This window comes from Brevundimonas sp. NPDC090276, assembly GCF_044772165.1.
In the GTDB taxonomy this organism is placed as follows: domain Bacteria; phylum Pseudomonadota; class Alphaproteobacteria; order Caulobacterales; family Caulobacteraceae; genus Brevundimonas.
Window position 1 is genome coordinate 1 of the sequence record NZ_JBIVYK010000002.1, and the last position, 452,477, is coordinate 452,477.

A 452,477-nucleotide genomic window follows, 5' to 3' on the forward strand; every position below is an offset into this window, starting at 1 on the left:
AAGGGCAGGCGCATCAGCTCGTCGAACATCCCCGGCGCGCTCCAGGACGGATAGTCCTTGATCGACACCAAGCCGAGGAAGCTGCGCGGCAGATGGCCGGCCGCGGATAGCTCCACGGCCTCCTGACCAAAGCTCACCCGGCGATAGGGCAGATAGGACCCCAGGTCCTGACGCGGCAGCAGTACGGGCCGTTCCTCGCCGTTGTAGAGCGAGGACAGGAACTCCAGAGGTTCCGAGCAGGCGCCGTTGGGCGTATCATAGACGCCGAGCAGACGCGGCTCGTATTCGCCCAGAGTTGCCAGCAGGGCGTCGCGGCCCGCGTTCAACTGGGCCAGTTCATAGGCCTGACCGGCGTCCGGCGCCTGGCCGGCGCGCGTGACCCAGTTGCGCATCTGGTCCGCCAGGCCGATGCGGCCCTGAAGCGGGCGATGGACCAGGGTCAGGTAGAGGTCGTTGACGAAGAGCTGTTTGGCGCCCAACCGGTCGGCCCAGCGGTCGCCCAGGCTCTGCGAAAAGGCGTCGGGGTAGTGGCCGTCGAGGTCGATCTCGGCGCGCCGCCGCACCACGTGGTGATAGAGGGCGAAGCGCGACGTGCCGATGGCGCGCAACATGGCGTCGCGCAGGCTCTTGCGATAGTTGAGCTCGTCTGTATCCGCCGTCTCGAACAACAGGCCGCGCAGGCGGATCGTCTGCAGCAGCAGGCCGTCGCGGGTCTCCAGCGTGTGGTCATCGAGGTGGCGCGCGTAGGGGAGATGAGACCCTGCCGCCTGCTCGCGCTTCACCGTGCTCGCCCCCTGGCTCAGGGACGGTAGGAGTTGCATCGCCAGATCTTGTGGTTGCGCACGGGCGGGCACAGGCTGACCCGCGTCAGCCACAGGTCGATGATCCGCGGCTCACGCAGGCACAGCAGGACGCCGATCCCGTGAATGATCACTGCGGCGGGCAGGACCCAGACGGAGCGGAAGATGAGGAACAGCTCCGCTGCGATCACGGCGTTGATGATGAAGTAGCTGTAGGTGACGCCCGCAAACATCTGCGGGCGCGTCAGGGCCGTGAACAGAGGCGTGCGGTCAAGCTGATCCAAGGCGTCAGCCGATGACGCCGGCGGTCGAGCGGATGCCCGCCACGATGCTGGCGGCGCCGAACAGGATGAAGCAGCCCAGGATGACGACCGCGCCGTGGCGCCAATTGATCCGGCCGCTCAGCATCAGCAGGCCGACGCAGGCGACAGCGATCACCGCCACCACCGTGGCGATGGTGCCAAGCAGGGTGCCCTGCAGCCATTGGATGGCGGAGACTATGGGGCCGGAGCCTCGGGGGTCGGAGAGGGCGGATTGGGCGCGGGCGATGCCCGGAAGAAGGGACGACGTGACGCCTACAAAGACTGTCTTGCCCCAAGTCATGTCGCTCTCCCACATTCAAAAACCAACGTTTCATGGGGCGTGTTGTACTGTCAAGTGTGAAAGTATGGGCGCGGGGTTGTGTGGGCATTCATGGTCGCTCGAGCGTTGGTTCCGCGAGGTGGATCGGGCTCTTCTGGGTTGCTGTCTCCCTGACATTTTCGCACCAGAACGCCTCAATACTTTCAGGCTTGACAGTATGGGGGTGTTCTGAAAACGTTGATTTCTGAAAATTGGCGAGGCGGCATACTTGTATGCAGGAGGGCTGGCGAAACCCTGGTAGCGCCAAAGCCAGCATGTGTCGGGAGTGCGTCGCAGACATTTCCGGGGGGAATATGCGTCATCATCTCAAGGCTGTTTTGCTGGTCGTCGGCGCGCTCCTCGCCGCGCCTGCATGGGGGCAATCCGGGCCCGTGGTCGATGCGCGACAGGATGCTGAGGTCGTCTATCAGGACGCCGAAACAACGCAGAGCGTCGTCGCCGGGACTGCCCAAGGGGAGCTGAACTTCCTTGTGGACGCGGCCTCACAAGGAGTGGGGCAGGAGCCGTGGATCGCGCCGCATCTGTCGTCTTCGAACGATTTCGAGGCGGCGCGCGGTCCGTCCATGGTGCCCGAAGTCGCTTCGAGATCGGCGCAGGCGTCCACGACCTCCACCTCGGGGGATGGCGGAGAGGATCGCTTCTTTCCTACGGGAATGGTTCGAAATGGCGCGCCGGTGGACGGGAACGGCGTGGATCGCGCCACGGGAAACCATGTCTGGTCGCAGATGGATATCTCGATCGGACCGAAAGACGCGGGCGGGTTGTCCAATACGGTTCAGTACGCGGTGGGAGAGGGCTCCGTCTCTCGACCGAGGATCGACGTTCCGACCATGTATCTGAGGTACAAGACCTATATTAACACGGCCGTTCTGGCGCGTGTCACCTATGGCTCCCACAAGAACGATTTCCGGCCGACGGGCGTGGCCGGCGCACCCTGGGTTCCTGACGAAGCGGACGGGGCCAGTTTCGAGGCGGTCAACGTCGCGCCCGCCGGACAGACTGCGGTTTACGAATACGTCTATACGACGCGCGATGGCGTCAGGGTTGTCTTTGGCAACCTGCGCAGCGGTCAGCTTGTCGAAAACATCGGCGCCTATGATTACCGAGTTTCGAGGATCCCGCTCAGGGTCGAAAAGCCCGACGGCGAGATCATCCACTATGAGCATCGTTACAACGAATATGGTCCTGGCGTCGCCCACGTCAGGTTCGTGAAGAGCAACTACGGCTACCAGTTTACATTCGGCTATCATGCGTCCGGATTCACGGGCGACCTGAGTCAGGAGGGCTATAAGAGATTCCGGGCGATCGCGAGCATCGACGCGATGAACAATGTGCTGGATCAATGCAGCGACGTCCTGGCGGCCTGCGCGGGCAGCTCAGGAGCGATATGGCCCTCCACGACCTATAGCTATCCGTCGCATGATCCTGACGGCGACGATACTCAGGTCAGCGATTCGGCATTGGTGGGAACGCGATTCCGCGAGCATCACTTGAACATTGTTGAGCCCGGCATTCCCGGAGCCTTCAATCCCCGAAGCGGTCTGAGCATCTGGCTTCACGGCAACGCCGGTACGACGCCAGATATCTGGATGCGGCCCGCCGTCGCAGGTGGCGAGCCTGGCGCGCTCGTTGCGACGATCAGAAATCAGGATGTCGTTACTGACTATTCCTGGATCACTTCCGAACAGTACGGCGACGAAGGCGGCATCTATGGCGTGAAATGGATCGGTGAGAGCCGCAATCCCAACAAGCCCGGTGAGTTCGTCACGACCATCACCAACCGCGGTGACGGCTTCGAACCGCGCAAGCTGGAGATGGTGAACGTCTCCGGCCAGAAGACCTACTATCGCTACGATAGCGCCTGGCGGTTGATCCAGACGGTGAATCCGGAGGGCGACAGCCTCATCAACACCCTGGACGATCGGGGCAATATCCTGAGCACGACAGCGACGCCCAAGCCGGGCAGCGGCCTGTCGCCGGTCACGATGATGACGGCCTATTATCCGCCGACCTGCGTCAATCCCAAGACATGCAACAAGCCGGAATGGGTGCGCGACGCCAATAACGCCCAGACAGACTATACCTATGATCCGGTCCATGGCGGGGTGCTCACGGAAACCCGGCCAGCGGACGCCAACGGCGTTCGGCCTCAGACGCGCTATACTTATGCCCCCCTCTACGCCTGGTACAGGAACGCGACCGGGCAGATCGTCCAGGCGGCGACGCCGATCTGGAAGCTGACGATGGTTTCGACCTGCCGGACCTTGATGTCCTGCGCAGGCACGGCGGACGAGGTGAAGACCGTGACCGCCTATCAGCAGGGCGGGCCGGGCGTCGGCTCCAACCTGATGCCGGTTTCGGTGACGATGACGACCGGCGATGGCGGCCTCAGCGCAACGACGACAACCCACTATGACGCCATCGGCAATGTGACGGCGATAGACGGGCCTCTGCCGGGGGCGGGGGATACGGTTCGCTATCGCTATGATATCGGGCGCCGGCTGGTGGGCACCATCCAGCCTGACCCTGACGGCAGCGGTCCGGTGCGCGCAGTCGCTGAGCGGCGGGCTTTCAATGCGATGGCGCTACCCAGCACGGTGGAAAAGGGTACGGTCGCCGGCGCGTCTGACGCCGATTGGAGCGCCCTGGCTGTCAGCTCAACGCTGGCGATCAGCTATGATCAGAACCGTCGCAAGGCGATTGAAAAGACCTCTGCCGATGGCGTCGCCTATGCATTGACGCAGTACAGCTATGACGCCGCCGGGCGACCGGAGTGCGTGGCCACGCGCATGAATCCATCGACCTACCTTGGCCTGCCAGCTTCGGCTTGCACCTTGGGCGCGGCGGCCCTGTTTGGCGAGGATCGGATCACGCGTAGCATCTATGATCTGTCTGGCCGGCTGGTCGAGTTGCAGCGCGGTGTGGGCACATCGCTGCAGCAGGCTTATGCGAAATATACTTGGTCGCCCAACGATAAGCGGACCAGCGTGACGGACGCCAACGGCAACAGGGCGTCGATGACCTATGACGGTTTTGATCGTCAGATCGCCTGGAATTTCCCGTCGATGACGACGCCGGGGCAGGTCAGTGCGACGGACTACGAGGCCTACGGCTATGACGTTAAGGGCAACCGGACGAGCCTGAGAAAGCGCGACGGTCGCACGATCACCTATACCTATGACGCCCTGAACCGGCTGACGTCCAAGATCATCCCTGATGGCAGCGGCCTGCCAGTTTCGGCGACGCGGGACGTCTATTACGGCTATGATCTGCGCGGGCTTCAGCTTTACGCTCGCTTTGACGGTCCGGCGGGCGAAGGCGTGACCAATGTCTGGGACGGTCTGGGGCGGCTGGCCTCATCGACTACGACCATGAGCGGTTTTTCTGCGGTCCTGGGGCACCAGTACGATCCCAGTGGCGCGCGGATCGGCCTGACCCACCCGGACGGCCAGAGCGTGGCCTACGCCCGCGACGCTCTGGGACGCATCTCGACCGCCTCCATGAACGCGGCGCTGTTGTTCCGGCCGCGGTATGACGAAATGGGGCGGGTCACGTCGCTGGATCGCCGCAACGGCGGTAGTTGGGCCTCGCCGACCGCCTATGGCTATGACGGCGTGTCGCGCGTCACATCGCTGGGGCACGATCTTGCGGGAACGGCCCATGATGTCACGACCAGCTTCGCCTACAATCCGGCCAGCCAGGTAGTCAGTCGGACGCAAACGAACGACGTCTATCGCTTCACCGACCACGTCAACGTCAGCCGTGCCTATGCGGTCAATGGCCTGAACCAGTACACCTCGGCGGGACCGGCCAGCTTCACCTATGACGCCAACGGCAACCTGACGTCGGACGGCTCGGACGGCGCCTACGTCTATGATGTGGAGAACCGGCTGATCAGTGGCCCGGGCGGGGCCAGCCTGATCTGGGATCCGCTGGGCCGCCTGTTCCAGAGCTCGAGCAGCAGCCGCTCAGCGACCCGCTACCTTTACGACGGCGACAAGCTGACGGCGGAGTACGATGACGCTGGCAACATGCTACGCCGCTATGTTCATGCTGATGGGGCAGACACGCCCCTGGTATGGTACGAAGGCGCCGGCGTGACCGCGCCGCAGTATCTCTACGCCGACCATCAGGGCTCGATCGTGGCTCGCGCCGACACGGCCGGCGTGGTGGCCGGGATCAACGCCTACGACGAGTATGGCATCCCAAACGCCGCCAACACCGGTCGCTTCCAGTACACCGGCCAAGCCTGGCTGCCAGAACTGGGCATGTATCACTACAAGGCCCGCATCTATTCCCCGACCCTGGGCCGCTTCCTTCAAACCGATCCGGTCGGTTACCAAGACCAGGTCAACCTCTACGCCTATGTTGGGAATGATCCGGTCAATAGGACTGATCCGACTGGGCTGGCGGGGTGTGGTGCTTCTTCTTCTGTTGGGCGAGATGCTCTTACAAGATCTCAGTGCGATGCGTGGAAAGAGAAGCAAAATCAAGGTCTAAGAGATATTGCTGCCACTAGATCTGCCCTATCTGCATGGAAGCGAAACCCAAACAGCGCTGCGGGGCGGCGGTTTGCTTCTGCAATGCGTGGTGCATTTGGAGATGGCGCGCTTAGTAATGGAAATATCAATAAATTGAATAAGGTTATGGATAATTTGGAGGCGTTTTACCGGGACCCAGGAACTGCGAGGGGGGGTAACCATGACGTATATGTCGCCACCAATTGGAGCGATGGGGGGACGATCCGTGGAGGGCAAGTTTCTTTTGGTAGCCGATACTTTGAACGCCCTAGTTCTGGAGATTATTCGCGCAGAGCTTCATTGCACGAGCCGCTTCATCTTTTTGGTATCGGGGACCGTTCCGCAGAACGACCTGGTCACGGATTCTATCCAGTGGCAGGGTCCGACTGGGACCAATGGTATGCTCGCACAAATCCGCGTGGTGCTGCCAACAATGCAGACAACTGGGCGTGCTTGATGGCGCAATCTTGTGGAGGTTTCTGATGCGCTGGTCAGCCGTTGCTCTCGCTGCGCTTGCCGTCGCAAGCTGCATCCGTACCGAGGGTGTCAATCTTGATGAAGTCGAGGTCTCTTTGTTATCCGCCCGTGCGATAGGGTGTGATGCGGTTTGCAGCAGCATTTTGGTCGAGATTGTCGTCAAAAATGACAACCAAGAGCCGGTCTGCTTCTCCTCGCGGTATCTGACTAGTGTTCTTGGGTCGGTAGTTATCTCCGAGCTAGGGCAGAAGGATACCGATGGATTTCTCACAAATTTTCCACCTGTGGAGGAATTTCCCGATAACCCGGATCGGCCCGGTCCTTTTGTCGGGGTGCTTAGGGCGGAACCGAATATTTATGTCGCTCCGCGCCAGAAAGTGCGTTTTGAGGCCGCAGCCTTCGATAGTTTCCGTATTCCTCGAGATCGCGCACTGAGGGCGACGCTCGGCATGTATGTCTACCCTTGTGAAGGAAAGGGCTTTCGCCGTTTCTCACCTTCAGTTCCACTTCAAGCTGGGGTGCCAAATCACCTTGACAAAAATTCTGTTTGAAGCGGTCGGGCGGGGCATATGTGTATGACGCCGAGGCTCGTCTGATCAATGTTCCGAACGTAGCGGTGCTGCCGAAATGGGGGCTAGGCAGGCTTTCGATGTGGGCGATTCCTCAACGACAGTCTGCCGAGTTTCAAAAATGCATAAGCGAATCAGCGGGGGTTAAGCTTTGAGGGTATCAATAGCAATGAAAGCTGCGGCGGTGTTCTTCGGAATCGTGGTTGCCGCAGGGCCCGCGCATGCCGTGCCATCGCACACCGGGTGGGCGAACATTACAACCTTGTCGGGCGGCTGGCATGAGGCTCACCTGCGCGTTATTGTAAATGGTTCAGTCCAAAATCCGGATCAGTGTACACATGCTGACGGATATATCGTTGAGGCGGGACTGCCTGGCGCGCAACTGCTCCAGTCGATGCTGATCACCGCCTACGCTACGGGCGCCGATGTCCTGTTCACCATCGACGGCTGCGTTCTCGGCAGGCCTAAAGTTATTGGTGTCGATATTCGCAAGCCGACAGGTCTGTCGTGAGCAGCTCGGGAGTCGCGCGGGGGTTTCTAGTCTTCATGGGGCTGGCTCTTGCCTTTCCAGCGGCGGCCCAGACATCGCAGACCCTGGTCTATGACGCGCTCGGACGCCTTACTGAGGTCCAGACCGTGCCGGGCTCTGGGGCGGCCCGGGCTTCTCGTTACGCGTATGACGCTGCCGGCAATCGCACGGCGCGTGTGGTGACTGGCGGGGAGCCAGGGCAAGGGCCCGCGTCCCGCGTCATCGTTGTACCGCTCAACGGGTTCACGATCATTCCCATCGGGGCCTCTCCAGCAAGCAGTTCAAACCGGGCGCTGACGTCGGCGCCGCCCATTGTTCAGGAGCTCCCCTATGAAGCTGGTCCAGCGCGCGATGGTCGCTAGGTATCGGATGATTGTGGCCCTCGCAGCGGTCACTGCATTTGCGGTGCCAGCCATGGCCAGCCAAGCGTCAATGGGAACCGTCTATGGCGTCATGGCACATGACACCGGAAACGCCTTCTTCTACCAGACAGGAACGCGGACAACGCGGCCTACCTGTGCAACTGAAGACCGCTGGGTGTTCGGTATCGCCACGCCGACGGGGCAGGCCATGATGGCGACGCTGCTTACGGCTTATGCGACGGGGCGCAATGTCACGATCCAGGGCACGGGCGTTTGTTCGGTCTGGCCTGACACAGAGACCGTCCAAAGCATCGTGGCCTGGTGAGGCGGCGGCCAGGCTGGCGAGACGTTCATCCCACGCGTGTTTGCGGAGGGGGCTCGCGAGGGGACGATTGGCTCAGCACGCAGAAGTAGCAGCGTGCAGCATTACTACTAAGCTTTTAACGCTCTGTGGGGGGCTTTAAGATGGGCGGAATTCGGTTGGGCGGCATCGCCCTGAGTGTGTGCAGCTTCAGCGTCGTTGCGGCTTTGCCTAATGACGCTTTGGCCCAGACCGAAAACTATGGCTACGACGCGCTTGGCCGACTCGTCAGCGTCAATCGCTCGGACGGCACGGCGGCCAGTTACGCTTATGACCCTGCCGGCAATCGGTCGCAGGTCGTCGTGTTGGCCTCTTCGGTCACGCCCGCTGGCTTCGACCTGGGGAACCCTGTCAGTGCGGCTTCAGGCGCCTGGGCCGTTTCCGCCGCACCGGTGATCACAGGAATTACCTCTCCTGTGGCGGTCTCTATATCCGGGGGGCAATATCGCATCAACGGCGGGGCTTGGACGACGGCGAGCGGGACGATTTCGGCAGGGCAGACGATCCAAGTTCAGGTCCAGGCGCCGGCTACGGGCGGCGCCAGCCAGGCGGCCACCCTGACTGTCGGCGGGGTCTCGGACAGCTTCCAGGTCACGGCCCTCGGCGACATTGATCCCGATGCGCCAACCTTCCAGGATATCGTCATTCATTCGAACGAGCCGGATGTCGCTTGGGTCGGCACCGAGAGCCTGATCACCGGCATCAACCAGCCTGTGGTCCTGCGCATCGAGCGCTATGGCTATAGCGGCAACCTCGACGGCGCGTGGATCGACTATCAGGTGTTTGACACCTCCAACACCATGATCGACAGCGGCAGCTTTGACGTCACGGGCTCTGACCCCAACGACCTTCGCTATCGCGACATCACTGTCCAGAATGGCTACCGGGTCAAATATTTCGCCCGTGGCGCCACCAACAGCGGCGCCCGCTCTGCGACATGGGGACTGCTCGTGTGGCGAATGACCGGTACACAGGTTGTCTGGAGCCAGAAAAACGTCAGCGTCACCGTTGATGCCGATAACAATCACAATGTCGCGGACTACACTCTCGATCCGGTCAACTGGTCAAACCTTTCGGAGACTTCGTCCTCGACCAATTTTGTCACCGGCGGGGCGGGGGCGCCTCTCACTGGCATCAATCGCAACATCAACCTTCGCGCTACGATCACTGGCCTGAGCGGCAATCTGTCCGCGGGGTCGCGCCTCGAAATGTGGGTGAACGGCGTGTTCCGTTACCATTCGACCAACCTCGGTAACGGGTCGTGGGCAGGCGGTGATTTCGCGCCCGGTGAGAATGTGCAGTTCGTGGCTCGTGCAGTTTCAACTGACGGTGCGCAACGTTCCGGCAGCTACACTGTCACGGTCCAGAATATCACGACCGGCCAGACCGTGGACACGTTCAGCGTGACACAGGCGGCGGCCGCGCCGGACTACACGCCTGACGCTTTCAGCGACTTCACGGATCAGAACGCCGTGACAGATGCCCCCACGATCTGGTTTGGGCCCGCCCAGACCATCACAGGCATCAACCGTCCCATCACGTTGAGGGTCGAGCGCTATAATTACAGCGGAAACTTCAACGAGATCTACGTCAGCGTCTACCGCGATAGCGGCGCAGGCTGGGTCCGCCAAGGGGAGTTCGATCCTCGAAATACAGCGGGCTACCAGTATGTCGATTTCACGGTGAACAACGGCGACAAGATTCACTATGCCGTCGATGCGCGCACCCATGAAGGGCGCAAGACCGGGTCGATGAACATGGTGGTCTGGAACCTGTCCCAACCGGGAGGCTCGGTCCAGCTGTCCAGCCGCAACGTCAACATGACGGTCGATAACGACAACAACTATCCTATCCGCAATGTGGCACCGATTGACTGGGATAACGGTGCATTCGAGACCAACGGCAATACCGGTGCGGGAGCGACGAGCTACCGCGCCATCACCGGGATCGAGGCCGACATCACGATCCGGGCGGACATCCAGAACATCACCGGCCAAGGCTACAATCTGGCGGACGGCGGGAATTTCTACATCGTGAGCGCAACCCGCGGCAACCTGGCTTCGAAGCCGTGGCGTGATGGAGGATCGCTGTCCGCTGTGGTTCAGCCCGGGGAGCAGATCCGCTTCTACACGGATGCATTCACCAGCCAGGGGCGAAAGCAGTTCGGCTTCGATGTGCAGGTCTACAACGCCACGACCGGCGCTCACCTCGACCATCATTATCAAAGCGGCGTCCTCGACGCCGACAACAACTACAATATTGGGGGCAATATCGCGGCGACTGACTGGCCGGCTGTGAGTGTATGGTGGAATTCGAACAACGGCTCCAGCCCCAGTCCGAACTATATAACGGGTGCGGCTCGCACGATAAGCGGGCTGGCTTCTGGCCAAACTGCGACACTTTCGCTGTCAGGGACCGTTAGCGGCGATTCCTCAGCCTTGCTGGCAATCAACGTAGTCAAGAATGGCGTTGATCAAGGTCAGAAACTCTATTCGCCAGCCCACTCGACCAATGTTGATGCGAGCTACGCACCTATCACCGTCCAAAATGGGGATCAGATAGCGTTCAAGGTAATCGTAAACGGCGACCTAGCGGGCCAATTCAACCCGTCCGTTTTCCAAGGCAAGGAGATGGACGTCACGGTCCATGCCGCCCCCGGCGGGATCATTGATACCTTTAGCGCATCTGGCAGTTACAGCGACACCTACGGCAACTGCGGTAGGTTTGAGATATGTGAGGTTTATTGACGGGCTTTGCTAGATGCAGCCGACGCTCATGGTGAGCATTGAAAAAAACTCACTATGCCGTCGCTGCGCTTACTCTTGAAGAGGGCGGGGCTCGGTGTCGGTTACGGCTATGACCCGCCTGGCAATCGGCCGTAGGTCGTGGCGACTGGTTAGTCGTAGATGGACACTGATCCCGCGCCGGAGGCGCGGATATCCGCATGTCAACGGATTGTCGCTCCAACGGTCCGGTGGTTCCGGCAGCCACGTTGGAGGTTAAGCGGGAATATCCCTAGTGCCGCTTATGCTTTGGTGAGCGGTGCGGGCTCCCGCACCCAAGCATTCTAAAAGCCCCGCACCCAACCGCGGGGCTTTTTGCTGTCCGCCTGCTCCGGGGCGAAGAGAGCCCGACATGAACTGTCACGCGCGACCGAGTGCAGGGCATTGGAAGTTCATCTGTCCTTGTCCTGCCTTGGAGCCTACAAAGGCTTGCGGTCGTCAGCAGGTTCTCCCGTGTCTCCTATGCGAAATCGCTATCTGGCCGGGCTGGTGCTTTGCCTCGCAGGCGTATTGGTCCCAATAGCGGCGTGCGCAGCGGACGACGCGCTCCGGCGCTTCGAGGTCGTCGCCCAGCCGCTGGATCAGGCGCTGGCGGCTTTCTCGATCTCGACCGGGTTGCAGATGCTCTATGACAGCTCGCTCGCGGCCGGTCGGCGATCGTCTCCGGTTGCCGGGGAAATGCAGCCGCGCGAGGCCCTGGCCTTGATGCTGGCAGGCACAGGGTTGACGGCGCGGTTCACGTCGGGCGGCGCCGTGGTGATCTATGCGGGGTCCACCTCGGCGGTGACGCTGAATCCGATCACGGCCACGGCGGCGCCGGTGGTCGGCCGGTCGAGGGCGAGCGCCGAGGCGCGGGCCTATGCCGAGGCGGTGCAGCGACAGACGATTGAGGCCTTGCGTCAAGATGCGGTGCTGTCGGGCGGCGACTACGCCTTGAGTATGCGCCTGTGGGTGAACGAGGACGGCGTGGCGCGACGAGTCGAGGTTCTGAACGGGTCGGGGCAGGCCGGGCGCGACGCGGACTTCCTGGCCCTGACCTCGACCCTAAGGTTCCCGGCGCCGCCGCCGGACTTGCCGCAACCGATGCGGATCGAGTTTCGCGTCCGTCAGCGTCACTGACATATCAGCGTCACCGTACTGTCGTCGGTGGCAGTCTAGGGAGGCGGGGTTCCAGCGGCTTTGACGGCTCGACCTCCATCCATGACGCGAAACTGGCTCCTTGGCGCGATGACCTCGGCGGCCCTGCACGGCGGGGCGGCGGCTGTCCTGCTGGCGTCCTCGGCGATCCCGCAGGGCATGGCGACGCCCGAGGCCCAGCCGCACGCGATCAATATCGAACTGATCGACACGGCTCGCCCACATAGCGGCGACAGCGACCGGACCGAAATGCAGTCCATCGCAAGCGAGGCCGTCAGCGCGCCGGCAGAGGCGCAGGCGCCGTCCGCCACCGGCATTGCAGTCGCCGCTCCCGCTCGGTCCGCCAGCGGCGGCGAGGCGGCCATGCCGGCGGCGGCGCCCGATCCCGGCGCGGTGTCCGACTATTATCGCCGGGTCGAGAGTCATCTGGCCCGCTTTCATGCCTATCCCGCCACGCTGACCGGCGCGCGTCCGACCGGAGTGGTGCGGGTCGGGTTGATCGTTCAACGCGACGGGCGGGTCATGGACGCATGGATCGAGACGAGTTCGGGGGTCGTGCCGCTCGATGAGGCGGCCCTTCAGACGCTGAAGCGCGCAGAGCCCCTGCCGGGCCTGCCCGCGACCCTGCCGGGCGCGATCGACCTGATCGTGCCGCTGCGCTACGCCGCCTCCACGCGAGGCGCCGGCGTGCGGGTCGGCGAATGAGCCTGCGGTCATGGTGACGGATGCGGCCGCGCGTCTGCGGGGGCATCTGGTCGAGAAGTACGAGACCCTGCTGAGCGGTCTCAGCGCGCGGCTTGGCTCGCGCGAGCAGGCGCGCGACGCGCTGCAGGACGCCTATGTGAAGCTGTCGAGCAGCGGACCGCAGGACGAGGTGCGCCATCCGACCGCCTATCTGTTCCGCATGGCGCTGAACATCGCGGCCAATGCGCGGCGACGCGATCGTCGATTGCTGGGCTTTGACGAGGTCGCGGCCCTGCTGGACGTGCCGGACGAGGCGCCGGATCCCGCGACCGTGGCCGAGGCGCGGTCGGATCTGGCGACGGTCAAGGCGGCGATGGCGCGGATGTCCACGCGGCGTCTGGCCATCTGCACCGCCGCCTGGCTGGACGGCCTGTCGACGGCCGAGATCGCCGAACGACACGGCATGGCCCAGCGCACGGTCCAGCATGAGCTGAAGCTGGCGACCGAGGCCTTGCAGAAGAATTTGGCTCAACCCAAGGTCATATCCTTGCGCCGTTCCGAAGATGGCGTGTCATGAACTACAGGGGCGCCTCAGAGGCCGGACATGAGCGGCGAGATCAGGACGTGAGCGACGCGGTCGTCGAACAGGCCCAGGCCTGGGTGCGCCGCCTGATGTCAGGCGAGGCGACGCAGGACGACGCCCTGGACCTGGCCGTCTGGCGTCAGGCGGACGCGCGTCACGAGCGGGCCTTCGTTCAGGCGGCGCGCTTGCACAAGGCGGCGCGACAGGCGGCGGCTGACCTGCGCGGCGCGCAGGCGAGGCAACCGGCGACGGCCCGACGGGGCCTGAGCCGCCGCATGGTGGTGGGCGGCGCCATCGCCGCCTCGGCCGCCGGCGTGGCCGTCATCGCGGAGCGGTCGGGGACGACGCGCTTTGCGCCTGCGCCCGCCGACTTCACCACGGCCAAGGGCGAGACGCGGCGCGTCGAACTGGCGGCGGGCGTCTCGGTCGAGCTGAACACCCTGACGCGGATCGCCATGCGGCCCCAGGCGGGCGAGGGCGCCTTTGAACTGCTGACGGGGGAGGCGGTCGTCACCGTCGATCGGCCCGCCGCGCCCCTGTCGATCTTCGCCCAGGACGGCGAGACCACGGCCTCGCAGGCGCGGCTGGCGCTGCGCTGTCTGGACGGTCAGGTGCGGGTTTCCTGTCTGGAAGGCGCCGCTCAGGTGCGCTCGGCGGGACAGGCGGCGGCCCTGCCGGCGCAGCACAGCGTCACCTATGACCAGAAGCAGATGCAGGCCCCCACGGCTATCGATCCGGAGGCCGAGGCGGCCTGGCGACGCGGCCTTCTGGTCTTCCGTGATCAGCGCCTCGGCGACGTGATCGAGGAAATCAATCGCTATCGGACCGGACGCATCGTCATCGCCGATCCGCGCCTGAGAAACCGTCGCGTCAACGGCGCCTTCCACACCGATCGCATCGATCAGGTCATCGATCAGATGCGCCTGGCCTATGGGGTTCGGGCCACGCGCCTGCCCGGCGATGTTGTCCTCGTGGCCTGACGAAACAGCACATAAGCGACTGAGAAACGTCGCGAAATCTTCACGCTAAATCTTTGCGCCTGTGTCGGGCGCACGTGTCTCTCCCCTGACGACCAAGTGCGGGGCGTCGGTCGCCTCAGCGGCCGTCGCGTCACGGGGGATTGATGCTGGATTACAAGAGACATTGCGCGCTGAGAGGCGCGGCGAGCGCCCTCGCGCTGGCCGCTGTTCTGGCTGTTCACGCCTCGCCCGCGGCGGCGCAGGACGCGACCAGTTTCGAGGTTCGCGCCTTTCAGGTGAAGGGCAACACCGTCCTGCCGCCCGAGGCGGTGGAACGGGCGGTCTATCCCTTCATGGGGCCGGGCCGGACCTCCGACGACGTGGAGGCGGCGCGGGCCGCGCTTCAGGCGGCCTATGAGGCGCGCGGCTTCATCGCCGTGTCGGTCTTCATTCCCGAGCAGTCGGTCGAGGGCGGCGTCCTGATGCTGGAGGTGGCCGAGCAGGCCATCGGTCAGGTGCTGGTCGAGGGAGCGAAGAACCCCGAGGCCGTGCGCGCCCAGGCGCCCTCGCTGACGCCGGGCCAGACGCCGAACCTGCCGGACTTCCAGCGCGACGTGGTGGCGCTGAACCAGAACCCGTCGCGACGGGTGACGCCGGAACTGCGCGCGGGCGTGGCGCCCGGCACTTTGGATGTGGTGCTGGCGGTCGAGGAAAGCTCGCCCTGGCATGGTTCGCTGGAGCTGAACAACTATTCCAGCGCCTCGACGACCCAGCTGCGGACGGCGGCGACGCTGCGTCACGACAATATGTGGGGCCGCGGCGACAGCCTCAGCCTGTCGGCCCAGACGGCGCCCGAACGGACCACGGACGGCACCGTCTATTCCGGCAACTACATGATGCGTCTGGGCGTGGGCACGCAACTGCTGGCCTATGCCGTCCATTCGGACAGCGACATCGCCGTGGTCGGCGGCACCAATGTCATCGGCAAGGGCGATCTGGCGGGTCTGCGCCTGATCCGCGCCCTGGGCGGCGGCGACGGCTTCTATCATTCGCTGACGCTCGGCTTCGACTGGAAGAGCTTCAAGGAAGACGTGATCCTGGGCTCGGATCGTGCCGCCGCGCCGATCGAGTACTTCCCGCTGATGGCCTCGTGGCGCGGCGACTGGAGCGGCGAGGCGCGACGCAGCGACCTGACCTTCAGCGGCGTCCTGGGCGTGCGCGGTCTGGGCGACGACAAGTGGGCCTTTGACGCCAAGCGCTACAACGCCCGCCCCAGCTTCTTCACGGTCAAGGTCGACGCCTCGCACACCGAGGAGGTGGTCCACGACCTGCAACTGATGGCCAGGGTCTCGGCCCAGTGGACCGACCGTCCGCTGATCTCCAACGAGCAGTTCGGCATCGGCGGCTCGAGCACGGTCCGCGCCTATCGCGAGAGCGAGGCCATGGGCGACTACGGTCTGGCCACCCAGCTGGAGCTGCGTTCGCCGCCGCTGCTGGCCGACTGGCCGGGCGTGGATGAACTGCGCCTCTACGGATTCTGGGACGCTGGCTTCGTCGGTATCCACGACCCGCTGCCGGGTCAGAAGGGCGAGAACCTTCTGATGAGCGCCGGCCTCGGCGGGCGGCTGCGCCTCTTCCGCTACCTCAACGGGGCCGTCGATGTCGGCACGCCCCTGATCACCATGCCGGGCCGCGACGCGGGCCTGGTTTCCGTTCGCTTCCGCATCTGGGGGGAATTCTGATGGCTTTGACGATGACCAAGAAGGGGCTGCTCGGCGGCCTCGCCGCCGCCGTGCTGATCGGGGCTGCGGCTCCGGCGGCCGCGGCGGGCTGGTGGCAGGCGGACTACGCCTATCGCACCAAGATCAACCTGAACGCCCAGGCGGCGGGCGTGACCGGCGAGGTGGCCCGCGCCCCCGTCCTGATCCGTCTGCACACAGGCAATTTCGACTTCGCCGACGTCAAGGCCGACGGCTCGGACCTGCGCTTCGTGGCGGGCGACGACCGCACGCCTCTGGCCTTCCACATCGAGAAATGGGCGCCTGCCGAGCAGCAGGCCCTGGTCTGGGTCGATGTGTCGAACCTGAAGCCGGGCGCCGCCTCGGCCATCTACGCCTACTACGGCAACGAGAAAGCTGAAGCCGGTCAGAACGCCGCCGGGACCTTCGGCGCCGACTACAAACTGGTCTGGCACTTCGACGGCGCCGGCGCGCCGCAGGACGCCACCTCCAACGGCCTGAACGGCGTCGGCGGCGAGGGTCGCAATACGGGCGGCCTGATCGGTCAGAGCCTGACGCTGGACGGCGCCGCCGCCGTGTCGGTCCCGGCCGAAGCCTTCGCTCAGGGCCCGGTCTCGGTCAGCTTCTGGGTCAAGCCCGGCTCGGACGGTCAACTGCTGGGCCTGCCGGGCCTCAGCCTGATCTCGGAAGGCGCGACCCTGTTCCTCGACGCCGCCGGTCAGCGCAGCGCGGGCACCGCGCTTCCGGCCGGAACCTGGGCGCATGTCGCTCTGGTCAACGACGGCCAGAAGTCGACCCTCTTCGTCAACGGCCAGCCGGCCGGCGAGGTGGCCGGCGCGCTGTCGGCTGGTCCCGCCGTTCTGGGTCAGGGCTTCGCCGGCGAGATCGATGAGTTCCGCGTAGCGGGCGTGGCCCTGCCGCAGGCCGCCTTCCAACTGGCGGCCGCCAGCGAAGGGCAGGGCGCCAAGCTGCTGACCTTCGACACGGCCGAGCAGACCGAGAGCGGCGGCCACAACTATTTCGGCATCCTGTTCAAGGCCCTGACGGTCGACGCCTGGGTGGTCATCATCATCCTGGGCTTCATGCTGGCCCTGGCCATCTGGGTCATGATCTCCAAGGGGCTGACGCTGGGCCGCACCACGCGCGCCAACGAAGAGTTCCTGGACGTCTATCGCCAGTCGGCCCGCGCCTCGAACGGCCATGACGGGCTCGGCGCCCTGCCGCCGGCCCTGAGCGAGAACTCGCCGCTGGCGCGTCTCTATCAGATCGGCCGCCACGAGCTGGGCATGCGTCTGGCCGAGGGCAAGGCGTCCGGCAGCCGCTTCGCCATTCGTCCGCAGTCGATCGCGGCCATCCGCTCGGCCCTGGACGCCGGTCAGGTGCGCGAGAGCCAGAAACTGAACAAGTGGATGGTGCTGCTGACCATCGCCATCTCGGGCGGTCCCTTCATCGGCCTGCTGGGCACGGTTCTGGGCGTCATGATCACCTTCGCCTCGGTGGCGGCGGCGGGCGAGGTCAACATCAACGCCATCGCCCCCGGCATCGCCGCGGCCCTGCTGGCCACCGTCGCCGGTCTGGCCGTCGCGATCCCCGCCCTGTTTGGCTACAACTACCTGTTGAGCCGGGTCGAGGACGTCACCGCCGACAACCAGATCTTCGTCGACGAGCTGGAAAAGCGCATCGCCGAAACCTGGCAGGACACCCCCGTCGCCGCCCTCGCGGCGGAATAGGGGAGCGCTGATCCATGCAGGTTCAGGGCAAGAAACCCTATAACGAGATCAACATCACGCCCTTGGTCGACCTGACCTTCGTGCTGCTGATCATCTTCATCCTGCTGACCACGGCGGCGGTGCAGGGCATCCAGGTCGACCTGCCGTCGGCCTCGTCGTCCCAGGTGCTGGACCAGCCCAAGTCGCGGGTCATCGCGGTCGCCAACGACGGCACGGTGTCGATCGACGCCGTCCCCGTCTCGATGGCCGAGCTGGAGCAGGAACTGCGCGCCTCCATCGCCTCGACACCGGATCTGCCGGTGATCCTGCGCGGCGACCGGGCGGTGCAGTACGACCAGATCATGCAGGTGCTGGACCTGTGCTCCAAGGTCGGCGTCGGCAGCCTGGGCATGGCCTCGACCCGCCCGCCCGGCGGGGGAGTCTGAGCGCCATGACCTACGCCTTCATGGCGGATGATCCGCCGCCGCCGCGTCGACGCAGGATCAACTGGCCGGTGATCGGGGCGGTGGCGGTTCTCGCCGTCGTCCTGGCCGCCACCTTCCTGCGGCCCGCCTCGGTCAGCGAGCGCCAGCGCGAGGACAAGACGGTGCGGGTGGTCCTGCCGCCCCCGCCGCCTCCGCCCCCGCCGCCCGAGGTGGCGCAGGAGAAGCCGCCCGAGCCGAGCCCGACCCCGATGGATCAACCCGTCGAGGATACGCCGCCGCCGCCGGACGCACCGTCCGAGCCGACGGTAGGGGACAGCGCCCTGACGGCCCGCGAAGGGGCTGGCCCGTCTAACTACGGCCTGGCGCGCGGCGACGGCTCGGGCACCCGCATCGGCGGGCGTCCGGGCGGCGGCGACGGCGGTTTCGGCGCCTATGGCGAACTGACCCGCCGCGAGGTGACCCAGGCGGTTCAGGGCGAGCGCGACCTCAGCCGGGGCCGCTACTCCGCCCAGATGGCCGTCACGGTCGACGCCGAGGGCCGGATCACCTCGGTCCGCCTGCTGCGCGGCACCGGCGACGCCCGCCGCGACGCGGCCCTGCAACGCGCCCTGACCGGCCTGAAGCTTTCCCGCCGCCCGCCCGACGGCCTGCCTGTCATGCGTATCGAACTGAACGCCCGAAGCGGCGCCTGACCTCCCTGGGGATTACCGAAATGAACCGTCCTAACCGCCTGAAACCGGCCCTTATGGCCTGCGCCGCGGGCCTCAGCCTGCTGGCCGCCCAGCCGGCCTTCGCCCAGACCGTCGACTCCACGAAACTGCTGGAGCTGATGGTCGCCAAGGGCCTGGTCACCCGCGAGGAGGCCGACGGCCTGCTGGCCCAAGCCACCGTGGCGCCGACCCCGACGCCGATCCCGGCCGGCGGCGTGGCCAACGGGGTGCAGACCATCCCCTATATCCCGCAGGTCGTCCGCGATCAGATCAAGGAAGAACTGCGCGCCGAGCTGGGCACGCAGGCTCAGGCGCAAGGCTGGTCGGCGCCCGGCCAGACGCCGGAATGGACGCGCGGCATCACCCTGTCGGGTGATGTCCGGGTGCGCGGCGAAGGCGTCTTCATGGACAAGAACAACGCCGACATCTTCGTCGACTATGGCGCGATCAACGGCGGTTCCGGCCAGAACATCAACGACAAGACGCCGGGCTATGTCGGTCCGCCCTACCTCAACACCCTGGAAGACCGTCAGCGCGCCCGCATCCGCGCCCGCTTCGGTCTGAAGGCCCAGATCGACAGCTGGATCTCGGCGGAGGTGCGCGTCGCCACCGGCAATGACACCTCGCCGGTCTCGACCAACCAGACGCTGGGCGGCGGGGACGAGTTCGGCAAGTACGCCCTGTGGCTGGACCGCGCATCCATTCGCCTGACGCCGGTTCAGGATGTGGCCCTGGACTTCGGCCGCTTCGCCAATCCGTTCTGGACCGGCGACCTGATCTTCGACGACGACATCAACTTCGACGGCGTGGCCGTGTCGGCGCGCCATGCCCTGAACCCGGCGTTCGCTGTCTTCGGGACCGCCGGCGCCTTCCCCATCTTCAACACTGACCTGAACTTCGGCTCGCGCAATGCGCCGGAAGGCAAGGGCGGGCCGTTCGAGAGCCGCGACAAGTACCTGCTGGCCGCCCAGCTGGGTCTGGATTGGACGCCGCGCGACGACGTTCGGGTGCGTGCTGCCGTCGGCTATTTCAACTTCGACGGCGTCGAGGGCGAGGTCTCCAAGCCCTGCCAGTTCTACGAAACCGTCTGCGACACCGATCCGACCCGTCCGCAGTTTCAGCAGTTCGGCAACACCATGTTCCCGATCCGCAATGTGGTGGCCGATCCGCTGAACCCGATCACCAGCCCCGAGAACCAGTATTTCGGCCTGGCCTCGGCCTATGAGGTGCTGAACGTCCGCGCCAGCCTGGACTTCAACGCCATCGACGGCGTCGGCTTCCGCGTCGAGGGCGACTATGTCGAGAACCTGGGCGTGGACGACGCCCTGATGCGTCTGCGCGCGGTCAACAACCTCGGCCCGTCGACCACCATCCCGGACCCGACCAACACCAACGGCACCATCACCCTGCCGGGAAGCTGGGACGGCGGCTCGTCGGGCTGGTCGCTGAAGCTGACGGCGGGTCGGCTGGACCTGGCTTCGCGCGGTGACTGGAACGTTCACGCCGGCTATCGCCGTCTGGAATCCGACGCGGTTCTGGACGCCTTCACCGACAGCGACTTCCACCTGGGCGGGACCAACTCGCAGGGCTGGATGGTCGGCGGCGCCTATGCCTTCGGCAAGAACACCGCGGTCAGTGCCCGCTGGCTGTCGGCCGAGGAGATCGCCGGCGCGCCCCTGTCGGCGGATCGCCTGCTGATCGACCTACTGACCCGGTTCTGATCCGCGCCATGACGACGGTTTCCGCCTTGCGCACCGCCCTTCGCCCCGTTGCCTTCGACGGGTTGAGGGGCCGTGCCCGGACGGTGGCCGTCGTCAGGCGCACCCCGTTCGTCGTCTGGCCCGGTTCACGCCGGTTCCGGGGTGAGGCGACGTGGGCGGGCCGCCCTGGCATATCCCCTGTCACAGCGGCCCGCCTTCTTCTTGCGCTGTCTCTGCTGCTTCCAGCCCCGGCGCTGGCCCGGCAGACCCCGCCTGCGCCGCCGTCCGCTAACCTGTGCGTTCAGGTGGATGTCGGCGGCGACCGCGCCGGTCATCTGGACTGCGCGGCCGAGGCCCTGCAACGCGCCGCGCGTCTGGCCCAGAGCCAGGCCCGCGCCGCCTTCGAGGCGCCGGCGCCCGATGCGCGCTCGTCCGACCTGAGCGTCGGCGTTGTCAGCCAGACCGCAGTGCGCCAGCGCCTCGGCGCCAATTTCGGCCTGTCCGTCCATCCCCAGCGTCCCGTCCGGCCCGCGCCGACGCCGCGACCGGGAGGACAGCCATGAGCCGCTTCGCCCTTTTCCTTTTCCAGATCGTCGGCGCGCCGCGCCCGGTCTGCTTCCCCCTTCGCCAGACGGCCGCGTGCGCGGCCTCTGCTCCTCTGGAGATCGCCCGATGATCCGTCTCGATTCGCGTTCGCTGCGTCACCGTCTGCTGGTCGGCGCCTCGCTCGGCTCCCTGATCGTCGCCGGCGCGGCCGAGGCCCAGAACCGGGGCGGCTTCGGCAGCCGGGGCGGGGCAGGGGCCAATCCGACCGCTGCCGTGACCCAGGTCATTCAGGCCGAGGCTGGTCGCGCGGCACAGGCCAGCAGCGCCAGCCAGCGCGCCATCGCCTCCTTCGCCCGCGCCGCCGCTACGCGTCAGGCCATGACCGACGCCCAGGCCGCCGCCCGCGCCGCCGCGCTCGCTGCCCAGAGCCACATCCCCAACGGCCTGGGCCAGGGCGGGCTTCAGGTGGCCGAGGGCGTCACCCTGGACCCCAGCCTGTGGGTCGGCGCCAATGGTCCCAGCCAGACGACGGGCGCGGACGGCCGCACCACGGTCACCGTCGGTCAGACCGAACAGAAGGCCATCCTGACCTGGGACAGCTTCAACGTTGGGCGCGAGACGGATCTGGTCTTCAACCAGCAGGGCCATTCCGACTGGGTCGCCCTGAACCGCGTCACCGACGCCAGCGCTGATCCGACGAAGATCCTCGGCAGCATCAAGGCTGACGGCTCGGTCTACATCATCAACCGTAACGGCATCATTTTCGGCGGCGCCTCGCAGGTCAACGTCCGCAACCTGATCGCCGCCACGGCCGACATCTCGAACATCCAGTTCCTTGAGCGCGGGATCACCTCGAACTCCATTCCGCCGGTGAACTTCTGGGAGGCCCCGATCCTCGTGCCCGTCTTCACCGATGCGGGCGGCGCCGTGACGGTCGAGGCCGGGGCGCAGATCACCACGTCCAAGCCTTCGACCGTGGTCGAGGGCGGCGGCTACGTCGCCCTGCTGGGCAAGGAGGTCGTCAACGCCGGCACGATCGTCACCGGGCGCGGCCAGACCCTGATGGCGGCGGGCGACGACTTCATCATGCGCCCCGGCTACGGCACCAACGCCAACCAGCTGTCGACCACGCGCGGCTATGAGGTCGCGGTGACCGTGGATGCGGGCAGCAACGCGGGCCGCGTCGTCAACCAGGGCCTGATCCAGGCGGCCGAGGGCGACATTACCCTGGCCGGTCGCCACGTGGTCCAGGACGGGGTCGCCATCGCCACCACCTCGGTGAACACGCGCGGCACCATTCACCTGCTGACCGACCTGTCCGACAGCCAGTCCGGCGTCACCCTGACCGGCGACAGCCTGACCCTGATCCTGCCGGAGCTGGAGAGCGACGCCACCGCCACCAATGCCCAGCGCGACGCCCTGCTGGCCCAGTCGGCCCTGACCGGAGGCGCGCCCGCGACCTGGCTGAACAACCAGGCGATCAACCGCGTCACCTACGGCACGCCGGACCGCAAGGACATGTCGCGGGTCGAGATCGCCACTGGCGGCTCGGTCACCTTCCAGTCGGAGTCCCAGACCATCGCCCAGGGCGGCCAGATTGCGGTCGTGGCGATGAAGCGCACCACGGTCGAGGACCGCGCCGAGCTGAACGTCTCGGGCGTGCGCGACGTGGCCATGGACATGGCCTCGAACAATCTCAAGGTGAACATCCAGCCGTTCGAGCTGCGCGACTCGCCGCTGAACCGCGAGGGCGAGGGGCTCAAGAACAACGACGTCTGGATCGACATTCGCGACCTGATCCTGCTGCCCAGCGGCACGGGCGGGCATGAGGGCAACCGCTATTACACGCCGGGCGGCCTGATCGAGGTCGGGGGGCATCTGGGCAATACCGCGCACGGCATCGGCGAATGGGCCGCCCAGGGCGGGACGATCAACATCAACAGCAACGAGATCGTGGTCCACAAGGGCGCCGTCTTCGACATCTCGGGCGGCTCGCTGGACTATGCGGCGGGCTATATCCAGTCGACGCGGATGATGGGCTCGGACGGCAAGCTCTACGACCTGGGCCAGGCGCCCGCGGGCGTGAAGATGCTGTCGGTCGGCAACGCCTTCGTGGTCAATCACGACCGGTGGGGTGAGGCCTTCCAGGAGGTCTACGCCCAGCCCCTGTTCAACTCGGCGCGCAGCGTGCGCTGGGAGGCGGGCTACACCGTCGGCCGCGACGCCGGCGTCCTGTCCCTGTCGGCGCCGACCGTCCTGTTCGACGGCCAGATCGTCGCCGACGTGGTGACGGGTGAGCGCCAGACGGGCGCCCGACCGACCACGCCGCCCATCATCAAGGACGGCCAGATTTCGGGCGACTTCGCCAATCGCCTGGACGGCTATGACCTGCCGCAGAACGTCACGCCTCTGGCGGGCGGCTTCTATGTCGGCAACCGTCTGCATCAGACCTATCAGCCGGTGGTCGGGGCCGAGATCCCCTTCAAGAACACCGTGGTGGTCGGCGAAGGCGGCGGCTCGACCGGCGTGGCGACGGGCGCGGCCCTGACGCCGGATCTGGCCAATACGGTGGTCCTGTCGGCCGAGGCGCTGAGCGCGGCGGGTCTGGGCGGGCTGCGGATCAATGGCGGCGAGGTCAGGATCGAGGGCGATCTGACCCTGAGCCACGGCGGCGAAGTCGCCGTGCGCGGCCAGACCATCGCTGTCGAGGCCGACATCACGGCCCACAGCGGCTCCATCTCCCTGGCGGCGGTTCCGCCCTGCGGCGCGGGCTGCGCCGAGGTCACGGACCTGAAGGTCGGCGAGGGCGTGACCCTGGACGCCAGCGGCCTGTGGGTGAACGTCAAGGCGGGCGGCGACGTCCGCGATCTGGCCCATCTGGAAGGCGGGACGGTCATGCTGGAAAGCCGTCAGGGCGACTTGACGCTGGGCAAGGACAGCCTGATCGACGTCTCGGCGGGCGCCGCCATCCTGCTGGACGGCAAGACGGTCGGGGCCAGGGGCGGTTCGGTCGGCCTGGCGGTCGGCGTCGAGCCGCGCGCCAACATGGGGCAGATGACGCTGGACGGCGACATTCGCGCCTATGGCACGGGCGAAAACGCGGGCGGCACGCTGACCGTCTCGGCCGCCGGGCGTCCGATCACCATCGGTGGGGCCGTGATGGACGGCGGCGACGAACTGGCTGCGGGCGAACCGGCGCCGATGGACCTGCAGCTTTTGGAAGACCTGGTGCTGAAGGCGGGCGAGACCCTGCCGTTCGACTATACCTACACCATCGACCGGGTCGAGGCGGGCCAGCCCCTGCCGGCCGACGTCAGCCTGGACTTCTCGGCTGTCACCCTGAGCAGCGACTGGACCGTGCCGGACGGCTTCGAGGTCTATGACTCCGACTGGAACGTTTACTATCCCGGCGACGTCATCCCCGGCGGGACCTATCTGGAGTTCGGCTACGGCCAGGCGCCCGCCGGCTTCATCATCAATCCCGACATCTGGCCGACCGGGGTCAATATTCCGCCGGTGGCCTTCACCTACGCCAAGGGCGACGTCCTTCAGGCCGATCTGACGCTGCCTGAGGGCCGCACGATCACGGCCGGGACGGTGTTCGGCACGGCGGTCAAGCTGGCCAAGCCGCTGAACCTGGACGGCGACCTCTTCCAGAGCGGCTTCTCGCGCTACGACATCCGCGCAGGCGGCGACCTGCATGTGCGCGGAGACATCGACGTCAGCGCCCCGGTGCGCCGCTTCACCGCCGACAGCGCCGGCTTCGCCAGCGGTGCGGCGGTGCAGGACGCGATGGAACTGTGGACGCCGGACATGCTGCGCGAAGATGCGGCCAAGGGGCGCTTCATCCAGCGTCAGGGCGCCAGCCTCAGCCTGACCGCCCACGGCCTCGGCGAGCGCAACTGGATGACCGGCTACGGCAATCCCGTGACCGATCCCCGTCCGATTGGCGAACTGGTGCTGATCGAGGGCGCGAGCATCCGCGTCGATGACGGCCAGTCGGTCAATCTGACCGCCATGGAAGGCATGCGGATCGACGGCCGCATCGAGGCCCGCGGCGGCAAGGTGTCGTTGATCGCCGGCCGCGAGGAGAATGAGCGGCTCGATTACCAGCCGTCATACGTCGTCTATGATCCGACCACGGCCCTGTGGCTGGGCGAAAAGAGCGTCATCGACGTCTCGGGCCGGGGCCTCAGCGCCGTCGGCGCCGACGGCCTGCGCTATGGCCATGTCTCGAAAGGCGGCGAGATCACCGTCGGCGGCCAGCGCGCGGCCTATGTGGTGGTGCGGCCCGGCGCGGTGCTGGACGCTTCGGGCGCGGCGACCCAGATCGACTATCTGACCTCGGGCCTGACCCATGATCGGCACAGCCTGACGGTGGCCACCGACGGCGGCGCGATCCGCTTCCAGTCCCAGTACGGCGTCTTCCTCGACGGCGACATGCGCGCCCATGCAGGAGGCGAGGGCGCGTCGGGCGGCCTGCTGTCGATCAAGCTGACGACCCCCTATCTGGCCCAGTTGGGCAAGGGCGTGCGCGACATGCCCGACTACATGCGCCGCCTGCGCAGCATCATCCTGGGAGCCGAACAGGACAGCGGTCTGGCCGCCGATCTGCAATACGGCGACTGCATCACCGGCTGCTGGACGCCGGGCCAGCTGAACGCCGACTCCGCCGCCGCCAATGACGGCATGGCGGACCTGGTCGGCCAGGCTCGCATCGGCGTGGATCAGATCAAGGCGGGCGGTTTCGGCAGCCTGACGCTGGATACGACGGACGTGATCCTGCTGGACGGGCCGGTCGATCTGACCCTGTCGCGCAACCTGACCCTGTCGGGCGCCATCGGTTCGCTGGGCGATGGGGCGAACTACGACTCGAAACTGAGCGCCGCCTATGTGCGGTTCGTTTCCGGCGGAACCAAGCGCGGCAACAATCTGGTCCGATGGGAGGACGGCTCCCAGGCCCTGTTCAAGGTCCCCGGCATGGGCGACGGCGTCCTCACCATCAAGGGCGGCCTGGTCGACATGGGCGGCGCCCTGTTCGGCATCAACGGCTCCATCGGCCTGTCCGGCGGTCGTCAGCAGGACTACGAGTATCTGGCCCACGGCCAGATCAACATCGTCAGCGGCGGCGACATCCGTATGACCGGCGGCGAGGTCAATGCGATGAGCAACATCGCCCTGACCGCCGCCCAGATCTATCCGATCACCGGCGCGGTCGCCTCGATCTATGCCGGCAAGTACATCTATCGCTTCCCCGGCGACACCATTCTCAACCCGTCGCTGGTCCCCGGCGGCACGGTCAGCTTCCACAAGCTGGAAGGCGTCACGCCGTCCGCCCCACTGTCGCTCTATGGCTCGCTGACGGTCGGCGCCGACATCATCAATCAGGGCGGCGTGCTGCGCGCGCCCCTGGGGTCGATCACCCTCGGCGCCGGCGGTTTCGTGCCGGCGCCCCACCTGTTGCCGCCGGGCCAGTCGAACTGGGTCAGCACCTCGGTCACGACGCGGGACGTTAATCTGCTGCCCGGCAGCCTGACCTCGGTCAGCGCCAGAGATCTGGTCATTCCCTACGGCGGCACGACCGACGGCCTGAAGTGGATGCTGAACGGCGTCGAGCTGAAGAGCACCGACGCGAAGCAGGGGGTCATGGTGCTGGGCTCGCTGCGCGCGGACGAGGGCTCGGTGCTGGACCTGTCGGGCGGCGGCACGCCCGCCGGCGCCGGCTTCATCACGGGTCGCGGCGGTTCGGTGGACGTGCTGAAGACGGCCCTGGCCAATATCAGCCCCGCCTTCGACGGCTTGAGCCATGCGGACAATCAGGTCTACGCCATCGTGCCGTCCTACGGCGCCTCGGTCGCCCCCAACGCCATCGACGGCCACGCCCAGCCGGGTCTCGGCCAGCAGATCGTCATCCCGGCCGGGATCGAGGGTCTGGCGGCGGGCGTCTATACCCTGCTGCCGGCCGAATACGCCCTGATGGAGGGGGCCTTCCGCGTCGAACTGGGCCGCAATGTCCCGGCCGGCGCCAATGGCGTGACCCGTCTGGCGGACGGTTCGACCCATCTTGGCCTGACCACGGGCGTGGCGAACACTGATGCGCGCAGCGCCCTGAAGGTCGAGGCCATCCTGACCCCGGCCAAGGTGGTCCGCACCTATTCCCAATATAACGAGACCAGCTTCGGCGAATTCCTGGTCAAGGCGCCGGCGGCGGCCCTGTTCAACAGCCCGCTGCCCTTCCTGCCCCAGGACGGCAAGACCTTCATCCTGGCCCTGGCGCCGGATGCGGACAAGGATCGTCCGGCCTTCTCCTTCAAGGGCAAGGGTCTGTTCGATGCGGCCGAGGGCGGCATTGGCGGTTCGCTGGCCGTGGTCGGCGGCGACTACTACGACAGCGGCAAGTTCACGCTGGAAATCCTGGCCGACGGGGGGAGCAAGTCGGGCGACGGCTTCCTGTCGCTCTACGCCTCCGATCTGAACGCGGTCGGGGCCAGGATCATGACCCTGGGCGGCGCGGCCCACCGCGTCTTCACCACCAGTCAGTCGACCGAGATCCAGGTCATGCCCGGCGCCGGCTGGCCGAACCAGAGCAACCTCAGCTCGAGCGGCTTCGGCGGCATCGCCGTGCGTGACGGTGCGGTGCTGGAAGGGCCGCAGGTCCTGCTGATCGCCGACCGCAACGCCGACATTCTGGTGGAGGACGGCGCCCGCATCACCACCCTGGGCAAGGGCGCTCCGGCCTTCGACTCCAGCATGGGCTACACCCTGCGGGCCAACAATGTGAACCTGCTGGCCGTGTCCAACGGCCTGCTTGAGTTCACCAGCAACGCCTCCAGCGGCGCCACCGGCGTCATCACCGTCGAGGACGGCGCCTCCCTCTATTCGGACGGCACGCTCAGCTTCGTCACGCCGGGCGCAGTCAGCCTAGGCGAGAACGTCAACTACGGCGCGCGCTACCTGGCCTTCTCGTCCGCGTCCGTGAACATCGGAACCAGCGAGGCCCTGGCCGAGGCGGGCGCGGACGGCGTCCTGCCGTCGGGCATCGCCCTGAACCAGTCGGTGCTGGATCGTCTGATGGCGGGCGACCAGAGCAAGGGCGCGCCCAAGCTGGAGCGGCTGATCCTCTCGGCCAGCCAGTCGATCAACTTCTACGGCTCCATCAGCCTGGACACCCGCGACGCCGCCACCGGGGTCTCGGCCCTGCAACTGGTGCTGAACACGCCCGCCCTCTATGGCGCGGGCGGCGCCGGCGACACGGCCCAGATCACGACGGGGACCCTGGTCTGGAACAGCGTCCTGGGCGCCCAGGGTCCGAGCTACAGCTCGACCATCATTCCCGCCCAGCCGGGCGCGCCCATCGCCGGCGGCGCCGGGACGGGGCTGGGAACGCTGAACCTGATCGCTGACCGCATCGTGCTGGGCTATCAGGACGGGGTCGCCATCAGCGCGCCCGTGCCGATGAACCGCCTGGCTCTGGGCTTCAGCACCGTCAACCTGACGGCCTCGCAGCGGATCGAGAGCAACCACAAGGGCGAGCTGGCCGTCTATCAGTCCCAGGCCATCTACGGCCAGGCGGGGCAGGGCGGGACGCTGAACCTGACCACGCCCCTGTTGACGGGTCAGGCGGGCTCCAGCCTGCACTACAAGGCGGGCGGCGCCATCAGCCTGACCGCCCCGGCGACGGCCTCGACCGCCGAAGCGCCCAAGCCGCAACTGGGCGCCGAGATCAGGATGACCGCCGCCAGCATCACGGCGGACACGACCATCGCCCTGCCCAGCGGCCGGCTGGTCCTGACGGCGACCGAGGGCGACATCGTCCTGGGTGACAAGGCGCGTCTGGATCTGGCGGGCCGGGCCACCGACTTCTTCGAGGAGACCCGCTACAGCTGGGGCGGCGACGTGGAGCTGGAAAGCGCGCAGGGGAACGTCATTGCGTCTTCGGGATCGAAGATCGACCTGAGCGCCGACCACAACCATGCGGGCACGCTCAAGGTCACGGCGCTGAACGGCGCGGCGACCCTGAACGGCGTCATCGAGGCCCACGCCCGCAACGGCGACAAGGCCCCCGACGCCTCGCTGCGCAACGGCTCAATCGACATTCGGGCCAACGTTGTCAGCGACTTCCGTGAATTGAACGAGCGGTTGACGCAGACGGGCGTCACCGAGAGCCGCAGCTTCGTCATCAAGAGCGGCGACGTCGTGGTCGGCGACGAGATCAAGGCGCGTCAGGTGACCATAGCGGCGGACGGCGGCGACCTGATCGTCAACGGCCGCATCGACGCCAGCGGCGCCCGTCCGGGTTCGATCCGGCTGTCGGCGCGCGATGATCTGACCCTGGCCTCGACGGCCGTTCTGGACGCCAGCGCCGACACCATCGTGGTCGACGGCTATGGCGCGCCCATCGAGGCCTCGAACCGCGCTCATATCGAGCTGGGCAGCAAGGCGGGGACCCTGACCCTGGCCTCGGGCGCGACGCTGGACCTGTCGTCGCCCGACGGCGTCAAGCGCGGCCGGATCGAGCTGAACGCCCCGCGTCTGGGCGCCAACGACATCGCCATCGAGGCGGGCGGCCCCCTGACGATCAAGGGCGCCGACAGCCTGTCGGTCAACGGCTTCCGCACCTATCAACCGGCTGGCGGGGTCATCGATCAGGCCCTGATGGACGGCATCCATACGGACAGCACGGCCTTCATCAACGCCGCCATCGCCAACCAGGCCCTGCTGGGCCGTCTGGCGGGTCTGCGCGCCTATCAGGACGCCTTCCACCTGCGTCCGGGCGTCGAACTGACCAGCGCGCCGGGCCAGAGCCTGAGCGTGTCGGGCGACCTGAACCTGGCCGGCTATCGCTACGCCAGCCTGAACGCCGACACCCAGTTGACGGGCGTCTATGGCTCGGGCGAGGCGGGCGTCTTGCTGGTTCGCGCCGCGGACGATCTGAACATCTACGGCAGCATCACCGACGGCTTCGGCGAGCCCGCGCGCACGCCGGACGACAACGGCTGGGTGCTCTACAACACCGCCGACGCGGGCGGCTTCTTCGCTCTGCCGGCTGATCACCAGCTGATGGCGCCCCTGCGCCTGTCGGCGGGCGCGGCCTTCCCGGCCGGGGTCAGTCTGACCTTCGACGCGCCGGTCCGGGGCTTCAGCGTCATCGGCAACCAGGTGATCGAGGCGGATGTCAGCCTGGCCCAGCCGGCCGTCCTGCCGCAGGACTGGGTGGCGACCTCGAGCATCCGTCTGCCGGACGGTTCGGTGATCGCGCGCGGAACCATCCTGAAGGCGGGCATGACCCTGCCGGCCGACACCGAGCTGGGCCAGGGCGCGCTGCTGCCTATGGCCGTCTCGCTCAAGGCCATGACCTGGCCCAAGGGCGTGGCCCTGCCGGCCATCCTGACCCTGTCCTCGACGACCCAGCTGAAGGCGGGCGACGTCATCCCGCGCGCCAGCACGGTTCTGGTCGCCGGTCTGACGGGCCTGCAGAGCGAGCCGGTGGTTCTGGATGCGTCCTATACCCTGCGGGGCGACCCGATCGCGGGCGATGTGACCACCATCCCCGGAGGGCATTTCTCGCCCGTGGTGCTCGATTTCGGCATCGAGGTGCGGGCTGGGGCGATGCTCCTGACCGGGCGGACCATTCCGTTCGGTTTCGTCAGCGGCGAAGGGGACTACATATTCGCCACCGGCTGGACCACGACCGCCCCGATCTGGGAGAGCAAGGCCGCCTTCGAGGCGGGCGCGACGCCGCTCTATGGCGCGGGCGCGGAAGTGACCGGCATGATCATGCCGGGTGCCTATTACGGAGCAGGCACCGTGTTGCCGACCGATATCGGCGACAGCCTCGGGATCACGGCCTCGCTGGTTCCGGCCGGGACGCCGATGAACATCTTCCACTATGATGTTCAGTTGAACAGCAATGTGACGGTGAATGCCGGAACCCTGATCCCAGCGGGGGTCAATCTGCAGCTGCTGGGCGCGGGCGGGCCGCACAACACCCGTCCGGTCCAGGCGGATGGCACGCAGGGCCGCATCTGGGCCGTGGCGCCCATGCTGGCGGCGGGTTCGCAGTCCTGGTCGATGCGTCTGGTGGCAGGGGCCGACATCGGCTCGGCCGACGGCCGCACCCTGCGGGCGGCGAGCGATCTGGCCCGCACGGGCCACTCGGGCGACCTGACCCTGTCCGATCGTCACTATGTGAACCCGCAGGCGGCCCTGACGGACGGCTTCAACCCCAACTGGCTGGAGGGGATGAAGCTGATGCAGAACTTCAGCGTCATCCGCACCGGCGTCGGGTCTCTGGATCTGTTGGCGGGCGGCGACTATCAGCAGATGTCGCTCTACGGCGTCTATACGGCGGGCACGCCCTCGGCCGAGATCGGCGGCCTGACCCTGGACGGCCACAACGTCTTCAACCAGCCACGCGTGAAGCTGACCGCCTCCAGCGGTCTGGCCAATCCCTGGATCGGACCGAACTTCGACGGCTACGCTGACGCTATCCGCGACTATCAGGCCTGGTATCCCGAGCACGGCGGCGACTTGCTGCTGGCGGTTCAGGGCGGCCTGACCGGCTACGCCACGGACCGCGATTTCGCCTATCAGCGCGTCGGCAGCGGCAGCGTCGGAAACTGGCTGTGGCGTCAGGGCGGTTACGGCGTCAGCGAGAACGGCGTCTCGGTCGCTCTGGGTCAGGATGTGCCGACCGCCTGGTGGATCAACTTCGGCGGCTATGTTCCGAACAACTCCAGCGCGCTCAATGACTTCGTCGGCTTCAATGCTCCTTTGCTTGAAGGTTTCATGGGTGTCGGCGCCCTGGGCGGCGGCAATCTGACGGTGCGGGCCGGCGGCGACGCCGGCGTGACCCAGGACTGGGGCAGGGGCCTGGACGGAAGCTCGGACACGAGCCGGGTTCGCATCGCCAGCTCGGGCCTGCACTTCGCGGTCGGCGGCACCGGCCGCGTGACCTCGGTGACGCGGACGGCGGGGATCGTCACGGACGGAAGCGTGGTCCAGACCGGCGGCGGCGACGTCGACATCCGTCTGGGCGGCGTCCTGAACCCGGGCGCGGCGACCAATATGCCGACGGACCTGGCGGGCAGCGTGACCAACCTGCGCGGACAGGTCTCCATCCTGTCCGGCGGCGTCGGCGCCGGCGCCTACAGCGCCGGAGTCGATGTGCTGGACCCGCGTCTGCCCAGTCCGCTGCGGACCGCCTTCCACCTGCCAAGCGGCGGCCTCACCCTGGTGATCGGCGACGCCGACGTGCGCATCGACGCGCGCGGCGACCTGATCCTGGCCGGGGTCGGCGATCCGGGCTCGACCAGGGCGTCGATGGCCGGGGTTTCGGTCGGCTATGTCAACGCCGCGGGCCAGTTCGTCCGGCCCGACGGTCTGGTGATGCAGACCAGCTTCTCGCTGTGGCGCGACGACACCAGCATCAGCCTGTTCAGCGCGGGCGGCGACGTGACCCCGATCACGGCGGCCTCCGGCAACGGCGCGGCGCGCGACGGTCGTTACTGGTATCCGCCCATCCTGCGGGTGACGGCGGCCGAGGGCAGCATCCGCTGGAGCGCGGAGCGTTGCGACGACAACTGCGGCGGCGGCATCCCGCCGCTGGAGCTGGCACCCTCGTCGCTGGGCCTGGTCGAATATCTGGCCGGAACCTCGATCCTGGGCGGCGGTTCGCGTGATCCTGACTCGGGCGGTTCCTATGCCGCCGGTCGCCCCGTGGCGCTGTCGGGCATGGCCCGGACGTTGGATCTTCTGCCCAACCCGTTCCGCCCCGTGTGGATGACCGACTGGCGCGACACGCAAGGCGCGCCGGTGAACGTGCCTCAGCCGATCAAGGGCAATGCGCTGACCATCGGCGGCCTGCTGGCCTTCCAGACCGATACGGCGACGGGCACGCTGCGGACCGGCCGTCAGAATCCGGCGCTCTTCTATGCGGCGGACGGCGACATCAGCAATCTGAACTTCGGCTTCATCACCTACGACGGTCAGTCGCAGCTCTACGTCAACTCGGGCTCGGTGGATCTGCGGGCCTCGCGCGACATCGTCAACCTGGGCACCGGCACGGGGATCGGCTGCCTGAACAGCGGCCCGATCGAGTGCCGCGGTGCGCCGGTCTATCTGTTCGGCGTGTTCAACCAGGGCGGCCTGGTGGTGCACAATGACCCGTCCGACATCTCGCTGATTTCGGCGGGCCGGGACATCATCTACGGCAACATGACCGTGGCCGGTCCGGGCAATCTGGTGGTCGAGGCGGGGCGCAACATCTATCAGGCCGGCAACGGGCGCTTCACCAGCGTCGGCCCGCTGTTCGACCTGTCGCCCTCGACCCGCAACGGCGGGGCCGGCATCTCGATCCTGACCGGGGTCGGGGCGGGCGGTCCCAACTACGACGCCTTCACCAGGCTGTATCTGGACCCGGCCAACCTGGCCGAGGCCGGACGCCCGCTGGCGGATCAGGCCGGCAAGGTGGCCAAGACCTATGACGCCGAACTGATCCACTGGCTGAAGGAGCGCTTCGGCTACGAGGCCGCCGACGCCAGGGAGGCCCTGACCTATTTCAACGGTCTGGATCGCCAGCAGCGCGCCGTCTTCGCCCGACTGGTCTACTTCGACGAGCTGAAGGCGGGCGGTCGCGAATACAACGACCCCAACGGACCGCGTTTCGGCAGCTATCTGCGCGGCCGCAACGCCATCGCCGTCCTGCTGCCCGAGAAGGACGCTGAGGGTAAGGCCATTTCCTACGCCGGGGACCTGACCATGTTCGGCGGTTCGGCGGTGCGGACCCTGTTCGGCGGCAATATCGAGATGCTGGTGGCGGGCGGTCAGACCGTGGTCGGCGTCGGCGGCATGGCACCGCCCTCGACGGCGGGGGTTCTGTCCATGGGGTCCGGCGACATCGACGTCTATTCGCTGGGGTCAGTGCTGCTGGGCCAGAGCCGGGTCTTCACCACCTTCGGTGGCGACCTGCTGATGTGGTCGGCCCAGGGCGACATCAACGCCGGGCGGGGGTCCAAGTCGACCGCCGTCTATCAGCCGCCGCGCCGGGTCTATGACCTGTACGGCAATGTCACCCTGTCGCCGCCGACCCAGAACACCGGCGCCGGCATCGCCACCCTGAACCCGATCCCGGAAATCCCGGCGGGCGACGTGGACCTGATCGCGCCGCTCGGCACCATCGACGCAGGCGAGGCGGGCATCCGGGTCTCGGGCAACGTCAACCTGGCCGCGCTGCAGGTGGTCAACGCCGCCAACATCCAGGTCAAGGGCGACGCTGTGGGCATTCCTGCGGTGGCGGCGGTCAACACCGGCGCCCTGACGGCGGCCTCCTCGGCCAGCAGCTCGGTCGTGGCCGAGGCCGCCCGTCTGGCCGAGCGCGCCCGGCCCAAGCCGACCGGCGACATCCCCGCCATCATCACCAGCCGCTTCCTCGGCTTCGGCGAGTAACCGCCCGCGCGGAGGGAGGCCGAGACGCTTCCCTTCCCGCCACTCTTTTCGACTGGAGTATCCCATGTCCGACGCTTCTCCGCAGAGCGCCTTGCCGCTCTTCTATCGCGATCCGCAGCCGCTCTCGGCGGCCCAGCACGGCGACTGGCGCCTGAAGGACGGCGACGTGGCCTTCGCCGCCGAGACGCCCTTCGTCCCGGTGGTGGTCAGCGAGATCGCCGCCGCCGCGCGCTGCTATCCGGTGGTTTTCTCGGCCGGGGAGGGGGCGCAGCCCGTCGCCGTCCTGGGTCTGGAACAGCGCAATCTGTTCATCGCCGACGGCCGCTGGACCGAGGGCGCATACGTGCCGGCCTATGTGCGTCGTTATCCGTTCGGCTTCATCGCCACCGTCAATCCTGACGGCTTCGCCCTGGCCGTCGACGCGGCTTCGGAGCGTCTGGCCACCTCGGGCGCGGAGGGCGCGGCCCTGTTCGACGGCGATCAGCCGACGCAATTGACGCAGGAAGCCATGGCCTTCTGCAACGCCTTCCAGGGCGAGGCCGCCGCCACCCAGGCCTTCGGCGAGGCCCTGCGCGCGCAAGATCTGCTGATCGACCGCCGCGCCGACGTCACCCTGCCGGACGGCCGCAAGCTGGGTCTGGACGGTTTCCAGATCATCGACACGGAACGGTTCGCCAAGCTTGATGAAGCTGTCGTGCTGGACTGGCATCGTCGGGGCTGGCTGGCGCTGGTTCACTTCCATCTGGCCTCGCTGGAGCGTTTCGGCGCGCTGCTAAGCCTGCACGGGCAGGCGGCGACGACCGCCGAACCCGCGACCAAGCCGACCAAATCCAAGAAAGCCTGAGCCATGACCAAGCATTCCATCCTCGCCGCCCTGACCCTGACGGCGGTTGCCGCCGCCGCCCTGCCGGCCGCCGCGCAGGAGGCCCCGGCCGCCCAGCCGCTGGGTGGTCCGGTCATCCCGGGCGTCTGCCTGCTGTCGCGTGAGGCGGTCTTCGCCAACGCCGCCGCCGGTAAGGCCGCCAGCGCCCGTCTTCAGGACCTGGCCGCCGCCGCCCAGAGCGAGATCGAAACCGAGCGGCAGCCGCTGGAAGCCCAACTGCGCGCCCTGGAAACCCAGCCCGATAACGCCGCCCGCCGCCAACGCGCCGAGGCCCTGGCCAGCCAGTGGCAGGCTCTGCAGCAGAAGGCCGCCCACGCCAGCCAGGAAGTCGAGGCCACCCGCCTCAAGGCCATGGAGCGCATCGCCAACGAGGCCCAGCCCGCCATCGCCCAGGTCTACGCCGCCAAGGCCTGCGGCCTGCTGCTGGACCGCAACTCGGCGCTGGGCGGCAACTTCGCCAACGACCTGACCGCCGATGTGGTCCAGGCGCTGGACGGCCGTCTGTCCACCATGACCTTCGAGCGCGAACGCCTGCCCCAGGCCGCCCCTCAACCGGCGCGATAGAGCCATGGCCGGCGTTGCATCCCGTACCATGACTTCGTCCTGGCGCGCCCTGGCGACCGGGCTGGCCGCAGCTTTCGGATTTGCAGCGCCGGTGCAGGCCCAGAGCCTGTCGCCCGAGGCTGCGCCCGTTGCCTGGGTCGCCTACGCCGAGGCGGCGACCCAGGCTGTCACGGCTTGGCTGGAAGAGGATAATGAGGCGGCGTCGAGCTTTCGCCATTACCTGCATCAGACCCGGCCAGCCGCAGACCGGCACACCCCGCCATTGGTCCTCAAACTCTGGATTGATGCTCAGGGGCGCATCACACGGATCGACTTTGCGCCTTTTGCCCACGCTGAAACGGATGCGGCGCTGCGATCCGCGGTGAGTGGGCGCCGCCTGGCGCGGCCTCCCTCCGGGATGCTTCAGCCCTTGCGACTGTCAGTTCAACTGGATCCTGTCGTTCCAGAAACTGGTCACCCCGCAAACCATTCCCGGCGGTAGGCTCTGCTTGGGTGACGATCCGGTGTCCTCTACCGGTGTAGAGCAGCCTGAGCGGGAATATCCATCGCTCTGCTGAAGTTATGGTGGGACGGTGCGGGCTCGCGCACCTAGCACGAGAGTAAAATCGCCTCCCTGGCCTGCCAGGGCGGCGATTTTACTCTTAATGGTAAGCCCATACCGGCGGCGGCTGCCGGCAGCAGCATGACCACGACCGTCTTGGTCGGTGCTGCATCTGGCGGATAAATCCTTTGGCTGTTTATATCGTGATTTCAAATGTATATGAGGCGGATCGATCGAGGCGCGCCAGATGTTCGACCCCCGTCTTCTCCGTTCCTTCATCGCCGTCGTCGATGCTGGCAGCTTCACTCTGGCCGCGGAACGGTTGAACTCGACCCAGTCGACGATCAGCCAGCAGTTGGCGCGTCTGGAAGAGGCGACGGGGGCCATTCTGATCGAACGATCGGCGCGCCCGGTTCTGCCCACCGCCGTCGGTGAGCGCCTGCTGGGCTATGCGCGCAGATTGCTGGCGCTGCAGCAGGAGGCCCTGGCCGCCCTCGGCGACACGGCAGGCGTGGCCGCCATTCGCATCGGAGTGCCTGAGGACATCATGAACCCGGTGATGGCGGCGGTGTTCGGCGACTTCGCCGCCGGGCATCCTGGCATTCGTCTGGACGTGGTCAGCGGGCTGAGCCGCGATCTGAACCGACGTTATCGCGCCGGTGATTTCGACATCGCGGTGGTCAAGGACTACGAGCCCGGCGCCGACTGCCGCGCATCCTTCCGGGAGCCCATGGCCTGGTATGAAAGCGCCGACGCGCCGTCTGAATGGCCCAATCCGATCCCCCTGGTGACCTTCCCGCCTGGCGGCCTCTATCGGGACGTGATGTTCGAGCGGATCGAGCGTGAACAGCGTCGCTGGTATGTCGCCTTTTCGGGGAGCAGCCTCAGCAACGTCCTCGTCGCCGTGGAAGCTGGCCTGGGGGTGTCGCTTCTGCCGGTCGGCACGGCCCGGCAGCACAGGCTCCGACCCTACATGCCTCTGGGGACGGAGGCCGCCATCGCGGTTTCCCTTTATTCCTGGGAAGGTGACGGGCCCGCATCCGAACTTGTCGGCCTGATGCAGGCGGCGTTGGCCGCCCGGTTCGCCTGAAACGGCGTCCGTCCGCACCTTTCTTCAGGCGTCCCAGGTTGGGGCCAAGCCCGCCGGACTGACCGGTCGGCCATCGGGGCGGGCCTGAGCGGCTGAAGCCTCGGTCTGGCTAGGCCAGGTCGCCGAACACCAGGCGTCCGCCGTGGAAGACCGCCGTGCGTTTCGACTTGCGGGCGACGGCTTCGGCGGAACAGCTGGCGTCCGCCAGGACCAGATCGGCGGCGTCGCCGGCCTTGGGCCAGGCCCTCTCGCCCGCGTCGTTCAGGGGCAGGACGTCCCCGGTCGCGATGGCCAGGGCGCGAGACAGGCCGAACTCGTCGCTGCCGCTGTAGAGCTGGGCGTGGAGGTTGGCCTTGTCCAGCATGTCGCCGGAGCCGAAGGGCGACCACATGTCGATGACGCTGTCGGTGCCGGACATCAGGCGCACGCCCTTCTCGCGCAGGCGCGCCAAGGGCATCATGGAGCGGCCGATCGGTATGGTTGAAGCCACCGACACGCCAGAAGCGGCCATGCGCTCGGCCGTCGCATCCAGATCGGCCGGCGTCAGATTGGCCAGGGCGAAGGCGTGGCTGAGGGTCAGGCGTCCCTTGAGCGACGGCGTGCGCTCCAGCGTGTCGAGCATGTAGCGGATGGCCGCCGCACCGGATGGGCCGCTTTCATGCAGGTGGATGTCGACGCCCTTGTCGTGATCAACGGCGATGCTGAACATGGCGTCCAGCGAGGCCTCCATCCGGCCGTCCACATTGGTTGGATCCAGACCACCGACGAAGGCGACGCCCATGCTCATGGATTCGCGCATCAGGGGCGCGACCTCGGACAGCAGCAGGCCGTGTTGGGGGAAGGCGACGATCTCGCAGTTGAAGCGGCCCCGATAGGTCTCCAGCGCCTGATTGAGATGCTCCAGGCTCCTCAGGCCGCTGACCGGATCGATGTTGCAGTGGCTGCGCGCGGTGGTCGTTCCATGCTCCAGCAGCAGATCGATCATCCCCTCGGCCCGCTCGCGCGAAACGGGCAGGAGTTCGGGCAGAAGGGTCCGCTCCAGGGCGATCATGTCCATGATCGTCTTGCCCTTGCGCGGACGCGGCGCCTGCCACGGACCGCCGTAGAAGGTCTTGTCCAGATGGATATGCATGTCCCGGAACGTCGGCAGGGCCAGACGACCGTTCGCCGACAGACGGGGCAGGGCGGACCCGGCGGCGGTGGTCGGCGACACGGACAGAATACGTCCGTCCCTGATCTCGAGATCATAGCGGCCCGTTCGCGTGCCGATGATCTCGCCCTGATCGCGAACGAAGCCTTCCTCAAGCGTGATGTCGGTCAGGATGAAATGGGCCGGGGTTACGGCGCTTGCGAGACTCTGGGCGTCTGTTGTCGCAGTCCGGGCCATGGCTCGACCACCTCCGGCCGCGACCGTCGCGATTCCGGCGACGCCCATCAGGGACCGACGGCTCAAACCTGAAAGATCAGACAAGGCAACCTCATGACTGGCGAACACCGTCCAGCCTAACGGGAGGAATAAGGCATTGAAAAATGAAATGAGTGCATGGATTTTATCTTATTTTTGAATGATTCGTTCGGTGACATTTTTTACCTGGATCGGCTCATGGCGAGCTTCTTTCGCAGCCAATAAAGTGTGACCGGCCCTGTCCGGGCGATGGTTTTCCGAAGGTTGGGCATAGGGCGTCGCCGTAGCGATGGGGCGGGGCTCGCATTGACTCGGGTCTGCGCCTTTGACCATTAGCCAGCCTTTCAGCGGGGGCGTGAATGATTAACTCAAGTGAGGCGCGGGGGGGCTCTGGCAGGGGCGGCGAGGTCACTCCCGCAGAACTGGCCATCGCCGAGGCGTTCGTCGCTGCGCGCCGGGCCGCCCGGGCGCTGCCCAGCTATCCTGGAGCGATCCCGGACGATCTTGCGCGCGCCTATGCGATTCAGGAGACGGCCATCGGTCTTTGTCCTGATCGGCCAGTCGGTTGGAAAGTGGGGGGCGTGCCGGCCGCTCAGCAAGCGGCGCTCGGCGTACACCGACTGGTCGGCGCGGTCATGGCCAGCAGCCTGTGGGCCGTCGACGAGTCTCCGACGCCGCTACCGATCATTGAGGACGGCTTCGCGGCGATCGAGGCTGAGTTTGTCGCCCGCATAGGCCCCGACGTTGATCCGGCCCGCATCGACTGGACGCTCGAGGCGGCGGCCGATCAGGTCGAGGCGATCTTCATCGGGGTGGAACTGTCCGGCAGTCCCCTGGCCGCTATCAACGACCTGGGGCCCGTGGTCGTAGCCTCGGACTTCGGCAACAACCTCGGTCTGTTGATCGGGCCCGAACTGAAGGATTGGCGTACGCGCCTGGATAGCATTGAGGTTGAGACAGTCATTGATGGCGTCAGCCTCGGGCGCGGGGGCTCGCTGTCGCTGGCGGGCGGGGCGTTGGAATCGGTGCGGTTCCTGCTGGAGCATCGCGCCCGGTTGGGACGTCCCCTGACCCCTGGAAGCCTGGTGTCTACGGGCGCCGTCACTGGCGTGCATCGGGTGGGGGCGGGCAGCGAGGTGACCTGCGTGTTCAAGGGTGTCGGGGAGATTCGCTGCAGGACCGTTCTGGCCGCGCCTCAAAGGGGGTGAGGGGGCCGGATGACGGTGTTCGGGGGTCGACTGGGTGCGTCAGACCGATTGGCCAGACGTCGCGGTTCGTTTAAACTGCCTGCATGAGCCAGAAACGCCTTTTCCATACGGTCGCCGATCAGATCCTTCAGCTCATTGCTGACGAAGGGTTTGGGCCCGGAGCCAAGCTTCCCGGCGAGCGCGAACTGGCCGAGCGGTTCGGCGTCAGTCGCGTGACGGTGCGCGAAGCCGAGGTGGCGCTTCAGGCCCAGGGCAAGCTGGCGATCAAGACCGGCTCGGGCGTCTTCGTCTGTTCGACGCCACAGAGAGCGGACGCCCTGCCGGTCGTGAGCCCTTTCGAGGTCACCGAGGCGCGCTCACTCTTTGAATCCGAAGCGGCGGCTCTGGCAGCTTCGGTCATCACGGACGAGGCTCTGGCGCGGCTGGAATACCTCGTGGAGGCGATGGGGGGGGCGAATCCTGATCTGGATGCAGACACCGCTGATCGCGAGTTTCATCGGCTCATTGCGGCCTCTGCCAACAATGCTGCCGTCCTACACACCATTGAGACCCTCTGGCGCATGCGTACCGAGCAGCCGGCGGTCAGCGCCGCCCACCAGGCGGTCTGTGAGATCGACGATTCTTCGCGGGTGGACGAACACGCGGCCATCCTCAACGCCCTGAAGGCGCGCGATCCGGCCGCGGCCCGGCGCGCCATGCGGACCCACTTTAACCGCCTGCTCGCGGCCATGTTGGACGCCAGCGCGGCCTCGGCCCTCCAGGCGCTGGAGCGCCAGATGGCGGCGAGCCGTGAGCGCTTCCTGATCAGTACGCACTCAGTATAGACCAACTGGTCTGCAAATTTCTTTATTTTCTTCTGACCAAACGGTTGCCTTTGGTTGTCTCCCTGATAGCTTTCCCCTGCGGGTCCAAAACCGCGAACAAGTCCGCGCCAAAGCGGACCGGAGGGGGAGGCGATCATGTTGTCGAGATTGGCGCTTGCGGCCGCCTTGCTGTGGGCCGGGGCGGCGTCCGCCCAGACATCGACCCTGGTGGCCACGCCGGGGGAGTATCAGCGGGCTCTGCGTGACGTCAGGCCCGGCGACACCATCGTCCTGAAGGACGGGGTGTGGCGCGACTTCCAGATCCTGTTCGAGGGCGAGGGCGGACCGGGTCAGCCGATCACCCTGACGGCGGAAACGCCGGGTGGTGTGGTGCTGTCGGGTCAATCCAGCCTCAGGCTGGCGGGGCGCCAGCTGGTGGTGTCCAATCTGGTCTTCCGCGACGGCTGGTCGCCGACGGGGGAGGTGGTGTCCTTCCGCCGCTCCAAGGATCATCGCGCCGTCGAAAGCCGCGTCACCGGACTTGTGATCGACGGCTACAACAAGCCGGACCGGGCCACTTCAGACAATTGGGTGGCGCTGTATGGCCGCGACAACCGCTTCGACCACAACCATCTGAGCGGAAAGGCGAATGTCGGCACCACCCTGGTCGTCGTGCGTGACGAGCAGCAGGGCCTCGATAACCGCCATCGTATCGACCACAACTATTTCGGCCCGCGCCCCAACCTGGGCTCCAATGGCGGCGAGACCCTGCGCGTGGGCACCAGCGCCGACTCCCTGTCGGCCTCCAATACCGTGGTCGAGAGCAACTGGTTCGAGGGGGCAGACGGCGAGGTCGAGATCGTCTCGAACAAGTCGGGCGGCAACACCTATCGCGGCAACGTCTTCTACCACTCGCGTGGGTCGATGGTTCTGCGCCATGGCGATGGAAACCTGGTCGAGAACAATGTCTTCATCGGCGGAGGCAAGCCTCACACCGGCGGCATCCGCGTCATCAACCGCAATCAGACGGTGCGGAACAATTACATGGAGGGGATCACCGGAGACGGCTTCACCGCCGCGCTGAGCGTGATGCACGGCGTCCCCGATTCCCCCATCAACCGCTACCACCAGGTCGTGGGCGCGGTGATCGAGAACAACACCATCATCGACGCGCGCAGCCTCTTCCTAGGCGCGGGTATGGACACCGAGCGCTCGGCCCCGCCGATCGACAGTCGGTTCGCGCGCAACCTGATCGTCAACCCGGACGGGCGCGAGCCGATGCGCATGCTGGGCGACCTGTCGGGCGTCGCGTTTACGGACAACGTCCAGGCGCGTGATGTCGCCATGGTGCGCGGCGTCAACGGCTTGCTGATCCCCGTGACTCCTCAAGGCGCCGGCGCCTCGCCTGATCTCGTCATGACCCCTCGCGCCGAGACGGGCGTGGCCTGGTACCCCAAGGATGTTCGGGCCGTCCGCCTGGACCAGGGCATCGAGATCGCTGTTGCCCCGGCCGAGGGCGCGCTGGAGGCCGCTGTCGCCGCGGCCTGTCCGGGCGATGTGCTGGTGCTGGCGCCGGGCCGCTATTCAGTCGACCGGACGCTGACGATCAGAGCGCCGCTGACGGTGCGCGGGTCGGATCAGGGGAGGGGCGAGATCACCTTCTCTCGACCTTCGCTGTTCGAGGTAGCCAAGGGCGGTTCGCTGAAGCTGGCCGGTCTGACGATAACGGGCGCCGACGCGCCGGACGAGACCGGCAACGCCGTCATTCGCGTCGCGCCGGGCTCCAGCGCCGCCAACTTCGACCTGGTGCTGGAGGGCGTCGAGGTTCGCGACCTGACGGTCAATCGCGGTTTCAATCTGATCACCCTGGGCAAGGGGGTGATGGCCGACCGCGTGTTGCTGCGCGACGTGCGGGTGGAGAACATCACCGGCTCGGTGATTTCTGCGGCGGCTGAGACCGACGATCGGGGCACCTATAACGCCGAACTGGTGCAGATCGAAGGCGGCGCCTTCAGCCGCATCGGCGGGTCGGTCGTCGACCTCTATCGCGGCGGCACGGACGAGAGCACCTTCGGACCGCGCCTGGTGATCAGGGGGGCAAGCTTCGACCGTGTCGGCTCGGTCGAGCGGCCGTCGATCCTGATGCGTGGCGTCCAGCACGCCGAACTGCGCGACAACACCCTGACCGACAGCGGCGCTATCAGCTTCTCGCACCGTGTCGGCGAGCCGGTCCTGGCCGTGGTCGGGAACCGCCTGGTCCGCACGCCCGAGATGCAAACCGACATCGCGCCCACTGCGGCGACGGAGGAATTCTGATGCTGCGCGCCCTGTCTCTGACCGCCCTTCTTCTCGCCGGCAGCGCCCTAAGCGCCCAGGCGGCGACCGCCCCCGTCGCGCTAACCTCGGTCTCGGCCGAGACCGCGCCGGTGCTGACCACGTCCCAGGAGTGGCGGCGGATGGCTGAGGCAGGGTCTGCCTATCCGCTGTTCGCCGTCGAGCGTGAACGGGTCGAAGGTCTGGTCCGCGCCGCCATGGCCCAGGGCGTGAACGTGCCCACGCCACGCGATCCCGGCGGCGGCTTCACTCACGAGCAGCACAAGCGGAACTATCAGGCCATCTACAACGCCGGGGCCCTGTATCGCCTGACCGGCGACAAGGCCTACGCCGACTATGCGCGTGACCTGCTGCTGGAATACGCCAAACTTTATCCGACGCTGGGGGCGCATCCGGCGGGGCGCGGGCAGATCCCTGGCCGTCTGTTCTGGCAGACGCTGAACGACTCAGTCTGGCTCGTTTATTCGATCCAGGGCTATGACGCGATCCGCGATGCCCTGACGCCCGCGGAGCGCCGCCGCATCGACGACGACGTTTTCCGTCGTATGGCCAGCTTCCTGTCCGCGGAGACGCCCGAGAATTTCGAGCGCATCCACAACCACGCCACCTGGGCCGTCGCGGGCGTCGGCATGACCGGCTATGTGCTGCGCGACCGCGACCTGTCCGACCAGGCGCTGACCGGGCTGAAGAAGGACGGCTCGGCCGGCTTCCTGACCCAGATCGACCAGCTCTTCTCGCCCGATGGCTACTACGAAGAGGGGCCCTATTATCAGCGCTACGCCCTGGCACCCTTCATCATCTTCGCTGGGGCCATCGACCGGAACGAGCCGGGACGCGGCATTTTCCAACGCCGCGACGGGGTGCTGCTCAAGGCCGTCGATACGCTGATCCAGTCCAGCTATGGCGGCTACTTCATCCCGATCAACGACGCCATTCTCGACAAGGGGTTGGACACCGAGGAACTGGTCACCGGCGTGGCCTCCGTCTATGCGCGCACCCAGGACGCGGGCCTGCTGTCCATCGCGGAGCGGCAGGGGCGGACCCTCCTGTCGCCCGAGGGCCTGAAGGTAGCTGAAGCGGCCGCCTCCGGCGCGGCGCGGCCCTACGCCTTCCGGTCGGTTCTGCTACGCGACGGCCCCGACGGGACGCGAGGCGCGCTGGCCATTATCCGTGCCGGCGGCGAAGACGGTCAGGCCTTGGTCCAGAAGGCGACCGCCATGGGCATGGGGCACGGTCATTTCGACAAGCTGAACTGGCTTTTCTACGACAACGGCCAGACGGTGGTGACGGACTACGGCGCGGCGCGTTTCCTCAACATCGAGGCCAAGGCCGGCGGCATCTACCTTCCCGAGAACAACAGCTGGGCCAAGGCGACGGTCGCGCACAACACCCTGGTGGTGAACGAGCGCAACCAGTTCGACGGGAACTGGCAGCGGGGCGAGGCGCACGCGCCAGAGGTCCTGTTCTTTGACAAGGCCGAGGGGACGCAGATCGTCTCGGCGCGCCAGACGGGAGCCTATGACGGGGTGACGTTCACGCGCACCCAGGCCTTGGTCGAGCACCCCGAGCTGGAGCGTCCGGTCGTCATCGACCTGCTGCGCGTCTCCGGCGATCAACCGGCCCGCTACGACCTGCCGCTGCACTACCAGGGTCACATCATGAAACTGGGCTTTGAGGCCGAGCGCGCGGTGGCCGAGCGCCCCGTCCTGGGTACGAACGACGGCTATCAGCACCTCTGGGTCGACGCTGTCTCGCAACCGTCGCAGGAAAGCCGCAGCCTGACCTGGCTGCTGGACGGCCGGTTCTATTCCTGGCGCTTCGCCTCGAGCGTCCCCGCCCAGGCTATTCTGGCCGAGAGCGGCGCCAACGATCCCGACTTCAACCTGCGCCGCGAGCCGGCCCTGATCTTGCGGGCCGACGGCCAGAAGGACGCGACCTTCGTCGGCGTGCTCGAGCCGCACGGCCGCTACGACGGCCGTGCCGAGACCGTGGTCGGCGCGGATAGCGCCATCCGCGATCTGCGCAGCGCGCGGGGAGCCGACGCCGAGGTGGTCGTCGTGACCCTCGCCTCGGGCAAGACGGTGGTTCTGGGCGTCGCCGACAGCGCGTCGCCCCGGGCGGCCCATGCCGTTACCGCGAACGGCCAGACCTGGCGTTGGACCGGGCCCTGGGCGCGACTGGATCAGTAGAGAGGCCGGCGCCGTGCGCGACCGGCCCGACAAGGGGAGGGACTGACATGCAAAAGAGATCCGCCGTCCGGTGGGCCATCATCGCCATGATCGCCGTGGCCACGGTGATCAACTACATCGACCGCAACGCCCTGGCGGTGATGTGGCCCGAGATCGCTGGCGAGATCGGCGCGACCAAGGAGGACTACGCCCTTCTGGTCACCATCTTCATGCTCTTCTATGCGGCGGGTCAGTTCGCCTTCGGACGCCTGTTCGACCGCATAGGCACGCGCCTGGGCTTCGCTTGGTCGATCGGCCTGTGGTCGATCTCGATCGCCCTGCACGCCACGGCCAGCAGCATCGCCTCCTTCAGCATCTTCCGCGCCATGCTGGGCGTCAGCGAGGCCGGCGCCTGGCCAGGCGCCGTGAAGGCCAACGCCGAGTGGTTTCCGCCCAAGGAGCGCGCCTTCGCCCAGGGCATCTTCAACGCCGGTGCCTCGATCGGGGCCATCGTCTCGGCGCCCCTGATCGCCTTCCTCTTCCTGTCGCTGGGCTGGAAGGGCACCTTCCTGCTGGTCGGCGCCTTGGGCTTCATCTGGGTGCTGCCCTGGCTGGTGATCTATCGCGCCGGACCCGACAAGCATCCATGGGTCAACGCCGCCGAGCGCGCCCTGATCCTGGACGTCCCGGCAAAGACGGCTGAGGATCCTGAAGCCGAGCCCGCAAAGGCGCCGAGCCTGAAACAGATGATGTCGCATCGGCAGAGCTGGGGCATCGTCCTGGCTCGCTTCTTCCTTGATCCGATCTGGTGGCTGTTCGTCTCCTGGCTGCCGATCTACCTGGCCGAGACCTTCTCGTTCGACATCAAGCAGATCGGCATCTTCGCCTGGGTGCCTTTCGTCGGGGCCATGCTGGGTAGCCTGTTCGGCGGCTGGCTGTCGGGGCGTCTGATCGCCTCGGGTCGCTCGGTCGATCGCGCGCGCAAATGGGTCATCACCCTGGGCTGCGTGATCATGGCGCCCGCCCTGCTCGGCGCGGTGCTCGCCAATGATCCCACTGTCGCCGTGCTGACCATCGCCGCCGTTCTGTTCGGCTTCCAGGTCGCCATCGGCAACATCCAGACGCTGCCGGGGGACGTCTTCCACGGCAAGTCGGTCGGTTCCCTGGCGGGCGTCGGCGGCATGGCCGCCGTGGCCGGCACCCTGATCACCACCTGGCTGGTGCCGGTCATGACCAAGGTCTCCTACGCGCCGATCTTCATCCTCGTGGCCGCGCTCGTGCCGCTCTGCCTGGTCGCGATCTGGTTCGTGACCGGCCGCATCGAGAAGGTCGACGTTCCGTCGGGGCGCGGTTGATCCCTCCTTCACTCATCACTTTGCTTTCAAGGACCAAGAGCGAGATGAAACTTAACAACAAGGTGGCCATCGTCACGGGCGGCGGGCGCGACATCGGACGCGATGTGTCGCTGAAGCTGGCCGCCGAAGGCGCCAAGGTCGTCGTCAACTACGCCAATGACGTCGCCAGCGCAGAAGAGACGCTTCGCATGATCGAGGCCGCTGGCGGGACCGCCATTCTGCACCGCGCCGACGTCACCACGCCTGAGGGCGTCGACGGCCTGGTGTCGGCCGCCCAGGCGGCCTTTGGCGCGAACATCGACATCCTGATCAACACCGCCGGCGGCATGGTGGCGCGCAAGCCTCTGCTGGAGATCGACGACGCCTTCTTCGACAAGGTCATGGACGTGAACTTCCGCTCGACCTTCCTGACGACGCGGGCGGTCGTGCCGCACATGTCGGAAGGCGCGGCCATTGTGAACTTCGCTTCCCAGGCGGGGCGTGACGGCGGCGGCCCCGGTGCGTCGCTTTACGCAGCGTCCAAGGCCGCGGTGATGACCTTCACCCGCGCCATGGCCAAGGAACTGGGTCCCAAGGGCATCCGCGTCAACTCCTTGTGCTGCGGCATGATCTCCACCCGCTTCCACGACGACTTCACCAAGCCCGAGGTGCGCCAGGCCGTGGCCAACGCCACCCCGCTGCGCCGTGAGGGCCGCCCGGAAGAAGCCGCCGACGTCGCCGTCTTCCTGGCGTCGGACGCCGCAAGCTTCATGACCGGCGCCAATGTCGACGTGAACGGCGGCACCTACTTCTCCTGACCTGAGGCGAGCGATGGCGGGCAACCCTTTCTCACGACGCAGATCGGCGCGGCCTCTGGCGGCTCTGGTCGCCGGGCTGTGCGTGATGCTTGGCGCGCCCGCCGTCGCAACCGCCCAGGTCTGGGTTCCGGCCTGGCTCGCTTCGCCCATGCCCTGGCGGAATGAGCTCGCCGCCAACGGCGCGCCGCCGCTGCTGACCGACGTCACTCTGCGGCAGGACCTGCTGATGGCGTCCGCGGCGTCGGCGGTGCGCATTCGTTTCAGCAATGAGCTGGGCGAGGCGCCGCTCGTCATCGGTCGCGCCGAGGCGGGGCCGAGGGGCGAGGCGGCTCAAGTCTTGCGCTTCGATGGCGCAACCCATGTGGCCATTCCGCCCGGAAGCTTCACGCTCAGCGACCCGCTGACGGTGGCGGTTCCCGCCTATGCAGAGCTGACGGTCGTCGCCTACCTGCCCGAAGAGACGCGGCCCGCCGTCCGGCTTGGCCCCGTGCGCATCGCTTCAGGCGACCACATGCCTGCCGATGACGCGCCGCTTCTGCGAGGGCAGGGGGTGGTCTCGGCCGTGCTGGCGGAGCGGCCGACGGTCCCCGCCGCCGTCATCGTCGCTATCGGCGATTCGATCACCGAGGGCGGATCGACCACCCTGGGCGCCCACCGCGCCTGGCCGCATCAGCTCGGCCGTCGTCTGGAAGAGACATGCCCCGGCGGTTTTGTCGTGGTGAACGCCGGGATTGGAGGCAATATGGTGGTCTCTGACGGTCGTTCGCCCGCTCTCATGTCGCGGCTGGAGCGCGACGTCCTGGCCATGCCCGGTGTCACCCATGTGGTGCTGATGGCGGGGCTCAATGACGTCCGTCAGAAGGGCGCATCGCGCGACCGTGCCGGCGCAGGGGTGGACGAGGTCGCCGCTGGCTATCGCCGCGCAGCCGAGACGCTGCAGGCTCATCATATCAAGGTCGTGGGCGGGGTGCTGACGCCGATCCTGGCCTCGCCCGTGGCCGAGCCCGCCATCCCCGGCCCCACGACTGACGACAAGCGCCGCTCGCTCAACGCCCTGATCCGCCAGGGCGACATCTTCGACGGCGTCATCGATTTCGAGGTCGCCCTCGACGATCCGGCCCGACCTGGCCGCATTCGTCCCGGTGCGCATCGCGAAGACAGCTACCACCCCAATGACGAAGGCCACCGCCTGATGGCCGAGGTGATCGACGCCGACATCTTCGTTTCCGTTCCCTGTTCTCCTTCAAGGTCCTGACATGATCTGTGCGACCCCTGTTCAGCCCTCGGCCCGACGCAGCGCACGACGCGGCGGCGCGGCTGTCCTGGCTCTGGTTCTCGCTGGCGCCGCCTGGGGCGGGGCTGGAACGGCTTCGGCCCAGGTCTGGAGCCCTGTGTGGACCGCCTCGCCTGCGCCCGATCGCAAGGACGGCACGCCCGAGGCGCCGGTGCAGTTCGCGGGCCAGACCGTTCGTCAGGACATGCGTCTGGGCGCCTCGGCGCGCGCGCTGCGGCTGCGGGTCAGCAACGAGTTGGGCGATGCGCCGCTGCGCGTGGCCGACATGCGGTTGGGCCTGCTCGGCGACGCCGGAGCGACGCCGGTTCTGTTTGATGGCCGCAGCGAGGTGGTGATCCCGGTCGGCTCTGTCCTGATCAGCGATCCGGTCGCTGTGGAGGCCCCAGCCTTCGCCCAGGTCTCGGTCAGCCTGAGTTTCCCGGAGCCGACGCGACCCGCCGTTCGCCGCACGGTCGTCCGGATAGGGCAGGGTGAGACTGCGCCCGGCGACGAGGTCGCCCTGGATTACCGTCAGAACGTGATCTCCGCTGTCTATGGCGAGCGTGAGACGCAGCCGACGGTGGTGGTGGCCTTCGGTGATTCCATCACCGAAGGCGCGACCTCGACCCTGGGCGCCGAGCGCGACTGGCCCAGCGTCCTGGCGCGCCGCTTCGAGGCGACCTGTCCCGGGCGGTTCGTCGTGCTCAATCAGGGCATCAGCGGCAACAAGCTGCTGGACCATGGGCGCTCTCACTCTGCCCTCGCGCGTCTGGACCGCGACATCCTGGCGCTGCCGCAGGTCGACTACGTCATCCTGCTTGAGGGGATCAACGACATCCGGCACGGCGGTGATCCCGCCAAGCCGGGCCGTAATGCGGCGGACATGGTCCAGGGCTATCGCCAATTGGTCGCCCGCCTGCATGATCACGGGATCAAGGCGGTCGCTGGAACCCTGACGCCGTTCAAGGGCTCGGAGCGCTATGACGCCCCGTCATCCGAGGCGCGGCGGAGCCTCAACGCCTTCATTCGCGACGGGGGCGCCTTCGACGCGGTTGTGGACTTCGACGCCGCGGTCCGGGATTCCGCCGATCCGGAGATCTTCCGTGCAGGCGCCGCCCGCGATGACCTGCTCCACCCCAATGACGAGGGCTACCGACTGATGGCCGAGGCGGTCGACTTGTCGCTCTTCGGGTGCGACGCACGATGAGCGGATTGAAGCATTCGTGGGTCATCCCCGTCGGCGGCGCCAAGCGGTGGGATCTGGCCGCGCTCGGCGAAGTGATGCTGCGTTTCGATCCGGGCGAGGGACGAATCCGCAGCGCGCGCAACTTCGACGTCTGGGAGGGCGGAGGCGAGTACAATGTTGCGCGCGGGCTCAGTCGGACTTTCCGGCGCCGCACCGCAGTGCTGACAGCCCTGCCGCGCAACCCCCTGGGCTTCCTGGCCGAAAGCCTTATCGCCCAGGCGCGTGTGGATGTCGGCGCCATCGTCTGGCGCGACTACGACGGTGTCGGGCGCGAGGCGCGCATGGGCCTTAACTTCACCGAGCGGGGCTTTGGCGTCCGTCCACCCCAGGGCGTATCCGACCGGGCCCATTCGGCCGCCTCGGCGCTAGGGCCGCAGGCTTTCGACTGGAACGAGGTTCTGGGCGCGACCGGCGCGCATTGGCTGCACACCGGGGGCGTCTTTGCGGCCCTGTCGGTGCAGACGGCGGAGACGGCCCTGGCGGCCGTGCGGGCGGCGCGGCGTCTCGGCGTCACCGTTTCCTATGATCTCAACTATCGCGAGAGCCTGTGGCGCAGCCATCCGGATCCGGAGGCCCTGCGCGAGGTCAATCGGGCGATCGTGGCCGAATGCGACCTGGTCTTTGCCGACGATCGGGGGCTGGCCGCCTGCCTGGGCCTGGTCAGCGAAGAGATCGGAAGGCGGGCCTGGCCGACCGATCCCGGGCCGCCGTCGAAGGCCGCGCAGATGGCGTTTGACGCCTTCCCGCACCTCAGGGGCGTCGCCTACACGCTGCGCGATCCGAAGAGCGCCAGCCTCAACGGCTGGCAAGGCGTCTTCCATGAGCGGGACGAGCGGCACGTCTCCATCGCCCGGCCTGACCTGGAGATTCTGGACCGCGTCGGCGGCGGGGACGCCTTCGCCTCGGGACTCATCCACGGGCTCATGGCCGGCGAAAGCCCCCAGCAGGCGGTGGAGCTGGCGGCCGCTCATGGGGCCCTGGCCATGACCACGCCCGGCGACAACGCCGAAACGGACCTGGCCGAGATCAACGCACTGATCCGGGGCGAACGCGGCGGCAGCCGCTGACACGAGCCTGTCACGAGCGAACCGCTGAAGCCTGCCTGTCGACTGGCCGCGACGGCCGGCGCCGCCCGGCTGCGCGACGCTCAGCTCCGCCCGGATCAGTGAGGCGGTATAGGTGAATTGCCCAATTGGTCCTTACGATTGGTCTGTAAAATGATCAGTATCTGGTCTGAAAATGGGTTGACAGATGGGTAGGGCCAATCCAGCGTTCAGCCAACAAAAAGAAACGCGGCTGGGAGGCACGCAATGAGGCAATTTGGGGATGCCGGAGCTCGTTCGAGGTCTGGCAAGCGACTGACGACCATCCTGCTGACGACGACGGCGATGATGATCGCCGCTCCGGCGTTCGCTCAAAGCGTAGAGGCGGAGCAGGACGAGGCGGCCACTCAGGTCGACGAGATCGTCGTCACCGGCATCCGCGCGTCGCTGCAGAACGCACTTTCGCAGAAGCGCAACGCCGACAACCTCGTCGAGGTCATCGAGGCCGAGGACATCGGCAAGCTGCCGGACCAAAACCTGGCGGAAGTGCTCGAGAACGTTACCGGCATCCAGATCACGCGTGAGGCGGGCGTCGGTCGCGGCGTCCAGATTCGCGGCACGGACGCGAACAGGGTCGAGATTAACGGCGTCTCCACGGTCGGATCCGGTTCGGGCCGCTCGGGCATCAGCTTCGACGACCTGGCGGCCTCGATGATCAGCTCGGTCCAGGTCATCAAGGTGCCGGAAGCCAAAACCATCGAAGGCTCGGTGGGCGGCACCATCAACCTGCGCACCATCCGCCCGCTGGATCTGAAGGAACCGCTGATCGCGTTCCGCGCGCAGTCGGAGTACAGCGACCTGTCCGATACCCTGACCCCGCGATATTCAGGCACCATGGGCAAGCGCTGGGACACCGACTTCGGCGAGTTCGGCTTGGTCGGCAGCTTCAGCTACGCAGAGCAGGACGTGGCCGCCTTCCGGCCGCGCGTGGACCGCGACGCCGTCGTCACGCCGAACTCAGGCCGCGCGAGCGCCGAGGCCTTCCCCTTCCTTCGCATCCAGTTTTTCAACCAGGACCTGGATAATTTCGAATATGAGACCAAGAATTTCTCGGGCACGGCTGAGTGGAAGCCGCGAGACAATCTGAAGTTCTACTTCGACATGACGCTGAACGATCAGCAGCGCGCCGAGCAGAGTTCGACAGTCCAGATCTCGACTGTGTCGGACAACGGCGTGGTCGACAATACGACGAACACCTCGTTCGAGACGGTCAATCTTGGCAAGGTCCAGGGGCCGAACGGCACCATCAACCTGGGCTCGGTCCAGGCCGTCCAGTCGGGCATCATCCTGCCGCGGACGAACGGCAACCTGGCGCCCTATTTGCGCACCACCAGCGACACGGGATCGCGCCTGACCGAGAGCCAGGTGTTCGCCCTGGGCGGCGAGTGGCATCATGATCGCCTGTCCCTCAGCGCCCAGGCGTCGCTGTCGACTTCCGACTCGGTCCTGCCGAGCTTCAATACGACGCTGGAATTCGTGAATCCGAACGGACCCCAGCCGGTTCAGGGCGTGTCCCTGGCCAATGGCGTGCCGATCGAGTTCGATCTGCGGGGTGGGACCCTGCAGTTCGGCATCGCCCAGGGACAGGCGTCGACGCCCACTGCGGCTCAACTGCTCGATCCGGCCAACTATCGCCTGCAGCAGGTGGCGCAGGGGCGCAGCGTCCGCGAGAACGAGGAGAAGGCTTTCCGCCTTGACGCCTCTTACGCCACGGACGGCATTCTGCCCTTCATCACCTCGATCGACGCCGGTCTGCGTTGGAACGAAACGAGCGCGCTCAACGACAACGTCACCGGGACGACGAACTTCACCAACATCAATTCGTCCTTCTTCCGACCGAGCGGTGATCGCTTCTCCAACCTGCTGATCGCCGGTCCGAACAACTTTAACGCGGCCGATGATCGTCGTCTTTATTTCTCGGACTTCCTGATCATCGACGGCGCTCGCGCCTTTGGCGATCCCGCCGCAACCCTGGCGGGGCTCAACGCCGCAATCGCAGCCAGCAACAGCGCCAACGGTTCGAATATTCCGCTGATCGGCACGCCGACGTCGCAGGCCAGCGCCTTCTTCGAAATCATCGAAGACACCAGCACGGCCTACCTGCAGGCCAATTTCGACACTGAAGCGTTTGGCGTGCCTGTGCGCGGCAACGCCGGCGTTCGCTATGTCAGCACCGACCTGAGCTCGGTCGGCAACACGGTCGCCACTGGCGGAGTTTCGACGCGAGAGGTGCACGACACCTCCTATGAGTTCTGGCTGCCGCGCTTCAATCTGGTCGCCGAGCCGCGCGAGGACGTTATCATTCGCGCTGGCGTCGCCCGCGATATCCGCCGGCCAGACTTCAACAGGCTGTCCTCTTCGGTGACCTTCGCTACCAGCGAGAACACTGCGGTCAATCGCGGAAACCCGAACCTGGAGCCGGAAACGGTCCTGTCCTTCGACCTGTCGGCCGAATACTACTTCGCCCCGTCGAGCCTGATCAGCCTCGGTGTCTTCCATAAGGTCCGGGACAACCTGTTCGCCAGCGTCACTGAAAGCCCGCCGGACAACGCCGTGAACGGGGTCGTGAACCGCAGCCGAGATCCGTCCTGCCCGGGCGGCGGCATCTACAATCCGATCGCCATCATCAACGTCAACCACCCGGACAAGGGTCAATCAGGCATCTGCGTGCCGCTGTCGTCGACTTTCAACGTCGATGGCGAGACGACCCAGACGGGCGTCGAGGCGGCGTTCCAGTATGATCTGTCCCAGTGGGAGGACCGCCTGGGCTGGATGTCCGGCTTTGGCTTTATCGGCAACTTCACCTACCAGAAGACCGGCGGAAATGTCGCCAGCTACCGGACCATCGGCCTGACGCGAAACACCACCCGGGACCTCGGTTTTGATCCCCTGCCTCAGGACCTCGTCGAGCTGGAGAACCTGTCCAAGTACTCGTACAACGCGACGCTCTTCTATGAGCGGGGCGGCCTGAGTGCCCGGATGCGCTACACTTGGCGTTCCGACTTCATCAACACCGAGGCCTTCACCTCGGCCTTCGACGTGCCGCGCGTCAGTGATGATCGCGGTCAACTCAACGCCAGCGTCAACTACGAGTTCAATCGCTGGACCACCATTGGCATCGAGGCGATCAACCTCACGCGGGAAGACGCCAACGAGTACTGCATCAATGACGATGCACTGCTTTGCTACAACGGTCTGACTGACCGCCGGATCGTCGCGGGCCTCAGCGTTCGCTTCTGACCTGGAAAGGAGCAGGCCGCCTCGCAGGGCGGCCTGTTCTTGAGCCCCGCTGGCTTCGCTGGCGGGGCCTTTTCTGCCGTCTGGGCAGCATCGCCACGTCACTGTGGGCTAGGCGCAGCAGCGGAAACCGATGTGAGAGGCGCTGGTGTCGGTAGCTTGCGGCAGGCGGGCTGGCGGGCGGTAACGACTACAATAGTCGGCAGTGCACAGGTGAGAGCCGCCCTTCAACACCTTGAAGACATTGGCGGAGGGCCGGGCGTTTATCCCGCAGCAACTCTTGGCGGGCGGGCCCGAGTGGTCTCGCTGATAGGTGTCGAGAGTCCATTCCCAGACATTGCCGATCATGTCGGACAGGCCCCAGGCGTTCGGCGGGTAATGGCCGACGGGTGATGTGCGCAGAAAGCCGTCAGCCAGGCTGTTGTGGTGAGGAAAGGCGCCCTGCCAGAGGTTGGCCATCTGCCGGCCTTCGGGTTCCAGAACGTCGCCCCAGGCGTACTCGGTCGTGGAGCCGGCGCGGGCGGCATATTCCCACTGTGCTTCAGTGGGCAGGGTCTTCCCGGCCCAATGCGCATAGGCCAGGGCGTCGGCGAAGCCGACATGCACGACCGGATGCTCTTCCAGCCCCTTGATCGACGAGCCGGGACCCAGCGGATGACGCCAGTCGGCGCCCGCCACGACCCGCCACCATTGACGCGGATCGTTCAGCGGCACGGGGCCGGGCGGTGGGGTGAAGACCAGGGAGGAGGGGGCCAGCAGTTCGGGCGGGACGCCGGGATAGTCGGCCGGATTGACCGGCGTCTCCGCGAGGGTCTTGTGCCCGGTGTCGGCCACGAAGGCCGCGAACCGGGCGTTGGTCACCGGCGCCACGTCGATGGCGAAGTCCTCGACGTGGCGCCGATGCGCGGGCTTTTCCTCGGCATAGTGGTCGTTCGACCCCATGACGAAGTCGCCTGCAGCCAGGGTCTTCATCGTCACGGGGTCTTTGGGCCGGGTCACAGGCGGATCACTCCTGGGTGCGGAAATCGATCTGACGTTCGGGGAAGTGGACACTGGTGTTGCCGTAGGCGTTCTTGCCCGCGATGGCGGGCGTCCAGAGGATGTTGTTGTCCCGCTGGCAACCTTCCCACGCCGTCTTCATCGTGGCCAGCCGCTGGGGCTCGGCCCGGCTCAGATCGTTGGTTTCGGTCGGGTCGCGACGCATGTCGTACAGTTCCCAGTCACCGCTGCCCCAGGGGGCGTTGCTGTAGGTTAGCTTGTAGTCGCCTTGGCGCACTGCAACGCGGCCGAACAGTTCGAGGCACTGGACGGCGTCGGCAGGGTGAACCTGATCGGCCGCCCCCGTCAGGAAGGACACGGTCGAACGGCCTTGCAAAGCCGGAACCTCGGCCCCGTCTTCCGCAGGGTGCCGGGCCTGGGCCAGTTGCAGGAAGGTGGGCGCCCAGTCCTTCACATCGACATAGGCGTCGCTGAGGCTGGGACGGACGCCGGGACCGGCGACGAAGGCCGGTGTGCGGGTGCCGCCTTCATAGCTGAAGGCCTTGAACATCCGGAATGGGGCCGAGCTGACCCGGGCCCAGTTGGGACCGTAACCGATGAAGGAGCCGCGCCGCCCCATGTTGTCGAGGCTGTTGTCGAAGTTCGCCTGAATCCACTCGCGGTTCCTGTCGCTGATGTCCTCGGCGTCGCTGCCTTCGGCCCCGTTGTCGGAGAAGAAGACGAAGAGGGTGTTGTCGTACTCACCCGTGCGCTTCAGTTCGGCGACCAGCCGTCCGACGTTGTCGTCCAGGTTGGCGATCATGGCGGCGTAGATTTCCATCCGCCGAGCCTCCTTGGCCTTTTCCTCGGCTGAGAGGGCGTCCCACTCGGGCCAGACGCCGGGGGCGGGGGCGGGCGTCACGTCCTGCGCGATGACGCCCCTGGCCTTCATGCGCTCGATCCGTTGGTCGAGAATGGCTTCGTAGCCCACGTCATAGACGCCGCGATAACGGCTCAGATAGGCGTCGGGCGCCTGAAGCGGCCAGTGGGGCGCGGTATAGGCGATGTAGGCGAAGAAGGGCTTGTCGTCCGTGACGCCGTCGATGTTCTGCAGAATCCGGTCTGTATAATAGTCGGTCGAGAAGAAGGTCTCGGGCAGGTCGACCATGACGCCGTCGTCGCGATAGCTGGCCTTGGGCGCGGCGAAGATGGTGCCGCCCTGGGTGAAATGGTCCGCGCCGCCGTTCAGCAGCACGAAGGAATGATCGAAGCCGCGCGCCTGCGGGCTTTGGCCGTCCTTCATGCCCAAATGCCACTTGCCCACCATGAAGGTGTGATAGCCGGCCTTCTGCAGCAGGGCCGGGAAGGGCACGACCCGATCATTGAGCACGCCTTCATAGCCCGGCACTCCGACCTGTTCGGGGGCGATGACCTCGGCCATCGTGCCCAGCCCGGCCAGGTGGTTGTCGACGCCGCTCATCAGCATGGCGCGCGTCGGCGAACAGGCGGGCGAGGCGTGGAAGTTGGTCAGTTGCACGCCGCTGGCCACCAGGGCGTCGAGATTGGGCGTGGCGATTTCGCTGCCGAAGGCGCTCAGGTCGGAAAAGCCCATGTCGTCGACGACGATCAGGACGATGTTGGGCCGGGCGTCGCGCTGGGGCGTCGGCGCCGTCAGCGGGGTCGGCGCCGAGGCGGTCTGCGCCTGAAGCGCGACCGGAGAGAGGCTGAGGATAGAGACGCCGCCCAGAAGGGCGGGCAGCAGGCGTTTCGCGATCTTCATGGCGGGGTCTGTTCTTTCTGTGAGGCTCAGAACATGAAAGTCAGATCGACGAGCGAGTAGAAAACGTCGCGGCCGCCCGCGCGTTTCATCCCGTCAGACACGTCGAAATAGGCGCCTTCCACGGTCAGGAAGAGGTTCGGATTGATGGTCCACTGCACCGTCACGTCGGGCTGCATGCCGATGTAGCCGATCGACGGATCTGCGGTGCCGGGCAGGGGAGCGAAGCCGCGGCCGTAGACGGCGTCGTCGCGATCCTGCTTCCAGTACCAACGGTTGTAGGCCGACAGGCGCACGTCCTTGGACAGGTTGAGGGCGAGGGTCGGCCCGGCCTCAACCAGGTTGCTGCCCGCCAGATAGCCGCTGGCGGCGTAGTATTGCTGGCCGGTGTAGAGGGGCGTGAAGGTCTGGATCTTGCCGTCGTCGCGACCGCCGCTGACAGCGTCAAAGCGGGCGCCGATGCGGGGCTTGAGCGGCGAGGACTGGATCACATAGCCGGCGTCGGCATAGATGGCCCAGGCCTCCACGTCATGCCCGGCGAAGGAGCCGCCCTGGCGCACCACAGTGGTGTCCAGCTGGATCGGCCCGGCCTTGCCCCAAAGGCGCGCGCCGACGCCGTGGCGTTCATCGTCACCGACCAGACCGGCCATGGCCAGATTGCGCGACTTGAAGCCGATGTAGAAGGGATCGAGGTTCAGGGCCACGGCGTCGTCGGCCAGATGGGGCAGGGCGAAGCTGCCGTAGACGCCCCAGATCTTGCGCCCCGGATTGCTGGAGTCGCCAAAGACCTCCTCGGTGTTGGCGACGTTCTCGACTGCCAGGACGTCGATGCGCGCCGACTTGGAACGATACTGGGCCGTGACGCCGTCAAAGCTCAGCGGGATGTTGGCAAAGGGCTGGGTCGACAGAATCAGGCCATTGCCCAGCCAGATCCCCTGACGCCCGCCGCGCACGCTGAGCGTGCCGTCACCGACAGGAGCGCTGACCTCGACGAAGGCCTGTTGAACAGCCAGGTCGTTGCGCTGGCGTGGCGGCTGGGGGCCGATGTCGCGCCCGTTCATCTGGCCGCTGGCCAGCTCGCCATAGGCCCGGACGTGCGATCCGAGATGCAGGTCCGCGCCGTAGATGTGGCGGAAACCCATGAACAACTGGTCGCTGTAGTTCTGGCTGACCAGGGACTCGTGGCTGTAGCTGTTGAACTGGGCGCGCTCCATGCCGCTCAGCGACAGGGTCACGTCGCCGTTCGCGTTCAACGGCATGTATTTCAGCGCGCCGAGCCTCGTCGTCGGGGCGCCGGCGGGCGCTTGCGGCGTCGCGGTGTCGTTGAAACGCAGCAGATAATAGGAGCCGACGCGCGGGCCGAGACCAGCCTGCGGGGGCAGGAGGGCCTGTGCGGGCTGCGCTGCCGGGGCGGCGCCGTCCTTGGCCGTCTCTGGCGAGGCGGGCGTGGCCTCTTCCGCCTGGGCGGGCAGCGATGACAGCGAGAGCGCAGCGAGCGCCAGCGCCAGGGCGCAACTGTAGCGGTACGACGAATATCTCATGGGTTCCTCTCCCGACTTTTTTCTTTTCAGTCTTTTGGCCGGGCAGGGGGTTTGACCAATATTTCTTCGGCATGAGGCGATAGCGAAACCAATTCGTCTCTGAGCCGGACGCTCCCGCCTTACGGAACGAACCGTTCCAAGACGGCGTTCGCGAGCAGTGAAGTGAGACGGCGCGCCCCGCCGTCGGCCGTGAAAGAAACGGCATCGCTGCGAGAGGCTTCATGCCGTTTCGGCATCAGGTTTTCGAGAAATGCTATTGGGAAAACCACCCCGTCCTGACGACCTTGGTCAATGCGGCGCACATTTCATCGCGCCGAGCAGAGCCAGGGCGCAGTGAAAGGAGCGACTTCATGAACCGTCATGTCGTTGATCTCGCGCCCTGTGGCGCCAGAAGGCCGAGATCCTTCTCATGAATGGGATTGATCCATTCGCCGAAGCGTCCGGCGTGGACGTGCGACGTCTGCGCTACTTCGTGGCCATCGCCGAAGAACTTCATTTCGGTCGCGCCTCGGAACGCCTCAACGTCGCCCAGCCCGCGCTCAGTCGCCAGATGGTCGAACTGGAGGCGGCGATCGGCGCCACCCTGTTCGACCGCACCCGCAACCAGATCCGCCTGACCGTCGCCGGCGAGGCCCTGCTGCCCCGCGCCCGTCAGATCCTGAACAGCATCGTCGAAGCGGCGCGCGTCGCGCGACGAGCGGCGGAGGGCACCATCGGCGTGCTCAACGTCGGCTTTGTCGGCTCGGCCACCTATTCCCTGCTGCCGCGCGTGCTGAACGCCTTTCGCACGGACAACCCCGACGTCGATCTGATGCTGCACGCCATGAACACGGCGGAGCTTCGGGGCGCCTTGATCGAACGCACCATCGACGTCGCCTTCGCCCGGCCGGGCATCGACGATCCCGAGGTGATTGATGAACTGCTGCTGGAAGAGCCGCTGGTCGTGGCCTTGCCGGACCTTGATCCTCTGGCCACCCGGAGCGAGATCGCCCTGAGCGACTTGGCGCGTCACGCCTTTGTTCTTTACCCGCGTTTTCCCCGTCCTAGCTTCGCCGACATCATCCTGCGGCACTGCGCCGAGAGCGGCTTTTCGCCGATCATCGCCCAGGAGACCATGGATGTTCAGACCGCGCTCGGTCTGATCGCGGCCGGCGCCGGGGTTTCGCTCGTGCCCGCCAGCCTCCAGGGCGCCCAGCGTCTGGGCGTGACCTATCGGCCGCTGCGGGCGCCTTTCCCCATGACCCGGCTCAGCCTGTCCTATCGCCGCGACAACCGCTCGGCGACGCTCGCGCGCTTCCGCACCCAGGTCAAAGCCTTCGTCGCCGCCAGCAAGGCCCAAGCCCAAGCCCAAGCCCAAGCCCAAGCCCAGGCTCAGGCCCAGTCGGCCCTCGGCGACGCCGCCATTCCATCCCACCAAGGACCCGCCTGATGGCCACGACGATCGACGCCTTTGAGACCTGTCTGGTCGACCTGCCCACCATCCGGCCGCACGTCCTGTCGGTGGCGACCATGCGGCAGCAGACCATGGTGCTGCTCACCGTTCGCTGCTCGGACGGAACGGCCGGGGTGGGCGAGGCGACGACCATCGGCGGCCTCAGCTATGGCGAGGAAAGCCCCGAGGGCATGAAGCTGGCCCTCGACACCTATTTCGCGCCCCTGGTGCTGGGCGCCGACCCGACGCGGCCGGCCGAACTGATGGATCGGCTGAACCGGGCCATTGCGGGCAACCGCTTCTCCAAATGCGCCGTCGAGACGGCCCTGCTGGACGCCATGGGCCACAGGGTCGGCCTGCCGGTGTCGGAACTGTTGGGCGGTCGTCGCCGCGAGCGCCTGCCGGTCGCCTGGACCCTGGCCAGCGGCGACACGGCCAAGGACATCGACGAGGCCGAGCGGATGCTGGCCGAGCGTCGCCACAACATCTTCAAGCTGAAGATTGGCAAGCGCGCCGTGGCCGACGACGTGGCCCACGTGGCCGCGATCAAGCGCGCGCTCGGCGAACGCGCCAGCGTTCGGGTCGACGTCAACCGCGCCTGGGACGAGGCCAGCGCCACGCGCGGCGTCGCCATGCTCGAGGCGGCCGGCTGCGACCTGGTGGAACAGCCAGTCGACGCTCACCTTCGTGGCGCCATGGCGCGCCTGTCGCAACGCTTCACCATCCCCATCATGGCCGATGAATCCCTGACCGGCCCGGCCAGCGCCTTCGACTTCGCGGCCAATGCGGCGGCCGACGTCTTCGCCGTCAAGATCGCCCAGTCCGGCGGGCCCCGGGCGGCCTGCGCCGTGGCCGCTATCGCCGAGGCGGCGGGCGTCGCCCTGTACGGCGGCACGATGCTGGAAGGGCCGATCGGGACGGCGGCCTCGGCCCATGCCTTTTCGACCTTCGCCGACCTGTCATTCCAGACCGAACTCTTCGGCCCCCTGCTGCTGACTGAGGAGATCCTGGAGGAGCCGCTGGCCTACGCCGACTTTGGCCTGAAGGTGCCGGACGGTCCTGGCATGGGCGTGCGCCTGGACGCCGACAAGGTCGCCTTCTTCCGCCGCGACGCCGCGCGCAAAACCCTCTCCGCAGGAGCCTGAGCATGCTGTTCCACGTTCGCATGGATGTGCGCATCCCGGTCGACTTCGACCCCGACCGCGCGGCCGAACTGAAGCGGATCGAGCGCGAGCGCGCCCAAGACCTGCAACGCCAGGGCAAGTGGCGTCATCTGTGGCGCATCGCCGGCCAGTACTCGAACTTCAGCGTCTTCGACGTGGCTGACGTGCAGGAGCTGCACGACATCCTCAGCACCCTGCCGCTGTTCCCCTTCATGAGCATCGAGGTCGCGCCGCTGTGCCGGCATCCGTCCTCGATCCATGACGACGACCGCTGAACGCGGCCCGAAATCCACGACAATTCAAAAGAATATAAGAGGAAATGACATGACCGAACGCCTGATCGACACCGCCGAAGTCCAGGCCCTGCTCGACAAGCTGAGCGGCGCCGACACCGTCAGCGGCGACCCGCGCCTGAAGGCCATCGTCCGACGCGTCGTCGGCGATCTGTTCGCCACGATCGAAGAGTTCGACATCTCGGATGACGAGTTCTGGCAGGCGCTGAACTACGCCGCCGCCGGCGCGCCGGAGTTCGGCCTGTGGGCCGCGGGTCTGGGCGTGGAACGCTTCCTCGACATCCGCGCCGATGCGCAGGACGCCGCCGCGGGCGTGGTCGGCGGCACGCCGCGCACCATCGAAGGCCCCCTCTATGTCGCCGGCGCCCCGGTCGAGCAGGGCTACGCCCGGCTGGACGACGGCGCGGACAAGGGCGAGCCCCTGTTCATGCACGGCCAGGTCCGCGACGTGAACGGCAAGGCCCTGGCCGGTGCCAAGGTCGAGGTCTGGCACGCCAACACGCTGGGCAACTACTCCTACTTCGACAAGAGCCAGAGCGACTTCAACCTGCGCCGCACTATCGTCACCGACGCCGACGGCCGCTACGCCTTCCGCTCGATCGTGCCGTCGGGCTACGCCTGTCCTCCGGGCGGCTCGACCGAGGGCATCCTCAAGCACCTGGGGCGGCACGGCCATCGCCCGGCCCATATCCACTTCTTCGCCTCGGCCGATGATCACCGTCACCTGACGACCCAGATCAACATCGACGGCGACCCCTACCTGCGCGACGACTTCGCCTACGCCACGCGTGAGGACTTGATCCCCGCCGTGAACCATCGTGAAGGCGGCGAGCCGGCCGAGAAATACGGTCTGGAAGGGCGCTATGCCGACATCGCGTTCGACTTCGTCATGCAGCCGACCACGGTCGAGGCGGAAGAAGAAGCCTCGCATCGCGCCCGCGCCGCGGCCTGATCCCTGCGACCCGGCGAGCGACCGCGACCGCGGGCGCTCGCCGTCCTGTTCCCGATGAGCCCGGAGTTCCGAATGGCCAGCAAAATCTATCCATCGCCCAAGGCGGCGCTGGAGGGGGTCCTGTTCGACGGCATGACCATCATGTCTGGCGGCTTCGGCCTGTCGGGCAATCCCGAGAGCCTGATCCCCGAGATCCGCGCCGCCGGGGTGAAGGATCTGACCGTCATCTCCAACAACGCCGGGGCTGACGGCTTCGGCCTGTGGATGCTGCTGGAAAGCCGCCAGATCCGGAAGATGATCTCGTCCTACGTCGGCGAGAACAAGCTGTTCGAGAGCCAGTTCATGTCGGGCGAGCTGGAACTGGAGCTGAACCCCCAGGGCACCCTGGCCGAGCGCATCCGGGCGGGCGGGGCGGGCATCCCAGCCTTCTACACCCGCACGGGCGTGGGCACGGTGGTGGCCGAGGGCAAGCCGGTCGAGGAATTCGACGGCGAGCTCTATGTGCGCGAGCGCTGGCTGCGGGCCGACCTGTCCATCATCAAGGCCTGGCGCGCAGACCCCGAGGGCAACCTTCAGTTCCGCAAGACCGCCCGCAACTTCAACCCGAACATGGCCACGGCGGGCAAGATCACCGTGGTCGAGGTCGAGGAGATCGTCGAGGCCGGGACCTTCGATCCCGACCAAGTGCACACGCCGGGCATCTTCGTCGACCGCATCGTGCTCGCGACCATCAACGAGAAGCGCATCGAGAAGCTGACCACGCGCGAAAGGGAGGCCTCGTGATGTCCGAGACCCAGATCGGCTGGAGCCGCGATGAAATGGCCGCCCGCGCGGCGCGCGAGCTGCGGGACGGCTTCTACGTCAACCTCGGCATCGGCATTCCGACCCTGGTGGCGAACCACATTCCCGAGGGCGTGCACGTCACCCTGCAGTCCGAGAACGGCATGCTGGGCATGGGGCCCTTTCCCTACCCGGACGAGGTCGATCCCGACCTGATCAACGCCGGCAAGCAGACGATCACCGAACTGCCGACCTCCAGCTTCTTCAGCTCGGCCGACAGCTTCGCCATGATCCGGGGCGGCCACATTGACCTGACCGTCCTGGGGGCCATGGAGGTGGCCGCTAATGGCGACATCGCCAACTGGACCATCCCCGGCAAGATGCTGAAGGGCATGGGCGGGGCCATGGACCTGGTGGCCGGGGTCAAGCGCGTGGTCGCGGTGCTGGAGCACTGCAACAAGTACGGCGAGCCCAAGATCCTGGAGCGCTGTACCCTGCCGCTGACCGGCCAGGGCGTGGTCGATCTGATCATCAGCGACCTGTGCGTCTTCGCCGTCGACAAGAAGCAGGGCGGTCTGACCCTGCTGGAGCTGGCGCCGGGCGTGACTCTGGGTGAGGTACGCCAGAAGACCGGCGCGGCTTTCGACGCGGGAGCCTTCTCATGACCCAGGCTTTCATCTGCGACGCTATCCGCACCCCCATCGGCCGCTATGGTGGGGCCCTGGCCTCGGTCCGCGCCGACGATCTGGCGGCCCTGCCGTTGAAGGCGTTGCTGGCGCGCAGTCCGGGCCTCGACCCGGCGGCGATCGATGACGTGATCCTCGGCTCGGCCAATCAGGCAGGCGAGGACAACCGCGACGTCGCGCGTATGGCCGCGCTGCTGGCGGGCCTGCCCGAGAGCGTCGGCGGCGCCACCGTCAACCGCCTGTGCGCCTCGGGCCTGCAGGCCGTGGGCGATGCGGCGCGGGCCATCCGCGCGGGCGACGCTGACCTGATGCTGGCGGGCGGGGTCGAGAGCATGAGCCGCGCGCCCTTCGTCATGGCCAAGGCCGAGAGCGCCTTCTCGCGTCAGGCCGCGATCTACGACACCACCATAGGCTGGCGCTTCGTCAATCCCGCGATGAAGGCGGCCTATGGCGTCGATTCCATGCCGGAAACCGGCGAGAACGTCGCCGACGACTATGGCGTCAGCCGCGCCGATCAGGACGCCTTCGCCGTTCGTAGCCAGCAGCGCGCGGCGGCGGCTCAGGCCTGGGGCTTCTTTGCTGAAGAGATCACGCCGGTCGAGATCGTCGGCAAGAAGGGCGCGGTCACCGTCGTCGATACGGATGAACACCCGCGCGCCGACACGACGCTGGAGACCCTCGCCAAGCTCAAGCCCATCGTGCGCCCGGAGGGCACGGTGACGGCGGGCAACGCCTCGGGTGTCAACGACGGCGCCGCCGCCATGATCATCGCCTCCGAGGCAGCGGCCAAGGCTCAGGGCCTGACTCCACGCGCGCGCATCATCGGCATGGCCTCGGCGGGCGTGGCCCCGCGCGTCATGGGGGTGGGGCCCATTCCGGCGACGCAGAAGCTGATGGCGCGCCATGGCCTGAGCATGGACCAGTTCGACGCCATTGAGCTGAACGAGGCCTTCGCCTCGCAAGGTCTGGCCGTGCTGCGCGGCCTGGGCGTGGCCGACGACGATCCGCGCGTGAACCCGAACGGCGGCGCCATCGCCCTGGGCCATCCGCTCGGCATGTCGGGCGCGCGCATCCTGATGACCCTGGTCCATCAACTGGAGAAGATCGGCGGGCGTTACGGCCTGGCCACCCTGTGCGTCGGGGTGGGGCAGGGGCTGGCGGTTGCGGTGGAGCGGGTCTGATGGCGGTTCAGGTCTTCACCGCCGACGACGGCTGCCGCATCGCCTGGCGCTTCGACGGGCCGGATGATGCGCCGGTCCTGCTGCTGTCCAATTCCCTGGGCACGACGATGGAGATGTGGGCGCCCCAGATGGCGGCCTTCACCCGGCGCTTCCGCGTACTGCGCTACGACAGCCGGGGGCACGGCCAGTCGGACTCGCCCGCCGGAGCCTATTCCATGGATCGCCTGGGCCGCGACGCCGTGCTGCTGCTGGACGCCGTGGGCGTGGAGCGGGCGGACTTCTGCGGCCTGTCCAAAGGCGGCATGGTCGGCCAGTGGCTGGGCGTGCGTGCGCCGGAGCGGATCGGCAAGCTGATCCTGGCCAATACCTCGGCCTATATGGGACCGCCGTCGGGCTGGCAGGGCCGTATCGAGGGTGTGCTGAGGGACGGCATGGCGCCCTTGGCCGAAGCCTCCATCGCCCGCTGGTTCACGTCCAGCTTCCCAATGCGCGAGCAGAACGCCGTCTCGCCGATCCGCGAAATGCTGCTTGGTTGTGATCCGTCCGGCTACGCGGGTTGCTGCGCCGCCATCCGCGACATGGACCTGCGCCCCACGGCGCCGCTGATCGCTGCGTCAACGCTGGTTATAGCCGGGTCTCAGGACCCCTCGACCTCGGTCGAGGATGGTCGCTGGCTGGCCGACGCGGTCCATCAAGGCGAACTGGCCGTGCTGGACGCGGCGCACCTGTCCAACGTCGAGACGCCCTCCGTCTTCAGTGAGACCGTGCTTGGCTTCCTTGACGCCGGTGGACTGGAGTCGGCGTGAGAGCCGCAAGCCATGAACGTCATTCATCAATGAGTCCGATAACTCGTTTGTCTTAGCGGTCGATCTGCCGGATTTCAAAGCCCTGGTTTCCGACGTTGGGTGGGGTTTGAAATGACGATACCGGCAAGTCTTCAGGGCAGGTTGCGCCTCCCGATCATTGGGTCGCCGCTGTTCATCGCTTCGACCAAGGACCTGGTTGTTGAACAGTGCCGCAGCGGCATCATCGGCACCTTCCCGGCTCTGAACGCCCGTCCGCAGGAAACCCTGGTCGACTGGATCGCCGAGATCCGCGAGCGTCTGGCGACGGCCGCCGCTGAAAACCCCGAGGCCAAGGTCGCGCCCTTTGGCGTCAATCAGGTCATGGGTGAACTGAACACGCGCTGGCAGGCCGACCTGACCACCATCGTGCGCGAGAAGGTGCCGCTGATCATCAGCAGCTTACGCGCCCCGCCGCCCGAGATCATCAGCGAGGTCCACAGCTACGGCGGTCTGGTCTTTCATGACGTCACCAATATGCGCCACGCGCGCAAGGCTGCCTCGATGGGCGTCGACGGTCTGATCCTGGTCTGCGCCGGCGCCGGCGGGCAGGGCGGCGACCGCAGCCCCTTCGCCATGATCAACGAGGTGCGTCAGTTCTTCGACGGCGTCATCATCCTCGCTGGGGCGATGAGCACGGGGCAGGACGTGCTGGCGGCCCAGGCCATGGGCGCCGACTTCGCCTATCTGGGCACCCGCTTCCTGGCCTCCAAGGAATCCGGGACCAGCGAGCAGCACAAGGGCGAGGTCATCGCCAGCCGGGCCGAAGACATCATCTACACCAACATCTTCACCGGCATTCCGGGCAACTATCTGAAGTCGACCCTGACGGCCGCCGGTCTGGACATCGACAATCTGCCGAAATTCAGCCCCGAGACCGCCAAGTACCGCAAGGCGGACAACGGCGAGATCAAGGTCTGGAAGGACATCCGCGGCTGTGGCCACGGCTGCGGCTCGATCACCGAGCAGGAGAGCGCCGCCGACATCGTTGACAGCCTGGAAGCCCAGTACCGCGCCGCCCTGGCGCGCATGCAGGCGACGGCCTTCGCCTGATGTCGGAGCGGGGGCAGGCTTCGATGTATCATGTCAGCCGGTTTGCGGCGGCGACGCCGGATCGGGTGGCGGCGACCTTCATTCCGAGCGGTCGAACCGTCACCTTCGGCGCGCTGGACGCCCAGGCCAATCAGGCGGCCAACGCCCTACAGGCCCTGGGGCTGAAACGCGGCGACTGTGTCGGCATCTCGGTCACCAACCGGCCGGAGTTCCTGTCGGCCATGTTGGGGGCGCAGCGGATCGGCCTCTACTACGTCCTGCTGTCCACCAAGCTGTCGGTCGATGATCTGGCCTATGTGGTCGGGGATTCCAAAGCCAAGGTCGTGATCGTCTCCAGGGGCTGTTTCGCCGCTGAGACACCCGAGGTCCTGAGCTGCCTGGGGGCCAAGGTTTGCCTTCTGGACATCGAGGCCGAGGGTTTTGACGACTGGGCCCAGTTGGTCGCGGTCCAACCCGCCAGCCTGCCGGCGGAGACATCCCGAGGGCGGGACCTGCTCTACAGTTCGGGCTCGACCGGACGGCCCAAGGGGATCCTGAAGGCCCTGCCGGACGGCGCCTTTGACGCGCCTGATCCGTTCAATATCGGCGGTGCCGTCGCCTATGGCTTTGGGCCGTCGTCGGTCGTGCTGTCTCCCTGTCCCCTCTATCACGCGGCGCCGCACCGCTTCGCCAACATCACCCTGCATGCGGGGGGCATGCTCGTGCTGACCGAGCAGTTCGATCCGGAGATGTGTCTGAAGGCCATCGAGGCCTATGGGGTGAGCCACAGCCTTTGGGTGCCGACCATGTTCCACCGGATGCTGCAACTGCCCGATGCCGTGCGGAGCGCCTACGACCTGTCCACGCATCGTCACGCCGTTCACGGCGCGGCGCCCTGTCCGGTGCATGTGAAGCAGCGGATGATCCAGTGGTGGGGGCCGATCATCGACGAATACTACTCGGGCAGCGAAGGCGTCGGCTCGACCAATATCAGCTCGGCCGAATGGCTGGCCCATCCCGGTTCAGTCGGGCGGCCTCATGACTGCGCCGTCCATGTTCTGGGCCCCGACGGCGCGGAACTGCCGGTGGGCGAGATCGGCGACATCTATTTTGAATCCGCCCATGTGTTCGAATATCTGGGCGACGCGCAAAAGACTGGCCAGGCCACCAGCGCCGAGGGCTGGAGAACCTTTGGCGACATCGGCTACGTCGACGCCGACGGCTATCTCTACCTGACCGACCGTCGCCACTTCACCATCATCTCGGGCGGGGTGAACCTCTATCCGCAGGAGATCGAGTCCGTCCTGCTGGAGCATGAGGCGATCAAGGACGCCGCCGTCATCGGGGTGCCGGACGAGGAGTTCGGTCAGGTCGCCATGGCCGTCGTCGAACTGGTGGATCAGGCCTTGGCGAGCGACGAGATGAAGACCGCGATCCGCAGCTTCGTGCGCGCCCGGCTGGGACCGATCAAGACGCCCAAGGCGGTGGCGTTCGAGACGGACTTCCCGCGTCACGCCACCGGCAAGCTGTACAAGCGCGAACTGATCGCCCGCTATTCCTGAGCCGCATCGGTGGTTCCGTCTGCTGGTGATCTCAGCTCATCAGCAGGCCGGGGATTTCATTTGAAGCCCCTTGCGCCTTGGTCCCAGATGGGTCTTGACGCTGCGGCGGGGCCGCCGGGACGCGCACATAACAAAAGAGGCCGAACCGCATGAAACCATGCGGAATCCGGACGGACGTCGACAGGGATAGGGAGCGGGATTTTGAAAACCGAAGGCAAGGTCGGCGGCGTGGCCATGACGGCCTATTGCGCCTATGCGGTGCCGCTGACGGCGGTGACCGTGGCGACGCTCAGTTTCGTGCCGCCGCTCTATTCGCAAGGTCTGGGTTTGCCGCTGGCGACCGTGGGCGCCATCCTGCTGGCGGTGCGTCTGATCGACATCGTCATGGACCCGCTGATCGGCCTGGCCATCGACCGCAGCCATTTCAAGCAGCAGCACAAGCCGTGGATCTGGATCGCCCTGCCGGTCTTCCTGACCGCGATCAGCCTGCTCTTCTTCCCGGTGAAGGCCCTGGTCGGCGCGCCCTATCTGTTCGTCGCGGCCATGCTGACCTCGACGGCCTATACGACGGCCCTGATCGCGCACCAGGCCTGGGCCGCCGCCATCGCCACCGAGCCCCGGACCCTGTCGAAGCTGTTTGGCTGGCGTGAGGTCGCGGTCATCCTGGGCATCTTCGGCACCTTCGGCGCGACCGCCGTGGCCGAGCAGGTCGTCGGGCCGGGCATCACCGTCAAGGCAGCGGCGGCCGGCGGCTTCATCCTGGTCGCCATCCTCGTCTCGACCCTGATCACCAGCCTGTTCGCGCCCGATGAACGCCGCACCCAGCGTCACAGCCACGAGCCCCTGTCCAGGCACCGCGACTTCCTGCTCAGCCGGGGCTTTGTCGGCATCTGTCTGGCCATCCTCCTGCTGAACCTGGGCTGGGTCTCGGCCTCGGTGATCGGCTTCTTCATGGCGGAGCAGGTGTTCGGCATGGGCGGGCGCTACGCCCTGGGCCAGGTGGTCTTCTTCCTCGCCGGCGGTCTGGGCATGGTCGTCTGGATGAAGCTGGCGGGCTGGCTGGGCGACAAGCGCGCCCTGATCGTGGCCAGCCTCTATACGGCGGCGGCCTTCCTCTGCCTTTTCCTGTGGGGGCGGATCGGCACGCCGTCCGCCTATTTCGCCTATATGGCCAGCGTGGGTCTGGCCTTCGGCTCCGGTCCCTATCTGGTGCGCTCGCTGGTGGGGGCCCAGGCCAATGCCTATGAGGCGCAGACGGGGCGGCGCGTGCGTGGCATGGCCTTCTCGGTCGTGACCCTGTTCGACAAGGTCGGCACCGGCATGGCGGCGGGGCTGGTCCTGCCGCTGGTGGCCTGGCTGGGCTTCAACCCCACCGCTGACGCGACGCCGCACAGCATCCAGGTCCTGCTGAGCGTCGGCGTGGCGGCGCCCGTCGTCTCCCTCTGTCTGATGGCGCTGTCCCTGCGTCTGGGCTCGCAGCCCGGCGGGACCTTCGAGTAGGCGGAGCGGGGGATGAATGCGTCTGGAACTGATGAGGTCAGTTCATCGATGGCGCGTCCAATTCGTTTGTTTTCGCGCCGAGGCCGAACCTAGCATCGCGACTTGAAAAGGCTCGGTCGCAAGAGGCCGCACGGGGTTCGCCCGAGTGCTGAAGCCTTCGGGGAAGAATGATCATGAAGACGCAAAACAGATTCCGCCTGGCCTGTCTGGTGTCCACCGCCCTGCTGACGCCGGGTCTGGCCTATGCCCAGACCGCGACCCCGGAGCCGCAAGCCGAGGCCTCCAGCACGCTCGACGACATCATCGTCACCGCGCAGAAGAAGCAGGAGTCCCTGCAAAACGTGCCGATCTCGGTCGACGTGGTCGGCGGCGAAACCCTGGACCGCCTCAGCCTGTCCAACTTCGACGAGCTTTCGGGCAAAATTCCCAACTTCAGCGTCCGCAAGTCGGGCAGCACCTCCCTGATCAGCATTCGCGGCATCGGCTCGGGCGGCGATCGCGGCTTTGAGCAGTCGGTGGGCATGTTCGTCGACGGCGTCTTCGCCGGTCGCGACCAGCAGTTCGCCGTGCCCTTCTTCGACCTGGCGCGCGTCGAGGTTCTGAAGGGGCCGCAGAGCATCCTGTTCGGCAAGAACACCATCGCCGGCGCCGTCAACATCACCACGGCCGGTCCGACCACGGAACCGCGCGCCAGTCTGACCGCCGAATACGAGACCGAGGCCAACGAGCGCGTCCTGGCCGGCTATGTCAGCGGCCCGCTGACCGAGACCCTGCGCGGTCGTCTGGCGGCGCGCGTATCGCGCAACGACGGCTATCTGTTCAACACCCTGACCAACCGCGACGAGCGCACCAGCGAAGACGCCCTGATCCGCGCCTCGGTCGAGTGGGAGCCCAGCGACACGCTGAAGGTCAACACCAAGTATGAGCACGGCGACGTCAACCGCGTCGGCTCGCCCTTCCAACTGATCAGCTTCGGCGCCTACAAGAATGTGCTGACGGCCTTTGATCCCAGGATCGAGGACAGGCTGGATCGCCAAAGCTCGTCGGGCCGCTTCCTCAATGACGCCGAAGAGATCCAGTCCGACAACTTCGCGCTGGAGGTTCACAAGGAGCTGGGCGACTTCGTCCTGACCGCCGTGACCGGCTATTCGTCGTTCGACACCAAGCAGACCAACGACGCCGACGGCACGTCGATCCCGCTGATCGCCTACAAGCAAAGCGAAGAGTTCCGCCAGTTCAGCCAGGAAGTCCGTCTGGAGTCGCCGGTCAGTGACCGTTTCGAATACACCCTGGGCGCCTTCTATCAGCGCGGCACCTATTTCACCGATCCGCGCCTGGACGTGGACGGCTCGCTGCTGGGCACGGTCAAGGTCGGCTCGCAGCGGACCTTTGATCAGACCTCGACCATCTGGAGCGCCTTCGCCGAGGGCAAGTGGCACCTGAACGACGCCTTCACCGTCGTCGGCGGCCTGCGCTACACCAATGAGGACAAGTCGGCCTTCAAGCAGAACACGGTCCTGCAGTTCGGGACCAATACGCCGGAAACCAGCGGCATGGTTCTGGCCGTCAGCAAGGCCGTGCTGGGCAGCGTCAACTTCACCGCCGACCTGGACCGCAGCGAAAGCAACCTGTCGCCGTCGCTGGCCCTGCAATACGGCGACGCCGATCGCGGCATGGCCTATTTCAAGGTGACGCAGGGCTTCAAGAGCGGCGGCTTCGACGTCGCCGACCAGAGCGGCCTCAGCCTAGAATATCAGGGCGAAGAGGCCACCGCCTATGAGCTGGGCTGGAAGTCGCGCTTCCTTGACAACCGCGCCGAGGTGAACCTGGCCATCTTCCGCACCGATTTCGAGGACCTGCAGGTTTCGGCCTTCGACGGGGTGCGCTTCCTGACGACCAACGCCGCCGCCGCCCGCTCGCAGGGCGTCGAGGTGAACGGGCGCTGGCAGATCACGCCGGCCCTCTATTTCACCGGCTCGGCCGCCTATACCGACGCCACCTACCAGAACTACACCGGCGCGGTCTGCACCGCCGAGCAGAAGGCCGCCTTCACCGGACCGGGTTCCTGCCTGCAGGACCTGAGCGGACGCCCGCTGTTCGCCTCGTCCAAGTGGTCGAGCAACGTCAACCTTGAGCACGTCGCCGACCTGCCGAACGGCCTGACGCTGCAAAGCAATCTGGGCGTCAACTATCGCAGCAAGCACTACCTCGCGACCGACCTGGCCGAGGCCTCGCTGCAGGACGGCTACGCCTCGGTCGACGCCGGTGTGGCCGTGGTCAGCGAGAGCAACCGCTGGCGCGCCGGTCTGGTGGTCAAGAACCTGACCGACGAGCGGGCCATGGGCTATGTGATGAACGTGCCGATCTTCTCGGGCGCCCGCGTCGCCTCGATCATCCCGCCGCGCACCTTCGGCTTCAGCGTGACGGTGAACTACTAGGTCCTATCCGCTTCGGTCTTGCGAGGGACCGGGACGCGCAGGCTCGCAGCCTGTCCTCAACCTCATGACCCTCGGGCCGCAACGCCCGAGGGTTTCTTTTTGCGGCTACTCCGCCTTGGAGGATGTGACGGCCTCGGCGCGCTGCATGATCCGCTCGCGGATGTCGGCCTGGGTGGCGTAGCCGGTGACATAGGCCAGGCCGATCGAGTCCTGGAAGGACAGGTCCGCCGAGGCGTTGATGGCGAAGCGCGTGGCCTGCACCGTGCGGGCGGGCAGGGCGGCGATCTGGCGCGCCATTGTCATGGTGCGGTCGTGGAGGTCGTCGTGCGGCACGACATGGTTGGCGTATCCGGCAGCCAGGGCTTCCTGGGGGCTGACGCGGGCGCCGGTCATCAGCCACTCGAAGGTCTTGGCCTGACCCACCAGCTTTTGCAGCAGCCAGGGCGCGCCGTCGGCCGGGACCAGGCCGTTCAGCACATGGGCCCATTGGAAGAAGGCCCGGTCCGACACCATGCGGATGTCGGCCACCGAGGCCAGGTCGGCGCCCATGCCCACGGCGGGGCCGTTGACCATGGCGATGGTCGGCTTGACCATCTGCTTGAACCAGATGTGCATCATGGCCGTGTGCTCGTCGAACAGCAGGTTGTCCTTGATGAAGGGCGAGGCGGTCGGGTCGGCGGCGGCCTCCATCTCGGCCCAGTCCTTGATGTCCGCGCCGGCGGAGAAAGCCCGCCCGGCGCCGGTGATGACCACCACCTTGATCGCTGGATCATGCTTCAGCTCCTGAGTCAGGGCGCGCATGTACCGATCGAACAGGGACCAGCCGCCGGGCCGCACCTCGCCCGCCGCATAGCCCATGGAAAAGGCGTTCAGCCGTTCCGGTCGGTCGAGGGTCAGCAGGGCCACGCCGCTGTCCTCGACCTCGATCCTGAACCTGGTCATGCCCTCGGGCGCGTCGGCGACGGCCGCATCGACGCTGGGGTAATGGATCTCGCGCATGCTCTGGTCCCTAGGTTGAGGCTGGGCCAGACATGGGGCGCGGGCAGCGGTCGACACAAACAAGATCGCCCGATACAGATGAACCCAGTTCATGAGGCGGTGCGCCGTCCCAGCTTGCCGTGGAAGCTTCCCCCATGTCGACCATGCCGCCGCTGATCCTGTTGCAGACCGTCGAGACGGTGGTGCGGTGCGGCAGCTTCAAGCGGGCGGCGGACGAGCTTCTGGTCACCCCCTCGGCCGTGAGCCACCGCATCAAGTCGGTCGAGCAGGCGCTGGCCGCGCCCCTGTTTTTCCGTGTGGGGCAGGGGGTGGAGCCGTCCGAGCACGCCCTGTTGCTGGCAAAATCTTTCGCAGTGGCCCGCGCCGAGCTGATGCGCACCTGGGACGAGATCACCGCCAGCCGGAACGCCAACGGCCTGCGGCTGTGCTGCATGGCCAGCTTCGGCGATCACTTCGTCCTGCCGAACATCGAGGCCTTCCGGCGCAGGTTTCCCGACATCGAACTTGAGTTCACCAATGTCCGGCACGGCGACGCCCCTACGTCACGGTCGCACGACCTGATCATCGGGGTCGGCGAAATGCCCGGCGGCGGGTGGAAGATCGACGAACTGATGGATCTGGACATGCATCTGATCGCCTCGCCATCTGCGGCGGCCGGTCTGGCGGCGCGGCGCGTGCTGGACGTGCCTCTGATCGGCTACACGGTGGGGACCAGTTACTGGACGACGGTGGCGGATGAACTCGGCTACGAACTGCCTGCGAACGCCAAGATCCTGACCTTTGATTCCATGGCCTCGGCCTGTTCGGCGGCGGAGCACGGCCTGGGGGTGGCGCTGGCCCCGACCTATATCGCGCGCCGCATGGCCGCCGAGGGGCGGGTCGTCATCCTGGGCCAGCGGCCGATCAGGACCGGGCTGAAATACTGGTTCGCGGTCAATCGCGACCTGCAAGCCCTGCCGGTGGTGGCCAAGCTGCGCCGCTGGATCGGCGACCTGCTTCAGAGGGAAGGCGAATGACCACCCCCCTCGACGCCGTCGATCGCCGCCTGCTCGCCATCCTCCAGGACGACGCCACCGTGCCGATCGCGGAACTGGCCGAACGCGTGGGCCTGTCCCAGACGCCATGCTGGAAGCGGATCAAGCGGCTGCAGGATACTGGGGTCATCACCGCCCGCGTCGCACTGCTGGATCGTGAGGCTCTGGATCTGCCGCTGGTGGTCTTCGTCTCGATCAAGACCAGTCAGCACGATGAAGGCTGGCTGGAGGCCTTCAAGAAGGCTAGCGCCTTGCCTGAAGTGGTGGAGTTCTACCGGATGAGCGGCGAGGTCGACTATCTGCTCAAGGTTCTGGTCAAGGACATCGCCGCCTATGATCGCTTCTATCGACGGCTGATCGCCATCGCGCCGCTGTGCGACGTCTCGTCCAGCTTCGCCATGGAGCAGATCAAATTCACGACCGCCGTGCCGGTGCAGGGCGTCTGACGTAGAGAGAATGAAATTCTCCCGTAGGGATGAAAACGGGATTAAATAAGAAAATTCCTCTTTATCGCGCGGAATAGAGTCCTCTCCTGTTCAGGAGAATCCCATGTTCAAGCGTATGTTCGTCGAGCACCCGGCGTCGGTTGGAGAGAGCTATTTCGAGCACATGGGCGTGGCGGCCTCGTTCGGCGGGGCGATGTTCCTCGGCGCCATGGCCTGCTTTGTCCACGCCATCTTCCCCGGCCTCTGCGTCAAGACGGGCAGCGGCGTCGTCACCACCCTGCATCATCGCATGGTGACGCACAGGACCGACCCGGCCCGCGTGCCCAACCCGGATCAGGCCCATGTTTGATCGCCTGCCGCCCGCGCGCACCGACTCCCTGATGCAACTGGGCCTGCTGATGCAGGCCGACCCGCGCGCGGACAAGATCGACCTCGGCGTCGGCACCTATCGCGATGAGCGCGGCGCCATTCCGATCATGGCGGCGGTCAAGGCCGCCGAGCAGACGCTCCTGAACGAGCAGACGTCCAAGGGCTATGTCGGCCCGGCGGGCGACATGGAGTTCGCCCTTCGGCTGCAGGACGCGACCTTCCCTGGACTGGAAGCCGCCGCCGCGGGGCGTCTGTCGCGCATCCAGACGCCAGGCGGCACCGGAGCCCTGCGCCTGGCGCTGCAACTGATCACGCAAGCCAACCCTGACGCCCATGTCTGGATCGGTACGCCGACCTGGCCCGCCCACCTGCCGCTGATCGAGGCCGTGGGCCTGAAGGCGCAGACCTATGCCCACCTCAATGGTGACGGCGACGCCGACGTCGAGGCGCTGAACGCCGCTCTGGCGCAGGCGCGGCCGGGCGATGTGGTCCTGCTGCACGGCTGTTGCCACAACCCCACCGGGGCCGATCTGCCGCTGGATGCCTGGCGCGAGGCGGCGTTGGCCGCCGCGAGCCGCGGCCTGACGCCGCTGATCGACCTGGCCTATCCGGGTCTCGGCGACGGCGTCGAGGCGGATGTCGCCAGTGTTCGCGCCCTGCTGGATGGCTGCGAGACTGCGCTTGTGGCCTTGTCCTGCTCCAAGAGCTTCGGCCTGTACCGGGATCGCGCCGGGATGCTGATGATGCTGAGCAGCTCAGCCGCAACCGCCGCCAACCTGGGCCAGACCGCCGCCGGTCAGGCGCGACTGCTGTGGTCGAACCCGCCGGATCACGGCGCTGCGGTGGTCAAGGCCGTGTTGTCTTCGCCCGAGCTGACGCGCCAATGGCGAGCAGAGTTGGACGCCATGCGTGTGCGCGTCAACGCAGTCCGCGCCCGTCTGTCGGGCGTTCCCCTGCAGCGACTGGATCTCAGCCGTCTGTCGCAGCAGCGCGGCATGTTCGCCTTGCTGCCCCTGTCCGGCGAAGAGGTCCGCGTCCTGCGCGAGCGCCACGCCGTCTATGTGGACGCCTCGGGCCGCATCAATGTTGCAGGCCTCAACGACAGCAATTTCGGCTGCTTCGCCGAGGCGCTGGCTGACGTGGACCGTCTCTAGCCGAGCGCCGAGAGGCCGGGCAGATCAAGCTGGGAGGAGGGGGTGTGCTGTTGCAGCGCGGCGGCTGCGGCCATGCGGCTGTGGACGCCCAGTTGTCGGAAGGCGGCGGTGAGGTGAACCTTCACCGTGCTTTCGGAAATCATCAGGGCGCGTCCGATCTCCTTGTTCGATTTGCCCGCAGTTAGCAGCGTCAGGACCTGACGTTGGCGGCATGTCAGAAGGTGGGCGTCGTCGTGAATGTCCGCGCGCGGTTCGGGCTGTAGATCGCAAACGGTCGAGGGGATGTAGATGTTGCCTTCGAGCACGGACTTGAAGCTGGCCGCCATTTCGGCGGGGGCGCAGCGTTTGGATACAAAGCCGTGGGCGCCGGCGGACAGGGCGTTGAAGACCGAGCGTCGCGCGGGGGGCCAGGCGACCACAATGACCTTCAGGTCGGGGTGGTGGCGGCGCAGCCGCCGGATCCCGTCCAGATTGCCCATGCCGGGAAGCTCAAGGTCGACAGACAGCAGCTGTGTGTCGGGCGCAGAGGCGAGGCCCTTGAGCACGCCGCCGTAGTCGGCCTCCTCGCGGACTTCCTCGGCGGCAAGATGGTTTCGAAGCGTCGCCACCAGCCCGGCGCGATAGAGCGGCTGGTCGTCTGCCACCATGAACCTGTTCATTCTTCAGCCCGCAGCCCTTGTCTGGTCGATCTTCCCCGATCGCGATCGCCGCCTTGCTCAAACAAAGAGTATTGCTGCGAGCCAAGAAAACAGACAAGCTGTAAAAACCAATGTTTTGCAAATTTGAATGCCCGTATCAAATGATGGGCCGTATTTAGTCGGATGGTAGGCAATTTAACTTACATAGATGCAAAAACACCTTTTGATATATTGGGTCGTTACTGAAAATCATTAGGACCTTCCTCGGCCTCAGTGCTCCCGTCCCGCCCGCCACAGGGTCTGGGTGAGGGGCTCCAGGAGGTAGCTGAGGGCGCTGCGGGACCGCAGGGGGACCAGGACTTCGGCGGGCAGCCCGGCGCGCAGGCCCGTGTCGCCTCGGATCTGGCGGATCTTGTCCAGTTCGGCGGGCGGGACCACGATCTCGATCTCGAAGTATCGCGCGCCCGTGCGTTCGTCCTCGAAACTGTCGGCGGAGACGCGGGTGACGGCGCCTTCAAGTATGGGCAGATTGCGTTCCTGAAGCGCGCTGAAACGGACCTGGGTCTTCATGCCGACCTTGAGGTCGTCAGCGTCGGTCGGCGCGGCCTTGGCCTCGACCACCAGGGTCCGATCCTGGGGCACGATTTCCATGATGGTGGCCCCGGCCGCGACCACGCCGCCGATGGTGAAGGTTGTCAGGCCGACGACCTTGCCTCCGGTCGGAGCGCGGATGACGGAGCCCGCGACCTGCTCGCGCATAGCATCCAGCTTGGGCTGGACCTCGTCCAGACGCTGCTGGATCTCGCCCAGTTCGGTGGAGATTTCTTCAAGTCGCATCCGGTCCAGCGACACCATTTGAAGGCGTGTCTCGCCGATGGCTTCGGACGTTCGGGCGGAATCCGCGCGAAGCGCGCCGTATTGTCCGTCCAGTTCGGAGACGTTGCGCTCCATGGCCCGTATCCGGTTCACCGCGACGAAGCCGTCGGGCAGCAGGCGGCGCATCCCTTCCAACTCCTCGCCCAGCAGTCTGGACTGCTCGCGGTTGGAGTCCATCTGGTGGGCCAGTCCGCCGATCTGTTCGCTCTGCTGACGGACGCGTTGCGACAGAACCGCCCGTTCGGTCTGGATCGAGGCGCGTCTGGCCCTGAGAAGCTGGCTCTGTCCGGCCAGCGCCTCCTGCGCCAAGGCAGCGTCGGCGGCGGTCAGATGCGTGAACTCGATGGGCTCGGTCAGTTCGCTCCGCCCGTCGCGCTCGGCGGCCAGGCGGGCGCGGCGCGCCAGAAGTGAAACCACCTCGCTCGTCATGGCGCGCTCTGACGCCACCAGTTCCGGCGTCGCCACGCGCAGCAGGGGCTGGCCCGCTCGGACGGTCTGGCCTTCGGTGACATAGAGGCCGGTGATGACGCCGCCGTCCCTGTGCTGGACGACCTGCCGGTTGCCCGAGACGGCCACGACGCCGTCGGCCATGGCCCCGGCGTCCAGGGGCACGAAGGCCGCCCACCCCAGCAGGCCCACAAAAAAGGCGCCTGAGAGGATGAAACCGATCCGGGCCTCGCGGTGCGGGGCCGCGAGGTTGGTCCGGGTCAGGGCCAGCGACGAAGGCTGGGTGCGGGTCAGGTCCTGCATGGCTCTACCTCGGCTTCATGTTGACGACGTTGTCGCCGGCGCCGACCGCGGCCAAGGCCGCGCGGACCTCGGCCTGTGGACCCTGGCGTTCGATCGTTCCGCTGTTGAGAACGGCCAGACGGTCGACGTTGCGCAGCACCGATGACCGATGCGCCACGATAAGGATGGCCGCGCCGCGGGCCTTGGCGGCGTCCATGGCGTTGCGCAGCGCCAGCTCGCCTTCGGCGTCCAGGGCGGCGCTGGGTTCGTCGAGAATGAGGATGCGGGGATCGCCGTAGAGGGCGCGTGCCAGGGCGATGCGCTGGGCTTGGCCGCCCGACAGTCCCTTGCCCCCCGGCCCGAGCATCGCATTATAGCCGCCGGGAAGGTGAAGGATCATCTGGTGGGCCCCGGCCTTTTCAGCCGCCGCCACCACCTGCCGGTCGATCGTCTCCTGATCGGCATCCAGATCGGCGGCGAAACGGGAAATGTTCTCGCCGATCGTACCGGCCATCAGGCCGCTGTCCTGCGGCAGATAACCGATATGGCGGGCCAGGGCCTCGGGATCCCAATCGGCGTAACTGGCCTCGTCGATTCGAACATGGCCGCCGTCCGGCGACAGGGCGCCCGCTACCACGCGCGACAGGGTGGACTTGCCCGCGCCCGACGGGCCGATCACGCCCAGGATGTCGCCGGGGACCAGCCAGAGCGACACCGAATGCAGCAGATAGGTCGTGCCCTCGGGGTTGCGGACGCTGACATTGGCCAGTTCGACATAGCCTTCCGGCGGCGGCAGGATCAGCGTGTCGCGCACCAGAGGTTCAGTGTTGGTCAGCAGGGTCTTGAGCACCCCGACGGCCTGGCGGGCCTGGACGATGGTCGGCCAGACGCCGACGGTCTGTTCGATCGGCTGAAGGGCGCGGCTCAGCAGCACTGAGCCGGCGATGATGGCGCCGACCGAAATCTGGCCGCTGACAGCCAGCCAGGCCGCCGCGCCGAGGGCCAGGGACTGCAGCGCCATGCGCGTGAACTTCACCAGGGCGTTATAGCGGCTGCCAGTCAGCTGGGCGTCGACCCCGCCCTCCAGGGCCTGGGTTCGGGTCTCCAACTGACGTGAGACCATGGCCCGACGCATGCCCAGGGCCCGGACGACTTCGGACATGCCCACGGCGGCGTCATGGGCGGCGTGGGCGTTGGCGGTTGCGCGGTGGCTTTCCTGCGCGCCCTTGCGCGTGCTGTTGGCGTTGGCCAGTGCCAGTCCGGTCAGCACGCAGCCGCCAGCGATGATCAACCCGCCCAGCAGGGGATGGATCATGAAGGCCACCAGCAGATAGATCGGCGTCCAGGGCACATCCATCAGGGCGATGGCCGCTGGTCCGGCCAGGGCGGTGCGCAGTGAATCGAAATCGCGCATGGCCTGGGCGGTCGAGGGCTCGCCCGGCATGAGGCGCTTGCGGATCATCAGCCGGTCGAGGATTTCTCCGGCGAGCAAACCGTCCAGGCGCAGCGCCGCCCTCGTCATGATCCGGCTGCGCATGGCGTCCAGCGCCGCCAGGGTCGCCAGGGCGATGCAGACCAGAACCGTCAACCAGAGCAGGGTCAGGACCCCGCTGGTGGGCACCACCCGATCATAGACCTGCATCATGTAGATGGTCGGCGCCAGGTAGAGGATGTTGACCAGGGCGCTGAAGAAGGCGGCCAGCCAGAAATAGCTTCGGCACGCCTTCAGCGCGTTGTCGAAGGGCTTGGGGATGTCACCCAGTACGATCTTCACAGTCGCGTCTCCCCTTGAGGAAGGCGCCGGGCCGCGCCGAGGGTCGCGGCCCGGCGGGGTTCACCCGAAAATGTACCCGTCATCATCGAGATGATTGCAGTCGATCACGTCGTCCTCGAACAGCTGGAAGCGCTGTTGGTTGGGTCCGTCGCCCATGCTCCTGAACTTCAAGCCTCCTCCCGACGCGTCGTGCCCGTCATCGCAGAAGCTGGGCCGGAACGTCCGTCCGTTCGGTATCAGGAAGTCGTCCGCATCGGGATTGGTCAGGTTCGGCACCGTCACCAACACCTCGGTTTCGCCGCTAGGCAGCGAGGCTTCGGGCTGAGTGGCCGGAGCCAGGCCGGACGCACCGCCAAGGATGAAGGCGGCGGGCGTGAGGCTGCCGCTGGCGACCCCGTCCAGCAGCAGGGTTTGTCCTCCAATCGTTACGCTGGCGCCCGATCCCGCCCCGTTGATGGCGACCAGGGAGGCGAAGGTCGCCGCGGTTACGCCAAGGCCGCTGAGATCGATCTTGTCCGTTCCGACCTTGAAGTCGGTGATCCGGTCGCCGTCGCCGAAGACGAAGACATCGTCGCCTGAACCGCCGGTCAAAACATCGTCGCCGTCGCCGCCGTCCAGGCGGTCATCGCCCGACCCGCCGCTCAGGTGGTCGTCTCCTGCGCCCCCCTTCAAGACATCGTCGCCGGAGCCGCCATAGAGGAAGTCGTCGCCTGCGCCACCGGTCAGGGTGTCGTCGCCCGACCCGCCGCTCAGGGTATCGTCGCCGTCGCCCCCGATCAGGGCATCGTCAGCCGAACCACCGGTCAGAACCCGGTCCACGGGCGGCGTGACGGGGACGACCGGGGGAAGGCCGGTGTCCGTGCCGCCGTCGTCATCATCATCGTCGCCGCCAGGCTGGCCCGTATCGTCATCGTCATCGTCATCATCGCCGCCGGGAGGAAGCGTGCCGTCGTCATCCTCATCATCCTCATCATCGTCGTCATCGTCGCCGGCGGGGGGCGGCGGGTTTGGCTGGAAGATGAACTCGGGCAGGTTTGTCAGCCCGGTGTTGCGCATGATGATCTCGGAGAAGGTCAGCGCCTGCCCGTTGTTGAACAGGGAGTCGTCGAAAATCTCGAGATAATAGAGCCGGTCGCCATGTTGCAGCCGGTTCAGCTGATCTAGGAAGATGTAGCCGAAGGTCGAGCCGAGCTGGCCATGGCGGGGCTTTTCGGACAGGCCCCCGACCCACAGGTCCATGCTGGCGAAGCCGTCCGGGTAGGCCGTCTTGAGCTGCTGCAGGGCCTCGTTCGACAGGCCGTTGCGCGTCTGGAAGTCTGACCAGCCCGTGTAGGGGCGCAGGCTGGCGTCGCCGGTCTTGGCGTAGAGCTGCTCACGGACGGCGTTGAACGGCGGGATGCCGACGTCGCGACCGCGGAAAATGTTGAGCGCGGCCAGGTCCAGCGGCCGTCCGACCAACTGGTTGCGCAGGGCGTTGACGATGTCGACGTCGATGGCCTGATGGGGGGTCGTGGCGGCGCCGAGCAGCAGGGCGTCGACGCCGATTCCGGCCAGGGTCGCAGGATTGAGGAAGGCCTGCACCAGCGAGATCTGCTTGGTCGTCCCGTCGGCATCCACATAGCTGACCGTCTCGTTCAGCATGGAGTGGCCGAAGCGATAGGCTGCCTGGGCGAACTCCAGCGAGATGGAGGCGTCCACAGTCGGGTCATAGCCCTCGAACCCATGCTCGTCGTCATCGTCCAGTCCGCCGGCCATGGCCTGGGCGAACTCGGTGAAGACGACCCGCTGGTACTCGGCGATGTTCATGATGCGCGCGGCCTCGAAATACTCCTCCTCGGTCCAGGCTCCGTTGGTCGCTTCCTTCAGACGATCGACCCAGTGGTTGTGGTTGCGTTCCCAGATCGTATGGACCGAGGTCAGCATGACGTTCTCGTTGCCGCGCCCGTCGCCGACCACGTAGTAGTGGCCCAGCGCGTCCAGATCGAGGACCGGCTGGCCCGTCGCCGGGTCGGTCTTGTAGACGGGCACGAAGTCGATCAGCAGGGGCTGGCCGGTGCCGTCATAGTTGGAGATGTCCTCCGCCGTCAGTTCCTGGCCGCCGGTCATGATCCGGTAGTTGGCGCGAATATCGTCCAGCGTCGGCAGGTTGGCGCGGCCGGTGGCGTCAGGGGCGCCCTTCAGCAAATAGGCGGTCTGCAGCGGCTGCCCGTCGGGACCGACCACCCATTGCCGCAACAGGTCGGTGATGGCGTCGTGCGAGCCATAGGCCTGGTTCTGATCGACGAAGGGCGAGGTGTCGTTGATATACTGGGCCGCGATCTCGTCGCCGGTATTGGGCACGCCGTCGGGATCGACGCCGGTGCCGGGCACGATGTTGGCCCGCGGCGCTGAGATCGGGAAGTTCGGCGAACCGATCGGCATATTGCCCGGCGCGCCCTTGTTGATGAAGTCCAGCCCGTGATCGAAATACTGGCCGAAGGCGGTCAGCAGGGCGGTGCCGCCGAAGGCGTTGGGCGTGCTTTCCTCGACGCCGTCGCCGTTGTTGTCCTGGTTCGAAACCAGATCAGAGATCTGACGCGGCGTCAGGGTGGTCTGCCGCACGCCCGAAGCGCCGTCCGTATAATAGGGGTCGGTCAGGCGGATGAAGGGCTGGCCGGCGTTGGCCAGATGCGGATTGGCGACATTGTTGCCCAGGCCCGAGGCGTCCCGGAACAGACCGTCGCGCACCATCTGCAGCAGGTCTTCGAAGTCCTCCTCGTCCATCGGCAGGTCGAAGGCGCTGTTGGAAGGCGCTTGGACGACCCCCTCGGCGGCCAGGCTGGGCGTGCCGAAGTAGGTGACTGAGTGGGCACCGCTCGCCAGCTTCACGCTGCCGTCCGGGTTGTAGGTCTTCACGTAATCCCGGAACGTCTTTCCATCAGCCAACTCGATCACGTCCTGGGGTCGCAGGGCGCCGACAATGGTGTCATTGCCGCCGCTGGAGCGGAGGACGACGCGGTGCGCCGACTGCATGCCCGTAATGTCGAGCGTGTCGTTGCCGCCGCTGTCATTGATCGTGATGGTCGAGAAGCTGAGGCTGGTCGGGTTGAAATTGCCGCTTGTAGTGACGGTGTCGTTGCCCGGTCCTGTGTTGATGATGATCTCTTCGATATTGTCGAGTTCTGCGATCACCACGCCATTTCGGGTCACAACGATCTCGGTCTCGGGGCGGAGGCCCAGGATGCCGGCGGTCTGCGCCGCGACGCTGGAGTAGACAATGAAGGCCTCGGCCGTGTTGTTGCCGTTGACCGTGAAGGTGTCCGTGCCCGCGCCGCCGTCGACGAAGTCGCGGCCGCCGCCCACATTCCACAGGATGGTGTCGTTACCGCCGCCGGCGAGGATGACGTCGTCGCCGCCCGCTCCGTCGAATGTGCTGGCGGCGTTGTCGCCGATCAGGATGTCGGCTCCGTTCGTGCCGCCGATGGGGCCTGTCACGTCGCGCGTGAGCGTCACCGTCGCCGTATCCGTGGCGTTGGCGGCGCCCGAGCCGTCGTTGCCTGTATAGACGAAGGAGCCGCCGGCCCCGCCCGTATCGGTCACGGTCACGACGCCGTTGGCCCGCGTCGCCGTGAGACCGTTGAGGTTGCTGAGCCCGGTGACGGCGATGGTGTTGCCGTCGACGTCGACGTCGTTGCGCAGCAGCACCCACTCGGGGATGGCGAAGGAGCCGGCCGCGACGTTGGTGATCACCGTGTCATTGTTGACCGCCGGCTGGTCATTGACCGCCACGACGTTGACGGTGGTGCGGGCGATCTGGCTGGACAGGAAGCCGTCGTTGACGGTCACCTCGATGATCCGATCCACCGTGGCGGGGTTCTGCGACGTGTTGCGGAACTCGACGGCCTGGAGCGCGGCCTGCCAGTTGGCGATGCTCGGCTCGTTGCCGGTCAAGGTGACAATGATCTGGCCGGGGACCGAGGTGTCGATCATGCGGGTGATGTTCCCGGGCAGGTTGACGGGCACGTCAAAGGCGTCGCCGGCCTGGGCGTTGGTCAGGACCACGCGGGCCGAAACGATCTGCTGGTCCTCGACGATCAGCGGCGCGGAGGCGATGCTCTGATCGGCGCCGTCTTCGGTGAAGGTGGTCTCATAGTCCCGGATCGCCGATTCCGTGAAGGTGACGACCAGATTGTCGATGTTGACCGTCTCATTCGTCCCCGAAATGTTCGAGGCCACGAAACGGATGAAGGCGTTCTGGGTGAAGGGGCCTGTGAGCGCGATGTTCCTGTTCGCATTATTGGTCGCGCCGGTGATCAGGTCGATCTGGACCATCGCCGCCAGGGTGCCGTCCCGCGAGAAGAAGACCGTCACGGTCTCGCCGGCGTCGAGACCATCCTCGGCCACCGAATAGGCCAGCGACGCTGACGCTTTCCCGCCCAGTTCAACGGTCCGCTGGATCTGCGCGCCGTCGCCTTGCGTGAACTGCAGGACGTTGTTGTTGCCGCCGTCGATCCGGATCTGACCGGTCGTGACGACGTTGTTGTCTCCGGTTTCAACCCAGTCTGGGTTCCACGGCGCACTGCCCGTGGAGTTGCCGAAGTTCGCGGTGTTGAAGTTGTCCGCGTACTGCCGAATGACTTGCTGCAGGAAGAGCTGCGGCGGCGTGAGACTGACGTCGCCATCGGCGAAGCGCAGCACTTCGATGTTGCGGATGGTGTCGGTCCCGTCGGACACGCGGTTCTGACCCGTTGCAGGATCGACCGCCCCGGCGGTCTGCGCGCGGTGGAAGATGGTGATGCTGCCGTCCGGGTTCGATGTGATGTCGTAGTTGGCGCGGACGTCCCAATAGACGGCGACGTCTGTGCCGCTGTCGTCGTGCAGGATCTCGCGCACGATGTGGAGCTGGCTGGGCGTGATGACCCGATCCAGCATCCAGACCGAAAGCGGTTTGGTCACGCCCCCAAGCGTCACATTGTCCTTGAGGCTGTTAATGGTGGCGATTTCGGCGCCCGCGGCGTCGCGGATCGAGATCCGCACGTTGAGCCAGGCGTCGCCGTCGATCACGTCATCGCCGCCGCGCCCTTCGATGACGTCGCTGCCGCCGCCGCCGAGCAGGATGTTCCCGCCGACGAAGACCGACTTCACCGTGCCCGTGCTGTCCGCCCAATAGGGACGTGTCGTCATCAGATTGGCGGTGATGATCTGGTTGAGGCCGGCGATCCGGTCGATGCCGGCCTGATCCAGTTCATGCCCGACCATGGTCCCCTCGGCCGCAGCCAGGACGCTGCCGGCGTCTGTCGGCGCTGCGCGATCGTCACCCCAGAGCCGGTCGTTCTTGATCCAGCCCGACAGGGCCTCGACGCCGTCGAAGCGGTTGCGCAGGATGTCGGCCTGATCGGTGGTGAAGATCGGCTTCGTCAGGTCCGAGTCGGCTGCGAGGCCGCTGCCTTTGTGGATCGCCCAGTCGAAGCCGAACATGCCCTCGTTGCGCATGACGCTTTCGCCCTGGACCATGATGTCGTCGCCGGACTCGGCGTCGAAGTCATGCTCGTCCGAGCCGGCGAACATCACGTCATGGCCGATGATGGTCGAGTTGAAGAAGAGCTCGGAGTTGTCGCCGGCGGTGGTGTCGAAACCGCCGCCGCCCTCGATCCAGTCGTCGCCTTCGTTGCCCATCAGGAAGTCGACGGCGTCGCCGCCCAGGATGAAGTCGTCGCCCTGGCCGCCGAACACCTCGGTGTCGTCGACGCCGACGAAGAAGACGTCCTTGCCCGATCCGCCCATCAGGATGTCGAGGCCGTTGGAGTTGGCGATGACGTCGTCGCCTCCTTCGCCTTTCAGGAAGTCGCCGCTGTCGCCGCTGTCGGTGATAATGTCGTCGCCGTCGCCGCCGTTGACCAGGTCGACGCCTGCACCAGCCTCGATGCGGTCATTGCCGGCCCCGCCCCAGATGGAGTCGTCGCCGAAGTCGGTGATGATGGTGTCATTGCCGTTGGTGCCGCCGATCGAGACGTGCTCGCCCCCGGTAAAGCGCAGGAAGTTGGCTTCCACGGCGCCCGTCAGGGGATCGTCGCGCTGGACCTTGCCGCGCCCCATGCCCTCGAGCACCAGGTCGTTGCCGGTCGGGTCCAGCCCCAACTGCATCGCCGCATTGACCTCCAGATAGAAGTCGTAATCGGCGAAGACATTGACCCCGAGGTGCCGGTTGACGATGTCGTCGCCGGTGCCGCGAATGCCGTCCGGTCCGGGGTCGGCCAGAGCCGAGTTCTTGATGATCAGCTTGGAGAAGGCGTTTTCTTCCAGCTGGTTGAGGAAGTTCAGCCCTTGGGTGCGGGTCAGGTAGTAGAAGCGGTCGCCGTCCTGCAGGTTCTCCAGCTGGGCTTCGAAAATGGCGTTGAAGGTCGAGCCCAGCATGCCGCCGAAGGGCATCTTTTTCTCTGCCAGACCGCCGATCCACAGGTCGATGGCGTTGACGCCGGTCTGGGCCGCCGGACCGTTCAGCCAGGCGATCCGCGCGGCGCGATCAGCCGTGGTTTCGCCCGCCGCACCGAAGACCAGGGCCCAGGCGGCGTCCCGCTTGGCCGCCGAAGTCGCCGCGCTGGTGATGCTGATATGGGTGCCGTAGGCGGCGATGAAGTTCACCACCGACAGGGGGTTCTTCAGGTTGGCCGCGAAGTCGACCCAGTTCTTGTAGGGCTCCAGGAAGGTCGAGCCCGTCGCCGCATAGAGCTGGGCGCGGGCGTCGTTCAGCGACGGAATCCCGGCGTCGCGTCCGCGGGCGATGTTGATGGCCGGCAGATCCAGCGGCAAACCCAGCAGGTTGTTGCGCAGGGCGCCGGTGACGAACTCGTCGATCTCGTTGCCGCGAATACGCGTCATGCCGGCCACGATGGCGGCGGTGGCTTCATCCGCCGTGCCCAGGGCGTTCATGGCGCCGGGGTTGAGGAAGGCCTCGATCAGTCCGATCTCGCTCTGGGCCCCCGTATTGGCGTCTACCAGGCCGATGTTCTCGGTCAGCATGGAGTGGCCGAAGCGGTAAACCGTGTGGGCGAACTCAGCGAAGATGCTGGGGTTGATGTCGGTCGTGCTGTTGAAAACGAAGGGGTCGATCAGGGGCTGAACCTGGCGCGCGAATTCCTCGAACACCAGGTGCTGGTACTGCATCTCGGTGGCGAAGCGCGCCGCTTGGAACAGGCGCTCGCCGTCCCAGTTCAGCGTGTTGGCGAAGGCGACCTGATCCAGAGCCGACAGGGAAGCGAAGTTGGCGGGCAGGCCCGCAATATCCGTCGCCAGCCATTCATTGATGAAGGCCATGTCGCCCGAGCGCAGGATGGTCAACTGCTGGGCCTCGACCTGCCGATTGTGTTCCGAGTGGAAGACGTGGTGGACGGCGGTCAGGCCGATGTTCTCATTGCCGCGCCCGTCGCCTGTGGCGAAGTGGGCGTTCAGCAGTTCGTCGTCATAGGCGACCTTGCGGCCCCGGAAATCGGTGGCGATCGTATTGCCGGCGACGTCGTCAGTGTCGGCCTGCACGACCAGGGTTCCAGGCGTGGCGGGGTTGCCGTCCGCGTCGAACACCGTCCCCGGCACGGCGTTGTGCGCGATGTCGTCGAGGAAGGCGTGCGTCGTGCGCGCCGGCCCGAAATAGCTGACGCCGTTGATCACCACCGGCGTGGTCGCCATGGCGATCAGGTTGATCGGATTGGCCGCCGTGCCGGAGATGACGATGTCATCGCTGGTGTTGGGAATGCCGTCGGCGCCTATGCCGACGATGACCTGAGCGTAGCCGGTGGTCGGGTCGGGAATGAAGCGGCCATAGGCGTCGGTGCGCAGCAGCGGCACGTTGAAGACGTCCTGATCGGTCAGTTCGATGCCCAGCATGGTCCGCGCCTGGGCCTTGACGTCGGCCCAGGTGCTGAGTCCTCCGTTTGCGCCGTCCAGCAGGCGGCCGGTGGCCACGGTCCGGCCGTTGACCGTCGCATACTCGCGCAGGAAGACCTGGTGCGATGGATGCGAGGTGTAGGTCTGGTTTTGATCGACAAAGGGGGTGGTGACGTTGACCGCCTCGTGCGCGGTGTCGTCGGCGGTGCCCATGATTCCATCGGCGCCGGGACCGGCCACCGGGGTGGCCCGGCTCAACACCATGAAGGCGTTCTGCGCTGAGACCTCGTCGCCGGTGCCCGGAATGCCGTCGGCCCCGTGCGTGCGCAGCGGATCATCGGGCGCCAGGGGGATGTAGATGGTGCCATTGTCGGTCTTGGTGATCAGGTCCAGGCCATGATCGAAGAACTGGCCGAAGAAGGTCATCCAGCCGTTGAAGGGCGCGGTCAGGCCCTCGTCAGCGGCGACGTTTGGGATGATCAGAGAGCCATTCTCGGCCTCCAGCCCCTTGGCCTCAAGCACCAGATCGAACTCGGCCTGGGCGGCGTCGCGCGCCGTCTGCTTCGCGGCCTCGTCGAGACCGGCGTCGGCGTTGATGGCGACAATCGTGCTGATCAGGGTCGTATGAGCGGCGCGCACCACGGCAAGGTCGCCGTAGACGTCAGCCGAGCCGGCAAAAGTCAGAGCGGCGACGATGGCGGCCGGGTTGTTGAAACTCATGTCGGCGACAAGGTTCGAGATCAGGCGCGGGTCGGCGTCCGCGACATTGCCCGAGTGCCCGCCGTTGACGCCTGGAGTTGGCGCGCCGATGACGCCGTAGTTGTTGTTGGTGACGGTCTGGCCGCCGCCCAGCACCATGCTGTCGTCGCCCTCGTTGATGAAGTTCGGGTTCAGCAGCCGCGGCATCGGCTGGTCCGACGCGCCCCAGAACTCTCGTCCTTCGATCAGGTTATTGTAGCTGCCGTCCACCGTGCGCAGGCCGTACGGCGTCTTCGCGTCCGGAATGGCCAGGGGCAGGGTCGGATCGAAGCTGGCCGAGGTGTACCAGGCCCGGTCGGTGATCACCCGGCCATTGGCGTCCAGACGGATCTCCGTCAGGGGCGTGCCGTTGGCGTGCGCCTCGGCGATCTTGATCTGCTTCAGGATGAATTCCAGATCATGTTGATTGAGCGCGACCATCTTAGCCTCCGGGGCGGAAATGCCAGGGGGAGGGCCGTGCGTGATCCGGACGCCGCGCTTGGGTCGATCACAGGATCGGTCGTTGCGCCGGGACGGAGGCAGGCCTCCCGATCCGGAGACTATCGACCCCGCGCCGAGGACCGTCGATTTGGCCAGCCGGACTAGGCCTTCGCGGTGCCGAACCAAGACCCGATCGTTCGGACTAGGACTTTTGTATTAGGCGGGCATCCCGCCGGGCCTGAACCTCGTGCGCAAATGAAAACGGCCCCGAAGATCGCTCTTCGGGGCCGTTTCCATGTTCAGATCAGACCGATCAGTCGTTCTTGCCGAAGACCGATTCTGCGGTCGGCTCGGCGCCGGGGCGCACGCGCTCTTCCGGGACGAACTCGGGCTCTTCCGGTTCGGCCTGGAGCGTTTGCAGGGCGGCGCCGCCGTTCTTGGCGTCGTCCTTGGCCTTCTTGTCGGCGGCCTTCTTGACGATCTCGTCCAGTTGCAGCTGGCCGATCAGGCCCAGGGTCACGGGATCGACCGGCTTGATGTTGGCCGAGTTCCAGTGGGTGCGGTTGCGCACGGTCTCGATGGTGGACTTGGTCGTGCCCAGCAGCTTGGCGATCTGGGCGTCGGTCACTTCCGGGTGGTTGCGCACGAACCAGGCGATGGCGTCCGGGCGGTCCTGGCGACGCGAAACCGGCGTGTATTTCGGCGCGGTCTTGGATGGCTTCAGCAGTTCGGCGTGGCGGCTGACCACGGCCTTCATGCGGTAGTCGGGGTTGTCCTGGGCCTTTTCCAGTTCTTCGCGCGTCAGCTGGCCGCCCGTGACCGGGTCCACGCCGCGGATGTCGCGGGCCACGTCGCCGTCGGCGATGCCGCGCACTTCCAGCGGGTGCAGGCCGCAGAAATCAGCGATCTGCTCGAACGAGAGCGAGGTGTTGTCCACCAGCCAGACCGCGGTGGCCTTGGGCATCAGGATGTCGGTCATGGGGCGTGCGTCCCGGCGTTTGCGGCCCGAAAATCGGGCGTTTGAATCGACGGCGCCCGACCTTTCGGCCGGGCGCTGAGACCTCTGTATAGGCGCTTTCGCGGCAAAAGAAAACGTTGTCCGAATGGTGCGTACAGCAGAGGTTCATCGGCAATGTTGAACAGTGTGGCTTGTGGTGCGTTGTGCGCCAAAGGATCAAAGAGGACAGCTCCCATGAGACAGTTCGCGATTATCGCCGCCAGCGCAGTCATGGCCTTCGGCGGCGCCGCTGCCGTGCCGTCAGGCTCGGCTGAAGCCCAGGTTCAGGCGCGCGGCGCCCCGCGCGGCAGCTACGCTCAGAGCTGCACAGGCTCCTACGTCAATCAGGGTCGCCTTTACGCCGATTGTCGCGATATGCGCGGCCAGATGCGCGAAACCTCGATCGAGCTGGCGCGCTGCTCCAGCAGCGACATCAGCAATGATAACGGCCGTCTGGTTTGCCAGGGCCACCGCGGCGATTATGAAGACGGCGGTCGTCCCGGCGGCGGCAACGGCAATAATCCTGGCTGGCCCGGCGGCCCGGGCGGCGGCAACGGCGGCGGTTGGGGCAATAGCTCGATTACCGTCTATCGCGACGCCAACTATCGCGGTCAGTCGATGACCTTCCGCCAGGAAGTCCCGAATCTGCGCAATAGCGGCATGAATGACGCCATCAGCTCCATCCGCCTTGGGCGCGGCAGCTGGGAAGTCTGCACCGACGCTAACTTCCGCGGCAGCTGCCAGGTCATCAACGGCGACGTAAGCAATCTGGGCCGGACAGGGATGAATGATCGCATCTCGTCGCTGCGGCCCGCTCGTCGCGGCGGCAACTGGTAGTACGATGAAACGGGAGGCTTCGGCCTCCCGTTTTTCTTTGGCGCTCACACCGTCAGGACGATCTTGCCGACGTGGTCGCCGGCCTCCAGCCGCTGGTGGGCGGCGGCAGCCTGGTTCAGGGGGAAGGTCGCCTCGACCTTGGCGCGCACCGAGCCAGTCGCGACCCAAGGCCAGACGACCTGCTCGACGGCGGCGGCCAGGCGCGCCTTTTCGTCGTTGGTGCGGCTGCGCAGGGTCGAGCCGGTCAGGACGATGCGTTTCAGCATGATCCGCATCAGGTCGATCTGGGCCAGGCCGCCGGTCAGGGTGGCGATGACCACCCAGCGCCCGCCGGGCTTCAGCGCGTTGAGGTTCAGCTCGGCGTAGGCCGCCCCCACCATGTCCAGCACCACATCAGCGCCGCCCGCCGCCTTGATCGCCGCCAGCAGGTCGCCGTCCGTGGCGTCCAGGCTGACGTCCGCGCCTAGGGCGAGCGCCGCCTCGGCCTTGGCTGCGCCGCGCGAGGTGGCGATGACGCGCGCGCCCGCCGCCTTCGCCATCTGGATCGCCATGACGCCGATGCCGCTGGTGGCGCCGTGGATCAGCAGGGTCTCGCCCGCCTTCAGTCCGCCGCCCTCGAAGACATTGGTGAAGACAGTGAAGACGGTCTCGGGCAGGGCGGCGGCCTGTATGAAATCGAGACCGTCGGGGACGGGCAGGGCGTGCCGGGCGTCGACCAAGGCGTATTCCGCATAGCCCCCGCCGCCTAGCAGGGCGCAGACCCGATCGCCCACCTTCCAGCGCGTCACGCCTTCGCCGACCGCGTCCACTTCGCCTGCCACTTCAAGCCCCAGAATGTCCGAGGCGCCGGGCGGGGCGGGATAGAGGCCAATGCGCTGGACGATATCGGGTCGGTTGACCCCGGCGGCGTGCACGCGGATGCGGATTTGGCCGGCGCCGGGCGTCGGCTGGGGGCGTTCCGCCAGGCGCAGGGTCTCGGCTGGACCCTTGCCGCCTTCGATTTCGATGACCCGCATCTTGTCTCCACCGCTTGCAATCGTCGTCATTGGAGCGTTTTCATACGGGTTGATGTGGTTTCTGGCCACGGAGGCGGTGATGACGTTCGAAGATCTGGAGCCCCGGCCCCAAGCCGGCGAGGCGCTGAAGGCGCTGGGACGCGAGGACCTGGACCTCTACGCCGTGGACGAACTGCACGAACGGATCGCCGCCCTGGAGGCTGAGATCGCGCGCTCCAAAGCTGCCATTGACGGCAAGTCCTCCAAGCGCAGCGCCGCCGACGCCCTGTTCAATTTCCGCTGACCAGCCCCTCCCGCCTTCTCGTAATCCGTGGCATGACGATTGCAGTTCCGGTCCGTGCGGCGTCGTTCTGACCCGCGAGTTTTGACGGACGCGCGTGACATTTCATGGGTAGAACCGAGTTGACTGCCATCGACGCTGACATGGTCGGATTGCGTTCGCGCAGCGCTGAAGTGCTGGATTTCGCGCGCTCGGAGCTGTTCGACCGCACCTTCCGCGAGGGCATGGAGCTGGTCGAGGAAACCGCCGCCTATCTGGATGGCGACGGGCGTCAGGATTCGCGGCTGCTGTCGCGCGCCGCCGCCCTGGCCTATGCGGGCGAGAGCATGAAGCTGACCACGCGCCTGATGCAGATCGCCTCTTGGCTGCTGGTGCAGCGCGCCGTGCGCGAAGAGGACATGAGCGCCGCCGCCGCCTGCGAGCCGCGCTATCGACTGGCTGACCGCAAGGTCGAGAGCGAGCCCAGCCACCGTGAACTGCCCATCGCCCTGATTGAGTACGCCGTCCGCGCCGAGAAACTGTACGACCGGGTCCTGCACCTGGATCAGCGCATGTATCTGGGCGGAGACGAGGAGCAGCCGGTCAATCCGGTGCAGAGCCAGCTGGATCGCCTCCAGGCGGCCTTTGGGGGCTGAGCCCCCGAAGCATTGAAATCGATGCTTACGGCCCGACGTCGTTGGCGTCGCTGGGGCCGTCGGCGATGACGCGCGGCAGGTTGACCGCGATGCCGAGCGCCTGGGCCAGCTTCTCATCCCGGCGATAGACGTCCTCGCGGAAGGCCACGCGACCCTGGCCGTCGACGAAGGCGGTCCAATAGAGCAGGCGCACGGCGATCTCGCGCCCGGTGGTGACGCGCGTGGTCTGGCGATTGTCCTGGGCGGCGTCGAACTGGGCCAGCTTGGTCGGATCGGGCTGCAGCAGCAGGCGCGCGAACTCGACCGCGTTCTGCACGCGGACGCAGCCGTGACTGCGCTGACGGACCGACAGGTTGAAGGCGGCCTTGCCCGGGGTGTCGTGCAGGAAGATGGCGTAGCTGTCGCGCAGCTCGAACTTCACATAGCCCAGCGACGATTGCGGCCCGGCGCGCTGCACCACCCAGCCGTCGCTGTTGATGTACATGTCGTGGGCGGCCAGATAGCCGGGCCCCTTGGGCAGGATCTCGCGACGGGCGATGCCCATGGGCACGGTCCAGGGCGGATTGGCCACGACCGAGGCGAAGGGTTTCTCCAGGCTGGGAGTCTGGTTTTCTTCGGTGCCGACGATGACGCGGTTGGAGTGAACGGGCTTGCCGTCTTTCCAGTAAACCATGATCGCGGCGGCCGTGTTGACCTCGATCCGCTCGGGATTCAGCTCGCGCTTCAGCCAGCGACGACGCTCCAGGTTCAGGGCGATCTGGCGGGCGCGGTCCTCGGCCGAGGCGCCGAGCGAACGCTGGGTGCCGGCGCCGATGCGGCCGTCGGCGCCGAGGCCGTGGCGGGTCTGGAAGCTGCGGACCGCTTGCTGCAGTTCCGCGCCATAGGCCAGGTTGCCCTTCAGGCGTTCGCCGGCGGCGGCGCTGAGGTCGCCCTCGGCGACAAGGCGGGCCACCAGGGCGGGGATGCGGCTGTCGCTGGTGTCGGGCTCGATCGTGCCGCCCTGGCGGAAGGCGGGCCAGCCGCCGGCGCGGGTGATGCGGCGATAGCGGGCATAGCCGGCCGACAGGTTGGTGTAGCCGATGTCGGTGGGGGCCAGGCCGTCGAACCACTGGCTCAGGCGGTTGGCGCTGATCGCCTGGGTCAGGCCGGCGGGGATGTCGACGCTGTTCTTCTGCATCTCCCAAAGGTCCTCGACCGTCTCGGGAGCGACGCGGCCCTGGGCCAGAACGCGGGCATAGGTCACGGCGGCGGCGGTGGTGCGGATCTCGGCCGAGGCGGGATCGGCGGCCAGACCGACGAAGTCGAAGAAGTCCCCGGCGGGCAGGGCGTGGCGCTCGGCGCCGGCGGCGACTTCCTGCAGCACGCGCAGGCGGTCGGCGGTCCAGATCGGCTTGCCGCCGGTCAGCTGATAGACGGCGCGGACGTCGGCCTGCTGTTCCGCGGGCAGGCGGGAAGCCTGGGCCTCGAAGCCCGCCATGAAGACCTGAGGGTCGATCGGCCGGTTTTGCGCGAAAGCGGCCGAGGCCGCGCCAAGGGTCAGGGTCGTCGTAGCGACGCCAAAGCCCAGTTCCCGTCGGTTCATATGCAAACGCTCTTAAAGGCCGGTCCGGCGCCAGACCCGTCGCCTGCGCCCCGAAGGATCGAACGCCCTCATGTTATCGACGTTCCGGGCAAACAAAAAGCGCCGGCCCATCGGACCGGCGCTTCTGTGGCGACTTTGTCGCAACCTGTAGGGCTTACTTCTTGATGAAGCCGCCGAACTTGTTGTTGAAGCGCGAAACGCGGCCGCCGCGGTCCAGCATCTGGGCGTTGCCGCCGGTCCAGGCCGGGTGGGTCGTCGGGTCGATGTCGAGGGCCAGCGTCGCGCCTTCCTTGCCGTAGGTCGAACGGGTCTGGAAGCTGCTGCCGTCCGGGCGAACAACCGTAATGAAGTGGTAGTCGGGGTGCGTGTCCGCTTTCATCGATCTGATCCGTCTCTGCGCTTCGACGATGCCGACCGTCAGTGCGCGTAAATAGAGAAACCCGCCGAGGCTAAACGGCGGGAATGAGCGGCGGCGTTTACACCGGGGGGCGTTCCGGGGCAAGAGCGCGGGCATGACCCAAGTTTCCTCGCCTTCCGCTTCTCAAGAGACCCGGGGCCGTCCCGGCGCCGGCGCCCTGCTGGTCGAGCAGATGGACGAGGCGGGCGGCAAGCGCGCCAAGACCCGCAACATCAGGCCCCTGGGGCGTCTGCTGCCTTTCATGATGCGGCACCGGCTGAACGCGGGGATCGCGTGCCTGTGGCTGGTCATGTCCACGGCGGCGTCTTTGGGCCTGACCGCGACGGCGCGCGGCGCTATCGATAACGGCTTCGAAAACGGCGGCCGCGACATCAACACCTGGTTCCTGATTCTGGGCGCGAACGCCCTGATTCTGGGGTTGGCGACGGCCCTGCGGTATTTCTACGTCACCAAGACGGGCGAGCGGATCATCGCCGATCTGCGCACCGCCCTGTTCAAGCGTATCCTGACGCTGGACCCGGTCTTCTTCGCCCATATGCGGACCGGCGAAGTGCTGTCGCGCCTGAGCACGGACATCCAACTGGTGGACACCCTGCTGACCACCTCGGTCAGCTACGCCCTGCGCAATTTCTTCACCCTGATCGGCGGGGTGATCCTGCTCTTCTTCGTCAGTCCCAAGCTGACCGGTCTGGTGCTGCTGATCGTGCCGGTGCTGATCGTGCCCCTGTTCGTCTTCGGGCGTCAGGTGCGCAAGCTGACGGTCAAGTCGCAGGACACCTTCGCCGGCGCCGTGGGCTTCGCGGGCGAGAGCGTCGACGCCATCGAGACGGTGCAGGCCTTTGGCCGTGAAAAGAGCGCCATCGGCCGCTTCGGCGCAGCGGTGGAGGAGGCCTTCGGCGTTTCCCTGATCCGCATGCGGGCGCGCGCGGTCATGACCGCCATGATCATCGTCGTCATGTTCGGCGGCGTGACCCTGGTGCTGTGGCTGGGGGCGCAGGACGTGATCGCGGGGAACATGACACCGGGCGCCCTGCTGCAGTTCGTTCTGCTGTCGGTTTTCTCGGCCGCCGCTGTCGGCGCGCTCGGCGAAAGCTGGGGCGACGTGCAGAAGGCCGCCGGGGCCATGGAGCGGATTGACGAACTGATGCGCGCCGTGCCCGCCATCGCCCCGCCGGCGACCCCCGTGGCCCTGCCGCAGCCGCCGCTGGGCGAGGTGTCGATGTCGGCGGTGGACTTCGCCTATCCGGGCCGTCCCGACCTGCCGGCGCTGAAGGGCTTCAGCCTGACCGTGCGTCCGGGCGAGACGGTGGCCCTGGTCGGGCCGTCGGGCGCGGGCAAGTCGACGGTCTTCCGTCTGCTGTTGCGTTTCTATGATCCGCAGTCCGGTCTGGTTTCGGTGGACGGCGTGGATGTGCGCGCCGCCGATCCGATCGAGGTGCGTGAACGTTTCGCCTGGGTGTCGCAGGAGGCGCCCCTGTTTTCGGGCTCGGCGCTGGAGAACATCCGCTTCGGCCGTGAGGACGCGACCTTGGCCGAAGCCCGCGCCGTGGCCGACGAGGCCCAGGCGCTGGGCTTCATCGAGGCCCTGCCGCAGGCCTTCGACACGCCTCTGGGCGAGCGCGGCAAGAGCTTGTCGGGCGGCCAGCGTCAGCGCCTGGCCATCGCCCGCGCCCTGGTCCGCGAAGCCCCCATCCTGCTGCTGGACGAGGCGACCAGCGCGCTCGACGCAGAGAACGAGCGTCTGGTGCAGGCGGCCCTGGATCAGGCCATGGAAACGCGCACCACTCTGGTCATCGCCCACCGTCTGGCCACCGTCCTGCGGGCTGACCGCATCGTCGTCATGGACGGCGGCAAGGTGGTCGAGCAAGGCACCCATGCCGAACTCACGGCCAAGGGCGGTCTTTATGCGCGTCTGGCGGAACTGCAGTTCCAGGGCGCCTGAAGTCAGCGCGCTGCGACCGCCGCGCCCGGAAAGTCGCTGAACACCGCGTCAACGCCGAGGGCGTAGAAGGCCTTCAGATAGCCGCGCAGGTCGCCGTGGTCGGTGGGCGCGTCGCCGTGGCGGCGTTCCAGCGGCAGGAAGACATTCTCGGCGCGGAAGGTCCAGACCACGACCTTGAGCCCTGCCGCATGGGCGTCAGCGATTAACGGGGTGGCGGGCAGGCTGCGGGCCATGTCATCGCGCGGCAGGATCAGCCCGGTTTCGACTCCGATCGCGTCGGCATAGTCGGCGACGGCGCTGAGGCCTTCGGGCGTGCTCATGGCGGCGTAGGTCAGGTCGGGACGGTCGGCCGGCCCACCAGACACGCTCATCAACTGCAACAACGGGGCGTCGATGCGTCCCTTCAGCCATTGCAGCGTCCCGACCTCGAAGCACTGGATCAGGATCGGGGCCTCAGCGCCGGTCAGGTCGTGGCGCTCCAGCGCGACGACAAGGGCGTCCTCCATCGGCAGTCCGATTTCGGCGAAATAGGAGGGGTGCTTCAGCTCCGGCGCGACGCCGATGATGCGGCCGCTGCGGGCGCTTTCCTCGCGAGCGAGGGTCACGACCTCGTCGAAGGTCAGGATGGACTCCTGTCCGTCCCAGGAACTGCTGCCGGGCCGCAGCAGGGGCAGGCGCTCGCGTGCGCGCAGGGTCTTCAGTTCGCTCAGGGTGAAGTCTTCGGTGAACCAGCCGGTGGTCTTGACGCCGTCGATGGTTTTGGCGGTCTTGCGATCCGCAAACTCGGGCCGGTCCGCCACGTCGGTCGTGCCGCCGATCTCGTTCTCGTGGCGGACGACGAACTGGCCGTCCCGGGTCATGACCAGATCCGGCTCGATGACGTCCGCGCCCTGTTCAACCGCCAGCCGGTAGGCCGAGGCGGTATGCTCGGGGCGTTCGCCGGACGCGCCGCGATGGGCGATGACCTGAGGAAGGGGCGCAGACATGGCCAGGGTTCCGCTGAGGAGAAGGGCGGCGGTCAGGATGAAACGGATCATGCCTTGAGGGTAGTGGGCGAGCGTGACGGCCTCGTGATCGCCCTGCGTGGCTGCAGATATGACGAAGGCGGCGAAGCCTTCGCCGCGCCGCCTTCGCTCAGTGTCCCCGGAGAAGGATCAGCCCGCGATCTCTTCCGGCGCGATCTTGTAGACGGTCGAGCAGTACTCGCACGTCGCATGGATCATGCCGTCGTCCTCGATCATCTCGGCGCGGTCTTCCGGCGGGAAGGACTGCATGACCGTGACCAGACGCTCCTTGGAGCAGCGGCAGACCGCGGCCAGCGCCTTGGCGCCTTCCAGCCGCACGCCGTCCTCGTGGAACAGACGGTACAGCAGGGTCTCGGCGCTAATGGTCGGGTCGATCAGTTCGTCGTCGCCAAGGGTGTGGAACAGGGCGCGAGTGCGCTCCCACACCTCTTCGGTCGAGCCGCGGGCGCTGTCGCCGGCGATGACCTGAATCATCGCTCCGCCGGCGCGCCAGGTCGTGCCAGTCTCGGTCGTGACCTCGCCGACGGCCAGCCGCACCTTGGTCGGCACCTGCTCGGACTGGGTGAAGTAGTGCTCGGCGCACAGCGACAGGCTCTCGCCCTCGATCGGGGTGATGCCCTGGGTGCGCTCGAAATCCTCGCCCCGGTCGATGGTCATGATGAAGACGCCCTTGCCCAGCAGGGTCTGCGCGCCGGGCCGGGTGAAGCCTTCGGACGCCGTGGCGACCTCTTCCGCATCAAAGCGGCAGAAGCCGCGCAGGGTGCCGGCAGTGTCGTAGTCGGCCACGACATAGCGCACCGGGCCGTCGCCCTGGGCCTGGACGATCAGGCGGCCTTCGAACTTCAGCGCCGAGCCGACAATGGCGGCCAGGACGCAGGCCTCGCCCAGCAGGGCAGCGACGGGTTCCGGGTAGTCGTGGGCCGACAGGATCTTGTCCACGACCTCCCCCAGCCGCACCAGGCGGCCGCGCACCGGCCAGCCTTCGATCTGGAAGGCGGCGGCGAAGTCGTCGGCGGGGGCGGCGATGGGCTGTGCGGCGGGCGCGTGATCGGTCACGGCGAAGATCCTGAAAAAGGCGAAACTGTCTGGAAGCGGCGCAACATAGGGAGGCGGCCCGCGCTTGGTAAGGGGGAGGGCGTGATCGGTCGTCATGGCTTGCAGCTTGGCCGTTTACAGCGGAACCTCTTGCGGCGCGGTTCGCTCCTGTCCGACGATAGTGTTTCGACAAGAAGAGGTTGATTGCTCATGGTTCGACAGTTCAACGCCGTGGACGAGGTCCGCAAACATCCTGGCGTCACAGCCGGCGTGGTCGCCGTCCTGGCGGGCGTGGGCATCGCCGCCCTACTGCTGAATCAGCGCAGCGGCCCGACGCGCTATGAGCGTATCCGAGAAAGGGTCGATCCGCGCGGCTGGTTCGACGCTGAGGCTCTGCGTCATCGCTTCGACGACATCGCGCGCGGCGTGCGGCACGGCGCGGACGGCCTGACCCACCGGGCCGCCGACCTGGGCGGCTACGCCAGCGAGCGGGCCGGTCACTTGGGCCATGGCGCGCGGGTGAAGGCCGAGCACTGGCTGCACCGCTCGGGCAAGAAGTCGCGTAAACCCATGAAACGCTACGCCAAACAGGCCCGTCGCTACGCCGAGGACGCCGGCGACTTCGCCCGCGACCACGCCAAAGAGGGCGGGGCCCTGCTGGCCGTGGCCACCATCGCCGCCGCCATCGGCGCCGCCGCCCTGGAAAGCCGTCGCAAGAGCGGGGGCTCCAGCGGCTTCGGCAAATTGTGACGTTTTTGGAAAATTCATGCGGAAAGGGGTGCTTCGGTGCCCCTTTTTATTGCTGCAAGTGCGAAGGTGAGCTAGGGGCGGGGCATGACTTCGCCCGTCTTCATCTTCGACTTCGACTCCACCCTGGTGCGCATCGAGACGCTTGAAGCGCTCGCTGACATCGCCCTGTCCGACGCCCCCGATGCGGCGGCGAAAAAGGCCGAGATCGCGTCTCTGACCGATCAGGCGATGACGGGGCAGGTGGACTTCGGCACGGCCCTGCGCCGCCGTCTGGACCTGTTGGCCCTGCGCCGCAGCCACGTCGAGACCCTGACGGATCGCATTCTGGACGAGGCCACCGCCTCAATCCGCCGCAACGTCGACTTCTTCGAACGTCATGCCGAGCGCGTCTATATCCTGTCGGGCGGCTTCCGCGAGGTGATCGCGCCCCTGGCCGCGCGTCTGGGCATCGCCGATGATCACGTCCTGGCCAACGACCTGCTCTATGACGACGAGGGCCGGGTGACGGGCGTGGACGACGCCAACCCCTTGTCGCGCGACAACGGCAAGCCCGAGGTCATCAAGGCCCTGAACCTGACCGGACCTGCCGTCATGGTCGGCGACGGCTGGACCGACGCCGAGGTCAAGCTGGCCGGAGCCGCCGACCGCTTCTACGCCTTCACCGAGGTGGTTAGCCGCCAGAAGGTGATTGAGGTCGCCGACGCCGTTGCCGCCTCGCTGGACGAGGTCCTGTTCGCCGAGGGCGTGTCGGGCCGCTGGTCCTATCCGCGCAACCGCATCAAGATGCTGCTGCTGGAGAACATCCACCCCGCCGCCGTCGAGCGGCTGGAGGAGGCGGGCTACACCGTCGAGACCATGAAGGGCGCGCTGGACGAAGACGACCTGATCGAGGCGATCAAGGGCGTGCACGTCCTGGGCATCCGTTCCAAGACCAATGTCAGCAAGCGGGTGCTGGAGCACGCCGACCGTCTGCTGGCTGTCGCCGCCTTCTGCATCGGCACCAACCAGATCGATCTGGACGCGGCCGCCGAACATGGCGTGGCCGTGTTCAACGCCCCCTATTCCAACACCCGTTCGGTGGTCGAACTGGCCATCGGCCTGACCATCGTCCTGATGCGCGACGTGGCCGACAAGTCGGCGGCCATGCATCGGGGAGAATGGAACAAGTCGGCCACCGGCTCGCGCGAGCTGCGCGGCAAGACCCTGGGCATCGTCGGCTACGGGGCCATCGGCTCGCAGCTGTCGGTTCTGGCTGAGGGCCTGGGGATGCGGGTCATCTTCCACGACCTGTCGGAACGTCTGGCCCTGGGCAACGCCCGGCGGATGCGTTCGCTGGACGCCCTGCTGGCCGAGGCCGACGTGGTCAGCCTGCACGTCGACGGACGCAAGGAGAACACGGCCATCATCGGCGCGGCCCAGTTCGCCAAGATGAAGCCCGGCGTCCTGTTCCTGAACCTGTCGCGCGGTCACGTCGTCGATGTCGACGCCCTGGCCGAGGCGGTGAAGTCGGGCCGGGTCGCCGGCGCAGCGGTGGACGTCTTCCCCGAGGAGCCGCGCACCAACGCCGACCCCTTCGCCAGCCCCCTGCAGGGTCTGAAGAACGTCATCCTGTCGCCCCACATCGGCGGCTCGACCGAAGAGGCCCAGGAAGCCATCGCCGAGTTCGCGGCCGAGCGGCTGCTGGGCTATCTGAACCGGGGCGACACCACCTTCTGCGTCAACCTGCCGAACGTGCAGCTGGCCGAGGTGTCGCGCGCCCACCGCCTGCTGCACATCCACAGGAACCAGCCGGGCGTCCTGGCCGAGCTGAACCGGGCCCTGTCGGCGGCCGGCCTCAACATCCTGGGCCAGCACCTGAAAACGGACGAGCGCACCGGCTACGTCATCACGGACGTGGACCGCGACTATGATCCCGAGGTGTTGAAGGTCCTGCGTGACCTGCCGGGCACAGTGCGCTTCAGAATGCTTCACTGAACAACGTTCACGTTCCCTAGGGGCATCTTGCGCTTACGGCAAAGCGGCGCATCCTCCGGATAACGACCGCGCACTGACGGTCGAGGGAGGAACACCGATGTCTCGTCTTCTTCGCGGAGCGGCCCTGGCCGCCCTGACTCTGGCGGCTGTCTCGAGCGCCAGCGCCGCCGGGGCCCAGAGCTACAATCGGCTGGTCGTCTTCGGCGACAGCCTGTCCGACAATGGCAACCTCTATGCCGCGACCGGCAACACGACGCCGACCTCGCCGCCCTATTATCAGGGACGATTCTCCAACGGGCCGGTGTTCACCGAACTTCTGGGCTTCAACGCCGGGCGCTACGCCGCCGGTGCGCCGGTGACGGGCAGTATCAACCTGGCCTTCGGCGGCGCGCGCACCGACAGCGCGGCCTCGCCGCCAGGAATGCGCAACCAACTGCTGGCCTATACGGGCGCGGGCGGCAAGTTCGGCGCAAGCGACCTGGTTAGCATCCTCGGCGGCGCCAACAACATCTTCCAGGCCATCCCGGCCGCGGGCGCGTCCTCCAACCCGCAGGGGGCCATCGCCCCCGTGGCCCAGGGCGCGGCGGCGGACATAAACTTCATCGTCAACAGCGTGGCCACCGCCGGGGCGGGGACGATTCTGGTGACCAACCTGCCGCGTCTGGGCACGACGCCGCAGTTCAATCAGGGGCCGGGCCTGCCGGCCAAGCCTCTGGCCGACTACGCCGGCACGACCTTCAATACGGCCCTGCAGACGGGGCTGATGACGACGGCGGCGGGCAAGCCGAACACCAACATCATCCTGATGGACCTCTACAAGATCAGCGACACCCTGTCGGGCAACCCGGGCCAGTTCGGACTGACCAACGCCAAGGACACCTGCTTCAATGGCGTGACCGTTTGCTCCAGCCCGGACAGCTATCTCTACTGGGACGGCGTCCACCCGACGGCGGCAGGGCACCGGTTGATCGCGCACCTGGCCAACGACTATCTCTACTACGGCGACCTGGGCAGCCAGACCGCCGTGCTGGGCGAGACGGCCTGGCGTCACCGCGAGGATGCGCTGGACGGCTCGACCGCCAGCCTGTCGGGTCGCGACGCCTGGACGGCGGGAACCGCGATCTCGGTTTCGGCTCTGGCGGATCGGACCAAGACCGACGCGCGCGGCGCCATCGGCGAGGCGACCTCGGACGGCTACGGCGTGCGGATCGCTCTGGAGTCGGGGGCCGAGACGATGAAGTTCGGTCTGGCCGGCAGCTATCGTAACGCTGACGTGGATGCGGGGGCGCTGAATGTCGATCTGGACACCTTCGGTCTGGATATCTACGGCGGCTGGCGCTCGGGCGATATCTTCGTCAATGCGGCGGCGGGCGTGGCCCAGGACGACTTCAACGACGTCAGTCGCCTGACCTCATTGGCCCCCATCGTTCACACCGGCTCGACGCGGGGCGTTTCGACTGGCGCGCGTCTGCAGGGCGGGATGTGGTTCGACATGGGCGGAATCGCCCTGTCGCCGCGCGCCGCCGTGGCCTGGATCAAGAGCGACGTGGACGGCTTCACCGAGCAGGGCGTCGCGGCCCAGTACGCCTATCAGGACCGCTCGGTTCAGGGGACGACCGCCGAGATCGCCCTGCGCGCCGAGGGCGGGATCGACCGCTTCCACTTCTTCGCAGAGGGGGGCTATCGTGACAGCCTCAGCGACGACAGCGACGCCGTCCGCACCGGCATTTCCGGCAACCCGGCGCAAATTCTGGCGCGGAACATCGATCAACCCTGGGGCGGTCAGTTCCTGGCCTCGGCGGGTATCGAGGGCACGGTCATGGACCGCCTGAAAGTCTCCATCGGCTACAAGGGCCGCTTCGGCGATCAGGCCGACAGCCATATGGGCGGGGTGCAATTGACCCTGCTGCTATAAGGCGAAAGCGAACCGCAGGGGGCCGCGCGGTCGAGGATCGCGCGGCCCCTTTTGCGTTCGGGTTCCACGGTGCGACCCCGTGTCGCCCCCGCGGCGCCCCATTCAGGTCCCGGTGTGATGCCAGAAAAGGACAACCCCGGCCGTCGGCGACTGCTTTTCCGCCACCCGCGCGCTGCGCGACCACGACGGCCCTCCCGCTTGAAAGAGCGCCAGGAGCTGTTGTTTTAGTATGCGTTTCTTACCCCCGGCCGCTCGGCCGTTCGTGCTTCATGTCGGTCACATCACCCTGCTGGCCGGCGCCGCTGTTCTCGCCATGGCCGCCGCGCCTCTGAACGGCGCCAATCCCGCCCCGGACAAGGTCGATGACCTGTCCGCTCCCGCCGCCCCGCCGGTCACGGCGGTGGCCAAGCCCGCCGGTCCTCTGATGCGCAAGGTCGTGTTCGAGGCCCCGGTGAAGGGCTATCGGATCAACTCGGCCTTTGGTCTGCGCAAGCTGGCCATCGAGGCCAAGGCCCGCGCCCACAAGGGCGTGGACATCGCCGCGCCCAAGGGCACCAGCGTCTATTCGACCGCCGAGGGCAAGGTGATCCGCGCCGGCTTCCAGGCCGGCGGCTACGGCAACTTCATCGAGGTCAAACACCCCAACGGCATGAGCAGCGTCTATGGCCACCTCAGCCGCATCGATGTCCACACCGGCCAGTCGGTGACCACGGGAGAGCGGATCGGCCTGGTGGGATCGACCGGCTATTCGACCGGCCCGCACCTGCATTTCGAGGTGCGTCGCAACGGCGGTCAGGTGAACCCCACTAAGGTCGTGGGTCAGAGCTTCGACGTGAAGGTCAGTCCGCCGAAGTAGGGAGTTTCGGATTGTGACCAATCCGTAATGTAAACGACCCTTTCCATTTCCCCTCCAGCGCGGTTAGGCTTCATGCCTGACGGTTGCGAGGGGAATGGGCATGACGGCAGCGTTGACGCTGGATGGAATCAGCAAGAGATACGGCGGCTTTCAGGCCGTGTCCGACCTGAGCTTCGAAGTCGAGAAGGGCACGATCTGCGGCTTCCTCGGCCCCAATGGCGCGGGGAAGACCTCGACTCTGCGCATGATCCTGGGGCTTCAGCCCGCCACCTCGGGCCGGATCGACATTCTCGGCGCTGACGACGGGCGCAAGGTGCGCGACCGCATCGGCTTCCTTCCCGAAGAGCGCGGCCTCTACAAGAAGATGACCCCGGTGGACGCCATCGCCTTCTTCGGCGGGCTGAAGGGCGTGCCGGCGTCCGAGGGCCGCAAGCGCGCCCGCGAGATGCTGACGCAGATGGGCCTCGGCGACGCGCAAAAGAAGAAGATGAAGGAGCTGTCCAAGGGGATGGCACAGAAGGTTCAACTGATCGCCTCGGTGGTGCATCGTCCCGAGTTCGTGATCCTGGACGAGCCGTTTTCCGGCCTCGACCCGATGAACCAGCAGGGGCTGGAGGCCATGATCCGCGCCCTGGCCGCCGATGGCGCGACCGTCCTGTTCTCGACCCACGTCATGCAGCACGCCGAGCGTCTGTGCGACAAGGTGGTGCTGCTGGCGCGCGGCAAAAAGGCGTTTGAAGGCACGGTGGATCAGGCGAGAGCGACCTCGCCGCGCTTCCTGGAGCTGGAGGGGGCGCTGGATGTCGCCGCCGTTTCGGCTCTGCCGGGGGTGAGCGGCGTTGAAATTCTGGCTGAGCAGGACGGGGCGCGCACGCTGCGCGCCGGGCTGGCTCAGGGCGCGGGGGGGCAGGAGGCGTTGAAGTCGGCCTTCTTGACTGGGCTGGACGTGCGGCGTTTCCAGATCAAGGAGCCCACCCTGCACGACGCCTTCATCGCTCTGACCGGCGATCACCCGGACGAGGACCAGAGCGTCGCCAGAGACGCGACGCGCGATGCCCTCAAGGCGGAGGCCGCCCGATGAACCGCACCCTTTTGATCGCGCGCCGCGAGTACATGGCCTACGCCAAGACCGTCGGCTTCTGGTTGTCGCTGCTGGCCTTCCCCCTGTTCGGGGCTCTGGGCGGGGCCATTCCGATTCTGATGAGCCATGCCGAGCCGACGCGTTCGGTCGCTCTGGTCGACGAGGCGCCGATCGGCTCCGGCCTGGCCGCCGCCGTGCGCCAGTCGCTGGAGAACGAACAGGCCAAGGGCGACATCAACGCCCTGCGCATGGCCGCCATTCCCGAAGCGGGCGTGGCGGGCGGCGACAGGGTGCGCCAGATTGCCGAGACGCAGGGCTATGAGGCCGGGGTTGCGGCACTGAAACACGAGGCACCGCGCGCCGGGGCCGGTTTTACCGCGCCGAAACCCAGCCTCACCCTGGTCGCGCCGCCTGCCGAGATCGTCGCCGCTGCGCCGGGCGAGGCCCGCGACGCCCTGGCGCGCCGTTACCTCAGCGATGACGCGCCGGACGGCCAGAAACTGAGCGCCGTTGTCTTCCTGACCGAGACGAACAGCCAACCCGGCGCGCGCGTCTGGACCGCCCGCGCCACCGACGATGCGGTCGAGGACGCCGTCCGCGACGCGCTGAAGGACGTCAACCGCCGTCAGGTCTTCGCCGCCAACGGCATTGATCCGGCCGTGGTGGCCCAGACCGACCGCTTCCGCCCCGAACTGTCCGTCTTCTCGCCCAAGGCGGCGTCGGGCGGCGAGGTGTCGTTCCGCGACAAGCTGCCGACCGTGGTGGGTCTGGCGGTAGGCTTCATCCTGTGGTCGCTGATCATCACCGGCGCCTCGATCCTGCTGAACAGCGTGATGGAGGAGAAGTCGAACAAGATCCTGGAGGTCCTGCTGTCCTCGGCATCGGCGACCGAAATCCTGACGGGCAAGGTACTCGGCGTGGCCCTGCTGACGCTGACTGTGCTGGTCGCCTGGGGCGGTCTGGGCGGGATCGGCGTGCTGATGGCCGCTCCCGACGTGGCGCGTGATATCGGCTCAGTGCTGATGAGCAATGGCCTGCTGATCTATTTCCTGCTCTTCATGGTTGGCGGCTACCTGATGTATGCGGTCCTGTTCGCCGCCATCGGCGCCTTCTGCGAGACGCCGCGCGACGCCCAGACTCTGATGGGGCCGATCATGATGGTGCTGTTCGTGCCCTTGATCGTCATGCAGATGGCCATCCGCACGCCAGACGCGCCGATCGTGAAGATCATGAGCCTGATCCCGCCCTTCACCCCCTTCGTCATGGCGGCGCGCGCACCCAGCGGTCCGCCCCTGGTCGAGATCATCGGCGCCCTGATCGGGATGTTCCTGTTCGCCGCCCTGATGGTCTGGGTCGCGGGCCGCGCCTTCCGTGCCGGGGCGCTGTCAGACGTGAAGCTGAACTGGAAGAGCTTCGTCGGCGCGGTGCGCGGCGGCGCCTGAGAACAGGGCGACGGCGTGAAACTGAGCGCGCCGTCGTCCGTTCATCGCGACAGGAACCTATTCATCCAGGCGGATCATGATGACGACGATGTTCAGGACGGGCGGCCAGTGGCGACTGGCGATGTGGGGGCTGATCGTCGCCCTGCTGCTTCTGCCGCTGATCGCCATGCAGTTCACCCATGAGGTGGCGTGGGACGCCGCGGACTTCGCTTTTGCGGGCCTATTGCTGGTCGGTGCAGGACTGATCTTCGAGCTGGCGGCTTGGCGGACCAGGAAGCTGGCCTGGCGGCTGGGGATCGGCGGCGCGCTGATCTTCGCGGTGCTGCTGATCTGGGCTGACGCCGCGGTCGGCGTCTTCTAGGCGTCTCAGGCGACCTGTCGGACAAAGAAAAGGCCCGCTCCGGTTTCCGGGGCGGGCCTTGATCTTTCAGCCTGTGGCTGGGGCCGTATTAACGGCCGCCCGGCGTGCGGGGCTTCGGAGCCGGCAGCAGGCCTTCGCGCTGGGCGCGCTTGCGAGCCAGCTTGCGAGCGCGGCGAACGGCTTCAGCCTTTTGGCGAGCGCGCTTTTCCGAGGGCTTCTCGAAGTGCACGTGGCGCTTCATTTCACGGAAGCTGCCTTCGCGTTGCATCTTCTTCTTCAGGGCTTTGAGCGCCTGATCGACATTGTTGTCGCGGACGAAAATCTGAACCAGGGTTATCTCTCCTTTGGCCGCCCGCCGCGTCCTTTCCAAGGGAGACGGGCAGACAAAATAAAATCTCTCCCGAAAGTCAGGGCTCTCGGATGAAGGCGCGCTGATACACGACACAGGGGGGGCTGTCCAGATCGACACAGGCAATCGTGATGGCTCGAAATGCCCGCAGGAGCAGACTATTCTGGGGATATGACCCAGACCGCCGACGACGCTCCCAAGACAGACTGGGCCTCCCGCATGGAGCAGGCCGTTCTGGACGCCGCTATAGAACGCGCGCCCGCGCTGGGCTGGAACAGCCGACTGGTGCGCGCGGCCTGCGAGGCGAATGGGCTATCGCTGGGGGACGAGGAGCTGCTGCTGCCGAACGGCGCGCGTGATCTGGCCGTCCTGCTGTCGCGACGTCACGATTCGCGCGCTCTGAAAGCGCTGGAGGCCACGCCCGCCGCCATGATGAAGATTCGCGAGCGAATCGCCGCCGCCGTCTCGGCGCGGATGGAGGCGGGGGCGCAGGACATCGAGGCGGCCAAGCGCTGCGCCGGCTTCCTAAGCCTGCCGACCAACATCGACCTGGGCTTCAAGCTGGCCTGGGAAAGCGCCGACCACCTGTGGCGCTGGGCCGGGGACACGGCGACGGACCAGAACCACTATTCCAAGCGCGCCATCCTGGGCGGCATCCTGATCCCTGCCCTGACCATGCGCTGGTTCGAAGGCCGCGAGGCGGCGGAGGCCTTCGTCGCACGCCGCATCGAGAACGTCATGGCCTTCGAGAAGTGGAAGGCAGGCAAGGATTTCGACGCCCCGCTGAAGGCCGTCACGGACGCCCTGGGGCGGTTGCGCTATGGCGCGAAGGAAGCCTAGCCGCGTCCATCGAGAACGGCTTTAGAGAGAGGCCAGCACCCGATTGACGTGCGCCATCTTGCGACCGGCGCGGGCCTCGTGCTTGCCGTAGAGGTGCAGGCGAGCGTTCGATTCTGCGGCCAAGTCGCGCCACTGATCGACCTCGTCGCCCAGCAGGTTGGTCATCTCGATGCGGGCGTGGGCCTCGGTGGGGCCCAGCGGCCAGCCGACGATGGCGCGGATGTGTTGTTCGAACTGGTCGCAGACACATCCGTCCTGGGTCCAGTGGCCGGTGTTGTGGACGCGCGGAGCGACCTCGTTCACCAGCAAGACGCCGTTACCCATGTCAAACAGTTCGATGCCCATGACGCCGACGTAGTCGAGTCCGTCGAGCACCGCCGAGGCGATCTCCACGGCGCGGGCCTGCGTTTTCGCATCGACGGCGGCGGGGGCCAGGGTGGTCTTCAGCACGCCATTGGCGTGGATGTTTTCGCCCAGAGGATAGACTGCCACGACGCCGTCACGACCGCGGGCCGCGATCACCGACAGTTCGCGCTGGAAGACGGCGGCGGCTTCCAGAACGGCGGGGCGTCGGCCGATGGTGTCGAAGGCGACTTCGGCGTCGGCGGCGTCCCTGATCCAGACCTGACCCTTGCCGTCATAGCCTTCGCGGCGGGTCTTCAGCACGGCGGGCAGGCCGAGCTTGGCGATGGCGGCTGTCAGGTCGTTCAGGGTCGTGACGGTGGCGAAGTCGGCAGTCACGGCGCCGACGGCGTTCAGATAGGTCTTCTCGTCTACCCGGTCCTGCGCCACCGCCAGAGCGGTCGGTCCCGGCGCGACCAGGGCGCCGGCCTCGGCCAGGGTCTCGACCGAGGAGGCGGGGACGTTCTCAAACTCGAAGGTGACGACGTCGCACAGGCGGCCAAGGGCCTGAAGCGCGTCGGGGTCGTCATAGGGGGCGGTGATCTGGGCGCGCGAGACGCGGGCGGCCGGGCAGTCCGGCTGCGGGTCGAGGATCACCACGTCGAAGCCGAGGCGCGAGGCGGCCTGGCTCAGCATCCGGCCCAACTGGCCCCCGCCGAGAATGCCGAGGGTCGATCCGGGGCTCAGGGGCAGCTGGGGCAAGTCAGTCCTCGACGGTTTCGGCGACGGATTCGGTCTGGGCGGCGCGGAAGGCGCTCAGGCGCGTGGCCAGTTCGGGATCCGACAGGGCCAGGATCTGCGCCGCCAGGATGCCGGCGTTGGCGGCGCCCGCCTCGCCGATGGCCAGGGTGGCGACCGGCACGCCGCCGGGCATCTGGACGATGGAGAGCAGGCTATCCATGCCCTTCAGCGCCTTGGACTGAACCGGCACGCCCAGGACGGGCAGGTCGGTCATCGAGGCGGCCATGCCGGGCAGGTGGGCCGCGCCGCCGGCGCCGGCGATGATGACCTTGTGGCCCATCGCTTTTGCATTGGTGGCGAAATCATAGAGGCGTTGGGGGGTGCGGTGGGCGCTGACGACCTTGGCTTCCCAGGCGACGCCCAGCTGATCCAGGCGTTCGGCGGCCAGCTTCATCGTCGGCCAGTCGGACCGGCTGCCCATGATGATGGCGACGGGCGGCGTCGAGGCGGTCATGCGAAGGCTCCCACACGGAAAGCGGCCCGTTACAGCACGCGCGTTGCGCCCGCAACCAAGGACGCTAGAATCCCTGTTGTCGCGAGGGCTTGAGTCGCCCGTGATTCGCGACGCCGGAGCCTGACTTGACCGACGTGGCCGAACCGACTGCAGACATTGATCTGCACGCCGAGATCGAACGGCTGCGCGCCGAAGTCGCCGCCCTGACCGCGCGCGCCGAGACGGCCGAGGCCCTGGCGGACCACGACGTCCTGACCCCCGCCCTGAACCGGCGCGGCTTCATGACCGTGCTGAACCGCAGCATGGCCTATTGCCGCCGTCACGGGGTCGAGGCGGCGCTGCTTTATCTGGACATGGACGGCTTCAAGGGCGTCAACGACAGCTTGGGTCACGCCGCGGGCGACGCGGCCCTGATGGCGGTCGCGGACCTGCTGCTGGCCAATGTGCGCGAGTCCGACGCCGTCGGGCGCCTGGGCGGCGACGAGTTCGCCCTGCTGCTGATGAACGCCGGTGCGGACGAGGGACGCGAGAAGGCCAAGCGTCTGGTCGCCGCCATGCAGAGCGAAGGCTTCGTCTGGGACGGCGCGACCGTGGCTTTGGGCGGATCATTCGGCGTACGAGCCTATGCCGGTCAGACCGATCCCGAGGTCTGGCTGTCTGAAGCCGACGCCGCCATGTGGCTACGGAAGAAGGCCCGTTAAGCCTTCGCCTGCCTAGGCGATGATGTCGGGCAGGATGCGGTCTTCGATCTTCACGATCTCGTCGCGCAGGGCCAGCTTCTTGCGTTTGAGGCGGGCGATCCGCAGCTGATCGGGGATCGGCATGTGGCCGAGCGCCTCGATCGAGGCGTCGAGGTCGGCGTGCTCCTGCAGGAGCGCCTTCAGCGTATCGCGAAGCTGCTGGTCCTCGTCGGACAGGAAAGGTTGGTCGTCGTTCATGGCTCGCCCCGGAAGCCCCCTCTTATAACCGACCGACCGTCAGGCGGGAAGGCGATCCGCCAGGGTCGTCAGCGCCGGGCGCGGCACCACGCGGGCCCATAGCTTCGCCGTTTCGGCCAGACCGTCGATGGCGCGACGTGGAGGGCCGGACGGGGCCGGGGCCAGCGCCTCAAGTTCCATCATCAGGCGGCGCTCGGCGTCCAGTTCCAGCGCCTTGACCTGCTGGCGCAGGGCCTCGCGATGGTCATTCTCGACGTCGGGAATGGGGGCTTTCAGCGTGCGACGAACGGCGCGCAGCGGGGCGGTGACGACGGTGTCATAGGCGCGGGCGGCGTCGCAGGCGGCCTCGATCGTCTCCTCGTCCGGGCGACGGCCGGTGACGGCGACCCAGGCGGCCCACAAAAGCAGGGGCACGTTCTGCTCGTTGTGGTCCTGCAGGCTGAGGCAGGCCTCGGCCACGCCCGGGGCCTCATAGGCCGCGACGGCCCAGGTCCAGAAGTCGCTCATGCCTGTGTTCCGGCGTTCAGGCCTTCCCAGCGTCGCACCGCGGCCCAGTCCAGACCGAACAGGTCCAGCGCCCGCCCGACCGACTGATCGACCATCTCGGCGATGGAGGCGGGTTTGGCGTAGAAGGCGGGCAGGGGCGGGGCGATGGTCGCGCCCATCTCGGCCAGCGACGTCATGGTGCGCAGGTGACCCAGGTGCAGCGGCGTCTCGCGCACCATCAGCACTAGAGGGCGGCGCTCTTTCAGCACCACGTCGGCGGCGCGGGTCAGCAGGGTCGAGGTCACGCCCGTGGCGATCTCGCTCATGGTCCGTACCGAGCAGGGAGCCACGATCATGCCCATGCTGCGGAACGAGCCCGAGGCGATGGCGGCGCCGACGTCGGCCAGCTTGTAGGTCACATCGGCCTTCGACATCAGGTCGTCGGGGCTCAGATCCGTCTCCTGCGACAATGTGAGCAGAGCGGCTTTCGTGACCACCAGATGGCTCTCCACGCCCAGTTCGCGCAGGGCGTCCAGCAGCCGTGCGCCATAGACGACGCCGGAAGCGCCTGAGATTCCAACGACCAACCGCGAAGGTTTCGGGTTCCGTATGGTCGAGTTCACATCATCGGCCATTTTGACTTCCACAGTCTCCGTGTTCGGAGCGACGAGGGGTCACCGCAATGTGATTCCACAGGCCGTCGTTCCGGGCGCTCAGTGTAGTGGTCCCTTAGACATGGAGGCGCAAGCCATGACCATCGAGGCTCGTATTCGCGAACTGGGAAATCGGCACCGTTCGCTGGATGAGACGATCCAGCAGGAGGCCAGGAGACCCACCGCGGACCCGATCCAGATCAGGGAACTCAAGCAGCGAAAGCTCAGGCTCAAGGAAGAGATCACTAGTCTGGAGGCCAGGACCCACTAGGCCTCCCGGATTTCATAAACGGAAAAGCCCCGCAGGTTCGCCGGCGGGGCTTTTTACGGGTTGCTGCACCGACGAGTCGCAACTGCGGCCGCAAAATAGCAGTTGAATCCCACCGCTCCCCTCATGCAGAAGCGGCGCATGGGGGTTTCTGATGAACGGGCGCTGTGGCTTGCCACGCATGTGATGCCGCATGAGCCGGCGGTGCGCGGCTGGCTGCGTCGTGGGCGTCAGGCTGAGTGCGACGTCGACGACATCATTCAGGAAGCCTACGCCAAGCTGGTGACGGTCGCCGACGTGTCGGAGATCCGCAACGTGCGGGCCTACTTCTTCCGCACCGCCTATTCGGTGGTCGTCAGCCGGGTGCGCCGCAAGAGCGTGGTGTCGATCCGTTCTCTGGCCGAGGTCGAGAGCCTGCAACTGGCGGTGGACGAACTGACGCCGGAAGACACGGTCATGGCCCGGAACGAGCTTCAGGTCCTGGCCGAGATGATTTCCCGGCTGCCGGAAAAAACGCGAAAGATATTCCTTTTGAGCCGAGTCTCGGGCCTTTCTCAGAAGGAAGTTTCGCGTCGGACCGGGATTGCGGAAAGCACGGTCGAAAAGCACATCGCCAAGGGACTGGGTCTGTTGATGGCCGCCTATGCCAATGGCGGATTTGGCGCGGTGGTCGCGTCTAGGTCTGAGAAGAAACAACGCGGACGGGTTAATGGTCAGGCAGACAAGCCAGGAGGTTGAGCGCGTCGCTTGCCTCTGGGCGGCCAGGCTTGACGACGGACCGCTGTCTCCGGCGGATCAGGCGGAACTGGACGCCTGGCTGGAGGGTGACGTGCGGCGTCTGGGCGCCTTTGCGCGGGCGCGGGCCGTGGCGGTGCACAGCCGCCGGGCGGCGGCGTTGGCTGGCGGGGCTATTCCGTTCACGCGCGCAACGCCCCAACCCATCATCAGCCGGCGCGGCCTGATCGCTGCTTCGGTGTCGGTGGTCGCCGTCGGCGGCGCAGGCGCGCTGGCCGCCTTGCATCGCCGCGCTCAGCCGTTCGAGACCCGCATGGGCGAGACCCGCGTGGTGCCTCTGGACGACGGGTCGGTGATGACGCTGAACACCCTGTCCGACGGCGATGTGCGCTATAACCGCAAGGCCCGCGAGATCGTGTTGAACACGGGCGAGGCCCTGTTCAACGTGGTCGCCGACGCCAGCCGCCCCTTCGTGGTGCGCTCGGGCGAGGCGGCGGTGATCGCCAACGGCGCCAGCTTCCTGATGCGGCGTCTGGGGCAGTCCCCGTTGCAGGTCGTCTCCTTCGGCGGCGAGGTCGAACTGAACGGGGCAAATGGCGAGGGACTGGAATTGGCGGCCAACACTCGCGCCTTCCTGTCCGACGGGAAGCCGCCGGTCCATCTGGGAGAGATCGACGCCGACCGTGAACTGGCTTGGCGACACGGCCGAATCCAGCTGGAAGACGAGACCCTGATGCGCGCCGCGCGGGAGTTCGCGCGCTACAATCCCACCCGCATCGTGCCCGCGGATCCCCTGGTGGCGAGCCTGCGGATCACCGGCCTGTTCGTGGCCAACGATCCGGTCAGCTTCGCCCGCGCGGCGGCCGGAAGTCTGGACCTGGACGTGGCCGTGAACGCCGAGGAAATCCGGCTGAGCCGCCGTCTGGTCTAAATTCCGACCACGAATTGCTTTTTTTTGGAGGGTTCTGGCGCGCCCCGCGTCTTGGAACAGATCCGTCGCACGGCGGACGTCCAAAAAGTACAAGGGTCGGGGTTTATGAAAGCGTCTTGGAAGCAGGGCCTGGCGGGCAGCGCCGCAGGTCTGGCGCTGCTGTTTGCAGCAAATGGCGGTATGGCGCAGGACCGGACGTTCGACGTCCCGGCCCAGCCGATCAGCCAGGCCATCACGGAGCTGGCGCGTCAGGCTGGCGTGCAGATTTCGGCGCCGACGGCGCATCTGGCGGGCGTTCGCACCCGCGCCGTCACCGGCGTCATGGACGTCGAGGCGGCGGTGAACCTGCTGATCCAGGGCACGGATCTCGAGATCGTCAGCCATCAGGGATCGACCTTCGTCCTGCGTCAGCGCCCAAAGACGGAGGAGGCCGCCCAGGTCGACGAGGTCGTGGTGGTCGGCAGCCGCATTAAGGGCACGCGCATCAACGAAGCCCTGCCGGTCACGGTCATCGGCGCTCAGGACATCGACGCCATCGGCGCCGTCGACGGCGACGACCTGTATCGCGCGATCTCGCAGGCGGGCGACGTCAACTTCAACGACGCCGACACCGACAACGGCGGCATTAATAGCGCGCGCGGCGACGTGGCCTCGATCGACCTGCGGGCGCTTGGCACGGGCAACACCCTGGCGCTGCTGAACGGCCGCCGCCTGGTGGCCCACCCTGGCACCCAGATTGAAAACTATGTGCCGGTCACGACCGTCAACACCAACTCGATCCCGGTCATGGGCGTCCAGCGCGTCGAGGTCCTGGCTGACGGCGCCGCCGCCCTGTTCGGCACGGATGCGGTCGCGGGGGTGGTCAACACCGTCCTGCGCGGCAACTTTAACGGCTTCACCGTTCAATCGGGCATGGGCCGCGACGAGGGCGGGATGGAGGAGTATTCCTTCAACTTCCAGGCCGGTCGGGACTTCAACGACGGTCGCACCAACATCTCGGTGATGGGCGACTATCTGACCCGCGACGCCCTGTTTATCTGGGAACGCGACTACGCCACCGTCGAGGGCCGCATCAACCGCTTCGGCGACCGGGCTACGGGCCTGGACTACGTGACTTACAGCTCGATCACGGCCTGGGCCGAAGGCTATCGTCTGCAACCGGGCACCTACGCGCCGGGCAAGGCGACGACCACCGTTGGCGGGAAGCCGCTGACCGCCAGCGCTGGTTCCTTCCACATCCAGCCGGGCACCAACCCCGGCTGCGTGGCGGCGGGTTTCGTGGCTGGCACCTGCTTCGACAATTCGGTGCTGTCCTTGACGACGGCGACGAACAACGAAGATCAGAACCTGCGCTACGACCTCGACACGATGCGGACCATCAGCTCTGCGGTCGATCGCGCCAATCTGTTCACCTTCATCAACCATGAGTTCGACAACGGCATCGAGGCCTTTGGCGAGATCGGCTACTATCAGGCCAGCACCTGGTCGCAACGTCAGCAGGACACGCCGCTGGACTTCCAGCGTGTTCTGATGTCGCCTACGGCCTACTGGAACCCGTTGGGCGCCCTGGGTGTGACCGCGCGTCTTCCGGGCATCGGGGTCTCGGGCGCAGGCGCTGTTCCGCTGGAAGGCGCGCCGGTCGAGATCAAGGATTATCGTTTCGCCGACCTCGGCTATCGTGCCGTCGACGTTGAAAACGTCACGACCCGCTTCGTCGGCGGCCTGCGCGGTCAGTTCCGCGGCTTCGACTGGGAAAGCGCGCTGCTCTACTCCAAGGCGCGCACCGTGGACGAGATGGACGGCGTCAGCATGACCGGCCTGCAGGCGGCCATCAACAAGACGACTCCAGACGCCTACAACCCCTTCGTCGGCGGGGACCTGAACAATCCGCGCAACGCCGTTTTCGGCGTCAACAATCAGGACACCATCGACAGCTTCATGGTTCGGGTCGGCCGCACGGCGGAAACCGAGCTGATGCAGTGGGACTTCCACGTCTCGCGTCCCGACATCTACACGCTTCCGGCTGGCGACGTCGGCCTGGCGGCCGGCATTGAGGCGCGTCGTGAAAGCTTCGCCGAGGACCGCGACGACCGCCTGGACGGCACGATCACCTTCACTGATTTGGCCGGATCCACCAGCCAGTCGGACATCATGGGTGTGACCTACACCCCCGACAGCTCGGGCGCGCGCAACGTCTATTCGGCCTTCGCTGAACTGGCGATCCCGGTCGTTTCGCCCGAGATGAACATCCCCTTCGTCAAGTCGATCGACATGCAGGTGGCCGGCCGTCTGGAGGACTACTCCCTGTTCGGTCTGGTCGGGGCGCCCAAGGTGGCGGTCGCCTATCGCCCGAATGACTGGCTGATGTTCCGCACCGCCTGGTCCAAGGGCTTCCGCGCGCCGAACCTGACGCAACTGCACCAGCCGGACTTCCAGCGCTCGAACTCGCGCCGCGACTACGCCGCCTGCGCCGTTCAGGTGGCGATCGGCGCCATTCCGAACATGACGACGAACAATGACTACTGCGCGTCGGAATCGCGGATCGAGAACCGCGCCGGCAATCCGGACCTGAAGCCCGAGCGTTCGGAAAACCTCAGCGCCGGCCTGGTGTTCGAGCCCAAGCTCTGGTCCGCCGACTATGGCGTGCTGACCTTCGCGGTGGACTACTGGAAAATCAACCAGACCGATCTGGTCGGCATCTTCGGCGCGACCAACCAGCTGATCATGGACTACTATCTGCGTCAGATCGGCAGCTTCAACGAGAACGTGGTGCGCGCCGATCCGGACGCCCAGCAGATCGCTGATGGTCAGGCCGCGGGCCTGGCCCCGGTCGGCACCATCCTGTCGATCAAGGACGACTATCTGAACCTGCAGCCGCGCGAATCTGAAGGCGTGGACTACCGGATGCACTACAGCCTGCGCGACACGCCGGTCGGCTCCTTCACCTGGAGCGTCAACGTCAGTCAGTGGCTGAAGCTGTATCAGGACGCCAACGAGAACCACCAGATGCTGCTGGACGGCCTCAAGGATGGCGTCATCTCGGGCGTCACTGTCTCGGGCGTCGAGGAACTGGTCCGTCGCAACGGTCGTCCCCAGTGGAAGGCCTCATCCAGCCTTACCTGGGATAACGGTCCGTGGAGCACGGGCTTCTATTCCAGCTACGTCAGCGATTACTACGACACCTCGGCCAACCTGGTCGGCAGCGGCGACTACTGGGTCGTCGAGGATTGGCTGACCCATAACCTCTACGTCCAGTATGAGTTCGAGGGCGGTCGCATGGACGGCACGCGTCTTCGCGTCGGCGCCCGCAATATAACGAACGAAGATCCGCCGCTGGCCAACGAACGTTACGGCTACGACGGCAGCGTCCACTCGAACCGTGGTCGCTGGTGGTATGCGACCATCCGGAAGGAATTCTGATCTAGTCGCGAAGGCCGATTGGCTTTAGCTAAGACCTGAACGAGGCGGGGCAGCGGACATTTTGAACGTCTGCTGCCCCGCTTTTGTATGGACGGACAAGGCTCGTACGGTCGGGGGGAAGTGTTCCGACGGGGTGAGCCGAGTGCAGTTGGAACATTGAAAATGAACCGAATATTCGCCTACCTCATCATCGGCGCCATGATCCTCGGCGTGCTGGTCGGCTGGGGCGTCAACCAGTACCTGAGCGCGGATCAGGCGGCGGCGGCTGCGACGAATCTGTCTCTGATCACCGACGTCTTCTTGCGTCTGATCAAGATGATCATCGCGCCGCTGGTCTTTACGACCCTGGTCGCGGGCATCGCCCACATGGAAGACGCGGCCTCGGTCGGGCGTATCGGCGTCAAGACCATGACCTGGTTCATCGGCGCCTCGGTGGTGTCGCTGCTGCTGGGTCTGGTGATGGTGCAACTGCTGCAGCCGGGGGCGGGCATGCACCTGCCGCAGGCGGCGCTGGCGACGGCTCCGGCCGCCTCGACCGACGCCTTCTCTCTGCACGGCTTCGTCACCCACCTGGTGCCGACCTCGATCTTCGACGCCATGGCCAAGAACGAGATCCTGCAGATCGTGGTCTTCTCCCTGTTCGTCGGCACGGCGGTCGCCGCCCTCGACGACAAGGCGCCGGCGGTGCTGAACCTGGTCGAACAGGCCGCCAGCATCATGCTGAAGGTCACCGAGTTCGTGATGAAGCTGGCCCCCTTGGCCATCTTCGCCGCCCTGGCCTCGACCATCGCCACCCAAGGGCTGGAGATGCTGGCGGTCTACGCCAAGTTCGTCCTCGGCTTCTACGGTTCGATGGGCATCCTGTGGGGCCTGCTGTTCCTGGCCGCCGCCGTCGTGCTGGGTCGTCGCGTCATCCCCCTGTTCAAGGTGATCCGCACCCCGGCCCTGCTGGCCTTCTCGACCGCCAGCTCGGAAGCCGCCTATCCGCGCATCCTGGACGCGCTGCCGACGGTGGGCGTGCGTCGCCGCATCGTCAGCTTCGTCCTGCCGCTGGGTTACTCGTTCAACCTCGACGGTTCGATGCTCTACTGCACCTTCGCCACCATGTTCATCATGCAGGCGCATGGCGTGCACCTCAGCGTCTCGCAGCAGGTCTTCATGCTGCTGCTGCTGATGGTGACGTCCAAGGGCATCGCCGGCATCCCGCGGGCCTCGCTGGTGGTCATCATGGCGACCCTGACCTACTTCGGTCTGCCGGAAGCCTGGATCGCCATCGTGCTTGGCGTCGACCACCTGCTCGACATGGGCCGTTCGGCCACCAACGTGGTCGGCAACTCCGTCGCCGCCGCCGTGGTCGCCAAGTGGGAAGGCGAACTCGATGACATCCCGGAAGAGGGAGCGGAGGGGCCCAAGCCCGTCGCCGCCTAAGCCTTCCAGGCGCTGAAAATGAAACGGCCGCCCCAGCGATGGGGCGGCCGTTTTGCTATGCGGCACTGGTCAGGCTGGCGGCGACCCGAAGGCCGCCGCCGTGCCAGTGTTACTCCTCGGCGCTGACCGCGGGCCCGTACAGGAGGGCGTTGAACAGCAGGCGCACCGACGACCGGGCCTGGGCGCGGTTGACCACGTCGGGGCCGAGCACGATCACCCGGCCTTCGCCGTGCGGCAGGTCCAGAACGGCGTCCGAACCCGACAGCTTCTGCGGACCGATGGCCCAGCCGCTGGCGACCGCGACCTGTTCCGGGTAGCGGACGATGGAGCCGGTTTCTGCGGTGTGGCGGAAGCCCGAGTTGCGGTTGAAGAAGACGTTCATCTGGGCCGGGGCGCCGAAGGCCAGCGGCTGACGATTGTCGACCTCGGTCTTCAGGACGGCGCCGGGGATGAAGAAGTCGGTCGAGGCCGGGGCCTTGCCGTCCGCGCCAAGCAGCACGTCCTGAACCGGTGCGCCCATGGCCGTGGCCAGGCGGTGCGACGAGCCGATGGTGACGACGCTGCCGCCGCCGCGCACGAAGGCGTCGAGCTGCGGCACGGTCTTTTCAGCCGTGATGTGGCCCAGCCAGCCGCGGTACTCGGCGGGGATGGCTTCGGCTTCGGGCTGGTCGCGCTGCGCGGCCGCCGAGAGGTCCGTCGGGATCATGTCCGAGGCGAAGACCAGGACGTCGAAGTCCTTGGCCAGATCGCCCGCGTCCAGACGCTGCGGATAGACGACCTCGAACGGATACTCGAACTGCTCCAGCATGAAGCGGGTCCAGCCAGAGGCCATCGAGCCGCCGTAGCGGTCGACCAGACCGACGCGCACCGGCTTCAGTACGATCTTGTCGCCGCTCGGAGCACGCGCGGCGGCGTGGGCGTTCAGGCCCAGATCGCGCACGGCGGCCTCGACGATCGGACGAGCCGCATCACTGGCCGGGATCCACAGGGCGCCGGGGGCCAGGGTCTGGCGGCCCGCGCGGGTCTCGCCTTCCTGCCAGAAGACCGGCACGCCTGCCTTCAGCAGACGGTTGGTCAGGATGTAGCCGTTGACCGGCGCGTGATCGATCAGCCAGCCGGCGCGGCCCGAACCGTCGATCCTGCCGGGCGGCGGGGCCATGACGTCGGCGACACGCTCGGTCGGGGCCTCGAAGCCGTCGAGGATGCGGTCGAACTTCACGCCCATCTGCAGCGCCAGGGTATAGCCGGTGGCGTCATAGGGCAGGGCGGGCGGGCCGCCCGGATACTGCAGGTCGTGGGGGTGGTCCTGCGGCTCGAACATGTCCAGCACGTGCGGGCGATAGGCCTGGGCCGTCTTCACCACATAGGAACCGGCCGGATAGGTCGTGCCGCCGATGGTGAAGGCGCGTGTGGCGCGGTCCACGTCAACGCCCGTCTTGATCAGGCTGTTGAGGAAGGCCACCGCGTTGGGCAGGTCGGCCTGATCCGCCGGGATGACATAGCCGCGCGGATCGCGACGGGCGGGATCTCGCAGCACCTTTTCATAGAGGGCCGGATCGACGCCGCGACGGCCGGCGACGGCGCCCTGTTCCTGAGCGGCCTCGACCAGAGCCTCGACCCCGGTCGGCGTGATGCGCCAGGTGTCGGTGTTGCCCTTGTCGATGGCGTTCTGGCCCATGCGCCAGATGTTGAACAGCAGCCGGTCCTTGTTGCGCGAGGCGTAGTTCAGGACGGCGCGGTTGATCGACTGCGAGTATTCGATCGACTGGGCGAAATGCCAGGTCTGGGGCGCGACCGGCATGGGCAGGTCGTTGCGGGCCAGCTGGTTCTGCGGGATCAGGCTGATCTGGCTCGGGGTCGGGTGGCCGGTGATCTCGGTTAGCAAGCCGACCGCATTGTGGAAGTAGGTGATGGAGCGTTCCATCCCGTTGTTCCAGGTCGAGTAGCTGGCGCCGCTGCGCATGGTCGAGCCGGGCTTGCCCTCTTCGATCAGGCGGCTGTGCATGGCCGCGCCGACTTCCGACAACGTGCCCATGACCAGGGGGTCGTAGTTGTAGTTAAACGGGTCGCGGAACGGCGGCATGAAGACCACAGTCCCGGCCGGCGCCGTCTGGTGGTGGTTGTAGATGATCTGCGGGAACCACTCGCGGAAGAACTGGCGGTTGACGTTGGTCGTCTCGGCCATGGCCGACAGGTAGTAGTCGCGGTTGTTATCGTGGCCGACGTACTTCTGGTACAGCACCGGGATCGAGGCGAACTCGCGCTTCAGCGGGTCCTCGTTGCGCATGTACCAGTTGGAGACCAGCTCCATCCCGTCCGGGTTCAGCGGCGCGAACAGGATGATGGTGTCGTTCAGAACGCGCAGAGCCTCGGGGTCTTCCGCCGTCAGCCATTCGTGCACGGCGGCGATCAGGGCCTGGGGCGGGACGGTCTCGGTCGAGTGCAGGCCGCCGTCGATCCAGACCACGGCCTTGCCTTCGGCGGACATGGCGCGGGCCTGCTCCTCGGTCACGCCCTCGGCCTTGGCCAGACGACGCGCGATCTCCTGATAGCGGTCCAGATGGGCCAGATTTTCGGGCGTCGAGACGATGGCGATATATTGCGTGCGTCCTTCCGAGGACTTGCCGATCTCGACCAGCTTCATCCGGTCTGACTGGCTGGCCAGGGTCTTCAGATAGGCTTCCCACTGGGTGTAGTTGACCAGGTGATAGTCTGCCCCGACCTCATGGCCGAACGCTTCCTGCGGCGAGGTGATGCGTGAGGCCGTCGCGGTCGTCGAGACCGCCGCTGGCTGTTCCGCCAGCGCCGCCTCATAGGCCAGGGCGCTGGTGCTGGTCAGGGCGAAGGCGGCGAAACCGACGGTCCAGGCCAGGGTCCGCAGAGGGCGGCGGCGCAAGCTTCTGTGCTGGGGCGTGGCGGGTGAGGACGGTCTGATCATTGCGTTCCTGTCAAAGCTACTGCGAGGCGCTCGATACATGACGTTGCGGCGGCGCCGATTCCTCCACGATGCCGTCACGCTTGGAGATGTCCATGGCTGGACGTCATTCAGTGTTCGCTTTGAAGTTGCGCCCTGTCGAGTTCGGGGACGGGTCTAGGCCGAGGAGGGCGGGCGGATGGCGCCCGTGATGGCGGCAAAGAGCTTTTCGATCTCGATGGGTTTGGCGACCAGGCCGTCCATGCCCGCTTGCCGGTACTCCGCTAGCTGATGGTCCATGGCGTTGGCGGTAAGGGCCAGGATCGGTGTCCGGGCCTGGCCGCTGTCCAGCTCGCGTCGGCGGATGATGGAGGTGGCGGTCGGTCCGTCCATTTCGGGCATCTGCACGTCCATAAGGATCAGGTCCCAGGGCTTTTCTTCCCAGGCCGCGACGGCGGCCCTGCCGTCCGGGACGATGACCGGAGCGATGCCGACCTGTCGCAGCAGGGTGTCGATGACGAGTTGGTTGGCGCGGTTGTCTTCGGCGACCAGCAAGCGGACCTGGGGGCGGTGATCGGCCGACGGGTGAGGCCCCAGAACATCGGGCAGGGCCGGGACGTGACCGATATGTTCCAGCGGCAGGCGCACCGTGAAGGTCGCGCCTTTGTGGACGGTGCTGACGGCGGATATGTCCCCGCCCATCAGTCGCACAAGGTCCCGACAGATGGCCAATCCCAGACCTGTGCCGCCGAACCGCCGCGTCGTCGACAGGTCGCCCTGTTCGAATTTCTCGAACAGCCGCGTCAAAGCGCCGGGCGAAATGCCCATCCCGGTGTCCCGGACGGCGATGACCAGCAGGCCGCCCTGGCGATCGACATCGACCTCGACCAAGCCCTTTTCGGTGAATTTGACGGCGTTCGAGATCAGGTTGTTCAGCACCTGGCGCAGGCGCAGCGGGTCGCCCAGATAGGCGCCCTCGGCGCGGCGGGCCACGTGCAGATCGAACTGCAGTCCCTTCTGGGCGGCGAGGGCCGAAAAGGTGTTGTGCGTCCCGGCGATCAACTCGCCGAGGTCGAACTCCAGCGTTTCCATCTCCAGCTTGCCGGCCTCGATCTTGGACAGGTCGAGCATGTCGTTGAGGATGCCCAGCAGGCTTTCGCCGGACTGGCGAATGACCTCCAGCCGTTCGGCCTGTTTCGGGGGCAGGGTGTCGCGAGCCATGGCCTGGGCCATGCCGAGGACGCCGTTCAACGGTGTGCGCACCTCATGGCTCATGGCGGCCAGGAAAGCTGACTTGGCCGCGTTGGCGGCGGTGGCCTCGCTGACCGCCTGGTTCAGCTCGGCCTCGGCCTGAAGGCTTTCCGAGATATCGCGGATGATGGCGGTGTAGACCATGCCGGTGCGCGTCGTCAGCTTTGACAGGCCGACTTCGATCGGCGCCAGGCGGCCGTCCTTGGTCAGGCCGGTGACGTCCTGGCGATTGCTCATTCGGCGGCTGAGGATGGCCCCGGCGGCGAAGCCTTGAACCCGCTGCTGGTGGGCTGCGCGACGGTCCGGCGGGATGAGCAGCTCTATATGCCGTCCCAGGACCTCGGGCGCCGAATAGCCGAAGATGACCTCGGCGCCCTTGCTGAACAGCAGGATCCGCAGGTCCTGATCGGCGACGATGATGCCCTCGGACGAGATGTTGAGGATGCTGTTGAGTATGTCTTCCAGGGTTTCCGGCAGACCCGCCTGAACCGCCAGCGTCTTCTTCAGGGCGCTTCTGGCGTCACGCCAGCGCGAACGAGGGTCATGAGGGCCGGCCTGTCCGCCGCGATTGGCGCTCTTCATAAATGGGGGCTCCCCGGCAGGTCTCTCTTTCACGCGCCTGACCATAAGGGAAATTGCAAAACTTAGAGCGACGTTCTCCGTATTTTGTGAAATTTAATTCAGCAAATACATTGTGTTGCGCCGCAGGTGGCGCGCCTCTGGCTGCCTGGGCGTTTTAGTGCGCCTGAGGGGCATCATGGTAGCCGGGCGCCATGCGGGCGCGGCCGCAGGTGCTGTCCAGACAGGTCGAGGCGAGGGTGCAGGCGCCGGGGTTCCCGCGCGTTTGCCGCGGCGGGGTCTGCTGCAGGTCGCGCGCAACCCCCAACAGGTCCGAGGCTGCGCCCGGCGTCAGGTCCGCGACGTTGAAGCCGCCCTGCAAGGTCTTGCCCCCCTCCATACGTGCGAAATCCTCGGGGAACACGCCGCAGCAGAAGCTGAATCCGCTGAACTGGCGCTGGGACGTGGGGCGATCCTCAATCAGGCGCAGGTCGCGATGCTGCGGGTAGCAACTGATAGCGTGGTAGGCCTGATGTACCGCGTCCCTGTCGCCTTCGAGCGCTTGCAGCATCCGACCTTCGTTGACGTAGATGATGCCGGTGAGGCCGAGACTGGCGTGCAGGATTCCGGCTTCGGCGTTGATGTAGGCCAGGGTTGGCCGCAGGCTTTCCGCGCCGCTATGGGCGATGCGGCTCTGATAGACGAGGCGGTGCAGGCGTAGCGGGGGCGCCGTGTCGGGCGGGCGAGCCGAGGCCTCGGTCAGGCGCGCTTCGGAGAAGCGGCGCAGCACCCCGATGTTGCCCGCGTCGTCGCCGTCGAATTGCACGCCAAGGCCTTCGAAGGCGTCCTGAATCGCACGCAGGGTGCGAGCATTGGCGTTCACCGGCCCGCGAATGCGCTCCAGTCGCTTGATGGTCTCCAGGCTGAGCCCGGAAAGTCGTGCCAGTTCGCTTTGCTCGGTTCGTGAAAGCGCGCGAGCGGCCCGAATTTGCTCGCCGGTCAGCATCAGGATGTTGAATGTCATTTTGTATTTGAAGCAATGGGATTGCACTTGGGGGGTAACACAATATTCCTGCGGCAAAGAAATTTGCATTTCTTATGTTGTTACTGCCTTTAGTGTAAGTTTTCCTGCGCTTCCCTTCCTTGATGTATCTCATTTCGTTACGAATTTCATCGTAACTTTCGATCTTCTATTCATCTTGACGGGCTTCGTATTTGGCCCTGCATTTGAACTGATTGTCCGGCGCGGTTGCAGTGACGCTGTTGGGGGAGGAAGGCAATGGTGAACGCCTCACAGGCGATCAAAGTGATGATCGTCGACGATTCCGCCGTCGTGCGCGGCGTCGTCCGGCGCCTTCTGGAGGTGGAGCCCCAGGTCGAAGTGACGGCGGCGGCGTCGAACGGCGAGCTGGCGCTGAAGGAGCTGAGTCAGCAGGCGGTGGACGTGGTCCTGATGGACATCGAGATGCCGGTCATGGACGGTTTGACGGCGTTAAAGCGGATCGTCGTCGAGCATCCCTCGGTCAAGGTGGTCATGGTGTCGACCCTGACGCGCCGCAACGCCGAGATCAGTCTGGAAGCCCTGAAGATCGGCGCCGCCGACTATGTGACCAAGCCCGAGGCCGGGATCGCCACGGCGGCTGAATTCGGCCGGGATCTGATCGCCCGGATCAACGCCTTGGGGCTGACGAACCGGTCGGCTCGAGTCGATGTCGCGCCGCCGGTCAGATGGGCGCCGCGTCCGGCGATGACGCGCCGCCGCGTGGTGCGGGCGCTGGGCATTGGCGCCTCGACCGGCGGCCCGCCGGCCCTGCTGAAGCTGTTCCGCGACCTGCAGGGGGCGGCGATGCGCCAGTCCATCCTGCTGACCCAGCACATGCCCGCGACCTTCACCGCCCTGCTGGCCGAACAGATCGAGCGAGCGGCGGGGCGGCCCTGCGCCGAGGGCAAGGACGGCGAGCCGGTCGTGCCGGGGCGTATCTATGTGGCGCCGGGGGGCTGGCACATGACGGTCGAGAACGGCCCGACCTCGCCGATCATCCGGCTGGATCAGGGCGCGCCCGAGCACTTCTGTCGGCCCGCGGTGGACCCCATGCTGCGCAGTATGGCCGCCGTCTACGGCGACGGGGCGGTGGCGGCGATCCTGACTGGCATGGGCGCCGATGGGGCGCTGGGCTGCGAGGCTGTGGCGCGCGCCGGGGGACGGTTCATCGCTCAGGATCAGGCGACCAGCGCGGTCTGGGGCATGCCGGGCGCGGCGGCGGCGACGGGTCTGGCCGAGGCGGTCCTGCCGCTGGACGACATCGGGCCTTGGCTGCGGCGCGCGACGGAGAACGCCGCGTGACCGGGCCGGATTTCGAGCATTTCTGCCGTCTGGTGAAGGACCGTTCGGGCCTCGTCCTCGCGCCGCACAAGGCCTATCTGGTCGAGAGCCGGCTAGGGCCGGTGGCCAGGGCCGAGGGGCTGCCGAGCGTGCCGCAGCTGCTGGAGCGTCTGCGCGCGGTCGGGCCGTCGGCCGAGCCCTTGGTGGTGCGCTGCGTCGAGGCCATGGCAACGCATGAGTCCTTCTTCTTCCGCGACGGCACGCCGTTCAACCTGCTGGCCGGGAGGGTCCTGCCGCAACTGGTCGAGGCGCGAGCAGCGACGCGCACGCTGAGGATCTGGTGCGCCGCCTGTTCCAGCGGGCAGGAGCCATACTCCATCGCCATCCTGCTGAAGGAGATGGGCGCGCGCCTGACGGGCTGGCGGCTGGAGATCGTGGCCACCGACATGTCGCGGCCGATCCTGCAGAAGGCGGAGGAGGGGCTCTACAGCGACTTCGAGGTTCGGCGCGGCCTGACCGACGCGCGCCGCGACCGCTGGTTCGTGCGCGACGGTCACGGCTGGCGCGTCAGCCCGGAACTGCGCGCTCTGGTCAGCTTCCGGCCGCACAACCTGCTGAGCGACAGTCTGCCGGGGACGTTCGACGTGGTCTTCTGCCGCAACGTCCTGATCTATTTCGACGTGGATCAGAAGCGGGCGGTGCTGCAGCGCATGGCCCGGACCCTGGCCGAGGACGGCGGTCTGTTTCTGGGCAGCGCCGAGACGGTGCTGGGCGTGACCGACGCCTTTGAGCTGACGCCGGGAGCGGCGGGCCTGTTCCGGCGCGCCGTCCCCGGTCGGAGCGCCGTCAGCCGCGCATGAAGGCCTCGATCTCGGCGCGCAGGGCGTCGAGTTCGCGCGCCTTTTCCGTCAGGCCCGCCGTCGCCGCCAGCATGTCGGTGGCGGCCTGGGCGTTGTCCGAGGCGGTGGCGGTGACGGCGACGATGTTGGCCGAGACCTCGCGCGTGCCCATGGCGGCTTCCTGCACGTTGCGGGTGATCTCCTGCGTGGCCGCGCCCTGTTCCTCGACCGCGCTGGCGATGGCGGAGGAGGCCTCGCTGGCGCGTTCGATGGTGCGGCGGATGCTCTCGATGGCGCTGACGGCGGCGTGGCTGGCCTTCTGGATCGAGTTGACCTGATCCGCGATCTGCTTGGTCGCGCGCGCCGTCTGATCGGCCAGGTTCTTCACCTCCGAGGCGACGACGGCGAAGCCCTTGCCGGCCTCGCCCGCGCGGGCGGATTCGATGGTGGCGTTCAGGGCCAGCAGCTTGGTCTGGGCCGCGATTTCCTGGATCAGGCCGACGACCTCGCCGACGCGCTCGGCCGAGTCCGCCAGGCCGCGCATGGTCTCGTCGGTGGACAGGGCTTCCTCGACGGCGTGGCGTGAGATGCTGCTGGACTGCTCGACCTGACGGGTGATCTCCTGGATCGAGGCGGACAGCTCCTCGGCGGCGGCGGCGACCGTCTGGACGTTGGAGGAGGCCTCGTCGGAGGCGACGGCCACGGCTGAGGCCTGGCTGTTGGTCTCCTCGGCGCTGGCGGCCATGCCCTGGGCCATGCTGCTGAGGGCGGCGGCGGCCCCGGCGACGTCCCGGCTGAAGTCGTTGACGCGGTCGATGAAGCGCGTCTGCTCGGTGACGACGGCCCAGGTCAGCATCAGGCCGGACACCTGCCCTTGAGGCGTGCGCACGGCGGCGATGTTGAGGTCCAGTTTGTGATCGCCAAGTTGGATCAAGGCGCGGTGCGGCAGACGGCTGTGATCGGCCAGCATCCGGCGCTGGTGCTCGGGGTGCTTGTGGAAGATGTCGATGGACTGGCCCAGCATCTTGTCGACCGGCACGGCCAGCAGGTGCTGCAGCGGGCGCAGGGTCTCGATGGAGCGGCGGTTCACATAGGTCAGGCGCAGCTCATCCGGCTCGCACATCATGACGTTCAGCGGCATGTCGTCCAGCATCTGCAGCAGGCGCTGGTTGTCGCGCTCCGCCCTGACCTTCTCGGTCTGCAGCGACCAGGTCGTCATGGCGGCGACATAGCGGCCCTGATCGTCCAGCACGGCGCTGACCAGCAGGTCCAGATGCTCGCCGCCGATCTCGATGCTGGCGCGATGCGGCAGGTTGCGCGGATCAGCCAGCATCCGGCGCTGATGGGCGGGCGTCTTGTGGAAGACGTCGATCGAGGCGCCGACCAGATCGTCCGCCCGGATCGGCAGGACGTGTTCGATCGACCGCAGCGTCGTCAGCGTGGCCTTGTTGGCGTAGGTGATCTGGAAGTCGATCAGGTCGCAGATCATGATGTTGACCGGGGCGTCGTCCAGCAGTTGCTGGAAGTCAGGCGTCCATTCGACCGGCTGAACGCTCTGGTCGAGGGCGCGGGCGCTGCGCGCCGTGGCTGCGCTGGTCATGATCGATCTCCGTGAAGGGCCTGGTCCGCCGTGCGGCGGGGTGAATCGGGGGTGTCGCCGACAGGCGGCGCCAGGGTCAGGACCGCCTCGGTCCGCAGCACCAGCATGAGGTCGGCCTCCAGCCGGTAGAGGCCGTCGCACAGGTCGCGCCAGGCGGGCGACAGGGTCGGCGGCGTCGGCTCGTGCGCCGAGGGCGGCAGCCAAAGGACATCGCCGACATCATCGACCATCAGGGCGTACAGCTCGCCCGAGGCCTGTTCGACGATGACCGAGACGCCCCCGTCGGGATCGTCGGTCCGCGGCGGCAGGCCCAGCCGACGGCGCATGTCGATGGCGGTGACGATCCGGCCGCGCAGGTTCAGCGAACCGGCGATCTCGGGCGGGGCCAGGGGCACGCGGTTGATCGCCGTCCGGGTGATGACGTCCTGCACCTCCAGCACCGGCACGCCGAAGGTTTGATCGCCGATCTGAATGGAGACGAGGCCGGCCTCCGTCGTCGGATTCAGCGCGTTCATGCCGCCGTGCTTTCGGGCGTCAGGGCGTTGGACACCGCGTCGAGCAGCAGGCCGGCGTCCAGGGCCGGACCGCCGCCGTTCAGCAGGCTGAGGCTCAGCAGCGGAGTGGCGTGCCACTGATCGGCGCGGGCCAGGATGCGGGCGAACTCGCGCGCACGGCTGGGCTGCAGGTCGGCCAGGATCAGGTCGTAGGCCTCGTCGGCGTCGTGCCGGGCCAAGGCCCCCTCGGCGTCGGGTGTGACGGTCACGTCATAGCCGGCCTGCGCCAGCAGGGGGCGCAGCAGAAGCTGGGAAAAGGCGCTGGGGTCGATCACCAGCAGGCGCTTCAGGCCGGCGGGCAGGTCCAGACCGGGGGCGGGGCCGGCGGAGGTGGGCTTGGCCGCAAAGGCCCGTCGCCAATAGGCGTCGACGTCGATCAGGTCCGCGGCCTGGTCCAGGACGATCAGGCCGCCCAGCGTCAGCCCGCCCGCGCCGCTGATGTCTGGGCGCGCGGCGGTTTCGACGATGTCGACGATCTCCTCGATCAGCAGGCCCAGGGCCTGTTCCTCGCGCGCCAGCACCAACAGGGGGCGACGGCCCGGCCCGAACCACTCGGGCGATCCGCCGTCGGCGCCCAGGACCGGCATCAGGCGCCCGCGATACTGCATGACCGCGCGGCCCTCGACGCGTTCGATCTGGCGGGCCTCGATCTCCTCAATGCGGGAGACGGCGGCCAGAGGGGCCGCGCGCAGGGTCGCGTCGCTGGCGCGGAATAGCAGCAGGGCTTCTTCCTCGGGCGCGGCGGCGGTCTCGTTCTGGGCGGCGTGGCTGCTCGGAGTGGATAGCTGCCCGGCCAACTGGTCGACCCCGGCGGTGCGCGCGGCGCCCTTGGGGTCCAGGATCATGATGACGGCCCCGTCGCCCAGAATGGTCGCCCCGGAATAGAGGTTGAGGTGGCGCAGCACCCCGGCGGTCGGCTTGACCACGATCTCCTCGATGTCGAAGACGCGGTCGACGATGACGCCGAAGGTGCTGGCCCCGAAGTGGGTGACGACGATGCAGGTCTCGTTCGCCGCCTTGCCCTGGCCCTGAGGCGGAGTTTCGTCGTCCAGCTTCAGCAGACGTTGCAGCGACACCAGCGGCAGCAGCCGTTCGCGCAGGCGCAAAACGGGCGCGTTCTCGATCGTCTCGATGTTGCGGCCCGAGGCGCCGCTGGCGCTGACCAGTTCGATGACCGAGGACTGGGGCAGGGCGAACCGCTCGCCGCCCGCCTCGACGATCAGGGCCGAGACGATGGCCAGGGTCAGCGGGATGCGTACGGTGAAGCAGGCGCCGCGCCCCTCGACGGAGTTCAGCTCGATCGTTCCGCCGATCTGTTCGATGTTGGCGCGCACCACGTCCATGCCGACGCCTCGGCCCGAGACGCTGGTTACCTGCGACGCCGTCGAGAAGCCGGCGCGGAAGATCAGTTGCATCGCCTCGGCGTCGCTCATCTGTTCGGCTTCGGCGGGCGACATCAGGTCCAGGGCGACGGCCTTGGCCCGCAGGCGCGACACCGCCAGGCCGCGCCCGTCGTCGGCCACTTCGATGACGATGGCCCCGCCTTCGTGGCGCGCCGACAGGGTGATCCGCCCGGCCTCGGCCTTGCCGGCGGCGCGGCGCTGGTCCGGCGTCTCCAGCCCGTGATCGGCCGCGTTTCGGATCATGTGGGTCAGCGGGTCGCGGATCAGCTCCATGACCTGCCGGTCCAGCTCGGTCTCCTGGCCGGACATGTGCAGTTCGATGCGCTTGCCCAGTTCGTTCTCGAGGTCGCGCACCAGACGCGGCAGCTTGGACCAGGCGCCGCCGATCGGCTGCATCCGCGCAACCATGACCTTTTCCTGGATCTCGCTGGTCACCTGATTGAGGCGATGCAGCGGGGCCTTGAAGGGGCTTTCCGGCTCCAGCCGCAGGGTCTGGATCATCTGGTTGCGGATCAGCACAAGCTCGCTGACCGAGCGCATCAGCTGTTCCAGCACCTCGACATTGATGCGGATGGTGGCGGCGGACTTGCCAGGCGCCTGCGGGGCGTCGTCGGCTGTGGGCGGCGGGGCGAATTGGGGCGCGGGCTGGGGCGTCGCCTCGGACGCGGCGTTTGGATCGCCCAGGATGCGGACGCCCAGTTCCGCCACGTCCTCGGCTGCGGCGCCCAGGGCTTCCAGGGCGACGGCGACCAGGTTGAACAGCGCTTGCGGCATGCCGTCGTCCAGACGGACGTCGGCGATCTCATGCAGCGCCCGGACCAGGGCGCCGGCGTCGCCGTGGCGCGCGACGCCCAGCAGGCCCTGCAGCAGGGCGGCCTGCAACAGGATGGGATCGGCGCCATCAAGGCAGGGCGCGAGCGCGGCCAACTGCATCAGGGCCGGCGTGGCCGCCTCTGCGGCGGCGTCCAGCGTGGCGTCGCCGCCCAAGCGTTCGATCAATGGAAGAGATGCGTCGTCTTGCGCGGGTGTGGTGGCCGGGGCGCCGGGCACGCAGGCGGCTTCCAGCCGGGCGATCAGGGCGGCGTCTTCGCCTGCAGGCTCCTCGCCGGTGGCGTCCAGGGCGTCGATCAGGCCCCGGATCACGTCCACGGCCTCCAGGATGGTGGTGACGGCGGCGGCGCTGACGGTCAGGGAACCGTCGCGGAATCCGCCCAGCACCTCTTCAGCCGCATGGGCGACGCGTTGCAGGCGCACCAAGCCGATGAAGCCACACGCACCCTTGATGGTGTGCATCAGGCGGAAGACGCTGGCCAGGGGCTCGGGGTCGTGCGGATTGCGCTCGAAGCGCACCAGTTCGCTGTCCAGCGCCTCGAGGCCCTCGCGCGTTTCTGCGATGAAGTCGCCCAGAACCTCGTCCACAGCCTCTCCCTGATCTCTGCGGCGGCAGTTCCGACGGAGGGCTGGCGCCAAACGCGTGAACGCGTGGAATGGCGCTGTTATCTATAGATTCGATCCTTATGCTATAAATAAACGCGTTGTGATCCGTAATATTTTTACAAAATATACAATGAGATTGGTTTCTTAAGTGCGCTAACGGCGTAACAAATTGCGGTATTTCGTGATGTATTTATCCCTAGGGGGTATTTATGTGCTCTATTATTCTGTTGTTATTGAAAATTGATCTGCATCAATGTCCAGAATTTATTGACGATATCGCCGTTCATCTGTCCTGGTCACGGAGGGTGATGGAGGGCAATAATGGCTGTCGATAAATCGATGAAGATCCTGGTCGTCGACGACTACAAGACGATGGTGCGGATCGTGAGAGGGCTGCTGAACCAGCTTGGCTTCATGAACGTGGACGAGGCGACGGACGGGCCGACCGCCCTGACGATGATCGGCGCTAACGGCTACGGCCTGGTTCTGTCGGACTGGAACATGGCGCCGATGACGGGGTTTGAACTGCTCAAGGCGGTGCGCGCCGATCCCAAGACCAAGACGCTGCCCTTCGTTCTGGTCACGGCTGAAGCCAAGGTCGAGAACGTCATCGCGGCGCGCCAGGCGGGGGTGAACAGCTATATCATCAAGCCCTTCAACCATGCGGTGTTGAAGCAGAAGCTGACCGCTGTGCTGGGAGAGTTCTGACCATGGCCGAGGCGCAGACGTTCGATGCCGTCGTCGCCGCCATCCGGCAGGATCTGTTGACGGCGACCGAGGCGCTGCTGTCCGCATCAGAAGCCGGGTTGCGCGATATCGACCTGGTTCGGGCGGGCGGCGGCGAGGCTATTCCCCGCGTGGAAGAGGCTTTCCTGAAGGTGTTGCAGGCCTGTGCTGTCGAGGATGTGATCGGCCAAAGGCTGACGCAGCTGGAATCGATCTGGGCTCGGACGGCGGATCCTTCTTCGCGTTCGGCCCCGGTCGGGGGCGGGCTAGAAAATGGACCGGCCCATCCGGGCCAAGGTCTTGATCAGTCCCAGATCGACGCTTGGCTCAATCAGGTCGAGTGAGCTGACTCGTAGCTTGTTTTCGCGGCGGTCAACGGTTGCTCCGGCGCTCGTTTTTTGAACATGGTCCCGCGCCGGGCGGAGCGTCGTTTCCAGTGAGATGACCGGTCGTGGCGTGGGAGCCGGGCCTATGGCGGCGTTGATGATCCAGGGCTGCGGCTCGGACGTGGGCAAGTCGGTGCTGGTGGCGGGGCTGTGTCGGGTCTTCGCCAATCGTGGTCTGACGGTGCGGCCGTTCAAGCCGCAGAACATGTCCAACAACGCCGCCGTCACGGCGCCCGACGCCGAGGGGCGGGCGGGCGAGATCGGACGCGCCCAGGCGCTGCAGGCCGTCGCCTGCCGCACGCCGCCGACCGTGGACATGAACCCGGTCCTGTTGAAGCCGCAGAGCGACACGGGCGCCCAGCTGGTCGTGCGCGGTCGGGTCGAAGGGGTCTGGCAGGCAGCGGGCTATCAGGACCGCAAGGCGGCCTTGCTCGACACAGTGTTGGACAGCTTTCGTCGCCTGCGGGCCGAGGCTGATCTGGTGATCGTCGAAGGCGCGGGCAGTCCGGCCGAGACCAATCTGCGCGCCGGCGACATCGCCAACATGGGCTTCGCCCGGGCGGCTGACGTGCCGGTGGCCCTGGTGGGCGATATCGACCGTGGCCATGTCATCGCCGCCCTGGTCGGCGCTCACGCCGTGCTGGACGCGGCGGATCGGGCCGTGATCAAGGGCTTTCTGATCAACAAGTTCCGGGGCGATCCAGCTCTGTTCGATGAAGGTCGGGCCGAGATCGAACGGCGCACCGGCTGGTCCGATCTGGGCATGGCGCCTTGGCTGGTCGATGCGCGCAGTCTGCCGGCTGAGGACGCCGTGGTGCTGGAGCGGGCATCACTGGGCGGGCTCGGGCGACGGGTGCGGATCGCCGTGCCCATGCTGTCGCGCATCGCCAATTTCGACGACTTTGATCCGTTGCGGCACGAGCCCGGCGTGGACTTCGGCTTCGTGCCGCCGGGGCAGGCCCTGCCAGGCGATGCGGACCTGATCATCCTGCCGGGAACCAAGGCGACTCTGGCGGACCTGGCCTTCCTGCGGGCGCAGGGCTGGGACGTGGATATCGCCGCCCACGTGCGGCGCGGCGGTCGCGTGCTGGGGATCTGCGGCGGCTATCAGATGCTGGGCCGCCGCATCAGCGATCCCGATGGGGCCGAAGGCGCGCCCGGATCGGCTTCGGGCCTGGGCCTGCTGGACGTCGACACGGTGCTGGCGGGTGACAAGGTGTTGCGGCGCGTCGAAGGAGAGCTGACGGCGTCCAGGGCCTTGGTCGAAGGCTATGAAATCCACATCGGCGTAACCGAGGGGGTGGATACGGTGCGACCGTTCGCCCGGATCGACGGGCGATCGCACGGCGCGGTGTCGGCGGACGGGCGGATCAGCGGCGCCTATGTCCACGGCATTTTCGACCGGGCCGAGGCGCGCACAGCCCTGCTGGCGGAGCTGGGCGCGGTCAGCGACGGCGTTGATCAGGCATCGCGCGTCGATCAGGCGTTGGACCGGATCGCTGCGGTTCTGGAAACGCACTTCGACATTACGGCGCTGGGGCGTATCGCAGGGCTGACCTGAGCGTCCGGCGGTTTGATCCGGCGAGACAGGGCAGGGAGCCGGGGACGTCCCGGCGGCGGGCATTACGGCGGCGGCCCCGCTGCGAGCCGCCGCCCGCAGATCAGGTCAGGACGACGATCGTGACGCGACGATTTTGCGCCCGGCCTTCGGCGGTGTTGTTCGGCGCGATCGGCTTGGCCTCGCCGTAGGAGATGGTGGCCATGCGGTTCAGGGCGATACCCTGGTCGCTGAGGAAGCGACGAACCGCCTCGGCGCGAGCCTGACCCAGTTGCTCATTGTAGCGGGCGTCGCCGGAGGAGTCCGTATAGCCTTGGATTTCCAGATAGACGTTGCGGTTTTCGGCCTTCAGGCGCTGGACCAGTTCGGTCAGGCGCTGTTCGGCTTCGGGCGACAGGGCGTCGCGGTTGACCGGGAACTTCACCGAGTCATCCGACAGCACGACCTCGTACAGGAACTTGCCTTCGGCCAGCTTGTGGGCGGCGTTGGCGCGGGCCAGGGCCTCGCCGGCGGTGCCTTCGACCTGGGTCAGGTGATTGTCGACCTGGGTGACGCGTTCGTCGACCACGGCCACGTTGTCGCGCACGAAGCGATGGCTGGCGCACCCGCTGGCGGCCAGGCCGCCGATCAGCACAACGCTGGTCACGGCCACCGCTCGAGATGTCAATTTGATCAAGGTAAGTCTCCTTCGTGCCGGGGCGCTAATCCCGGATGTGCGCACGCAGAACCTGCCGGAACAGGAACAGCGCGGTAGAGACGCGTAGCGGAAGAAAAGGTGCCAGCTTAACCATAGAAAAAGTTCAAATATCTGCGTTTTTCGCTGTTCTCGTGCGTTGTATCCCGAGCGCCATGATCCTGACGCGAGTGGCTGATCCTTTGAAATGCTGGTCTCGAGCGACGAGATCGACTGCGGAATACATATGGCGATGCGATCTCTGGTTGAGATTCTGAAGCGGCGGGTCGAGCCTGAATGACGCGGCCGGATGCAGCCGCGCGCGCGCGCAGGCGTCGCGGCGCGCGGGCGATGACGATCGTGATCAGCATCGCCGCCCACCTTCTGGTTCTGGCCGTCATTCTGCTGGCGCCGGTCAAGACGCCGGTTTTCCCGCCCGAGTGGAAGGCGGTGGAGGTCGAACTGGTCGAGCCCCTGCCGCCGCCGCCCGCGCCGGAACCGGCGGAGCAAGAGGCCGGGGGCGGCAAGGCCGCCGCCGCTCCGACGCCCGAGCCGAAGCCGTCGCCTGCGCCCACGCCGGTGAAGACGCCCGCCAAGGCCGCGCCCGCGCCGGCCGCCCGGCCGACGCCGCGTCCCAGCCGTCCGGCGCCGCGCTCGCCGACGGTCGAGCCTGTGCCCATCTCCGCGCCGGCGCCCAGCGTCTCCTACGTTTTTCTCGGCGACAGCGCCCTGGCCGGAGCGATGACAGCGGGCGGCGGCGGCAGCGTGGGCAGTGGCGCCGGGACCGGGACGGGCACAGGCTCCGGCAGCGGTTCCGGGTCGGGGTCCGGCTCGGGGTCGGGCGGGGTCTGCAACATGGTCGAGCGGCTGCAGAACGCCCTGCGCGACGACCCGCGCATCCGGGCGCGTCTGACCGAGGCCTATCAGTCGTCCGGCGCGCGAGGCCGGGCCATCGTCATCTGGAACGGCGACTGGGTGTTGAGCCCCGGTCAGGACGGCAAGGGTCTGGCCGGCGTGCGTCAGGCCGTGGCCGTGGTGGTCGGCTTTTCCCCGCGCGAGTGCAAGTCGCAGACGGTGCGCGGCTATGTGGTGGTGACCCTCAGCGACGACCCCGGCGCGCCCAAGCTGGCGCTGGGGACCGGCCAGTGGCGCTGGTCGGACCTGCTGGGCGTCTAACAGGGCGCCTAATAAGGGGAAAGCTGTTCGGCGGCGGCGCGGCACAGGGTCTTGATCCACCGCCGCGCCGCCTTCAGTCGGGCCGTGCCGTGGACCTCGCGGTGGGTGCTGAGCCAGAAGCGACGCTCGATGAGCACGGCGTCGGGCAGGACACGCGTCAGCCCCTCGGCCAGGAAGCAGGGCAGAACGCCGATGCCTCCTCCCGCCGCGATCATGTCCCGCTGGGCCCGGATCGAGGATGAGGCCAGGCGCGGCCTCAGGTTGGGGCGGATCTCGTCCAGATAATGCAGCTCCGGTGCATAGATCAGGTCGTCGACGTAGCCGACGATGTCGAAGTTCGGCAGGTCGTCCACCCTGTCCGGCGCGCCATGCCGGGCCAGATGCTCCGGCGCGGCGTAGAGCGCCAACTGATAGGGTGTCAGCGGTTCGACGATCAGGCGCGGACTGGCGGCGGGGCTCAGGGTGATGGCCATGTCCACCTCGCGGCGGCTGGGCGACAGGAAGCCGGAACTGGCCGCCAGTTCGATATTCAGCCCCGGATGCGCCGCCAGCAGGTCGGGCAAGGCGGGGGCCAGGACGGCGCCGCCGAAGCCTTCCGAGGCGCTGATGCGCACGGTGCCGGCGATCAGGTCGGGCCGCGTCACGCGTTCGGCGGCCTCCATGGCGCTTTCGGCGTCCAGCGCCGTCTCCAGCAGTTGCGCCCCCGCCGCCGTCAGCAGCAGGCCGGACGCCGAGCGCACTACTAGGGTCGATTTCAGCGCCGTCTCCAGCCGCGCCACGCGCCGCCCGACCGTGGCCGCGTCGATGCCCAGCCGCTGCGCCGCCGTGGCCAGCGAGCCGGCGCGAGCGGCGGCGATGAAGATGCGGACGTCGTCCCAGTCGAACATTGCAGGAATGCACAGCATAGGATGCAAGATTGCAATGGGTGGTTCGGCGTCCGTCTGCTAGGCCATGATGAAACGAACAACGACATCACAGGGAAACGCCTCCATGCGCGACATTCGCCACTTCATCGACGGTGCGGCTTTCGACGGCGCATCGGGCCGTTTCGGCGACGTGTTCAACCCCAACACCGGCGAGGTTCAGGCCCGCGTCCAGCTGGCGACCGTCAGCGAGATGGATCGCGCGGTTCAGGCCGCCCAGGCCGCCTTTGAAGGCTGGTCCTCGACCAACCCGCAGCGCCGCGCCCGCGTCATGTTCGAGTTCAAGCGCCTGGTTGAGGCCAACATGAACGAGCTGGCCGAGCTGCTGTCCTCGGAACACGGCAAGGTCATCGCCGACTCCAAAGGCGATATTCAGCGCGGCCTGGAAGTTATTGAATTCGCTTGCGGCATCCCGCACGCGCTGAAGGGCGAATACACGCAAGGCGCGGGCCCCGGCATCGACGTCTATTCCATGCGCCAGCCGCTGGGCGTCGTGGCGGGCATCACCCCGTTCAACTTCCCCGGCATGATCCCGATGTGGATGTTCGGCATGGCGATCGCCGCCGGCAACACCTTCATCCTCAAGCCGTCGGAGCGCGATCCGTCGCTGCCGGTTCGTCTGGGCGAACTGATGATGGAAGCCGGGGCGCCCAAGGGCGTGCTGAACGTCGTGCACGGCGACAAGGTCGCTGTCGACGCCATCCTGACCCACCCCGACATCCACGCCGTCAGCTTCGTCGGCTCGTCCGACATTGCTCACTATGTCTATCAGATGGGCGCCCAGCACGGGAAACGCGTCCAGGCCATGGGCGGCGCCAAGAACCACGGCATCGTCCTGCCCGACGCCGACATGGATCAGGTGATCAAGGACCTGACCGGCGCGGCCTACGGCTCGGCCGGCGAACGCTGCATGGCCCTGCCGGTGGTGGTGCCGGTGGGTCAGCGCACCGCCGATGAACTGCGCGAGCGTCTGGTCTCGGAAATCCCCAACCTGCGCGTCGGCGTCTCGACCGACGCCGAGGCCCACTACGGCCCGGTCGTCACCCAGACCCACAAGGACAAGGTCCTGGGCTGGATCAACAAGGGCGTGGAAGAAGGCGCCGAACTGGTCGTCGATGGTCGCGAGTTCAGCCTGCAGGGCCACGAGAAGGGCTTCTTTATCGGCCCGTCGCTGTTCGACCACGTCAAGCCCGAGATGGAATCCTACAAGGAAGAGATCTTCGGCCCGGTGCTGCAGATCATGCGCGCCGCCAGCTTCGAGGAGGCGCTGAGCCTGCCGTCGAAGCATCAATACGGCAACGGCGTCGCCATCTTCACCCAGAACGGCCGCGCGGCCCGCGACTTCGCCGCCCGCGTCAACGTCGGCATGGTCGGCATCAACGTGCCGATCCCGGTGCCGGTGGCCTATCACTCGTTCGGCGGCTGGAAGCGTTCGGCCTTCGGCGACATCAACCAGCACGGCATGGAAGGTCTGCGCTTCTGGACCAAGACCAAGACCGTCACGGCCCGCTGGCCTGACAGCGAGCTGGAACACGCCGACAGCTCCTTCGTCATTCCGACGATGGGCTGATGAGACCGGAACCCGACCTCAGATCCTGAGGTCGGGTTTTTCTTTGCTCTAGCGCCGGATGGCCTCGAAGCCGCCGGTGAAGACGGCCTCCATGGCGTCGCAGATGGCGGCCATTTCCGAGGATTTGCACAGGCCGCCGGACAGGACGTCGATACGGCCGGTCTGGGCCAGCGACAGAGTCAGGGACCCTGACAGCAGGTGATAGAACCAGTAGATCTGGCGCGGCGGCGTCTCCGGCGCGATGCGCTTCAGCACGCCGATGAAGCGGTCGATCACCGGGTCGAAATGCTGGTGCATGGTGTCGCCGCCCCAGGCCGGTGTGTTGTTCACCTGGGCCACGAGCGCGGCGTAATTCAGCCAGGCCTTGTCGCCGTTATCGAACAGGATGAACAGCGGACGCAGGAAGGCGTCGATGGCGCCGCGCACGGTCATGGCGTCGCCGTGCTCGGCCTCATAGCGGTCCAGACTGTCGAGGCGCAGCTGGTTCACCACCTCGGCGCGGCGACCGAAGACGGTCGAGAACAGCCGGTTCTTGTCGTCGAAATAATAGTGCAGCAGGGCCGTATCGACGCCGGCCTCCTTGGCCACGGCCTTCAGGGTGACGCCGTGCAGGCCGTCGCGCGCGAACAGGGCCTCGGCCACGTCGAGGATGCGGGTCGTCGTCTCCTCGCGGCGCTGGGCCTTGGGCTTGGGCGGGGCTTTGGCTTTCGGCGTAGCCCTGGGGCGTGCCCTGGTCTCGGTGGCGGTCATCGCGCGACTTTAGCCGAGAACAGGGTTCGCAGGCGATCCCGCGCCCGCAGCAGCAGGATCAGCAGCTTCCCCTTGCGTCCATGGTGGTCCAGCGCCGCCTTCCACCAGCCTCGGCGAACTTCGCCGCCGGGCGTGTCGTTGAACACCATCCATGCGTCGTCGGCGGGGACGTAGGCGGGCCAGTCGGCGCCCGGAGCGCCCGTCCTGGCGAAGTCGATCCAGCGCTTGTGCATGGCGGCGCTGACGGCGCGGTCGGCCTCGGTCGCCGGCGGGGCGCCGTCGGGGCGGTGGTCAAGGGTCTCGAAGACGTGGAAAATCTCGGCGGCGTGGGCGGCGCGCAGCATGGTCTCGCGCCGGGCTTCCTCGACATAGTCAAAGGCGTAAAGCCAGGCCTTCGACTTGCGCGGACGCGACGCCACCCACCGCGCCGGGGCGGCGAAGGCGAAGTCGCGAAAGCCGAGGCGGATCAACTGCTCCTCGTCGCCATTGGCCTGCGGATAGAGGGCGGCCAGCCTGGCGTTCGGCTTGATCAACTGGCCGAAGCGTTTCAGTCCGCCGCCGTAGTTGAGCAGGGAATCCTCGCCGCTGTTGACCCCGATCATCAGCGGCACGTCGGCGAAGTCGCCGCGTGCGAAGGCGCTGATGGGGTCGTAATCCAGCAGCCGCCCGTCGATGACCGGACCAAAGGCGCCCTCGATCGCTGTCAGATGCTCGGGCGCGACGGCGCGCAGGGCGGTGGCGTCGGGGTTGGTCAGGCCAAGAGCAGTCGCCGCCGCCGCGCCGCGTTCCCGGGCTGTTTTCAGGGGCGTGGCGGGCAGCCAGCCGCCGCCGGACTGGACGATGCCCTTGTGGAACAGGCCGCGCGCTCGCCTGGCCGTCATCAGGGCCAGGATGTTGAGGCCCCCGGCGGATTCTCCGAACAGGGTGACGTTGGACGGGTCGCCGCCGAAGGCGCTGATGTGATCGCGCACCCATTCCAGCGCCGCGATCTGATCCTGCAGAGCCTGATTGCCCAGGGGGGCGTCGGGCGCGGCCTCCGCCGTCAAAGCGGGGTGGGCGAAGAAGCCGAGCTGGCCCAGGCGATAGTTGACGCTGACCAGCACCACGCCGTCGCGGGCGAAGGCGGCGCCGTCATAGAAGGGTAGGGAGCCGGCCCCCATCCGGTTCGATCCGCCATGCAGCCAGACCATGACCGGCGCGGGCGCGGCGGCTTCGGTGGGCGCCCAGACATTCAGGGTCAGGCAGTCTTCGCCGGTGGGTTCCGGCGCGCCGCCGATGGCGACGATGTCGGCCACGTCGGCGGGACCGGCCTGAGGGGCGGAGGGGCCGAACTCCGTCGCCTCGCGTACGCTCTCCCACGTCGGAACCGACTGCGGCGCCTTCCAGCGCAGCTCGCCCACTGGTGCCGCAGCATAGGGTACGCCCCGAAACACGTTCGCGGGGCCTTCGCGACGACCGCGCAGGTCGCCAGACGGGGTGCGCACGACGGGCGACGTCGCGGCCAGATTGATCTGATCCATAATTCCGTCCCTTGAGGCGCGATCTTCGCCGCGCTCGTTCATTTGAGAATGAACAACGCTCGCCCGACTGTCGAGCCGTTCGATGAAGTTTCATTCATGCAAGAATGAATGATGTTGACAGCGGGCCTGTTCGCGGACCACCGTCGGGCCAACACAGATCAGCGGCGACCAACGACCGCGCGTGGATGAGGAAACGAAAATGCGAACGACAGGACAGTTGCGTCTGGCGCTGATGACCAGCGTCTTCATCACGGCCTCGCTCTGCGCGGCGCCGACCCTTGCCCAGCAGGCGACAGAGACAGAGCAGGCCTCAAGCGTCGACGACATCGTCGTCACCGCCCGCCGCCGCGAGGAAAGCCTGAAGGACGTGCCGGTCGCCGTCACCGCCGTCAGCAGCGAGCGCCTGGAACAGACCGGCGCCGCTGACATTACCACCCTGCAGCAGCAGACCCCGAACGCCACGGTCCAGATCGCGCGCGGCACCAACTCGACCCTGACCAGCTTCATCCGCGGCGTCGGCCAGCAAGACCCGCTGTGGGGCTTTGAGCCGGGCGTCGGCCTCTATGTCGATGACGTCTATGTGGCCCGTCCGCAGGGCGCGGTGCTCGACATCTTCGACATCGAACGCCTGGAAGTCCTGCGCGGACCGCAGGGTACGCTGTACGGCCGCAATACCATCGGCGGCGCGATAAAATACGTGACCAAGCGTTTGGGTCAGGACCCGGAACTGACGCTCAAGGGCGCCTACGGCAGCTACAACCAGGTCGACCTGATCGCCTCGGGCTCGACCCCGCTGACCGACACCCTGCGCATCGGCGGCGCGGTCGCCCGCTACACCCGCGACGGTTATGGAACGAACCTGACCACAGGCGCCGAACACTACAACAAGGACGTCACGGCGGGGCGTCTGAGCGTCGAATGGACGCCGACCGACGACCTCTTCTTCCGTCTGGCGGGCGACATCACCCAGGACGATTCCAACGCCCGTCACGGCTATCGCCTGAAGGCCCCCAGCCCGAGCAGCGTCTATGACACCTGGGCTGGCATCGGCGACGACGGCTATGTCCGCACGCGCGGCCTGTCCTTTACCGGCGAGTGGAATGTCAACGACGCCCTGACCTTCAAATCGGTCACGGCCTGGCGCGACGGCGACACCAAGGGCGATGGCATCGACTTCGACGGTCTGCCGCAGCCCATCCTCGACATTCCGGGCTACTACGCCGACAGCCAGTTCACCCAGGAGTTCCAGCTGCTGTTCGAAGGCGAGCGCTGGCAGGGCGTGGCGGGCCTCTTCTACATGGACGCCTCGGCCGAGGGCGCGTTCGACACTGTCATCGGGCTCTACCCCAGCATGGGCCCGGGCCTGCCTGCCGGTCTGACGACCTTCACCGGCGGCAAGGTGGACACCGAGAGCTTCGCCGTCTTCGCCGACTTCAGCTACGATCTGACGGACCAGCTGTCGCTGTCAGTCGGCGGCCGCTGGACCCAGGACAAGAAGAGCGTCGACCAGCTCCGCCAGAACTATCTGGGCATCAAGAGCCCCTTCTTCGGCAACAGCGCGGCCATCCCGGCGGGACGCCCCTCGACCGACTACACCAACTCGGACACCTATTCGGAGTTCACGCCCCGGATCAGCGCCAGCTACAAGTTCACGCCGGAACTGACGGGCTACGCTTCTTACGGGCGGGGCTTCAAGTCGGGCGGGTTCGACATGCGCGGCGACGCCTCCCTCTACCCCGAGACGATTGACGGCTATCAGCCGGAACTGGTCGACACCTACGAAATCGGGCTGAAGGGTTCGCTGCTGGACCGTCGGATCAACTTCGCCACGGCCCTGTTCAAGTCGGAATATACCGACCAGCAGATCACCTCGCAGTTCTTCATCCCGCCCGCCTCGGTTGTCAGCTTTGTCGACAATGCGGGCTCCAGCGAGATCTGGGGCTGGGAGCTGGAGGCCAGCGCGCGGGTCACTGACAGCTTCATCCCGCGTCTGACGCTCGGCTACCTGGACGCCAAGTTCAATGAGTTCGTCACCTTCAACCCGCTGACCGGCAAGCGGGAGAACATGGCCGACCAGCGTCACTTCCAGAACACGCCCGATTGGACCGCCAATATCGCGCTGCCATACAGTGTCGATCTGGGCGATCGCGGCTCGCTCATCTTCACCCCGATGGCGTCCTATCGCGGCGCGACCCAGATGTTCGAGACGCCGATCCCGTTGCTCGATCAAGGATCGTACTGGCTGTACGACGCGACCCTGATGTGGACCGCGCCGGACGCTCGCTACCGCGTCAGCTTGGCCGGTCGGAACCTGGGCGACGAGCGCTATCGCGCCGGCGGGTACAACTTCCCGGGCGCCATCACCGGCGATTCCGTCATTGGCTTCTACGGTGCACCGCGCACCGTGACGCTGAGCGTGACCGCCAACTTCTAGGGTTTCCAGCCCCGGAAAAACTGAAGCCCCGCCGGTCCGCCCGGCGGGGTTTTCTTTGGCCGCTAGCTGAGGGTGTAGGGGATGACGCCGCGCACATTGTCCGGCACGCGCAGGGTTCGGTCGATGGGCGGGAAGGCCCGCTGGGCGCAGTCGGTGCGCTCGCAGATGCGGCAGCTGACGCCCATGCGGGTGGGCGGGCCGTTCAGGTCGAGGCCCGCCGCATAGACCAGCTGATCCGCATGCTCGATCTCGCAGCCGAGGCCGAGCGCATAGCGACGATCGGGCTCCAGATAGGACCCGCCCGGCTTGGACACGCTCTTGGCGATGCAGATGTAGCGCGAGCCGTCCGGCATCTCCGACAGGTTGACCAGGATGCGGTCCGGCGCGCCGAAGGCCTCGTGCACGTTCCAAAGGGGGCAGGCGCCGCCGAAGCGGGCGAACTGGAAGCGCGTGGCGCTGTGCCGCTTGGTGATGTTCCCGGCCATATCCACCCGCGCGAAATAGAAGGGCACGCCGCGCCAGCCGGGCCTCTGCAGTGTCGAAAGCCGGTGGCAGACCTGTTCGAAGCTGACGTGGAAGCGGTTCCTCAACCGGTCGACGTCGTGACGCAGTTCGCGCGCCACCTCGAGGAAGCGGCGATAGGGCAGCAGCAGGGCCCCCGCCGCATAGTTGGCCAGACCGACCCGGCAGACATCGCGGGCGGCGGGAATGTCGAAGGCGGCGCGGTCCAGTTCGTGGTCGATCAGGTCGTGGAAGCGCAGAAGCACCAGCTGGTGCGCCATCAGGAAGGACCGCGTCGCGCCGGGCAGGCTGGCGTCGACATAGAGGATGCGCGCCGCCGGATCGAAGCGCCGCATGGCCCCGCGCCCTTCGCCGGTGGCCAGCCGCACGCCGCACAGGTCGTTCAACGCCGCCTCCAGATCGCGCTCGGGGTGGCCGCCGACGCCGAGGCCCAACTGCTCCGCCAGCGCCTCCGCCGCCTGATCCAGAACGTCGATGTAGTTGTCGCGATAGTGGAAGAAGTCGCGCACGGCTTCATAGGGCAGGGCGGGGGCTGCTTGCGCCCGCTCATCGCGACCCAGGGTCTCGTTCAGCGTCTTCAGCCGCTCGTCCAGTCGGCGATAGTCCTGATGCAGGGCCAGGAACTGTCGCGCCAGCCGGGGGGTGGTTGTCACCGCCTGCTTCAGTTCGACGGCGGAAGGCGCCTCGGCGTGACCGGCGACGTCGGTGACCGCCTCGCGCAGGTCGGCGATCAGGCGGGCGTCGCCGTCCAGATCGAACAGGCTGGCGTCCACGTCGAAGGCGCGCGTCAGGGCGATCAGAACCCGCGCCGTCGCCGGGCGTTGATTGGTCTCGATCTGCGACAGGTAGCTGGGCGACAGGGCCAGCCGCCCGGCGCAGGCTTCCAGCGTCCAGCCGCGCGCCTCGCGCAGCTTGCGCACCTTGGCCCCGAGATAGAGTTTTTCCGCCATCGCAACTTTGCAAAACAGCCCATCGACCTTGGCAGGCTTACGCACTTACGCCCCTTTTGCAAAGTTGCGATTGCCTTTTTGCAACGAAGCGGCTTGGTGATCACGAAAGATTTCAGGGAGTCGCCCAAACCATGAGCCAGGCCATCCTCGAGGAACTCGAGCGCCGTCGCGCCGCCGCCAAAATGGGCGGTGGTCTGAAGCGCATCGAGAGCCAGCACGCCAAGGGCAAGCTGACCGCGCGCGAACGGATCGAAGTCCTGCTGGACGAAGGCAGCTTCGAAGAGACCGACATGTTCGTGGAGCACCGCAGCCACGACTTCGGCATGGACCAGCAGCGCATTCCGGGCGACGGCGTCGTCACCGGACGCGGCACCATCGGCGGTCGTCTGGTCTATGTCTTCTCCAAGGACTTCACCGTCTTCGGCGGCTCGCTGTCGGGCGCCCACGCGGCCAAGATCGTCAAGATTCAGAAGATGGCCCTGACGGCCGGCGCGCCGATCATCGGCCTGTTCGACGCCGGCGGCGCCCGTATTCAGGAAGGGGTGGAGAGCCTCGCCGGTTACGCCGACATCTTCCTGCAGAACACGCTCGCCAGCGGCGTCATCCCGCAGATCTCGGTCATCATGGGCCCGTGCGCGGGCGGCGACGTCTATTCGCCCGCCATCACCGACTTCATCTTCATGGTGAAGGACACGTCCTACATGTACGTGACCGGCCCGGACGTGGTGAAGACCGTCACCAACGAGGTCGTCAGCCACGAGGACCTGGGCGGCGCCCGCGTTCACGCCGGCAAGTCGGGGGTCGCCGACGGCGCCTTCGAGAATGATCTGGAGGCCCTGTCCGAGGTTCGCCGCCTGATCGGCTTCCTGCCCCTGTCGAACCGCGAAAAGCCGCCGGTCCGCGACAGCTATGACGAGGCGGATCGCGACGAGGCGTCGCTGGACACCCTGGTCCCGACCAATCCGAACCAGCCCTACGACATGAAGGAGCTGATCCTGAAGACGGTCGACGAGGCCGACTTCTTCGAGATCGGCGCTGACTTCGCCAAGAACATCATCTGCGGCTTCGGTCGTCTGGACGGCCAGAGCGTCGGCATCGTCGCCAACCAGCCTCAGGTTCTGGCGGGCGTGCTGGATATCGACAGCAGCCGCAAGGCCGCGCGCTTCGTCCGCTTCTGTGACGCCTTCCACATCCCGCTGGTGACGCTGGTGGACGTGCCGGGTTTCATGCCGGGCACCAAGCAGGAGTACGGTGCCCTGATCAAGCACGGCGCCAAGCTGCTGTTCGCCTATGCCGAGGCCACCGTGCCCAAGCTGACGGTCATCACGCGCAAGGCCTACGGCGGCGCCTATGACGTCATGAGCTCCAAGCACCTGCGCGGCGACGTCAACTACGCCTGGCCCACCGCCGAGATCGCGGTCATGGGCGCCAAGGGGGCGGTCGAGATCATCTTCCGCAAGGAGGCCGGCGACCCCGAGGCCCTGGCGGCGCGCGAGGCCGAGTACAAGGAACGCTTCGCCAACCCCTTCGTGGCGGCCGGTCTGGGCTACATCGACGACGTCATCATGCCCCACGGCACGCGCCGCCGCCTGATCAAGGCCCTGCGCACACTGAAGAACAAGACCCAGGAAAATCCCTGGAAGAAGCACGACAACATTCCCCTGTAAGGCCCAGAAATGTTCAAGAAAATTCTGATCGCCAACCGGGGCGAGATCGCGGTTCGCATCATCAAGACCTGCCGCAAGATGGGCATCAAGACGGTGCTGGTCTATTCGGACGCCGACGCTGGTTCGCTGGCCTGCGAGATGGCCGACGAGACCATCCACATCGGGCCGTCGCCCGCCGCCCAATCCTATCTGATCCAGGACAAGATCGTGGACGCGGTCCGTCAGTCGGGCGCCGAGGCGGTTCACCCGGGCTTTGGCTTCCTGTCGGAAAACCCGGTCTTTGCGCGTCGTCTGGAGGCCGAGGGCATCACCTTCATCGGCCCGAACCCGCACGCCATCGAGGCTATGGGCGACAAGATCACGTCCAAGAAGTTCGCGGCTGAAGCGGGCGTCTCGACCGTGCCGGGTCACATGGGCCTGATTGAATCGACCGAAGAGGCGGTGAAGATCGCCAATGAGATCGGCTATCCGGTCATGATCAAGGCCAGCGCCGGCGGCGGCGGCAAGGGCATTCGTGTCGCCCATTCCGACGCCGACATGGCCGAGGGCTTCGCCGCGGTGAAGGCCGAGGCCCTGACCGCCTTCGGCGACGACCGGGTCTTCCTCGAGAAGTTCATCGTCAATCCGCGCCACATCGAGATTCAGGTGCTGGGCGACAAGCACGGCAACATCGTCTCGCTGTTCGACCGCGAATGCTCGATCCAGCGCCGCAACCAGAAGGTCATCGAAGAGGCGCCGTCGCCCCTGCTGGACGACGCGACGCGCAAGGCCATGGGCGATCAGGCCGTGGCCCTGGCGCGGGCCGTGAACTATGACTCGGCGGGCACGGTCGAGTTCGTGGCCGGTCAGGACCGCAGCTTCTACTTCCTGGAAATGAACACCCGTCTGCAGGTCGAGCATCCGGTGACGGAGTTGATCACCGGCGTCGATCTGGTCGAACAGATGATCCGTTCGGCGGCGGGCGAGACCATGGGCTTCAAGCAGGAAGACCTGTCGATCAACGGCTGGGCCATCGAAAGCCGCATCTACGCCGAGGACCCCTATCGCGGCTTCCTGCCGTCTATCGGTCGTCTGGTGCGCTATGAGCAGCCGGAAGAAGGTGATCAGGGCGACTACACCGTCCGCAACGATTCCGGCGTCCGCGAGGGCGACGAGATCAGCATGTTCTACGACCCCATGATCGCCAAGCTGTGCGCCTGGGGCGAGACCCGCGACGCCGCCGTCGAGGGCATGGCCCGCGCGCTGGAAGACACCCACCTGTCGGGTCTGGGCCACAACGTGCCCTTCCTGTCGGCGGTGATGGATCAGGAGCGCTTCAAGTCGGGCCAGCTGTCGACCAGCTACATCAAGGACGAGTTCCCCGACGGCTTCCGCGGTCTGGAACCCAGCGAGGCGCAGAAGGACATCTTCATCACCGTGGCCGCGGCGATGAACGAGGTCCTGGCCGAGCAGGCGGGCGATCCGTCGGAGCGCACCGACTGGACCGTGCTGATCGACCGCGAGGCCCACGACGTGTCGCTGTCCTATGACGAGGCCGAGGATCTGGTCATCTCGCTGGAGGAGCGCGACCTGACCCTGTCGGAAATCGACTGGCGTCCGGGCATGGCCCAGTTCCGCGCCGTGCTCGACGACGAGCCCTTCACCGTCGAGGTGAAGCGCGCACCGGACGGCTTCGACATTCGCCACCGGGCGGCCAAGGCGCGTGTGCGCGTCCTGACGCCGCGCGCCGCCGACATGTATCAGCGCCTGCCTGAAAAGGTCGCCGCCGACACCTCGAAACTGGTGCTGTCGCCCATGCCGGGTCTGGTCGTCGACATCCCCGTGACGGTCGGCCAGGAGGTCAAGTCGGGCGAGACCGTCGCCATCATCGAAGCCATGAAGATGCAGAACATCCTCAAGGCCGAGCGTGACGGCGTGGTGAAGGCGGTCGGCGCCAAGGCCGGCGATCCGGTCGCCGCCGACGACGTGCTGGTGGAGTTTGCGTAAATGACGACCTTTCCCACGCCGAGCCCGCTGGAATGGCGGGAACAGGCCGAGAAGGCGCTGAAGGGGCGGGCGATCGAAAGCCTGCTTCACCTCGACGCCGACGGCCTGATCATCCGGCCGCTCTATGCCGACGCAACCGGGGTGCAGGCGCTTCGCGCGCCGCGCACCACGGACGCCGAGGGGCGGGCGTGGGACCTGCGCACCCTGGTCGAGGGCGACGAGGCGGCGGCGATCAACGCCGCTGTCCTGACCGACCTTGAAAACGGCGCCGCCTCGGTGGTGCTGAAGGGGGCTTTCACGACGGACGAGACGACGCTGGCTGCTGCGCTGGACGGCGTGGCTCTGGAACTGGCGCCGGTGGCGCTGGACGCGGGCTTTGACGGCGTGAAGGCCGCCGAGGCTCTGGCGGCTGTGGCCAAGGGTTCGCCCCGCGCCCAGCTGCAATTTCACCTCGACCCGATCTCGGCCTATGCCGAGGCCGCTGAAGGCGACATCGACGCCGCTGTGACCGAGGCGGCTGAGGCCGCCGCGCGTCTGGCCGGGACCTATCCTGACGCCAAACTCTTCCTCGCCTCGGGCCGCGTGGTGCATGAGGCCGGCGGATCGGCGGGACAGGAACTGGCCTTCGCCGCCGCCAGCGCCGTCGCCTATGTCAAGGCCGCCGTCCTGGCGGGCCTGGGCACCGAGCAGGCGCTGAAGGGCGTGGTCCTTGGCGTCTCGGTCGATGCTGAATATTTCGACGCCCTGGCCAAGGTGCGGGCCATGCGCCTGATCTGGGCCAGCGTCAGCAAAGCCTTTGGCCATGAGGTGCCGGCTGTCATCGAGGCCCGCTCGTCGCGGCGGATGCTGTCCGCGCGCGATCCCTGGCCCAACCTGTTGCGTCTGACCGCCGCCGGTTTCGCGGGGGCCGTGGGCGGCGCCGACGTGGTGGTGCTGGACGCCTTCACCCGCGCCGAGGGCCGTCCCGACGCCTTTGCCCGGCGTCAGGCCCGCAACACCCAGCTGGTGCTGATGGAAGAAGCCAATCTGGGCCGGGTCGATGATCCCGCAGCCGGGTCCTGGTTCCTGGACAGCCGCACCCGCGATCTGGCCGAGGCGGGCTGGAAGGAGTTCCAGTCCATCGAAGCCGAAGGCGGCGTGGTCGACGCCTTGAAGCACCACCTGATCCAGCCGCGCGTCGAACGCGCGCGCGGTCAGCTGGAGGCTGCGCTGAAGGACGGCGCCCGCCACATGGTCGGCGTCACTAAATATGTCGATCCCGATCCGCGCCCGGCCCCGGTCGAGGTTGCCGATCCCGCCTTCGTCCCGGTGCGCCACGGCGCCCTGACCCCGGTGCGCTTCGCCGCGCCCTTTGAGATCGCGTCCGAGGAGGCCGCCCAATGAGCTTCCCCGACTTCTCCAAGGTGAACCTCGACCTGACCGCGACGGGTGAAGGCCCGAGCCGCGATCCCTGGCTGACGCCCGAAGGCCTGACGGTCGAAACCGCCTATGGTCCCGAGGCGCTGGACGGTCTGGACGCCATCCACGGCCTGCCGGGTTTCGCCCCCTATATGCGCGGTCCCTATCCGACCATGTACGCGGGCAATCCGTGGACCATCCGCCAGTACGCGGGCTTCTCGACCGCCGAGGAGTCCAACGCCTTCTATCGTCGCAACCTGGCGGCTGGTCAGAAGGGGCTGTCGATCGCCTTCGATCTGGCCACCCACCGTGGCTATGACAGCGACCATCCCAGGGTAAAGGGCGACGTCGGCATGGCCGGCGTGGCCATCGATAGCATTCTGGACATGCGGACCCTGTTCGACGGCATCCCGCTGGATCAGATGTCAGTGTCCATGACCATGAACGGCGCCGTCCTGCCGATCCTGGCCCTCTATGTCGTCGCCGCCGAAGAGCAGGGCGTGCCGCACGCCGCCCTGACCGGAACCATTCAGAACGACATTCTGAAGGAGTTCATGGTCCGCAACACCTACATCTATCCGCCCGAGCCCTCGATGCGGATCATCTCGGACATCTTCGCCTGGACCGCGCAGGAGACGCCGAAGTTCAACTCCATCTCCATCTCCGGCTATCACATGCAGGAGGCCGGGGCCTCGGCCGAGATCGAGCTGGCCTATACGCTGTCGGACGGGCTGGAATACATCAAGGCGGGCGTCGACGCCGGGATGGACGTGGACCGGTTCGCGCCGCGCCTGTCCTTCTTCTGGGCTATCGGCATGAACTACTTCATGGAGGTGGCCAAGATGCGGGCCGGCCGCCTGTTGTGGGCCGAAAAGGTCGCCGAGAAGTTCTCGCCCCGGGACCAGCGCTCCCTGTCGCTGCGCACCCACTGCCAGACCTCGGGCTGGAGCCTCGCCGCGCAGGACGTGTTCAACAACGTGTCGCGCACCATGGTCGAGGCCATGGCGGCGGCGGGCGGTCAGACCCAGAGCCTGCACACCAACGCCCTGGACGAAGCCCTGGCCCTGCCGACCGACTTCTCGGCCCGGATCGCGCGCAACACCCAGATCCTGCTGCAGATGGAGACGGGCCTGACCCGCACCATCGACCCCTGGGGCGGCAGCTTCTACGTCGAGCGCCTGACGCATGATCTGGCCAACCGCGCCCGCGCCCTGATGGACGAGGTCGAGACGGCGGGCGGCATGGCCAAGGCCATCGAGGCAGGCATTCCCAAGCTCCGCATCGAAGAAGCGGCGGCTAAGACCCAGGCCCGCATCGACACCGGTCAGCAGACCGTGGTCGGGGTGAACCGCTATCTGAACGACACGCCCGACGACATTCCGATGCTGAAGGTCGACAACGCCGCCGTTCTGGCCGCCCAGATCGACAAGCTGAAGAAGCTGCGCGCCGAGCGCGATCAGGCCGCGACCGACGCCGCGCTGGAAGCTCTGACCGCAGGCGCGCGTGGGAACGCCAACCTGCTGGAGCTGGCGGTTCAGGCCGCCCGCGCCAAGGCGACGGTGGGTGAGATCTCCGACGCGCTGGAGGCCGCCTTCGGCCGCCACATCGCCACGGTGAAGACCGTCTCGGGCGTCTATGGCAAGGAGGCGGGCAATGATCCCAAGGTTGCCCGCGCCCGCGACATGGTCGCGACCTTTGTGGAAAACGACGGCGGTCCGCCGCGCATCCTGATCGCCAAACTGGGCCAGGACGGCCACGACAGGGGCCAGAAGGTCGTCGCCACCGGCTATGGCGATATCGGCTTCGACGTCACCGCCGGTTCGCTGTTCCAGACGCCCGCCGAGGCCGCCAAGGATGCGGTCGAGAAGAACGTCCACGCGGTCGGCGCGTCGTCGCTGGCGGCGGGACATTTGACGCTGGCGCCCGAACTGATCGCCGAACTGGCCAAGCTGGGCCGACCGGACATCATGGTGGTGGTCGGCGGCGTCATTCCGCCGTCGGACGTACAGCCCCTGCTCGATATGGGCGCGGCGGCGGTCTATCCGCCCGGATCGGTGATCGCCGACACGGCGGCGGACCTGATCGAGAAACTGAACCAGCGTCTGGGCTATGCCCAACCGGCGCCCGCGGAGACCAAGTGATGATCGGCAATCTGAACCACGTCGGCGTCGCTACGCCCTCGATCGCGGACTCGATCAAGCTGTATCGCGACATCCTGGGCGCGACGAAGATCGGCGAGCCGTTCGACCTGCCGGCCCAGGGGGTGAAGGTCTGCTTCATCGATACGCCCACGGCCCAGATCGAACTGATCGAGCCCTATGACGAGACCAGCCCCATCACCGGCTTCCTGGCCAAGAACCCCAAGGGCGGCCAGCACCACGTCTGCTTCGAGGTGGCCGACATCCACGACGCCATCGCCGAGATGCGCGCCAAGGGCGTGACCATCCTGGGCACCGGCGAACCCCGCATTGGCGCCCACGGCACCCCGGTCGTCTTCCTGCATCCCAAGGAGATGGGCGGAGTCCTGATCGAGCTGATGGAAACGCCGAAAGAGGCGCACTGACAGTCAAAAGGCCCGGTCGATGACCGGGCCTTTTTCATTTCGTCAGAACAGGATCTTGCGCAGGCTGATGCGGAAGGTCCGGCCCAGCGGGTCCAGATAGTCGGGCTGATAGGCGTCAGGCGTCACGCCTAGGCCGTTTCGCACGTCCAGCTTCTGATCGAAGATATTGTCGATGCCGACGCTGACGCGCGCGCCCTTCAGCCACGGATACTTGGCCACCCAGGTCTGACGCGACGACAGGTCGGCGAACAGATTCAGGTTCACCGTCGTCAGGTCCGAGAAGGTCAGGTCGCTGGCGTCGTCGCTGCCGTTGATCCGCGTGGACTCCTTCCAGTTGGCGTTCAGAAAGCCGCCCATGCCGCTCTTGAACAGGCCCATCTGGAACTGGACCTCGTTGCGCGATTGGCCGCCGCGCGCCCCGATGGCGGCGCCGTCCAACAGGTCCAGCACCGGCAGGCCGTCGCGGATCGTGATCTCATCCTGGATGCGATAGGTGTGATACAGCGAGACGTTGAAGCGGCCCTGGCCGGGTTGCATGGCCGGGCCGCGTCCGCCGCGACCGCCGCCGCCCATCTGCATCCGCATCCCGCCGCCGGGCGGAGGACCGCCCGCGCCGCCGCCGGGGGGCGGGCCGCCTTCGACGCGCATGGTGGCTTGACCGCCGCCGCCAGGGCCACGCTGGCCCATCCGCGCCGCCGCCGCCGGATCGGGCTTGCCGAACGGGGTCGAGAAGTTGAGGCCCCAGCGGATTTCCTGCTGCTCGGCCTTCTGGAAATTCAGCGGACGGGCGTCGATCGACAGCAGATTGCCGTCCAGGTCGCGCTCGAAGCGCTCAGGCAGGGCCGCTTCCAGTTCCGGGGTGATGGTCGGGAAGGCGGCGATGGAGCCCTCGACCTCGGTGCGGCTGTAGTTGGCCGTCAGCCGCAAATCCTTGTCCTTCAGCGGCGTCAGGTTGAAGCCCAGCTTCAGGATGCGCTTGGTTTCCTCGGACAGGCCGGGGTTGCCGCCTTCGACGCGGGTGATGTTGACCGACTCCCCCTTCAGGAAGTCATAGACCGGCACGTTCGCGGTCGAGATAGTCGGGTCGTTCAGTTGCGACATCGACGGGGCGTTCTGCTCGTCGCTCCAACTGACGTTGAAGTTGATCGGGCTCCAGGGCGACCAGTTCAGGCCCAGGGTATAGGCGCTCAGGCCGCCGAAGTCGGACAGGTCCTGATAGGCCAGGTTCAGGTTGGCCGACAGGTCGCCCAGTCCGCCCAGGACCTCGCGGTCGCGGCTGGCGATCGGCAGGTTGAAGTTGCCCGAGGCGCTGGTCCGGTCTCGCGACAGGGAACGCTCGGAGAAGACGCTGGTCTGTTGATCCGCATCATAACGCAGGCTCTCAGAATCCAGCGTCTGGGTGTCGAAGCCGACCTTGAAGGTTGAGGTCAGGGCGCCCGCGGGCGCCTCCCAGGCGGTGCCGTTGATGACGCCTTCGAGGTTGCCGCTGCTGGACACGGACCGGGCGGTGTCGAAGGGCAGGCGCGGCAACAGGTCCACATCGCCGAACGGGTCGATCAGGCCCGCCGTCACCCCGTCCTGCAGCGCGTCCTTGTCCAGCCCGCGCCCGGTGCGGGTCTTGGTCTCGGTGCGGTCATAGCCGCCGGTCAGCGTCCAGCGCCAGTCGCCCAGGTAGCCGTCCACCAGGGCCCCGACCTTGCCTGCCAGGGTGTCGGTGGTGCGCGACAGGGCGTCGGGCGCGTTCAGATAGAGTTGTTGCGCGACGGCGGACGGCGGCACGATCAGGCTGACGCCCGGCAGGCCCTGCCAGGCCAGTCGCGACGTGTCCTCCAGGCTGGCGCTCAGCGTCAGGGCGGTGGTGTCGTTCAGGTCGCGCACCAGCGACCCGGCGACGGACGCCTGCTCCTGCCTGGGCAGGATGGTCCGGTAGGCGGTCGGGGCGCCGTCGCTGCGCTGAATGTCGCGCTCGGTCTCGAACAGGGCGGTGTCGTTTTCGTACTCGAGGTCCAGCGTCGTGCGCTGCTTGCCGGCGATGCGCAGGATGTTGCTTTCCAGATCGCTGACCGTGCGCCCGCCCTCGTCCGGGCGGCGGACGCTGGCCTGCATGGTCAGCGAGCGGAAGTTGGCCTTCAGCACGAAGTTCACCACCCGCTGGTCGGCGCTGTAACCGTAGGAGAGGGCGGTTTCCTCGGGCAGGATCTCGGTGCGTTCGATGGCCTCAGGCGGGATGCCGCGTATCTCCTGGAAGCCCGAGATGCGTCGGCCGTTGACCAGGAAGACCGGCGAGCCGCCACGCGAACTGCGCGTCACCGGCTCCAGCAGGGTCATCAGCTCCTGGATGCTGCTGGCGCCGTAGGCCTTCAGCTGTTCCTCATCCAGCACCAGTTCCGGTTCATAGTCGCCCAGGGCCGCGCCTCGGCGTTTGGTCGAGACGGCCTGGATCTCGCCCAGATCATAGGCTTCCTGATCGTTGATGGCGGGGGTGGCGGGCGTCTGGGTCTGCGGCGCGACCGCGGGCGTCGTCTCCGCATTGGGATCGAGCGAGGCGAGAGCGAGAAGCAGAACGACGGGCGACATGAAGAGTCCTGGCTAGACCGAAAGCTTGGGTGTCGATCTGCTTGAAGACCGATGTGCGCCGAATAATGGCGACATGGGCTCTGTCAGATTAACAGCCTGTAATGACGCGGAAATGTCACGGCGGGCTCGACAGCTATCTAACGAACGAAGGGGCGGCGTCCGTCGCACGCCGCCCCTTCTTTTTTCGACTTCGATGAAATCAGAAGCGGGCGCGGACGCCCACGACCAGGTTGCGGCCCCGTTGCGGCGCGGTCTCGGCCAGGAAGGAGGCGTGGTTCAGCGCCAGTTCGTCCAGCAGGTTGGTCCCGCGCAGGAAGACCTGCGACTTCACCCCGTCCAGTTCCACGTCATAGGCCACGGTGGCGTTGACCATGTTGTAGCCCGGCGTCTCGCTTTCGAAGGCGGCGATGTCATTCTGCTTGAAGGTGCGGCTGTATTCGACGTCGCCCGACCAGGGCCCGGCGAAGGCCTCGGCGCGGACGCCGACGCGGGCGGCGGGGATGCGGGGCAGGTTGCCGCCGTCGCCCTTCAGCTCGCCGCGCACATAGTCGCCGAACACCGTGGCCGACAGCCAAGGGGTCAACTGCTGACGCACCTCGCCTTCCAGACCGGTGAAGGTCGCGTCGGCCTGGCTGTACTGGATCAGGCGGAAGTCCTCGAACTGATCCAGGGTCCGGGCGAAGATGTAGTCGTCATAGACGTAGTGATAGGCGCTGACCGAGGCGGTGGTGGAACCCGCCGTCTTGCGCAGGGTCAGCTCCAGGGCGTTGGCGGTTTCGACATCCAGGCCGCTGTCGCCCATCTCATAGGTGTTGGTGGCCAGGTGGACGCCGTCGGCATAAAGCTCCTGTGCCGAGGGGGCGCGTTGCGAACGCGACAGCGACACCGCGCCCGACCAGCCGGGCATGAAGTGCCAGACCGCCGATCCCGAGATCGAGAAGGGCTTGTGCTCGGCGTCGGGCAGGCCGAGGGCCGAGGCCTCCTGCCACTCCTGACGCAGGGCGCCTTCCAGGTGCCAGTCGCCCAGCTCGTACTCCTCCATCACGAACAGGCCGGTGTTCTTGGTCGTGCTGGGGGCCAGGAAGCTCTCCTCGCCGACGGCGGCGAAATCGCTCTTGCTTAACTGCAGGCCGACCACGCCCTTGAAGCCGGCGATCTCGCGGTGCTGGGCTTCGATGCGACCGTCGTAGCCCTCGTTGGTGAAGGTGGTCGAAACGACACCTTCCTCCAGTTCCTGATGCTGATAGTCGGTGTAGCCGGCGCGCAGACGCACGTTCTCGATGCCGGGCAGGGGATCGCTCAGTTCGCCGCGCAGGTCGACGCGGCGGCTCTTCAGCCGGACCTCGGGCACGCCGTGGTCGTGATCGTGCTCCTCGCCTTCCTCATGATCGTGCCCGTCATGGTCATGATCGTCGTGACCACCGCAATGCAGGTGGTCGCCGTGGGGGTGGCAGCCTTCGTATTCATGGGTGTGACCCGCCAGACCATAGCGGCTGGTCTGTTCGGTATAGGCCGCGCCCAGATAGCCGCGCGAACCTATATATGAGGCGCCCAGCGTCGCGGTCGAGGTCTCATTGTAGGAGCCGTCCAGGCGCGGTTCGTTCCAGTCGGGGACCTTGTAGTCGTCGGCCTTGCGCGCGGCCGCTTCAAGGCGGACGGCGAAGTTGCCGGCGCCGACCGTGGCGCCGACCACGCCGGCTTCCTCGTTGTCGACCGAACCGCGACGGTATTCGACCACGGCCTCGCCGCCGTTGGCCGGCACGCGGGTGGGAATCTTCTTGTCCAGCAGGTTGACCGCCCCGCCGATGGCGCCGCCGCCATAGAGCAGGGCCGAGGGGCCGCGCAGGATCTCGATGCCTTCCAGCAGCAGGGGCTCGCCGGAGATGGCGTGGTCAGGCGAGACTTCCGAGGCGTCCATGAGGCCCGCGCCTTCGCTCAGAACCTTGACCCGCGGGGCGGCCTGACCGCGCACCACCGGACGGCTGGCGCCGCCGCCGAAGGTGTCGGAGTTGACGCCGGGAATGCCGCTGAGGGTGTCGCCGAGGGTCGACTGGCGACGGTGAACCAGTTCGTCGCCGCTCAGCAGGGCGACGTGCGAGCCGACATCATCGCCGGCTCGGCCCAGCGGCAAGGCGCGGACCACGACGTCGGCGATCTCGGTCGGCTCGTCCTGATGCGCTGTCTGGATGATGTCATCAGCCGCGAAGGCGGAAGTCGAGAGGGCGGCGGCCCCGGCGGCGGTCAGCAGGAAGGTTTGAAGTCGCAAGGCACGCATCCCCGTTACAATGTCGCGAGCTTGATATGTTATAGTGTATCACTGCGCAACCGCCTCGCTGCATTTCCTTGCAAGCGGAGCCTTTGGCGCAGAGCGGCGTTCGGACGGGACGCTCACAGAGAGGCCGTCGATGACCCGTTCCGCCGTTGCGCTGCTGTCCTGTCTTGGCCTGACCGCCGCCGCCTGCTCACAAGAGCCGACCCCCGCGCCCGCGCCCCCGATCGAGGCCGGCCCGCCCGCCGCAGCCGTCGGCTATGCCTGCGAAAGCGGCAAGGTCATCACCGCGACCTATCCGGACACGCAGACGGCGCAGGTGTCCTACGACGGGCGAGACTATGTCCTGACCAGCGCGGTCTCGGCCAGCGGGGCACGCTACGTCGGGCAGGGGCTGGAATGGTGGACCGCCAGCCGCAACGGGCAGGAGAGCGGGACGCTCAGCCGACTGGGGCCCAACGATACGACGGGCGGCACGATCATCGAGCGTTGCAGCCGCCCGGTCCCGGCCCTGGCCCCGTCGCCTGAGGCGCCCTGCAACGGAACCAACCTGAGGCTGTCGGTCGAAGGAGGCGACGCGGGCATGGGCAATCGCGTCACCACCCTGGCGCTCCAGAATGTGGGGATGCAGGCCTGCAGCCTGACCGGCTATCCAACCGTGACACTGGTCGATGCGGGCGACCGCGTCCTGAGCACGGTCAAGACGGTGCAGGAGCCGGGCGATTATTTTGCGAAAGGGGCGGCGCCGTCTGCGGTCTCGCTGAAGCCCCTGGCCAAGGCCTATTTCGATCTGGCCTGGAACGTCGTCCCGCATGAATCCGAGGGGGAAACGACCTGTCCCGAGGCCAAGACCCTGCGCCTGACCACGCCCGGCGACATGTCCGTGGTCAGCCTGACGCTGGCCCTGAGCCCGTGCGGGCGGCAAATTCGTGTCGGTCCGTTTCGTCCGGTGAGCGACGCCTCGGCCGGACCTGCCCCTACGCCCTGAAATCAGGGGTTCAAACCTGCCTGGATTCAGCGTAGCGGAGAAATCATGACCCAGAGCACCAATATGGCCTTCTACGACCGCATCTCCGCCGAACTGGCTGACATCGACGCCCAGGGCCTGACCAAGCCCGAACGCGTCATCGCCTCGCGTCAGGGGCCGGTGATCTCGGTCAATGGCCGTGAGGTTCTGAACTTCTGCGCCAATAACTACCTTGGCCTGGCGGGCGACGAGCGCGTCACGCAAGCCGGCATAAAGGCGATGGAGAAGTGGGGCGCGGGCACGGCCTCGGTTCGCTTCATCTGCGGCACGCTGGAAATCCACAAGGAGCTGGAACGCGCCATCGCCGACTACCTCGGCTTTGAGGACACCATCCTGTTCGCCGCCGCCTTCGACGCGAATGGTGGCATCTTCGAGCCCCTGTTCACCGAGGCCGACGCCATCGTCTCGGATAGCCTGAACCACGCCTCGATCATTGACGGCGTGCGTCTGTGCAAGGCCAAGCGGTATCGCTTCGCCACCTCGGACATGGCTGATCTGGAGGCCCAACTGAAGCAGGCTCGGGCCGACGGCGCGCGCGAGATCATCATCGCCACCGACGGCGCCTTCTCGATGGACGGCTATATCGCCAAGCTGAAGGACATCCGGGCCCTGGCCGACCAGTACGGCGCCCTGATCATGGTCGACGACTGCCACGCCACCGGCTTCCTGGGCGACAAGGGGCGCGGCTCCTACGCCTGGAACGAGGTCGAGGTGGACTTCGTCACCGGCACCTTCGGCAAGGCTCTGGGCGGCGCCATGGGCGGTTTCATCTGCGCCAAGGCCAATGTCGTGGCCCTGCTGAAGCAGCGCGCGCGCCCCTACCTCTTCTCCAACGCCCTGGCCCCCGCCGTCTGCGGCTCGTCGCTGGAAGCCATCCGCATCGCCGCAGGCGAAGAGGGCGATGCCCTGCGCGCCCAGCTGTTCGCCAACGCCGCGCGCTTCCGCTCGGCCATGACCGAGGCGGGCTTCACCCTGCAACCGGGCGAGCACCCCATCATCCCGGTCATGTTGGGCGATGCCAAACTGGCGCAGGACATGGCGGCGCGGATGCTGGAACTGGGCGTCTATGTCATCGGCTTTTCGTTCCCCGTCGTGCCGCGCGGTCAGGCCCGCATCCGCACCCAGATGTCGGCGGCGCATACCTTTGAACAGATCGACGCCGCCGTCGCCGCCTTCATCCAGGCGGGCAAGGAACTGGGCGTCATCAAATAGGCGTTCACCTGTATCGCCAGGGCCGGACGCGACCGGCCGTGGTGGAAATAAAAAGCGTTTGAGGAAACGACATGGCTGACATGATGAAGGCCCTGGCCAAGACCAAGCCGGGCGTAGGCCTTGAGATGATTGACGCCCCGATCCCCGTCGCGGGCGACGAGGATGTGTTGATCCGGGTCCACCGCACCGCCGTCTGCGGCACCGACATCCACATCTGGAACTGGGACGAGTGGTCCCAGAAGAATGTCCCGGTGCCGATGATCACGGGCCATGAGTTCGCCGGCGAGATCGTCGCCATCGGCAAGGATGTGGATCGCCGCCTCAAGGTCGGTCAGCGCGTCTCGGCCGAAGGCCACGTCATCGATCTGAACTCCGAAGCGGCCCGCGCCGGTCATTTCCACCTGGACCCCGACACGCGCGGTATCGGCGTGAACCGTCAGGGCGCCTTCGCCGAATACGTCGTGGCCCCGGCCTTCAACGTCATCGAGCTGCCCGACGACGTTCCCTATGAGATCGGCTCGATCCTGGACCCCTTCGGCAACGCCGTGCACACGGCGCAGCAGTTCGACCTGCTGGGCGAGGACGTGCTGGTCACCGGCGCTGGACCCATCGGCATGATGGCCGCCGCCGTGGCGCGCCACGCGGGCGCCCGCACGGTGGTTCTGACGGATATCAACGACTTCCGTCTGGAACTTGCGCAAAAGGTTGCGCCGGGCGTGCGCACGGTGAACACCACCAAGGAAGACCTGCGCGACGTCATGCACGAGCTGGGCCTGAAGGTCGGCTTCGACGTGGCGCTGGAGATGTCGGGGTCGCCCATCGCCTTCAAGCAGTGCGTCGACACCCTGATCATGGGCGGCGGCATGGCCATGCTGGGCATTCCTTCCAAGCCGATGGAGACGGACTGGGGCACGATCATCCTGAAGGCGCTCACCATCAAAGGCGTCTATGGACGTGAGATGTTCACCACCTGGCGCAAGATGCTGGGCCTGCTGAAGGCGGGTCTGGACCTGACGCCGCTGATCACCCACCAGATGCCCTATCAGGACTTCGAAGCCGGCTTCGAGGCCATGAAGTCCGGCCAGTCCGGCAAGGTCGTCCTGAACTGGGCCGACTGATCGTCCCGGACTCGCGACTTAAGGCCCCCTGACCGCAAGGCAGGGGGCTTTTTCGTATCAGGCCAGCGCCGCGCGAGACCCGGTGGCGCGGAAGACGATGACCACGAACAGGATCATCGACAGCAGGGTCAGGGTCGGCCCGACCATCAGGCCCAGGTTGGCCGCCGCCTGCATGCCCGCGCCGCCCAGCAGCTTGGCCGCCAGCGCCGGCATGAAGATCAGCAGGCCGATCAACGCCACCCAGAAATGCGTCTGGGGCAGCCAGCCCAACGCCGCGCTCGGCTGGACCCGATAGAAGAGGCCGTAGAGCGCCATCGACACCCAGCCCAGCAGGTTGATGTGGGCGTGCACCGGCGAGGCGGTGAACTGTTCGGTCGCCCCCATCCAGTAGCCCAGCCCCATGCCGATCAGGGCGAACAGTACCGCCAGTCGGAGAAAGCGGTTGGAAAGGCGGTGGTCCATCGGCGTGTCCTCTGGCGGTGGGTGGATGCGCTGTAGTGGAGCGAACGGTGATCGCTCAAATGAAACAACCGTCATTTCATGTGCGGGCCAGCAGCCGGATCAGGGCGGGCTCGAACGCCTTGGTCTCTGACCCGGGAAGGGCTCCCGCCAGGGTCCCGTTGGTGAAGCTCTCCAGCACGCGCGGATGGACGTAGGCGGCGCGGCAGACGGCGGGGGTGTTGCCCAGCAGACCCGCGACGGCCTTGACGCAGGCCGTGATCTTGCGCCGGGCGTCTACCGTCGAGGTCGGCGGCTCCATCTCCCGTAGTGCCCGCGCCGCCGACACGGTTCCGGCCCAGGTGCGGAAATCCTTGGCCGAGAACTGCTCGCCCATGGCCTCGCGGATATAGGTGTTCACATCGTCCGAAGTGACGGGGTGCAGGTCGCCGTGCGCATCGCGGTACTTGAACAGATGCTGGCCCGGCAGGCCCTCCAGCGTGCGCATGGCCCGCGCCAGGCGTTGATCGCGCACGCTGACCCGGTGGTCCTTGCCGCTCTTGCCGCGGAACTCGAAGGTCAGGGCCGCCCCGTCCACCTCCATGTGCCGCTTGTGCAGGGTGGTCAGGCCGAAGCTGCGGTTCAGGCGCGCGTATTCGGCGTTGCCGACGCGGATCAGGGTGATCTCCAGCAGGCGGACGGCGGTGGCCAGCACCTTGTCCCGTCCGGGGCCGCGTCGTGACAGGTCGTGCTCGACGCGTTCGCGCAGTTTCGGCAAGGCGCGGGCGAAGTCGGACAGCCGATCGAACTTGTGGGCGGCGGCGTAGAGGGTCCAGTCGGGATGATAGCGGTACTGTTTGCGTCCCCTGAGATCGCGGCCCGTCGCCTGGATATGGCCGTTCGCGCGCGGGCAGATCCAGACCTCGGTCCAGGCGGGCGGGATGGCCAGGGCGCGGATGCGGTCCAGCGTCCTGGCGTCTCGGATCGGCTGGCCGTCGGGTCCGCGATAGGCGAAGCCCTTGCCTGAGCGGCGGCGGCTGAGGCCCAGGTTGTCATCGTTGCACCAACTGAGGCCGTCGGGGATTTCCAGAACAGACGAAAGGCGGGCGGCGCCGTCGGGCATGGCTTGGAATCCTGAAGATGCGACGACCAACGGGCCGCGCGCCCGGCGGGTTCCTCTTGACCGGGAGCGCAGGGCAGGGGACGGAGCGGCATGAACTATCGCCACAGCTTTCACGCCGGAAACTTCGCCGATCTGGTCAAGCACGCCCTCGTGCTCTGGCTGCTGAAGGAGCGCCAGGCCAAGGGGCCGGTCACCGTCATCGACACCCATGCGGGCGCGGGACTCTATGACCTGTCGGGCGACGGCGCGCGGTCGCGAGAGGCCGAGGCGGGCGTCGCGCGCCTGATGACCGCCGAGGACCGGCCGTCGCTGATCGAGGCGCTGGCGGCCGAGGTGGCGGCGCTGAACCCGGATGGCGGGGCGCGCTTCTATCCAGGGTCGCCGCTGTTGATTGCGCGCGCCTTGCGTGAAGGCGACCGCTATCTGGGCTTCGAGTTCCATCCGCCGGTGCAGGACATGCTGGCCGAGGCCCTGGGTGGTTGGCCAGCCGCCGAGGGCCATCAGGGCGACGGCTATATCGAGGCCTTGAAGGCGGCCAGGGCGACCAAGGGACCGCTGGTCCTGATCGATCCGCCGTTCGAGCGGCCCGACGACTATGTCCGTTCGGCCGAGACCGCCGCCGCCATCCTGCGCCATGACCGCACGGCGACCGTCGCGATCTGGACCCCGCTTAAGGACATGGAGACCTTCGACGGCTTCATCCGTCGACTGGAGGAGGCCAGGGTGGGCCATGTTCTTGTCGCCGAGGCGCGTCTGCGCCCGCTGAACAATCCGATGAAGATGAACGGCTGCACCATGACCGTGGTCAATCCGCCACCGGGCGCCGAAGCGGCGGCGTTGGAAATCTGCGGCTGGGTTGCGACGACCCTTGGCGAGACGGGCGCCAAGGCCGAGATCTGGACCGCCGGCTAGGCTTCCACGACCTCGCCGGGCTCATACAGGTGAGGCTCGAAGGTGGCGAGGGCCAGGATCGGCCCCATGGCCGCCACGACCTGGGGGTGGCGGGTCATGACCTTCCAGTGTGTGGCGCTGCCCCAGACCGCGTGATTGGCCACGACGCGACCGTTTACGCCGCGATGCAGGGTGGCCGAGACAAAGCCAGGCAGGGCGCGCTGCACCTGGGCCAGGGCCGTCAGATGCTCGATCAGCTCGTCCTGACGACGCGCGTCGCACTTGAAGATATTGATCAGAACGACCGGGGAATCGGCGGACGCGTCGGCGGTCATGAAGGGCGGCCTCGTTGCAATCGCCTGACTTCTACCCCAATCCAGAGAGAGACGCTTCCTTCTCCCCGCTGGAAAACGCCGAAATGACCCGTATCGCCATTCTGGAAACCGGCCACCCGCCCGAGAACCTGCGGGACGCCTTCGACGACTATCCCGCCCGCTTCCGCGCCCTGCTGGGCGAGAACGTGCCGACCGTGCGGTTCGACGTCCAGTCGGGGCACCTGCCGGAGGACCCGTCGATCTTCACGGGGGCCATCGTGACCGGCTCGGCTGCGGGGGTCTATGATGACCTGCCGTGGATTGCGCCTTTGGTCGACTGGCTGAGGGCGGCGCGGGGCAAGACGCGCCTGCTCGGTATCTGCTTCGGCCATCAGGTCATCGCCCACGCCTTCGGCGGCAAGGTCGAAAAGTCGCACAAGGGCTGGGGCGTCGGCCTGCACCGCTACGACGTGCTTAGCCAGGAGCCGTGGATGTATCCGCGCGCGCCCTCCATCGCCATTCCGGTGTCGCATCAGGATCAGGTGGTGGCGGTCGCGCCCGACACGCGCGTGATCGCCTCCAGCGCCTTCACCCCCTACGCCGGTCTGGCCTGGGGCGAAGACGCCGTCAGCTTCCAGTGCCACCCCGAGTTCCAGCCCGCCTACGCCGCCGCCCTGATCGAGGGGCGCAGGGGGCATCGCATTCCGCATGATCTGGCGGACGAGGCCCTGCTGAGCCTGGAGGGGGTTAACGACCGGGCGGTGCTGACGGCCTGGATCCGGGCTTATCTGATGCTGACCCCGCCGCCGGTCGAGGCCGATGGCAGCGGCATCTGACGCAGATGCGTTCGACGAACGCTAAACCTTGCTCAACTTCTGGTGTGCCAATCTGAGGCGTTAGTCCGGAAGTGATATGTCGCCAATCAAAGCTGCGGTCCTCGCGACCGCCATTCTGCTGTCGCCGGGCCTGGCCCAAGCGCAGGCGCCCGCGCCGCGTGACGACCTGTTGCGCGCGGTCGAGCAGCGGGCCTCGCAGACCAGCTTCGCCGAGCTCGAGGCTTTTGGCGAGGCCGCCTACAGGCGGCATGACCGCGAGGGGTTGAACCGCCTCTATCACGTCGTCTGGATCATCCAGAACCAGGGTGAGTTCGAGCGCGCGGGCTTCTGGAACCAGCGGCTGGCGGAGAAGGCTCGCGCGCAAGGCGATCGCCGCTACATCGAAATCGCCCGGTTGAACGAATTGACCGCCCGTTATGACCAGGGGGATCTGACCGTCGATGCAGAGATGTCCCGTATGACCACGACGGGATTCGACTGGTTCGTGCGTGCCCACGCTGCGCGCCTGACGGCCCTGACCCTGATGGATCAGGACCGGGTCGGCGAGGGGTTGAAGCTGCTCAATCAGGCCGAGACCGAAATCCCTGATGAGGCTCCCTTCGCCGCCACCGCCCATGCGGGTCTGTGGGAAGTGACCGGCATGGGACTGATGAAGCTGAACGACGTGGTGGGGGCGACGATCGCCTTTCGCCGCTTCGAGATCGACTACGCAAACTCGGCCTATCCGCGCCCCGACTTCGACAGTCTCTACAACCTGACCAAGATGGCGGTGCAGGTCGGTGATCTGACCCGGGCGCAGGACTATTACGCCGCCCACCGCCGCCTCAGCCTACGGACCGGGCTGGAAAATCTGCTGGTCTATGACGCCAGCCTGTGCGCCCAGGTGGCGGACGCGCGCGACGAACCACTGGAGGTGCTGGCCTGCGTCGCCCGCTATGGCGAGGACATGGGCTCGGCGGCCTTCCTCAAGCTGGACCTGCTGCCGTTGCGGGCTGTGGCGCGGGCGCGGACCGGTGATCTGGACGGGGCGCGACGGGATCTGGCGCAGCTGCGCATTCTTGATCGGCAAGGGGGCGTGGATTCCCACGTGGCCCTGGTCGAGGCCGAGCTGCTGTTCGCCTCGGGTCAGGCAGCCGAAGCCTATGCCGTACTGCGGACCTACCAGCGCGAACGGGAAGTCCAGACCGCCCAGCGCTTCAGCGCGGGTATCCGCCAGGTCACCGGCGACATTCAGGAACAGCTGGACCGCCGGCGTCAGCAACTGGAGACCGCCCGCGCCAACACCGAACTGCAGCGTACCGTCATCCGCTGGCAGAACTGGATCGTCGGCATCGGCGTGGTCTTCATGCTGTCGGCCCTTCTGACCCTGTTGTGGCAATGGCGTCAGGCGGGGGAGCTGCGCCGCGCCCGTCGCCACGCCGAAGAGGCTAGCCGCGCCAAGAGCGAGTTCCTGGCCAATATGAGCCACGAAATCCGCACCCCGCTAAATGGAGTGGTGGCCATGGCCGACGCCCTGGCCCAGCGCGACCTGAACCCCGACGAGCACGACATGGTCGAGGTCATCCGTTCGTCAGGCGCCATGCTGGAGCGCTTGCTGTCCGACATTCTGGACAGCGCCCGCATCGAGTCCGGCCAGGTCACGATCGAGCCGGCCCCCTTCCATCTGGGGCGGGCGGTGCAGGACGTGGCGGCCCTGTGGCGTATTCCGGCGGAAGCCAAGGGCGTGGCGGTAGTCGCCCATGTCGATCCCGCCCTGGATCGACTGGTCGAGGGCGACGCCGTGCGCGTGCGCCAGGTGCTGACCAATCTGGTCAGCAACGCCCTGAAGTTCACATCGGAAGGCGAGGTCAGTCTGACGGTTGAACCGGGCCTGGAGGGGGATGTGCGCTTCATCGTCACCGACACCGGCGTTGGCTTTGACGAGGAGCAGAAGGCCCGCATCTTCGGCCGCTTCCAGCAGGCCGACGGTTCGATCACCCGGCGCTTCGGCGGCACCGGCCTGGGTCTGGCCATTTCGCGCGAGCTGGTCGAGCTGATGGGCGGTTGGCTGGAATGCGACAGCACGCCGGGCGTCGGCTCGCGCTTCTGGTTCGAGATTCCGCTGCCGTCGGCCGAGGCCGGGAGCGAGATCGAAGAGCCTGCGTCGTCCACTGGCGATGTGCGCGCCCAGCCGTTGCGAGTGCTGCTGGCCGACGACCATCCGGCCAACCGCAAGGTCATCGAGGTCATGTTGTCGGCCACGGCGATGGAGCTTGTCGCGGTCGAGGACGGGGCTCAGGCGCTGGAGGCCTTCCAGCGCGAAGCCTTCGATCTGGTCCTGATGGACATGCAGATGCCGGTGATGGACGGACTGACCGCCACCAAAGCCATCCGGGCCTTCGAGACCCAGCATGGGCGCGTCCGGACGCCGATCCTGATGTTGACCGCCAACGCCATGACCGAGCACGTCGAGGCAGGTCGGGCGGCGGGCGCGGACGGCCATCTGACCAAACCGCTGACCCTGGCCGCCCTGTTTGAAGGGATCGATCAGGTGATGATGCGATGCGAGCGCGCCGCCTAGGGCGGCGTCAGACCTGCCATTCTAGGGCCACTTCACCACGGGCGGCATGGAGCTGAGGATCGACTCGACGTTGCCGCCGGTCTTCAGCCCGAACATGGTGCCGCGGTCGTACAGCAGGTTGAACTCGACGTAGCGGCCGCGACGGATCAGCTGTTCCTCGCGTTCCTCGGGCGTCCAGGCCTCGGTCATCCGGCCGGCGACAATCTTCGAGTAGGCGTCGAGGAAGGCCTTACCGACGTCCTGGGTGAAGGCGAAGTCCTTCTCCCAGTCGCCGCTGTCGTGGTGGTCATAGAATATGCCGCCCGTGCCGCGCGGTTCGTTGCGGTGCGGCAGGAAGAAGTAATCGTCGCACCACTGCTTGTACTTGGCGTGCCATGACGGATCATAGGCATCGCAGGCGCCCTGCATCGCGGCGTGGAAGGCGAGGGTGTCGGGGTGATCATCGCGACGATCCACGTCCAGCACGGGGGTCAGGTCGCCGCCGCCGCCGAACCAGGTCCTGGTGGTCGAGATCAGCCGGGTGTTCATATGCACCGCCGGGACGCGCGGGCTGACCGGGTGGCAGATCAGGCTGATGCCGGTGGCGTAGAAACGCGGGTCTTCCTCGGCCCCCGGGACGTTTTTCGCATAATCGGCGGGGAAGGTGCCGTGGACGGTCGAGCAGTGGACGCCGACCTTCTCGAACAAACGCCCGTGCATCATGCCCATGACGCCGCCGCCGCCTTCCTTGCGGTCCCAGGGCGTGCGCACGAAGCGGCCGGCGTCGCCGGGGAAGAGGTCGGCGGGGGCGGCGTCCTCAAGGGCCTCGAAACCGGCGTGGATCTGATCACGCAGGGTCTCGAACCAGACGCGGGCGCGCTCGCGATGCTCGACCATCAGGGTGGGGGTCTCTTGGATCATGAGGGCTTCAACCATGACGGACGGCCTTTGTGAACAGTGTGCGGTGCGCACTTCATGCGCTCCGACCCAAAAGAGGGCCTTGATCCAGATCAGACCCGGTTTCCATGCCGCCCCTCCTGTGCCAGCGTGGCCGTGTCAGTATTGAGGGGACCCCCATGATCCGCACCGCCTTGCTCGCCGCCGTTTCGCTCGCCGTTCTGGCTGGCCCAGCCCTGGCGCAATCCCAGGCCGGCCAAAATGCAGCAGGGCAGGAGCGAGTGATGCAGATCCTGCGTCGCACGCCCCTGATCGACGGCCACAACGACCTGCCCTGGGCCTTGCGCCAGGGCTTCGGGAACGACCCCTATCGTGTTGATCTGGCGACCAACCTGGCGGCGACGACACGCCTCCACACCGACATCCCGCGTCTGCGCGCAGGCGGCGTCGGAGCTCAGTTCTGGTCGGTCTATGTCCCCGCCAGTCTGGAGCCGGTCGAGGCCGCCAAGGCCACCTTCGAGCAGATCGACACGGTCAAGCGCATCGCCGCCGCCTATCCCTCGGTGTTCGAGATCGCCACCACCGCCGACGACATCGCCCGCATCCACAAGGCGGGTCGCATCGCCAGCCTGATCGGCATGGAGGGCGGCTATTCGATCGACGATTCCCTGGGCCTGCTGCGTGAGTTCTACGATTCGGGTTCGCGCTACATGACGCTGACCCACTCCAAGACCACGACCTGGGCCGACAGCGCCACGGACGCGCCGAAGTGGGGCGGCCTGTCGCCCTTCGGCGAGCAGGTGGTCAAGGAGATGAATCGCATCGGCATGATGGTGGACCTGAGCCACGTCTCCGAAGAGACGATGACCGACGCCATCCGCGTCTCGACGGCGCCGGTCATCTTCTCGCACTCGTCTGCGCGGGCGGTGACGGGCCATCCGCGCAACGTGCCCGACGCGGTCCTGCGGATGATGCCGGCCAACGGCGGCATCGTCATGGTCACCTTCGTGCCGGGCTTCATCAGCGAGGCCGTGCGCGCCTCGGGCGCCGCCCGTTCGGCCGAGGTCTCGCGGCTGACAGCCCTGAACCCGGGCGATCCCGAGGCGGTCAAGGCGGGCATGGAGGCCTGGAACGCCGCCAACCCGGCGCCCAAGGCCACGCTGGACGATGTTGTGGCGCACATTCAGCACGTCCGCGACGTGGCGGGTATCGATCATGTCGGCCTGGGCGGCGACTTCGACGGCGTCGACAGCCTGCCGGAGGGCGTCGAGAGCGTGGAAGCCTATCCGCGCATTCTGGCCGAGCTGATGCGTCGCGGCTGGACCGAGGCCGACATCCGCAAGATTTCCGGCGAGAACCTGCTGCGCACCATGCGCGCGGTCGAACGCGCCGCCACGGCCCAGCGCGGCGAACGCCCCAACCTGGCGCAACTGCCGAATGACGGCGCGCCGGAGTAGGGGGGTCAGGCAGGCTGCGGCGACGACGGCGTCTTCAGGCGAACCAGACGAGCGATCTCGAACGCGAGGTCCTCGTCCGAGTGATCTGGTTTCACCTCGATGAAATCGACTCCGGCGCGTCGCAGCGCCTCTCGCTTGACCGCGTCGCGCGCGGCGGCCGTGCCGAGATAGTGTCCAGAGCCCTGGAACTCGACTGCCGCCAGCGGGTGTCCGTCATTGGCGATGACCAGCATATCGACGCGTTTGCTGTTCACGGCGGCAAAGGCCTTGGCGTCAGTGGAAGTCAGGACCTCGCCCAGAGACACCTGAGCCATCACGCGCCAGCCCATGCGATGACCCCGCAGCAGACGTTCAATCTGCAGAAAAGCGCGAGCCTCGTTCCTGGACATCAGTCGCTTGGGACGAAACTCTGCGTTCATGACGGTGGTGAGTTGCGCCGCGGGATCGGGTCGGTCGCTACGCGCTGTTGAGGTTTCAGGATTCACGAGCTTCATTCCCGCGCGCCATCGTCCCCTGCTTGAGGAGCGCCTAGTCCAACGGCTTCGAGCGCCCACCTTCAATCCTGCCAGAAAGCCCAGGAGTGCGATCAAGGCCATCAACAGCGGCAGGTTATCGGCTGATGTCAGTTCCTGCAGGAAGGCTTGTAAAGTCATGGTTCCGCTCGTGTGAGCGGAGTAGTTTGCCTTTCACCATTTGGCGTTCGGTGAATCGGCGTGGTTAAGTTTCAGGCTTTTCAAGGCCGCACCGGCAACTCGCCCAACTGCCTCAACCCTTCCCACAGGGCGATGCCTGCGCTGACCGACAGGTTCAGCGAACGCGTTTCCGGTCGGATGGGGATGAAGACGCGGGCGTCGGCGGCCGCGTGGACATAGTCGGGCGCGCCGGCGCTTTCCTTGCCGAACAGCAGGACATCGTCGGGCCGGAATTCGAACTCGGGCAGGGGCGTGGCGCCCCTGGTGGTGAACAGGACCAGCCGCCCCGGCGCGCGGTCGCGCTGGAAGGCCTCCCAGTCGGCGTGGCGGGTCATGTGCGACAGCGGGCCATAGTCGAGGGCCGCGCGCTTCATGGCGCGGTCGTCGAAACGAAAGCCGGTCGGCTCAATGACGTGTAATTCTACACCGAAACAGGCGCTCTGACGGATGCAGGCGCCCACATTCTGCGGGATGTCAGGTTGAAAAAGGGCGAGACGCATTCTAAGGCCGTCATACGCGCGGGGCGGGGTCTTGTCGCGGTCTTTATTGCGACCGTTTCGCAAGTTGCATCAGCAGCTTGCGACTATCGTTGTAATACAAGGGCCGCAGGCATCTTCTGCCGTTCCGCAGGGACGATCCATGCCGACGACCAACTCCTTCCGGGGCGGGCGATCGGGAGTGCAGAGGTGAGAGCGTGGCCGAATCGGTCGTGAATGCTGAAGGGCCTGAGGGCCAACACGGGGGCGGCGACGCCACCCGCCGCGATTTCATCCACATCGCCGCCGGCGCCGCCGCGGTCGGTGCTGGCGTGATGGTGGCCTGGCCGCTGATCAACCAGATGAACCCCGCCGCCGACACCCTGGCCCTGGCGTCGATCGAATTCGATCTGACCAAGGTTCAGGAAGGCCAGCAGGTCGTCATCAAGTGGCAGGGCAAGCCGGTCTTCGTGCGTTACCGCACGCCGGCCGAGCTGAAGCGCGTCATCGCCGATGACCATGCCCCGGACCTGAAGCAACCGCAGACCGACGCCGAGCGCACCAAGCCTGGCCACGAGAAGTATCTGGTGGTTATCGGTTCCTGCACCCACCTGGGCTGCGTTCCGACCTTCGGTACGGGCGACTACGGCGGCTGGTTCTGCCCCTGCCACGGTTCGCACTACGACGCCTCGGGCCGTATTCGTAAGGGCCCGGCGCCGCTGAACCTGATCGTGCCGAACTACGAATACGTGTCCGACACCCGCGTGAAGATCGGCTGAGGACGGACAGAGGAACCATGAGCGATCACGAATCCACCTACGTCCCCAAAACCGCGATTGAGCGGTGGATGGACACCCGCCTGCCGATCATCCGTTTCGGCATGGACTACGCCAACCTGCCGACCCCCCGTAACCTGAACTACTGGTGGACCTTCGGCGGCATCCTGGCCCTGTGCCTGATGACGCAGATCATCACCGGCATCGTTCTGGCCATGCACTATACCCCGCACGTCGACCTGGCCTTCGCCTCGGTCGAGCGCATCATGCGCGACGTCAACGGCGGCTGGCTGATCCGCTACGTGCACGCCAACGGCGCGTCGATGTTCTTCATCGCCGTCTATCTGCACATGCTGCGCGGTCTCTACTACGGTTCCTACAAGGCGCCGCGCGAGATGATCTGGATCGTCGGCTGCGTCATCTTCTTCCTGATGATCGCCACCGCCTTCCTCGGCTATGTCCTGCCCTGGGGCCAGATGTCCTTCTGGGGCGCTGAGGTCATCACCAACCTGATCGGCGCCATTCCGGTGGTCGGCGAGCCGATCCTGATCTGGCTGCGCGGCGGTCCGGCGATCGACAACGCCACCCTGAACCGCTTCTTCTCGCTGCACTACCTGCTGCCGTTCGTCATCGCCGGTTGCGTGGTGCTGCACCTGTGGGCCCTGCACGCCGCCGGTCAGAACAACCCGGTCGGCATCCTGATCCCGAAGGACCGCCAGAAGAAGGACATGCTGCCCTTCCACCCGTACTTCACGGTCAAGGACGGCTTCGCGATCATCCTCTTCCTGATCCTGTTCTCGGTCTTCGTCTTCTATCAGCCGAACGCCCTGGGCCACGCCGACAACTACATCCCGGCCAACCCGCTGCAGACCCCGGCGCACATCGTGCCTGAGTGGTACATGCTGCCCTTCTACGCGATCCTGCGCGCCATCCCCGACAAGTTCGGCGGCGTGGTGGCCATGTTCGCCGCCATCGGCGTTCTGTTCGTCCTGCCCTGGCTGGACACGTCCAAGGTGCGCTCGATGCGCTACCGTCCGACGATGAAGACCTTCTTCATCATCTTCCTGTTCGTCTGCTTCGGCCTCGGCTGGTGCGGTGGTCAGTTGCCGGACGCCCCTGTGGTTCCGGGCATGCCGAGCTTCAACCTGTTTGACGGTCAGTTGAACTCCTACCTGTGGCTGACGCGTCTGTTCACGGCCTACTACTTTGTCTTCTTCCTGGTGCTGATGCCGATCCTCGGCCTGCGCGAGAAGCCGCTGCCGGTCCCGGCGACGATTTCCGAGCCGGTCCTGTCGGGCGAAGCCGAGCAGAAGGGCTGAGCGCGATGATTTCGAACGAGAAGAAAACCGTGTCCTTCCGCAAGACCTTGGTCGTTCTGACGGCCGCTCTGGGCCTCGTCGCTATCGCCGCTCCGGCGATGGCCGCCGGGGGCGCCAAGCATCCGCGCAGCGGCGGCTTCAGCTTCGAGGGGCCGTTCGGCACCTACGACCAGGGCCAGCTGCAGCGCGGCTACAAGGTCTACAAGGAAGTCTGCGCTTCGTGCCACGGCATGAACCTGATGCATTTCCGCAACCTGGGCGACAAGCACGGGCCGTTCTGGAACCCCGAGTACCCGAACCCGAACGACAACCCTGTCGTGAAGGCTCTGGCCAAGGAAGTTCAGGTCCCGGACATCGACAGCGAGACGGGCGAGGCGCTGATGCGCGACGCCACCACCGCCGACAAGTTCCCGTCGCCCTATCCGAACGCCACGGCGGCTGCTGCGGCCAACGGCGGCGCGGCTCCGCCCGACCTGTCGGTCATGGCCAAGGCCCGTCATGACGGCGCCAACTACATCTACTCGCTGCTGTCGGGTTACGGCGCTCCGCCCAAGGGTTTGAAGATGACCTCGGCCCAGCACTACAACCCCTATATGGCGGGCGATCTGACCCCGTTCTGGGAAGGCGAGGGACACGTTCCTCCGGGCGGCTTCATCGCCATGCCCGCACCGCTGCAAGACGGTCAGGTCACCTATGACGACGGCACCAAGGCCACCGTCGACCAGATGGCCAAGGACGTCGCCGCCTTCATAGCCTGGACTTCCGAGCCCAAGGCGACCGAGCGCAAGCAGATGGGCTTTGGCGTGATCATTTTCCTGCTGCTGTTCGCAGGGATCACCTACGCGAGCTACCGCCGCATCTGGAAGGGCGTCGCCCACTAAGGCGAAGCGCTTTCGAGACGAGATGACCCGCCGGAGCGATCCGGCGGGTTTTTTCGTGTCTGCGGCTGGACGCGGGCGCATCGACTCTGGGGATTTCGACCGATAGGGTCCGGGCCTCTGTTTTCGTCGAGGGGTCTGTTTCCATGCGTTTGATGTCGTCCGCCGCTGTCCTGTTGTTCGCCGCCGCTCTGGCCTCAGGCGCTGTCGCCCAGACGCCTGACTTCGACGCCGCGCGCATTTCCAACGACATCAAGGTCCTGTCCGACGACAGCTTCGAGGGGCGCGGCATCGCCACCCCCGCGGAGCAGAAGGTCATCGACTACCTGAGCCAGCAGTATGCGGCGGCGGGCTTCGCGCCCGGTGGCGAGAACGGCGGTTGGACCCAGGCGGTCGGCCTCAACCGTTTCACCGTCTCCAACGTCAGCGGCCAGATCAAGGTCGGCGACTGGACCCAGTCTCTGGCCCAGGGCCAGCAGGCCACCATCACCACGCGCCTGCCCAGCGACGGCGTCGACCTGCGCGGCAAGCCCCTGGTCTTCGTTGGCTATGGCACGAACGCGCCCGAGCGCGGCTGGAACGACTTCAAGACCGACGTGCGCGGCAAGGTCATCGTCGTTCTCGTCAACGACGCCGACTTTGAAGACCCATCGCTGAACACTTTCGGCGGCGAGGCCATGACCTACTACGGCCGCTGGACCTACAAGTACGAAGAGGCCGCGCGTCAGGGCGCGGCGGGCGTGCTGATCGTCCACGAGACCAAGCCCGCCTCCTATGGCTGGACCACGGTGGCCAACTCCTGGTCCGTGCCGCAGTTCGATATCGTGCGTCAGAACCCCTCGGCAGAGCGTGTGCCGATGGAGGCCTGGATCCAGCGTGACGTGGCCATCGAAATGTTCCGGCAGGCCGGTCTCGATTTCGAGCAGGAGAAGATCAAGGCCCGCAGCCGCGACTTCCAGCCGGTCGAGCTGAAGGGCGCGACCATCGATGCCAAGTTCGATGTGAAGACCGACCAGATCACCACTCATAACGTTTTGGCCAAGCTCGAAGGCACGACCCATCCGAACGAGACCATCCTCTACACCGGCCATTGGGACCACATCGGCATGGGCGAGCCGGACGCCAACGGCGACCGCATCTTCAATGGCGCCGTCGACAACGCCTCGGGTACGGCGGGCCTGCTAGAACTGGCGCGTCAGTGGGCTAAGGGGCCGAAGCCAGAGCGCACCATCGTCATGATCAGCTTCACGGGTGAGGAAAGCGGCCTGCTGGGTTCGGAATTCTACGCCGCCAATCCGCTCTATCCACTGGAAACGACGGTGGCGGGCTTCAATCTGGACGCCGCGAGCGTTCTGGGCCGGATGAGCAAGCTGGGCGTGACCGGCTATGGGCAGTCCGATCTGGACGAACGCGTCATTGCTTTGGCGGCAGCGCAGGGGCGCGGCTTTGAGGGCGATGCGGGCGCGGGCGCGGGCATCTACTTCCGTTCGGACCACTTCCCCCTGGCCAAGCGCGGCGTGCCGATGGGCTATCTGTCCTCGACCGGCGACTACGTGGACGAGCCGATCGCTCCGCGTCTGGCCGCTGCCGCTGAGTACCGCGCCAACCGCTATCACCAGGCCGCAGACGAGTGGGAGCCGACTTGGGACTATCGCGGCATGATCCAGGATCTGTCGGTCGTCTACGACGCCGGTCAGGCCCTGGCCAACAGCCGCGACTGGCCGCAGTGGAAGGCCGGTTCAGAGTTCGGTCCGGCCCGAACCGTGAGCGACGCGCAGCGCAGATAGGCCGGTCTGATCCGGCTTCGCGGAACATGACAAAAATGTAAGGGGCGGCCTCCTGCGAGGCCGCCCTATTACTTGGCGTGAAAGCCCCGTGGGGAGGGCGAGGGAGTTTCCATGCATCGTCGGTTCATCTGCGGCGTCGCCGCAACCGCTCTTCTATTCGCCGCTGGCTCGGCTGCGTCTCAGGACTTTTCGGCCCAGCGCCTGTCGGACGAAATCCGCACCATCAGCGCCGACGACTTCCAGGGCCGCTATCCCGGCACGGACGGCGAGAAGAAGACCCTGGACTGGCTTCAGGCCCAGTACGAGGCCATGGGCCTGGTGCCGGGCGGCCCGAACGGTCAGTGGCTGCAGGTCATCGATCTGAAGCGCTACACCCCCGTTGCAGACAGCACCAAGGCCAGTTGGACCGGCCCTGATGGTCAGGTCCACGCCCTGACGCCGGGAACCGACATCACCCTACGGGCGGTCAGCAACGACGGTCAGGCGTCGATCGCCAGTGCGGGCCTCGTCTTCGCCGGCTACGGCATCCACGCGCCCGAGCGTGGCTGGGACGACTACGGCAGCCTCGACGTGACGGGCAAGATCGTCCTGGTCGTCGGCGGAGAGCCGGACGGCGACCTGTTCAACGGACCCTACGCCACCAACTATCAGTCCGCCGCATACAAGGCGGACGAGGCCAAGCGTCGGGGGGCGCTGGGCGTCATCACCGTGTCCAAGGTCGGTGCGAGCGACGCCGGCTGGACCCGCATGGCGCAGGGTAACAGCCGCACCCGCACCCTGACGCCGGGCGCCGCCGACCTCGAATTCTCGGGCGCGATCAACGCCGATACAGCCAAGGCTCTGGGGATCGACATCGCCGACCTGGCGCCGCGGGCGGCCAGCGGCGACTTTCGCGCCTTCGCCTTGCCGGGCGTGACCCTGTCCGTCGAGACGGCCGAAACCACCGACACCCTTCGTACGCACAACCTGCTGGCCAAGATCCCCGGGACCAAGCGCCCCAACGAGACCATCATCTACTCGGCTCACTGGGACCATGTCGGAGTCAACGAGCACGCTGGCGGCGACGACAAGATCTTCAACGGCGCCTGGGACAACGCCTCCGGCACCATCGGCGTGGTCGAGATGGCGCGTCAGCTGAAGGCGGCGCCTGCGCCGGACCGCACCATCGTCTTCGCCCACATGGCCGCCGAGGAAATGGGCCTGCTGGGCGCCTACGCCTATGCTGCCGACCCGGTCTATCCGCTGGAGACGACGGTGGCCGACATCAACATCGACATGCTGCCCCTGTCGGGCCCGACGCGCGACGTGCCGATCTTCGGCAAGGGTCAGAACAGCCTTGAGGACGACCTTCAGGCTCTAGCCGCCAAGGAGGGCCGCTACGTCTCCGACGACGGTCAGCCAGAGCAGGGTTTCTACTACCGCTCCGACCACTTCCCCTTCGCTCGCGCCGGCGTGCCGGCCCTGATGCCCTGGCACGGCGTTGACTGGGTCGACGGCGGCAAGGAGGCCGGTCTGGCCGCATGGAAGGCCAAGTTCGGAGCCGACTATCACAAGCCCAGCGATGAATGGTCGGCCGACTGGGACCTGCGTTCGGCGGTCGAGAACCTGACCCTGTTGTACCGCCTGGGCCTGCAACTGGCCAACAGCGATGAATGGCCGACCTGGAAGCCGACCTCCGAGTTTGGTCAAGTCCGCGCGGCCAGCGACGCGGCCCGCCGTTAAAGCGACCGTTCCGGTCGGGGTGAACCAGGCCATCCCTCGTTCGTTTTCAACGGCATGAGAGGCTTGGTCATCCTGCTTCTGGCGATTGCAGGCCTCGCCGCCTGTGATCGCCAGCCCGGCGTCAATCCGCCCACGGAACCGGCGGCGGCCGCCGCGCCGTCCTCGCGCCCGTCCGGCGCCGATGCCAGACGCGCGGAGAGCCCGCCGGTCAGTTTCGTCGGCCGCTGGGCGGCCGAGGCGGACTGGTGCTTCAATCCGCGCGGCGACCGCGTGCCGATCGAGATCACTACGACCGAGCTGCGCGGCTATGAGAACCGCTGCGAGATCCAGCGCATCACCGAGCTCAGCGACGGCTATGAGGCCGCGCTGAAATGCGACGCCGAGGGCGAGGCGCGCTACGAGCGGGTGCGGATGACGGCCACGGCCCAGACCCTGGCCATCACCTGGATGGACCGCAGCGACCGCCCGGTGCGGCTGCTGCGGTGCATGACCCCGGCAGGCTGACGGTCAGACCGCCGCCAAGGCCTGTTCCAGGTCCGCGATCAGGTCATCGATATGCTCGATGCCGACCGACAGTCGCACCGTGTCCTCGGTCACGCCGGCCTTCTTCAGCTCGTCCGGCGACAGCTGCCGGTGGGTGGTCGAGGCGGGGTGGCAGACCAGGGACTTGGCGTCGCCGATATTGACCAGACGGGTGAACAGTTTGACGGCGTCCTGGAAGCGCCCGCCGGCCTCGCGGCCGCCCCCCTCTTCGGTAGAATTGACGCCGAAGGTCAGCAGGCCCGACGCCTTGCCGCCGAAATATTTCTGGATCAGCGGGTTGGAGGGATGGTCGGGCAGGCCGGCGTAGTTGACCCACTTCACCTTGGGGTGGCTCTTCAGATAGTTCGCCACGGCGACCGCGTTCTCGACGTGCCGGTCCATGCGCAGGGCCAGGGTCTCCAGCCCTTGCAGGATCAGGAAGCTGTTGAAGGGCGAGATGGCCGCGCCGGTGTTGCGCAGCAGTACGGTGCGCACCCGACCGATATAGGCCGCGGGGCCAAGCGCCTCGGTATAGACGACGCCGTGGTAGCTGACCTCGGGCTCGTTGAGGCGGCGGAAGCGCGCCTTGTGCTCGGCCCAGGGGAATTTGCCGCTGTCGATGATGGCGCCGCCGATGCTGGTGCCGTGGCCGCCGATATACTTGGTCAGGGCGTGGACGACGATGTCGGCGCCGTGCTCGATGGGACGCGTCAGGTAGGGGGTCGGCACGGTGTTGTCGACGATCAGCGGCAGGCCTTGGGCGTGCGCCGCGTCGGCCAGGGCGGCGAAGTCCACCACATTGCCCAGCGGATTGCCGATGGACTCGCAGAAGACCGCCTTGGTCCGCTCATCCGTGTTGGTCGCCACGGCGGCGATGTCGTCGGCGTCGATGAAGCGCACCTCGATGCCGTACTGGGGCAGGGTGTGGGCGAACAGGTTGTAGGTGCCGCCATAGAGGGCGCCGGTGGCGATGATGTTGTCGCCGGCCTCGGCGATGGTCAGGATGGCGTAGGTGATGGCCGCCATGCCCGAGGCCACGGTCAGGGCCGCGATGCCGCCCTCCAGCGCCGCCAGACGCTGCTCCAGCACGTCGGACGTGGGGTTCATGATGCGGGTGTAGATATTGCCCGCCACCTTCAGGTCGAACAGGTCGGCCCCGTGCTGGGTGTCGTCGAAGGCGTAGCTGGTGGTCTGATAGATGGGCACCGCGACGGACTTGGTCGTCGGATCAGGTGAATAGCCGGCGTGGACGGCGAGGGTGTCGAACTTCATGCGTTTCCCCGGGGAGTTTGACGCGTGAACCGCGCCTTCATTCCCCGAGGCTAGCAAACCCAAAACAGCAATGGGATTTCAGATTTTCTGCGGAGCCGGTCAGATTTTCTAACCGGCTGCCGCGTCAGGATCAGTTGTTGAACAGGAAGTGCATCACGTCGCCGTCCTTGACGACGTAGGCCTTGCCTTCGGCCCGCATCTTGCCGGCTTCCTTGGCGCCCGCTTCGCCCTTCAGCGCGACGTAGTCGTCGAAGGCGATGGTTTCGCCGCGGATGAAGCCCTTTTCGAAGTCTGTGTGGATGACGCCGGCGGCCTGCGGGGCGGTGGCGCCGACCGGGATGGTCCAGGCGCGGGCTTCCTTGGGGCCGACGGTGAAGTAGGTCTGCAGGCCCAGCAGCTTGTAGGCTTCGCGGATCAGGCGGTTCAGGCCGGGTTCTTCCAGACCCAGGGTCTCGAGGAACTCCTTCTGCTCCTCGTCGTCCAGGACGGCGATTTCCGACTCGATCTGGGCCGAGATGACCACCGAGTTGGCGTTGTCCTCGGCGGCGCGCTTGGCCACCAGGTCCGACAGCTCATTGCCCTTGTCGGCCGAGCCTTCTTCCACGTTGGCGACATAGAGGGCGGGCAGGGCGGTCAGCAACTGCAGCATGTCCCAGGCCTTCTTGTCCTCCTTGGACACCTCGGCCAGGCGCGCGGGCTTGCCGTCGCGCAGCTTCTCCAGCGCAGCGTCGATCAGTTTCAGCGTCAGCTGGGATTCCTTGTCGCCGCCCTTGGCGCGCTTCTCGACCTGAACGCGACGGCGCTCCAGGCTCTCGAGGTCGGCCAGCATCAGCTCGGTCTCGATGATCTCGAGGTCCGAAATAGGGTCGATGCGGTTCTCGACGTGGGTGATGTCGTCATCGACGAAGCAGCGGGCGACGAAGGCTACGGCGTCGCAGTCGCGGATATTGGCCAGGAACTGGTTGCCCAGGCCCTCGCCCTTGGACGCGCCGCGCACCAGACCGGCCACGTCGACGAAGGTGATCCGCGCGGGGATGATTTCCTTCGATCCGGCGATCTCCGCCAGGGTGTTCAGACGGGCTTCCGGCACGGCCACGTCGCCGGTGTTCGGCTCGATGGTGCAGAACGGATAGTTGGCGGCCTGGGCCGCCGCCGTCTTGGTCAGGGCGTTGAACAGGGTGGACTTGCCGACGTTGGGCAGGCCGACGATCGCGACTTTAAGAGCCATGGGATTCCTCGTGAGCGCGAGCCTTTAGCGGGTTCGGGTCTGTTTGTCAGGTGCGGGGACGCAACGGTCCTTCCTCCCCACGACGCGGGGAGGAAGAATGCGTGTCCGACTACTCCTCGGAATCGACCACCGGCGGCTGCTTGATCGCCGCATGCACCCCGATGGCCGGGGCCTTCTCGAAGGTCAGGGTGAACGACGCCACGCCGCCATCGACCAGAGGATCACGCAGGCCCATCAGCATGACGTGGGTCGAACCCGGCTTCAGCTCGACCTTCTGACCGGCGGGCAGGGGCAGACCGTCCTTCAACTCGCCCATGCTCATGACGCCGTTCTCCATCTTCATCTCATGGATCTGGGCGCTCTCGGCCAGGGCGGTCGAGACGCTGAGCAGGCGGTCGTCGGAGCCGGCGGTCAGGGTGACGTAGCAGCCGCCGACCTTGGCGCCGTTCGGCGTCGGGCGGCACCAGGCGTCGGCGACCGTGACGGTTCCGGGCGCGGCGGCGGTTTCAGCGGCCTTGTCGGCGGGCTGGCCGCAGGCGGCGAGGGACAGGACGCCGAGGGCGCTCAGGATCAGGGTGTGTCTGGTCATCATGGGTTCCTTAATAGGCCAGTCGGAGGCCGACGAAAACGGATCGCCCTTCGCCGGGGAAGAAGACGGCGGTGGACGCCGTACGGGCGTCGGTCACGGCCGAGAACTCGCCGACGTAACGCTCGTCGGTCAGGTTTCGCGCATCGACATAGACGGAGAGGCCGTCACGCACGTCGAAGCCCGCCGTCAGGCCCAGCAGGGCGTAGTCGGGAGCCTTCATGGTGTTGGCGTAGTCGACATAGGGCTGGCTGATCCGCCACTCGACCGAGGGGGTGACGAAGACGCCCGACGGATGCCGCCAGCTCAACTCGGCCCGGTATTGATGCTCGGGCACGACCGGCAGGCGGTTGTCGCCCCAGCGCGCGTCGCCGTCGAAGCGGAAGTCGCTCCAGGTGTAGGTCTGGCGCAGCAGCAGGGAGCCGTCCGCCAGTTCGACGGGCAGGCGCCAGTCCAGACCGGCCTCGATGCCTTGGTGGATGGTACTGTCGGCGTTGAAGGTGGCGGCCGGAATGTCAGGCCCGACGATGAAGTTCAGCATCTCGCCGTCGACTTCGCTGCGATAGGCCGTCACGTCCCAGGCCAAGGCGCCGTGCCGTCCGCGCGTGCCGATCTCGGCGGTCCAGGCGTCCTGAACCTGTACAGGCGTAAAGCCGGTCAGCGGGGCCTGCACCAGGGCGCCATAGGTCGGAGGCTCGACCGAGCGGGTGACGTTGGCGAAGACCTGAGCCCCGCTCTCGGCTTCCCACAGCAGGCCCAGACGCGGCGAGAACCAGTCGTAGTCGATGCTGTCGTCATTGGCCGGGGCCAGATGGTCCTGATAGTCGCGCGTGGCCCGCCCCCAGGACCCGCCCGCGACCAGCGCCAACCGGTCGGTGACGAACAGCCGCCCCTCGGCGAAGACATCCAGACCCGAGGCCTGCTGCCTGGCGTCCGCCGTCTTGGCGCCGCGCAGGCCGCTCAGGTTGACGTAGCGCAGGGCCTCGACCTCGCCGTCGCGCCACGAAAAGCCGTAGAAGGCGTCGGCGCGCAGGCCCGCCACCTGACCCGTCCAGTCGATGCGGCCGAAAGCGCCGCGCGTGGCGCTGTCCTGATCCATGACCTGGAAGATCGGGTGATAGAGGGACTTCTCCCAGCCCCAGAGCGCGCCCTCGAAAAGGGTGGCCTCGTTGAAGCGCCAGCGGGTCTGCAAGGTCAGGCGCTTGACCGTCAGGTCACGGGCCTGATCGCCGGACAGAGCCGATGTCGAGGCCATGCGCGGGGTCTTCAGCGCCTGATCCAGGGTCAGGGCGCCGGGGATGTCCTGTTTGATGTCCGCCGCCTGGGCGATCAGGCGAACCTCGCGGTCCTCGCCGAAGGAGCGCCCGGCGTTGACGGTCAGGCGACCCTGCGCCTGCTGGCTGTGATCGCGCCAGCCGTCGCTCTGCATCCCGGTGACGGCGGCGTAGACGTCCCAGTCGCCATGCGTGCGGGCCACGGCGGCGTGGCCGCGCACGGAGCCGAAACTGCCGCCCTCCAGCTGCCACAGGTTCTCCCGCCGGGCCGTGCGGCCGGTCGGCGTGACCAGATTGATCGCCCCGCCCAGTTGCGCCCCGCCGAAGCGCAGGGTGTTCGCGCCCTTCCACACCTCGATGTAGCGGGCGCTCAGGGCGTCCACGCCCTGAAAGTCGGAAAAGCCGTCGGCGTCGGCGAAGGGCACGCCGTCCTGGGCCAGCAGGACGCCGCGCTGGTGGAAGCCCTGGGCTATGCCCGAGCCGCGAATGGAGAGGCGGCTCTCCTCGCCATAGCGTTTCTGGACCAGGACGCCGGGGACGTTCCTCAGGGTGTCGGAAAAGCCCTGGGCGAAGCGGTCGGCGTAGCTTTCGGCCGAGACGACGGCCACGGCGCCGGGGGTGCGGCTGAGGCGGTCGCGCGCCTCGGCCACGACGACGGGGTCTTCGGCGTTGCGGCGGCCGGTGACGATGATGCTGTCGACGACGGTGGTGGGGCCGTCAGCCTCGGAGGCATGAGCAAAGGCGGGCGCCAGGCAGGCGCCGATGAGCAGCGCGCACGGCGCCGCGGTGGTCTTGAAAGACATGGAAGGTCAAATCCTGAATACAGAGATGCGGTCGCGGGCGTCGTCATCGGACGCGCGCGAGGCGGCAGAGGTTCTGGTTTTCAGGCGTGTGGAGGCGCGGTGGACGGCGGGCGCGGGGGCGCGCGGGCCGGCGGCGGGGGGCTGACGCGGAAGGCGGAATAGGCGACCGGCTCGACCATGCGGACAGCCGGGGCGGGCGTCGGCGCGGGCGGTTCGGGTAGAGCCGCCAGCAGGGGCATTACGCAGGCCGCGCACTTGGCCCCGACGTGCTTGCTGATCGGGCCGTCGACGCCGCCGATCTGGATCGTCTGCGGCCCTTCCGCCGAGCAGATGACGATGGGCTGGCCGGGCGTCGAGGCCGCCAGAGCCGCGAACGGCAGCAGGGTTCCGATCACGATGGCGAACGTCGCGGCCAGGAAGGCCAGCGAGCGCGCAATCGACCAGTTTTCACTCTGGGACCGGGTCACATGGCGGGGCTTAGACCTTCCCGTAATGTGAAGCTATAGCGACGCGACGCCGCGCGCCCTCGACAACAGCGGTTTCACCGTGTCAGCGTGGCTGTCGGACAAGCTCAGGGGGAACCCATGATCCGCGCACTCGGACCCTTCGCCGTCGCCATGCTGCTAGCCGCGCCCGCAGCCGCACAACAGGTGGAGGAGGGGCCGGGCGGTCCCGACCGCGTCTCCCTGACCGTCTACAATCAGAACATCGCCCTGGTGGAGGACGTGCGGAACCTGAACGTGCCCGCCGGGCGCTCGCGTCAGGAGTTTCCGGGCGTATCCGCCAGCATCCGGCCCGAGACGGTCGGCCTGTCGGGGCGCGGCCTGTCGGTGGTCGAGCAGAACTTCGACTATGACCTGCTGACGCCCGGGAAGTTGATGGAAAGCGCCGTGGGCGGCGACATCGGCATCGTCCGCACTAATCCCGGCTCAGGCGCGCAAGAGACCGAGCGCGCCCGCGTCCTGGCGGCGAATCAGGGCGTGGTCTTGCAGATCGGCAACCGCATCGAGGTGCTGCGCGACGATGGCGTGCCAACGCGGGTCATCTTTGACCGGGTGCCGGAAAATCTGCGTCCGCGTCCGACCCTGAGCGTCACCCTGGACGCCGAGGGGGCTGGCCGACGCGAGACCACCCTCAGCTATCTGACCACCGGCCTGTCGTGGAAAGCGGACTATGTGGCCCGCTTCGACGAGAAGGCGGGCAAGCTGGACCTGACCGGCTGGGTCACCATCACCAACAACTCGGGCGCGACGTTCTCCAACGCCCAGACGCGGGTGGTGGCGGGCGACGTCAATCTGATTAATCAGGGAGGCTACAATCCGCGCGGCGTGGTGCGGCCCGGCCAGCGCGGCAATGGCACGCAGACGGGCGGGCAGGGGGCGCTGGCCGACGTCTATGTCTACCCGCTGCCCGAAGCCGTCACCGTCGCCAACAACCAGACCAAGCAGGTTGGCCTGATCGACGCGGCGGGCGTGCCGGCGACCAAGCGCTATCTGAACGTCCTCGACGGTTTCTACACGGCCGAGGCGCCGGTGGCGGCCGAGGTCGGGGTCATCTTTTCGAACGGTTCGGGCGGCGCCGCCCGTGCCCTGCCGGCGGGGGTCATGCGCGTCTATGTGAAGGACGCGGCGGGCGAGCCGCGCTTCATCGGCGAGGATCAGGTCGATCACTCGCCCGCCGGGTCCGAGATCGTGGTCACGACGGGCGATGCCTTTGACGTGACGGTGCAGCCGCGTCTGGTCTCGTCGGAGCGCACGTCCAAGCGCCTGGTCGACTATTTCCGCACCCGCTACGCGATGGAATACACGGTCCGCAACGCCCGGCCCGAGCCGGTGACGGTCGAGGTGCGCCAGCGTGGTCTCGGCCGCGACACGGAGCTGACGGATCAGAGCATCGAGGGCGAGATGCGCGACGCCCGCACCGTGGTCTGGCGCGTGCCCGTGCCGGCCAACGGCGAGACCAAGCTGACCGCGACCATCACCACGGGCGGCTGATCCCATGCGCCGCCTGCTGGCGATCACCACGGCCTTGACCGTTCTGGGGCCCGCCGCCTGGGCCCAGACGGAAAGCGTGTCTGCGCGCCCGGACACGGCCACCGTGGTCATCTATCGCGACCAGCCGGTCGATACGGTTCAACTGATGGAGCAGTCGCGCCAGCCGTGGCGACGGCTGGACCGCGAGGGCCTGGCCCTGATCGTCGAGACGCGCACGGTCGACCTGCCGGCGGGCGAGGGGATCATCCGCTTCCGGGGGCTGGCCACCGGCGTCGTGCCGCAGAGCGCGGTGCTGGAGGGGCTGCCCGCCCATGTGGTCGAGCGCAACGCCGACTTCGACCTGCTGTCGCCCGCCAGCCTGATGGAGAAGTCGGTGGGCGAGGTTGTGCGCGTCGTCCGCACCAATCCCGCCACCGGCGAACAGGTGGAAAAGGCCGCTGTGATCCGCGCGGGCGCGCAAGGGACGGTGCTGGAGATCGACGGCCGCTTCGAGGCCCTGGACTGCTCGGGCCAGACCGAGCGCGTCATCTTCGACCGCGTGCCCGAGGGGCTGGGCGACCAGCCGGTGCTGTCGGTGCGGACGCGGGCCGAGCGGGCCGGGCGCCATACCGTGAGCCTGGCCTATCTGGCGACGGGACTGCAGTGGTCGGCGGACTATGTGGCGCGTCTGGACCCGACGGACGGGACGCTGGACCTGACCGGCTGGGTGACCCTGGCCAATTTCGGCGGCACGGGTTTCCCCGACGCGCCGGTGCAGGTCGTGGCCGGGACGCTGCGGAAGGATGCGGGGACCGTGCCGGTTGAGCCGATGGTTCGCTATCAGCAGAACCAGTGTTGGCCGCAGGGGACAACGACCTTCGGTTCGGGCGAGTTCGCCGAGTATAGCGGCCCTCCGGTCGTGCCGCCGCCGCCGCCGCCGGCACCTCCGCCGCCGCCCGCCATGGCCCGGGCCGTGATGGAGGAGGTCGTCGTCACTGGCAGTCGTATCGCTCGTCAGGGCGAACTGGGCGACTACAAGATCTACACCCTGCCGGAGCCGACCACGGTGGCCGCGCGGCAGACCAAGCAGGTGCGTTTCCTGGAGCGCGAGGGCGTGGCCTATGAACGCGTCTATCGCGTCAACATACTGAGCGCTGACGACGAATCGCGGTCGTCCGAGATCATCCTGAAACTGAAGAATGAGGAAGCCGCAGGTCTTGGCGTGGCCCTGCCGGGCGGCTCGGTGGCGGTGATGCAGCCGGATGGGGCGGGCGGCGTCCTGCTGGCCGGACAGGACCGTTTCGAGGACAAGGGCGTGGGCCTGCCGGTGCGGCTGACCTTTGGCGAAGCTCCCGACGTGCGGGTACAGACGCGGCTGGTGAAGTCGAGCCGTTCCACCCGCGGCGCGGTGACGACGGAACGTTCCGAGGTCGAGACGACTGTCACCAATGCGCGGTCAGAGGCGGTGACGGTCGAACTGGTCGCCGATGCGGCGATGTCGCGTGGTTTCCGTATCCGCAGCCAGTCGGTGCGCAGTCGTATCGACGATACCGGCTATCCGGTCTGGACCCTGACCGTGCCCGCCAACGGCGCCGCGACCTTGAAGGCGGTCTGGACGACGACGGATTGATCGGCGGCCCCCTCTCTTGATGAGAGAAGGAGGCCGCTACTCCCCGCGCGCCGCCTGCCGGGGGCTGAACTTGGGCGCGGGGGCCAGGCGCATGACCTCACCCTGATAGCGCTCGTCGTCGCCCTTCACCGCGAAGGGCAGGGCGTCGGCGCAGGCCTGCAACATGGGGTCCAGCCAGGGCTTGTCGGCCTTGTGGAAGTCGCCCAGGACGTGGGCGTGGACCAACTGGGGCTCGCCGGGGTGGCCGATACCCATGCGGGCGCGGCGGAAGTCGGCGCCCAGGTGGCTGATCAGGCTGCGAACGCCGTTCTGACCCGCCGCGCCGCCGCCGGTCTTCATACGGAAGCGACCGGGTGCCAGGTCGATCTCGTCGTGAAAGACGATGATCTCGCTAGGCTTGATCTTGTAGAAGCGCGCCGCCTCGCCGACCGCCCGGCCGCTCTCGTTCATATAGGTCTGAGGCTTCATCAGGAGGACCTTGGTCCCCTCGATCTCGCCCTCGCTGATGATGGACTGATACTTCGCCCGCTCGGGGCCGAAGCGCCAGCGACGCGCGATCTCGTCCACGGCCATGAAGCCGATGTTGTGGCGGTTCTTCTCGTATTTGGCGCCCGGATTGCCGAGCCCTGCGATGATGATCATGCGGACCTCATGCCCTGTGCTCCGGGCAAAGAAAAGCCCCGCGCCGGCGAACCGGGCGGGGCTGAAATCTTCAACGGGGAAGAAGGCTTATTCAGCCTCGGCCGTCGTGTCGCCGGCGTCGGACTGCGAGGCAGCCGAGTTCTTGATGGCGGCGATCATGAAGTCGCGGTCGGTGATGGTCGCCGTGGCGCCTTCCGGCAGGGCGATGTCCGACATGCGGATGTTGTCGCCGATTTCGCGACCCTTCAGATCGACGACCAGCTCTTCCGGGATGCGGTCGGCGCGAACCAGGATTTCGACCGTGTGACGGACGACTTCCAGCATGCCGCCGGCGCGGGTGAAGGGCGCTTCGTCGGCGTTCTTGAAGTGGACCGGGATTTCGATCTTGACCGGGGCGGTTTCGTCAACGCGCATCAGGTCGAAGTGCAGCGGACGGTCGGTGACCGGGTCGAAGTCAACGGTCTTGGCGATGACCGGCTGGGTCTCTTCGCCGTACTTCAGGGTCACGAGGTGGCCCAGCAGCTTGCCGGTGTAGAGCGACTTGCGGAAGTCCTTCTCGTTCACCGAGATGGCGACGGGGGCCTTGTCGCCGCCGTACAGGATGCCGGGCACGGCGCCCGAGCGACGGACAGCACGTGCGCTGCCGGTACCCACGCCTTCACGGACGTCAACGTTCAGAATGATCTCGGCCATCGGGCTCGCCTCAACAACAACAGTAACGCCGCGCCAACTTAAGGGCCCGCGCGGCGGGGTCATGAACCCTCGAATTCAAGAGGGCGGGCTATTACACGGATCAGGGGGGGGACGCAACCGCCCCGGTCGGTTTCAGCCCGCCAGTATGTCAGTTCATGCCGCTTCCCGGCGAGGGGGCGGTCTCGGCGATGGTCACCGTCGGCGTCGTTTGAACCGGCGCCGGCCCTGTGTACTGGGCCGTGCAGGTGGCCAGATCACGCACGATATGGCGCCCGGTGCAGAACATGTCCTCATAGCTGGGGCGCGACGCCGCCAGGCACTGGAACAGCATCAGCTTGGACATGTTCGTGCAGAACTCGTTGTTCGATTCGGTCGTCAGTGCGTCCGTATTGGCCTTGGCGTCGTCGCCCGCGGCGCCCAGGGCGGCCAGGGCAGCCAGGGCCAGCGAGTTGACCATGGCGGGCGTAAACGGTGCGCCGCGCTGCGCCGGGGTCAGGTTCAGGCCGGCGCCGCTGTTGGCGGCGGCGAACAGGCGGGCGCTTTCTTCAGCCGAGGGGAGACGCGCCACCGACAGGGTCTTGGCGCCTTCCAGGCGGCCCGTGCGGTCGGCCACAGGCTGGACCGCCCAGCGACGACGCGGATCGCGTCGTTCCTGGATCGTATAGGCGTCGCCTTCGACCGCTTCAGCGATGGCGGTCAGGGCGGCGATGTCCTTGCCCATGGTCGAGGAGATGAGGCCCGCCGCAGCATCGGCGCCGGGCAGGGTGGCGGCATAGGCCGGGTCGGCGATGATGCGTGCGATCATTTCCTGCCGCAGGGCGGGCGTCGAAGCGAACTGGCGCACGCCAGCGACATACTCGGGCGACTGCAGGGCCAGGATGGAGCCATAGGCGATCATGCCGCGCGACAGCTGGCCGGGCTCAGAGGCGGCGCCCTTGCGGATGGCGGCCTGAATGGATTCGGCGTCCGGGAAGCCGGCCTGGATGCTGCCCACCTCGCGCACAAACGAAACATAGACCGAGGCCGCCTGGGCCACGCTCTCGTTCAGGCTCACTGCCGGCAGGGGCGGCGGGGGCGGGGGCGGAGGCGCTACCGGCTCAGGCGTCGAGCAACTGGCCAGAATGGCGGCGGCGGCGATGGCCGCGACGGACAGGCCGCGGCGCAAGAAGGCCTGGGACATCGGCGAACTTCCCTCAAATCGAACGCGTGGCGCACCCATGAAGCCAAGGCAGGGTGCGCCCATGAAACTGAAGCGTCTTATATCGCTGAGGGAATGGTTATTCGAAGGTTAATCGAACAGCTTCGAAACCGATTCCTCGTTGGCGATGCGGCGGATAGCTTCGCCGATCAGAGGGGCCACGGAAACCGTGCGAATCTTTCCGCACTTCAAAACTTCGTCAGGCTGTTCGATGGAATCGGTGATCACCAGTTCCTTCAGCGGGCCATTGGTGACGCGCTGGACCGCTGGGCCCGAGAGGACGCCATGGCTGATATAGGCCGAAACCTCGGTCGCGCCGCGGTCGATCAGGGCCTGGGCGGCGTTCACCAGGGTGCCGCCCGAATCGACGATGTCGTCGAACAGGATGCAGCGGCGGCCTTCGACGTCGCCGATGATGTTCATGACCTCGCTCTCGCCCGCCTTGGGGCGGCGCTTGTCGACGATGGCCAGATCGGCGTCCAGCCGCTTGGCCAGCGAGCGGGCGCGCACCACGCCGCCGACATCTGGCGAGACGATCATCAAGTCGTCGCCGCGCGGATAGTGGTCCTTGATGTCCTGGGCCAGGACGGGCGTGGCCACCAGGTTGTCGGTCGGAATGTCGAAGAAGCCCTGGATCTGACCGGCGTGCAGATCCATCGTCAGGACGCGGTCGGCGCCGGCGCGGGTGATGAGGTTGGCGACCAGCTTGGCTGAGATGGGCGTGCGCCCGCCGGTCTTCCGGTCCTGACGCGCATAGCCGAAGTAGGGCATGACCGCCGTGATGCGCCGCGCCGACGCCCGCACCAGGGCGTCCGTCATGATCAGCAGCTCCATCAGGTTGTCGTTGGCCGGATAGGAGGTCGACTGGATGATGAAGACGTCCTCGCCGCGGACGTTCTCTTCGATGACGGCGAAAACCTCGTTGTCGGCGAATCGTTTCACCTGAGCCTTGGTCAGCGGCATATCCAGATGGGAGCCAATGGCCTGGGACAGAGTCCGGTTCGAATTGCCAGAGAGCAGCTTCATGACCGGTCATCCTTTTGCCGTCATCGCTGCGCCAATGAGCGCAGACGTTTCTGGACGCGCTCTTTAGCAGCGGATCGCCTCGCATCAACCCGTCATGACGGATTTCGCTGCATTGGCATGGTCGCTGTCGCTGCTATAGAGATCGCCGTAACGACAGCGGCGCACCGGGGGTGCGCTGCAGCCAAGGCATCTTAAGAGGTCGCCCTTGCCCGCTTCGAAGTTCCGTTCCGGCCTGACCCTGATGACGGTCGCCGTCGCCGCTCTGACGGTTTCCGCCTGTTCCGGAACCAAGCCGCGTCAGAAGCTGGCCTATGAAGAGCGCCCGGTGGAAGCGCTCTACAACACCGGCTATCAGCGCCTGCAGTCCAAGCGCTGGATCGACGCCATCGACTACTTCCAGGAAGTGGAGCGTCAGCACCCCTATTCGGAATGGTCGCGCCGCGCGATCCTGATGCAGGTCTACGCCTATTATCAGAACAACAACTATCAGGACGCGATCGCGGCGGCTGACCGCTTCATCGCCCTGTTCCCAGGCAACCCGTCGGCGGCCTATGCCTTCTACATGCGCGCCATCTGCAACTTCGAGCAGATTGTCGACGTCGGTCGCGACCAGGCCTACGCCGAGGCCGCCCTGGTCGGTCTGCGCGATGTGGTGCGCCGATATCCCAACACCGCCTACGCCACCGATGCCCGCGTCAAGATCGACATGGTCAACGACCAACTGGCCGGCAAGGAAATGGCCGTGGGCCGCTTCTATCAGCGCGCCAACCAGCCGCTGGCGGCCCTGAACCGCTACAAGGCCGTGATCAACAACGAAGCCTTCCAGCGCAGCTCGCATACGCCGGAGGCCCTGTACCGTCTGGTCGAGGTCAATGTGGGCCTGGGTCTGACCGAAGAGGCGACCCGTAACGCGGCCGTCCTGGGCCACAACTACCCGGGCAGCCCCTGGTACGCCGAGGCCTACGCTCTGTTGACCGAGCGTGGCCAACGTCCGGACGTCCAGCCCGAGGCCAAGCGCGAAAGCTGGCTGCAGCGGATCATCCCTGGCGGGGCCTGATGCTTTAGGGGAGCGCATGCGGAAAGACGCTGCGTTCCCTTTCTGTTTCCGGCTACAGTGGGCCGTAAAGTCGAATCAAGCTGGCCCATGCTGACCACACTCTCGATCCGTGACGTCGTCCTCGTCGACGCCCTCGACCTGGAGGTCGGGGAGGGGCTGACCGTGCTGACCGGCGAGACCGGGGCCGGCAAGTCCATCATTCTTGATGCTTTGGGTCTTGCCCTGGGCGCGCGCGGCGACGCCGGGCTGGTGCGCTCCGGCGCCAAGCAGGCGGTCGCCACCGCCGTCTTCACCGCCCCCGACGACGAGGCCCTGATCGACCTGCTGGCCGAGCGCGGCTTCGAGGTGGCGCCGGGCGAGGAGTTGATTCTGCGCCGCGTTGTCTCGGCCGACGGCCGCAGCAGGGCCTACGTCAATGATCAGCCGGCGGGCGTTACAGCCTTGCGAGAGATCGGCGCACTGCTGGTCGAGGTGCACGGTCAGCACGAGACTGTCGGTTTGCTGGACTGGAAGACCCACCGCGCCCTTCTGGACAACTACGGCGGCCTGCAGCCCCAGCTGTCGGGCGTCGCCGCCGCCGCTGAACGGCTGAAGGCCGTGCAGGGCCGACTGGACGAGCTTGAGGCCTCCGCCGCCGAAGCCGCCGCCAGGGCCGAGGAGATCGCGCTCAACCTGGCTGACCTTGACGCCTTGGATCCTCAGCCCGACGAAGAGACTGAACTGGCCGGTGAGCGCGCCATTCTGGGCGCCTCGGAAAAGGCCGTCGCGGATCTGGCCGACGCTCGCAACCTGCTGGGCGGCGACAAGCTGAGCCAGCGCCTGGCCTCGGCCCTGCGCGCCGTCGAACACGCCCGCCAGCGCGCCGTTCAGGCGGGGGCCGAGGGCGACAATCCCATCATCGTCAAGCTGGCCCTGGCCGCCGAGGCGGTGGACCGCGCCCTGGTCGAGGCGACCGAGGCGGTCGCCGCCGTGGACGCCGCCGCCGACGCTTTCGACTTTGAGCCGGGCCGTCTGGACAAGGCCGAGGAGCGGCTGTTCGCCCTGCGCGCCGCCGCGCGCAAGCTGAACACTACGGTCGACGCCCTGCCGGCGCTGCGGGTGCGCCTGCGCGAGCAACTGCGCCTGATCGAGGACGGGGCCGAGGCCCTGACCAATGCCCGTAGGGATGTGGCCGTGGCGGTCGAGGCCTATGACGTCGCCGCCATGCTGCTGACCTCGGCGCGCGAGGCGGCCGGCGATCGTCTGGTCGCCGCCGTCATGGCCGAGCTGGGCCCGCTCAAGCTGGACCGCGCCCGCTTCCGCGTGACGCTGGATCCGATTGAGAACCGTCGCGGGCCTCTGGGCGTCGAGACGGTCCGTTTCGAGGTCGCTACCAACGCCGGCACGGCCTTCGGTCCGCTGGACACGGTGGCCTCAGGCGGCGAACTGGCGCGCTTTGCTCTGGCCATGAAGGCGGCTCTGGCCAGTCGCGAGGACCAGCGACAGCCGGTCATGATCTTTGACGAGGTCGATCAGGGCGTCGGCGGCGCCGTAGCCGAGGCCGTGGGCGGGCGCCTGCAACGCCTGTCGAACGGGGCTCAGGTCCTGGTCGTCACCCACAGCCCCCAGGTCGCCTCGCGCGGTCACGCCCACTGGAAGGTCCGCAAGGGCGACGTGGACGGCCACACCCGCACCTCCATTGACGTCCTGGAACCGCATCCCCGTCAGGAAGAGATCGCCCGCATGCTGTCCGGCGCCGAGATCACGGACGAGGCGCGGGCAGCGGCGCGGGTGCTGATCGGTTGAGGTTGTCCTTCTCCCCTTGAGGGAGAAGGTGTCATGCGGCGCATGATGGATGAGGGTGTCGGCGCCGCCTTTGGAATTTTGCCGATTTGAGAGGCTGGGGCGTCATCGTAGTCGATGCGCTCACATCCCACATCCGAGCGCCTGCGGCGCCCACCTTCTCCCTCAAGGGGAGACGGAAGGCTTACACCCCCAGGATCCAGCCTTCTTCGTTCTCGACCTGGGCGATCAGGGCTTCGTCTGCCGTCTTCGGCGGTGCAAAGGCCTTCTGCAGCGTACCGGCGTCGTCCATCTGGGCGAAGGCTTCGGCGGCGGTGCGGACCTGGGCCTGGGTCTTGTATTCCTTGACGCCCTCCGCGTTAACCTGACGTTTGGCGTCGAACAGGGCGGGCCAGACTTCGACGACGACGGTCGACAGGGGCTCGACGTCCGTCTCGGTCAGTTCACGCCAGCCGGTGTTGAAGGGCCAGACGGCGGCGGAGGCGCCCAGCTTGTCCAGCAGGCGGCGCAGCATGGGCACGCCCAGCAGGGTCAGGCCGCCGACGGCGCCCGCGCCATGCATCTGCCAGACGCTCTTGGGCGGCAGCTTGTCCTTGCGCGCGGCGACTTCGGTGGCGCGGAACTCGGGGATGTCGGCGCCGGCGCCTTCGGGCGGCTTGGTCGTGGTCAGCCAGCGCTGGGCCTGACTGGCGGGCGCGCCCCAGAAGGGCCAGGGCTGGTCCGTCATCAGGCGGTTCATCTTGGCCGCGACCTGATAGCGGTTGTTGGTGTTGTCGGCCTTGTCGACGATGTTGGCGGCCAGGAACTTGCCCATGGCTTCCCACGGACGGCCGTCCAGCTTCAGCCGTGCAGCCGTGCCGGCGGGGAAGCCGAAGTCGAAGTCGAAGCCAACCAGAACGCGGTCGCCGCGCTTGCGGTGCTCGGCCAGCAGGTCGGCGATCAGGGCTTCGCCCTCGGCGCGCGTGGCGACGTTGTGGGTCTCGGTATAGAGGCGGAAGCGCACATCGCGCTTGGCGACGCCGACCCACAGGGTCTGCTCGCCCAGCTTCTTGCCTTCGGCGGCAGTCCAGTCGGCGATGATGTAGGCGTCGAAGAGACGGGCCACGGCGGGCTCCTGAAACACAGTAAACAGTAGGGGCGGCTTCTAGCCTTCCGCGACGAGGCCGGGAAGGGCGATCAGCGCTTCATCAGGGCTTCGACGTGCGACAACCAGCGGCGCCCCAGCCGCAGGGCTTCGGTCGGCGACCCGGTCGAGGCGGGGGCGTCGGCGTTCCACAGGGCCAGTTCGAACTCGGGGCTGCGCGTGTCGTCGAACATCAGGCGCAGCACCACCTGCTCGGCTTCGGGCACGACGACGTCCAGATCCTTGCGCAGGGCGCCGCGTCGGGCGCGGGCCACGACATGGCCGTCGACGATGATCTCGCCGCCTTCGACCTCATCGAAGGCATAGACCAGCCCCTGCGAGCCGCGCTTCCACAGCACCACCACCTGACCGCCATCGAAGTCGAGCCCTGCGGCGCGGCCCTCGGCGGGGGACAGGGCCTCGGTGTCGGCCTTGACGCCCAGTGTCTTCATCAGGGCCCGCTTCAGCCGTCGTTCCGGCTCCATCCACCAGGACAGCATCAAGGCGCCCGTCGTCAGGAAGGCGGCGGTCAGGGCGATCAGCAGGATGACTCTGAACGCCTCGCTCATGCGTCAGGCCTCCAGGTCGAGGTCGACCACCACGGGGACGTGGTCGCTGGGCTTGTCCATGTCGCGAGCCTCGCGATGGGTCTCGACGCCGCGGAAGCGGTCGGTCGCCTGCGGAGACAGCAGGGCGTAGTCGATGCGGATGCCGTTGTTCCTCTGCCAGGCGCCGGCTTGATAGTCCCAGAAGGTGTAGGTCCCCTTGGGCTCGCCGCCCAGGTCGTGGGCGTCCGCCAACCCCAGCCACTTCATGGCGTTCAGCGCCGCGCGCGTTTCCGGCTGGAACAGGGCGTCGTTGACCCAGTCCTCGGGCTTGGCTGCATCGTCGGGGGTCAGGATGCAGTTGTAGTCGCCGCACAGGGCCAGCGGTTCTTCATAGGCCAGCAGGGCCTTGGCGTGGTCGTGCAGGCGCTGGAACCAGGCCAGCTTGTAGGGAAACTTCTCGGTGCCGAGCGGATTGCCGTTGGGCAGATAGATGGAGGCCACGCGCACCGGAACCGGGGCCTCGACCACGGCCTCCAGATAGCGGGCCTGTTCGTCGCCGTCGTCGCCGGGCAGGCCGCGCCGGACGTCTGACAGCGGGAACTTCGACAGGATGGCGACGCCGTTATAGGTCTTCTGACCGTGGGTCTCGACGTTGTAGCCCAGGCTCTCGAAGGCCTCGCGCGGGAATTTCTCGTCCACGCATTTGATTTCCTGGAAGCAGACGACGTCGGGATTGGCCGATTCCAGCCAGGCCAGCACGGTGGGCAGGCGGGCGTTGACCGAGTTCACGTTCCAGGTGGCGATGCGCATAAGGCCAAGGCTAAGGCGAGCCGCGTTCACCGTGAAGGGGTTGCTGAAAACAAAGACGCCGCCGGATGGCTCCGGCGGCGCTTCGGTTGATCAGGGATCGGCAGTGCTTAGGCTTGCGGCGTTGCGGCCGGGGGCGTGGTCGTCAGCTTGCAGCCGCCGCCGATCTGCTGGGCCGTGGCGCAGGGGTAGACCTGCTGGACGGCATGCTCAGCGTTCTGGCGGATGATGAAGCCATCAGCGCCAGCACAGGTCATCTCGATGAAGCGGCCATTGGCGTTCTGACCCATCAGGCGGACCTGCTGAACGTCGCAAGCGGCGGCGTCAGAGCCGGGCAGCCAGGACTTGACCGTCGCGGCTTGTTCAGCCGGCGTAGTGAACAGGCAGGTGGAGTTCTGGCTAACGACCTGCAGGCACTCGGTTTTTTCCCAGCCGGATGCATTCTTTTCGATCCAGTAGCCATCCGCGCCTGCGCAGCCGATTTCATAGACTACTGCGCCGCCGCCGGTCTGGCCGCGAACCTTGGCTTCGTCGACTGTGCAGGCGATGCCCGCCTGGGTCGCGTAGGACTTGAGGACGCCCATGACGTCCTGGTTGCCCGCCAGAGAGCAGGTCTGGCTCGGCGGCGCTTCAGGGTTGGCGGCGCGGGCATCGGCGGCCTGGTTCGCCAGGACAATGCAGTCGGCAAGCTGCGGAGGGGTCGAGGCGACAACGATGTAGCCCGCCGCGCCCGCACAGGAGGCTTCGTAGATTTTGACCTGTTCGGCGCTGACGCCGAGCATCTTGGCTTCCGTCACCTGGCAGGGCGTCGAAGCCGAGGCGAAAATAGCTTCGACCTCGGCCTTGATCACAGCCGGATCGGCGGGCGCCGGCGCCTGTTGACGCTGCCGCTGCTGCTGACGGCGTTCGTTGCGGTCGCCGCCGATGCGGCCAGGCAGCACGCGCTCGCCGCGTGCGCGTTCATTCCCGGGTTGGGTCGACGTGCCGGAATCCTGGGCAACCGCGAGAGTCGGGCTAAAGGTCATGAGGGTCAGGCCGACGGCGATCCCCAAGGCGCGGCTGAAACGTTTGATGGTCACTGAAAGGGCTCCCTCGGCCTCTGCTTGAAGCGCGAAGCCTTGGCGGGGTCTTTCGTTCTGGTCAAGCGCAGCTGCGTGCATCGGCTCTGGACCCGATCCTCTCGATCAGCTTTAAGTTGCTGAGCGTTGCGATTGGAGACTGACTTGGCGGACGGCGTGATGAGTGATGAGGCGGCGACGACCCTGCGCGGCCTGACCTATCCGTCGGGGCCGCCGCCGGAGGTCGGGCAAGCGGTCGAGGTCGCGCCCAGCGTGCTGTGGCTGCGTCTGCCTCTGCCGATGACGCTGAATCATATCAATGTCTACGCCCTGGCGGACGGCGATGGTTGGACCCTGGTGGATACGGGTTTGAAAACCAGCGCCTCTCGCGATGCCTGGGAGGCTGCGTTTGCTGGGCCGATGGGCGGCAAACCGATCAAGCGCGTCATCTGCACCCATATGCACCCCGACCATATCGGACTGGCGGGCTGGCTGTGCGAGCGCTTCAAGGCGCCGCTGCTGATGTCGCGGCTGGAATATGTGACGGCGCGGATGCTGATCGCCGACGAGGGCCGGCCGGCTCCGGACGAGGGGGCGATCTTCTATCGCGCCGCCGGCTGGAACGATGAACAGATCGCGCGTTGGCGCACCGGTTACGGCGGATTCGGCAAGGCGGTGGCGGCCATGCCCTCGGCCTATCTGCGGCTCAGCGAAAACGATGTGTTGCGCATCGGCGACGACGACTGGCGGGTGGTGATCGGCGAAGGCCACAGCCCCGAGCATGTCTGTCTGTGGCGCGAGCGTGACGGGGTCATGTTGTCGGGCGATCAGATTCTGCCGCGCATTTCCTCGAACGTGTCGGTCTGGCCGACCGAGCCCGAGGGCGATCCTCTGGGCGAATGGCTGCGGTCTCTGGCGGCGCTGAAGGCGCGGCTGCCCAGCGACCTCTTCATCCTGCCGTCGCACGGCGAGCCATTCTACGGCGTCACCACCCGGCTCGAGGCGCTGATCCGTGGTCATGAGGTGGCGCTGAAACGACTGGAGCGGACGTTGAAGACGCCGTGCCGCGCCGTCGATGTCTTCTCGGCCCTGTTTGCGCGCCCGGTGGGCGATGAGGTGCTGAGCATGGCGACGGGCGAGGCGATCGCTCATCTGAACTATCTGGCCCGCGAGGGGCGGGCCCGACGCGACCGTGATGAGGCGGGCGTCGACTGGTGGACACTGACGGAGGCGGCGCAATGAGCGAACACATCAAGACGAATCTGGACGGCGGCGTTCTGACGGTCGTCTTCGACCGAGCGGACAAGAAGAACGCCATCACCCAGGCCATGTACACGGCCCTGGCCGAGGCGACTGAGCGGGCCAAGGTGGACGACTCGGTGCGCGTGGTCCTGTTCCGCAGCGAGGGCGACTCGTTTTCTGCGGGGAACGACATCGCCGACTTTATCGCCCTGGGCTCGCAAAGCAGCGGGGATCTGGTCGAGATGGGCGTGTTCCGCTTCCTGAAGTCGCTGGCCGATCTGGACAAGCCCGCCGTGGCCGCCGTGCGTGGGCGGGCCGTGGGCATTGGCCTGACCCTGCTGCTGCATTGCGACATGGTGGTGGTGGCCGAGGACGCCCTGCTGTCGGCGCCCTTCATCAACCTGGCCCTGGCGCCGGAAGCCGCCTCGACCCTGCTGCTGCCGGCGGTGATCGGCCATCAGCGCGCCTTCGAGATCTTCGCTCTGGGCGAGGCCATCGACGGCAAGACGGCCCTGGCCTGGGGCATCGCCAACCGCGCGGTCCCGGCTGATCAGGTTGACGCCGCGGCGCGCCAACTGGCCGACAAGCTGGCCCAGCGGGCGCCCAACTCGATCCGCAAGACCAAGGCCCTGATGCGCGACGCCGAGGCTCTGTGGGGCCTGATGCAGCGTGAGGCCGAGGCCTTCGGCTCGCAGATGCGCAGCCCCGAGGCCATGGAGGCCTTCATGGCTTTCAGCCAGAAACGGGCGCCTGATTTCTCGAAAGCGGGCTGATTTCCCATAAACGCGATTGATTCGAGGGGGCTGGGGGTCTAGGCGCCGCGCATGAACGCCGTCGCCGCCCCTGTGCCTGTTGAATCCGCAACCCCGGTCCGCATCCTGCGAGAACGATCGGGCGATGCGGCGGCGATCGACGCCTTGGTGCTGGCGGCCTTTGGGCCCGGCCGGTTCGCCAAGACGGCGGAGCGGCTGCGCGAAGCCGCGGCTCTGGCGGTCGGCTTTTCGGCCTTCGAGGGCGACCGGCTGATCGGCTCGGTGCGGCTGTGGTCGATCACGGTCGGCGCGGCCCGCTCGGTCTTTCTGGGCCCCATCGCGGTGGACGCCGCCAGCCGTCGCGGCGGGCTGGGCGCCGAACTGGTGCAGGCCTGTATCGACGAGGCGAAGGCGATGAAGCTGGACGGCGTGCTGCTGATCGGCGATCCGCCCTATTTCTCGCGCTTCGGCTTCGTGGCCGCGCCCGACGCTGTCTTCGCCGGGCCGGTAGATCGGCGCCGGATCATGTGGCTGCCGATTACGGACACAGTGCCGGTCGGCGCGGTCCATCCGGTCGCCTGAGGACCGTTCGACCTTCCTTTGCCGGGCGGCGCGCCCCATAGTTCGGATATGACGAACCCAGCGACATCGTCCGGTCTGTCGGGCGTGGCCGAGGCGGCGCGGCAAGCGCCCGGCTTGCCGCCGGTGCATCTGTGGCATCCGGCGCATTGCGGCGACATCGACATCCTGATCCGCGCCGATGGCGCCTGGATGCACGAAGGCTCGCCCATCGGGCGGCCTGAACTGGTGCGGCTGTTCTCGACGGTGCTGAGGAAAGACCCCGACGGCTATCACTTGGTCACGCCTGCCGAGAAGCTGAAGATCCGGGTCGAGGACCTGCCGTTCCGGGCCGTGGCCGTGCAGGCGGATGACGGGGTTCTGACCTTCACGACTGACGTCGGCGATGTGGTCCAGGCGGGGGCGGACCATCCCATCGTGGTCGAGACGGACGCCGAAACCGGCGAGCCGTCGCCGCGCCTCCATGTGCGGGCCGACCTATGGGCGCGGATCGCGCGGTCGGTCTTTTATGAGATGGTCGAGCGGGCCGAGGCCGTGGACGGGCAGTTGGTGGTGCGGTCCGGCGGCGAAGCTTTCGCACTGGGAGGCGTGGAATGAGCTGCGAGAGTTTGAAGAAGCGGCTGCTGGCGCATCTGGACCCGGTCGAGACCTGGACGCCCGAGCGAACGGCGGGTCGGTCGGACTATGATCTGAACCCCGGCGCGGAGCGCTTACAGCGCGAACTCAGACCTGCCGCCGTTCTGGTGCCGATCATTATGCATGACGACGGACCGACGGTGCTGATGACGCGGCGCTCGGACAGCCTGGCCAGCCACACCGGTCAGATCGCCTTCCCCGGCGGCAGGCTGGACCCCGGCGAGACGGCGGGGCAGGCGGCGCTGCGCGAGGCGTTTGAAGAGGTGGCCCTGGATCCCGGCGTGGTCGAGCTGCTGGGCCTGGGCGATCCCTATGAGACGGGGACCGGGTTTCTGGTCACGCCGGTGGTCGGCTGGCTGACGGCGCCGCCAGAGGTCACGCCCTCGCCGGACGAGGTGGCCGAGGTGTTCGAGGTGCCGTGGGACTTTCTGATGGACCCGGTCAATCACCGCCGCGACTATTATGACCCCGAGGGCGGCGCGCGGCGCTGGTTCTGGGCCATGCCGTTCGAGGAACGCTACATCTGGGGCGCGACGGCGGGCATTCTGAAGGGGCTGTTCGGGCGGCTGTATGGCGACGAGGCCGAGCCCCTGTCGGCGGCGGCCGAGGACGCCGCGTGAGCCATCGGCTGCAAGGGCAGGACTGGCTGACAGCTTCGGCGACGCGGGCGGTCATGGCGGCGCTGACGGCGGCGGGCGGGGCGGACTGCGCACGGTTTGTCGGCGGCTGCGTGCGCAACGCCCTGATCGGCGCGCCCATCGACGACATCGACATCGCCACGACCCTTACGCCGGACGCGGTCGTTGCGGCGCTGAGGGTGGCCCGGCTGCGCTCGGTGCCGACCGGCATCGAGCACGGGACGGTGACGGCGATCTCGGAGCATCAGCCGTTTGAGATCACGACCCTGCGCCGTGACGTCTCCACCGACGGGCGGCGCGCCACCGTGGCCTTCACGACCGACTGGGCCGAGGACGCGGGGCGGCGCGATTTCCGCCTGAACGCCCTCTACGCCGATGCGGACGGCGTCATTCTGGACCCGACGGGGCAGGGCTACGACGACGCCCTGGCGGGACGGATTGTCTTCGTCGGCGAGGCCGAGGGCCGCATCCGCGAGGACTACCTGCGCATCCTGCGCTTCTATCGCTTTTACGCCTGGTACGGGCGGGGCGCGCCCGATGTGGCGGCGGTGGCGGCTTGCGCGGCTCTGGCCGAGGGTGTGACGCAGTTGTCGGCGGAGCGGGTGTCCAAGGAACTGCTGAAGCTGCTGGCCGCGCCTGACCCGCGCCCGGCGGTGCGGCTGATGGCCGAGGCCGGCGTGTTGGGGCGGGTCCTGCCGCCCACCGACCTGGCGCTGTTCGAGGCGATGACGGAGATCAGCCCTGATCCGGTCTTGCGCCTGTCGGCCCTTCTGCCTGCCGATCCGGCCAAAGCGGCCGAGGTCGCGCGGCGTCTGCGCTTGTCCAACGCCCAGCGTTTCAGGCTGGTTGAGGCGGTGGCGGCTGAGGCGACCACGACGCAGACCGCCCCTGAGGGACGCGCAGTGATCTATCGCGACGGGCGACAGGCGTTCGAGGACCGCGTCATGCGGGCCTGGGCGGCGGGTGGCGAGTCCGAGGACGCGCATCGTCTGTTGGTGCTGGCGAAAGACTGGTCACAACCGACCTTGCCTGTCGGCGGACGCGATCTGGCGCGGCTGGGGCTGAAGCCGGGGCCGGAGACGGGGCGGGTGCTCAAGGCCTTTGAGGCTGGCTGGATCGCGGACGACTTCCCCGATCACGGCCACGAGGAACGGCTCAGGGCGCTTCTGCCGCCAGCGTGAAGCGGGTGATGACCGGGCGGTGGTCCGAGCCGGTCTTGCGGCCCAGCCTGCGTTCCAGCAGGGCCAGATCGGGTGAACGCCAGACCTGATCAATGGTCATGCCGACCCCGGACGGAGCAGCCGAGGGCCAGGTGCCGGGCCAGCCGGGGGCGGGGATCATCCCCGTTTCAGACTGGATCTGGCGCCCGATGCGGGCGCTGGACACGCTGTTGAAGTCGCCCGCCGCGATAACCGGGCCGGTCATATCTTGTCGGATCGCCGCCAAGGCCGTGGCCTGGGTGATCTGACCCCACTGATACTGGAAGGGCCAAGGCCGGGTCAGGTGGGCGCCGATGATGTTGACGGGGCCGAGCGGGGTCTGGGCGGTTGCGGCGACCGAGACCAGGCCGTCGGGCCGGTCGGCGATGGCGGTCAGCGGATAGCGCGAGGCGATGGCGGCCCGCGCCGCGCCGCTGGGCCGGTCCACGCGGGCGGTCAGTACGCGATGTGGATAGCCCGCCAGCACGCGATCCAGTTGAGCCGCGGGCGCGTCGCCCAGTTCGACCAGAACCACGATATCGGGGTTCGCCTCGTGGACGGAGCGGGTGATGGCCTCCACGTCGGTGTTCCAGGCCCAGAGGTTGGCGGAATAGAGGGTCAGCGTCGGCCCGCCTTCACGGGGCAGGGCGCCGCCGCGTGGCAACCACTGCGGCCAGACGGCCAGGATCAAGAGGGCGGTGACGCCCAGGCCCGCGATCACCGCGGGGCGCAGTCTCGGAACGGCGTAGAGCAGGGTCAGGACCAGTGTCGCGGCCAGAGCCGGGGCAGTGAACTGGGCCAGCAGGTCGGTCCAGCGATGGCCGATCCGCGTGAGGGCGGACAGGGCGACGGCGGCGGGCGCGGTCAACAGGCCCAGCGCCGCCAGATGGATCACGGCCTTAAACGGTGAGATCAAGCGGACTTCCTCGCGGACTGACGCGGCGGACCGCTGCCTTGGCCTATCCGACCGGGGCGGCGCGTGTCGAGGGCTGCGTGTTCGAGACGGAACCTCGCGCGCATTCGGGCGGGCCAATCCCTGTGATTTTCCGGGTTTGCGACGTGCCGCGTCCCTTCAGCACGCCCGAGCGGCGGGCCTGAGCAGACTGATCCTCCAACCTTTGGAGATCATTCGATGAGCGACGACGCCAGCGCGCGGCTGGGCCTGCCCTATCTGGCGGTGGGACAACTGCAGAAACACGTGACCCTGAACGAGGCGCTGACGCGTCTGGACGTCCTGACCCAGATGGCGGTGGTCAGCCGCACGACGGCGGCCCAGCCTTCCGCGCCTGCCGACGGCGCCCTCTACATCCTGCCGACCGGGGCGACCGGCGCGGACTGGGGCGGGCGTCCGGCGGGCAGCCTGATGCGGGCCGAGGCCGGCGGCTGGCTCGTGGTCGCCGCGCCCGACGGTCTGCTGGCGGTGGTGCTGGACAGCGAAGAGGTGGTGGTTCGTCGGGCGGGCGTCTGGGCGCCATTGGTGGAGGCGGTCGAGCCGGTTACGGCCCTGCAAAACCTGACCCGTTTGGGTGTGAACACCGAAGCGGACGCCGCCAACGTCGTGGCGGCGCGGCTCAACAAGGCGCTGTGGACCGCGCTGGAGAGCGAGAGCGGCGGGGACGGCGACCTGCGCTTCACCTTCAACAAGCAGGGGGCGGGCGACGTCCTGTCTCTGCTGTTTCAGAGCGGCTGGGGCGGGCGGGCCGAGTTGGGCCTGATCGGCGACGATGATCTGAGGCTCAAGGTCAGCGCCGACGGCGGAACCTGGCGCGACGCCTTTACGGTGGATCGCATGAGCGGGCGTCTGTGGTTCGCACAGGGCGCGACGCGGCGCGAGACCACGGTGCTGACGGCTGACGGCGACTGGACCCCGCCCGTCTGGGCGCGCTGGGTCGAGGCGGTGTGTGTCGGCGGCGGGGGCGGCGGAGGGAACGGTGCGATCGGAGCGGCCGGGACCGTGCGTTTTGGCGGCGGCGGTGGCGGCGCAGGCGGCGTCGTGTCGGGGGTGTGGCCGGTCAACGGTTTCTCCGGCGCGCTGACCGTGGCGGTCGGTGCGGGCGGGGGCAGCGGCGGCGTCGGTGGGAACTCGACGGTCTCGGCAGGCGGAAATCTGCTGCTGACGGGCGAGGGCGGCAAGGGCGGGGCGGCAGGAACCACATCGTCGGGCGTCGGCGGCGTGGGCGGGGGCGGCTTGATCCGCGCTAACGCCGGCGGCGACTCGTCGGCGTCCGCCGTCGCGGGCGCAGGGCAGGCGCAAGGTCGCCCCGACGGTCCCGGCGGCGGCGGTGCGGGCGGCGGGGTCAGCGCGGCCAATGTCGCCTTCAGCGGCGGGGCGGGCGGCGACGGCGCGGTTCTGCATGTGCGGGCGGCGGGCGGTCTGGGGCGCATGAGCTCCGGCCTAGGCGGCCAGGCTTCGCCGCTGTCGGCTCTGTCCTGCGTGGGCGGCGGCGGCGGCGGGGGCGGTGGCGTGCTCTCGGGCGCGGGCCACCCCGGCGCGACGGGCGGCCTGCATGGCGCGGGCGGCGGCGGCGGGGGCGCGGGCGTGACGGGAGCGGGCGCAGGCGGCGCGGGCGCTGCGGGCGTCGTCTGGCTGACGGCGATCGGGTGAGCGTCATGAGCCGATACTTCGACCGCATCCTCGAACCCGAACTGCTGGACGAGGAGGCCTGGGCCGCGCCCGAGCGGCTGACCCCCGATGACTGTTTCGATGAACTGGGCAGCGACTGGCGAAGACCCGCCGCGCCCTGCGACCCGGAGGATGAAGGATGAGCGAGATTGGCAAGGGCGACATCGGCTTGGCCGAGGGGCGCTGGCTGTGGCGCAGGCTCTATGTGTTCGTCGCCAGCGCGGGGCTGTGGGTCCTGCTGGCGCGGGCGGTGGGGCGGACGGCGCCCGCCGACCTGCCGCGCGTGGCCGAGGGGCTGATGGGGCTGATCGCCCTGATGCTGGTCCTCTATCTGGTGGCGCCGACGGCCCAGCAGATGGTCGCCATGCTGGCCAATCTGCGCCTGCGTCTGGCGGCGGGAGGCCGGGCGTGAGCTTTCGTCTGTCGCAACGTTCGCGCACTCGGCTTCAAGGGATCCATCCCGACCTGATCGCCGTGGTCGAGGCGGCGATCAACCGGACCGAGGTGGACTTCATGGTGACGGAGGGGCTGCGTGATCCCGCCCGTCAGGCTGCGCTTGTGAAGGCGGGGGCCAGCCGGACGTTGAACTCGCGCCATCTGACCGGCCATGCGGTCGATGTCACGGCCCTGATCGAGGGCGAAGTGCGCTGGGACTGGCCGCTGTATGGCCGCATCGCAGAGGCCTTCAAGGCGGCGGCGCGCGACCTGCGAATCCCCCTGACCTGGGGTGGCGACTGGACCCGGCTGAGAGACGGCCCGCATTTCGAACTGGATCGGAGGGCTTATCCATGAGGGGGCTGATACGGACGCTGACGCCGTTGGGGTGGCTGGCTCTGGTCGGGGCGGCGGTCGTGCTGCTGGCGATCGCCGGGCGCGGGCTGGGCCTGAGATGGGATCCGTTCAGCCTGCAGCAGAAGCAGCTGGAAACAGTTCAGGCGCGCGCGACGCAGGCTGAGTACGACGCCGAGGCACGCCGGATCGAGACGGCGGGGCGGGCGCAGCAGGCCGCCCGCGCCGAAATCCATCACCAACAGACCTTGGCCGTCGAACGGGCGACCGTCGCGGCTGTCACTCAGGCGAGGAGCGCCGAGGATGCGAACGAACTACTGGACCCTGTGCGGGCTGATCGTCTGCGGGCTCACGACCGCGAACTGTGCCGGCTCGAGCCCGATCTCGACGGTTGCGCCGCCTCGCCTGGTCCTGCCTGAGGCGGCGACGCACCCCTGCGCCCTGGCGACCATGCCGGAGGCCGCCAGTCTGGCTGATCTGGAGGAGACCTATCTGTTGCGCGGGGCTCAGATCGTGGCCTGCGACGGGGCGCGACGGCTAGCGGTCGAGACCCTGACCGCCGAGCGGGCGATGCAGGACCGGTGGGCCGGGGCGGGGCAGGGGCGGGGCAAGCGGGCCACGCCCGAGTGACGGCGCGCTTTTTGCCGGGTCACTCGGCAAAAAATGCCGGTCTTGGCTTTGGCTCGGCAAAAAATGCCGCGTGAAAAACGTGCTTAATCAAACCTAACGTATAAAAATCAGTGAGTTGAAGAACGCAGGGGTGTCGCCGTCTCTGGCCCTGTCCTTGCTGAGTGTCTCGACGAGCAGAAAGCTCCCGGCAGCCAAAATGGCGTCGGACATGTCGAAGACACAAGGACAGCCAAAATGGCTAACAGCATCAATACGAATGCAGGGGCTCTTGTCGCCCTGCAGAATCTGAATCAGACCAGCCGTGACCTCAACGTCACGCAAAACCGCGTGAACACTGGCCTGAAGGTTTCCTCGGCCAAGGACAACGGCGCGATCTTCGCTATCGCCACCAATCAGCGCGCCGAGATGGGCGCTCTGGACGCCGTCAAGAATTCCATGCAGCGCGGCCAGTCGATCGTCGATGTGGCCCTGGCCGCCGGCGAGACCGTGGTCAAGGCTCTGGAAGAGCAGAAGAGCCTGGCGGTCGCCATCTCGAACGCCACCGGGGACGCGCTGAAGGCCTACGTCACCGACTACAACGCTCTGGGCGCCGAAATCACCAAGGCCCTGGCCGGCGCGACCTTCGACGGCGTGAACCTGTGGACCGACACCACTGCCGCCGGCGCCACCATCGCCGTGAAGACCGGCACGGGTACGACCGACAACTTCGTGCTGAAGGGCGGCGCGGCCGCCACCACCGCCACGGCTCCGGCCAGCGCCACCGCCCTGGTCATCTCGAACTACACCACGCCCAGCGCCGCCGACATCACGGCCATGCAGGGTCTGACGACCGTCGTCACCGGCTCGATCACCTCCTTCACCAGCGAACTGGGCGCCATGGGCACCAAGTCGAAGTCGCTCGAACGCTCGCTGATCTTCACCGGCAAGATCCAGGACGCGGTCGAAGTCGGCATCGGCAACCTGGTCGACGCCGATCTGGCCAAGGAAAGCGCCAAGCTGACGGCGCTGCAGACCAAACAACAACTCGGCGTCCAGGCGCTGGGCATCGCGAACCAGTCGAGCTCGATCCTGCTCGGCCTGTTCCGCGGCTAAGAATTGGGGGCGGGTTTCCAGAGGCTCGCCTCTCGATAAGCACTCCCCTGAGCAGAACGCTCGCGGCGCCAGAACGGCGTCGTCCATATAAAAAGTAAGGACTACCAGTATGGCTAACAGCATCAACACGAACGCCGGCGCCCTCGTTGCCCTGCAAAACCTGAACAACACGAGCCGTGATCTGTCGATTACGCAGAACCGCGTGAACACCGGCATGAAGGTTTCTTCGGCCAAGGACAATGGCGCCATCTTCGCCATCGCCACCAACCAGCGCGCCGAGATGGGCGCCCTGGACGCCGTCAAGCAGTCGATGCAGCGCGGCCAATCGATCGTCGACGTGGCCCTGGCCGCGGGCGAGACCATCACCAAGGCGCTTGAAGAGCAGAAGAGCCTGGCGGTGGCGATTGAATCTTCGGTCGCCGGTTCGGCGGCTGAGACGGCCTACCTGGCCGACTTCAACGCCCTGGGCAATGAAATCACCAAGGCCCTGGCTGGCGCCACCTTCGACGGCGTCAACCTGTACTCGGCGGCCGCCGCGGACATCGAGGTCAAGACCGGCACCGGCGCGACGGACAAGTTTGTCCTGAAAGCCACCGGCGCGGCCACGGCCGTCGCCACGGCCGGCGGCGCGATCGTCCGCGCCGGCGCCACGGCCACGGCTGTGGATACGGCGCTGAAGGCCTTCACGGCCGAGCTGGGCGCCCTGGGCACCAAGTCCAAGTCGCTGGAACGCTCGCTGACCTTCACCGGCAAGATCCAGGACTCGATCGAAGTCGGCATCGGCAATCTGGTCGATGCGGATCTGGCCAAGGAAAGCGCCAAGCTGACGGCGCTGCAGACCAAACAACAACTCGGCGTTCAGGCGCTGGGCATCGCGAACCAGTCCAGCTCCGTCCTGCTGGGCCTGTTCCGATAAACAAGATTGAAAGCGGGCCTGCGGGCCCGTTTTTGATGAAGGAGACTACCCCGAGCAGAACGCTCACGACGTCAAAATGACGTTGAAAATGTCAAAGACAAAGGAAAGCCAAAATGGCCAACAGCATCAACACCAATGCGGGCGCTCTGATTGCCCTGCAGAACCTCAACAACACGAGCCGCGATCTTTCGGTTACGCAAAATCGTGTGAATACCGGTCAGAAGGTTTCTTCGGCCAAGGACAATGGCGCCATCTTCGCCATCGCCACCAACCAGCGCGCCGAGATGGGCGCCCTGGACGCCGTCAAGCAGTCGATGCAGCGCGGCCAATCGATCGTCGACGTGGCCCTGGCCGCGGGCGAGACCATCACCAAGGCGCTTGAAGAGCAGAAGAGCCTGGCGGTGGCGATTGAATCCTCGGTCGCCGGTTCGGCGGCTGAGACGGCCTACCTGGCTGACTTCAACGCCCTGGGCAATGAAATCACCAAGGCTCTGGGCGGCGCCAACTTCGACGGCGTCAACCTGTTCTCGGTCGCGGCCGCGGACATCGAGGTCAAGACCGGCACCGGCGCGACGGACAAGTTCGTCCTGAAGGCCACCGGCGCGGCCACGACCGTCGCCACCGCCGGCGGCGGCAAGGTTCGCGCCGACGCCACGGCCGCAGCGGTTGAAACCGAGATCAAGGCCTTCACGGCCGTGCTCGGCTCGCTGGGCACGAAGTCCAAGTCGCTGGAACGCTCGCTGACCTTCACCGGCAAGATCCAGGACGCGCTCGAAGTGGGCGTGGGCAACCTGGTGGACGCCGACCTGGCCAAGGAAAGCGCTCGCCTGACCGCCCTGCAGACCAAGCAACAGCTGGGCGTGCAGGCGCTGTCGATCGCGAACCAGTCGAGCTCGGTTCTGCTCGGCCTGTTCCGCTAACCGAATTGAGGCCGGGGCTCCGGCCCCGGGCTTGATGAGACTACCCCGAGCAGAACGCTCCCGACCGCCAAAACGGCGTCGGAAATGTCGAAGACAAAGAAGGAAGAGCTAAAATGGCTAACAGCATCAACACCAACGCGGGCGCCCTCGTTGCCCTGCAAAACCTGAACAACACGAGCCGTGATCTGTCGATCACGCAGAACCGTGTGAACACCGGCCAGAAGGTGTCGTCCGCCAAGGACAACGGCGCCATCTTCGCCATCGCCACCAACCAGCGCGCCGAGATGGGCGCCCTGGACGCCGTCAAGCAGTCGATGCAGCGCGGCCAATCGATCGTCGACGTGGCCCTGGCCGCCGGCGAAACCATCACCAAGGCGCTTGAAGAGCAGAAGAGCCTGGCGGTGGCGATTGAATCCTCGGTCGCCGGTTCGGCGGCTGAGACGGCCTACCTGGCTGACTTCAACGCCCTGGGCAATGAAATCACCAAGGCCCTGGGCGGCGCCACCTTCGACGGCGTCAACCTGTTCTCGGCGACGACGACGGACGCCATCGCGGTCAAGACCGGGACGGCCGCCGGCGACACCTTCACCCTGAAGGCAGCCTCGGGCGCCGCTACCGCGGTAGCGACGGCCGGTGGTGCGGTCGCTCGCGCCGGCGCCACGGCTGCGGCCGTGGACACCGCTCTGAAGGCCTTCACGGCCGTCCTAGGTGATTTCGGCACCAAGTCGAAGTCGCTGGAACGTTCGCTGACCTTCACCAGCAAGATCCAGGACGCGCTCGAAGTGGGCGTGGGCAACCTGGTTGACGCCGACCTGGCCAAGGAAAGCGCCAAGCTGACCGCCCTGCAAACCAAGCAACAGCTGGGCGTGCAGGCGCTGTCGATCGCGAACCAGTCGAGCTCGGTTCTGCTCGGCCTGTTCCGTTAACAAGTGGCCGGGGGCGGGTCTTTGGACCCGCCCCCGTTCGCACGTCAGGAGACAGGAGGCGCGGCGTCGCCGCGTTAAGGGGAAATGGCAGATAATGTCGCAAGACTGCCGAGCGTGACCCTCGTTCAGCCGGACGCCTATGGTCAGGGCGTCGAGGCGCAGCCGAAACCGGTGCGGGACGAACCCGATGCCGGCCGCTATCGGCTGACCATCGAGGAAGGGCCGAACGGCTTTGTTTACAAGACCTTGGATCGCGTCACCGGCGAAGTCATCCGCCAGTTGCCGCGCGAAGAGGTGATGAAGATGAGCGCCAGTCCGGCCTACGGGGCAGGCGGAGTGATCAAGACCAAGGTCTGATCCTCGACAGTAGCTTGGAACCGCAGCGCCGCCGGCTTGCCGGACGGCGCCGCGTTCGTTTCCACGTCGTTAACCATACGCTCAGGAATCAGTCGCATTCTGCAGGTCAGAATTTGAACTGGGGCTAGAAGCCATGACCAACAGCGTTCTCACCAATGCGTCCGCGCTCATAGCGCTCCAGAACCTCAATTCGACGAACAACAAGCTGGCCGCGACCCAGAGCCGGGTGAACACTGGCCTGAAGGTGCAGGGCGCCAAGGACAACGCCGCCACCTGGGCCATCGCCCAGAACCAGCGGGCGGATACGGGGGCTTTGGAAGCCGTCAAAACCAGCATGAACCGCGCCACCTCGCTGGCCGACGTGTCCCTAGCCGCGGGCGCGCAGATCTCGGACCTGCTGATCGAACTGCGTGAGAAGGCGACGGCTGCCGCCGACCCTTCGTCCACAGCGGCGTCGCGCAAGGCTTACAACGACGAGTTCCAGTCGCTGCTCAAGTCGCTGGACTCCTTCGCCAAGAACGCCACCTTCGACGGCGAGAACATTCTGAACGGAACCAGCACGACGACGCTCGACTTCCTGGCCAACGTCGGCGCGACCGAAACCATCGCCATGGATCGTCAGGACATGTCATTGGTCGGTCTGGCCCTGAGCACGACGGACTTCACGGCGCCCGCGACGGCGTTCGACCTGCTGAGCAAGGACAATGCGGAGAGCGCCCTGACCCAGGTCAAGGCGGCTCTGGATGACGCCAACGCCAAGCTCGCCGCTCTGGGCGCCCAGTCCAAGCAGATCGAAAAGCATAATCTCTTTGTCGGCAAGTTGATGGACTCGCTGGAAGTCGGCATCGGCAACCTGGTGGATGCGGACATGGCCAAGGAAAGCGCCCGCCTGCAGGCGCTTCAGGTCCAGCAGCAGCTGGGCGCGCAAGCCCTGTCGATCGCCAACCAGGCGCCGCAGATCATCCTGTCCCTGTTCAAGGGCTGATCTATCTGAAGTAGCGGGGCGCGCCGTGGCCGAGTGAAATCGGCGGCGGCTTGCGCCTCGTTGGGCGGGGCGTCAGCCCGTAGAGGCTGGCCAACTTCATGAGCAACCAACGCACGTAAGCCATAGGGCGAATCCCTGACCGGTGACGGGAGCTTGACCGTGGACAAACGTGAAGCTGTCGGGGCTGTTCCAGGCTCAATCTTAAACACTTCGTTACCAGCTTGGCGGCAGACTGGACGCAGGAGCGTCGGACTGTGATCAACAACAGCTATCTTCTGGGCCTGTACGGCGGAACCTCGACATTCTCGGGGGGACTCGGCTCGACTTCGGTCGCGGTGAAGAAGCAGCCGACCGCGCCCTGGTCGACCTCGGTCAAGCCGCAGAGCCAGTCGGACCTGCTGCGCGCCGCGCTCAGCGGTCGTCGTCTGATCAACGAAGACGCCGCCACGCTGGACGTGAAGAACGCCTCTTCCGGCGACTACCGCAAGATTTTCGCCATGTATCAGGGCCTCACCATGCTGGAGGCCATTTCGGACCGGGCGGGGCAGAAGAACCTGACGGCGCTGGAGCGCGCGCAACTGACCAAGCGCATGGACGCCGGTTTGGCCGAGTTGTCCGCCTATCTGGGCGAGGCCAAGTTCGACGGCGTGCGCATGGTCCAGGGCAAGTCCGAAACCAAGGCTCAGACCGGCGCCGCCGTGCCGCGTGACTCGGCCAAATACGTCACCGGCGCGGTGCATACGGGCGCTCTGGGCGACGAGGTCGCCGCCTTCCAGGGCGATGTGAAGTTCAACATCACCATCAAGAAGGCCGGCGGCGATCAGGTCATCGCCATCGACCTGGCCGAGATGGGCTCGGACCCGCGTACGATGCAGTCGGTGGTGACCCACATCAACAGCAAGCTGGAGGCGGCGGGCGTCGAGACCCGCATGGGGCGCGAGCAACTGCCGTCCGAGCCGCGCGTCATCAAGAGCGGCGACAAGACGATCACCCTGCCGGCGGGCCCCGACAAATGGGCGCTGAACCTGCAGGGCGTGTCCTATGAGAAGGTCAGCTTCACGCCGGTGACCTCGTCCGACGCCGTCTATGTGGTGCAGGGCGTCGGCAAGAGCGGCGGCCATGAGGTCCTGAAATTTCAGGAAGGCGCCGGCCAGACCAGCGGCGAAGCCTTCTGGGTCGATGGTCAGGTCGGCCAATCGGGCCTGCCGGAGGGCGTCGAGACGGTGCGCGCCAGCGCTACGGGGCCGGACGGCTCCATGTGGATCGTCGCCGACGTCAGCGCCGGAACCTCGACCCAGCCGATCAAGGGGCAGGGCGACGTCGTTCTGATGAAGCTGGATTCGGCGGGCAAGGTCGTGCTCAGCCGCGCCTTGGGCGCCGCCTCCACCGCCAGCGGTTACGCCATCGCCGTGGACGCCGACGGCCGCGTGGCCGTGGCCGGTTCCGTGGTCGGGGCGCTGGTGCCGGGTGCGTCGGGCGCCGACGCCAATCTGGCCGACAGCTTCGTCACCGTCTTTGACGCCAAGGGCGTGGAACAGTGGACCCAGCGTCGCGGCGCCAAGGCGGCGGACGAGGCCACGGCGGTGTCGTTCGGCGCCGACGGCCGGGTCTATGTCGCCGGGCGCTCGCAGTCCTCCATGCCGGGCGCGCTTGGGTCGGGCGGCTGGGACGGCTATGTCCAGGCCTTCAGCGAAAGCCGGATTCACAGCCTGGCGCCGATCACCGCGACCGCCACCGGGATCAGCCAGTTCGGCACGGCCGGGGACGACAATGTCCAGGCCATGACCACGGACGGCGACAAGCTATACACCGCCGGGGTCGAGAACGGCCGCATGGTGGTGCGTCAGTTCCAGATCGACGCCACCGGATCGCCGACGCTGCTGTCGTCGCGCGACCTGGGCCACGCCAGCGGCGAGGTCGCCGGCATCTCAGTGGTCAACGGTCAGGTGATCCTGGCGGGCGCGACGCGCAACGGCGCCCTGGACATCGGCCAGATCAACGCGGCCCATTCCGGCGGCACGGACGCCTTCGTCGCGGTGATCAACAGCGATCTGAGCGCCTCGGCCAGCGACCGGTTGACCTATTACGGCGGGGCCGGCGACGACACCGCCGCCGATGTGAAGATCGTCGACGGCAAGGTCTGGCTGACCGGGATTTCCGACCGCACCGTGGGGGCCAAGGCCGAGGATCCGACTTCGGGCTATCTGGCGCGTCTTGATCCCGCGACCGGCGCAGTGGAGTGGAGCCAGACATGGACCGGCGCTGATCGTCAGGCTGCGCCGATGACCATCGCCGTGGCCACGGGCGGGGCCAGCGTCCTGGACAAGCTGGGCCTGCCACAGGGCGAAATCCCGCAGTCGGATTCCAAGCAACTGGTGGACGCCACCTCGTTGCGGGCAGGCGACCGCTTCTATGTCACCTCCGGCACGACCGGGCGTTCGGTCGCCGTCACCATCGACGCCAAGGAGACGTTGCAGACCTTGGCGCGCAAGATCGAGACCGCGTCTGGCCGCACGCTGAAGGTCACGATCAAGACCGACAAGGATCATGTCACCGGACTGGACGGCGACACCAAGATCACGGCGGGCGGCGTGCAGCGCCTTTCCATCACCTTTGCCGACGGGCGCGACGGCGCGGTGTTGCGGGCCGGCGAGGCGGGGCGCGACGCCCTGGCGGGCCTGGGTCTGACGCCGGGCTATATCGGTCCGAGCAAGAGCGACCTGAAGACCTTTGGCCTGGACCTGCCCAAGACCCTGAGCCTGAAGGACGCCGAGGCGGCCAAGGCGGCGACCAGCACCATTCAACTGGCGATCAAGGCTCTGCGCGACGCATACAAGGCCCTGGACCCCGACAGCAGCAAGCCCAAGGTCACCGGCTCGGCGCCGCCCTATCTCAAGGCCCAGCTGGCCAATTATCAGGCCGCGCTTGCCCGCCTGACGGGTTGATCGCCGGTGAGACGCGGTTGAGAGGCGATTCCTCCCCAGCCGATCCGTCTCAGGAAGCGCGCACCCCCGCTTTAGGTTGACGCGCGCGGCGTCGGCGGGGTTATTGGGGCCATCATTGGCGTCGAGTCCCGCATGGCCCTTCCAAAAGATAATCGTACCGTTCTGATCGTCGGGGGCGGCTTGGCCGTCGTCGCCGCCGTTGCGGCGGCCCTGGTGTTCAGCGCCGGACGGGACAAGCCGACCGAGGCGCCGCCCGCGTCGCAGGGGGGGCTGACCATCGATCTGGCCGAGGCCCCGACGCTGGAGCCCGCGCGTGAACTGCGCTGTTTCGTCGACGGACAGTTTGTCGGTCAGGCCACCCTGGCCGACTGCGCCAAGCGCAACGGCGTGGCCACCAGCGCCCTGGACGTCGGACTGGACGCCACCGGCGCCCTGGCCGCCGCGCCGACCGCCGCTTTCGCTCCGCCGCCTGAGCTTCCGGCTGAGCCGACTGTCACGGTGACGCCCGACGAGGGCGCATCGCCTGCCGAGCCTAATCGTCAGGCGCCGGCTACCGTTTCGGCCACGGCCTGCCTGCGTCACACCGGCTCGGAATGGCGCTCGATCGGCAACGGCATGAGCCTGGGCGCCTGTGTGCAGGCCCTGTACGCCGGCACCTGCGTCCGTCCGGGCGAGGCCCAGTACGGCCGTTGGGGCGACACCACCCTGCGTCTGGTCCCGCGTCGCGTCGAGCAGTCGACCGACAACACCCGCTTCCGCACCCTGGCCCAACAGGATCGGAGCTGTCAGTTCCCGGAGCTGGGCTGATGAACCGCAAGATCGTTTCCGTCGCCGCGCTGAGCACGCTCGGACTGGCCGCCGCCGCCTGCGCCCAGAAGGGCGTCGAGGCTCCCACCGAGCCAGGTGTCTGCTATCACGTGGTCCTGGCCGAGGACGGCAAGTCCGCGCCCCAGGTCAACGTCGTCGCCCGCGACCAGCCGCAGATCGAGTTCTGCGCCGCGCGGCTTGAGGAAATGCGCCTGCGCTTCCTCAGCATGGGCGGCAACAACCGCGACATGATCGGCGCCTATCAGGGACAGTTTATCTTCATTGATCGGGGCGGCGTGAAGTTCGGCAGGACTCTGACGGGGCAGCGCTTCTTCGCCCTGACGCGGACCGGCGATGGTCGCCTGGCCATCCCGGGCGCCATCCAGCGCGAGATCGACGGTCGCCCCGTCGCTGTCGCCCCCTAAAATTCCCGCCCGCTCGGGCGTGAACAAAACTGGAACATTCCGTCGCAATCCGCTAGGGATCGACGGCAAGAATATAAAAGGACATCGGTCATGGCGGGCAGCGTCAACAAGGTCATCCTCATCGGCAATCTGGGCCGCGATCCGGAAATCCGCACGCTGAACAGCGGCGACCGCGTCGCCAACCTGCGCATCGCCACCTCGGAACAATGGCGCGACAAGGCCACCGGCGAGCGCAAGGAAAAGACCGAGTGGCATGCGGTGGTCATCTTCAACGAGAACATCGTCAAGGTGGCCGAGAACTATCTGAAGAAGGGCTCGACCGTTTACATCGAGGGCTCGCTGCAGACCCGCAAATACACGGACGCGCAAGGCGTCGAGAAATACTCGACCGAGATCGTGCTGCAACGCTTCAACGGCCAGCTGACCATGCTGGGCGGTCGTAACGACAGCCAGGGCGGCGGCATGGGCGGCGGTGATCGTGGCGGTTACGGCGGCGGTCGCAACGACGACGACTACTCCTCGGGCTTCTCGACCGGCGGCGCCAACAAGCCCTCGGGTCCCAAGGAAAGCTACGACCTGAACGACGACATCCCGTTCTAAGGTCTGAAAACTGACGTGGGCCGGGGGGCTTACAGTTACCGCGACGACCCGGCCGTGCCGTCCTTCCCGGACGACCGGCCGCTGGTCCTGTTCGACGGCGATTGCGCCCTCTGTTCCCATTCCGCGCGGACCCTGCTGAAGCATGGTCCGCGTTTTCGTTTGGCGCCGACGCAGTCGGTGCTGGGCCGGGCCCTGCTGGCCCACTACGGTCTGTCGCCCGACGATCCTTCCACCATGCTGGTGATCGAGGACGGGCGCGCCATCAGTCGCTCGGACGGGGTGCTGCATCTGGCGGCCTCCCTGCCGTTTCCCTATCGCGCCGCCGTGGCGGCCCGGCTGATTCCCCGACCGATCCGCGACTTCGCCTATGGCCTGGTCGCGCGATATCGGCGGCGGTTTCCGGGTCAGGCCTGGTGCGCCCTGCCGCCTTCGGGGGCGGATCTCAACGACCGAATTCTGGGATAGACGGATGAGCGACGGGGGGCGGGTTCTCGTTCTGGGAGCCAACGGTTTTATCGGCTCGCATCTGGCCGCCTCGCTGTCGCGTGAAGGCTGGTCGGTGCGCGCGGGCGCCCGGCGTCCCGCTGAGGCCGTGCGGCGGGCGCCGACGTTCGACTGGGTCTGCGCCGATTTCGCCAGGCTGACCACGGTCGAGGCCTGGGCGCCGCTGCTGGACGGCGTCGAGGCCGTCATCAACTGCGTCGGCGTCTTGCAGGACGGGGCAGGGGACAGCACACGTCTGGCCCATGTCGAGGGACCGCGCGCCCTGATCGCGGCCTGCGAGCGCGCCGGGGTCCGGCGTCTGATCCACATCTCCGCCGTCGGCGCCGACGATGCGGCAGGCACAGCCTATGCCCGCACCAAGGCCCAGACCGAGCGTCTGGTCGAGGCCAGCGCTCTGGACTGGCTGATCCTACGCCCGTCGCTGGTGGTGGACCGCGCAGCCTTCGGCGGCACTGGCCTGATCCGGGCGCTGGCGGCCTTTCCCCTGTTCAGCCCTGTCGTCTGCGGCGATCAGACCTTCCGGCCCATCGCCCTGGGCGACTTCAGCGCGGCCGTCGTCGCCGCGCTGAAGCCGGGCGCGCCGAGCCGCGAAACCTTCGACATGCCGGGGCCGGAGGCCGTGACCATGGCCGAGACGGTGCGGCTCTATCGCGGCTGGCTGGGCCTGCTGTCCGCGCCGGTGATCCGGGTTCCGCGCGCGCTGGCGGCGCCGGCCCTGATGATCGGCGACCTGCTGGGCCGACTGGGCTGGTCCTCGCCGATCCGCACCACGGCAATCCGCCAGATGGATCACGATGTGTCCGGCCGGGACAGCGGCTGGACCGAGCGGTTCGGCATCAACGCGCGCGGCTTCTCGCGCTTTCTGGCCGAGACCCCGGCCTCGGTTCAGGACGTATGGCACGCGCGGCTGTGGTTCGTGCGGCCGGTGTCGATCCTGACCCTGGGCCTGTTCTGGCTGATTACGGGCCTGATCAGCTTCGGCCCCGGCTGGAACGGGGCTCTGGCCATCCTGCACGAGGGCGGATTCGGGCGCTGGGCGGGGCCGATCGCCTGGTGGGGCGCGCTGCTGGACGTGGTGCTGGGCCTGGCCCTGTTCGTGCGGCCGTGGACGGCGCGGGTGGCCATTTTCATGTGTCTGTCGACCGTGGGCTATCTGATCGCCGGGACGCTCAGCCTGCCGCACTACTGGATCGATCCCTTGGGGGCGTGGCTGAAGGTCCTGCCGATGATGGCGCTGTGCCTGTTCGTGGCGGCGACGGACGCGCGGCGCTGATGACCTATCTGATCCTCAAGGTGATCCACATCCTGTCGGGTGCGGTCCTGTTCGGCACCGGGGCGGGCATCGCCTTCTTCATGCTGAGGGCCCATGCGACCAGGGACCCGCGCACCGTCGCTTCGGTCGGGCGGATCGTGGTTATGGCCGACTTCGTCTTCACCGCCAGCGCCGTGGTGGTTCAGCCGCTCAGCGGCCTGGCCCTGATCCATCTGCAGGGCTACGCCCTGACCGAGCCTTGGCTGATGGCGGCCTACGCCCTCTATGTCCTGATCGGCGCCTGCTGGTTGCCGGTGGTCTGGTTCCAGTGGCGGATGGTCAAACTGGCCGAGGGCGCGGAGGCGGCGGGAACGCCCCTGCCGTCCGCCTATCACCGCCTGTTCAGGGCCTGGTTTATCCTGGGCTGGCCCGCCTTTGCGGGCGTGATCGGCATCTACGCCCTGATGGTCGCCAAGCCGGTCTTCTAGCGCGCGAAGCGGCCTTTGGACGCGGCGTCGCTGAGCGCCTCACGGACGGCGGCGGTCAGTTCGGGCAGGGACTGAACCTGTTTGACGCCATAGGCCTGGGCCGTGATGTCGACATTGCCCTTGCGCCAGAAGCCCTGCGGAGCCAGCACGATCAGCTTTCCGCCGCGCGCGTGCAGGCCCATTTCCAGCAGGCTGATGGGGCTCTGGGTGCCGGGCGCGAAATACATGACGATGACGTCGGCGGATTCCAGCGCGGCCAGCTCCCACTCGACCTGACGGCGGAACTCGGGTTCGTCAGCCTCGGGACGCCACTCGGGGTTCCAGTCTGGGCGGCGGGGGTTAAGGATCACCACGTCCATGTCGGCCAGGGCCGAGGTCATCGCCGCCTGCCAGTCCGGCGCGCCACCCATGTCGATGCTGCCGCCCAGGAAGACGCGCGGGCGGCTGTCGTCGATGGGCAGGGGCTGGGGCGAGACCACGTTGCTGGGTCCCTTGGCGGTCTGCGCCAGTGCGGGCGCGGCGCTGAAGGCGGCGACGGTCATCATCAGGGCGGCCAGCGTGCGGTTCATCAGTCTGCCTCGGTTTCGCGAAGGGGCGGGGCATAGCATCCTGTCGGGCGAAGACTAGGGCGAGGATGACGGAAAAGAGCGGTCATCGAACGTGACGGGCCTTTCACGGCGGCCTGTGGCATCAGGTCACGGTGTCCAGCCATCGCCACTCCCCGCTGAGTCTGCTCGAGATCGCCGCCATCATCGCGGTGATGTTGATCTGGGGCATCAACAACGCCGCCGCCAAGATCGCCACCGAGGTCATGCCGCCGCTGATGGTCGGGGCCCTGCGCTTCGCCATCGCCGGCGCCTGCCTGATCTGGTTCGTGCGGCCGCCCTTCCCGAACTGGAAGAGCCTGCTGATCATCGCCGTGGTAGGCGGTCCGATCCACTATGGGCTGATCTACCTGGCCTATTGGCTGGCCCATGACGTCAGCCCGGTGACGGTGGCGACCCAGCTGTGGATCCCTCTGACCTCACTGTTCGCCTTCCTCTTGCTGGGCGAGCGGATCAGCCGGATGGCCACGGTCGGCCTGGTCATCGCCTTCGTCGGGGTGGCCTGGATGACGTTGGACCCGCACGCCCTGCAGGACTGGAAGGCGATCGCGGTGGGAGCACTGGGCGCCTCGGCCTGGGCGCTGACGACGGTGATCGCGCGCCGGACCACCTCCATCCCGCCGCTGAAGATGCAGGGGCTGCTGGCCCTGATGGCCTTCCCGGCGCTGACCATGGGATCGCTGGTGTTCGAGACGGGGCAGTGGGAGGCGGCTCAGATCGCGCCGCCCATCGTCTGGGGCACCCTGGTCTGGGCGGGGCTGATTTCGTCGGTGTTCGCGACCAGTCTGGTCTTCTGGCTGGTGCAGCGGCGCGAGGCGGGGCGGGTGACGCCCTATCTGCTGGGCTCGCCGCTGGTCTCCATCCTGATCGGCTGGCTGTGGATGGGCGACGTGCTGACGCCGCAGATCCTGACCGGGGTGGCCATCGCCCTGATCGGCGTGGTCACGGTCGCCCTGGGGGAGCGCGGCCTGCGCGCCGGCGCCCCCGCCAAGGTCTGATCGGAGCTTAGTTGGCGCTGAGAACGGCGCAGGCCACGCGGTCGCCCGCGCCGCCGATGGGCTGGCTGTTGTGGTCGTCGGGGTTGGCGTGGATCACCAGGGCCGAGCCGTCGGCGTCCCACAGCCACTGGCCGGGGCCGTCCTGGGTGATGCGGGCGCGGGTGGTGAAGAACTCGCCGTGGGCGCTGCCATCGGCGGCGGCGTATAGGTTGGGCAGGTCGCCGTCGTCAGGGCCTTGAGCGTTCAGCAGACCGTGCGGCGTCTTGGGATCGGTGTGGTTGATGTGGGCGCCCGCCGAGGTGAAGGGGGCGGCGCACTGGCCCGTGGCGTGGATGTGGATGCCGTGCCAGCCAGGCGTCAGGCCCGCAACCTCGACCTTGATCAGCAGGCCGGTGGCGCCCTGCGTCAGCGTCGCCTTGCCGATTTCCGCGCCCTGACCGTTGATGATCGCGGCCTGTCCCGTCTGGCCCGGCGTGGCGCGCGGGATCATGGCGGAGTGATCCATGGCGGTGGCCTGACCGTGAGCGCCGTGGCCCATGGCGGCATGATCATGGCTCTGAGCAGAGGCGCTGGCGGCGAGCAGCGAAGTCGCGGCGAAGGCGGTGAGGGCGGCAGCAGTCAGACGCATGGTTTTCCTGTCCTTTTGGGCATGGGGATATCAGCGGCGTTTCTTTGCCACAACGCCCCCCGGATGCTAGAAACCGGAACAGCGGATCACGTTCCGATTCCGGCCATTTAAAGCCTGATTTCCTTGACCGACGACAGCTACGACAACGCCGCACCTTCGGCGCCCGGCGACATCTCCATCATCACGATCGAGGACGAGCTGAAACGCTCCTACCTCGACTACGCCATGAGCGTCATCGTCAGCCGCGCCCTGCCGGACGCGCGCGACGGTCTGAAGCCTGTTCACCGCCGCATCCTCTATTCGATGCACGACCTGAACATGACGCCCGAGCGGTCGTATTCGAAGTGCGCGCGCGTCGTCGGTGACGTGCTGGGTCGCTTCCACCCGCATGGCGACGCCTCGGTCTACATGGCCCTGGTGCGGATGGCGCAGCCCTTCTCGATGGGGCTGATGCTGGTCGACGGTCAGGGCAACTTCGGCTCGGTCGACGGCGATATGCCAGCCTCCATGCGTTACACCGAGGCCAAGATGGCCCCGGCCGCGGTGGCCCTGCTGACCGATATCGAAAAAGACACGGTCGATTTCCAGCCCAACTACGACGAGAAGGAACTGGAGCCCGTCGTCCTGCCGGCGCGGATTCCCAACCTGCTGGTCAACGGCGCGGGCGGCATCGCCGTCGGCATGGCGACCAACATCCCGCCGCATAACCTGGGCGAAGTCGTCGATGCGGCCGTGGCGCTGCTGGACAACCCCGACATGGGCGACGAGGCCCTGTTGGACATCGTGCCCGGGCCCGACTTCCCGACGGGCGGCGAGATCATGGGCCGCACCGCGCCGCGCAATGCGCTGCGCGACGGACGTGGCTCGGTCATCGTGCGCGGCAAGGCTTCGGTCGAGGAGATCCGCAAGGATCGCGATGCCATCGTCATCACCGAACTGCCCTATCAGGTGAACAAGCAGACCCTGATCGAACGCATCGCCGAAATGGTGCGCGAGAAGCGTCTGGAAGGCATTTCCGACGTCCGTGACGAGTCCGACCGTCAGGGCATGCGGATCGTCATCGAGCTGAAGCGCGACGCTTCGGGCGACGTCATCCTGAACCAGCTGTTCCGCTATACGGCGCTGCAAAGCTCGTTCGGCGTCAACATGCTGGCGCTGAACCACGGCCGTCCCGAGCAGATGGGGCTGCGCAAGCTGCTGGAGCTCTTCCTCGAGTTCCGCGAGGAAGTGGTCGTCCGCCGCGTCAAGTTCGAGCTGGCCAAGGCCCGCGACCGGGGCCACGTCCTGGTCGGTCTGGCCGTGGCCGTCGCCAATATCGACGAAGTCATCCACATCATCCGCAGCTCGGCTGACCCGGCCGAGGCGCGCGAGCGGCTGCAGGCCAAGGCCTGGCCTGTCGGCGACATGATGGCCCTGGTCGAGCTGATCGCCGACCCGCGCACGGTTCTGGTCGACGGCGACAAGATCCGCCTGACTGACGAACAGGCCCGCGCCATCCTGGCCCTGACCCTGTCGCGTCTGACCGGCCTGGGCCGTGACGACATCTTCGGCGAGGCGCGCGGCCTGGCCGACACCATTCAGGGCCACCTGACCATCCTGTCGGACCGCGCCAACGTCCTGGCCATCATCCGCGAAGACCTGCTTCTGGTGAAGGATCAGTTCGCCGTGCCGCGTCGCACCCTGATCGGGGAAGGCGACGCCGAGATGGAGGACGAGGACCTGATCCCGCGTGAGGACATGGTCGTCACCGTCACCCACGGCGGCTACGTCAAGCGTGTGGCCCTCAACGCCTATCGGACCCAGCATCGCGGCGGCAAGGGCAAGTCGGGCATGACCATGAAGGACGAGGACGCCATCACCGGCGTCTTCTCGGCCTCGACCCACACCCCGGTTCTGTTCTTCGCCACCAACGGCAAGGCCTACAAGCTGAAGACCTGGCGTCTGCCGCTAGGCAATCCGCAGTCGCGCGGCAAGGCCTTCGTCAACCTGCTACCCATCGAGCCGGGCGACAGCATCATGAACGTGCTGCCGCTGCCGGAAAACGAGTCCGAGTGGGACAACTACGACATCATGTTCGCCACCAAGTCGGGCGACGTGCGGCGTAACAAGCTCAGCGACTTCGCCACGGTGAACCGTGCGGGCAAGATCGCCATGAAGCTGGAAGACGGCGACCGCATGGTCGGTGTGGCCATCTGCAACGCCGAGGACGACGCCCTGCTGACCACGGCCCTGGGCCGTGCGATCCGCTTCAAGGCCGACGACGTGCGCGTGTTCAAGGGCCGGGACTCGACCGGCGTGCGCGGCATCCGACTGCAGGATGGCGACGAGGTCATCTCAATGGCCATCCTCGGCCGCGTGGATGCTTCGCCGGAAGAACGCGCCGCCTACGTCAAGCACGCCAACGCCATGCGCAAGGCCCTGGCCGGCGCGGATGCGGAAGACGAAGCCGTCACGGTCGAGGCCGACGATGAGGATGCGGGCGACGCCGCCCTGTCGGTCGAACGCATCGCCGAGTTGGGCGCGGCTGAGCAGTTCATCCTGACGGTTACGGAAACTGGCTTCGGCAAGCGGTCCTCGGCCTATGAGTATCGCCGCACGGGTCGCGGCGGGCAGGGGCTGACGGCCCACGGCCTGGGCGGTCGTGCCGGCACGCGTCTGGCCGCCGCCTTCCCGGTCGAGGAAAGCGACGATCTGATGCTGGTCACCGATGGCGGCCAGATGATCCGCACCCCGGTCGGCCAGGTCCGCATCGTGGGCCGTTCCAGCCAGGGCGTGACCATCTTCCGCACCGGCAAGGACGAGAAGGTCGTCTCGGTCGAGCGCCTGCCCGATTCGGGCGGCGACGATGACGGCGCGGACGAGGCTGTGATCGAAGAGGGCGGCGAGGGCTGATCGGCTCTCAGGCGAGCATGACGGCGGGCATGGCTGACGTTCTGATGCAGATCGACGGCCGGCCCGCCGGCGCCGACGATCTGGGCCATTTCGTCCTGTCCAACTACGGCGCCTTCACCTCGATGCAGGTCGAGGACGGCGCGGTGCGGGGTCTGGACCTGCATCTGGTCCGACTGGAGGCTGAAGCCCTTGACCTGTTCGGCCTCGCCGTGCCCGAAGCCCTGTTGCGTGAACGGATGCGACAGGCGCTGGACGGGCGCGCGGGCCGGTTCAGTCTGCGGGTCAATCTCTTCTCCGACGCCATCAGCCTGCGCGCGCCGCAGGCGGTGGTTCAGCCGCGCGTCCTGACGACTCTGTCGCCGCCTGCCACGCCGCTGACGACGCCGCTGCGTCTCCAGACACAGGTCTATGCCCGCGAAGTCCCGCACCTGAAGCACGCCGCCACGTTCGGCCTGACCCGCGCACGGCGGCAGGCGGTTCTGGCCGGGTTCGACGACGCCCTGTTCGTCGATGGCGACGGACGCGTTTCCGAAGGCTCCATCTGGAACATCGGCTTTCTTCAGGGCGAGACGGTGGTCTGGCCCGAAGCGCCCATGCTGGGCGGAACGGGGCAGGCCTTGCTGCAACGCGGGATGGTGGATTTCGGCCTGAGCAGCGTCATCCGCTCAGTGCATCTGTCCGATCTGGCGCGCTTCGACGCCGCCTTCATCTGCAACAGCGCCACGCCCGCCTGCGCCGTCGCGGCGATCGACGGTCATCGGTTCGGCCCGGCGGAGGCCCTGATCGCGCGGCTGATCGACGCCTGGCGATCAAACCCATGTCAGACGATCTAGGCCGTTGATTTCGCACCTGCTAAACGGGTCGAAACGCGGGGAGGCGAAGGCCATGCGCATCGGACTGTATCCGGGGACTTTCGACCCGGTCACGAACGGCCACATGGACATCATCGGGCGGGCGATCAAGTTGGTTGACCGCCTGGTCATCGGCGTGGCCCAGAATGACGAGAAGGGGCCTTTGTTCTCGACGGCCGAGCGCGTCGAGATGCTGAAGGCGGAGGTCGCGCGCTTCAACGCCGATATCGAGGTGAGACCCTTCAGCAGCCTGTTGATGCATTTCGCCGAAGAGGTGAACGCCAACGTCATCGTGCGCGGCCTGCGTGCGGTCGCGGACTTCGAGTACGAGTTCCAGATGACGGCCATGAACCAGCGCCTCAACAGCGACATAGAGACCGTGTTCCTGATGGCCGATCCGCGCCATCAGGCCATCGCCTCGCGGCTGGTGAAGGAGATCGCCCGTCTGGACGGCGCGATCGAGAGCTTTGTCAGCCCGGCGGTCGCCGCCCAGGTGCGCGCCAAGGTGCTGCGCTAGATTCAGGATAGGTAATGAACCTCAAGATGCTTCTGGCCGCTACTGCGGTCTCGATGATTGCGGGCACCGCGGCGGCCCAGGCGGCGGAGTGGCGCATAGTCGCGCCCGACAACCTGATGGTGATCGACACCTCTAAAGGTCGAGTTCTGGTCGAACTGGAACCGCGCGCCGCGCCGAACCACATCGAGCGCATCCGCACCCTGACTAACCGCGGCTTTTATGACGGCCTGAAATTCCATCGCGTCATCCCGAACTTCATGGCCCAGACCGGCGACCCGCAGGGCACCGGCGCGGGCGGCAGCGATCTGCCGGACGTGAAGGGCGAGTTCAGCTTCCGTCGCGGACGCGACAGTGGTTTTGTCGCCGTAGAGAACAGCGGCCCGGGCGTGCGCGGCATCATGGGCAGTCTGCCGATTGCGACCCAGCCGGACGCCCAGATGTTCGTCACCGCCGATTTCAAGGTAGGGGCTGGCGGCCTGTTTTGTCCCGGCGTGGCGGGTATGGCGCGGGCGGGATCGCCGGACAGCGCCAATAGCCAGTTCTTCCTGATGACGGGCCAGAACGATAATCTGAACGGCGGCTACACGACCTTTGGTCGGGTGCTTCAAGGTCTTGACGTGGTCAAGGCCCTGAAGGCGGGCAGCGATGCCGAGGACGGCAAGGTCACGGACCCGGACGTCATGACCAAGGTGCAATTGGCCTCGGCCCTGCCCGAAGCCCAGCGCCCGAACGTGCGCGTGGCCGTGCCCGGCTCGGCAGCCTTCAACGCCGCCGTTGAGGCTGCTCGCACCGCCCGCGGCGCCCAGTTCGGCATTTGTGACGTGCAGCCGGTGGTCGAGGTCGCGGGCGGCTGAGTTTCAATTGGGGGAGGGGACGAGGATGCGCTTTTCAACGGGTTTGGCGGCGACGTTGGCCCTCACGCTGGCCGGGGCGGCTTGGGCGCAGGAGACGGCGCCGCCGACCGCTGCGGCTCCCGCCGTCGTTGCGAGCGAGTGGCGGGCGGTTGCGCCTGAGAACCTGCTGGTGATTGACACCAACAAGGGGCGCGTCCTGGTCGAACTGACACCCGAACTGGCGCCCGGCCATGTTGAGCGTATCCGCCTGCTGGCGGGCCGCGGCTTCTACGACGGGGTCGTCTGGCACCGGGTGATCGATCAGTTCATGGCCCAGACCGGCGATCCCTTGGGCACGGGCGAGGGGCAGAGCCCCTATCCTGACCTGAAGGCCGAATTCACCTTCCGCCGCGACGCCCAGACCCCGTTCACGCCCGTGGCCGCGCCCGCCGGGGCCGTCCTGGGCTTCCTGCATTCCGTGCCGGTTCAGACCCAGCCGGACGCCTATATGGCCACGACGGCGGATCACAAGGTCCACGCCTGGGGTCTGTACTGCCCCGGCGTCGCGGGCATGGCGCGCGACGATGCGCCCGACAGCGCCAACAGCCAGTTCTTCCTGATGCGTCAGCCCTATCCGTCGCTGGACAAGCGCTACACCATCTGGGGCCGCGTCGTGTCGGGCCTGGATGTGGTGCGGTCGCTGAAGGCCAGCCCTAACCCGGACGGCATCGTCACTGGCCCCGATCAGATGACGCGGGTGCGTGTGGCTTCGGATCTGCCGCAGGCTGAACGACCCTCGGTGCAGGTGCTGGACACGAGCTCAGCCCGGTTCCGCGCCTTGGCCGAGGCGTCGCGTCAGGCCAGGGGCGCGGACTTCTCAGTCTGCGACGTCGAACTGCCGGTTCAGGTGGCCGGAGCGCCGGCCGCCTGAGTGTTGGAGCGGCCCCGACGACGGCGTCGGCGGGGCTTCTGGCGGTCCTCGCGCATCCTTTGCAGCAGCAGGCCCTCGCGCAGGCCACGGTCGGCGACACGCACGCGCTCGCAGGGCCAGGCGCGCTGCACTGCTTCCAGGATCGCTGCGCCCGCAAGCACCAGATCGGCGCGGTCGGGGCCGATGCAGCTTTCCGCCGCCCGGCCCGCTGGCCCTAGCCGCTTGAGCCGCAAGGCCGCTGCCTCGCAGTCGGCGCGCGTCATCCACAGGCCGTCGACCAGGTCGCGCTGATAGCGGCGCAGGCCCAGATGGATGCCCGCCAGGCTGGTGATGGCCCCCGAAGTGCCGACCATGTGCACCCGTCCGCTCTCGAACAGGGGGCGCACCGAGGCGTCGTTAGGACCGCCCGCGGCCAGATGCTCGCCCACGTCGGCGACCATGGCCTCGAACCAGGCTTCGGTGTCGCCCGCCGGTTCCGGGTGACGTTCGGCCAGGGTGACGACGCCCAGTGGCGCCGACATCCAGCCCTTGTTCTCGAACCCGCGCGCGCTGCGCGTCATCCATGACAGCTCGGTCGAGCCGCCGCCCACGTCGATGACCAGAACCGCCTCGGCCTTGGGATCGAACAGGTTCAGACAGCCGGCGACCGACAGGCTGGCCTCCTCCGCCGGGTCGATGATCTTGAGCTTCAGGCCGGTGCCGCGCCGCACGCGCTCGACGAAGGCCTGGCCGTTGTCGGCGGCGCGGCAGGCCTGGGTGGCGACGGCAGTCAGGCGGCTGGCGTCCAGCCCCTTGCGGGCCACCCGTTCGGCGCACAGGGCCAAGGCGTCGTAGGCCCGGTCCATGGCGCGGTCGTCCAGCCGACCCGTCTGGGACAGGCCTTCGCCTAGCCGGACGATCCGGCTGAAGCTGTCGACCACCCGGAACCCGTCGCGCGACGGGCGCGCGATCAGCAGGCGGCAATTATTGGTCCCCAGGTCGAGCGCGCCATAGAGGGGCGCATCGCGACCGGAAGCCCCGGAATTGCGGGACTTCGTGGGCTGGGACCGCGCGTCGCGCCGTGCGGGCGCGCCAGGGGTCTCCGGCATGGGCCGAGCTTTCATGTGGGCGGTCCGAAGCGGCGCCCGTCCTGATCAGGTTAAACCGGCCTATGTGGCGAAGCCAAGACATTCTGTCGCACAGATGAACGGCCCGGATGCATCCGCTTCAGCCTGTCAGGCGTATTGGTTGCAGCATGACCCAGGTTCACACAGCCCGGTTCGGCCTCGGACAGATCGTCCGGCATCGCGACCACGCCTTCCACGGCCTGGTCATGGATGTGGACGCCACCTACGCAGGCCCAGCCGCAGAGACGGGCGTGGTCGCCAGCGATCAGCCCTTCTATCGCATCCTTATCGCCGACGCCGATGGCGGGGTGATCGCCTACGCCGCCGAGGACGCCCTGGTGGCCTCGCCGGAGATTGAGCCCCTGTCGCCGGAGGACGAGCGGGAGTGGTTCACCGTCGACTCGCACGGCCGTCACGCGCCGCGCTCGCAAAGGCTGCAATAGACGTGCGTGACGACGGCTTGAGGGCGCGCTAATCTGCCCCCAACGGCCGTCAGAGCCGCGAGGAGCGTTCCCATGTCCGATTTCGAGCACGTCTTTGAAGCCCCGCCCGAAGGCGCCGCCGCCGACTGGACCATCCCCCAGAACTGGGCGGCCTATACCGACGTCGAACACGAGACCTGGAACACTCTCTACACCCGGCAGATGAAGATCCTGCCCGGTCGCGCCTGCGAGGCCTATATGCGCGGGCTGGACGCCCTGGACCTCAACACCGGCGGTATTCCCGACTTCGAGGTGATGAACCCCAAGCTGCAGGCTTTGACCGGCTGGACCGTGGTCTGCGTGCCCGGACTGGTGCCCGAGGACGTCTTCTTCGACCACCTGGCCAACCGCCGCTTCGTCTCCGGCCAGTTCATCCGCAAGCCGGATCAGCTGGATTACCTCCAGGAGCCGGACATCTTCCACGACGTCTTCGGCCATGTGCCGATGCTGACCGACCCCGACTTCGCCGCCTATATGGAGGCCTACGGCAAGGGCGGGCAGCGGGCGGCGTCGCTGGGGATGCTGGACAAGCTGGCGCGTCTGTATTGGTACACGGTCGAGTTCGGCCTGATGAAGGAGGCCGACGGGCTGCGCATCTATGGCGCGGGCATCGTCTCGTCGGCGACCGAGAGCGTCTTCAGCCTGGAAGACGCCTCGCCCAACCGTCTGGGCTTCGATCTGGAGCGGGTGATGAAGACCCTCTACCGGATCGACGACTTCCAGCAGGTCTATTTCGTCATCGACAGCATCGAGGAGCTGAAGGCGGTGACCTTGCAGGACTTCGGTCCGCTGTACGAGCGGCTGAAGGGGGCGGAGGATTTGCCGATCGAGACCATCCTGCCCAGCGATCAGGTCTTTACGCGCGGGACCCAGGCCTATGCGGCCAAGGGCGGACGGTTCGCGGCCTGACGGGCGCGCCGAAAGACAGAGTCCAATTCGTCTGAATCGTCTGAAATCTCCGCGCTGCTGCCTGAGAGGGCATGATGGCGCGGGGAGCCAGGATGGCGAGGAAATGCGTGTCGGCTGCGCGCAAACCCTTTGATTCTTCGGGATTGAGGCGTCGGATTGCGACGCCTGGCCCTGAACAGCGTCAGTCCCGCTGGAAAGGGTAGAAGTCCGTTCCCAGCCCCAGGATGCCAGTCAGTTCGTCCAGGGCGCCGCGCGTTTCGTCCAGCAGAGCGGGGTCGGCCAGGTCCTGGGCGGTCAGGCTGTCGCGATACCAGCGCAGGGCCCAGATGCTGAGGGCGCCGTGCAGTTCGTCGGTCATGCGCATGGCGGGGTTGGTCGCGGCCAGTTCGTCGTCGGTCAGGACGACGCGCAGACGCAGACAGGCGGGGCCGCCGCCGTTCCTCATCGACTGGCGCACATCGACATATTCGACCCGGCCGATGGGGCCGTTGGAGGCGGCGAGCGTTTGCGCGACCGCATGGCTGCGAGCGTTGTCGCGGGTCTCGGTCGGGCAGATCAGGGTCAGGCGGTCCTCGCCCGGGATCTGGATCAGCATGGAGTTGAACAGATAGCTGCTGATCGCGTCGGCCAGCGGCAGGTCGGCGGCGGAGACCTCGACGAACTGCGGCTCGAACAGGCCGTCGGCGGCGCGGCGGATGGCGGCCTTGGTCGCGTCCGTGTCCTCGAAGGCCATCTCGTGGAAGAAGAGGGTGTCCAGGGCGCCGACGCAGACCACGTCATTGTGGAAGGTCCCGCCGTCGATGGCCGCGCGCGACTGCTGGGCCAGGACCGGACGACCCGCCTCGTGACGGCGTACGACGGCCTCGCTGGCTTCGCGCGTCTGGCGGGCGGGGAAGCGGCCCTCCCAGGGCTCGAAGGCCTCCCGGCCCCAGACCAGCAGATTGACGCCGCGACCGCCGTGCGTGGCGCACAGGCGGACGTGGTTGGCGGCGCCCTCGTCGGCCAGATGGGCGACGGCGGGCAGGGCGTCATGGACGGCGAACTTGCTCGCGTCGGGGAAGAGGGCGTCCAGCGCCCGCTTGGTCTGTTGATGCTCCAGCGAGCGGTGCAGGTTGGTGTGCAGGTTGGCGGGGGTGAAGTGGACCCGGCCGTCGGCGGCGTCAGCACTGGGCGTCACCGTCGCGGCGTTGGCGGCCCACATGGGCGAGGCCGAACAGGCAGCGGCGGCGAAGGCCGGGGCGTCGCGCCAGGCCTTGGCCAGCACCGTTTTGTCATTGCCCGAGAAGCCGAGCGAGCGGAGGAAGGGGATGTTGGGCCGTTCGTGCGGCGGCAGGACGAACTGGGGCAGGCCCAGGTCGGCCAGCCGTTTCATCTTGTCGAGACCCTGCAGCACCGCCGCGCGCGGGTTCGACGCCTCGCCCTTGTTCAGGCTGGAGGCGAGGTTGCCCGGCGACAGGCCCGCATAGGAGTGGGTCGGCCCGATCAGACCGTCAGCGTTGGCTTCGATGGCTTGGGTCATGACGTTACTGAGGCAGCGGGATGATGACGGGTTCAATGAGACCGGTGGACAGTAGAAAGCTGTTTCCGAACCGGACTTCGATCAGCAGGATTATCGCAGCGAGGGTCAGGAGAAATAGGGTGGCGGGCCGGTTCCTTGGCCAGAGGTGGAGGCAAGCTGGAATGATGAGGGCGAGGAAAATGGCAGCCCATACGATCACTAGATCCCTGTACTGACCGGTTGGGATCAGAAATTCGATTCCGCGAACAAGCGCCGTGATCGCCGTGGCGGCCGCGATTGAAATCAGCAACGGCTTCCAGCAGGCGGCGATCCTGTCGCGAAGAGTCTCCGGCCCAATCCTTCGCCTCACCCCCGCAGCCCCTTGATCTCGCTTTCGATGTTCTTGACCGCGCCGGCTTCGAAGCTGGCGACGGGGTAGGCGCAGTAGTCGGCGGCGTAGTAGGCGCTGGGGCGGTGGTTGCCGGAGGCGCCGAGGCCGCCGAAGGGCATGTCGCCGGCCGCCCCCGTGGTCGGGCGGTTGAAGTTCACCACGCCCGCGCGGATGCGGTTGATGAAGCGGTCCCAGTTCTTCGCATCGTCGCTGACCAGACCGGCGGACAGGCCGTATTTGGTGGCGTTGGCGGCGGCGATGGCGGCGTCGAAGGACGGCACACGGATGACCTGGAGGAAGGGGGCGAACATCTCTTCGTCTGCGACGTTCAGGCCGGTCACGTCGATGATGGCGGGCTTCACGAAGGCGCCGGGCAGGTTGTCTACCGGGCCGGAGGCGCGGATGACCTTGGCGCCCAGGTCGATGCGCTGTTGCAGGGCCTGTAGTGCGGCCTGAGCGGCCTTTTCCGAAATCAGCGGCCCGGCGTAGGGCTCGGGATCACTGTCCCAGGGGGCGAAGTTCAGGCGGTCGGACATGGCCGCCACGGCCTCGACGATGGCGTCGCCCGCGGCGCCTTCCGGCAGGATCAGGCGGCGGGCGCATGAACAGCGCTGGCCGGTGGTGACGAAGGCGGACTGGACCACGATGCCGGCGACAGCCTCGGCGTCGGCGGCGTCCCAGACGACCAGCGGATTATTGCCGCCAAGCTCCAGCGCCAGGATGACGTGGGGATCGTCGGCGAACTTGCGCCGGAAATGCGCGCCCGCCGCGCCCGAGCCGGTGAACATCAGGGCGTCGATGGGCTGGTCCAGCAGGGCCGCGCCGGTGTCGCGTCCGCCCTGCACCATGTTGAACACGCCCTTGGGCAGGTCGGCGGCGTCCAGGCATTCGGCCATCAGCTGACCGGTCAGGGGCGTTTCCTCGGACGGCTTGAACACGACCGTGTCGCCCGCCAGCAGGGCCGGGACGATGTGGCCGTTGGGCAGGTGGCCGGGGAAGTTGAAAGGGCCAAGCACCGCCGAGACGCCGTGCGGGCGGTGGCGCAGGGTGGCGCGGCCGAAGGCGGTGTCGGTGGTGCGCTCGCCGGTGCGCTCGTCATAGGCGCGGATCGAGATGTCGACCTTGCCCGCCATCGAGGACAGTTCGGTCTTGGTCTCCCACAGGGCCTTGCCGGTTTCGCGGCTGATGGCCTCGGCCATTTCAGGCGCGCGTTCCTTAAGCACCGCCTGATAGCGTTTCACCGCGTCGATGCGGTCCTGACGCGGGCGGTCGGCCCAGTCGGGAAAGGCATTGCGGGCGGCCTCGACGGCGGCGCCGACCTGTTCGACGGAGGCGGCTTCGCCTTCCCAGACGGTTTCGCCGGTGGCGGGGTTGGTGGAGGTGAAACGGGTCATGGCGGCTACTCGATTCAGGATTTCACGCGGACGACAGCGCCGTCCTTGATCTTCAGGGCGGCGGCAATGTCGGGCGTCATGCGGGCCAGATCGCCGTCGACCAGAACGCGGGCGCGGACGGCGCGGAAAGCTGAGACGCTGTCGGTCGAGACGAGGCTGGGCAGTTCGACCTCAACCTCCTTCTCGATGCGGGCGGTCAGGACGCGGGCGTCGCGGACGGTGCGGATGTTGTCGCGGCCGCAGGCCACGGTGGGGCCGGCGTCGAAGATGTCGACCAGGCCGTTGGGGCGGAAGCCCTCGCTTTCCAGCAGGGCCATGGCCGGCACGCCCTGTGGGTGGACCTTGCCGATCACGGCGCGGGCGGGTTCGGGCAGCAGGTCGATGTAGATGGGGTGACGTGGGGCCAGGTCGAGGATGAACTGCTTGTCGGTCGAGCCGGTCATGCGGTCGGCGTCGTCGAAATCCATCGGGAAGAACTTGTGCGCCACATGGTCCCAGAAGGGGCAGTAGCCGTCGGGTGTGAAGACGCCGCGCAACTCGGCCAGCACATTGTCGGCGAACAGATCGGGCTGGGCGCCGATCAGCATGTAGCGCGACTGGCTCAGCAGGCGCCCGGCGCCGCCCTTGCGGCGGTCGGCCTTGAGGAACAGGGAGCCGACCTCGGTCCAACCGGTGCACTCGTTGACCAGCACCAGGGTCTGATGGTTCAGCTTCACGCCCAGCGAGGGCGACTGGACGGTGTTGTTGACCACGCGGAAGCTGAAGAAGGGCCGCTTCAGCCCCACCGTCGCCTTGACCGAGCCGATGCCGTCGATGTCGCCCGTGTCGCCGTCTTCCAGCATCAGGGTGTACCAGGCCTCTTCCGGCGCGATCCTGCCCTCGAAGCTGGCCTGGCTGAGTTCCAGGCGCTCGCTCAGGACGTCGGCGTCTTCGGGCAGGCTGGTGAAGCCGGGGCCGGACAGGATGGCCAGTTCGAGCAGGTGATGAAGGTCGGCGGGGCCGGCGGGACGAACAACGAGCATGCGGTTACATGGTCTCCAGTCGGAGCTGTTTCAGTTTCAACGCGTCAATCTCGCCCGAGGCGATCTTGCACAGGATCAGGGCGGACAGTTGGGCGCGTTCGACGAAGCTGGCGGGCCAGGCGAACTCCTGATCCGAATGGATCTCGCCGCCGACGACGCCGAGGGTGTCGACATTGGGCAGTCCCGCGGCGTGCAGGTTGTTCCCTTCGCAGACACCGCCGGAGGGCTTCCAGGCGATGGTCTGACCCAGCAGTTCGCCCGCGTCGCGGACGGCGTGGAACAGAGCGGTTTGCGACGCGTCCATCGGCTTGGGCGCGCGGGTCATGCCGCCGTGCAGGTCCAGCGTCAGGCCGGGGAAGGGCGGCTCGGCGGCGATGGAGCGCACCGTCTGGTCGATCCAGGCGGCGGCTTGCGCATCCGGCACGCGGACGTTGAAGCGGACCACGGCGTTGTCGGCCACGACGTTCAGCGCGCCGCCGCCGGCGATCTTGGCGACATTGACGGTGACGCCCTCGCGCTGGCCGTTCAGGCCGTGCAGGCGGGCGGCGATCATGGCCGCGCCGGCTACCGCATTGGCGCCCTCGTGGAAGGCGCGGCCCGCGTGGGCGGCCTTGCCCGTGACGATCAGATGGAAGTTGCCGCTGCCCTTGCGCTCGCCCGCCAGGGTGCCGTCCGACAAAGCCGGCTCATAGGTCAGGCCGACGTGTCCACGCGCGCCCAGGGCCGCCAGCAGAGGGGCGGAAGCGGGCGAGCCGATCTCCTCGTCGGGGCTGAGCAGCACGGTCCAGCCGACGCGGGTCTTGTCGGGGTAGGTCTCGAAGGCTGCCAGCGCGGCCAGCATGACGCTGATGCCGCCCTTCATGTCGGCCACGCCGGGACCGTTCAGGGCGCCGTCGGCGCGCGTGACGATGGTCTGGAAGGCGCTGTCTGCGGGGAAGACGGTGTCGTAGTGGCCGGTCAGGACGACCTGGATCGGGGCCTCGGGCCGGGCGGTGATGGTCAGGCAGTCGGCGTAGGTTTCGGGGATCACGGCGCCGCTGTCGGCCACGGTGGTCGAGGCTTTCGTGGGCACACGCACGACCGCGGCGGGCAGGCGACGCGCCTCGGCCTCCAGCACGTCCAGCATGCGCGCCAGCCCGGCGGCGTTTCGGCTGCCGGAATTGATATTGGCCCAGTCGATGGTCCGCGCGACGATCGCGTCGCCCTGGGCCGCGACGTGGTCGAGAACGGCCTGGTCGTGAGGTTCGATCCGCATAACGGCGACACTAGACGGGGGCCGGGCAAAGGTGAAGGCGGGGCGGTTTCTCGCTCTTGTCCTTGGGAAAACGGGGGCGTGCAGGATAGGTTTGCCGCTGCAGTCGAGGAGTCGCGCATGAACCGTCGTTTCAGCTTCCCCAACCCGTTCGGCCCCGTCGATTCGGGGGCGACGGCGCAGGTGATGGCCCGCCTCAGCGCCCGCGCCTTCTGGCTGTGGGGCGCGGTTGGGCTGATGCAGGCAGGACTGGTCTGGTACGCCTCGGACGCCGCCTATGCCGAGTTTCGCGGTGCGACGACGGGGTTCGCGGTCTTCTTCGCCTTGATCGCCGGGGTTCTGGGCTGGGCGCAGTGGCGTCGGCCCAACCGCATCCTGCCGGTCTTCGGCCTGGCCTGGGCCCTGTATGAACTGAGTTCGACCGGCGTCAGCCTGGTGGTCGGGGCGCCGCTGGGCGTGGCGGGCGTGCCGGCCTGGGGCGGAATGATCGCGGCGACGGCCATGCTGTTATGCGTGGTGCTGCATGTGGGGGGATTGCGCGGCTCGGCGGCGATCACGCGGCTTGCCACAACGCCGGTTGCTTCTAAGAGGTAGAGCTTTCCAGTCGGGGGCGACGGTGAACCAGAATGCGAAACTATGGCTGCGCGCGGCCAATCCCCTCACGCCGCCGCGCGGCATGGTCGAGGCGCAGAGGGCGGCCCGGGTCGGGGCTGTGGCGCTGGGGATCGGCGTCCTGCAGTTGTTCGTCGGCCTGCTGTCTATGCCGAAGACCGAGGCGCTGGCTCAGGTGTTGGCTGCTCAGCAGAAGGGGCAGGTCATGACGGCTCAGCAAGTCGCCATTCAGGACGCCATCGTGGGCATGATGCCTATGTTCACTCTTGCCATCACTTTGGTAGCCTCTGTCGTCTATGTCGTTCTGGCGGTGGTGCAGTGGCGGCGCACGACCTGGGTGATCCCGACGATCATGCTTGCCTTCATGGCCTATGGCGTTTTGGGCGGCTTCGGCGCCCTGTTGAAGATCGGCTCGTCGATCGAGTTTGAGTTCGCCTTCGTCAGTGCGCTGATGTGGCTCGTCAATCTCGCGACAATAGCCATGTATGTCGCCGCCTTCCGAGGCGGACGCATGTTTGAAAAACTGAAACGGACCTACTGATGACCGTCACGATCTTCCACAATCCGAAATGCTCGACCTCGCGCAAGGCGCTGGAGTTGCTGCAGGAGAAGGGTGTTGAGCCGGTGGTGGTCGAATATCTGAAGACCGGCTGGGACGCGGCGACGCTGGACCGTCTGGCTAAGGAAACCGGGGTCGGTCTGTCGGGGATGCTGCGCAAGCGCGAGGCGAAGACGGGCGAACTGCTGGCTGAGGGCGCTTCGGACGACGTGATCCGCGCGGCGATGATCGCCGAGCCGGTGCTGGTGGAGCGACCCATCGTCCAGAGCGACAAGGGCACCCGCATCGGACGCCCCCTCGAGAGCATTCTGGAAATCCTCTAGGGCTTAGCGGCTGCGGTTGCGTCGTCGATCGGCAGACGCGCCGCCGCCGGGGCGGTCGCTTTCGCGGCGCCAGCGCACCGAGATGCTGGCGTCGCCTTCGCCGCCGAACTTGGAGCTGACGGCCAGGTTGCGGCGCACCTGCCACTCGACATTGACCGCCGCCCCGCCTTCGCCGCCGCCGATGATCTCCAGATAGACGTCGTCGGTGATGTAGCGCCCGCCGGCGACCGTCAGGCTGGAGGCCTCGCCGCCGAAGGACAGGCGGTCCAGACCGGCCAGTTCGCGCAGGTTGCCGATCACGTCGAAGCCGCCGCCGCCCGCCAGCGAGGCCACGGCCGAGGCCAACTGCGCCGCCTCGAAGCCTGACAGCTGCGAGGCCGAACGTCCGAACAGGACCTGCGACAGGATTTCGTCCTGAGGCAGGGAGGGGGTCGAGGTCAGCTCGATTCTGGGCTGGGCCGCCGTGCCGGTGACCTTGATGGTGGCCGTCAGGGCGGGGTCCTCGCGAACCGCCGCCAGATTCAGGCGGATGCGCGCCGGATCGGTGGACAGGATGACCGAGCCGCTGTCGTCGAAGACGAAGCGCTTGCCGGCGAACTCATAGTCACCGCGCACGACATTGGCGGTGCCCGTCAGCACCGGGCGCGTGATGGTGCCGCGTACGCGGGCGTTGGCCGTCAGTTCGACATTCAGGCCGCGCCCACGCACGTGGATTTCACGCCCGGTCAGATTAAGGTTCAGGCCGATCTGCGGGCCGCGCCCCTTGGTCTCGACCTCGACCGGATCGCCGCCGGGGCGGTTGATCTCGACTACGTCCATTTTCACTACGCCGTTCGAGCCGGGCAGGGTCGGCGAGATGTTGGCCTCGTCGATATTGAGGTCGCCGCTCAGCTGGATGTTGCCGTCCGCGCCGCGGACGGCGGTCAGCACCCCGTTGGCGCGGGCCTCGGCGATGTCGTTGTCGATGACGCGGAAGCGGGTCAGTTCCAGCCGCAGGGTCGAGCCTGAACCCTGGCGCAGGCCCAGGTTGCCATTGCCGGTCACCGTGCCCTTGACGCCGTCGGCGGCCTCGAAGCGTTCGATCACGGCCTGGTTGTCGTCGAACCGGCTGGCCAGGCTGACGCCCTCGAGGCGCAGGCCGGTGATGCTGTCCCGGAAGGCCCCCTGGGTCAGGTCCAGGCGACCGTTCAGGCGCGGGTCGTTCAGCGTGCCGCTGAGGGTGGCGCGGCTGGCGATCTGGCCGGACAGGGACTGGGCGCCGCCGAGGAAGAGGTCCCAGATAGGCTGGATCTGGCCGTTGATAGCGATTTGCCCCGACATGTCGCGGGTGCGCTCGATGGCCAGACGCAGGGGGGCGGCTGAGGCCACGACCGGCAGGCTGATGTCGGCGGAGGCCTGAACCGCAGTGCCGTCATTGCCCTGGGCGCGGATGCGCAGGACGTTGTCGCTCAGGTCGGCGTTCAGCGTGCCGTCCACGGCCAGGCCGCGGGGGGCGTCGATGCTCCGCAGTTGCTTCAGGTCGACATTGGCCGAGCCGTTGAGCGTGTCGCCCGAGCCTTGCAGCGAGACCCGGCCGGTGATCTGGCCGCGCAGGTCGGGGGCCAGAGATCCCATCTCGACATTGGTCAGTTCAGCCTGGATGACGCTGCCGACCTTGTCCTGACGCAGTTCGCCAGCAAGGACGCCGCCGCCGAGGCCCAGATCGACACGCACGACCCGGCCGTCGCCGTTCAGGGCGATGATGGCGGGCGCGCGGGTGGTGAAGGCGACTTCGCGCACTCGGCCGCCGCCGCGAAGGGTGATGCTCTGTGCCGGCCCCTGCCGTGAGTACTCGCCCGTGCCGTTGAACTGGACCGGGTTGGCGCCGCCGACGTCGGCGGACAGGGAGAACGGCAGGCGCTCCAGCGTGCCCTGGCCCTTGAGCGACAGGCTGCGGATCACCCAGGTCGAGCCGGCCAGACGCACATTGCGGCCGGTCACGTCCAGAACGGCGCTCTGATCGCCGCCGTCGGTCAGGCGCACCCGGCCGTTGGCCTCGCCGGAGGCCAGGAAGGCTCCCTGACGTGCGGTGAAGGTCAGGTCGGCGCTGGAAGGATAGTTGTTGGACAGGGCGATAGCGCCCTGGGCGGTCACGCCGCCGGCGTTGACGTCCACCTCGGTCAGGCGAAGGCTCTTGCCGCCGAGGAAAAAGTTCCCGGAGGCGCGCGCCGGGCCGTAGTTGGAGCCGGAGTTGAGCACGAGCCGTCCGTCGGACGCGTCGGCGCCCTTGCGGAAGCTGAGGATCAGGTCGGCGTTGGTCAGGATCAGGCCGCTGGCCGACACCTTGTCGAACGCGGCGCGAAGGTCGGCGCGGGGCTGGGCCAGGGTGCCGGTCAGGGCGCCGTCGCCGCTCATGGCGCCGTCGATGGCCACGGGGCCGACGCCGAACGGGCCGTGCGCGTCCCAGTCCAGAGCCAGACGCATCTTGCCGCCCTCGATCAGGCCCTTGGCGCCCATCCGTCCGGCGGCGCCGGTCAGTTCGCCGCGGTCGATGGACAGGACGCCCCTGTTGTAGGACCCCGCCATGGCCAGACGCGGCGTCTGACCCAGAAGGCGATCCAGTTCGTCCATGCCGACGCTGAGGCGCGAGGCGCGGCCGTCAAAGCTGATGGTCCAGGGGCCGTTTCGGGCCTTGCCGGCCTGGATCGGGCCCTTGAACGAGCCCTTGGCGCCGGGGCGGATGCGCGAGATGTCGGTGATGTCGGCGTCGCCGCGGAAGCTGAGGCCGCCGGTGAGGTTGCGGCCGCCCGATCCGGTCAGGGTCAGGGCCTGACCCCGCCCGTCGATCTTCTTCAGCAGGTAGGCGCCGTCGCTGGTGCGCGAGCCTTCCAGCTTCACATGCGGGGTGGCCCCCAGCAGGGCGCCGATGATGCCGGCGGTCGAGCCGCCGACCGCGCGCGCGTCGGTGACGACGTCGAACTGGCCCTTGCTGTAGCTGAGGGCGAGCGGCCCCGAGACGCGGGCGGCGCGGTAGCTGGCCAGGTCGGCGTCCTGAAGACTGGCCGAGCCCTGTACGCCCCACGTCTTGGCGTCGCCCTTGAACACGCCGGTATAGGTGGTCGCTCCGGCCAGGGTCGGGCCGGCCAGACGGGTGAGCGACGGCGTGGTGACCGTCAGCTTGATCCCGTCCGGGGCGGCGCGCTGCTTGAGGTTGATCAGGCCCGAGGCGCGGGTGGTGATGTTCTCGGCGGTCAGAGTCCAACTCATGGCCTGGACGTCTTCGGCGTCCCGCACCGGCAGGCTGGCGAAACCGAAGCGCGCCGTCTGGCCGATGCGGCGAGCGAAGGGCTCCAGCAGGTCCGAGCCCGAGAAGTCGGCGGCGCCGCCGATCCGGGCGCCGGTCTTGCCGTAGCGGCCCTTGACCGTCAGGGGGATGAAGTCGCCGGTCTTGACCTCGATGTCGACCAGTTCGCCATTGATGACGGCGACGGCCGAGAAGGGCTTGTCCGGGGAATAGCCCAGCGAACCTGCGATCGGGCCGCCCTCGGCTTCGCCCGCGCGCAGGTTGACGCGCAGATCCTCGGGCTTCTTGCCGATGATCGCCTTGAGCAGCAGGTGGTCGCCCTTGCGGTTCAGGCTGAAGGCGTTGACGTTGACTTTCTTGTCGCCGCGACGCGGGACTTCGGCGTCGCCGCTCAGGGTCCAGCGGCCGTATTCCTTGGAGAAGCCCTCCATCAGTTCGACATTGGCGCTGAACTTGTCGATGTCGACGCTCAGGGCTTGCGGGCCGCTGGGCTCTGTCCGGGGTTCGAACTGGGGACGGCGGAGCAGACGGATCTGATCGGCGCTGATCTCGGTGGCATGGAAGCGGCGCATCAGCAGCGGCCAGTAGGACCAGTCGACGTGGATGTTAGTGGCTTCCAGCCAGACGCCGTTTGCGTCGGTGATGGTCACCCGGTCCAGGGTGAAGTCGTCGAACAGGTCGCCCTTCAGGCCCTCGACGTTGATGCGGCCATAGCGGCTGATCTTCTTGCCGGCGACGAAGCTGGTGACCAGTTCGCGGCCTGGGTCCGAGACCAGATACATCCGTCCGCCGACCATCAGGACGATGGTCAGGGCCACAAGGGCCGCGACAACGACGCCCGCGACGAAGGCGATCAGTTGCAGGCGCGTGCGTTTGCGCTTTTCGGCCTTGGCCGGCGTTTCCGCTTCGGGTTCGTGAGGCGGAGGGATGTCGGTCAAAACGCCTGGCCGATGCTGATATAGAGTTGGAATTCGGAGTCGCCCTCACGCTTGTCCAGCGGAATGGCGATGTCGGCGCGCACCGGGCCGAAGGGCAGCTTGTAGCGCACCCCGACGCCGGCACCGTAGCGCATGTTGTTGAAGTTCGGCGTCTCCTGGAAGCCGACCGCGCCGGCGTCGATGAAGGCGACGGCCTGGAACTTCTGGCCGATGTCGTGTCGCACCTCGATCGAGGTCTCGAACAGCGACAGGCCGCCGCGCGGCGTGTTGTCGGGCAGGCGCGGATTGATGCTCTGGTAGGAGTAGCCGCGCACCGAGCCGCCGCCGCCGGAATAGAAGAGGCGGTCCGACGGCACCGTCAGCTCCTGACCGCCGATGATCGAGCCTAGCCGGACGCGTCCGGCCAGGACGGTTTTGGCGCCGTCCTGCAGGGGCAGATAGCCGGTCGCCTGGGCCTCGCTGCGCAGGAACAGCACCGTGTCCTCGCCGGTCACTGCGGTCGGCTGGGCCGAGACATAGAGGCGATAGCCGGTGGTCGGGTTCAGCGGATCGTTGGAGCGGTCCATGAAGGCGATGCCGCGCCCGGTCAGGATGGCCAGGTCGCGATCGAAGGTGATCGGGGCCTGGGTGATCGGGTCGAAACGATTTTCCGTATAGCGGCCCGCGTCGATCCCCAGCCCGTAGGTGAAGAAGGAGGTCTTGCCGATGCGCTGCGACAGGTCGGCGTTCACGGTCAGGGCGCTGCGGTCGTAGGCGTCGGTCTGTTCGTTGACGAGGTAGGAGGACAGCTTCAGCGTCCGGCCGGCCTTGCGCCAGTGCGGGAAGCTGGCCTCGCCGCCCAGTCGGCTGTCGATGCTGGCGAAACGGAGCCCGTATTTCAGCGTCGCGGCGCGACCGAAGCGGTTGTAGCGCGTGCGGAAGACGTCCACGCCGACGCCCTCGGCGGTCGAATAGGTGGCGCCCGCCTCCAGCAGGCTGCGCGGACGGTCAGACAGGCCGACCACGACCGGGCGCAGGCCCTCGGGCGTGACCTGATCCAGCGGCGCAAGGGAGACGCTGACGCCGTCATAGACGCCGGTGTCCAGCAACCGGCGCTCCAACTCGGCCACATCTTCGGGATCGTAGCGGTCGCCGGCGTTCCATGGCGCCAGGTTGACGACCCAGTCGGGATTGGTCGGCCCCTGGGTGCGGACCAGGATGCCGTCCAGCCGCACCAGCTCGCCCGAGGCGATGTTAAAGTTGGGCTGCACGGTGAAGGTGGCGTGATCCACGACGACCCGGCGCGGTTCGGCCTTGGCGTCGGCGTAGCCCTCGCGCGTCAGATTGGCGACGATCCGGCCTTCGGCGTCCAGAATGTCGGCGGCGCGACCCGGCTCTCCGGGCTTCAGACCGATGTCCTTGGTCACCACCTCGGTGGTCACGGGATCGGGGACGGGGGCGACCCAGTTGACCTTGGTCTCGCTGAGTTCAAAGCGACGCCCGGGCGTGACGGTGACGACGGCGACCGGCTTTTCCTCGCCCTCGACGTCGTCCTGAAGCGTCGGCTGATAATAGCCTTCTGAGCGCAGCAGGGCCTCGGCGGACTCCATGGCGGAACGCGCCCGGCGGCGGGCCTCGAAGCGATTGGCGGGGGCGCTGTCCACCTGTCCGACCGCCCGCTCCAGTTGTCGGCGCAGTTCGCTGTCGATGTCGCCGCGAATCTCTGCCTTGGGCTCGGCGGCGAGCGCCGCGTGGCCGCACACGGCCCAGAGCGCCACGCTGGCGAGAAGGAGATGAGACCTCGACGTCAAACTGGAGCCTTGGGTTCAGAGCGAGACAACCGGGAACGAACGTCGTTCAGGCGGAATCAGTAGAACAGCGTATCGCTTTCCGGCTGCACCGTCTGTTCCGAGGTGCGGTTTTCGGGCGGCAGGGTGTCGACCGGCGGCGGGGCCTCGGTCGGGACCGGCGCCTCGGCCACGGCGGGGGCGGCCGAATCCTCGGCGGCGGGCGCGGCGGGCTCTTCGGTCTGGATCTCGACGGCCTCGTAGTCCTCCTCCGAGCGCGGATCGCTGCAGGCCGCCAGGGCGGCGGTGGCGGCCAGGCCGGCGGCCAGGAGCAAACGTTTTACAATCAATCGGTTCATCTGGTTTTCTTCCCCCTGTGGGGTGGCAAACGTCGTCTGCCCGGCTGGGTTCCCTCGGCTTGTCTACCGAACGAGAATGAACCGCAACTGAACCCTTTTCGTCACGGTTTCAGGCGTTTTTGTTCGTCCAGCCGGCCAGGGCCTGATCCAGCGGCAGGAGAGGGCGGTCCGCGCTGACCGGCGCGGCTGCGGCGGCGAAACGCGGCGCGGGCGCGGGCTGGACGATCCCGGCGCCCACAAAGGTCCCGCGCGCCTGATTGTGGGGATGCTCCGCCGCCTCGCTCATGGTCAGGACCGGGGTGACGCAGGCCTCGGTTCCGGCGAAATGCGCCGCCCAGTCGTCGCGGTCGCGCGTGGCGAACAGGCCGGCGAAGCGGGCCTGCAGCGCGGGCCAGTGCTCGCGATTGAACTGCGGCGCCTCGTCGGGCGTCATGCCCAGACCCTTGATGAGGGCGGCATAGAAGCGCGGCTCCAGCGCCCCGACGGCGACGAAACCGCCGTCGCGACAGGCGTAGCAGCGATAGAAGGGCGTGCCGCCGTCCAGCAGGTTGGCTTCGCGCGCGTCGCTCCACAGACCGCGCGCCTTCAGGGCGTGGAACAGGCTGGTCAGCAGGGCCGAGCCGTCGGTCATGGCGGCGTCCACGATGCGCCCGCGTCCGGTGGTCTTCGCCTCGAGCAGGGCCGCCAGAAGGCCGCTGACCAGCATCATGGCGCCGCCGCCGTAGTCCCCGACCAGGTTGAGCGGCGGGCAGGGTGGCTGATCGCCCGCGCCCATGGGGTGCAGGGCGCCGGACAGGGCGATGTAGTTGATGTCGTGGCCGACCTGATCCGCCATCGGCCCGGTCTGACCCCAGCCGGTGACGCGGCCGTAGACGAGGCGCGGATTGACGACGTGGCAGGCGTCAGGCCCCAGACCCAGCCGCTCCATGACGCCAGGGCGGAAACCTTCGATCAGGGCGTCAGCGCTCTTGATGAGGGCCAGAACCTTGCCTCGATCATCGGGCGATTTCAAATTGACCGGCACGGCGGCGCGGCCGCGATGCAGCACCTCGCCGCCGACCTCGTCAAAGACGGCGGCGGGGGCAGCTCCGCCGCGCGTCAACCGCAGGACCTCGGCCCCCATGTCGGCCAGCACCATTCCGGCGAAGGTGACGGGCCCCAGGCCGTCGATTTCAAGGATGCGTAGTCCGGCGAGAGGTCCCATGGCGCAAAGCTAGACTGGAACGACGCGCGCTGAACAGGGCTGGAAAAGCGAGCGTCTGCCAGAAAGCGGCCGGTTTTGGAGCTGTGCCGCTAAGATTGCTTGCCCCAATGGCGGCGACCCTGCACGGGGTGTGCAGGATTAACGGACGACCGGAACCATCGTGACCGAAGCTGAACGAATCGCCGCCCTGCTCGACATCGTCGACGTGGACAGAACCCAGGACGCGGGCGTCAGCGCCCAGCTTGTGGTGTTTGGGCTGGCGGAGCGGTTCGGCAAGTCGGGCAAGCTGCGTCCGACCAATGCAGGCTGGAACCTGATGGGGCCGCAGGGCCGGGCCTTCCGCACCGAATACGGATAACCTTGGCGTGCGACGCGGGGCGGGGGCTTCCGAGTATTTTCCTCACAAAATACGCGTCTTCTGACGTTGAAGCTCTTGACCTGCCGTCGCGAATGAACCAGAAACCGCCTCCGCAAACAGGCGCTGCGCTTGTTGGCGGGAAGCAACCCAAGTGGTTGATTTCAAAGAGTGTGCGCCCCTAGCTCAGTTGGTTAGAGCATCTGACTTTTAATCAGAGGGTCCTCGGTTCGAGCCCGAGGGGGCGTACCATCTCCCCTTTTTTCTGATCTCCCGAGCCGACGACGGAACGTCCGTCTGCGCCCTGTGGTTCTGTTCAGGAATCCAAGGGAGATCGGCCATGCCGCATCAGAACACCACGTCTTCCAAAGCCACGTCGCAGAATGCGGTGAACGATCCGATCGCTCCGAACGATCAGGCGCGCGAGCAGAATCGGTCGGTTCACCCCGAGCCGCGTTCCTATGCCGCCCACGACGTCGCCGATTCGACCCTGGCGGGACCGGCGGCGGGCGAGGTGGCCGACTACGCCGACGAAGGCGAGGCCATGGGGATGGCGGGCCAGCAACAGGGCCGCAATCACAACACGCGCCCGATCCGCACCGAGGCGCACAAGGGCCAGGGCAAGAAGACGCGTCAGGCCAACCACGAACGGTTCAACACCCGCGGGCCGCATTAGCCTTCACCGTACGGACGCGGCGTGGTCTAAGGCGGGATGCGTCATCTTCCCCTCGCCATCGCCGCCGTTTCCATTTCGCTGGTCCTGACCGGGTGCAACGCCGGAGCCTCGGCGCGCGGCGGAGCGGAACAGGTCGGGGCAGGGCTTGGAAACGCCGTCACGGCGCCGCTGGACGACTTCAACCTGCGTCGGCAGGAAATCCCGACGGTTCTGCTGCAGGCGGAATCCAGCCCCTATGATCTGCGCAATCTGAACCACTGCCGCACCATCGCCGCCGAGATCGCGCGGCTGGACGAGGCCCTGGGGCCGGATGCGGATGCGCCGCCGTCCCAGGACGGCTCCTATTTGAGCGAGCGCGCCGCCGACGCGGCGGCCTCGGCCACGCTGGACGCGGTGCGCGGCGCGGTGACCGACTTCATTCCCGCGCGCAGTTGGGTGCGCCGCCTGACCGGCGCCGACGCGCACAGCAAGCACGTGCAGTCGGCCATTCAGGCGGGCCTGCGTCGTCGATCCTTCCTCAAGGGCGTGGGGATGCAGCGCAACTGCGCCCCGCCGGCCGCCCCGGCCGGTTTCGTGCCCCGTCGGACCCGCAGCTAGGCCTTCAGGTGACGGGCACGGAAGTCGCGGCGAAACTGCTCGAAACGACCTTCGCTGATGGCGTCGCGCATGGCTGCGGTCAGGGCCTGGAAGAAGGCGATGTTGTGCCAGCTCAGCAGGATCTTGCCGAGAATCTCATCGGCGCGGATCAGGTGGTGCAGGTAGGCCTTTGAATAGTCGTTGGAGGCGGGGCAGGGCACGTCCATGTCCAGCGGGTCCTGATCCTCGGCGAAGCGGGCGTTCTTGATGTTGATCGGCCCGTCCCAGGTCCAGGCCTGACCGTGGCGACCGGCGCGGGTCGGCAGGACGCAGTCGAACATGTCGACGCCGCGATAAACCGCCTCGACCAGATCGATCGGTTTTCCGACGCCCATCAGGTAGCGGGGACGGTCCTTGGGCAGGAACTCGGGAGCGAAGTCGAGCACCTCGCACATGGCCTCATGGCCTTCGCCGACGGCCAGACCGCCGATGGCGTAGCCGTCGAAGCCGATCTCTTGCAGGCGTTCCGAGGATTCCCGGCGCAGGTTCTCATAGGTCGAGCCCTGCTGGATGCCGAACAGGGCCTGAGTGTCGCGCGTGCCGAAGGCGTTCTTCGAGCGCTGCGCCCAGCGGGCCGACAACTCCATGCCCTGACGGGCGCGCTTTTCCTCGGCGGGCCAGGCGACGCATTCGTCCAGTTGCATGACGATGTCGGAGCCCAGACGGTCGGCCTGAATCTGGATCGAGCGTTCCGGCGTCAGGACGTGTTTCGACCCGTCGATATGGCTGGAGAAGGTCACGGCCTCTTCGGTCAGCTTGGCAATCCCCGACAGGGACATGACCTGGAAGCCGCCCGAGTCGGTCAGGATCGGCTTGTCCCAGCGCATGAAGTTGTGAAGGCCGCCGAGGCGCTCCATCCGCTCCGGGCCGGGACGCAGCATCAGGTGATAGGTGTTGCCCAGCAGGATGTCCGCGCCGGTCTGCTTGACCTGATCCACAGTCATCGCCTTGACCGTGGCGGCGGTGCCGACGGGCATGAAGGCGGGGGTGCGGATGTCGCCGCGCGGGGTCTTCAGCACCCCGGTGCGGGCGCGGCCTTCGGTGGCGGAAATTTCAAACGGAAAGGGCAACAGAGACTCCGCTCATTCCGGCGGACGCCGGAAGTCCAGTGAGCCGCAGACGGGCGGCGTGATTTCGAGATTGCTCAACCACGGAACGGCCCGCCCTGTCACCCAAAGAACTGGGTCCCGGTTTCCGTCGGGATGAGCGGGAGAAGGAAGCTAGCGCAGGCTTTCCAGCATTTCGGCGCGTTGCAGGTCCTTGGGGCGACCGAACAGGCGGAAGGTTTCGATCTGCTCCTCGACCGAGGGGGTGAAGACCGTGAAGTCCTCCAGCGCGACCGGGATGCGGGTCGAGAAGGTCACTGGAACCCAGTCGCCGCCTGCGCGCACGTCCATGTTGGCCATGACGTCCAGCGGCACAGGCGTGGTCAGGATCTGGCCGAAGACCTGCGAGCGGAACAGGCCCTCGCCGGGATCGGGCGTGACCTGGCCGTGCAGGCCCTCGATCAGGCGGCGCGCGTCACGCGGGCTGCACAGGATGTCGATGTCCGGCGCCCGCCAGTCGCGCAGGCCCCACAGCACGAGGGCGGCGCCGCCGAAGATCCACCATGGGTCCTGAAGCTCGCTCGCCGCCGAGGCGAGGATATCCAGCGAGGCGGCGAAATCGTCGGGCAGATCGTCGGTCATGCGTCCTTCCTGAACAGCAGGCTCCCGTCGCCATAGGAATAGAAACGATAGCCGCTGTCGATGGCGTGGGCGTAGGCGGCGCGCATGGTTTCCAGCCCGGCGAAGGCGCTGACCAGCATGAAGAGGGTCGACTTCGGCAGGTGGAAGTTGGTCATCAGCACGTCGCAGGCGCGGAAACGGTAGCCGGGCGTGATGAAGATGGCGGTGTCGCCGTGGAAGGGCTGGACCACGCCGTCCTCGGTCGTGGCGCTTTCCAGCAGACGCAGCGAGGTGGTGCCGACACAGACGATGCGGCCGCCCGACGCGCGCACGGCGTTCAGGGCGGCGGCGGTCTCGGGCGAGACCTCGCCCCACTCGGAATGCATCTTGTGGTCGGCGGTGTCGTCGGCCTTGACCGGCAGGAAGGTGCCGGCGCCGACGTGCAGGGTCACGGCGTGGGTGCTGACGCCGCGCGCGCGGATGGCCTCCAGTAGGGCGGGGGTGAAGTGCAGGCCCGCCGTCGGCGCGGCGACCGAGCCGTCATAGGTGGCGAACACCGTCTGATAGTCCTGCAGGTCGCGGTCGTCCTCGGGCCGCTTGGCCGCGATATAGGGGGGCAGGGGCATGACCCCGACGTCGCGGATGGCGTCGTCCAGCGCGGGGCCGGCCAGGTCGAAGCGCAGGGTGATCAGGCCGTCTTCGTTCTTTTCCTCGACCGTGGCGTCGAGGCGGCCCAGTTCGCAGGCGGCGTCGCTGTTGCGGCCGAAATGGATGCGGTCGCCCGGCTTGATGCGCTTGCCCGGCTTCATGAAGGCGGACCAGACGTCGGGGGCGTCGCGGTGGTGCAAGGTGGCCTCGACCTCGACGGTCAGGGTTTCGCCTTCCGGCCCGACCCGCTGGCGCACGCCCGACAGGCGGGCGGGGATGACCCGCGTGTCGTTGAACACCAGGGCGTCGCCGGGCTGCAGGAAGTCCGGCAGGTCGCGGACGATCCGGTCGTCCAGCGCGCCGTCCCTGACCACCAGCAGGCGCGCGGAATCGCGCGGCTCGGCAGGGCGCAGCGCGATGCAGTCATCGGGCAGGTCGAAGTCGAAATCTGAGGTCAGCATGAGGTGGGGCAAAGGCCATGCCCGCGCCGCCGGGTCAAGGCGCAGGGCGGTTGGCCGCGCCGCGCGAAGCGACTATCTGACCCGCAGTTCGCATGAGGAAGACGACATGGCCGATCGCTATCTGGATGACCTGACGGTCGGCGAGAGTTGGGAAGGCGCGCCCTTCACCATCACCGAGGCCGAGGTGATCGCCTTCGCCGAGCAGTTCGACCCCCAGCCCATGCACATCGACGCCGCCGCCGCCGCCGAGGGCCGGTTCGGGGGCCTGATCGCCAGCGGCTGGCACGTCGCCTCCCGGGTGATGCGGGAATATGTCGACGCCGCCCATTTCGGCGCCACGCCCATGCTGGGCATCAGCATCGACGACCTGCGCTGGCTGCGCCCGGTGCGGCCGGGCGACGCCCTGACCGTCCGCCGCGAAATCCTGGCCGTCACCCCGTCGCAGAGCCGTCCCGACCGGGGCACGGTCAAGACCAGGACCTGGGTCCGCAATCAGGACGGCGATCTGGTCATGACCTTCGAGAACCTGATGCAGTTCCCCAAGGACGCCTCGGTCCGGCTCTGATCCGCCCGCTGCGGTTGACCGCGGGCGTTCAAGGCTTCAAAGCCCGTGGATGCTTCAGAACCTTGAAACCCTGTCCCGTGAGGCCCGTTCGTGGCCGTTTGAGCAAGCGCGCAATCTGCTGGCCCACGTGCTCAAAAAACGGCTGTCGGATGCGGAGCGCGATGCGGCGAAACTGCTGATCGACGCGGGCAAGGCGGATGAGGCTCTGGCGACCTTTGAGGCGCTGAACCGGCCGGTGATCCTGGAGACGGGTTACGGCCCGTCGGGTCTGCCGCACATGGGTACCTTTGGCGAAGTCGCCCGCACCACCATGGTGCGCAATGCGTTTCGCGCCCTGACCGGCGATCACTGGCGCACGCGCCTGATCGCCTTCAGCGACGACATGGACGGCCTGCGCAAGGTGCCGGAGGGCGTGCCGAACCCCGAGATGCTGCGCGAAGACCTGCATCTGCCGCTGACCAAGGTGCGCGATCCGTTCGGCACGCATGACAGCTTCGGCGCGCACAACAACGCCCGCCTGCGCGCCTTCCTCGACAGCTTCGGCTTCGACTACGAGTTCATGTCCTCGACCGAGACCTATCGCTCGGGTCGGTTCGACGCGACCCTGCTGACCCTGCTGGAACGCTTCGACAAGGTCATGGGCATCATGCTGCCGACCCTGGGCGAGGAGCGACGCGCCACCTATTCGCCCTTCCTGCCGATCAGCCCGATCACCGGCCACGTGCTGCAGGTGCCGACGCTGGAGCGCAATGTCGAGCGCGGCACCATCGTCTTTGACGACCCCGCCGGCGGCCGCACCGAACTGCCCGTCACCGGCGGCCATGTGAAGCTGCAGTGGAAGCCCGACTGGGCCATGCGCTGGACCGCGTTGGACGTCGACTACGAGATGTCGGGCAAGGACCTGATCGAGAGCGTGCGCGAGAGCGGCAAGATCTGTCGCGCCCTGGGCGGCACGCCGCCGGAAGGCTTCAACTACGAGCTCTTCCTCGATGTCGAGGGCAAGAAGATCTCCAAGTCCAAGGGCAACGGCCTGACGATGGACGAGTGGCTGCGTTACGGCACGCCCGAGAGCCTGAGCTGGTACATGTTCCAGTCGCCGAAGTCGGCCAAGAGCCTGCACTTCAACGTCATTCCGCGCGCGACGGACGACTACCTGTCCTTCATCGAGCAGTACAAGACGCAGGAGCCGGCCAAGCAGATCGACAACGCCGTCTGGCACATCCATTCGGGCCAGCCGCCCGAAAGCGCCTCGCCGGTATCCTTCGCCCTGCTGCTGAACCTGGTGGGCGTGGCCAACGCCTCCAGCAAGGACCAGCTGTGGGCCTATTTCGCCAAATACCTGCCGGACGCCACGCCTGTGAGCGAGCCCGTGCTGGACCGGCTGATGGGCTATGCGCTGAACTACTACGAGGACTTCGTGAAGCCCTCGAAGACCTATCGTCTGCCCGACGACAAGGAGAAGGCGGCGCTGCTGGATCTGGCCGAACGCTTGAAGGCCCTGCCGGCCGACACGACAGACGGCGAGATCATCCAGGGCGAGGTCTACGCCGTGGGCAAGGCGCATGAGTTCGAGCCGCTGCGGGCCTGGTTCCAGGCGCTCTACGAGGTGCTGCTGGGCGCCTCGCAGGGGCCGCGCTTCGGGTCGTTCGCGGCCATCTATGGTCTGCCCCAGACCATCGCTCTGATCGAAGCCGGGGCGAACGGCGAACTGGCCAAGGCCTGATCAATAATGGAGCCGCCGCAGGGAACTGCGGCGGCTCTTCTTCTTTCGGCCTCTTCGCCTCGTGGCCTCAAGTAGCGCGAAGCGCGGTAGGCCCCCTAAGAAACATGAACCGAAAATAACGGCGAGGCCGGGGGAGCCTTCAGCTTCGCCGGGGCATTGTCTTCCTCACGACACTCGATGACAGGAGAGAGACATGTCGAAGTTCTTCAAGGCGGGTCTGGCCGCCACCGCTATGTTCGCTGCTTTGGGTTCGGCCGCCGTGCCGATGACCGCCAGCGCCATGCCGCAAGCCAACGGCATCACCAACTGTGACGCTCCGGGCGGCCGTCAGCAGGCGGGCGCCGCCATCGGCGCCGTGCTGGGCGGCCTGGCCGGCAGCCAGGTGTCCAAGAATGAGCGCGCCCTCGGCGCCGTGGTCGGCGCCGGCGCCGGCGCCGCCGCCGGTTCCTACATCGGCTGCAACCAGCAGCGTGCGCGTTCGGCCAACCAGGCGGCCGCCAACTCCTACCGCGCCACCTCCAACCTGCGCATCCGCACGGGTCCGGGCGCCAACTATCGCCAGACCGGCAGCCTGTCGGCCGGCCAGCCCTTCACCGCCATCGGTTCGCAGGGCGAGTGGGTGCAGATCGCCGGCGGCGGTTGGGTGAACGCCCACTACGTTTCGCGCAACTAGGCGTCTGACAGTTTGAGTGGAGAGAGCCGTCCCGGTTGGGGCGGCTTTTTCTTTTGGCGCGCTATCGGCCAGTCGGCCTGCTTGAGCGGCATTCTTGGTGCGCTATCGGGCTTTGCCCTACTTGAGCGCAGGGCGCGCTACTGGCTGACCCACAGGATGCGGGCCATCCACAGGATGTCGCGGCGGGACAGGGCGCGCGGCGGATAGGCGGGGTTGATCGAGGCGAGCGTCACCTCGCGGGCGGTCATGGCCGCCACCTCCTTGGCCAGGGTCTCGCCGTCGGTGGTGCGGACCACGACCCGGTCGCCCTTGCGCACATCGGTCGCCTCACGGTCGACGATGACCTTGTCGCCCTCGCGATAGAGGGGCGTCATCGAGTCGCCGGCGATCTGCAGGCTCAGCAGGCTGTCCTTGACGCGCGGCAGGTGGGTCTGTTCCCAGCCCTCCGCCAGCGGCAGCCCGGCGTCGTCGAAAAAGCCGTCGGCGCCAGCCTGGGCGAGGCCAAGCAAGGGAATGGAGGCGGATGCGGGCGGGGCGTCGTCTGCGAGGGCCGCAAACGCGCCGAGTGAAACGCCGGTGGCCTCCAGCACCCGGGTCAGGCTTTCGGTCGAGGGCCAGCGCGGGCGGGGCGGTTCACCGGGACCGAAGCGTTTGGACGGATTGAAGCTGGTGGCGTCCAGACCCGCGCGCCGCGCCAGCCCGGAGGGCGACGTCCCTTCGCGATGCGCCAGGGCGTCGAGGGCCTTCCAGAGCTTGGCATGGGAGAGGGGCACGGAGGTTCCCGAAACGGCGAAGTCCGCAGTCTAATGTGAGGCGATAGGAATATCCACCTAGTCGGCTTCAGCGCCGATCGCGCGTCGCTCCTGCCAGGCCCAGAAGGTGCCGATGGCGATGGCCAGCATGATGCCGTACCCGGTCATGTTGACGACGGTATAGAAGGCCGACACTGGAGTGGGCAGCTTCATCATCAACATCACGTGGCTGGTGACGGCCAGCAACTGCAGAGCGCAGGCCCAGACCGGCCAGGAACGCGGCGCCTTCCAGACCATGGCGGCGAAGATGATCAGCATGATGACGTCGAGGGCGAAAACGCCCCACTGGACCCCGAACAGGCCGCCTTCGCCCTGAAACAGCAGGGACGCGAACCAGCCCATCATATAGGCGCCGGCGCCGATACGTTCGGGCTCTCCCCCCTTGAGTAGGGCGAAAAGGCCGACCAGCACCATAAAGGCTGCGCCGACGTATGCTGCAATGGTCTCGAACAACAAACGCCCCCACTGTCATTCCGACAATGGGGGCGATCATATAGCAAAGTCAGTGAGAACCGGAGAGCCGATCCTCTAGGTTACGTGAAATTCACGCGACGCGCAGGTGGGCGTCCTTGCGGATCATCGGGCGGTCATCCCACTCGTCGGGCTTGTTCAGCGGGCCAACGGCGTAGGTGCCGTAGCCGAGACGACGGTGGTCCTTTTGCATCTCGGCGTGGCAGGCCACGACGGCTTCGCGCGCGGCGCCGAGGGCCATGATGGCCTCAATGGCCTTGGCCTGCGATCCGGCGGCGGAAACCGGCGAGAGCGACAGGGCGGTGCGAGCGCCGATCATGGCCTGAACCAGGCTGGTGGCGTGGGTGATGGCGTCATCCACCGCCTTTTCGGTGGCGTACAGCTCGCTGGCGACGCCGGCGATCACTTCAGTGCGGTCCATGACTTTACCCCTCAATAAAGAAATACGGTCATTTCTTAACGCGTATTAAGGGTGTTTGGTAGCCTTTTATTTACCAAGGGTTATATTACAACTTATAGTTGTAGGGTGCAGCTTTAAGCATCATCTGCTTCATCGTCGCTGCTGAGCAGGAAGTGGGCGGTCAGGGCGGCGATGGGTTGGTCACGGCCTTGCTGCCAGGCTTCGGCGGTGACGTGGGCGACACGCCGGCCAGCCTTGTTGATCCGCGCCTGGGCGAAGACGTCGGTCGGACGTCCCGAGCGCAGATAGGCCACGGTGACGTTGATCGGTCGGGGCAGGCGCAGGCGCGGATATGTGAGCGAGACCTGGGCCACCGCCGTCATTTCCAGCAGGGCGGCGGTCGATCCGCCGTGCAGGGCCGGCAGCATGGGGTTGCCGATCAGATGATCGGCGAAGGGCATGACCACAGTCAGCTCGTCTCCGTTCAACTGCGTCTTCAGGCCCAGGAAGCGGGCATAGGGCAGGCTGTCCAGCAGGGGGGCGGTCATGCTGCGTCTCCGGCGGCGCGACTGGCGCTGGCGCGCAGATTGGCGCCGGTGCGGTGGTCGCCCTCGGCGCTGATGACATAGGCGGCCTGGGCGGCGGCGACGGGATCGGCGGGATCGTCCTCGAAGGCCCAGGCGCGCACGAAGCCGATGCTGCGCGTCAGCCGATAGCAGCGGGCCTCAGCGATCAGATCCCGACCGGGAACAGCGGCGCGCATGTAGTCGACGCGCAGGTCCAGGGTGGCGATGGGCTGATAGGCTTTGAGGCCCACCCAGACCGCCAGTCCGCCGACATGGTCGAGCAAAGTCGTGACCAGACCGCCGGCCAGGACGCCGGTCTCGGGATCGCCGACCAGATCGTCGCGATAGGGCACGCGTAAACGCACGCGATCACCGTCAAGGCCTTCGTACTGAAAGCCCAGAGCATGGGTGTGGGCCGCGCCCGAGGCGAGCTGGGGCAAGAGGGTGGTCAGGAACAGATCCGTCATCAAGACGTCCTTCTGGCTAAGGGCCGTCTGCGGTCGTTCAGGTCGCCGCAGCGTCCGAATTGGTGGCGTGCGGCGTCGGGGCTGTCCATAGCGCAAAAGCCGCCCGATCCAGCGGGGCGGCTTTGAACAGCGCAGGCTGTCTTCGGGTCAGGCGGCGGGGCGCTTGCGAGCGGGGAGGGTTTCGGCCGCGGCCGCGGGCTGGTGGGCCAGCGCGGCGTTCATGGCCATGCGCAGCCGCTCGGGCTTGATCGGCTTCTCGACCACGGCGGCCATGCCGACGGCCAGATAGTGTTTGGCGTCGTCGGGGTCGGCGTTGGCGGTCAGGGCGACGATGGGAATGTTGCGGCTGTCGCCGGGCAGGGCGCGGATGGCCTGCGTTGCCTGAACGCCGTCCATCCGGGGCATCTTGATGTCCATCAGGATCAGGTCGAACGGGCGCGATTGCACGGCTTCCAGCGCCTCGCGGCCGTCTTCCACCGTTTCCGAGGTGCAGCCGAACATCTCGCACAGGGCCTGAGCCACGACGCGGTTGGTGGCGTTGTCGTCGGCGATCAGGACATGGGGGCGAGCCTGAAGGTCAAGCTCGTCCAGGTTGGAGACGTTCGACGGCTCTTCCTGCTCGATGACCGCACGCGGCGCTGACAGGTCGAAGGCGAAGGTGGCGCCGCGGCCGACGTTGTTTTCGGCCCAGATGCGGCCGTCCATCTGTTCGACCATGTGGCGGCTGATCGCCAGGCCCAGGCCCGCGCCGTCGGGGCCAGCCGCGTGGTCGAAGATCTGGTCAATGCGAGCGGGGTCGACTCCGGGGCCATCGTCGCGGACGCGGGCCTCCAGGCGGACCTGGTCGCCGATGACGACGGCCTTCAGGCTGGCTTCCACCATGCCGTTGCGGGCGAATCTCAGGGCGTGGCCGATCAGGTTATTGAAGACCTGCGTCAGGCGGGCGCCGTCCAGCACGCCGGCCAGTTCGGTGTCGCCTTCATAGCCAACCATCAGGGTGACGCCGTCCTGCGCGGCGCGCGGCGTCCACAGGGTCTGGATCTCGTCCATCACGGCGCGCAGCGGCGTCGGGGCTGGTTTCAACTCCAGTTCGCCGGCCTGGGCGCGGGCCAGATCAAGCGCGTCCTGCAATGTGTCCAGCACGGTCCCGGAGGAATCAATGATGGTCTGAACGTGCGCGAGGGCGGCCTCGTTCAGCGGTTGGCGACGCAGCAGTTCGGCCACAGCCAGCACGCCGTTCAACGGCGTGCGCAGTTCGCGGCTCATCTGGCCCATGAACTGGCTCTTGGCGCGGGCGGCGGCGGCGGCCTGGACCTCGGCGTCGCTGAGTGTGCGCACCTGGTCAGTCAGGTCGCGGTTCTGCTGGCGCTGAATCTCGTTGACGGCGCGCAGCAGGGCCACCGCCGTGCCGACACCGCGATAGGCGCCGTTGCGGGTGACGATGAAGCCGCGCATCAGGGCGCCGGGGCCGCTCTTCAGGATGATGTCGGAAAAGGCGTCGATGCGGACGCCAGCCTCGACGACGGCCGGTTCGTTGTCCATTACGTGGCTGATTTCGCGCGCGCCATACAGGCTCTGGCCCAGGGGACCGGCCAGCTTCATCAGGAAGTCGCTGCGTTCGATCAGGCCCAGCGGACGTTCGCCGTCCACAACGGGGATGACCAGGGTGTCGGGCTCGCGCTCGAAGCGCGCAAAGACCTCGCTCGCCATGGTGACGGCAGTCACCGGCTCTACGCGCTCAGTCAGCACTTCGATCGTCGGCATACGGCCGGCACTCCAATATGGAGTTTTACATTTGATGAGAACGCTTTGCGAAAGGGTTAAGGGCGACCCGAATTTGCTCAACCTGACAAAAAGGGTCGAGCGGTCGTGTTTTGCGGCGCGGCGTCGTCTGGCGTATAGGGGGCTCTGATCCGATCTTCCCCTGTTCCTTTTGGATGCGCGCGGCCGCTGGCCGACCGCAGGTTCGTCATGAGCGTTACGTCGCAAGCCTCTGAAACCTCTGCCCTTGTCCTGTTTTCGGGTGGGCAGGACAGCGCCACCTGCCTGGCCTGGGCGTTGGAGCGGTATGAGCGGGTCGAGACCATCGGCTTCGACTATGGCCAGCGTCACGCGGTCGAGATGCAGGCGCGACAGACGGTGCGCGAGCAGATGGTGAACGTCCTGCCGCAATGGGCCGACCGTCTGGGGCCGGATCACGTCGTCGACCTGACGGGTTTCGGGGCCATCGGCGAGACGGCCATGACCACAGATCGCGCCATCGAAGCCGACGCGCGCGGCCTGCCCAACACCTTCGTTCCGGGGCGCAACCTGATCTTTCTGGTCGCGGCGGCGGCGCTGGCGGATCGCCGGGGGCTGGACGTCCTGGTCGGCGGCATGTGCGAGACCGACTTCTCGGGCTATCCCGACTGCCGCAATGACACGATCCAGGCCATGGCTCAGGCCCTGACCCTGGGGCTGGCCAAGCCGTCGCCGATCGAGACGCCGCTGATGTTCCTGACCAAGGCCGAGACCTGGGCCCTGGCCGAGCGGATCGGCGGGGCGGCTCTGGTCGACATGATCGTCGAGGCCAGCCATACCTGCTATCTGGGCGATCGGACGCATCGCCATGACTGGGGCTATGGTTGTGGAACCTGCCCGGCTTGCGAGCTGCGGGCGGCGGGCTATGGCGAATGGGCGGCGCGCGCATGACCTATTCGGCCAAGGAAGTCTTTCTGACGGTGCAGGGGGAGGGCGGTCAGGCCGGACGGCCCGCCGTCTTCCTGCGCTTCGCCGGTTGCAACCTGTGGAGCGGGCTGGAGCGGGACCGCGCCACCGCCGTCTGCAGCTTCTGCGACACGGACTTCGTCGGCGTGAACGGCGACGGCGGCGGCAAGTTCAAGACCGCCGACCTGATGGCCGACCACGTCGCGGGCATGTGGCGGGGCCGCGAGGGCGATCCCAAGCTGGTGGTCTGCACCGGGGGCGAGCCGCTGATGCAACTGGACGCGCCCCTGATCGAGGCCCTGCACGCGCGCGGGTTCGAGGTCGCCATCGAGAGCAATGGCACGCTGCCCGCGCCCGAGGGGATCGACTGGATCTGCATCAGCCCCAAGGCCGACGCGCCGGTGGTCCAGACCTCGGGTCAGGAACTGAAGCTGGTCTTCCCTCAGCTTCTGGCCATGCCTGAACGGTTCGAGGACCTGGATTTCGAACGTTTCTGGCTGCAGCCCATGGACGGCCCCGACCAGGCCGCCAACACCGCCGCCGCCATCGAATACTGCCTGACCCACCCCCAATGGCGGCTCAGCGTCCAGACGCACAAGTATATCGGGGTAAGGTAGGGCGGAAGCGGACGCGCCGAACTTCAGCAATGGGTGGTTAGCGGAACTTGGTTCGACTGTGCGCTCTGCTACGCTGCAGAAAAGCGAGGCGGACGATGAGCGACTTCCCTGTTCAATACGATGCCGACGCAGGCATCATCCAACTCCACGGCAAAGGCGGCGCATCAGTGATGCTGGCGTTCTTGCTCAAAGCCAAGTTTGGCGAAGCTCTTGATCCAGAAGTGCTGTTTCACCCGGACTTGGCCGCCATCATGATCGCCCTTCGAGCACGGGGCGTCCAAATTTCCGAAACAGAAGGTCCGTTTGATCGGGTTGCCCTTCAGTCGATAGCGGGACTGATCGTAAGGGAAAGCTGGCGTTCAGGTTGGTGGCAAAAATCTCGTGATGAGCAGGTTGCCTTCATCGAGAATGTCATCGTCGCTCCCCATCGCCTATCCGCCGAGCAGATAGAAGACCTGTTCGAGGACATAGAAAGCGATCTTCAATGGCGGCGACGGATCGTCGAAGCAGCGGACGCTGCCAAGGTCTCTTAAGGGTCGTTTTGCGACGTTGGCATCTGGCCCGAAACCGGACCTTGGACGAACAGCCCGGCAGCGGAAGTTCCCAACTTCCGCAATGGGTGGAAAGCGGACAAGCGATCAACGTTTGAGATCAGAGGCTATGAGCCTCTGGAAGTAGCCGAGCACATACTTTCGATAGATCGGCTTCACAGCGTCCTCAAACCAGGGATCATCAAGCGGCATGGAGTTGCGCTTAATCGCCTCGCGAACGACGGCCTCGATATCCGGAAAGCGTTGCAGCCTCCCGCCATTCAGCGCGGCTTCATAGCGCTCGCTTCGCGGGTGCTCACGAAGATTCTGCTCTTCGCACCAGAGGTCATAGAAAGTGCAGAGGATGGCGATGGCGGCGCCCGTCCGTAGGAGGTCGAGATCAACGTAGTAAGCCTTGGCGTCAGTCTCTGCGTCGAGGAAACGCAAGGGGTCGAAGCGGACGCCAAAGTCAGATGCGTGGCCGAAGCCGCAATAGTCGTCCACCATTGTGACATACGTCACAAGGATGTCCCGGACTGCATCCAGTGCCTCTCCATAGTTCTCCGACGTAATGACGTGCATTCGCCCAGCTTAGGGCGGGAATGAAAGTCCGCAACGGGTCGAACGCGGACATAAGCTCATTGCAGCACTTGCCGCGCCATGGCGTTGTCGGGTCCATGGCGCGGCGAGCGTCTTTCTAAGGTTGCGACGACGTGGCGACGGGCGTCGGCGCGCCGTCCTTGTAGCGGTCGAACCAGGCCAGGATGGCGCTCATGCGGGCGGCGTTCTGGGACGGACGGACCGCCAGGCTGTGGCCGACGCCGGGGATTTTCACCAGGGCGGTGGGCACGCCGCGCAGTTGCAGGGCGCTGTAGTACTGCTCGGATTCGCTGACCGGGGTGCGATAGTCCTCGTCGCCGACGACCACCAGGGTCGGCGTCTTGACGTTGCCGACCAGCGACAACGGCGACCGGCGCCAGTAGGCCTCGGGGTTCTCCCACGGATATTCGCCGAACCAGTAGCGGGCGAAGAAGGCCGGGTTGTCGGCGGTCAGGACGAAGCTGGCCCAGTCGATGACCGGCTTCTGGACCGCGGCGGCCTTGAAGCGGTCGGTCTTGCCCACAATCCAGCTGGTCAGGACCCCGCCGCCCGAGCCGCCGGTGACGAACAGACGGTTGGGATCGGCAACCCCCTTGGCGATGACGGCGTCGACGCTGCTGATCAGGTCGTCGTAGTCGTTGCCGGGATAGTTGTGGTGGATCAGGTTGGCGAACTCGTCGCCGTAGGAGGTCGAACCGCGCGGATTGACCGACAGAACCGCATAACCGGCGGCCGCGAACAGCTGGTTGTCGGTGGCGAAATGCGGACCATAGGCGGCGAAGGGGCCGCCGTGGATTTCCAGGATCAGCGGGTATTTCTGACCTTCGACATAGCCTGCGGGCAGGGTCAGCCAGGACTCCACCGCGCGCCCATCGTGGGATGAGGCGACCTCCAGCCGTTGAACCGCGCCTAGAGTCTTGCCGGCCAGGTAGTCGGCGTTCAGTCGGGTCAACTGGGTCTGACGGCCTTGACGCAGGATGTGGACGTCGGCGGGACGCAGGGCGTCGCCGCGCGTGAAGGCGACGGCGCCATCGTCAGCCAGGGAGAAGTCGCCGCCGGTGTAGGGGCGGCCGATGTCGTCGCCGCTGAGGCCCTGAACCACGGTCGAAACGGCGCCGTCCAGCGAGACGCGGGCGACCGTGGTCGAGCCGTGGTCGTCGTAGGAGAAGAGGATCGATCGCCCGTCCTTGCTCCAGGTCGGCGACTGGACCGAGCGATCCAGTCCGCCCGTCAGCAGGCGACGGTTCGCACCGTCGCGGTCCATCACATAGAGGTGGCTGTTGTGATAGCCCATCCGCTGATCATCATAGCCGACATAGGCGATGCGACGGCCGTCGGGCGAGGCGACCGGCGACTGGTCCGGCCCTTGGCGGTCGGTCAGGGCCGTCAGGACGCCCGAGCGGACATCAAGGGCGTAGACTTCGCTGTTGGCGGCCTCGCGCTGCCAGTCGGGGCCGCGATTGGCGCTGAGGAAAAGGGTGGTGGAATCGGGCGACCAGGACAGGTCGCCGCCATGGTTGAAATCGCCCTGGGTCAACTGGCGCGCGCCGCCGCCGTCCGCCGGGGCGACGAAGACCTGACGATAGCCGGGCTTCAGATAGCCCTGGCCGTCGGCGCGATAGGTGACGGTGTCGATGACCTCGATCGGCGGCGCCCACTGCGCTCCTTCGGGCTTGGCGAGCGGCGTGCCTAGCTTCGGCGCCTGTCCGGCGACCAGGACGGAGTAGGCCAGCTTGGTCCCGTCCGGCGACCAACTGATCCCGGTCGGGGTGCTGGGCAGGCTGGTGACGCGCACCGACTGGCCCGAGCCGATCCAGCGCACGAACAACTGGGCACCGCCGCCCTCGGCGGTCGAGATGTAGGCGACGCGGGTTCCGTCGGGCGACCAGCGCGGCTGGCTGTGTGATCCGGCGGTGGCGACCAGGGGCGTCTGCTGACCTGTGCGCGCGTCGATCAGCCAGATCGTCGGCCGCATCCGGTCGGTCATGATGTCAGCGGTCTGGCGCACATAGGCGATGCGCGTCCCGTCCGGACTGATCTGCGGGTCCGAGGCAACCTCGAGGCCGAACAGGTCCTGCGGCTGGAATCGGCTGGATTCTGGCGTCGGCGGGACAGGTTGGGCCAGCGCGGGCGTGGCCATCAGGATCAGGGCGCAGCAGGCCCAGACAGACTTCGACATTTGGAGGCTCCCCCTCGGAACTTCCAATGATCATAGACCGGCGAAAGGCGGCGGCAAGCGCCGTCAGCCGTCGTCAGGCGCTGGCCAGATACGGCCTCATCGTCGCCATCGCCCGCGTGACGTATTCGGCCTTCTCGCCGACCGGGGCGACGTAGTGGATGGCCTCCTCGGCGTCCTGAAGCGTCGCCAGCCGGGCGATCATCCAGGCGGCGAGGTATTGCGAGGCGAGGCAGCCGCCTGCGGTCGCGACATTGCCATGGGCGACGAAGGGGGCGTCCACGACATTGACGCCGGCCTCGATGACCCAGGGCCTGGTGGTCAGGTCGGTGCAGGCGGGCAGGTCGCCGATCAGGCCCAGCTTGGCCAGCAGCAGGGTTCCTGAGCACTGGGCGCCGATCAACTGGCGCGACGGGTCCAGTTTCAGGCGCGCCAGGAAGGCGGGATCGGCGGCGTAGTCGCGGGTCTTGATCCCGCTGCCGATCAGGACGGCGTCGGCCTCGGTCAGGAACTCCAGCGGCTTCTGGCGCTGGATGGTGACGCCGGCCATCGAAGTGACTTCGGGTGTGGGGCAGGTGATGTGCGCCGCCCAGCCCTGTGGCTTCATCCGGTTCAGGATGCCCGCGACGATGAAGCTGTCCAGCTCGTTGAAGCCGTCGAGGGTCAGGATGGCGATCTGCATGGTCGGCTCGCTAGGGGAGGGAGGCTCACCCTAGGGGCAGGATGGCGCAGCGCGACAGAGCCGGTTGGCGCGTGAGCGGCCTTAGCAGTCCTTGCCCTGGCGCTGGCGTTGTTCGCAGCGGCGCTGCTCGCGTTCCCATTCGCGTTGCTCGCGCTCGCGCTTGGCCTTGGTTTCCTCGTCCGAGGTGGTGACTGCGTCGAAGCCCGCGCCGATCACGGCGCCGGTGGCTTTGACCGTGCCGCCGACGACGGCGGCGCCTGCGCCCGCTACAGCGCCGACGACACAGCCTTGTAGCAGCAGCGAACCGCCGACGATGGCCAGAAGGGCGGTCGCCCGCGCGAAGGATTGGGTCATGAGAATCTCCCGAAGCGCCCATTCTGCGCGACGGAAGTGAACAGAGGCTGAGGGCGGGGCGGCATTGGGGCGATCCTCCCTTGTTCCGCGTAGCGGAACGGGGGAGGGGGACCGCGAAGCGGTGGAGGGGGCGAGATCAAGCGGCGCCGCTCGTTGCCGCCCCTTCACCATGCTGCGCATGGTCCCCCTCCCCCGCTGCGCAGGGGAGGATTATCGGCCTACAAACTGTCGACCATGACCAGTTCGGCGTCTTCGCTGGCCGTGATGGTGATGACGGCCTCGTCGACGATGCCTGCGCCGTCTCTGGCGTTCAGCGTCACGCCGTTGACGTCCACCCGGCCCACGGCGGGGACCAGATAGGCGCGGCGACCGGCGGTCAGATCATAGGTCAGGCTCTCGCCCGCCTTCAGCGTCGCGGCCAGAATCCTGGCGTCGGCGTTGATCGACAGGGCCTCGTCCGCCGGGTCGCCGGAGGCGACGACGGTGAAGCGGCCCGAGCGGTCGTTCTTGGGGAACTCGCGCTGGCCCCAGGACGGCTGGGCACCCGGCTTGTCCGTCTCGATCCAGATCTGGAACAGCGTGGTCGTCTCGTTCTCGAGGTTGAACTCGGAGTGACGCACGCCCGTGCCGGCGCTCATCACCTGAACGTCGCCCGCGCCAGTGCGGCCCTTGTTGCCCATCGAGTCCTCATGGGTGATGGCGCCGGTGCGGACGTAGGTGATGATCTCCATGTCGGCGTGGGGGTGGGGCGGGAAGCCCGACCGGGCGCCGATCTCGTCGTCGTTCCAGACGCGCAGACGGCCCCAGCCCATGCGGTTGGGATCATAGTAGTTGGCGAATGAGAAGTGGTGCCTGGCGTTCAGCCAGCCGTGGTTGGCGCCGCCGAGTGTGTTGAAAGGTCTGACGTCGATCATGGTGCGGTCTCCCATCCGAGGAATGCTTGAGACCTAGATAGGATCGCCAGATCCTATTTGCAACTGTCTTAGTTTCAGATTGATCTCAACCCACCTGCGCTCGGTGGCGCAGCATGGCGTCGGCCAGGACGATGGCAGCCATGGCCTCGACGACGGGGACGCCGCGCAGGGCGACGCAGGGGTCGTGGCGGCCCTTGGTGCGCAGATCGACCTCGGCGCCGTCGCGGTTGATGGTCTGGCGCAGGGTCAGGATGGAGGAGGTGGGCTTGAACGCAACGCGCGCCGTCAGCGGCTGCCCGGTGGAGATGCCGCCCAGAACCCCGCCCGCCTTGTTTGACAGGAAGACTGGCAGGCCGTCGTCGCCCAGACGCATTTCGTCGGCGTTGTCCTCGCCCGTCAGTTCGGCGGCGCCGAAGCCCGCGCCGATCTCGACCCCCTTGACCGCGTTGATGGACATCAGGCCCGAGGCCAGTTCGGCGTCCAGCTTGGCGTAGAGGGGCGCGCCCCACCCGGCGGGAACGCCCGTGACCTCCAGCGCCACGACGGCGCCGATGGAGGAGCCGGCCTTGCGCACGCCGTCCAGATAGGCTTCCCACGCCGGGACCACGTCCGCCGAGGCGGCGAACAAGGCGTTGTCATAGACGGCGTCGAAGTCGATGGCCTCGTCGGCGATGCGGTGCGGGCCGAGCTGGACCACGCCGGCGCGGATGCGGATGGTCTCGCCCAGGACCTTGCGGGCTACGGCGCCCGCCGCGACGCGGCTGGCCGTTTCGCGCGCCGACGAGCGCCCGCCGCCGCGGTGGTCGCGCACGCCGTACTTGGCCTGATAGGGGTAGTCGGCGTGGCCGGGGCGGAAGGCGCGGGCGATCTCGCCGTAATCCTTGGAGCGCTGGTCGGTGTTCTCGATCATCAGACTGATCGGCGTGCCGGTGGTGACCGGGCCGTTTCCGTCGTCGAAGACGCCGGAGAGGATGCGGACCTGATCGGCCTCCTGCCGCTGGGTGACGAAGCGGCTGCCGCCGGGCTTCCTCAGGTCGAGCAGGGGCTGGATGTCGGTCTCGGTCAGGGGGATCAGAGGCGGGCAGCCGTCGACGACGCAGCCGATGGCCGGGCCGTGGCTTTCGCCCCAGGTGGTGACGCGGAACAGATGACCGAAGGAGTTGTGCGACATGAAATACGGCTTAGGCCGCGATGCGCTCCGGCGTCCAGACCCGCGTGAAGCGAAGCAGCAGGTCTTCGGCGGCCGAGGGCAGGTCGGCCGAAGCCTCCAGCCTGACGAACAGGTCGCCGGCGGGGCGGCTGCCTCGCGCGGGCAGGCCCAGGCCCTTGAGGCGCAGACGCACCGGCTCGACCATGTCAGGCACCAGCCAGGATGAGCGCAGACCCGCGTGGGTCATGATTTCGATGCGGCCGCCGTCGTCCATCATGCGCTGCGGCACGGCCCAGGTCATGAACAGGTCGCCGCCCAGCACCGAGAGGCCGTCAGCGGGCCGGATCAGGACGGGCAGCAGCAGGTCGCGGCCGTTCGCATCGCCGCGTCTCAGCCGGATCTTGTCGCCTGTGCGCACGCCGGGCGGAGCGTGGACCAGCAGGGTGCGGTCGCCGACCACCACGCGGACGCAGCCGCCGCTGATCGCCTGCATCGGCGTCAGGGTCAGAAGGGGCGCGGGCGCTGGGGGCGGCGTAAAGGGTGTCGGCTTCGCGTGGCCGGGGGGCGCGGGCAGGGCCAGGGTTTGGGCCTGCAACAGGCGGTAGGCGGCAATGACGCGGCGGAAGGTCTCGGCGTCGCCGCCGGGCGCGTCGGGGCGGGCGGCCTTGACCGCCGCGCGAAACGCCGCCGTCAGGCCCTCGGCGCCGACCGGGCCGGCTAGGCCCAGCAGCGACCGGGCGTTTTCGAGAGTGAGAGCATCCGCGCACATAGGCGGCAGCCTCAGGGCAATATGGTCAAGGCCGGGTTAACCTTGCCGATTGAAACGGCAATTTCAGTTTATGGTGAAGCTTGGTGTCGCATCCTAGTCCACGGCTGATGACGTAGGGGAAATGCGGGTGTAGAGAATCGCCCATGACCCAACCTCTGATCCCGCCCAGCCCGTCTGCTCAGGACTACGCCGCGCAACTGGCGGCTAATGCGGATGAGACCATGTTCGAGCGTTCGGAGCCCTATGGCCTGTTCGCCGAGTGGCTGGAGGCGGCCAAGGCGGCCGAGCCGAACGACGCCAACGCCATGACCCTGGCGACGATCGACGCCGAGGGCATGCCGGACGCGCGCATCGTCCTGCTGAAGGATGTGGACGGGCGCGGTTTCACCTTCTTCTCCAACCAGGAGAGCGCCAAGGGCGAACAACTGTGGGCTCATCCGTCGGCGGCCCTCGTCTTCCACTGGAAGAGCCTGCGCCGTCAGGTGCGGGTGCGCGGGGTCGTTGAGCAGGTCACTTCCGCGGAGGCCGACGCCTATTTCGCCAGCCGGGCGCGCGAGAGCCGCATCGGCGCCTGGGCTTCGGATCAGTCGCGTCCGCTGGACAGCCGGGCGACGCTGGAGGCGCGTGTGGCCGAGAAGACAGCCAGCTTTGACGGGCAGGAGGTGGCTCGGCCGGATCGCTGGACCGGCTGGCGGGTCGTGCCGCAGCAGATCGAGTTCTGGCGCGACCGGGCCTTCCGTCTGCATGATCGGCTGCGGTTCGAGCGCGACGGTGACGGCTGGAAGCGCACCCGTCTCTGGCCGTAAGCGGGACTAGGCGGCGTAGCGGGCCAGGAAGGTCTCGACAGCGTCCTCGGCGATGGCGCGCGGCGTCCGTTCGCAAATGACGTCGTCTCCCGTCACCAGGGGGACGAAAAAGACCGGGTGCTCGATCATGCCCATAAGCTGTCCGGCGGCCCAGGAGGGCTTTTCGACCTTCAACTGACCCGCCTGGGTCATCTCGGCCAGCATGCCCATCAGGATGGCGCCGAAATCTGTGCGGCCGCGCTCGAAGAAGCGCATGGCGATGGCCTCGAATCGAGGGCGTTCGGCCAGCACCAGCCGGAACACCGAGCGGACGAAGCTGTTGCTCATGAACTCGGCGTAGCCGCCGATGAATTCGGTCAGACGTTCGCGCGGCGTGCCGGACGTCGTGTGCACCGCCGCCATGTGGCGGGCGAAGTCTTCAGAAGCGTTGTCGATGACCGCTTCGAACAGGACCGCCTTGCTGTCGAAGAAGGCGTAGAGGGTGGCGGTCGAGACGCCGGCTTCTCGCGCGATGGGCTCCATCCGCGTGCCGGCGTAGCCTTCAGAAATGAAGTGCAGTCGCGCCTGCCGCACAATGGCGGCGCGTCGAGGGTCGTCGAGATCGTGGACCAGTGCGGTCATCGGTGCATACCCGGAAAGAGTATGGCTAACGTGCCTTTATTCCGCCTTGATTGCAACAAGTAACGATGTTTTGCGAATCAAAATCATCTAGTGATGCCAAGCCGCTAGGAGCGGATGGGCCAGAACGGGCGCGGCCAGACGAATGACCGCCTGCGGATCTTCCAGCCGTACCGCCGCCGTGGCGTCGGCGACAATGAAGTCGGCGTGGGTGCGCGACGGCTCGGTCAGCCGCTCATGGCCGGGGCGAACCGTGAGCAGGTACTGATGAATGACGGATTGGGCCGTCCGGCCGCGCTCGCTCTGGTCACGTAGCAGGCGGCGGATGAAGCGGATGTCCGCAGGGGTGTCGACGAAGACCTTGATGTCGAACAGGGCCGTCAGTGCCGGGGTGCACAGGACATGGGTGCCCTCCAAAATCACCACCTCGGCGGCCGGGATCGGCTCGCCGCCAGGATCCCGGCCATGGTGGATGAAGGAATAGAGCGGAGCGACGACGGGGCGACCGGCTTTCAGCTCTGAAAGGTGTTCGATCAGCAGGTCGTGGTCGCGGGCGGCGACATCGTCGAAGTCGTGGGTGTCTGCGTCGAAGCCCGGCACGCTGGCCGCGTCGAGATAATAGGAATCCTCGCGCATCAGCACGGCCACGCCGGCGGGCAGGGAGTTTACCAGGGCCTCGGCCAGGGTGCTCTTGCCGGAGCCGGAGCCTCCGGTGATGGCGATGAGGATGGTCATGGGTGGTCTCCGTGCGTTCCGGCGGCTTTCTAGGCGGCTCGCAGAGGATTGACCATGCGCGCGATCAGGCGACGCGCGCGATGCGCGGCTCTCGCCTTGGCGTCTCTGCGCCAAAGGGTTGCGTCAGGCGGCGTTTCGGCGCGGGCGTCTTGCGCGGCAGGGTGTCGCAAAAGGTCCGGGCGGAGGATTTGTTTCCCTTGCGGCACCGTTGCTTATCGGTGTTCACCTAGATAGCGTCGGTGCAAAGCACCACGTTTAGAGGGTGCAGGACGAGGAAATGCGATGCTGGGTTTGATGCAGGACTGGCCGCTGACGGTCGACAAGATTCTCGATCACGCCAAGAATTGGCACCCGAATCGCGAGGTCGTGACGCGATCCGTCGAAGGGCCGATCGAGCGCACTACCTATGGAGCTATCCACGGACGCGCCAAGCGGGTTTCCAATGCGCTGAAGGCCTGGGGCGTGCAGCCCGGTGACCGGATCGCCACCCTGGCCTGGAACACTGCCGACCACATTGAGGCATGGTACGGCATCATGGGCATCGGTGCGGTGTGCCACACCCTGAACCCACGCCTGTTCCCCGAACAGCTGGTTTACATCATCAACCACGCCGCCGACCGGATCATCTTTGTCGATCTGACCTTCGTGCCGTTGCTGGACGCGATCCTTCCGCACTGCCCGTCGGTGGAGCGCGTCGTCGTCATGACCGACCCCGACCACATGCCGCAGACCAAGCTGCCGGTGGTCGACTGCTATGAGACCGTGCTGGAGCAGTCGTCGGAAGACGTGGTCTGGGGCGGGTTCGAGGAAAACACCGCCTGCGGCCTCTGCTACACCTCGGGCACGACGGGGAACCCCAAGGGCGTCCTCTACTCGCACCGTTCGAACTTCATCCATACCCTGCTGGGCCTGCAGTCGACGGTCCTGGGCGCCACGCCCAAGGAAGTCATCCTGCCGGTGGTGCCCATGTTCCACGCCAACGCCTGGGGCATCGCCTTCGGCGGGCCGGCGGCGGGTTCCAAGCTGGTCATGCCTGGCGCGCGCATGGACGGCCCGGCCATCTATGAGTTGCTGGAGACCGAGGGCGTCACCTTCTCGGCCGCCGTGCCGACCGTCTGGCAGGGGCTGCTGAACCACCTGCGCGAGAACAACCTCAAGCTCTCGACCGTCAAGCGCGTGCTGATCGGCGGCGCCGCCGTGCCGGAAAGCATGATCCGCGCCTTCCATGACGAGTTCGGCGTCGAGGTTCTGCAGGGCTGGGGCATGACCGAGACCTCGCCCATCGGCACCCTGTCGAACATGACGCCCGAACTGGCCGCCTTGCCGTTCGAGGAACAGCTGAAGTGGCGGGTCAAGCAGGGCACGCCGCCGCTGGGCGTCGAGCTGAAGCTGAAGAACTACGCCGGTCAGGACATGCCGCATGACGGCTCGACCTACGGTCGCTTGATGATCAAGGGCCCAACCATCGCCCGCGCCTATTTCCGCGACGAGGGCGGCGAGATCCTGGACAACGAAGGCTTCTTCGACACCGGCGACGTCTCGACCATCGACGACCACGGCTTCATGCAGATCACCGACCGGGCCAAGGACGTCATCAAGTCCGGCGGCGAGTGGATCAGTTCCATCGAGATCGAGAACCTGGCCATTGGCCATCCCAAGGTCGCCCTGGCCGCCGTCATCGGCTCGGCCCACCCGAAATGGGATGAGCGTCCGGTTCTGCTCATCAAGCTCAAGGAAGGCGAGAGCGAGGACAAGCAGGAGCATCTCGACTTCCTGATCGGCAAGATCGCCAAGTGGTGGATGCCGGACGACGTGGTCTTCCTGGCCGACATTCCGCTGGGCGCCACGGGCAAGATCGACAAGAAGCTGCTGCGCGAGCAGATGAAGGATTACCGTCTGCCGACCGCAGGCTGATCTTTCAGGAGGGCCGCATGGCTGAACCGACCCGGACCCAGGCGCGCACGGCCCAAATCCGTCTGCGCTGGCTGACGCTGGCGGCGTGCGCGGCCCCCTTGCTGGTGCTGATCGCCGTCTTCGGGACTCGGTTGGGTCTGTGGAGCGCGGGGGTCGGGCTGGACGTCCTGACGTTGAAGATCGGCCGCATACTCGCCTTCGCCGGTCTGGCGGCGGCTTTCCTTGCGGTCATCATCGCGCTGAAGGACGTGCGGGGGCGGGGCTTGTATGCGGTCGTGTCACTGGTCGTGGCGGGTGCGACCGTGGCCCTGTTCCTGATCCAGGCGCAGCGTTTCGCGGTTCCAGCCGACAACGACGTGACGACCGACGCCGCCGAGGCTCCAGCCTTCTCGCGTGCGGTGGTCGCCATGCGCGGCGGTCAGGGCGCAGGAGAGGGCGGGGCCTCTGTCGCCTGTCCCGATCTGGTTTCCGTTCCGCGTCAGGTGGCGCCGGAGACAGCGGCGGCGGCGCTTGCGGCGGCGGGCTTCACTGTGCGTGGCGCGGCGCCCTTCCGGGCGGACGGCGCCAAGGAGGGCTTCTGGTTCGGCCTCACCTATGACGCCGCCATCCGCATCCGCCCCGGCCGCACCGACGTGCGCGTGGCCCAGCGCGAGGGCGTGGCGGTCGGCGACGAGGCCTGCCGTCTGGCGCGCGCCATCACAGACGGGCTGCAGCCGCAAGCTTAGGATTGCATTGTTCTTTGATGCCCCGGTAAGATCAGGAAAACCGGGGGGTTAGATGACAGACGCAACGCTGGACGGCGGACCGATCAATGACGGTCTGGGGCCTCTTCACGGGGTCTATCCTCAGGGCGAGGAGGCGGGCGAAGTGCTGCGCTTCCAGTCGACGCTGCAGCCGAAGCAGTTCCTCGGTCTCAGCCTGCGAAACGGCCTGCTGAACATCGTCACCCTGACCCTCTATCGGTTCTGGGGAAAGACCGAGGTGCGGCGCCGGGTCTGGCAGGGCGTCCGGCTGAACGGCGACGCCTTTGAATACACCGGCCGGGGTAAGGAGCTGTTCATCGGCTTCCTGCTGGCGCTGCTGGTTCTGGGCCTGCCCATGTTGCTGGCGGTGTTCGCCGTCCAGTTCGGCGGACCGGCGGCGATCGCGCTCCTGTATCCTATCCTCTACTTCGGCATGTTCTGGCTTTGGGGCTTCGGGATCTTTACGGCGTTTCGCTACATGGCCAGTCGGACGACCTGGCGCGGGGTGCGCTTTCGATTGGGCGGATCGGCGCGCAGCTATGGCTTCAAGTATCTGGGCGCCATCTTCCTCAGCGGCCTGACGATGGGCTGGTTCTGGCCGGTGGCGCATCGCGGCCTGGCTGAAAAGCTGTGGGATGAACTGCGCTTTGGCGACCGTCGCATCCGCTTCCGCATGAGCCGGGCGGAAAAGGTCAGCGTCTATGGCTGGTACGCCCTGGGCTGGGTCGGCACGGCGGTCGGCTATATCGCCTTCGTTATCGGGATCGGCGTCCTGTTCGCGGCTTTGGGGATGATGGATGCGCCCGCAGGTCAGCCGCCTGGACTGGCCTTCACCATTGGCCTTTACGCGATGATGCTGGTGCTGGCGCCGGTCTTCCTGCTGCTCTGGTCGCCCTATCACGCAGCCATGATGCGCTCGATCAGCGCGGGCGTGACGCTGGACGGGGCGGGCTTCCATCTGGAGGTCAAGCCGCTGGAGCTGTGGTGGCTGACGGTGTCGAACATGGGGGCGCTGCTGCTCTCGCTCGGCTTCCTGACGCCCTGGGTGCAGGCGCGCACCGCCCACTTCATGGTGTCGCGGCTGACTTCGGCGGGACTGGCGCATCTGGAGCTGGCGCGACAGGCGGGCAGGGGGCCCGGTTCGGGCGAAGGCCTGGCTGACGCCTTCGGCTTCTCCGCCATCTGACCATGCAGGGACGGTTTTACGATGGGCTGAGCGCCCGCCCCTTGACGGTCGAGGTCGAGTGGGCGGACGACGGGCTGCGCTTCGAAGCAGACGAGGCCCGATTCTGGCCCCGGGACGGGTTGAAGGTCGTACGCGAAGGCGATCAGGCGCGACTGTCGCATCCGTCCGAGCCTGACGCGCGGCTGGTGCTGTCCGACGCCGACTGGACGATGCTGGGCGGATCGTTCTGCGTCGAGAAGCGCGGCCGGGCCCGGGAGTTTCGGCTGGTGGCGGGTTTGGCGGCGGTCGGCCTGTCGGTCACGGCCTTCGTCTTCTGGGGCGTGCCGGTCTTCGCCGGGCCTCTGGCGCGGGCCACGCCGATCGAGATGGAACAGAAGATGGGCGACAGCTTCGACGCCCAGATGGGAGCCATGTTCCGCCGCTGCGAAGGCGAGGCGGGGCAGGGCGCGCTTTACGAACTTGGCGTGCGGCTGGCGGGCCAGTCCGACACGCCGTTTATTGTGCGGGTGCGGGCGGTTCAGGCGCCCTTCGTCAACGCCTTCGCCCTGCCGGGCGGGGCGGTGCTGGTCACGGACGACCTGATCCGCGAGGCCGAGACGCCCGACGAACTGGCCGCAGTCGTGGCCCATGAGGTCGCCCATATCGAGCAGCGCCATGTCATGCAGGCGGTCTGGCGCAGTCTGGGCGTGGGCCTCCTGCTGGACGCCGTGGTCGGCGGCGGCACCGGGGCGGGCCAGCAGGCTGTCTTGCTGGCGGGGCAGGCGACTGACCTGCGCTATGGCCGCGAGGCCGAACTGGAGGCGGATGCGCGGGGGCAGGCCTTGCTGGTCGGCGCGGGCCTGTCGTCGCAGGGCATGGCGCCCTTCTTCGAGCGGATGCACGGCGAAGGTGAAGACGAGCGTCTGGCCACGGCGGCCGAGTTCGTTTCGACACATCCGGATTCGGGGCGGCGCGCCCAGCGGGCTCGGGACGGCGCCAGGCCGGGGGCTGCGGCCCTGTCGCCCTCTGAGTGGGCCGCCGTTCGCACCAGTTGCGGCGCGGGCTCAAAGGATCCGGTAACGCGCCTCAAGGACCGGCTGCGGCGTCGCGGCGACAAGGCCCCGGTCGACCAGGGCGATCAGGTGCGCCAGGACTGACAGGCTGGCCGCTGGCCACAGCCGCTGATCGACGGCGGCATACAGGGCCGGGACCATCTGGGCGATAGTTTCGTCGCCCGCCGCCAGCCGCGCCAGAATCTGCGCCTCGCGCTCCAGTCGGTGATGGCGATAGGCTTTCAGGAAGGGGGCGACCTGGGTGATGGCCGGGCCATGTGTCGGCCAGATGGTCGAGAAGCCGCGCGCCAGCACCCGGTCCAGGCTGGCCATATAGGCCGTCATGTCGCCGTCGGGCGGGGCGACGACCGTGGTGGACCAGCCCATGACATGATCGCCGCTGAACAGGGCGTTCTCCTCGCGCAGGACGAAGGCCATGTGGTTCGACGCATGACCGGGCGTGGCCATGGCTTCCAGGGTCCAGCCGTCGCCCTCGACCCTGTCGCCGTCGCCGAGGATGACGTCCGCCCGGAAGTCGGCGTCGTCATCCTCGTCCATCGCGGCCGCATCCATCTGATCCGAGGCATGGACCGTCGCGCCGTGCGGCGCCGCCGCCAGAATGGCCGCCCCGCCGACCGCCTCGGCCAGGGCGTGCGACAGAGGCGCGTGATCGCGGTGGGTGTGGGTCACCAGAATATGGCTTACCGTGCGGCCCTTAACCGCCCGCAGCAGAGCGTGCAGGTGGGCCTCGTCGTCGGGGCCGGGATCGATCACCGCCACGCTCGCGCCCGGCATGTTGCGCCCAACGATATAGGTCCCGGTCCCTGTAAAGGTGAACGGCCCCGGATTGTCGGCGATCACCCGCTGGATCAGCGGCGAGACCTGATCGCGATGGCCATAGGTGAAATCGAACTGGCGGACATAGGGGATCACGGGCGGGCGTCCTCAGAAGACGATGGCGGGCGGCGCGGCGCCGACCTGTACGACCAACGCTTGTAACCCGATCCGGCGCCGACGCCGCGATCCTGAACCGATGTTTTCACGCCCGCGTCGCGTGGGCCGCAGTCGGTTCTAGAGAGGCAGACGGCTCAGATCGTAGCCGGCCGCCAGCGCCGCCGTCCGTAGTTCCTCGGCGTCGACGCCGCGCAGGCGCTCGGCCATGGCCCAGGTTGCTGCCGATCGCATGCCGGAACGGCAGAACATCAGGGTGGGCGTGGACTTGTCCAGCCATTCGCCGACGCGGGCCACCGTGTCGGGGTCGGGCATGCCCCGTATCGGGGCTTCCAGATAGTCCAGACCTGCGGCTTCGGCGGCGGCGCGCACTTCGGCGCCGGTCGGCTGGCCTGGCTCCTCGTGATCTGGGCGGTTGTTGATGACCCGGCGTAGCCCCAGCGTGGCGGCGAGCGCGGCCAACTCATCCGGCGCGACCTGACCGGCGAGCCAGATGTGATCGTTCAGTGCGATGGGGGTCGCCATTTTCCTACTGTCTCCTGACACGCACCGCGCGGCTGCGGCCGGCGGTGAGTTGATAGCTGCCCAGGGCGGCCCGGCGCACCCTGACATCCATGCCCGCGCGGTTCTGGAAACGCACCGGAGCAGAGTCGATCTGGCGCCATTCGGATCCATCCGCCAGTCGGAATAGCCACTTGCCGTCCAGGCCCTGGCCTGCGCTCACGAGGCTCGTTTCAACCGCGTCGATCTTTTCCTCCGCTTCATCGCGGCTGAACATCGAAGTCAGGGCGGGCATTTCGAAGCCGAAAAGCTGACGTCGGGCTTCGCGAATCTGGCCGCGATCGACCACGACCACGTCGCCTTGACGTTCGGCGACCTCCAATGCCCCCGCCGCATGATCGAAGCAGGCCAATCGCTCCGTGTCGACCGCCAGCGTCCGGCATCGACCGAGCTCGCTCAGAAGGGCTGATCGCTCGGAGGTGGTGTTTTGTGCCGATACGGCTCCCGGCAGCAGCAATGCGGCGGAAATCGCGGATACGAAGGCGATTGTTTTGCGCGTGGTCATGATTTTCGGGTGGACTCGTTTTTAGCAATCGCAGTGAATTCGCCTTTGCAGGCGGAAATCTAGCATAGGCTGGGCGTGGCGATTTTGCGACATATGAGAGGCGACTTTATTGCAAAGCCGTAATTTGCCTGTCCGATATAGATGCTGCCCGGCTAACCTCGGCGGTAGCTATCGAGTCGAGTGCTTTTTGAGGTGCTGTCGACTTTGGCTGTGGGGGCAGGATTCAGCACAAGCTTGGCCGTTGCTTCCCACAACATCAGGAGGGTGACACTTGAAGTTTCAAACCAAACGTGAGCGGCTGTTGGCGTCCACGATGATCGCGGGCTTTGCGCTCGTCGGTCTCGCGGCTCCCGCCATGGCTCAAACGACCCCGCCGGCTCAACCTGAGCAGGCCAGCCAGGTCGAAGACGTCGTGGTCACCGGTTCGCGCATTCGCCAGCCGAACCTGACCACGACCAGCCCGGTGACCCAGGTCACGGGCGAGGACATCGACGTCCAGGGCGTGACCCGCGTCGAAGACCTGGTCAGCCAGCTGCCGCAGGCCTTCGCCGCGCAGAACTCGACCGTCTCGAACGGCGCCTCGGGCACCGCGACCGTGTCGCTGCGCAACCTGGGTTCGTCGCGCACGCTCGTCCTGATCGACGGCAAGCGCATGGGCTATGGCTCGCCGCAGGACGACGCCGCCGACCTGAACCAGATCCCTGGCCAGATGGTCGAACGCGTTGAAGTTCTGACGGGCGGCGCCTCGGCCGTTTACGGTTCGGACGCCATCGCCGGCGTGGTGAACTTCATCATGCGCCGCGATTTCGAAGGCATCGAAATCGACGCCCAGTACGGCTTCAACCAACACAACAACGACTACGACGGCGTGGGCAACCTGCGTAACGTCCTCGCGGGCCGCGCCGCCACCAACCCCTCGCAGTTCAAGCTGCCCGACGATAACGTCACGACCGGCTTCAGCCGCGAAGTGAACATCCTGATGGGCGTCAACGCCCCCGACGACCGCGGCAACATCACTCTGTACGCCGGCTACCGGAAGAACAACAAGGTTCTGGGCCGCGATTACGACTATGCGTCGTGCTCGCTCGGCGCACCTGCCGCCGCGACTCCGAACGATTTCGCGTGCGCCGGTTCCGGCACGTCGTTCCCGGGGCAGTTCGCCGATTTCGGTTCGAACTCGTTCGTGATCGGCGGCGTTGATGTGAACCCGATGCCGGGCTTCACCTATACGGTTGGCGGTCCGGGCTTCCGGAACTATTCGGGCGCTACGGATGCCTACAACTTCGGGCCTCTGAACTACTATCAGCGTCCCGATGAGCGCTACACGCTCGGAGCCTTCGGCCACTATGACGTGACCGACAAGATCGAGCTCTACACCCAGCTGATGTTCAGCGACTATTCGACGATCGCTCAGATCGCGCCGTCGGGTAACTTCTTCGGCGAGTTCAAGAACGGCTTCCGCACCACGGACGGCTCATCGTTCATCAACTGCGACAACCCGCTGCTGAGCGCCCAACAAGCGACGGCGATCGGTTGCGGCGCCCAGGCTCTGGCTGCTTACAACACCTGGGTCATCCAGAACGACGACGATACCTTCGCCTTGTCGTCGCCGGGCGGCACCACGCCGGGCGGCAATCAGGCCTTCCGTCTGCTGGACGATCCCAACCTGGTGCCGATGTATATCGGTCGTCGTAACGTCGAGGGCGGTGGTCGTCAGTCCGACCTGCGCTTCCAGGCTTACCGCGGCGTGTTCGGCGCCCGCGGCGACCTGAACGACGCCTGGAGCTACGATCTGTCGATCCAGTACTCGCGCTCGCAGTACACCAACATCTATCGCAACGAGTTCTCCAACACGCGCCTGGCGCGTGCCCTGGATGTCGTGACCGATCCGGTGTCGGGTCAGCCCGTGTGCTCGGCCGTTCTGGCTGGCATCGACGCGGACTGCGTGCCGTACAACATCTTCTCGGCCGGCGGCGTGAGCCAGGCGGCGCTGAACTATCTGCAGGTGCCGCTGATCGCGACGGGCTGGACGACCCAGCAGGTCGTGTCGGCTTCGCTGACGACGGACCTCGGCGCATACGGCGTCAAGTCGCCGTGGGCGACGCGCTCCGTTCAAGCCGCCTTCGGCGCCGAGTATCGCCGTGACGCACTGGATCTGACGCCCGACGTGTCGTTCACCAGCGGTGACGGCGCCGGTCAAGGCGGCGCGACCCTGGGCCTCAACGGCGCCAACCAGGTCTACGACGTCTTCGCCGAAGCCCAGATTCCGATCGCTGAGGGCATGGCCTTCGCCGACCAGCTGTCGATCGATCTGGCTTATCGCCACTCGGAATACGACCTGGGCGGCGGAACGGACTCGTGGAAGATCGGCGGTGACTGGGCTCCGGTTCCGTCGGTTCGCTTCCGCGCCAGCGCCCAGCGCGCTGTTCGCGCCCCGAACGTGATCGAGCTGTTCACCGGCCAGGGCTTCAACCTGTTCGACATGGACTACGATCCTTGCGACGCCGCCAATCGTCCGGCTGCGGACGGACCGGTTCCGGCCTCCTGCATCGGCAACAATCCGTGGCAGGTCACCGCTGCTCAATCGACCGGCGGCAGCGTTTCCAGCCCCGCTGGTCAGTATAGCTTCCTGCAGGGCGGCAACCAGGCGCTGACGCCGGAAGAATCCGACACCATGACCTTTGGTGTCGTCTTCACGCCGGAGTTCCTGCCGGGCTTCAACCTGACGCTGGACTACTTCGACATCCAGATCGACAACCTGGTGTCGACGATCGGCGCGCAGAACTCGCTGGACGCCTGCTATAGCGCTGGTCTGGCTGCGGCTTGCGCCAACATCCAGCGTAACGCCAACGGCCAGCTCTGGGTCGGTACCGGCAACGTCGTCGACCTGAACACCAACATCGGCGGTCTCTCGACCTCGGGTGTGGACGTCGCCGTCAACTACAACCTGGATCTGGCCGACTTCGGCTGGGACCGCGCCGGCACCCTGGGCTTCGCCATGGTCGGCACCTGGCTGCAGTCGCTGGAGACGGACACGGGTCTCGGCTTCGCCAACTCGAAGTATGACTGCGCCGGCTTCTACGGTAACCAGTGCGGCGTTCCGAACCCGGAATGGCGTCACCGCTTCCGTGTTGACTGGGGCACTCCGATCGAGGGCCTGAACGTCAACGGTACGTGGCGTTACTATGGCGGCGCTGAAATCGCCGTCCTGGGCGCCGACGGCAGCCTCGGCAACGCGCCGGCGGCCCGTATCGACCGTGAGTTCGACGCCATCAACTACTTCGACCTGGCCGCCACCTGGCAGGCCCGGGACAACGTGTCGGTGCGTGCGGGCGTGAACAACGTCTTCGACACTGATCCGCCGCTGTCGTACTCGGTTGGCACGACGGGTAACAACAACACCTACCCGCAACTGTACAACGCCATGGGCCGTTACTTCTTCTTCGGCGTCACGGCGAACTTCTAAACCTCGTCAGAGGATTTGGACTTGGGGCGGCGGATCTTCGGATCCGCCGCCTTTTCTTTTCGACATGCGTCGCGGGATGTGGGGAGGCTCTGGTTGCGGAAGTCTTCATGCCGCCAGACGGCCAGCTATGCTGGTGCAGGTGGTCGAAGCGCACGACGTGACTGATCGCATGGCCGGATCAGCGGCGGCGGGCCTCGGCATCATCTGTTTGGGCGGACTTGAAGTCGGCCGCTTCCGCTCAGGTCAGAATGGGGCGAGGGCCGACGACGGGCGCGTGACGCCCGCCGTCTGGCGCAGTTGCTCTGGTCCTAGGCGGCCGTGTCGCGGGCCGCGGCGCCGGGATCGTAGTTGAGGATGGGCGCCAGCCAGCGTTCGGCAGTCTCCAAGTCCCAGCCCTTGCGGGCCGCGTAGTCCTCGATCTGATCGCGGTCGATCTTGCCGACGCCGAAATAGTGGCTGCCGGGATGGCCGAAATAGAGGCCGCTGACCGAGGCCGGGGGCGTCATGGCGTAGCTTTCGGTCAGGGCCATGCCGGCGTTGTTTCCGGCGTCCAGCAGACGGAACAGGGTGGCCTTTTCCGTGTGGTCGGGCTGGGCCGGATAGCCGGGGGCGGGGCGAATGCCCTGATACTTCTCCTCAATCAGGTCCTGCACCGAGGTCGCTTCGTCGGGCGCATAACCCCAGAGCTCGGTCCGCACCTTCTTGTGCAGGGCCTCGGCGAAGGCTTCGGCCAGGCGGTCGGCCAGGGCCGTGGCCATGATCGAGGAGTAGTCGTCGCCGGCGTCCTTGAAGCGCTTGGCGATTTCCAGTTCGCCGTGACCTGCCGTGACGGCGAAGGCGCCGATGTAGTCTTGGCCTTCCTCGGCGATGAAGTCGGACAGAGCCAGGTTGGGCTTGCCGTTCGACTTCTTGATCTGTTGGCGCAGGGTGTGGAAGCGGGCGATCTCCTCGGCGCGGTCCTCATTGGCATAGACGGCGATGTCGTCGCCCACGGCCTGGGCCGGCCAGAAGCCGACAACGCCCTTCGCCGTGAACCACTTCTCGTCGATGATCCGCTTCAGCATGGCTTGGGCGTCTCTGAACAGGTCCTGCGCCGCCTCGCCGACGATCTCGTCTTCGAGGATCAGCGGGTAGCGGCCGATCAGTTCCCAACTGGCGAAGAAGGGCGTCCAGTCGATGTGGTCGGCCAGATCGGCCAGATCCCAGGCGTCGAACGCCCGCACACCGATAAAGGACGGCTTGCCCGGCATGGGGGCGGCGGGATCGGCGTTGAAGCGGTTCTCGCGCGCCTGCTGCAGCGTGGCGCGGGCCTTCACCTCTTGCCCCCGCGCGTACTGCTCGCGGATGCGGATGTATTCGTCGCGGGTGGCCGCCTCATTGTTGGCCTTTTCGGTGGGCGACAACAGGCCCGACACCACGCCTACGGCGCGGCTGGCGTCGATGACATAGGTGGTCGAACCCTTGCGATAGCCGGGCTCGATCTTGACCGCCGTATGGGTGCGGCTGGTGGTGGCACCGCCGATCAGCAGGGGAATGTCGAAGCCGCGCCGCTCCATCTCGCGGGCGACATAGACCATCTCGTCCAGCGACGGGGTGATCAGGCCGGACAGGCCGATGATGTCGACCTTGTGCTCGATGGCGGCGTCCAGGATGCGGTCGGCCGGGACCATGACGCCCAGGTCGATGACCTCGTAGTTGTTGCACTGAAGCACGACGCCGACGATGTTCTTGCCGATGTCGTGGACGTCGCCCTTGACCGTGGCCATCAGGATGCGGCCGGCCTGCTCGCGCGGCTTGCCGGCCTTTTCGGCCTCCATGAAGGGTTCCAGCCAGGCCACGGCCTGCTTCATCACGCGGGCGGACTTCACCACCTGCGGCAGGAACATCTTGCCCGAGCCGAACAGGTCGCCGACCACGTTCATCCCGTCCATCAGCGGACCTTCGATGACGTGCAGGGGGCGCTCGACCGACAGGCGGGCCTCCTCGGTGTCGGCCTCGATGAACTCGGTGATGCCGTGGACCAGGGCGTGGGCGATGCGGGCCGCGACGGGCTGCTCACGCCACTTCAGATCGACGACACGGGCCGCACCCTTTTCGCCCTTGTAGGACGGGGCCATGTCCACCAATCGCTCGGTGTTGGACACATTGGTCCGCTGCGGCCGGTTCAGGATCACGTCCTCGACGGCTTCGCGCAGTTCGGCGTCGATGTCGTCATAGACGGGCAGGTCGCCGGCGTTGACGATGCCCATGTCCATGCCGGCGTTGATGGCGTGGTACAGGAAGACGCTGTGGATGGCCCGGCGCACCGGCTCGTTGCCGCGGAAGCTGAACGAGACGTTCGACACCCCGCCCGAGACGCGGGCGTAGGGCAGGGTGCGCTTGATCTCGCGCGTCGCCTCGATGAAATCGACGGCGTAGTTGTCGTGCTCCTCGATCCCCGTCGCCACGGCGAAGATATTGGGGTCGAAGATGATGTCCTCGGGCGGGAAACCGACCTCGTTGACCAGGATGTTGTAGGCGCGGGTGCAGATCTCGATCTTGCGCGCGGCGGTGTCGGCCTGGCCCACTTCATCGAAGGCCATGACCACGACGGCGGCGCCGTAGCGCAGGCACTTGATTGCGTGCTCGCGGAAGGCGGCCTCGCCCTCCTTCATCGAGATCGAGTTGACGATCGGCTTACCCTGAACACACTTCAGACCCGCCTCGATCACCTCCCACTTGGAGCTGTCGATCATGACCGGGACGCGCGCGATATCGGGCTCGGCGGCGATCAGGTTGAGGAAGGTGCGCATGGCGACGGCGCCGTCCAGCAGGCCTTCGTCCATGTTGATGTCGATAATGGCGGCGCCGGCCTCGACCTGCTGGCGCGCGACGTCGAGAGCGGCGGTGTAGTCGCCGTCCACCACCAGCTTACGGAACTTGGCCGAGCCGGTGACATTGGTCCGCTCGCCGACGTTGATGAAGATTGGGCGCATCAGTTTACTGGCAATTCGCGAAGCATATGAAGAATGTAGGCGGCTCGGAAAGTTGTCTCGCCGGCTAACTCGGCCCTTAGGCTCGAAGCCAGATCCACAACGGCCCCGCTCCGATCACCGTTCGCGGCTAGACGCCACGCAGCCTCGCGGCTGCCGTTGCGGGCGAACTGTTTCATGGCGCCAGGCGGAAGCTCGTATTCCCAATCCATGCCAAGTTGGCCGATCCAGTTGCGCCAGACCTCGGCGTCATCTTCGTGCCCCAACGCTCGCAAGTGATCGAGCATGACGTGGAACCGCTGTCGTGCGGTATCCATCTCCTCATTCGACAACCCATTGCCCGGCCCTACGCCTGGGTCGGTGCTATCGAAGAAGATGAAGAGCGCACGGAGCGTCGTCGGCAAATCAAAAGGCTCGCCAGCGTCGAACGATTGCCAATAGAGGCTCCCAGCTTCAACGAAACGACCTCCACAATCCGCGTCGTAAGCTTGCTTCTGCAGCGTCGAACGGGTCACGCCACCAGCTCGAACGGTTCCAGCCCGGCCAGCCGCATGGCCACAGGGCGCTCGGGGATTTCACGCGGCTTAAGCGGGGCGACTTCTTCGGCGACGTGCTTGATGTGGTCGGGGGTGGTGCCGCAGCAGCCGCCGACGATGTTGACCAGGCCCGAGGCGGCCCATTCCTCGATGAAGTGGGCGGTTTCGTGCGGCTGTTCATCGTACTGGCCCATGGCGTTGGGCAGGCCGGCGTTGGGGTAGGCGGCGACCAGGGTGTCGGCCACGCGGCTCAGTTCGGCGATGAAGGGGCGCATCAGGTCGGCGCCGAGAGCGCAGTTGAAGCCCACGGCAAAGGGCTTGGCGTGGCGCACGCTGTTCCAGAAGGCCTCGGCGGTCTGGCCTGACAGGGTGCGGCCCGAACGGTCGGTGATGGTGCCGGAAATCCAGATGGGCAGGGCGGGCAGGCCCTCGTCCTCAAGGTCCTTGATGGCCTTGATGCAGGCCTTGCAGTTCAGCGTGTCGGTGATGGTTTCGATCAGATAGAGGTCGACGCCGCCCTCGTTCAGGGCCTTCACCTGATGGCGATAGGCCTCATAGACCTGATCGAAGGTGACGCTGCGGGCGCCGGGGTCGTTCACGTCCGAGGACATGGACAGCATCTTGGTCAGCGGGCCGATGGAGCCGGCGGCGAAGCGCGGCTTGTGCGGCTCTTTCTCCGTCCAGCGGTCGGCGGCGGCGCGCGCCAGTTTGGCCCCTTCCAGATTGATGTCCCAGACGGCCTGGGCGTCCAGGTGATAGTCGTCCTGGGCCAGCACCGTGCCGGAGAAGGTGTTGGTCTCGCTGATGTCCGCGCCCGCGCCGTAATACTGGTCGTGCAGGTCGGCAATGATGTCGGGGCGGGTGATGCAGAGGATGTCGTTGTTCCCCTTCATCTGGTGCTTTTCGTCATAGCCGTTGGCCGCGACGAAGCGGTCGCCGCGGAAGTCGGCTTCTTCCAGCCCGCGCCGCTGGATCATGACGCCCCACGACCCGTCGAGGACCAGGACGCGTTCCTTGGCCGCTGCATGAAGCGCTGCGATCCGTTCGGGACGAGACAGGGGAGAGGTCATTTACGCAACAGCCTTGGTTTCACGCACGCCCAGCACCCGGCAGATGGCATAGACCAGCTCGGCGCGGTTCAGAGTGTAGAAGTGGAAGTCCGAGAAGCCCTCTTCCTGCAGTCGCGCGCAGGTCTCGGCGGCGATGGAGGCGGCCAGCAGCTTGCGGGTCTCGGGATCGTCGTCCAGCCCGTCGAAGTGGGCCGCCAGCCAGTCGGGTATAGAGGCACCGCAGGCCGCGCCCATGCGGCTCAGGCCCTTGAAGTTGGACACCGGCATGATGCCGGGGATCAGGGGGATGGTCACGCCCGCCGCGCGGACGCGGTCGCGGAAGCGCAGGAAGGCCTCGATGTCGAAGAAGAACTGGGTCACCGCGCGCGTGGCGCCGGCGTCGATCTTAGCCTTCAGCACGTCGATGTCGTGGTCGATCGACGGGCTTTCCGGGTGGCGCTCGGGATAGGCGCCGACGGTGATGTCGAAGCCGCCGACGCTGTTGATGGCGGATGTTAGTTCAGTGGCGTTGGCGTAGCCGTCGGCGCGCGGGACATAGGCGCCGCCGATCCCGTCTCCGCCGGGCGGGTCGCCGCGAAGGGCGACGATGTGATCGACGCCGATGGCCTTGTAGCCCTCTATGACCTCATCGACTTCATCCCTGCTGGCCTCGACGCAGGTCAGGTGGGCGGCGGGACGCAGGCTGGTCTCGCTGATGATGCGTTGCACGGTGCGGTGGGTGCGCTCGCGCGTCGAGCCGCCCGCACCATAGGTGACCGAGACGAAGGCCGGGTTCAGCGGCTCTAGCCGGCGAATGGCGGACCACAGGTTGGCCTCGGCCTCGTCGGACTTGGGCGGGAAGAACTCGAAGGAGACGTTGACCGCGTTCTGGTTGGAACCGGCGCGCGCCACAGGGCCGAGCGGCGACAGCAGCAGGGCGCGGGCTTCGGCGAGAGAAGAGGGGGCCATCAGGCGGTCTTTCGTGCAGAGGCGGCGGGGCGTTCGGCGGCCCAGATGTGGACGGTCAGGCCCTCGGTGTCGGGCGGCAGGGCGACCGGGGCGTCGGCGGTCAGGCCTGCGCTTTCCAGCCATTCCTGGATTTCCTCGTCGGCGAAGCCGAGGCGGCGGTGCTGGTGCTCTTCGCGAAGTTGCTCCAACTGGTGAGGGGCGAAGTCGACGATCAGCAGCTTGCCGCCCGGCATGACCAGACGCGCGGCCTCGGCCACGGCGGCGGCAGGATCGGCCAGGTAGTGCAGGACCTGATGCACGATCACCAGATCTGCGCTGCCGTGCGGCAGGCGGGTCGAGAAGATGTCGCCGTGGCGCAGCTCGACCTTGTCCAGCCCGGCCTTGGCGACGTTGGCGCGGGCGATGTTCAGCATGTTCTGGCTCAGGTCGAGCCCGACCGACATCTTCGCCTTCTTGCCGAACAGGGTCAGCATCCGGCCCGAGCCGGTGCCCAGATCGACGACGCGCTCGAACGGGCCAGGACCGGCGGCCTGTTCGACGGCGGTCTCGACCGCGCTCTCGCAGACATAGAGACTGCGCATCTGGTCCCACTGGGGCGCGACCTGTTCGAAATAGCGGGCGGCGTCGACGGCGCGCTCCTTGCGCACCTCGTCCAGACGCCGGTGGTCGGCCTCGCCCTCGGCGTCGTCCAGCAGGTCCAGCACCGTGTCGATCAGGCGACGCGACAGGGCGTCGTGCGACAGGCGGTAGAAGACGCGCGCGCCGTCGGGGAATCGTTCGATAAGCCCGGCGTCGGCCATCAGCTTCAGGTGACGCGACACGCGCGGCTGGCTCTGATCCAGAACCCGCGACAGCTCCATGACGGACAACTCCTCGGCGGCCAGCAGCGACAGCACCCGCAAACGGGTCGGTTCGCCGGCGGCGCGCAGGGCCTCGACAGTCTGGTCAGCAGTCAACGTCATGAGGTCGTATAAAGATATCCTTATACGATTATGCAAGCAAAATCTGACCGTAAGTGTTGGAGATACTGCGGTTAAGCCGCATGGATCATTCGGAGACCCGCGAAATCGCGGCGGCTCAGGTCACGACGGGCGTTTTCAGCGGCTCGCCTGCGAAATGGGCCGACAGGTTCTGCAACAGCAGCATCAGCATCCCCTGAACCGCCTCAGTTGTGGCCCCGGCGGTGTGGGGCGTGAGGACGGTGTTGGGCACGCTGGCCCACCGTGCGGCGTCGGTCGGCTCGGTCTCGAAGACGTCGAGCGCGGCCCCGCCGAGGCGTCCGTCGCGCAGGGCGGCGATGACGGCGTCTTCGTCCACCAGTTGGCCGCGCGCGACATTGACCAGCAGGCCGGACGGGCCCAGCGCCTCGATCACCTCGGCCGAGATCAGGCCGCGATTGGTTTCGTCCGCGCGGCAGGCGACCACCAGAACATCCGAGGCGCGGGCCAGGTCGAGTAGGCTGTCGGCGCGGGGCCAAGCGGCTTCTTTCGCGCGCGGCGCCCACCACTGGACGTTCATCCGCATGACCTCGGCGCGGCGGGCGACGGCCTCGCCGATGGCGCCCAGGCCGACGATCCCGAGCGTCTGTCCGCCCATCGAGGGGGTGATGGTCTTGGACGCCGGGGTCCAGCCGCCCGCGCGCAACTGACGGTCGCCCTCGGCGATCTGACGCCGCGCGGCCAGTATCAGGCCGATGGCGTGATCGGCGACGTCTTCGTGATTGATGGCCGGGGCGTGGGTGACTGGCAGGCCGCGCGCGCGGCACCATTCCACGTCGATCCCATCATAGCCCGAGGTGAAGCAGGCGATCAGCGACAGGTTGGGCAGGCGCTCGATCAGATCCTTGTCCAGTTCGAACTCGCCCGCCACGACCAGGACGCGCACGTCGGCTGCAGCCTCGATCGGCGGCCCCTCCCAGAAGCGATAGACGTCGTAGGCGCCTTCGAGAAAGGCGCTGAGCGGGCCGAGGTGCCGCTGCATGATCAGGATGGCGGGGCGCTGGGTCATGGGCCTCAGACTAACCCGGTTCCGCCAGATCGCCAGCGGCCAAAGAAAAACGGCCCCCCGATTGCTCGGAGGGCCGCTTGTCATTCTGTCAGTTGGATCAGCGACCGAACTTCTGGTGCTGGATGCGCTTGGGAATGATGCTGTCCGCACCCAGGCGGCGCATCTTGTCCTGTTCGTAGGCTTCGAAGTTGCCCTCGAACCATTCCACGTGGCCGTCGCCTTCGAAGGCGAGGATGTGGGTGGCCAGACGGTCAAGGAACCAGCGGTCGTGGGAGATGACCACGGCGCAGCCGGCGAACTCTTCCAGAGCCTCTTCGAGGTTCTGCAGGGTTTCGATGTCCAGGTCGTTGGTCGGTTCGTCAAGCAGGATCAGGTTGCCGCCCGAGGCCAGGGTCTTGGCCAGGTGCACGCGGTTGCGCTCACCGCCGGACAGTTGGCCGACCTTCTTCTGCTGGTCGCCGCCCTTGAAGTTGAAGCTGCCGACATAGGCGCGGCTGTTAATCTCGCGCTTGCCGACCATCATGATGTCGGTGCCGCCCGAGATGGCCTGCCAGATGGTGTCGTCCGGCTTCAGGTCGTCGCGCGACTGGTCAACATAGGCCAGCTTGACGGTTTCGCCGACCTTGATGGTGCCGCCGTCGGGCGTTTCCTGGCCGGTGATCAGCTTGAACATGGTCGACTTGCCGGCGCCGTTGGGGCCGATGACGCCGACGATGCCGTTGGGCGGCAGCTTGAAGGTCAGGTTGTCGAACAGGGTCTTGTCGCCATAGGACTTCTTCAGGCCTTCGACTTCCAGAACCACATTGCCCAGACGCGGGCCGGGCGGGATCTGGATGACGGCGAAGGACTGGGCCTGACGGCTGCTTTCCTGCTCGGCGACCATCTTCTCGTAGGCGGCCAGACGGGCCTTGGACTTGGCCTGGCGGGCCTTGGCGCCCGAGCGGACCCATTCCAGTTCGCGGGTGAGGGCGCGCTGGCGGGCTTCCGATTCCGACTGCTCCTGCACGACGCGCTTGGTCTTGGCTTCCAGCCACGAGGAGTAGTTGCCTTCGTGCGGGTGGCCCTTGCCGCGGTCCAGCTCCAGGGTCCACTTCGTCACCTGATCCAGGAAGTAGCGGTCGTGGGTCACCAGGATGACGCAGCCCGGGAAGTTCTCCAGGTGGTGCTGCAGCCAGGCGACGGATTCGGCGTCCAGGTGGTTGGTCGGTTCGTCCATCAGCAGCATGTCAGGCTTGCTGAGCAGCAGGCGGGCCAGGGCCACGCGGCGCTTTTCACCGCCCGACAGGTTGGTGACTTCCCAGTCGTCCGGCGGGCAGCGCAGGGCGCCCATGGCCTGGTCGATGCGGCTGTCGATGTCCCAGACGTCTCCGGCGTCGATCTTCTCCTGGAGGGCGGTCATCTCCTCCATCAGCTCGTCGGTGTAGTTCTCGCCCAGCTCGTTGGCGACTTCATTGAAGCGGTTGACCCACTGCTTCTCTTCGCACCAGGCCTCGACGTTCTGACGAACGTTCAGGGCGGGATCCAGCTGGGGCTCCTGTTCCAGATAGCCGCGCTTGATGCCGTCGGCGGCGCGGGCCTCGCCCTGGAACTCGCTGTCCAGGCCGGCCATGATCTTGAGCAGGGTGGACTTACCCGAGCCGTTGACGCCGACGACGCCGATCTTGGCGTCGTTGTAGAAGCTCAGCCAGATGTTCTCGAAGATCTTCTTGCCGCCGGGGAAGGTCTTGGTCAGACCCTGCATCTGGAAAATATATTGCTGCGCCATGAGGTGCGGTTTCGCCCTGTCGTCTGATCTGATGGGGAGGTTGGCGCGGGATGTAGCCGTCGCAGACCCTTTGGGCAAATCTCTAGACGTAACGCGGGGCGGTTTGAAGGCGCGTCGGCCTTGCCCATCGCCATCAATATATGTAGGTACCTACATAACTTAAGTGGGAGAGTGATGATGGCATTGGGGGTGGCGCGACGTGGGGCGCTGGGGGCCGCGGCAGGTCTGGGCGTTCTGGGTTGGGCGGGAACGGGCCGGGCGGACGATGGCGAGGCGGCTATTGTGCGGCGGCTGGAAGCGGCCGTGGCGGAGGCGGTCAGGACCGCCGACTTCTCCGGCGCCGTCATGCTGAAGCGCGGCGACCGTGTCGTCTATCAGACGGCTGTCGGGCTGGCGGATCGGGGGCATGGCGTGCTCAACACGATCGACACCAAGTTCAACGTCGCCTCGATCGGCAAGGCGTTCACCGCTACGGCTATCCTGCAACTGGTGGACCAGGGGCGGGTCGATCTGGATGCGCCGATCCTTCGTTACCTGCCGGACTACCCGGATCGGGACATCGCTGGACGGATCACCCCGCGCCAGCTGCTGTCGCACAGCTCGGGCATAGGTAACTACTGGGAGGCCATCGCCGAGAAGCCGCCGCAGAGGTTCATCGAGACCAAGGACTTCTTGCCTTTGATCGCCGGCCAGCCCCTGGAGGCCGAGCCGGGGACGACGTTCGGCTATTCCAACTCCGGCTATGTCATTCTGGGCCTTGTGATCGAGGCGGTGACTGGCGAGGCCTATGCCGATCACATCCAACGGACGCTGTTCGATCCGCTGGGCATGAGCCGCAGCGGCGACTGGCCGCTGGATCTGGTCATCGAGGGGCGGGCGGACGGTTATACGCGAGACGAGACCACGCCGGGTGCGTGGCGCAGCAATATGTTCGTGAACCAGTATCGCGGCAATTCGGCGGGCGGCGGATATTCGACCGTGAGCGATTTGCTGACCTTCATCGGCGCGCTGAGGGACGGGCGGCTGTTCTCGGAGGCGACCCGTACGGCGGCGACGACCGGCCTGTTCGACATGGGTCGGTCGCGATACGGGCTGGGGTTCATCGTGGATCGGGTCAACGACCTGAACATCGTGGGCCAGACCGGAGGGCATTTTGGCATCGCCAGCGAGGTCTGGCTGCATCAAGATACGGGCTGGTCGGTCGCCATCATGACCAATGGCGAGGTCGACGGCTATTGGGGACTGAGCGTCGCCGTGAAGGACCTGCTGTGCGGCGAGAGCCCCGCCACGGACGCCTGGCGCCTGGGTATGGCTATGGTCACGGCGGCGGCCGATGACAGCGTGGCGGCGGCGCGCGCCCTGTTCGAGGCTCGGCCCGAAGGGATGACGCCGCGTATGGTGTTCGAGGTCGAGGCGGCGAAGGCGAAGCATCGCGGGCGGCCAGACGCTGCGTTGCGCATCCTGGAAGTCGGAGCGATGGTTGAGGCATGACGAAGGAGATGCTGCAGGGCGGTCATGGCGCGACCATCGGCGCGCAGTTGCGGCGGTTGTCGGAGCGGATCGACCGGGACGTGGGCCTGCTTTACGGCCATCTGGGGGTAGCCTTTGAACAGCGGTGGTTCGGGGTGTTGAATCAGATCGTCCAAAACGGCGCGATGACGGTGGGGGATCTCGCCGCCGCGCTGCGGATCACCCACGTCTCGGTCAGCCAGTCGGTGCGGTCGCTGGAAGCCGCCGACTATGTCCGTTCCGCGCCGGATCCAAAAGACGGGCGTCGACGCCCGCTTTCGCTGACGGCGAAGGGAGAGGCCCTGGTCCAGACCCTGACGCCGTTCTGGCTGGAGCTGAACCGGGAGGCCGAGACGCTGAATCGGGAGGTCGGCGACATCGCCCGATATCTGAACCGGCTGGACGAGGCCCTGACCGACCGGTCCCTGTTCGACCGGGTGCGCGCCCGGATCGACAACGTGGAGGCTACGGACCGTTAAGGAGAAGGCGCCGCCTAGAGGGCAGGCAGGACCGCCATCAGGGCGCGGGTGAAGCCGACGGGGGCGACCGTCAGGTGGTCTTCGTTTTCCAGCACGGTCGACTGGATGCGCAGGCCCGGATAGGCGCGTGATTTCAGCGTCCGTTCCATCGTGCGCATGTCACCGACCATGTCGGCGTCGCTGCTGTGTCGGGCGGTAGGGCCGGGGCCTTCGAAGCCGCCGACATACATGAAGACCTCAGCGGGCAGGTCGCGATGGGTGCGGGCATAGTCGGCCTCCATCTTCATCATGTGGCGCTTGTCGTACCAGAAGGAGGGGCTGCCCAGGACATAGCCGCTGAACATCGTCGGATCGGTGAACATGATCCGGGCCCCCAGCAGACCGCCGTAGGAATGGCCCAGCAGGACGCGGCGCGCCGGATCGGCCCGGAACTTCTGCTCCACAAAGGGCAGGGCCTGAGTCTTCAGATAGGTCTGATAGGCTGCCCCGCCGCCGTGCACCGACCCGGATGAGTTGCGCGGGCCGTTGGGCGTCGGCGTATAGTCGCGACGACGGCTGTCGGCGCCGCCGTCGCCCTTGGCGTAGGACAGGCCGACCAGGATGAACTCCTCGATCACCGGCCCCTCCAGATTCACCCGCCTGGCGATCTGGCGGATGATCGGGAAGGCGTAGTCGGCGTCGGTGACATAGAGGACCGGATAGCGCCGGTTCGGCTGGGCCTCATAGCTGGCGGGCAGGCTGACGAAGACCTCATAGTCGCGGCCTGAAACCGGATCTGGCACGGACCAGACCTGGGTGCCCGCCAGCACATAGGGCGCGCCCTCGACTATGGATTTGGCGGCGGTTTGAGCGTCCGCCCGCTCGCCGCAGCCCGCGGCGAGGCTCGATGCCACCAGAATCGTCGCCAGTCCCAATGCCCGCATGGAGCCCCCCTCAAGCTTCACCAGAAGGGCAGACTTCAGGGTAAATGCGGCGCTGAAAGGGCGATCAGGCGTAGTTGAAGCTGATCGAGATACGCTGTTCCTCGGCGCGGTTGGCCGGGACCTCGTGGCGCAGCCAGCTTTCCCACATCAGGATCGTGCCTGAGGCCGGCTTCAGATAGACGAAGGGCTTCTCGGCCTCGGTCGCCTCGGCGGTCAGGCCGGGGCGGGCCATCATCATGACCAGGCGCGGGTCCTCGATCTTCAGCGACGAGGCGCCGTCGGGCACGTGGATATAGATGGTGCCGGAAATGATGGCGTGGGGATGGATGTGGCCGGTGTGACCGCCGCCGGGCATCAGGACATTGACCCACAGATTGTCCAGCCGGGGCTTCTTGGCCAGATCGAAGTGCAGGGCCTTGGCGTAGGCGGCGGCGTGCTTGTCCAGCTGCTTCTTCAGCTCGGCGAACTCGGGGAAGCGGTGCGGCAGGTCATTGATCGAGCCGTAGGAGGTGTAGCCCGGATAGTGATTGGTCTTGCACCATTCGATCCCGGCCTCGTCCTCCTCGGCCATGACCAGGCAGAGGTCGAGGATTTCCTCGTGCAGTTCGGGCCAGGCGGCGGTCTCGGCCAGCGAGGCTTCATAGACTTGGGTCGGGAAGAGGGGGCGCAGGGACATGGCGGTTGCAATAGCCCTTCTCCTGCAAGGGGAGAAGGGAAGGATTAGAAGCCCAGCCCCGCCTCGCCGCGCAGGATGGCCTCGGCCTCGGGGCTGTGCTTGGCGTCGGTGCGGTCGTGCAGGACCAACGGCGGCAGCAGGCGCAGCGGCGCCTTGCCGGTCTTGATGGCCTGGACCAGCACCCGCTTGGCGGGCTGGTCGGCGTAGGGGTGGATGGGACGGATGGCGAAGGAGCCGGCCTTGTCGCCTAGCAGGGCCAGCAGGTCGGCCAGGCGGTCGGCGCGGTGGATGACCACGATCCTGCCGCCCTCGCGCACGGCCTTCAGCAGGAAGCCGGTCCAGGCCTTTAAGCCGTCGTCGGCCATCCAGGCCCCCATCTTTCCGGGGCCGGGGGCCCGCAGCGCGCCGGGGTCGTCGAAGAAGGGCGGATTGCTGACGGCCCAGTCGAAGGTCGGCAGGTTCAGCGCGCGAAACCCCTGCGCCACATCGCCGCTGACAATGGTGGTGCGGTCCTCGACGCCGTTCAGCGCGGCGTTCTCGCGCGCCAGTCCGGCGGCGGTCACATCGCGCTCCAGTCCGGCGAGAGCCACGCCGGGGCGACGGGCGGCGACCTGCATCAGCACGGCGCCCGCGCCGCAGCCCGCCTCGATCAGCCGCTCGCCCGGTTTGGCGTCCACGGCCGCGGCCAGCAGGGCTGCGTCCATGCCGGCGCGATAGCCCTTCACCGGCTGGCGCAGCCGGACGCGGCCGCCCAGCAGGGCGGATTCCGCAACTTCGGCGGCGACAGTAAGGGTTGACCCGGCTTGACCCATCATGACGCGGCCACCATTGTGCGCGCCATCGCGTTCGGGCAAGCGGATGCGTGTGATTTCCGGGCGAATCTCCCCCTTCGCCCCTGAGTTGAAAGAGATTTTCGTGGACGCAGCTCTCGTCGCCGCTCCCCGCCCCAAGGGCGATGTGGACGCTCTTGTTCGTCTGGCAAAGGACGACATGGCGGCGGTTGACGCCTTGATCATCGCGCGGATGCAGTCCGACGTGCCGGTGATCCCCATGCTGGCCGAGCATTTGATCTCGGCGGGCGGCAAGCGCCTGCGTCCCTTGCTGACCGTCGCCGCCGCTCGCGCCATCGGGGCTCAGGGCGACATCGCCGCCGCCACAAAGCTGGCCGCCTCGGTCGAATTCATCCACACCGCCACCCTGCTGCACGACGACATCGTCGACGGCTCGGAGATGCGGCGCGGCAAGGTGGCGGCGCACCTGATCTGGGGCGCGGCCTCGTCGGTGCTGGTCGGCGACTTCCTGTTCGCGCGCGCCTTTGAACTGATGGTCGAGACGGATTCGCTGCGGGCGCTCGGCATCCTGGCCACGGCCTCCAGCGTCATCGCTGAGGGCGAGGTGCTGCAACTGACGCGCGCCCATGACCTGAACCTGGATCAGGCCACCTATCTGCAGATCATCCGCGCCAAGACCGCTGAACTTTTCGCCGCCGCCGCCGAGTCGGGCGCTGTGGGCGCGGGCGCGACCGAGGAACAGGTCAAGGCGCTGCGCGACTACGGCATGGCCCTGGGCATCGCCTTCCAGTTGGCCGACGACGCGCTCGACTACGGCAGCGACACCGCGACGCTCGGCAAGAACGCGGGCGACGACTTCAACGAGGGCAAGGCCACCCTGCCGCTGCTGCTGGCCGTCCAGCGCACCAAGGGCAAGGAAGACCTGTTCTGGGACCGCGTCATCACCAAGGGCGAACGCACGCCCGAAGACTTCACCCGCGCCCGTGAACTGATCCTGGGCACGGGCGCGGTCGAGGCGACGCTGGACGCCGCCGGCGACTATGCCGACCGGGCCAAGGCGGCGCTGTCGGTCCTGCCGGCCAGCGACTGGCGCTCGGCGCTGGAAGATCTGGCCGACTTCGCGGTCAGCCGCGCGGCCTGATGCTGCTCGCGGTCGTCATGGCGGGGTTGCTGGCAGGCGCCCCGCAGGACGCGCCGCGATTCACCATGACGGCGGAAGCGGGCGACGCCCTGAAGGCTGAGCTGTTCCGACTGACGCCCGGCGACCCTGACGTTCAGGTCCGTGATCTGCTGGGCGGCGGCGAGGCGGAGGCCTTCAACCTCAAGAAATCCGGCGCCTTGAAGATGATCTACCGGCGCGAGACCGGGCCGGGCGGCGGTCTGGTGCTCTATGCGGCGTCTGAGAGCGACCACAGGCCAGACGCCGCCTGCCTGCTGACGCGCAACCCCGACGGCGACCACGACAACTCGCGCCGCGCCACCGAATGGTGCCTGTCCTTCATCCTGAAGACGGCGCCGACGTTGAACATTCCGCCGGCGCCGCTCTAGGCGGTTACTACTTCAGCGAAGCGCAGAACTTCTGGATGCGGCGGCAGCCTTCTTCCAGCACAGCTTCCGAGGTGGCGTAGCTGATGCGGAAATAGGGGCTGAGGCCGAAGGCGGCGCCCTGGACCACAGCCACGCCTTCCTGATCCAGCAGTTCGGCCGTGAAGATCTCGTCGTCGGTGATGACCACGCCCGACGGCGTCGTCTTGCCGATCACGCCCTCGATCGAGGGATAGACGTAGAAGGCGCCTTCCGGGGTGGGGCAGCGGATGCCCTCGGCCTGGTTCAGCATCGAAACGACCAGATCGCGGCGCTTCTCGAAAGCGGCGGAGCGCTCGGCCAGGAAGTCCTGAGGCCCGTTCAGAGCCTCGACGGCGGCCCACTGGCTGATCGAGGACGGGTTGGACGTCGTCTGGCTGGCGACCTTGCGCATCAGGTCGATCAGCGCCTTGGGGCCGCCCGCATAGCCGATGCGCCAGCCGGTCATGGCATAGGCCTTGGACACGCCGTTGCACGTCAGGGTGCGGTCATAGAGGTCGGGCGCTACCTGGGCGATGGTGACGTACTCGAAGTCGCCATAGACGAGGTGCTCATACATGTCGTCGGTCAGGATCCAGACCTGCGGATGCTTGCGCAGCACCACGGCCAGGGCTTCCAGCTCGGCGCGGGTATAGGCGGCGCCGGTCGGGTTCGACGGCGAGTTGAGGATCAACCACTTGGTCTTGGGCGTGATGGCGGCGTCCAGAACCTCGGGGCGCAGCTTGAAGCCGTCGGCTTCCTCGCCGATCACAGTCACGGGCTCGCCGCCGGCCAGCAACACCATGTCGGGGTAGGAGACCCAATAGGGCGCGGGCACGATGACTTCGTCGCCGGGGTTCAGCGTGGCCACGAAGGCGTTGAAGATCACCGGCTTGCCGCCCGAGGCGACGTGGATCTGGTTGGTTTCGTACTTCAGACCGTTCTCGCGCGCGAACTTGGCCGCGATGGCGGCCTTCAGTTCCGGCATGCCGTCGGCGTCGGTGTACTTGGTCTCGCCGCGATGGATGGCCTCGATGGCCGCCGCCTTGATGTTGTCGGGGGTGTCGAAGTCCGGCTCGCCGGCGCCCAGACCGATGACGTCGCGGCCTTCGCGTTTCAGTTCCCGGGCCCGGGCGGTCACGGCCAGGGTGGCCGAAGGCTTGACGCGAGCGAGGGCGGTGGACTGAAGGCTGGACATATCTATCCCGTCTGGTGGATGTGGTGAGAGCCGGGGAGGCGAGGCTTGATACGCAACCCCGCGCAGGCGCACAACGTTTGTGCGTCCTGCGGACGATTAAAAGGCGATTTGGGCGAAATTTATGCGGCGGATCGTCGATTTTCTGCTGAACATGGAGGCCCAGCGGTGGCGAACCCTGCTGGTCAGCCTGTTGCTGCTGGGCGGAATCATCGCCCTGTTCGCCTTTGGCAAAAGCCATTTCACCCTCGGCGCCGAGGAAAAGCTGGAGGCCTGGCTGGCCGGCTATCGCGTCGGTCCCTGGGGGCTGGTCGCGGCCATCGTCGTCTTCACCCTCTCGGCCTTCCTGGGGGTGCCGCAGTTCATCCTGATCGCGGCCTGCGTGGTGGCCTTCGGGCCGTGGTTCGGCTTCCTTTACAGCTGGGTCGCCACGGTGGTGTCGGCGGCGGTCACCTATTGGCTGGGGCGCGGCCCCACGGCGCGGGCGCTGGAGCGCTTCGGCGGCGGCGCGGCAGAGCGGCTGCAGCGGTTCGTCGGGCGTAACGCCTTTTCGGCCAGCTTCATCATTCGCAACGTGCCAAGCGCGCCCTTCATCGTCGTCAACATGGCCTTCGGCGCGGTGCGGGCCTCGTTCCCAGGGTTTCTGGCCGGGTGTGCGCTGGGCGTCCTGCCCAAGACGGCCCTGGTCGCCTTCTTCGGCGGCTCCTTCATGGCGGCGGTGTCGGGCGACGGGGTTTGGACCTCGCTGATCCTGGCTGGGGTCGCGGTGGTCTGGCTGGGGTTGATGCTGGGCGTGCGCGAGGTTGTGAAACGGCGTGAGGCTGCACGCGCGGATTGAGGCGTTTCGCCGTCCGCCGCCGTTCAACGAATGCGCGACGTGCAGAGGTTGCCCGTCGGCTCGGACCAAAGGGGGCAAGCGGGGCTGGAAAGCTTGAGCGGACGGGCTTTCAAGCCTTGCTGTGACAAGGCTGTGATCGGCGAGTCATAGGCGCTTGCAATCGACGCGGCATGAGGGCAAACGGGCCTGTAGTCGGCCAGGCGAGGACGAACAGGACGGTTCGGCGCACATGGGTGCGTGGAGCGGGGGCGTCGCCAGAGCGGACAAACAAGACTCACGCCCTAGCAGGCCCGAACAAGCGGTAACCGACGCCCATGCTTTCACCTCTCTTCGGCATGTTTTCCAACGACATCGCAATGGACCTGGGGACCGCCAACACCCTGATCTACATGCGCGGCAAGGGCATCGTTCTGAACGAGCCTTCGGTCGTCGCCCTGCGCAACGTCGGCGGTCGCAAGATCGTCCACGCCGTCGGCCTGGAAGCCAAGCAGATGCTGGGCCGTACGCCCGGCCACATGGAAGCTATCCGTCCGATGCGTGACGGGGTCATCGCTGACTTCGAAGTCGCCGAAGAGATGATCAAGCACTTCATCCGCAAGGTTCATAACCGCAAGGGCTTCGTGAACCCCAAGATGATCGTCTGCGTCCCGTCGGGCGCCACGGCCGTCGAACGCCGCGCCATCAATGATTCCTGCCTGAACGCCTCGGCCCGCCGCGTCGGCCTGATCGACGAGCCCATGGCCGCTGCGATCGGCGCCGGTCTGCCGATCCACGAGCCGACCGGCTCGATGGTCGTCGACATCGGCGGCGGTACGACCGAGGTCGCCGTCCTGTCGCTGTCGGGCATCGTCTATTCGCGTTCGGTCCGCGTCGGCGGCGACATGATGGACGACGCCATCATCAGCTACATGCGCCGCAACCATAACCTGCTGATCGGCGAAACGACCGCCGAGCGCATCAAGAAGGACATCGGCACCGCCCGTATCCCGGCCGACGGCGAAGGCCTGTCGATCGAGGTCAAGGGCCGCGACCTGATGCAGGGCGTGCCGCGCGAAGTGAAGATGAGCGAGCGTCAGGCTGCTGAAGCCCTGGCTGAGCCGGTTTCGCAGATCGTCGAAGCCGTCAAGGTCGCCCTGGAAGCCACGCCGCCAGAACTGGCCGCCGACATCGCCGACAAGGGCATCATGCTGACGGGCGGCGGCGCTCTGCTGCGCGGCCTGGACGTCGAGATCCGCGATCACACCGGCCTGCCGGTTCAGGTCGCTGACGATCCGCTGTCGTGCGTCGCCATCGGCTGCGGCAAGGTGCTGGAGCACCCGTCGTGGATGAAGGGCGTCCTCGAGTCCTCGCTCTGAGGCTGAACAGCCTGTCGTGACGACCGCCTTCTTCGGGAATCGGTTTTTGCGATAGGCTCTCGCAGCCGGCGGCAGCGCCGCCGGTCCCGGATCTCTAGGTAGGAAGGCTGGCCGTGGCGTTTCGCGACGGACCGTTCGAGAACATCAAGGTGCCGCTGGCCTGGACGGCGGCGGTCGTGGTCGTCGTCGGCCTGGTCGGCGCGGTCATGCTTCTGCTCGGTGACAGCCGGGGACAGCCGACTCCTGACGGCTATGGCCCTGCACGGGCCGGATTCGAGACCGGCGCAGCTCCCGTCGGCGGCGCCTTGTCTGCGCCTGTCCGCTGGACCGGCAACGCCGTAGACTACGTCAAGGGTTACTTCTTCGCGGTGTCGGAGAACCGGCGTCTGCGTCAGCAGGTCGTTGAACTGAGCGCATGGCGGGATGACGCCCTGGCGCTGAAGAACATCAACGGCCGCTACGAACAGATGCTGGGCGTCAAGACCGAGCCGCCGGTGCCCATGGTCACCGGCCTGGCGATCACCGACGCACGCGGGCCGTTCGCCCGGTCTCGCCTGTTGAACATCGGCGCCGCCAAGGGCATCCGCGTCGGCAACCCGGTGCTGAGCGAGCATGGCCTGGTAGGCCGCATTATTGGGGCGTCTTCAGGAAACAGCCGGATGCTGCTGCTGACCGACGTGGCCTCGCGCACGCCGGTTCTGGTCGAACGCACAGATGCTCGCGCCATGCTGACCGGCGACGGCAGCGGCAGTCCGCGTATGGACTATGTGCGCGGGGCTGGCTCCATTCAGGAGGGCGACCGCATCATGACTTCGGGCGACGGCGGCGGCTTCCCGCGCGGTCTGCCCATCGGCGTGGCCGCCAAGGGCGTCGACGGCAGCTGGCGTGTGAAGCTGTTCAGCGACCGCACCGCCATCGACTATGTTCGCGTCCTGCTGTTCCAGGACTTTGGCCAACTGGCCGATCAGAACGCCCTGAACGCGCCGCCTCTGGCCAGCCTGGCCGCCGCCCCGCCGCCGACGCCGGCCCAGGCCGCCGCCATTCAGGACGTGGCCACGCGCCGCGCCGCCGCCGCCGCCGCCACCGCCGAACGTGTGCGCGCCGCCAACGCAGCCCCGCCGCCTGCCTTGGCGACGGCGCCCGTCGCTCAGGCCCCGGTTACGGCCGCGCCGACGACCGCGCGTCCCGCAGCGACGCGGCCGGCGACGTCTCAACCGCGCCCCGCCGCGCCTCGGCCTGCGGCGCCTGCAACCGTTCAACCTGCCGCCACGCCTGATGCCGCGCCCACGCCTGCGGGAGCTGCAGAGTGAGACGGGCGATCACGGTCCGCGTCGTCGGCCCGCTGCAATGGATCATTTATCCGGCCCTGTCCGCGATCGCCGTCACCATCCTGCTGGCGATCCCGTTTCGGCTGTTCGGCCTGAACTTGCCCGAGCCGGTGCTGCCGATGGTGCTGGCCTTCGCCTGGCCGCTCATCCGCCCGTCGATGCTGGCGCCCGCCGTCCTGTTTGGCCTGGGGCTGTTCCTGGATCTGTTCTGGGGTGGCCCGCTGGGTCTGTGGCCGTTGAGCCTGATGGCCGTCTATGGCGGCGTCCTGCTGGCTTCGAACTTCATGGCGGGACAGGCGACTATCGTCCTGTTCGCGCTCTATGTCGCTTCGACGGGTATGGCCTTCTTCCTGGCCTACATGATCACTACGCTGAGCTTGGGCAATGCGCCGAGCATCCTGGCCGTCATGGGGCAGGTCGTCCCGACGCTCTTGCTCTTCCCCCTGGCCGACTGGCTGATCCAGAGATTTGACGACGCCGACGTGCGCTTCCGATGAGCAGCGAACCTCACATCTTCTTCTCGGACGTCAACGAGCGGCAGGGGTCCTTCCTGCGGCGCACCTTTCTGCTGGGCGGGGGGATGGCGCTTGGCACCACGGCTCTGGTCGCGCGGCTGGCTCAACTGCAGATCGTCAAGTCCGAGGAATATGCCACCCTCGCCACGAATAACCAGTTCAACTTCCGTCTGGTCCCGCCGCCGCGCGGTCTGATCAAGGACCGCAACGGTGTCGTTATCGCCGGCAACCGGCCCAGCTTCCGCGTTCTGGTCGTGCGCGACGAGACCAAGGATCTGGATCAGACTTTGGATCTTTTGGGCCAGTTGTTGCCCGACACGCTGGAGCGTCGCCGAACTATCATCCGCGAGGTCAACGCTGCGCCCCGCTTCTCGCCGGTGCCGGTCAAGAGTGATCTGACCTGGGAGGAATTCTCCAAGGTCAACCTGCACGCCGCCGAACTGCCGGGCGTCATGGCCGACATGAACGAGGCCCGCTACTATCCGTTCGGCGGGGCCTATGCCCATGTGATCGGCTATGTGGCCAAGGTGTCGGACCGCGACGTCAAGGCGATCCGCGACAAGGGCGAGCAGCCGCCGTCCATCCTGTTCAACCCGGGCTTCCGTATCGGGCGTCAGGGTATCGAAAAGGCGCTGGACACTGATCTGCGCGGCGTCGCCGGCGGCAAGCGGGTCGAGGTCGACGCCCGCGGCCGGGTGGTCGCCGAGGATGCGGCAGGGTCCAAGGCGGCCGTTCAGGGCGCTGAAGTCAAGCTGACGCTGGACAACGACGTCCAGAACCGCGCCCTGGAGGTCTTCGGCGAGGAAGCCGGCAGCTGCGTCGTCATGGACGTGCGCAACGGCGACATCCTGGCGATGGTTTCGTCGCCGTCGTTCGATCCGAATCTGTTCGTGTCGGGGGTGCCGTCCAAGGTCTATCGCGCCCTGGCCGACTATGAGCGGCGCCCGTTGCTGGACAAGGCCCTGGGCGGCACCTTCGCGCCGGGCTCGACCTTCAAGCCGATCGTGGGCTTGGCGGCCATGAAGCGGGGCTGGGACCCTAACCGCCGCGTCGTCTGCAACGGCAGCTTCTTCCTGGGCCGCCGCTTCGCCTGTCTGGGACGGCACGGCGCGCTGGACATGCGCGGCGCCATCAAGGCTTCGTGCAACGTCTACTTCATGACGGTGGCGACCGAGTTCGGGCCCGATGCGATCGCTGAGACGGCGCGCGAAATGGGTTTTGGGCAAACCTTCGACATCGGTTTGACCGGCCAGAAGGCGGGCCTGGTGCCAGACCGCGAATGGCGCCGTCGGAACCCGGTGCGAGGCGACGGCAAATGGTATCCGGGCGAGACGCCCAGCTACGGCATCGGGCAGGGCGCCCTGAACGTCAATGCGCTGCAACTGGCCGTCTATACGGCCCGCATCGCCAATGGGCAGAAGGCGGTGACGCCGCGCCTTATCAAGTCAATCGGCGGGGTCGAGCAGACATCCGGCACGGACTTCGCAGATCTACCCTTTGACGCCTCCATGCTGAAGGTGCTGCGCGACGGCATGGAGGCCGTGACTGACGTCGGCGGCACAGGCTTCCGCAACAGCCAACTGGGCCTCGGCGCCGTTCGCATGGCGGGCAAGACCGGCACGGCCCAGGCCCAGAACTATGGGGCGGGATCGCGCAAGGGCGCGGGTCGTCCCTGGGCCCAGAAGGACCACAACCTCTTCATCGCCTACGCCCCGATCGACAACCCGCGCTACGCCGTGTCGGTGATTGTTCAGCACGGCGGTCTGGGCGGCGGCACGGCCGGCGCCCCGCGTGCGCGCGAAGTGATGAAGGTCGCTCTGCTCAAGGATCCGGAAATCCGCGCCCGCATCGAACAGGCTGGTTTTGAGGCGCCGGAGGACGCCGGCGCCCGCGAGGCCGAGGCTCGCGGCGAGCCCGTTGACACGCTGCCCACCGACATCGCCGCGCCTCCGCCGGAGCCCGCCCAGTGACCGCTTCCGCCCTGACCCGCCCCGGCGAACGCGACCGGATTTCAAGCAAGCTCGCCGAACTGGACTGGCGCGTCATCGGCCTGCTGTGCGTTCTGGCGGGCATCGGTACGGCCATGCTCTATTCGATCGCGGGCGGTAATTGGTCGCCGTGGGCGTGGAAGCATCTGCTGCGCTTCGGCCTTCTGCTGATCGCCATGATCGGTCTGGCCATGGTCCACCCCAAGTGGTGGTTCCATGCGGCCTATCCGCTGTACGGTCTGCTGCTGTTCATGGTGCTGCTGATCGAGTTCACGCCCATGGGCTATGTGGCCGGGGGCGCCAAGAACTGGTTGAACCTGGGCTTTATCCGCATCCAGCCCGCGGAGTTCGTCAAGATCGGTCTCGTTCTGGCGCTAGCGCGTTGGTATCACGGCCACTCGGCCCAGGACGCCCGCTGGTCATGGAAGCTGTTGATTCCCTTGGGCATGATTGGCGTGCCCTTCTTGCTGGTGGCCAAGCAGCCTGACCTGGGCTCGGCCATGGTCATCGGCCTGACCGGCGCCGCCGTCATGTTTATGGCGGGGCTGAGTTGGCGTGTGATCGCCGCCGCCGCCGCCGCCGCGGTGGCCGTCATTCCGCCCTTCGTCATGTTCGTCATGCACGACTATCAGCGCAACCGCGTCCTGACCTTCCTGAACCCCGAGGCCGACCCGTCCGGCACCGGCTACAACATCATCCAGTCCAAGATCGCCCTGGGTTCCGGCGGCCTGCTGGGCAAGGGCTATGGCCTGGGCAGTCAGAGCCAGCTGGAGTTCCTGCCGGAACGCCACACCGACTTCATCTTCTCGACCGTGTCGGAGGAGTTCGGCTTCCTCGGCTCCTTTACCGTTCTGGCCTGCTATCTGGCGCTGATCCTGATTTCGCTGCGGATCGCGGCCCTGTCGCACAGTCATTTCGGCCGCATCAGCGCGGCGGGCATGACCGCCTTCCTGGCCTTGTTCGTCTTGATCAACGGGGCGATGGTGATGGGCCTGGCGCCGGTTGTCGGCGTGCCCATGCCGCTGCTGTCCTATGGCGGCTCGACCATGATGACGGTGATGATCGGCTTCGGCCTGATCCTGTCGACCCACGTCCACCGCTATGTCGAGTTGCCGAAGGGGCAGGGGCTGTTCTGATTTCGGTTTCAGGCGTTAGGCTGAGACCATGACCGACAAAGCGCCCGAACCCGACGCCATTCCCAAGGCCGACCCTTCTATGTTCTCGGATTGTGGCGACACGCCCTGTCCGCAGCCGGTCATGGCCGATCCCAAGAACGAGGCAGCGGTCCTGGCCGAGGGCGTGCGGATGCGCAACAACCCCGCCGAATGGGCCTTCGTCCGCCTGTCCAAGCTGATCGAGGAGTTCGAGGCCAAGCTGGACAAGGACGAGGAGATCGGGGCCCGTGTCGTCGGCCTGCCGGGCGAGGGCACAATGCAGATCGTCGATGTCGGTTTCTGGGGGCCGGACCTGATCATCTTTTTCGGCCGCAACGCGGACGGCAAGCCAGTGCGGCTGATCCAGCACTACACCCAGCTCAACGTCGTGCTGGCCGCGATCAAGAAGCCCGAGGAGCGCGAGGCGCGCCGCATCGGCTTCCAGCTCAATGAAATGGTGATGAAGACCAACCCGCAGCCGGCCGTCGCTCCGACGGCCGGCGCGGGCGATGTGCGTTAGAGGCTGGCTGCCCAGTCCGTGCCCTTGATCAGGCTGTCGATGATGCCGGGCTCGCTCGACGCGTGGCCGGCGTCACCGACGATGTCCAGCTTGGCCTCGGGCCAGGCGCGGTGCAGGGCCCAGGCGCCCGAGATCGGCGTAACCACGTCAAAGCGACCTTGCGCGATCCAGCAGGGGATGTGGCGGATGGTTTCGATGTTCTCGAGGATCCAGTGCTCGCTGTCGAAGAAGCCGCCATTGGTGAAGTACCAGTTCTCGATCCGGGCGAAGGCCACGGCGAACTCCGGCTCGGCGAACTTGTCGGGCTTGCCCGAGGGGCCCTGGACGCTGACCGTCTCGCCTTCCCAACTGGACCAGGCCACGGCGCAGCGGTTGCGTTCGGCCACATCGTCGCCCATCAGGCGCTTGTTGTAGGCGCCCATCAGGTCCCCGCGCTCGGCCTCGGGGATGGGGGCGACGAAGCGTTCCCAGGCGTCGGGGAAGATCATCGAAGCGCCGTCCTGGTAGAACCAGTGCAACTCCTTCCTGGTCAGCAGGAAGATGCCGCGCAGGATCAGCGCCCGGCAGCGATCCGGGTGCTTGATGGCGTAGGTCATCGACAGGGTGGAACCCCACGACCCGCCGAAGACCACCCATTTGTCGATGCCCAGCATTTCGCGCAGGCGCTCGATGTCGGCGACCAGATCCCAGGTGGTGTTGTCTTCCAGCGAGGCGTTGGGTCGCGACAGGCCGCAGCCGCGCTGGTCGAACATGACGATGCGGTACTTGGCCGGGTCGAAGTAGCGCCGCATCCCCGGATTGACCGCCCCGCCGGGGCCGCCGTGCAGGACGATGACCGGCACGCCGTGCGGGTTGCCGCTTTCCTCGTAATAGATATCGTGGACGCTGTCGGTCTGCATCCAGCCCGAGGCATAGGCTTCCAACTCGGGATAGAGGTCGCGGCGGGGGATGTCGGTCACGGGAAACGCCATGTCAGGAATGAGGATTTTCAGATTGGCCGGTCAGGCGTTGACGATGTGTGAGCGGAACGCCGCGACGGCCAGCACGATCCATCCGGCGATCAACAAGGTCCCGCCGATGGGGGCGATCATGCCCATGACGGGCAGGCTGAGCAGGCCGATCATGGCAAGGGCCAGGCTGAAGATCAGCCCGCCGCTCGCCGCCAGCCATCCCGCGATGCGCGCCGTCTTGCCGCCCACCGCCCAGACGGCGCAGGCCACGGCCAAGACGGCGTGGACCATCTGATACTGGGCACCCGTGGTCAGCAGACTCTTGACTGCCGGCCCTGCGCCGTGGGCGGCGAAGGCGCCAAGCGCCACTGCCATGGCCCCGTTGAAGGCGGCGAAGACAAGCAGGTTGCGATCATGGCTCATGGCCTAATGTCTAGACCACAACTTCGCCGGAGTCTGCTATCGCACCGGCGATGAAGTCCGCGCCGCGCATGGCCCTGCAATACGTCCTGCTGTTCGCCGCCAGCGGCGTGACCTTGCCGTTCGCCGGCCTGTGGTTTCGCGAGCAGGGGCTGAGCGGCGCCGAGATCGGCGCCCTGCTGGCCATTCCCATGCTGGGGCGGATGGTGACCGGCCCGCTGCTGGCGGTCTGGGCCGACGGCTTCAAATACAGGCGCACGCCGATCGCTCTTCTGGGGTTGGCCATGGCCCTGGGCTACGGCGGGGCCGGGCTGGTGCAGGGCTTCGCCGCCTGGGCCGCCTGCTGGTTCGTCGGGGCCACGGCGGCGGCGGCCCTGATCCCGCTCAGCGACGTCATGACCCTGCGCGTCGCCAAACGGGACGGCTTCGATTTTTCCCTGCCGCGCGGTTGCGGCTCGGCGGCCTTCGTGGTCGCCAACATCGGCATGGGGGTGCTGCTGACGCGGGCCTCGCCCGACGCGGTCATCATCTGGATCGGCACGGCGGCTGTGCTGATCGCGGTGACGGCGTGGCGCGTTCTGCCCGCTGAACCGGTCACTGACGGTCCGCGCGTGCCGGGGCTGGAGCGGTTCAAGGGTCTCGGGCGGCTGGTCGTCGATCCGGTCTTCATGTCCGCCATCTTCGCCGTCGGGGCGGTGCAGGCGGCACACGCCTTTCACTACGGTTTTTCGGCTATCGCCTGGAAGGGGCAGGGTATTCCCGAGAGCGTGACCGGTCTGTTGTGGGCCTTCTCCGTCCTGGTCGAGATCGGCTTCATGTGGGTGGTCGAGCCGTGGCGGCGGCGCGCCGGCGTCGGACCTTGGCTGATGCTGTCGATCGGGGCCAGCGCGGCGGTTGTGCGCTGGAGCCTGATGGCCTTCGCCCCGCCGCTGTGGGCGTTGTGGCCCTTGCAGGCCCTGCACGCGCTTAGTTTCGCCGCCACCTATCTCGCCGGGGTGCAGATCGTCGAACGGTTGGCGCCGGCGGACAGCCATACCGCTGCGCAGACGCTCAGTTCCGTGCTGTCGGCGGGGGTGCTGATCGGGCTCGCCACGGCGGCGTCAGGGCCGTTGTACGACGCTGTCGGCCTCAAGGGCTATCTGGCCATGGCGGCGCTGGCGGCGATCGGTGGGCTGGCCGGAGTGCTCCTGCAGTCGCGGCTGGCGAGGCGTTAGGCGGCGCTGGAGCGGGGCAGGGGCGCCAGGTGGCGGGCGATGACCGAGGCCGCTGCCTTGACCGCCACTTGCACCTTGGCGTCCGGGACATTGGACGGCGCGCGGATAAGGCCGATGGCGGGCGAGGCCGCGCCGTCCGGCAGATCGTTCAGAATGCGATACAGGATATAGCTGCCCGCATCCTCCTCGGCGTCCGAGGCGGCCAGGGCTGTCAGGCCTGCAGCGCTCAGATCGCGGACGATCTCGGCGGCGGGGGCGGTGGCGCGAACCACACCGGGGCCGGTGTGGTCCAGCCGCTCAGCCCCGGTCAGGCTCTTGTTTTCGGCGCGGGTCTGCAAGCGGAAGGTGCCGGGATGGGCGGTGCGGCCGACCAGCAGCAGGGCGCCGCATTCGCCGCTGGCGATCAGGGCGCTCAGGCGGGCGGCGAGGGCTTCGGCGGAGACGTCGCCGGATACCGGCAGGGTGCGGGCCCCGACCGGGCTCCAGGGATCACCCGACAGGTCTTCAACCGGGTCCCAGGCGGTAAAGCCGGGATCCCAGGCGCAGATGGCGATGGCGGGACGTCGATCAGGGCGAAGCCCGTTGTCCATATCCAGCAAGGAGTCCACCCTGTGTGACACTAACGCGACAGCGACCGGAACGGTGCGGTCAAACCCGGCGAGAGGTCAAGCCCGCCGGGATAAAATGTGACAGCTTTGCGGCGGGGCCTAGCCGAGGTCGCCGATGGCGGCGTCGAGCAGCATGAAGGCGCGGCCCTCGTCGGTCGCCAGACGCGCCTGCACGTCGTGGGCGTCGCCGCGGTGCGCGTGATCCTGCATCTCCAACCCGAAAGCGCGGACATAGGCATCGGCGTCGGCGCGCAGTTCAGCGTCGGCCAGAATGCGGCGCGAGACGCTGCGCACGGCGGCCGGGGCGACGCGGCGCACGATCTGGCGGGCCCGGTCGGGGTCCTGTCCGGCCAGGGCGCGGGCGGCTTCCTCAATGCGGGCGCGCGGCAGCAGGGCGTTGGGATCGACCCCCATGCGACGGATGGCGGCGGTGATGCGGTCAGCCAGGGCGGCGGCGTCGACCGGCGCCGCGACAGGCGCGTCCAGCTCAAGAGGCGCTTCATAGGCCTCCTGATCGTGATCGTTGGCCAGATCGTTCCAGTCCAGGGCCTCGTCCTTGCCAGGCGTCGGCGCGGGTGACGCGACTGGGCTTTCGTCGCTGGTCGGCTCCAGCCGCAGGCGCCCACGCAGGCCGAACCCGCGCTCCTTGGGCTCCGGCTTGGGCTCGGGCTTCGGCTCGACGGGGCGCGGCTTGTAACGCGGCGTTTCCGGCGCGGGCGTGGACAGCAGGGGCTCGCGGCGGCGGCTGGCCGGGGTGTCGCCCGACACCACGCCCATGACGCGGACGGCCTCGGTCAGCATCTCGTAGTTGCGACGCACACGGTCCTGGAAGCCGGATTCGAGGGCCTCGGTGTCCTCGGCGGCCTTGCGTGAGGCGGCGGACAGGGCGGAGAGGCCGCTTTCGACCGAGGCGCGCACGGCGTTGACGCGGGCGGCGGCTTCTTCCGGGAGGCGGCTGGCGCGGTCGTCCATGTCGGCGACGGCCGTCTCGACCTGGGCCAGGGCGGCGGTCATCCGCTCCAGCGTGCCCTCCAGACGTTCGATGACCTTCTCGCCGGTCAGATCGACCATGTCGGCCGTCTGGTTGACGATCTTGCGGGCGCCGTCGATGCGGGCCTCGGCGGCTTCGTCGGCCTTATGGGCGGCGTCGAACAGGGATTCGCCCAGGCGATCAGCACGGATCTGGGCCTGTTCGATGGCGGCGGTGGCGGCCGCGCGCTGCTCCTCGGCGGTGGCCTGCAGGGCCGAGAGGGCGCGTCGAGTCTCCTCGACCAGCAGGTCGCGGGCCTCGGCGGCCAAGGCCTCGAAGCGGTCCAGCGCCAGCTTGGTGGCGTGGTCGAAGCCGTCGGCCTCGCGCTGCGATAGATCCACAAGGGCGCGGAACTGATCGGTGACCGCCTCGACCTGGGCCTTCAGGGCGTCGCTGACGTCGCCGCTGGTTTGGTTCAGTTCGCTGGCGGCGCTGCGTGTCAGGGACAGTTGCTCGGTGAACTGGGCGCGCTGGCTCTCGATCTGTGCCGAGAAGTCCTCTTGGTCGGTGCGTAGGGCATAGGCGGCGGTGACCAGCGAAGCGCGTTGCTGGCTCAGGCCTTCCTCGACCGACTGGATCTGTTCGGCGACGCCGGTTCCGGCGGTCTCCAGACGCAGCGTCTGGCGGGCCAGGTCATCGGCGGCGGCGCGGGCGGCGTCCTGGGCCTCGTTGGCGGCGGCGGCCAGGTCGGCGGCGCGGGCGGCCAGAGCGGCCTCGGCTTCACGCAGTTGGGTCTGGGCCAGGTCGGAGGCGTCCACCACCATGCGCGACTGGCGCTCGACGGCGTCGACGACGCCGGTCGCCTGGCTGTCCAGTTGCACGCCGAGGGCACCGAGTTGCTCGCGTTCGCGGCCCAACTGATCCGTCAGGCGGCGGGCGGTGCGACCGGCGCTCTCAGCGGCCTCGTTCAGGCGGACGGTTTCCTGGGCCAGGACCTCGCGCAACAGGGCCATGTCGTTGCGCGCGCGCTCGGCGGCCAGGGCGGCCTGATCGATGTCGCCGCGCAGGGAGGTCAGCACCTGACCCGTCTGATGGGCGGCCAAAGCGGTCGGCCCGACCAGGGCCTCGGCCATGTCGCGGGCGCGGCGCGTCTCGGAGGCCAGATTGGCGCCCTGACGCACCGCGTGGGCCAGCATGATGGCCAGACCGGCAGGGGCCAGGGCGATCAGGGCGTAGACGGCGAGCCGCAGGGGCTCCAGCTCGACTGCGCCTGACCCGAACTCATAAGCGAACCAGGAGGCGACGCCGCCGATCCACAGGGCCGAAGCCAGGCCGGCGATCATATAGGGGTTGCCGCCGGGGCGCGCGGCGGGGGCGCGGCGGCTTGAAGTCGGGGCGGCGATGGGGGCGGGCGGCGGCGCTTCGTCGACGACGGCGGGCGGCGCATCGGCCGAAACCGCAAACGGGGGCAGGTCGGACGCGGGCTGGGCGTGCAGGGCGGCGGCGCGCTCATCGGCCAGTCGCTGTTCCTCCAGCAGGCGGCGACGACGGCGCTCGGACATGGGGCGCTCCGGCTCGGGCGCGCGTTCAAGCTCCAGCGCCTCTTCTTGCGCGAACTCGGGCGTATCGTCGGCGGGGACGACGTGGACGGATTCGTCGGGGCCGTCGCCCGGTTCCGGGTCGGAAAGGTTGAGCGGCGGCCGATGGCTGGACTTCATGGGGCGTCGATCTCGATCACTATTCGCCGGAAACGCGGCGAGGGCGCGCGGAGGGATTGGACCCTAGCGGCTCGATCCGGTCGCGCAAAGGCTCGGACGCAGGGATTCAGTGGGAAGATCGGGGATGATCGCCGCTGAAAAGGCCGTATCAGCAGTCGCTGGGCGCAGCGACCGTGATGGTGGCGGCGGGCTTGTCCTTGCAGTCCTGTACGCGCTGAATCTCGCGATCAGCGTGCTGTGGCGCATGCAGATCGACGCCAAACTGCGACAACGCCGCCGCAGCGAGCATCGCAATCAGGCCAGCCAGCATTTCCAGCAGCATTTGCATGGCCGCGTTATGGCAGACGCGGGCTGGTTTTACAATGAGGCGGCAATATGAAGCGGGGCCATTGATCGAGGGGCGTGGAACGAAAATCATGGCAGCGTCACTGTAACAACGGACGCTGGGCGGATCGTCACGCGAATCAGGCAGCTAGGGCCGCATGCACGACCAGGGCGACACCTATGAAGGCAGCCTGCTCGATCCCGGGCGCGACTGCTGGCGCGTGGCGACGGCGAACCGTTTCACGCCGCTGATGGAGAACAACGCCTATTTCGACGCCCTGGCCTCGGCCTTGCAGAAGGCGACCACTTCGATCGTCATCCTGGGTTGGCAGTTCGACCCAAGGACGAGGCTCGATCCTGAATCTCCGCTGACCGACCGACGCGGCGAGATCGGCCATCAACTGCGGATGCTGGTGCGCGAGAAGCCCGAGCTGGACGTGCGGCTGCTGATCTGGAAATCGCCGCTGCTGATTGCCGCCTCGCAGGGTTTTTATCCGCACAAGGCGCAGCGCTGGTTCCGCAAGCGCACGGTCGAGTTCCGCCTCGACAAGCCCGGCATTCTGGGCGCCTGCCACCATCAGAAGGTGATTGTCATCGACGATAAGGTGGCCTTCTGCGGCGGCGGCGACATCGCCACGGACCGCTGGGACACCGCCGAGCATTTGGACAACGATCCACGCCGCTGCCAGCCCACGGGCCTGTTCAGCGCCCCTCGGCATGAGGTCATGTGCGTGATGGACGGACCGGCGGCCTTGGCTCTGGGCGACCTGGCGCGCGAGCGCTGGTACCGGGCCACCTGGGAGCGGACCTTGCCGGATCAGGTTGAGAGCGATCCCTGGCCCGACGGGGTCGAGCCGAGCCTGATCGACGTGCCGGTCGGCATCGCCCGCACCGAACCGCGCGTGCGCGGCCGGCCCGAGGTGCGCGAAAACGAGGCGCTTCACCTGGACTCCATCCGCCGGGCCAGACGGCTGATCTATCTGGAGAACCAGTACTTCACCTCGCCGGTCATCGCCGCCGCTCTGGCTGAACGGCTGGCCGAGCCGGACGGGCCGGAAGTGGTGCTGGTTTCGACGGGACGCAGTCCCAGCTGGTTCGACAGTCTGACCATGGATACGGCTCGCGCCGAGGTCCTGTACCGGCTGGAGCAGGCCGATCGCTACAATCGCTTCTTCGCCTTCAGCCCCCGCACGATCGGCGGCGACCGGATCATCGTCCACGCCAAGATGTCGGTGATCGACGACCGTCTACTGCGGATCGGCTCGACCAATCTGAACAACCGCTCGCAGGGGCTCGATACTGAATGTGACGTGGCCGCCGAGCCGACGACGGAAGAGGGGCGCGAGGCGGTGAGGCGTTTCCGCCAGCGCTCGATCGGCCACTTCCTTGGCGTCTCAGGCGAGGACTTCGCCCAGGCTGAGGCGGTGATGGGCTCGGTCGGACAGGCGGTCCAGACCTTCGGCGCGGACCGGATGACGGTGCTGGGGTCGGACCCGCCCAGCGCCGCCCAGCGCATGATCGCTGAATGGCAGTTGGGCGATCCCGGCTCGTCGATGGACGCCTGGCGGCCGTGGAAGCGGTTGAACCGCTCGCATCGGCCCCGACTTAAAGGGCCTCAGGCAGGCGACTGAAACTCGAAGTCGATCGCGAGCGGCAGGTGGTCCGAGGCCGTGCGCGCCAACGGGTGCAGCGGGGTCATGGCGCCTGTCACCCGAATTTCGGGGCTGACGAAACAGTGGTCGATGCGGATGGCGGGAAAGCTGGAGGGGAAGGTCTTCACGGAGGGTTTCAGCCCCAGTTGGCGCTGAGCGTCGGCCAGCCGCCGCGTCAGGGCATGATAGGGCCGGGTGATCGAGGTGGCGTTAAAGTCCCCGGTCAGCAGGGTCGGCCCCATGCAGCGCGAATCGCCCAGCCAGTCCGGCCCCACCAGGGCCGCCGCCTGCATCCGCTGCTCGCGCGGCACCAGACCGAAATGGGTGTTGAAGACGTTCAGGATGGTCCCGTCGAAATCGATGGCCGACCACAGGGCGCCGCGCGGCTCCAGACCCCGCAGATTGGGCAAGGTCGGCAGGGCGGCGGCGCGGATCAGGCGTTCAGGCCGCGCCGTCAGGATGGCGTCGCCATAGAGCTCGGCCTCGATGGTCATGGCCGGATGGAAGTGGAAACCCATCGACAGGCGCTCGGCGATGGCGTGGGCCTGATCGACGCCATTGGTGCGGGCGCGCCCGACGTCCAGTTCCTGCAGGCAGACGATGTCCGGCTCCAGCTCGGCGATGACGGCGGCTATGCGCGCTACGTCCAGCTTGCGGTCGACGCCGACGCAGCGGTGCACATTATAGGTGACGAGTCTGGGCATGGGTCCTTGTCGGCGCGGTCGATCCCGCCGCCGGTTTATCCGGTTTAGATGACAACCAGACGGTCGGGGACCTCGTTGATATCAGCGGCTCGCGGCGGAAACTGTTCCGCCAGAACCTGACCACACAGGGCGATGGCCTGCTGCATGCCTTCGACCGGCTGATCGCGGCGCAGGCCGGCGGTCAGGGCCGCGACGGTGTCGGCCCAGACCTCGGGACTGACGCAGGCGTGGATGCCTTCGTCGGCGATGACCTCGACCTGATGATCGGCCAGGGCGGCGAAGATCAGCACCCCGGTCCGCGCCTCGGTGACGTGCAGACCGTGCGCCAGGAACTGCTGCATGGCGGCGCGGCGGACGCGGGTGCGACGCAAGGCGACGGGGGTGAGCAGCCGCCGCACGGCGGGGATCAGGCTCAGCAGGAAGACGCTGAGGAAGACCGCCGCCTGCACCAGGGCGTAGGCGGCCAGGGCCTGTCCGATCTCGACCTCGCGCGCAGCGGCATGGGCCGCCTGCCAGTCGGCGCTGCCCAGACCCGCCAGATTGGGCAGCCACTGGGCGCCGAAGCCCAGGGGGATCAGGCCCAGCGGCAGCAGCAAGGCCGCCGCCGCAGCCCAGGCCAGGCTGACGTCGCGATAGGACGACACCTGCCGCGCCACGACGCAGAAGATCTCGCCCGAGGTGTTCGCCTCGGCGCGGGCGATGGCCTCGGCTACGCGGGCGTGGTCGTCGGTCGTGAACTGCATCACCATCCCCCCGAGGCGCCGCCGCCGCCGAAGCCGCCGCCGCCTCCGCCAAATCCACCGCCGCCGAAACCGCCTCCGCCGCCCCAGCCGCCGCCTCCGCGACCGCCGCGGCCCTGGTTCTTCAGCGCTTCGCTGGCGGCCCAGATCAGAATGGGGGTCAGGCCGTCGCCTTTTCCGCGACGTCTGCGGCCGCCCGCTGCCGCCCCGACCAGGCTGATGAACAGGAAGAAGAAGATCAGGAAGATGATCAGGGCGGGCAGGATCGGCTTCTCGCGCTCGCTGGCCGCGCTTTTCGCCTCGGCCGCGCGGGCCTGGGCCTCGGCCGGATCGGCGGTCAGCTGGGCGATGATGGCGTCGGTCCCGGCAATGATGCCGGCGGCGTAGTCGCCCGTGCGGAAGGCCGGCAGGATGTCGTTGCGGATGATCAGCGAGGAGTAGGCGTCGGTCAGCACCCCCTCCAGGCCATAGCCGACCTCGATCCGCACCTTGCGCTCGGTCGGGGCGACGATCAGCAGGGCGCCGCCGTCGTTTTCCTTCTGACCGATGCCCCAGTGTCGGCCCAGTTGATAGCCGAAGTCCTCGATCTCCTGATCCTGAAGCGAGGGCAGGGTGACGACGACCAGTTGATCGCCGGTCTGCTGTTCCAGCGTGGCCAGCTTGCCGGTCAGGGCCTGTTCCTGTTCCGGCGTCAGCAGCTGGGCGTCGTCGACCACACGCCCTGTCAGGGCCGGGAACTGAATCTCGGCGGCCAGGGCGGGCAGGGCCGTTAGCCACAGGACGAGGCCGAGCAGCAGGGCCGGGATCAGACCCGACGCTGGCCGGTCCCTCACGGCGAGGGCGGAAGGGGTCATGTCAGACGGGTCAGGCCGCCGGAGCGGCCGCCGGAGCCGCCGCAGGCGGCGGCGAGCCGGGTGCGGCCCCGGGCGTGCTGGCGGGCGCGCCGCCACCGGGTTGGGCGCCGGGAACGCCGAGGTTGAAGTTCACGCTCGGGGCGCTCTGGGCCTCGGCGGTGGCGGTGAACAGCTGCATCGGCTTGGAGCCGCCATGCAAGGTCTTGGCCCAGATCACCGTCGGGAAGGTGCGCAGGCTCGTGTTGTAGTCGCGCACGGCCTCGTTGTAGTCGCGACGCGCCACGGCGATGCGGTTCTCGGTGCCTTCCAACTGCGACTGCAGGGTCAGGAAGTTCTGGTTGGCCTGAAGCTGGGGATAGGCCTCGACCGTCACCAGCAACCGCGACAGGGCGGACGACAGTTCACCTTGCGCCTGCTGGTACTGCTGGAAGGCGGCAGGGTCGTCCAACTTGGAGGCGTCGATGTTGACGCTGGTGGCCTTGGCGCGCGCCTCGATCACCTGGGTCAGGGTGGTGCGTTCCTGAATGGCCGCGCCCTGGACGGTGGCGACCAGGTTCGGCACCAGATCGGCCCGGCGCTGATACTGGCTCTGCACGTCGGCCCAGGCCGCCTCGGCCCGTTCCTGCTTGGTCGGAATGGTGTTGTAGCCGCAACCCGCCACGGCGGGGGTCAGGACGACGACGGCGGCGACGGCCGCGAGACGGGGCGAGAATCCAGCCATGAGATATGTCCTCTGGGGCGGTCGGCAGGACCGCTGATCCGCTAAAGACTATCGGAGCCGAAAGGCTCCGCTTCAAGGCCGGATTTTTCGTAAAAGGCTCAGCTGTTCAGGTCTTCCGGCGTCACGCCCGCGGCGCGGCAGGCGGCGGTATAGGTATTGGCCAACAGGCAGGCGATGGTCATGGGGCCGACGCCGCCGGGGACCGGGGTGATGCGCCCGGCGACCTCGACCGCCTCGGCGAAGTCCACATCGCCGACCACGCGGGTCTTGCCCTCGGCGGCCTTGACCGGGTCCTTGGAGGGGACACGGTTGATGCCCACGTCGATGACGGTGGCGCCCGGCTTGATCCAGTCGCCCTTGATCATTTCCGGGCGACCCACGGCGGCCACCAGAATGTCGGCGGTGCGGCACAGGGCGGGTAGGTCGCGCGTGCGCGAGTGGGCGATGGTGACGGTGCAGCTTTCACCCAGCAGCAGCTGCGCCATGGGCTTGCCGACGATGTTGGAGCGCCCGACGATGACGGCGTTCAGACCTGACAGGTCGCCGAGTTGGTCCTTGAGCATCATCAGGCTGCCCAGGGGGGTGCAGGGGATCATCCCAGGCAGGCCGACCGCCAGGCGCCCGACGTTGACCACGTGAAAGCCGTCCACGTCCTTGTCCGGGTCGATGGCGCCGAGGACCGACGCCGAATCGATATGCTTCGGCAGGGGCAGTTGCACCAGAATGCCGTGGATGCCCGCGTCGCCGTTCAACTGCGCGATCAGGGCCAGCAGTTCCTCCTGCGTGGTCGTGTCGGGCAGGCGGTGGGTGTCCGAGCGCATACCGGCCTTCAGCGTCGTCTCGCCCTTGTTGCGGACATAGAGCTGGCTGGCGGGGTCTTCGCCGACGATGACCACGGCCAGGCCTGGCTTGACGCGATGGGCGGTTTCCAGCCGGGCCGCGGCTGCGGCCACGCGCGACACCAGGGTCTGCGAGAAGGCCTTGCCGTCGATGAGCGAGGCGCGGGCGGGTTCGTCAGCCATGATCGGCTCCAAGGGCTTGGGAACTGGAAAGCGTGGCCGCGATTTACAGCCGCTGCGGTTCGGCGTCTATGATAGCGCCAGCAAAGAGGTTTTCATGCGTCATTCTCAGTTCGCGGCCCTGTTCGGGGCGGTCAGCGCCATCGCCCTGCTGTCGTCCGGCTCCGTCTTGGCCCAGACCGCGACCGACATCCGTATCGGCGCCGAGGTTCGCGGACGGCTGGAAGAGGGGGACGCGCGGACCCGCGGCGGCGACGCCTACCGCTATGACGACTATCGGGTGCAACTGAGCGCCGGTCAGCGCTTGCAGGCCGAACTGCGCAGCAGCGACTTCGATTCCTTCCTGGCCATCTACGCCGAAGGCCGCACCTCGGGCGAGCCGCTCGCGACCGACGACGACGGCGCCGGCAGCGGCATGAACGCCCGCCTGCGCTTCACGCCCGAGACCGACGGCGTCTATATCGTCCGCGCGCGGCCCTATTCGGGTCTGGCAAGCGGCGCCTATACCCTAGCGCTCAGCGAGCGGGTGGCGCCGCGCCAACCGCGTCCGGGACGGATTTCCGTCGGCGGCGACGTGTCGGGCCGCCTGACCAGCGGCGACGCAGAGGATGAGGATGGCAACGTCTTCGACGCCTACGCCTTCCGCGCCAACGCCGGTGATCGCGTGGCGGTGTTGCTGGAATCCGACGACTTCGACCCGGTGGTTCGCGTGGGCCGTGTGGTCAACGGCGCCTTCGTGCAGTCGGCCCAGAACGATGACGGCGCGGGCAAGGGCCTGAACTCCTATCTGGTCTTCACGGCGCCCCAGGCCGGTGAATATGTGATCCAGGCCGCCTCGATCAGCACCGGCGCCGAGGGCGACTATCGCCTGTCGCTGGAGCAGGGGCCCCCGGCCCCCGCAACCCGGCCCATCGCCATAGGCGACGAGGTCAGCGGCCGTCTGGACGAGGACAGCGCCCAGAGCGATGCCGGCGCCCCCGCCGATCTCTATCGCTTCACCGGCCGCGCCGGGCAGCGCGTGGCTATCAGCCTGAAGGCCGATGATTTCGACAGCTACCTCGAACTGTTCGACGCCAACCACAACAGCCTGGCGACCGACGATGACAGCGGCGGCGAACTGAACGCTCGCCTGACATTCGTCCTGCCCGACGACGGCGACTATCTGATCGAGGCGCGCGGCTTCTCGGACGCTACGGGCAGCTACGACCTGAAACTGGAAGAGGTGGCCCCGCCGCCGCCGCCGACCGCCATCAGCTTTGGCCAGACGATTCAGGGCGACCTGAAGGAAGGTGGCGCGACCGACGACGCCGGGCGCCTGTTCGACGGCTACGCCTTCAGCGGGACCGAGGGGCAGCGCGTTCAGGCCATCATGCGCTCCGGCGATTTCGACGCCCTGTTGCAGGTCGGCAAGGCGGGCGAGGAGTTCGAGGAGCTGGCCAGCGACGATGATGGTCTGCGTCAGGGCACAGACGCCCGCCTGACCTTCACCCTGCCTGAAGACGGCGACTACATCCTTCGTGCCCTGCCTTATTCCAGCAGCGGTAAGGGGCTGTATTCGCTCGAGTTTGCAGATCGGGGGCCGGAGCCCGGTCCGGGCAGCCTGCTGGTCGGTTCGACGGCGCGCGGCAGCCTGAGCGACAATGACGCCATGAACGACGAAGGCGTCTCGTTCGACGCCTACACCTTCAAGGCCAAGGCCGACGAGAAGCTGCGCTTCACCATGATCTCCCCTGCCTTCGACGCCTTCGTCGAAGTGGGCGAGGACAAGGAGGGCGACTTCCGCAGCCTGGCCGAGGACGACGACAGCCTGTCGGACACCCACGCCCGTCTCGACTGGACCGCGCCGCGCGACGGGACCTATGTCGTGCGCGCCCGCAGCTTCGCCGCCGGATCGACCGGCGACTATGTCCTTATGGTCGAGCGCCAGCCCTGAGGTTGCGCAGATGAGCGACGACCTGATTCTGGGCCGCAAGGACCAGCACCTCGACGTGGTGCTGTCTGGCGGCGGGCGGCACGCCCTGGCGTCGGGCTTTGATGACTGGCGCTTCGTCCACGAGGCCTTGCCGGATCTGGACCACGCCAAGATCGACCTCGGCGCAGACTTCCTGGCGCGGCGGCTTCAGGCCCCCCTGCTGATCAGCGCCATGACCGGCGGACCTGCGCGGGCCGAGGCCATCAACGCCCGTCTGGCCGAGGCGGCGCAGCATCTGGGCATCGCCCTGGCCGTCGGCTCGCAGCGCGCGGCCATCGAGGGCGGGGCGACCGGCGGGCTGGATCGCTCCTTGCGCGACCGGGCACCCGATACGCCGATCCTGGCCAATATCGGCGCGGCCCAGTTGACGCGCGGTTTCGGCGTCGATCAGGCCCAGCGGGCGATGGACATGATCGGGGCCGACGCCCTGGTGGTGCATCTGAACCCCTTGCAAGAGGCCTGTCAGCCTGAGGGCGACCGCGACTGGTGGGGCGTCGGCGCGGCGCTTCAGGCCCTGATCCGCGATCTGGACGCGCCGGTCATCGTCAAGGAGACCGGAGCGGGCATATCCGCCGTCACCGCCCAGCGCCTGATCGCCATGGGCGCGGCGGGCGTCGATGTGGCCGGGGCCGGCGGCGCCAACTGGGGTCTGATCGAGGGCGAGCGCGCGACCGAGGCGGTGGACAAGGCCCACGCCGCCGCCTTCGCCGCCTGGGGCATCCCCAGCGCCCGCGCCATCGCCGAGGCCCGCAACGCCTTGCCCGACGCCCTGATCATCGGCTCAGGCGGCGTCCGCGACGGCGTCGATGTGGCCAAGGCCGTCCGCCTGGGCGCCGACGTGATAGGCATGGCCTCGGGCGTCATTCAGGCGGCGACCGTCTCCACCGAGGCGGTGGTCGCCCACTTCCAGACCGTGATCCGGCAACTGCGTACGGTCTGCTTTTGCACCAACGCCGCCAGCGTGGCGGCGCTGAAACGCGTGCCCTTGCTATGTGTAAAATAAATCAACTGTTTAGGCGCTCAGATTAAGGCGCTGTTTCGGAACATCCACGGAGACTCCCCCTCTATGCGCACTCTTCTGATGACGACGGTTCTGGCTTCGGCTCTGGCCGTCGCCGGCGCGGCCTCGGCCCAGAGCAGCATCCGCCCCGGCCAGACGATCCAGGGCAACTTCAGCGCCAAGGACGCCCGCATGGGCGACGGCTCGCACTACCGTTGCTACGTCATCCAGACCAACCCGAACGAGGCCTATACGGTCACGCTCAGCTCTTCGGACTTCGACACCTATCTCTCGGCCGGCGCTGGCGCCGACTGCGACGACACCTCGGTGTCCAACGATGACGGTCCCGACATGGGCACCAACTCGCAGGTCCGTTTCGCCTCCAGCGGCGGCCTGTGGATCATCAAGGCCAACACCCTGAGCGAGGGCGAGACCGGCCGCTATGAGCTGCGCGTCTCGGCCGGCGAGCGCATCCGTCCGACCACTCAGGTCCTGCCGATTTCGGTCGGTGAAAGCCGTTCGGGCCGTCTGGAGTTCAGCGACCGTCGCGCCGACGACGGCTCCTTCTACGACTGCTACGCCCTGACCATCGCGCGCGCGGGCAGCGTCGCCGTCCGTCTGGATTCGGGCGACTTCGACGCCTATCTGGGCCTCTATGAAGGTCCGCAGTGCGACGGAGACTCCCTGGCGACCGACGACGACAGTGGCGGCGGCACCAGCGCCCAGATCGTGCAGAACCTGCGCCCTGGCACCTATTCGATCCGCGCCAACACGCTCAGCTCGTCGGAAGAGGGCGATTACACCCTGAGCGTCACCTCGCGTCGTTGATGATGCGGCGGCCTCGACGGCTCTAGTCGAGGCCACTTTCGTCCCAGGGGGACGTATTGGCGGGCGCGTTCGGCGACGATGCGCCCGCATCCCCTGCAGCCGCGTCGGCCAGGGGCTGATCGAAGCCGTAGCTGTAGTCGTGCGGCTCCAGCCGTGGCGGGGCGGTCGGTCGCAAGCTTGTCCACACCAGACCGCCCTCGACTGGTGGCGGCGGCTCAAACGAGGGCTCGGGGTCCGCCCAGGCGTCGTCGAGATAGGCGTATTCCGCATCGAGGATAGCGGGCGGCTGCAACTGCTGCGGGTCGTGGATGTAGCCGTCCCGCAATTCGCCGACCGCGATGATGGAAGGGGCCGGAAGGTCGGGTTCTCTCGGCGCGACCACCTCGATATGCATGACGCCGCCGACCACATCGCGATGGGCGATGGCGGTGGAGTTCCACGCCGCCCAACCCCCGGCCGTGAAAGCTGTGAGGCCGAGCGCCAGTCCGCTGGCAAGAACGCCCTTCATGCGGATGGCTCCGATCGCACGCGAGGAAAACGCCGCGCACATCCTGAAACGATCAGAGCCTGAGGAGGTTCACGCCGAAGGCTTCAGCGATCCGCGTCGTAGGCCGCGACCGCTTCGCGCAGCGCCTGCGGGTCGGAGGCCGTCAGCAGCGGGCGCAGGACCTCGAACTTCTCCTGCGGCCAGTCGTAGATGCGCAAGCCTAGCAGCATCGCCGTCGTGTTGGCGTCGAACCGGCTGCGAACCGGCTTGGCCGGGTTGCCGGCGACGATGGCGTAGGGCTCGACGTCTCGCGTGACGATGGCCCCTGAGGCCACTACGGCGCCTTCGCCGATGGTGACGCCCGGCATGATCATGGCCCGCATGCCGATCCAGGCGCCGTCCTCAATCCGCGTGTCGCCCTTGCCGACATAGGCGTCGCCGATGACCTCAAGGAAGGGATAGAGGCTGAACCAGTCGGTGCGGTGGGTGTGGTTGCCGCCCATCAGGATGACGGCCTCGGCGCCGATGCAGACATAGTCGCCGATGTGCAACTGATCGACCGGCCACTGGGATTCCCAGGCGGCCAGGCTGTAGGCGTCGCCATAGAGGTAGCGCACGACGCTGGACTGGAAATCGCCGGTCCAGGCGTCGCTGTAATAGGAGTGCTGACCCCGCACATGGATGTTCGGGTTGGTCACGCTCTGGTGGAGATACTCCACCTTCGACCAGTGCTTGATGGTGTCCATGTGCGGGGTTTTAGCCCGGATTTACGCTGAGGGCAGCAGGTCGCCGGCGAAGGCGCGGTAGCGACCGGCCCGCACCCCGTCCGTTGCGCGGGCGATGTCGGGCGCGAAGTAACGGTCCTGGTCATAGGCAGGGGCCGCCTCGCGCACGATGGCGTAGGTCTGCTCCAACTCCGGCGACGAGGTCAGCGGACGACGGAAGTCGATGCCTTGGGCTGCGGCCAGCAGTTCGATGCCAACCACGGTCGCGGTATTGGCGGCCATGTCCAGCAGGCGACGCGCGCCGTGGGTGGCCATCGACACGTGGTCTTCCTGATTGGCGCTGGTCGGCACGGTGTCGATGACGCAGGGGTGGGCGACCATGCGGTTCTCGGCCACCAGGGCCGCCGCCGTCACCTGGGCGATCATGAAGCCCGAGTTCACGCCGCTGTCCTTGACCAGGAAGGCGGGCAGATCGGTCATCTTGGGGTCCACCAGGATCGAGGTGCGACGCTCGGAGATGTTGCCGATCTCGCACAGGACCATGGCAATCTGGTCGGCGGCGTAGGCCACGGGTTCCGCGTGGAAGTTGCCGCCCGAGATGACGTCGCCGTCCTCGATAAAGACCAGCGGATTGTCGGTCACGGCGTTGGCTTCACGCTCCAGCATGGCGGCGGCGTTGCGCAGCACGTCCAGCGTTGCGCCCATGACCTGCGGCTGGCAGCGCAGCGAGTAGGGGTCCTGCACCTTGGCGCAGTCGTGGCGGTGGCTGTCGCGGATGGCGCTGCCGGTCAGCAGTTCACGCAGGCGACGGGCCACGTCGATCTGACCCGGCTGACCGCGCAGGGCGTGGATGCGATGGTCGAACGGCGCGTCCGAGCCCAGCAGGGCGTCGACCGACAGGCCGCCGGCGGCGACGGCGGCGGCGAAGACGTCCTCGGCGGCGAACAGGCCGGTCAGGGCCAGGGCCGTCGAGCACTGGGTGCCGTTCAGCAGGGCCAGACCTTCCTTGGGGCCCAGGACGACCGGCTTCAGACCGGCCTTGGCCAGAGCCGAAACCGCGTCCAGCGTCTGACCCTGATAGCGGGCCTCGCCGACGCCGATCAGGACGCAGCTCATATGGGCCAGCGGGGCCAGATCGCCCGAGGCGCCGACCGACCCCTTGGACGGGATCAGCGGTAGGATCCCGGCGTTGACCATGCCGATCAGGGTCTCCAGCGTGTGACGGCGAACGCCCGAGGCGCCCTTCGACAGGCTGGCGATCTTCAGCACCATCAGCAGGCGGGTGACGTTTTCGTCCAGCGGCGCGCCGACGCCGCAGGCGTGGCTGAGCACCAGGTTCTTCTGAAGGGTTTCAAGGTCTTCCGCCGCAATGCTGGTGTTGGCCAGCAGGCCGAAGCCGGTGTTGATGCCATAGACCGTGCGCCCCTCGGCCAGGATGGCGGCGACGACCGCGGCCCCCTTTTCGACATTGGCCCAGGCGGCGTCGGTCAGGCTGACGGCGACCGGGCCGTTCAGGGCGGCGCGAAGCTGGGCGAGGGTGAGCGGCGCGGCGCCGATTTCGATGGTGGTGGTCATAGGCTTACAGGTCCAGCGAGGGCAGGTTCAGGCCGTGTTCGCGCGCGGCGTCCTTGGCGATTTCATATCCGGCGTCGGCGTGGCGCATGACGCCCGTGGCCGGGTCATTCCACAGGACGCGCTCCAGCCGCTTGGCCGCTTCCGGCGTGCCGTCGGCGACGATGACGACGCCCGAGTGCTGCGAATAGCCCATGCCGACCCCGCCGCCGTGGTGCAGCGACACCCAACTGGCGCCCGACGCCGTGTTCAACAGGGCGTTCAGCAGGGGCCAGTCGCTGACGGCGTCCGAGCCGTCCATCATGGCCTCGGTCTCGCGGTTCGGACTGGCGACGGAGCCGCTGTCCAGATGGTCGCGGCCGATGACGATGGGGGCGGAAAGCTCGCCCGAGGCCACCATCTCGTTGAACATCAGACCGGCGCGGTGGCGGTCGCCCAGGCCGATCCAGCAGATGCGCGCTGGCAGGCCCTGGAAGGCGATGCGCTCGCCCGCCATGTCCAGCCAGCGGTGCAGGCCGGCGTTGTCGGGGAAGAGCTTCTTCATCGCCTTATCCGTTTTGCGGATGTCCTCGGGATCGCCCGACAGGGCGGCCCAGCGGAACGGTCCAATGCCGCGGCAGAACAGCGGGCGGATATAGGCGGGCACGAAGCCGGGGAAGTCGAAGGCGTTGCTCACGCCCTGATCGAATGCGACCTGACGGATGTTGTTGCCATAGTCGGTGGTGGGGATGCCCTGGGCGTGGAAGTCCAGCATGGCCTGAACGTGAACAGCCATGGACTGACGCGCGGCGGCCTCGACGGCGGCGGGGTCGCTGACGCGCTTTTCCTCCCACTCGGCGACGGTCCAACCCGAGGGCAGGTAGCCGTTGACCGGGTCGTGGGCGCTGGTCTGATCCGTCACCAGATCGGGGCGGACGCCGCGCTTGACCATTTCAGGCAAAAGATCAGCTGCATTGCCCAAGAGGCCGATCGACAGGGGTTTCTTGTCCTTGAACGACTGCTCCAGCAGGGCCAGGGCTTCGTCCAGGGTTTCGGCCATGACGTCGACGTAGCGGGTGCGCAGGCGGAACTCGATGCGGCTGCGCTGGCACTCGATGGTGATGCACGACGCGCCGGCCATGGTCGCGGCCAGAGGCTGGGCGCCGCCCATACCGCCGAGGCCCGCCGTCAGAATCCACTTGCCCGACCAGTCGCCGTCATAGTGCTGGCGACCCGCCTCCATGAAGGTCTCATAGGTGCCCTGAACGATGCCCTGCGTGCCGATGTAGATCCACGACCCGGCGGTCATCTGGCCGTACATGGCCAGACCCTTCTTATCGAGCTCGTTGAAATGCTCCCAGGTCGCCCACTTGGGCACCAGGTTGGAGTTGGCGATCAGCACGCGCGGGGCGTCTTCGTGGGTGCGGAAGACGCCGACCGGCTTGCCCGACTGGACCATCAGGGTCTCGTCGGCTTCCAGCTTTTGCAGTTGCTCGACGATGGTGTCGAAGGCCTGCCAGTTGCGGGCCGCCTTGCCGATGCCGCCATAGACGACCAGGTCCTCGGGGCGCTCGGCCACCTCGGGATCGAGGTTGTTCATCAGCATCCGCATGGCGGCTTCGGCCGCCCAGGTCTTGGCGGTCTTTTCAGACCCGCGCGGGCTGCGGATGATGCGGGTGTTAGGCGTGGCCATCGAATCCTCCATGCGGCGTCGGCCGCCGTCGTGTGTTGGGCTCAGTGTTATGTCTAGACATTATTGCGCGCAAGGGGCAGTTTCGATTCATGGATCAAGAGCCGCTTCATCGACGGATCGCCGGCGACATCGAGCGCCGCATCGCCTCGGGCGAGTGGCGGCCGGGCTTCCGTATCCCGACCGAGGCCGAGTTGACGGCCGAATACGGCTGCGCCCGCATGACCGTGTCGCGCGCCATGACCGACCTGTCGGCGCGGGCTCTGGTGGTGCGCCGTCGTCGCGCCGGGACCGTGGTGGCGCATCCGCCAGTGCACTCTTCCGCGCTTGTCGCCATCCCCGACATCCAGTCCGAGGTTGAGGGCAGAGGGCTGGCCTATGCTCACCGCCTGCTGGGCCGCATCGTCCGCCCGGCGCGCGCCGACGAGGGCCTGGGCGAGCGGGTGATCGAGTTGGAGACCCTGCATCTGGCCGACGACCTGCCCTTCGTCTTCGAGCGCCGCCTGATCTCGCTGAGCGCCGCGCCCGAGGCCGAGGCCGCTGACTTCAACGCCCAGCCGCCCGGCGGCTGGCTGCTGGCCCACATGCCCTGGACTGAGGCCGAGCACCGCATCTCCGCCGTCGGCGCCGACCCCGAGACCGCGACCCATCTGGGTCTGGCCGACGGCGCGGCTTGCCTGCGGCTGGAGCGCCGCACCTGGCGCGACGGTCAGGGCGTCACCTGGGCGTGGCAGACCTTCCCCGGCGCGGCCTATGATCTGGTCGCACGCTTTTCCCCGACCAAAGGATGACCTCGATGAGCCAACCGTCTGAAGCCCTGGGATGGCGCTCTGTCGGCGATCTGGTGGGGAACCATCCCGATGCCCCCGTCGCCCTGATCGGCGCGCCGCTGAACGAGCGGTCGCTGACGCCGGGCCGCTGCGACCTCGGCCCCAGGACCCTGCGCGCCGTCCTGCCGCGCCTGTCCACCTATGACGTCGAGACGGGGCTGGAACTGGAGATCAAGGTCCATGACGCTGGCGACGTGGCGCTGAAGGCCGTCTCGCCCTTTGACGCCTTTGAGCCCGTGCGCGACGCTGTGGCGGCTCAGGCCCACCGCGCCCTGACAATCCTTGTCGGCGGCAACAACGCCATCACCCGGCCCGGCGTTCACGCCCTGGGCCTCGACCGCGTCGGCGTCCTGACGCTGGACGCCCATTTCGACCTGCGCGACACGGATCAGGGCCTGACCAACGGCAATCCGATTCAGGCCCTGCTGGATGACGGCATGGACGGCCGTCGCATCAGCCAGGTGGGTCTCGCCCCCTTCGCCAACACCCGCCGCGCCCATGAAAAGGCTGAGGCCGCCGGCATCAGCGTCCGCACCGCCCGCGAGTGCCGCCAGCGGGGTCTGGCCACCGTGGTGGTCGAGGAACTGGAGCGCCTGTCGTCCCTGTGCGAGGTCATCTACGTCGACTTCGACATCGACGTCATCGACCGCAGCCAGTGGCCCGCCAGCCCCGGCGCCCGCCCCGGCGGGGTCTCGGTCCACGACTTCTTCGACGCCGCCCGAGCCATCGGCGCCTGCCCCAAGGTCCGCGCCGTCGACCTGACCGAATACGACCCGTCGCTGGAAATCGGCGACCTCGGCTCCCTGACCGCCGGGCGCTGGTTCTGCGAAATCCTCAGCGGAGTCGCCGCGCGATGATCTCCCTTTCCGCTCATCCCCGCGGAGGCGGGGACCCAGTGCTTTGGCTTGCAGGCGCAGCCATTGAGATTGTGCGTTCGACTATCCTGAAACCTCTGCGACTCGCTGGACAGAACTGGGTCCCCGCCTCCGCGGGGATGAGCGGAGAAAACTGATGATCCTCGCTGACCGTCTCATCACCGACTGCCACGTCGCCGCCATGACCGAGGGCGGCGCCCCCTATGGCGCGATTGAGGACGCCGCCATCCTGATCAAGGACGGGCGCATCGCCTGGGTCGGGCCGCGCGCCGACCTGCCTGTGCACAAGGCTGTGGAAACTGACCGTCTGGAGAGCCGCTGGGTCACGCCGGGTCTGATCGACTGCCACACCCATCTGGTCTTCGGCGGCGACCGCTCGGGCGAGTTTGAGCGGCGGCTGGAGGGCGCGACCTATGAAGAGATTGCCCGCGCCGGGGGCGGCATCGTCTCCTCGGTCAAGGCGACGCGCGAGGCCAGCGAGGACGAGCTCTACGCCTCGGCCTGCAAGCGTCTGGAGGGGCTGAAGGCCACCGGCGTGACCACGCTTGAGATCAAGTCTGGCTATGGCCTGGACCACGATAGCGAGCTGAAGATGCTGCGCGTCGCCCGCCGCATCGGCCGTGAGGCCGGGATGCGGGTCCGCACCTCCTATCTTGGCCTGCACGCCGTTCCGCTGGAACACAAAGCCGACCGCGCCGCCTATGTGGACAATGCTGTGGATCAAATCCTGCCCGCCGCCCATGCCGAGGGTCTGGTCGACGCCGTGGACGCCTATTGCGAGCCCATCGCCTTCACCACGGACGAGGTCGCCCGCCTGTTCGACAAGGCCGAGGCTCTGGGCCTGCCGGTCAAGCTGCACGCCGACCAGTTGTCGGACGGCGGCGGCGCGGCCCTGGCCGCCCGTTATCACGCCCTGTCCGCCGACCACATCGAGCACACGACCGAGCCGGGCGTGCAGGCCATGGCCGAGGCGGGCGTGGTCGCGGTCCTGCTGCCCGGCGCCTTCCTGATGCTGCGCGAGACCAAGGCGCCGCCCGTCGATCTGCTGCGCCAGCACGGCGTCCGCATGGCGGTGGCCACCGACTGCAACCCCGGCACCTCGCCCGTCGCCTCGATGACGGCGGCGCTGAACCTGGCCTGCGTCCAGTTCCGCCTGACCCCGGAAGAAGCCATCGCCGGCGCCACCCGCGACGCCGCTAGCGCCCTGGGGTTGCAGGACGAGGTCGGCACGATCGAGCCCGGCAAGGCCGCCGACCTCGCCGTCTGGGACATCGCCCGCCCGGCCGAGCTCTGCTACTGGCTGGGCGCGCCCCTGCTGCATCGGCGCTATCTGGCGGGTCGGGCAGCTTGATAACTTAAGGTTGCGTTAACGATTTCAACGGTTGTATTACCGGGTGATCCAAGGCGGAGACCCCGGTGATGCTGCGTAGCCCTGAACAGTCCACGCCCCGGGGCATGATCCTCGCCCTGACCCTGCTGAGCGCCGCCGCTGCGGCCGGCCACCTCTATCTGATCGTCAGAGGTGTCATGGGGCTGTTCTCGGCGGCCTGACGCCGCGGATTTCCGGTGCTAGCCTCGCTCTGCGGAGGGGCGGCATGGCGCAATCGAATACGGACATCGTCATCCTGGGCGGCGGGCATAACGGGCTGGTCTGCGCCTTCTATCTGGCGCGCGCCGGGCTGAAGGTGACGGTGCTGGAGCGGCGCGGCGTTGTCGGCGGCGCGGCGGTGACGGAGGAGTTCCATCCCGGGTTCCGCAATTCGACCGCCAGCTACACTGTCAGCCTGCTGAACCCGCGCGTCATCGCCGACATGGAGCTGGCCCGTCACGGCCTGCGGGTGGTCGAGCGCCGCGCGGCCAACTTCCTGCCCTTCGACGACGGGCGCTACCTGCTGACCGGCGAGGGCCGGACCCAGGCCGAGGTGGCCAAGTTCTCGACCCGCGACGCTGATCGCCTGCCCGAGTATGAGGCGCGGCTGGAGACGGTCGCAGCCATCCTGCGCGACCTGATCCTGACCACGCCGCCGAACGCGGTCGAGGGTGGCTGGCTGGCGGCCCTGCCGGAGATGCTGAAGGCGGCGTCGCTGGGGCGGCGGGTCTTGGGGCTGGGTCTGGCGGCGCAACGCGACGTGTTGGACCTGTTCGCCAAATCGGCGGGCGACTGGCTGGACGGCTGGTTCGAGAGCGATCCGATCAAGGCCCTGTTCGGCTTCGACAGCGTCGTCGGCAACTACGCCAGCCCCTATACCCCCGGCTCGGCCTATGTCCTGCTGCACCACGTCTTCGGAGAGGTGAACGGCAAGAAGGGGGCCTGGGGCCACGCCATCGGCGGCATGGGGGCCATCACCCAGGCCATGGCCGCCGCCTGCGTCGAACAGGGCGTCGACATCCGCCTCGATACCCCTGTCTCCGAGGTGCTGACCGAGCGTGGCAGGGCGGTCGGCGCTGTGACCGAGGCGGGCGATGTGGTCCGCGCCCGCGCTGTGGTTTCCAACCTGCACCCGCGCCTGTTGTTTGACCGCCTGGTCGATCCCGCGGTGGTCCCGGCGGACTTCACCGAAAGGATGAGCCGCTACGCTTCGGGTTCGGGCACTTTCCGCATGAACGTCGCCCTGTCCGAACTGCCGCGCTTCACCGCCCTGCCGGGCGCGGGCGATCACCTGACTGCGGGCATCATCATCGCGCCGACCCTGGCCTATATGGACCGCGCCCATGCCGAGGCGCGCCTGAACGGCTGGTCGTCAAAGCCCATCGTTGAGATGCTGATCCCCTCGACCCTGGACGACAGCCTGGCGCCGCATGGCCGGCACGTCGCCAGCCTGTTCTGTCAGCACGTCTCGCCGGATCTGGCGGACGAGCATCGCGATACTGTGGCCGACCTGATGATTGAGACGGTCGAGGCCCATGCGCCGGGCTTCAAGGCCTCGGTGGTCGGGCGGCTAGCGCTAGGCCCGCGCGATCTGGAGCGGCGCTTCGGCCTGATCGGCGGCGACATCTTCCATGGCAAGCTGACGCTGGATCAGCTGTTCAGCGCCCGGCCGGTGCTGGGCCACGCCGATCACCGGATGCCGGTTCCGGGCCTCTACCTGTGCGGTTCGGGGGCCCACCCGGGCGGCGGTGTGACAGGCGCGCCGGGGCATAATGCCGCCCGCGCCGTCTTGAAGGACATCAGCCCAGGCTGATGTTCATGGCCTTCATCAGGGCGTCGCGGATGGCGGCCTCGGTGAAGGGCTTCTGTATGGTCGGGTTTCCACGCCAGTGTTCCGGCAAGCCCGCCTCGCCATAGCCGGTCGAGAAGACGAAGGGCACGCCGCGCGCCTTCAGCGCCTCGGCCACAGGAAAGACCTCGCGACCCGCCACGTTGACGTCCAGAAGGGCGGCGTCCAGAGCGCTTTCGGTAGTGGCGGCCCGCAAGCCGTCGTCGATGTTGGATTCCGGCCCGACGACGCTGCAGCCCATGTCGTCCAGAATGGTTTCCAGCAGCATGGCCACCAGGGACTCGTCTTCGATCACCAGCACACGACGGCCCTGCAACGCGTTGGTCATGCGGCTTCCTTACTCAGCGGGATAGTGATCTCGGCGGTGAAGCCGTCGTCGCGATAATGCATCTGAACCGTGCCCGCCAGATCGTGCCGGACATTGCGTTCGATCAGCCGGCTGCCGAACCCTCGACGTTCCGGCAGCGCTACGGACGGCCCGCCGGTCTCGCGCCAGACGATGCCCAGGTGCGGATTGGTCTGGTCCGCCACCGACCAGTCGACCAGCACCCGCCCCTCGCCAGGGGAGAGGGCGCCGTACTTGGCGGCGTTGGTCGCGAGTTCGTGGAAGATCATGCCCAGGGACACCGCCATTGCCGGGTCCAGCGCCACGTTCGGGCCATTCAGGGTCAGGCGATGCAGGCCGTGCGCCGTGGTCTCGTGCTCCAACACCTCGCGCAGGTCGGCGCCTTCCCAATGGCTGCGCGTCAGCAGGTCGTGGGTGTGCGACAGCGACAGGATGCGCGACTGGAAGGTCTCGGCGAAGGAGCGCGGGTCCTCGTGCGAGCGCGCCGTCTGCATGGCGATCGACTGGACGGTGGCCAGGGTGTTCTTAACCCGGTGGTTCAGTTCGTCGATCATCAGCTTCTGACGCTCGGCGGCAAGGACGGTGTCGGTGACGTCGTGCCCCTGAACGAAGACGCCCACGATCACGCCGGCGTCGTTGCGGATCGGCTGATAGATGAAGTTGAGGTAGCGGGTCGCCAGCAGCCCGTTCGGCGCCTGCTGCAGTTGAACCGGGCTTTGCCGGCCGTGAAACGGCTCGCCGGTCGCCAGCACCTCGTCGAGGAAGTCGTAATAACCCTGACCGGCCAGTTCAGGCAGGGCCTCGCGAATGGGTTTTCCGACCACGTCGCGATGGCCGATCAACTGGCCATAGGCGCCGTTGTGCAACTGGATCACATGCTCGGGGCTATTCAGAACCGCCACGAAACCCGGCGTCTGCATGAACATGTCCAGCAACTGGCGTCGCTCGGTCTCCAGGCGTCGATTATCCGCCTGAACGCTCATGGCGCGACGGAACATGCCGCCGCCGATCAGGCTGTCCAGCGCGGAGCTCGGTTCCTCGGGCCTCAGGCGGCCGACCTGACGGCGCAGGCGCTCCAGTTCAGTGATGTCGCTGGTGTGCTGCAAGATGTGGGTGACGCGCCCTTCGCCGTCCTTGATCGGCGTGTGGGTGCAACTCCAGTAGCGATCGTCGTAGATGGTTGTCCCGTCGGGCTGCGGTACGGGGATGGGATAGTGAAGGACGGCGAGGTGATCAGGCTGACCTGCCGCCAGCACCTTCTCAAAGGAAGCCAGAAGCTGGCGGGCGTTTTCCGGCGCTTCCTGCCCCGGCCCGGCGTTGAATTCCTGCATCACCGGCTGGCCCAGCAGGTCCTCGCGGCGCCTGTGCGTCACGTCCAGATAGGCCTGGTTCATGCCTGCGTAGCGCAGTTGGGCGTCCAGCAACATGTAGGGATTGGGCGAGGCGTCGAACGCAGCGACCAGATCGATTGTCTTGGCGAGTGTCCGCACCCTGGCCCCCGTATTCGATCACCTAACGCGAGCAAAAGCGAAAGGGTGCGTGTTCCTGACGCAAAATCGGCAGGGATGTCCAGTCGCTGTCGCTATGACCCCGCCTCGGCAAATAGAGCGGACGATCCGGCGTGTCGACCGTCGTGGCTCTCAACGGCCTGACGGGCAGATTGGTTGAGGCCCTCGTCGACATAAAAGAGGCCGCAGGGCTAACCCTGCGGCCTCTTAGTTGTAGCAGGGACTAGCCCGATTAGAACTTGAAGCTGGCCCGCAGCAGCAGGGTGTAGCGGACGTAGTCCTCAAGCAGTTCGGCATCCCCGGTGATGGCCAGCATGCCGAGGTCGTTGCCGACGTTCAGGCGGAAGCCGAGAATGGGGCCGCCGCCCTCGATGCTGGCGGGGTCCAGCGTAAAGGCGTCGCCGCCCGAGGCGAAGCGGGCGATGGTGGTCCCAGCGTCGACCGAGAAGTTCTGGCGCCAGCCGAGGCGGACTTCGGGGCGGATCCAGCCATTCTGACCGAAGCCGTAGCCGATGTTCACTGCGGCGACGCCGGAGAAGATGTGGCCGTCACGGTCGTCGATTTCGAGATCAAAGCCGTCGCCGCCGCCCTGTTCTGTGCGGGCGTCTTCGCTCAGCGAGAAGTATTCGCCGTAGATTTCAGGGCGGACGTTCACGCGGCCGAAGTGGCGTTCGTAGGAAGCGCCCCCAGCGGCGGCCAGGGTGAAGCCGTGCCAGTCGGACTCGTTCTTCAGGTTGATGCCGTCGGCGACCAGCTTGCGGGTGGCGTTGAACGAGGCGTAGCCGCCTGCAGCCCGCGCCCAGGTCGTCCAATACTGGCCTTGGGCGCGCCAGTAGAGGCCCAACTCCAGAAGATTGGCCGACAGGACTTCCTCAGCCGCGGCTTCGGGATCTTCCAGGTCGGACGAGGTGAAGGCGGCCGACAGGCCGATGGCGCCCATGTTGGTGCCGCGCTCGACGCCGCCGGCGACGCCAAAGCCCTCGGAGCGGAAGCCGTAGGAGTCGGTCTTGTCCTTGTCGGCGTAGAAGTTGATTTCCTGAACCCATGCGCTGGTCTCGCCCGGCGCGGCCGAGGCGTTGCGGCCGGTCAGGGCGCGGGTGACGGCGTCGACGCCGCTGGCCAGGGAGAGCAGGGGGCCGCCCGAGTGATCGGGGAGCATTTGCTCGTAAATCTCGAAGAAGCCGTCGCGGCTTGTTTGATCGAGGATGGCGTTGCGGATGGCTTCGTTCTGGCCGAGCGCGCCGTAGATCGAGTCATAGGCGGCGGATTCTACGCCGATCATGCCGGCTTCTTCCGCCGTGCGACGGCGAGCGTCGACATAGACGTCGCCAGCGGCCACATCCGTGCCGGTCTTGACCACGAATGCATAGGGCGAGTTCGACTGCAGAGCGTCAGGATCGATCGTTCCGACGTTCAGGGTGTCGGCGTCAATGATGGTGAAGCGCGTCTCATCCTGGATCAGGGAATTGAAGCGGACGCCAAGCTCCGCGCCGTTTGCAATGTTCGCCGCGCCATCGACCTTGAAGCCGCCGGCGGTGTTATTCGCCGGGTCAATGGTCACGATCAGAGTGCCTTCAGACCCGACGTTGAGGCTGCTGACGGTGACTGCCTGGCTCTGCCGAGCGTCCAGGGTGCCCTTGGACACGTCGATATCCAGCAGACCATCCGCGTTCTTGATCGCACCGCGCACCACGGCGCCGCCCGTGATGGACAGGCGGTCGGCTCCGGCGCCGAAATCGATATCGCCCTGGACCAGTCCGTTCTGAATGTCGACGAAATCAGCGCCCGATCCCAATCGGATCGCGCCGAAGGTCGACGGTTCGCGGGCGTCAATGACACCGTCTCCATCGGTGTCCGGCGCGGTCGCGGACGATTCGCTCGGAATGCCTTTCTGGGTGAAAGTGACGCCGGTCGTATTGGCGCTGACGTCGATCGCCGTGGCCGTGCCTGTGATCGGGTCGCCGTTTGCATTCGCGGTGACGTTGGCCTGGATCGAGCGCGTGTTGGTGATCGATGTCAGGCTGCCGCTCAGGTCGGAGATCGCCGCAGTATTGGCCTTTCCGCCTCCGGTGGTCGCTGCGATCGTGCCGTCGTTGTTGATGGACGCAACATTGGCGCCGGCTTCGATCTTGATGCCCGAGACCTGGTTTACGCCTTCCGAAGCCGCAGCGGCGCTGACGATACCGGTATTGATGAAGGTCGGTGTCGTGGCGCCAGCGGCGAAGCGGATGGCGGTCGCATCGGCGTTGGTGGCCAGAACGGCGATCGAGCCCTCGTTGCGAACTCCGCCGGCGATCGTGACGGCCTGACCGCCGTCAACGCCGAATTGCAACGCGGTCGGGGCGATATTGTCATAGACGCCCTGACCGATGATTTCGCCTCGGTTGATGAAGCCGTAGGCGTTGTCGCCGGTCCCTGCGACCCCGAGGGTGACCGAGTTCGTGGTCGAACCGACGACAACGGCGGGGGCGGCGCCATAGCTGGTGATTTTGGCCGCAGTCTCGGACGCATCGAGCAGGCCGTCGCCGTCACGATCGGTGTCGTCGCGGTTCTTGATGCCGTCGCCGTCGTCGTCCTCGTCGCCGTTTTTGACGCCGTCGCCGTCACTGTCGCCGTCAACGCCGGATGCGCCGTAGGTGGGGGCTGCGTCGAACAGCACGCCTTTCGAGACGTCTGCGGCGATGCGGACGGCCGGGCCGCCCTGAAGCAGGTCGTCGGCGTCAAGATTTTCGAGGTAGGTGACGCCTTCCGGAACAGTGCCGCTGGTCGGCTTGTTGTTCGGGCGCGTCGTGTAGCGATAACCGGTCGACGTTACTGTGCCCTGGATGGCCACACGTCCATCGACAGCGCCATCTACAGCGACGCCTACTGCGCCCTCGCCACGCGCTGTAACCGATCCCAGGATGTTGACGTTCCCGGTCACCGGGCCCGTGGTCCGTATGCCGTAGCTGTTGGTGCCAGTGACGCCGATGGTGCCGAAGTTGGTCAGATTGCCGACGAGGGGGGCTTCGACCGAAACCGCGGAAGAGTTGTTGCCTTCAACAAGGATCGAACCCGTGTTCTCAATCAGGATGTTGCCGGTTTTGGCTCCCGGGCCGGTGACGCGCAGGCCATAGCGATCCGATCCAGATGCGAACGGACCGTCGAGGTCGCCGTCCTTGTCCGTGTCGACATACTCGTCAATGTCATCCGAAAGGGAGATCGAGCCGCCGATCGTGATCGGCCCGGTCGTGTCGCCCAGGGCCAGGATCGCTGTAGATCCGCTGGCCGACTTCGCCATGGAGATGGAGGAGCCCGAATCGAGATCCACCCCATGGCTGGAGTCGATGGTGATTGCTGCGCCGCTGGTGACCGCGATTGAGCCGCCGTTCGCGACAAGAATGCTGTCGGGCGCGCCAGCCTTGGCGGTCGAGGTCGAGATCGGCGTCGTGCGCGCCGTAGAAATCACTTCCTCGGCGTGAGCGCCGGCGGCGACCATCAAGGGGGCGATCGCTACGGCGGTCGCGAGCAGAATACGCATTAGTTAGAAACCCCTCGTGGACACACGCGCAAGGACGCCAGTCGCCCGTCTAACAGGCCCAGCGCGATCATGCCCCAAGTTTCTCGAATTTGAGGCGATTGCAAGGCCCTGCGTAGGAGCGCCAAAGTGAACGGCGCCTGAATATCGGCATTTTTGCCCGAAGTAGCGGCTTGCCGATAAAGAAGCTTGAGCGCTGTAGCCTCCGGGTCTAGGGGCGATTCATGGTGAGTTCGAAACGTACGCGTCGCATCCAAAGCAGAGCCCGTCGCGTTGCCGCAGGGGCACCCGGGGAGGCGGACTTCATGAGCATGAACGATATCGACGTTCAGGAGAGCGAGCTTCGGCTGTTCCCCGGGCTGGACGAGGAAGTCGCCGAAACCCTGCGGGTGCTGAAGGCTTCAACCGCTGATCCCCGCCCGCGTCTGGTGGACACCACCATGCTGTATGCGCCGCGTTCAGGCGGGGTGAAGCGCTACCTGCTTTCCAAGAAGGCCTGGCTGGAGGCGAACCGCCCCTCGGTGGCGCATTCGCTGGTGGTGCCGGGCACCAAGCACAAGGCGGGGACGGATGGCATCGTCCAGCTTCATGCCGCCAAGCTGCCTTTCGGCGACGGCTATCGCTGGCCCAGTTCGGTGCGGCGCTGGGGCGCCTGGGTGGCGTCGATGAACCCGGCCGTGATCGAGGCGGGCGACCCCTATACGCCGGGGCAGGGCGCGCTGGAGGCGGGCCAGAGGGCCGGCTGTCCGGTCGTCGGCTTCTGCCACTCGGACCCGGCGGGTCTGGCGGCGCTGCATTTCGGCGAATGGGCGAAGAAGCCGGTCGAGAAGCGCTGGGCCAGGCTGTTCTCGCAGTTCGACCGGGTGGTCTCGCCCAGTCGCTTCATCGCTCGGCGCCTGGAAGAGGCCGGCGTCGGCGGCATCGTGATTCGTCCGCTGGGCGTCGAAGTCGACACCTTCCGCCCGGATCGCCGGGATCGCGACTGGCTGCTGAAGAAGCTGGGTCTGGGCGCCGACGCCCGCCTGCTGTGCTTCGCCGGTCGCCCGGCCAAGGAGAAGAACGTCGACGTTCTGATCGACGCGGTGCAGCGCCTTGGCGCGCCCTATCATCTGGTGCTGGTTGGCGCCGGGGCCGGGATGCCGCCGGAAGATCGCGTCATCTCTTTGCCCTATGAGAAGGACCCCAGGGCCGTGGCGCGGATCATCGCCAGTTGCGACGCCTTCGTCCACGCCAACGACAAGGAGCCGTTCGGACTGATCGTGCTGGAGGCCATGGCCTGTGGGCGACCGGTCGTGGGCGTCAATGCCGGCGGCGTGGCCGAGACGGTCGATATGAGCGTAGGACAACTGGCCGCTTCGGCGGACCCGGCGGATTACGCCGAGGCCGTGGAGGCCCTGTTCGCGCGGGACATCGAGGCTCTGGGCCAGGCGGCGCGGGTCAAGATGGTCGAGCAGTTCGCCTGGAACCGGGTCTTCGAGGACCTGTCGATGCTCTATGGCGAGCTGAGCGGCCGGGCCGAGTTCGTCATGCCGCAGGATGTCGCGCCGCTGAACTGATGGCGCGGCGTCGGCATGCGCAGAGGCGCTACGTCTAAAGAGCTATAGAAATGAAGAGGGGGGCGGTGTGCGCCATTCCTTTCGCTGAAAGGAATGGCGCGAGTGACGGGGCTCGAACCCGCGACCTCCGGCGTGACAGGCCGGCACTCTAACCAACTGAGCTACACCCGCGTTTCCCGAACCGAAGCGCTGTGCGCCGCGGCGAGGGGCGTCGTTTAGGCGGGGCCGCTGCGCACGTCAAGCGGCTCGCCTGTGGATAAGTGAAAATACCGCGAGACCTCCGTTACTTGGCCGCAGCGGCGGCCTGAGGCGGGGCCACGGGACCGGCGATTCCGCCGTCTGTCGGCAGGTGGGAGGCCACGGCAGGCGGGGGCGGCTCGTAGTGGACGCCCACGCCCGGCCCCAGCGGCAGGTCCAGCGCCACCCAGGTCGCCACCATGATCAGGCCCGCGACCAGGAAGGCCCCGGCGTAGGGAAGCATGGTGGCCATCAGGGAGCCCAGGCCGAAGCGCGGGTCCCAGCGCTGGGCGAAGGTCAGGATCAGGGGGAAGTAGCTCATCAGCGGGGTGGCGATGTTGGTGACGCTGTCGCCCATGCGATAGGCGGCGGTCGTCATCTCGGGGCTGATGCCCAGCAGCATGAACATGGGCACGACGATGGGCGCCAGGGCCGACCACTTGGCCGATGCCGAGCCGATGAAGAGGTCGAAGACGCAGGACACCAGCACCACGACGATCAGCAGCAGGGGCGTCGGCAAGGCCAGTTCGCGCAGGGAGGCTGCGGCGTTGACCGCCAGAATCGGACCCAGGCCCGACCAGTTGAACATGGCCACGAAGTGGGCGGCGAAGAAGGCCAGGACGATATAGGGGGCCAACTGGCTGATGCCCTCGCGCATCATGCGCACCAGGTCGTGGTGCGACTTGATCGAGCCGGATCCGACGCCGAAGGCCGCACCAGAGCCGAAGAAGGTCAGGGCGAAGAAGGCGACCAGCGAACGATACAGCGGGTTGAAGCGCTGCTCGGGCTCGGCGTCGGTGTCGATGAAGGGCGAGCCGGGCAGGAGGGTGATCAGGGTCCAGATGGCGATCATGCCCAGGATGGTCAGGCCGGCGAACAGCAGGCCGCGCTTCTCGGCGCCGGACAGCGGCGTCTTTTCCTCGGCGGTGGCCGGCGCGGCGGAGGAGGGGGCCCAGGGCCCGAGGCGGGGCTCGATCACCCGGTCGGTCAGGAACCAGACGATGGGGGTGAAGACAAAGACGACGCCGACGATGAAGAACCAGTTGCCGGCGATGCTGACGGCGTAGGAGGGGTCGATCAGGTGGGCGGCCGGTTCGGTGATGCCCAGGATCAGGGCGTCGCTGGCGCCGGGGAATAGGTTGCCTGCATATCCGCCCGAGACGGCGGCGAAACCTGCGGCCAGACCAGCCAGAGGGTGACGACCTGCAGCGGCGAAGATGACGGCGGCCAAGGGGATCACCACGACGTAGGAGGCGTCAGAGGCGTGGTGCGACACCATGCCCGTCACGACGACGATAGGCGTCAGGATGAATCGCGGCGCGTTCAGCAGGGCGCCGCGAATGGCGGTCGAGAACATCCCGGTTCTCTCGGCGACCGAGGCCCCGTAAATAATTGTGATCACGATCCCCAGGGGCGGGAAATCGGCCAGGGTGCGCGGCATGCCGATGAAGAGCCGCTCCAGATTGGCGGGCGACAACAGGCTCTCCGCCTGCAGCACGTCGCCGGTTACAGGGTTGACAGCCGACCAGCCCAGGCCGGCCCCGACCAGGCTGAGCGCGATCAGGCCCAGGATCAGCCACAGAAAGAGAAATACGGGATCGGGCAGGCGATTGCCGACGCGCTCGATGGTGTTCAGCAAGCGGGCTGCCAGGCTCATGCTGCGACCTTGATTACAGAGGTATGGGAAAGTCGCCATTTACGCGTATCGGCGGTGCAACTGGCAACGGCGCGGCCTGCGGCAAAACGCGCACGGGCTTGCGAACCGTTCGCAACAAAAAACCTTTGCCGACATGGGTTTGAACCTGCCGAAGGTTGGGTCTAAGAAGCCCCGAATCCGCCCCCTCCCTCGGCGGGCGAGGCAGCTCGAATGAACGCATTTCTTCTGGAATACCTCCCGATCGTCGTTTTCCTGGCGATCGCCGCCGTCCTGGGGCTCGGCTTCATGCTGGCCGCCTGGGCATTGGCGCCGAAAAACCCCGACACTGAGAAGCTGTCGGCCTATGAGTGCGGCTTCAACGCCTTTGACGACGCACGCATGAAGTTCGACGTCCGGTTCTATCTGGTGTCGATCCTCTTCATCATCTTCGACCTGGAGGTGGCCTTCCTGTTCCCGTGGGCGGTGTCGATGTTCGACCTGTCGCACGGCGGCATGGTCTTCGCCTTCTGGTCGATGATGGTCTTCCTCGGCGTCCTGACCGTCGGCTTTATCTACGAATGGAAGAAGGGAGCGCTGGAATGGCAATAATCGCGCCTTCGTCGCCCTTGGTCCCCGCCGGCTCGGCTGCGCGCTCGACCGTTGAGGGCTACGATCCCAAGATTCACGACAAGTTCTTCGAGGCGGTGAACACCGAGCTCGGCGAGCAGGGCTTCCTGACAACCTCGCTGGACGACGTCATCAACTGGGCCCGCACGGGTTCGCTGATGTGGATGTCGTTTGGCCTGGCCTGCTGCGCCGTGGAGATGATCCACCTGTCGATGCCTCGCTTTGACCTGGAGCGCTTCGGCACCGCCCCGCGCGGTTCGCCGCGCCAGTCGGACCTGATGATCGTCGCCGGCACCCTGACCAACAAGATGGCTCCGGCCCTGCGCAAGGTCTACGACCAGATGCCGGACCCGCGCTACGTCATCTCGATGGGCAGCTGCGCCAACGGCGGCGGCTACTACCACTACAGCTACAGCGTCGTGCGCGGCTGCGATCGCGTGGTGCCGGTGGACGTCTACGTCCCGGGCTGCCCGCCGACGGCCGAGGCCCTGCTGTACGGCATCCTGCAGTTGCAGAAGAAGATCCGCCGCACGGGGACGATCGAGCGATGAGCGAACTGGTGCGCGTCGCGGAGCGCGAATCCGCCCTGACCCCGCTGGGGACCGAAATGGTGGCGGCTCTCGGTGTCGAGGCCGTCGTCGCCTATGGCGAGCTGACCCTGATCGCCCCGCGCGAGAATATCGTCGCTGTCATGACGGCTCTGCGCGACCAATTCGGCTTCCAGTTGCTGATGGACGCCTGCGGGGCCGACTACCCCGACCGTGTCGAGCGGTTCGAGGTGGTCTATCACCTGCTGTCGCTGACCCGCGCCGCGCGTGTGCGCGTCAAGGTCTCGACCGACGAAGTGAAGCCGGTTCCCAGCGTGACGTCGGTCTATCCGTCGGCTGGCTGGTTCGAGCGCGAAGCCTTCGACATGTACGGCATGATCTTCTCGGATCACCCCGACATGCGCCGCATCCTGACCGATTACGGTTTCCAGGGGCACCCGTTGCGCAAGGACTTCCCGATGACGGGCTATGTCGAGGTCCGCTACGACGAAGAGCAGAAGCGCGTGGTCTATGAGCCGGTCAAGCTGGCCCAAGAATATCGCAATTTCGACTTCCTCTCTCCGTGGGAAGGCGCTGAATATCCGACCGTCCTGCCGGGCGACGAGAAGGCGGGAGCCAAGTAATGGCTGACGGAAACAACACCCCCGCGACGGCCGCCCCCAAGGCGATCGACCCGTTCGAGGACTATGAAGACGGCCTGACCCCGCACGCGCGGGCGATGGACGACCGCAAGTTCACCATCAACTTCGGCCCGCAACACCCGGCCGCGCACGGCGTGCTGCGTCTGGTGCTGGAACTGGACGGCGAGCTGGTGACCCGCGTCGATCCGCACATCGGCCTGCTGCACCGCGGCACCGAGAAGCTGATGGAGTCGCGCACCTATCTGCAGAACATCCCCTACCTGGACCGGCTGGACTACGTCTCGCCGATGAACCAGGAGCACGCCTTCTGCCTGGCCATCGAGCGCCTGCTGGAAGTCGACGTGCCGTATCGCGGCCAACTGATCCGGGTCCTGTACTCGGAAATGGGTCGCATCCTGAACCACCTGCTGAACACGACCATGCAAGCCATGGACGTGGGCGCCCTGACCCCGCCGCTGTGGGGCCACGAAGAGCGCGAGAAGCTGATGGTCTTCTACGAGCGCGCCTGCGGCGCCCGTCTGCACGCCAACTACTTCCGTCCCGGCGGCGTCCATCAGGACCTGACGCCGGAGCTGGTCGACGACATCGGCCGCTGGTGCGCCGAGTTCCCGGCCAAGCTGGCGGACATCGAGAGCCTGGTCACCGAGAACCGCATCTTCAAGCAGCGCAACGTCGACATCGGCGTGGTGTCCAAGGAAGAGGCCCTGGCCTGGGGCTTCTCGGGCGTCATGCTGCGCGGCTCGGACATCGCCTGGGACCTGCGCAAGGCCACGCCTTACGACTGCTACGCCGACCTCGAGTTCGACATCGCCGTCGGCAAGAACGGCGACTGCTGGGACCGCTACCTCTGCCGCGTCGAAGAGATGAAGCAGTCGATCCGCATCATGGAGCAGTGCATCCACAAGCTGCGCAACTGCCCCGGCGAGCCGGTCCTGGCTGAAGACCACAAGATCACCCCGCCGCGCCGCGGTGAGATGAAGCGTTCGATGGAAGCGCTGATCCACCACTTCAAGCTCTACACCGAGGGCTTCAAGACGCCGGAAGGCGAGGTCTATGCGGCCGTCGAAGCGCCCAAGGGCGAGTTCGGCGTCTACCTGGTGTCGGACGGCACCAACAAACCCTACCGCGTCAAGCTGTCGGCCCCCGGCTTCCGTCACCTGCAGGCGATGGACTGGATGAACACGGGCCACATGCTGGCGGACGTGTCGGCCATCCTCGGCTCGCTCGACATGGTGTTCGGAGAAGTGGACCGATGAGCGTTCGTCGCCTCGCCAAGGAACAGCCTGAATCCTTCGCCTTTTCGAAGGACACGAAGGCCAAGGCCGAGTGGTGGATCAAGAAGTACCCGGAATCACGTCGCCAGTCGGCGGTGATCCCGATCCTGTGGCTGGTCCAGAAGCAGGAAGGCTGGGTCTCGGAACCCGCTATCCGCGCCATCGGCGAACTGCTGGGCATGGCCTTCATTCGGGTGCTCGAGGTCGCGACCTTCTACACCATGTTCCAGCTGGAGCCGGTCGGTAAGGTCGCCCTGATTCAGGTCTGCGGCACCACGCCCTGCATGCTGCGCGGCGCCAATGAGGTGATGCGCGTCTGCAAGGAGAAGATCGGCGACAAGGACGTTCTGTCCGCCGACGGTCGCTTCACCTGGCAGGAAGTCGAGTGCCTGGGCGCCTGCTCGAATGCGCCGATGGCCCAGATCAACGACTACTACTACGAAGACCTGACGCCCGAGACGATGGCCCAGATCATCGACGACTTCGCCGCCGGCAAGTCGCCGAAGCCGGGTTCGCGTGTCGGTCGTCACACCTCCGAGCCCGAAGGCGGCGCCAAGGTCCTGACGGACCCAACGCTGTACGACGGCTCGCGCGCCAAGAAGATCAAGTCGTTGCCGAACTCCAAGCCGGCGGCTGAGAAGGCTCCGGCCTGATGACTAGACCGAACCTCGACAGCGATGAGGGCAGGGCGGCTTACCGGGCCGAACTGCGGCGCGTCGGCTGGCCCCTGCGTTGGGGCGGGCTGGCGTTGATCCTCGTCGCCGCGGGCATGGTGCTGGCGGTCAAGGACGGCAAGTGGCTGTCGGAAGACCTGTTGATCGTCGCGTACGGCCTGCTGGCCGCCGGCTGGGCGTTGGTCGTTACGGCCATTTTCATGCGCACCCGCCACCACAAGCGCCGTCTGGCGGAAGGACTTTAAGGGCTCATGGTCGGAATCCTCGAAGACAAGGATCGCATCTTCACCAACCTGTACGGCTTCCATGACTGGGGTCTGGAGGGGGCGAAGCAGCGCGGCGCGTGGAACGCCACCAAGGACATGCTGGACCTTGGCGGCGAATGGATCATCACCAACGTCAAGAACTCGGGCCTGCGCGGACGCGGCGGCGCCGGTTTCTCGACCGGCCTGAAGTGGTCCTTCATGCCCAAGGAAGTGAAGGACCGTCCTCACTACCTGGTCATCAACGCCGATGAATCCGAGCCCGCGACCTGCAAGGACCGCGAGATCATGCGTCATGATCCGCACCTGCTGATCGAAGGGGCGCTGATCGCCTCTTTCGCCATGAAGGCCCATGCTTGCTACATCTACCTGCGCGGCGAGTACGTGCTGGAGCGCGAGCGCATGGAAGCCGCCGTCAAGCAGGCCTATGAGGCCAAGCTGATCGGCAAGAACAACGTCCATGGCTGGGACTTCGACGTCTATATCCACCACGGCGCCGGCGCCTATATCTGCGGCGAAGAGACGGCCCTGCTGGAATCGCTGGAAGGCAAGAAGGGCCAGCCGCGCCTGAAGCCGCCGTTCCCGGCCGGCGCCGGTCTCTATGGCTGCCCGACGACCGTGAACAACGTGGAATCGATCGCCGTGGTCGGCACCATCCTGCGTCGCGGCGCGGACTGGTTCGCCAGCTTCGGTCGCCCGAACAACACCGGCACCAAGCTGATGTCCCTGTCGGGTCACGTGAACACGCCGTGCGTGATCGAAGAAGCCATGTCGATCCCGCTGCGCCAGCTGATCGAGGATCACGGCGGCGGCGTTCGTGGCGGCTGGAGCAACCTGAAAGCCATCATCCCGGGCGGCGCATCCTGCCCGGTGATCACGCGCGAGCAGGCCGAAACCGTCCTGATGGACTTCGACTCCATGCGCGAAATGCGTTCGTCGCTCGGCACCGCTGGCGTGACGGTCATGGACCAGTCCACCGACATCGTTAAGGCGATCGCCCGCATCAGCTACTTCTTCAAGCACGAGAGCTGTGGCCAGTGCACGCCGTGCCGCGAAGGCACGGGCTGGATGTGGCGCGTGCTGGAACGCATGGCCGTCGGCGACGCTGATCCTTCGGAAATCGACCTGTTGCTTGACGTGGCCGGTCAGGTCGAAGGCCATACCATCTGCGCCCTCGGCGACGCCGCCGCCTGGCCCGTTCAGGGCCTGATCCGGCACTTCCGCCACGAGATCGAAGACCGCATCAACACCTACCGCAGCCGCCGCGCGAACTTCGCCGGCCACGCGATCGCGGCGGAGTAATCGTAATGCCTATCGCCAAGGTCAACGGCGTCGAAACCGAGTTCGAACCCGGCATGACGGTTCTGCAGGTCGCAGAGCGCGCCGGCCAGGAGATCCCGCGTTTCTGCTACCACGAGCGCCTGTCCATCGCCGGCAACTGCCGGATGTGCCTGGTCGAGGTGAAGCCTGGACCGCCGAAGCCGCAGGCTTCGTGCGCGCTTCCCGCCATGGACGGCCAGGAGATCTTCACCGACACGCCGATGGTCAAGAAGGCCCGCGAAGGGGTGATGGAGTTCCTGCTCATCAACCACCCGCTGGATTGCCCGATCTGCGACCAGGGCGGCGAGTGCGACCTGCAGGACCAGGCGGTCGGATACGGCCGTGACGGTTCGCGCTACGGCGAGAACAAGCGCGCGGTCGAAGAAAAGAACATGGGCCCGACGGTCAAGACGTTCATGACGCGCTGCATCCAGTGCACGCGTTGCGTTCGCTTCATCACCGAAGTGGCCGGCGTGCCGGACATCGGCATGATCTCGCGCGGCGAAAGCGCCGAGATCACGACCTATCTGGAAAAGAATATCGACAGTGAGCTGTCAGGCAACGTCAACGACCTGTGCCCGGTGGGCGCCCTGACGCACCGCCCGTGGCAGTATCACTATCGTCCGTGGGAGCTGAAGAAGACCGAGACCATCGACGTCATGGACGCCCTGGGCTCGAACATCCGCGCCGACGCGCGCGGCGCCGAGGTCATGCGCGTGCTGCCGCGCGTGAACGAGGGCATCAACGAAGAGTGGCTGTCGGACCGTTCGCGCTACGCCGTCGACGGCCTGCAGGCCCGTCGTCTGGACCGTCCGTGGGTGCGTGAGAACGGCAAGCTGCGCGTCGCCTCGTGGGACGAAGCACTGAGCGCCGTCGCGTCGAAGATCAAGGCGGCCTCGGCCGACCGCATCGGCGTCATCGCCGGCGACCTGCAGGACGCCGAGTCGATGAAAGCGACGCTGGACCTGTTCCGCGCCCTGGGCTCGGCCAACACCGACTGCCGCCAGGACGGCGCCGCGATCGGGCAGGGGGCTCGCGAGGGCTGGCTGTTCAACTCCGGCCTGCAAGGCATTGAAAATGCTGACGCCATCCTGATCGTGGGCGCCAACCCGCGCGTCGAGGCGCCGCTGCTCAACGCCCGCATCCGCAAGACCTGGCTGAAGGGCGCCGCCGAGATCGGCGTCATCGGTGAACAGGTCGACCTGACCTATGACTACAACTACCTGGGCGCTGGCTCGAAGACCGTCGGCAAGCTGCCCAAGGCCGCCGTCGACTTCCTGAGCAAGGCTGAACGCCCGGCGATCATCATCGGCGCGGGCGCCCTGATCGGCGACACCGGCGCGGCTGTGCTGAACGCCCTGGGCGCGCTGGCCAGGAAGGTCGGCGTGGTCAAGGACGGCTGGAACGGCTTCAACGTCCTGCACACCGCCGCCGCGCGCGTCGGCGGTCTGGACATGGGCTTCGTCCCCGCCGAGGGCGGTCTGGACGTGGCCGGCATGCTGAAGCCGGGCGCTCTGGACGTGCTCTTCCTGTTGGGCGCCGACGAGGTCAATGCTGATGCTTCGGGCGCCTTCCGCGTCTATCTGGGTTCGCACGGCGACCGCGGCGCACACGGCGCCGACGTCATTCTGCCGGGCGCCGCCTACACCGAGAAGTCGGGCCTGTACGTGAACACCGAGGGCCGGGTGCAGATGGCTGAACGCGTCGTCTTCCCGAAGGGCGAGGCCAAGGAAGACTGGGCCGTCATCCGCGCCCTGTCGGAACGCGTCGGCCAGAAGCTGCCCTTCGACACCCTGGAGCAACTGCGCACCAAGCTGATGGGCGACCATCCGACCTTCGGCCGCATCGACTATCTGGCCCCGGCCGCGTCGTTCGACGTGGCGGCCCTGGGCGCCAAGGGCGATCTGGGCGACGTCGCCTTCGTCTCGACCATCGTCGATCCCTACCTGACCAACCCGATCGCGCGCGCCAGCGAAACCATGGCCGAGCTGTCCGCCGCGCGGACTGCCCCGGTCGTTCTGGCGGCGGAGTAAATCATGGACGCTGCGACCTCCTTCTGGGCCACCCCCATCGGCTGGACCCTGATCACCATCGGCGGGATCCTGATCGTCACGGTCGGGATCCTGATCTCGCTCGCCTTCCTGCTGCTGGCGGACCGCAAGATCTGGGCCGGCGTGCAGATGCGCAAAGGCCCCAACGTGGTCGGCCCCTTCGGCCTGCTGCAGTCCTTCGCCGACTTCTTCAAGTTCGTGCTCAAGGAAATCGTCGTCCCGTCGGGTTCCGACAAGGTCGTCTTCCTGGCCGCGCCGCTGATCACCTTCATCCTGGCCTTCATCGCCTGGGCTGTGATCCCGTTCGCGCCTGGCTGGGTGATCTCGGACCTGAACGTCGGCATCCTCTACATCCTCGCGATCAGCTCGCTGGGCGTGTACGGCATCATCATGGGCGGCTGGGCTTCGAACTCGAAGTATCCGTTCCTGGGTTCGCTGCGTTCGGCGGCGCAGATGGTGTCCTATGAGGTCTCGATGGGCCTGGTCATCATCAACGTCATCCTGCTGGCCGGGACGATGAACCTGACCGAGATCGTCACCCAGCAAAACGGGTGGATCTGGAACTGGAACATGTTCGGCGGCGGCCTCGAGACCCTGCCGACCATCGTGGTCATGATCCCGATGACGATCGTCTTCTTCATCTCGGCCCTGGCCGAGACCAACCGCCCGCCCTTCGACCTTCCCGAAGCGGAGTCGGAGCTGGTGGCTGGTTATCAGGTCGAATATTCCTCGACGCCCTACCTGCTGTTCATGATCGGCGAATACGCCAACATCGTCTTCATGTGCGCCATGATCAGCCTGCTGTTCTGCGGCGGCTGGAACCCGGGCTTCCCGACAGACTTCCTCGACAGCTGGCCGACCTTCCTGGCCAACCTGTTCTACTTCCTGGTTCTGGCGACCAAGATCGTCTTCTGGTTCTTCATGATCGCGCTGACGAAGGCCTTCGTGCCGCGCTACCGCTACGACCAGCTGATGCGTCTGGGCTGGAAGATCTTCCTGCCGACGTCGTTGATCGCCGTGGTGGTCGTGGCGGCCTGGCGCGTGTTCGCGGTGGGTGCGTGATGGGCGTTCGCGCCTCAGCCCTGATCGGCCTGGTTCTCATGGGCGCGGCCGGCGGCTGCGTCTCGTATGAGGCTGAGCCGGTGTCGGTCTATCAATGGGAGCGCAAGGTGGAGCGAATTCAGCGTGAAGACGCTGAACGTCTGCGCATCTGCGGAACCCTCGACAAGGAAAGCGCACGCTATGAACGCGAGTGCGCCGGAGTGAAATCGTAATGCTGACCCGTATCGTTCAGGCGGCCAAGGGCGCGATGCTGACCGACGTGTTCGGCGCCGTCGGCCTGTCGATGAAGTACATGATGAAGCCGAAGGCGACGGTGAACTATCCGTTCGAGCGGAACCCGCAGTCGCCGCGCTTCCGCGGCGAACACGCGCTGCGTCGCTATCCGAACGGTGAAGAACGCTGCATCGCCTGCAAGCTGTGCGAGGCCATCTGCCCTGCCCAGGCCATCACCATCGAGGCCGAGCCGCGGGCTGACGGCAGCCGCCGCACGACCCGCTACGACATCGACATGGTCAAGTGCATCTACTGCGGCCTGTGCCAGGAGGCCTGCCCGGTTGACGCCATCGTCGAGGGACCGAACAGCGAGTTCGCCACCGAGACGCGCGAAGAACTGCTCTATGACAAGGCCCGACTGCTGGACAACGGCGACCGCTGGGAACGGCTGATCGCGAAGAATCTGGAACTCGACGCTCCGTATCGCTAAACCGAGGCGCGATTCCGCCATGGGATCGCAGCGCAAGATTTTGAAGGGGGCTTTGTCCCACCCATGCTGCAAGGCATAGCGTTTTATCTTCTGGCGACGGTCGCCGTGGTCTCGGGCCTTCTGGTCGTGACCGCGCGCAACCCCGTGCACTCCGTCCTCTGGCTGATCCTGACCTTCTTCTCGGCGGCCGGCCTGTTTGTCCTGCTGGGCGCTGAGTTCCTGGCCATGCTGCTGGTGGTCGTCTACGTCGGCGCCGTGGCGGTGCTGTTCCTGTTCGTGGTCATGATGCTGGACGTCGACTTCGTCCGCCTCCGCGAAGGCTACGCCCGCTACCTGCCGTTGGCGGGGATCGTCGCTGCGGTCCTGCTGGCCGAGATGATCATGGTGTCGATCACCGTGGTGCAGGGCGGGGCGGCAAAGGCCGCGGTCGCGCCGGTCGTCGCGGGGCCTGATGCCTCGAACGTCGAGGTGATCGGCCGCGTGCTCTACACGGACTACGTCTACTTCTTCCAGGCTGCGGGCATCGTGCTGCTGATCGCCATGATCGGCGCCATCGTTCTGACCCTGCGTCACCGCCCCGGCGTTCGCCGTCAGGACCTGGCTTCACAGGCCAACCGCGAACGCGCCAAGGCCGTCGAGGTCAAGTCGGTCGCCACCGGCCAGGGCGTCACCCCCGAGGAGCTTCTGTGATGGACATCTCGCTCCAGCACTATCTGGCGGTCGCCGCCATGCTGTTCACCATCGGCGTGTTCGGCATCTTCGTGAACCGCAAGAACGTCATCATCATCCTGATGTCGGTCGAGATGATCCTGCTCGCGGTGAACATCAACTTCGTCGCCTTCTCGACCTATCTCAACGATGTGTCGGGTCAGCTGATGGCCATGTTCGTCCTGACCGTCGCCGCGGCTGAAGCCGCCGTCGGCCTGGCGATCCTGGTGACCTTCTTCCGTAACCGCGGCGATATCGCGGTTGACGACGCCTCCGTGATGAAGGGCTGATCGGAACCGTGACTATCCAGACTCTCGTCACTCTCGGCGTCTTCGCCCCCCTTCTGGGGGCGATGATCGCTGGCTTCTTCGGTCGCAGGATCGGGAACATCGCCTCGCAGTCGGTCACGACCGGCCTGCTGTTCTTCTCGTGCGCGGTTTCGTGGATCGTGTTCAGCCAGTGGACATGGGGCGGGCTCGAAGCCTTCACCGTCCACATCGCGCCCTTCATCCACGTCGGCGACTTCCAGTCGAACTGGTCGATCCGCGTGGACGCCATGTCGGCCACCATGCTCATCGTGGTGACGACGGTTTCGTCGCTGGTTCACCTCTATTCCTGGGGCTACATGGCTGAGGACGACAGCCGTCCTCGCTTCTTCGCCTACCTGTCGCTGTTCACCTTCATGATGCTGGCGCTGGTGACGGCCGCCGACTTCCTGCAGATGTTCTTCGGCTGGGAAGGCGTGGGTCTGGCGTCCTATCTGCTGATCGGCTTCTGGTACAAGAAGGACACCGCCTCGGCCGCCGCCATCAAGGCCTTCGTGGTCAACCGCGTCGGCGACTTCGGCTTCCTGCTCGGCATGATGACCGTCTTCTGGATGTTCGGCACGATCCAGTTCGCCGAGCTGTTCCCGCAGATCGCCGGCAAGGCCGGTACGGGATGGGAATTCCTGGGCTACACCTGGTCTGCTCTGGATCTGGCGGGTCTGCTGCTCTTCATCGGCGCCATGGGCAAGTCGGCGCAGTTCTTCCTGCACACCTGGCTGCCGGACGCCATGGAAGGCCCGACGCCTGTGTCGGCTCTGATCCACGCGGCGACCATGGTCACCGCCGGCGTCTACATGGTCTGCCTGCTGTCGCCGCTGTATGAGCACGCCCCGACGGCGTCGCTGTTCATCGCCATCATCGGCGGCATCACGGCCATCTTCGCCGCGACCGTCGGCATGATGCAGAACGACATCAAGCGCGTGATCGCCTACTCGACCTGCTCGCAACTGGGCTACATGTTCTTCGCCGCTGGCGTCGGCGCCTATCAGCCCGCCATGTTCCACCTGTTCACGCACGCCTTCTTCAAGGCCCTGCTGTTCCTGGGCGCCGGTTCGGTGATCCACGGCATGCACCACGAGCAGGACATGCGGAACATGGGCGGCCTGTGGAAGCTGCTGCCCATCACCTATGCGGTCATGATGATCGGCACCATCGCCATCACCGGCCTGGGTCTGCCCGGCGTCGGCGGCTTCGCCGGCTTCTACTCCAAGGACTCCATCATCGAGAGCGCCTATGCGGCGGCGACGTCGGGCCACTCGGCTGCGGGTATGTTCGCCTTCGTCATCGGCATCTCGGCGGCCCTGCTGACGGCTTACTATTCGTGGCGCCTGGTCTTCATGACCTTCCACGGCACGGCCAAGTGGAAAGACGACGGTCATCACGCCGCCGACGACCACGCCTCGCACGCCCAGCTGGAGACCCACTCCGAGCCGCTGGACGGTGATGACCATGCGCACGACGACCACCACCATGGTCCGCTGTCGCCGCATGAGAGCCCGGCGCCCATGGTCCTGCCGCTTCTGGTGCTATCGATCGGCGCCGTCTTCGCGGGCATGATCTTCGCCCCGCACTTCATCGGTCACCATGAGGCCGAGTTCTGGCGCGGCGCCATTTTCGTCGGCAGCCATAACCACGTCCTGCACGAGAGCCACAATGTCCCGACCTGGGTGAAGTGGTCGCCGCTGGTCGTGACCCTGCTGGGCACCTTCGCCGCCTTCTGGATCTACGTCCTCAAGGAGGGCGTCGCCAAGCAGTGGGCTGACCGCAAGGGACCGCTGTGGACCTTCCTCTACAACAAGTGGTTCTTCGATGAGCTGTATGACGCCGTCTTCGTGAAGGGCGCCAAGGCGCTCGGCGACTTCTTCTGGAAGATCGGCGACGTGAAGATCATCGACGGTCTCGGCCCCAATGGCGCGGCCTGGGCTTCGCTGAAATCGGGCGGCTGGCTGTCGCGCTTCCAGTCCGGTTTCGTCTACTTCTATGCATTCGTGATGCTGATCGGCGTGGCTGCGTTCCTTGCCTTCGCCATCTTCACGTGGGGAGCCTGAGCCTCGTGCCTCACATTCTGAGCATCGTCACCTTCCTGCCGCTGGTCGGCGCCGGCCTGCTGCTTCTGGCCGGCATGATGAACAAGGGCGGCCAGGACGCCGCGGCTCCGGCCGCGCGCTGGATCGCCCTGGGCACCACCCTGGTGGTGCTGGCCGTGTCCGTCCTGCTGGTGGCCCAGTTCGATCCGTCGAACCCGGCCTATCAGTTCGTTGAAAACTACGCCTGGTTCGCCGGCGCGGGGTACCATCTGGGCGTGGACGGGATCTCGATCCTGTTCGTCCTGCTGACGGCCTTCCTGATGCCGATCTGCATCGTGGCCAGCTGGAAGTCGATCGAGACGCGCGTCGTCGAATACATGGTCGCCTTCCTGGTGCTGGAGACACTGGTCATCGGCGTCTTCACGTCGCTGGACCTGTTCCTCTTCTACATCTTCTTCGAAGGCACCCTGGTGCCGATGTTCCTGATCATCGGCATTTGGGGCGGGGCGAACCGGATCTACGCCTCCTACAAGTTCTTCCTCTACACCCTGCTGGGGTCGGTGCTGATGCTGCTGGCCATGCTGTGGATGGCCCATGAGACGGGCACCACCAGCATCCCCGAGCTCAAGAAGTACGCCTTCGACCCGGCCGTTCAGCCCATCCTGTGGCTGGCCTTCTTCGCGTCGTTCGCGGTCAAGATGCCGATGTGGCCGGTCCACACCTGGCTGCCCGACGCCCACGTTCAGGCGCCGACGGCCGGTTCGGTCATCCTGGCCGGCATCCTGCTGAAGCTGGGCGGTTACGGCTTCATCCTGTTCAACCTGCCGATGTTCCCGCAGGCGTCACAGATGTTCACGCCCCTGGTCTTCACCCTGTCGGTGATCGCCGTGGTCTACACCTCGCTGGTCGCCTTCCGTCAGACCGACATCAAGAAGCTGATCGCCTATTCGTCGGTCGCCCACATGGGCTTCGTGACCATGGGCATCTTCGCCGGCAACGACACGGGGGTTCAGGGCGCGGTCTTCCAGATGCTGAGCCACGGCCTGATCTCGGGCGCGCTCTTCCTCTGCGTCGGCGTGGTCTATGACCGGATGCACACGCGTGAGATCGCCTTCTACGGTGGCCTGACGGCGCGGATGCCCTGGTATGCCGCCATCTTCCTGATGTTCACCATGGCCAACGTCGGCCTGCCGGGCACCTCGGGCTTCATCGGCGAAGTGCTGACCATGACGGGCGCCTATCAGGTCTCGACCTGGACGGCCCTGATCGCGGCTTCGGGCGTTATCTTCTCGGCGGTCTACGCCCTGACGCTGTTCCGCAACGTCATGTACGGCGAGATCAAGAACCCGGCGCTGCAGACCATCACGGACATCGACAAGCGCGAGCTGCTGATCTTCGTGCCGCTGATCGTCGGCACCATTTGGCTGGGCCTCTATCCCAACGCCGTCCTCGACTACACCGGGCCGACTGTTGAAGCCCTGACGACCGCCTATCGCGCAGCCATCGGCGGGTGAGAGCATAATGACTGATCTGTCTTCCGCCCTTCAACTCGCCGCCCCGGAGCTGACCCTTGCGGTCGGCGGGCTGGTGCTGCTCATGCTCGGCGCCTTCACCGGCGAGAAGTCGACGCGCCTGATCTCGGGTCTGTCGATCCTGCTGCTGGCCGTCGCCTCGGTGCTGGCCGCGGTCGGCCCGCTGGGCACGGCCTTCAACGGCGCCTATGTGGCCGATCCTCTGGCCGTCTACGGCAAGGTCGCCATCTTCCTGTCGGCGGCGGTCGCCATCGTCCTCGGCGACGGCTGGATCCACCGAAACGGCATGGCCAAGTTCGAGTATCCGGTCCTGATCGTGCTGGCCTCGGTCGGCATGTCGATGATGGCGTCCTCGGGCGACCTGATCTCGCTCTACATCGGCATCGAGATGCACTCGCTGGCCCTCTATGTGCTGGCCGCCTATCACCGCGACAACCTGAAGGCCTCGGAAGCAGGCCTGAAGTATTTCGTCCTGGGCGCCCTGTCGTCGGGTCTGCTGCTCTACGGCGCCAGCCTGATCTACGGCTTCGCCGGTTCGATGCGCTTCGTCGACATCGCCGCCTTCGCCACCGCCAATCCCGGCCCGGGCCTGATCTTTGGCCTGGTCTTCCTGATCTGCGGTCTGGCGTTCAAGGTTTCGGCCGCGCCCTTCCACATGTGGACGCCCGACGTCTATGAAGGCGCCCCGACCCCGGTCGTGGCCCTGTTCGCCACGGCGCCGAAGATCGCCGCCATGGTGCTGATCATCCGCGTCCTGGTCGAAGGCTTCGGCGTGGCGCACGGTCAGTGGGCCCAGGTCATCATCCTGATCTCTCTGATCAGCTTCGCCGTCGGTTCGTTCGGCGGTCTGATGCAGAAGGATGTCCAGCGCCTGCTGGCCTATTCCTCGATCATCAACATCGGCTACGCCCTGTTGGGCGTGGCGGCGGGCACCCAGGCAGGCGTCCAGGCCACCCTGATGTTCATGACCCTCTATGTCATCGACCAGTTCGGCTTCTTCGCCGTCCTGCTGTCGCTGAGCCGCAACGGTCGTCCGATCCGCAAGATCGCCGATCTGGCCGGTCTGAAGAAGGATCGTCCGCTGACGGCGGTGGCCCTGACCATCCTGTCGCTGTCGGCCGTCGGCATCCCGCCGATGTCGGGCTTCTGGGGCAAGTTCTTCGTCTTCGGCGCCGCCGCCGACGCGGGCTACTGGATGGCCGGCGCCGCCGGTCTGGTCGCCTCGGTCGTGGCCGGCTTCTACTACCTGCGCATCATCAAGGTGATGTGGTTCGATACGCCGGAGTTCGACGTGACGACCGACAAGTCGCCGCTGGAAGCCAAGTGGATCGCCCTCGCGGCCGCCGCCTTCTGCTTCCCGCTGGTGATCGTGGCCCTGACCTGGCTGGAGCCGCTGACCCGCGCCGCCGCCTCGGGCGTCGGCGTCGGATAAGGGCGCTTGGCCGCCCCGGTCCTGATCCTCGACGAAACCGACTCCACCAACGCCGAGGCGCGACGCCGCGCCGAGGCGGGCGAGGGCGGGCCGCTGTGGATCACGGCCCGGCGGCAAACGGCTGGTCGCGGCCGTCGCGGACGCAAATGGGAGAGCGAGAGCGGCAATCTCGCATCCAGCTTGCTGCTGCTGACGCGGAAATCCCCCGCCGAGGCCGCGCAGCTGACCTTCGCCGCATCCCTGGCCGTGGCTGACCTGCTGGACCGCTATGTTCCGCCGGCCCTGGTCACGATCAAATGGCCCAATGACGTGTTGCTGGACGGCCGCAAGACTTCCGGCATCCTGATCGAGTCCGGGCCCGCGCCGGCGTTCGGGATGACTGCGGGCGGTCTGTGGCTGGCGGTCGGCATTGGGGTGAACCTGAGCCAGACGCCCGGCGACACCGAACGCCCCGCCACCTGCATCGCCGAACACCTGAGCCAGGGCGTCGTCGCAGCGCCGAGCGTTGATGAGGCCGCCAAGGCTCTGGCCGAGACCTTCGGTGTCTGGCTGGACCGTTGGATGACGTTCGGCTTTCAACCCATTCTTGACGCCTGGATCGCGCGGACGCCTGGTCTGTACGGTCCCTGCACGGCGCGGCTGACCCGCGAAACTCTGACCGGCACGGCCGACGGGGTCGAGGCGGACGGCTCGCTGCGTCTGAAACTGCCGGACGGGTCGCTGCGGGTGATCTCTGCCGGCGACGTCTTTTTCGGAGAGGCCGCCTGATGTTGCTGGCGATCGAGCAAGGCAATACCAACACCCTGTTCGCCGTTCACGACGGCAACGACTGGATCGCCCAATGGCGCACGGCCACCGACGCCATGCGGACGGCCGACGAGTATGCGGTCTGGCTGCATCAGTTGTTCGAGATGCGCGGCAAGGGCCTGACCATGAGGGACCTCGACGGCTGCATCATCTCCAGCGTGGTGCCGCAGTCGATCTTCAACCTGCGCAACCTGGCGCGGCGCTATATCGCCGTTGAGCCTCTGGTGATCGGCGAGAACGTCAATCTCGGTATCGAGGTGCGCATTCCCAAGCCGAGCGAGGCCGGGGCCGACCGTCTGGTCAACGCCATAGGCGCGCTTCAGGTCTATGAGGGCGATCTGCTGCTGATCGACAGCGGCACGGCCACGACCTTCGACGTGGTGTCCGGCGGCGCCGAGCGGGGGCAGGGGGCCTTCGAGGGCGGGCTGATCGCGCCGGGCATCAACCTGTCGCTGCAGGCCCTGCACGAAGCGGCGGCCAAGCTGCCGCGCATCGCCATTCAACGCCCTGATGTCGTCATCGGGCGCGACACCGTCACCTCCATGCAATCGGGCGTCTTCTGGGGCTATATCGGCCTGATCGAAGGGCTGGTGGACCGTATCAAGGCCGAGTGGGGCAAGCCCATGACGGTCATCGGCACCGGCGGCATCGCCTCGCTGTTCGAGGGCTCCACAAATTCAATCGACCGGTTTGATCCGGACCTGACCATCCGCGGCCTACTCGAAATCTGGCGGCGGAACACCCATCTCTAGGGACGTATGACAAAGAAAACTCAAAACGACGAACTCGTCTTCCTGCCGCTGGGCGGCTCGAACGAGGTCGGCATGAACCTGAACGCCTATGGTTTCGGCCCGGCGCATGATCGCAAGTGGATCATCGTCGACGTCGGCGTGACCTTCGGCGACCCCTCCACGCCCGGCGTGGACGTGATCGTGCCCGATCCCACCTTCCTGGAAGGCGAGAACATTCTGGGCATCGTGCTGACGCACGCCCACGAAGATCATATCGGCGCCCTGGGCTGGCTGTGGCCGCGCATCAAGGCGCCGCTCTATGCGACGCCCTTCACCGCCTATCTGATCCGCGAGAAGCTGCGCGACGCCAACATCCTGGACGATGTCGAGCTGAACGAGATTCCGCTGGGCGGCGACCTGAACCTGGGTCCGTTCGACGTGACCTTCGTCACCATCACCCACTCGATCGCCGAGCCGAATGGTCTGGCCATCAAGACCCCGCTGGGCACCGTCCTGCACACCGGCGACTGGAAGATCGACAATGATCCGGTCGTGGGCGAGCGCACCGACGTGGAGACGATCAAGCGTCTCGGCGACGAGGGCGTGCTGGCGATGGTCTGCGACAGCACCAACGTTTTCGTCGACGGCGTGGCCGGTTCCGAGGGCGACGTGAAGGTGGCCCTGGCCGCCCTGATCAAGGACCTGAAGGGCCGCGTCGCCGTGGGCTGCTTCGCCTCCAATGTCGCGCGCATGGACAGCGTCATCCGCGCCGCCGAGTCCGCCGGTCGCCGTGTGGCCCTGGCCGGGCGCTCGATGCACCGCATCACCGCCGCCGCCAAGTCGGTCGGCATGCTGAGCGACGTCAAACCCTTCCTGAGCGAACAGGAAGCGCGCGTCTGGCCCGAGGACGAGATCCTGTATCTCTGCACGGGCAGCCAAGGCGAGGTCCGCGCGGCCCTGTCGCGCGTGGCCGAGGGTACTCACCCCTTCATCAAGCTGGGTAAGGGCGACCACTGCATCTTCTCGTCGCGGGTCATCCCGGGCAATGAGCTGTCGATCGGCCGTCTGCAGGACAAGATGGCCGACCGGGGCGTGCGCCTCTACACCGAGAAGGACCATCCGGGCATCCACGTCTCGGGCCACCCGTGCCGGGATGAACTGCGCGAGATGTACAGCTGGGCCCGTCCGCGGATCGCGGTGCCGACCCACGGCATGCGCCGCCACCTGATGGAACACGCCAATCTGGCCAAGGACATGCAGGTCCCGGAAACCGTGACGCCGCGCAATGGCGACATGGTGCGTCTGGCGCCCGGACCCGCGGCCATCATCGACGAAGTGCCCTCGGGCCGTCTGTTCGTCGACGGCGGCATGCTGGTCGAGGAGGCGGGCGAGGCCCTGCGCGAGCGCCGGCACGCGGCCTCTAACGGCGTGCTGGTCGTCAGCTTCGCCATGGATAAACGCGGCAAGATCGTCAGCGACATCGACGTGCGCGGCATCGGCCTGCCGGGCGACGAGGACCGTCCGCTGGGCGATATCCTCGACGATCTGGCCGAGCGCGCCGAACAGGCGGTTCGCAAGCTGAAGGGCGAGGCTCTGGAGGATGAGTTGGTGGTCGAGCAGGCCGTCAGCCGCGCTCTGAAGAAGGCCAGCCAGCAGGTCTGGGATCGCCGACCCATCGTCGAAACCGTGATCCTGCGTCTGTAATGACGGATCGGCTTTATCTGCTGAACGCCGACTGGTTCGACGATCAGGGCGGGCCTTGGTACTGCCCGCCCGGCGCCCGCATCGAAGGCGTGCTCGGCCTCTATCCGCGTCTGCGTGAGCAGGTTCAGGTTACGCATCTGGATCACCCCCGTCCGCGCGCCGCCGTGGTGGCCGAGGTGGGGGAGGCCAACCAGAGCTGCCCGATACTGGTGCTGGACGGCGAGTTCGACTGGCCCGACGCTCAGGTCAGCGCGGAGACCGGCGCCCGTTTCCTGCAGGACGACGACATCCTGCCCTATTGGGCGGCCCGCTACGGCATCGGCCGTCCACACCCGTAAGGGTCAGTCGTTCGGCTCAAACCTCAGCACCCCGGCGATCCGCGAGACGCCGGTGTCGCTGGGGTGGGCCTGACCGTCCATTACGGGAACCTCGGCGAAGTCGAACGGGCTGACACCGTCGAGGCAGGCGACGTTGATCCCATACTGCTGCTGGTTCGAGCGGCGCTGGTGATGGGTGTAGATGCCGCAGCGCGAGCAGAACCAGTGCTTCGCCGAGCCCGTGTTGAAGCGATAGAGGGACAGGGCGTCTTCGCCCTGTGTGATCTCGAATCCGTCGAGGGCGGAAGAGACCGCCACCGCGCCCCGCATCCGACACAGGGAGCAGGTGCAGCGGCGCGCCGTATTCAGGCCGTCGTTGAGACGGACGCGAAAGCGGACCGTCCCGCAGTGACAGCCGCCGGCTCTGGTCGCGGTCTCGGTCAAATCAGCCTCCCAGCGTGACCTTTCGATAGTTGTCCTTGTCCAGATTTCCGATCTCGACCGAAATCTGGGCTGAACCGTCGTAGGGCTTCACGCCCGCCAGCAATGCCGCCTGGACCGCTTCGCCCAGCGCCGTCTTCTGCTCCTGCGTCCGGCCTGTAAGGATACGCAGGTCGCAATGGACCATGGCCTGGGCCGGGTCGCCGTCGGCGATGATCAGGTCGTCGCAGCGCACGATGCGGGTCTTGCAGGCCAGCGTCGTCGCGCCGACCAGGTCCACGCACAGCTGATGGATCTCCAGCGCCAGGGCGCGCCAATCGGTCCCGTCGAAATGGGGGGAGTGTTCCAGGGTGATCTGTGGCATGAGGGCGTCCTTGTTTCGCGCCTTTCCTTAGCCTGCTGATCACGCGGGCGGAATGCGGCAGGCGCCCGAACCGATGGATGATCGCCCATGCCTCTTGGCCCCTTCACTCTGGTGGCGCTGTATCTGACCACGTGGTGGATCGTGTTGTTCATGATCCTGCCGCTGGGCTCGTCGAAGCAGGTCGAGACGCCGCCGACCGACGGCAGCCAGTGGGGCGCGCCCGCCAATCCGCAGTTGAAGAAGAAATTCATCACCACGACCTGGGTGTCGGCCATCGTCTGGGTCGGCATTGTCTTCATCGTCTGGACCGGATGGATGCCGCTGCCGGACTTCACGCGCGGTCCTGCGCTCTAGCTTTCGCCCCATTCGCCCGTTTAAAACTCGGGCCTGACTGATTTTGCAGAGATTCCCGCCATGCGCCTGTCGCGCTATTTCCTGCCGACCCTGAAAGAAGCCCCTTCCGACGCCCAGATCGTGTCGCACCAGCTGATGCTGCGCGCAGGCATGATCAAACAGGAGGCCGCCGGCATCTACGCCTGGCTGCCGCTGGGCCTGCGGGTGCTGCGCAAGATCGAGAACATCGTGCGCGAGGAGCAGGTCAAGGCCGGCGCTGTCGAGCTGCTGATGCCGACGCTGCAACTGGCCGACCTGTGGCGCGAGAGCGGCCGCTACGACGCCTACGGCCCGGAGATGCTGCGCATCACCGACCGTCATGAGCGCGAGCTGCTGTACGGACCGACCAACGAGGAAATGGTCACGGATATCTTCCGGGCCTATGTGAAGTCGTACAAGGCCCTGCCGCTGAACCTCTTCCACATCCAGTGGAAGTTCCGCGATGAGCGCCGTCCGCGCTTCGGCGTCATGCGCGGCCGCGAGTTCCTGATGAAGGACGCCTATTCCTTCGATCTGGACGAGGCCTCGGCCCGCATCGCCTACAAGCGCATGTTCGCCGCCTATCTGAACACCTTCTCGCGCCTGGGCCTGAAGGCGGTGCCGATGCGCGCCGACACCGGCCCGATCGGCGGCGACCTGAGCCACGAGTTCATCGTTCTGGCCGAGACCGGCGAGAGCGAGGTCTTCTGCGACCGCAAGCTGGTCGAGATGGACGCGCCGGGCCACAACCTCAGCGTCGAGCAACTGGAAGGCGTGTTCAACGAGCGCACGGCCCTCTACGCCGCGACTGAGGAAATGCACGACGCGGGCCGCTTTGAGGCCGAGACCGCCGAGGGCGACCGTCTGTCGGCGCGCGGCATCGAGGTCGGCCACATCTTCTACTTCGGCACCAAATACTCGACGCCGATGAAGGCCAAGGTTGCCGGGCCGGACGGTCAGGACACCGAGGTCCACATGGGCAGCTACGGCGTCGGCGTGTCGCGCCTGCTGGGCGCCATCATCGAGGCCAGCCACGACGCCGGCGGCATCATCTGGCCGGACTCGGTCGCCCCGTTCGATGTGGTGGTGATCAATCTACGCGCCAGCGACGAGGCCGTCTCGGCCGCCTGTGAAAATGCCGTGGCCAAGCTGGAGGCCTTCGGCAAGGACGTCCTCTACGACGATACCGACGAGCGTCCGGGCGGCAAGTTCGCCACCGCCGATCTGATCGGCGTGCCGTGGCAGCTGACCATCGGTCCCAAGGGCCTGGCCGACGGTGTGGTCGAACTGAAGCGCCGCGCCACCGGCGAGAAGCAAACCCTGTCGCTGGACGCCGCCCTGGAGCTGCTGACGAAATGACCGACGTCGCGACGGCATCCACGCCGCCCGCCGTGAAACCGGCCGGTCCCTTCTCCGCCTGGGAGATCGGACTGGCGCTTCGCTACCTTCGCGCCAAGCGCAAGGAGGGCGGGGTCGCCCTGATCGCCATCATCAGCTTCGTCGGCATCATGCTGGCCGTGGCTGTCCTGATCAGCGTGATGAGCATCATGGCCGGCTTCCGCAGCGAACTGCTGGGGCGGATGCTGTCGTTCAACGGGCACATGTATGTGCAGGGGCCGGTCCTGACCTCGCCCGACCGCGAGGCGGCGCTGAAGCGCATCAGCGACGTGCCGGGCGTGGTCTCGGTGACGCCTCTGACGGAATCTCCCGCCATGTTCCGGGCTGGCGGCCAGATGACCGGCGGCGTCGTACGCGGCGTTCGGCCCCAGGACCTGGCCTCGACCAAGTTCGTCTATGACAGCCTGACGCCCGAGATGCGGGACTCCTTCGGGCGCGGCGAATACGGCGGCGACAACATCCTGATCGGCAAGGCCCTGGCTGACCAGATGGGGCTGAGCGTCGGCAGCGCCCTCTCCATCTATTCGCCGACCGGCGCCGACAGCGCCTTCGGCAACCTCGGTGGTCTGGAAAAGACCTACCGCGTCGGCGGCATCTTCAGTTCCGGCACGGCCGACTACGACCGCGCCTTCATCTTCATGCCTCTGGAACAGGCCCAGCTCTTCTTCGGCAAGGAGGGGGTCTGGGACGTGATCGAGATGAAGGTCGCTGAACCCGATCAGGTCGAAACCCTGTTGAACCCGGTGCAGCAGGCCGCCGGGCCCGGCAGCATCGTCACCGATTGGCGTGTCCGTCTGGCCGCCTTCTGGGGCGCGCTGAAGGTCGAGCGCGTGGCCATGAGCATCATCCTGGGTTTGGTCGTCGCCATCGCCGCCATGAACATCATCAGCGGCATCGTCATGCTGGTGAAGAACAAGACCCGCGACATCGCCATCCTGCGCACTGTGGGGGCCAGCCCGTCCTCGATCCTGCGCATCTTCTTCGTGTCGGGCGCGGCCATCGGCATCGGCGGGACCATCGCCGGTCTGGTGTTGGGCCTGCTGTTCTGCCTGAACATCGGCGCGATCCAGCACTTCATCGAAGGCATCACCGGGGTCCAGCTGTTCAACGCCGACGTCTATATGTTGGACGCCATCCCGGCCCTGGTCGATCCGTGGGACGTGACCTGGGTGGCGCTCTTCTCCTTCTTCATGAGCTGCCTCGCCAGCCTGCCGCCGTCGTGGAACGCGTCGCGGATCGACCCGGTGGAGGCACTGCGCTTTGAATAGTCCGCTGAACAAGACGCCGACGCTCAGCCTGCGCGGCATCATCCGCACCTATCCGACCGCTTCCGGCGGGCTGACGGTGCTGAAGGGCGTTGATCTGGACATCATGCCGGGCGAGGTCGTCGGCCTGATCGGGCCGTCCGGCTCGGGCAAGTCGTCGCTGCTTCATGCCGCCGGTCTGCTGGAGCGGCCGACCAGCGGTCAGGTCATGATCGACGGCGAGGACGTCGGCGGTCTGGACGAGCGGGCGCGCACGCGTCTGCGCCTGTCGCGGATTGGATTCGTCTATCAATTCCACCATCTGCTGCCGGAATTTGATGCGCGGGATAATGTCGCCCTGCCAATGCGCATCGCCGGCCATTCCGAGGCCGAGGCGCGCCGCCGGGCCGAGGCCCTGTTGACCAGCCTGGGTCTGGGCGAGCGTTTCACCCATCAGCCGGCCCAGTTGTCGGGCGGCGAGCAGCAGCGCGTCGCCATCGCCCGTTCTCTGGCCAACAACCCGCGCCTGCTGCTGGCCGACGAACCGACCGGCAACCTCGACCCCGCAAACAGCCATGCCGTGTTCGAGGCCCTGCGCGAACTGGCCAAGACCACGGGCGTCGCCGCCCTGATCGCCACCCACAACATGGAGCTGGCCGGTCACATGGACCGCGTCTTCGCCCTGAAAGACGGTCATCTGGAAGAGCGTGCGGCCGAGGCCCAGACCTACTGAGGTCAGGCGACAGCCTCGGCGCGGTTCTTGATCACGCCGAGGACGTTGCGATGGAAGTCGCCGAGGAAGACGCCGCCCCACCATGCCGCATAGTCGTTCATCGGCGTGCGGATCCAGTAACGGGTGGTCAGGATCAGGTCTGAACCGCCGCCCGCCGTGGCCTCGATGCGATAGCGGCCTTCCTCCAGTCGCAGATAGTCGCTGTCGACGGTCAGGTGTTCATCGAGGATGAGGCGCGAGGCGTCAGGGCCGACGTGGAAGGTCCAGGCCAGGGCGCGCTCAGGCGTCCATTCGGTGATGTGTTCCTCGAAGCGAACGCCCCGCGCCCATTGCAGATGCCGCACCGCGCCGACGCCGACGCCGGCCATCCGCGCGTCCTGCGGTCTAGGAATGCCGACCAGGTCGTGGCTGAAGTTCCAGCGGTGCTCGCGGTCCTTGATGGCGCGGATGTCGGTCAGGTTGTTCCAGACGACCTGAGGCGCGGCGTCGATATGGATGCGACTGACGACCTCACGAGTCTGGGCTTGTGGCGGGCGATCAGCTTCGACCGGGACGCCGATCAGCGGCACGGCCAGCAGAGCGAGGCAGGCCACGCGACCCGGACGGCTCTTCATGACGCCTCCGGCAATCACCCCGCCCAGAATGCCCGAACCGTAAAAGATGGGCGCCGCCATCACCAGACAGACCGAGCCCTCGCGAAGAACTACGCCGGCGCAGACCAGCATGACCGTGACGGTCAGGGCTGAAATGCTGGCGTGAGAGCCGCTACCCTTGATCCCGTTGGGGTCCGACACCGCGACGGCGAGGATGCAGGCCGCGATTGGCGCGCCCAGCAAGAAGCCGATCAGCAACATTCCTGAATCGGGCGCATTCAGCCGGGTCCATCCATAGATGCCCAAGGCATAGACCAAGCCGCAGGCAACCGCCGTCGCGAAGACACGATAGGCCGGCGGTTCTTTCGGCGGAACGGGCAGGGGACTCAGGCCGGGGCGATCAGCAGTCATGGCCCAACCATGACGAGCTTTGCCTTTCGCCGCCAGACACAGGCTGTGGCGAGCGGGCTCTGGGCCGGCGGGGCAGTTCAGCCAGCGGCGGCGGCGCCCCACAGGGTGCGCAGCCTCGCGCTGCGGCCGCAGCCGATGCGGTAGGCTTCGTATTGTGCCGGGTGCCGACGGGCGAAGTCCTGATGCTCGGGGGCGGCGGGCCAGAACCGCATGGCGGGATAGACGGGAGTAAGGAAACCGGCCCCCTTGGCGCCTAGCGCGGTCCGCGCGGCCGTGCGGGAGGCCTGAGCCGTGGCCGTCTGGGCGTCGGTCGCATAGACCGCCGTGACGTAGGACGGACCCTGATCACAGACCTGTCCAGTCTGATCAGTCGGGTCGATGGTGCGCCAGAAGCGGTCGACCAGAGTGCGGTAGCTGACCACGGCCGGGTCAAATGTCACCAGCACAGCCTCGCGATAGCCGGTGCCGCCGCGCACGACCTGTTCATAGGTCGGATTGGGCGCCGTGCCGCCGACGAAGCCCGACACTGCGGAGCGTACGCCGGGCAGGCCGTCGAAGGCCTTTTCCTCGGTCCAGAAGCAGCCGCCCGCGAAGATCGCTGTCTGAAAGCCGGGCGGCGGCCGCTCCGGCGACGCGGCCTCAACCGGCGTTTCCGCGGGCGAGCAGGCCGCCGTCAGGGCTATGGCGATCAGCAGGACGACACGCGACGACATGGGAGGCTCTCCCGTTCAATGCTTCACCAAGGTGGGGAAGGCGAGGACGACGCGCGAGCGCGGCAGTTGTGTTCCGCGCTTGCAATGAGAACAAAGCAGGAATATAGAACATTTCAGGAACAACGGAGCTGGGGATAAACCGATGTCGCGTTGGGTGAGGGATATGCTGTCGCTTGCGTCGTGCGGCGGCTTCGTCTGGATGATCTGGCAGGCGTCTTTCCTGGTGGCGTGATCGCCGCATCGACTCCCTGCATGATCACAATCCGGCCGCGCGGCGGTCGGATATGAGAGGTCCCGACGGGCGGGATCAGCGGAGTTTGTGTTGGCGGAAACGACGAACAGTCAGGGCTTTGTCCATCTGCGGGTCCGCAGCGCCTATTCCTTGCTGGAAGGGGCGATCAAGGCCGGCAAGATCGGCAAGATGGCTGCGGACGCGGGAATGCCCGCCGTCGCCGTCGCTGACCGCGCCAACCTGTTCGGCGCGCTGGAGTTCAGTCAGAACACCAAGGACGCGGGCGTTCAGCCCATCGTCGCCTGCGCCCTGCCGGTGCTCGGCATCGGCGGCCAGGTCGCCGAACGCTGGGCCAAGACCCCGACCGTGGTGCTGCTGGTCCAGAACGAGCAGGGCTGGCTCAACCTGTGCGCCCTGTCGTCCGCCGCTTACCTCGACGCGGGCGAGATGTCGGAGCCCGGCGTCCCCTGGGCGCAGGTTGTGGATAAGTCCGAGGGGCTGATTCTGCTGTCGGGCGGTCCCGACGGCCCGATCGACCCCCTGTTCGTCCAGAACAAGCGCGAAGATGCGCTATCTTCTCTTGCAGAGATGAAACGCGTTTTCGGTGACCGTTTCTATGTCGAATTGCAACGCCACGGTCTGCCGCAGGAGCCTGCGGCGGAGAAGGGCCTGGTCGAATGGGCCTACGCTAACGACGTGCCTCTGGTCGCCACCAATGACGTCTATTACGCCAAGGCGGCTCAGGCGAAGTCGCACGACGCGCTGCTGTGCATCTCCGACGGCGCCTTCACCGGTCAGGAGGATCGGCGCCGCATCACCGGGGAGCACTGGTTCAAGACCGCCGAGGCCATGCGGACCCTGTTCGCGGACCTGCCCGAAGCCTGCGACAACACCATCGACATCGCCCGCCGCTGCGCCTTCCTGGTTCAGACCCGCGCGCCGATTCTGCCGCGCTTCGACACCGGGGCCGGACGCTCTGAGGCTGACGAACTGGCGCACCAGGCGCGCGAGGGGCTGAAGCTCCGGCTGGAGAAGAACAAGGCTTATGCGCCTGAGGAAGACTACTGGGCCCGCCTCGAATGGGAGGTGGGGATCATCCAGCAGATGGGGTTCCCCGGCTACTTCCTGATCGTTTCGGACTTCATCAAGTGGGCCAAGGTGCACGGCATCCCGGTGGGGCCGGGCCGGGGCTCCGGCGCCGGTTCGCTGGTGGCCTGGTCGTTGACCATCACCGATCTGGACCCGCTGCGGTTCGGCCTGCTGTTCGAGCGCTTCTTGAACCCCGAACGGGTCTCCATGCCCGACTTCGACATCGACTTCTGCCAGGAGCGGCGGGAAGAGGTGATCGACTATGTGCAGGATCACTACGGCAAGGACCGGGTGGCCCAGATCATCACCTTCGGCACGCTGCAGGCGCGGGCCGTGCTGCGCGACGTCGGCCGGGTGCTGCAGATGCCGCTGGGCCAGGTGGACCGGCTCTGCAAGATGGTGCCGAACAACCCGGCCAACCCGGTGACCCTGGCCCAGGCCATCGACCTGGAGCCGCGCCTGAAGGAGGCGCGCGACGCCGAGCCGGCGGTGCGGACCCTTCTGGAAACGGCGCTGGAGCTGGAGGGGCTGTACCGCAACGCCTCGACCCACGCGGCAGGCATCGTCATCGGCGACCGGCCGCTGACCGAGCTGGTGCCGCTGTATCAGGACCCGCGTTCGACCATCCCGGCCAGCCAGTTCAACATGAAGTGGGTCGAGCCGGCCGGTCTGGTGAAGTTCGACTTCCTGGGCCTGAAGACCCTGACGGTGCTGGACCGGGCGCGCGAGTATCTGGAACGGCGCGGCGCGGCGCCGGAATGGAACCTGCTGCCGCTGGACGATCCCAAGACCTATGAGCTGATGGCCTCGGGCCAGACGGTCGGGGTGTTCCAGCTGGAATCCCAGGGCATGCGCGACACCCTGCGCAAGATGCGCTGCGGGTCCATCGAGGAAATCACCGCTCTGATCTCTCTCTATCGGCCGGGGCCGATGGAGATGATCGACACCTATATCGACCGGAAATTCGGGCGGGCCGAGGTGGACTATCTGCACCCCAGCCTGAAGGAGGTGCTGACCGAGACCTACGGCGTCATCATCTACCAGGAACAGGTGATGAAGATCGCCCAGATCCTGGCGGGCTACAGTCTGGGTGAAGCCGACCTTCTGCGCCGCGCCATGGGCAAGAAGAAGAAGGAGGAGATGGATTTCCAGCGCCTCCGCTTCGTCAAGGGCGCATCCGAGAAGTCCGTGCCAGAGGCCCAGTCGGGCTCCATCTTCGACCTGGTGGCCAAGTTCGCGGGCTATGGCTTCAACAAGTCCCACGCCGCCGCCTATGCCCTGATCTCGTTCCAGACGGGCTGGCTGAAGGCCAACCACCCGGTCGAGTTCTTCGCCGCCTCGATGAGCCTCGACCTGTCGAACACCGACAAGCTGGCGGTCTTCTATCAGGACTGTCGGCGGTTCGAGATCCCGGTTCTGGCCCCCGACATCAATCGCTCCTCCGCCGACTTCGACGTGGCGTGGAAGGACGGGCAGGGCAGCGTGCTTTATGCCCTGGGCGCCATCCGCAACGTGGGTCTGGAGGCGATGAAGCACGTCGTCGAGGTGCGTGAGGCGGGCGGGCCGTTCGCCGACATCTTTGACTTCCTGGAGCGGGTCGACCCCAAGGCGGTCAACAAGCGGGCGCTGGAAGGCCTGGCCAAGGCGGGCGCTTTCGACAGCCTGAACTCCAACCGCCGCCAGCTGTTCGAGCAGGCCGACACCCTGATCGCCTATTGCCAGAGCGTCGCCGCTGAGCGTGCGTCGTCGCAGGTCAGCCTGTTCGGGGCGGATCAGGCGGGGGCCGCGCGACCGCGCCTGAAGAGCGTCGAGCCTTGGGCCGGCCCCGACAAGCTGGATCAGGAACTGGCGGCCGTCGGCTTCTACCTGTCAGGGCACCCGCTGGAAGACCTGACCCCCGCCTTGAAGCGCAAGCGCGTGACCTTCGTGGCTGAGGCTCAGGGTCTGGCCGAGGCGGGCCACGAAGCCTTCCTGATGGCGGGCGTCGTGCGTCGGCGTCAGGAGCGGGCCAGCGCCAAGAGCGGCGAGAAGTTCGCCTTCGTCACCTTCTCGGACCCGACGGGCGAGTTCGAATGCCTGTTTCCGCCGGAACAGCTGCGGCGCTGCCGGGATATCCTTGAGGTCGGGGCCTCGGTGCTGGTCAAGGTGCGGGCCAAGTCGGCGGACGGCGAGGTGCGCTTCTTCGGCGACGACGCCAGTCGGATGGAGACCCTGCTGGACGACACCCAGATCGGCTTGCGGGTCGTCCTGTCGGCCCAATCGGCCGACGCCGAGGCGCTGAAGGCGCGGCTGGATCGGGCCAGGGCCCAGGGCAAGGGCGGCGAGGTCTGGCTGCAGGCCACGCTGGGCGGACGGACGGAGATCGAGATCAAGCTCCCCGGGCGCTACCGACTGGACGCGGCCTTGCGCGGGGCGTTGAAATCGGCGCCGGGCGTGGTGATGCTGGAGGACGCCTGATGAACGAGGGGCTGCTCATGAAGAGTGCGCGCGGGATTTTTGAGGTCGTCATCACTCCGGTCCAGCCGGCGGAGGGCGCCGCGTCGGACGCGCCGGGACGCATGCTTCTGGCCAAGACCTTTCATGGCGATCTGACCGGAACCGCCTCCGGCGAGATGCTGGCGGTCATGAGCCCCGAGCGGTCAGGCGCCTATGTCGCCCTGGATCGGGTGCATGGCGTCATCGACGGGCGCGAGGGAGCCTTCGCCCTGGTGCATCGTGGGCTGATGGACCGGGGCGCGCAGGAACTGCTGATCACCATCGTGCCGGGATCGGGGGCAGGGGAACTGGCCGGGATCGCAGGGGTGTTTCACCTGACCATCGCCGACGGCGTTCATCACTATGATCTGGAATACAGCTTGCCGACACCTTGAGGGAGGGATGGATCATGGCCGTGCATAAGGGTTCCTGCCACTGCGGCGCGGTGGCCTATGAGGTCGAGGTCGGGTTGGAGGGCCTGATCGAGTGCAACTGTTCGCACTGCTATCGAAAGGGCTTCGTCCTGGCCTTCGCGCCGCGCTCGGCGTTTCGGCTGACGGCGGGTGAGGAGGCGACGACCTCCTACTTCTTCAACCACCACAAGATCGACCATCGCTTCTGCAAGACCTGCGGGGTTCAGCCCTTCGGCTACGGCGTGGCGCCCGACGGGGCCGAGGTGGCGGCGATCAATGTGCGGACCCTGACCGACGTCGAGCCATGGGCCTGGACGGCCAAGCGAGTGGACGGGCGCAGCTTCTGATCAATTCGGCTCGGGGCGGAACTGTTCTCGTGGGGTGCCGTCTACGGCGTATAGTCGCTCGACCGGGATTTTGATGAGAAGGCCGGTGCGCGGCAGGCGCAGATCATAGATGGCCCCCAGCAGGCCCGCCATCGGCTGGCCGACGACGTGCGCCCCTTGAGCGTGCAGACCGATGGCCAGGCCCTCGCCCATGCTGCCGGTCCAGCGTCCTACGCGGACCTCGAGGGGACCATGGTGGCGCTTGCCGGGGCGCGGCAGGACCTGCTCGAGCCAGCGGCGTTCGATCCCCGTCTGGCGCGCCTCAGCCGGAAGGGTGTGGATCTGATAGGCGGCCGGGGCGTCGACGAACCAGCCCATGATCGCACGGGCGACCACGGTGTTGCCGCCGCTGGGCGTTTCGGTCAGGTCGATGACGATGGGCTGATCGTCTTGAGCCGTCGCCATGGCGGCGTCGAAGGCGGCGATGGTCGCCTGATCGCCCAAGGCGTCGTTGATGCGGATGACGAGAGCGTCGTCTTCCCTGCGGCTTTCCACCAGCGGGTGGTCGCGCCGCGCCGCATAAAGGCTAGGCAGATTCAGGCGTCGAACAGTCCCATTGGCGGCGGTGATCGTCAGATCACGGGAGCGATCCCGTCGCCCGGCGGCCAGGACGCGAGCGGCGTATCCGGCACGATCGCCGTCGGCGGACAGGCCGATTTCACGCCAGAAGGCGACGACGGCCTCGGTCGTCGTCCCGCCTCCCACGGCCGTCAGCCTGTCGCCTGGCTGCACCCCGGCGTTGTGAGCCGGAGAACCTGTGCGGACGGCCGTGATGACCCAGGCCTGGCCTTGAGGTTCGACCCAGAGATCGGAGTAGCTGGGCGTCACGGCCCAGCTGTCGGCGAAGGAAGCGCCGGTAATGGCGTGATGGTCAGCCAGAGCGGTCAAGGCGTGCTCCGCATATCGTAGCAGGCTGGCTTGATCATGGACTGCCCGAGCCTCAGCCCTGAGCGCCTCGCTATCGGGAAAGGCGCCGCCCGGCAGCCGCTCGGCATAGGCGTATTGTTCGTCGATCAGCGAAGGCAGGGCCAGGGCGTCCTGGCGATAGTCCTCGGCGGCCGGCGCGCTTGTCGTTTGCGCGGTCGCCATGGTTGCAAGCGTCAGGGCGACGAAAGGGGCAGTGAGGAGGACGTGGGAAATCCGCATGGCGTCATGAGGTCGGGCTTCGAAGCGGCGGACAAGTTAAATCCCGATCATGTTCACGTACTTGCCTTTTTCCGGCGATGCGCCTAGAGAGCGCGCGCACTTCGCACGTGGGCGTGGCGCGGTCCGGGGAGACATCCCGGCCTGCACCGTTCCGAGGGACCGTCCGGTCCTTTTACTCGCTCACGCTAGGTTTGATCGGAAAAAGGATACAACGATCATGGCTCTGCCTGAATTCTCGATGCGTACGCTGCTGGAAGCCGGCGCTCACTTCGGCCACCAGACGCACCGCTGGAACCCGAAGATGGACCGCTACATCTTCGGCTCGCGCTCGAACATCCACATCATCGACCTGTCGCAGACGATGCCGCTGTTCCACCAGGCTCTGGTGGCTGTGCGCGACGTCGCCGCAAAGGGCGGCCGCGTTCTGTTCGTCGGCACCAAGCGCCAGGCTGCTGGCCCGGTGGCTGAAGCTGCCACGCGCTGCGCCCAGTACTACATGAACAACCGCTGGCTCGGCGGCACGCTGACCAACTGGCGCACCGTCTCGGGCTCGATCGCCCGCCTGCGCGAGCTGGAAGCTGTTCTGGCCAACGGCGGCGAGGGCCGCGTCAAGAAAGAGCTGCTGACCCTGCAGCGCGAGAAGGACAAGCTTGAGCTGTCGCTGGGCGGCATCAAGGACATGGGTTCGATCCCGGACATCATGTTCGTCATCGACACCAACAAGGAGTCGATCGCGATCCAGGAAGCTCGCAAGCTGAACATCCCGATCATCGCCATCCTGGACACCAACTCGGATCCCGACGGCATCACCTACCCGGTCCCGGGCAACGACGACGCCGCCCGCGCCATCCAGACCTACTGCGACCTGATCGCCGACGCCGTCCTGGACGGCCTGGCCGCCGGCGCTTCGGCCTCGGGCATCGACCTGGGCGCTTCGGAAGCTCCGGTCGAGCCGATGCTGCGTGAAGCTGCTGCTCCGGCCGCTGCTGAAGCCGCTCCGGCCGGCACGGAAGGCGCTGCTGAAGAGCTGCTCGCGACGACTGAAGAAAAGGTCGAGGGCTAAGACGCCCTCGGGGTCCGATCGGTGATTGGACCTACGCCAAACTGACATGCGGCCGGGCTATTCAAGCCCGGCCGCTCATTTGAATTTTCAGGAGAAGAACATGGCCGAGATCACTGCCGCCCTCGTGAAGGAACTTCGCGAGCGTTCGGGCGTCGGCATGATGGACTGCAAGAAGGCGCTGGTTGAGAACAACGGCGACATCGACGCAGCTATCGACTGGCTGCGCGCCAAGGGCCTGTCCAAGGCCGCCAAGAAGGCTGACCGCGTCGCCGCTGAAGGCCTGGTCGCCGTGGCTGTTCGCTCGGAAGGCAAAGGCGAAGTCGCCGCCGCCATCGAGTTCAACGCCGAAACCGACTTCGTCGCCCGCAACGACCTGTTCCAGACCGCAGCCAAGTCGTTCGCCCAACTGGGCCTGCACCACGACGGCGTCGAAGCCATTCAGGGCGCGACCCTGGAGAACGGCCGCACGGTTCAGGACGAAGTGACCCAACTGATCGCCACCATCGGCGAGAACATGCAACTGCGCCGCGCCGCCCGCCTGTCGGTCGATGAAGGCGTGGTTTCGACCTACGTCCACAACGCTGTGTCGCCGGGCGTCGGCCGCATCGGCGTGCTGGTGGCTCTGGAAGGCGAAGGCGACCAGGAAGCCCTCCGCGAACTGGGCCGCAAGATCGCCATGCACGTCGCCGCCACGGCGCCGCTGTCGCTGAACACCGACGACCTGGACCCGGCCGCCATCGAGAAGGAACGCTCGGTTCTGATCGAAAAGGCCAAGGAAGAAGGCCGCCCGGAAAACATGATCGAGAAGATCGTGGAAGGCCAGATCAACAAGTTCCAGAAGGACGTGGTGCTGTCGAAGCAACCGTTCGTCATGGACCCGGACGTGACCATCGAGCAGCTGGTCGCCAACTCGGGCAAGGAACTGGGCTCCTCGAACCTGCGCCTGGCCGGCTTCGTCCGTCTGGCTCTGGGCGAGGGCGTCGAGAAGGTCGAGTCGCCGGACTTCGCCTCTGAAGTCGCCTCGATGACGGGCGGCAACTAACACCGAAGTTTCTTCCTGAAAGGGAAGAATTTTCAAAAGGGCGCGTTCGGCTTTGATGGCCGGCGCGCCCTTCGTCTATGATGAGCCGCCGATTCACCTCGCGCGGATGCCTAACCCCAGTATCCACGGACCCTGACCCATGCCCGACGCCCCTTCCGAGTTTCGTTACAAGCGCGTCCTGCTGAAGGTCTCTGGCGAGGTCCTGATGGGCGAGCAGTCCTATGGCATCGACATGAAGACCGTCGATGTCGTGGCGGCGGCGGTCGCCGCCGTGGCGCGCCAGGGCGTCGAAATCTGCCTGGTCATCGGCGGCGGCAACATCTTCCGCGGCCTGTCCAAGGCCGCTGAGGGCATGGACCGCGCCAACGCCGACTACATGGGCATGCTGGCCACCATCATGAACGCCCTGGCCATGCAGGGCGCGCTCGAGAAGATCGGCGTTGACACGCGGGTCCAGAGCGCCATTCCCATGGCCGCTATCGCCGAGCCCTACATCCGCCGTCGCGCCATGCGGCACCTCGAGAAGGGGCGGGTGGTGATCTTCGCCGCCGGCGTGGGCGCCCCCTTCTTCACGACTGATTCGGGCGCCGCGCTGCGCGCGGCTGAAATGGGCTGCGACGCCCTGCTGAAGGGCACCAGCGTGGACGGCGTCTATACCGCCGATCCCAAGAAGGACGCGACGGCGACCCGCTATGAAACCCTCAGCTATCAGGAAGTTCTGGCCAAGGACCTGCGCGTCATGGACGCCTCGGCCATCGCCCTGATGCGCGACAGCGACATTCCGATCGTCGTCTTCTCGATCCGTGAGGAAGATTCGCTTCGCAAGACCCTGCGCGGCGAAGGCACCTTCACCGTCATCACCAACAACAAGGCCGCGTAAGCAGCCCTCGACCCGAACGACCAGACCAAGGAAACCGCCATGGCCAAGCCCGACCTCAAGACCTACCGGGACCGGATGGACAAGTCCGTCGCCTCGCTGAAGGAAGACTACGCCGGGCTGCGGACGGGGCGGGCCAATGCGGGTCTGCTGGATCCGGTCCAGGTCGAAGCCTATGGCTCGACCTCGCCGCTGAACGCCGTGGCCGCCATCAGCGTGCCTGAGCCGCGCATGATTTCGGTCAACGTCTGGGACAAGGGCATGGTCGGTCCGGTCGAGAAGGCCGTTCGCGCCGCCGGTCTGGGCCTGAACCCGATCGTGGACGGTCAGACCCTGCGTATTCCGGTTCCGCCGCTGACCGAAGAGCGCCGCAAGGACCTGGTCAAGCTGGCAGGCAAGTACGCCGAACAGCAGAAGATCGCCGTGCGCAATGTGCGTCGTGACGCCAATGACGACCTGAAAAAGGCCGAAAAGGCCACGGAGATCAGTCAGGACGAACAGAAGAAGATGGAAGCTGAGGTCCAGAAGGACACCGACGCGGCCATCAAGCGCATTGACGAGGCCTTGAAGGCCAAGGAAGTCGAGATCATGCAGGTCTGACGCAGGTCTGCGTCGGGAGGGATCTTTACAATGTCGGCCGAGACCGTCGCCACGGCGCCTGAAAAGGGGCCACGTCACGTCGCCCTGATCATGGACGGCAACGGTCGCTGGGCCGAGCGTCGTGGTCTGCCGCGCGTCATGGGCCACCGCGAGGGAGTCCAGGCGCTGCGCCGCACGATCAAGGCGGCGCCGGACTTCGGCATCCGCTGCCTGACCGTGTTCGGCTTCTCAACCGAGAACTGGAGCCGTCCGGCGGACGAGGTGTCGGACCTGATGGGCCTGGTGCGGGCCTTCGTCGGCAGTGATCTGAAGCGGCTGGAAGCCGCAGGAGTGCGCATCCGCATCCTGGGCCGCCGCAAGGGGTTGCCCAGCGACATAGCCGCCATCGTCGATCGCGCCGAAGCCCAGACCGCACACAATACTGGCTTCCTGTTGCAGGTGGCGTTCAATTACGGCGGTCGGGCCGACTTGGTCGATGCGGCGCAGCGGCTGGTCGAGCAGGCCCGCGCGGGGCAGTTCAGCGGCGACGTGACCGAGGACGACCTCGGCGCCGGCCTGTCCACGGCGGGCGCGCCGCCGGTCGATCTGATCGTGCGGACCTCGGGCGAGCAGCGGCTGTCCAACTTCCTGTTGTGGGAAGCTGCCTACGCCGAACTGGTGTTCCAGGACATTCTCTGGCCGGACTATGGCGCCGAGGCGCTGGGCGAGGCGGTGTCCCTCTATGGTAATCGCGAGCGGCGATATGGCGGGCGCGACGCCTTGCCGGACGCAGCCGTGAAGACGGCGGTAGGCTGATGGCGTTGAAGATCGGTGACATCGGCCTGAGAGCGGCCTCGGCCGTTGTGCTCGCGCCGGCGGCCGTCCTGGCCACCTGGGCCGGCGGCGGCTGGTTCTGCGCCCTGGTGGTGGCCGCCTGTGGCCTGCTGGCGTTTGAATGGGCGCGGATGAGTGCGCCGCGCTTCTGGCGTTCGGTCGGCGCTGCCGTGGCTCTGGCTCTGATCATCGCTGTGGTTGCCGCGCATATCGGGCAGATGTCGCTGGCGCTGGTCCTGCTGGTTTTCGGCGCTCTGGCGGCGGGATTGTTTGCGCGGTCGCGCGGGGCTGAAGCGCTGGATGCGGCCTATGGCGTGCTCTACCTTGGTTGGCCCTGCGTCCTTCTGATCTGGCTGCGCGATCTGAACGACGCTCAGGGTCTTTACTGGACCGTGCTGGTCTTTGCCGTGGCCTGGGCTTCGGACATTCTGGCCTATCTGGTCGGCAGCGCCGTGGGCGGACCCAAGCTGTGGCCGCGCTTTTCGCCCAACAAGACCTGGTCCGGCTTCATCGGCGGCCTGATCGCCGGGATGGTCGCCGGCGCCGCCATGGCGGGATGGCTCGAGATGGGTCGCCTGAACGCCTTCTGGGGCGGGATTCTCGGTCTTGCGGCCGCGCTGGCTACCATGGCGGGCGACCTGTGGGAGTCGGCCCTGAAGCGTCGGTTCGGTGTCAAGGACGCGGGCAACATCATTCCTGGTCATGGCGGACTGCTGGACCGGGTCGACGGCCTGATGTTCGCGGTCGTGGTCGTGGCGGCGGGGCGTGTGATCGTTCTGATGCTGGGGCAGGGGTCGTGATCACCCGCAAGGTCAGCGTGCTGGGCTCAACCGGCTCGGTCGGCACCTCGACGCTGGACCTGATGGATCAGGCCGAGGCGGCAGGGTCAGGCGCGTTCCAGGTCGAGGTCCTGACCGGCGGAAACAATATCACCCGTTTGGCCGAACAGGCCCGGCGCTGGCGGCCGAAGCTGGCCGTAACGGCCGATCCGGCCCGTCTGTCGGAACTGCGCGACGCCCTGACGGGAACGGACGTCGAGGTCGCCGCTGGACCCGAAGCCATCGTCGAGGCCGCGACCCGGCCCGTGGATTGGGTCATGGCCTCCATTGTCGGCTCGGCAGGGCTGCGCTCGGCCTGGGCCGCGGCCGGTACCGGCGCGACCCTGGCCCTGGCTAACAAGGAAAGCCTCGTCTGCTGCGGCCCGGCGCTGATTGAGCGGGTCAAGCGCAGCGGGGGCAAGCTGATACCGGTCGACTCCGAACATTCCGCCATCTTCCAGGTCTTTCCCGCCGAGGCGCCCGAGCAGGTGTCGAAGCTGGTTCTGACTGCTTCGGGCGGACCGTTCCGCACCCTGCCGCGCGAGGCCATGGGCCGGATCACGCCAGAGCAGGCGGTCGCCCATCCCAACTGGAGCATGGGCGCCAAGATATCGGTCGACAGCGCCACCATGGCCAACAAGGGTCTGGAGCTGATCGAGGCGGCCTATCTGTTCGCCATGACTGGTGACCGGATCGACGTGGTGGTTCATCCCGAATCAATCATCCACAGCCTTGTGGAATATGTGGATGGTTCGACCCTGGCCCAGATGGGGCCGCCGGACATGAAGACGCCGATCGCCTGCGCCCTGGCCTGGCCCGACCGTATGGTCTGGCCCGCGCCCAGGCTGGATCTGGCCGCCCTGGGCCGTCTGACCTTTGAGGCGCCCGACATGGCGCGCTTCCCGGCGTTGCGGCTGGCGCGCGAGGCCCTGGCGGCGGGCGGCGTTGCGCCCATCGTTTTCAATGCGGCCAACGAGGTCGCGGCCTTGGCCTTCCTTGACCGTCGGCTGGGCTTTCTCAATATTGCCGCAGTCGTCGCCGACACCTTGGAGCGTGCGACGAACGCGGGGGTGGGTTCCGGTTCCGACGACGCCTGTGACGCGGCCCTGGCCGTGGACGCCATGGCCCGGCGGATCGCGAACGACATCATCGCCTCGCTCGCGATTGCTGCCTGAGGGCGACAGGAGACATGACTGGGATGCTAGGTGTTCTTGGGCAGGCCCTGATCTATGTCGTGCCGTTTTTGCTGGTGCTGACCTTGGTCGTCACCATTCACGAACTGGGTCACTTCCTGACGGCGCGTGCCTTCGGCGTGAAGATGGAGCGTTTCTCCATCGGCTTCGGCCGCGCCGTCTTTCAGCGCACGGACAAGCAGGGCGTCGAGTGGCGGCTGGGCTGGCTGCCGCTGGGCGGCTACGTCAAATTCGCCGGCGATCTGGACGCGACGGGCGTGCCGGATCGCGCCGGTCTGGACGCGCTGAAGCAGGAACTTGTCGCTGCCCATGGGCCGGGCGCTGAAAAAGATTACCTGTATTTCAAGCCTCTGTGGCAGCGCGCCCTGGTTGTCGCGGGCGGTCCCTTCGCCAACTTCGTGCTGGCCATCTTCATCTTCACCCTGCTGTTCAGCCTGGTCGGAGTTGAGCTTCGCCCGGCCCGCGTCATGCAGGTGCAAGCGGAATCCCCGGCCGCCGCCGCTGGCTTCCTGCCGGGCGACCTGATCACCCGCGTCAATGGCAAGCTGATCGCAGACGGGGGCGAGGTGACCCAGGTCGTAGCCCTGAGCAGCGGCGATCCGGTCCGGTTCACCGTCGAGCGCGCGGGCGCCGAGGTGCAGCTGACCGCCACGCCCGAACGCAAGATCGAAGAGAACCCCATCGCCGGGCGGGTCTCGGTCGGCCGTATCGGCCTGGCCCTGGGCTCCAGCCGCGATGAGGTGCGTCACGTTCGTTATGGACCGATCGCCGCTGTGGGCCGTGGTTTCAAGGAAACCCGCAATATCCTGAGCACCACCTTCACCTATATCGGCCGCATCTTCACCGGGCGCGAATCGGGTGACCAGTTCAGCGGTCCTCTGGGAATCGCCAAGGCTTCGGGCGCCCTGACCAATGCAGCCGTGTCGGCCAATCCCGATCCTCTGGCCATGGCGGGAAATCTCCTGCTGACGCTGACCAGCTTCGCCGCCATACTTTCGGTCGGAATCGGTTTTCTAAATCTCATGCCCGTTCCGGTTCTGGATGGGGGGCATCTGATGTTTTACGCCTATGAGGCGGTGGCACGCCGGCCGGTGGCGGCCAGGGTTCAGGAGGCGGGATATCGTGTCGGTCTTGCTTTGCTGGCCAGTTTAATGTTGTTCGCGACCTGGAACGACCTGCAGAAACTCAATCTCTTCAAATTCCTCGGCGGGCTCGTCTCGTGAGCCGACGCCAGCCCCCGATGGTTCCCCGAATGATTCAGAACGACAGTCGCCTCATGATCCGAACCCGTGGCCGTATCCTTGGACCCAGCGCCCTGGCGTTGGCCGTCGCCGCCGGCCTGGCTGGTCCGGCCCTGGCGCAGACCGCGCCTGCCGCCGCTCCGGCGGCCGCTCAGCAGGACCCCCAGGTGGTGGTGACGGCGCCGGCGGAGGATCGCGCCGTGGTCAATCGCATCGTCGTGCGTGGCAACCAGCGCATCGACCAAACGACCGTCCTGTCCTATCTGCCGATCCAGCCGGGCGACACCATCGACGCGGCGACGATCGACGTGGCCGTGCGGACCCTGTCGCGCACCGGCCTGTTCGCTAACGTGCAGCTGGGCCTTCAGCCGAACGGCGACCTGGTGGTCGAGATCGTGGAAAACCCGATCATCAACCAGGTGACCTTCGAGGGTAACAAGGCGCTCACCCAGAAGAAGCTGACGGACGAGGTCACGATCAAGCCGCGCGGCATCTACACCCGCGCGCGCGTCCAGGAGGACGTCGGCAAGATCATCGAGCTGTACCGCCTGTCGGGCCGCATCTCGGCTACAGTGACGCCCAAGCTGGTCCAACTGGAACAGAACCGCGTCGACGTGGTGTTCGAGATCGACGAGGGCCCCGAGACCGGCGTCGCCGCCATCACATTCCTCGGCAACACGGCCTTCTCGGACAGCGATTTGCGCGACGTCATGGTCACCAAGCAGTCCAGCTGGTGGCGCCTGTTCAGCTCGAACGACAACTACGACCCGAACCGACTGGATTACGACCGGGAGCAACTGCGGAAATTCTATACCAACCGCGGCTATTATGATTTCCGCATCCTGTCGTCTGTGGCGGAACTGAAGCCCGACAACAGCGCCTTCGGCATGACGATCACGCTGGAAGAGGGCGATCGCTACAACTTCGGCGAGGTCAAGGTTGTCACCGAGAACGACCGTCTGAACGCGGAATTCCTGCAGCGTCTTCTGCCAATCCGTTCTGGCGACCTGTACGAAAGCGATCGGATCGAAAGCGCCGTCGACGCCTTGACCTTCGCGGCGGGCTCGGCGGGTTACGCCTTCGTTGAGATCAATCCGACCTATCGGGCCAACCCCGAGACGGACACGGTCGATGTGACCTTCAACCTGAGGGAAGGTCAGCGCGTCTACATCGACCGCATTAACGTGGTCGGCAATACGCAGACTCTGGACTCGGTCATTCGTCGCGAGCTGATGGTGGGCGAAGGCGACGCCTTCAACCGCAGCCTGGTGGAACGCTCGCGCAACAATCTCCGCGCACTGGGCTTCTTCAAGGACGTCAAGATCGAGGAAACGCGCGGCAGCGCGCCCGACCGCACGGTCGTGAACGTCACCGTGGAAGAGCAGCCGACCGGCGAACTGTCGGTTGGGGCTGGTTTCAGCTCGGTCGACTCCTTCGTGCTGAACCTCGGCGTCACGCAGCGCAACTTCCGTGGTCGAGGTCAGAATGTCGTGGCGCGGGCCGAGTGGGGTTCTCTGCGCCAGCAGATCGACTTCCGCTTCACCGAGCCCAAGTTCATGGGCCGTGATCTGCGGGCCGGCTTCGACCTGTTCCACACCCGCTACGACCTGAGCGAGTACTCGTCGTACGACTATCGCTCGACCGGCGGCGGTCTGCGGCTCAGCTATCCTCTGAACGGCTATTCGCTGTTCAGCCTGCGATATTTCCTCAAGAGCGACGAAGTCATCATTCCGTCGGGCTATTGCAACGGGACCGGCTCGTCGGCGCTGTGCGATCAGGCCGGGGCGTTCCTCAATTCGTCGGCCGGCTATACGCTAATGGTCGATCGTCGTAACGATCCGGTGCGTCCTACTCGCGGTTGGACGGCGTCTGTTCGTCAGGACTTCGCCGGCATCGGCGGGGACGTCAACTACCTGAAGACCGAGGCCGACGCCTCCTGGTACTGGGGCATCAGCCCGGCCTGGATTGTCAGTGTTCAAGGCTCGACGGGCTATGTGTCGGGCTGGAACGGCGATCCCATTCGCATCAATGACCGCTTCTTCAAGGGCGGAAACAGCTTCCGCGGCTTCGAAACGGCCGGTATGGGCGCACGCGACCTGACCACGACCGACGCGTTGGGCGGAAACTTCTACGCCATTGGCACGGTTGAACTGACGGTGCCGAATTATCTGCCCGACGAGTATGGCATCAAGACTTCGCTGTTCGCTGATGTGGGAACTCTGGGCCTGCTGGATGACCGCTACACGGTCAACTCTGTGACGGGCCAACCCAATCCGAACATCGTCGACAACCTGGCCCTGCGCGCGGCGGCCGGCGTCAGCATCCACTGGCGGTCGCCCATGGGCCCGATCCGCTTCGACCTGTCCAAGGTTCTGTCGAAGGAAGACTACGACAAGACCGAGACCTTCCGCTTCTCCACCTCGACCCAGTTCTAACCGCAGCCTTCCAGACTGCTCAAAGGTTCAAGATGAAACTGTTCGCTATCGGCGCCTTCGCCATCGCTTCGCTCGCCGCTTCGTCGGCATTGGCCCAGGCGCAAGGCCCCGCCAACCCCGGTCCGGCGATCCCGGGCGTCTGCGTCTATTTCAACCAGCAGGCCCTGGCCCAGTCGACCGTCGGTCAAGCCGTTCAGACGCGTATGGAGCAACTGGCGCAAGAAGTTCAGGGTGAGATCACCCCCTACGCCACGCAATTGCAGACCGAGTATCAGGCCCTGCAGCAAGGCGCGGCCACCATCCCGGCTGACCAGCTGAACCAGCGCCGTCAAGCCCTGCAGCAGCGCGCTCAGGAAGCTCAGCAGCTGGAGCAGACCCGCGACAACGAACTGCGCTACACCCTGGCTGAGCAGCGCAAGAAGATCTCGGAAGCCATCGAGCCGATCCTGGTCGCCGTCTATCAGGAGAAGGGCTGCGGCATCCTGGTCGACCGCGAAAGCGTCTTCATCATGAACCCGGCCATGGACGTGACGCCGCTGGTCATCCAGCGCCTGAACGCGGCCCTGCCGACGCTCAGCTTCAACCGCATGCCGGTTCCGGCTCAGCCGCAGTCGTAAGGCGGGCCATGCCCGATCCGAGGTTCTTTCAGACCCTGTCGCCCCTGACGGTCGCCGCCCTCGCCGAGCACATCGGTGGGGAGGTGGCTCGGGGCGGCGAAGTCGTCATCTCGGCCGTTGCGCCCCTGTCCACAGCGGACCGGGGCGCGATTGCGTTTCTGGGCGACCGCAAGTTCGCCGCTGCCTTGGCGGAGACGAAGGCCGGCTGCGTGATCGTGCCGGCGTCGGCTGTTGAGTTGGCGCCCGCTGATGCCGCCGTCATCGTTTCGGGCGAGGCCCAGGCGAGCTGGGCGCGGGCTTCGGCCCTGCTGCACCGGCCGATCCGCCTGGATCGCGCCATCAACGCCGCCGAGGCCGCCGAGGACGACACCGTGGTGATCGAGCCGGGCGTGGTGCTGGGCGAGGGGGTCCGCATCGGGCGCGGCACGCGCATCGGCGCCAACACCGTCATCGGTCCTGGCGTCCAGATCGGCCGCGACTGCCTGATCAGCTCAGGCGTGACCGTCGGCTTCGCCCTGCTCGGCGACCGGGTGAAGCTGTTGGCGGGCGCGCGGATCGGCGAGTCGGGTTTCGGCGCCGCCGGGTCGAAGGCCGGTCCGGTGGACATCCCGCAATTGGGCCGTGTGATCCTGCAGGACGGGGTCACGGTCGGCGCCAACTCTTGCATCGACCGGGGCGCCTATGACGACACCGTCATCGGCGAGAACACCAAGATCGATAACCTGGTCATGATCGGCCACAACTGCGTCATAGGCCGCAACAACCTGATGGCGGCCCACACCGGCATCTCGGGCTCGGTCACCAGCGGCGACAACTGCATCTTTGGCGGCCGGGCGGGCGTGGGCGACCATATCAGCATCGGCGAGGGCGCGCGCGTCGCGGCCGGCGGCGGCGTATTGGCCGACATCCCGCCTGGAGAGATATGGTCTGGCTATCCCGCCAAACCGCTTCGCCAGTTCTTGCGCGAGACGGTGTGGCTGTCCAAACAGGCGTCCCAGAAGAAGGGCGCGAAGGAATCGAAAGAATGAGCGAAGACAACAAGATCGATTACGCCGAGGTGATGCGTCGCCTGCCGCACCGCTATCCCTTCCTGCTGGTCGACAAGGCCGAGGACTTCGTGGCGGCGACCTCGATCGTCGGCATCAAGAACGTCACCCACAACGAGCCCTTCTTCCCCGGTCACTTCCCGATCGACCCGGTCATGCCGGGCGTCCTGATCGTCGAGGCCATGGCCCAGACGGGCGCGCTGCTGATGTCCAAGTCGCTGGATGTGGCCGTGGCCGACAAGGTCATCATGTTCATGTCGATCGACGGCGTGCGCTTCCGCAAGCCGGCCCGTCCGGGCGACCAACTGCGCATGGAGGTCAAGGTGATCCGCGCGCGCGGCGACGCCTACAAGTTCCGCGGCGAGACCTTCATCGACGGCAAGCTGGCCGCCGAGGCCGAGTTCATGGCCATGGTCGTGACCGTGGCGGAGCCCGCCCAGTGACCATCCACCCGACCGCCGTCGTCGACGCCTCGGCCCGGATCGCCGACGGGGTCGTGATCGGCCCCTGGTGCGTCGTCGGCCCGGGCGTGACCCTGGCCGAGGGCGTCAAGCTGGTCAGTCATGTGGTGGTCCAGCAGGACACCAGCGTCGGTGCGCGCACGGTGATCCACCCCTTCGCCGTCATCGGCGGCGATCCGCAGCACAATGGCTACAAGGGCGAGCCGGTGCGGCTGGAGATCGGCGCGGACAACGTCATCCGCGAGCACGCCACCTTCAACCGTGGCACGCCGCAGGGAACGGGCGTGACGCGCGTCGGCTCGAACGGCCTGTTCATGACCGGCGCCCACGTCGGCCACGACTGCGTCGTCGGCGACAATGTCGTCATGGCCAACAACGCCACCCTGGGCGGTCACGCTCGGGTGGGCGACAAGGTCTTCCTCGGCGGTCTGTGCGCCGTGCACCAGAACGGCCGGGTGGGGCAGGGCGCCATCGTCGGCGGGCTGGCCGCCGTGACGCGCGACGTCATCCCCTATGGCTCGGCCTGGGGCAACCACGCCAGCCTGCATGGCCTCAACCTGATCGGGCTGAAGCGCAAGGGCTACGGCAAGGATGCGGTGCGCCGTTTGTTGGCCGCCTATCGCGACCTGTTCGAGGGCCAAGGCGTCTTCGCCGAGCGGCTGGATCAGGTCGAGACGACCTATGCCGACCTGCCCGAGATCATGGAGATCGTCGCCTTCATCCGCGACGGCGCCAAGCGGCCGCTCTGCCTGCCGGGCAAGGAATGACGCTGAAGGTGGGGCCCAAGCTGGGTCTGATCGCCGGGGGCGGCGACCTGCCGGCCCGCATCGCGGCGCGGTGCGAGGCCGAGGGGCGGGCGGTCTTCATCATCCGTCTGGCGGGCTTCGCCGACGAGCATCTCGTGCGCTGGCCCGGCGCCGACTTCGGCATGGCCGAGATCGGCCGCATCCTGAAGACGATGAAGGCCGAGGGTTGCGAGGCCGTCTGTCTGGCTGGGTATGTGAACCGTCCTGATTTCAAAAACTTGAAGCCTGATTTTAAAGGCGCGACCCTGCTGCCCGGCATCGTCGCGGCGGCGACCAAGGGCGACGACGCCCTCTTGCGCAAGATCCTATCGGTGTTCGAATCCGAGGGCTACGCGGTCGAGGGCGCCGACGATATCCTGGGCGGCGAGGCTCTGGCGGCTGGGGCCTTGGGCGCGGTCACGCCGACGGCGGAGCAACTCGCCGACCTGAAGAAGGCGCTGCACGTCGCTGAAAAATCAGGCGAACTGGATATCGGCCAGGGCGCGGTCGTTTGCGACGGACTGGTGCTGGCGGTCGAGGCGCAGGAAGGCACGGACGAGATGCTGCGCCGTGTGGCGGGCCTGCCCGCCGACCTGCATGGCGCGCCGGACGCGCTGAAGGGCGCTCTGGGCAAGGCGCCCAAGCCGATCCAGGATCTACGCGTCGACATGCCGGTCATCGGTCCGAGGACGGTCGAATTGGCCGCCGCCGCCGGTCTGGCGGGCATTGGCGGGTTCGCCGAGCGACTGATCGTCATTGACCATGAAGCCCTGGTTGAGGCGGCGGACCGTCTGGGCCTGTTCGTCTGGGGCATGGAACGATGAGCCGTCCGCTGAAGATCATGCTGGTGGCCGCCGAGGCGTCGGGTGACGCCCTAGGCGCCGGTCTGGCTCATGCGCTGAAGACGCGTCTGGGGTCGGACGTCAGCTTTGTCGGCGTCGGCGGGCCCAAGATGGCGGACGAGGGCGTGGTCAGTCCCTTCGACATCGCCGAACTATCCATCCTGGGCTGGATCGAGGGGCTGAAGGCCTATGGTCTGGTCAAGCGTCGGGTGGCCGACACGGTCGCCCTGGCCAAGGCCGAGCAGCCGGACGCCGTGGTGCTGATCGACAGCTGGGGCTTCACCATCCGCGTGGCCAAGGCGCTGCGCGAGGTGCTGCCGGGCGTGCCGCTGATCAAGTATGTCGGACCCCAGGTCTGGGCCTCGCGTCCGGGGCGGGCCAAGACCCTGGCCGCCAGCGTCGATCACCTGCTGTCGCTCTACAGCTTCGATGCCCCATGGTTCGAGCGCGAGGGCCTGCCGACGACGGTCGTGGGGTCACAGGCCCTGCACGTCGACATGGCCAGCGCCGACGGCGCCCGGTTCCGCGCCGCGCGCGGCATCGCCGCTGATACGCCTCTGCTGCTGGTCCTGCCGGGCAGCAGGCCCAGCGAGATCACCCGCATGACGCCTGTCTTCGAGGCGACGGTGAAGCGTCTGAAGGCGGCGACCCCGTCGCTGGAGATCGCCGTGATCGCCGCCGGCACGGTCGCCGCCGATGTGGCGGGCCGCGTCGCCGCCTGGCCCTTCCGCGCCCATCTGGTGCAGGAAGCCGACAAGTACGACGCGATGAAGGCGGCCAATGTCGCCCTGGCCACCAGCGGCACGGTCTCGACCGAGCTGGCCCTGGCGGGCGCGCCCATGGTCATCGCCTACAAGATCGACGGGCTTTCCTATCTGCTGATGAAGAACCTGGTGACGGCCAAGCACATCACCCTGTTCAACATCGCCGCCGACGAGCGCATCGCCCCTGAATTCATTCAGAACGACGCCACGCCCGAGAAGCTGACAGAGGCGGTCGGGCGCCTGTTGTCGGACCCGCAGGCGGCTGCGGATCAGGCTGCGCGCCAGACGGCGGCGCTGGACCTGATGGGGCGCGGCGGACCTGACCCGTCGGAGCTGGCGGCGGATGCGGTGCTGCGCGTGATCGCCGACAGGGCGGAAACGCGCTATAGGGGCGGTTCTTAAAAGGCGCGTGTTTTCAACATGAGCCTGTGGCTGCTCGGACAGATGTGATGCGTATCGAAGTTAACGGCGAGGTTCGCGACACCGCCGCCACGACCATTCTGGGCCTGGTGCAGGAGCTGTCGCTGGACCCCAAGAAGGTGGCGGTCGAGCGCAATCTGGAGATTGTGCCGCGCTCGCTGCACGGCGAAACGGCGCTGGCCGAGGGCGACAAGATCGAGCTGGTGCAGTTCGTCGGCGGCGGCTGACCGATCAAATCCCGCAACGGCGCTTCCCCCCGGCGCACGGCGGCGCTAGGTCATGAACATGACCGATACAGCCCCCCGCACCGACAGCTGGACCGTCGCCGGCCGCACCTTCAACTCGCGCCTGATCGTGGGCACCGGCAAGTACCGGGACTATGCCCAGAACGCGGCGGCGGCTGAGGCCTCGGGCGCGGAAATCGTCACCGTGGCGGTGCGCCGGGTCAACCTGACCGATCCGAACCAGCCGGTGCTGACCGACTTCATCGATCCCAAGAAATACACCTACCTGCCCAATACGGCGGGTTGCTTCACCGGTGAGGACGCGGTGCGGACCCTGCGTCTGGCGCGCGAGGCGGGCGGCTGGACCCTGGTGAAACTTGAGGTCCTGTCGGATCAGCGCACGCTGTTCCCCGACATGGAAGAGACCCTGCGGTCGCTGAAGCTGCTGACCGCTGAGGGCTTCGAGGTCATGGTCTATTGCACCGATGATCCCGTCTATGCCCGCAAGCTGGAAGACGCGGGCGCGGTGGCCATCATGCCGCTGGGCGCGCCGATCGGCTCGGGTCTGGGCGTGCAGAACCCCATCAACATCCGCCTGATCGTCGAGCAGTCCAAGGTGCCGGTCCTGGTCGACGCGGGCGTGGGCACGGCTTCGGACGCCGCCATCGCCATGGAGCTGGGCTGCGACGGCGTGCTGATGAACACCGCCATCGCCGAGGCGCGCGATCCGCTCCTGATGGCCAGCGCCATGAAGCACGCGGTCATCGCCGGGCGTGAATCCTATCTGGCGGGACGGATGAAGAAGCGCCTCTATGCCGATCCGTCCTCGCCGCTGGCCGGTCTGATCTAGACCGCGACGCCAGTCCGCGACCTTGGGGCTGCTTGCAGCCTCGCTGTCCGGCGCGCACTCTCCCGGCGACTGAGGGAGTGGGACGATGCGTTTCGGATGGATGGCCTGCACGGCCCTGGCGGCCTGCATGTTCGGGCCGATGGCTGTAGCGGACGCGACGGCGGACAAGGCTGTGCGCGACCTGCTGGATCAGCCGCAGGTCTGCGGTCCCGGCGGCTCGGCCATCGAGGCCATCCCAAGCAATGACATCGTCATGGTCGAGGGCTTCGGTACGGGCGGCTTCAAGGTCGACACTACCAATCCCGAGGCCCAGGCCTGGTTCGATCATGGCGTGCGACTGCGCTGGGCGTTCGAGCACACCGAATCGGTGCGAGCCTTCCGCAAGGCGCGGGCGCTGGACCCGTCCTGCGGCATGTGCGCCTGGGGCGAGGCCTGGGCCATAGGCCCCAACCTGAACGGCGGCGGTCAGGACAAGGCCTCCATTGACGCCGCCCGCAAGGCCGCCCGCGACGCGCGGCGTCTGGCCCGCGACGCCACGCCGGTGCAGCGCCAGATGATTGACGCCCTGATCCAGCGCTATTCCGGCTCGGAAAAGAACCGGGCCGACCGCTTCGCCCAGCGCATGGATCGCATCGCGCGTCAGAACCCCGACGACGGGGCCATCGCCAACATCACCGCCGACGCCTGGCTGCTGGCCGCCGACGAATGGTGGGATGACGACGGCAAGGCGGCTGATCCGGCCATCCCGCGCGCCATGGGCCTGCTGGAACAGGCGCTGGCCAAGAACCCGAACGATCCGGGTGCGATCCACCTCTATATCCACCTGACGGAATGGTCGGACGACCCGCACAAGGCCATTCCCTACGGCGAGAAACTGGCCCTGCTGGCGCCGGCGGCCAGTCATCTGGTGCATATGCCGTCGCATACCTACTACCGCGTCGGGCGCTATCGGGACGCGATGAACTCGAACGTCAACGCCGTGGCGCTGGACCGGCGCTATGACGCCCTGGCCAAGCCGCCGGGCGGGGTGCCGGCGATGCGGCTGCATGGTCACAACATCCACTTCGGCATGGGCGGCGCCCTGATGGCAGGGGGCGGCGAAGAGGGGCTGAAGCTCGCCGACTGGTTCCTGGCCACCTATCCGAACATCGGCGCCCAGGAATACTGGCGTCAGATCGTCGCCAACAACGCCTACGCTCTCTATGGTCGCTTCGGCACGCCCGAGCAGGTCGCGGCGCTGAAGGAGCCGCCGGCGACCCATCCGTTGCTGCGGATCAGCTGGCGCTATGCGCGGGGCGAGGCGGCGGCGCGGGCGGGGGATGCGGTGGCGGTTAGGGCCGAAGCAGAGGCGATCAAGGCGGTGCGCGAGGCGACGACCTTCGCCGGGCCGATGGCCGAGCAGCGCGCGGTCTTCACCGAACTGTCCCAACGCATTCTGGAGGGCCGGGCGGCCATGATCGAGGGCAATGCGAGAGCCGCCGTCGTCGCCTTCACCCGCGCCGCCCAGATTCAGGCCATGGACGACGAGGGCGGCGATCCGCCGGTCATCTGGTATCCGACGCGCCGCAGTCTGGCGGCGGCCCTTCTAGCCAGCGGCGACGTGGTCGGGGCCAAGGCCAAGATCGAGGAGCTGCTGAAGGACTGGCCCAGCGATCCCTACAGCTACTTCGTGCTGGCTGAGGCCGAGCGGAAGCTGGGGAACGCCGCCGCCGCCGCCGAAGCGACCCGACGTTCGAACATCGAGTGGATCGGCGGCGAACGGACGCTGGCGGCGGCTTAACGCTTCGCCGCTTCGATCTGCTTGGCGACTTCGCCGGGCTCGATGCTGGCGCTGGCCTTGCCGTTGATGAAGAAGGTCGGCGTGCCTTGCAGGCCCAGGGTCGCGGCGGTCGTGTGGATGTCGGTGACGTGGCGCGTCATTTCCGGCGAGGCGATGGCCGCTTGCGCCTTGGTCATGTCCACGCCGTGCTTGACCAGGATGGCGTCGATGGCGGCGCGGTCCAGGGCGCGCTCGTTCATCAGGGCGTCGTAGACCTCCAGATACTTGCCCTGTCGATGCGCGGCGAGTGCGGCGCGGGCGGCGTATTGCGAGGTGACGTCGTCGCCCCGGTCCAGAATCGGCCAGTCCTTGAAGACGAAGCGGACCTCGGGGTGGGCGGCCATCAGGGCGCGGTAGTCGTGGGCCACGGCCTTGCAGCCCGGGCAGCGGAAGTCGAAGAACTCGATCACCGTCACCTTGGCGTCGGCGGGACCGAAGCTGGGGTCGCGCGCGTCGGGGGCCAGCAGGGCGGGGTTGGCCTTGGCGGCGGCGTTGATGGTTTCGACGCGCGACTGTTCCTCGTGGGCCTGACGTGCGGCCAGCACCTCGTCCAGCACCTGCGGGTTCTCAATCAGATAGGCGCGCACCCGGCCGCCGAAGTCGCCGCCCGTCAGATAGGGTACGGCGGACACGCCCAGAGCCAGAACCGAGACGGCCAGAGCCGCGCCGGCCAGCGTCTTGCCCGACAGTGACGACAGGACGCTGCCCTTCGGGGCGGGCGTCGGGGTCTGGGGGGCGTCTGGGCGGGCGTCGTCAGTCATGAAGGTCTCGGTATCAGAAGTCTGGGCGTCAGGTATTGGGCAGGATGACGCCGCGGTTGTTGCGCTGCTCGTTGCGGCGCTCGGCGTCGGTGATGTCTTTCTCCGAGGCGCCCGACGACAGGACGATGTCGGTGGCGCGGCGCCATTCGATGGAGTTGCGGTCCAGCATGTCGCGGGCGCGCATGGCGAACTGGTTGGCCTGTTCCGTCCGGCCCAGGGCGAACCAGTATTCGGCCGAGGCCAGGCGCGCCTCGCCCTCCTTGCCCTGACTGGCGTAGGCCTGACCCAGCAGCCGCCAGGCCAGGGTGTTGTCCTTCTCCAACGCCACGGCGCGCTTCAACTGATCGACGGCGGCGTCCAGATTGGCCGCGTCATTGGTTTCAATCAGGGCGTGGGCCAGGTTGATCTTCAGCAGGGGCGCGTCGGGCTTCAGTTCGACGGCCTTCTGATGGGCGCCGATGGCCTCGGCCGGGCGACCTTCCTCGAACAGGATCTGACCCTTCAACTCCCAGAAGTAGGGATTGGCGGGTTGTTCGGTCAGCAGTGCGTCGACGGCGTCCAGCGCCTTGTCTGTCTGGCCGTCGCGGTACCAGGCGATGGCGCGGGCGTAACGGGCGGGCAGGGAAGTGTCGGACGACGGATAGTCGCGCAGCGCCGCGTTCGGCGACTCCATGAAGGAGCGAATCTTGGCGACGACCAGCGCGTGCTGGGCCATCCGTTCGGGGCTGTCCTGATGGTTGTAGTGGGCGGCGGCCTCGACCGGACGGCGAAGGGCCTCGATCCGCTGCGACGACAGGGGATGGCTGCGGAAATAGGGGTAGCGGCGCTGGTCCGAGAAGACTTCCTGCGACCGGAAGTTCTCGAAGAACTCGACCATGCCCTTGCCGGATTCCCCGGCGCGCTCCAGAGCGCGGGCGCCGGTGATGTCAGCTTCGCCTTCCTGGCTCTGCATATAGCGCAGGGCGCCGAGCGTGCCGAAATACTGGCTGGAGGCCAGCAGGGCCGCGCCCGCGTCCGGCGCGCCGGCGATCGCGGCCAGGGCGCCCAGCGCCATGGTCATGATCATCGGCTGCATGCCGGCGTTCTGGGCGCCGTCGCGCAGGGTGTGGCGGTTCTTGATGTGGCCGGCCTCGTGGGCAATCACGCCCAGAAGCTGGTTGGGGGTCTTGGTCTGCAGGATCAGGCCGGTGTTCAGGCCCATGATCCGCCCGCGCGTCGCGAAGGCGTTCAGATCATTGTCGTTGACCAGAAGGATCTCGACCTCGGCCGGGTCCAGTCCCATGGCGCCCAGCACGGGCTCCGACCACTCGTGGATGATGCCTTCGATCTCGGTGTCGCGAATCAGGCTTTGGGCCGAGGCAGATCCCGCCGCCGCCAGCACCGCCACGGCGGACGTGGCGGAGATGAGGATGCGGGATGCGACACGGGGAAGTCTGGTCATGACGTACTCCAGAACGACAGTCTCCCCCGTGTCTTCAAGCCTAATCGTGTCCGATCAACGGCGCCACCAGCCGCGCTTCGGCTTTTCAGGCGGGGCGACGATCTGGTTGGGATCGTCGGCGATGATGGCGGCCACGTCGACCTCGGGGGTCGGCGCAGACGTCGGTTCGGCGGTCACGACCGGCTCGGGCGCAGGTTCCGGGGTCGGTTCCGGGCTCAGGGCCTGTTCGATGGCGGCCTCGACCTTGGCGGCGATGACGGGTTCCACGTCCAGTTGGGCGGGAACGACGACCGGCGGCTCTGCCTCGGCCACGACTTCAGCCTGGGCCTCGGCGGGGGCTTCGATCACGGCTTCGGCTGCGACATCGGCGCTGACCTTGCGGCGGACGCGGCGACGCTTGGGCGCCTCGACGACCTCGGCGACGGGTTCCGGCGCGTCGGCGACGGCTTCCTCGGCCGGGATGACCGTGGCGATCGGCGTGTCCGGTGAGCCGACGGGCGGCAGGCCCTCATTGACGGCGCGGTCCTCGACCTTGGCGTCGTGGGGCAGGCCGCCGCGATCCCGGCCGCGACCGCGACCGCGACGACGGCGCGAACGGCCGCCCTCGCGTTCGGCGCGCTCGCCTTCGGGACGTTCAGCGGCGACGGCTTCGACGTCACGGGCTTCCGATGCCTCGACCGGGGCGCGCTCGGCGCGGGGTGAGGGGTTGATCGGGTCGAACCAGACGTAGGGGTCGTCCAGCGACGGCGTGCGGCCGCGCACCCAGGTGAAGGCGTCGCGTTCGCCGTCTTCACGCATGCGGCGACCGCCACGACGGCCGCGACGACGGCGACGGCCGGCCTCGCTGTCGTCGTCTTCGTCTTCGGCGGCGACCACGTCGGTCGAGCCGGCTTCGTCGGAGGTTTCCTCGTCACGGCGACCGCCGCGACGGCGGCGACGGCGGCCACGACCGCGGCCTTCGCCGTCGTGATGCTCGGCGCGCTCGCGAGCCTCGTCATCGTCGCTGTCTTCGCGCTCGAGGTCGGCTTCGTCCTCGTCGTCGCCCTCGATCACCTCGTCGTCCTCGTCTTCGTCCTCGTGGTCGAAGGCGTGGTCGTCATAGCCGTCGTCCAGCTCGGCGGCCGAGATGTGGGTGACGACCGGGACGAAGTCCTCGTTGGTCGAGGTGCGCTCGATGGCGTGCTCGCCCTGGGCCAGGCTGTCGTCGATCTGGATGACCACGTTCAGGCCGCGCTGGTCCAGCAGGCGCTGCAGGTAGCTGCGCTTGTGGTTAAGGATGTAGAGGGCGACAGCGGTCGAGACGCGCAGGTTGACCGAACCGGCGCCGTTGCGGCCCGCCTCGATGTCCACGGCGCGCAGGGTGGTCAGGGCGGCGCTTTCCGCCGAGCGGATGCGACCGGCGCCCTGGCAGCAGGCGCAGACCTCGGTGGCGCCTTCGATCACGCCCAGGCGTCGGCGCTGGCGGCTGATCTCCATCAGGCCGAAGCCCGAGATGCGGCCCATCTGGATGCGGGCGCGATCCTTGGCCAGCGCGTCCTTCAGCGCCTTCTCGACGGCGCGGTTGTTCTTGCCTTCATCCATATCGATGAAGTCGATGACGATCAGGCCGGCAAGGTCGCGCAGACGCAGTTGGCGGGCGGCCTCGACGGCGGCTTCCAGGTTGGTCTTGGTGGCGGTGGCCTCGACGTTGCGCTCCTTGGTGGAGCGGCCCGAGTTGACGTCGATGGCCACCAGGGCCTCGGTCTGGTTGATCACCAGATAGCCGCCGGACTTCAGCGGCACGACCGGCTGGTGAATCTGGGTGAGCACCTCTTCGATGCCGTTTGCGGCGAACAGGGGCTTGGAGCCTTGGTAGAGGTGGATCTTCTTGGCCTGCGACGGCATCAGCACGCGCATGAAGTCGCGGGCTTCCTTGAAGCCTTCGAGGCCTTCGACCTGAATGCCGTCGAAGTCCTTGTCATACATGTCGCGCACGGCGCGGCGGACCAGGTTTTCTTCTTCGTAGATGACGGCCGGGGCGTTCGACTTCAGCGTGGTCTCGCGGATCGTCTCCCACAGGCGCAGCAGGTATTCATAGTCGCGCTTGATCTCGGCGCGGGTACGCTTGGCTCCGGCTGTGCGGATGATCAGGCCCATGCCCTTGGGCACCTTCAGCGCCGCAGCGGCGGCTTTCAGGCGGCGGCGGTCCGAGGTGTTTGTGATCTTGCGCGAAATGCCGCCGCCCTTGCCGGTGTTGGGCATCAGGACGCAGTAGCGGCCGGCCAGCGACAGCCAGGTGGTCAGGGCCGCGCCCTTGGCGCCGCGCTCGTCCTTGACGACCTGCACCAGCAGGATCTGACGGCGCTTGATGACGTCCTGGATCTTGTAGCGACGCATCAGGCGGCGCTTCAGGCGTTCCTCGTCGGCCAGGCCGCCTTCGGACTCGTCATCGCCTTCACGGCCCAGATCGTCGTGATCGTCGTCGTCCGAGTTCGCTTCGGCCATGATGGCTTCGCGGTCGGCGACCGGGATCTGATAGTAGTCGGGGTGGATTTCGTTGAAGGCTAGGAAGCCGTGACGATTGCCGCCGTACTCGATGAAGGCCGCCTGGAGGCTGGGCTCTACGCGGGTGACCTTGGCGAGATAGATGTTGCCGCGAAGCTGGCGGCGGGCCGTGGATTCGAAATCGAATTCCTCAACCTGGCGTCCGTCCACGATGGCGACGCGGGTTTCTTCCGCGTGCGCCGCATCGATCAGCATTGTCTTTGACATTAAAAGTCTCTCTCTGGCGCGCCAGGCCGGGCCCTGCGGAAATCTCCGCGGACAAGGGGGCGGCTCGCCGAATGGAAATGGGGGCCAGGGCGCGCGTCATCCCCTCGCGAAGTGCGAGAGCGGCATCAAACTGCCGGTCGGGAGCGCAGGCGGGTCGGCCCATGAGGTTCTGTCGGTCCTGGATCCGAACGCGCCGTTCAAGGCCGCGTCCCGGACCCGTTCTTCAGATCGTCGGCCAGGCCGGGCGATCCTCGGAATGAGGTGAAAGTCAGCGCCGCGAGGAGGGCGCGCCCGAACCCTGCTGAAACCACAGGGGGCGCGATCATTCGCTTGCGGACCAGATCATAGGCATATGTAGCGGAAAATAAAAGAACCACGACCGTTACAGGTATTAACGAAATCCTTAATCGCTGGCCTCATCCTGTCGCCTGAACCAGAAGGGTGAAGTCCGTCCATGTATGGCCGGTGGCGTAACAATCTGGCCCGTTGGGGCGTGCGCGAATGGGCGATGACGGCCTTGGCCTTTGTCGTGATTTGCGCCGTCGTGCTGACGGCTGGGCGCGGCCTGGCCTTTGGACCGGACGGTCAGATTTCGGGCATCCGCTTCGGCGGGGACGCCCAGCGCACGCGGGTCGTGCTTGATCTGGGCAAGACCACGCGCGGCCAGGTGATCGAGGACGGCACGACTGGTCGCGTCGTCGTGGCCCTGTCGGACGTGGCGCCGGGCCGGGGTCTGGACGGCAACGGCTCCGGCTTGGTGCGCGGCTATGAGGTCAGCTCGGCCGGCACGTCGTCGCGCATCCGTCTGGACCTGGCGCGCGGAGCAGAGATCGAGCGCCGCTTCCTGCTGCCGCCCGGCGATGGGGTGCCGCACTATCGCTATGTCATCGACCTGAAGGCCACGGGCGCCGCCGCAGCGGTCGCCGTCAGCACGCCGCCGCGCCGCGAACAGGCCCGCAAGGAAAAGCCGCTGATCGTCATCGACGCCGGTCACGGCGGTCGCGATCCGGGCGCTCAGGGCGTTCATGCCCAGGAAAAGGCCGTCACCCTGGCCGCCGCGCGTGAACTGAAGGCAGCGATCGAGCGCACCGGGCGTTATCGCGTGCGCCTGACGCGCGACAGCGACGTCTATGTCATCCACGGTCGCCGCGTGCAGATCGCCCGTGACGCTGGCGCCGACCTGTTTATCTCCCTGCATGCCGACGCCGGGACCGATCCGGCCCTGCGCGGGGCGAGCGTCTATACCCTGTCGGAACAGGGGGCGGGCCGTGCGGTGCGTGAATACACGCGCGGCGACGACTGGCAGCGCGATCTGCGGCTGCCGGGCCGCGACCCTTCGGTCGATCGCATCCTGCTGGACATGACGCAGCGCGCCACCCAGAATCGCTCGGCCCAGTTCGCGCGGGTTCTGCTGACCCACCTGGAAGGCGACAGCCACCCGCTGCTGCGCCGCAGCCATCGCGACGCCGGTCTGGCCGTTCTGCTGGCGCCCGATGTCCCGGCCATCCTGCTGGAGATGGGCTTCATCACCAATCCCGAGGATGAGCGCGTTCTGACCGATGAACGCGCCCGTCGCCGCCTGATGCGTTCGGTCGCCGAGGGCATCGACCGCTACTTCCGCGAGCCCTCGGCGCCGGTGATGGTGGCCGGCGAGGTCGCCGGCGGCGGCTGACCTAGTCTTCCAGCGCCAGTCTGGCGCGATGGAAAATTTCTTCGAACATGTCAGGCGTCAGGCGGCCCGTGTTCGTGTTCAGACGAGAGCAGTGATAGCTGTTGATGATGGTGTAGCCGCCGACCTTGCCCTCGACGCCGTGTCCGGCGGGAATGGCTGTGCCGGGGTAGCCAAGCGTCCGTAGGATGCTGCGCCGGGACACGTCGCCCAGGGTGACGATCACCTTCAGCCGGGGCAGGGCGGCCAGTCGGTCGATCAGGAAGGGACGGCAGGTGTTTTCCTCGTCGCCCGTCGGCTTGTTCTGCGGCGGTGCGCAGCGCACCGCATTGGTGATCATGGCGTCGACCAGAGTCAGGTCGTCATGGCCGTCTGGATCGTAGCTGCCTTGCGCGAACCCGGTCTTCCTCAGGGTGTCGAACAGCAGCCAGCCGGCGTGGTCGCCGGTGAAGGGGCGGCCGGTGCGGTTGGCGCCCATGCGGCCCGGCGCCAGGCCCGCGATCAGCAGCCGCGCGTTGGTATCGCCGAACGACGGGGCGGGGCCGTTCCACCAGTCGGGGTTCTGGCGGATGTTTTCCTGACGATAGGCGACCAGACGAGGGCACAGAGGGCAGTCGCGCTCGGGCTCCGGGTTCAGCGGGCGGCTCACGTCCGGTCGCTCCGGTCCAGGGTGCGGGCGACGCCCTGGTTCATCGCCGTCTTGGGCTTGCTGAAGTGGGTCATGACATCGGCCAGGTCGATGAAGGCGTCGGCCTGCCGGCGCAGTTCGTCAGCGATCTGGGGCGGTTGGCTGCGGGTGGTCGAAACGACGGTGACGCGCACGCCCTTGGCCTGAATGGCCTCGACCAATCGACGGAAGTCGCCGTCGCCCGAGAACAGGAACATATGATCCAGCCGCGGAGCCAGCTCCATCATGTCGACCGCGATCTCCATGTCCATATTGCCCTTGATGCGGCTATGGCCCTGGGCGTCTGTGAAGCGTTTGACCGGTTTGGTCGTCACGGCGAAGCCGTTGTAGTCGAGCCAGTCGACCAGCGGACGAACGGGTGAGAACTCTTCGCCCTCGACCACCGCCGTGTAATAATAGGCGCGCACCAGCTGGCCCTTCTGGCCGAACCAGTCGGACAGCTTTCTGAAGTCGAGATCGACATTAAGTGCGCGAGCCGCCGAATAGAGGTTGGCGCCGTCGATGAACAAGGCGATGCGGTCGCCCGTGTGGCCAGTCATGAATATGAGTCCGTGGAAAAGGTCGTCAGTATGAGCGTCTCGACCGAAATCCCCGAAGGCGACCTTGATCTGGACAGTGCAGTCATCGTCGCGCTGGGCTGTAATGACAAGGGCGTCTGGGCGTCCTGTGAAGAGTCGCTTGAAGCGGCCCTGGCGCGGTTTCGGGCCGAAGGCATCGACATTCTGGCGCGCTCGTCCTGGTGGTCGTCGAAGGCCTGGCCTGATCCGACCGATCCACCTTTCCTGAATGGGGTGGTGGTCGTGCGGACAGAGCATGAGCCCGGCGCTCTTATGACCCGGCTGTCGCGGATGGAGGATGTTTTCGATCGTCGTCGCAGCGTCCGCAATGCGCCCCGCACCCTGGATCTGGACCTGATCGCCTATGGCCGACTGAGCGGCGACCTGGAGGGGCTGATCCTGCCGCATCCGCGTGCGGCCGAGCGCCTGTTCGTCATGGGGCCCCTGGCCGAGATCGCGCCGGAATGGACCCATCCCGTGGCGGGCGAAAGCGCAGCAGCCCTTGCCGCGACCTGCGTCGTCGGGGTAGACGCGCGTCCTGTTCCGGCGAAAGCGGGCGTCTGAGGCCGTATTCCGGCCTTCGCGGCGTTGCACAATCACGCCTAACCCTATATTTTGTGCGGTTCTCCCTGCCGCCAGAGGAATTTCATGGCCCGCGTCACTGTCGAAGACTGCATCGAAAAGGTGCCGAACCGCTTTGGTCTGGTTCTGCTGGCCGGTCACCGCGCCCGCAATATCGCCAACGGCGCCGCCCTGACCATCGATCGCGACAACGACAAGAACCCCGTCGTCGCCCTGCGCGAGCTGGCTGATGAAACGGTCATCCCGGAAGAGCTGCGTGAGAACATCATCACCACGCTGCAACGCGTCGATGAGCGTACGGAAGCCGAGGATGAAGCCGAAGTCGTGGCCCTGCTGGCCGAGCCGCAACACATGAACATGGCCGAAGCCGAACTGATCCGCGCGCTGCAAAGCGACCGGGACGGCGGCCAGGAGGAACGCTACTGACGGCAGAGCCAGTCAACGGCGTAACCATTCTTCCGGCGCGGTCCCCCGCGGACCCGTCGCCGGACAAAGTCGCGAATCAGATAGACCAGACGGCGTCGCCCCAGACCGGGGCGGCGCCGTTGTCGTCTGAAGTCCTTTCTCCGTCCGAGTCTCAAGTGTCTGAAGCCAAGCGCGCGCCGATCATGCGCCAGTTCGAATTGATCGAAGCGGTCAAGGCCTATGATCCTACGGCCGACGAGGCGCTGCTGAACCGCGCCTATGTCTATGCGATGAAGATGCACGGCTCGCAGCTGCGGGCCTCGGGTGATCCCTATTTCGCGCACCCGATCCAGGTCGCTGGCATCCTGACCGACTACAAGCTGGACACGGCGACCATCGTCACCGCTCTGCTGCACGACGTCGTCGAGGACACCTCGGCTACCCGTGACGACATCGCCGCCATGTTCGGCGAAGAGGTCGCCGTCCTGGTCGAGGGCGTGACCAAGCTGTCGCGACTGGAGCTGCAGGCCGAGCACACGCGTCAGGCCGAGAACCTGCGCAAGTTCATCCTGGCCATCTCCAAGGACGTGCGCGTCCTGCTGGTGAAGCTGGCCGACCGCCTGCACAACATGCGCACGCTCCAGTACGTCAAGCCGGAGAAGCGCGAGCGCATCAGCCGCGAGACGCTGGAAGTCTATGCCCCGCTGGGCCGGTCCATCGGCATCCACTCCATCGCCTCGGAGCTGGAGGAACTGGCGTTCGAACATTTGAACGCCACGGCGCGTGTCGCCATCCAGCGCCGTCTGGAGGCGCTGAAGCTGGAGCACGGCCGCGCCATCGAGGGCGTGTCACGCGAGATCGAGACGGTCCTCAGCGAGGCGGGCATCCCCGCTCATGTGAAAGGCCGGGAAAAGACGCCCTATTCGATCTGGCGCAAGCTGCAGAGGAAGTCGGTCGGCTTCTCGTCCCTGTCCGATATCTATGGCTTCCGGGTCATCGTGGAGGCCGAGGACGACTGTTATCGCGCCCTGGGCGTCATCCACCGCGCCTGGCCCATGGTGCCGGAACGGTTCAAGGACTTCATCTCGACCCCCAAGTCGAACAACTATCGCTCGCTGCACACCACGGTGGTCGGCCCCGGTGGCCTGCGCATCGAGATGCAGATCCGCACCGAGATCATGGATCGCGTGGCCGAGGACGGCGTGGCCGCGCACTGGGCCTACAAGAACCACTCCTACGGCTTCGACCGCGAGGCGATGGAAGCCGACGGCGGGCGCGACCCGCTGCTGAACCTGCGTCATCTGGTTCAGGTCATCGAGCACGGCGAGGGCGGCGAGGACTGGGTCGAGCACGCCAAGCTCGAAATGTACCTGGATCAGGTCTTCGTCTTCACGCCGAAGGGGGCTTTGATCACCCTGCCGCGTGGCGGCATGGCCCTGGACTTCGCCTATGCCGTCCACACCGAGGTCGGCGATACGGCGGTGGGCGTCAAGATCAACGGCGAGCTGAAGCCGATGCGCACGGCGCTGCAGAACGGCGACGTGGTCGAGATCATTCGCGGGACCAAACGCGAAGTGCCGACCGACTGGCGCAGCCTGACGGTCACGGGCCGCGCCCGTTCGGCCATCCGCCGTCACATCCGCACATCCGAACGCGACGAGTTCGTGCGTCTGGGCAAGGCGACGCTGGAGCAGACGCTGGAGCGGGCGGGCAAGTCCCTGGCCGAGGTCAAGCTGACCGAGACGCTAAAGACCTTCGCCATCGCCACGGAAGAGGATCTGTTCGACGCCATTGGCCGGGGGCGTCTGGCTGCGACCAAGATCGCTGAAACCATCTTCCCTGCGCTGAAGGGCCAGTTGAAGGCCGGGCCGGAGCGCAAGCGGATCGGCAATGAACAGGCGCGCCTGTTCGTACGCGGCAGCGGCCTGACGCCCGGCGTCAGCATCCACTTCGGCGCCTGCTGCTCGCCGGTGCCGGGCGACCGCATCGTCGGTATCCTGGAGCCCGACAAGGGCCTGACGGTCCACACCATCGATTGTCAAAGCCTGGCTGACTTCGCTGACGACGACAGCGTCTGGCAGGACTTGCAGTGGACGCCGCAGGCCGAGCAGGACGCGGTGGCCTCGGCCCGCCTCCGCGCCACCATCCGCAACGCACCCGGCGTGCTGGGGCAGGTGGCCACCATCATCGGCGAGGCCGGCGGCAATATTCTGAACCTGTCGATGGCCCATCGTCAGCAGGACTTCTTCGACGTGGATATCGACGTCGAGGTCGAGGATGCGCGTCACGCCACCATGATCATCGCGGCGCTGCGCGCCAATCCGTCCGTCGACACCGTGGACCGCGCGCGCGGCTGATCGCCCGCGCGTCTGACTGAAGGCCGAAATGTCTCCCGAACAGCAAGCACTCGCCAACGCCGCTCAACTGGCGTCGCCCTCCTATCGTCTGGCCGCCCTGGATCAGGACTTCCTGCTGGGCGAGTCGATGCGCGGCGTGCGCTTCCTGATGGAGTACGAAAAGGCCGAGGAGGCGCTGAAGGCCTGGGGTGTGCGCTCGACCCTGGTGGTGTTCGGCAGCGCCCGCGTGGGGGTCAACGGCGACGGTCGCCACGCCCACTGGTACGAACAGGCGCGCCAGTTCGGCCGGATCGCCTCGGAGCGGGGTGGGGCCTTCCGGGGCTCGCCCGGCGAGGTGCGCGACAACGTCATCGCCACCGGCGGCGGCCCGGGCATCATGCAGGCCGCCAACCAGGGCGCGCACGAAGCCGGCGCCCCGTCGATCGGCTTCAACGTCACCTTGCCGCACGAGCAGGTGCCCAACCCGTGGTCGACGCCGGAACTGACCTTCCAGTTTCACTACTTCGCCATGCGCAAGATGCATCTGGCCATGCGGGCCAATGGTCTGGTGGTCTTCCCGGGCGGTTTCGGCACGCTGGATGAGCTGTTCGAGATCCTGACCCTGCGCCAGACCGACAAGGCACCGCCGATCCCCATTGTCTTGTTTGACGAGGCCTATTGGCGCTCGGTGATCAACTTCGACACCCTGATCGAGCACGGCATGGTCAAGGCGTCGGACATGGCGCTGTTCTCGTTCGCCGATGACGCCGAAACCGTCTGGACCAGGCTGCTGGAAGGCGGCGTCAAGCCTAACTGCGATCTGACCTAGATCGGTCGCTTGAGGGCGAGGGGCGCAGGGTCTAAGGGACGCTCTCATGAACACTGAAGACGTCCTCAACGAATTCCGCGACGCCGGCGCCCTGCGCGAAGGCCATTTCGTCCTGTCGTCCGGCCTGCACAGCCCGGTCTTCCTGCAGAAGAACCTGGTCTTCATGGACGGTCGTCGCTGCGAGCGCCTGTGCAAGGCCCTGGCTGAGAAGATCGTCGCCACGGTCGGTCCGGTCGATGTGGCCATCTCGCCTGCCGTCGGCGGCATCATCCCCGGCTATGAGACGGCCAAGCACCTGAACGTGCGCTCGCTCTACGTCGAGCGCGAAGGCGGCGAGTTCAAGCTGCGTCGCGGCTTCACCGTCGAGCCGGGCGAGAAGGTCGTCATGGTCGAGGACATCGTCACCACCGGCCTGTCGTCGCGCGAATGCATCGCCGCCATCCAGAAGGCTGGGGGCGAAGTCGTCGCCGCCGCCTGCATCGTCGACCGCTCGGGCGGTCGCGCGGACGTGGGCGTGCCGCTGATCGCTCTGGCGACGCTGGACGTCCCGGTCTATCCGGCCGACGCCCTGCCGCCCGAACTGGCCGCCCTGCCGGTCGAGGATCCGGGCAGCCGCCGGCTGTCCAAGTAGAAGAAAGAGAACGGGATGAAGCGCGAGCGGGTACGTCTGGGCGTCAACATCGACCACGTCGCCACGGTTCGTAACGCGCGCGGCGGCGCTCATCCCGATCCGGCTCGCGCGGCCGAGGCGGCGCTGGCGGCAGGCGCGGACGGCATCACCGCCCACCTGCGCGAGGATCGCCGCCACATCACCGACGCCGACATCGACGTGCTGACAGCTCTGTGCCGTCGTGCGGACAAGCCGCTGAACTTCGAGATGGCGGTGACGGAAGAGATGCTGGCCATCGCCCTGCGCCACCGTCCGCACGCCGCCTGTCTGGTGCCGGAGCGGCGTGAGGAGGTCACGACCGAGGGCGGTCTGGCCGTGGCCGGTCACGAGGCCCGCATCGCCCCGGTGGTGAAGGCGCTGTCGGACGCCGGCATCCGCGTCAGCCTGTTCATCGAGCCGTCCGAAGCCCAGGTCGAGGCCGCCGCCGCCGTGGGCGCCCAGGTGGTCGAGTTCCACACGGGTCGTTACTGCCACCTGACCGACCCGGCCGAGCGCGCCTTCGAGCTGGACCGTCTGGCCGCCGCCGCCGCCCAGGCAGACATCCTGGGGCTGGAGGTCCATGCCGGGCATGGTCTGGACTACGCCACGGCCAGCGTGGTTCTGGGCATCCCTGAGATCAAGGAACTGAACATCGGCCACTTCCTGATCGGGGAGGCGGTCTTCGTCGGCCTGGACGCCGCCATCCGCCGGATGAGGGCGGCGATGGACGAGGCGGTGGCGGGAGCGAACCGGTGATCATCGGCATCGGCGCCGATATGTCGGATATCCGGCGGATTGAGGCGTCGCTGAATCGCTTTGGCGACCGCTTCAAGAACCGCGTCTTCACTGAGATCGAACGCACCCGCTCCGACCGAAAACCGGACCCGGCCTGGAGCTACGCCAAGCGGTTCGCGGCCAAGGAGGCCTGCGCCAAGGCGCTCGGCACCGGGATGCGCGCCGACGTCTATTGGCGCGACATGGGGGTGGTGAACCTGAAGTCCGGTCAGCCGACCCTGGCCCTGACCGGCCACGCCGCCGAGCATCTGGCCCGGCTGACCCCGCCGGGGCATGAGCCGCGCATCCATCTGACCCTCAGCGACGAACACCCGTATGCTCTCGCTTTCGTGGTCATCGAAGCCTTGCCCGTGGCGTAATCAGCCTTTACGCCTCAGGCTTCCAACCCCGCGTTCTGCGGGGGATTCGAGCAGACCATGAGCGACGACCCCAAGGCGAACGGCGGCGCCGGCAATCCTGCCATCGACCCGACCGAGCACCGCCCGATCTGGAGCGACGACGGCGACGCCCCCTTCGACATGGGCGACGATCCCGAAGCCCTTGATAGCGACAAACCGATCTACGCCACGCCGCGTCCCAAGAAAGCCAAACGTGTGAAAAAAGAGAAGTCCGCGAGCAACGAGACGGTCGAGATCATCAAGACCGTCGTCTTCGCACTGCTGATCGCCTTCGTGCTGCGGGTGCTGCTGTTCCAGCCCTTCACCATCCCGTCGGCCTCGATGGAGCCCAACCTCTATGAGGGCGACTACATCGTCGTGTCGAAGTGGTCCTACGGCTATTCGAAGCACTCGATCCCGTTCAGTCCGCCGCTGTTCGATGGCCGCATCCTGGGCAAGGATCCGACGCGCGGCGACATCGTCGTGTTCAAGCTGCCGCGCGACAACAAGACCGACTACATCAAACGCGTGATCGGCCTGCCGGGCGACAAGGTGCAGATGATCGCCAACAAGCTGTACATCAACGGCGCTCCGGTGAAGGACGTCGTCGTCAGTCGCGCCGAGTTGTCCGACATGTTCGGCCCTCGTCCGGTCACCCAGGTCCGGGAAACCCTGCCTAACGGCAAGAGCTTCATGACCCAGGACTACGGTCCCGGCGGCGATCTGGACGACACCCCGGTCTATGAGGTGCCGGCCGGCCACTTCTTCATGATGGGCGACAACCGCGACAACTCGATCGACAGCCGCGTCGAGATGTCGGCTGGCGTGGGCATGGTCCCGGCCGAGAACCTGGTCGGCAAGGCCGAGATCATCATGTTCTCCTGGTCGCCGGGCGCGTCGCTGTTCAACCCGGTCAGTTGGTTCGCCAACCTGCGTCCCAGCCGGTTCTTCAAGATCCTGGACTGATGGCGAACCTACGGGCCGAGGCCGTCGCCGCGCTCCGGCGTCGGTTGGGCCATGAGTTCAGCGATCCGTCTCTTCTGGAACGGGCGCTGACCCACGCCAGCGTGGGCGAGGGCGGGGGACAGGCGGACGGCCGCCGTCCCGCCGACAACGAGCGGCTGGAGTTCCTGGGCGACCGGGTGCTGGGCCTGCTGGTCGCCGACCGTCTGACGCGCGAGTTTCCTTCGGCGGACGAAGGTCAGTTGTCGGCCCGCCTGCACGCCCTGGTGGACAAGACCGCCTGCGCCCGCGTGGGCGAGCGTCTCGGCGTCGGCCCGGCCCTGCGCCTGTCGGCGGGCGAGACCAAGACGGGCGGCCGCAGAAAGGCCGGAGTCATCGCCGATGCTGTCGAGGCTATCCTGGCGGCTGTCTATCGTGACGGCGGCCTGACGGCGGCCAAGGCCATGTTCGACATCGCTTGGGCCGAGGAGTTCGCGTCTCCTCCGGCGCCGGCCGTGACCAATCCCAAGTCCGCTCTTCAGGAGTGGGCGCAAGCCCAAGGGCGTCCGCTGCCGACCTATCGGGTGGTGGAACGCACCGGATCAGATCATGCTCCGACCTTCGTGGTCGAGGCGACGGTGGTCGGCTTCGACCCCGTGAAACAAACAGGACGTTCGCGTCAGGAGGCGGAGAAAGCCGCCGCCACGGCGCTGTTGAAACGAGAAGGCGTAATTTGACCGAGACCCTCAACCCGAACCAGCGCGCGGGCTTCGCCGCCATCATTGGCGCGCCCAACGCCGGCAAGTCGACGCTGGTAAACCGCCTGACGGGCTCCAAGGTCTCGATCGTCACCCAGAAGGTCCAGACCACGCGCTTCCCCGTGCGCGGCATCGCCATCGAGGGCGACGCCCAGATCGTTCTGGTGGACACGCCCGGCATCTTCACCCCGCGCCGTCGTCTGGATCGCGCCATGGTCGCCTCGGCCTGGGGCGGCGCCGAGGACGCGGATGTGGTGGTCCACCTGATCGACGCCCCCTCGCACATCGCCTCGGAAGGGCGCGACGGCACCGCCGCTGACCGCAAGTCGGCCGAAGACACCGAGACCATCATCGCCAACCTGAAGGCGACGGGCACCAAGGTCATTCTGGTCCTGAACAAGATCGACGGCATGCGCCGCGACACCCTGCTGGCTTTGTCGCACCGCCTGTTCGAGACCGGCGTCTATGAAGAGGTCTATATGATCTCGGCTCTCAGCGGCGACGGCGTGGACGACCTGAAGCAGCGCCTGGCGCGCTCCATGCCCGTCGGTCCCTGGCTCTATCCGGAAGATCAGTCGGCGGACGTGCCGGTGCGCGTTCTGGCCGCCGAGATCACCCGTGAGAAGGTCTATCTGCGTGTCCACGAGGAACTGCCCTATTCGGCGGCGGTCGAGACCACGGCCTTCGACGAAAAGCCGGACGGTTCGGTGCGCATCGAGCAGACCATCTATGTCGAGCGCGAGAGCCAGCGTCCCATCGTTCTGGGCAAGGGCGGCCAGACCCTGAAATGGATCGGCCAGAGGTCACGCGAGGAGTTGATCGAGCTGCTTGATCGCCCGGTCCACCTGTTCCTGACCGTCAAGGTCGACCCCAAGTGGCAGGACAGCCGCGCCCTCTACGCCCAGTTCGGTTTGGATTTCGACGTCTAAAAAACGTGGTTTAGTATCGTGTTTGTAGTTCCCAAGTCCGCAGGCGGGCGGCCCTGGTTCCTCGGATCCCTGGCCGCGGTCGCCCTTGCTTCCGCCGGCGCCGGCGCCTGGATCGTCCATGCCATCGCGCCTGAGACCCAGGCGGCGACGGCGACCAAGGTCCGGCTGCCCGAGCGCCCGCCGGTCGAGGTGGTCGAGGCCCTGCCGCAACTGAAGGCGAGGCTGGACTATCTGGGCGAGCGCAAGCAGTTCATGGGCGCCATTCTGGTAGCCAAGGGCGATCAGATCCTGTTCCGACAGGTCTATGGCAAGGCTGACTACGAAAACGATCAGCCGCTGAAGCTGGATACCCGCTTCCGCCTGGCCTCGGTGTCCAAGCAGTTCACCGCTGTCGCCATCCTGAAGCTTCAAGACGAGGGCAGGCTGTCGGTCAACGACCCGGTCTGCAAATGGATCGAGGCCTGCCCGGACGCGTGGAAGCCGCTGCGCATCCACCACCTGCTGTCGCACACCTCGGGCATTCCTGACCTGATGGCGCAGTCCGAGTGGGGCCGCATCCGCGTCACCCCGCGCACGCCGCAGGAACTGACCGAGACCTCGGCCCGCTATGGCCTGCAGTTCGAGCCGGGCACCAAAATCCGCTACGACAACGCCGCCTATAATCTGGCCGCGGAGATCGTGGCCAAGGCCAGCGGCAAGCCGTTCGAGACCTATCTGAACGACGCTGTCCTGAAGCCTCTGGGCCTGAAGGACACGGGATCGGACGCCCACGCCGACGCGCAGGGTCTGGCCATGGGCTACGCCAACTTCCCCGGCGGACTGGCCGCCCAGCCGATCGCCAACGTCAGCGTCGTCTTCGGCGCCGGCGCCCTGTACTCGACGCTGGACGACATGCTGGTGTGGAACCAGGCCCTGCATAAGGGCCATGTCCTCAGCGACGCATCCTACGCCCAGATGATCGCCGACCATGCGCCCGAGGGGACCCCCAAGGAGCGAGGTCGCGCGCACCGCGCCTATGGCTATGGCATCTACGTCAACAGCCTGGGCGAGCAGGTGAAGCCCGCCTTTGACGACAAGCAGATCTATCACACGGGCAGTTGGGCCGGCTTCCGCAACCTGGTCCTCTATCAGCCCGATGCCGACGTGACCGTGGTGGTTCTGTCCAACAACTACCACCAGCGCGATCTGGTCTTCATGCTGAGCCAGCAGGCCATGGCAGAGGCTCTGGGGCGGCCCTTCCCGACAGGCCTGAACCGCTAGGCGCAGGCCCCGGCGGGCAGGCCTGACCAGTCCATGGGCACGAAGGCGCGGGGCAGGCGCAGGGCGATCTGATCTCCGGCCAGCGCGGCCAACTGCTTCATCGTCTGATCGAAGCGATCGATCGCATAGGGGAAGGGCTTCAGCGGCTCATCCAAAGAACGCGAGAAGTCGTCCCAGTGGATGGGAATGACCAGCCGCGCCCCTGTCGCCGTCACCGTGTCGCGCCAGTAGGCGGCGATCGCCTCAGGGCCTTGTCGTGACAGGTTGCCCACGCCCAGCATGACGACATCGGCGCGCAGGCCGTGGAAGGCGTCGCCCGGGTGGCCCGCGCTGGGCACGATGAGGATGCGACAGGCCCCATGCTCGATCAGAAAGGAATGGGCGCCGCCCTCGGGATAGGCGCGAGCCCGGGCGGGGATGCGAAAATCCGCCGCCGTGGCGCCCGCCGCGACATCGCCGGGCGAGTGGGGCGTGCGGAAGGGTGTGACCTGAAACGCGCCGACGGTCGAGGGCTGGCCTGACGTCAGACGCTGCACGGGCGCTGTGACGCCCTCGGCTGCGGCGATGGCCGCCAGCGTGTCGCTACCGTGCAGGGCTGCGCCGTAGGCCTTGGCCAGACTGGCCGAGTCCAGAGCATGGTCGAAATGGGTGTGGGCGACATAGAGGGCCGAGATGCGGCGGATGTCGGCCCGCTTCATGTGGCGGGCGATGGCGGCCTGATCCGGGCGCAGGGGCTGGGTCAGCAGGGCGACGACGCCGGGGCGGCTCAGGTAGCCATCGATCAGGACGACGTCACGTCCGTCGTCGAAGGTCAGGGTCGAGGTTCCGAGGAAGCGGACGGTCAGGTGGCCCGGTTTGGCTGGCTCGGCGCGCGCGGCCAGCGCCGGATAGGCTTCAGGCGAGGGGCGCAGCGTGAAGGCCGAGGCCAGCCCTGCAAGCGCCAGCCCCCCAAAGGCAAGTGCTGCGCGGCCCAACCGCCGTTTCGATGATCCCCGCCGCATGCGCCGCCCTCCATTGGGAGAGCGACGATACGCGTCGTGCGGCGACGGGCAAGGCGAAGCTTACGGCTTCATCGACCCTGTTTCGATGAAGCGCTGGTGCCAGGACAGGGCCTCGGTCAGCAGGTGCGGCGATTGCAGGCCGTAGGAGCCCTTCAGCGCGCGGGCGTAGTAGTCGTTGAGCGCGTCGCGATAGTCGGGGTGGGCGCAGTTGGCGATGATGACCTGGGCGCGCTGCTTGGGCGACAGGCCGCGCAGGTCGGCCAGGCCCTGTTCGGTGACGATGACCTGCACGTCCTGGGTGATGTGGTCGACGTGGCTGGCCATGGGGACGATGGCCGAGATCTTGCCGCCCTTGGCTGTCGACGGCGTGACGAAGCAGGAGATGTAGGCATTGCGTGCGAAATCGCCCGAGCCGCCGATGCCGTTCTGGATGCGCGAACCCATCACGTGGGTAGAGTTGACGTTGCCGTAGATGTCGGCCTCGATCAGGCCGTTCATGGCGATGCAGCCCAGACGGCGGATGATCTCCGGGTGGTTTGAGATCTCCTGCGGACGCAGGATGATCTTGCCGCGGAACTGCTCCATGCGGCTATTCAGGTCGGCGGCGGCCTCGGGGCTGAGCGAGAAGGCGGTGGCCGAGGCGACGGTCAGCTTGCCGCTATCCAGCAGGTCCAGCATCCCGTCCTGCAGCACCTCGGTATAGGCGGTCAGGTTCTCGAACGGGCTATTCTGAAGCCCCGCCAGCACGGCGTTGGCGACATTGCCCACGCCCGATTGCAGCGGCAGCAGATGGGCGGGCAGGCGGCCTAGCTTCACCTCGTGCTGCAGGAACTCGATCAGGTGCCCGGCGATGGCCGTGGCGCTGGCGTCCGGCGCGGCGAAGGGCAGGTTGCGGTCAGGGCTGTCCGTCTCGACGATGGCGGCGATCTTGGACGGGTCGACGCGGAAGACGGTTTCGCCGATCAGGTCCGTCGGCTTGGTCAGCGGGATGGGCACCCGCGCGGGCGGCAGGGCCGTGCCGTAGTAGATGTCGTGCATCCCCTCCAGCGCCGCGTTCTGCCAGCTGTTGACCTCAAGGATGATGCGGTCGGCGCGGTCCAGCCAGGTCTTGTTATTGCCGATAGAGGAAGAGGGGATCAGCGAGCCGTCCTCGCGGATGCCCGAGACCTCGACCACCGCCGTCTCCAGCGGGCCGAGGAAGCCCTGCCAGGCGACCGGCGCGACCTGGGACAGGTGCATGTCCAGGTATTCCATCTCGCCCTTGTTGATCTTCTCGCGGGCGATGGGATCGGAGTTGTAGGGCAGGCGGAACTCGATGCCATCTGCTTTTGCGAGGGCGCCGTCCAGCTCAGGCCCGGTCGAGGCGCCAGTCCAGACCTTCAGCTTGAAGGGATTGCCCGCCGCGTGCTCGGCCTCGATCCGCTCGGCCAAGGCCATGGGCACGACCTTGGGATAGCCCGAGCCGGTGAAGCCGCTCATGCCCACGGTCGAGTTGGCCGGGATCAGGGCGGCGGCGTCCTGGGCGGACATGATCTTCGACTGCAGGGCGGCGTTGCGGACGCGGGACATCGGAAACCTGACGGCTACGGCCCAGTGAGGGCGCGGGGGAGTGACGCGGACATAGGCGCCGTATCACCCTGATTCCAATACGGCTTTGGTCGTAACAGTCCGTGATCACAAAGGCGTCAGCCGCCCGGTTTCCAGTCCGTTGCCGGGTTGGTGTTGACCATCCAGGGGATGCCGAACCGATCTGTCAGACTGCCGAAGCCGGGCGACCAGAAGGTTTCGGCGAAGGGCATGGACACCTTGCCGCCTTCGGACAGGGCGTCGAAGACCTGTCGCGCCTTGGCGAGGTCGTCGGTGTGATAGGAGACGTCGAAGCCGTTCTTGGGCTTGTCGATGTTCGGGGCGAACTCGGGCGGCATGTCGGCCCCCATGATCGCCTGGTCCCCAACCTCCAGCCAGCCGTGCATCAGCCAGTCCTTGTACTTAGGATCGACAGGCATGTCGGGCGGGCCTTCGCCATAGGGGAAGGCGGCCGTGACCTTGCCGCCCAGCACGCGGGCGTAGAAGTCCAGCGCCTCGCGGCATTGACCCTGGAAGCTGAGGCTGGTGACGATCTTCATGACGACCTCTCATATTGTCGGGTTTGGGGGTCTGAACGCGCGGGGTGGCGTATCTTTCCTTCCGACTGGCGGGTGGAAGCGGGCGCTTTCGCCTGCGCGAGAACAGGACTAGAACAAAGACATGATCACCGCCGCTCTTCTGATGCTCCAAATGTCCGCCGCTCCGGTTCAGGCTGCGGCTGTGTCGGACGCCGAGACCGCCCCTGTCGAACGCGTGCTGGACGCCATGCATGCTGCGGCTTCGCGCGCCGACGGCGACGCCTATTTCGTGACGTTCACGTCCGACGGCCGCTTCATCGGCACCGATGCGACCGAGCGCTGGACCTTGTCGGAGTTCCGCGCCTACGCCATGCCCTACTTCTCGCAAGGCAAGGGCTGGACCTATCGCCCCGTCACGCGGACCGTGACCATCGCCCCGATCGACTGCCGCTGCGTCGCTTGGTTCGACGAGGTGCTGGACAACGACGCCTACGGGACCACGCGCGGCTCGGGCGTGCTGCGGCTGACCGACGACGGCTGGAAGATCGAGCAGTATGTCCTCAGCTTCGCCGTGCCGAACGACAAGGCCCGCGCCGTCGTCGATGTGATCAAGGCCGATTGATGGAGGTTCAGGACGACGCCTTCGTCCTGTCGGCGCGGGCGCATGGGGATACGGGGGCGGTAGTGGAACTGCTAACCGAGCGGCACGGTCGCCGCGCGGCCTATGTCGCCGGCGGGGCGTCGCGTAAGATGCGACCCTTCCTGCAGGCGGGGGCGCGGGTGGTGGCCGATCTGCGGTCGCGGACCTCGGAACAGTTGGGTTCAGCGCGGCTGGAGCCGGTGGGCGAGGGGCCGGCGGCCCTGTTTGATGATCCCCTGGCTCTGGTCGGGCTGAACGCCGCCGCGGCGGTGGCGCAAGGGGCCTTGCCCGAGCGCGAGCCGCATCCGGGGGCCTTCTACGCCTTCGAGGCCCTGATGGGGGCGTTTGTCATGCCCGAGGTCTGGCCCGCCATCTTCGTGCGGTTCGAGGCGGGGCTGCTGGAAGACCTGGGCTTCGGCCTTGACCTGTCGCGCTGCGCCGCCACCGGTTCGATGGACGATCTGATCTACGTCAGCCCGCGCACGGGCCGCGCCGTCAGTCGCGAGGCGGGCGCGCCCTATGCCGAAAAGCTGCTGAACCTGCCGCCCTTCATGCTGGGGGCGCAGGCGGGGTTGGGCGAAGGCGACGTGAAGGCAGGGCTGGACCTGACCGGGCATTTCCTCGAACAGTTCGTCTTCCACGCCCTGAACAAGCCGCTGCCGCCCGCCCGCGTCTGGATGATCGAGCGACTGGCCGAGGCGGGACGGCTCTAGCCAAAGGTGAAGGCGAAGACCTGAACCCCGGGGTCGAGGAACTCGATCTCGAACGTTCGTTCGCGCGCTCCGCCCGACTGGCGCACGAGTTGATACAGGCGCTGGCTGTCGATCTGGCCCATGCCTTGTGCGTTAAGGTCCACGCCAGCGTCGGCGCCCGGCGCCTGGCCGTCGATGCGGACGCGGAAGCGCACCGCCTTGCCCATGCTGCTGGGACCCATGACCAGATGCAGGTCGCGGGCCTTGAAGCGGAAGGCCAGCCGTCCGCCCACTGTCTGCAAGTCGGCGTGTTCAGAGCGCACGATCCAGTCGCCGGACAGGCTCCAGTCGTTCAGTTTCAGGGGGGCGGCCGCATAGGTTTTGCGCACGTCGAAACCGAAGCCGCCGGGCGAGACGAAATGCTCGGCGCGGGCATAGCCGACATAGGTTTCGGGCGAGGCGACCTCGGCCATGTCGGCGGCGGCCTCGGCGCCCTGACCGCGCACCTGAACCAAAGCCTGATCGACGCCGGTAGCCCCGGCCTCCTTCAGCAGATGCTGGATGACCCGTTCGGAGTGCTCGTAGTCGCCTTCGCCGAAGTGGTGGTAGCGGATGTTGCCCCTGGCATCGATGAAGTAGTGGGCCGGCCAGTATCTGTTGTCGAACGAGCGCCAGATGGCGAAGTCGTTGTCCATGGCCACCGGATAGGCGATGCCGAACCGGCGCACGGCGTCGCGGACGTTGGCGGGCGACTTCTCGAAGGCGAACTCGGGCGTGTGGACCCCGATCACCACCAGACCCTGATCGCGATACTTCTCGGCCCAGGCGCGGACATAGGGAATGGTGCGCACGCAGTTGATGCAGGAGTAGGTCCAGAAGTCGACCAGCACGACCCTGCCGCGCAGTTGTTCGGTGGTCAGGGGCGGGCTGTTGATCCACTCGGTCGCCCCGGTCAGCGGCGGCATGGCCCCTTCGACCGGCAGGGCGTTCAGAGGAGCGGCGGGGGCGTTCACCGGCTGGCCCCCGCCGAAGCGGCTGAGCAGGCTTTGTTCGATGCGGTTGGTGCTGCTGCTCGACAGCCGGGTCAGCAGACCGGTGTCGAGGCCGAGCGCGATGGCGGCGACGCCGATCAGGACCAGAACGCCCAGACCCCGTCGCACCCACTCGCCGACGCCCAACGACTTCTTCATCGTCTGGAACACCTTGCCGCCGATCACCAGGGCCAGAGCCAGCGAGGTGGCGGCCCCGGCGGCGTAGGCGACCAGCAGCAGGGTCGTGCCGACGCTGGCGCCTTGCAGCGCGGCGCCAGTCAGGATCAGCCCCAGGATCGGGCCCGCGCACGGCGCCCACAGCAGGCCCGTCGCCACGCCCAGCAGGAAGGAGGACCAGACGCCGCCGCCCGACTGTTGCTCCGCGTTGGCCTTCTCGGTCAGGCGCGAGCCGAGCGCGACCAAAGGCCGGGTCAGCCGATCCGCCAGCGAGGGAAACGCCAGGGTAAGCCCCAGCACCGCCATGACGGCCAGTGCGATCCAGCGCCCGACCTGATTGGCTTGCACCGCCCAGCCGCCGCCGACCGCCGCCAGCGTCGCCACGCCCGCAAACGTCAGCGCCATGCCCAGCAGCAGCGGCAGGCCGCTTTTCACAAAGGGCTGGCCCGCACGGGCGAAGACAAAGGGCAGGACCGGCAGGATGCAGGGGCTGAGAATGGTCAGCGCCCCGGCCAGATAGGACAGCAGGATTAGGAGCATCGCGTCGTCCTTGGGCCTCAGACCCTGATGTTACGCAGTCCGGAACGCGTCGGATGGGGTCGGTTACGAAATCCGTTGCACGTCGCGGATGGTGGCGCGGGTTTCCTTCGCTAGAACCTCGACCAGTTCGGCGGCGGGCAGGGCGCGTGACAGGGGCGCGGCCTGACCGGCCCACTGCGGGGCGTAGCCGTCGTCGCCGTGCGTGCTGGCGGCGGCGTTCAGCGCCTTGCCGATGTCGTAGGCATAGGGATAGCCGGCGACGATCGCCTCGTCGGCGCGCCGCATGAAGGCGTTCTCGATACCGCGCGCGGGGCGGCCCGAGATGACCGGGCTGACGCGGGTGCGCTCGGCGCGTGGTCCGGCCAGAGCCGCGCGATAGGCGGGGTTGGCGGCGGACTCGGGGCAGGAGACGAAGGCGGTGCCCAGCTGCGCGCCTGCCGCGCCCAGCGCCAGCGCCGCCACGATGCCAGAGCCGTCCATGATCCCGCCCGCTGCGATGACCGGAATGTACAGTTCGCGGGCCAGCAGGCGGGTCAGGGGCAGGGTCGCGAAGCGCGGATCGTTGGCGGGATCAAAGACGCCGCGATGGCCGCCAGCTTCGACTCCTTGCGCCACCACCATGTCGATGCCCGCCGCCTGGGCCAGTCGGCCTTCCTCTGGCGTGGTAGCGCTGGCGATCAGGACGCAGTCGACGGCCTTCAGGGCGGCGATCTTGTCGGGCTGCGGCAGGCCGAAGTGGAAACTGACCACGGCGGGCTTCTCGTCCAGCAGGACCGCCAGCTTGGCGTCGTCGGTCAGGAAGCTCTGGTAGATCTCGTTCAGGGTCTCGGGCGGCGCGGCGTCGAACTCGGTGAAGATGGGGCGCAGGCTGTCGATCCAGCCCCGGTCACGCTTTGGATCAAGCGGCGTCGGGGCATGGCAGAAGACATTGATGTTGAACGGGCGGGTGGTCAGGGCCTTCAACGCTTGAATCTGGCGCTGGCCCTCGACCGCATCGACCGAGGCGATGGAGATGGAGCCCAGCGCCCCGGCGTTCGAGACGGCCGCCGCCAGTTCCGGTGTCGAGGTCCCGGCCATGGGCGCCTGAATGATGGGCAGGTCCAGTCCGAGGCGGTCGGTGAGGGCGGTCTTCATGCGCGGTTCCTGCCTTTTCGACGACGGCGCTCCACAGATAGGCGCGGATCGCCCCCCCGTCAGCCGCGCGCTACGCTAGACTTTGTCGTCCAGATCACCGATTCGAAGTCGCATGACCATCCACACCCCGACGCCCGAAGGCGGCCGCATCGTTGAAGAGCCGATGGGCGATGCGCTGTCGAAGCGCTACCTGGCCTACGCTCTGTCCACGATCACTAACCGCGCGCTGCCCGACGTGCGTGACGGCTTCAAGCCGGTGCACCGGCGCATCATGTACGCCATGCACCAGATGCGGCTGAACCCGCAGGCGGCGGCGCGCAAGTGCGCCAAGGTCGTCGGCGAGGTTATGGGCGGCTATCACCCGCACGGCGACGCCTCCATCTATGAGGCCCTGGTGCGCCTGGCCCAGGACTTCGCCCAGCGCTATCCGCTGGTCGACGGGCAGGGCAACTTCGGCAACATCGACGGCGATAGCGCCGCTGCCATGCGTTACACCGAGTGCAAGTTGACGCCCGCCGCCGTCCTGCTGCTGGACGGCATCGATCAGGACGCGGTCGACTTCCGCCCCACCTATGACGATCAGGACGAAGAGCCGCTGGTCCTGCCGGCGGGCTTCCCCAACCTGCTCGCCAACGGCTCGTCCGGCATCGCCGTGGGTATGGCGACCTCGATCCCGCCGCACAACGTCGGCGAGCTGATCGACGCCTGCCAGCTGCTGCTGGAGCGCCCTGAGGCGACGACGACGGAGTTGGTGCAGATCGTGCCGGGGCCGGACTTCCCCACTGGCGGCGTGTCTGTGGAAGGCCACGCCTCCATCCTGGAAGCCTATGAAACCGGTCGCGGCGGCGTGCGTCTGCGCGCGCGCTGGGAGACCGAGGATCTGGGGCGGGGCGTCTGGCGCATCATCGTCACCGAGATGCCCTATCAGGTGCAGAAGAGTCGCCTGATCGAGGGTCTGGCCGACCTGATCGAGAACAAGAAGGCGCCGCTTCTGGGCGACGTGCGCGACGAGTCGGCTGAAGACATCCGTCTGATCCTTGAGCCGAAGAACCGCACCATCGAGCCTGAGATGCTGATGGAGAGCCTGTTCAAGCTGTCCGATCTGGAGGTTCGCTTCCCGATCAACATGAACGTGCTGGATGCCTCGGGCACGCCGCGCGTCATGGGCCTGAAGGACTGCCTGCAGGCCTTCCTCGATCACCGCCGCGTGGTGCTGAACCGCCGGTCGCAATGGCGGATCGAGCGGGTCGAGAAGCGACTGCACCTGCTGGAAGGCCTGCGCATCGTCTTCCTCAACCTGGACGAGGTGATCCGCATCGTCCGCGAGGAGGAGCAGCCCAAGGCCGTCCTGATCGCGCGCTTCGGTCTGAGCGAGCCCCAGGCCGACTACATCCTCGACACCCGTCTGCGCCAACTGGCGCGGATCGAGGAAATGGCGATCGACAAGGAATACAACGCCCTGGCCGAAGAACTGGCGGCGCTGAAGGCGCTGACCTCGTCCGAGGCCAAGCAATGGAAGGCCATCGGCAAGGAGCTGGAGGCGGTCCGCAAGGCGCTGATCTCGCCGCGCCGCACGACCATCGGCGAGGCGGTGGACAGCTCGGCCTTCGTGGCGCCCGAGGCCTTCATCCCGCGCGAAGCCATCACCGTCATCCTGTCTGAGCGAGGCTGGATCCGCGCCGCCAAGGGCAAGGTCGAGGATCCGTCGGAGCTGAAGTTCAAGGAAGGCGACAGCCTGGGCTTCCTGGTTCCGGCCTTCACGACGGACAAGCTGCTGATCGGGGCGTCGGACGGGCGCATCTTTACCATCGGCGCCGACAAGCTGGCCTCCGGGCGCGGTCACGGCGAGCCGCTGCGTCTGATGATCGATCTCGACGAAAAGGCCGAGATTATCAACGTCGTGGCGCACGAACCGAATGCGAAGCTTCTGGTCGCATCCAAGGCCGGCTACGGCTTCGTTGCGCCGGAAAATGATCTTCTGGCCCAGAAGCGCGGCGGCAAGCAGGTGCTGAACGGCGAGATGCTGTCCATGCTGCGCATCCCCTCGAACCCGCAGGGCGACCACGTCGCCGTTATCGGCGAGAACATCAAGGCGCTGATCTTCCCGCTGGCCGAACTGCCCGAAATGGGCCGCGGTAAAGGTGTGAAGCTGCAGAACTACAAGCAGGGCGGTCTGGTCGATGTGGCGGTGTTCAACGCCGAGGCGGGTCCGGAATGGGCCGATGGCGGCGGTCGTCGCCGCAACTGGCCCGACTGGAAGGACTGGCTGGGCAAGCGCGCCGGAGCCGGACGCCAGGGCCCGCGCGGGATGCGCAAGTTCCGCTGAGGTCAAGGTGACGGCGATTTCATTGGAGGTCGCCGTAAGCCCTTGCGATAATCCCGACCAAGGCCGATCCGGCCGGGGCTGGAGATTTCCATGATCACCCTGATCATCATCGGCGTCATCGTCGTCGTTCTGCTGTTCGTCGTCGTCGGCGCCTACAACAGGCTGGTGGCGCTGGACCAATCCGCCAATCAGTCGTTCGCCGACATCGACGTGCAGTTGAAGCAGCGTCAGGATCTGATCCCCAATCTGGTCGAGACGGTGAAGGGTTACGCCACGCACGAACGCGGCACACTGGACGCCGTGACCCAGGCCCGCGCCGCCGCCGCCGGCGCCCGCACGGTCGACGAGAAGGTGCAGGCCGAGAACATGCTGACCGGGGCGCTGGGCCGCCTGTTCGCCGTGTCCGAGGCCTATCCGGACCTCAAGGCCAACACCAACTTCCAGCAACTGCAGATGGACCTGTCGGACATCGAGAACAAGCTGGCCGCCGCGCGCCGCTTCTTCAACAACGCTGTCAGCGAGTTCAACGCCGTGCGCCGTCAGTTCCCCACGGTCCTGTTCGCCGGCATGTTCGGCTTCGGTTCGGACAAGCCCTTCTTCGACGTGGGCGAGGGCGAACGTGCGGCCCTTAACGCGGCGCCGCCGACGGTGAAGTTCTAAGTCCCAATGGCGGTTTTCGGTCAGGCCGTCGGCCTCAAGACCCACATCTGGCAAAACAACACCCGGTCGGCGATCCTGCTGGCCGGGTTTCCGGTGTTGCTGGTCGGCCTGCTGTTCGGCGTGCAGGTGCTGATGATGGGGTTCGGCCTGCTGCCCAACTCGGGCGGCAGTCTGTCGCGGGATCTGGCGCTGGCGGCGTCCATGCTGGGCTGGACCGTGCCGACGGCCCTGGTCGCGGCGGCCGTCTGGTTCGTCATCGCCTATTTCGGCAATCAGGCGATGATCGACGCCATGACGGGCGCGCGAAAGGTCGAGCGTCGGGTCGAGCCTGAGCTCTATAACCTACTGGAAAACCTCTCGATCTCGCGCGGCTTGCGGACGCCGACGCTGCGCATCATCGAGAGTCCGTCGCTGAACGCCTATGCGTCCGGTCTGCATGAGGGGAACTACAGCGTCACCGTCACCCGCGGCCTGATGCAGACCCTCAGTCGAGACGAGATGGAGTGCGTCCTGGCGCATGAGCTGACCCACGTCATCAACAAGGACGTGCGGACCATGGTGATCGCCTCGATCTTCGCGGGCATCATCAGCGTCATCGCCGAACTGGTGTTCCGCAGCCTGTTCTACATGCGCGGCGGGCGCAACCGGGACAACAAGAACGCCATGCCGCTGATCCTGATCGGTTTGGCCATCGGCGTGATCGGCTTTGGTCTGGCGACCGTCATCCGCATGACCCTGTCGCGGACGCGGGAATATGTGGCCGATGCGGGGGCGGTGGAGCTGACCAAGAACCCGGACGCCATGATTTCGGCGCTGAGGAAGGTGTCGGGCCAGTCCAAGATCGAGGCGCCCGACGAACTGCGCGGCATGTTCCTGGACAATACAGCGGACAAGGCGGACTTCGCCGGTCTGTTCGCCACGCACCCGCCGATCGAGAAGCGGATCGCAGCTCTGGTGAAGTTCGCCGGCGGCCGGGATGAAGGGCCGTGGGGGGCGACGCCGCCTGCGCCGCGCGCCAGTACGGCGGTGCCGACGACCTGAGGCCTAGGGAAGTCGCTCCCAACCCAGCGGGCGAAGGGCCTCCATGGGTCTGAACTTCGCCTTGTAGTCCATCTTGGGCGAGCCCTGGACCCAGTAGCCCAGATAGACATAGGGCAGGCCGACCATGGCGGCCTGCCGCAGGTGGTCCATGATGGCGAACTGGCCCAGGCTGCGGCGCTCCAGGTCGGAGTCGAAGAAGCTGTAGACCATCGACAGGCCGTCATGCAGCAGATCGGTCAGGCAGACCCCGACCAGATCGCCCGGGCCGTCATCGGTCGCGGGCAGTCGGTATTCGATCAGGTGGGTGCGGACGGCCGTGTCCTCGACCATCGAGACGTAGTCAGACCAGCCCATGTCGCTCATGCCCCCACCGGGATGGCGGGCGGTCAGGTAGCGGCGCAGCAGGTCGAACTGCTCCATCGTCGCCTCGGCCTCGACCAGATCGCGCGACAGATCGGCGTTGCGGTTCAGGATCTTGCGCTGGGACCTTGAGAAGACGAACTCGCCGACCGGAATGCGTACCGAGACGCAGGCCGCGCAGGCCTCGCAGGCGGGGCGATAGGCGATGTTCTGGCTGCGACGAAAACCGGCCTGGGTCAGGGCGTCGTTGACGTCGGCGCCGTCGCTGAAGGGCAGGTTGGCGAAGACCTTGCGCTCGAACTGTCCGGGCAGATAGGGGCAGGGTGCGTTGGCGGTCATGAAGAACCGCAGCTGCCGGGTCGGGAAATGCTGGGTCACGGCCTTACGTCCGTTTCCAATCACTTCGGCAGGTGTGCGCGCGGGTCGTCATGTTCTGATTTGGCGCGCAACCGGGGGATTTCGCAAGCGCCGTGAGAGCGGCGCTCGCAATCACAGGCTGGTGTCCGTGGGCAGGACCGGCGCCTCGCGCAGCAGAACGATGGCGATGCGGCGGTTGCCGGCCAGCGACGGGTCGTCGGGATAGAGGGGGTCGGAGCCTGCCTTGCCCGCGACCGAATAGACCCGGTCGGCATTCACGCCGGCGCCTTGCAGGGTCAGGCGCGAGGCGTCGGCGCGAGCGGACGACAGCGACCAGTCGCCCGCGCCGCTGGCGCGGCTGGAACCGGCCACGGCGCTGGTGTGGCCGGTGATGGAGATGCGGTTGGGCAGCTGGGTGATGACCTTGGCGATGGCCCGCAGCAGCATCTGGGCGCGCGGGTTGGGGCGCGAGGAGCCGTTCTCGAACATTGAGCGGCCTTCCTGATCGACCAACTGGATGCGCAGACCCTCGGGGGTCTGGTCGATGATCAGCTGTTTCGACAGTTCGGCCAGTTCGGGCATGGCCTGCATGGCCTGACGCAGGGATTCGGCGGCGCTGGCGAAGTCGGCGGCCTCGCGGCGGGCGATCTCGGCGCGCAGGGCGGACTCGCTGGCGGCGGACAGGTTGGTGCTCTGACCGGCTTCCTCGGGAGATTCCGGGGCCTCGGGGGCCAGTTGCTCGACCATGGCCATGGAACCGGAGCTCTTGGCGCCGTCGTCGCCCAGGGCGGTGCCGCCCAGGATGCCGCCAGAACCGGAGGTCGAGGCCGAGACGTTGGCCGGGGCGAAATATTCGGCGATGCCGCGCTTCTGTTCCGGGTCGGTCGTGTTGATCAGCCACATCAGCAGGAAGAAGGCCATCATGGCTGTGACGAAGTCGGCGTAGGCGACTTTCCACGCGCCGCCGTGGTGGCCGCCGGCGACCACCTTCTTCACCTTCTTGATGAGGATCGGGCGATCGCTCGCGGACATGGGCAGGCCAATCTTAACGTCGTCTGTTAGCCGTGAATCCCATGCCGCCCGTTAAGAAGCGGTTGCGGCCCCGGCGTTTCGGGGTGCGACCTTGCCGCGCAGCGACCCACGGCTTAGGTCAGACCTGTGACCATGACCTCATCTTCTTCCGAATTCGACGCCAAGGCCTATCGCAAGGCGCTGGGTGGTTTCGCCACCGGCGTCTGCGTGGTGACGGCTCATACGGCCGAGGGGCCGCTGGGCATTACGGTGAACAGCTTCACCTCGGTGTCGCTGGATCCGCCGCTGGTGCTGTGGTGCCTGGACGTGAAGTCGGACCGCCATGACGCCTTCGCTGGAGCCGAGCGCTTCGCCGTCCACATGCTGCCGGTCGAGGATCAGGCCATGTCGGATCGCTTCGCCTGGGGCGTCTGCACCCTGTCGGACGACGAGTTCGAGGTGGGCGATCCGGCCCCGCCGCGCCTGCGCAACGCCGTGACGCGGCTGGATTGCGCGACCCACGACCGCATCGTCATGGGCGACCATCTGGTCATCGTCGGCCGGGTGTCCGGCTTCGAGGCCTGGCCCGGCGACGCCCTGACCTATTTCCGGGGCAAGTACGGACAGGCCGTCGATCCGACGGCCTGACCCGGATCAGGCCCCCAGCAGCCGCGCCGCCTTGGGCGCGAAGTAGCTGAGGACGCCCGAGGCGCCGGCGCGCTTGAAGGCGTGCAGGGTTTCCAGAATGGCGCGATCTTCCTCCAGCCAGCCGTTGGCGATGGAGGCCTGCATCATCGCGTACTCGCCGGACACCTGATAGGCGAAGGTCGGGATCTTGAAGGTGTCCGTGACCAGGCGGACGATGTCGAGATAGGGCAGGCCCGGCTTGACGATCAGGGCGTCGGCGCCTTCGGAAATGTCCATCGCCACCTCGCGCAGGGCCTCGTCGGCGTTGGCGTAGTCCATCTGATAGGTCTTCTTGTCGCCGGTCAGCGATTTGGACGAGCCCACCGCGTCGCGATACGGGCCGTAGAAGGCCGAGGCGTACTTGGCGGCGTAGCTGATGATCAGGGTGTCGCTGAGGCCGTTGGCTTCCAGAGCTTCGCGAATGGCCTGGACGCGCCCGTCCATCATGTCGGAGGGCGCCACGGCGTCGGCTCCGGCGTGGGCGTGGATGAAGGCCTGTTCGGCCAGCCGTTCCAGCGTCGGGTCGTTGACGATGCGGCCGTTCTCCAGAACCCCGTCGTGGCCGTGGTCGGTGTAGCAGTCCAGCGCCACGTCGGTCATGACGCCGATCTCGGGCGCGGCGTCCTTGATGGCCTTGATGCAGTCGGGGATCAGGCCGTCCGGGTCGCTGGCGGCGGCGCCGACGTTGTCCTTCAGGCTGTCGTTCACATTGGGAAACAGGGCGATCATGGGGATGCCCAGATCGCGCGCCTCGACCGCGGCCTTGGCGGCCTCCTTCGGCGACAGGCGGAAGACGCCCGGCATGGAGGCGACCGGCTGACGATCCTCGGCGCCATCATGGACGATGATCGGCCAGATCAGGTCGGCGGGCGTCAGGGTCGTCTCGGCGACCAGACGGCGCACCCAGGGCTGCGAACGCAGGCGACGCGGGCGGGCGTAGGGGAAGGCGGCGGGCTGGAACGGCATGGTCATGGTGTGCGGCTTAAAACAAAGCGGGGGGAGAGGCAAAGAAGTCCCATCTCTTCCGTCGTCCCGGAAGAAGCCATGGGCAGGGGGCGGGGTGACGTTTCGCAGGCTCTTGGATAAAAGCAGCATGAACGCCCCGTCAGAGGGCCAGAGTCGGGAGTATTAGATCATGGACTTCGCCCTCAACGACGACCAGCGCGCCATTCAGGACGCGGCGCGGGCCTTTGCCGACGCCGAGCTGGCGCCGCATTCGGCCCAGTGGGACGAGGACAAGCATTTCCCGGTCGAGGTGATGAAGACGGCGGCCGAGATGGGCTTCTGCGGCATCTATACCGGCGAAGAGCACGGCGGCATGGCCCTGGGCCGCGTTGAGGCGGCGGTGATTTTCGAGGAACTGTCGCGCGGGGACGTGGCGACGGCGGCCTTCATCTCGATCCACAATATGGCGACGTGGATGATCGACAAGTTCGGGTCTGACGACCTGCGCTCGCGCTTCGTGCCGTCGCTGGTCACGATGGACAAGATCGCCAGCTACTGCCTGACCGAGCCGGGCTCGGGGTCGGATGCGGCGGCGCTGCGGACTACGGCGGTGCGCGACGGCGACCACTATGTCCTGAACGGCTCCAAGGCCTTCATTTCCGGCGCGGGCGTGTCGGACGTCTATGTCGTCATGGTCCGCACGGGAGCCGAGGGCGCGCGCGGCGTCTCGACCATCGTGGTGGAAAAGGACACGCCGGGCCTGTCGTTCGGCGCCAACGAGAAGAAGATGGGCTGGAACGCCCAGCCGACCGCCGTGGTCAGCTTCGACGACTGCCGCGTGCCGGTCGGTAATCTTGTGGGACAGGAAGGCGACGGCTTCAAATACGCCATGGCCGGTCTGGACGGCGGGCGTCTGAACATCGCCGCCTGCTCTCTGGGCGGGGCGCGGCTGGCGCTGGAGACGGCCCAGGAATACGTGATTACGCGCAAGCAGTTCGGTCAGGCCATCGGCCAGTTCCAGGCCTTGCAGTTCCGTTTGGCCGACATGGCGACGGATCTGGAGGCGGCGCGCCTGATGGTGCTGCGCGGAGCCTGGGCTATCGACAACGACCACCCGGAAAAGACCAAGTGGTGCGCCATGGCCAAGCGACTGGCCACCGACGCCTGCTTCCAGATCGCCGACGAGGCGCTGCAACTGCACGGCGGCTACGGCTATCTGAAGGACTATCCGCTGGAGCGGATCGTGCGCGACCTGCGGGTCCACCGCATCCTGGAAGGCACCAACGAGATCATGCGCGTGATCATCGCGCGGGAACTGGCGCGATGAGCGAACCTGAAGTCATCACCCGCGTCGAGAACGGCGTCGGCCGCATTACCCTGAACCGGCCCAAGGCGATCCACGCCCTGAACCGCGCCATGTGCGAGGCGATGATCGAGGCCCTGCTGGCCTGGCGCGGCGACGAGGCCGTGTTGTCAGTGCTGATCGACCATGCGGGCGAGCGTGGCTTCTGCGCCGGGGGCGACATCCGCATGATCGCCGAGAGCGGGGCAGGGGATGCGTCGGAGGCTAAGGCCTTCTTCAAGACCGAGTATCAGCTGAACCATCTACTTTTCGCCTATCCGAAGCCGATCACGGCCATCGTCGACGGCATCGTCATGGGCGGCGGCGTGGGCATCAGCGAACCGGCCGACGTTCGCATCGCCACCGAGCGGACCACCTACGCCATGCCGGAAACTGGCATCGGTCTGTTCCCCGATGTGGGCGGGGGCTGGTTCCTGCCGCGCCTGCCGGGACAGACGGGAGTCTGGCTGGCGCTGACGGGCGCGCGGCTGAAGGCGGCGGATACGGTGGTCCTGGGTATCCATACCCATTTCGTGCCGAGCGAAGGCGTCGAGGCGCTGAAGGCCGAACTTCTGGCCGCGCCGGTTGATCCCAAGGCGGTGGCCGACCGGGTGGCGGGCGACGCGGGCCCTGCGCCGCTGGACGCGCACCGCGAGGCCATCGACCGGCTGTTCGCCTTTGACACCGTCGAGGAAATTTTCGCCGCGCTGGAGGCAGACGGTTCGGACTGGGCGCTGAAGCAACTGGCGACGCTGAAGACCAAGTCGCCGCAGTCGCTGAAGGTGTCCCTGCGCCAGATCCGCACGGGGGCGACGCTGTCGTCCTTCGCTGACAACATGGCGATGGAATATGCGCTGGGCGGTCGGGTGGTGCGCACCCACGACTTCCAGGAGGGCGTCCGCGCCGTCATCATCGACAAGGACAATGCGCCGAAGTGGTCGCCCGCCGACTTGTCGGGCGTCAGCGACGCGACGCTGGACGGCCTGTTCGCGCCTCTGTCCGCCGAGGAGGGCTGGTCGCCGCTCTGAAAACGACGCTGCGACGCAACATTTATTGTCCAAGGCCGCCCGGAGGGCTATCTAGGCGGCATGAGTAAGCGCTGGACCCCTGAATCCTGGAGAAACAAGCCCGTCGTGCATATGCCGACGGACTATCCTGACATGGCCGAACTGGCTCGTGTCGAAGACGAGCTGCGGGCCATGCCGCCCCTGGTCTTTGCTGGCGAAGCCCGCAAACTGACCCAGCATCTCGCACAGGTGGAGGCGGGCAACGCCTTCCTGCTTCAGGGCGGCGACTGCGCCGAGAGCTTCAAGGAGTTCTCGACCGACAATATCCGCGACACCTTCCGTCTGATCCTGCAGATGGCGGTGGTCCTGACCTTCGCCGGCCGCAAGCCGGTGGTGAAGGTCGGCCGCATCGCCGGTCAGTTCGCCAAGCCGCGCTCGTCGCCGCTGGAAGAGATCGGCGGCGTCGAGCTGCCGTCCTATCGCGGCGACATTATCAACGGCATGGGCTTCACGCCCGAAGAGCGCGTGCCCGATCCGCAGCGTCTGCTGAAGGCCTATAACCAGTCGGCCTCGACGCTGAACCTGCTGCGCGCCTTCGCCGGCGGCGGCTATGCCGACCTGTACAACATTCACCGCTGGACCCTGGGCTTCGCCGACAACGGCGCGGGCGCGGCCTATCGCGAGCTGGCCGACAAGATCACCGAGGCCCTGGCCTTCATGGAGGCGGTCGGCGTCACGCCCGAGACCCATCCTGACCTGTCGCGCGTCGAGGTCTTCACCAGCCACGAAGCCCTGCTGCTGAACGTCGAGAGCGCCCTGACGCGCCTGGAAGGTTCGTCGGGCGAATGGTTCGACACTTCGGCCCACATGCTGTGGATCGGCGAGCGCACCCGTCAGCTGGACGGTGCCCACATCGAGTTCATGCGCGGCATCTCGAACCCCATCGGCGTCAAGTGCGGGCCGACCATGACGGCGGAAGACATCCTGCCGCTGATCGACGCCCTGAACCCGAACAATATTCCCGGACGCCTGACGCTGATCGGCCGCTTCGGTCACGACAAGGTCGGCGACCGCCTGCCGGCCCTGATGCGGGCGGTGAAGGCCGAGGGCAAGCGCGTCATCTGGTCGATCGACCCGATGCACGGCAATACGCTGAAGGCCGCCAACGGCTACAAGACCCGGCCGTTCGACCGCGTCATGGGCGAGGTTCGCACCTTCATCGACGTGGCCGAGGCCGAGGGCGTACACCCCGGCGGCGTCCATCTTGAGATGACCGGCCAGAACGTCACCGAATGCCTGGGCGGCGCCCAGGCGGTGACCGAGGACGATCTGTCGAGCCGCTATCACACCCACTGCGACCCGCGTCTGAACGCGGATCAGTCGCTGGAATTGGCCTTCCTCGTGGCTGAACGTCTCAAGGCCGGGCGTCAGGCCCGCGCCGAGGCCGCGTGACCACGCCGACCGAAGACGAAGGGCCGGGTCGCGTCGCCTATCAGGGCGCGCCCGGCGCTTTCAGCCATGAAGCCTGCCTCGACCTGCGTCCGTGGGACGAGGCGATCGGCTTCGAGACCTTTCAGGGGGCGATCGAGGCTCTGTTGTCCGGCGACTGCCAGTCGGCCCTGATCCCGGTCGAGAATTCGACCATTGGCGTGGTGGAGCCAGCCGCCAGTCTGGTGCGCGAGGCGGGGCTGACGGTGGTCAGCGAGGCGTGGCGGCCGATCCGGCTGGCCCTGCTGGGTCTGCCTGAGGCGCGTCTGTCGGACATCAGGACGGCCGAGAGCCACCCGGTGGCCTTGCAGCAGTGCTCCAAGGCTCTGGGTGAGATGAAGATCGCCTCGGTCGAGGTCTTCGACACCGGCGGCGCCGCCGCCGCGGTGGCCGAAGCCGGGGACGTGACCCGCGCGGCTGTGGCGCCGGCGCGTGCGGCCGAGGTTTACGGTCTGACGGTGCTGCGCAACGATCTGCAGGATTTCAGCGACAACCGGACGCGATTTGTCCTGTTCACCGCCCCTCAAGCCTGATTGGCGAAACAGGCCTTCGGATAATTCTGGCGCGAATATCCGGGTTCGAATGTGAAATCATTCGAACCGATTTCGCTCTGAAGGTTGACCGCGCACGAAGTTTGCGTCTTTAAGGTCTGATCGGATCGACCCTGATCCTGAAACCGGACCGGATTCATGTCCTCGCTGCGCGCACAACTGACCCTTGAAACCACCACGCGCGCGGTGGCCGGCTTTTATTTTGGCTACGGCTATTACGACTTTCGATACGCCGGCTGAGGCGTCGGGCTTCTAACCAACCCTGACAGTCTCGCTGGCGACCGCTTCTCCCAAGCGGCCTCTGCACGTGTCCCTGCCTGATGTTTCGGCGGGCGCGATCTCCCCATCGAAATTCCATGCCGAAAGCCTAATCCCATGCCGAAATCCAATATCCAGCAAGTCTGGCCCGCTGAAACCGCCGAACTGAGCCCCGAGCAGAAGGCGCTGGCCGCCCTGCGCGCCGAGATCGACAGCCTGGACGATCAGATCCTAGAGCTGTTCGAGCGCCGTCTCGCCGTCGCCGCCCAGGTGGGCAAGGCCAAGGACGCCCCGACCGGCCCCCACACCAAGCTGCGTCCCGACCGCGAACAGGCCGTGCAGGCTCGCGTCCTGAAGCAGTGTGAACCGGAGAACCGCGAGGCGGTTGAGCACCTGTGGCGCGAAATCGTCGGCTGGGGCCTGGCCCGTCAGGGCCGGCTGCAGGTCCACGTCTGGGCCCCCATCGATCCGTCCAAGGCCGTGGACGGCGCCCGTCTGCGCTTCGGCGCCGCCGCCGACATCAAGCTGGTCCGCGATCCGCAGGCCGCGCTGGCCCACGCCGCCGAAGGTCATGGCGTCTCGGTGTTGTCGATCAACACCGAGGACGCTTGGTGGATGGGCCTGCGCCGCGAATGGTCGATGCTGAGCGTTTTCGACGGCTACGGCGGCGAGACCCCGACCTCGCTGGCTGTGGGCAAGATCGATCCGCCGGCCCTGCCGACGGGCCGCCGCGTGGTGGTGACGGTCGGCGGCGACGCCGGCGACGGCTCGGGCGCCCGCCGCTGGGGTCTGAACACCAACCACGGCTGGACCCTGGCCCTGACCGACGCCGACGTGGCGCCGGGCGATGTGGAAGGCTGCGTCGGCGCCATCGGCTAATGAAGGTGTAAACGGGCGTTAAGTCTGTTCTTCAACCCTGTCTCAAAAGACTGGGTTCAGCATGATGGCATGAACGCTTCCGTCATTCTGCGGCTCGGATCGGTCGGCGCCCTCGCGGCGCTGCTGTCCGGCTGCGGCATGGCGGAGGCCGATCCTCACCGTTTCGAGGGCGTGGCCAAGCACATCGCCGCCATTCCTCTGTCGACGGACGCCGAGCCTGTCAGCCAAGCTGCTGCGCCGCGCCGCGCTGAGGAGGGCGGGCGGCGTCCGTTGAAGGTCGAACTTCTGACCCCGCATCAACTGTGGGACGCCCGAGACGGGCTGACCGCCAAGGCTGCAGCGGTCCTGCCGGCCATGCCGGCCGTCTTCCATGATCCCGAGGCGCCGCCAGAGGCGCAGGCCGCTCAGCGGGTTGAGGCCCAGCCGTCCCGGCCCGTGGCGGTCGCCGCGCCTTCTTCCGCTGTCCTGATCCAACTGGGCGCCTACGCCAGTCAGGCCTCGGCCCAGGCGGCGTGGGAACGTCTGGGCCAGGGGAATCATGGCCTGAACCCCGTGTTCGAGCCGGTCGAGGTCAACGGTCGGCGTCTGGTGCGGTTGAAGGTTCGCGCCGGATCGGCTCAGGCTTCGGCCCTGTGCGCCAAGGCTGCGGCCGCTGATCCATGGTGCGTGCGGGCCGCAGAGGCGGCGTCGTCCACAGGCGCGGCTTAAGGTTTCGTTGACGACTGAGGCCCTTGGCCCGATCTAGGGCGTCTGGGACGGACCGCGACCGCTTGAGTCGCGCCCGTCGAAACATCGGGGTCCAACATGGCGCAGCCTCAGGTCATCGTCATCGGCAATGAAAAGGGCGGGGCGGGCAAGTCCACCCTGGCCATTCACATCGTCACCGGCCTGCTGCACGCGGGCAAGAAGGTCGCCATCATCGATCTGGACCTGCGCCAGCGGTCGATGGAGCGGTTCTTCTCGAACCGCGCTGTCTGGACGGCGGCCAATGGGCACGACCTGCCGCTGCCGATCGTGCCCGACATGGGCGACGGCAAGGCGCTGGCCAAGGCCGACGAGGCCGAGCAAATCGCCCGCTTCGATGCCGCCTTTGCCGAGGCGCAAGGCGTCGCCGACATCATCCTGATCGACACGCCGGGCGGCGACACCGCCCTGTCGCGCGCCGCCCATGGCCGCGCCGACCAGATCGTCACGCCGATGAACGACAGCTTTGTCGATTTCGACCTGCTGGGCGAGGTCGATCCGGTGACGCTGGATCTGCTCAAGCCGTCGATCTATTCCGAGAGCGTCTGGGAGGCGCGCAAGCACCGCGCCATCACCGAGGGGCGTCAGGTGTCGATCGACTGGATCGTCGTCACCAACCGTCTGGCCGTGGCCGAGGCCCGCAACCGTCGCCGTCTGGAAGAGAAGATGAAGAAGCTGGCCAAGCGCGTCGGCTTCCGTGTCGGTCCGGGTCTGCGCGACCGGGTCATCTATCGCGAGCTGTTCCCGTTCGGCCTGACGGTCGCCGACCTGTCGAACGACATCCGCCCGGTGTCGGTGTCGCTGGCCCACGTCGCCGCGCGCCAGGAAATGCGCAATCTGATGCAGGCCGTGGGTCTGGAGGACGCGGCGGGCGGATCGCTGGCTCCGCTGGACGCGGCGGCGGCCTGATCGTCTCATGGGCCTGATCTGGCTGGGGCTGGCCGCTGTGGCGGTCTGGGCGCTGGCCCGGTTGGGTCGCCAGACCGAGCGCGCCCGGCGCGGCCACTGGCGCATTTCCGCGACCATCCTCAGCACAGCCCTGTTCGCAGGGGCGGTTCTGGCCGCCTCACGCGGGGTCTGGCTGGCGGCGATCGGGCTGGCGGGGGCAGGGCTGTGGCTGGCGGTTCAGTCGCGGGTTCGCGTCGTGCCGCCGCGTGCGCCCGTCGCTGAACGTCTGTCTGAAGCCGAGGCGCGGTCCATTCTGGGGGTGTCCGCCGACGCGACGGCGCGGGACATTCAGTCCGCCTGGCGCCGCCTGATGGCGCGGGCCCATCCCGATCAGGGCGGGACGGAAGGCCTGGCGGCGCGGGTCAATGCGGCGCGGGATCGGTTGCTGAAAGAGTAGCCCTCTTCCTTCTCCCCTTGCGGGAGAAGGACGCTGAGGCGCTAGCCCACCTTCACTCGCGTTGCGGCTTCCGGCAGGTCCTCGCCGAAGGCGCGCTGGTAGAACTCGGCGATGGTGGGGCGTTCCAGTTCGTCGCACTTGTTCAGGAAGGTCAGGCGGAACGACAGGGCCAGGTCGCCGCCGAAGATGATGGCGTTCTGGGCCCAGGTGATGACCGTGCGCGGCGACATGACGGTCGAGATGTCGCCGTTCATGAAGGCGTTGCGGGTCATGTCGGCGACGCGGACCATGGCGGCGATGCGGCGCTTGCCCTCGGCGTCGTTCCACTCGGGGATCTTGGCGGCGACGATCTCGGCTTCGACGTCGTGGTCGAGGTAGTTCAGCGTCGTGACGATGTTCCAGCGGTCCATCTGGCCCTGGTTGATCTGCTGGGTGCCGTGATAGAGGCCCGAGGTGTCGCCCAGACCGATGGTGTTGGTGGTCGAGAACAGGCGGAACCAGCGGTTCGGGCGGATGACGCGGTTCTGGTCCAGCAAGGTCAGTCGGCCCTGCGCCTCCAGCACGCGCTGGATGACGAACATGACGTCAGGACGACCTGCGTCGTATTCGTCGAAGACCAAGGCGACCGGGCGTTGCAGCGACCAGGGCAGGATGCCCTCGCGGAACTCGGTGATCTGCTTGCCGTCCTTTAGGACGATGGCGTCCTTGCCGACCAGGTCGATGCGGCTGATGTGGCTGTCCAGGTTCACGCGGACCAGCGGCCAGTTCAGGCGGGCGGCGACCTGTTCGATGTGGGTCGACTTGCCGGTGCCGTGATAGCCCTGAACCATGACGCGGCGGTCGAAGGCGAAGCCGGCGCAGATGGCCAGGGTCGTCTGCGGATCGAAGCGGTAGCTCTCGTCGATCTCAGGCACATGGCTGTCGCGCGTGTCGAAGGCGGGCACGACCATGTCGGAATCGACGCCGAACGCCTCCCTGACCGTCACCTTGCGGTGCGGCTCCAGCGTGACCAGGGGATCGGGCGAGGCGTCGAGGGGAGAGGTCATGGCTCCCATCTAGTGCCCTCGCGCGCGCGGCTCAACACGCGCGCGAGGAAACTGGACGGTTATTCCGCCGACAGGGCCACGTCGACGTTGCCGCGCGTGGCGTTGGAGTAGGGGCAGACCTGATGCGCCTGCTGGATCAGCTCGTCGATCACCGCCTGATCCAGGCCGTGGTCGGTGACCTTGAGGGCGACATCCAGGTTGAAGCCTTCGCCGCGCGTATTTTTGCCGAAGCCTATGCCGGCGGTGACCTTGGTGTCCGGGCCGACGGGCGTTCCAGCCTTGCCCGAAACCAGACGCAGCGCGCCCAGATAGCAGGCGGCGTAGCCGGTGGCGAAAAGCTGTTCGGGGTTCGTGCCGTCGCCGCCCTTGCCGCCCATTTCGGTGGGGACGGACAGGCGGACGTCGATCTTGCCGTCGTCGGTGGCGGAGCGGCCCTCGTCGCGGCCGCCTCCCGAGGCCGTGGCGTGGGCGCGGTACAAGACTTCCATGGGGCGACTCCTTTGAGGATCGAAGGAGTCGGATATGGGGCTCAGTCGTTCAGAAACAACGGTTCTGTGATTCGTGTAATCCACAAGAGGGTGTTAACAATTTGTCCATAACTTCCGTCGGGGAAGAGCAATGCATACGTACACGCAGTACTTTTGCTACGTCTATGACGCGCCAGAGGGCACGCCTCTGATGCTCGCCCTGGATGCGGACAGCTTGCCGGAAGCGGTCAGCGAAACGCGCCGCATGATGCTGGACGAAAACGCCGGCAGCGCCTTTGCGGAAATCTGGGACGGGGCCGGCGAGAACGTGGTGACGCGCATCGACGGCGCGACCAGGTCAGGCCCAACCGGCCTGTTGCGCTCGCTCAGGCGTGCCCGGCCTTCTTCAAGACTTTCCAGGCCTTGATGACGGCCTGAAGCTTGGCCTCGGCGCCCCGGTCGCCGCCGTTGGTGTCCGGGTGGAAGCGTTTCAGCATCTCATGATAGCGGGCCTTGATGGCCGCCTTGTCCGCGCCGGGCTTGAGGTCGAGGTCGGTCAGGGCCGCCAGCTCGATCTTGCCGATGCGGTGGACTTCGGCTGCGGAAGGGCCGGCCTGGTCCTGAGTGCGGCGTCCAAACAGGCCGAAGCTATCGCGCCATGAACCCGCCCCCTCGGTATTGGCGGTACCCATCTTGGCGGCGAAGGCGGCGGCTTCGCGCGTGTTCTTGCCGGCCTTCATCTCCCAGGTCGGGCGACCGCCGGTCATGGCCTCGTTCTCCTGAGCGGCGCGGACCTCGCCTTCGCTCATGCCCGCATAGAAGTTCCAGCCCTTGTTGTACTGGCCCGCGTGCCCCTGACAGAAGTCGTAGAAGTCGGCCAGTTGCTCGCGCGACTTGGGGGCCTTGGCCGTCGCGACGCGGGTGCAGTCGGGCCACTCACACGTCTTCTCGCCCTTTTTTCGATGCAGGACGTCAGCCTCGGCCTTCTCCTCATCAGGCTTGGGCGGCTTCACGCGTATGTCGGTGAAGCGGGGTTTGTATTCGAAAGACGCGGACATCGCGCTGAGTGTAAGCTTGATTTGGACAGCTTCAAGGAACGACCAATGTCAGACGGCCCGATTGCGACACTTATCCGCGAAAAACTGACGCTGGCCTTTGCTCCGCAACGGATCGAGCTGGAGGACGACAGCTGGAAGCATGCGGGCCATCATCATGAAGGCGGCATGGACGCCAAGGACGGCGGCGAAAGCCATTTTCAGCTGACGATCGTGTCGGACGCCTTTGAAGGGCAGGGGCGCGTGGCGCGCCAGCGGGCGATCAATACAGCCCTGAAGGACGAACTGGCGGGTCCGGTTCATGCTCTGGCGGTGCGCGCCCTGACGATCGCCGAGGCTGAGCGAATCTGAGGCTTCGTATCAATTTGATACGTACAAAGCCGTATTCATCTCGTCTTAGAAACTTCGGCCTAGCGTCCGCCCCGTACTTATTTGCAATGGCGGGGGCGTGCGAATGGTGGGGGATGGGATCAAGGGACTGGACGGGCAGGCGCCCGGCGAGGCCGCGCAGGCGCTGACCGCGATCCTGCAGACCCACTATCTACGATATCTGATCATCGTCAGCTGGGCGGTCGGCGTCATCGCCACCGTCGGTCTGGCGCCCGGTCTGCTCTGGTTCGCCGCCACCCTGGCCGCCGGCGCTCTGCGTGGCGAGGTCGAAAAGCGCGTCAGCCAACGTGTGGGCGCGGGCTGGGGCATGGTCTTCCCGGCCGTCGCCACGGTCACTACGGCGGTCTGGGCCGTGGCGCCCTTAATGGCCTGGTTTTCGCACGCTCCCTTTGGCCATGAGCTGGCCATCGCCCTGCTGGTGTCGGGCTATGTTCTGGTCTTCGCCCAGCTGCGCAGTTCGCCGCGTCAGGCGATCATGATTTCTTCGCCCTATGGTCTGGCCGCCGCGATCATCGCCATCAGCCTGTTCGGCGGACCTCTGTTCTGGCCCTTCGTGGCCGTGGTGCCGTTCACGGCGGCGAGCCTGTTTGTTCTGGTGACGATGACCGTGCTGCGCGAGGAGCGAATTCGCGCCTTCCAGGAGCATCAGGCCCATCTGATCGAGGAACTGGAGGCTGCGCGCGACAAGGCGGATGCGGCCAACGAGGCCAAGTCCAGCTTCCTGGGCGTCATTTCGCACGAACTGCGCACCCCGATGAACGGGGTGTTGGGGGCGGCGCAACTGCTCAGCGCGACCCGTTTGGAAGGGACGCAGCGCGAGTATCTGTCGATCATTCGCAACTCGGGCGACAACTTGCTGAGCCTGCTTAACGATATCCTCGACATGACCAAGATCGAGGCCGGCAAGATGAGCTTTGATGTGGTCGATGTTCAGGTCGACGATCTGCATCGCCGGATCACGGGCCCGTTCGAAGCTCAGGCCGAAGCCAAGGGGCTGAGTCTGATTTCGACCTTCGAGGGCGAGATGCCGGCCGTCGTGCGTGGCGATCCGCTACGGGTCTGTCAGGTGGTGCAGAACCTGCTGTCGAACGCGGTCAAGTTCACTGACGGCGGCGAGATCCGCTACACCGTGCGCGGCCGCCGCATTTCCGATCGCCGTGTCGGTTTCGAATTCTCGGTCACGGACAGCGGCTCGGGCATTTCGCGCGAGGATCTGGACCGTCTGTTCCAGCCCTTCACCCAGGTCGACAACTCTTCCACGCGCCGCTTTGGCGGGACGGGACTGGGTCTGACTATCGCGCGGCGCATGGCGCACATCATGGGCGGCGATATCACTGTGACCTCGCGTCTGGGCGAGGGTTCCACCTTCACCCTGTCGATCGAAGGCGAGGTGGTCGAATGGGCCCGCGCCGAGGTCGCCGAGGCCATCGACGCCGATATCGACGGCGGGGATCATATGGATGTGCTGGTGGTCGAGGATCACCCGGTCAATCGTATGATCCTGGAGGCCTGGATGGGGTCAGCCGGTCACCGGACCAGCACCGCTGAAAACGGGCAACTGGCTGTCGATCTGGCCAAGAGCCAGCGCTTCGACCTGATCATCATGGACGTGAATATGCCCGTCATGGACGGGCTGACGGCGACGCGCCTGATTCGTGAGGGCGGAGGCGTCAACGTCGATACGCCCATCGTCGTTCTTTCGGCCTCGGCGCGCACCGAGGATCACGAGGCGGGTCTGGCGGCGGGCGCGGACGCCTATCTGAACAAGCCGATCGATTTCCGCAGTCTGGCCGGGCTGATGGCTCAGGTTCCTGGAGGCAGGGCGGCCCTGCATCAGTCCGTCGCGGCGGCTGAGGAAGCGGCGGTCGCGGCCTGATCTGGGGCTGGCCGCGCCAGTCTTTTGAATGGCATTGTATTTTTCAGGGTCGGATCGCGCTCTTTCGATGAAAGCCTGATGCGCAGGGGCTTCCATTCGCGGGTGCAGGCGCTAGACCCAAGGTCATGTCTTTCCTGCATGAAACCCTGACGCAGACGGTGGCTGTCGGTGAAAAACGGCTGACGGTCGACGCCGCCATTGTGGCCAAGCTGGCCGACATGGCTGGCGACCTTGCGATCAACCTGACGATTGCGGCGGTGATCTTCGCCGCCACCCTGTTTATCGCCCGCTGGGCGTCGGGGGTGACGCGGCGGGTGCTGGGGCGGTTGCGGGCCTTCCGTCATGACCAGACAGTCCTGAGTTTCGCCGCTCAGGTCGTGCGCGTGGTCATCATCATCATCGGCCTGATCGCCGTGCTGCAGCGTCTTGGCGTGCAGACGACCTCGATCATCGCAGTTCTGGGCGCCGCCTCGCTGGCGGTGGGTCTGGCCCTGCAGGGCACGCTGTCGAACGTGGCGGCAGGGGTCATGCTGCTGATGCTGCGGCCCTATCGCGTCGGCGAGGTGATCGACGTCGGCGGGGCCTCGGGCACGGTGCAGAAGCTGGACCTCTTCACGACCCAGCTGTCGAACGCCAACAACCACAAGATCGTCATCCCTAACTCCAAGGTCCTGAGCGACGTCATCATCAACCTGACGGGCCAGCGCACGCGTCGGATCGAGATCAAGTTCACCGTCGGCTATGGCGAGAACCTGAAGGACGCCTGTGAGCTTCTGGCGGGCGTGGCCAAGGGGCACGCGGCGGTGCTGGACGATCCGACGCCCTGGACCGGGGTCACGGCCCTGCTGGACAGCTCGGTGCAGATCACTCTGCACGCCTGGGTCAAGGTCGCCGATTGGTGGCAAACCCAGTCGGATCTGTTGCAGACGGGCAAGGAGGCGCTGGACGCCGCCGGCATCGAGATCCCGTACCCGCATCAGGTCGAAATTCCGTACCGCGACCCCGCTGAGAAGGACTGAATCCGTGCGCTACGATTTCGGATCGGACAATACCGCCGGCATGGCGCCGGACGCCCTGAACGGCCTGATCGCCGCCAACAGCGGCTACGCCCGGGCCTACGGCGTGGACGAGATCACGGCGCGCGCCGCCGACCAGATCCGTCAGCGAGTGGACGCCGACGCCGAGGTGCGCTTCGTCTTCAGCGGCACGGCGGCAAACGCCATCGCGGTTTCCATGCTGGCCCAGCCCTATGAGGCGGTGCTGACGCATCACGCGGCCCACATCTGCACGGATGAGACCGGCGCGCCGGGCTTCTTTGGTCAGGGCGTGGGCCTGATCGGTCTGCCGGGCTATTCGGGCAAGATCGACGCCATGGCCCTGCGCGCCGCGCTGGACGAGCCGGTTGTCGGCCACCGCCAACCGGCGGCAGCGCTGAGCGTCACCCAGGCGACCGAATACGGCGCGGTCTATTCCGAGGAAGAACTGCGTCACCTGATCGAACCGGCCAAACAGGCGGGGCTGGGCGTTCACATGGACGGCGCGCGGTTGGCCAACGCCGTCGCGGCGGGCTTTGACCTGAAGGACATTCCACGTCTGGGCGTGGACATCCTGGTGTTCGGCGGGGCCAAGGCAGGAGCGAACTGCGCCGAGGCTCTGGTCATCTTCAACAAGAACCTGACGCGGCGGATCGACAACCGGCTGAAGCAGGCCGGACAGACGGCGTCCAAGGGCCGATTCCTGGCGGGGCCGATCCTGGGGCTGCTGGAATCGAACGCCTGGGAGACTGGTGCAGCCCACGCCAATCTGATGGCCCAACGACTGGCCGACGGCATCGAAGAGCGCTCAGCCTTCGTGCTGGCCCATCCGGTGGAGTCCAACGCCGTCTTCGTACGGATGCCGGATGAGGCGCACCAGCGCCTCAACGCCCTGGGCTGGGCCTGTTACCAGTTCGATGACGGTTCAGTGCGGTTCGTCTGCTCCTGGGCGACGACCGAGGGCGCGGTAGATGAGTTGCTCGAAGCCATCGCGAGCCTGAACTGAATGTCGGTTTCGCTCCGGCGAGGCGTCGCCCATATGCTGGAGCATGACGATGCGCGGTGAACGATCCGGCCGACGGGGCGATTCCACGGTCAAGGCCATGGCCGCCGGACAAGCCGAGGTGAAGCAGGACGCGCCGCCGACCCTTCAGGCGCTGGGCGATCTGCTGCGGGTGGTCGGTCGCTCGGGCGCGCCGCAGCTGCCGTGGCGGGTCACCGGGGCGATTGTCCTTACCCTCGCGGGCAAGGGTCTGGGCGTGTTAGCGCCCCTGATCCTGGGCGCAGCGGTCAACCATCTGGCGGCGGGGCAGGGCGCGGCGGCGGCGGTTGGCTGGGGCTTTGCGGCCTTCGCCGTGGGCTGGGCCGTGGTGCGCTTTTTGTCAGCGGCCACGCCGCAACTGTCGGACGTCGTGTTCGCCCCGGTGCGCGCGGCGGCCCAGCGCAGGACGGCGGCGGAGACCTTCGCTCACGCTCTGAGTCTGTCGTTGGACTTTCACCAGACCAAGCGCTCGGGCGCCCTGTCGCGGACCATGGATCGCGGTTCGCGGGCCGTGGACTTCTTGCTGCGAATTCTGGTGTTCAACCTCGGTCCAACCGTGGTCGAGCTGGTGCTGGCGGCGGCGGTGCTGAGCGGCAAATACGACTGGCGCTTCGGGGCGGTCGCCATCGGGGTGGTGCTGGTCTATGCGGCAGCGACCTTCTCCATGGCCAACTGGCGGCTGGAGCATCGCCGCGCCATGAACGCCGCCGATAGCGAAGCGGCAGGCCTCTCAGTCGACGCCCTGCTGAACTATGAGACGGTCAAGTCGTTCGGCGCTGAGACGCGGGCGGCCGAAGCCTACGACCAGTCGCTGTCGACCTATGTCGACGCGGCGCTGAAGGCCAATACGTCGCTTGCGGCGCTGAACATGATCCAGGGCCTGATCATGAACATCGGCCTGGGGATCATGGCCGTCATGGCCGGGTTCGAGGCGGCGGCGGGTCGGATGGGGCCTGGCGACGTGACGGCGGCGGTGCTGATCATGATCTCGCTTTATGCGCCGCTGAACATTCTGGGCTTTGCCTATCGGGAAATCCGCCAGTCCTTCATCGACATGGAAGAGATGCTGAAGGTGACGCGTCAGGCGCCGCAGGTGGCCGATGCGCCCGACGCCATCGCCTTGCCGCGTCCCGAGCGCGGGCAGGGCGCCGAGATCGTGTTCGACCACGTCGGCTTTTGTCACGACGCGCGCGCCGCCGGTCTGGACGACGTCAGCTTCGTTACGCCCGCCGGCACGACGACGGCGCTGGTGGGGACGTCTGGCGCGGGCAAGTCCACCATCGTCAAGCTGGCCCTGCGTCTGCTGGACCCACAGGAAGGGCGCGTGCTGATCGACGGTCATGACGCCCGGTCCTTGACGCAGGCATCGTTGCGCGCGGCGGTGGCCCTGGTGCCGCAGGATGTGGCCCTGTTCAACGACACTATTCGCGCCAACATCGCCTTCGCCCGCCCTGACGCTGACGAAGCGGCGATCTGGGCGGCGGCCGATGCGGCGGAACTGAGTGACTTCATCCGCAACCTGCCCGACGGTATGGAGACGCGGGTGGGCGAGCGGGGCCTGAAGCTGTCAGGCGGCGAGCGTCAGCGCGTGGGCATAGCCCGCGCCCTGCTGGCGGACCCTTGCATTCTCATTCTGGACGAGGCCACCAGCGCTCTGGACAGCCGCACTGAGGCGGCCATCCAGAAGACCCTGCGCAAGGCGAGGGCGGGGCGCACGACCCTGGTGGTCGCCCACCGTCTGTCGACCGTGGCGGACGCCGATCAGATTCTGGTGCTGAGGGCCGGACGGATCATCGAGCGCGGCGCGCACCATGAACTGGTGGCGCGTCACGGCGGGGAATACGCCAGCCTGTGGCGCAAGCAGACGCGAGGCGCGAAGAGTCAGATTCAGTCGGCGGACTGACCGCCCGGGACCTTGGCCTTCAGCACGTCCTTGAGGCTGGCCAGCACCTGAACGCGGGCGTCGGCGGCTTCGGGCGGCAGGGTCAGCAGCAGGCGCAGGGCCTGGGCGTGAACCGTGACGATGCGCCAGTCGAAGGGCTTGTCCTCAGGCGCGGCGTCGATCAGGTCGCACAGGTTGGCGGCGGCGGTGCACAGGTCCGAAAGCTCGAAGGGACCGGCGGCGTCGATGACGGCGCTGGAATGGTCGTAGGCCCGATCCAGCATCCGGCTGGCTTCATCCTGTTCGGTCGCGGGTTGCAAGGCGGCCAGGGCGGCGACCTGTTCCTCGATCACCGCGCGGCTGCGCGCCTCCATCTCGGCCAGGTTGGCCTTGGCCTGGGCCAGGGCGACGCCGGCGCTGACGCCGCCGGGCTGGTCGATCAGGGTCGAGAGGCGCGAACGGCGGCGGTTGTGCGTGATGACGGTCATAGTTCGATCGACGCTCTGCGTTGGGCTTCGAATTCGGCCTTGCGGATTTCTTCTGAACGACGCTCAGGGCCGTCCCAGGGTTCCGAGTGGAAACGCCGGTCGGGGCCGAAATAATCGCCGACCTCGAGGAAGGGACGGGCGTCGCGAGCGACCCAGACGATGCGTTCCAGCAGGACCCCGGCGCTGAAGGGTTTGGTGATCAGGAAGTTGGCGCCGCAGTCCCGGGCCTCGCTGACCTTGGAGCGACGCACGTGGGCGGCGGTCATGATGACGGGAGCAAAGGCGTTGGGCTCCAGCCCCGAACGCCGCAGCCAGCGCACGAACTCGTAGCCGCTCATGCCCGGCATCTCGCAGTCGACCAGGATCAGGTCGACGGGATGGTCACGCAGTATGGCGATGGCTTCGGCGGCGCTGCTGCAGGCGTGGCGCACCTTGATGCCAAAACCCAGAACAGCCTGAGCCGTCAGTTCCAGGGCGAACGGCGAATCGTCGATGACCATGGTCACCGCGCCGTTGAAGTTGAAGACCGCGCTTTCGCGCAGCGATTCACCGACCCCGTTCATGCCGCGCATGACAGGGGCCGGTTCGGAATGGAGGAGGCAGGCACGAATCGCATGGCGTCAGCTTCGACGGCGCGAGGCCGCCGTGCAATGCACGCGATCAGCCCAGACGACCGATGGCGTAGAAGCGGTCGGCCCGGGCCTTGCGGATCTGGTCAGCCGACAGCGACGACAGGGTTTTCAGCTCATCTTCCAGCACGTCGCCGACCGACTTGATGGCCTGATCGCGGGCGGTGTGGGCGCCGCCCATCGGCTCGGGGATGACGCGGTCGACGATCTTCATCGCGATCAGGTCGGGGGCGGTGATCTTCATGGCCATGGCGGCGTCCTTGGCCCGGGTGCCGTCGCGCCACAGGATGCCCGCTGCGCCTTCGGGCGAGATGACCGAATAGATGGAGTGTTCCAGCATCAGCACGCGGCTGGCGGCGGCGATGGCTATGGCGCCGCCCGAACCGCCTTCGCCCGTCACCGTGGCGATAGAGGGAACGCCCAGGGTCAGGCCGCGCTCGGTCGAGCGGGCGATGGCCTCGGCCTGGCCGCGCTCTTCGGCGCCGAGGCCCGGATAGGCGCCGGCGGTGTCGACGAAGGTCAGGACCGGCAGGCCGAACTGCTCGGCCATGTCCATGAGGCGGACGGCCTTGCGATAGCCCTCGGGGCGGGCCATGCCGAAGTTGTGGGTGATGCGGGTCTGGGTGTCGTGACCCTTTTCGTGGCCCATGACCACGACCGGCTGGCCGCGGAAGCGGGCCAGGCCGCCGAGGATGGCTTGGTCGTCGCCGAACTGACGGTCGCCGTGCAACTCCACGAAGTCAGTGAACAGGCCGTCGATGTAGTCGACGAAGTGCGGACGTTGCGGATGGCGCGCCACCTGGGTGCGCATCCACGGGTCGAGGTTGGCGTAGGTCTTCACCCGCAGGGCGTCGGCCTTCTTGCGCAGGGCGGCGATCTCGGTCTCGAACGAGCCGCTGGTCGGGGCCAGATGCGACAGCTCCGCGATCTTGGCTTCCAGCTCGGCGATGGGCTTTTCGAATTCGAGGTAGTGCGTGGCCATAAGGCGTCCGTGAGGAGGAAGCGCGGTTGGCGCTACGGAAAGCGGCGGAAACTAGTGCGGGGAACGCCGTGGGGCAAGCCGGGTTCAGTCGTCCTTCGCCAAGGGGTGCCTGGAATGGACGACCTGGGCCAGGCGATCGGTGGCGACGTGGGTGTAGATCTGGGTGGTCGAGATGTCGGCGTGGCCCAGCAGGGTCTGCACCACGCGCAGGTCGGCGCCGCCTTCCAGCAGGTGGGTGGCGAAGGCGTGGCGCAGGACGTGAGGGCTGACGCGGGCCGGGTCGATATTGGCCGCCAGCGCGGCTTGATCGAGAAGTTGGGCGAAACGACGGGGCGTCAGGTGGCCGGTCCTGCCGTGCGAGGGGAAGAGCCAGGCGCTGTCGGGCGTGTTCGGCTTGCGCGCGGCGTCGCGGGCGTCGAGCCAGGCCTTGATTGCTTGGCGCGCGGCGGCGTTGAGCGGGGCCAGCCGTTCCTTGCCGCCCTTGCCGCGCACGATCAGATAGGCGGGATCGCGGCGCACGGCCTCGACCTTGAGCGCGAGCAGTTCCGACACGCGCAGGCCCGAGGCATAGGCCATCTCGACCAGGGCCACGAGACGAAGCCCCGCCGCGCTGTCGGCGGCGCCCGCAGCGGTCAGCAGGGCCTCGATCTCGTCTCGGCTGAGGGTCTTGGGCAGGCTGCGGCCCTGTTTGGGCGCGTCGATGCGACGGGAGGGATCGTCGGTCCGCCAGCCTTCGCCCAGGGCGAAACGGTAGAACTGACGCACGGAGGAGCGCCTGCGCGCTGCCGTGGCCGCCGACAGGCCGCGCCGGGACAGGTCGGCGAACCAGGCCTCGACCGCTTCCTGAGACGCGCCCATCAGGCCGCCCGCGTCGCCCAGCCAGACCTCGGCATCGGCCAGGTCACGGCCATAGGCGGACAGGGTGTGGGGCGAGGCGTCGCGCTCGACCGCCATCATCTCCAGAAAGGCCTCGACCTGGGGCGTCATGCGGCGGGCTCAACACAGGTGTGGAGCGAACGGCCGGGTCGTGTAGAGAATAGCGGAACCATGCCTGCCGACGCCTCGCCCGATTCCTCGCCTCTGTCGCCGTCCTTGACGCCCGACCGCACCATAACCCTGGTGGGGCTGATGGGCGTGGGCAAATCGACGGTGGGGCGCAGACTGGCGCAAAGGCTCGGCCTGCCCTTTCACGACGGCGACCACGAGATCGAGGCCGCCGCCGGCATGAGCGTCAGCGAAATCTTCGCCAGCCGGGGCGAGGCCGAGTTCCGGGCGGGCGAGGCGCGAATCATGCGCCGTCTGCTGGAAGGCCCGCCGATCGTCCTGGCGACTGGCGGCGGGGCGATGATGAACCCCGAGACGCGCGCCCTGATGAAGAAGCACTCGGTCAGCGTCTGGATGCGTGCTGACCTGAAGGTGATCGCCGAGCGGGTGCAGCGGCGCGACACCCGGCCTCTGCTGCGCGGACGCGATCCGCTCGAAGCCCTGAGCCAGTTGGCCGAGGCCCGGTATCCCATCTATGCGGAGGCCGACCTGACGGTGGACGTCGGCGGCGGCTCTCACGGCCAGGCGGTCGAGGCCATCATTCGAGAACTGCGGCGCCACGCCCGCGAGGAGAGCAAGCGATGACGACGACGATCCCGGTCGGGGGCGAGGGCTTCGCCGCCTATGAGGTCGTGGTCGGGCGCGGACTGTTGAAAGAGGCGGGCGTGCGCGTCGCGGCCCTGAAGCCCACGCGGGCCTATATCGTCAGCGACGAGACGGTGGCGGCCATTCACGGCGAGACGGTGCGCGCCTCGCTGGAGGCTGCGGGGCTGGCGACAGGCGTCGTGACGGTTCCGGCGGGCGAGGCGTCCAAGTCCTTTGAACAGCTTGAGGTGGTGCTGGACCGGCTGCTGGCCGAGGGGCTGGACCGCAAGAGCCTGGTCGTGGCTTTGGGCGGCGGGGTCGTGGGCGATCTGGCAGGGCTGACGGCGGCCCTGTTCATGCGCGGCATCGACTTCGTGCAGGTCCCGACGACCTTGCTGGCCCAGGTGGATTCCTCAGTCGGCGGCAAGACGGCCATCGATACGCCGCGCGGCAAGAACCTGATCGGCGCCTTCCATCAGCCGCGGCTGGTGCTGGCCGACATCGAGGCCCTGGCCACCCTGCCGGTGAGACAGGTGCGTTCGGGCTGGGCCGAGGTGCTGAAACACGGCCTGATCTGTGACGCCGAGTTTTTCGACTGGCTGGGCGACATGTCGCCCTCTGGGGGGGCTTCGGGCGCGCAGGGAGACCCGGACGCGCTGGAGCGGGCGGTGATCCGTTCGGTCGAGATCAAGGCGCAGATCGTCGGCGAGGACGAGAAGGAGGCGGGGCGTCGCGCCCTGCTGAACCTGGGCCATACCTTTGGTCATGCGCTGGAGGCGGAACTGGGCTTTGGCGACGCCCTGACCCATGGCGAGGCGGTGGCCCTGGGCTGCGCCATGGCCTTCCGGTTCTCGGCCCGTCAGGGGCTTTGTTCAGTCGCGGACGCCGACAAGGCCGAGGCGGGGATCCGGGCTGCGGGACTGCCGACGCGGCTGGCTGATGTGGATCAGGTCTTCAGCGCCGACGCCCTGATCGGGCGCATGGCCGGGGACAAGAAGGCCGAGGGCGGACGACTGACGCTGATCCTGGCGCGGGCCATCGGCGACGCCTTCACTGACAAGGACGTGGACGCGAACGCGGTGCGGGCCTTCCTGATCGAGGAAGGCGCGGCCGCGTGAAGCTGAGCCCCGTCGTCCTTGAAGATCGCTTTGTCCGGCTGGAGCCGTTCACGGCGGCGCTGGAGGGCGAGGTGAGGGCGGCGCTGGACTGCGACCCCGATGCCTGGAACGGCATGGTCAGCGCGGCCCATGGCGAGCATTTCGATGGCTGGTGGACGGCGGCGCTGAAGGCGGTGGCCTCAGGCTCGCGCATCGCCTTCGCCGTGCGGCGCCTCAGCGACGGGGCGGTGGTCGGCACGACCAGCCTCTATGAGATCAAGCCCGAGCATCGGCGCTGCGAGGTCGGATCGACCTTCTATCGACCGGACGCGCGCGGCGGACCGGTCAATCCGGCGTGCAAGCGTCTGTTGCTCGATTACGCCTTTTCCAACGGCGCAGTGCGGGTCGAGATCATCACTGACGCCCTGAACACGGCCAGCGCGGCCGCCATCCGCAAGCTGGGCGCGCGCGACGAGGGCGTGCTGAAGAAGCACAAGATCATCTGGACGGGCCGCATGCGCGACACGGCCCAGTTTGCGGTGCTGGACGAGGACTGGCCTGAGGTGCGGCGTCGGCTGGACGCGCGGCTCGCGGCTTTCGCCTAATCCACCGCGCGGCAGTTGGTCGGGTCGCGATCGACGACGGTCCAGACCGCCTGATCGCCCTTGCCGCGCAGATCGTGACCGCTGGCCCTGTACCAGATGCCGCTGGCTGCGCGCTCCTGATAGAGGTCCACAGCCTCACCGTTGGAGGTGCGCAGGGTCGCCATCTGCCGCGGATTGTCGAAGTCGACGGTCAGCCGCTCGCTGTTGTCGCAGAGATAGACAGTGCGAACGACACGGTTCAGGGCGCGATCCTGGATCTCAGCGCCGGTGCGACGGCGGGCGGTCTGGGCCTCCAGCGCGCGTTCGCGGACCGCATCTCCGTCGGTCGGCACCCTGCGCGGTTCCTGAGCGCAGGCGGACACAAGGGCGGCCAGGAGGAAGGCCGGGGCGGCGCGAAGGAGCGGGTGCGACAAGCGGAGGCCTCCAAGGTCAAGCTTATCCCCGTCAACGTCCCGCAACGGAGCGCGTTCCGCGACGTGCCCGGAAGAAGGATCGCAGGGTCTCGGCGGCGGGTTCGGCCATGACGCCGCCCTCGACGGCGGGCCGCCAGTGGCAGGTCGGCTGGTCGAAGAAGCGCCCGCCGTGGATCACCGCGCCGCCCTTGGGATCGTCCGCGCCCCAGACGACGCGACCGATGCGGGCGTGGCTGATGGCCCCGGCGCACATGGCGCAGGGTTCCAGCGTTACATAAAGTGTCAGGTCGGTAAGGCGATAATTCTGCAACTTTGCCGCGGCATCGCGCAAAGCGACGATCTCGGCATGAGCGGTCGGATCATGGGCGGTTATGGGGCCGTTTTGCCCGCGTCCCAGCACTTCGCCGGTCGTTTCGTCGACAATTATCGCGCCCACGGGCACTTCGCCCGCTTGCGCCGCCGCTTGCGCCAAGTCGAGCGCCATGCTCATGAACCGCTCATCATGGATCGCCATCCCAAAGACAACGACAAGAAGCCCCGCTCCCGTCAAGACGACGGCCCGCGCGGTCCCCGTAAATTCGCCGACGCGCGCCCGGACAAGGGCGGCTTTGGAGACCGGAAAGGCCCGCCGCGCGGCGACCGCAAGGACGATCGCGGCGACAAGCCTTTTGTGAAGGGCGCCGGCAAGGGCGGCCCGATAGGCGGCCCCAACGCTGGCAAGGAACCATCTGCTCCGCTGCGTAGCGAGCGAATCGCCAAGGCCATGGCCCGCGCGGGCATCGCCTCGCGCCGCGAGGTCGAGCGCCTGATCGGTCTGGGCAAGGTGGCGGTCAACGGCCGCATCCTGGACACGCCGGCGACCCTGGTGACACGCGACGACGTCATCACTGTCAACGGCAAGCCGATGGGCTCGGCCCAGGCGACGCGCGTCTGGCGCTATCACAAGCCGGCCGGCCTGATCACCAGCCACAACGACCCGGCGGGCCGCCCGACCGTGTTCGACGCCCTGCCCAGCGGCCTGCCGCGCGTGATCTCGGTCGGACGTCTCGACCTGAACACCGAAGGTTTGCTGCTGCTCACCAACGACGGTGAGCTGAGCCGGGCGCTGGAAATGCCCGACACGGCCCTGGTGCGCCACTATCGGGCCCGCGCTCGCGGCCGCATCACCCAGGAACAGCTGGACAAGCTGAAGACCGGCTGCACCATCGACGGCGTCCACTACGGCCCGATGGAAGCGACCATCGACAAGGCCAAGGAGAAGGCGGAGGGCGAGAAGTCGTCGGCCAACCTGTGGATCAGCGTCTCGATCACTGAGGGCAAGAACCGCGAGGTCCGCAAGGTGCTGGAATCGGTCGGCCTGACCGTGAACCGCCTGATCCGTCTGGCCTATGGCCCGTTCCAGCTCGGCACCCTGCCGGTCGGGGCGGTCGAGGAAGTCGGTCCGCGCGTGATCCGCGAGATGCTGGCCGACCACATCCGACCCGAGAATCTGCCGACGGGCAACACCGTCTCGACGCCTGCGCCCATTCCCGGCCGTCGCACCTCGTCGCCGATCGTGACGGGCAAGTCGGGTTCGGCCATGTCGGATCCTTCGCGCAAGCCGAGCCGCGTCCGCGCCGCCACGGAAGCTCAGGCCGACGCGGTCGACCGCCGCGAGCGTCCCGCCAAGAAGGAAGGCTGGGCCAAGGCCACGCCGAAGTTCGAGCACACCAAGACCTTCAAACCGCGCGCCCGGCCTGAAGCCGCCCAGGGCGGCGAGTGGTCCGAGCGTCCGCGCAGGCCCTTCAATCGCTCCGAGCCGCAGCTCATCGACGATCGCCGCGCGCCCCGCGATGGCGCCAAGGGCGGTTTCAAGTCGCGCGAAGGCGGTTTCAGCGACCGGCCCAAGCGTGACTTCAAGCCCCGCGACGGCGCGCCGCGCTCGGACGGCGATCGTCCGCAACGCGATTTCAAGCCGCGTGAAGGCGGGTTCAGCGATCGTCCGAAACGGGACTTCAAACCCCGCGAGGGTGGCTCGAGCGACCGTCCCCAGCGCGACTTCAAGCCGCGTGACGGCGCGCCGCGTTCGCCCGGCGGCTTCGGATCCAAGCCGGGCGGTTCGCGTCCGGGCGGCGGCAAACCCTTTGGCGGCAAGCCTTCGGGCGGTCGCGGCGGTCCGCGCGACCGCGGCTAAGGTCTGGACGGAGGGTTGACGATGGTCGAGGCCGAGGAGGGCGCGCGTCTGGCGGGCCGGTGCCTGTGCGGGGCGGTGACCTTCACCGCCACGCCGCAGGGCGGGATGCACGCCTGCCACTGCGAGAGCTGCCGCCGGATTTCGGGCGGGGTCTCGCTGAGCGTCGACTGCGGCGACAGCCTCGAGGTCGCCGGCCCCGTCGCCACTTACAACTCGTCGGAATGGGCGGAGCGTCAATTCTGCCCGTCCTGCGGTTCGGGCCTGTTCTGGCGGTTGAAGGCGGGCGGCATGACCATGGTCTCGGTCCAGGCCTTCGACGATCCGGGCGCTTTCGGCTTCGAGAGCGAGATCTACATCGACTCCAAGCCCGCCAACTATGACTTCGCCGGCGACCGCCCGCGCCTGACTGGCGCGGAGGTCGAGGCCATGTACGCGCCCCAGAACGCGCCAAGCGAGGACTGACATGCGGATCGTTGCGGGCAGCCTGAAGGGGCGCGCCATCCTCGCGCCCGAGGGCCAGAACACGCGCCCGACCTCGGACCGGGCGCGTCAGGCCATCTTCAACGTGCTGGAACATGCGTCCTGGGGCGAAAGCCTGCACGACATGCGGGTCATGGACATCTACGCTGGGTCGGGCGCCTTGGGCTTTGAGGCCCTGTCGCGCGGGGCGGCCTTCGCCCTGTTCGTCGAGATCGACGACGGCGCGCGCGGCGTGATCCGCGAGAACATGGACGCCTATGGCCTGTTCGGACGGGGGCGGGTGCATCGCCGTAGCGCGATCGACCTGGGCGAGCGCCCGGGTTCGGTGGGCGAGGCCTTCGACCTGGCCTTCCTCGATCCGCCCTACGCCAAGGGACTGGGCGAACAGACGCTGGAGCGGCTGCGCGAAGGCCAGTGGCTGAAGCCCGGCGCCATCGTGGTGTTTGAGCGTGGCTCGGACGAGCCGGACATCGACACCCCGGGATACGAGCGTCTGGACGCGCGCGACTATGGCGCCGCGCGCGTCCTCTTCCTCAGGGCGCTAGAAGCCGCGGCCTGAGGTCCGGTTGTCCAACTGGCTGCGCAGGCGGCTCAGGCCGTCGCGATTGACGACATAGGGGCCGCCGTTTCGCGACTTGATGACGCCCTTGCGCTTCAGGCTGCGCCATTGCTCGAGATTGCAGCCGTCCAGCACCCAGCCTTCGCGGGTGAAACAGCGGGCGGCGATGATGCGGCCCTGTTCGTCGCGTTCCAGCAGGATACGACCGCCCTGGGCCAGGGCGTGGAGCGTGCGTTGTTCCGCACGGGAGATGTTCATGGGATTGAGATTTCCAAGGCATGAGACGACACGCGCCCGACGCACACAGGCGCGGGGCGGGCTCTGAGGGCCTCGGACGATCAGCGTCCGGGCCTATGCCGTGGCGACAATCTCAAACATGGTTCGATCCCGTTGGGGGAAGCTCGGCTTTCTAGCGCGGGGTGATGCGAACGGCTAGGCTCAGTCGCATGATCATGCATCGTCGCATCTTCCTCGCCGCCAGCGCCGCCGTTGCGGCCGTGCCCGCTGTTGCTCGCGCCGAGACGGGCTGGACGCCGCGGGCGTCCATGCCCTGGCCGACGCAGGAGATCTATTGCGCCGCCCTGGACGGGTTGATCACGGTGGCGGGCGGTCTGGTGCGCTCGGCGAGCGGCGGGCTGCACATCAACGACCGGACCGGAATCTACGATGTCGCCGCTGACCGCTGGACTGAGGGGCCGCGTCTGCCGCAGCCGCGCCACCATCCGATGCTGGCGGCGGCCGCAGGACGGGTTTGGGCCTTCGGAGGCTATGACCGGCGCGACGGCGGCGAATGGACCGCCATGACCGACATCTGGGCCATCGACCGGGGCGTCTGGGCCCAGGTCGGCCAGATGCCGGAGCGTTTGTGCGAAACGGTCGGCCTGTCATTGGACGACCGGGTGCATCTGGTCACCGGCCGCTCGCCAAAGGGGGAGAAGAACGGCCAGTGGAACGATCAGGGCGACGTGGCGACCCATCTGGTGTTCGACGCCGCCGCCAACCGCTGGGACAAGGCGCGGCCCGCGCCCATGGCCCGCAACAGCGCGGCGGGCGCGGTGCTGGACGGCAAGCTCTATGTCGCGGGCGGCCGCACGGTCGAGGGAGGCGGGACGGGGCGGCTGGATCGCTATGATCCGACGACTGATCGCTGGGACACGCTGGCCCCGATCCCGGTTTCATCCGCGACCGGGAAACAGGTCGGCGGGGGTCTGGCTATGGCCGAGGCGGGCGGCAGGCTGGTCGCTTTCGGCGGCGAATGGTTCGAGGGGCGCGGGGGCGGCGTTTTCGCCGAGACCTGCCTCTATGATCCGGCGCGCGACGCCTGGTCGGCGGGGCCGCCGATGCGGACGCCGCGCCACGGTCTGGCGGCGGCTGGCGTGAACGGGATGGTTTACGCCATCGGCGGCGGCGAGGTGGCGTCCGGCGGCAAGGCCAGCGGAATCGTCGAGGCGCTCAGCCTCTGAGGCGTTGCAGGGCGCGGGCCAGTCCACGTGCGCCAGAGGTGACGTCCGCCCAGGTGAGATCGAAGCCCTCGTCGTCGCCAAAATAGGGATCGGCCACGGGCTGGCCCTCGCGGCCCTCGACGTGATCGAGCAGCAGGCTGAGGTTCGCCGTGGCGTCGGCGGGGGCGAGGCGGCGCAGGTTGGCGAGGTTGTCCTCGTCCAGGGCGACGATGTGGGTGAAGCGGCGGAAGTCGGCGGGTTTCACCTGACGGCCGCGCAGGGCGGAGATGTCGACGCCGTTCTTGCGGGCTACCGCTTGGGCGCGCGGGTCGGGCGGGGCGCCGACGTGCCAGGAGCCGGTGCCGGCGGAATCGACCACTACGTCCAGCTTCAGGTGGCGGGCCTCTTCGCGGAAGGCGGCCTCGGCCAGCGGCGAGCGACAGATGTTGCCGAGGCAGACGAAGAGAACGCTATACGGCATTGAATTACCGTCGCCCGAACAGTTTCTCGAGGTCGTTGAGTTTCAGCTCCACATAGGTCGGGCGGCCGTGGTTGCACTGGCCGGAGTGGGGCGTGGCCTCCATCTGGCGCAGCAGGGCGTTCATTTCGGGGGCGCTGAGGAGGCGGCCGGCGCGGACGCTGCCGTGGCAGGCCATGGTGCCGCAGACCTCGGCCATGCGCTCCTTCAGCGACAGGGCGGCGCCGTGTTCGGACAGGTCGTCGGCGATGTCGCGGATCAGTCCCTGAACATCGGTGTCGCCCAGCAGGGCGGGCGTTTCGCGCACCAGAACGGCGCCGACCCCGAAGGCTTCAACGATCAGGCCCATCTCAGCCAATTCCTCGGCCTTGGCGGCGACGCGCTCGGCTTCGGCGGGGTCCAGTTCGACGACTTCGGGCGTCAGCAGGGCCTGACGGGTGACGGCGCCAGTGGCCATCTGCGTCTTCATCCGCTCATAGACGAGGCGTTCGTGAGCGGCGTGCTGATCGACCACGACCAGGCCGTCGCGGGTCTGGGCGACGATATAGGTGCCGTGCAACTGGGCGCGCGCGGCGCCGAGGGGGTAGTCGATCAGGTCGGCGGGCGGCTGGGCGCCGGGCGCGATCTGGCCCGCGTGTTCGGCCTGGATCTCGCCCAGGGTGCGGAAGCTGGGGGCGGTGGCTTCGCCGCTCCAGGTGTGTTCGACGCGGGCGGAGCGTTCATTGAGGCCCGGCAGGTTCTGGGCGGCGGCGGCCGGTTGCGACCAACCCTGCCAGCCGCTCCAGCCCGGCGCAGCCTGACCGAAGGACTGGGCCGAGGGCGAGGTGGGGCTGTAGAGGGCCTCGCCCGTGTGGGGCCGGAAGCCCGACAGGGCGTCCGCGGCGACCGTGGTCGAGGCGCGGTGACCGGCGGCGTGCAGGGCGTGGCGCAGGGCGCCGACGATCAGGCCGCGCACCAGGGCCGGGTCGCGGAAGCGGACTTCGGCCTTGGCGGGGTGGACGTTCACGTCGACGTAAAGCGGGTCGATGTCGAGGAAGAGGGCCGCCGCCGGGTGCCGGTCGCGGGCCAGGAAGTCGGCGTAGGCGCCGCGCAGGGCACCCTGCAGCAGGCGATCGCGCACCGGGCGGCCGTTGACGAACAGGAACTGGTGCGCCGCATTGCCGCGCGAATAGGTGGGCAGGCCCGCATAGCCGGACAGGCGCACGCCGTCGCGTTCCTGATCGATCAGCAGGGCGTTGGCCTCGAAGTCGCGACCCAGCAGGGCGCCAAGGCGTTTCAGGCGGCCCTCGAAACCGGGATGCTCGGCAGGCAGGCGCAGCGTCACCTTGCCGTCCAGCGACAGGGTGAAGGCGACGGCTTCGTGGGCCATGGCCTGACGCTTGATCTCCTCCGAGATGGCCATGGCCTCGGAGCGCTCGGACTTCATGAACTTGAGGCGGGCGGGGGTGGCGTAGAAGAGGTCGCGGACCTCGACCCGGGCGCCGTGCGGGCCGGGGAAGCCGGCGGGGGCGACCGGGCGCTGATCGCCGCCATCCACCGTGACGGCCCAGGCGTCCGATTCGTCGCGGGCGCGGGTGGTGATGGTCAGCCGCGCGACCGAGCCGATGGAGGGCAGGGCCTCGCCGCGGAAGCCGAGGGTGTGAATGCGCAGCAGGTCCACGTCGCCCGCATCGTCGGGCTCCAGCTTGGACGTGGCGTGGCGTTCGACCGCCAGAGGCAGCTCGTCCTTGGGGATGCCCTTGCCGTCGTCGGCGATCAGGATGCGGGTCAGGCCGCCGCCGTCCGCCTGGATCTCGACGCGTGAGGCCCCCGCGTCCAGCGCGTTCTCGACCAGTTCCTTGATGGCGCTGGCGGGGCGTTCGACCACCTCGCCGGCGGCGATGCGGTTGACGGTTTCGGGGGGGAGACGACGAATGGGCATGTGAGTCGCAAGATAGGCGGGCGGCGTGCAGGGCGCACCTCAATCCGCATTTTTGCACGAACGGGGCTTGAAGGACTGCAATCGCAACTTATACTGTTGCAGTCCGTGCGGCGCGCCGACGGACAGAGCAACCGTTTCTGGACCTCGTGTCCAGCCCTGAAGATTGAACGAGGTCCTCCCCATGAAGATCAAAGCCGCCATTCTGGCCGTTTCGGCCGCCGCCCTGCTGGCCGCCTGCAGCCCCGCCGCCGACAAGGGCGCCGCGCCCGTCGCCGACGCCGCCTCGACCGCCCCGGTCGAGCTGAAGGCCCCGGCCGGCGTCTATGTCATGGACCCGACCCACGCCTCGCTGCAGTGGTCGATCGGTCACAACACGATTTCGAACTACACGGCGCGCTTCAACAAGTTCGACGCCAAGATCACCCTGGACCCGGCCAACCTGGCCAACAGCGCGGTTGAGGTCAGCATCGACCCCGCCTCGGTCGACGCCAACTATCCGGGCGACTACACTGGCACCCACGCCGGCTCGGGCTTCAAGAGCTGGAGCGAGGACATTGCGAAGAACAAGAACTTCCTGAACGCCGGCGCCTTCCCGCAGATCACCTTCAAGTCGACCAAGGTCGAGCTGACCGGTCCGCGCACGGCCAAGGTGACGGGCGACCTGACCTTCCTGGGCGTGACCAAGCCGGTGACGCTGGACGCCACCTTCAACGGCGAGATCGAGAAGCACCCCTTCATGCAGGTGCCGACCATCGGCTTCGCGGCTGAAGGCAAGTTCAAGCGCTCGGACTTCGGCATGCCGGTCGGTCCGGTAGGCGATGAAACCACCATCCGCTTCGACGGCGAGTTCCTGCAGCAGGTCGCCCCGGCCGCCGCAGCCCCGGCCGTCTAAGTCGGGATGATTGAGCGGGCGGGGCCAGACGGTCCCGCCCGTTTTCTTTGAGTATTCTGCGAGCTTTTCCATGACCGCGCCCGCCAGCCGCTACACCCCCGTCGCCATCGCCCTGCACTGGGCTATCGCAGTCGCCATCATCGCCATGATCCCGATGGGCTGGTGGATGAGCGACGCGATCAACGAGCCGGGCAGTCAAGCGCTGGCCTATCGCGTGTTCCAGATCCACAAGTCGGTCGGTTTCCTGATCCTGGCGCTGACGGCCCTGCGGCTGATCTGGCGGCTGACGCACCGGACGCCGGGGATGCCGGCGGAGATGAAGACCTGGGAGACCTTCGCGGCGCGGGCGACCCATGCGGCCTTTTATGGCCTGATGCTGGCCCTGCCGCTGACGGGCTGGCTCTATGTTTCGGCAGGCTGGGCAGTGGCGACGGATACGCCGCTGGCCGTGGCGACCAGCTGGTTCGGCCTGTTCACCGTGCCGCACCTGCCATTCATCGGCGAGGCGGCGGCGGGCCTGCGCCGGGCTGTGGCCTATCAGGCCATGGGGGCGCACAGCCTGATGGCCTGGGGCGCGGTCGTGCTGATCGCCCTGCACGTCGGGGCGGCGCTGAAGCACCAGTTCATCAATCGCGACGGGGTGCTGGCCCATATGATCCCGGTGCTGAAGCATGGCGAGGGCCGCACTGCGCCGGAACCGAAGCCCCTGCTGCGCCGGACCGAGCGTCTGGCCGGGCTGGGCTTTATCGCCGCGCTGGCCGTGGCGGGCGGCATCGCGGCCAAGCCCGCGCCGCTGGCGGAAGGGGCGGTGAGCGAGGCCTACGCTGCGTCGGCGCACGCGCAGGCCGAGGTGGCGGTCACGCCGGGCACGGCGACGGCCTGGACCATCGATCCGGCGGCCTCGCGCATCGAATTTACCGGAACTCACGCGGGCAAGGCCTTCAACGGTCGGTTCGAGCAGTGGGAGGGGCAGGTCTGGTTCGATCCGGCCGATCTGGCGGGCTCCAAGGGCGTGGTTCTGATCAAGACCGGCTCGGCCAGGACGGGCGACGCGACGCAGGAAGGTTCGCTGACCGGGGCGGAATGGTTCGATCCGAGCGCCTATCCGACCGCGCGGTTTGAGGCGACGACGTTCAAGGCCCTGGGCGGCAACCGCTATGAGGCGACCGGGACGCTGCGGATCAAGACCGTGACCGTGCCGGTGGTCCTGCCCTTCACCTTCGACGATGCGGACGGCGTGGCGACCGTGGCCGGTAAGCTGGAGCTGGACCGCACGGCTCTGGACCTCGGCATGATGTCCGACGCGGGCGGGGACTGGGTGTCCAAGGCGATCGGGGTGGAAATTCGGGTCAAGGCGAAGCGGGCGGGTTAAGAAATCGGGCGCGGGGTTTGCCCGACTCCGCTCGGGGCGTTACAGCCTTCGGCTTCTTCTCGAACGTCCGAAGATTGACGCCATGCACGACATCAGAGCCATCCGCGACAACCCCGAAGCCTTCGTCGCCGGCTGGTCGTCGCGCGGGGTGGATGACGCCGCCGACGTGGTCGCGCGCATTCTGGCGCTGGACGTGGACCTGCGCGCCGCCCAGACGACGGGGCAGGAAGCCCTGGCCAAGCGCAACGCTGCGTCGAAGGCCATCGGCGCCGCCATGGGCAAGAAGGACATGGCAGAGGCCGACCGGCTGAAGGCCGAGGTCGAGACCCTGAAGACCGACATCGCCGAGGCGGGCGAGGCCGAAGCCGCAAAGGGCGCCGAACTGCGCGACCTTCTGGCAGGCCTCAAGAACCTCGCCGCCGCTGATGTGCCGAACGGTGCAGACGAGAACGACAACGTTGAAGTCCTGAAATGGGGCGAGCCGCGCACGACCGGCCCGGCCAAGGATCACGCCGACCTGGGCGAGGCCCTGGGCCTGCTGGACTTTGAAGCCGCGGCCAAGATGTCTGGCTCGCGCTTCGCCGTGCTGAAGGGCCAACTGGCCCGTCTGGAGCGGGCCATCGGCCAGTTCATGCTGGACCTGCAGACGGACCAGCATGGGTATCTGGAAGTGAACCCGCCGCTGCTCGTCAAGGACGACGCGATGTTCGGCACAGGGCAGTTGCCGAAGTTCGAGGAAGACCTGTTCTTGGCTACGAGCCGCTACGAGGTTCGCCTGAACGAAGATGGCAAGTTCAGCGCGGGGCCAGGCTTGCTATTCCCTCACGCGCCTGATGCCGAAGTGTTTGAGGAAGACGGTAAACTGGTCGTGATGGTGAAGACCGATAACGCTCGCATGGTCGATGCACCGCGCTACCTGATCCCCACTGCCGAAGTTTCCCTGACCAACCTCGTGCGAGAGCAGATTTTGGGCGAGGACGAGGTGGCGGAGCCCATGCGTCTGACGGCGCTGACGCCTTGCTTCCGGGCCGAGGCGGGGTCGGCGGGGCGCGATACGCGCGGCCTGATCCGCCAGCACCAGTTTTCCAAGGTCGAGATGGTCTCCATCTGCCGGCCCGAGGACTCCGAGGCCGAGCACGAGCGCATGACCGGTTGCGCCGAGGCGGTGCTGCAGGCGCTGGAGCTGCCCTATCGCAAGGTGCTGCTGTGCAAGGGCGACATGGGCTTCTCGGCGCAGAAGACCTATGACCTCGAGGTCTGGCTGCCGTCGCAGAACACCTATCGCGAGATCAGCTCCTGCTCGAACTGCGGCGATTTCCAGGCCCGGCGCATGGACGCACGGTTCAAGCGCGCGGGTGAGAAGAAGACCGAGTTCCTGCACACCCTGAACGGCTCGGGCCTGGCGGTCGGCCGCACCCTGGTCGCGGTGATGGAGAACTATCAGCAGGAGGACGGCTCAATCGCCGTGCCGAACGCGCTGCTGCCCTATATGGGCGGTCTGACCACGGTGGGTTCGGTTTCCAAGTAATGCGTATCCTCCTCACCAATGACGACGGCATCGAGGCGGAAGGTCTTGAATGTCTTGAGAAGATCGCCCGCGCCCTGTCGGACGACGTCTGGGTCGTCGCGCCTCAGACCGAGCAGTCGGCCAAGGGGCGGGGGATCACCCTGACCGAGCCGCTGCGGGTCAACCAGCTGGGCGACAAGCGCTTCGCCGTGACCGGCACGCCGACCGACTGCGTCATCCTGGCGGTTAACGACCTGATGCCCGAGAAGCCCGATCTGGTGCTGTCGGGCGTCAATCGCGGCCACAACGTCGGCGAGGACGTCAGCTATTCCGGCACGGTGGCGGGTGCGCTGCAGGGCATGGCCTTCGGCATCCGCTCCATCGCCCTGTCGCAGTCGCTGGAACGCTTCCACGACGACGTGGTGGCGCATTGGGAGACGGCCGAGGCCTTCGCCCCCGGCATCATCGCCAGGCTGTTGGAGCAGAAGTGGGAGGACGGCGTGGTCATGAACGTCAACTTCCCCAGGCTGCCGCCGGAACTGGTCAAGGCGGTCGAGGTGACGAAGCAGGGCTTCCGCGACATCGGCGAGATGCACGCCGTGCGCCGCACCGACCTGCGCGGCCGCGACTACTACTGGATGGCCTTCCGCGGCGCGCCGCAGGAACATGCCGAGGGCACAGACCTGCGGGCCATGGACGAGGGCCGCATCTCGGTCACGCCGCTGCACATCGACCTGACCCATATGCGCAGCGTCAACGATCTGAAGAAGGTGCTGGGCGGCGCACCCCCGAAAGGACCCGCCGGATGAGCCTGTCGGACGACCGCGCGGGCCGGTTGATCCTGTCGCTGCGGCGGCAGGGGGTGACTGACGCGCGGGTGCTGAAGGCGATGGAATCCATCGACCGCTCGCTGTTCGTCCACGAGAAATTTCTCGATCAGGCCTGGGAGGACCAGGCCCTGCCGATCGACTGCGCCCAGACGATCAGCCAGCCCTATATCGTCGGTCTGATGACCCAGGCGCTGGACGTCCAGCCGCGCCACCGCGTGCTCGAGATCGGCACCGGCAGCGGCTATCAGTGCGCGGTGCTCAGCCGTCTGGCGCGCTTCGTCTATTCGGTGGAACGCTACAAGAGCCTGCTGACCGAGGCGGAGCACAAGCTGAAGGTGCTGGGCGTCGACAACGTCTTCACCCGCCACGGCGACGGCGGGCAGGGGTGGCTGGAACAGGCGCCCTTTGACCGGATCATGGTCACGGCGGCCTCGCCGCATGAACCGACGGAACTGCTGAAGCAACTGAAGCCCGGTGGCGTTCTGGTTGCGCCGGTGGGGCGCAGCTCGGTGCAGATGCTGAACCGCTACACCGGTCAGGAGGACGGCAGCTTCCGCCGCGAGAGCCTGTGCGAAGTGCGTTTCGTGCCGCTGGTCGAGGGGACGGCGAAGGAGGGATAGGGGCGCGCGTTTCGGCGCGCGGTTAACCTTTCCGCCCCACTTTGGCGCCGTTTGGCGGGTTGGCTTGGCCGCGCTTCCGGGGCACACCGGGGGTAAGGCAATTCAAGGTTAAGAAGGAGGGGCGCATGGGCGGCTTCACGGGCTGGATCAGGGCGGCGGTCGTCGTCGGCGGGGCGCTGACGGTCACGGCGTGTTCGACCTATCCAAACGAGCCGCGCTATTCGACTCGTCCCATGCCGGTCGGCGGGCAGCCTGCCTATCCGGCGCAGCCGCAGCAGCCGGGCGCCTATCCGAGCAGCAACCCTTACTACGCGCAACCGGCGCAGCCGCAGACGCCGCCGCCTACGCGTCCCTATGAGGAGCAGGGGCCGCGCGCGCCGTCGGGCAGCATCGAGGGCGGCGGCCTGCCGCCCGCCGGCGGTCCGGCCTATCCCTCGACCAGCGCGCCGACCGCCCCGAGCAGCACGTCGCCGTCGCGGCCCAGCACCGGTCCGGTGACGCCGGGCGCCGCCTATGTGATCCAGCCGGGCGACACAATTTCGGGCGTTGGACGTCGCTTCCAGACGCCGGTGCAGACCCTGATCGATCTGAACGGTCTTGGGCCGCGCGGCGCGATCAACCAGGGCCAGCGCATCATCCTGCCCGACAGCGCGGTCGACGCCGGTTCGGACCCCTACGCTACCGGGCCGTCGCCGGTCGGGGTGCGGACGCCGAACAACGGCGTGGTTCCGCCGCCGCCTCCGCCGCCCAGCGGCAACGCCGCCCTGCCGCCCGCGCGTGCGCCCGCTGTGACCTCCTCGACGCCGGCCTCGCCGGTTCAGGGCGCAGCCGTGGGCCAGGCCCTGGTGATGCAATGGCCTGTGCGCGGCGACATTCTGCGTCGCTTCGGCCCGGTGGGCATGGGCGAGCGCAACAACGGCATCAACATCGGCGCTTCGGCCGGGACCGAGGTCAAGGCCGCCGCCGCTGGACGGGTAGCCTACGTAGGCGATGATCTGGTGGGGCAGGGGCTGACGGTCCTGATCGTCCACAAGGACGGCTGGCGCACGGTTTATGGCCATCTGGGCTCGGCCACGGTGCGGGACGGCGCCGAGGTTCGCGCCGGTCAGGCCATCGGCACGGTGGGCCTGACGGCCGGTGACGGTCGTCCGTCGATCCACTTCGAGACGCGCCAGATGCGCGGCGACGATCCCGTCGCCGTTGATCCGCTGAGCGTTCTGCCACGCTGATGACGTCCGCCCGGCGTGTCCGGGCGGCATCGTCTATGACGGGTTGACGTCAGGCCGCGTTGCAAATCGGCCCGGCGCACCCTAGGTTCCGCGCCTCAATTTCTTATGGGGCCCCCGTTCAAGGTCGGCCCGGTTCGGGGAGTTTCCATGCCTACTGGTTCCGAAGGCGGCCTGATGGCCATCGTGGTGCAGATCGCGCCGATCGTCGCGATCTTCATCCTGTTCTACTTCCTGATGATCCGCCCGCAGCAGAAGCGGATGAAGGCTCATCAGGCCCTGATCGCCGGCGTCAAGCGCGGCGACGAAGTCGTCCTGTCGAACGGCATGGTCGGCAAGGTGACGCGCGTTGAAGACGCCGAAGCCATGGTCGAGATCTCGCAGGGCGTGAACGTCCGCGTGGTCAAGGCGATGATCGCCGAGGTGCGCAACCGCACCGCCATCGCCGCCAACGACAAGGGCTGAGCGGCTCTTCGCCGCTGACGCCCGCCCGAAATAGAGCCCTGACATGATTCAGCTAGCGCGCTGGAAAGTCACCCTGGTCGTGCTGTCGCTCGTTGTCGGGCTGCTGCTGGCCTTCCCGAGCGTGCTCAGTCAGGCACAGCGTGATGCGCTGCCCGGCTGGCTGCCCAAGAACGGCCTGAACCTGGGCCTCGACCTGCAGGGGGGCTCCTACCTCCTGCTGGAGGTCGATGTGCCGGAGATGCGCAACAAGCGCGTCACCAACCTGATGGAAGACGTGCGGGTCGCCCTGCGCGAACAGCAGGTCAACATCGGCGCCATGCAGCGCGAGGCTGGCGGCGTGGTGGTCACCATCGCCGATCCGGGCCAGTTCGATACGGCTCTGACCGAGCTGCGCAATCTG

Annotated in this window: 408 protein-coding genes, 2 tRNA genes and 2 pseudogenes (1 of these 412 running past the window's edge); 264 read left to right on the forward strand and 148 right to left on the reverse strand. The window is 67.0% G+C overall.

All coding sequences use genetic code 11. The features are described 5' to 3' along the window. The 3 genes and pseudogenes from ACIQTU_RS05935 to ACIQTU_RS05945 all read right to left on the reverse strand — a co-directional run. Positions 1–821: pseudogene (locus tag ACIQTU_RS05935) on the reverse strand (VirB4 family type IV secretion/conjugal transfer ATPase); the annotation flags it as partial. After that, positions 800–1,084, reverse strand: a complete 285-nt coding sequence (locus tag ACIQTU_RS05940; RefSeq protein ID WP_400543809.1) for a type IV secretion system protein VirB3 — start codon at positions 1,082–1,084, stop codon at positions 800–802. The pseudogene ACIQTU_RS05935 and the gene ACIQTU_RS05940, both read right to left, overlap by 22 nt. 4 nt (positions 1,085–1,088) lie before the next feature. Beyond that, positions 1,089–1,403, reverse strand: coding sequence for a TrbC/VirB2 family protein (locus ACIQTU_RS05945; protein ID WP_400543812.1), 315 nt, complete (start codon positions 1,401–1,403; stop codon positions 1,089–1,091). 332 nt (positions 1,404–1,735) lie between these two features. Between ACIQTU_RS05945 and ACIQTU_RS05950 the strand changes: the two genes are divergently transcribed. The 21 genes from ACIQTU_RS05950 to ACIQTU_RS06050 all read left to right on the forward strand — a co-directional run bounded on the left by ACIQTU_RS05950 (position 1,736) and on the right by ACIQTU_RS06050 (position 37,780). Next, the gene (locus ACIQTU_RS05950) at positions 1,736–6,445 is read left to right on the forward strand and encodes an RHS repeat domain-containing protein (protein ID WP_400543815.1); all 4,710 of its coding nucleotides are present in this window, start codon (positions 1,736–1,738) and stop codon (positions 6,443–6,445) included. Beyond that, on the forward strand, positions 6,445–6,990 hold the full coding sequence (locus ACIQTU_RS05955) for a hypothetical protein (RefSeq protein WP_400543818.1): 546 nt from the start codon (positions 6,445–6,447) through the stop codon (positions 6,988–6,990). Before ACIQTU_RS05950 ends, ACIQTU_RS05955 begins: the two co-directional genes overlap by 1 nt. 187 nt (positions 6,991–7,177) lie before the next feature. Continuing rightward, positions 7,178–7,519: a hypothetical protein gene (locus ACIQTU_RS05960; protein ID WP_400543821.1), complete on the forward strand. Its 342-nt coding sequence runs from the start codon at positions 7,178–7,180 to the stop codon at positions 7,517–7,519. A 35-nt stretch (positions 7,520–7,554) separates the two neighbouring features. Further along, positions 7,555–7,899 (forward strand): RHS repeat domain-containing protein, encoded by a 345-nt coding sequence (locus ACIQTU_RS05965; RefSeq protein WP_400543824.1) that lies wholly within the window; start codon positions 7,555–7,557, stop codon positions 7,897–7,899. Next, on the forward strand, positions 7,868–8,224 hold the full coding sequence (locus tag ACIQTU_RS05970; RefSeq protein ID WP_400543827.1) for a hypothetical protein: 357 nt from the start codon (positions 7,868–7,870) through the stop codon (positions 8,222–8,224). Before ACIQTU_RS05965 ends, ACIQTU_RS05970 begins: the two co-directional genes overlap by 32 nt. Before the next feature lie 155 nt (positions 8,225–8,379). Then, positions 8,380–11,007 (forward strand): hypothetical protein, encoded by a 2,628-nt coding sequence (locus ACIQTU_RS05975; protein ID WP_400543830.1) that lies wholly within the window; start codon positions 8,380–8,382, stop codon positions 11,005–11,007. A gap of 498 nt (positions 11,008–11,505) precedes the next feature. Next, complete coding sequence (locus tag ACIQTU_RS05980) at positions 11,506–12,162, forward strand: STN domain-containing protein (RefSeq protein ID WP_400543833.1); 657 nt, start codon at positions 11,506–11,508, stop codon at positions 12,160–12,162. 81 nt (positions 12,163–12,243) lie between these two features. Next, positions 12,244–12,885, forward strand: a complete 642-nt coding sequence (locus tag ACIQTU_RS05985) for an energy transducer TonB (RefSeq protein WP_400543836.1) — start codon at positions 12,244–12,246, stop codon at positions 12,883–12,885. Between the two features lie 10 nt (positions 12,886–12,895). Further along, complete coding sequence (locus tag ACIQTU_RS05990; RefSeq protein ID WP_400543839.1) at positions 12,896–13,441, forward strand: RNA polymerase sigma factor; 546 nt, start codon at positions 12,896–12,898, stop codon at positions 13,439–13,441. A gap of 47 nt (positions 13,442–13,488) precedes the next feature. Further along, the gene (locus ACIQTU_RS05995) at positions 13,489–14,427 is read left to right on the forward strand and encodes a FecR family protein (RefSeq protein WP_400543842.1); all 939 of its coding nucleotides are present in this window, start codon (positions 13,489–13,491) and stop codon (positions 14,425–14,427) included. A gap of 143 nt (positions 14,428–14,570) precedes the next feature. Continuing rightward, positions 14,571–16,148 carry a ShlB/FhaC/HecB family hemolysin secretion/activation protein gene (locus ACIQTU_RS06000; RefSeq protein ID WP_400543845.1) on the forward strand — a complete coding sequence of 526 codons (1,578 nt, stop codon included), beginning with the start codon at positions 14,571–14,573 and terminating at the stop codon, positions 16,146–16,148. Further along, positions 16,148–17,875 carry a DUF2341 domain-containing protein gene (locus tag ACIQTU_RS06005; protein WP_400543847.1) on the forward strand — a complete coding sequence of 576 codons (1,728 nt, stop codon included), beginning with the start codon at positions 16,148–16,150 and terminating at the stop codon, positions 17,873–17,875. Before ACIQTU_RS06000 ends, ACIQTU_RS06005 begins: the two co-directional genes overlap by 1 nt. A gap of 14 nt (positions 17,876–17,889) precedes the next feature. Beyond that, a complete protein-coding gene (locus ACIQTU_RS06010) occupies positions 17,890–18,300 on the forward strand; it encodes an ExbD/TolR family protein (RefSeq protein WP_400543850.1) in 411 nt (136 codons plus the stop codon). Positions 18,301–18,305: 5 nt separating this feature from the next. Continuing rightward, positions 18,306–18,992 carry a TonB C-terminal domain-containing protein gene (locus ACIQTU_RS06015; protein ID WP_400543853.1) on the forward strand — a complete coding sequence of 229 codons (687 nt, stop codon included), beginning with the start codon at positions 18,306–18,308 and terminating at the stop codon, positions 18,990–18,992. A gap of 20 nt (positions 18,993–19,012) precedes the next feature. Beyond that, positions 19,013–20,731 carry a putative porin gene (locus tag ACIQTU_RS06020; RefSeq protein ID WP_400543856.1) on the forward strand — a complete coding sequence of 573 codons (1,719 nt, stop codon included), beginning with the start codon at positions 19,013–19,015 and terminating at the stop codon, positions 20,729–20,731. Between the two features lie 8 nt (positions 20,732–20,739). Next, positions 20,740–21,273, forward strand: a complete 534-nt coding sequence (locus ACIQTU_RS06025) for a hypothetical protein (protein WP_400543859.1) — start codon at positions 20,740–20,742, stop codon at positions 21,271–21,273. A gap of 109 nt (positions 21,274–21,382) precedes the next feature. After that, on the forward strand, positions 21,383–34,702 hold the full coding sequence (locus ACIQTU_RS06030) for a filamentous haemagglutinin family protein (protein ID WP_400543862.1): 13,320 nt from the start codon (positions 21,383–21,385) through the stop codon (positions 34,700–34,702). Positions 34,703–34,766: 64 nt separating this feature from the next. Beyond that, a complete protein-coding gene (locus ACIQTU_RS06035; RefSeq protein WP_400543865.1) occupies positions 34,767–35,546 on the forward strand; it encodes a SapC family protein in 780 nt (259 codons plus the stop codon). 3 nt (positions 35,547–35,549) lie between these two features. Continuing rightward, a complete protein-coding gene (locus tag ACIQTU_RS06040) occupies positions 35,550–36,149 on the forward strand; it encodes an OmpH family outer membrane protein (protein WP_400543868.1) in 600 nt (199 codons plus the stop codon). Positions 36,150–36,153: 4 nt separating this feature from the next. Further along, positions 36,154–36,630: a hypothetical protein gene (locus tag ACIQTU_RS06045; protein ID WP_400543871.1), complete on the forward strand. Its 477-nt coding sequence runs from the start codon at positions 36,154–36,156 to the stop codon at positions 36,628–36,630. Positions 36,631–36,937: 307 nt separating this feature from the next. Beyond that, on the forward strand, positions 36,938–37,780 hold the full coding sequence (locus ACIQTU_RS06050; RefSeq protein ID WP_400543874.1) for a LysR family transcriptional regulator: 843 nt from the start codon (positions 36,938–36,940) through the stop codon (positions 37,778–37,780). Between the two features lie 109 nt (positions 37,781–37,889). Here ACIQTU_RS06050 and ACIQTU_RS06055 read toward each other — a convergent pair whose 3' ends face one another. Next, positions 37,890–39,167, reverse strand: coding sequence for an amidohydrolase family protein (locus ACIQTU_RS06055; protein ID WP_400543877.1), 1,278 nt, complete (start codon positions 39,165–39,167; stop codon positions 37,890–37,892). Positions 39,168–39,544: 377 nt separating this feature from the next. Between ACIQTU_RS06055 and ACIQTU_RS06060 the strand changes: the two genes are divergently transcribed. From ACIQTU_RS06060 to ACIQTU_RS06105, 10 genes are all read left to right on the forward strand, one after another. Further along, positions 39,545–40,393, forward strand: coding sequence for a 2-keto-4-pentenoate hydratase (locus tag ACIQTU_RS06060; protein WP_400543881.1), 849 nt, complete (start codon positions 39,545–39,547; stop codon positions 40,391–40,393). An 83-nt stretch (positions 40,394–40,476) separates the two neighbouring features. After that, positions 40,477–41,217 (forward strand): FadR/GntR family transcriptional regulator, encoded by a 741-nt coding sequence (locus ACIQTU_RS06065; protein WP_400543884.1) that lies wholly within the window; start codon positions 40,477–40,479, stop codon positions 41,215–41,217. A gap of 135 nt (positions 41,218–41,352) precedes the next feature. Beyond that, positions 41,353–43,512 (forward strand): chondroitinase-B domain-containing protein, encoded by a 2,160-nt coding sequence (locus ACIQTU_RS06070; protein ID WP_400543887.1) that lies wholly within the window; start codon positions 41,353–41,355, stop codon positions 43,510–43,512. Then, a complete protein-coding gene (locus tag ACIQTU_RS06075) occupies positions 43,512–45,719 on the forward strand; it encodes a heparinase II/III family protein (RefSeq protein WP_400543890.1) in 2,208 nt (735 codons plus the stop codon). Before ACIQTU_RS06070 ends, ACIQTU_RS06075 begins: the two co-directional genes overlap by 1 nt. 47 nt (positions 45,720–45,766) lie before the next feature. Then, the gene (locus ACIQTU_RS06080; RefSeq protein WP_400543893.1) at positions 45,767–47,053 is read left to right on the forward strand and encodes an MFS transporter; all 1,287 of its coding nucleotides are present in this window, start codon (positions 45,767–45,769) and stop codon (positions 47,051–47,053) included. Positions 47,054–47,097: 44 nt separating this feature from the next. Continuing rightward, positions 47,098–47,850: an SDR family NAD(P)-dependent oxidoreductase gene (locus ACIQTU_RS06085; RefSeq protein ID WP_400543896.1), complete on the forward strand. Its 753-nt coding sequence runs from the start codon at positions 47,098–47,100 to the stop codon at positions 47,848–47,850. Positions 47,851–47,863: 13 nt separating this feature from the next. Then, a complete protein-coding gene (locus ACIQTU_RS06090) occupies positions 47,864–49,105 on the forward strand; it encodes a GDSL-type esterase/lipase family protein (RefSeq protein WP_400543899.1) in 1,242 nt (413 codons plus the stop codon). A 1-nt stretch (position 49,106) separates the two neighbouring features. Then, the gene (locus ACIQTU_RS06095; protein WP_400543902.1) at positions 49,107–50,330 is read left to right on the forward strand and encodes a GDSL-type esterase/lipase family protein; all 1,224 of its coding nucleotides are present in this window, start codon (positions 49,107–49,109) and stop codon (positions 50,328–50,330) included. Continuing rightward, positions 50,327–51,436, forward strand: a complete 1,110-nt coding sequence (locus ACIQTU_RS06100) for a sugar kinase (protein ID WP_400543905.1) — start codon at positions 50,327–50,329, stop codon at positions 51,434–51,436. Before ACIQTU_RS06095 ends, ACIQTU_RS06100 begins: the two co-directional genes overlap by 4 nt. A 243-nt stretch (positions 51,437–51,679) precedes the next feature. Beyond that, positions 51,680–54,712, forward strand: coding sequence for a TonB-dependent receptor (locus ACIQTU_RS06105; protein ID WP_400543908.1), 3,033 nt, complete (start codon positions 51,680–51,682; stop codon positions 54,710–54,712). 108 nt (positions 54,713–54,820) lie between these two features. Here ACIQTU_RS06105 and ACIQTU_RS06110 read toward each other — a convergent pair whose 3' ends face one another. Genes ACIQTU_RS06110 through ACIQTU_RS06120 form a run of 3 tightly spaced genes read right to left on the reverse strand, consistent with a single transcriptional unit; the run spans position 54,821 to position 59,005 of the window. After that, on the reverse strand, positions 54,821–55,708 hold the full coding sequence (locus tag ACIQTU_RS06110; protein WP_400543911.1) for a formylglycine-generating enzyme family protein: 888 nt from the start codon (positions 55,706–55,708) through the stop codon (positions 54,821–54,823). A gap of 7 nt (positions 55,709–55,715) precedes the next feature. Then, positions 55,716–57,467 (reverse strand): arylsulfatase, encoded by a 1,752-nt coding sequence (locus tag ACIQTU_RS06115; RefSeq protein ID WP_400543914.1) that lies wholly within the window; start codon positions 57,465–57,467, stop codon positions 55,716–55,718. Between the two features lie 26 nt (positions 57,468–57,493). Continuing rightward, positions 57,494–59,005, reverse strand: a complete 1,512-nt coding sequence (locus ACIQTU_RS06120) for an alginate export family protein (RefSeq protein ID WP_400543917.1) — start codon at positions 59,003–59,005, stop codon at positions 57,494–57,496. Positions 59,006–59,414: 409 nt separating this feature from the next. Between ACIQTU_RS06120 and ACIQTU_RS06125 the strand changes: the two genes are divergently transcribed. From ACIQTU_RS06125 to ACIQTU_RS06180, 12 genes are all read left to right on the forward strand, one after another. Next, the gene (locus ACIQTU_RS06125) at positions 59,415–60,434 is read left to right on the forward strand and encodes a LysR family transcriptional regulator (RefSeq protein ID WP_400543920.1); all 1,020 of its coding nucleotides are present in this window, start codon (positions 59,415–59,417) and stop codon (positions 60,432–60,434) included. After that, complete coding sequence (locus tag ACIQTU_RS06130; RefSeq protein WP_400543923.1) at positions 60,434–61,582, forward strand: muconate/chloromuconate family cycloisomerase; 1,149 nt, start codon at positions 60,434–60,436, stop codon at positions 61,580–61,582. The genes ACIQTU_RS06125 and ACIQTU_RS06130 overlap by 1 nt, the downstream gene beginning before the upstream one ends. A gap of 2 nt (positions 61,583–61,584) precedes the next feature. After that, positions 61,585–61,875, forward strand: coding sequence for a muconolactone Delta-isomerase (gene catC, locus ACIQTU_RS06135; protein WP_400543926.1), 291 nt, complete (start codon positions 61,585–61,587; stop codon positions 61,873–61,875). A gap of 49 nt (positions 61,876–61,924) precedes the next feature. Next, the gene (catA, locus tag ACIQTU_RS06140; protein WP_400543929.1) at positions 61,925–62,845 is read left to right on the forward strand and encodes a catechol 1,2-dioxygenase; all 921 of its coding nucleotides are present in this window, start codon (positions 61,925–61,927) and stop codon (positions 62,843–62,845) included. A gap of 72 nt (positions 62,846–62,917) precedes the next feature. Further along, positions 62,918–63,628 carry a CoA transferase subunit A gene (locus ACIQTU_RS06145; RefSeq protein ID WP_400543932.1) on the forward strand — a complete coding sequence of 237 codons (711 nt, stop codon included), beginning with the start codon at positions 62,918–62,920 and terminating at the stop codon, positions 63,626–63,628. Between the two features lie 14 nt (positions 63,629–63,642). Next, complete coding sequence (locus ACIQTU_RS06150) at positions 63,643–64,290, forward strand: 3-oxoacid CoA-transferase subunit B (RefSeq protein ID WP_400547028.1); 648 nt, start codon at positions 63,643–63,645, stop codon at positions 64,288–64,290. Beyond that, positions 64,287–65,492, forward strand: a complete 1,206-nt coding sequence (gene pcaF / locus ACIQTU_RS06155; RefSeq protein WP_400543935.1) for a 3-oxoadipyl-CoA thiolase — start codon at positions 64,287–64,289, stop codon at positions 65,490–65,492. Before ACIQTU_RS06150 ends, pcaF begins: the two co-directional genes overlap by 4 nt. After that, entirely contained in the window at positions 65,492–66,298 is an 807-nt protein-coding gene (gene pcaD / locus ACIQTU_RS06160) for a 3-oxoadipate enol-lactonase (RefSeq protein ID WP_400543938.1), read from the forward strand. The genes pcaF and pcaD overlap by 1 nt, the downstream gene beginning before the upstream one ends. 141 nt (positions 66,299–66,439) lie before the next feature. Continuing rightward, entirely contained in the window at positions 66,440–67,387 is a 948-nt protein-coding gene (locus ACIQTU_RS06165; RefSeq protein ID WP_400543941.1) for an NAD(P)H-dependent flavin oxidoreductase, read from the forward strand. Positions 67,388–67,410: 23 nt separating this feature from the next. Further along, positions 67,411–68,928, forward strand: a complete 1,518-nt coding sequence (locus ACIQTU_RS06170; RefSeq protein ID WP_400543944.1) for an AMP-binding protein — start codon at positions 67,411–67,413, stop codon at positions 68,926–68,928. A 201-nt stretch (positions 68,929–69,129) separates the two neighbouring features. Continuing rightward, complete coding sequence (locus ACIQTU_RS06175) at positions 69,130–70,428, forward strand: MFS transporter (RefSeq protein ID WP_400543947.1); 1,299 nt, start codon at positions 69,130–69,132, stop codon at positions 70,426–70,428. 173 nt (positions 70,429–70,601) lie between these two features. Beyond that, positions 70,602–72,866 (forward strand): TonB-dependent receptor, encoded by a 2,265-nt coding sequence (locus ACIQTU_RS06180; protein WP_400543950.1) that lies wholly within the window; start codon positions 70,602–70,604, stop codon positions 72,864–72,866. Between the two features lie 105 nt (positions 72,867–72,971). Here ACIQTU_RS06180 and ACIQTU_RS06185 read toward each other — a convergent pair whose 3' ends face one another. Beyond that, a complete protein-coding gene (locus ACIQTU_RS06185; RefSeq protein ID WP_400543952.1) occupies positions 72,972–73,865 on the reverse strand; it encodes an enoyl-CoA hydratase/isomerase family protein in 894 nt (297 codons plus the stop codon). A 134-nt stretch (positions 73,866–73,999) separates the two neighbouring features. Here ACIQTU_RS06185 and ACIQTU_RS06190 point away from each other — a divergent pair, with 134 nt between their 5' ends. The 4 genes from ACIQTU_RS06190 to ACIQTU_RS06205 all read left to right on the forward strand — a co-directional run bounded on the left by ACIQTU_RS06190 (position 74,000) and on the right by ACIQTU_RS06205 (position 76,868). Further along, complete coding sequence (locus ACIQTU_RS06190) at positions 74,000–74,881, forward strand: LysR family transcriptional regulator (RefSeq protein WP_400543955.1); 882 nt, start codon at positions 74,000–74,002, stop codon at positions 74,879–74,881. Beyond that, on the forward strand, positions 74,878–75,345 hold the full coding sequence (locus tag ACIQTU_RS06195; protein ID WP_400543958.1) for an Lrp/AsnC family transcriptional regulator: 468 nt from the start codon (positions 74,878–74,880) through the stop codon (positions 75,343–75,345). The genes ACIQTU_RS06190 and ACIQTU_RS06195 overlap by 4 nt, the downstream gene beginning before the upstream one ends. Positions 75,346–75,448: 103 nt before the next feature. Further along, a complete protein-coding gene (locus ACIQTU_RS06200; RefSeq protein ID WP_400543961.1) occupies positions 75,449–75,694 on the forward strand; it encodes a DUF6356 family protein in 246 nt (81 codons plus the stop codon). Next, complete coding sequence (locus ACIQTU_RS06205) at positions 75,687–76,868, forward strand: aromatic amino acid transaminase (RefSeq protein ID WP_400543964.1); 1,182 nt, start codon at positions 75,687–75,689, stop codon at positions 76,866–76,868. Before ACIQTU_RS06200 ends, ACIQTU_RS06205 begins: the two co-directional genes overlap by 8 nt. Here the strand turns inward: ACIQTU_RS06205 and ACIQTU_RS06210 are convergent. Further along, the gene (locus tag ACIQTU_RS06210; protein ID WP_400543967.1) at positions 76,865–77,515 is read right to left on the reverse strand and encodes a LuxR C-terminal-related transcriptional regulator; all 651 of its coding nucleotides are present in this window, start codon (positions 77,513–77,515) and stop codon (positions 76,865–76,867) included. The genes ACIQTU_RS06205 and ACIQTU_RS06210 overlap by 4 nt on opposite strands. Here ACIQTU_RS06210 and ACIQTU_RS06215 point away from each other — a divergent pair. After that, on the forward strand, positions 77,514–77,654 hold the full coding sequence (locus ACIQTU_RS06215) for a hypothetical protein (RefSeq protein WP_400543969.1): 141 nt from the start codon (positions 77,514–77,516) through the stop codon (positions 77,652–77,654). The two genes, ACIQTU_RS06210 and ACIQTU_RS06215, sit on opposite strands and share 2 nt — an antisense overlap. A 122-nt stretch (positions 77,655–77,776) precedes the next feature. Here ACIQTU_RS06215 and ACIQTU_RS06220 read toward each other — a convergent pair whose 3' ends face one another. The 4 genes from ACIQTU_RS06220 to ACIQTU_RS06235 form a co-directional block, all read right to left on the reverse strand. Continuing rightward, positions 77,777–79,132: an HlyD family type I secretion periplasmic adaptor subunit gene (locus tag ACIQTU_RS06220; protein ID WP_400543972.1), complete on the reverse strand. Its 1,356-nt coding sequence runs from the start codon at positions 79,130–79,132 to the stop codon at positions 77,777–77,779. 4 nt (positions 79,133–79,136) lie between these two features. Next, the gene (locus tag ACIQTU_RS06225; RefSeq protein ID WP_400543975.1) at positions 79,137–80,885 is read right to left on the reverse strand and encodes a type I secretion system permease/ATPase; all 1,749 of its coding nucleotides are present in this window, start codon (positions 80,883–80,885) and stop codon (positions 79,137–79,139) included. A 60-nt stretch (positions 80,886–80,945) separates the two neighbouring features. Beyond that, a complete protein-coding gene (locus tag ACIQTU_RS06230; RefSeq protein WP_400543978.1) occupies positions 80,946–89,924 on the reverse strand; it encodes a peroxidase family protein in 8,979 nt (2,992 codons plus the stop codon). Positions 89,925–90,237: 313 nt separating this feature from the next. Continuing rightward, positions 90,238–90,903 (reverse strand): DUF1013 domain-containing protein, encoded by a 666-nt coding sequence (locus tag ACIQTU_RS06235; protein WP_400543981.1) that lies wholly within the window; start codon positions 90,901–90,903, stop codon positions 90,238–90,240. Between the two features lie 213 nt (positions 90,904–91,116). Here ACIQTU_RS06235 and ACIQTU_RS06240 point away from each other — a divergent pair, with 213 nt between their 5' ends. Next, positions 91,117–91,758 (forward strand): beta/gamma crystallin-related protein, encoded by a 642-nt coding sequence (locus ACIQTU_RS06240; RefSeq protein ID WP_400543984.1) that lies wholly within the window; start codon positions 91,117–91,119, stop codon positions 91,756–91,758. Between the two features lie 44 nt (positions 91,759–91,802). Here ACIQTU_RS06240 and ACIQTU_RS06245 read toward each other — a convergent pair whose 3' ends face one another. Further along, positions 91,803–92,774, reverse strand: a complete 972-nt coding sequence (locus ACIQTU_RS06245) for an NAD(P)H-quinone oxidoreductase (RefSeq protein ID WP_400543987.1) — start codon at positions 92,772–92,774, stop codon at positions 91,803–91,805. Positions 92,775–92,853: 79 nt separating this feature from the next. On the opposite strand from ACIQTU_RS06245, the gene ACIQTU_RS06250 reads away from it, so the two are divergent. Further along, positions 92,854–93,057, forward strand: coding sequence for a DUF1192 domain-containing protein (locus tag ACIQTU_RS06250; RefSeq protein ID WP_400543990.1), 204 nt, complete (start codon positions 92,854–92,856; stop codon positions 93,055–93,057). 140 nt (positions 93,058–93,197) lie between these two features. Then, the gene (locus ACIQTU_RS06255) at positions 93,198–93,689 is read left to right on the forward strand and encodes a DUF1465 family protein (RefSeq protein WP_300195728.1); all 492 of its coding nucleotides are present in this window, start codon (positions 93,198–93,200) and stop codon (positions 93,687–93,689) included. 25 nt (positions 93,690–93,714) lie between these two features. Here the strand turns inward: ACIQTU_RS06255 and ACIQTU_RS06260 are convergent, their stop codons facing one another. Both ACIQTU_RS06260 and rpmE read right to left on the reverse strand, forming a co-directional pair. Continuing rightward, positions 93,715–95,271, reverse strand: coding sequence for a murein L,D-transpeptidase (locus ACIQTU_RS06260; protein WP_400543993.1), 1,557 nt, complete (start codon positions 95,269–95,271; stop codon positions 93,715–93,717). Positions 95,272–95,425: 154 nt separating this feature from the next. After that, a complete protein-coding gene (gene rpmE / locus ACIQTU_RS06265; RefSeq protein WP_400543996.1) occupies positions 95,426–95,650 on the reverse strand; it encodes a 50S ribosomal protein L31 in 225 nt (74 codons plus the stop codon). A 133-nt stretch (positions 95,651–95,783) separates the two neighbouring features. Here rpmE and ACIQTU_RS06270 point away from each other — a divergent pair, with 133 nt between their 5' ends. After that, complete coding sequence (locus ACIQTU_RS06270; protein ID WP_400543999.1) at positions 95,784–97,631, forward strand: ABC transporter transmembrane domain-containing protein; 1,848 nt, start codon at positions 95,784–95,786, stop codon at positions 97,629–97,631. 2 nt (positions 97,632–97,633) lie between these two features. On the opposite strand, the gene ACIQTU_RS06275 is transcribed toward ACIQTU_RS06270, so the two are convergent. Beyond that, positions 97,634–98,668, reverse strand: coding sequence for a glycerophosphodiester phosphodiesterase (locus tag ACIQTU_RS06275; protein WP_400544002.1), 1,035 nt, complete (start codon positions 98,666–98,668; stop codon positions 97,634–97,636). A 117-nt stretch (positions 98,669–98,785) separates the two neighbouring features. Further along, complete coding sequence (locus ACIQTU_RS06280) at positions 98,786–99,712, reverse strand: Hsp33 family molecular chaperone (protein ID WP_400544005.1); 927 nt, start codon at positions 99,710–99,712, stop codon at positions 98,786–98,788. A 189-nt stretch (positions 99,713–99,901) separates the two neighbouring features. On the opposite strand from ACIQTU_RS06280, the gene ACIQTU_RS06285 reads away from it, so the two are divergent. From ACIQTU_RS06285 to ACIQTU_RS06320, 8 genes and pseudogenes are all read left to right on the forward strand, one after another. Next, positions 99,902–100,441, forward strand: a complete 540-nt coding sequence (locus tag ACIQTU_RS06285; protein WP_400547031.1) for a hypothetical protein — start codon at positions 99,902–99,904, stop codon at positions 100,439–100,441. Positions 100,442–100,525: 84 nt separating this feature from the next. Then, positions 100,526–101,050: pseudogene (locus tag ACIQTU_RS06290) on the forward strand (HAD-IB family phosphatase); the annotation flags it as partial. 135 nt (positions 101,051–101,185) lie between these two features. Continuing rightward, on the forward strand, positions 101,186–102,415 hold the full coding sequence (gene serA, locus ACIQTU_RS06295; RefSeq protein ID WP_400547034.1) for a phosphoglycerate dehydrogenase: 1,230 nt from the start codon (positions 101,186–101,188) through the stop codon (positions 102,413–102,415). A 97-nt stretch (positions 102,416–102,512) separates the two neighbouring features. Beyond that, complete coding sequence (locus ACIQTU_RS06300; protein WP_400544008.1) at positions 102,513–104,330, forward strand: autotransporter domain-containing protein; 1,818 nt, start codon at positions 102,513–102,515, stop codon at positions 104,328–104,330. A 229-nt stretch (positions 104,331–104,559) separates the two neighbouring features. Then, positions 104,560–105,186: a M23 family metallopeptidase gene (locus ACIQTU_RS06305; RefSeq protein WP_400544011.1), complete on the forward strand. Its 627-nt coding sequence runs from the start codon at positions 104,560–104,562 to the stop codon at positions 105,184–105,186. Positions 105,187–105,286: 100 nt separating this feature from the next. Next, positions 105,287–106,267, forward strand: coding sequence for an ABC transporter ATP-binding protein (locus ACIQTU_RS06310; protein WP_400544014.1), 981 nt, complete (start codon positions 105,287–105,289; stop codon positions 106,265–106,267). Then, positions 106,264–107,709 carry an ABC transporter permease gene (locus tag ACIQTU_RS06315; RefSeq protein WP_400544017.1) on the forward strand — a complete coding sequence of 482 codons (1,446 nt, stop codon included), beginning with the start codon at positions 106,264–106,266 and terminating at the stop codon, positions 107,707–107,709. Before ACIQTU_RS06310 ends, ACIQTU_RS06315 begins: the two co-directional genes overlap by 4 nt. Positions 107,710–107,785: 76 nt before the next feature. Further along, the gene (locus ACIQTU_RS06320; RefSeq protein WP_400544020.1) at positions 107,786–108,070 is read left to right on the forward strand and encodes a hypothetical protein; all 285 of its coding nucleotides are present in this window, start codon (positions 107,786–107,788) and stop codon (positions 108,068–108,070) included. An 88-nt stretch (positions 108,071–108,158) separates the two neighbouring features. On the opposite strand, the gene rpsU is transcribed toward ACIQTU_RS06320, so the two are convergent. Next, complete coding sequence (gene rpsU / locus ACIQTU_RS06325; RefSeq protein ID WP_105562988.1) at positions 108,159–108,401, reverse strand: 30S ribosomal protein S21; 243 nt, start codon at positions 108,399–108,401, stop codon at positions 108,159–108,161. A 189-nt stretch (positions 108,402–108,590) separates the two neighbouring features. Between rpsU and ACIQTU_RS06330 the strand changes: the two genes are divergently transcribed. Then, entirely contained in the window at positions 108,591–109,259 is a 669-nt protein-coding gene (locus ACIQTU_RS06330; protein WP_400544023.1) for a COQ9 family protein, read from the forward strand. 21 nt (positions 109,260–109,280) lie between these two features. Here ACIQTU_RS06330 and ACIQTU_RS06335 read toward each other — a convergent pair whose 3' ends face one another. Beyond that, positions 109,281–110,363: a 5-(carboxyamino)imidazole ribonucleotide synthase gene (locus ACIQTU_RS06335; protein ID WP_400544026.1), complete on the reverse strand. Its 1,083-nt coding sequence runs from the start codon at positions 110,361–110,363 to the stop codon at positions 109,281–109,283. 1 nt (position 110,364) lies between these two features. Next, positions 110,365–110,856: a 5-(carboxyamino)imidazole ribonucleotide mutase gene (gene purE, locus ACIQTU_RS06340; protein WP_400544029.1), complete on the reverse strand. Its 492-nt coding sequence runs from the start codon at positions 110,854–110,856 to the stop codon at positions 110,365–110,367. Between the two features lie 134 nt (positions 110,857–110,990). On the opposite strand from purE, the gene ACIQTU_RS06345 reads away from it, so the two are divergent. Continuing rightward, the gene (locus tag ACIQTU_RS06345; protein WP_400547038.1) at positions 110,991–111,557 is read left to right on the forward strand and encodes a GGDEF domain-containing protein; all 567 of its coding nucleotides are present in this window, start codon (positions 110,991–110,993) and stop codon (positions 111,555–111,557) included. A 12-nt stretch (positions 111,558–111,569) separates the two neighbouring features. Here ACIQTU_RS06345 and ACIQTU_RS06350 read toward each other — a convergent pair whose 3' ends face one another. From ACIQTU_RS06350 to ACIQTU_RS06360, 3 genes are read right to left on the reverse strand one after another with little or no spacing between them, the layout of a single operon-like run. Further along, entirely contained in the window at positions 111,570–111,794 is a 225-nt protein-coding gene (locus ACIQTU_RS06350) for a YdcH family protein (protein ID WP_400544032.1), read from the reverse strand. A 39-nt stretch (positions 111,795–111,833) separates the two neighbouring features. Beyond that, entirely contained in the window at positions 111,834–112,301 is a 468-nt protein-coding gene (locus ACIQTU_RS06355; RefSeq protein ID WP_400544034.1) for a TIGR02444 family protein, read from the reverse strand. Further along, a complete protein-coding gene (locus tag ACIQTU_RS06360; RefSeq protein WP_400544037.1) occupies positions 112,298–112,915 on the reverse strand; it encodes a UbiX family flavin prenyltransferase in 618 nt (205 codons plus the stop codon). Before ACIQTU_RS06360 ends, ACIQTU_RS06355 begins: the two co-directional genes overlap by 4 nt. A gap of 115 nt (positions 112,916–113,030) precedes the next feature. Between ACIQTU_RS06360 and ACIQTU_RS06365 the strand changes: the two genes are divergently transcribed. The 5 genes from ACIQTU_RS06365 to ACIQTU_RS06385 all read left to right on the forward strand — a co-directional run bounded on the left by ACIQTU_RS06365 (position 113,031) and on the right by ACIQTU_RS06385 (position 119,715). Next, complete coding sequence (locus ACIQTU_RS06365; protein WP_114816866.1) at positions 113,031–113,204, forward strand: YdcH family protein; 174 nt, start codon at positions 113,031–113,033, stop codon at positions 113,202–113,204. Positions 113,205–113,327: 123 nt separating this feature from the next. Then, positions 113,328–113,939, forward strand: a complete 612-nt coding sequence (locus ACIQTU_RS06370) for an RNA polymerase sigma factor (RefSeq protein ID WP_400544041.1) — start codon at positions 113,328–113,330, stop codon at positions 113,937–113,939. Next, positions 113,911–114,867 (forward strand): FecR family protein, encoded by a 957-nt coding sequence (locus tag ACIQTU_RS06375; protein WP_400544044.1) that lies wholly within the window; start codon positions 113,911–113,913, stop codon positions 114,865–114,867. Before ACIQTU_RS06370 ends, ACIQTU_RS06375 begins: the two co-directional genes overlap by 29 nt. A gap of 105 nt (positions 114,868–114,972) precedes the next feature. Then, positions 114,973–118,287, forward strand: a complete 3,315-nt coding sequence (locus ACIQTU_RS06380) for a TonB-dependent receptor domain-containing protein (RefSeq protein WP_400544047.1) — start codon at positions 114,973–114,975, stop codon at positions 118,285–118,287. A gap of 162 nt (positions 118,288–118,449) precedes the next feature. Beyond that, complete coding sequence (locus ACIQTU_RS06385; RefSeq protein ID WP_400544050.1) at positions 118,450–119,715, forward strand: dicarboxylate/amino acid:cation symporter; 1,266 nt, start codon at positions 118,450–118,452, stop codon at positions 119,713–119,715. 109 nt (positions 119,716–119,824) lie between these two features. On the opposite strand, the gene ACIQTU_RS06390 is transcribed toward ACIQTU_RS06385, so the two are convergent. From ACIQTU_RS06390 to ACIQTU_RS06400, 3 genes are all read right to left on the reverse strand, one after another. Next, positions 119,825–122,611 carry a M14 metallopeptidase family protein gene (locus ACIQTU_RS06390; RefSeq protein ID WP_400544053.1) on the reverse strand — a complete coding sequence of 929 codons (2,787 nt, stop codon included), beginning with the start codon at positions 122,609–122,611 and terminating at the stop codon, positions 119,825–119,827. A gap of 195 nt (positions 122,612–122,806) precedes the next feature. After that, the gene (locus ACIQTU_RS06395; protein WP_400544056.1) at positions 122,807–124,462 is read right to left on the reverse strand and encodes an ATP-binding protein; all 1,656 of its coding nucleotides are present in this window, start codon (positions 124,460–124,462) and stop codon (positions 122,807–122,809) included. 154 nt (positions 124,463–124,616) lie between these two features. Further along, positions 124,617–125,531, reverse strand: coding sequence for a BLUF domain-containing protein (locus tag ACIQTU_RS06400; RefSeq protein ID WP_400544059.1), 915 nt, complete (start codon positions 125,529–125,531; stop codon positions 124,617–124,619). Positions 125,532–125,717: 186 nt separating this feature from the next. On the opposite strand from ACIQTU_RS06400, the gene ACIQTU_RS06405 reads away from it, so the two are divergent. Together ACIQTU_RS06405 and ACIQTU_RS06410 are read left to right on the forward strand one after the other, a co-directional pair. Continuing rightward, on the forward strand, positions 125,718–126,782 hold the full coding sequence (locus ACIQTU_RS06405) for a chemotaxis response regulator protein-glutamate methylesterase (RefSeq protein WP_400544062.1): 1,065 nt from the start codon (positions 125,718–125,720) through the stop codon (positions 126,780–126,782). Next, positions 126,779–127,621, forward strand: coding sequence for a CheR family methyltransferase (locus ACIQTU_RS06410; protein WP_400544065.1), 843 nt, complete (start codon positions 126,779–126,781; stop codon positions 127,619–127,621). Before ACIQTU_RS06405 ends, ACIQTU_RS06410 begins: the two co-directional genes overlap by 4 nt. On the opposite strand, the gene ACIQTU_RS06415 is transcribed toward ACIQTU_RS06410, so the two are convergent. From ACIQTU_RS06415 to ACIQTU_RS06425, 3 genes are read right to left on the reverse strand one after another with little or no spacing between them, the layout of a single operon-like run. Next, positions 127,608–129,200 (reverse strand): methyl-accepting chemotaxis protein, encoded by a 1,593-nt coding sequence (locus ACIQTU_RS06415; protein ID WP_400544068.1) that lies wholly within the window; start codon positions 129,198–129,200, stop codon positions 127,608–127,610. The two genes, ACIQTU_RS06410 and ACIQTU_RS06415, sit on opposite strands and share 14 nt — an antisense overlap. Then, complete coding sequence (locus ACIQTU_RS06420; RefSeq protein ID WP_400544071.1) at positions 129,197–129,715, reverse strand: chemotaxis protein CheW; 519 nt, start codon at positions 129,713–129,715, stop codon at positions 129,197–129,199. Before ACIQTU_RS06420 ends, ACIQTU_RS06415 begins: the two co-directional genes overlap by 4 nt. Beyond that, positions 129,712–132,576, reverse strand: a complete 2,865-nt coding sequence (locus tag ACIQTU_RS06425; protein ID WP_400544073.1) for a chemotaxis protein CheW — start codon at positions 132,574–132,576, stop codon at positions 129,712–129,714. Before ACIQTU_RS06425 ends, ACIQTU_RS06420 begins: the two co-directional genes overlap by 4 nt. Before the next feature lie 339 nt (positions 132,577–132,915). Here ACIQTU_RS06425 and ACIQTU_RS06430 point away from each other — a divergent pair, with 339 nt between their 5' ends. From ACIQTU_RS06430 to ACIQTU_RS06440, 3 genes are all read left to right on the forward strand, one after another. Beyond that, entirely contained in the window at positions 132,916–133,302 is a 387-nt protein-coding gene (locus ACIQTU_RS06430; RefSeq protein ID WP_400544076.1) for a response regulator, read from the forward strand. A gap of 2 nt (positions 133,303–133,304) precedes the next feature. Beyond that, the gene (locus tag ACIQTU_RS06435) at positions 133,305–133,664 is read left to right on the forward strand and encodes a hypothetical protein (protein ID WP_400544079.1); all 360 of its coding nucleotides are present in this window, start codon (positions 133,305–133,307) and stop codon (positions 133,662–133,664) included. 127 nt (positions 133,665–133,791) lie between these two features. Further along, positions 133,792–135,267 carry a cobyric acid synthase gene (locus ACIQTU_RS06440; protein WP_400544082.1) on the forward strand — a complete coding sequence of 492 codons (1,476 nt, stop codon included), beginning with the start codon at positions 133,792–133,794 and terminating at the stop codon, positions 135,265–135,267. A gap of 100 nt (positions 135,268–135,367) precedes the next feature. On the opposite strand, the gene ACIQTU_RS06445 is transcribed toward ACIQTU_RS06440, so the two are convergent. Continuing rightward, complete coding sequence (locus ACIQTU_RS06445; protein ID WP_400544085.1) at positions 135,368–135,940, reverse strand: OmpA family protein; 573 nt, start codon at positions 135,938–135,940, stop codon at positions 135,368–135,370. Positions 135,941–136,288: 348 nt separating this feature from the next. Between ACIQTU_RS06445 and ACIQTU_RS06450 the strand changes: the two genes are divergently transcribed. Next, positions 136,289–137,113 carry a hypothetical protein gene (locus tag ACIQTU_RS06450; protein WP_400544088.1) on the forward strand — a complete coding sequence of 275 codons (825 nt, stop codon included), beginning with the start codon at positions 136,289–136,291 and terminating at the stop codon, positions 137,111–137,113. An 8-nt stretch (positions 137,114–137,121) separates the two neighbouring features. Here the strand turns inward: ACIQTU_RS06450 and ACIQTU_RS06455 are convergent, their stop codons facing one another. Then, positions 137,122–138,000: a LysR family transcriptional regulator gene (locus ACIQTU_RS06455; RefSeq protein ID WP_400544091.1), complete on the reverse strand. Its 879-nt coding sequence runs from the start codon at positions 137,998–138,000 to the stop codon at positions 137,122–137,124. A 103-nt stretch (positions 138,001–138,103) separates the two neighbouring features. Here ACIQTU_RS06455 and ACIQTU_RS06460 point away from each other — a divergent pair, with 103 nt between their 5' ends. Next, the gene (locus ACIQTU_RS06460; RefSeq protein ID WP_300195607.1) at positions 138,104–139,606 is read left to right on the forward strand and encodes a CoA-acylating methylmalonate-semialdehyde dehydrogenase; all 1,503 of its coding nucleotides are present in this window, start codon (positions 138,104–138,106) and stop codon (positions 139,604–139,606) included. A 48-nt stretch (positions 139,607–139,654) separates the two neighbouring features. Here ACIQTU_RS06460 and ACIQTU_RS06465 read toward each other — a convergent pair whose 3' ends face one another. Together ACIQTU_RS06465 and ACIQTU_RS06470 are read right to left on the reverse strand one after the other, a co-directional pair. Next, a complete protein-coding gene (locus tag ACIQTU_RS06465) occupies positions 139,655–140,356 on the reverse strand; it encodes a TetR/AcrR family transcriptional regulator (protein ID WP_400544094.1) in 702 nt (233 codons plus the stop codon). Then, complete coding sequence (locus ACIQTU_RS06470) at positions 140,353–141,876, reverse strand: carboxylesterase/lipase family protein (protein ID WP_400544097.1); 1,524 nt, start codon at positions 141,874–141,876, stop codon at positions 140,353–140,355. Before ACIQTU_RS06470 ends, ACIQTU_RS06465 begins: the two co-directional genes overlap by 4 nt. Before the next feature lie 199 nt (positions 141,877–142,075). Between ACIQTU_RS06470 and ACIQTU_RS06475 the strand changes: the two genes are divergently transcribed. Continuing rightward, on the forward strand, positions 142,076–144,310 hold the full coding sequence (locus ACIQTU_RS06475; protein ID WP_400544100.1) for a TonB-dependent receptor: 2,235 nt from the start codon (positions 142,076–142,078) through the stop codon (positions 144,308–144,310). Positions 144,311–144,372: 62 nt separating this feature from the next. Here the strand turns inward: ACIQTU_RS06475 and ACIQTU_RS06480 are convergent, their stop codons facing one another. Continuing rightward, a complete protein-coding gene (locus ACIQTU_RS06480; RefSeq protein ID WP_400544103.1) occupies positions 144,373–145,782 on the reverse strand; it encodes a short-chain fatty acyl-CoA regulator family protein in 1,410 nt (469 codons plus the stop codon). A gap of 131 nt (positions 145,783–145,913) precedes the next feature. Here ACIQTU_RS06480 and ACIQTU_RS06485 point away from each other — a divergent pair, with 131 nt between their 5' ends. The 5 genes from ACIQTU_RS06485 to mce are packed head-to-tail and all read left to right on the forward strand — an operon-like array spanning position 145,914 to position 153,396. After that, a complete protein-coding gene (locus tag ACIQTU_RS06485) occupies positions 145,914–147,449 on the forward strand; it encodes an acyl-CoA carboxylase subunit beta (RefSeq protein WP_400544105.1) in 1,536 nt (511 codons plus the stop codon). Between the two features lie 9 nt (positions 147,450–147,458). After that, positions 147,459–149,435: an acetyl-CoA carboxylase biotin carboxylase subunit gene (locus ACIQTU_RS06490; RefSeq protein ID WP_400544108.1), complete on the forward strand. Its 1,977-nt coding sequence runs from the start codon at positions 147,459–147,461 to the stop codon at positions 149,433–149,435. Further along, positions 149,436–150,818, forward strand: a complete 1,383-nt coding sequence (locus ACIQTU_RS06495) for a methylmalonyl-CoA mutase family protein (RefSeq protein ID WP_400544111.1) — start codon at positions 149,436–149,438, stop codon at positions 150,816–150,818. It abuts the gene before it with no gap. Next, positions 150,815–152,974, forward strand: coding sequence for a methylmalonyl-CoA mutase (gene scpA / locus ACIQTU_RS06500; protein ID WP_400544114.1), 2,160 nt, complete (start codon positions 150,815–150,817; stop codon positions 152,972–152,974). Before ACIQTU_RS06495 ends, scpA begins: the two co-directional genes overlap by 4 nt. Beyond that, on the forward strand, positions 152,974–153,396 hold the full coding sequence (mce, locus tag ACIQTU_RS06505; RefSeq protein WP_400544117.1) for a methylmalonyl-CoA epimerase: 423 nt from the start codon (positions 152,974–152,976) through the stop codon (positions 153,394–153,396). The genes scpA and mce overlap by 1 nt, the downstream gene beginning before the upstream one ends. Before the next feature lie 42 nt (positions 153,397–153,438). Here mce and ACIQTU_RS06510 read toward each other — a convergent pair whose 3' ends face one another. Further along, positions 153,439–155,973, reverse strand: a complete 2,535-nt coding sequence (locus tag ACIQTU_RS06510) for a TonB-dependent receptor (RefSeq protein ID WP_400544120.1) — start codon at positions 155,971–155,973, stop codon at positions 153,439–153,441. A 199-nt stretch (positions 155,974–156,172) separates the two neighbouring features. Then, entirely contained in the window at positions 156,173–158,248 is a 2,076-nt protein-coding gene (locus tag ACIQTU_RS06515) for a TonB-dependent receptor domain-containing protein (RefSeq protein WP_400544123.1), read from the reverse strand. Between the two features lie 130 nt (positions 158,249–158,378). Here ACIQTU_RS06515 and ACIQTU_RS06520 point away from each other — a divergent pair, with 130 nt between their 5' ends. The 3 genes from ACIQTU_RS06520 to tdh all read left to right on the forward strand — a co-directional run bounded on the left by ACIQTU_RS06520 (position 158,379) and on the right by tdh (position 161,599). Continuing rightward, positions 158,379–159,230, forward strand: coding sequence for a DUF4232 domain-containing protein (locus ACIQTU_RS06520; protein ID WP_400544126.1), 852 nt, complete (start codon positions 158,379–158,381; stop codon positions 159,228–159,230). Between the two features lie 45 nt (positions 159,231–159,275). Then, positions 159,276–160,481, forward strand: coding sequence for a glycine C-acetyltransferase (locus tag ACIQTU_RS06525; RefSeq protein ID WP_400544129.1), 1,206 nt, complete (start codon positions 159,276–159,278; stop codon positions 160,479–160,481). Positions 160,482–160,564: 83 nt separating this feature from the next. After that, positions 160,565–161,599, forward strand: coding sequence for an L-threonine 3-dehydrogenase (gene tdh / locus ACIQTU_RS06530; RefSeq protein ID WP_400547041.1), 1,035 nt, complete (start codon positions 160,565–160,567; stop codon positions 161,597–161,599). Between the two features lie 57 nt (positions 161,600–161,656). Here tdh and ACIQTU_RS06535 read toward each other — a convergent pair whose 3' ends face one another. Continuing rightward, a complete protein-coding gene (locus tag ACIQTU_RS06535; RefSeq protein WP_400544132.1) occupies positions 161,657–162,061 on the reverse strand; it encodes a hypothetical protein in 405 nt (134 codons plus the stop codon). 76 nt (positions 162,062–162,137) lie between these two features. Next, a complete protein-coding gene (locus ACIQTU_RS06540) occupies positions 162,138–163,160 on the reverse strand; it encodes a DNA topoisomerase IB (protein ID WP_400544135.1) in 1,023 nt (340 codons plus the stop codon). 90 nt (positions 163,161–163,250) lie between these two features. Here ACIQTU_RS06540 and rlmJ point away from each other — a divergent pair, with 90 nt between their 5' ends. Continuing rightward, positions 163,251–164,072, forward strand: coding sequence for a 23S rRNA (adenine(2030)-N(6))-methyltransferase RlmJ (rlmJ, locus tag ACIQTU_RS06545; RefSeq protein WP_400544138.1), 822 nt, complete (start codon positions 163,251–163,253; stop codon positions 164,070–164,072). On the opposite strand, the gene ACIQTU_RS06550 is transcribed toward rlmJ, so the two are convergent. Next, a complete protein-coding gene (locus ACIQTU_RS06550; protein WP_400544141.1) occupies positions 164,069–164,386 on the reverse strand; it encodes an antibiotic biosynthesis monooxygenase family protein in 318 nt (105 codons plus the stop codon). The genes rlmJ and ACIQTU_RS06550 overlap by 4 nt on opposite strands. 83 nt (positions 164,387–164,469) lie before the next feature. Between ACIQTU_RS06550 and ACIQTU_RS06555 the strand changes: the two genes are divergently transcribed. Beyond that, positions 164,470–165,201, forward strand: coding sequence for a type 1 glutamine amidotransferase (locus tag ACIQTU_RS06555; protein ID WP_400544144.1), 732 nt, complete (start codon positions 164,470–164,472; stop codon positions 165,199–165,201). Between the two features lie 76 nt (positions 165,202–165,277). Continuing rightward, positions 165,278–167,761: an ATP-binding protein gene (locus ACIQTU_RS06560; RefSeq protein ID WP_400544147.1), complete on the forward strand. Its 2,484-nt coding sequence runs from the start codon at positions 165,278–165,280 to the stop codon at positions 167,759–167,761. 21 nt (positions 167,762–167,782) lie between these two features. Here the strand turns inward: ACIQTU_RS06560 and hemF are convergent, their stop codons facing one another. Beyond that, positions 167,783–168,637, reverse strand: a complete 855-nt coding sequence (gene hemF / locus ACIQTU_RS06565; RefSeq protein ID WP_400547044.1) for an oxygen-dependent coproporphyrinogen oxidase — start codon at positions 168,635–168,637, stop codon at positions 167,783–167,785. A gap of 179 nt (positions 168,638–168,816) precedes the next feature. On the opposite strand from hemF, the gene ACIQTU_RS06570 reads away from it, so the two are divergent. Next, positions 168,817–170,094, forward strand: coding sequence for a dipeptidase (locus tag ACIQTU_RS06570; protein WP_400544150.1), 1,278 nt, complete (start codon positions 168,817–168,819; stop codon positions 170,092–170,094). Between the two features lie 5 nt (positions 170,095–170,099). On the opposite strand, the gene ACIQTU_RS06575 is transcribed toward ACIQTU_RS06570, so the two are convergent. Both ACIQTU_RS06575 and ACIQTU_RS06580 read right to left on the reverse strand, forming a co-directional pair. Beyond that, entirely contained in the window at positions 170,100–170,747 is a 648-nt protein-coding gene (locus ACIQTU_RS06575) for a DUF2726 domain-containing protein (RefSeq protein ID WP_400544153.1), read from the reverse strand. An 80-nt stretch (positions 170,748–170,827) separates the two neighbouring features. After that, positions 170,828–171,286 (reverse strand): tRNA (cytidine(34)-2'-O)-methyltransferase, encoded by a 459-nt coding sequence (locus tag ACIQTU_RS06580; protein ID WP_400544156.1) that lies wholly within the window; start codon positions 171,284–171,286, stop codon positions 170,828–170,830. A 194-nt stretch (positions 171,287–171,480) separates the two neighbouring features. Here ACIQTU_RS06580 and petA point away from each other — a divergent pair, with 194 nt between their 5' ends. From petA to ACIQTU_RS06610, 6 genes are all read left to right on the forward strand, one after another. Then, complete coding sequence (gene petA, locus ACIQTU_RS06585) at positions 171,481–172,041, forward strand: ubiquinol-cytochrome c reductase iron-sulfur subunit (RefSeq protein ID WP_400544159.1); 561 nt, start codon at positions 171,481–171,483, stop codon at positions 172,039–172,041. A gap of 17 nt (positions 172,042–172,058) precedes the next feature. Then, positions 172,059–173,357: a cytochrome bc complex cytochrome b subunit gene (locus tag ACIQTU_RS06590; protein WP_400544162.1), complete on the forward strand. Its 1,299-nt coding sequence runs from the start codon at positions 172,059–172,061 to the stop codon at positions 173,355–173,357. Between the two features lie 5 nt (positions 173,358–173,362). Further along, positions 173,363–174,238, forward strand: coding sequence for a cytochrome c1 (locus tag ACIQTU_RS06595; protein WP_400544165.1), 876 nt, complete (start codon positions 173,363–173,365; stop codon positions 174,236–174,238). 143 nt (positions 174,239–174,381) lie between these two features. Beyond that, a complete protein-coding gene (locus ACIQTU_RS06600) occupies positions 174,382–176,022 on the forward strand; it encodes a M28 family metallopeptidase (RefSeq protein WP_400544168.1) in 1,641 nt (546 codons plus the stop codon). A gap of 111 nt (positions 176,023–176,133) precedes the next feature. Next, positions 176,134–177,744 carry a M28 family peptidase gene (locus tag ACIQTU_RS06605; protein WP_400544171.1) on the forward strand — a complete coding sequence of 537 codons (1,611 nt, stop codon included), beginning with the start codon at positions 176,134–176,136 and terminating at the stop codon, positions 177,742–177,744. 63 nt (positions 177,745–177,807) lie between these two features. Further along, on the forward strand, positions 177,808–178,248 hold the full coding sequence (locus ACIQTU_RS06610) for a hypothetical protein (protein WP_400544174.1): 441 nt from the start codon (positions 177,808–177,810) through the stop codon (positions 178,246–178,248). A gap of 3 nt (positions 178,249–178,251) precedes the next feature. Here ACIQTU_RS06610 and ACIQTU_RS06615 read toward each other — a convergent pair whose 3' ends face one another. From ACIQTU_RS06615 to ACIQTU_RS06635, 5 genes are all read right to left on the reverse strand, one after another. Further along, the gene (locus ACIQTU_RS06615; protein ID WP_400544177.1) at positions 178,252–179,538 is read right to left on the reverse strand and encodes an O-acetylhomoserine aminocarboxypropyltransferase/cysteine synthase family protein; all 1,287 of its coding nucleotides are present in this window, start codon (positions 179,536–179,538) and stop codon (positions 178,252–178,254) included. A 130-nt stretch (positions 179,539–179,668) separates the two neighbouring features. Next, a complete protein-coding gene (gene ychF / locus ACIQTU_RS06620) occupies positions 179,669–180,766 on the reverse strand; it encodes a redox-regulated ATPase YchF (protein ID WP_207822258.1) in 1,098 nt (365 codons plus the stop codon). 109 nt (positions 180,767–180,875) lie between these two features. Continuing rightward, positions 180,876–181,355, reverse strand: coding sequence for a copper chaperone PCu(A)C (locus tag ACIQTU_RS06625; protein ID WP_400544180.1), 480 nt, complete (start codon positions 181,353–181,355; stop codon positions 180,876–180,878). 10 nt (positions 181,356–181,365) lie between these two features. Beyond that, the gene (locus ACIQTU_RS06630) at positions 181,366–183,429 is read right to left on the reverse strand and encodes a TonB-dependent receptor family protein (RefSeq protein WP_400544183.1); all 2,064 of its coding nucleotides are present in this window, start codon (positions 183,427–183,429) and stop codon (positions 181,366–181,368) included. Between the two features lie 80 nt (positions 183,430–183,509). Then, positions 183,510–183,896 (reverse strand): hypothetical protein, encoded by a 387-nt coding sequence (locus tag ACIQTU_RS06635; protein WP_400544186.1) that lies wholly within the window; start codon positions 183,894–183,896, stop codon positions 183,510–183,512. 117 nt (positions 183,897–184,013) lie between these two features. On the opposite strand from ACIQTU_RS06635, the gene ACIQTU_RS06640 reads away from it, so the two are divergent. Beyond that, entirely contained in the window at positions 184,014–185,423 is a 1,410-nt protein-coding gene (locus ACIQTU_RS06640; protein WP_400544189.1) for a DUF4139 domain-containing protein, read from the forward strand. Between the two features lie 4 nt (positions 185,424–185,427). Further along, positions 185,428–187,032 (forward strand): DUF4139 domain-containing protein, encoded by a 1,605-nt coding sequence (locus ACIQTU_RS06645; RefSeq protein WP_400544192.1) that lies wholly within the window; start codon positions 185,428–185,430, stop codon positions 187,030–187,032. Between the two features lie 36 nt (positions 187,033–187,068). On the opposite strand, the gene pth is transcribed toward ACIQTU_RS06645, so the two are convergent. The 4 genes from pth to ACIQTU_RS06665 form a co-directional block, all read right to left on the reverse strand. Beyond that, positions 187,069–187,674 carry an aminoacyl-tRNA hydrolase gene (gene pth, locus ACIQTU_RS06650; protein ID WP_400544195.1) on the reverse strand — a complete coding sequence of 202 codons (606 nt, stop codon included), beginning with the start codon at positions 187,672–187,674 and terminating at the stop codon, positions 187,069–187,071. 87 nt (positions 187,675–187,761) lie between these two features. Beyond that, on the reverse strand, positions 187,762–188,367 hold the full coding sequence (locus ACIQTU_RS06655) for a 50S ribosomal protein L25/general stress protein Ctc (protein ID WP_400544198.1): 606 nt from the start codon (positions 188,365–188,367) through the stop codon (positions 187,762–187,764). A gap of 148 nt (positions 188,368–188,515) precedes the next feature. Next, positions 188,516–189,547: a hypothetical protein gene (locus tag ACIQTU_RS06660; RefSeq protein WP_400544201.1), complete on the reverse strand. Its 1,032-nt coding sequence runs from the start codon at positions 189,545–189,547 to the stop codon at positions 188,516–188,518. 108 nt (positions 189,548–189,655) lie between these two features. After that, complete coding sequence (locus tag ACIQTU_RS06665; protein WP_400544204.1) at positions 189,656–190,591, reverse strand: ribose-phosphate pyrophosphokinase; 936 nt, start codon at positions 190,589–190,591, stop codon at positions 189,656–189,658. A 241-nt stretch (positions 190,592–190,832) separates the two neighbouring features. Between ACIQTU_RS06665 and ACIQTU_RS06670 the strand changes: the two genes are divergently transcribed. Continuing rightward, the gene (locus ACIQTU_RS06670; RefSeq protein ID WP_400547047.1) at positions 190,833–191,648 is read left to right on the forward strand and encodes an outer membrane protein assembly factor BamD; all 816 of its coding nucleotides are present in this window, start codon (positions 190,833–190,835) and stop codon (positions 191,646–191,648) included. An 87-nt stretch (positions 191,649–191,735) separates the two neighbouring features. Then, entirely contained in the window at positions 191,736–193,433 is a 1,698-nt protein-coding gene (gene recN / locus ACIQTU_RS06675) for a DNA repair protein RecN (protein ID WP_400544207.1), read from the forward strand. A 181-nt stretch (positions 193,434–193,614) separates the two neighbouring features. Here recN and ACIQTU_RS06680 read toward each other — a convergent pair whose 3' ends face one another. From ACIQTU_RS06680 to ACIQTU_RS06695, 4 genes are all read right to left on the reverse strand, one after another. Next, complete coding sequence (locus tag ACIQTU_RS06680; RefSeq protein ID WP_400544210.1) at positions 193,615–194,535, reverse strand: cobalamin biosynthesis protein CbiG; 921 nt, start codon at positions 194,533–194,535, stop codon at positions 193,615–193,617. A 71-nt stretch (positions 194,536–194,606) separates the two neighbouring features. Next, complete coding sequence (locus ACIQTU_RS06685; protein ID WP_400544213.1) at positions 194,607–195,122, reverse strand: hypothetical protein; 516 nt, start codon at positions 195,120–195,122, stop codon at positions 194,607–194,609. Positions 195,123–195,125: 3 nt separating this feature from the next. Beyond that, on the reverse strand, positions 195,126–195,911 hold the full coding sequence (locus tag ACIQTU_RS06690) for an exodeoxyribonuclease III (RefSeq protein WP_400544216.1): 786 nt from the start codon (positions 195,909–195,911) through the stop codon (positions 195,126–195,128). Positions 195,912–196,018: 107 nt separating this feature from the next. Further along, entirely contained in the window at positions 196,019–196,960 is a 942-nt protein-coding gene (locus ACIQTU_RS06695; protein ID WP_400544219.1) for a hypothetical protein, read from the reverse strand. Between the two features lie 171 nt (positions 196,961–197,131). Between ACIQTU_RS06695 and ACIQTU_RS06700 the strand changes: the two genes are divergently transcribed. The 6 genes from ACIQTU_RS06700 to ACIQTU_RS06725 are packed head-to-tail and all read left to right on the forward strand — an operon-like array spanning position 197,132 to position 201,994. Beyond that, the gene (locus ACIQTU_RS06700) at positions 197,132–198,208 is read left to right on the forward strand and encodes an MBL fold metallo-hydrolase (protein ID WP_400544222.1); all 1,077 of its coding nucleotides are present in this window, start codon (positions 197,132–197,134) and stop codon (positions 198,206–198,208) included. Next, positions 198,205–198,981, forward strand: coding sequence for an enoyl-CoA hydratase (locus ACIQTU_RS06705; protein ID WP_400544225.1), 777 nt, complete (start codon positions 198,205–198,207; stop codon positions 198,979–198,981). Before ACIQTU_RS06700 ends, ACIQTU_RS06705 begins: the two co-directional genes overlap by 4 nt. A gap of 51 nt (positions 198,982–199,032) precedes the next feature. Next, entirely contained in the window at positions 199,033–199,542 is a 510-nt protein-coding gene (locus ACIQTU_RS06710) for a GNAT family N-acetyltransferase (RefSeq protein ID WP_400544228.1), read from the forward strand. 48 nt (positions 199,543–199,590) lie between these two features. Continuing rightward, a complete protein-coding gene (locus ACIQTU_RS06715) occupies positions 199,591–200,136 on the forward strand; it encodes a DUF1285 domain-containing protein (protein WP_400544231.1) in 546 nt (181 codons plus the stop codon). After that, positions 200,133–200,795 carry a CoA pyrophosphatase gene (locus tag ACIQTU_RS06720; RefSeq protein WP_400544234.1) on the forward strand — a complete coding sequence of 221 codons (663 nt, stop codon included), beginning with the start codon at positions 200,133–200,135 and terminating at the stop codon, positions 200,793–200,795. The genes ACIQTU_RS06715 and ACIQTU_RS06720 overlap by 4 nt, the downstream gene beginning before the upstream one ends. After that, entirely contained in the window at positions 200,792–201,994 is a 1,203-nt protein-coding gene (locus ACIQTU_RS06725; protein WP_400544237.1) for a CCA tRNA nucleotidyltransferase, read from the forward strand. The genes ACIQTU_RS06720 and ACIQTU_RS06725 overlap by 4 nt, the downstream gene beginning before the upstream one ends. Here the strand turns inward: ACIQTU_RS06725 and ACIQTU_RS06730 are convergent. Continuing rightward, positions 201,969–202,928 carry an endonuclease/exonuclease/phosphatase family protein gene (locus ACIQTU_RS06730; protein WP_400544240.1) on the reverse strand — a complete coding sequence of 320 codons (960 nt, stop codon included), beginning with the start codon at positions 202,926–202,928 and terminating at the stop codon, positions 201,969–201,971. The genes ACIQTU_RS06725 and ACIQTU_RS06730 overlap by 26 nt on opposite strands. Positions 202,929–203,144: 216 nt before the next feature. Here ACIQTU_RS06730 and ACIQTU_RS06735 point away from each other — a divergent pair, with 216 nt between their 5' ends. From ACIQTU_RS06735 to ACIQTU_RS06825, 19 genes are all read left to right on the forward strand, one after another. Then, on the forward strand, positions 203,145–204,617 hold the full coding sequence (locus ACIQTU_RS06735) for a DUF2793 domain-containing protein (protein WP_400544243.1): 1,473 nt from the start codon (positions 203,145–203,147) through the stop codon (positions 204,615–204,617). Positions 204,618–204,622: 5 nt separating this feature from the next. Continuing rightward, positions 204,623–204,778, forward strand: a complete 156-nt coding sequence (locus ACIQTU_RS06740; RefSeq protein WP_400544246.1) for a hypothetical protein — start codon at positions 204,623–204,625, stop codon at positions 204,776–204,778. Beyond that, the gene (locus ACIQTU_RS06745; protein ID WP_400544249.1) at positions 204,775–205,047 is read left to right on the forward strand and encodes a hypothetical protein; all 273 of its coding nucleotides are present in this window, start codon (positions 204,775–204,777) and stop codon (positions 205,045–205,047) included. The genes ACIQTU_RS06740 and ACIQTU_RS06745 overlap by 4 nt, the downstream gene beginning before the upstream one ends. Continuing rightward, positions 205,044–205,427: a M15 family metallopeptidase gene (locus ACIQTU_RS06750; RefSeq protein WP_400544252.1), complete on the forward strand. Its 384-nt coding sequence runs from the start codon at positions 205,044–205,046 to the stop codon at positions 205,425–205,427. The genes ACIQTU_RS06745 and ACIQTU_RS06750 overlap by 4 nt, the downstream gene beginning before the upstream one ends. Continuing rightward, positions 205,424–205,843 carry a hypothetical protein gene (locus ACIQTU_RS06755; RefSeq protein ID WP_400544254.1) on the forward strand — a complete coding sequence of 140 codons (420 nt, stop codon included), beginning with the start codon at positions 205,424–205,426 and terminating at the stop codon, positions 205,841–205,843. Before ACIQTU_RS06750 ends, ACIQTU_RS06755 begins: the two co-directional genes overlap by 4 nt. 31 nt (positions 205,844–205,874) lie before the next feature. Then, complete coding sequence (locus ACIQTU_RS06760) at positions 205,875–206,054, forward strand: hypothetical protein (RefSeq protein ID WP_400544257.1); 180 nt, start codon at positions 205,875–205,877, stop codon at positions 206,052–206,054. 234 nt (positions 206,055–206,288) lie between these two features. After that, complete coding sequence (locus ACIQTU_RS06765) at positions 206,289–207,146, forward strand: flagellin (protein ID WP_400544260.1); 858 nt, start codon at positions 206,289–206,291, stop codon at positions 207,144–207,146. 109 nt (positions 207,147–207,255) lie between these two features. Further along, positions 207,256–208,062, forward strand: a complete 807-nt coding sequence (locus ACIQTU_RS06770; RefSeq protein ID WP_400544262.1) for a flagellin — start codon at positions 207,256–207,258, stop codon at positions 208,060–208,062. A gap of 113 nt (positions 208,063–208,175) precedes the next feature. Continuing rightward, on the forward strand, positions 208,176–208,982 hold the full coding sequence (locus ACIQTU_RS06775) for a flagellin (RefSeq protein ID WP_400544265.1): 807 nt from the start codon (positions 208,176–208,178) through the stop codon (positions 208,980–208,982). 113 nt (positions 208,983–209,095) lie between these two features. Continuing rightward, complete coding sequence (locus tag ACIQTU_RS06780) at positions 209,096–209,908, forward strand: flagellin (protein ID WP_400544268.1); 813 nt, start codon at positions 209,096–209,098, stop codon at positions 209,906–209,908. Between the two features lie 114 nt (positions 209,909–210,022). Continuing rightward, positions 210,023–210,265, forward strand: a complete 243-nt coding sequence (locus tag ACIQTU_RS06785) for a flagellar protein FlaG (RefSeq protein ID WP_292084606.1) — start codon at positions 210,023–210,025, stop codon at positions 210,263–210,265. A gap of 133 nt (positions 210,266–210,398) precedes the next feature. After that, positions 210,399–211,250 (forward strand): flagellin, encoded by an 852-nt coding sequence (locus ACIQTU_RS06790; protein ID WP_400544272.1) that lies wholly within the window; start codon positions 210,399–210,401, stop codon positions 211,248–211,250. 254 nt (positions 211,251–211,504) lie between these two features. Continuing rightward, entirely contained in the window at positions 211,505–214,195 is a 2,691-nt protein-coding gene (locus ACIQTU_RS06795) for a transcriptional regulator (protein WP_400544275.1), read from the forward strand. A 132-nt stretch (positions 214,196–214,327) separates the two neighbouring features. Next, on the forward strand, positions 214,328–215,002 hold the full coding sequence (locus ACIQTU_RS06800; RefSeq protein WP_400544278.1) for a hypothetical protein: 675 nt from the start codon (positions 214,328–214,330) through the stop codon (positions 215,000–215,002). Beyond that, positions 215,002–215,427 (forward strand): hypothetical protein, encoded by a 426-nt coding sequence (locus ACIQTU_RS06805; protein ID WP_400544281.1) that lies wholly within the window; start codon positions 215,002–215,004, stop codon positions 215,425–215,427. Before ACIQTU_RS06800 ends, ACIQTU_RS06805 begins: the two co-directional genes overlap by 1 nt. A 90-nt stretch (positions 215,428–215,517) precedes the next feature. After that, the gene (gene ssb, locus ACIQTU_RS06810) at positions 215,518–216,027 is read left to right on the forward strand and encodes a single-stranded DNA-binding protein (protein WP_400544284.1); all 510 of its coding nucleotides are present in this window, start codon (positions 215,518–215,520) and stop codon (positions 216,025–216,027) included. 15 nt (positions 216,028–216,042) lie between these two features. Further along, positions 216,043–216,492: a thiol-disulfide oxidoreductase DCC family protein gene (locus ACIQTU_RS06815; protein WP_400544287.1), complete on the forward strand. Its 450-nt coding sequence runs from the start codon at positions 216,043–216,045 to the stop codon at positions 216,490–216,492. Positions 216,493–216,496: 4 nt separating this feature from the next. Further along, positions 216,497–217,804: an SDR family oxidoreductase gene (locus ACIQTU_RS06820; protein ID WP_400544290.1), complete on the forward strand. Its 1,308-nt coding sequence runs from the start codon at positions 216,497–216,499 to the stop codon at positions 217,802–217,804. Continuing rightward, on the forward strand, positions 217,804–218,271 hold the full coding sequence (locus ACIQTU_RS06825) for a DUF2269 family protein (RefSeq protein ID WP_400544293.1): 468 nt from the start codon (positions 217,804–217,806) through the stop codon (positions 218,269–218,271). Before ACIQTU_RS06820 ends, ACIQTU_RS06825 begins: the two co-directional genes overlap by 1 nt. Here the strand turns inward: ACIQTU_RS06825 and ACIQTU_RS06830 are convergent. After that, positions 218,268–218,840 carry a nucleoside 2-deoxyribosyltransferase domain-containing protein gene (locus ACIQTU_RS06830; RefSeq protein WP_400544296.1) on the reverse strand — a complete coding sequence of 191 codons (573 nt, stop codon included), beginning with the start codon at positions 218,838–218,840 and terminating at the stop codon, positions 218,268–218,270. The genes ACIQTU_RS06825 and ACIQTU_RS06830 overlap by 4 nt on opposite strands. A 131-nt stretch (positions 218,841–218,971) precedes the next feature. Between ACIQTU_RS06830 and ACIQTU_RS06835 the strand changes: the two genes are divergently transcribed. After that, positions 218,972–219,874: a DMT family transporter gene (locus ACIQTU_RS06835; protein WP_400544299.1), complete on the forward strand. Its 903-nt coding sequence runs from the start codon at positions 218,972–218,974 to the stop codon at positions 219,872–219,874. Positions 219,875–219,881: 7 nt separating this feature from the next. Here ACIQTU_RS06835 and ACIQTU_RS06840 read toward each other — a convergent pair whose 3' ends face one another. Further along, the gene (locus tag ACIQTU_RS06840; protein ID WP_400544302.1) at positions 219,882–220,502 is read right to left on the reverse strand and encodes a superoxide dismutase family protein; all 621 of its coding nucleotides are present in this window, start codon (positions 220,500–220,502) and stop codon (positions 219,882–219,884) included. Positions 220,503–220,625: 123 nt separating this feature from the next. Between ACIQTU_RS06840 and gyrA the strand changes: the two genes are divergently transcribed. The 5 genes from gyrA to ACIQTU_RS06865 are packed head-to-tail and all read left to right on the forward strand — an operon-like array spanning position 220,626 to position 226,526. Next, positions 220,626–223,394 (forward strand): DNA gyrase subunit A, encoded by a 2,769-nt coding sequence (gene gyrA, locus ACIQTU_RS06845; protein WP_400544305.1) that lies wholly within the window; start codon positions 220,626–220,628, stop codon positions 223,392–223,394. Between the two features lie 29 nt (positions 223,395–223,423). Further along, complete coding sequence (locus ACIQTU_RS06850) at positions 223,424–224,227, forward strand: aminotransferase class IV family protein (RefSeq protein ID WP_400544308.1); 804 nt, start codon at positions 223,424–223,426, stop codon at positions 224,225–224,227. Positions 224,228–224,279: 52 nt separating this feature from the next. After that, positions 224,280–224,762, forward strand: a complete 483-nt coding sequence (gene coaD, locus ACIQTU_RS06855) for a pantetheine-phosphate adenylyltransferase (RefSeq protein WP_400544311.1) — start codon at positions 224,280–224,282, stop codon at positions 224,760–224,762. A 14-nt stretch (positions 224,763–224,776) separates the two neighbouring features. Then, a complete protein-coding gene (locus ACIQTU_RS06860; protein WP_400544315.1) occupies positions 224,777–225,616 on the forward strand; it encodes a peptidylprolyl isomerase in 840 nt (279 codons plus the stop codon). A gap of 25 nt (positions 225,617–225,641) precedes the next feature. Then, a complete protein-coding gene (locus tag ACIQTU_RS06865; RefSeq protein WP_400544318.1) occupies positions 225,642–226,526 on the forward strand; it encodes a peptidylprolyl isomerase in 885 nt (294 codons plus the stop codon). Here the strand turns inward: ACIQTU_RS06865 and ACIQTU_RS06870 are convergent. Next, positions 226,499–227,614 (reverse strand): Ppx/GppA phosphatase family protein, encoded by a 1,116-nt coding sequence (locus tag ACIQTU_RS06870; RefSeq protein WP_400544320.1) that lies wholly within the window; start codon positions 227,612–227,614, stop codon positions 226,499–226,501. The two genes, ACIQTU_RS06865 and ACIQTU_RS06870, sit on opposite strands and share 28 nt — an antisense overlap. 146 nt (positions 227,615–227,760) lie before the next feature. Between ACIQTU_RS06870 and hspQ the strand changes: the two genes are divergently transcribed. Together hspQ and phhA are read left to right on the forward strand one after the other, a co-directional pair. Beyond that, on the forward strand, positions 227,761–228,075 hold the full coding sequence (gene hspQ / locus ACIQTU_RS06875; RefSeq protein ID WP_400544323.1) for a heat shock protein HspQ: 315 nt from the start codon (positions 227,761–227,763) through the stop codon (positions 228,073–228,075). Between the two features lie 72 nt (positions 228,076–228,147). Next, positions 228,148–229,023, forward strand: coding sequence for a phenylalanine 4-monooxygenase (gene phhA / locus ACIQTU_RS06880; RefSeq protein WP_400544326.1), 876 nt, complete (start codon positions 228,148–228,150; stop codon positions 229,021–229,023). 181 nt (positions 229,024–229,204) lie between these two features. Here the strand turns inward: phhA and astB are convergent, their stop codons facing one another. The 4 genes from astB to ACIQTU_RS06900 all read right to left on the reverse strand — a co-directional run bounded on the left by astB (position 229,205) and on the right by ACIQTU_RS06900 (position 234,583). Further along, the gene (astB, locus tag ACIQTU_RS06885) at positions 229,205–230,542 is read right to left on the reverse strand and encodes an N-succinylarginine dihydrolase (protein WP_400544329.1); all 1,338 of its coding nucleotides are present in this window, start codon (positions 230,540–230,542) and stop codon (positions 229,205–229,207) included. Between the two features lie 345 nt (positions 230,543–230,887). Then, positions 230,888–232,306 carry a succinylglutamate-semialdehyde dehydrogenase gene (astD, locus tag ACIQTU_RS06890; RefSeq protein WP_400544339.1) on the reverse strand — a complete coding sequence of 473 codons (1,419 nt, stop codon included), beginning with the start codon at positions 232,304–232,306 and terminating at the stop codon, positions 230,888–230,890. A 14-nt stretch (positions 232,307–232,320) separates the two neighbouring features. After that, positions 232,321–233,328, reverse strand: coding sequence for an arginine N-succinyltransferase (locus tag ACIQTU_RS06895; RefSeq protein WP_400544343.1), 1,008 nt, complete (start codon positions 233,326–233,328; stop codon positions 232,321–232,323). 4 nt (positions 233,329–233,332) lie between these two features. Then, complete coding sequence (locus ACIQTU_RS06900; protein ID WP_400544346.1) at positions 233,333–234,583, reverse strand: hydrolase; 1,251 nt, start codon at positions 234,581–234,583, stop codon at positions 233,333–233,335. 117 nt (positions 234,584–234,700) lie between these two features. Between ACIQTU_RS06900 and ACIQTU_RS06905 the strand changes: the two genes are divergently transcribed. The 3 genes from ACIQTU_RS06905 to arsC are packed head-to-tail and all read left to right on the forward strand — an operon-like array spanning position 234,701 to position 236,074. Further along, positions 234,701–235,174, forward strand: coding sequence for a hypothetical protein (locus ACIQTU_RS06905; protein WP_400544349.1), 474 nt, complete (start codon positions 234,701–234,703; stop codon positions 235,172–235,174). Positions 235,175–235,196: 22 nt separating this feature from the next. Next, on the forward strand, positions 235,197–235,733 hold the full coding sequence (locus ACIQTU_RS06910; RefSeq protein ID WP_400544352.1) for a hypothetical protein: 537 nt from the start codon (positions 235,197–235,199) through the stop codon (positions 235,731–235,733). Then, a complete protein-coding gene (gene arsC, locus ACIQTU_RS06915; RefSeq protein WP_400544355.1) occupies positions 235,733–236,074 on the forward strand; it encodes an arsenate reductase (glutaredoxin) in 342 nt (113 codons plus the stop codon). Before ACIQTU_RS06910 ends, arsC begins: the two co-directional genes overlap by 1 nt. A gap of 3 nt (positions 236,075–236,077) precedes the next feature. Here the strand turns inward: arsC and ACIQTU_RS06920 are convergent, their stop codons facing one another. The 4 genes from ACIQTU_RS06920 to ACIQTU_RS06935 form a co-directional block, all read right to left on the reverse strand. Next, entirely contained in the window at positions 236,078–240,295 is a 4,218-nt protein-coding gene (locus ACIQTU_RS06920; RefSeq protein ID WP_400544358.1) for a translocation/assembly module TamB domain-containing protein, read from the reverse strand. After that, positions 240,292–242,085, reverse strand: coding sequence for an autotransporter assembly complex family protein (locus ACIQTU_RS06925; RefSeq protein WP_400544361.1), 1,794 nt, complete (start codon positions 242,083–242,085; stop codon positions 240,292–240,294). The genes ACIQTU_RS06920 and ACIQTU_RS06925 overlap by 4 nt, the downstream gene beginning before the upstream one ends. A gap of 56 nt (positions 242,086–242,141) precedes the next feature. Continuing rightward, on the reverse strand, positions 242,142–242,420 hold the full coding sequence (locus ACIQTU_RS06930; RefSeq protein ID WP_400544364.1) for a hypothetical protein: 279 nt from the start codon (positions 242,418–242,420) through the stop codon (positions 242,142–242,144). 109 nt (positions 242,421–242,529) lie between these two features. Then, on the reverse strand, positions 242,530–243,624 hold the full coding sequence (locus tag ACIQTU_RS06935; RefSeq protein ID WP_400544367.1) for a CaiB/BaiF CoA transferase family protein: 1,095 nt from the start codon (positions 243,622–243,624) through the stop codon (positions 242,530–242,532). A gap of 160 nt (positions 243,625–243,784) precedes the next feature. Here ACIQTU_RS06935 and ACIQTU_RS06940 point away from each other — a divergent pair, with 160 nt between their 5' ends. The 4 genes from ACIQTU_RS06940 to ACIQTU_RS06955 all read left to right on the forward strand — a co-directional run bounded on the left by ACIQTU_RS06940 (position 243,785) and on the right by ACIQTU_RS06955 (position 245,252). Further along, a complete protein-coding gene (locus ACIQTU_RS06940) occupies positions 243,785–243,982 on the forward strand; it encodes a hypothetical protein (RefSeq protein ID WP_400544370.1) in 198 nt (65 codons plus the stop codon). Between the two features lie 172 nt (positions 243,983–244,154). Beyond that, positions 244,155–244,231, forward strand: a tRNA-Lys gene (locus ACIQTU_RS06945). 88 nt (positions 244,232–244,319) lie between these two features. Further along, positions 244,320–244,655 carry a hypothetical protein gene (locus ACIQTU_RS06950; RefSeq protein WP_400544373.1) on the forward strand — a complete coding sequence of 112 codons (336 nt, stop codon included), beginning with the start codon at positions 244,320–244,322 and terminating at the stop codon, positions 244,653–244,655. 36 nt (positions 244,656–244,691) lie between these two features. Next, entirely contained in the window at positions 244,692–245,252 is a 561-nt protein-coding gene (locus ACIQTU_RS06955; protein ID WP_400544376.1) for a hypothetical protein, read from the forward strand. Here the strand turns inward: ACIQTU_RS06955 and tgt are convergent. From tgt to queA, 3 genes are all read right to left on the reverse strand, one after another. Continuing rightward, the gene (tgt, locus tag ACIQTU_RS06960) at positions 245,249–246,364 is read right to left on the reverse strand and encodes a tRNA guanosine(34) transglycosylase Tgt (protein ID WP_400547050.1); all 1,116 of its coding nucleotides are present in this window, start codon (positions 246,362–246,364) and stop codon (positions 245,249–245,251) included. The two genes, ACIQTU_RS06955 and tgt, sit on opposite strands and share 4 nt — an antisense overlap. Before the next feature lie 147 nt (positions 246,365–246,511). Then, entirely contained in the window at positions 246,512–246,979 is a 468-nt protein-coding gene (locus ACIQTU_RS06965) for a hypothetical protein (RefSeq protein WP_400544379.1), read from the reverse strand. Beyond that, complete coding sequence (gene queA / locus ACIQTU_RS06970; protein WP_400544382.1) at positions 246,976–248,067, reverse strand: tRNA preQ1(34) S-adenosylmethionine ribosyltransferase-isomerase QueA; 1,092 nt, start codon at positions 248,065–248,067, stop codon at positions 246,976–246,978. Before queA ends, ACIQTU_RS06965 begins: the two co-directional genes overlap by 4 nt. On the opposite strand from queA, the gene ACIQTU_RS06975 reads away from it, so the two are divergent. The 3 genes from ACIQTU_RS06975 (at position 248,066) to ACIQTU_RS06985 (ending at position 251,028) form a co-directional block, all read left to right on the forward strand. After that, complete coding sequence (locus tag ACIQTU_RS06975; protein ID WP_400544385.1) at positions 248,066–248,632, forward strand: MaoC family dehydratase; 567 nt, start codon at positions 248,066–248,068, stop codon at positions 248,630–248,632. The two genes, queA and ACIQTU_RS06975, sit on opposite strands and share 2 nt — an antisense overlap. 49 nt (positions 248,633–248,681) lie before the next feature. Further along, on the forward strand, positions 248,682–250,355 hold the full coding sequence (locus ACIQTU_RS06980; RefSeq protein WP_400544387.1) for a lysine--tRNA ligase: 1,674 nt from the start codon (positions 248,682–248,684) through the stop codon (positions 250,353–250,355). Between the two features lie 193 nt (positions 250,356–250,548). Beyond that, positions 250,549–251,028: an SH3 domain-containing protein gene (locus ACIQTU_RS06985; RefSeq protein ID WP_400544389.1), complete on the forward strand. Its 480-nt coding sequence runs from the start codon at positions 250,549–250,551 to the stop codon at positions 251,026–251,028. Positions 251,029–251,165: 137 nt separating this feature from the next. Here ACIQTU_RS06985 and ACIQTU_RS06990 read toward each other — a convergent pair whose 3' ends face one another. From ACIQTU_RS06990 to ACIQTU_RS07015, 6 genes are all read right to left on the reverse strand, one after another. Continuing rightward, positions 251,166–251,801, reverse strand: coding sequence for a helix-turn-helix transcriptional regulator (locus ACIQTU_RS06990; protein WP_400544391.1), 636 nt, complete (start codon positions 251,799–251,801; stop codon positions 251,166–251,168). A 57-nt stretch (positions 251,802–251,858) separates the two neighbouring features. After that, positions 251,859–252,293, reverse strand: a complete 435-nt coding sequence (locus ACIQTU_RS06995; protein ID WP_400544393.1) for a hypothetical protein — start codon at positions 252,291–252,293, stop codon at positions 251,859–251,861. Between the two features lie 91 nt (positions 252,294–252,384). Beyond that, positions 252,385–252,732, reverse strand: a complete 348-nt coding sequence (locus ACIQTU_RS07000; protein ID WP_400544396.1) for a hypothetical protein — start codon at positions 252,730–252,732, stop codon at positions 252,385–252,387. Between the two features lie 113 nt (positions 252,733–252,845). Beyond that, a complete protein-coding gene (locus ACIQTU_RS07005; protein WP_400544399.1) occupies positions 252,846–253,259 on the reverse strand; it encodes a PaaI family thioesterase in 414 nt (137 codons plus the stop codon). Beyond that, complete coding sequence (locus ACIQTU_RS07010) at positions 253,256–253,744, reverse strand: PaaI family thioesterase (protein ID WP_400544402.1); 489 nt, start codon at positions 253,742–253,744, stop codon at positions 253,256–253,258. Before ACIQTU_RS07010 ends, ACIQTU_RS07005 begins: the two co-directional genes overlap by 4 nt. A 147-nt stretch (positions 253,745–253,891) precedes the next feature. Further along, the gene (locus ACIQTU_RS07015; protein ID WP_400544405.1) at positions 253,892–255,508 is read right to left on the reverse strand and encodes a response regulator; all 1,617 of its coding nucleotides are present in this window, start codon (positions 255,506–255,508) and stop codon (positions 253,892–253,894) included. Positions 255,509–255,715: 207 nt separating this feature from the next. Here ACIQTU_RS07015 and queC point away from each other — a divergent pair, with 207 nt between their 5' ends. The 3 genes from queC (at position 255,716) to ACIQTU_RS07030 (ending at position 257,600) form a co-directional block, all read left to right on the forward strand. Beyond that, positions 255,716–256,435: a 7-cyano-7-deazaguanine synthase QueC gene (gene queC / locus ACIQTU_RS07020; RefSeq protein ID WP_400544408.1), complete on the forward strand. Its 720-nt coding sequence runs from the start codon at positions 255,716–255,718 to the stop codon at positions 256,433–256,435. After that, positions 256,432–257,067, forward strand: coding sequence for a 7-carboxy-7-deazaguanine synthase (gene queE, locus ACIQTU_RS07025; RefSeq protein ID WP_400544411.1), 636 nt, complete (start codon positions 256,432–256,434; stop codon positions 257,065–257,067). Before queC ends, queE begins: the two co-directional genes overlap by 4 nt. A 95-nt stretch (positions 257,068–257,162) precedes the next feature. Beyond that, positions 257,163–257,600, forward strand: coding sequence for a hypothetical protein (locus ACIQTU_RS07030; RefSeq protein ID WP_400544414.1), 438 nt, complete (start codon positions 257,163–257,165; stop codon positions 257,598–257,600). 105 nt (positions 257,601–257,705) lie between these two features. On the opposite strand, the gene ACIQTU_RS07035 is transcribed toward ACIQTU_RS07030, so the two are convergent. The 7 genes from ACIQTU_RS07035 to ACIQTU_RS07065 all read right to left on the reverse strand — a co-directional run bounded on the left by ACIQTU_RS07035 (position 257,706) and on the right by ACIQTU_RS07065 (position 264,242). Beyond that, complete coding sequence (locus ACIQTU_RS07035) at positions 257,706–258,179, reverse strand: hypothetical protein (RefSeq protein WP_400544417.1); 474 nt, start codon at positions 258,177–258,179, stop codon at positions 257,706–257,708. Between the two features lie 115 nt (positions 258,180–258,294). Continuing rightward, positions 258,295–260,376 carry a prolyl oligopeptidase family serine peptidase gene (locus tag ACIQTU_RS07040; RefSeq protein ID WP_400544420.1) on the reverse strand — a complete coding sequence of 694 codons (2,082 nt, stop codon included), beginning with the start codon at positions 260,374–260,376 and terminating at the stop codon, positions 258,295–258,297. Positions 260,377–260,449: 73 nt separating this feature from the next. Continuing rightward, positions 260,450–261,055 carry a DJ-1/PfpI family protein gene (locus tag ACIQTU_RS07045; RefSeq protein WP_400544423.1) on the reverse strand — a complete coding sequence of 202 codons (606 nt, stop codon included), beginning with the start codon at positions 261,053–261,055 and terminating at the stop codon, positions 260,450–260,452. An 81-nt stretch (positions 261,056–261,136) separates the two neighbouring features. Continuing rightward, entirely contained in the window at positions 261,137–261,409 is a 273-nt protein-coding gene (locus tag ACIQTU_RS07050) for a hypothetical protein (RefSeq protein WP_400544425.1), read from the reverse strand. Between the two features lie 218 nt (positions 261,410–261,627). Further along, the gene (locus ACIQTU_RS07055) at positions 261,628–262,323 is read right to left on the reverse strand and encodes a pirin family protein (RefSeq protein WP_400544427.1); all 696 of its coding nucleotides are present in this window, start codon (positions 262,321–262,323) and stop codon (positions 261,628–261,630) included. 85 nt (positions 262,324–262,408) lie between these two features. Next, complete coding sequence (aroC, locus tag ACIQTU_RS07060; protein WP_400544430.1) at positions 262,409–263,494, reverse strand: chorismate synthase; 1,086 nt, start codon at positions 263,492–263,494, stop codon at positions 262,409–262,411. A gap of 10 nt (positions 263,495–263,504) precedes the next feature. Further along, entirely contained in the window at positions 263,505–264,242 is a 738-nt protein-coding gene (locus tag ACIQTU_RS07065) for a DnaJ C-terminal domain-containing protein (protein WP_400544433.1), read from the reverse strand. Positions 264,243–264,385: 143 nt separating this feature from the next. Here ACIQTU_RS07065 and pdxH point away from each other — a divergent pair, with 143 nt between their 5' ends. Then, positions 264,386–265,048 carry a pyridoxamine 5'-phosphate oxidase gene (pdxH, locus tag ACIQTU_RS07070; protein WP_400544436.1) on the forward strand — a complete coding sequence of 221 codons (663 nt, stop codon included), beginning with the start codon at positions 264,386–264,388 and terminating at the stop codon, positions 265,046–265,048. Between the two features lie 6 nt (positions 265,049–265,054). Here the strand turns inward: pdxH and ACIQTU_RS07075 are convergent, their stop codons facing one another. Together ACIQTU_RS07075 and udk are read right to left on the reverse strand one after the other, a co-directional pair. Further along, complete coding sequence (locus ACIQTU_RS07075) at positions 265,055–265,669, reverse strand: TetR/AcrR family transcriptional regulator C-terminal domain-containing protein (protein ID WP_400544439.1); 615 nt, start codon at positions 265,667–265,669, stop codon at positions 265,055–265,057. Between the two features lie 87 nt (positions 265,670–265,756). Next, complete coding sequence (gene udk, locus ACIQTU_RS07080; protein ID WP_400544442.1) at positions 265,757–266,401, reverse strand: uridine kinase; 645 nt, start codon at positions 266,399–266,401, stop codon at positions 265,757–265,759. Between the two features lie 282 nt (positions 266,402–266,683). Between udk and ACIQTU_RS07085 the strand changes: the two genes are divergently transcribed. The 4 genes from ACIQTU_RS07085 to ACIQTU_RS07100 are packed head-to-tail and all read left to right on the forward strand — an operon-like array spanning position 266,684 to position 271,380. Next, positions 266,684–268,315, forward strand: coding sequence for a long-chain-fatty-acid--CoA ligase (locus tag ACIQTU_RS07085; protein ID WP_400544445.1), 1,632 nt, complete (start codon positions 266,684–266,686; stop codon positions 268,313–268,315). A 17-nt stretch (positions 268,316–268,332) separates the two neighbouring features. Then, on the forward strand, positions 268,333–269,040 hold the full coding sequence (locus ACIQTU_RS07090) for a DUF1499 domain-containing protein (protein WP_400544448.1): 708 nt from the start codon (positions 268,333–268,335) through the stop codon (positions 269,038–269,040). A 52-nt stretch (positions 269,041–269,092) separates the two neighbouring features. Beyond that, positions 269,093–270,244 (forward strand): YjgN family protein, encoded by a 1,152-nt coding sequence (locus ACIQTU_RS07095; RefSeq protein ID WP_400544451.1) that lies wholly within the window; start codon positions 269,093–269,095, stop codon positions 270,242–270,244. A gap of 2 nt (positions 270,245–270,246) precedes the next feature. Then, complete coding sequence (locus ACIQTU_RS07100) at positions 270,247–271,380, forward strand: M48 family metallopeptidase (protein ID WP_400544454.1); 1,134 nt, start codon at positions 270,247–270,249, stop codon at positions 271,378–271,380. Here ACIQTU_RS07100 and ACIQTU_RS07105 read toward each other — a convergent pair. The 3 genes from ACIQTU_RS07105 to ACIQTU_RS07115 all read right to left on the reverse strand — a co-directional run bounded on the left by ACIQTU_RS07105 (position 271,288) and on the right by ACIQTU_RS07115 (position 273,292). Further along, positions 271,288–272,208: an MBL fold metallo-hydrolase gene (locus tag ACIQTU_RS07105; protein WP_400544457.1), complete on the reverse strand. Its 921-nt coding sequence runs from the start codon at positions 272,206–272,208 to the stop codon at positions 271,288–271,290. The two genes, ACIQTU_RS07100 and ACIQTU_RS07105, sit on opposite strands and share 93 nt — an antisense overlap. 138 nt (positions 272,209–272,346) lie before the next feature. Next, on the reverse strand, positions 272,347–272,751 hold the full coding sequence (locus tag ACIQTU_RS07110) for a TIGR01244 family sulfur transferase (RefSeq protein WP_400544460.1): 405 nt from the start codon (positions 272,749–272,751) through the stop codon (positions 272,347–272,349). Positions 272,752–272,755: 4 nt separating this feature from the next. Then, positions 272,756–273,292 (reverse strand): hypothetical protein, encoded by a 537-nt coding sequence (locus ACIQTU_RS07115; protein ID WP_400544463.1) that lies wholly within the window; start codon positions 273,290–273,292, stop codon positions 272,756–272,758. A gap of 271 nt (positions 273,293–273,563) precedes the next feature. On the opposite strand from ACIQTU_RS07115, the gene ACIQTU_RS07120 reads away from it, so the two are divergent. Then, entirely contained in the window at positions 273,564–276,758 is a 3,195-nt protein-coding gene (locus tag ACIQTU_RS07120) for a TonB-dependent receptor domain-containing protein (protein ID WP_400544466.1), read from the forward strand. Between the two features lie 308 nt (positions 276,759–277,066). Here ACIQTU_RS07120 and metH read toward each other — a convergent pair whose 3' ends face one another. The 7 genes from metH to ettA all read right to left on the reverse strand — a co-directional run bounded on the left by metH (position 277,067) and on the right by ettA (position 286,056). Further along, a complete protein-coding gene (metH, locus tag ACIQTU_RS07125; RefSeq protein WP_400544469.1) occupies positions 277,067–279,733 on the reverse strand; it encodes a methionine synthase in 2,667 nt (888 codons plus the stop codon). Beyond that, positions 279,733–280,245, reverse strand: a complete 513-nt coding sequence (locus ACIQTU_RS07130; RefSeq protein WP_400544471.1) for a hypothetical protein — start codon at positions 280,243–280,245, stop codon at positions 279,733–279,735. The genes metH and ACIQTU_RS07130 overlap by 1 nt, the downstream gene beginning before the upstream one ends. Beyond that, complete coding sequence (locus ACIQTU_RS07135; RefSeq protein WP_400544474.1) at positions 280,242–281,336, reverse strand: homocysteine S-methyltransferase family protein; 1,095 nt, start codon at positions 281,334–281,336, stop codon at positions 280,242–280,244. The genes ACIQTU_RS07130 and ACIQTU_RS07135 overlap by 4 nt, the downstream gene beginning before the upstream one ends. Then, a complete protein-coding gene (metF, locus tag ACIQTU_RS07140) occupies positions 281,337–282,284 on the reverse strand; it encodes a methylenetetrahydrofolate reductase [NAD(P)H] (RefSeq protein ID WP_400544477.1) in 948 nt (315 codons plus the stop codon). It lies immediately after the preceding gene. Continuing rightward, positions 282,284–283,246 (reverse strand): ArsR/SmtB family transcription factor, encoded by a 963-nt coding sequence (locus ACIQTU_RS07145; RefSeq protein WP_400544480.1) that lies wholly within the window; start codon positions 283,244–283,246, stop codon positions 282,284–282,286. The genes metF and ACIQTU_RS07145 overlap by 1 nt, the downstream gene beginning before the upstream one ends. A gap of 115 nt (positions 283,247–283,361) precedes the next feature. Continuing rightward, positions 283,362–284,291 (reverse strand): 2-hydroxyacid dehydrogenase, encoded by a 930-nt coding sequence (locus tag ACIQTU_RS07150; RefSeq protein WP_400544483.1) that lies wholly within the window; start codon positions 284,289–284,291, stop codon positions 283,362–283,364. Between the two features lie 97 nt (positions 284,292–284,388). Then, positions 284,389–286,056: an energy-dependent translational throttle protein EttA gene (gene ettA / locus ACIQTU_RS07155; protein ID WP_400544486.1), complete on the reverse strand. Its 1,668-nt coding sequence runs from the start codon at positions 286,054–286,056 to the stop codon at positions 284,389–284,391. Positions 286,057–286,230: 174 nt separating this feature from the next. On the opposite strand from ettA, the gene ACIQTU_RS07160 reads away from it, so the two are divergent. Together ACIQTU_RS07160 and ACIQTU_RS07165 are read left to right on the forward strand one after the other, a co-directional pair. Beyond that, positions 286,231–287,547, forward strand: a complete 1,317-nt coding sequence (locus ACIQTU_RS07160; RefSeq protein ID WP_400544489.1) for a serine hydrolase domain-containing protein — start codon at positions 286,231–286,233, stop codon at positions 287,545–287,547. Beyond that, a complete protein-coding gene (locus ACIQTU_RS07165) occupies positions 287,544–288,044 on the forward strand; it encodes a MarR family winged helix-turn-helix transcriptional regulator (protein ID WP_400544492.1) in 501 nt (166 codons plus the stop codon). Before ACIQTU_RS07160 ends, ACIQTU_RS07165 begins: the two co-directional genes overlap by 4 nt. 14 nt (positions 288,045–288,058) lie before the next feature. On the opposite strand, the gene ACIQTU_RS07170 is transcribed toward ACIQTU_RS07165, so the two are convergent. The 3 genes from ACIQTU_RS07170 to ACIQTU_RS07180 all read right to left on the reverse strand — a co-directional run bounded on the left by ACIQTU_RS07170 (position 288,059) and on the right by ACIQTU_RS07180 (position 290,458). Beyond that, positions 288,059–288,967 carry an alpha/beta hydrolase gene (locus ACIQTU_RS07170; RefSeq protein ID WP_400544494.1) on the reverse strand — a complete coding sequence of 303 codons (909 nt, stop codon included), beginning with the start codon at positions 288,965–288,967 and terminating at the stop codon, positions 288,059–288,061. Positions 288,968–289,031: 64 nt separating this feature from the next. Continuing rightward, complete coding sequence (locus ACIQTU_RS07175) at positions 289,032–289,643, reverse strand: TIGR02466 family protein (protein ID WP_400544497.1); 612 nt, start codon at positions 289,641–289,643, stop codon at positions 289,032–289,034. 44 nt (positions 289,644–289,687) lie between these two features. After that, the gene (locus ACIQTU_RS07180) at positions 289,688–290,458 is read right to left on the reverse strand and encodes a tRNA1(Val) (adenine(37)-N6)-methyltransferase (RefSeq protein WP_400544500.1); all 771 of its coding nucleotides are present in this window, start codon (positions 290,456–290,458) and stop codon (positions 289,688–289,690) included. A gap of 142 nt (positions 290,459–290,600) precedes the next feature. Here ACIQTU_RS07180 and ACIQTU_RS07185 point away from each other — a divergent pair, with 142 nt between their 5' ends. Together ACIQTU_RS07185 and ACIQTU_RS07190 are read left to right on the forward strand one after the other, a co-directional pair. After that, positions 290,601–291,575 carry a polyprenyl synthetase family protein gene (locus tag ACIQTU_RS07185; RefSeq protein ID WP_400547053.1) on the forward strand — a complete coding sequence of 325 codons (975 nt, stop codon included), beginning with the start codon at positions 290,601–290,603 and terminating at the stop codon, positions 291,573–291,575. Continuing rightward, on the forward strand, positions 291,575–291,982 hold the full coding sequence (locus tag ACIQTU_RS07190) for a hypothetical protein (protein ID WP_400544503.1): 408 nt from the start codon (positions 291,575–291,577) through the stop codon (positions 291,980–291,982). Before ACIQTU_RS07185 ends, ACIQTU_RS07190 begins: the two co-directional genes overlap by 1 nt. Positions 291,983–291,989: 7 nt before the next feature. Here ACIQTU_RS07190 and ACIQTU_RS07195 read toward each other — a convergent pair whose 3' ends face one another. Then, positions 291,990–293,195: a pyridoxal phosphate-dependent aminotransferase gene (locus ACIQTU_RS07195; protein ID WP_400544506.1), complete on the reverse strand. Its 1,206-nt coding sequence runs from the start codon at positions 293,193–293,195 to the stop codon at positions 291,990–291,992. A gap of 121 nt (positions 293,196–293,316) precedes the next feature. On the opposite strand from ACIQTU_RS07195, the gene ACIQTU_RS07200 reads away from it, so the two are divergent. From ACIQTU_RS07200 to ACIQTU_RS07230, 7 genes are all read left to right on the forward strand, one after another. Further along, on the forward strand, positions 293,317–294,030 hold the full coding sequence (locus ACIQTU_RS07200; RefSeq protein WP_400544509.1) for a TVP38/TMEM64 family protein: 714 nt from the start codon (positions 293,317–293,319) through the stop codon (positions 294,028–294,030). 314 nt (positions 294,031–294,344) lie between these two features. Continuing rightward, on the forward strand, positions 294,345–295,385 hold the full coding sequence (locus ACIQTU_RS07205; RefSeq protein WP_114818699.1) for a rod shape-determining protein: 1,041 nt from the start codon (positions 294,345–294,347) through the stop codon (positions 295,383–295,385). A 113-nt stretch (positions 295,386–295,498) separates the two neighbouring features. After that, on the forward strand, positions 295,499–296,695 hold the full coding sequence (mreC, locus tag ACIQTU_RS07210; protein ID WP_400544513.1) for a rod shape-determining protein MreC: 1,197 nt from the start codon (positions 295,499–295,501) through the stop codon (positions 296,693–296,695). Next, positions 296,692–297,210 (forward strand): hypothetical protein, encoded by a 519-nt coding sequence (locus ACIQTU_RS07215; RefSeq protein ID WP_178823678.1) that lies wholly within the window; start codon positions 296,692–296,694, stop codon positions 297,208–297,210. Before mreC ends, ACIQTU_RS07215 begins: the two co-directional genes overlap by 4 nt. After that, positions 297,207–299,198, forward strand: coding sequence for a penicillin-binding protein 2 (gene mrdA, locus ACIQTU_RS07220; RefSeq protein WP_400544517.1), 1,992 nt, complete (start codon positions 297,207–297,209; stop codon positions 299,196–299,198). Before ACIQTU_RS07215 ends, mrdA begins: the two co-directional genes overlap by 4 nt. After that, positions 299,195–300,352, forward strand: coding sequence for a rod shape-determining protein RodA (rodA, locus tag ACIQTU_RS07225; RefSeq protein WP_400544520.1), 1,158 nt, complete (start codon positions 299,195–299,197; stop codon positions 300,350–300,352). Before mrdA ends, rodA begins: the two co-directional genes overlap by 4 nt. A gap of 28 nt (positions 300,353–300,380) precedes the next feature. Beyond that, positions 300,381–300,890 carry a DUF6173 family protein gene (locus ACIQTU_RS07230; RefSeq protein WP_400544523.1) on the forward strand — a complete coding sequence of 170 codons (510 nt, stop codon included), beginning with the start codon at positions 300,381–300,383 and terminating at the stop codon, positions 300,888–300,890. On the opposite strand, the gene pip is transcribed toward ACIQTU_RS07230, so the two are convergent. Together pip and ACIQTU_RS07240 are read right to left on the reverse strand one after the other, a co-directional pair. Continuing rightward, positions 300,887–301,861: a prolyl aminopeptidase gene (gene pip, locus ACIQTU_RS07235; protein WP_400544526.1), complete on the reverse strand. Its 975-nt coding sequence runs from the start codon at positions 301,859–301,861 to the stop codon at positions 300,887–300,889. The genes ACIQTU_RS07230 and pip overlap by 4 nt on opposite strands. Positions 301,862–301,891: 30 nt before the next feature. After that, a complete protein-coding gene (locus ACIQTU_RS07240; RefSeq protein WP_400544529.1) occupies positions 301,892–302,263 on the reverse strand; it encodes a DUF423 domain-containing protein in 372 nt (123 codons plus the stop codon). Positions 302,264–302,313: 50 nt separating this feature from the next. Here ACIQTU_RS07240 and ACIQTU_RS07245 point away from each other — a divergent pair, with 50 nt between their 5' ends. Further along, positions 302,314–303,474 (forward strand): MFS transporter, encoded by a 1,161-nt coding sequence (locus tag ACIQTU_RS07245; protein ID WP_400544532.1) that lies wholly within the window; start codon positions 302,314–302,316, stop codon positions 303,472–303,474. Here the strand turns inward: ACIQTU_RS07245 and ACIQTU_RS07250 are convergent. Next, positions 303,471–304,064, reverse strand: a complete 594-nt coding sequence (locus tag ACIQTU_RS07250; RefSeq protein WP_400544535.1) for a hypothetical protein — start codon at positions 304,062–304,064, stop codon at positions 303,471–303,473. The genes ACIQTU_RS07245 and ACIQTU_RS07250 overlap by 4 nt on opposite strands. A gap of 117 nt (positions 304,065–304,181) precedes the next feature. Then, positions 304,182–306,770 carry a tipN gene (locus ACIQTU_RS07255; protein WP_400544538.1) on the reverse strand — a complete coding sequence of 863 codons (2,589 nt, stop codon included), beginning with the start codon at positions 306,768–306,770 and terminating at the stop codon, positions 304,182–304,184. Positions 306,771–306,894: 124 nt separating this feature from the next. On the opposite strand from ACIQTU_RS07255, the gene ACIQTU_RS07260 reads away from it, so the two are divergent. Together ACIQTU_RS07260 and ACIQTU_RS07265 are read left to right on the forward strand one after the other, a co-directional pair. Further along, a complete protein-coding gene (locus tag ACIQTU_RS07260) occupies positions 306,895–307,149 on the forward strand; it encodes a hypothetical protein (protein WP_400544541.1) in 255 nt (84 codons plus the stop codon). Between the two features lie 103 nt (positions 307,150–307,252). Further along, a complete protein-coding gene (locus tag ACIQTU_RS07265) occupies positions 307,253–308,725 on the forward strand; it encodes a phospholipase D-like domain-containing protein (protein ID WP_400544544.1) in 1,473 nt (490 codons plus the stop codon). Here the strand turns inward: ACIQTU_RS07265 and ACIQTU_RS07270 are convergent. The 5 genes from ACIQTU_RS07270 to folD all read right to left on the reverse strand — a co-directional run bounded on the left by ACIQTU_RS07270 (position 308,710) and on the right by folD (position 312,787). Further along, positions 308,710–309,450: an endonuclease/exonuclease/phosphatase family protein gene (locus tag ACIQTU_RS07270; RefSeq protein WP_400544547.1), complete on the reverse strand. Its 741-nt coding sequence runs from the start codon at positions 309,448–309,450 to the stop codon at positions 308,710–308,712. The genes ACIQTU_RS07265 and ACIQTU_RS07270 overlap by 16 nt on opposite strands. A 44-nt stretch (positions 309,451–309,494) precedes the next feature. Continuing rightward, positions 309,495–310,193, reverse strand: coding sequence for a TPM domain-containing protein (locus tag ACIQTU_RS07275; protein WP_400544550.1), 699 nt, complete (start codon positions 310,191–310,193; stop codon positions 309,495–309,497). Beyond that, entirely contained in the window at positions 310,193–311,044 is an 852-nt protein-coding gene (locus ACIQTU_RS07280) for a TPM domain-containing protein (RefSeq protein WP_400544553.1), read from the reverse strand. Before ACIQTU_RS07280 ends, ACIQTU_RS07275 begins: the two co-directional genes overlap by 1 nt. A gap of 10 nt (positions 311,045–311,054) precedes the next feature. Beyond that, positions 311,055–311,765, reverse strand: coding sequence for a LemA family protein (locus ACIQTU_RS07285; protein WP_400544556.1), 711 nt, complete (start codon positions 311,763–311,765; stop codon positions 311,055–311,057). Positions 311,766–311,863: 98 nt separating this feature from the next. Further along, positions 311,864–312,787, reverse strand: coding sequence for a bifunctional methylenetetrahydrofolate dehydrogenase/methenyltetrahydrofolate cyclohydrolase FolD (folD, locus tag ACIQTU_RS07290; protein ID WP_400544559.1), 924 nt, complete (start codon positions 312,785–312,787; stop codon positions 311,864–311,866). Between the two features lie 94 nt (positions 312,788–312,881). Between folD and ACIQTU_RS07295 the strand changes: the two genes are divergently transcribed. The 3 genes from ACIQTU_RS07295 (at position 312,882) to ACIQTU_RS07305 (ending at position 316,584) form a co-directional block, all read left to right on the forward strand. Beyond that, positions 312,882–314,717: a PPC domain-containing protein gene (locus ACIQTU_RS07295; RefSeq protein WP_400544562.1), complete on the forward strand. Its 1,836-nt coding sequence runs from the start codon at positions 312,882–312,884 to the stop codon at positions 314,715–314,717. A 10-nt stretch (positions 314,718–314,727) separates the two neighbouring features. After that, positions 314,728–315,759 carry a type 2 isopentenyl-diphosphate Delta-isomerase gene (fni, locus tag ACIQTU_RS07300; protein ID WP_400544565.1) on the forward strand — a complete coding sequence of 344 codons (1,032 nt, stop codon included), beginning with the start codon at positions 314,728–314,730 and terminating at the stop codon, positions 315,757–315,759. 63 nt (positions 315,760–315,822) lie between these two features. Beyond that, positions 315,823–316,584 carry a peptidase gene (locus ACIQTU_RS07305; RefSeq protein WP_400544568.1) on the forward strand — a complete coding sequence of 254 codons (762 nt, stop codon included), beginning with the start codon at positions 315,823–315,825 and terminating at the stop codon, positions 316,582–316,584. A gap of 22 nt (positions 316,585–316,606) precedes the next feature. Here ACIQTU_RS07305 and ACIQTU_RS07310 read toward each other — a convergent pair whose 3' ends face one another. The 4 genes from ACIQTU_RS07310 to hutU form a co-directional block, all read right to left on the reverse strand. Beyond that, a complete protein-coding gene (locus ACIQTU_RS07310) occupies positions 316,607–317,092 on the reverse strand; it encodes a hypothetical protein (protein ID WP_400544571.1) in 486 nt (161 codons plus the stop codon). A gap of 83 nt (positions 317,093–317,175) precedes the next feature. Continuing rightward, positions 317,176–317,817, reverse strand: a complete 642-nt coding sequence (locus ACIQTU_RS07315) for a CatB-related O-acetyltransferase (protein WP_400544574.1) — start codon at positions 317,815–317,817, stop codon at positions 317,176–317,178. A 21-nt stretch (positions 317,818–317,838) separates the two neighbouring features. Beyond that, the gene (hutH, locus tag ACIQTU_RS07320; protein ID WP_400544577.1) at positions 317,839–319,371 is read right to left on the reverse strand and encodes a histidine ammonia-lyase; all 1,533 of its coding nucleotides are present in this window, start codon (positions 319,369–319,371) and stop codon (positions 317,839–317,841) included. A 4-nt stretch (positions 319,372–319,375) separates the two neighbouring features. Continuing rightward, positions 319,376–321,040 (reverse strand): urocanate hydratase, encoded by a 1,665-nt coding sequence (gene hutU, locus ACIQTU_RS07325; RefSeq protein ID WP_400544580.1) that lies wholly within the window; start codon positions 321,038–321,040, stop codon positions 319,376–319,378. A gap of 89 nt (positions 321,041–321,129) precedes the next feature. On the opposite strand from hutU, the gene ACIQTU_RS07330 reads away from it, so the two are divergent. From ACIQTU_RS07330 to ACIQTU_RS07350, 5 genes are all read left to right on the forward strand, one after another. After that, positions 321,130–321,828 (forward strand): UTRA domain-containing protein, encoded by a 699-nt coding sequence (locus tag ACIQTU_RS07330; RefSeq protein ID WP_400544583.1) that lies wholly within the window; start codon positions 321,130–321,132, stop codon positions 321,826–321,828. Between the two features lie 5 nt (positions 321,829–321,833). Further along, positions 321,834–322,724, forward strand: a complete 891-nt coding sequence (locus ACIQTU_RS07335) for an agmatinase family protein (RefSeq protein ID WP_400544586.1) — start codon at positions 321,834–321,836, stop codon at positions 322,722–322,724. 157 nt (positions 322,725–322,881) lie between these two features. After that, positions 322,882–324,093, forward strand: coding sequence for an imidazolonepropionase (gene hutI / locus ACIQTU_RS07340; RefSeq protein ID WP_400547056.1), 1,212 nt, complete (start codon positions 322,882–322,884; stop codon positions 324,091–324,093). 68 nt (positions 324,094–324,161) lie between these two features. Next, positions 324,162–324,293 carry a hypothetical protein gene (locus tag ACIQTU_RS07345; protein WP_400544589.1) on the forward strand — a complete coding sequence of 44 codons (132 nt, stop codon included), beginning with the start codon at positions 324,162–324,164 and terminating at the stop codon, positions 324,291–324,293. 44 nt (positions 324,294–324,337) lie between these two features. Then, positions 324,338–325,924 carry a phytoene desaturase family protein gene (locus tag ACIQTU_RS07350; protein ID WP_400544592.1) on the forward strand — a complete coding sequence of 529 codons (1,587 nt, stop codon included), beginning with the start codon at positions 324,338–324,340 and terminating at the stop codon, positions 325,922–325,924. On the opposite strand, the gene ACIQTU_RS07355 is transcribed toward ACIQTU_RS07350, so the two are convergent. The 3 genes from ACIQTU_RS07355 to ACIQTU_RS07365 all read right to left on the reverse strand — a co-directional run bounded on the left by ACIQTU_RS07355 (position 325,911) and on the right by ACIQTU_RS07365 (position 331,334). After that, a complete protein-coding gene (locus ACIQTU_RS07355; protein ID WP_400544595.1) occupies positions 325,911–326,288 on the reverse strand; it encodes a response regulator in 378 nt (125 codons plus the stop codon). The genes ACIQTU_RS07350 and ACIQTU_RS07355 overlap by 14 nt on opposite strands. After that, positions 326,285–327,796, reverse strand: coding sequence for an HWE histidine kinase domain-containing protein (locus ACIQTU_RS07360; protein WP_400544598.1), 1,512 nt, complete (start codon positions 327,794–327,796; stop codon positions 326,285–326,287). Before ACIQTU_RS07360 ends, ACIQTU_RS07355 begins: the two co-directional genes overlap by 4 nt. Before the next feature lie 250 nt (positions 327,797–328,046). Continuing rightward, a complete protein-coding gene (locus tag ACIQTU_RS07365; RefSeq protein ID WP_400544601.1) occupies positions 328,047–331,334 on the reverse strand; it encodes an autotransporter domain-containing protein in 3,288 nt (1,095 codons plus the stop codon). A gap of 302 nt (positions 331,335–331,636) precedes the next feature. Here ACIQTU_RS07365 and ACIQTU_RS07370 point away from each other — a divergent pair, with 302 nt between their 5' ends. Then, the gene (locus ACIQTU_RS07370; protein WP_400544604.1) at positions 331,637–332,887 is read left to right on the forward strand and encodes a glycosyltransferase; all 1,251 of its coding nucleotides are present in this window, start codon (positions 331,637–331,639) and stop codon (positions 332,885–332,887) included. Between the two features lie 94 nt (positions 332,888–332,981). Here the strand turns inward: ACIQTU_RS07370 and ACIQTU_RS07375 are convergent. Together ACIQTU_RS07375 and ACIQTU_RS07380 are read right to left on the reverse strand one after the other, a co-directional pair. Beyond that, positions 332,982–333,058, reverse strand: a tRNA-Asp gene (locus ACIQTU_RS07375). A gap of 112 nt (positions 333,059–333,170) precedes the next feature. After that, entirely contained in the window at positions 333,171–334,781 is a 1,611-nt protein-coding gene (locus ACIQTU_RS07380) for an AbgT family transporter (RefSeq protein WP_400544607.1), read from the reverse strand. 210 nt (positions 334,782–334,991) lie between these two features. On the opposite strand from ACIQTU_RS07380, the gene ACIQTU_RS07385 reads away from it, so the two are divergent. From ACIQTU_RS07385 to ACIQTU_RS07480, 20 genes are all read left to right on the forward strand, one after another. Beyond that, positions 334,992–335,369 (forward strand): NADH-quinone oxidoreductase subunit A, encoded by a 378-nt coding sequence (locus ACIQTU_RS07385; protein ID WP_400544610.1) that lies wholly within the window; start codon positions 334,992–334,994, stop codon positions 335,367–335,369. After that, a complete protein-coding gene (locus tag ACIQTU_RS07390; protein ID WP_400544613.1) occupies positions 335,339–335,938 on the forward strand; it encodes a NuoB/complex I 20 kDa subunit family protein in 600 nt (199 codons plus the stop codon). The genes ACIQTU_RS07385 and ACIQTU_RS07390 overlap by 31 nt, the downstream gene beginning before the upstream one ends. Next, positions 335,935–336,558: an NADH-quinone oxidoreductase subunit C gene (locus ACIQTU_RS07395; RefSeq protein ID WP_400544616.1), complete on the forward strand. Its 624-nt coding sequence runs from the start codon at positions 335,935–335,937 to the stop codon at positions 336,556–336,558. Before ACIQTU_RS07390 ends, ACIQTU_RS07395 begins: the two co-directional genes overlap by 4 nt. Positions 336,559–336,653: 95 nt before the next feature. Then, entirely contained in the window at positions 336,654–337,832 is a 1,179-nt protein-coding gene (locus ACIQTU_RS07400) for an NADH-quinone oxidoreductase subunit D (RefSeq protein ID WP_400547059.1), read from the forward strand. After that, positions 337,829–338,503, forward strand: a complete 675-nt coding sequence (gene nuoE, locus ACIQTU_RS07405) for an NADH-quinone oxidoreductase subunit NuoE (protein ID WP_400544619.1) — start codon at positions 337,829–337,831, stop codon at positions 338,501–338,503. Before ACIQTU_RS07400 ends, nuoE begins: the two co-directional genes overlap by 4 nt. Then, positions 338,503–338,769, forward strand: coding sequence for a hypothetical protein (locus tag ACIQTU_RS07410; RefSeq protein WP_114816318.1), 267 nt, complete (start codon positions 338,503–338,505; stop codon positions 338,767–338,769). The genes nuoE and ACIQTU_RS07410 overlap by 1 nt, the downstream gene beginning before the upstream one ends. Positions 338,770–338,775: 6 nt before the next feature. Then, complete coding sequence (gene nuoF / locus ACIQTU_RS07415; RefSeq protein WP_400544623.1) at positions 338,776–340,089, forward strand: NADH-quinone oxidoreductase subunit NuoF; 1,314 nt, start codon at positions 338,776–338,778, stop codon at positions 340,087–340,089. A 5-nt stretch (positions 340,090–340,094) separates the two neighbouring features. Continuing rightward, positions 340,095–342,140 (forward strand): NADH-quinone oxidoreductase subunit NuoG, encoded by a 2,046-nt coding sequence (gene nuoG, locus ACIQTU_RS07420; protein WP_400544626.1) that lies wholly within the window; start codon positions 340,095–340,097, stop codon positions 342,138–342,140. A gap of 3 nt (positions 342,141–342,143) precedes the next feature. Beyond that, the gene (gene nuoH / locus ACIQTU_RS07425) at positions 342,144–343,220 is read left to right on the forward strand and encodes an NADH-quinone oxidoreductase subunit NuoH (RefSeq protein ID WP_400544629.1); all 1,077 of its coding nucleotides are present in this window, start codon (positions 342,144–342,146) and stop codon (positions 343,218–343,220) included. After that, positions 343,220–343,432 carry a hypothetical protein gene (locus ACIQTU_RS07430; RefSeq protein ID WP_400544632.1) on the forward strand — a complete coding sequence of 71 codons (213 nt, stop codon included), beginning with the start codon at positions 343,220–343,222 and terminating at the stop codon, positions 343,430–343,432. The genes nuoH and ACIQTU_RS07430 overlap by 1 nt, the downstream gene beginning before the upstream one ends. Next, complete coding sequence (gene nuoI, locus ACIQTU_RS07435) at positions 343,432–343,923, forward strand: NADH-quinone oxidoreductase subunit NuoI (protein ID WP_040345161.1); 492 nt, start codon at positions 343,432–343,434, stop codon at positions 343,921–343,923. Before ACIQTU_RS07430 ends, nuoI begins: the two co-directional genes overlap by 1 nt. A 63-nt stretch (positions 343,924–343,986) precedes the next feature. Then, positions 343,987–344,613 (forward strand): NADH-quinone oxidoreductase subunit J, encoded by a 627-nt coding sequence (locus ACIQTU_RS07440; protein WP_400544637.1) that lies wholly within the window; start codon positions 343,987–343,989, stop codon positions 344,611–344,613. Then, complete coding sequence (gene nuoK / locus ACIQTU_RS07445; RefSeq protein WP_400544640.1) at positions 344,613–344,921, forward strand: NADH-quinone oxidoreductase subunit NuoK; 309 nt, start codon at positions 344,613–344,615, stop codon at positions 344,919–344,921. Before ACIQTU_RS07440 ends, nuoK begins: the two co-directional genes overlap by 1 nt. Before the next feature lie 14 nt (positions 344,922–344,935). After that, positions 344,936–347,005, forward strand: a complete 2,070-nt coding sequence (gene nuoL, locus ACIQTU_RS07450; protein ID WP_400547062.1) for an NADH-quinone oxidoreductase subunit L — start codon at positions 344,936–344,938, stop codon at positions 347,003–347,005. 5 nt (positions 347,006–347,010) lie between these two features. Then, on the forward strand, positions 347,011–348,498 hold the full coding sequence (locus ACIQTU_RS07455; RefSeq protein ID WP_292082654.1) for an NADH-quinone oxidoreductase subunit M: 1,488 nt from the start codon (positions 347,011–347,013) through the stop codon (positions 348,496–348,498). Positions 348,499–348,505: 7 nt separating this feature from the next. Next, positions 348,506–349,948 (forward strand): NADH-quinone oxidoreductase subunit NuoN, encoded by a 1,443-nt coding sequence (nuoN, locus tag ACIQTU_RS07460; RefSeq protein WP_400544643.1) that lies wholly within the window; start codon positions 348,506–348,508, stop codon positions 349,946–349,948. A gap of 6 nt (positions 349,949–349,954) precedes the next feature. Then, positions 349,955–350,716 (forward strand): biotin--[acetyl-CoA-carboxylase] ligase, encoded by a 762-nt coding sequence (locus ACIQTU_RS07465; RefSeq protein WP_400544646.1) that lies wholly within the window; start codon positions 349,955–349,957, stop codon positions 350,714–350,716. Continuing rightward, positions 350,713–351,507: a type III pantothenate kinase gene (locus ACIQTU_RS07470; protein WP_400547064.1), complete on the forward strand. Its 795-nt coding sequence runs from the start codon at positions 350,713–350,715 to the stop codon at positions 351,505–351,507. Before ACIQTU_RS07465 ends, ACIQTU_RS07470 begins: the two co-directional genes overlap by 4 nt. Positions 351,508–351,513: 6 nt before the next feature. Beyond that, positions 351,514–353,190, forward strand: coding sequence for a ribonuclease J (locus ACIQTU_RS07475; protein ID WP_400544649.1), 1,677 nt, complete (start codon positions 351,514–351,516; stop codon positions 353,188–353,190). Further along, positions 353,190–353,528: a DUF3088 family protein gene (locus ACIQTU_RS07480; RefSeq protein ID WP_400544652.1), complete on the forward strand. Its 339-nt coding sequence runs from the start codon at positions 353,190–353,192 to the stop codon at positions 353,526–353,528. Before ACIQTU_RS07475 ends, ACIQTU_RS07480 begins: the two co-directional genes overlap by 1 nt. A gap of 3 nt (positions 353,529–353,531) precedes the next feature. On the opposite strand, the gene ACIQTU_RS07485 is transcribed toward ACIQTU_RS07480, so the two are convergent. After that, positions 353,532–353,951: a GFA family protein gene (locus tag ACIQTU_RS07485; RefSeq protein ID WP_400544655.1), complete on the reverse strand. Its 420-nt coding sequence runs from the start codon at positions 353,949–353,951 to the stop codon at positions 353,532–353,534. Position 353,952: 1 nt separating this feature from the next. After that, a complete protein-coding gene (locus ACIQTU_RS07490) occupies positions 353,953–354,312 on the reverse strand; it encodes a 5-carboxymethyl-2-hydroxymuconate Delta-isomerase (protein WP_400544658.1) in 360 nt (119 codons plus the stop codon). A gap of 87 nt (positions 354,313–354,399) precedes the next feature. Here ACIQTU_RS07490 and ACIQTU_RS07495 point away from each other — a divergent pair, with 87 nt between their 5' ends. The 4 genes from ACIQTU_RS07495 to ACIQTU_RS07510 are packed head-to-tail and all read left to right on the forward strand — an operon-like array spanning position 354,400 to position 358,059. Beyond that, complete coding sequence (locus tag ACIQTU_RS07495; RefSeq protein ID WP_400544661.1) at positions 354,400–354,666, forward strand: DUF1467 family protein; 267 nt, start codon at positions 354,400–354,402, stop codon at positions 354,664–354,666. A gap of 60 nt (positions 354,667–354,726) precedes the next feature. Beyond that, on the forward strand, positions 354,727–356,043 hold the full coding sequence (proS, locus tag ACIQTU_RS07500; RefSeq protein ID WP_400544664.1) for a proline--tRNA ligase: 1,317 nt from the start codon (positions 354,727–354,729) through the stop codon (positions 356,041–356,043). Then, positions 356,040–357,350: a lipoprotein-releasing ABC transporter permease subunit gene (locus ACIQTU_RS07505; protein WP_400544666.1), complete on the forward strand. Its 1,311-nt coding sequence runs from the start codon at positions 356,040–356,042 to the stop codon at positions 357,348–357,350. Before proS ends, ACIQTU_RS07505 begins: the two co-directional genes overlap by 4 nt. Further along, a complete protein-coding gene (locus ACIQTU_RS07510) occupies positions 357,343–358,059 on the forward strand; it encodes an ABC transporter ATP-binding protein (protein ID WP_400544669.1) in 717 nt (238 codons plus the stop codon). Before ACIQTU_RS07505 ends, ACIQTU_RS07510 begins: the two co-directional genes overlap by 8 nt. A gap of 2 nt (positions 358,060–358,061) precedes the next feature. Here the strand turns inward: ACIQTU_RS07510 and ACIQTU_RS07515 are convergent, their stop codons facing one another. Together ACIQTU_RS07515 and msrA are read right to left on the reverse strand one after the other, a co-directional pair. Then, a complete protein-coding gene (locus ACIQTU_RS07515) occupies positions 358,062–359,063 on the reverse strand; it encodes a hypothetical protein (RefSeq protein WP_400544672.1) in 1,002 nt (333 codons plus the stop codon). 77 nt (positions 359,064–359,140) lie between these two features. After that, positions 359,141–359,776 (reverse strand): peptide-methionine (S)-S-oxide reductase MsrA, encoded by a 636-nt coding sequence (msrA, locus tag ACIQTU_RS07520; RefSeq protein WP_400544675.1) that lies wholly within the window; start codon positions 359,774–359,776, stop codon positions 359,141–359,143. Between the two features lie 322 nt (positions 359,777–360,098). Between msrA and dnaE the strand changes: the two genes are divergently transcribed. Genes dnaE through ACIQTU_RS07535 form a run of 3 tightly spaced genes read left to right on the forward strand, consistent with a single transcriptional unit; the run spans position 360,099 to position 364,332 of the window. Beyond that, a complete protein-coding gene (gene dnaE, locus ACIQTU_RS07525; protein WP_400544678.1) occupies positions 360,099–363,554 on the forward strand; it encodes a DNA polymerase III subunit alpha in 3,456 nt (1,151 codons plus the stop codon). Then, positions 363,554–363,967 carry a DUF3224 domain-containing protein gene (locus tag ACIQTU_RS07530; protein WP_400544681.1) on the forward strand — a complete coding sequence of 138 codons (414 nt, stop codon included), beginning with the start codon at positions 363,554–363,556 and terminating at the stop codon, positions 363,965–363,967. The genes dnaE and ACIQTU_RS07530 overlap by 1 nt, the downstream gene beginning before the upstream one ends. A gap of 14 nt (positions 363,968–363,981) precedes the next feature. Beyond that, positions 363,982–364,332, forward strand: a complete 351-nt coding sequence (locus tag ACIQTU_RS07535; RefSeq protein ID WP_400544684.1) for a GFA family protein — start codon at positions 363,982–363,984, stop codon at positions 364,330–364,332. Here the strand turns inward: ACIQTU_RS07535 and ACIQTU_RS07540 are convergent, their stop codons facing one another. Beyond that, entirely contained in the window at positions 364,333–365,460 is a 1,128-nt protein-coding gene (locus tag ACIQTU_RS07540; RefSeq protein WP_400544687.1) for a S41 family peptidase, read from the reverse strand. 274 nt (positions 365,461–365,734) lie between these two features. On the opposite strand from ACIQTU_RS07540, the gene rpsB reads away from it, so the two are divergent. The 18 genes from rpsB to ACIQTU_RS07630 all read left to right on the forward strand — a co-directional run bounded on the left by rpsB (position 365,735) and on the right by ACIQTU_RS07630 (position 383,388). Continuing rightward, positions 365,735–366,580, forward strand: coding sequence for a 30S ribosomal protein S2 (gene rpsB, locus ACIQTU_RS07545; RefSeq protein ID WP_400544690.1), 846 nt, complete (start codon positions 365,735–365,737; stop codon positions 366,578–366,580). Between the two features lie 100 nt (positions 366,581–366,680). Beyond that, on the forward strand, positions 366,681–367,622 hold the full coding sequence (tsf, locus tag ACIQTU_RS07550) for a translation elongation factor Ts (RefSeq protein WP_400544693.1): 942 nt from the start codon (positions 366,681–366,683) through the stop codon (positions 367,620–367,622). 139 nt (positions 367,623–367,761) lie between these two features. Beyond that, complete coding sequence (pyrH, locus tag ACIQTU_RS07555; RefSeq protein ID WP_400544696.1) at positions 367,762–368,502, forward strand: UMP kinase; 741 nt, start codon at positions 367,762–367,764, stop codon at positions 368,500–368,502. Positions 368,503–368,541: 39 nt separating this feature from the next. Next, positions 368,542–369,099: a ribosome recycling factor gene (gene frr / locus ACIQTU_RS07560; RefSeq protein WP_400544699.1), complete on the forward strand. Its 558-nt coding sequence runs from the start codon at positions 368,542–368,544 to the stop codon at positions 369,097–369,099. A gap of 30 nt (positions 369,100–369,129) precedes the next feature. Continuing rightward, positions 369,130–369,894, forward strand: coding sequence for a polyprenyl diphosphate synthase (uppS, locus tag ACIQTU_RS07565; RefSeq protein WP_400544702.1), 765 nt, complete (start codon positions 369,130–369,132; stop codon positions 369,892–369,894). After that, positions 369,894–370,712, forward strand: coding sequence for a phosphatidate cytidylyltransferase (locus tag ACIQTU_RS07570; protein ID WP_400544705.1), 819 nt, complete (start codon positions 369,894–369,896; stop codon positions 370,710–370,712). The genes uppS and ACIQTU_RS07570 overlap by 1 nt, the downstream gene beginning before the upstream one ends. Further along, a complete protein-coding gene (gene dxr, locus ACIQTU_RS07575) occupies positions 370,709–371,905 on the forward strand; it encodes a 1-deoxy-D-xylulose-5-phosphate reductoisomerase (protein ID WP_400544708.1) in 1,197 nt (398 codons plus the stop codon). Before ACIQTU_RS07570 ends, dxr begins: the two co-directional genes overlap by 4 nt. Positions 371,906–371,928: 23 nt before the next feature. Next, positions 371,929–373,146 (forward strand): M50 family metallopeptidase, encoded by a 1,218-nt coding sequence (locus tag ACIQTU_RS07580; RefSeq protein WP_400544711.1) that lies wholly within the window; start codon positions 371,929–371,931, stop codon positions 373,144–373,146. Between the two features lie 53 nt (positions 373,147–373,199). After that, positions 373,200–375,599, forward strand: coding sequence for an outer membrane protein assembly factor BamA (gene bamA / locus ACIQTU_RS07585; protein WP_400544714.1), 2,400 nt, complete (start codon positions 373,200–373,202; stop codon positions 375,597–375,599). 32 nt (positions 375,600–375,631) lie between these two features. Then, positions 375,632–376,216 carry an OmpH family outer membrane protein gene (locus tag ACIQTU_RS07590; RefSeq protein WP_400544716.1) on the forward strand — a complete coding sequence of 195 codons (585 nt, stop codon included), beginning with the start codon at positions 375,632–375,634 and terminating at the stop codon, positions 376,214–376,216. An 8-nt stretch (positions 376,217–376,224) separates the two neighbouring features. Then, positions 376,225–377,244 carry a UDP-3-O-(3-hydroxymyristoyl)glucosamine N-acyltransferase gene (lpxD, locus tag ACIQTU_RS07595; RefSeq protein WP_400544719.1) on the forward strand — a complete coding sequence of 340 codons (1,020 nt, stop codon included), beginning with the start codon at positions 376,225–376,227 and terminating at the stop codon, positions 377,242–377,244. Then, entirely contained in the window at positions 377,241–377,705 is a 465-nt protein-coding gene (fabZ, locus tag ACIQTU_RS07600) for a 3-hydroxyacyl-ACP dehydratase FabZ (protein ID WP_025977361.1), read from the forward strand. Before lpxD ends, fabZ begins: the two co-directional genes overlap by 4 nt. Next, positions 377,702–378,490 (forward strand): acyl-ACP--UDP-N-acetylglucosamine O-acyltransferase, encoded by a 789-nt coding sequence (gene lpxA / locus ACIQTU_RS07605; RefSeq protein ID WP_400544723.1) that lies wholly within the window; start codon positions 377,702–377,704, stop codon positions 378,488–378,490. The genes fabZ and lpxA overlap by 4 nt, the downstream gene beginning before the upstream one ends. Next, positions 378,487–379,332 (forward strand): LpxI family protein, encoded by an 846-nt coding sequence (locus ACIQTU_RS07610; protein ID WP_400544726.1) that lies wholly within the window; start codon positions 378,487–378,489, stop codon positions 379,330–379,332. Before lpxA ends, ACIQTU_RS07610 begins: the two co-directional genes overlap by 4 nt. Beyond that, positions 379,329–380,516, forward strand: a complete 1,188-nt coding sequence (gene lpxB / locus ACIQTU_RS07615; RefSeq protein ID WP_400544729.1) for a lipid-A-disaccharide synthase — start codon at positions 379,329–379,331, stop codon at positions 380,514–380,516. Before ACIQTU_RS07610 ends, lpxB begins: the two co-directional genes overlap by 4 nt. A gap of 47 nt (positions 380,517–380,563) precedes the next feature. Beyond that, positions 380,564–380,761 carry a sulfur carrier protein ThiS gene (thiS, locus tag ACIQTU_RS07620; protein ID WP_400544732.1) on the forward strand — a complete coding sequence of 66 codons (198 nt, stop codon included), beginning with the start codon at positions 380,564–380,566 and terminating at the stop codon, positions 380,759–380,761. A 52-nt stretch (positions 380,762–380,813) separates the two neighbouring features. Next, entirely contained in the window at positions 380,814–381,608 is a 795-nt protein-coding gene (locus ACIQTU_RS07625; protein WP_400544735.1) for a thiazole synthase, read from the forward strand. An 85-nt stretch (positions 381,609–381,693) separates the two neighbouring features. Beyond that, the gene (locus ACIQTU_RS07630; RefSeq protein WP_400544738.1) at positions 381,694–383,388 is read left to right on the forward strand and encodes a hypothetical protein; all 1,695 of its coding nucleotides are present in this window, start codon (positions 381,694–381,696) and stop codon (positions 383,386–383,388) included. Here ACIQTU_RS07630 and ACIQTU_RS07635 read toward each other — a convergent pair. The 3 genes from ACIQTU_RS07635 to ACIQTU_RS07645 are packed head-to-tail and all read right to left on the reverse strand — an operon-like array spanning position 383,385 to position 388,380. Then, complete coding sequence (locus ACIQTU_RS07635) at positions 383,385–384,188, reverse strand: thioredoxin domain-containing protein (RefSeq protein ID WP_400544740.1); 804 nt, start codon at positions 384,186–384,188, stop codon at positions 383,385–383,387. The genes ACIQTU_RS07630 and ACIQTU_RS07635 overlap by 4 nt on opposite strands. A gap of 28 nt (positions 384,189–384,216) precedes the next feature. Beyond that, positions 384,217–385,629 carry a M48 family metalloprotease gene (locus tag ACIQTU_RS07640; RefSeq protein WP_400544743.1) on the reverse strand — a complete coding sequence of 471 codons (1,413 nt, stop codon included), beginning with the start codon at positions 385,627–385,629 and terminating at the stop codon, positions 384,217–384,219. 54 nt (positions 385,630–385,683) lie between these two features. After that, a complete protein-coding gene (locus tag ACIQTU_RS07645) occupies positions 385,684–388,380 on the reverse strand; it encodes an Rne/Rng family ribonuclease (RefSeq protein ID WP_400544746.1) in 2,697 nt (898 codons plus the stop codon). A 454-nt stretch (positions 388,381–388,834) separates the two neighbouring features. On the opposite strand from ACIQTU_RS07645, the gene ACIQTU_RS07650 reads away from it, so the two are divergent. Next, positions 388,835–390,052: an N-acetylmuramoyl-L-alanine amidase gene (locus ACIQTU_RS07650; protein WP_400544749.1), complete on the forward strand. Its 1,218-nt coding sequence runs from the start codon at positions 388,835–388,837 to the stop codon at positions 390,050–390,052. 1 nt (position 390,053) lies between these two features. On the opposite strand, the gene ACIQTU_RS07655 is transcribed toward ACIQTU_RS07650, so the two are convergent. Both ACIQTU_RS07655 and ACIQTU_RS07660 read right to left on the reverse strand, forming a co-directional pair. Further along, positions 390,054–390,698 carry a uracil-DNA glycosylase gene (locus ACIQTU_RS07655; RefSeq protein WP_400544752.1) on the reverse strand — a complete coding sequence of 215 codons (645 nt, stop codon included), beginning with the start codon at positions 390,696–390,698 and terminating at the stop codon, positions 390,054–390,056. Next, on the reverse strand, positions 390,695–391,276 hold the full coding sequence (locus ACIQTU_RS07660; RefSeq protein WP_400544755.1) for an NYN domain-containing protein: 582 nt from the start codon (positions 391,274–391,276) through the stop codon (positions 390,695–390,697). The genes ACIQTU_RS07655 and ACIQTU_RS07660 overlap by 4 nt, the downstream gene beginning before the upstream one ends. Positions 391,277–391,306: 30 nt before the next feature. Here ACIQTU_RS07660 and folK point away from each other — a divergent pair, with 30 nt between their 5' ends. The 11 genes from folK to ACIQTU_RS07715 all read left to right on the forward strand — a co-directional run bounded on the left by folK (position 391,307) and on the right by ACIQTU_RS07715 (position 401,156). Further along, entirely contained in the window at positions 391,307–391,858 is a 552-nt protein-coding gene (gene folK, locus ACIQTU_RS07665; RefSeq protein ID WP_400544757.1) for a 2-amino-4-hydroxy-6-hydroxymethyldihydropteridine diphosphokinase, read from the forward strand. A gap of 84 nt (positions 391,859–391,942) precedes the next feature. Beyond that, a complete protein-coding gene (rpoZ, locus tag ACIQTU_RS07670; RefSeq protein WP_400544760.1) occupies positions 391,943–392,302 on the forward strand; it encodes a DNA-directed RNA polymerase subunit omega in 360 nt (119 codons plus the stop codon). Between the two features lie 182 nt (positions 392,303–392,484). Further along, positions 392,485–394,638 (forward strand): RelA/SpoT family protein, encoded by a 2,154-nt coding sequence (locus tag ACIQTU_RS07675; RefSeq protein WP_400547067.1) that lies wholly within the window; start codon positions 392,485–392,487, stop codon positions 394,636–394,638. Between the two features lie 28 nt (positions 394,639–394,666). Further along, positions 394,667–395,446 (forward strand): TIGR00730 family Rossman fold protein, encoded by a 780-nt coding sequence (locus ACIQTU_RS07680; protein WP_400544763.1) that lies wholly within the window; start codon positions 394,667–394,669, stop codon positions 395,444–395,446. Positions 395,447–395,492: 46 nt separating this feature from the next. Beyond that, a complete protein-coding gene (pyrE, locus tag ACIQTU_RS07685; protein WP_400544766.1) occupies positions 395,493–396,077 on the forward strand; it encodes an orotate phosphoribosyltransferase in 585 nt (194 codons plus the stop codon). A 15-nt stretch (positions 396,078–396,092) separates the two neighbouring features. Beyond that, on the forward strand, positions 396,093–396,851 hold the full coding sequence (locus tag ACIQTU_RS07690) for a pyridoxine 5'-phosphate synthase (protein WP_400544769.1): 759 nt from the start codon (positions 396,093–396,095) through the stop codon (positions 396,849–396,851). Further along, positions 396,848–397,249, forward strand: a complete 402-nt coding sequence (gene acpS / locus ACIQTU_RS07695) for a holo-ACP synthase (protein ID WP_400544772.1) — start codon at positions 396,848–396,850, stop codon at positions 397,247–397,249. Before ACIQTU_RS07690 ends, acpS begins: the two co-directional genes overlap by 4 nt. A 57-nt stretch (positions 397,250–397,306) precedes the next feature. Beyond that, entirely contained in the window at positions 397,307–398,233 is a 927-nt protein-coding gene (gene lepB, locus ACIQTU_RS07700) for a signal peptidase I (RefSeq protein ID WP_400544775.1), read from the forward strand. After that, positions 398,233–398,946 (forward strand): ribonuclease III, encoded by a 714-nt coding sequence (rnc, locus tag ACIQTU_RS07705; RefSeq protein ID WP_400544778.1) that lies wholly within the window; start codon positions 398,233–398,235, stop codon positions 398,944–398,946. Before lepB ends, rnc begins: the two co-directional genes overlap by 1 nt. After that, positions 398,943–399,896, forward strand: coding sequence for a GTPase Era (era, locus tag ACIQTU_RS07710; RefSeq protein ID WP_400544781.1), 954 nt, complete (start codon positions 398,943–398,945; stop codon positions 399,894–399,896). Before rnc ends, era begins: the two co-directional genes overlap by 4 nt. A gap of 18 nt (positions 399,897–399,914) precedes the next feature. Beyond that, positions 399,915–401,156 carry a serine hydrolase domain-containing protein gene (locus ACIQTU_RS07715; RefSeq protein ID WP_400544784.1) on the forward strand — a complete coding sequence of 414 codons (1,242 nt, stop codon included), beginning with the start codon at positions 399,915–399,917 and terminating at the stop codon, positions 401,154–401,156. Here the strand turns inward: ACIQTU_RS07715 and ACIQTU_RS07720 are convergent. The 3 genes from ACIQTU_RS07720 to ACIQTU_RS07730 all read right to left on the reverse strand — a co-directional run bounded on the left by ACIQTU_RS07720 (position 401,153) and on the right by ACIQTU_RS07730 (position 404,283). Further along, positions 401,153–402,157, reverse strand: a complete 1,005-nt coding sequence (locus tag ACIQTU_RS07720) for an MBL fold metallo-hydrolase (RefSeq protein ID WP_400544787.1) — start codon at positions 402,155–402,157, stop codon at positions 401,153–401,155. The two genes, ACIQTU_RS07715 and ACIQTU_RS07720, sit on opposite strands and share 4 nt — an antisense overlap. A gap of 60 nt (positions 402,158–402,217) precedes the next feature. Beyond that, positions 402,218–403,726, reverse strand: coding sequence for an acetyl-CoA hydrolase/transferase family protein (locus ACIQTU_RS07725; protein WP_400544790.1), 1,509 nt, complete (start codon positions 403,724–403,726; stop codon positions 402,218–402,220). A 116-nt stretch (positions 403,727–403,842) separates the two neighbouring features. Continuing rightward, entirely contained in the window at positions 403,843–404,283 is a 441-nt protein-coding gene (locus ACIQTU_RS07730; RefSeq protein WP_400544793.1) for a VOC family protein, read from the reverse strand. 121 nt (positions 404,284–404,404) lie between these two features. Between ACIQTU_RS07730 and ACIQTU_RS07735 the strand changes: the two genes are divergently transcribed. Together ACIQTU_RS07735 and recO are read left to right on the forward strand one after the other, a co-directional pair. Then, positions 404,405–404,884 carry a nuclear transport factor 2 family protein gene (locus ACIQTU_RS07735; protein ID WP_400544796.1) on the forward strand — a complete coding sequence of 160 codons (480 nt, stop codon included), beginning with the start codon at positions 404,405–404,407 and terminating at the stop codon, positions 404,882–404,884. Further along, positions 404,884–405,615, forward strand: a complete 732-nt coding sequence (gene recO / locus ACIQTU_RS07740) for a DNA repair protein RecO (protein ID WP_400544799.1) — start codon at positions 404,884–404,886, stop codon at positions 405,613–405,615. The genes ACIQTU_RS07735 and recO overlap by 1 nt, the downstream gene beginning before the upstream one ends. Here the strand turns inward: recO and ACIQTU_RS07745 are convergent. Together ACIQTU_RS07745 and ACIQTU_RS07750 are read right to left on the reverse strand one after the other, a co-directional pair. Next, entirely contained in the window at positions 405,612–407,342 is a 1,731-nt protein-coding gene (locus ACIQTU_RS07745; RefSeq protein ID WP_400544802.1) for a cytochrome c biogenesis protein DipZ, read from the reverse strand. The genes recO and ACIQTU_RS07745 overlap by 4 nt on opposite strands. Positions 407,343–407,405: 63 nt before the next feature. Further along, complete coding sequence (locus ACIQTU_RS07750; protein WP_400544805.1) at positions 407,406–408,476, reverse strand: NAD(P)H-dependent flavin oxidoreductase; 1,071 nt, start codon at positions 408,474–408,476, stop codon at positions 407,406–407,408. A 112-nt stretch (positions 408,477–408,588) separates the two neighbouring features. Between ACIQTU_RS07750 and parC the strand changes: the two genes are divergently transcribed. The 3 genes from parC (at position 408,589) to ACIQTU_RS07765 (ending at position 412,503) form a co-directional block, all read left to right on the forward strand. Then, positions 408,589–410,802 (forward strand): DNA topoisomerase IV subunit A, encoded by a 2,214-nt coding sequence (gene parC, locus ACIQTU_RS07755; RefSeq protein WP_400544808.1) that lies wholly within the window; start codon positions 408,589–408,591, stop codon positions 410,800–410,802. 90 nt (positions 410,803–410,892) lie between these two features. Continuing rightward, a complete protein-coding gene (locus ACIQTU_RS07760) occupies positions 410,893–411,462 on the forward strand; it encodes a LemA family protein (RefSeq protein ID WP_400544811.1) in 570 nt (189 codons plus the stop codon). Between the two features lie 6 nt (positions 411,463–411,468). Then, entirely contained in the window at positions 411,469–412,503 is a 1,035-nt protein-coding gene (locus ACIQTU_RS07765; protein WP_400544814.1) for a M48 family metallopeptidase, read from the forward strand. 3 nt (positions 412,504–412,506) lie between these two features. On the opposite strand, the gene ACIQTU_RS07770 is transcribed toward ACIQTU_RS07765, so the two are convergent. Both ACIQTU_RS07770 and ACIQTU_RS07775 read right to left on the reverse strand, forming a co-directional pair. After that, a complete protein-coding gene (locus ACIQTU_RS07770) occupies positions 412,507–413,241 on the reverse strand; it encodes an arginyltransferase (RefSeq protein ID WP_400544817.1) in 735 nt (244 codons plus the stop codon). Between the two features lie 111 nt (positions 413,242–413,352). Next, a complete protein-coding gene (locus ACIQTU_RS07775; protein ID WP_400544820.1) occupies positions 413,353–414,252 on the reverse strand; it encodes a flagellar motor protein MotB in 900 nt (299 codons plus the stop codon). Positions 414,253–414,384: 132 nt separating this feature from the next. On the opposite strand from ACIQTU_RS07775, the gene ACIQTU_RS07780 reads away from it, so the two are divergent. After that, entirely contained in the window at positions 414,385–414,879 is a 495-nt protein-coding gene (locus tag ACIQTU_RS07780) for a flavin reductase family protein (protein ID WP_400544823.1), read from the forward strand. A gap of 6 nt (positions 414,880–414,885) precedes the next feature. Here the strand turns inward: ACIQTU_RS07780 and hemB are convergent, their stop codons facing one another. Further along, complete coding sequence (gene hemB, locus ACIQTU_RS07785) at positions 414,886–415,890, reverse strand: porphobilinogen synthase (RefSeq protein WP_400544826.1); 1,005 nt, start codon at positions 415,888–415,890, stop codon at positions 414,886–414,888. Positions 415,891–416,053: 163 nt separating this feature from the next. Here hemB and ACIQTU_RS07790 point away from each other — a divergent pair, with 163 nt between their 5' ends. From ACIQTU_RS07790 to ACIQTU_RS07825, 8 genes are all read left to right on the forward strand, one after another. Continuing rightward, positions 416,054–417,190: an isobutyryl-CoA dehydrogenase gene (locus ACIQTU_RS07790; protein WP_400544829.1), complete on the forward strand. Its 1,137-nt coding sequence runs from the start codon at positions 416,054–416,056 to the stop codon at positions 417,188–417,190. Next, positions 417,187–418,233, forward strand: coding sequence for an enoyl-CoA hydratase/isomerase family protein (locus ACIQTU_RS07795; protein WP_400544832.1), 1,047 nt, complete (start codon positions 417,187–417,189; stop codon positions 418,231–418,233). Before ACIQTU_RS07790 ends, ACIQTU_RS07795 begins: the two co-directional genes overlap by 4 nt. A gap of 60 nt (positions 418,234–418,293) precedes the next feature. After that, entirely contained in the window at positions 418,294–419,664 is a 1,371-nt protein-coding gene (locus ACIQTU_RS07800) for a class II 3-deoxy-7-phosphoheptulonate synthase (RefSeq protein WP_400544835.1), read from the forward strand. After that, positions 419,661–420,233 (forward strand): prephenate dehydratase domain-containing protein, encoded by a 573-nt coding sequence (locus ACIQTU_RS07805; protein ID WP_400544837.1) that lies wholly within the window; start codon positions 419,661–419,663, stop codon positions 420,231–420,233. The genes ACIQTU_RS07800 and ACIQTU_RS07805 overlap by 4 nt, the downstream gene beginning before the upstream one ends. Positions 420,234–420,626: 393 nt before the next feature. Next, complete coding sequence (locus ACIQTU_RS07810; protein WP_400544840.1) at positions 420,627–421,388, forward strand: chorismate mutase; 762 nt, start codon at positions 420,627–420,629, stop codon at positions 421,386–421,388. A gap of 69 nt (positions 421,389–421,457) precedes the next feature. Next, positions 421,458–422,096: an SPOR domain-containing protein gene (locus tag ACIQTU_RS07815; RefSeq protein ID WP_400544843.1), complete on the forward strand. Its 639-nt coding sequence runs from the start codon at positions 421,458–421,460 to the stop codon at positions 422,094–422,096. 96 nt (positions 422,097–422,192) lie between these two features. Next, positions 422,193–423,041, forward strand: a complete 849-nt coding sequence (locus tag ACIQTU_RS07820; protein WP_400544846.1) for a division plane positioning ATPase MipZ — start codon at positions 422,193–422,195, stop codon at positions 423,039–423,041. A gap of 7 nt (positions 423,042–423,048) precedes the next feature. Then, positions 423,049–423,477, forward strand: coding sequence for a molecular chaperone DnaJ (locus ACIQTU_RS07825; protein WP_400544849.1), 429 nt, complete (start codon positions 423,049–423,051; stop codon positions 423,475–423,477). Positions 423,478–423,518: 41 nt separating this feature from the next. Here ACIQTU_RS07825 and cobS read toward each other — a convergent pair whose 3' ends face one another. Together cobS and ACIQTU_RS07835 are read right to left on the reverse strand one after the other, a co-directional pair. Next, positions 423,519–424,523, reverse strand: a complete 1,005-nt coding sequence (gene cobS, locus ACIQTU_RS07830) for a cobaltochelatase subunit CobS (protein ID WP_300201674.1) — start codon at positions 424,521–424,523, stop codon at positions 423,519–423,521. A 59-nt stretch (positions 424,524–424,582) separates the two neighbouring features. Beyond that, positions 424,583–425,011, reverse strand: coding sequence for an organic hydroperoxide resistance protein (locus tag ACIQTU_RS07835; protein ID WP_400544852.1), 429 nt, complete (start codon positions 425,009–425,011; stop codon positions 424,583–424,585). 190 nt (positions 425,012–425,201) lie between these two features. Here ACIQTU_RS07835 and ACIQTU_RS07840 point away from each other — a divergent pair, with 190 nt between their 5' ends. Beyond that, complete coding sequence (locus ACIQTU_RS07840; protein WP_400544855.1) at positions 425,202–425,417, forward strand: hypothetical protein; 216 nt, start codon at positions 425,202–425,204, stop codon at positions 425,415–425,417. Here the strand turns inward: ACIQTU_RS07840 and ACIQTU_RS07845 are convergent. Then, positions 425,377–426,048, reverse strand: a complete 672-nt coding sequence (locus tag ACIQTU_RS07845) for a J domain-containing protein (protein WP_400544858.1) — start codon at positions 426,046–426,048, stop codon at positions 425,377–425,379. The genes ACIQTU_RS07840 and ACIQTU_RS07845 overlap by 41 nt on opposite strands. A 45-nt stretch (positions 426,049–426,093) precedes the next feature. On the opposite strand from ACIQTU_RS07845, the gene ACIQTU_RS07850 reads away from it, so the two are divergent. The 5 genes from ACIQTU_RS07850 (at position 426,094) to ACIQTU_RS07870 (ending at position 432,290) form a co-directional block, all read left to right on the forward strand. After that, positions 426,094–426,396 (forward strand): BolA family protein, encoded by a 303-nt coding sequence (locus ACIQTU_RS07850; protein WP_400544861.1) that lies wholly within the window; start codon positions 426,094–426,096, stop codon positions 426,394–426,396. A gap of 103 nt (positions 426,397–426,499) precedes the next feature. After that, positions 426,500–428,311, forward strand: a complete 1,812-nt coding sequence (locus ACIQTU_RS07855) for an ATP-binding protein (protein WP_400544864.1) — start codon at positions 426,500–426,502, stop codon at positions 428,309–428,311. A gap of 125 nt (positions 428,312–428,436) precedes the next feature. Continuing rightward, positions 428,437–429,330, forward strand: coding sequence for a mechanosensitive ion channel family protein (locus tag ACIQTU_RS07860; RefSeq protein WP_400544867.1), 894 nt, complete (start codon positions 428,437–428,439; stop codon positions 429,328–429,330). 4 nt (positions 429,331–429,334) lie between these two features. Beyond that, the gene (locus ACIQTU_RS07865) at positions 429,335–430,351 is read left to right on the forward strand and encodes a threonine aldolase family protein (RefSeq protein WP_400544870.1); all 1,017 of its coding nucleotides are present in this window, start codon (positions 429,335–429,337) and stop codon (positions 430,349–430,351) included. A 49-nt stretch (positions 430,352–430,400) separates the two neighbouring features. Next, positions 430,401–432,290 carry an ABCB family ABC transporter ATP-binding protein/permease gene (locus ACIQTU_RS07870; RefSeq protein ID WP_400544873.1) on the forward strand — a complete coding sequence of 630 codons (1,890 nt, stop codon included), beginning with the start codon at positions 430,401–430,403 and terminating at the stop codon, positions 432,288–432,290. Here ACIQTU_RS07870 and ACIQTU_RS07875 read toward each other — a convergent pair. The 4 genes from ACIQTU_RS07875 to ACIQTU_RS07890 form a co-directional block, all read right to left on the reverse strand. After that, positions 432,275–432,757, reverse strand: coding sequence for a chemotaxis protein CheE (locus ACIQTU_RS07875; RefSeq protein WP_400544876.1), 483 nt, complete (start codon positions 432,755–432,757; stop codon positions 432,275–432,277). The genes ACIQTU_RS07870 and ACIQTU_RS07875 overlap by 16 nt on opposite strands. Beyond that, on the reverse strand, positions 432,754–433,329 hold the full coding sequence (locus tag ACIQTU_RS07880; RefSeq protein WP_400544879.1) for a response regulator: 576 nt from the start codon (positions 433,327–433,329) through the stop codon (positions 432,754–432,756). The genes ACIQTU_RS07875 and ACIQTU_RS07880 overlap by 4 nt, the downstream gene beginning before the upstream one ends. Positions 433,330–433,417: 88 nt before the next feature. Beyond that, the gene (locus tag ACIQTU_RS07885; RefSeq protein ID WP_400544882.1) at positions 433,418–434,368 is read right to left on the reverse strand and encodes an acetyl-CoA carboxylase carboxyltransferase subunit alpha; all 951 of its coding nucleotides are present in this window, start codon (positions 434,366–434,368) and stop codon (positions 433,418–433,420) included. Between the two features lie 84 nt (positions 434,369–434,452). After that, positions 434,453–435,355, reverse strand: coding sequence for a site-specific tyrosine recombinase XerD (locus ACIQTU_RS07890; RefSeq protein ID WP_400544885.1), 903 nt, complete (start codon positions 435,353–435,355; stop codon positions 434,453–434,455). Positions 435,356–435,415: 60 nt separating this feature from the next. On the opposite strand from ACIQTU_RS07890, the gene ACIQTU_RS07895 reads away from it, so the two are divergent. From ACIQTU_RS07895 to ACIQTU_RS07905, 3 genes are read left to right on the forward strand one after another with little or no spacing between them, the layout of a single operon-like run. Further along, entirely contained in the window at positions 435,416–435,997 is a 582-nt protein-coding gene (locus ACIQTU_RS07895) for a shikimate kinase (RefSeq protein ID WP_400544888.1), read from the forward strand. Continuing rightward, on the forward strand, positions 435,994–437,115 hold the full coding sequence (gene aroB / locus ACIQTU_RS07900) for a 3-dehydroquinate synthase (protein WP_400544891.1): 1,122 nt from the start codon (positions 435,994–435,996) through the stop codon (positions 437,113–437,115). Before ACIQTU_RS07895 ends, aroB begins: the two co-directional genes overlap by 4 nt. Next, on the forward strand, positions 437,112–437,699 hold the full coding sequence (locus ACIQTU_RS07905; protein ID WP_400544894.1) for a GNAT family N-acetyltransferase: 588 nt from the start codon (positions 437,112–437,114) through the stop codon (positions 437,697–437,699). The genes aroB and ACIQTU_RS07905 overlap by 4 nt, the downstream gene beginning before the upstream one ends. Here ACIQTU_RS07905 and ACIQTU_RS07910 read toward each other — a convergent pair. Both ACIQTU_RS07910 and tadA read right to left on the reverse strand, forming a co-directional pair. Further along, positions 437,696–438,112 carry an MliC family protein gene (locus tag ACIQTU_RS07910; RefSeq protein WP_400544897.1) on the reverse strand — a complete coding sequence of 139 codons (417 nt, stop codon included), beginning with the start codon at positions 438,110–438,112 and terminating at the stop codon, positions 437,696–437,698. The two genes, ACIQTU_RS07905 and ACIQTU_RS07910, sit on opposite strands and share 4 nt — an antisense overlap. A gap of 31 nt (positions 438,113–438,143) precedes the next feature. After that, a complete protein-coding gene (tadA, locus tag ACIQTU_RS07915; protein WP_400544900.1) occupies positions 438,144–438,626 on the reverse strand; it encodes a tRNA adenosine(34) deaminase TadA in 483 nt (160 codons plus the stop codon). On the opposite strand from tadA, the gene ACIQTU_RS07920 reads away from it, so the two are divergent. From ACIQTU_RS07920 to rsmD, 3 genes are read left to right on the forward strand one after another with little or no spacing between them, the layout of a single operon-like run. Beyond that, on the forward strand, positions 438,615–440,285 hold the full coding sequence (locus ACIQTU_RS07920) for a pseudouridine synthase (RefSeq protein ID WP_400544903.1): 1,671 nt from the start codon (positions 438,615–438,617) through the stop codon (positions 440,283–440,285). The genes tadA and ACIQTU_RS07920 overlap by 12 nt on opposite strands. A gap of 21 nt (positions 440,286–440,306) precedes the next feature. Further along, positions 440,307–440,747: a GFA family protein gene (locus ACIQTU_RS07925; protein WP_400544906.1), complete on the forward strand. Its 441-nt coding sequence runs from the start codon at positions 440,307–440,309 to the stop codon at positions 440,745–440,747. 1 nt (position 440,748) lies between these two features. Further along, the gene (gene rsmD, locus ACIQTU_RS07930) at positions 440,749–441,324 is read left to right on the forward strand and encodes a 16S rRNA (guanine(966)-N(2))-methyltransferase RsmD (RefSeq protein ID WP_400544909.1); all 576 of its coding nucleotides are present in this window, start codon (positions 440,749–440,751) and stop codon (positions 441,322–441,324) included. On the opposite strand, the gene ACIQTU_RS07935 is transcribed toward rsmD, so the two are convergent. Next, the gene (locus ACIQTU_RS07935; protein ID WP_400544912.1) at positions 441,307–441,582 is read right to left on the reverse strand and encodes a YjhX family toxin; all 276 of its coding nucleotides are present in this window, start codon (positions 441,580–441,582) and stop codon (positions 441,307–441,309) included. The two genes, rsmD and ACIQTU_RS07935, sit on opposite strands and share 18 nt — an antisense overlap. Positions 441,583–441,770: 188 nt before the next feature. Between ACIQTU_RS07935 and ACIQTU_RS07940 the strand changes: the two genes are divergently transcribed. Beyond that, positions 441,771–442,787: a Kelch repeat-containing protein gene (locus tag ACIQTU_RS07940; RefSeq protein WP_400544915.1), complete on the forward strand. Its 1,017-nt coding sequence runs from the start codon at positions 441,771–441,773 to the stop codon at positions 442,785–442,787. Here the strand turns inward: ACIQTU_RS07940 and ACIQTU_RS07945 are convergent. Both ACIQTU_RS07945 and mutL read right to left on the reverse strand, forming a co-directional pair. Beyond that, a complete protein-coding gene (locus ACIQTU_RS07945) occupies positions 442,777–443,247 on the reverse strand; it encodes a low molecular weight protein-tyrosine-phosphatase (protein ID WP_400544918.1) in 471 nt (156 codons plus the stop codon). The two genes, ACIQTU_RS07940 and ACIQTU_RS07945, sit on opposite strands and share 11 nt — an antisense overlap. Before the next feature lie 4 nt (positions 443,248–443,251). Next, positions 443,252–445,165 carry a DNA mismatch repair endonuclease MutL gene (gene mutL, locus ACIQTU_RS07950; protein ID WP_400544921.1) on the reverse strand — a complete coding sequence of 638 codons (1,914 nt, stop codon included), beginning with the start codon at positions 445,163–445,165 and terminating at the stop codon, positions 443,252–443,254. Between the two features lie 181 nt (positions 445,166–445,346). Between mutL and ACIQTU_RS07955 the strand changes: the two genes are divergently transcribed. From ACIQTU_RS07955 to secD, 8 genes are all read left to right on the forward strand, one after another. Further along, on the forward strand, positions 445,347–446,057 hold the full coding sequence (locus ACIQTU_RS07955) for a YceI family protein (RefSeq protein ID WP_400544924.1): 711 nt from the start codon (positions 445,347–445,349) through the stop codon (positions 446,055–446,057). A gap of 70 nt (positions 446,058–446,127) precedes the next feature. Next, entirely contained in the window at positions 446,128–447,429 is a 1,302-nt protein-coding gene (locus ACIQTU_RS07960; RefSeq protein WP_400544926.1) for a YceI family protein, read from the forward strand. Positions 447,430–447,511: 82 nt separating this feature from the next. Next, positions 447,512–448,957, forward strand: coding sequence for a serine--tRNA ligase (gene serS / locus ACIQTU_RS07965; RefSeq protein WP_400544948.1), 1,446 nt, complete (start codon positions 447,512–447,514; stop codon positions 448,955–448,957). After that, complete coding sequence (gene surE / locus ACIQTU_RS07970) at positions 448,957–449,745, forward strand: 5'/3'-nucleotidase SurE (RefSeq protein WP_400544951.1); 789 nt, start codon at positions 448,957–448,959, stop codon at positions 449,743–449,745. The genes serS and surE overlap by 1 nt, the downstream gene beginning before the upstream one ends. Continuing rightward, positions 449,742–450,386 (forward strand): protein-L-isoaspartate(D-aspartate) O-methyltransferase, encoded by a 645-nt coding sequence (locus tag ACIQTU_RS07975; RefSeq protein ID WP_400544954.1) that lies wholly within the window; start codon positions 449,742–449,744, stop codon positions 450,384–450,386. Before surE ends, ACIQTU_RS07975 begins: the two co-directional genes overlap by 4 nt. Positions 450,387–450,511: 125 nt before the next feature. Continuing rightward, the gene (locus ACIQTU_RS07980; RefSeq protein ID WP_400544957.1) at positions 450,512–451,615 is read left to right on the forward strand and encodes a peptidoglycan DD-metalloendopeptidase family protein; all 1,104 of its coding nucleotides are present in this window, start codon (positions 450,512–450,514) and stop codon (positions 451,613–451,615) included. 147 nt (positions 451,616–451,762) lie between these two features. Beyond that, positions 451,763–452,077 (forward strand): preprotein translocase subunit YajC, encoded by a 315-nt coding sequence (gene yajC / locus ACIQTU_RS07985; protein WP_292082982.1) that lies wholly within the window; start codon positions 451,763–451,765, stop codon positions 452,075–452,077. Between the two features lie 43 nt (positions 452,078–452,120). After that, on the forward strand, positions 452,121–452,477 hold the start of the coding sequence (gene secD, locus ACIQTU_RS07990) for a protein translocase subunit SecD (RefSeq protein WP_400544961.1). 1,242 nt of this gene lie beyond the right edge of the window; only the first 357 of its 1,599 coding nucleotides appear in the window; its start codon is at positions 452,121–452,123; its stop codon lies beyond the right edge, outside the window.

Excerpts from the sequence above, each read along its gene's own strand:
- ACIQTU_RS06210 (WP_400543967.1), bottom strand. The coding sequence starts at position 77,515 with ATGGTGGCAGACGACCAGCCGCTCTATCGCGCCGGGCTGGTGGCGACG.
- ACIQTU_RS06015 (WP_400543853.1), top strand. The coding sequence starts at position 18,306 with ATGACCTACGCCTTCATGGCGGATGATCCGCCGCCGCCGCGTCGACGC.
- queC (WP_400544408.1), top strand. The coding sequence starts at position 255,716 with ATGAGCGTTACGTCGCAAGCCTCTGAAACCTCTGCCCTTGTCCTGTTT.
- ACIQTU_RS06930 (WP_400544364.1), bottom strand. The coding sequence starts at position 242,420 with ATGAACCGATTGATTGTAAAACGTTTGCTCCTGGCCGCCGGCCTGGCC.
- ACIQTU_RS06045 (WP_400543871.1), top strand. The coding sequence starts at position 36,154 with ATGGCCGGCGTTGCATCCCGTACCATGACTTCGTCCTGGCGCGCCCTG.
- ACIQTU_RS07345 (WP_400544589.1), top strand. The coding sequence starts at position 324,162 with ATGCTGCGTAGCCCTGAACAGTCCACGCCCCGGGGCATGATCCTCGCC.
- ACIQTU_RS06625 (WP_400544180.1), bottom strand. The coding sequence starts at position 181,355 with ATGACCAGACACACCCTGATCCTGAGCGCCCTCGGCGTCCTGTCCCTC.
- ACIQTU_RS07580 (WP_400544711.1), top strand. The coding sequence starts at position 371,929 with ATGCTAGGTGTTCTTGGGCAGGCCCTGATCTATGTCGTGCCGTTTTTG.
- ACIQTU_RS06595 (WP_400544165.1), top strand. The coding sequence starts at position 173,363 with ATGATTTCGAACGAGAAGAAAACCGTGTCCTTCCGCAAGACCTTGGTC.
- ACIQTU_RS06760 (WP_400544257.1), top strand. The coding sequence starts at position 205,875 with ATGCCGGAGGCCGCCAGTCTGGCTGATCTGGAGGAGACCTATCTGTTG.
- ACIQTU_RS07385 (WP_400544610.1), top strand. The coding sequence starts at position 334,992 with ATGAACGCATTTCTTCTGGAATACCTCCCGATCGTCGTTTTCCTGGCG.
- ACIQTU_RS06400 (WP_400544059.1), bottom strand. The coding sequence starts at position 125,531 with ATGCAAATTTCTTTGCCGCAGGAATATTGTGTTACCCCCCAAGTGCAA.
- ACIQTU_RS07795 (WP_400544832.1), top strand. The coding sequence starts at position 417,187 with ATGAGCGAACCTGAAGTCATCACCCGCGTCGAGAACGGCGTCGGCCGC.
- ACIQTU_RS06975 (WP_400544385.1), top strand. The coding sequence starts at position 248,066 with ATGAGGTGGGGCAAAGGCCATGCCCGCGCCGCCGGGTCAAGGCGCAGG.
- ACIQTU_RS06895 (WP_400544343.1), bottom strand. The coding sequence starts at position 233,328 with ATGCTCGTTGTTCGTCCCGCCGGCCCCGCCGACCTTCATCACCTGCTC.
- nuoF (WP_400544623.1), top strand. The coding sequence starts at position 338,776 with ATGGTCGGAATCCTCGAAGACAAGGATCGCATCTTCACCAACCTGTAC.
- ACIQTU_RS06205 (WP_400543964.1), top strand. The coding sequence starts at position 75,687 with ATGTTTGATCGCCTGCCGCCCGCGCGCACCGACTCCCTGATGCAACTG.
- mutL (WP_400544921.1), bottom strand. The coding sequence starts at position 445,165 with ATGCCCATTCGTCGTCTCCCCCCCGAAACCGTCAACCGCATCGCCGCC.
- ACIQTU_RS07855 (WP_400544864.1), top strand. The coding sequence starts at position 426,500 with ATGGTGGGGGATGGGATCAAGGGACTGGACGGGCAGGCGCCCGGCGAG.
- ACIQTU_RS06575 (WP_400544153.1), bottom strand. The coding sequence starts at position 170,747 with ATGACTTTACAAGCCTTCCTGCAGGAACTGACATCAGCCGATAACCTG.
- ACIQTU_RS05985 (WP_400543836.1), top strand. The coding sequence starts at position 12,244 with ATGACGCGAAACTGGCTCCTTGGCGCGATGACCTCGGCGGCCCTGCAC.
- ACIQTU_RS07925 (WP_400544906.1), top strand. The coding sequence starts at position 440,307 with ATGGTCGAGGCCGAGGAGGGCGCGCGTCTGGCGGGCCGGTGCCTGTGC.
- lpxB (WP_400544729.1), top strand. The coding sequence starts at position 379,329 with ATGAGCCGTCCGCTGAAGATCATGCTGGTGGCCGCCGAGGCGTCGGGT.
- ACIQTU_RS06825 (WP_400544293.1), top strand. The coding sequence starts at position 217,804 with ATGACCTATCTGATCCTCAAGGTGATCCACATCCTGTCGGGTGCGGTC.
- ACIQTU_RS06535 (WP_400544132.1), bottom strand. The coding sequence starts at position 162,061 with ATGGACCACCGCCTTTCCAACCGCTTTCTCCGACTGGCGGTACTGTTC.
- ACIQTU_RS06305 (WP_400544011.1), top strand. The coding sequence starts at position 104,560 with ATGCGTTTCTTACCCCCGGCCGCTCGGCCGTTCGTGCTTCATGTCGGT.
- ACIQTU_RS06255 (WP_300195728.1), top strand. The coding sequence starts at position 93,198 with ATGGTCGGATTGCGTTCGCGCAGCGCTGAAGTGCTGGATTTCGCGCGC.
- ACIQTU_RS06320 (WP_400544020.1), top strand. The coding sequence starts at position 107,786 with ATGATGACGACGATGTTCAGGACGGGCGGCCAGTGGCGACTGGCGATG.
- ACIQTU_RS07760 (WP_400544811.1), top strand. The coding sequence starts at position 410,893 with ATGATCACCCTGATCATCATCGGCGTCATCGTCGTCGTTCTGCTGTTC.
- ACIQTU_RS07095 (WP_400544451.1), top strand. The coding sequence starts at position 269,093 with ATGACAGACGCAACGCTGGACGGCGGACCGATCAATGACGGTCTGGGG.
- rpsB (WP_400544690.1), top strand. The coding sequence starts at position 365,735 with ATGGCTCTGCCTGAATTCTCGATGCGTACGCTGCTGGAAGCCGGCGCT.
- pth (WP_400544195.1), bottom strand. The coding sequence starts at position 187,674 with ATGATCATCATCGCAGGGCTCGGCAATCCGGGCGCCAAATACGAGAAG.
- ACIQTU_RS06035 (WP_400543865.1), top strand. The coding sequence starts at position 34,767 with ATGTCCGACGCTTCTCCGCAGAGCGCCTTGCCGCTCTTCTATCGCGAT.
- ACIQTU_RS07030 (WP_400544414.1), top strand. The coding sequence starts at position 257,163 with ATGAGCGACTTCCCTGTTCAATACGATGCCGACGCAGGCATCATCCAA.
- yajC (WP_292082982.1), top strand. The coding sequence starts at position 451,763 with ATGCCTACTGGTTCCGAAGGCGGCCTGATGGCCATCGTGGTGCAGATC.
- ACIQTU_RS06520 (WP_400544126.1), top strand. The coding sequence starts at position 158,379 with ATGACCCGTTCCGCCGTTGCGCTGCTGTCCTGTCTTGGCCTGACCGCC.
- nuoN (WP_400544643.1), top strand. The coding sequence starts at position 348,506 with ATGACTGATCTGTCTTCCGCCCTTCAACTCGCCGCCCCGGAGCTGACC.
- ACIQTU_RS07750 (WP_400544805.1), bottom strand. The coding sequence starts at position 408,476 with ATGAAGACCGCCCTCACCGACCGCCTCGGACTGGACCTGCCCATCATT.
- ACIQTU_RS06090 (WP_400543899.1), top strand. The coding sequence starts at position 47,864 with ATGGCGGGCAACCCTTTCTCACGACGCAGATCGGCGCGGCCTCTGGCG.
- serS (WP_400544948.1), top strand. The coding sequence starts at position 447,512 with ATGCACGACATCAGAGCCATCCGCGACAACCCCGAAGCCTTCGTCGCC.
- ACIQTU_RS06840 (WP_400544302.1), bottom strand. The coding sequence starts at position 220,502 with ATGCGTCTGACTGCTGCCGCCCTCACCGCCTTCGCCGCGACTTCGCTG.
- ACIQTU_RS06060 (WP_400543881.1), top strand. The coding sequence starts at position 39,545 with ATGATTAACTCAAGTGAGGCGCGGGGGGGCTCTGGCAGGGGCGGCGAG.
- ACIQTU_RS07145 (WP_400544480.1), bottom strand. The coding sequence starts at position 283,246 with ATGACGTTGACTGCTGACCAGACTGTCGAGGCCCTGCGCGCCGCCGGC.
- ACIQTU_RS07270 (WP_400544547.1), bottom strand. The coding sequence starts at position 309,450 with ATGCCCAGACTCGTCACCTATAATGTGCACCGCTGCGTCGGCGTCGAC.
- catA (WP_400543929.1), top strand. The coding sequence starts at position 61,925 with ATGACCGAACGCCTGATCGACACCGCCGAAGTCCAGGCCCTGCTCGAC.
- ACIQTU_RS07920 (WP_400544903.1), top strand. The coding sequence starts at position 438,615 with ATGGATCGCCATCCCAAAGACAACGACAAGAAGCCCCGCTCCCGTCAA.
- ACIQTU_RS07940 (WP_400544915.1), top strand. The coding sequence starts at position 441,771 with ATGATCATGCATCGTCGCATCTTCCTCGCCGCCAGCGCCGCCGTTGCG.
- ACIQTU_RS06685 (WP_400544213.1), bottom strand. The coding sequence starts at position 195,122 with ATGAGCGAGGCGTTCAGAGTCATCCTGCTGATCGCCCTGACCGCCGCC.
- ACIQTU_RS06775 (WP_400544265.1), top strand. The coding sequence starts at position 208,176 with ATGGCCAACAGCATCAACACCAATGCGGGCGCTCTGATTGCCCTGCAG.
- ACIQTU_RS07640 (WP_400544743.1), bottom strand. The coding sequence starts at position 385,629 with ATGACCAGACTTCCCCGTGTCGCATCCCGCATCCTCATCTCCGCCACG.
- ACIQTU_RS06965 (WP_400544379.1), bottom strand. The coding sequence starts at position 246,979 with ATGACCGACGATCTGCCCGACGATTTCGCCGCCTCGCTGGATATCCTC.
- ACIQTU_RS07680 (WP_400544763.1), top strand. The coding sequence starts at position 394,667 with ATGTCTCCCGAACAGCAAGCACTCGCCAACGCCGCTCAACTGGCGTCG.
- ACIQTU_RS07285 (WP_400544556.1), bottom strand. The coding sequence starts at position 311,765 with ATGGCTGGATTCTCGCCCCGTCTCGCGGCCGTCGCCGCCGTCGTCGTC.
- ACIQTU_RS07960 (WP_400544926.1), top strand. The coding sequence starts at position 446,128 with ATGACCGCGCCCGCCAGCCGCTACACCCCCGTCGCCATCGCCCTGCAC.
- ssb (WP_400544284.1), top strand. The coding sequence starts at position 215,518 with ATGGCGGGCAGCGTCAACAAGGTCATCCTCATCGGCAATCTGGGCCGC.
- ACIQTU_RS07880 (WP_400544879.1), bottom strand. The coding sequence starts at position 433,329 with ATGCGCGGCATGAACGGGGTCGGTGAATCGCTGCGCGAAAGCGCGGTC.
- ACIQTU_RS07590 (WP_400544716.1), top strand. The coding sequence starts at position 375,632 with ATGAAACTGTTCGCTATCGGCGCCTTCGCCATCGCTTCGCTCGCCGCT.
- ACIQTU_RS06570 (WP_400544150.1), top strand. The coding sequence starts at position 168,817 with ATGATCCGCACCGCCTTGCTCGCCGCCGTTTCGCTCGCCGTTCTGGCT.
- ACIQTU_RS07035 (WP_400544417.1), bottom strand. The coding sequence starts at position 258,179 with ATGCACGTCATTACGTCGGAGAACTATGGAGAGGCACTGGATGCAGTC.
- ACIQTU_RS07475 (WP_400544649.1), top strand. The coding sequence starts at position 351,514 with ATGACAAAGAAAACTCAAAACGACGAACTCGTCTTCCTGCCGCTGGGC.
- ACIQTU_RS06385 (WP_400544050.1), top strand. The coding sequence starts at position 118,450 with ATGAACCGAATATTCGCCTACCTCATCATCGGCGCCATGATCCTCGGC.
- metH (WP_400544469.1), bottom strand. The coding sequence starts at position 279,733 with ATGCGCCCAATCTTCATCAACGTCGGCGAGCGGACCAATGTCACCGGC.
- ACIQTU_RS06100 (WP_400543905.1), top strand. The coding sequence starts at position 50,327 with ATGAGCGGATTGAAGCATTCGTGGGTCATCCCCGTCGGCGGCGCCAAG.
- ACIQTU_RS06465 (WP_400544094.1), bottom strand. The coding sequence starts at position 140,356 with ATGACCGCCACCGAGACCAGGGCACGCCCCAGGGCTACGCCGAAAGCC.
- ACIQTU_RS06690 (WP_400544216.1), bottom strand. The coding sequence starts at position 195,911 with ATGCGCATCGCCACCTGGAACGTGAACTCGGTCAACGCCCGCCTGCCC.
- ACIQTU_RS06055 (WP_400543877.1), bottom strand. The coding sequence starts at position 39,167 with ATGGCCCGGACTGCGACAACAGACGCCCAGAGTCTCGCAAGCGCCGTA.
- ACIQTU_RS06615 (WP_400544177.1), bottom strand. The coding sequence starts at position 179,538 with ATGAAGTTCGACACCCTCGCCGTCCACGCCGGCTATTCACCTGATCCG.
- ACIQTU_RS07310 (WP_400544571.1), bottom strand. The coding sequence starts at position 317,092 with ATGAAGGGCGTTCTTGCCAGCGGACTGGCGCTCGGCCTCACAGCTTTC.
- rlmJ (WP_400544138.1), top strand. The coding sequence starts at position 163,251 with ATGAACTATCGCCACAGCTTTCACGCCGGAAACTTCGCCGATCTGGTC.
- ACIQTU_RS06715 (WP_400544231.1), top strand. The coding sequence starts at position 199,591 with ATGACGAACCCAGCGACATCGTCCGGTCTGTCGGGCGTGGCCGAGGCG.
- ACIQTU_RS06765 (WP_400544260.1), top strand. The coding sequence starts at position 206,289 with ATGGCTAACAGCATCAATACGAATGCAGGGGCTCTTGTCGCCCTGCAG.
- nuoI (WP_040345161.1), top strand. The coding sequence starts at position 343,432 with ATGCTGACCCGTATCGTTCAGGCGGCCAAGGGCGCGATGCTGACCGAC.
- ACIQTU_RS07490 (WP_400544658.1), bottom strand. The coding sequence starts at position 354,312 with ATGCCACAGATCACCCTGGAACACTCCCCCCATTTCGACGGGACCGAT.
- ACIQTU_RS06185 (WP_400543952.1), bottom strand. The coding sequence starts at position 73,865 with ATGCGCGAGATCCATTACCCCAGCGTCGATGCGGCCGTCGCCGACGCG.
- aroB (WP_400544891.1), top strand. The coding sequence starts at position 435,994 with ATGACGACGACGATCCCGGTCGGGGGCGAGGGCTTCGCCGCCTATGAG.
- rsmD (WP_400544909.1), top strand. The coding sequence starts at position 440,749 with ATGCGGATCGTTGCGGGCAGCCTGAAGGGGCGCGCCATCCTCGCGCCC.
- ACIQTU_RS07610 (WP_400544726.1), top strand. The coding sequence starts at position 378,487 with ATGACGCTGAAGGTGGGGCCCAAGCTGGGTCTGATCGCCGGGGGCGGC.
- hemF (WP_400547044.1), bottom strand. The coding sequence starts at position 168,637 with ATGGTCGAGCATCGCGAGCGCGCCCGCGTCTGGTTCGAGACCCTGCGT.
- ACIQTU_RS07515 (WP_400544672.1), bottom strand. The coding sequence starts at position 359,063 with ATGACTGCTGATCGCCCCGGCCTGAGTCCCCTGCCCGTTCCGCCGAAA.
- ACIQTU_RS06900 (WP_400544346.1), bottom strand. The coding sequence starts at position 234,583 with ATGCGGATCGAACCTCACGACCAGGCCGTTCTCGACCACGTCGCGGCC.
- purE (WP_400544029.1), bottom strand. The coding sequence starts at position 110,856 with ATGACCGCCTCGACGCCGCCCGTCGCCATCATCATGGGCAGCCGGTCC.
- ACIQTU_RS06020 (WP_400543856.1), top strand. The coding sequence starts at position 19,013 with ATGAACCGTCCTAACCGCCTGAAACCGGCCCTTATGGCCTGCGCCGCG.
- ACIQTU_RS07365 (WP_400544601.1), bottom strand. The coding sequence starts at position 331,334 with ATGCGTATTCTGCTCGCGACCGCCGTAGCGATCGCCCCCTTGATGGTC.
- ACIQTU_RS06095 (WP_400543902.1), top strand. The coding sequence starts at position 49,107 with ATGATCTGTGCGACCCCTGTTCAGCCCTCGGCCCGACGCAGCGCACGA.
- ACIQTU_RS06050 (WP_400543874.1), top strand. The coding sequence starts at position 36,938 with ATGTTCGACCCCCGTCTTCTCCGTTCCTTCATCGCCGTCGTCGATGCT.
- surE (WP_400544951.1), top strand. The coding sequence starts at position 448,957 with ATGCGTATCCTCCTCACCAATGACGACGGCATCGAGGCGGAAGGTCTT.
- ACIQTU_RS07775 (WP_400544820.1), bottom strand. The coding sequence starts at position 414,252 with ATGTCCGCGAGCGATCGCCCGATCCTCATCAAGAAGGTGAAGAAGGTG.
- ACIQTU_RS07495 (WP_400544661.1), top strand. The coding sequence starts at position 354,400 with ATGCCTCTTGGCCCCTTCACTCTGGTGGCGCTGTATCTGACCACGTGG.
- ACIQTU_RS07115 (WP_400544463.1), bottom strand. The coding sequence starts at position 273,292 with ATGACCACGCGCAAAACAATCGCCTTCGTATCCGCGATTTCCGCCGCA.
- ACIQTU_RS06475 (WP_400544100.1), top strand. The coding sequence starts at position 142,076 with ATGCGAACGACAGGACAGTTGCGTCTGGCGCTGATGACCAGCGTCTTC.
- ACIQTU_RS06235 (WP_400543981.1), bottom strand. The coding sequence starts at position 90,903 with ATGACCGACATCCTGATGCCCAAGGCCACCGCGGTCTGGCTGGTGGAC.
- ACIQTU_RS06040 (WP_400543868.1), top strand. The coding sequence starts at position 35,550 with ATGACCAAGCATTCCATCCTCGCCGCCCTGACCCTGACGGCGGTTGCC.
- pip (WP_400544526.1), bottom strand. The coding sequence starts at position 301,861 with ATGGCGTTTCCCGTGACCGACATCCCCCGCCGCGACCTCTATCCCGAG.
- queA (WP_400544382.1), bottom strand. The coding sequence starts at position 248,067 with ATGCTGACCTCAGATTTCGACTTCGACCTGCCCGATGACTGCATCGCG.
- udk (WP_400544442.1), bottom strand. The coding sequence starts at position 266,401 with ATGACCATCCTCATCGCCATCACCGGAGGCTCCGGCTCCGGCAAGAGC.
- ACIQTU_RS06000 (WP_400543845.1), top strand. The coding sequence starts at position 14,571 with ATGCTGGATTACAAGAGACATTGCGCGCTGAGAGGCGCGGCGAGCGCC.
- ACIQTU_RS07190 (WP_400544503.1), top strand. The coding sequence starts at position 291,575 with ATGCTGCTCGCGGTCGTCATGGCGGGGTTGCTGGCAGGCGCCCCGCAG.
- pyrE (WP_400544766.1), top strand. The coding sequence starts at position 395,493 with ATGAACACTGAAGACGTCCTCAACGAATTCCGCGACGCCGGCGCCCTG.
- ACIQTU_RS07150 (WP_400544483.1), bottom strand. The coding sequence starts at position 284,291 with ATGACCCAGCGCCCCGCCATCCTGATCATGCAGCGGCACCTCGGCCCG.
- queE (WP_400544411.1), top strand. The coding sequence starts at position 256,432 with ATGACCTATTCGGCCAAGGAAGTCTTTCTGACGGTGCAGGGGGAGGGC.
- ACIQTU_RS06065 (WP_400543884.1), top strand. The coding sequence starts at position 40,477 with ATGAGCCAGAAACGCCTTTTCCATACGGTCGCCGATCAGATCCTTCAG.
- thiS (WP_400544732.1), top strand. The coding sequence starts at position 380,564 with ATGCGTATCGAAGTTAACGGCGAGGTTCGCGACACCGCCGCCACGACC.
- bamA (WP_400544714.1), top strand. The coding sequence starts at position 373,200 with ATGATCCGAACCCGTGGCCGTATCCTTGGACCCAGCGCCCTGGCGTTG.
- ACIQTU_RS06780 (WP_400544268.1), top strand. The coding sequence starts at position 209,096 with ATGGCTAACAGCATCAACACCAACGCGGGCGCCCTCGTTGCCCTGCAA.
- ACIQTU_RS07535 (WP_400544684.1), top strand. The coding sequence starts at position 363,982 with ATGGCCGTGCATAAGGGTTCCTGCCACTGCGGCGCGGTGGCCTATGAG.
- ACIQTU_RS07260 (WP_400544541.1), top strand. The coding sequence starts at position 306,895 with ATGATCGCCGCTGAAAAGGCCGTATCAGCAGTCGCTGGGCGCAGCGAC.
- ACIQTU_RS06440 (WP_400544082.1), top strand. The coding sequence starts at position 133,792 with ATGGCGGCGTTGATGATCCAGGGCTGCGGCTCGGACGTGGGCAAGTCG.
- ACIQTU_RS07570 (WP_400544705.1), top strand. The coding sequence starts at position 369,894 with ATGGCGTTGAAGATCGGTGACATCGGCCTGAGAGCGGCCTCGGCCGTT.
- ACIQTU_RS07845 (WP_400544858.1), bottom strand. The coding sequence starts at position 426,048 with ATGTCCGCGTCTTTCGAATACAAACCCCGCTTCACCGACATACGCGTG.
- ACIQTU_RS07980 (WP_400544957.1), top strand. The coding sequence starts at position 450,512 with ATGGGCGGCTTCACGGGCTGGATCAGGGCGGCGGTCGTCGTCGGCGGG.
- ACIQTU_RS06380 (WP_400544047.1), top strand. The coding sequence starts at position 114,973 with ATGAAAGCGTCTTGGAAGCAGGGCCTGGCGGGCAGCGCCGCAGGTCTG.
- nuoE (WP_400544619.1), top strand. The coding sequence starts at position 337,829 with ATGAGCGTTCGTCGCCTCGCCAAGGAACAGCCTGAATCCTTCGCCTTT.
- ACIQTU_RS07335 (WP_400544586.1), top strand. The coding sequence starts at position 321,834 with ATGAGCCAACCGTCTGAAGCCCTGGGATGGCGCTCTGTCGGCGATCTG.
- ACIQTU_RS06120 (WP_400543917.1), bottom strand. The coding sequence starts at position 59,005 with ATGAGATATTCGTCGTACCGCTACAGTTGCGCCCTGGCGCTGGCGCTC.
- ACIQTU_RS06670 (WP_400547047.1), top strand. The coding sequence starts at position 190,833 with ATGACGGTCGCCGTCGCCGCTCTGACGGTTTCCGCCTGTTCCGGAACC.
- pyrH (WP_400544696.1), top strand. The coding sequence starts at position 367,762 with ATGCCCGACGCCCCTTCCGAGTTTCGTTACAAGCGCGTCCTGCTGAAG.
- msrA (WP_400544675.1), bottom strand. The coding sequence starts at position 359,776 with ATGTCGTCGCGTGTCGTCCTGCTGATCGCCATAGCCCTGACGGCGGCC.
- ACIQTU_RS06105 (WP_400543908.1), top strand. The coding sequence starts at position 51,680 with ATGAGGCAATTTGGGGATGCCGGAGCTCGTTCGAGGTCTGGCAAGCGA.
- ACIQTU_RS06270 (WP_400543999.1), top strand. The coding sequence starts at position 95,784 with ATGACCCAAGTTTCCTCGCCTTCCGCTTCTCAAGAGACCCGGGGCCGT.
- ACIQTU_RS06355 (WP_400544034.1), bottom strand. The coding sequence starts at position 112,301 with ATGAGCGACTTCTGGACCTGGGCCGTCGCGGCCTATGAGGCCCCGGGC.
- ACIQTU_RS06645 (WP_400544192.1), top strand. The coding sequence starts at position 185,428 with ATGCGCCGCCTGCTGGCGATCACCACGGCCTTGACCGTTCTGGGGCCC.
- ACIQTU_RS06870 (WP_400544320.1), bottom strand. The coding sequence starts at position 227,614 with ATGCCGGAGACCCCTGGCGCGCCCGCACGGCGCGACGCGCGGTCCCAG.
- ACIQTU_RS06190 (WP_400543955.1), top strand. The coding sequence starts at position 74,000 with ATGTCGACCATGCCGCCGCTGATCCTGTTGCAGACCGTCGAGACGGTG.
- ACIQTU_RS06375 (WP_400544044.1), top strand. The coding sequence starts at position 113,911 with ATGGTCAGGCAGACAAGCCAGGAGGTTGAGCGCGTCGCTTGCCTCTGG.
- ACIQTU_RS07815 (WP_400544843.1), top strand. The coding sequence starts at position 421,458 with ATGAACGCTTCCGTCATTCTGCGGCTCGGATCGGTCGGCGCCCTCGCG.
- ACIQTU_RS06250 (WP_400543990.1), top strand. The coding sequence starts at position 92,854 with ATGACGTTCGAAGATCTGGAGCCCCGGCCCCAAGCCGGCGAGGCGCTG.
- astB (WP_400544329.1), bottom strand. The coding sequence starts at position 230,542 with ATGACCCAAGCCATCGAAGCCAACGCTGACGGTCTGATCGGGCCGACC.
- ACIQTU_RS06455 (WP_400544091.1), bottom strand. The coding sequence starts at position 138,000 with ATGTTCGACTGGGACGACGTCCGCATCTTCATCGCCGCCGCTCGCGCC.
- ACIQTU_RS06485 (WP_400544105.1), top strand. The coding sequence starts at position 145,914 with ATGAGCCAGGCCATCCTCGAGGAACTCGAGCGCCGTCGCGCCGCCGCC.
- ACIQTU_RS07110 (WP_400544460.1), bottom strand. The coding sequence starts at position 272,751 with ATGGCGACCCCCATCGCACTGAACGATCACATCTGGCTCGCCGGTCAG.
- tsf (WP_400544693.1), top strand. The coding sequence starts at position 366,681 with ATGGCCGAGATCACTGCCGCCCTCGTGAAGGAACTTCGCGAGCGTTCG.
- ACIQTU_RS06075 (WP_400543890.1), top strand. The coding sequence starts at position 43,512 with ATGCTGCGCGCCCTGTCTCTGACCGCCCTTCTTCTCGCCGGCAGCGCC.
- ACIQTU_RS06125 (WP_400543920.1), top strand. The coding sequence starts at position 59,415 with ATGAATGGGATTGATCCATTCGCCGAAGCGTCCGGCGTGGACGTGCGA.
- ACIQTU_RS07045 (WP_400544423.1), bottom strand. The coding sequence starts at position 261,055 with ATGCAGATCGCCATCCTGACCCTCGACGGCTTCAACGAGCTGGACAGC.
- ACIQTU_RS07530 (WP_400544681.1), top strand. The coding sequence starts at position 363,554 with ATGAACGAGGGGCTGCTCATGAAGAGTGCGCGCGGGATTTTTGAGGTC.
- ACIQTU_RS07040 (WP_400544420.1), bottom strand. The coding sequence starts at position 260,376 with ATGTCGAAGTCTGTCTGGGCCTGCTGCGCCCTGATCCTGATGGCCACG.
- ACIQTU_RS06985 (WP_400544389.1), top strand. The coding sequence starts at position 250,549 with ATGTCGAAGTTCTTCAAGGCGGGTCTGGCCGCCACCGCTATGTTCGCT.
- ACIQTU_RS06460 (WP_300195607.1), top strand. The coding sequence starts at position 138,104 with ATGCGCGACATTCGCCACTTCATCGACGGTGCGGCTTTCGACGGCGCA.
- ACIQTU_RS06555 (WP_400544144.1), top strand. The coding sequence starts at position 164,470 with ATGACCCGTATCGCCATTCTGGAAACCGGCCACCCGCCCGAGAACCTG.
- ACIQTU_RS07055 (WP_400544427.1), bottom strand. The coding sequence starts at position 262,323 with ATGATCGACGTCAGACCTTTCAACACACTCGGCGGCGCCAACCACGGC.
- ACIQTU_RS05960 (WP_400543821.1), top strand. The coding sequence starts at position 7,178 with ATGAAAGCTGCGGCGGTGTTCTTCGGAATCGTGGTTGCCGCAGGGCCC.
- ACIQTU_RS07935 (WP_400544912.1), bottom strand. The coding sequence starts at position 441,582 with ATGAACATCTCCCGTGCGGAACAACGCACGCTCCACGCCCTGGCCCAG.
- ACIQTU_RS06240 (WP_400543984.1), top strand. The coding sequence starts at position 91,117 with ATGAGACAGTTCGCGATTATCGCCGCCAGCGCAGTCATGGCCTTCGGC.
- ACIQTU_RS06850 (WP_400544308.1), top strand. The coding sequence starts at position 223,424 with ATGGCTGACGTTCTGATGCAGATCGACGGCCGGCCCGCCGGCGCCGAC.
- ACIQTU_RS07650 (WP_400544749.1), top strand. The coding sequence starts at position 388,835 with ATGTATGGCCGGTGGCGTAACAATCTGGCCCGTTGGGGCGTGCGCGAA.
- ACIQTU_RS07400 (WP_400547059.1), top strand. The coding sequence starts at position 336,654 with ATGGACGACCGCAAGTTCACCATCAACTTCGGCCCGCAACACCCGGCC.
- ACIQTU_RS06560 (WP_400544147.1), top strand. The coding sequence starts at position 165,278 with ATGTCGCCAATCAAAGCTGCGGTCCTCGCGACCGCCATTCTGCTGTCG.
- ACIQTU_RS06790 (WP_400544272.1), top strand. The coding sequence starts at position 210,399 with ATGACCAACAGCGTTCTCACCAATGCGTCCGCGCTCATAGCGCTCCAG.
- ACIQTU_RS06245 (WP_400543987.1), bottom strand. The coding sequence starts at position 92,774 with ATGCGGGTCATCGAAATCGAAGGCGGCAAGGGTCCAGCCGAGACCCTG.
- ACIQTU_RS06490 (WP_400544108.1), top strand. The coding sequence starts at position 147,459 with ATGTTCAAGAAAATTCTGATCGCCAACCGGGGCGAGATCGCGGTTCGC.
- ACIQTU_RS06350 (WP_400544032.1), bottom strand. The coding sequence starts at position 111,794 with ATGAACGACGACCAACCTTTCCTGTCCGACGAGGACCAGCAGCTTCGC.
- ACIQTU_RS06655 (WP_400544198.1), bottom strand. The coding sequence starts at position 188,367 with ATGGCCGAGATCATTCTGAACGTTGACGTCCGTGAAGGCGTGGGTACC.
- ACIQTU_RS07280 (WP_400544553.1), bottom strand. The coding sequence starts at position 311,044 with ATGACCCCTTCCGCCCTCGCCGTGAGGGACCGGCCAGCGTCGGGTCTG.
- ACIQTU_RS07085 (WP_400544445.1), top strand. The coding sequence starts at position 266,684 with ATGCTGGGTTTGATGCAGGACTGGCCGCTGACGGTCGACAAGATTCTC.
- ACIQTU_RS07100 (WP_400544454.1), top strand. The coding sequence starts at position 270,247 with ATGCAGGGACGGTTTTACGATGGGCTGAGCGCCCGCCCCTTGACGGTC.
- ACIQTU_RS06510 (WP_400544120.1), bottom strand. The coding sequence starts at position 155,973 with ATGTCGCCCGTCGTTCTGCTTCTCGCTCTCGCCTCGCTCGATCCCAAT.
- ACIQTU_RS06115 (WP_400543914.1), bottom strand. The coding sequence starts at position 57,467 with ATGAAGATCGCGAAACGCCTGCTGCCCGCCCTTCTGGGCGGCGTCTCT.
- ACIQTU_RS07820 (WP_400544846.1), top strand. The coding sequence starts at position 422,193 with ATGGCGCAGCCTCAGGTCATCGTCATCGGCAATGAAAAGGGCGGGGCG.
- ACIQTU_RS07205 (WP_114818699.1), top strand. The coding sequence starts at position 294,345 with ATGCTTTCACCTCTCTTCGGCATGTTTTCCAACGACATCGCAATGGAC.
- ACIQTU_RS05990 (WP_400543839.1), top strand. The coding sequence starts at position 12,896 with ATGGTGACGGATGCGGCCGCGCGTCTGCGGGGGCATCTGGTCGAGAAG.
- ACIQTU_RS06395 (WP_400544056.1), bottom strand. The coding sequence starts at position 124,462 with ATGAAGAGCGCCAATCGCGGCGGACAGGCCGGCCCTCATGACCCTCGT.
- ACIQTU_RS05955 (WP_400543818.1), top strand. The coding sequence starts at position 6,445 with ATGCGCTGGTCAGCCGTTGCTCTCGCTGCGCTTGCCGTCGCAAGCTGC.
- ACIQTU_RS07810 (WP_400544840.1), top strand. The coding sequence starts at position 420,627 with ATGCCGAAATCCAATATCCAGCAAGTCTGGCCCGCTGAAACCGCCGAA.
- ACIQTU_RS07730 (WP_400544793.1), bottom strand. The coding sequence starts at position 404,283 with ATGAAGATCGTCACCAGCCTCAGCTTCCAGGGTCAATGCCGCGAGGCG.
- ACIQTU_RS06230 (WP_400543978.1), bottom strand. The coding sequence starts at position 89,924 with ATGGTCGCGCTCAATCAACATGATCTGGAATTCATCCTGAAGCAGATC.
- hutH (WP_400544577.1), bottom strand. The coding sequence starts at position 319,371 with ATGACCACCACCATCGAAATCGGCGCCGCGCCGCTCACCCTCGCCCAG.
- ACIQTU_RS07720 (WP_400544787.1), bottom strand. The coding sequence starts at position 402,157 with ATGCGGCGGGGATCATCGAAACGGCGGTTGGGCCGCGCAGCACTTGCC.
- ACIQTU_RS06415 (WP_400544068.1), bottom strand. The coding sequence starts at position 129,200 with ATGACCAGCGCAGCCACGGCGCGCAGCGCCCGCGCCCTCGACCAGAGC.
- ACIQTU_RS07850 (WP_400544861.1), top strand. The coding sequence starts at position 426,094 with ATGTCAGACGGCCCGATTGCGACACTTATCCGCGAAAAACTGACGCTG.
- ACIQTU_RS07175 (WP_400544497.1), bottom strand. The coding sequence starts at position 289,643 with ATGTCCCTGCGCCCCCTCTTCCCGACCCAAGTCTATGAAGCCTCGCTG.
- ettA (WP_400544486.1), bottom strand. The coding sequence starts at position 286,056 with ATGGCGCAGCAATATATTTTCCAGATGCAGGGTCTGACCAAGACCTTC.
- ACIQTU_RS05945 (WP_400543812.1), bottom strand. The coding sequence starts at position 1,403 with ATGACTTGGGGCAAGACAGTCTTTGTAGGCGTCACGTCGTCCCTTCTT.
- ACIQTU_RS07195 (WP_400544506.1), bottom strand. The coding sequence starts at position 293,195 with ATGTCCAGCCTTCAGTCCACCGCCCTCGCTCGCGTCAAGCCTTCGGCC.
- ACIQTU_RS07825 (WP_400544849.1), top strand. The coding sequence starts at position 423,049 with ATGGGCCTGATCTGGCTGGGGCTGGCCGCTGTGGCGGTCTGGGCGCTG.
- ACIQTU_RS07660 (WP_400544755.1), bottom strand. The coding sequence starts at position 391,276 with ATGACTGGCCACACGGGCGACCGCATCGCCTTGTTCATCGACGGCGCC.
- ACIQTU_RS07170 (WP_400544494.1), bottom strand. The coding sequence starts at position 288,967 with ATGCGGGCATTGGGACTGGCGACGATTCTGGTGGCATCGAGCCTCGCC.
- ACIQTU_RS06300 (WP_400544008.1), top strand. The coding sequence starts at position 102,513 with ATGTCTCGTCTTCTTCGCGGAGCGGCCCTGGCCGCCCTGACTCTGGCG.
- ACIQTU_RS07765 (WP_400544814.1), top strand. The coding sequence starts at position 411,469 with ATGGCGGTTTTCGGTCAGGCCGTCGGCCTCAAGACCCACATCTGGCAA.
- ACIQTU_RS07160 (WP_400544489.1), top strand. The coding sequence starts at position 286,231 with ATGATGGCATTGGGGGTGGCGCGACGTGGGGCGCTGGGGGCCGCGGCA.
- ychF (WP_207822258.1), bottom strand. The coding sequence starts at position 180,766 with ATGGCTCTTAAAGTCGCGATCGTCGGCCTGCCCAACGTCGGCAAGTCC.
- pcaD (WP_400543938.1), top strand. The coding sequence starts at position 65,492 with ATGGCGGTTCAGGTCTTCACCGCCGACGACGGCTGCCGCATCGCCTGG.
- ACIQTU_RS07010 (WP_400544402.1), bottom strand. The coding sequence starts at position 253,744 with ATGACGGATCTGTTCCTGACCACCCTCTTGCCCCAGCTCGCCTCGGGC.
- ACIQTU_RS06200 (WP_400543961.1), top strand. The coding sequence starts at position 75,449 with ATGTTCAAGCGTATGTTCGTCGAGCACCCGGCGTCGGTTGGAGAGAGC.
- ACIQTU_RS06820 (WP_400544290.1), top strand. The coding sequence starts at position 216,497 with ATGAGCGACGGGGGGCGGGTTCTCGTTCTGGGAGCCAACGGTTTTATC.
- ACIQTU_RS06580 (WP_400544156.1), bottom strand. The coding sequence starts at position 171,286 with ATGCGTCTCGCCCTTTTTCAACCTGACATCCCGCAGAATGTGGGCGCC.
- catC (WP_400543926.1), top strand. The coding sequence starts at position 61,585 with ATGCTGTTCCACGTTCGCATGGATGTGCGCATCCCGGTCGACTTCGAC.
- ACIQTU_RS07725 (WP_400544790.1), bottom strand. The coding sequence starts at position 403,726 with ATGTCCCGCGTCCGCAACGCCGCCCTGCAGTCGAAGATCATGTCCGCC.
- ACIQTU_RS06365 (WP_114816866.1), top strand. The coding sequence starts at position 113,031 with ATGACCATCGAGGCTCGTATTCGCGAACTGGGAAATCGGCACCGTTCG.
- ACIQTU_RS06315 (WP_400544017.1), top strand. The coding sequence starts at position 106,264 with ATGAACCGCACCCTTTTGATCGCGCGCCGCGAGTACATGGCCTACGCC.
- ACIQTU_RS06525 (WP_400544129.1), top strand. The coding sequence starts at position 159,276 with ATGACCCAGAGCACCAATATGGCCTTCTACGACCGCATCTCCGCCGAA.
- ACIQTU_RS07635 (WP_400544740.1), bottom strand. The coding sequence starts at position 384,188 with ATGACTGACGACGCCCGCCCAGACGCCCCCCAGACCCCGACGCCCGCC.
- proS (WP_400544664.1), top strand. The coding sequence starts at position 354,727 with ATGCGCCTGTCGCGCTATTTCCTGCCGACCCTGAAAGAAGCCCCTTCC.
- ACIQTU_RS06180 (WP_400543950.1), top strand. The coding sequence starts at position 70,602 with ATGAAGACGCAAAACAGATTCCGCCTGGCCTGTCTGGTGTCCACCGCC.
- ACIQTU_RS06740 (WP_400544246.1), top strand. The coding sequence starts at position 204,623 with ATGAGCCGATACTTCGACCGCATCCTCGAACCCGAACTGCTGGACGAG.
- ACIQTU_RS07885 (WP_400544882.1), bottom strand. The coding sequence starts at position 434,368 with ATGGCCACGCACTACCTCGAATTCGAAAAGCCCATCGCCGAGCTGGAA.
- ACIQTU_RS07245 (WP_400544532.1), top strand. The coding sequence starts at position 302,314 with ATGAAGTCCGCGCCGCGCATGGCCCTGCAATACGTCCTGCTGTTCGCC.
- ACIQTU_RS06145 (WP_400543932.1), top strand. The coding sequence starts at position 62,918 with ATGGCCAGCAAAATCTATCCATCGCCCAAGGCGGCGCTGGAGGGGGTC.
- recN (WP_400544207.1), top strand. The coding sequence starts at position 191,736 with ATGCTGACCACACTCTCGATCCGTGACGTCGTCCTCGTCGACGCCCTC.
- ACIQTU_RS06215 (WP_400543969.1), top strand. The coding sequence starts at position 77,514 with ATGAACCTGTTCATTCTTCAGCCCGCAGCCCTTGTCTGGTCGATCTTC.
- ACIQTU_RS06630 (WP_400544183.1), bottom strand. The coding sequence starts at position 183,429 with ATGTCTTTCAAGACCACCGCGGCGCCGTGCGCGCTGCTCATCGGCGCC.
- nuoG (WP_400544626.1), top strand. The coding sequence starts at position 340,095 with ATGCCTATCGCCAAGGTCAACGGCGTCGAAACCGAGTTCGAACCCGGC.
- ACIQTU_RS06435 (WP_400544079.1), top strand. The coding sequence starts at position 133,305 with ATGGCCGAGGCGCAGACGTTCGATGCCGTCGTCGCCGCCATCCGGCAG.
- recO (WP_400544799.1), top strand. The coding sequence starts at position 404,884 with ATGGAGGTTCAGGACGACGCCTTCGTCCTGTCGGCGCGGGCGCATGGG.
- scpA (WP_400544114.1), top strand. The coding sequence starts at position 150,815 with ATGAGCTTCCCCGACTTCTCCAAGGTGAACCTCGACCTGACCGCGACG.
- aroC (WP_400544430.1), bottom strand. The coding sequence starts at position 263,494 with ATGTCGCACAACTCCTTCGGTCATCTGTTCCGCGTCACCACCTGGGGC.
- ACIQTU_RS07255 (WP_400544538.1), bottom strand. The coding sequence starts at position 306,770 with ATGAAGTCCAGCCATCGGCCGCCGCTCAACCTTTCCGACCCGGAACCG.
- ACIQTU_RS06805 (WP_400544281.1), top strand. The coding sequence starts at position 215,002 with ATGAACCGCAAGATCGTTTCCGTCGCCGCGCTGAGCACGCTCGGACTG.
- ACIQTU_RS06195 (WP_400543958.1), top strand. The coding sequence starts at position 74,878 with ATGACCACCCCCCTCGACGCCGTCGATCGCCGCCTGCTCGCCATCCTC.
- ACIQTU_RS06420 (WP_400544071.1), bottom strand. The coding sequence starts at position 129,715 with ATGAACGCGCTGAATCCGACGACGGAGGCCGGCCTCGTCTCCATTCAG.
- ACIQTU_RS07065 (WP_400544433.1), bottom strand. The coding sequence starts at position 264,242 with ATGTGCGCGGATGCTCTCACTCTCGAAAACGCCCGGTCGCTGCTGGGC.
- ACIQTU_RS07370 (WP_400544604.1), top strand. The coding sequence starts at position 331,637 with ATGAGCATGAACGATATCGACGTTCAGGAGAGCGAGCTTCGGCTGTTC.
- ACIQTU_RS07505 (WP_400544666.1), top strand. The coding sequence starts at position 356,040 with ATGACCGACGTCGCGACGGCATCCACGCCGCCCGCCGTGAAACCGGCC.
- ACIQTU_RS07380 (WP_400544607.1), bottom strand. The coding sequence starts at position 334,781 with ATGAGCCTGGCAGCCCGCTTGCTGAACACCATCGAGCGCGTCGGCAAT.
- ACIQTU_RS06005 (WP_400543847.1), top strand. The coding sequence starts at position 16,148 with ATGGCTTTGACGATGACCAAGAAGGGGCTGCTCGGCGGCCTCGCCGCC.
- ACIQTU_RS06310 (WP_400544014.1), top strand. The coding sequence starts at position 105,287 with ATGACGGCAGCGTTGACGCTGGATGGAATCAGCAAGAGATACGGCGGC.
- ACIQTU_RS06030 (WP_400543862.1), top strand. The coding sequence starts at position 21,383 with ATGATCCGTCTCGATTCGCGTTCGCTGCGTCACCGTCTGCTGGTCGGC.
- ACIQTU_RS06495 (WP_400544111.1), top strand. The coding sequence starts at position 149,436 with ATGACGACCTTTCCCACGCCGAGCCCGCTGGAATGGCGGGAACAGGCC.
- ACIQTU_RS07350 (WP_400544592.1), top strand. The coding sequence starts at position 324,338 with ATGGCGCAATCGAATACGGACATCGTCATCCTGGGCGGCGGGCATAAC.
- arsC (WP_400544355.1), top strand. The coding sequence starts at position 235,733 with ATGACCGTCACGATCTTCCACAATCCGAAATGCTCGACCTCGCGCAAG.
- ACIQTU_RS07735 (WP_400544796.1), top strand. The coding sequence starts at position 404,405 with ATGATCACCGCCGCTCTTCTGATGCTCCAAATGTCCGCCGCTCCGGTT.
- ACIQTU_RS07180 (WP_400544500.1), bottom strand. The coding sequence starts at position 290,458 with ATGATGGGTCAAGCCGGGTCAACCCTTACTGTCGCCGCCGAAGTTGCG.
- ACIQTU_RS06905 (WP_400544349.1), top strand. The coding sequence starts at position 234,701 with ATGAACCGTCGTTTCAGCTTCCCCAACCCGTTCGGCCCCGTCGATTCG.
- ACIQTU_RS07675 (WP_400547067.1), top strand. The coding sequence starts at position 392,485 with ATGCGCCAGTTCGAATTGATCGAAGCGGTCAAGGCCTATGATCCTACG.
- ACIQTU_RS06755 (WP_400544254.1), top strand. The coding sequence starts at position 205,424 with ATGAGGGGGCTGATACGGACGCTGACGCCGTTGGGGTGGCTGGCTCTG.
- ACIQTU_RS06770 (WP_400544262.1), top strand. The coding sequence starts at position 207,256 with ATGGCTAACAGCATCAACACGAACGCCGGCGCCCTCGTTGCCCTGCAA.
- ACIQTU_RS07540 (WP_400544687.1), bottom strand. The coding sequence starts at position 365,460 with ATGGCGACCGCGCAAACGACAAGCGCGCCGGCCGCCGAGGACTATCGC.
- ACIQTU_RS06950 (WP_400544373.1), top strand. The coding sequence starts at position 244,320 with ATGCCGCATCAGAACACCACGTCTTCCAAAGCCACGTCGCAGAATGCG.
- ACIQTU_RS06710 (WP_400544228.1), top strand. The coding sequence starts at position 199,033 with ATGAACGCCGTCGCCGCCCCTGTGCCTGTTGAATCCGCAACCCCGGTC.
- hspQ (WP_400544323.1), top strand. The coding sequence starts at position 227,761 with ATGACCCAGGTTCACACAGCCCGGTTCGGCCTCGGACAGATCGTCCGG.
- ACIQTU_RS05965 (WP_400543824.1), top strand. The coding sequence starts at position 7,555 with ATGGGGCTGGCTCTTGCCTTTCCAGCGGCGGCCCAGACATCGCAGACC.
- ACIQTU_RS06330 (WP_400544023.1), top strand. The coding sequence starts at position 108,591 with ATGACCCAGACCGCCGACGACGCTCCCAAGACAGACTGGGCCTCCCGC.
- ACIQTU_RS07870 (WP_400544873.1), top strand. The coding sequence starts at position 430,401 with ATGCGCGGTGAACGATCCGGCCGACGGGGCGATTCCACGGTCAAGGCC.
- ACIQTU_RS07330 (WP_400544583.1), top strand. The coding sequence starts at position 321,130 with ATGGATCAAGAGCCGCTTCATCGACGGATCGCCGGCGACATCGAGCGC.
- mrdA (WP_400544517.1), top strand. The coding sequence starts at position 297,207 with ATGAGCAGCGAACCTCACATCTTCTTCTCGGACGTCAACGAGCGGCAG.
- ACIQTU_RS06085 (WP_400543896.1), top strand. The coding sequence starts at position 47,098 with ATGAAACTTAACAACAAGGTGGCCATCGTCACGGGCGGCGGGCGCGAC.
- ACIQTU_RS05970 (WP_400543827.1), top strand. The coding sequence starts at position 7,868 with ATGAAGCTGGTCCAGCGCGCGATGGTCGCTAGGTATCGGATGATTGTG.
- ACIQTU_RS07800 (WP_400544835.1), top strand. The coding sequence starts at position 418,294 with ATGAGTAAGCGCTGGACCCCTGAATCCTGGAGAAACAAGCCCGTCGTG.
- ACIQTU_RS07275 (WP_400544550.1), bottom strand. The coding sequence starts at position 310,193 with ATGCAGTTCACGACCGACGACCACGCCCGCGTAGCCGAGGCCATCGCC.
- ACIQTU_RS06800 (WP_400544278.1), top strand. The coding sequence starts at position 214,328 with ATGGCCCTTCCAAAAGATAATCGTACCGTTCTGATCGTCGGGGGCGGC.
- ACIQTU_RS07315 (WP_400544574.1), bottom strand. The coding sequence starts at position 317,817 with ATGGACACCATCAAGCACTGGTCGAAGGTGGAGTATCTCCACCAGAGC.
- ACIQTU_RS06515 (WP_400544123.1), bottom strand. The coding sequence starts at position 158,248 with ATGCGTGCCTTGCGACTTCAAACCTTCCTGCTGACCGCCGCCGGGGCC.
- ACIQTU_RS07875 (WP_400544876.1), bottom strand. The coding sequence starts at position 432,757 with ATGACCGTCATCACGCACAACCGCCGCCGTTCGCGCCTCTCGACCCTG.
- tadA (WP_400544900.1), bottom strand. The coding sequence starts at position 438,626 with ATGGCGATCCATGATGAGCGGTTCATGAGCATGGCGCTCGACTTGGCG.
- fabZ (WP_025977361.1), top strand. The coding sequence starts at position 377,241 with ATGAGCGAAGACAACAAGATCGATTACGCCGAGGTGATGCGTCGCCTG.
- coaD (WP_400544311.1), top strand. The coding sequence starts at position 224,280 with ATGCGCATCGGACTGTATCCGGGGACTTTCGACCCGGTCACGAACGGC.
- ACIQTU_RS06260 (WP_400543993.1), bottom strand. The coding sequence starts at position 95,271 with ATGAACCGACGGGAACTGGGCTTTGGCGTCGCTACGACGACCCTGACC.
- ACIQTU_RS07430 (WP_400544632.1), top strand. The coding sequence starts at position 343,220 with ATGGGCGTTCGCGCCTCAGCCCTGATCGGCCTGGTTCTCATGGGCGCG.
- ACIQTU_RS06170 (WP_400543944.1), top strand. The coding sequence starts at position 67,411 with ATGTATCATGTCAGCCGGTTTGCGGCGGCGACGCCGGATCGGGTGGCG.
- ACIQTU_RS07790 (WP_400544829.1), top strand. The coding sequence starts at position 416,054 with ATGGACTTCGCCCTCAACGACGACCAGCGCGCCATTCAGGACGCGGCG.
- hutU (WP_400544580.1), bottom strand. The coding sequence starts at position 321,040 with ATGGCCACGCCTAACACCCGCATCATCCGCAGCCCGCGCGGGTCTGAA.
- ACIQTU_RS07895 (WP_400544888.1), top strand. The coding sequence starts at position 435,416 with ATGCCTGCCGACGCCTCGCCCGATTCCTCGCCTCTGTCGCCGTCCTTG.
- ACIQTU_RS07440 (WP_400544637.1), top strand. The coding sequence starts at position 343,987 with ATGCTGCAAGGCATAGCGTTTTATCTTCTGGCGACGGTCGCCGTGGTC.
- ACIQTU_RS06370 (WP_400544041.1), top strand. The coding sequence starts at position 113,328 with ATGCAGAAGCGGCGCATGGGGGTTTCTGATGAACGGGCGCTGTGGCTT.
- ACIQTU_RS06550 (WP_400544141.1), bottom strand. The coding sequence starts at position 164,386 with ATGACCGCCGACGCGTCCGCCGATTCCCCGGTCGTTCTGATCAATATC.
- ACIQTU_RS07860 (WP_400544867.1), top strand. The coding sequence starts at position 428,437 with ATGTCTTTCCTGCATGAAACCCTGACGCAGACGGTGGCTGTCGGTGAA.
- hemB (WP_400544826.1), bottom strand. The coding sequence starts at position 415,890 with ATGACCATGCCGTTCCAGCCCGCCGCCTTCCCCTACGCCCGCCCGCGT.
- ACIQTU_RS06010 (WP_400543850.1), top strand. The coding sequence starts at position 17,890 with ATGCAGGTTCAGGGCAAGAAACCCTATAACGAGATCAACATCACGCCC.
- ACIQTU_RS06865 (WP_400544318.1), top strand. The coding sequence starts at position 225,642 with ATGCGCTTTTCAACGGGTTTGGCGGCGACGTTGGCCCTCACGCTGGCC.
- ACIQTU_RS07975 (WP_400544954.1), top strand. The coding sequence starts at position 449,742 with ATGAGCCTGTCGGACGACCGCGCGGGCCGGTTGATCCTGTCGCTGCGG.
- ACIQTU_RS06360 (WP_400544037.1), bottom strand. The coding sequence starts at position 112,915 with ATGGCCGATGATGTGAACTCGACCATACGGAACCCGAAACCTTCGCGG.
- ACIQTU_RS06665 (WP_400544204.1), bottom strand. The coding sequence starts at position 190,591 with ATGAAGCTGCTCTCTGGCAATTCGAACCGGACTCTGTCCCAGGCCATT.
- ACIQTU_RS06605 (WP_400544171.1), top strand. The coding sequence starts at position 176,134 with ATGCATCGTCGGTTCATCTGCGGCGTCGCCGCAACCGCTCTTCTATTC.
- ACIQTU_RS07410 (WP_114816318.1), top strand. The coding sequence starts at position 338,503 with ATGACTAGACCGAACCTCGACAGCGATGAGGGCAGGGCGGCTTACCGG.
- uppS (WP_400544702.1), top strand. The coding sequence starts at position 369,130 with ATGTCGGCCGAGACCGTCGCCACGGCGCCTGAAAAGGGGCCACGTCAC.
- ACIQTU_RS06285 (WP_400547031.1), top strand. The coding sequence starts at position 99,902 with ATGGTTCGACAGTTCAACGCCGTGGACGAGGTCCGCAAACATCCTGGC.
- ACIQTU_RS07955 (WP_400544924.1), top strand. The coding sequence starts at position 445,347 with ATGAAGATCAAAGCCGCCATTCTGGCCGTTTCGGCCGCCGCCCTGCTG.
- pdxH (WP_400544436.1), top strand. The coding sequence starts at position 264,386 with ATGACCCAACCTCTGATCCCGCCCAGCCCGTCTGCTCAGGACTACGCC.
- nuoK (WP_400544640.1), top strand. The coding sequence starts at position 344,613 with ATGGACATCTCGCTCCAGCACTATCTGGCGGTCGCCGCCATGCTGTTC.
- ACIQTU_RS07305 (WP_400544568.1), top strand. The coding sequence starts at position 315,823 with ATGCGCACTCTTCTGATGACGACGGTTCTGGCTTCGGCTCTGGCCGTC.
- ACIQTU_RS06745 (WP_400544249.1), top strand. The coding sequence starts at position 204,775 with ATGAGCGAGATTGGCAAGGGCGACATCGGCTTGGCCGAGGGGCGCTGG.
- ACIQTU_RS06705 (WP_400544225.1), top strand. The coding sequence starts at position 198,205 with ATGAGCGAACACATCAAGACGAATCTGGACGGCGGCGTTCTGACGGTC.
- lepB (WP_400544775.1), top strand. The coding sequence starts at position 397,307 with ATGAGCGACGACCCCAAGGCGAACGGCGGCGCCGGCAATCCTGCCATC.
- ACIQTU_RS06735 (WP_400544243.1), top strand. The coding sequence starts at position 203,145 with ATGAGCGACGACGCCAGCGCGCGGCTGGGCCTGCCCTATCTGGCGGTG.
- ACIQTU_RS07090 (WP_400544448.1), top strand. The coding sequence starts at position 268,333 with ATGGCTGAACCGACCCGGACCCAGGCGCGCACGGCCCAAATCCGTCTG.
- ACIQTU_RS07395 (WP_400544616.1), top strand. The coding sequence starts at position 335,935 with ATGAGCGAACTGGTGCGCGTCGCGGAGCGCGAATCCGCCCTGACCCCG.
- ACIQTU_RS07230 (WP_400544523.1), top strand. The coding sequence starts at position 300,381 with ATGACCGACAAAGCGCCCGAACCCGACGCCATTCCCAAGGCCGACCCT.
- fni (WP_400544565.1), top strand. The coding sequence starts at position 314,728 with ATGAGCGACGACCTGATTCTGGGCCGCAAGGACCAGCACCTCGACGTG.
- ACIQTU_RS07295 (WP_400544562.1), top strand. The coding sequence starts at position 312,882 with ATGCGTCATTCTCAGTTCGCGGCCCTGTTCGGGGCGGTCAGCGCCATC.
- tdh (WP_400547041.1), top strand. The coding sequence starts at position 160,565 with ATGAAGGCCCTGGCCAAGACCAAGCCGGGCGTAGGCCTTGAGATGATT.
- ACIQTU_RS07240 (WP_400544529.1), bottom strand. The coding sequence starts at position 302,263 with ATGAGCCATGATCGCAACCTGCTTGTCTTCGCCGCCTTCAACGGGGCC.
- ACIQTU_RS05980 (WP_400543833.1), top strand. The coding sequence starts at position 11,506 with ATGCGAAATCGCTATCTGGCCGGGCTGGTGCTTTGCCTCGCAGGCGTA.
- ACIQTU_RS06660 (WP_400544201.1), bottom strand. The coding sequence starts at position 189,547 with ATGTCCCAGGCCTTCTTGCGCCGCGGCCTGTCCGTCGCGGCCATCGCC.
- ACIQTU_RS06025 (WP_400543859.1), top strand. The coding sequence starts at position 20,740 with ATGACGACGGTTTCCGCCTTGCGCACCGCCCTTCGCCCCGTTGCCTTC.
- ACIQTU_RS07630 (WP_400544738.1), top strand. The coding sequence starts at position 381,694 with ATGCGTTTCGGATGGATGGCCTGCACGGCCCTGGCGGCCTGCATGTTC.
- ACIQTU_RS07390 (WP_400544613.1), top strand. The coding sequence starts at position 335,339 with ATGGAAGAAGGGAGCGCTGGAATGGCAATAATCGCGCCTTCGTCGCCC.
- rnc (WP_400544778.1), top strand. The coding sequence starts at position 398,233 with ATGGCGAACCTACGGGCCGAGGCCGTCGCCGCGCTCCGGCGTCGGTTG.
- lpxD (WP_400544719.1), top strand. The coding sequence starts at position 376,225 with ATGCCCGATCCGAGGTTCTTTCAGACCCTGTCGCCCCTGACGGTCGCC.
- ACIQTU_RS06980 (WP_400544387.1), top strand. The coding sequence starts at position 248,682 with ATGCTTCAGAACCTTGAAACCCTGTCCCGTGAGGCCCGTTCGTGGCCG.
- frr (WP_400544699.1), top strand. The coding sequence starts at position 368,542 with ATGGCCAAGCCCGACCTCAAGACCTACCGGGACCGGATGGACAAGTCC.
- ACIQTU_RS06640 (WP_400544189.1), top strand. The coding sequence starts at position 184,014 with ATGATCCGCGCACTCGGACCCTTCGCCGTCGCCATGCTGCTAGCCGCG.
- ACIQTU_RS07625 (WP_400544735.1), top strand. The coding sequence starts at position 380,814 with ATGAACATGACCGATACAGCCCCCCGCACCGACAGCTGGACCGTCGCC.
- ACIQTU_RS06720 (WP_400544234.1), top strand. The coding sequence starts at position 200,133 with ATGAGCTGCGAGAGTTTGAAGAAGCGGCTGCTGGCGCATCTGGACCCG.
- ACIQTU_RS07050 (WP_400544425.1), bottom strand. The coding sequence starts at position 261,409 with ATGACCCAATCCTTCGCGCGGGCGACCGCCCTTCTGGCCATCGTCGGC.
- ACIQTU_RS07000 (WP_400544396.1), bottom strand. The coding sequence starts at position 252,732 with ATGGACCGCACTGAAGTGATCGCCGGCGTCGCCAGCGAGCTGTACGCC.
- ACIQTU_RS07355 (WP_400544595.1), bottom strand. The coding sequence starts at position 326,288 with ATGACCAACGCGTTGCAGGGCCGTCGTGTGCTGGTGATCGAAGACGAG.
- ACIQTU_RS07690 (WP_400544769.1), top strand. The coding sequence starts at position 396,093 with ATGAAGCGCGAGCGGGTACGTCTGGGCGTCAACATCGACCACGTCGCC.
- metF (WP_400544477.1), bottom strand. The coding sequence starts at position 282,284 with ATGGCCCCCTCTTCTCTCGCCGAAGCCCGCGCCCTGCTGCTGTCGCCG.
- astD (WP_400544339.1), bottom strand. The coding sequence starts at position 232,306 with ATGACCCGTTTCACCTCCACCAACCCCGCCACCGGCGAAACCGTCTGG.
- ACIQTU_RS07780 (WP_400544823.1), top strand. The coding sequence starts at position 414,385 with ATGACCTCATCTTCTTCCGAATTCGACGCCAAGGCCTATCGCAAGGCG.
- ACIQTU_RS06955 (WP_400544376.1), top strand. The coding sequence starts at position 244,692 with ATGCGTCATCTTCCCCTCGCCATCGCCGCCGTTTCCATTTCGCTGGTC.
- ACIQTU_RS06450 (WP_400544088.1), top strand. The coding sequence starts at position 136,289 with ATGACGATCGTGATCAGCATCGCCGCCCACCTTCTGGTTCTGGCCGTC.
- ACIQTU_RS06600 (WP_400544168.1), top strand. The coding sequence starts at position 174,382 with ATGCGTTTGATGTCGTCCGCCGCTGTCCTGTTGTTCGCCGCCGCTCTG.
- mce (WP_400544117.1), top strand. The coding sequence starts at position 152,974 with ATGATCGGCAATCTGAACCACGTCGGCGTCGCTACGCCCTCGATCGCG.
- ACIQTU_RS07015 (WP_400544405.1), bottom strand. The coding sequence starts at position 255,508 with ATGCCGACGATCGAAGTGCTGACTGAGCGCGTAGAGCCGGTGACTGCC.
- ACIQTU_RS06220 (WP_400543972.1), bottom strand. The coding sequence starts at position 79,132 with ATGCAGGACCTGACCCGCACCCAGCCTTCGTCGCTGGCCCTGACCCGG.
- ACIQTU_RS06080 (WP_400543893.1), top strand. The coding sequence starts at position 45,767 with ATGCAAAAGAGATCCGCCGTCCGGTGGGCCATCATCGCCATGATCGCC.
- folD (WP_400544559.1), bottom strand. The coding sequence starts at position 312,787 with ATGGCTGACGAACCCGCCCGCGCCTCGCTCATCGACGGCAAGGCCTTC.
- ACIQTU_RS06590 (WP_400544162.1), top strand. The coding sequence starts at position 172,059 with ATGAGCGATCACGAATCCACCTACGTCCCCAAAACCGCGATTGAGCGG.
- cobS (WP_300201674.1), bottom strand. The coding sequence starts at position 424,523 with ATGACCTCTCCCCTCGACGCCTCGCCCGATCCCCTGGTCACGCTGGAG.
- ACIQTU_RS06480 (WP_400544103.1), bottom strand. The coding sequence starts at position 145,782 with ATGGCGGAAAAACTCTATCTCGGGGCCAAGGTGCGCAAGCTGCGCGAG.
- ACIQTU_RS07005 (WP_400544399.1), bottom strand. The coding sequence starts at position 253,259 with ATGACCGCCCCCCTGCTGGACAGCCTGCCCTATGCCCGCTTCCTGGGC.
- ACIQTU_RS07745 (WP_400544802.1), bottom strand. The coding sequence starts at position 407,342 with ATGCTCCTAATCCTGCTGTCCTATCTGGCCGGGGCGCTGACCATTCTC.
- ACIQTU_RS07945 (WP_400544918.1), bottom strand. The coding sequence starts at position 443,247 with ATGCCGTATAGCGTTCTCTTCGTCTGCCTCGGCAACATCTGTCGCTCG.
- ACIQTU_RS07135 (WP_400544474.1), bottom strand. The coding sequence starts at position 281,336 with ATGACCTCTCCCCTGTCTCGTCCCGAACGGATCGCAGCGCTTCATGCA.
- ACIQTU_RS07250 (WP_400544535.1), bottom strand. The coding sequence starts at position 304,064 with ATGGACAACGGGCTTCGCCCTGATCGACGTCCCGCCATCGCCATCTGC.
- ACIQTU_RS06405 (WP_400544062.1), top strand. The coding sequence starts at position 125,718 with ATGGTGAACGCCTCACAGGCGATCAAAGTGATGATCGTCGACGATTCC.
- ACIQTU_RS07165 (WP_400544492.1), top strand. The coding sequence starts at position 287,544 with ATGACGAAGGAGATGCTGCAGGGCGGTCATGGCGCGACCATCGGCGCG.
- rpmE (WP_400543996.1), bottom strand. The coding sequence starts at position 95,650 with ATGAAAGCGGACACGCACCCCGACTACCACTTCATTACGGTTGTTCGC.
- ACIQTU_RS06860 (WP_400544315.1), top strand. The coding sequence starts at position 224,777 with ATGAACCTCAAGATGCTTCTGGCCGCTACTGCGGTCTCGATGATTGCG.
- phhA (WP_400544326.1), top strand. The coding sequence starts at position 228,148 with ATGTCCGATTTCGAGCACGTCTTTGAAGCCCCGCCCGAAGGCGCCGCC.
- ACIQTU_RS05950 (WP_400543815.1), top strand. The coding sequence starts at position 1,736 with ATGCGTCATCATCTCAAGGCTGTTTTGCTGGTCGTCGGCGCGCTCCTC.
- ACIQTU_RS07200 (WP_400544509.1), top strand. The coding sequence starts at position 293,317 with ATGCGGCGGATCGTCGATTTTCTGCTGAACATGGAGGCCCAGCGGTGG.
- folK (WP_400544757.1), top strand. The coding sequence starts at position 391,307 with ATGAGCGTCTCGACCGAAATCCCCGAAGGCGACCTTGATCTGGACAGT.
- ACIQTU_RS07480 (WP_400544652.1), top strand. The coding sequence starts at position 353,190 with ATGACGGATCGGCTTTATCTGCTGAACGCCGACTGGTTCGACGATCAG.
- ACIQTU_RS06470 (WP_400544097.1), bottom strand. The coding sequence starts at position 141,876 with ATGGATCAGATCAATCTGGCCGCGACGTCGCCCGTCGTGCGCACCCCG.
- ACIQTU_RS06935 (WP_400544367.1), bottom strand. The coding sequence starts at position 243,624 with ATGGGACCTCTCGCCGGACTACGCATCCTTGAAATCGACGGCCTGGGG.
- ACIQTU_RS06070 (WP_400543887.1), top strand. The coding sequence starts at position 41,353 with ATGTTGTCGAGATTGGCGCTTGCGGCCGCCTTGCTGTGGGCCGGGGCG.
- parC (WP_400544808.1), top strand. The coding sequence starts at position 408,589 with ATGACCATCCACACCCCGACGCCCGAAGGCGGCCGCATCGTTGAAGAG.
- ACIQTU_RS07890 (WP_400544885.1), bottom strand. The coding sequence starts at position 435,355 with ATGACGCCCCAGGTCGAGGCCTTTCTGGAGATGATGGCGGTCGAGCGC.
- ACIQTU_RS07075 (WP_400544439.1), bottom strand. The coding sequence starts at position 265,669 with ATGACCGCACTGGTCCACGATCTCGACGACCCTCGACGCGCCGCCATT.
- ACIQTU_RS06130 (WP_400543923.1), top strand. The coding sequence starts at position 60,434 with ATGGCCACGACGATCGACGCCTTTGAGACCTGTCTGGTCGACCTGCCC.
- nuoH (WP_400544629.1), top strand. The coding sequence starts at position 342,144 with ATGGACGCTGCGACCTCCTTCTGGGCCACCCCCATCGGCTGGACCCTG.
- rpoZ (WP_400544760.1), top strand. The coding sequence starts at position 391,943 with ATGGCCCGCGTCACTGTCGAAGACTGCATCGAAAAGGTGCCGAACCGC.
- ACIQTU_RS06430 (WP_400544076.1), top strand. The coding sequence starts at position 132,916 with ATGGCTGTCGATAAATCGATGAAGATCCTGGTCGTCGACGACTACAAG.
- ACIQTU_RS07835 (WP_400544852.1), bottom strand. The coding sequence starts at position 425,011 with ATGGAAGTCTTGTACCGCGCCCACGCCACGGCCTCGGGAGGCGGCCGC.
- pcaF (WP_400543935.1), top strand. The coding sequence starts at position 64,287 with ATGACCCAGGCTTTCATCTGCGACGCTATCCGCACCCCCATCGGCCGC.
- ACIQTU_RS06830 (WP_400544296.1), bottom strand. The coding sequence starts at position 218,840 with ATGAACCGCACGCTGGCCGCCCTGATGATGACCGTCGCCGCCTTCAGC.
- ACIQTU_RS07840 (WP_400544855.1), top strand. The coding sequence starts at position 425,202 with ATGCTCGCCCTGGATGCGGACAGCTTGCCGGAAGCGGTCAGCGAAACG.
- ACIQTU_RS06540 (WP_400544135.1), bottom strand. The coding sequence starts at position 163,160 with ATGCCCGACGGCGCCGCCCGCCTTTCGTCTGTTCTGGAAATCCCCGAC.
- ACIQTU_RS07645 (WP_400544746.1), bottom strand. The coding sequence starts at position 388,380 with ATGTCAAAGACAATGCTGATCGATGCGGCGCACGCGGAAGAAACCCGC.
- ACIQTU_RS06275 (WP_400544002.1), bottom strand. The coding sequence starts at position 98,668 with ATGATCCGTTTCATCCTGACCGCCGCCCTTCTCCTCAGCGGAACCCTG.
- ACIQTU_RS07265 (WP_400544544.1), top strand. The coding sequence starts at position 307,253 with ATGCACGACCAGGGCGACACCTATGAAGGCAGCCTGCTCGATCCCGGG.